The 461,373-nt window shown below is 62.8% G+C and carries 404 protein-coding genes, 4 tRNA genes, 2 pseudogenes and 1 riboswitch (1 of these 411 running past the window's edge); of the genes and pseudogenes, 123 read left to right on the top strand and 287 right to left on the bottom strand.

Features of this window, described 5'->3' with window-relative positions:
* The 4 genes from F8A90_RS06465 to F8A90_RS06450 form a co-directional block, all read right to left on the bottom strand.
* Positions 1-605, bottom strand: the 5' portion of a protein-coding gene (locus F8A90_RS06465; RefSeq protein WP_200019439.1) for an abortive infection family protein. Its footprint begins 220 nt before the window's first position; only the first 605 of its 825 coding nucleotides appear in the window; the start codon lies at positions 603-605; its stop codon lies off the left edge, out of view.
* 265 nt (positions 606-870) lie between these two features.
* Positions 871-1,308 carry a hypothetical protein gene (locus F8A90_RS06460; RefSeq protein WP_200019438.1) on the bottom strand — a complete coding sequence of 146 codons (438 nt, stop codon included), beginning with the start codon at positions 1,306-1,308 and terminating at the stop codon, positions 871-873.
* A gap of 101 nt (positions 1,309-1,409) precedes the next feature.
* Complete coding sequence (locus F8A90_RS06455) at positions 1,410-2,330, bottom strand: nucleotidyl transferase AbiEii/AbiGii toxin family protein (protein WP_200019437.1); 921 nt, start codon at positions 2,328-2,330, stop codon at positions 1,410-1,412.
* Positions 2,320-3,081, bottom strand: coding sequence for a type IV toxin-antitoxin system AbiEi family antitoxin domain-containing protein (locus tag F8A90_RS06450; RefSeq protein ID WP_233593471.1), 762 nt, complete (start codon positions 3,079-3,081; stop codon positions 2,320-2,322). Before F8A90_RS06450 ends, F8A90_RS06455 begins: the two co-directional genes overlap by 11 nt.
* A 440-nt stretch (positions 3,082-3,521) precedes the next feature.
* On the opposite strand from F8A90_RS06450, the gene F8A90_RS06445 reads away from it, so the two are divergent.
* Positions 3,522-4,676, top strand: coding sequence for a M20 metallopeptidase family protein (locus F8A90_RS06445; RefSeq protein ID WP_200019435.1), 1,155 nt, complete (start codon positions 3,522-3,524; stop codon positions 4,674-4,676).
* A 37-nt stretch (positions 4,677-4,713) separates the two neighbouring features.
* Positions 4,714-6,219, top strand: coding sequence for an AbgT family transporter (locus tag F8A90_RS06440; RefSeq protein WP_200019434.1), 1,506 nt, complete (start codon positions 4,714-4,716; stop codon positions 6,217-6,219).
* Between the two features lies 1 nt (position 6,220).
* Here the strand turns inward: F8A90_RS06440 and F8A90_RS06435 are convergent, their stop codons facing one another.
* Together F8A90_RS06435 and F8A90_RS06430 are read right to left on the bottom strand one after the other, a co-directional pair.
* Positions 6,221-7,117 carry a LysR family transcriptional regulator gene (locus F8A90_RS06435; RefSeq protein WP_200019433.1) on the bottom strand — a complete coding sequence of 299 codons (897 nt, stop codon included), beginning with the start codon at positions 7,115-7,117 and terminating at the stop codon, positions 6,221-6,223.
* A 589-nt stretch (positions 7,118-7,706) separates the two neighbouring features.
* Entirely contained in the window at positions 7,707-8,804 is a 1,098-nt protein-coding gene (locus F8A90_RS06430) for a hypothetical protein (protein ID WP_200019432.1), read from the bottom strand.
* Between the two features lie 146 nt (positions 8,805-8,950).
* Between F8A90_RS06430 and F8A90_RS06425 the strand changes: the two are divergent.
* Positions 8,951-9,424, top strand: a pseudogene (locus tag F8A90_RS06425) (transposase); the annotation flags it as partial.
* A gap of 49 nt (positions 9,425-9,473) precedes the next feature.
* Here F8A90_RS06425 and F8A90_RS06420 read toward each other — a convergent pair.
* The 5 genes from F8A90_RS06420 to F8A90_RS06400 form a co-directional block, all read right to left on the bottom strand.
* Complete coding sequence (locus tag F8A90_RS06420; RefSeq protein WP_200019430.1) at positions 9,474-12,521, bottom strand: type III restriction-modification system endonuclease; 3,048 nt, start codon at positions 12,519-12,521, stop codon at positions 9,474-9,476.
* A 72-nt stretch (positions 12,522-12,593) separates the two neighbouring features.
* A complete protein-coding gene (locus tag F8A90_RS06415) occupies positions 12,594-12,830 on the bottom strand; it encodes a hypothetical protein (RefSeq protein ID WP_200019429.1) in 237 nt (78 codons plus the stop codon).
* Between the two features lie 4 nt (positions 12,831-12,834).
* Positions 12,835-14,727 (bottom strand): site-specific DNA-methyltransferase, encoded by a 1,893-nt coding sequence (locus F8A90_RS06410; RefSeq protein WP_233593470.1) that lies wholly within the window; start codon positions 14,725-14,727, stop codon positions 12,835-12,837.
* A 31-nt stretch (positions 14,728-14,758) separates the two neighbouring features.
* Positions 14,759-15,427 (bottom strand): DUF4391 domain-containing protein, encoded by a 669-nt coding sequence (locus F8A90_RS06405; protein ID WP_200019428.1) that lies wholly within the window; start codon positions 15,425-15,427, stop codon positions 14,759-14,761.
* Complete coding sequence (locus F8A90_RS06400) at positions 15,424-18,789, bottom strand: helicase-related protein (RefSeq protein ID WP_233593469.1); 3,366 nt, start codon at positions 18,787-18,789, stop codon at positions 15,424-15,426. Before F8A90_RS06400 ends, F8A90_RS06405 begins: the two co-directional genes overlap by 4 nt.
* Before the next feature lie 621 nt (positions 18,790-19,410).
* Between F8A90_RS06400 and F8A90_RS06395 the strand changes: the two genes are divergently transcribed.
* Positions 19,411-19,764, top strand: a complete 354-nt coding sequence (locus tag F8A90_RS06395; protein ID WP_043335079.1) for a hypothetical protein — start codon at positions 19,411-19,413, stop codon at positions 19,762-19,764.
* Positions 19,765-19,998: 234 nt separating this feature from the next.
* Here F8A90_RS06395 and F8A90_RS06390 read toward each other — a convergent pair whose 3' ends face one another.
* The 6 genes from F8A90_RS06390 to F8A90_RS06365 form a co-directional block, all read right to left on the bottom strand.
* Entirely contained in the window at positions 19,999-20,913 is a 915-nt protein-coding gene (locus tag F8A90_RS06390) for a LysR substrate-binding domain-containing protein (RefSeq protein WP_233593638.1), read from the bottom strand.
* A 139-nt stretch (positions 20,914-21,052) separates the two neighbouring features.
* The gene (locus tag F8A90_RS06385; protein WP_200019426.1) at positions 21,053-22,597 is read right to left on the bottom strand and encodes an amino acid racemase; all 1,545 of its coding nucleotides are present in this window, start codon (positions 22,595-22,597) and stop codon (positions 21,053-21,055) included.
* Between the two features lie 88 nt (positions 22,598-22,685).
* Positions 22,686-24,008, bottom strand: a complete 1,323-nt coding sequence (locus F8A90_RS06380; protein WP_233593468.1) for a dicarboxylate/amino acid:cation symporter — start codon at positions 24,006-24,008, stop codon at positions 22,686-22,688.
* A gap of 314 nt (positions 24,009-24,322) precedes the next feature.
* Positions 24,323-25,312: an ABC transporter substrate-binding protein gene (locus tag F8A90_RS06375; protein ID WP_200019425.1), complete on the bottom strand. Its 990-nt coding sequence runs from the start codon at positions 25,310-25,312 to the stop codon at positions 24,323-24,325.
* 299 nt (positions 25,313-25,611) lie between these two features.
* Positions 25,612-26,313: a pseudouridine synthase gene (locus F8A90_RS06370; protein WP_043335073.1), complete on the bottom strand. Its 702-nt coding sequence runs from the start codon at positions 26,311-26,313 to the stop codon at positions 25,612-25,614.
* A complete protein-coding gene (locus tag F8A90_RS06365) occupies positions 26,313-27,227 on the bottom strand; it encodes a nitrilase family protein (protein ID WP_200019424.1) in 915 nt (304 codons plus the stop codon). Before F8A90_RS06365 ends, F8A90_RS06370 begins: the two co-directional genes overlap by 1 nt.
* Positions 27,228-27,494: 267 nt before the next feature.
* Here F8A90_RS06365 and F8A90_RS06360 point away from each other — a divergent pair, with 267 nt between their 5' ends.
* The 3 genes from F8A90_RS06360 to F8A90_RS06350 are packed head-to-tail and all read left to right on the top strand — an operon-like array spanning position 27,495 to position 29,972.
* Positions 27,495-27,893 carry a DUF1904 family protein gene (locus F8A90_RS06360; RefSeq protein ID WP_200019423.1) on the top strand — a complete coding sequence of 133 codons (399 nt, stop codon included), beginning with the start codon at positions 27,495-27,497 and terminating at the stop codon, positions 27,891-27,893.
* Positions 27,890-28,870, top strand: coding sequence for an EamA family transporter RarD (gene rarD, locus F8A90_RS06355; RefSeq protein WP_200019422.1), 981 nt, complete (start codon positions 27,890-27,892; stop codon positions 28,868-28,870). Before F8A90_RS06360 ends, rarD begins: the two co-directional genes overlap by 4 nt.
* Positions 28,871-28,907: 37 nt before the next feature.
* Positions 28,908-29,972 carry a YihY/virulence factor BrkB family protein gene (locus F8A90_RS06350; RefSeq protein WP_200019421.1) on the top strand — a complete coding sequence of 355 codons (1,065 nt, stop codon included), beginning with the start codon at positions 28,908-28,910 and terminating at the stop codon, positions 29,970-29,972.
* Between the two features lie 85 nt (positions 29,973-30,057).
* Here the strand turns inward: F8A90_RS06350 and F8A90_RS06345 are convergent, their stop codons facing one another.
* The gene (locus F8A90_RS06345) at positions 30,058-30,489 is read right to left on the bottom strand and encodes an OsmC family protein (protein ID WP_200019420.1); all 432 of its coding nucleotides are present in this window, start codon (positions 30,487-30,489) and stop codon (positions 30,058-30,060) included.
* A gap of 421 nt (positions 30,490-30,910) precedes the next feature.
* Here F8A90_RS06345 and F8A90_RS06340 point away from each other — a divergent pair, with 421 nt between their 5' ends.
* A complete protein-coding gene (locus F8A90_RS06340) occupies positions 30,911-31,396 on the top strand; it encodes a hypothetical protein (RefSeq protein ID WP_200019419.1) in 486 nt (161 codons plus the stop codon).
* A 398-nt stretch (positions 31,397-31,794) separates the two neighbouring features.
* Positions 31,795-32,958, top strand: coding sequence for an oxidoreductase (locus tag F8A90_RS06335; RefSeq protein ID WP_200019418.1), 1,164 nt, complete (start codon positions 31,795-31,797; stop codon positions 32,956-32,958).
* Positions 32,959-33,071: 113 nt separating this feature from the next.
* Here the strand turns inward: F8A90_RS06335 and F8A90_RS06330 are convergent, their stop codons facing one another.
* The 9 genes from F8A90_RS06330 to rloA3 all read right to left on the bottom strand — a co-directional run bounded on the left by F8A90_RS06330 (position 33,072) and on the right by rloA3 (position 42,936).
* Positions 33,072-34,238 (bottom strand): NAD-dependent epimerase/dehydratase family protein, encoded by a 1,167-nt coding sequence (locus F8A90_RS06330; RefSeq protein WP_200019417.1) that lies wholly within the window; start codon positions 34,236-34,238, stop codon positions 33,072-33,074.
* A 5-nt stretch (positions 34,239-34,243) separates the two neighbouring features.
* Complete coding sequence (locus F8A90_RS06325; RefSeq protein WP_200019416.1) at positions 34,244-36,025, bottom strand: ArnT family glycosyltransferase; 1,782 nt, start codon at positions 36,023-36,025, stop codon at positions 34,244-34,246.
* 113 nt (positions 36,026-36,138) lie between these two features.
* Positions 36,139-37,935: an ArnT family glycosyltransferase gene (locus tag F8A90_RS06320; RefSeq protein ID WP_233593467.1), complete on the bottom strand. Its 1,797-nt coding sequence runs from the start codon at positions 37,933-37,935 to the stop codon at positions 36,139-36,141.
* The gene (locus F8A90_RS17545) at positions 37,932-38,408 is read right to left on the bottom strand and encodes a lipid-A-disaccharide synthase N-terminal domain-containing protein (protein WP_233593466.1); all 477 of its coding nucleotides are present in this window, start codon (positions 38,406-38,408) and stop codon (positions 37,932-37,934) included. The genes F8A90_RS06320 and F8A90_RS17545 overlap by 4 nt, the downstream gene beginning before the upstream one ends.
* A complete protein-coding gene (locus F8A90_RS06310; protein WP_233593465.1) occupies positions 38,408-39,292 on the bottom strand; it encodes a glycosyltransferase family 2 protein in 885 nt (294 codons plus the stop codon). Before F8A90_RS06310 ends, F8A90_RS17545 begins: the two co-directional genes overlap by 1 nt.
* 331 nt (positions 39,293-39,623) lie before the next feature.
* Positions 39,624-40,790 (bottom strand): 23S rRNA (adenine(1618)-N(6))-methyltransferase RlmF, encoded by a 1,167-nt coding sequence (rlmF, locus tag F8A90_RS06305; protein WP_200019415.1) that lies wholly within the window; start codon positions 40,788-40,790, stop codon positions 39,624-39,626.
* A gap of 86 nt (positions 40,791-40,876) precedes the next feature.
* Positions 40,877-41,758, bottom strand: coding sequence for a siderophore-iron reductase FhuF (gene fhuF, locus F8A90_RS06300; RefSeq protein ID WP_200019414.1), 882 nt, complete (start codon positions 41,756-41,758; stop codon positions 40,877-40,879).
* Between the two features lie 119 nt (positions 41,759-41,877).
* Positions 41,878-42,273, bottom strand: a complete 396-nt coding sequence (locus F8A90_RS06295; protein WP_200019413.1) for a thiol-disulfide oxidoreductase DCC family protein — start codon at positions 42,271-42,273, stop codon at positions 41,878-41,880.
* A gap of 66 nt (positions 42,274-42,339) precedes the next feature.
* Positions 42,340-42,936 (bottom strand): retropepsin-like aspartic peptidase RloA3, encoded by a 597-nt coding sequence (gene rloA3 / locus F8A90_RS06290; RefSeq protein WP_200019412.1) that lies wholly within the window; start codon positions 42,934-42,936, stop codon positions 42,340-42,342.
* Positions 42,937-43,241: 305 nt separating this feature from the next.
* On the opposite strand from rloA3, the gene F8A90_RS06285 reads away from it, so the two are divergent.
* Positions 43,242-43,928, top strand: a complete 687-nt coding sequence (locus F8A90_RS06285; RefSeq protein WP_200019411.1) for a DUF4396 domain-containing protein — start codon at positions 43,242-43,244, stop codon at positions 43,926-43,928.
* 165 nt (positions 43,929-44,093) lie between these two features.
* On the opposite strand, the gene F8A90_RS06280 is transcribed toward F8A90_RS06285, so the two are convergent.
* The 6 genes from F8A90_RS06280 to F8A90_RS06255 form a co-directional block, all read right to left on the bottom strand.
* Complete coding sequence (locus tag F8A90_RS06280; RefSeq protein ID WP_166019547.1) at positions 44,094-44,822, bottom strand: YebC/PmpR family DNA-binding transcriptional regulator; 729 nt, start codon at positions 44,820-44,822, stop codon at positions 44,094-44,096.
* A gap of 205 nt (positions 44,823-45,027) precedes the next feature.
* Complete coding sequence (locus tag F8A90_RS06275; RefSeq protein ID WP_200019410.1) at positions 45,028-45,381, bottom strand: TusE/DsrC/DsvC family sulfur relay protein; 354 nt, start codon at positions 45,379-45,381, stop codon at positions 45,028-45,030.
* 56 nt (positions 45,382-45,437) lie between these two features.
* Positions 45,438-45,728: a sulfurtransferase complex subunit TusB gene (gene tusB, locus F8A90_RS06270; protein WP_043335056.1), complete on the bottom strand. Its 291-nt coding sequence runs from the start codon at positions 45,726-45,728 to the stop codon at positions 45,438-45,440.
* 121 nt (positions 45,729-45,849) lie between these two features.
* Positions 45,850-46,260, bottom strand: coding sequence for a sulfurtransferase complex subunit TusC (gene tusC / locus F8A90_RS06265; RefSeq protein ID WP_233593464.1), 411 nt, complete (start codon positions 46,258-46,260; stop codon positions 45,850-45,852).
* A 55-nt stretch (positions 46,261-46,315) separates the two neighbouring features.
* Complete coding sequence (gene tusD / locus F8A90_RS06260) at positions 46,316-46,705, bottom strand: sulfurtransferase complex subunit TusD (RefSeq protein WP_043335054.1); 390 nt, start codon at positions 46,703-46,705, stop codon at positions 46,316-46,318.
* A 127-nt stretch (positions 46,706-46,832) separates the two neighbouring features.
* Positions 46,833-47,501, bottom strand: a complete 669-nt coding sequence (locus tag F8A90_RS06255; protein WP_043335052.1) for a Bax inhibitor-1/YccA family protein — start codon at positions 47,499-47,501, stop codon at positions 46,833-46,835.
* Between the two features lie 254 nt (positions 47,502-47,755).
* On the opposite strand from F8A90_RS06255, the gene F8A90_RS06250 reads away from it, so the two are divergent.
* The 3 genes from F8A90_RS06250 (at position 47,756) to F8A90_RS06240 (ending at position 49,602) form a co-directional block, all read left to right on the top strand.
* Positions 47,756-47,846, top strand: a tRNA-Ser gene (locus F8A90_RS06250).
* 233 nt (positions 47,847-48,079) lie between these two features.
* A tRNA-Ser gene (locus F8A90_RS06245) sits at positions 48,080-48,170 on the top strand.
* A 220-nt stretch (positions 48,171-48,390) separates the two neighbouring features.
* Complete coding sequence (locus tag F8A90_RS06240; RefSeq protein ID WP_200019409.1) at positions 48,391-49,602, top strand: DEAD/DEAH box helicase; 1,212 nt, start codon at positions 48,391-48,393, stop codon at positions 49,600-49,602.
* Positions 49,603-49,773: 171 nt separating this feature from the next.
* Here the strand turns inward: F8A90_RS06240 and F8A90_RS06235 are convergent, their stop codons facing one another.
* From F8A90_RS06235 to F8A90_RS06225, 3 genes are all read right to left on the bottom strand, one after another.
* Positions 49,774-50,898, bottom strand: coding sequence for a GGDEF domain-containing protein (locus tag F8A90_RS06235; RefSeq protein WP_200019408.1), 1,125 nt, complete (start codon positions 50,896-50,898; stop codon positions 49,774-49,776).
* 179 nt (positions 50,899-51,077) lie between these two features.
* The gene (locus tag F8A90_RS06230) at positions 51,078-52,787 is read right to left on the bottom strand and encodes a potassium/proton antiporter (protein WP_107335160.1); all 1,710 of its coding nucleotides are present in this window, start codon (positions 52,785-52,787) and stop codon (positions 51,078-51,080) included.
* 137 nt (positions 52,788-52,924) lie between these two features.
* The gene (locus F8A90_RS06225; protein WP_200019407.1) at positions 52,925-53,890 is read right to left on the bottom strand and encodes a hypothetical protein; all 966 of its coding nucleotides are present in this window, start codon (positions 53,888-53,890) and stop codon (positions 52,925-52,927) included.
* Positions 53,891-54,054: 164 nt separating this feature from the next.
* Positions 54,055-54,168, top strand: a riboswitch (TPP riboswitch).
* Between the two features lie 58 nt (positions 54,169-54,226).
* On the opposite strand from F8A90_RS06225, the gene F8A90_RS06220 reads away from it, so the two are divergent.
* The 3 genes from F8A90_RS06220 (at position 54,227) to F8A90_RS06210 (ending at position 57,251) form a co-directional block, all read left to right on the top strand.
* Positions 54,227-54,979, top strand: coding sequence for an ABC transporter ATP-binding protein (locus F8A90_RS06220; protein ID WP_200019406.1), 753 nt, complete (start codon positions 54,227-54,229; stop codon positions 54,977-54,979).
* Entirely contained in the window at positions 54,976-55,743 is a 768-nt protein-coding gene (locus F8A90_RS06215) for an ABC transporter permease (protein WP_043335042.1), read from the top strand. Before F8A90_RS06220 ends, F8A90_RS06215 begins: the two co-directional genes overlap by 4 nt.
* Positions 55,744-55,946: 203 nt before the next feature.
* Positions 55,947-57,251 (top strand): ABC transporter substrate-binding protein, encoded by a 1,305-nt coding sequence (locus F8A90_RS06210; protein WP_233593463.1) that lies wholly within the window; start codon positions 55,947-55,949, stop codon positions 57,249-57,251.
* 182 nt (positions 57,252-57,433) lie between these two features.
* Here the strand turns inward: F8A90_RS06210 and F8A90_RS06205 are convergent, their stop codons facing one another.
* The 3 genes from F8A90_RS06205 to F8A90_RS06195 form a co-directional block, all read right to left on the bottom strand.
* Entirely contained in the window at positions 57,434-58,702 is a 1,269-nt protein-coding gene (locus tag F8A90_RS06205) for an MFS transporter (RefSeq protein ID WP_200019405.1), read from the bottom strand.
* Positions 58,699-59,523, bottom strand: coding sequence for an alpha/beta fold hydrolase (locus tag F8A90_RS06200; protein ID WP_325096943.1), 825 nt, complete (start codon positions 59,521-59,523; stop codon positions 58,699-58,701). Before F8A90_RS06200 ends, F8A90_RS06205 begins: the two co-directional genes overlap by 4 nt.
* 153 nt (positions 59,524-59,676) lie before the next feature.
* Positions 59,677-60,585, bottom strand: a complete 909-nt coding sequence (locus F8A90_RS06195; RefSeq protein ID WP_200019403.1) for a LysR substrate-binding domain-containing protein — start codon at positions 60,583-60,585, stop codon at positions 59,677-59,679.
* Positions 60,586-60,789: 204 nt separating this feature from the next.
* Here F8A90_RS06195 and F8A90_RS06190 point away from each other — a divergent pair, with 204 nt between their 5' ends.
* The 3 genes from F8A90_RS06190 to F8A90_RS06180 all read left to right on the top strand — a co-directional run bounded on the left by F8A90_RS06190 (position 60,790) and on the right by F8A90_RS06180 (position 64,258).
* Complete coding sequence (locus tag F8A90_RS06190; protein ID WP_233593462.1) at positions 60,790-61,842, top strand: YeiH family protein; 1,053 nt, start codon at positions 60,790-60,792, stop codon at positions 61,840-61,842.
* A 177-nt stretch (positions 61,843-62,019) separates the two neighbouring features.
* A complete protein-coding gene (locus F8A90_RS06185; RefSeq protein ID WP_043335038.1) occupies positions 62,020-62,286 on the top strand; it encodes a GrxA family glutaredoxin in 267 nt (88 codons plus the stop codon).
* 214 nt (positions 62,287-62,500) lie between these two features.
* Positions 62,501-64,258, top strand: a complete 1,758-nt coding sequence (locus F8A90_RS06180) for a monovalent cation:proton antiporter-2 (CPA2) family protein (RefSeq protein WP_200019402.1) — start codon at positions 62,501-62,503, stop codon at positions 64,256-64,258.
* A 148-nt stretch (positions 64,259-64,406) separates the two neighbouring features.
* Here the strand turns inward: F8A90_RS06180 and F8A90_RS06175 are convergent, their stop codons facing one another.
* Positions 64,407-65,306 (bottom strand): DMT family transporter, encoded by a 900-nt coding sequence (locus F8A90_RS06175; protein ID WP_200019401.1) that lies wholly within the window; start codon positions 65,304-65,306, stop codon positions 64,407-64,409.
* Between the two features lie 116 nt (positions 65,307-65,422).
* On the opposite strand from F8A90_RS06175, the gene F8A90_RS06170 reads away from it, so the two are divergent.
* On the top strand, positions 65,423-66,205 hold the full coding sequence (locus tag F8A90_RS06170) for a DUF1338 family protein (RefSeq protein WP_043335032.1): 783 nt from the start codon (positions 65,423-65,425) through the stop codon (positions 66,203-66,205).
* 490 nt (positions 66,206-66,695) lie between these two features.
* Here F8A90_RS06170 and nhaD read toward each other — a convergent pair whose 3' ends face one another.
* Entirely contained in the window at positions 66,696-67,985 is a 1,290-nt protein-coding gene (nhaD, locus tag F8A90_RS06165) for a sodium:proton antiporter NhaD (protein ID WP_166019536.1), read from the bottom strand.
* Between the two features lie 271 nt (positions 67,986-68,256).
* Between nhaD and F8A90_RS06160 the strand changes: the two genes are divergently transcribed.
* The 5 genes from F8A90_RS06160 to F8A90_RS06140 all read left to right on the top strand — a co-directional run bounded on the left by F8A90_RS06160 (position 68,257) and on the right by F8A90_RS06140 (position 72,914).
* A complete protein-coding gene (locus F8A90_RS06160) occupies positions 68,257-69,159 on the top strand; it encodes an acyltransferase (protein WP_166019535.1) in 903 nt (300 codons plus the stop codon).
* On the top strand, positions 69,149-70,102 hold the full coding sequence (locus F8A90_RS06155; protein WP_200019400.1) for a LysM peptidoglycan-binding domain-containing protein: 954 nt from the start codon (positions 69,149-69,151) through the stop codon (positions 70,100-70,102). The genes F8A90_RS06160 and F8A90_RS06155 overlap by 11 nt, the downstream gene beginning before the upstream one ends.
* Before the next feature lie 236 nt (positions 70,103-70,338).
* Positions 70,339-71,496, top strand: a complete 1,158-nt coding sequence (locus F8A90_RS06150) for a glycosyltransferase family 4 protein (protein WP_200019399.1) — start codon at positions 70,339-70,341, stop codon at positions 71,494-71,496.
* A complete protein-coding gene (locus F8A90_RS06145; protein WP_200019398.1) occupies positions 71,468-72,019 on the top strand; it encodes a phosphatase PAP2 family protein in 552 nt (183 codons plus the stop codon). Before F8A90_RS06150 ends, F8A90_RS06145 begins: the two co-directional genes overlap by 29 nt.
* Before the next feature lie 85 nt (positions 72,020-72,104).
* Complete coding sequence (locus tag F8A90_RS06140) at positions 72,105-72,914, top strand: alpha-ketoglutarate-dependent dioxygenase AlkB family protein (RefSeq protein ID WP_166019531.1); 810 nt, start codon at positions 72,105-72,107, stop codon at positions 72,912-72,914.
* A 131-nt stretch (positions 72,915-73,045) separates the two neighbouring features.
* Here the strand turns inward: F8A90_RS06140 and F8A90_RS06135 are convergent, their stop codons facing one another.
* Positions 73,046-73,942: a LysR family transcriptional regulator gene (locus F8A90_RS06135; protein WP_166019530.1), complete on the bottom strand. Its 897-nt coding sequence runs from the start codon at positions 73,940-73,942 to the stop codon at positions 73,046-73,048.
* 369 nt (positions 73,943-74,311) lie between these two features.
* On the opposite strand from F8A90_RS06135, the gene F8A90_RS06130 reads away from it, so the two are divergent.
* From F8A90_RS06130 to F8A90_RS06120, 3 genes are all read left to right on the top strand, one after another.
* A complete protein-coding gene (locus tag F8A90_RS06130) occupies positions 74,312-75,013 on the top strand; it encodes a CoA transferase subunit A (protein WP_166019529.1) in 702 nt (233 codons plus the stop codon).
* Positions 75,014-75,140: 127 nt separating this feature from the next.
* Complete coding sequence (locus F8A90_RS06125) at positions 75,141-75,803, top strand: 3-oxoacid CoA-transferase subunit B (RefSeq protein WP_166019528.1); 663 nt, start codon at positions 75,141-75,143, stop codon at positions 75,801-75,803.
* Positions 75,804-76,439: 636 nt separating this feature from the next.
* A complete protein-coding gene (locus F8A90_RS06120) occupies positions 76,440-76,646 on the top strand; it encodes a cold-shock protein (RefSeq protein ID WP_043334489.1) in 207 nt (68 codons plus the stop codon).
* Positions 76,647-76,910: 264 nt separating this feature from the next.
* Here the strand turns inward: F8A90_RS06120 and gcvT are convergent, their stop codons facing one another.
* Complete coding sequence (gene gcvT / locus F8A90_RS06115) at positions 76,911-78,044, bottom strand: glycine cleavage system aminomethyltransferase GcvT (RefSeq protein WP_166019527.1); 1,134 nt, start codon at positions 78,042-78,044, stop codon at positions 76,911-76,913.
* Between the two features lie 224 nt (positions 78,045-78,268).
* Positions 78,269-79,630: an alanine/glycine:cation symporter family protein gene (locus F8A90_RS06110; protein WP_205700840.1), complete on the bottom strand. Its 1,362-nt coding sequence runs from the start codon at positions 79,628-79,630 to the stop codon at positions 78,269-78,271.
* Positions 79,631-80,504: 874 nt separating this feature from the next.
* Here F8A90_RS06110 and gcvH point away from each other — a divergent pair.
* Positions 80,505-80,897, top strand: a complete 393-nt coding sequence (gcvH, locus tag F8A90_RS06105) for a glycine cleavage system protein GcvH (RefSeq protein ID WP_043334495.1) — start codon at positions 80,505-80,507, stop codon at positions 80,895-80,897.
* A gap of 327 nt (positions 80,898-81,224) precedes the next feature.
* Positions 81,225-84,119, top strand: a complete 2,895-nt coding sequence (gene gcvP / locus F8A90_RS06100; RefSeq protein ID WP_200019397.1) for an aminomethyl-transferring glycine dehydrogenase — start codon at positions 81,225-81,227, stop codon at positions 84,117-84,119.
* 170 nt (positions 84,120-84,289) lie between these two features.
* Here the strand turns inward: gcvP and F8A90_RS06095 are convergent, their stop codons facing one another.
* From F8A90_RS06095 to F8A90_RS06065, 7 genes are all read right to left on the bottom strand, one after another.
* Positions 84,290-85,942 carry an ABC transporter substrate-binding protein gene (locus tag F8A90_RS06095; protein WP_240499748.1) on the bottom strand — a complete coding sequence of 551 codons (1,653 nt, stop codon included), beginning with the start codon at positions 85,940-85,942 and terminating at the stop codon, positions 84,290-84,292.
* 225 nt (positions 85,943-86,167) lie between these two features.
* Positions 86,168-88,225 (bottom strand): DUF4955 domain-containing protein, encoded by a 2,058-nt coding sequence (locus F8A90_RS06090; RefSeq protein ID WP_200019395.1) that lies wholly within the window; start codon positions 88,223-88,225, stop codon positions 86,168-86,170.
* 221 nt (positions 88,226-88,446) lie between these two features.
* Positions 88,447-88,719 carry a DUF2160 domain-containing protein gene (locus F8A90_RS06085; protein WP_200019394.1) on the bottom strand — a complete coding sequence of 91 codons (273 nt, stop codon included), beginning with the start codon at positions 88,717-88,719 and terminating at the stop codon, positions 88,447-88,449.
* Positions 88,720-88,792: 73 nt separating this feature from the next.
* Positions 88,793-89,593: a carbohydrate ABC transporter permease gene (locus F8A90_RS06080; protein WP_166019522.1), complete on the bottom strand. Its 801-nt coding sequence runs from the start codon at positions 89,591-89,593 to the stop codon at positions 88,793-88,795.
* Between the two features lie 11 nt (positions 89,594-89,604).
* Positions 89,605-90,474 (bottom strand): carbohydrate ABC transporter permease, encoded by an 870-nt coding sequence (locus tag F8A90_RS06075; RefSeq protein ID WP_043334509.1) that lies wholly within the window; start codon positions 90,472-90,474, stop codon positions 89,605-89,607.
* On the bottom strand, positions 90,474-91,688 hold the full coding sequence (locus F8A90_RS06070; RefSeq protein WP_200019393.1) for an ABC transporter ATP-binding protein: 1,215 nt from the start codon (positions 91,686-91,688) through the stop codon (positions 90,474-90,476). The genes F8A90_RS06075 and F8A90_RS06070 overlap by 1 nt, the downstream gene beginning before the upstream one ends.
* Positions 91,688-92,824 (bottom strand): ABC transporter ATP-binding protein, encoded by a 1,137-nt coding sequence (locus tag F8A90_RS06065; protein WP_200019392.1) that lies wholly within the window; start codon positions 92,822-92,824, stop codon positions 91,688-91,690. The genes F8A90_RS06070 and F8A90_RS06065 overlap by 1 nt, the downstream gene beginning before the upstream one ends.
* A 402-nt stretch (positions 92,825-93,226) precedes the next feature.
* On the opposite strand from F8A90_RS06065, the gene F8A90_RS06060 reads away from it, so the two are divergent.
* Complete coding sequence (locus tag F8A90_RS06060) at positions 93,227-95,290, top strand: sigma-54-dependent Fis family transcriptional regulator (protein WP_200019391.1); 2,064 nt, start codon at positions 93,227-93,229, stop codon at positions 95,288-95,290.
* Between the two features lie 167 nt (positions 95,291-95,457).
* Here the strand turns inward: F8A90_RS06060 and F8A90_RS06055 are convergent, their stop codons facing one another.
* The 6 genes from F8A90_RS06055 to F8A90_RS06030 form a co-directional block, all read right to left on the bottom strand.
* Positions 95,458-96,309 (bottom strand): ABC transporter permease, encoded by an 852-nt coding sequence (locus tag F8A90_RS06055; protein WP_192837922.1) that lies wholly within the window; start codon positions 96,307-96,309, stop codon positions 95,458-95,460.
* 3 nt (positions 96,310-96,312) lie between these two features.
* Positions 96,313-97,614 (bottom strand): ABC transporter permease, encoded by a 1,302-nt coding sequence (locus F8A90_RS06050; protein ID WP_200019390.1) that lies wholly within the window; start codon positions 97,612-97,614, stop codon positions 96,313-96,315.
* 174 nt (positions 97,615-97,788) lie between these two features.
* Positions 97,789-98,925, bottom strand: a complete 1,137-nt coding sequence (locus F8A90_RS06045; RefSeq protein WP_233593461.1) for an extracellular solute-binding protein — start codon at positions 98,923-98,925, stop codon at positions 97,789-97,791.
* Positions 98,926-99,025: 100 nt separating this feature from the next.
* Positions 99,026-100,174 (bottom strand): ABC transporter ATP-binding protein, encoded by a 1,149-nt coding sequence (locus tag F8A90_RS06040; protein ID WP_442778891.1) that lies wholly within the window; start codon positions 100,172-100,174, stop codon positions 99,026-99,028.
* Between the two features lie 368 nt (positions 100,175-100,542).
* Positions 100,543-100,704: a YqaE/Pmp3 family membrane protein gene (locus F8A90_RS06035; RefSeq protein ID WP_043334518.1), complete on the bottom strand. Its 162-nt coding sequence runs from the start codon at positions 100,702-100,704 to the stop codon at positions 100,543-100,545.
* Between the two features lie 84 nt (positions 100,705-100,788).
* A complete protein-coding gene (locus F8A90_RS06030) occupies positions 100,789-101,067 on the bottom strand; it encodes a hypothetical protein (RefSeq protein ID WP_200019389.1) in 279 nt (92 codons plus the stop codon).
* Positions 101,068-101,443: 376 nt separating this feature from the next.
* Between F8A90_RS06030 and F8A90_RS06025 the strand changes: the two genes are divergently transcribed.
* The 4 genes from F8A90_RS06025 (at position 101,444) to F8A90_RS06010 (ending at position 106,414) form a co-directional block, all read left to right on the top strand.
* Positions 101,444-102,193, top strand: a complete 750-nt coding sequence (locus tag F8A90_RS06025) for a glutathione peroxidase (protein ID WP_107335176.1) — start codon at positions 101,444-101,446, stop codon at positions 102,191-102,193.
* A 114-nt stretch (positions 102,194-102,307) separates the two neighbouring features.
* Positions 102,308-103,792, top strand: a complete 1,485-nt coding sequence (locus F8A90_RS06020) for a dihydrolipoyl dehydrogenase (protein ID WP_200019388.1) — start codon at positions 102,308-102,310, stop codon at positions 103,790-103,792.
* Positions 103,793-103,949: 157 nt separating this feature from the next.
* The gene (locus F8A90_RS06015) at positions 103,950-104,369 is read left to right on the top strand and encodes a CBS domain-containing protein (protein ID WP_043334523.1); all 420 of its coding nucleotides are present in this window, start codon (positions 103,950-103,952) and stop codon (positions 104,367-104,369) included.
* 617 nt (positions 104,370-104,986) lie between these two features.
* A complete protein-coding gene (locus F8A90_RS06010; protein WP_200019387.1) occupies positions 104,987-106,414 on the top strand; it encodes a D-serine ammonia-lyase in 1,428 nt (475 codons plus the stop codon).
* Between the two features lie 4 nt (positions 106,415-106,418).
* Here the strand turns inward: F8A90_RS06010 and F8A90_RS06005 are convergent, their stop codons facing one another.
* Positions 106,419-107,003 (bottom strand): YqaA family protein, encoded by a 585-nt coding sequence (locus F8A90_RS06005; RefSeq protein ID WP_077372686.1) that lies wholly within the window; start codon positions 107,001-107,003, stop codon positions 106,419-106,421.
* 149 nt (positions 107,004-107,152) lie between these two features.
* Complete coding sequence (gene glcC / locus F8A90_RS06000; protein ID WP_200019386.1) at positions 107,153-107,968, bottom strand: transcriptional regulator GlcC; 816 nt, start codon at positions 107,966-107,968, stop codon at positions 107,153-107,155.
* A 359-nt stretch (positions 107,969-108,327) separates the two neighbouring features.
* On the opposite strand from glcC, the gene glcD reads away from it, so the two are divergent.
* The 4 genes from glcD to F8A90_RS05980 all read left to right on the top strand — a co-directional run bounded on the left by glcD (position 108,328) and on the right by F8A90_RS05980 (position 112,931).
* On the top strand, positions 108,328-109,827 hold the full coding sequence (glcD, locus tag F8A90_RS05995) for a glycolate oxidase subunit GlcD (protein WP_200019385.1): 1,500 nt from the start codon (positions 108,328-108,330) through the stop codon (positions 109,825-109,827).
* A 78-nt stretch (positions 109,828-109,905) separates the two neighbouring features.
* Positions 109,906-111,108, top strand: a complete 1,203-nt coding sequence (glcE, locus tag F8A90_RS05990) for a glycolate oxidase subunit GlcE (protein WP_200019384.1) — start codon at positions 109,906-109,908, stop codon at positions 111,106-111,108.
* 28 nt (positions 111,109-111,136) lie between these two features.
* Positions 111,137-112,462 carry a glycolate oxidase subunit GlcF gene (gene glcF / locus F8A90_RS05985; protein ID WP_200019383.1) on the top strand — a complete coding sequence of 442 codons (1,326 nt, stop codon included), beginning with the start codon at positions 111,137-111,139 and terminating at the stop codon, positions 112,460-112,462.
* 61 nt (positions 112,463-112,523) lie between these two features.
* Positions 112,524-112,931 carry a GlcG/HbpS family heme-binding protein gene (locus F8A90_RS05980; protein WP_043334532.1) on the top strand — a complete coding sequence of 136 codons (408 nt, stop codon included), beginning with the start codon at positions 112,524-112,526 and terminating at the stop codon, positions 112,929-112,931.
* Between the two features lie 113 nt (positions 112,932-113,044).
* On the opposite strand, the gene F8A90_RS05975 is transcribed toward F8A90_RS05980, so the two are convergent.
* The gene (locus F8A90_RS05975) at positions 113,045-113,950 is read right to left on the bottom strand and encodes a LysR family transcriptional regulator (RefSeq protein WP_200019382.1); all 906 of its coding nucleotides are present in this window, start codon (positions 113,948-113,950) and stop codon (positions 113,045-113,047) included.
* Positions 113,951-114,142: 192 nt separating this feature from the next.
* Here F8A90_RS05975 and mgrA point away from each other — a divergent pair, with 192 nt between their 5' ends.
* A complete protein-coding gene (gene mgrA, locus F8A90_RS05970; RefSeq protein ID WP_200019381.1) occupies positions 114,143-115,171 on the top strand; it encodes an L-glyceraldehyde 3-phosphate reductase in 1,029 nt (342 codons plus the stop codon).
* A gap of 148 nt (positions 115,172-115,319) precedes the next feature.
* Here mgrA and xylB read toward each other — a convergent pair whose 3' ends face one another.
* The 10 genes from xylB to F8A90_RS05920 form a co-directional block, all read right to left on the bottom strand.
* The gene (gene xylB / locus F8A90_RS05965) at positions 115,320-116,837 is read right to left on the bottom strand and encodes a xylulokinase (protein WP_200019380.1); all 1,518 of its coding nucleotides are present in this window, start codon (positions 116,835-116,837) and stop codon (positions 115,320-115,322) included.
* Between the two features lie 24 nt (positions 116,838-116,861).
* The gene (locus F8A90_RS05960) at positions 116,862-117,563 is read right to left on the bottom strand and encodes a nucleoside/nucleotide kinase family protein (RefSeq protein WP_325096942.1); all 702 of its coding nucleotides are present in this window, start codon (positions 117,561-117,563) and stop codon (positions 116,862-116,864) included.
* Positions 117,564-117,623: 60 nt separating this feature from the next.
* Positions 117,624-118,433: an L-iditol 2-dehydrogenase gene (locus F8A90_RS05955; protein WP_233593460.1), complete on the bottom strand. Its 810-nt coding sequence runs from the start codon at positions 118,431-118,433 to the stop codon at positions 117,624-117,626.
* Positions 118,434-118,490: 57 nt separating this feature from the next.
* Positions 118,491-119,201 (bottom strand): HAD family hydrolase, encoded by a 711-nt coding sequence (locus F8A90_RS05950; protein WP_233593459.1) that lies wholly within the window; start codon positions 119,199-119,201, stop codon positions 118,491-118,493.
* A gap of 26 nt (positions 119,202-119,227) precedes the next feature.
* A complete protein-coding gene (locus F8A90_RS05945) occupies positions 119,228-120,475 on the bottom strand; it encodes an ABC transporter ATP-binding protein (protein WP_200019379.1) in 1,248 nt (415 codons plus the stop codon).
* Positions 120,476-120,564: 89 nt separating this feature from the next.
* Positions 120,565-121,449, bottom strand: coding sequence for a carbohydrate ABC transporter permease (locus tag F8A90_RS05940; protein WP_166019506.1), 885 nt, complete (start codon positions 121,447-121,449; stop codon positions 120,565-120,567).
* 31 nt (positions 121,450-121,480) lie between these two features.
* On the bottom strand, positions 121,481-122,368 hold the full coding sequence (locus F8A90_RS05935) for a carbohydrate ABC transporter permease (RefSeq protein ID WP_166019505.1): 888 nt from the start codon (positions 122,366-122,368) through the stop codon (positions 121,481-121,483).
* Positions 122,369-122,607: 239 nt separating this feature from the next.
* Positions 122,608-123,951, bottom strand: a complete 1,344-nt coding sequence (locus F8A90_RS05930) for an ABC transporter substrate-binding protein (protein ID WP_200019377.1) — start codon at positions 123,949-123,951, stop codon at positions 122,608-122,610.
* 820 nt (positions 123,952-124,771) lie between these two features.
* Positions 124,772-125,728 carry a sugar-binding transcriptional regulator gene (locus tag F8A90_RS05925; RefSeq protein ID WP_166019503.1) on the bottom strand — a complete coding sequence of 319 codons (957 nt, stop codon included), beginning with the start codon at positions 125,726-125,728 and terminating at the stop codon, positions 124,772-124,774.
* A 182-nt stretch (positions 125,729-125,910) separates the two neighbouring features.
* Positions 125,911-126,504, bottom strand: a complete 594-nt coding sequence (locus F8A90_RS05920; RefSeq protein ID WP_082388794.1) for a Yip1 family protein — start codon at positions 126,502-126,504, stop codon at positions 125,911-125,913.
* 322 nt (positions 126,505-126,826) lie between these two features.
* On the opposite strand from F8A90_RS05920, the gene dctP reads away from it, so the two are divergent.
* A complete protein-coding gene (dctP, locus tag F8A90_RS05915) occupies positions 126,827-127,840 on the top strand; it encodes a TRAP transporter substrate-binding protein DctP (protein ID WP_200019376.1) in 1,014 nt (337 codons plus the stop codon).
* A gap of 168 nt (positions 127,841-128,008) precedes the next feature.
* The gene (locus F8A90_RS05910; protein WP_200019375.1) at positions 128,009-129,007 is read left to right on the top strand and encodes a TRAP transporter substrate-binding protein; all 999 of its coding nucleotides are present in this window, start codon (positions 128,009-128,011) and stop codon (positions 129,005-129,007) included.
* A gap of 110 nt (positions 129,008-129,117) precedes the next feature.
* Here F8A90_RS05910 and F8A90_RS05905 read toward each other — a convergent pair whose 3' ends face one another.
* The 23 genes from F8A90_RS05905 to F8A90_RS17680 form a co-directional block, all read right to left on the bottom strand.
* Entirely contained in the window at positions 129,118-129,756 is a 639-nt protein-coding gene (locus F8A90_RS05905; RefSeq protein ID WP_200019374.1) for a LysE family translocator, read from the bottom strand.
* 822 nt (positions 129,757-130,578) lie between these two features.
* The gene (locus tag F8A90_RS05900) at positions 130,579-131,010 is read right to left on the bottom strand and encodes a hypothetical protein (protein ID WP_200019373.1); all 432 of its coding nucleotides are present in this window, start codon (positions 131,008-131,010) and stop codon (positions 130,579-130,581) included.
* 283 nt (positions 131,011-131,293) lie between these two features.
* Positions 131,294-131,515 (bottom strand): hypothetical protein, encoded by a 222-nt coding sequence (locus F8A90_RS05895; protein WP_200019372.1) that lies wholly within the window; start codon positions 131,513-131,515, stop codon positions 131,294-131,296.
* A gap of 39 nt (positions 131,516-131,554) precedes the next feature.
* Positions 131,555-133,426 carry a hypothetical protein gene (locus F8A90_RS05890; protein ID WP_200019371.1) on the bottom strand — a complete coding sequence of 624 codons (1,872 nt, stop codon included), beginning with the start codon at positions 133,424-133,426 and terminating at the stop codon, positions 131,555-131,557.
* A gap of 1 nt (position 133,427) precedes the next feature.
* Positions 133,428-133,829 carry a hypothetical protein gene (locus F8A90_RS05885; RefSeq protein WP_200019370.1) on the bottom strand — a complete coding sequence of 134 codons (402 nt, stop codon included), beginning with the start codon at positions 133,827-133,829 and terminating at the stop codon, positions 133,428-133,430.
* Positions 133,826-135,511 (bottom strand): LamG-like jellyroll fold domain-containing protein, encoded by a 1,686-nt coding sequence (locus tag F8A90_RS05880; protein WP_200019369.1) that lies wholly within the window; start codon positions 135,509-135,511, stop codon positions 133,826-133,828. The genes F8A90_RS05885 and F8A90_RS05880 overlap by 4 nt, the downstream gene beginning before the upstream one ends.
* On the bottom strand, positions 135,512-136,669 hold the full coding sequence (locus F8A90_RS05875) for a hypothetical protein (RefSeq protein WP_200019368.1): 1,158 nt from the start codon (positions 136,667-136,669) through the stop codon (positions 135,512-135,514).
* A gap of 80 nt (positions 136,670-136,749) precedes the next feature.
* Positions 136,750-140,124, bottom strand: a complete 3,375-nt coding sequence (locus F8A90_RS05870) for a hypothetical protein (RefSeq protein ID WP_200019367.1) — start codon at positions 140,122-140,124, stop codon at positions 136,750-136,752.
* 28 nt (positions 140,125-140,152) lie between these two features.
* Positions 140,153-140,551 carry a hypothetical protein gene (locus F8A90_RS05865; RefSeq protein WP_200019366.1) on the bottom strand — a complete coding sequence of 133 codons (399 nt, stop codon included), beginning with the start codon at positions 140,549-140,551 and terminating at the stop codon, positions 140,153-140,155.
* A gap of 46 nt (positions 140,552-140,597) precedes the next feature.
* Positions 140,598-144,401, bottom strand: coding sequence for a hypothetical protein (locus F8A90_RS05860; protein WP_200019365.1), 3,804 nt, complete (start codon positions 144,399-144,401; stop codon positions 140,598-140,600).
* 71 nt (positions 144,402-144,472) lie between these two features.
* Positions 144,473-144,646, bottom strand: a complete 174-nt coding sequence (locus tag F8A90_RS05855; RefSeq protein WP_200019364.1) for a DUF7210 family protein — start codon at positions 144,644-144,646, stop codon at positions 144,473-144,475.
* A 12-nt stretch (positions 144,647-144,658) separates the two neighbouring features.
* On the bottom strand, positions 144,659-145,405 hold the full coding sequence (locus tag F8A90_RS05850) for a hypothetical protein (RefSeq protein ID WP_200019363.1): 747 nt from the start codon (positions 145,403-145,405) through the stop codon (positions 144,659-144,661).
* 3 nt (positions 145,406-145,408) lie between these two features.
* Positions 145,409-145,849 (bottom strand): hypothetical protein, encoded by a 441-nt coding sequence (locus tag F8A90_RS05845; protein ID WP_200019362.1) that lies wholly within the window; start codon positions 145,847-145,849, stop codon positions 145,409-145,411.
* Positions 145,846-146,424 carry a hypothetical protein gene (locus tag F8A90_RS05840; protein ID WP_200019361.1) on the bottom strand — a complete coding sequence of 193 codons (579 nt, stop codon included), beginning with the start codon at positions 146,422-146,424 and terminating at the stop codon, positions 145,846-145,848. The genes F8A90_RS05845 and F8A90_RS05840 overlap by 4 nt, the downstream gene beginning before the upstream one ends.
* Positions 146,425-146,435: 11 nt before the next feature.
* On the bottom strand, positions 146,436-146,981 hold the full coding sequence (locus tag F8A90_RS05835) for a phage head completion protein (RefSeq protein ID WP_200019360.1): 546 nt from the start codon (positions 146,979-146,981) through the stop codon (positions 146,436-146,438).
* A 7-nt stretch (positions 146,982-146,988) separates the two neighbouring features.
* On the bottom strand, positions 146,989-147,318 hold the full coding sequence (locus tag F8A90_RS05830) for a head-tail connector protein (protein WP_054557054.1): 330 nt from the start codon (positions 147,316-147,318) through the stop codon (positions 146,989-146,991).
* A gap of 77 nt (positions 147,319-147,395) precedes the next feature.
* Positions 147,396-148,631, bottom strand: a complete 1,236-nt coding sequence (locus tag F8A90_RS05825) for a phage major capsid protein (RefSeq protein ID WP_200019359.1) — start codon at positions 148,629-148,631, stop codon at positions 147,396-147,398.
* 15 nt (positions 148,632-148,646) lie between these two features.
* Positions 148,647-149,249: an HK97 family phage prohead protease gene (locus tag F8A90_RS05820; protein ID WP_084208182.1), complete on the bottom strand. Its 603-nt coding sequence runs from the start codon at positions 149,247-149,249 to the stop codon at positions 148,647-148,649.
* Complete coding sequence (locus F8A90_RS05815; protein ID WP_191237441.1) at positions 149,246-150,466, bottom strand: phage portal protein; 1,221 nt, start codon at positions 150,464-150,466, stop codon at positions 149,246-149,248. The genes F8A90_RS05820 and F8A90_RS05815 overlap by 4 nt, the downstream gene beginning before the upstream one ends.
* The gene (locus F8A90_RS05810) at positions 150,463-150,627 is read right to left on the bottom strand and encodes a hypothetical protein (RefSeq protein ID WP_165873905.1); all 165 of its coding nucleotides are present in this window, start codon (positions 150,625-150,627) and stop codon (positions 150,463-150,465) included. The genes F8A90_RS05815 and F8A90_RS05810 overlap by 4 nt, the downstream gene beginning before the upstream one ends.
* Before the next feature lies 1 nt (position 150,628).
* Entirely contained in the window at positions 150,629-152,338 is a 1,710-nt protein-coding gene (locus F8A90_RS05805) for a terminase large subunit (protein WP_200019358.1), read from the bottom strand.
* A gap of 6 nt (positions 152,339-152,344) precedes the next feature.
* Complete coding sequence (locus F8A90_RS05800) at positions 152,345-152,824, bottom strand: phage terminase small subunit P27 family (protein WP_054557049.1); 480 nt, start codon at positions 152,822-152,824, stop codon at positions 152,345-152,347.
* 125 nt (positions 152,825-152,949) lie between these two features.
* Complete coding sequence (locus tag F8A90_RS17680) at positions 152,950-153,276, bottom strand: HNH endonuclease (RefSeq protein ID WP_267906765.1); 327 nt, start codon at positions 153,274-153,276, stop codon at positions 152,950-152,952.
* Positions 153,277-153,385: 109 nt separating this feature from the next.
* Between F8A90_RS17680 and F8A90_RS05790 the strand changes: the two genes are divergently transcribed.
* Positions 153,386-153,577 carry a DUF2188 domain-containing protein gene (locus F8A90_RS05790; protein ID WP_200019356.1) on the top strand — a complete coding sequence of 64 codons (192 nt, stop codon included), beginning with the start codon at positions 153,386-153,388 and terminating at the stop codon, positions 153,575-153,577.
* 17 nt (positions 153,578-153,594) lie between these two features.
* Here the strand turns inward: F8A90_RS05790 and F8A90_RS05785 are convergent, their stop codons facing one another.
* From F8A90_RS05785 to F8A90_RS05730, 12 genes are all read right to left on the bottom strand, one after another.
* The gene (locus tag F8A90_RS05785) at positions 153,595-154,104 is read right to left on the bottom strand and encodes a KilA-N domain-containing protein (RefSeq protein ID WP_200019355.1); all 510 of its coding nucleotides are present in this window, start codon (positions 154,102-154,104) and stop codon (positions 153,595-153,597) included.
* 179 nt (positions 154,105-154,283) lie between these two features.
* Positions 154,284-154,511, bottom strand: coding sequence for a hypothetical protein (locus F8A90_RS05780; RefSeq protein WP_175089175.1), 228 nt, complete (start codon positions 154,509-154,511; stop codon positions 154,284-154,286).
* Positions 154,495-154,920: a hypothetical protein gene (locus tag F8A90_RS05775; protein WP_175089174.1), complete on the bottom strand. Its 426-nt coding sequence runs from the start codon at positions 154,918-154,920 to the stop codon at positions 154,495-154,497. The genes F8A90_RS05780 and F8A90_RS05775 overlap by 17 nt, the downstream gene beginning before the upstream one ends.
* Positions 154,908-155,261, bottom strand: a complete 354-nt coding sequence (locus F8A90_RS05770) for a phage holin, lambda family (protein ID WP_200019354.1) — start codon at positions 155,259-155,261, stop codon at positions 154,908-154,910. The genes F8A90_RS05775 and F8A90_RS05770 overlap by 13 nt, the downstream gene beginning before the upstream one ends.
* A gap of 44 nt (positions 155,262-155,305) precedes the next feature.
* On the bottom strand, positions 155,306-155,836 hold the full coding sequence (locus tag F8A90_RS05765) for a glycoside hydrolase family 24 protein (RefSeq protein WP_200019353.1): 531 nt from the start codon (positions 155,834-155,836) through the stop codon (positions 155,306-155,308).
* 63 nt (positions 155,837-155,899) lie between these two features.
* Positions 155,900-156,112, bottom strand: coding sequence for a hypothetical protein (locus F8A90_RS05760; protein ID WP_200019352.1), 213 nt, complete (start codon positions 156,110-156,112; stop codon positions 155,900-155,902).
* A gap of 187 nt (positions 156,113-156,299) precedes the next feature.
* Positions 156,300-156,857, bottom strand: a complete 558-nt coding sequence (locus tag F8A90_RS05755) for a hypothetical protein (RefSeq protein ID WP_200019351.1) — start codon at positions 156,855-156,857, stop codon at positions 156,300-156,302.
* A 35-nt stretch (positions 156,858-156,892) separates the two neighbouring features.
* Positions 156,893-157,429 (bottom strand): VRR-NUC domain-containing protein, encoded by a 537-nt coding sequence (locus tag F8A90_RS05750; RefSeq protein WP_200019350.1) that lies wholly within the window; start codon positions 157,427-157,429, stop codon positions 156,893-156,895.
* Positions 157,426-157,728: a hypothetical protein gene (locus F8A90_RS05745; protein ID WP_225347799.1), complete on the bottom strand. Its 303-nt coding sequence runs from the start codon at positions 157,726-157,728 to the stop codon at positions 157,426-157,428. Before F8A90_RS05745 ends, F8A90_RS05750 begins: the two co-directional genes overlap by 4 nt.
* Before the next feature lie 408 nt (positions 157,729-158,136).
* Positions 158,137-158,925: a BRO-N domain-containing protein gene (locus F8A90_RS05740; protein ID WP_200019349.1), complete on the bottom strand. Its 789-nt coding sequence runs from the start codon at positions 158,923-158,925 to the stop codon at positions 158,137-158,139.
* A gap of 3 nt (positions 158,926-158,928) precedes the next feature.
* Positions 158,929-159,684 (bottom strand): replication protein P, encoded by a 756-nt coding sequence (locus F8A90_RS05735; RefSeq protein ID WP_233593458.1) that lies wholly within the window; start codon positions 159,682-159,684, stop codon positions 158,929-158,931.
* The gene (locus F8A90_RS05730) at positions 159,623-160,630 is read right to left on the bottom strand and encodes a DnaT-like ssDNA-binding domain-containing protein (RefSeq protein ID WP_200019348.1); all 1,008 of its coding nucleotides are present in this window, start codon (positions 160,628-160,630) and stop codon (positions 159,623-159,625) included. Before F8A90_RS05730 ends, F8A90_RS05735 begins: the two co-directional genes overlap by 62 nt.
* Before the next feature lie 68 nt (positions 160,631-160,698).
* Here F8A90_RS05730 and F8A90_RS05725 point away from each other — a divergent pair, with 68 nt between their 5' ends.
* Positions 160,699-160,884, top strand: coding sequence for a hypothetical protein (locus F8A90_RS05725; protein WP_200019347.1), 186 nt, complete (start codon positions 160,699-160,701; stop codon positions 160,882-160,884).
* A gap of 20 nt (positions 160,885-160,904) precedes the next feature.
* Here F8A90_RS05725 and F8A90_RS05720 read toward each other — a convergent pair whose 3' ends face one another.
* From F8A90_RS05720 to F8A90_RS05705, 4 genes are all read right to left on the bottom strand, one after another.
* A complete protein-coding gene (locus F8A90_RS05720) occupies positions 160,905-161,120 on the bottom strand; it encodes a hypothetical protein (RefSeq protein WP_200019346.1) in 216 nt (71 codons plus the stop codon).
* A 41-nt stretch (positions 161,121-161,161) separates the two neighbouring features.
* The gene (locus F8A90_RS05715) at positions 161,162-161,482 is read right to left on the bottom strand and encodes a hypothetical protein (RefSeq protein ID WP_200019345.1); all 321 of its coding nucleotides are present in this window, start codon (positions 161,480-161,482) and stop codon (positions 161,162-161,164) included.
* An 81-nt stretch (positions 161,483-161,563) separates the two neighbouring features.
* A complete protein-coding gene (locus F8A90_RS05710; protein WP_200019344.1) occupies positions 161,564-162,058 on the bottom strand; it encodes a phage regulatory CII family protein in 495 nt (164 codons plus the stop codon).
* A gap of 62 nt (positions 162,059-162,120) precedes the next feature.
* Positions 162,121-162,309: a hypothetical protein gene (locus F8A90_RS05705; RefSeq protein WP_200019343.1), complete on the bottom strand. Its 189-nt coding sequence runs from the start codon at positions 162,307-162,309 to the stop codon at positions 162,121-162,123.
* On the opposite strand from F8A90_RS05705, the gene F8A90_RS05700 reads away from it, so the two are divergent.
* The 9 genes from F8A90_RS05700 to F8A90_RS05660 all read left to right on the top strand — a co-directional run bounded on the left by F8A90_RS05700 (position 162,293) and on the right by F8A90_RS05660 (position 168,223).
* Positions 162,293-163,081, top strand: a complete 789-nt coding sequence (locus F8A90_RS05700; protein ID WP_200019342.1) for a LexA family protein — start codon at positions 162,293-162,295, stop codon at positions 163,079-163,081. The two genes, F8A90_RS05705 and F8A90_RS05700, sit on opposite strands and share 17 nt — an antisense overlap.
* A 415-nt stretch (positions 163,082-163,496) precedes the next feature.
* The gene (locus F8A90_RS05695) at positions 163,497-163,772 is read left to right on the top strand and encodes a hypothetical protein (protein ID WP_200019341.1); all 276 of its coding nucleotides are present in this window, start codon (positions 163,497-163,499) and stop codon (positions 163,770-163,772) included.
* A 1,182-nt stretch (positions 163,773-164,954) separates the two neighbouring features.
* Positions 164,955-165,584 (top strand): hypothetical protein, encoded by a 630-nt coding sequence (locus F8A90_RS05690; RefSeq protein WP_200019340.1) that lies wholly within the window; start codon positions 164,955-164,957, stop codon positions 165,582-165,584.
* A gap of 394 nt (positions 165,585-165,978) precedes the next feature.
* Positions 165,979-166,593, top strand: coding sequence for a hypothetical protein (locus F8A90_RS05685; RefSeq protein WP_200019339.1), 615 nt, complete (start codon positions 165,979-165,981; stop codon positions 166,591-166,593).
* Between the two features lie 8 nt (positions 166,594-166,601).
* On the top strand, positions 166,602-166,820 hold the full coding sequence (locus tag F8A90_RS05680; protein WP_200019338.1) for a hypothetical protein: 219 nt from the start codon (positions 166,602-166,604) through the stop codon (positions 166,818-166,820).
* A complete protein-coding gene (locus F8A90_RS05675; protein WP_200019337.1) occupies positions 166,817-167,188 on the top strand; it encodes a hypothetical protein in 372 nt (123 codons plus the stop codon). Before F8A90_RS05680 ends, F8A90_RS05675 begins: the two co-directional genes overlap by 4 nt.
* 184 nt (positions 167,189-167,372) lie before the next feature.
* A complete protein-coding gene (locus tag F8A90_RS05670; protein WP_200019336.1) occupies positions 167,373-167,561 on the top strand; it encodes a hypothetical protein in 189 nt (62 codons plus the stop codon).
* 90 nt (positions 167,562-167,651) lie between these two features.
* A complete protein-coding gene (locus F8A90_RS05665; RefSeq protein ID WP_200019335.1) occupies positions 167,652-167,984 on the top strand; it encodes a hypothetical protein in 333 nt (110 codons plus the stop codon).
* Between the two features lie 2 nt (positions 167,985-167,986).
* Positions 167,987-168,223, top strand: a complete 237-nt coding sequence (locus F8A90_RS05660; RefSeq protein ID WP_200019334.1) for a helix-turn-helix transcriptional regulator — start codon at positions 167,987-167,989, stop codon at positions 168,221-168,223.
* On the opposite strand, the gene F8A90_RS05655 is transcribed toward F8A90_RS05660, so the two are convergent.
* The 3 genes from F8A90_RS05655 to F8A90_RS05645 all read right to left on the bottom strand — a co-directional run bounded on the left by F8A90_RS05655 (position 168,220) and on the right by F8A90_RS05645 (position 170,868).
* Positions 168,220-169,449, bottom strand: coding sequence for a tyrosine-type recombinase/integrase (locus F8A90_RS05655; RefSeq protein ID WP_200019333.1), 1,230 nt, complete (start codon positions 169,447-169,449; stop codon positions 168,220-168,222). The two genes, F8A90_RS05660 and F8A90_RS05655, sit on opposite strands and share 4 nt — an antisense overlap.
* Positions 169,450-169,614: 165 nt before the next feature.
* A tRNA-Gly gene (locus tag F8A90_RS05650) sits at positions 169,615-169,688 on the bottom strand.
* 157 nt (positions 169,689-169,845) lie between these two features.
* Positions 169,846-170,868 carry an adenosine deaminase gene (locus F8A90_RS05645; RefSeq protein ID WP_200019894.1) on the bottom strand — a complete coding sequence of 341 codons (1,023 nt, stop codon included), beginning with the start codon at positions 170,866-170,868 and terminating at the stop codon, positions 169,846-169,848.
* A 392-nt stretch (positions 170,869-171,260) separates the two neighbouring features.
* Between F8A90_RS05645 and F8A90_RS05640 the strand changes: the two genes are divergently transcribed.
* Positions 171,261-172,328: a Bug family tripartite tricarboxylate transporter substrate binding protein gene (locus F8A90_RS05640; protein ID WP_200019332.1), complete on the top strand. Its 1,068-nt coding sequence runs from the start codon at positions 171,261-171,263 to the stop codon at positions 172,326-172,328.
* 135 nt (positions 172,329-172,463) lie between these two features.
* Here F8A90_RS05640 and F8A90_RS05635 read toward each other — a convergent pair whose 3' ends face one another.
* Complete coding sequence (locus tag F8A90_RS05635; protein ID WP_200019331.1) at positions 172,464-174,140, bottom strand: MFS transporter; 1,677 nt, start codon at positions 174,138-174,140, stop codon at positions 172,464-172,466.
* A 636-nt stretch (positions 174,141-174,776) separates the two neighbouring features.
* On the opposite strand from F8A90_RS05635, the gene F8A90_RS05630 reads away from it, so the two are divergent.
* Genes F8A90_RS05630 through F8A90_RS05620 form a run of 3 tightly spaced genes read left to right on the top strand, consistent with a single transcriptional unit; the run spans position 174,777 to position 177,708 of the window.
* Positions 174,777-175,751 carry a Bug family tripartite tricarboxylate transporter substrate binding protein gene (locus tag F8A90_RS05630; protein WP_233593457.1) on the top strand — a complete coding sequence of 325 codons (975 nt, stop codon included), beginning with the start codon at positions 174,777-174,779 and terminating at the stop codon, positions 175,749-175,751.
* A complete protein-coding gene (locus F8A90_RS05625; protein ID WP_200019330.1) occupies positions 175,751-176,188 on the top strand; it encodes a tripartite tricarboxylate transporter TctB family protein in 438 nt (145 codons plus the stop codon). Before F8A90_RS05630 ends, F8A90_RS05625 begins: the two co-directional genes overlap by 1 nt.
* The gene (locus F8A90_RS05620) at positions 176,188-177,708 is read left to right on the top strand and encodes a tripartite tricarboxylate transporter permease (protein WP_166019497.1); all 1,521 of its coding nucleotides are present in this window, start codon (positions 176,188-176,190) and stop codon (positions 177,706-177,708) included. Before F8A90_RS05625 ends, F8A90_RS05620 begins: the two co-directional genes overlap by 1 nt.
* A 113-nt stretch (positions 177,709-177,821) precedes the next feature.
* Here F8A90_RS05620 and F8A90_RS05615 read toward each other — a convergent pair whose 3' ends face one another.
* Positions 177,822-178,487, bottom strand: a complete 666-nt coding sequence (locus F8A90_RS05615; protein ID WP_200019329.1) for a helix-turn-helix domain-containing protein — start codon at positions 178,485-178,487, stop codon at positions 177,822-177,824.
* Between the two features lie 200 nt (positions 178,488-178,687).
* On the opposite strand from F8A90_RS05615, the gene F8A90_RS05610 reads away from it, so the two are divergent.
* The 4 genes from F8A90_RS05610 to putP all read left to right on the top strand — a co-directional run bounded on the left by F8A90_RS05610 (position 178,688) and on the right by putP (position 185,670).
* A complete protein-coding gene (locus F8A90_RS05610) occupies positions 178,688-179,053 on the top strand; it encodes a hypothetical protein (RefSeq protein WP_166019495.1) in 366 nt (121 codons plus the stop codon).
* Positions 179,053-179,811, top strand: coding sequence for an AraC family transcriptional regulator (locus F8A90_RS05605; protein WP_200019328.1), 759 nt, complete (start codon positions 179,053-179,055; stop codon positions 179,809-179,811). Before F8A90_RS05610 ends, F8A90_RS05605 begins: the two co-directional genes overlap by 1 nt.
* Before the next feature lie 734 nt (positions 179,812-180,545).
* On the top strand, positions 180,546-183,725 hold the full coding sequence (gene putA / locus F8A90_RS05600; RefSeq protein ID WP_200019893.1) for a bifunctional proline dehydrogenase/L-glutamate gamma-semialdehyde dehydrogenase PutA: 3,180 nt from the start codon (positions 180,546-180,548) through the stop codon (positions 183,723-183,725).
* A gap of 463 nt (positions 183,726-184,188) precedes the next feature.
* Positions 184,189-185,670, top strand: a complete 1,482-nt coding sequence (putP, locus tag F8A90_RS05595; protein WP_166019493.1) for a sodium/proline symporter PutP — start codon at positions 184,189-184,191, stop codon at positions 185,668-185,670.
* A gap of 130 nt (positions 185,671-185,800) precedes the next feature.
* On the opposite strand, the gene F8A90_RS05590 is transcribed toward putP, so the two are convergent.
* From F8A90_RS05590 to F8A90_RS05545, 10 genes are all read right to left on the bottom strand, one after another.
* Complete coding sequence (locus tag F8A90_RS05590; protein ID WP_200019327.1) at positions 185,801-187,681, bottom strand: glucosyltransferase domain-containing protein; 1,881 nt, start codon at positions 187,679-187,681, stop codon at positions 185,801-185,803.
* A 144-nt stretch (positions 187,682-187,825) separates the two neighbouring features.
* Positions 187,826-188,665 (bottom strand): mechanosensitive ion channel family protein, encoded by an 840-nt coding sequence (locus F8A90_RS05585; RefSeq protein ID WP_233593456.1) that lies wholly within the window; start codon positions 188,663-188,665, stop codon positions 187,826-187,828.
* 206 nt (positions 188,666-188,871) lie between these two features.
* Positions 188,872-189,567 (bottom strand): hypothetical protein, encoded by a 696-nt coding sequence (locus F8A90_RS05580; RefSeq protein ID WP_166019491.1) that lies wholly within the window; start codon positions 189,565-189,567, stop codon positions 188,872-188,874.
* The gene (locus tag F8A90_RS05575) at positions 189,542-190,741 is read right to left on the bottom strand and encodes a hypothetical protein (RefSeq protein ID WP_200019326.1); all 1,200 of its coding nucleotides are present in this window, start codon (positions 190,739-190,741) and stop codon (positions 189,542-189,544) included. The genes F8A90_RS05580 and F8A90_RS05575 overlap by 26 nt, the downstream gene beginning before the upstream one ends.
* Positions 190,738-191,172 carry a GtrA family protein gene (locus tag F8A90_RS05570; protein ID WP_200019325.1) on the bottom strand — a complete coding sequence of 145 codons (435 nt, stop codon included), beginning with the start codon at positions 191,170-191,172 and terminating at the stop codon, positions 190,738-190,740. The genes F8A90_RS05575 and F8A90_RS05570 overlap by 4 nt, the downstream gene beginning before the upstream one ends.
* Entirely contained in the window at positions 191,162-192,292 is a 1,131-nt protein-coding gene (locus tag F8A90_RS05565) for a glycosyltransferase family 2 protein (protein ID WP_233593455.1), read from the bottom strand. The genes F8A90_RS05570 and F8A90_RS05565 overlap by 11 nt, the downstream gene beginning before the upstream one ends.
* 554 nt (positions 192,293-192,846) lie before the next feature.
* The gene (locus tag F8A90_RS05560) at positions 192,847-193,152 is read right to left on the bottom strand and encodes a cyd operon YbgE family protein (protein WP_166019488.1); all 306 of its coding nucleotides are present in this window, start codon (positions 193,150-193,152) and stop codon (positions 192,847-192,849) included.
* 59 nt (positions 193,153-193,211) lie between these two features.
* Entirely contained in the window at positions 193,212-193,313 is a 102-nt protein-coding gene (cydX, locus tag F8A90_RS05555; protein ID WP_024951692.1) for a cytochrome bd-I oxidase subunit CydX, read from the bottom strand.
* A gap of 169 nt (positions 193,314-193,482) precedes the next feature.
* The gene (gene cydB / locus F8A90_RS05550) at positions 193,483-194,616 is read right to left on the bottom strand and encodes a cytochrome d ubiquinol oxidase subunit II (protein WP_200019324.1); all 1,134 of its coding nucleotides are present in this window, start codon (positions 194,614-194,616) and stop codon (positions 193,483-193,485) included.
* 6 nt (positions 194,617-194,622) lie between these two features.
* Positions 194,623-196,236 carry a cytochrome ubiquinol oxidase subunit I gene (locus F8A90_RS05545; protein ID WP_200019323.1) on the bottom strand — a complete coding sequence of 538 codons (1,614 nt, stop codon included), beginning with the start codon at positions 196,234-196,236 and terminating at the stop codon, positions 194,623-194,625.
* Positions 196,237-196,820: 584 nt separating this feature from the next.
* On the opposite strand from F8A90_RS05545, the gene F8A90_RS05540 reads away from it, so the two are divergent.
* The 3 genes from F8A90_RS05540 to F8A90_RS05530 all read left to right on the top strand — a co-directional run bounded on the left by F8A90_RS05540 (position 196,821) and on the right by F8A90_RS05530 (position 199,738).
* Complete coding sequence (locus F8A90_RS05540) at positions 196,821-197,684, top strand: lipopolysaccharide kinase InaA family protein (RefSeq protein WP_200019322.1); 864 nt, start codon at positions 196,821-196,823, stop codon at positions 197,682-197,684.
* A 361-nt stretch (positions 197,685-198,045) separates the two neighbouring features.
* Positions 198,046-198,639 carry an OmpW/AlkL family protein gene (locus F8A90_RS05535; RefSeq protein WP_054556795.1) on the top strand — a complete coding sequence of 198 codons (594 nt, stop codon included), beginning with the start codon at positions 198,046-198,048 and terminating at the stop codon, positions 198,637-198,639.
* A gap of 349 nt (positions 198,640-198,988) precedes the next feature.
* Entirely contained in the window at positions 198,989-199,738 is a 750-nt protein-coding gene (locus F8A90_RS05530) for an OmpW/AlkL family protein (RefSeq protein WP_200019321.1), read from the top strand.
* A 138-nt stretch (positions 199,739-199,876) separates the two neighbouring features.
* Here the strand turns inward: F8A90_RS05530 and F8A90_RS05525 are convergent, their stop codons facing one another.
* Positions 199,877-200,875, bottom strand: coding sequence for a DMT family transporter (locus tag F8A90_RS05525; protein ID WP_200019320.1), 999 nt, complete (start codon positions 200,873-200,875; stop codon positions 199,877-199,879).
* 156 nt (positions 200,876-201,031) lie between these two features.
* Between F8A90_RS05525 and F8A90_RS05520 the strand changes: the two genes are divergently transcribed.
* Positions 201,032-202,738, top strand: a complete 1,707-nt coding sequence (locus tag F8A90_RS05520) for an aminotransferase-like domain-containing protein (RefSeq protein WP_200019319.1) — start codon at positions 201,032-201,034, stop codon at positions 202,736-202,738.
* A gap of 42 nt (positions 202,739-202,780) precedes the next feature.
* On the opposite strand, the gene F8A90_RS05515 is transcribed toward F8A90_RS05520, so the two are convergent.
* Positions 202,781-203,656: a carboxylate/amino acid/amine transporter gene (locus tag F8A90_RS05515; protein ID WP_200019318.1), complete on the bottom strand. Its 876-nt coding sequence runs from the start codon at positions 203,654-203,656 to the stop codon at positions 202,781-202,783.
* Between F8A90_RS05515 and F8A90_RS05510 the strand changes: the two genes are divergently transcribed.
* Entirely contained in the window at positions 203,655-204,221 is a 567-nt protein-coding gene (locus F8A90_RS05510; protein ID WP_166019480.1) for a DUF6314 family protein, read from the top strand. The two genes, F8A90_RS05515 and F8A90_RS05510, sit on opposite strands and share 2 nt — an antisense overlap.
* Positions 204,222-204,359: 138 nt before the next feature.
* Here the strand turns inward: F8A90_RS05510 and F8A90_RS05505 are convergent, their stop codons facing one another.
* The 7 genes from F8A90_RS05505 to F8A90_RS05475 form a co-directional block, all read right to left on the bottom strand.
* Positions 204,360-205,043 (bottom strand): alpha/beta hydrolase, encoded by a 684-nt coding sequence (locus tag F8A90_RS05505; RefSeq protein ID WP_200019317.1) that lies wholly within the window; start codon positions 205,041-205,043, stop codon positions 204,360-204,362.
* Positions 205,044-205,251: 208 nt separating this feature from the next.
* Positions 205,252-205,938: a haloacid dehalogenase type II gene (locus F8A90_RS05500; RefSeq protein ID WP_233593454.1), complete on the bottom strand. Its 687-nt coding sequence runs from the start codon at positions 205,936-205,938 to the stop codon at positions 205,252-205,254.
* Between the two features lie 672 nt (positions 205,939-206,610).
* Positions 206,611-206,877 (bottom strand): hypothetical protein, encoded by a 267-nt coding sequence (locus tag F8A90_RS05495; protein WP_200019316.1) that lies wholly within the window; start codon positions 206,875-206,877, stop codon positions 206,611-206,613.
* 559 nt (positions 206,878-207,436) lie between these two features.
* Positions 207,437-207,769 (bottom strand): hypothetical protein, encoded by a 333-nt coding sequence (locus tag F8A90_RS05490; protein WP_200019315.1) that lies wholly within the window; start codon positions 207,767-207,769, stop codon positions 207,437-207,439.
* Between the two features lie 124 nt (positions 207,770-207,893).
* Complete coding sequence (locus F8A90_RS05485; protein ID WP_166019476.1) at positions 207,894-208,226, bottom strand: hypothetical protein; 333 nt, start codon at positions 208,224-208,226, stop codon at positions 207,894-207,896.
* 90 nt (positions 208,227-208,316) lie between these two features.
* The gene (locus tag F8A90_RS05480; protein ID WP_200019314.1) at positions 208,317-208,649 is read right to left on the bottom strand and encodes a hypothetical protein; all 333 of its coding nucleotides are present in this window, start codon (positions 208,647-208,649) and stop codon (positions 208,317-208,319) included.
* A gap of 86 nt (positions 208,650-208,735) precedes the next feature.
* Positions 208,736-209,077 (bottom strand): hypothetical protein, encoded by a 342-nt coding sequence (locus F8A90_RS05475; RefSeq protein ID WP_107335218.1) that lies wholly within the window; start codon positions 209,075-209,077, stop codon positions 208,736-208,738.
* Positions 209,078-210,317: 1,240 nt separating this feature from the next.
* Here F8A90_RS05475 and F8A90_RS05470 point away from each other — a divergent pair.
* The gene (locus F8A90_RS05470; protein ID WP_200019313.1) at positions 210,318-211,616 is read left to right on the top strand and encodes a DUF1853 family protein; all 1,299 of its coding nucleotides are present in this window, start codon (positions 210,318-210,320) and stop codon (positions 211,614-211,616) included.
* Between the two features lie 269 nt (positions 211,617-211,885).
* On the top strand, positions 211,886-213,226 hold the full coding sequence (gene brnQ / locus F8A90_RS05465; protein WP_200019312.1) for a branched-chain amino acid transport system II carrier protein: 1,341 nt from the start codon (positions 211,886-211,888) through the stop codon (positions 213,224-213,226).
* Positions 213,227-213,363: 137 nt separating this feature from the next.
* Here the strand turns inward: brnQ and F8A90_RS05460 are convergent, their stop codons facing one another.
* Together F8A90_RS05460 and F8A90_RS05455 are read right to left on the bottom strand one after the other, a co-directional pair.
* Positions 213,364-213,864 carry a gamma-glutamylcyclotransferase family protein gene (locus tag F8A90_RS05460; protein ID WP_200019311.1) on the bottom strand — a complete coding sequence of 167 codons (501 nt, stop codon included), beginning with the start codon at positions 213,862-213,864 and terminating at the stop codon, positions 213,364-213,366.
* A 145-nt stretch (positions 213,865-214,009) separates the two neighbouring features.
* Positions 214,010-214,375 carry a YqcC family protein gene (locus F8A90_RS05455; RefSeq protein ID WP_200019310.1) on the bottom strand — a complete coding sequence of 122 codons (366 nt, stop codon included), beginning with the start codon at positions 214,373-214,375 and terminating at the stop codon, positions 214,010-214,012.
* Positions 214,376-214,450: 75 nt separating this feature from the next.
* Here F8A90_RS05455 and F8A90_RS05450 point away from each other — a divergent pair, with 75 nt between their 5' ends.
* Positions 214,451-216,439: a cation:proton antiporter domain-containing protein gene (locus F8A90_RS05450; protein ID WP_200019309.1), complete on the top strand. Its 1,989-nt coding sequence runs from the start codon at positions 214,451-214,453 to the stop codon at positions 216,437-216,439.
* Between the two features lie 146 nt (positions 216,440-216,585).
* Positions 216,586-216,852: a late competence development ComFB family protein gene (locus F8A90_RS05445; RefSeq protein WP_200019308.1), complete on the top strand. Its 267-nt coding sequence runs from the start codon at positions 216,586-216,588 to the stop codon at positions 216,850-216,852.
* Positions 216,853-217,043: 191 nt separating this feature from the next.
* Here the strand turns inward: F8A90_RS05445 and F8A90_RS05440 are convergent, their stop codons facing one another.
* The 3 genes from F8A90_RS05440 to F8A90_RS05430 form a co-directional block, all read right to left on the bottom strand.
* Positions 217,044-217,808, bottom strand: a complete 765-nt coding sequence (locus F8A90_RS05440; RefSeq protein ID WP_200019307.1) for an amino acid ABC transporter ATP-binding protein — start codon at positions 217,806-217,808, stop codon at positions 217,044-217,046.
* Positions 217,805-218,479, bottom strand: coding sequence for an amino acid ABC transporter permease (locus F8A90_RS05435; RefSeq protein ID WP_043335389.1), 675 nt, complete (start codon positions 218,477-218,479; stop codon positions 217,805-217,807). Before F8A90_RS05435 ends, F8A90_RS05440 begins: the two co-directional genes overlap by 4 nt.
* A gap of 147 nt (positions 218,480-218,626) precedes the next feature.
* On the bottom strand, positions 218,627-219,361 hold the full coding sequence (locus F8A90_RS05430) for an amino acid ABC transporter substrate-binding protein (protein WP_043335456.1): 735 nt from the start codon (positions 219,359-219,361) through the stop codon (positions 218,627-218,629).
* A gap of 777 nt (positions 219,362-220,138) precedes the next feature.
* Here F8A90_RS05430 and F8A90_RS05425 point away from each other — a divergent pair.
* The 4 genes from F8A90_RS05425 (at position 220,139) to F8A90_RS05410 (ending at position 224,082) form a co-directional block, all read left to right on the top strand.
* Complete coding sequence (locus tag F8A90_RS05425) at positions 220,139-221,263, top strand: DUF3549 family protein (protein ID WP_200019306.1); 1,125 nt, start codon at positions 220,139-220,141, stop codon at positions 221,261-221,263.
* A 435-nt stretch (positions 221,264-221,698) separates the two neighbouring features.
* Complete coding sequence (locus F8A90_RS05420) at positions 221,699-222,208, top strand: ATP-dependent zinc protease family protein (protein ID WP_166019469.1); 510 nt, start codon at positions 221,699-221,701, stop codon at positions 222,206-222,208.
* A 197-nt stretch (positions 222,209-222,405) separates the two neighbouring features.
* Positions 222,406-223,314 (top strand): 30S ribosomal protein S6--L-glutamate ligase, encoded by a 909-nt coding sequence (gene rimK / locus F8A90_RS05415; protein WP_200019305.1) that lies wholly within the window; start codon positions 222,406-222,408, stop codon positions 223,312-223,314.
* Between the two features lie 309 nt (positions 223,315-223,623).
* Positions 223,624-224,082, top strand: coding sequence for a hypothetical protein (locus F8A90_RS05410; protein WP_043335223.1), 459 nt, complete (start codon positions 223,624-223,626; stop codon positions 224,080-224,082).
* Between the two features lie 105 nt (positions 224,083-224,187).
* Here the strand turns inward: F8A90_RS05410 and F8A90_RS05405 are convergent, their stop codons facing one another.
* The 19 genes from F8A90_RS05405 to F8A90_RS05315 form a co-directional block, all read right to left on the bottom strand.
* Positions 224,188-225,105 (bottom strand): SanA/YdcF family protein, encoded by a 918-nt coding sequence (locus F8A90_RS05405; protein WP_233593453.1) that lies wholly within the window; start codon positions 225,103-225,105, stop codon positions 224,188-224,190.
* A 152-nt stretch (positions 225,106-225,257) separates the two neighbouring features.
* Positions 225,258-225,863, bottom strand: coding sequence for a YceI family protein (locus tag F8A90_RS05400; protein ID WP_200019303.1), 606 nt, complete (start codon positions 225,861-225,863; stop codon positions 225,258-225,260).
* A 256-nt stretch (positions 225,864-226,119) separates the two neighbouring features.
* Positions 226,120-226,695, bottom strand: a complete 576-nt coding sequence (gene sufT / locus F8A90_RS05395; protein WP_043335218.1) for a putative Fe-S cluster assembly protein SufT — start codon at positions 226,693-226,695, stop codon at positions 226,120-226,122.
* Positions 226,696-226,860: 165 nt separating this feature from the next.
* Positions 226,861-228,105: a cysteine desulfurase gene (locus tag F8A90_RS05390; protein ID WP_200019302.1), complete on the bottom strand. Its 1,245-nt coding sequence runs from the start codon at positions 228,103-228,105 to the stop codon at positions 226,861-226,863.
* A complete protein-coding gene (gene sufD / locus F8A90_RS05385) occupies positions 228,102-229,520 on the bottom strand; it encodes a Fe-S cluster assembly protein SufD (protein ID WP_200019301.1) in 1,419 nt (472 codons plus the stop codon). The genes F8A90_RS05390 and sufD overlap by 4 nt, the downstream gene beginning before the upstream one ends.
* Positions 229,520-230,269 carry a Fe-S cluster assembly ATPase SufC gene (gene sufC, locus F8A90_RS05380; RefSeq protein ID WP_200019300.1) on the bottom strand — a complete coding sequence of 250 codons (750 nt, stop codon included), beginning with the start codon at positions 230,267-230,269 and terminating at the stop codon, positions 229,520-229,522. Before sufC ends, sufD begins: the two co-directional genes overlap by 1 nt.
* Before the next feature lie 74 nt (positions 230,270-230,343).
* The gene (gene sufB, locus F8A90_RS05375) at positions 230,344-231,786 is read right to left on the bottom strand and encodes a Fe-S cluster assembly protein SufB (protein ID WP_176676623.1); all 1,443 of its coding nucleotides are present in this window, start codon (positions 231,784-231,786) and stop codon (positions 230,344-230,346) included.
* A 135-nt stretch (positions 231,787-231,921) separates the two neighbouring features.
* Positions 231,922-232,428: an SUF system Fe-S cluster assembly regulator gene (locus tag F8A90_RS05370; RefSeq protein ID WP_200019299.1), complete on the bottom strand. Its 507-nt coding sequence runs from the start codon at positions 232,426-232,428 to the stop codon at positions 231,922-231,924.
* 325 nt (positions 232,429-232,753) lie between these two features.
* Positions 232,754-234,049, bottom strand: a complete 1,296-nt coding sequence (locus F8A90_RS05365; RefSeq protein ID WP_200019298.1) for an adenylosuccinate synthase — start codon at positions 234,047-234,049, stop codon at positions 232,754-232,756.
* Between the two features lie 148 nt (positions 234,050-234,197).
* Complete coding sequence (locus F8A90_RS05360) at positions 234,198-235,382, bottom strand: ATP phosphoribosyltransferase regulatory subunit (protein WP_200019297.1); 1,185 nt, start codon at positions 235,380-235,382, stop codon at positions 234,198-234,200.
* A gap of 361 nt (positions 235,383-235,743) precedes the next feature.
* Complete coding sequence (gene hflC / locus F8A90_RS05355) at positions 235,744-236,625, bottom strand: protease modulator HflC (RefSeq protein WP_043335206.1); 882 nt, start codon at positions 236,623-236,625, stop codon at positions 235,744-235,746.
* A complete protein-coding gene (gene hflK, locus F8A90_RS05350) occupies positions 236,622-237,845 on the bottom strand; it encodes an FtsH protease activity modulator HflK (RefSeq protein WP_166019457.1) in 1,224 nt (407 codons plus the stop codon). Before hflK ends, hflC begins: the two co-directional genes overlap by 4 nt.
* 370 nt (positions 237,846-238,215) lie before the next feature.
* On the bottom strand, positions 238,216-239,586 hold the full coding sequence (gene hflX / locus F8A90_RS05345; protein ID WP_052384759.1) for a ribosome rescue GTPase HflX: 1,371 nt from the start codon (positions 239,584-239,586) through the stop codon (positions 238,216-238,218).
* Positions 239,587-239,601: 15 nt separating this feature from the next.
* Positions 239,602-239,850, bottom strand: a complete 249-nt coding sequence (hfq, locus tag F8A90_RS05340; protein ID WP_043335203.1) for an RNA chaperone Hfq — start codon at positions 239,848-239,850, stop codon at positions 239,602-239,604.
* A 114-nt stretch (positions 239,851-239,964) separates the two neighbouring features.
* On the bottom strand, positions 239,965-240,948 hold the full coding sequence (gene miaA / locus F8A90_RS05335) for a tRNA (adenosine(37)-N6)-dimethylallyltransferase MiaA (RefSeq protein WP_200019296.1): 984 nt from the start codon (positions 240,946-240,948) through the stop codon (positions 239,965-239,967).
* A gap of 60 nt (positions 240,949-241,008) precedes the next feature.
* Positions 241,009-243,303, bottom strand: a complete 2,295-nt coding sequence (gene mutL / locus F8A90_RS05330; RefSeq protein WP_233593452.1) for a DNA mismatch repair endonuclease MutL — start codon at positions 243,301-243,303, stop codon at positions 241,009-241,011.
* Between the two features lie 163 nt (positions 243,304-243,466).
* Entirely contained in the window at positions 243,467-244,921 is a 1,455-nt protein-coding gene (locus F8A90_RS05325; protein WP_200019889.1) for an N-acetylmuramoyl-L-alanine amidase, read from the bottom strand.
* A 121-nt stretch (positions 244,922-245,042) separates the two neighbouring features.
* Positions 245,043-245,528 (bottom strand): tRNA (adenosine(37)-N6)-threonylcarbamoyltransferase complex ATPase subunit type 1 TsaE, encoded by a 486-nt coding sequence (gene tsaE / locus F8A90_RS05320; protein WP_200019295.1) that lies wholly within the window; start codon positions 245,526-245,528, stop codon positions 245,043-245,045.
* On the bottom strand, positions 245,509-247,314 hold the full coding sequence (locus tag F8A90_RS05315; protein WP_200019294.1) for an NAD(P)H-hydrate dehydratase: 1,806 nt from the start codon (positions 247,312-247,314) through the stop codon (positions 245,509-245,511). Before F8A90_RS05315 ends, tsaE begins: the two co-directional genes overlap by 20 nt.
* 288 nt (positions 247,315-247,602) lie before the next feature.
* On the opposite strand from F8A90_RS05315, the gene queG reads away from it, so the two are divergent.
* Positions 247,603-248,673 carry a tRNA epoxyqueuosine(34) reductase QueG gene (gene queG / locus F8A90_RS05310; protein WP_233593635.1) on the top strand — a complete coding sequence of 357 codons (1,071 nt, stop codon included), beginning with the start codon at positions 247,603-247,605 and terminating at the stop codon, positions 248,671-248,673.
* Positions 248,674-248,691: 18 nt separating this feature from the next.
* On the opposite strand, the gene orn is transcribed toward queG, so the two are convergent.
* A complete protein-coding gene (orn, locus tag F8A90_RS05305; RefSeq protein WP_200019292.1) occupies positions 248,692-249,264 on the bottom strand; it encodes an oligoribonuclease in 573 nt (190 codons plus the stop codon).
* Between the two features lie 183 nt (positions 249,265-249,447).
* Here orn and rsgA point away from each other — a divergent pair, with 183 nt between their 5' ends.
* Positions 249,448-250,458, top strand: coding sequence for a small ribosomal subunit biogenesis GTPase RsgA (gene rsgA / locus F8A90_RS05300; RefSeq protein ID WP_043335189.1), 1,011 nt, complete (start codon positions 249,448-249,450; stop codon positions 250,456-250,458).
* 129 nt (positions 250,459-250,587) lie between these two features.
* Here rsgA and F8A90_RS05295 read toward each other — a convergent pair whose 3' ends face one another.
* Positions 250,588-251,922, bottom strand: a complete 1,335-nt coding sequence (locus tag F8A90_RS05295) for an NCS2 family permease (protein WP_153635353.1) — start codon at positions 251,920-251,922, stop codon at positions 250,588-250,590.
* A 590-nt stretch (positions 251,923-252,512) separates the two neighbouring features.
* Between F8A90_RS05295 and F8A90_RS05290 the strand changes: the two genes are divergently transcribed.
* Positions 252,513-253,376, top strand: a complete 864-nt coding sequence (locus tag F8A90_RS05290) for a sulfurtransferase (protein ID WP_200019291.1) — start codon at positions 252,513-252,515, stop codon at positions 253,374-253,376.
* Positions 253,377-253,628: 252 nt separating this feature from the next.
* Positions 253,629-254,546, top strand: a complete 918-nt coding sequence (gene asd, locus F8A90_RS05285) for an archaetidylserine decarboxylase (RefSeq protein WP_200019290.1) — start codon at positions 253,629-253,631, stop codon at positions 254,544-254,546.
* 474 nt (positions 254,547-255,020) lie between these two features.
* Here asd (F8A90_RS05285) and epmA read toward each other — a convergent pair whose 3' ends face one another.
* Both epmA and efp read right to left on the bottom strand, forming a co-directional pair.
* Complete coding sequence (gene epmA, locus F8A90_RS05280; RefSeq protein ID WP_442778889.1) at positions 255,021-256,118, bottom strand: EF-P lysine aminoacylase EpmA; 1,098 nt, start codon at positions 256,116-256,118, stop codon at positions 255,021-255,023.
* 120 nt (positions 256,119-256,238) lie between these two features.
* Positions 256,239-256,805 (bottom strand): elongation factor P, encoded by a 567-nt coding sequence (gene efp / locus F8A90_RS05275; RefSeq protein WP_043335182.1) that lies wholly within the window; start codon positions 256,803-256,805, stop codon positions 256,239-256,241.
* A gap of 91 nt (positions 256,806-256,896) precedes the next feature.
* On the opposite strand from efp, the gene epmB reads away from it, so the two are divergent.
* Positions 256,897-258,132 carry an EF-P beta-lysylation protein EpmB gene (gene epmB, locus F8A90_RS05270; RefSeq protein WP_200019289.1) on the top strand — a complete coding sequence of 412 codons (1,236 nt, stop codon included), beginning with the start codon at positions 256,897-256,899 and terminating at the stop codon, positions 258,130-258,132.
* A 125-nt stretch (positions 258,133-258,257) separates the two neighbouring features.
* Entirely contained in the window at positions 258,258-258,617 is a 360-nt protein-coding gene (locus tag F8A90_RS05265) for a 5-carboxymethyl-2-hydroxymuconate Delta-isomerase (protein ID WP_166019447.1), read from the top strand.
* A 178-nt stretch (positions 258,618-258,795) separates the two neighbouring features.
* Here F8A90_RS05265 and F8A90_RS05260 read toward each other — a convergent pair whose 3' ends face one another.
* From F8A90_RS05260 to pgi, 6 genes are all read right to left on the bottom strand, one after another.
* Positions 258,796-259,044 (bottom strand): TIGR02647 family protein, encoded by a 249-nt coding sequence (locus tag F8A90_RS05260; RefSeq protein ID WP_043335179.1) that lies wholly within the window; start codon positions 259,042-259,044, stop codon positions 258,796-258,798.
* Between the two features lie 267 nt (positions 259,045-259,311).
* Positions 259,312-260,523, bottom strand: a complete 1,212-nt coding sequence (gene serB, locus F8A90_RS05255) for a phosphoserine phosphatase SerB (RefSeq protein WP_166019446.1) — start codon at positions 260,521-260,523, stop codon at positions 259,312-259,314.
* A gap of 63 nt (positions 260,524-260,586) precedes the next feature.
* A complete protein-coding gene (gene parC / locus F8A90_RS05250; RefSeq protein ID WP_200019288.1) occupies positions 260,587-262,863 on the bottom strand; it encodes a DNA topoisomerase IV subunit A in 2,277 nt (758 codons plus the stop codon).
* Between the two features lie 143 nt (positions 262,864-263,006).
* Positions 263,007-264,887: a DNA topoisomerase IV subunit B gene (gene parE, locus F8A90_RS05245; RefSeq protein WP_200019287.1), complete on the bottom strand. Its 1,881-nt coding sequence runs from the start codon at positions 264,885-264,887 to the stop codon at positions 263,007-263,009.
* 199 nt (positions 264,888-265,086) lie between these two features.
* On the bottom strand, positions 265,087-265,839 hold the full coding sequence (locus tag F8A90_RS05240) for a YqiA/YcfP family alpha/beta fold hydrolase (RefSeq protein ID WP_233593451.1): 753 nt from the start codon (positions 265,837-265,839) through the stop codon (positions 265,087-265,089).
* 273 nt (positions 265,840-266,112) lie between these two features.
* The gene (pgi, locus tag F8A90_RS05235; RefSeq protein WP_200019286.1) at positions 266,113-267,816 is read right to left on the bottom strand and encodes a glucose-6-phosphate isomerase; all 1,704 of its coding nucleotides are present in this window, start codon (positions 267,814-267,816) and stop codon (positions 266,113-266,115) included.
* A 204-nt stretch (positions 267,817-268,020) separates the two neighbouring features.
* Between pgi and cmoA the strand changes: the two genes are divergently transcribed.
* Both cmoA and cmoB read left to right on the top strand, forming a co-directional pair.
* Complete coding sequence (gene cmoA / locus F8A90_RS05230) at positions 268,021-268,767, top strand: carboxy-S-adenosyl-L-methionine synthase CmoA (RefSeq protein ID WP_200019285.1); 747 nt, start codon at positions 268,021-268,023, stop codon at positions 268,765-268,767.
* A gap of 31 nt (positions 268,768-268,798) precedes the next feature.
* Positions 268,799-269,827 (top strand): tRNA 5-methoxyuridine(34)/uridine 5-oxyacetic acid(34) synthase CmoB, encoded by a 1,029-nt coding sequence (gene cmoB / locus F8A90_RS05225; protein ID WP_200019284.1) that lies wholly within the window; start codon positions 268,799-268,801, stop codon positions 269,825-269,827.
* Positions 269,828-269,924: 97 nt separating this feature from the next.
* Here cmoB and norR read toward each other — a convergent pair whose 3' ends face one another.
* Positions 269,925-271,673, bottom strand: a complete 1,749-nt coding sequence (gene norR, locus F8A90_RS05220) for a nitric oxide reductase transcriptional regulator NorR (RefSeq protein ID WP_200019283.1) — start codon at positions 271,671-271,673, stop codon at positions 269,925-269,927.
* A gap of 193 nt (positions 271,674-271,866) precedes the next feature.
* Between norR and F8A90_RS05215 the strand changes: the two genes are divergently transcribed.
* Complete coding sequence (locus tag F8A90_RS05215; protein ID WP_200019282.1) at positions 271,867-273,084, top strand: globin domain-containing protein; 1,218 nt, start codon at positions 271,867-271,869, stop codon at positions 273,082-273,084.
* A 164-nt stretch (positions 273,085-273,248) separates the two neighbouring features.
* On the opposite strand, the gene cysN is transcribed toward F8A90_RS05215, so the two are convergent.
* The 6 genes from cysN to F8A90_RS05185 form a co-directional block, all read right to left on the bottom strand.
* The gene (cysN, locus tag F8A90_RS05210; protein WP_200019281.1) at positions 273,249-274,700 is read right to left on the bottom strand and encodes a sulfate adenylyltransferase subunit CysN; all 1,452 of its coding nucleotides are present in this window, start codon (positions 274,698-274,700) and stop codon (positions 273,249-273,251) included.
* A gap of 172 nt (positions 274,701-274,872) precedes the next feature.
* Positions 274,873-275,784, bottom strand: a complete 912-nt coding sequence (gene cysD / locus F8A90_RS05205; RefSeq protein ID WP_200019280.1) for a sulfate adenylyltransferase subunit CysD — start codon at positions 275,782-275,784, stop codon at positions 274,873-274,875.
* 301 nt (positions 275,785-276,085) lie between these two features.
* Entirely contained in the window at positions 276,086-276,832 is a 747-nt protein-coding gene (locus tag F8A90_RS05200) for a metallophosphoesterase (RefSeq protein ID WP_200019279.1), read from the bottom strand.
* A 120-nt stretch (positions 276,833-276,952) separates the two neighbouring features.
* Entirely contained in the window at positions 276,953-277,399 is a 447-nt protein-coding gene (locus F8A90_RS05195) for a DUF1249 domain-containing protein (RefSeq protein ID WP_043337025.1), read from the bottom strand.
* A gap of 338 nt (positions 277,400-277,737) precedes the next feature.
* The gene (locus F8A90_RS05190) at positions 277,738-278,376 is read right to left on the bottom strand and encodes an NUDIX domain-containing protein (protein ID WP_200019278.1); all 639 of its coding nucleotides are present in this window, start codon (positions 278,374-278,376) and stop codon (positions 277,738-277,740) included.
* A 333-nt stretch (positions 278,377-278,709) separates the two neighbouring features.
* Complete coding sequence (locus tag F8A90_RS05185; protein ID WP_064503367.1) at positions 278,710-279,393, bottom strand: tetratricopeptide repeat protein; 684 nt, start codon at positions 279,391-279,393, stop codon at positions 278,710-278,712.
* Positions 279,394-279,587: 194 nt separating this feature from the next.
* Here F8A90_RS05185 and F8A90_RS05180 point away from each other — a divergent pair, with 194 nt between their 5' ends.
* Entirely contained in the window at positions 279,588-280,127 is a 540-nt protein-coding gene (locus F8A90_RS05180; RefSeq protein ID WP_200019277.1) for a GreA/GreB family elongation factor, read from the top strand.
* A 60-nt stretch (positions 280,128-280,187) separates the two neighbouring features.
* Here F8A90_RS05180 and F8A90_RS05175 read toward each other — a convergent pair whose 3' ends face one another.
* Both F8A90_RS05175 and F8A90_RS05170 read right to left on the bottom strand, forming a co-directional pair.
* Positions 280,188-281,243, bottom strand: coding sequence for a methyltransferase (locus F8A90_RS05175; protein ID WP_200019276.1), 1,056 nt, complete (start codon positions 281,241-281,243; stop codon positions 280,188-280,190).
* 80 nt (positions 281,244-281,323) lie between these two features.
* Positions 281,324-282,262 (bottom strand): methyltransferase domain-containing protein, encoded by a 939-nt coding sequence (locus F8A90_RS05170; RefSeq protein ID WP_200019275.1) that lies wholly within the window; start codon positions 282,260-282,262, stop codon positions 281,324-281,326.
* A gap of 282 nt (positions 282,263-282,544) precedes the next feature.
* On the opposite strand from F8A90_RS05170, the gene F8A90_RS05165 reads away from it, so the two are divergent.
* Complete coding sequence (locus F8A90_RS05165; protein WP_200019274.1) at positions 282,545-283,714, top strand: glycosyltransferase; 1,170 nt, start codon at positions 282,545-282,547, stop codon at positions 283,712-283,714.
* 353 nt (positions 283,715-284,067) lie between these two features.
* On the opposite strand, the gene F8A90_RS05160 is transcribed toward F8A90_RS05165, so the two are convergent.
* Positions 284,068-284,144, bottom strand: a tRNA-Arg gene (locus F8A90_RS05160).
* A 190-nt stretch (positions 284,145-284,334) separates the two neighbouring features.
* The gene (locus F8A90_RS05155) at positions 284,335-286,686 is read right to left on the bottom strand and encodes a sensor domain-containing protein (protein WP_200019273.1); all 2,352 of its coding nucleotides are present in this window, start codon (positions 286,684-286,686) and stop codon (positions 284,335-284,337) included.
* 352 nt (positions 286,687-287,038) lie between these two features.
* Between F8A90_RS05155 and F8A90_RS05150 the strand changes: the two genes are divergently transcribed.
* Positions 287,039-288,031, top strand: a complete 993-nt coding sequence (locus F8A90_RS05150; RefSeq protein ID WP_200019272.1) for an alpha/beta fold hydrolase — start codon at positions 287,039-287,041, stop codon at positions 288,029-288,031.
* A gap of 169 nt (positions 288,032-288,200) precedes the next feature.
* Here F8A90_RS05150 and trpA read toward each other — a convergent pair whose 3' ends face one another.
* A complete protein-coding gene (trpA, locus tag F8A90_RS05145) occupies positions 288,201-289,040 on the bottom strand; it encodes a tryptophan synthase subunit alpha (RefSeq protein WP_200019271.1) in 840 nt (279 codons plus the stop codon).
* A gap of 126 nt (positions 289,041-289,166) precedes the next feature.
* Positions 289,167-290,408 carry a tryptophan synthase subunit beta gene (gene trpB, locus F8A90_RS05140; RefSeq protein ID WP_054554923.1) on the bottom strand — a complete coding sequence of 414 codons (1,242 nt, stop codon included), beginning with the start codon at positions 290,406-290,408 and terminating at the stop codon, positions 289,167-289,169.
* Positions 290,409-290,642: 234 nt separating this feature from the next.
* Here trpB and F8A90_RS05135 point away from each other — a divergent pair, with 234 nt between their 5' ends.
* Positions 290,643-291,566 carry a LysR family transcriptional regulator gene (locus F8A90_RS05135; protein WP_200019270.1) on the top strand — a complete coding sequence of 308 codons (924 nt, stop codon included), beginning with the start codon at positions 290,643-290,645 and terminating at the stop codon, positions 291,564-291,566.
* 397 nt (positions 291,567-291,963) lie between these two features.
* On the opposite strand, the gene F8A90_RS05130 is transcribed toward F8A90_RS05135, so the two are convergent.
* Entirely contained in the window at positions 291,964-293,754 is a 1,791-nt protein-coding gene (locus F8A90_RS05130) for a putative bifunctional diguanylate cyclase/phosphodiesterase (protein ID WP_233593450.1), read from the bottom strand.
* 695 nt (positions 293,755-294,449) lie between these two features.
* Here F8A90_RS05130 and F8A90_RS05125 point away from each other — a divergent pair.
* On the top strand, positions 294,450-295,316 hold the full coding sequence (locus tag F8A90_RS05125) for a 2OG-Fe dioxygenase family protein (protein WP_200019269.1): 867 nt from the start codon (positions 294,450-294,452) through the stop codon (positions 295,314-295,316).
* 620 nt (positions 295,317-295,936) lie between these two features.
* Positions 295,937-296,554, top strand: coding sequence for a LysE family translocator (locus F8A90_RS05120; protein WP_200019268.1), 618 nt, complete (start codon positions 295,937-295,939; stop codon positions 296,552-296,554).
* A 180-nt stretch (positions 296,555-296,734) separates the two neighbouring features.
* Here F8A90_RS05120 and F8A90_RS05115 read toward each other — a convergent pair whose 3' ends face one another.
* The 15 genes from F8A90_RS05115 to leuC all read right to left on the bottom strand — a co-directional run bounded on the left by F8A90_RS05115 (position 296,735) and on the right by leuC (position 315,390).
* A complete protein-coding gene (locus tag F8A90_RS05115) occupies positions 296,735-297,334 on the bottom strand; it encodes a YceI family protein (protein ID WP_043336921.1) in 600 nt (199 codons plus the stop codon).
* Positions 297,335-297,399: 65 nt separating this feature from the next.
* The gene (locus F8A90_RS05110; protein ID WP_200019267.1) at positions 297,400-297,942 is read right to left on the bottom strand and encodes a cytochrome b; all 543 of its coding nucleotides are present in this window, start codon (positions 297,940-297,942) and stop codon (positions 297,400-297,402) included.
* Between the two features lie 177 nt (positions 297,943-298,119).
* Positions 298,120-299,334 (bottom strand): O-succinylhomoserine sulfhydrylase, encoded by a 1,215-nt coding sequence (locus tag F8A90_RS05105; protein ID WP_166019381.1) that lies wholly within the window; start codon positions 299,332-299,334, stop codon positions 298,120-298,122.
* 234 nt (positions 299,335-299,568) lie between these two features.
* Complete coding sequence (gene purF / locus F8A90_RS05100; RefSeq protein WP_166019380.1) at positions 299,569-301,083, bottom strand: amidophosphoribosyltransferase; 1,515 nt, start codon at positions 301,081-301,083, stop codon at positions 299,569-299,571.
* Between the two features lie 243 nt (positions 301,084-301,326).
* Positions 301,327-302,055 carry a CvpA family protein gene (locus tag F8A90_RS05095; RefSeq protein WP_200019266.1) on the bottom strand — a complete coding sequence of 243 codons (729 nt, stop codon included), beginning with the start codon at positions 302,053-302,055 and terminating at the stop codon, positions 301,327-301,329.
* On the bottom strand, positions 302,052-302,753 hold the full coding sequence (locus F8A90_RS05090) for an SPOR domain-containing protein (RefSeq protein ID WP_200019265.1): 702 nt from the start codon (positions 302,751-302,753) through the stop codon (positions 302,052-302,054). The genes F8A90_RS05095 and F8A90_RS05090 overlap by 4 nt, the downstream gene beginning before the upstream one ends.
* A 49-nt stretch (positions 302,754-302,802) precedes the next feature.
* Complete coding sequence (locus tag F8A90_RS05085; protein ID WP_200019264.1) at positions 302,803-304,305, bottom strand: bifunctional folylpolyglutamate synthase/dihydrofolate synthase; 1,503 nt, start codon at positions 304,303-304,305, stop codon at positions 302,803-302,805.
* The gene (gene accD, locus F8A90_RS05080) at positions 304,298-305,317 is read right to left on the bottom strand and encodes an acetyl-CoA carboxylase, carboxyltransferase subunit beta (protein ID WP_166019376.1); all 1,020 of its coding nucleotides are present in this window, start codon (positions 305,315-305,317) and stop codon (positions 304,298-304,300) included. The genes F8A90_RS05085 and accD overlap by 8 nt, the downstream gene beginning before the upstream one ends.
* Positions 305,318-305,620: 303 nt before the next feature.
* Positions 305,621-306,253 (bottom strand): phosphoribosylanthranilate isomerase, encoded by a 633-nt coding sequence (locus F8A90_RS05075; protein WP_200019886.1) that lies wholly within the window; start codon positions 306,251-306,253, stop codon positions 305,621-305,623.
* Positions 306,254-306,275: 22 nt separating this feature from the next.
* Positions 306,276-307,397, bottom strand: a complete 1,122-nt coding sequence (gene truA, locus F8A90_RS05070; RefSeq protein ID WP_200019263.1) for a tRNA pseudouridine(38-40) synthase TruA — start codon at positions 307,395-307,397, stop codon at positions 306,276-306,278.
* Positions 307,397-310,252, bottom strand: coding sequence for a type IV pilus assembly protein FimV (locus tag F8A90_RS05065; RefSeq protein WP_200019262.1), 2,856 nt, complete (start codon positions 310,250-310,252; stop codon positions 307,397-307,399). Before F8A90_RS05065 ends, truA begins: the two co-directional genes overlap by 1 nt.
* Positions 310,253-310,708: 456 nt before the next feature.
* Complete coding sequence (gene asd, locus F8A90_RS05060) at positions 310,709-311,830, bottom strand: aspartate-semialdehyde dehydrogenase (protein ID WP_200019261.1); 1,122 nt, start codon at positions 311,828-311,830, stop codon at positions 310,709-310,711.
* A 218-nt stretch (positions 311,831-312,048) separates the two neighbouring features.
* The gene (leuB, locus tag F8A90_RS05055) at positions 312,049-313,131 is read right to left on the bottom strand and encodes a 3-isopropylmalate dehydrogenase (RefSeq protein ID WP_200019260.1); all 1,083 of its coding nucleotides are present in this window, start codon (positions 313,129-313,131) and stop codon (positions 312,049-312,051) included.
* 142 nt (positions 313,132-313,273) lie between these two features.
* Entirely contained in the window at positions 313,274-313,927 is a 654-nt protein-coding gene (leuD, locus tag F8A90_RS05050; protein ID WP_166019372.1) for a 3-isopropylmalate dehydratase small subunit, read from the bottom strand.
* A gap of 11 nt (positions 313,928-313,938) precedes the next feature.
* A complete protein-coding gene (gene leuC, locus F8A90_RS05045; RefSeq protein ID WP_200019259.1) occupies positions 313,939-315,390 on the bottom strand; it encodes a 3-isopropylmalate dehydratase large subunit in 1,452 nt (483 codons plus the stop codon).
* Between the two features lie 323 nt (positions 315,391-315,713).
* Here leuC and F8A90_RS05040 point away from each other — a divergent pair, with 323 nt between their 5' ends.
* Positions 315,714-316,604, top strand: coding sequence for a LysR family transcriptional regulator (locus tag F8A90_RS05040; RefSeq protein WP_200019258.1), 891 nt, complete (start codon positions 315,714-315,716; stop codon positions 316,602-316,604).
* 11 nt (positions 316,605-316,615) lie between these two features.
* Here F8A90_RS05040 and F8A90_RS05035 read toward each other — a convergent pair whose 3' ends face one another.
* The 6 genes and pseudogenes from F8A90_RS05035 to prmB all read right to left on the bottom strand — a co-directional run bounded on the left by F8A90_RS05035 (position 316,616) and on the right by prmB (position 324,682).
* On the bottom strand, positions 316,616-317,623 hold the full coding sequence (locus F8A90_RS05035; protein ID WP_200019257.1) for a 5'-nucleotidase: 1,008 nt from the start codon (positions 317,621-317,623) through the stop codon (positions 316,616-316,618).
* 1,035 nt (positions 317,624-318,658) lie between these two features.
* Positions 318,659-320,422 (bottom strand): annotated as a pseudogene (phaC, locus tag F8A90_RS17540) (class I poly(R)-hydroxyalkanoic acid synthase); the annotation flags it as partial.
* 623 nt (positions 320,423-321,045) lie between these two features.
* Entirely contained in the window at positions 321,046-321,498 is a 453-nt protein-coding gene (locus F8A90_RS05025) for a phasin family protein (RefSeq protein ID WP_166019369.1), read from the bottom strand.
* A gap of 216 nt (positions 321,499-321,714) precedes the next feature.
* Complete coding sequence (locus tag F8A90_RS05020) at positions 321,715-322,257, bottom strand: DUF6489 family protein (RefSeq protein WP_200020097.1); 543 nt, start codon at positions 322,255-322,257, stop codon at positions 321,715-321,717.
* A 259-nt stretch (positions 322,258-322,516) separates the two neighbouring features.
* Positions 322,517-323,608 (bottom strand): chorismate synthase, encoded by a 1,092-nt coding sequence (gene aroC, locus F8A90_RS05015; RefSeq protein ID WP_200019255.1) that lies wholly within the window; start codon positions 323,606-323,608, stop codon positions 322,517-322,519.
* 111 nt (positions 323,609-323,719) lie between these two features.
* Positions 323,720-324,682, bottom strand: a complete 963-nt coding sequence (prmB, locus tag F8A90_RS05010; protein ID WP_200019254.1) for a 50S ribosomal protein L3 N(5)-glutamine methyltransferase — start codon at positions 324,680-324,682, stop codon at positions 323,720-323,722.
* Between the two features lie 207 nt (positions 324,683-324,889).
* On the opposite strand from prmB, the gene F8A90_RS05005 reads away from it, so the two are divergent.
* Together F8A90_RS05005 and F8A90_RS05000 are read left to right on the top strand one after the other, a co-directional pair.
* The gene (locus tag F8A90_RS05005) at positions 324,890-325,495 is read left to right on the top strand and encodes a Smr/MutS family protein (protein ID WP_200019253.1); all 606 of its coding nucleotides are present in this window, start codon (positions 324,890-324,892) and stop codon (positions 325,493-325,495) included.
* A gap of 205 nt (positions 325,496-325,700) precedes the next feature.
* Complete coding sequence (locus F8A90_RS05000) at positions 325,701-326,543, top strand: transporter substrate-binding domain-containing protein (protein ID WP_200019252.1); 843 nt, start codon at positions 325,701-325,703, stop codon at positions 326,541-326,543.
* A gap of 171 nt (positions 326,544-326,714) precedes the next feature.
* Here the strand turns inward: F8A90_RS05000 and F8A90_RS17535 are convergent, their stop codons facing one another.
* From F8A90_RS17535 to F8A90_RS04965, 6 genes are all read right to left on the bottom strand, one after another.
* Complete coding sequence (locus tag F8A90_RS17535) at positions 326,715-327,893, bottom strand: patatin-like phospholipase family protein (protein WP_233593449.1); 1,179 nt, start codon at positions 327,891-327,893, stop codon at positions 326,715-326,717.
* 58 nt (positions 327,894-327,951) lie between these two features.
* Positions 327,952-328,920 carry an alpha/beta fold hydrolase gene (locus tag F8A90_RS04985; protein WP_200019251.1) on the bottom strand — a complete coding sequence of 323 codons (969 nt, stop codon included), beginning with the start codon at positions 328,918-328,920 and terminating at the stop codon, positions 327,952-327,954.
* Positions 328,917-329,876, bottom strand: coding sequence for an alpha/beta fold hydrolase (locus F8A90_RS04980; RefSeq protein WP_200019250.1), 960 nt, complete (start codon positions 329,874-329,876; stop codon positions 328,917-328,919). The genes F8A90_RS04985 and F8A90_RS04980 overlap by 4 nt, the downstream gene beginning before the upstream one ends.
* A gap of 126 nt (positions 329,877-330,002) precedes the next feature.
* Positions 330,003-331,421, bottom strand: coding sequence for a DUF4340 domain-containing protein (locus F8A90_RS04975; protein WP_200019249.1), 1,419 nt, complete (start codon positions 331,419-331,421; stop codon positions 330,003-330,005).
* Positions 331,421-334,096, bottom strand: coding sequence for a Gldg family protein (locus F8A90_RS04970; RefSeq protein WP_200019248.1), 2,676 nt, complete (start codon positions 334,094-334,096; stop codon positions 331,421-331,423). Before F8A90_RS04970 ends, F8A90_RS04975 begins: the two co-directional genes overlap by 1 nt.
* On the bottom strand, positions 334,093-335,349 hold the full coding sequence (locus F8A90_RS04965) for an ABC transporter ATP-binding protein (protein WP_200019247.1): 1,257 nt from the start codon (positions 335,347-335,349) through the stop codon (positions 334,093-334,095). The genes F8A90_RS04970 and F8A90_RS04965 overlap by 4 nt, the downstream gene beginning before the upstream one ends.
* Before the next feature lie 548 nt (positions 335,350-335,897).
* Here F8A90_RS04965 and F8A90_RS17675 point away from each other — a divergent pair.
* Together F8A90_RS17675 and F8A90_RS04960 are read left to right on the top strand one after the other, a co-directional pair.
* Complete coding sequence (locus F8A90_RS17675) at positions 335,898-336,029, top strand: hypothetical protein (RefSeq protein ID WP_267906754.1); 132 nt, start codon at positions 335,898-335,900, stop codon at positions 336,027-336,029.
* A gap of 123 nt (positions 336,030-336,152) precedes the next feature.
* Positions 336,153-337,103 carry an AEC family transporter gene (locus F8A90_RS04960; protein WP_200019246.1) on the top strand — a complete coding sequence of 317 codons (951 nt, stop codon included), beginning with the start codon at positions 336,153-336,155 and terminating at the stop codon, positions 337,101-337,103.
* Between the two features lie 135 nt (positions 337,104-337,238).
* Here the strand turns inward: F8A90_RS04960 and sixA are convergent, their stop codons facing one another.
* The 12 genes from sixA to F8A90_RS04895 all read right to left on the bottom strand — a co-directional run bounded on the left by sixA (position 337,239) and on the right by F8A90_RS04895 (position 352,380).
* On the bottom strand, positions 337,239-337,748 hold the full coding sequence (gene sixA, locus F8A90_RS04955) for a phosphohistidine phosphatase SixA (RefSeq protein ID WP_200019245.1): 510 nt from the start codon (positions 337,746-337,748) through the stop codon (positions 337,239-337,241).
* A gap of 157 nt (positions 337,749-337,905) precedes the next feature.
* Positions 337,906-339,033, bottom strand: a complete 1,128-nt coding sequence (locus F8A90_RS04950) for an NAD(P)H-dependent glycerol-3-phosphate dehydrogenase (RefSeq protein ID WP_200019244.1) — start codon at positions 339,031-339,033, stop codon at positions 337,906-337,908.
* Positions 339,034-339,369: 336 nt separating this feature from the next.
* Complete coding sequence (locus F8A90_RS04945) at positions 339,370-340,758, bottom strand: NAD(P)(+) transhydrogenase (Re/Si-specific) subunit beta (RefSeq protein WP_200019243.1); 1,389 nt, start codon at positions 340,756-340,758, stop codon at positions 339,370-339,372.
* Positions 340,758-341,084 carry an NAD(P) transhydrogenase subunit alpha gene (locus tag F8A90_RS04940; protein ID WP_166019354.1) on the bottom strand — a complete coding sequence of 109 codons (327 nt, stop codon included), beginning with the start codon at positions 341,082-341,084 and terminating at the stop codon, positions 340,758-340,760. Before F8A90_RS04940 ends, F8A90_RS04945 begins: the two co-directional genes overlap by 1 nt.
* Positions 341,081-342,298, bottom strand: coding sequence for an NAD(P) transhydrogenase subunit alpha (locus F8A90_RS04935; RefSeq protein ID WP_200019242.1), 1,218 nt, complete (start codon positions 342,296-342,298; stop codon positions 341,081-341,083). Before F8A90_RS04935 ends, F8A90_RS04940 begins: the two co-directional genes overlap by 4 nt.
* A gap of 635 nt (positions 342,299-342,933) precedes the next feature.
* Positions 342,934-344,613, bottom strand: a complete 1,680-nt coding sequence (locus F8A90_RS04930) for a protein adenylyltransferase SelO (protein WP_200019241.1) — start codon at positions 344,611-344,613, stop codon at positions 342,934-342,936.
* Positions 344,606-346,675, bottom strand: a complete 2,070-nt coding sequence (locus F8A90_RS04925) for an ATP-dependent helicase (protein WP_200019240.1) — start codon at positions 346,673-346,675, stop codon at positions 344,606-344,608. The genes F8A90_RS04930 and F8A90_RS04925 overlap by 8 nt, the downstream gene beginning before the upstream one ends.
* A gap of 57 nt (positions 346,676-346,732) precedes the next feature.
* Positions 346,733-347,653: a glucosaminidase domain-containing protein gene (locus F8A90_RS04920; protein ID WP_200019239.1), complete on the bottom strand. Its 921-nt coding sequence runs from the start codon at positions 347,651-347,653 to the stop codon at positions 346,733-346,735.
* A 376-nt stretch (positions 347,654-348,029) separates the two neighbouring features.
* Positions 348,030-349,913 (bottom strand): molecular chaperone HtpG, encoded by a 1,884-nt coding sequence (gene htpG / locus F8A90_RS04915; protein ID WP_200019238.1) that lies wholly within the window; start codon positions 349,911-349,913, stop codon positions 348,030-348,032.
* Positions 349,914-350,256: 343 nt separating this feature from the next.
* Positions 350,257-351,432, bottom strand: coding sequence for a PaaI family thioesterase (locus tag F8A90_RS17530; RefSeq protein ID WP_233593448.1), 1,176 nt, complete (start codon positions 351,430-351,432; stop codon positions 350,257-350,259).
* Positions 351,423-351,809, bottom strand: a complete 387-nt coding sequence (locus tag F8A90_RS04900; RefSeq protein WP_200019237.1) for an MAPEG family protein — start codon at positions 351,807-351,809, stop codon at positions 351,423-351,425. The genes F8A90_RS17530 and F8A90_RS04900 overlap by 10 nt, the downstream gene beginning before the upstream one ends.
* 238 nt (positions 351,810-352,047) lie before the next feature.
* Positions 352,048-352,380, bottom strand: coding sequence for a YkvA family protein (locus tag F8A90_RS04895; RefSeq protein WP_166019348.1), 333 nt, complete (start codon positions 352,378-352,380; stop codon positions 352,048-352,050).
* Positions 352,381-352,654: 274 nt separating this feature from the next.
* Here F8A90_RS04895 and F8A90_RS04890 point away from each other — a divergent pair, with 274 nt between their 5' ends.
* Positions 352,655-354,637, top strand: coding sequence for a transglycosylase SLT domain-containing protein (locus tag F8A90_RS04890; RefSeq protein ID WP_233593447.1), 1,983 nt, complete (start codon positions 352,655-352,657; stop codon positions 354,635-354,637).
* Positions 354,638-354,802: 165 nt separating this feature from the next.
* Here F8A90_RS04890 and F8A90_RS04885 read toward each other — a convergent pair whose 3' ends face one another.
* The 8 genes from F8A90_RS04885 to F8A90_RS04850 all read right to left on the bottom strand — a co-directional run bounded on the left by F8A90_RS04885 (position 354,803) and on the right by F8A90_RS04850 (position 360,906).
* Positions 354,803-355,828, bottom strand: a complete 1,026-nt coding sequence (locus F8A90_RS04885) for a hypothetical protein (RefSeq protein ID WP_200019236.1) — start codon at positions 355,826-355,828, stop codon at positions 354,803-354,805.
* Positions 355,829-355,941: 113 nt separating this feature from the next.
* Positions 355,942-356,478, bottom strand: a complete 537-nt coding sequence (locus tag F8A90_RS04880) for a hypothetical protein (RefSeq protein WP_043335517.1) — start codon at positions 356,476-356,478, stop codon at positions 355,942-355,944.
* 67 nt (positions 356,479-356,545) lie between these two features.
* Complete coding sequence (locus F8A90_RS04875; protein WP_200019235.1) at positions 356,546-357,190, bottom strand: LysE family translocator; 645 nt, start codon at positions 357,188-357,190, stop codon at positions 356,546-356,548.
* Between the two features lie 301 nt (positions 357,191-357,491).
* Positions 357,492-358,076: an exopolysaccharide biosynthesis protein gene (locus F8A90_RS04870; RefSeq protein ID WP_166019344.1), complete on the bottom strand. Its 585-nt coding sequence runs from the start codon at positions 358,074-358,076 to the stop codon at positions 357,492-357,494.
* A 98-nt stretch (positions 358,077-358,174) separates the two neighbouring features.
* A complete protein-coding gene (locus F8A90_RS04865; RefSeq protein ID WP_166019343.1) occupies positions 358,175-358,891 on the bottom strand; it encodes a ZIP family metal transporter in 717 nt (238 codons plus the stop codon).
* Positions 358,888-359,313: a hypothetical protein gene (locus F8A90_RS04860; RefSeq protein WP_200019234.1), complete on the bottom strand. Its 426-nt coding sequence runs from the start codon at positions 359,311-359,313 to the stop codon at positions 358,888-358,890. Before F8A90_RS04860 ends, F8A90_RS04865 begins: the two co-directional genes overlap by 4 nt.
* 127 nt (positions 359,314-359,440) lie before the next feature.
* A complete protein-coding gene (locus tag F8A90_RS04855) occupies positions 359,441-359,866 on the bottom strand; it encodes an NINE protein (RefSeq protein WP_200019233.1) in 426 nt (141 codons plus the stop codon).
* A gap of 200 nt (positions 359,867-360,066) precedes the next feature.
* Entirely contained in the window at positions 360,067-360,906 is an 840-nt protein-coding gene (locus F8A90_RS04850; protein ID WP_200019232.1) for an isopenicillin N synthase family dioxygenase, read from the bottom strand.
* 247 nt (positions 360,907-361,153) lie between these two features.
* Between F8A90_RS04850 and F8A90_RS04845 the strand changes: the two genes are divergently transcribed.
* Complete coding sequence (locus tag F8A90_RS04845; RefSeq protein WP_043335501.1) at positions 361,154-361,357, top strand: cold-shock protein; 204 nt, start codon at positions 361,154-361,156, stop codon at positions 361,355-361,357.
* Between the two features lie 258 nt (positions 361,358-361,615).
* Here the strand turns inward: F8A90_RS04845 and F8A90_RS04840 are convergent, their stop codons facing one another.
* From F8A90_RS04840 to F8A90_RS04815, 6 genes are all read right to left on the bottom strand, one after another.
* On the bottom strand, positions 361,616-362,164 hold the full coding sequence (locus F8A90_RS04840) for a hypothetical protein (RefSeq protein WP_166019340.1): 549 nt from the start codon (positions 362,162-362,164) through the stop codon (positions 361,616-361,618).
* A gap of 220 nt (positions 362,165-362,384) precedes the next feature.
* Entirely contained in the window at positions 362,385-362,843 is a 459-nt protein-coding gene (locus F8A90_RS04835) for a nucleoside deaminase (protein WP_166019339.1), read from the bottom strand.
* A gap of 73 nt (positions 362,844-362,916) precedes the next feature.
* On the bottom strand, positions 362,917-363,942 hold the full coding sequence (locus tag F8A90_RS04830; RefSeq protein WP_043337056.1) for an SPFH domain-containing protein: 1,026 nt from the start codon (positions 363,940-363,942) through the stop codon (positions 362,917-362,919).
* Positions 363,943-364,109: 167 nt separating this feature from the next.
* Positions 364,110-364,565, bottom strand: a complete 456-nt coding sequence (locus F8A90_RS04825) for an NfeD family protein (RefSeq protein ID WP_200019231.1) — start codon at positions 364,563-364,565, stop codon at positions 364,110-364,112.
* Positions 364,566-364,697: 132 nt separating this feature from the next.
* Positions 364,698-365,621 (bottom strand): lipid kinase YegS, encoded by a 924-nt coding sequence (gene yegS / locus F8A90_RS04820; protein WP_200019230.1) that lies wholly within the window; start codon positions 365,619-365,621, stop codon positions 364,698-364,700.
* Between the two features lie 185 nt (positions 365,622-365,806).
* Positions 365,807-367,012 (bottom strand): multidrug effflux MFS transporter, encoded by a 1,206-nt coding sequence (locus tag F8A90_RS04815; protein ID WP_225347735.1) that lies wholly within the window; start codon positions 367,010-367,012, stop codon positions 365,807-365,809.
* A 131-nt stretch (positions 367,013-367,143) separates the two neighbouring features.
* Between F8A90_RS04815 and F8A90_RS04810 the strand changes: the two genes are divergently transcribed.
* Entirely contained in the window at positions 367,144-368,223 is a 1,080-nt protein-coding gene (locus tag F8A90_RS04810; protein WP_200019229.1) for a LysR family transcriptional regulator, read from the top strand.
* 75 nt (positions 368,224-368,298) lie between these two features.
* Positions 368,299-368,694 carry a glutaredoxin family protein gene (locus tag F8A90_RS04805; RefSeq protein ID WP_043337063.1) on the top strand — a complete coding sequence of 132 codons (396 nt, stop codon included), beginning with the start codon at positions 368,299-368,301 and terminating at the stop codon, positions 368,692-368,694.
* Positions 368,695-368,828: 134 nt separating this feature from the next.
* Here F8A90_RS04805 and F8A90_RS04800 read toward each other — a convergent pair whose 3' ends face one another.
* The 3 genes from F8A90_RS04800 to F8A90_RS04790 all read right to left on the bottom strand — a co-directional run bounded on the left by F8A90_RS04800 (position 368,829) and on the right by F8A90_RS04790 (position 371,821).
* Positions 368,829-369,977 carry a COX15/CtaA family protein gene (locus F8A90_RS04800; RefSeq protein ID WP_200019882.1) on the bottom strand — a complete coding sequence of 383 codons (1,149 nt, stop codon included), beginning with the start codon at positions 369,975-369,977 and terminating at the stop codon, positions 368,829-368,831.
* 302 nt (positions 369,978-370,279) lie between these two features.
* Positions 370,280-370,921, bottom strand: coding sequence for a hypothetical protein (locus F8A90_RS04795; RefSeq protein ID WP_200019228.1), 642 nt, complete (start codon positions 370,919-370,921; stop codon positions 370,280-370,282).
* Between the two features lie 75 nt (positions 370,922-370,996).
* Entirely contained in the window at positions 370,997-371,821 is an 825-nt protein-coding gene (locus F8A90_RS04790) for an SURF1 family protein (protein WP_200019227.1), read from the bottom strand.
* On the opposite strand from F8A90_RS04790, the gene F8A90_RS04785 reads away from it, so the two are divergent.
* Positions 371,820-372,011, top strand: coding sequence for a DUF2909 domain-containing protein (locus F8A90_RS04785; protein WP_043337068.1), 192 nt, complete (start codon positions 371,820-371,822; stop codon positions 372,009-372,011). The two genes, F8A90_RS04790 and F8A90_RS04785, sit on opposite strands and share 2 nt — an antisense overlap.
* A 17-nt stretch (positions 372,012-372,028) precedes the next feature.
* Here the strand turns inward: F8A90_RS04785 and F8A90_RS04780 are convergent, their stop codons facing one another.
* From F8A90_RS04780 to coxB, 4 genes are read right to left on the bottom strand one after another with little or no spacing between them, the layout of a single operon-like run.
* Complete coding sequence (locus F8A90_RS04780) at positions 372,029-372,889, bottom strand: cytochrome c oxidase subunit 3 (protein WP_200019226.1); 861 nt, start codon at positions 372,887-372,889, stop codon at positions 372,029-372,031.
* On the bottom strand, positions 372,886-373,479 hold the full coding sequence (locus F8A90_RS04775; RefSeq protein ID WP_200019225.1) for a cytochrome c oxidase assembly protein: 594 nt from the start codon (positions 373,477-373,479) through the stop codon (positions 372,886-372,888). Before F8A90_RS04775 ends, F8A90_RS04780 begins: the two co-directional genes overlap by 4 nt.
* Positions 373,480-373,505: 26 nt before the next feature.
* On the bottom strand, positions 373,506-375,158 hold the full coding sequence (gene ctaD, locus F8A90_RS04770; protein WP_166019330.1) for a cytochrome c oxidase subunit I: 1,653 nt from the start codon (positions 375,156-375,158) through the stop codon (positions 373,506-373,508).
* A gap of 30 nt (positions 375,159-375,188) precedes the next feature.
* The gene (gene coxB, locus F8A90_RS04765) at positions 375,189-376,295 is read right to left on the bottom strand and encodes a cytochrome c oxidase subunit II (protein ID WP_233593631.1); all 1,107 of its coding nucleotides are present in this window, start codon (positions 376,293-376,295) and stop codon (positions 375,189-375,191) included.
* A 528-nt stretch (positions 376,296-376,823) separates the two neighbouring features.
* On the opposite strand from coxB, the gene F8A90_RS04760 reads away from it, so the two are divergent.
* The 8 genes from F8A90_RS04760 to F8A90_RS04725 all read left to right on the top strand — a co-directional run bounded on the left by F8A90_RS04760 (position 376,824) and on the right by F8A90_RS04725 (position 389,047).
* Positions 376,824-378,572, top strand: coding sequence for a carbon starvation CstA family protein (locus F8A90_RS04760; RefSeq protein WP_200019224.1), 1,749 nt, complete (start codon positions 376,824-376,826; stop codon positions 378,570-378,572).
* Positions 378,562-378,882 (top strand): cory-CC-star protein, encoded by a 321-nt coding sequence (locus F8A90_RS04755; RefSeq protein WP_200019223.1) that lies wholly within the window; start codon positions 378,562-378,564, stop codon positions 378,880-378,882. Before F8A90_RS04760 ends, F8A90_RS04755 begins: the two co-directional genes overlap by 11 nt.
* Positions 378,873-380,093 (top strand): ArsA family ATPase, encoded by a 1,221-nt coding sequence (locus F8A90_RS04750; protein WP_200019222.1) that lies wholly within the window; start codon positions 378,873-378,875, stop codon positions 380,091-380,093. The genes F8A90_RS04755 and F8A90_RS04750 overlap by 10 nt, the downstream gene beginning before the upstream one ends.
* 316 nt (positions 380,094-380,409) lie before the next feature.
* Positions 380,410-381,618, top strand: coding sequence for an efflux RND transporter periplasmic adaptor subunit (locus F8A90_RS04745; RefSeq protein ID WP_233593446.1), 1,209 nt, complete (start codon positions 380,410-380,412; stop codon positions 381,616-381,618).
* A gap of 100 nt (positions 381,619-381,718) precedes the next feature.
* Complete coding sequence (locus F8A90_RS04740) at positions 381,719-384,850, top strand: efflux RND transporter permease subunit (RefSeq protein WP_200019220.1); 3,132 nt, start codon at positions 381,719-381,721, stop codon at positions 384,848-384,850.
* 371 nt (positions 384,851-385,221) lie between these two features.
* A complete protein-coding gene (locus F8A90_RS04735; protein ID WP_200019219.1) occupies positions 385,222-386,709 on the top strand; it encodes a paraquat-inducible protein A in 1,488 nt (495 codons plus the stop codon).
* Entirely contained in the window at positions 386,706-388,340 is a 1,635-nt protein-coding gene (gene pqiB, locus F8A90_RS04730; RefSeq protein WP_200019218.1) for an intermembrane transport protein PqiB, read from the top strand. Before F8A90_RS04735 ends, pqiB begins: the two co-directional genes overlap by 4 nt.
* Positions 388,341-388,351: 11 nt before the next feature.
* On the top strand, positions 388,352-389,047 hold the full coding sequence (locus tag F8A90_RS04725; protein ID WP_200019217.1) for a PqiC family protein: 696 nt from the start codon (positions 388,352-388,354) through the stop codon (positions 389,045-389,047).
* A gap of 135 nt (positions 389,048-389,182) precedes the next feature.
* On the opposite strand, the gene F8A90_RS04720 is transcribed toward F8A90_RS04725, so the two are convergent.
* From F8A90_RS04720 to F8A90_RS04710, 3 genes are all read right to left on the bottom strand, one after another.
* Entirely contained in the window at positions 389,183-389,722 is a 540-nt protein-coding gene (locus F8A90_RS04720; protein ID WP_043331847.1) for a glycine zipper 2TM domain-containing protein, read from the bottom strand.
* Positions 389,723-390,089: 367 nt separating this feature from the next.
* Positions 390,090-390,725 (bottom strand): hypothetical protein, encoded by a 636-nt coding sequence (locus F8A90_RS04715; protein ID WP_166019321.1) that lies wholly within the window; start codon positions 390,723-390,725, stop codon positions 390,090-390,092.
* A gap of 87 nt (positions 390,726-390,812) precedes the next feature.
* A complete protein-coding gene (locus tag F8A90_RS04710; RefSeq protein ID WP_200019216.1) occupies positions 390,813-391,997 on the bottom strand; it encodes a GGDEF domain-containing protein in 1,185 nt (394 codons plus the stop codon).
* 707 nt (positions 391,998-392,704) lie between these two features.
* Here F8A90_RS04710 and F8A90_RS04705 point away from each other — a divergent pair.
* The 8 genes from F8A90_RS04705 to F8A90_RS04670 all read left to right on the top strand — a co-directional run bounded on the left by F8A90_RS04705 (position 392,705) and on the right by F8A90_RS04670 (position 400,379).
* Positions 392,705-393,205 (top strand): hypothetical protein, encoded by a 501-nt coding sequence (locus F8A90_RS04705; RefSeq protein WP_131431471.1) that lies wholly within the window; start codon positions 392,705-392,707, stop codon positions 393,203-393,205.
* Between the two features lie 343 nt (positions 393,206-393,548).
* Positions 393,549-394,163: a CBS domain-containing protein gene (locus tag F8A90_RS04700; RefSeq protein WP_166019319.1), complete on the top strand. Its 615-nt coding sequence runs from the start codon at positions 393,549-393,551 to the stop codon at positions 394,161-394,163.
* A 250-nt stretch (positions 394,164-394,413) separates the two neighbouring features.
* On the top strand, positions 394,414-395,028 hold the full coding sequence (locus F8A90_RS04695; RefSeq protein ID WP_200019215.1) for a hypothetical protein: 615 nt from the start codon (positions 394,414-394,416) through the stop codon (positions 395,026-395,028).
* Positions 395,029-395,255: 227 nt separating this feature from the next.
* The gene (locus F8A90_RS04690) at positions 395,256-396,446 is read left to right on the top strand and encodes an MFS transporter (RefSeq protein ID WP_233593445.1); all 1,191 of its coding nucleotides are present in this window, start codon (positions 395,256-395,258) and stop codon (positions 396,444-396,446) included.
* Positions 396,447-396,813: 367 nt separating this feature from the next.
* Complete coding sequence (locus tag F8A90_RS04685; protein WP_200019213.1) at positions 396,814-397,587, top strand: DUF969 domain-containing protein; 774 nt, start codon at positions 396,814-396,816, stop codon at positions 397,585-397,587.
* A complete protein-coding gene (locus F8A90_RS04680) occupies positions 397,584-398,495 on the top strand; it encodes a DUF979 domain-containing protein (RefSeq protein ID WP_200019212.1) in 912 nt (303 codons plus the stop codon). The genes F8A90_RS04685 and F8A90_RS04680 overlap by 4 nt, the downstream gene beginning before the upstream one ends.
* 75 nt (positions 398,496-398,570) lie before the next feature.
* A complete protein-coding gene (pcp, locus tag F8A90_RS04675; RefSeq protein ID WP_200019211.1) occupies positions 398,571-399,230 on the top strand; it encodes a pyroglutamyl-peptidase I in 660 nt (219 codons plus the stop codon).
* Positions 399,231-399,332: 102 nt separating this feature from the next.
* Positions 399,333-400,379: an asparaginase gene (locus F8A90_RS04670; RefSeq protein WP_200019210.1), complete on the top strand. Its 1,047-nt coding sequence runs from the start codon at positions 399,333-399,335 to the stop codon at positions 400,377-400,379.
* Between the two features lie 210 nt (positions 400,380-400,589).
* On the opposite strand, the gene ppc is transcribed toward F8A90_RS04670, so the two are convergent.
* The 5 genes from ppc to cysM form a co-directional block, all read right to left on the bottom strand.
* Positions 400,590-403,238, bottom strand: a complete 2,649-nt coding sequence (ppc, locus tag F8A90_RS04665) for a phosphoenolpyruvate carboxylase (protein WP_166019312.1) — start codon at positions 403,236-403,238, stop codon at positions 400,590-400,592.
* 332 nt (positions 403,239-403,570) lie between these two features.
* Positions 403,571-404,539 (bottom strand): nucleoside triphosphate pyrophosphohydrolase, encoded by a 969-nt coding sequence (gene mazG / locus F8A90_RS04660; protein WP_200019209.1) that lies wholly within the window; start codon positions 404,537-404,539, stop codon positions 403,571-403,573.
* Positions 404,536-406,800, bottom strand: coding sequence for a GTP diphosphokinase (relA, locus tag F8A90_RS04655; protein ID WP_166019310.1), 2,265 nt, complete (start codon positions 406,798-406,800; stop codon positions 404,536-404,538). Before relA ends, mazG begins: the two co-directional genes overlap by 4 nt.
* Before the next feature lie 56 nt (positions 406,801-406,856).
* Positions 406,857-408,260 (bottom strand): RsmD family RNA methyltransferase, encoded by a 1,404-nt coding sequence (locus tag F8A90_RS04650; RefSeq protein WP_200019208.1) that lies wholly within the window; start codon positions 408,258-408,260, stop codon positions 406,857-406,859.
* The gene (cysM, locus tag F8A90_RS04645; RefSeq protein WP_200019207.1) at positions 408,260-409,246 is read right to left on the bottom strand and encodes a cysteine synthase CysM; all 987 of its coding nucleotides are present in this window, start codon (positions 409,244-409,246) and stop codon (positions 408,260-408,262) included. Before cysM ends, F8A90_RS04650 begins: the two co-directional genes overlap by 1 nt.
* A gap of 221 nt (positions 409,247-409,467) precedes the next feature.
* On the opposite strand from cysM, the gene F8A90_RS04640 reads away from it, so the two are divergent.
* Positions 409,468-412,662, top strand: a complete 3,195-nt coding sequence (locus F8A90_RS04640) for a hybrid sensor histidine kinase/response regulator (protein ID WP_200019206.1) — start codon at positions 409,468-409,470, stop codon at positions 412,660-412,662.
* 111 nt (positions 412,663-412,773) lie between these two features.
* Here the strand turns inward: F8A90_RS04640 and acpS are convergent, their stop codons facing one another.
* The 9 genes from acpS to F8A90_RS04595 all read right to left on the bottom strand — a co-directional run bounded on the left by acpS (position 412,774) and on the right by F8A90_RS04595 (position 422,279).
* On the bottom strand, positions 412,774-413,151 hold the full coding sequence (acpS, locus tag F8A90_RS04635; RefSeq protein WP_043331863.1) for a holo-ACP synthase: 378 nt from the start codon (positions 413,149-413,151) through the stop codon (positions 412,774-412,776).
* A complete protein-coding gene (pdxJ, locus tag F8A90_RS04630; RefSeq protein ID WP_054554985.1) occupies positions 413,148-413,978 on the bottom strand; it encodes a pyridoxine 5'-phosphate synthase in 831 nt (276 codons plus the stop codon). The genes acpS and pdxJ overlap by 4 nt, the downstream gene beginning before the upstream one ends.
* A 121-nt stretch (positions 413,979-414,099) precedes the next feature.
* Positions 414,100-414,816, bottom strand: a complete 717-nt coding sequence (gene recO, locus F8A90_RS04625; RefSeq protein ID WP_200019205.1) for a DNA repair protein RecO — start codon at positions 414,814-414,816, stop codon at positions 414,100-414,102.
* 203 nt (positions 414,817-415,019) lie between these two features.
* Positions 415,020-415,964 (bottom strand): GTPase Era, encoded by a 945-nt coding sequence (gene era, locus F8A90_RS04620; RefSeq protein WP_052384345.1) that lies wholly within the window; start codon positions 415,962-415,964, stop codon positions 415,020-415,022.
* Positions 415,965-416,056: 92 nt separating this feature from the next.
* Positions 416,057-416,749, bottom strand: coding sequence for a ribonuclease III (gene rnc / locus F8A90_RS04615; RefSeq protein ID WP_043331866.1), 693 nt, complete (start codon positions 416,747-416,749; stop codon positions 416,057-416,059).
* Between the two features lie 340 nt (positions 416,750-417,089).
* Positions 417,090-417,893: a signal peptidase I gene (gene lepB, locus F8A90_RS04610; protein WP_054554987.1), complete on the bottom strand. Its 804-nt coding sequence runs from the start codon at positions 417,891-417,893 to the stop codon at positions 417,090-417,092.
* Between the two features lie 55 nt (positions 417,894-417,948).
* Positions 417,949-419,769, bottom strand: a complete 1,821-nt coding sequence (gene lepA / locus F8A90_RS04605; protein WP_043331869.1) for a translation elongation factor 4 — start codon at positions 419,767-419,769, stop codon at positions 417,949-417,951.
* A gap of 322 nt (positions 419,770-420,091) precedes the next feature.
* Positions 420,092-421,507 carry a DegQ family serine endoprotease gene (locus tag F8A90_RS04600; protein ID WP_200019204.1) on the bottom strand — a complete coding sequence of 472 codons (1,416 nt, stop codon included), beginning with the start codon at positions 421,505-421,507 and terminating at the stop codon, positions 420,092-420,094.
* 301 nt (positions 421,508-421,808) lie between these two features.
* On the bottom strand, positions 421,809-422,279 hold the full coding sequence (locus F8A90_RS04595) for a SoxR reducing system RseC family protein (RefSeq protein WP_054554989.1): 471 nt from the start codon (positions 422,277-422,279) through the stop codon (positions 421,809-421,811).
* A 146-nt stretch (positions 422,280-422,425) separates the two neighbouring features.
* On the opposite strand from F8A90_RS04595, the gene F8A90_RS04590 reads away from it, so the two are divergent.
* Positions 422,426-422,671, top strand: coding sequence for a VF530 family DNA-binding protein (locus F8A90_RS04590; protein ID WP_043331871.1), 246 nt, complete (start codon positions 422,426-422,428; stop codon positions 422,669-422,671).
* A 186-nt stretch (positions 422,672-422,857) separates the two neighbouring features.
* On the opposite strand, the gene F8A90_RS04585 is transcribed toward F8A90_RS04590, so the two are convergent.
* Positions 422,858-423,595 (bottom strand): sigma-E factor negative regulatory protein, encoded by a 738-nt coding sequence (locus tag F8A90_RS04585; protein ID WP_200019203.1) that lies wholly within the window; start codon positions 423,593-423,595, stop codon positions 422,858-422,860.
* A 367-nt stretch (positions 423,596-423,962) separates the two neighbouring features.
* Positions 423,963-424,565, bottom strand: coding sequence for an RNA polymerase sigma factor RpoE (gene rpoE, locus F8A90_RS04580; protein ID WP_043331873.1), 603 nt, complete (start codon positions 424,563-424,565; stop codon positions 423,963-423,965).
* 533 nt (positions 424,566-425,098) lie between these two features.
* Here rpoE and F8A90_RS04575 point away from each other — a divergent pair.
* Positions 425,099-426,187: a 3-deoxy-7-phosphoheptulonate synthase gene (locus tag F8A90_RS04575; protein WP_043331875.1), complete on the top strand. Its 1,089-nt coding sequence runs from the start codon at positions 425,099-425,101 to the stop codon at positions 426,185-426,187.
* A gap of 149 nt (positions 426,188-426,336) precedes the next feature.
* Here F8A90_RS04575 and dinG read toward each other — a convergent pair whose 3' ends face one another.
* Both dinG and F8A90_RS04565 read right to left on the bottom strand, forming a co-directional pair.
* Positions 426,337-428,475, bottom strand: a complete 2,139-nt coding sequence (dinG, locus tag F8A90_RS04570; RefSeq protein WP_200019202.1) for an ATP-dependent DNA helicase DinG — start codon at positions 428,473-428,475, stop codon at positions 426,337-426,339.
* Between the two features lie 217 nt (positions 428,476-428,692).
* Positions 428,693-429,997 carry a DEAD/DEAH box helicase gene (locus F8A90_RS04565; protein ID WP_131431459.1) on the bottom strand — a complete coding sequence of 435 codons (1,305 nt, stop codon included), beginning with the start codon at positions 429,995-429,997 and terminating at the stop codon, positions 428,693-428,695.
* Positions 429,998-431,021: 1,024 nt separating this feature from the next.
* On the opposite strand from F8A90_RS04565, the gene F8A90_RS04560 reads away from it, so the two are divergent.
* Complete coding sequence (locus tag F8A90_RS04560; protein WP_200019201.1) at positions 431,022-431,288, top strand: hypothetical protein; 267 nt, start codon at positions 431,022-431,024, stop codon at positions 431,286-431,288.
* A complete protein-coding gene (gene xthA, locus F8A90_RS04555) occupies positions 431,288-432,100 on the top strand; it encodes an exodeoxyribonuclease III (RefSeq protein ID WP_200019200.1) in 813 nt (270 codons plus the stop codon). Before F8A90_RS04560 ends, xthA begins: the two co-directional genes overlap by 1 nt.
* 125 nt (positions 432,101-432,225) lie before the next feature.
* Here xthA and F8A90_RS04550 read toward each other — a convergent pair whose 3' ends face one another.
* From F8A90_RS04550 to F8A90_RS04515, 8 genes are all read right to left on the bottom strand, one after another.
* Positions 432,226-433,521, bottom strand: coding sequence for a hypothetical protein (locus tag F8A90_RS04550; protein WP_200019199.1), 1,296 nt, complete (start codon positions 433,519-433,521; stop codon positions 432,226-432,228).
* Positions 433,522-433,654: 133 nt separating this feature from the next.
* On the bottom strand, positions 433,655-434,449 hold the full coding sequence (locus tag F8A90_RS04545) for an energy transducer TonB (RefSeq protein ID WP_200019198.1): 795 nt from the start codon (positions 434,447-434,449) through the stop codon (positions 433,655-433,657).
* Position 434,450: 1 nt separating this feature from the next.
* Positions 434,451-434,849 (bottom strand): ExbD/TolR family protein, encoded by a 399-nt coding sequence (locus tag F8A90_RS04540; RefSeq protein WP_043331884.1) that lies wholly within the window; start codon positions 434,847-434,849, stop codon positions 434,451-434,453.
* A complete protein-coding gene (locus tag F8A90_RS04535) occupies positions 434,842-435,465 on the bottom strand; it encodes a MotA/TolQ/ExbB proton channel family protein (RefSeq protein ID WP_082388107.1) in 624 nt (207 codons plus the stop codon). Before F8A90_RS04535 ends, F8A90_RS04540 begins: the two co-directional genes overlap by 8 nt.
* Positions 435,458-436,909, bottom strand: coding sequence for a MotA/TolQ/ExbB proton channel family protein (locus F8A90_RS04530; protein WP_200019197.1), 1,452 nt, complete (start codon positions 436,907-436,909; stop codon positions 435,458-435,460). Before F8A90_RS04530 ends, F8A90_RS04535 begins: the two co-directional genes overlap by 8 nt.
* On the bottom strand, positions 436,909-437,820 hold the full coding sequence (locus F8A90_RS04525; protein WP_233593444.1) for a DUF3450 domain-containing protein: 912 nt from the start codon (positions 437,818-437,820) through the stop codon (positions 436,909-436,911). Before F8A90_RS04525 ends, F8A90_RS04530 begins: the two co-directional genes overlap by 1 nt.
* A 318-nt stretch (positions 437,821-438,138) precedes the next feature.
* The gene (locus F8A90_RS04520) at positions 438,139-439,065 is read right to left on the bottom strand and encodes an electron transfer flavoprotein subunit alpha/FixB family protein (RefSeq protein WP_200019196.1); all 927 of its coding nucleotides are present in this window, start codon (positions 439,063-439,065) and stop codon (positions 438,139-438,141) included.
* Positions 439,062-439,814: an electron transfer flavoprotein subunit beta/FixA family protein gene (locus tag F8A90_RS04515; RefSeq protein ID WP_166019293.1), complete on the bottom strand. Its 753-nt coding sequence runs from the start codon at positions 439,812-439,814 to the stop codon at positions 439,062-439,064. The genes F8A90_RS04520 and F8A90_RS04515 overlap by 4 nt, the downstream gene beginning before the upstream one ends.
* A gap of 593 nt (positions 439,815-440,407) precedes the next feature.
* On the opposite strand from F8A90_RS04515, the gene F8A90_RS04510 reads away from it, so the two are divergent.
* Positions 440,408-442,051 (top strand): electron transfer flavoprotein-ubiquinone oxidoreductase, encoded by a 1,644-nt coding sequence (locus F8A90_RS04510; RefSeq protein ID WP_200019195.1) that lies wholly within the window; start codon positions 440,408-440,410, stop codon positions 442,049-442,051.
* Positions 442,052-442,280: 229 nt separating this feature from the next.
* Entirely contained in the window at positions 442,281-443,516 is a 1,236-nt protein-coding gene (locus tag F8A90_RS04505) for a dicarboxylate/amino acid:cation symporter (protein ID WP_166019291.1), read from the top strand.
* 91 nt (positions 443,517-443,607) lie between these two features.
* Here the strand turns inward: F8A90_RS04505 and F8A90_RS04500 are convergent, their stop codons facing one another.
* The 16 genes from F8A90_RS04500 to F8A90_RS04425 all read right to left on the bottom strand — a co-directional run bounded on the left by F8A90_RS04500 (position 443,608) and on the right by F8A90_RS04425 (position 459,343).
* Positions 443,608-444,570 carry a sulfurtransferase gene (locus F8A90_RS04500; RefSeq protein WP_233593443.1) on the bottom strand — a complete coding sequence of 321 codons (963 nt, stop codon included), beginning with the start codon at positions 444,568-444,570 and terminating at the stop codon, positions 443,608-443,610.
* A 113-nt stretch (positions 444,571-444,683) separates the two neighbouring features.
* On the bottom strand, positions 444,684-447,263 hold the full coding sequence (locus tag F8A90_RS04495) for an ATP-dependent helicase (RefSeq protein ID WP_233593442.1): 2,580 nt from the start codon (positions 447,261-447,263) through the stop codon (positions 444,684-444,686).
* 116 nt (positions 447,264-447,379) lie between these two features.
* Entirely contained in the window at positions 447,380-448,024 is a 645-nt protein-coding gene (locus F8A90_RS04490) for a DUF1285 domain-containing protein (RefSeq protein WP_200019194.1), read from the bottom strand.
* 42 nt (positions 448,025-448,066) lie between these two features.
* Complete coding sequence (locus tag F8A90_RS04485) at positions 448,067-448,900, bottom strand: TatD family hydrolase (protein ID WP_200019193.1); 834 nt, start codon at positions 448,898-448,900, stop codon at positions 448,067-448,069.
* Positions 448,901-449,010: 110 nt separating this feature from the next.
* Entirely contained in the window at positions 449,011-449,361 is a 351-nt protein-coding gene (locus tag F8A90_RS04480) for a PilZ domain-containing protein (RefSeq protein WP_043331891.1), read from the bottom strand.
* A gap of 300 nt (positions 449,362-449,661) precedes the next feature.
* The gene (locus F8A90_RS04475) at positions 449,662-450,687 is read right to left on the bottom strand and encodes a DNA polymerase III subunit delta' (RefSeq protein WP_200019192.1); all 1,026 of its coding nucleotides are present in this window, start codon (positions 450,685-450,687) and stop codon (positions 449,662-449,664) included.
* Positions 450,684-451,433, bottom strand: a complete 750-nt coding sequence (gene tmk / locus F8A90_RS04470; protein ID WP_166019287.1) for a dTMP kinase — start codon at positions 451,431-451,433, stop codon at positions 450,684-450,686. Before tmk ends, F8A90_RS04475 begins: the two co-directional genes overlap by 4 nt.
* Positions 451,434-451,532: 99 nt before the next feature.
* Entirely contained in the window at positions 451,533-452,534 is a 1,002-nt protein-coding gene (mltG, locus tag F8A90_RS04465) for an endolytic transglycosylase MltG (RefSeq protein ID WP_200019191.1), read from the bottom strand.
* 72 nt (positions 452,535-452,606) lie between these two features.
* Positions 452,607-453,467, bottom strand: a complete 861-nt coding sequence (pabC, locus tag F8A90_RS04460; RefSeq protein WP_200019190.1) for an aminodeoxychorismate lyase — start codon at positions 453,465-453,467, stop codon at positions 452,607-452,609.
* A gap of 118 nt (positions 453,468-453,585) precedes the next feature.
* Positions 453,586-454,830 (bottom strand): beta-ketoacyl-ACP synthase II, encoded by a 1,245-nt coding sequence (fabF, locus tag F8A90_RS04455; protein WP_200019189.1) that lies wholly within the window; start codon positions 454,828-454,830, stop codon positions 453,586-453,588.
* Between the two features lie 339 nt (positions 454,831-455,169).
* A complete protein-coding gene (acpP, locus tag F8A90_RS04450; RefSeq protein WP_024950601.1) occupies positions 455,170-455,403 on the bottom strand; it encodes an acyl carrier protein in 234 nt (77 codons plus the stop codon).
* A 100-nt stretch (positions 455,404-455,503) separates the two neighbouring features.
* Positions 455,504-456,247: a 3-oxoacyl-ACP reductase FabG gene (gene fabG / locus F8A90_RS04445; protein ID WP_200019188.1), complete on the bottom strand. Its 744-nt coding sequence runs from the start codon at positions 456,245-456,247 to the stop codon at positions 455,504-455,506.
* Positions 456,248-456,307: 60 nt separating this feature from the next.
* Positions 456,308-457,270, bottom strand: a complete 963-nt coding sequence (gene fabD, locus F8A90_RS04440; RefSeq protein ID WP_166019284.1) for an ACP S-malonyltransferase — start codon at positions 457,268-457,270, stop codon at positions 456,308-456,310.
* Between the two features lie 286 nt (positions 457,271-457,556).
* Positions 457,557-458,579 carry a phosphate acyltransferase PlsX gene (gene plsX / locus F8A90_RS04435; RefSeq protein ID WP_200019187.1) on the bottom strand — a complete coding sequence of 341 codons (1,023 nt, stop codon included), beginning with the start codon at positions 458,577-458,579 and terminating at the stop codon, positions 457,557-457,559.
* A gap of 29 nt (positions 458,580-458,608) precedes the next feature.
* Positions 458,609-458,779 (bottom strand): 50S ribosomal protein L32, encoded by a 171-nt coding sequence (gene rpmF, locus F8A90_RS04430; protein ID WP_065392644.1) that lies wholly within the window; start codon positions 458,777-458,779, stop codon positions 458,609-458,611.
* 33 nt (positions 458,780-458,812) lie between these two features.
* Positions 458,813-459,343 carry a YceD family protein gene (locus tag F8A90_RS04425; protein ID WP_107335333.1) on the bottom strand — a complete coding sequence of 177 codons (531 nt, stop codon included), beginning with the start codon at positions 459,341-459,343 and terminating at the stop codon, positions 458,813-458,815.
* 257 nt (positions 459,344-459,600) lie between these two features.
* Between F8A90_RS04425 and F8A90_RS04420 the strand changes: the two genes are divergently transcribed.
* A complete protein-coding gene (locus tag F8A90_RS04420) occupies positions 459,601-460,197 on the top strand; it encodes a Maf family protein (protein ID WP_200019186.1) in 597 nt (198 codons plus the stop codon).
* Positions 460,198-460,278: 81 nt separating this feature from the next.
* On the opposite strand, the gene F8A90_RS04415 is transcribed toward F8A90_RS04420, so the two are convergent.
* A complete protein-coding gene (locus tag F8A90_RS04415) occupies positions 460,279-461,367 on the bottom strand; it encodes a S49 family peptidase (RefSeq protein WP_200019185.1) in 1,089 nt (362 codons plus the stop codon).
* Positions 461,368-461,373: the final 6 nt, after the last annotated feature.

Below are 461,373 nucleotides of genomic sequence, written 5' to 3'. Positions count from 1 at the left end.
GCCAGCCCAAGGGTAATAAATGCCTGTCCTAATAGTGCAGGAAAATTTGCTTGCTGGGGATACGATCCGTATTTTATTGTAATTACATGAGCAGCGGTAGCTTCAAGTAGGTCCTTTCCCGTTCCTGACACAAGTGCAGCGTCTTCCGAACCTTTCTGAGCTCGATTCGCGTATCCGCGCAATGCATCCGTAAGCTCTTTCCCGCTGAGAGTCTCCAGATTCTTTGCTTGAAGGGCACCATCCGCTGAAAGCACATAGCCTTCAGTAGCGAAGGCTTCTATCGCCTGTCGTATAACTTCTCGCCCGATAAAATTTTCGGAAGCTTCTCGGAACCCACCGGATGCTCTTATTTTAGAAATCAAAGCTTCAACCAGTTTCCCACCAGCAGCTTGATCGTTATCTACAGCCCAAGAAAGAACTGCCCGAACGCGTTTCGCCTTTCCGACTGTCTGCCCTTGCGCCTTTGGATCGGCATTAGTCAACCCAGCACGACCAATATAAAATTCAAGGTCAGAATGGCTTGGCTCTCTATAACCTTCGACTTGAGAGTCATCGACCATTTTGCTAACTGCTGCGACGATTAGGTCAGTGATTAGCATCGTCATTTAGAACTATTTCCTTCTTCTCCACAGCAGGATTTAGGCTGCCGTATAACTTAATGACTTGAACGCTCTGACACGATCATCTGGGATATATCGAATTCTATTCGCGATTCACCCCTTTGAAATCAAAGAAACCAAGTATAGCTCGCCAGAAAAACATGGTTCTTCATGACGGCTGCATAACACGGCTGGACTAGCATGACGCGTTTGCTGGGAGGGCCGATTTGGGTCGTTATCCGCCATAACAGGCCTCTTCCTTAGCTTCCTACTAAGCACGCGAGTCACGGTTCGACCTCCCCGCCAGCAGCTGCAAAATCAACAACGCAAACTGCCTCCCCGTTTCCTCATCTTCCAGCAGCGGCATCGAGAGCTTCTCGTGGTCGCTGAGGGCGTCGAGCACGGCGTCGGTGACCTTCTTGGGGAAGAGTCCATGCATCACTTGGTCTTCGCTGTGGTGGCGCACCTGGGCCATCACCGCCTCGTCACGCTCGATGCGGTCGGCGATGCGGTTGGCGAAGTGGAGCTTGTCGTCGTCGCTGACCTCGGCGCCGTAGAGGTCGTTGAGCCGGTCGATTATCTCGGCGAGGCGCTGCTTTTCGGGGTCGTGGGGCTTGCCTGAGCCCACTTCACTGACCGGGGTGAGGCCGAGGACGGATATGGCCTTGGTGATGTCCCACTGGAGCTGAGCTTCCCTGCTGTTCACCATGTCATCCCCTGCGTCTGGCGTAACTATGCGTAACAGCCTAGCGTCTTAGGGAGATAAGGAGAAGTCTACTTAGGCCGATACATCGCTGGGGGTATTAGGCGTCATCTCCGAAGGCTACCCAGCGCCTGCTCCAATAGCTCAACTGACTGACGGTGCTTGTCAGCCCCCATCTTCTGGATATTGGCGAGCTTCCAACGCACGGCAGGCAGTCGGTCGACGCCCATCAGTGGTAGCAATGTCCAGTCTGGCGCCCCCTGCTTGAAAGACAGCAGGAAATGAACGTCATCATCCGTCATCAGGTGCCCCAGCTGTGATAGCAGCTCATCGCGGGCGCTCTCCAGCTCCTGCAATGGAAGATCAACCCTGGCCATCCCGACAAACTCCTCTCGGTAGACGTCACCCAACGGCTTCAACCTCGGGTTGATCACCTCGTTCAAGGGCCTAGGGTGCCCCAGCAGATAGATCAGAAAGCCTTCGAATACACTACGATCCAGACCGCCTTGGTTCAGCAGCAACTTCACATCGAAAAGGTCCCGGGGGTGCTGGCGATCCAGCGCGGCGCAGATCTTGCCTCCATACAGGTCCGGTAGTGACACCACCTGCACAGCCGCGAATCCGTACTCATCCTCCACGGCTTCCACGACATCGCGCTCTTGGGGCGGGTGCAGAGTGCCACGCAACACCGGCGATACCTCCACCTTCACTTGGTTACGCCCCCGGCGCACCAGAATTCTCAGCTCGTCCCGGCGATTATCCTGAAGCTCAGCTCGCACGCCTGGCAGTCGGTCTCTGAAATTTTCTGTCAGTCGCTGTAGCGCCTCGCGACAGCGTCGAAGAGCCTCGTCACGGGGCTCCAGCGGCAAGTAGGCCAGGTCGATATCGACCGATAGCCGGGGTAATGCCTGCACGAAAAGGTTGATGGCCGTGCCGCCTTTCAGAGCGAAACACGGCTCGTCATTGAGGAAAGGCAACAGCGAGACCAACAGCCGTACCTGTTCGTGGTAGCGAGCTTCAATCGGCATGCAGGAATACCTCCGGCACCGTCACGTGATATTCCCTATCCAGCTTGCCGCCTCGGCAGAGCTGGCGCTTGCCTTTACCGAGATCCAGTCGACGAGGTTCTAGGCGACCGTACCAAGCATGTCCGGCGTGGCGAGCCAACACCAAGAAGGCACGCTTGGTTCTCACCGAACGGCATCCCTCCAACAATGCCTGCAGCCGACGTGGACGCAGCGTGTTAAGCCCGCTAAAGGTGTCCACCAGTTCACTGCTGAACAGCAGTTCATTCGATGTCACGGCAATCCACTCTAGGACGGCTCGCTCGGGGGTCGATACCTGCAAGCTGAAAGCCCTGCCATCCGGTGCGTAGTCCGTGAAACTGCCGGGAAGCTGCGCTGGCAGACCCTTTTCAGAGTGGAGCACCAACGGCCCTGCCCACTCGGTGTCTCTCAACCATCGAGGCAGCCGAATAGCCTCCTTACCATACAGATGCGTTATACGCTCCCCCATGGGTAGATAGTGGGCAAAGCCATGCAGTGCCAAGGCCGTTTGGCCACCCAGCCAAAATGTTGGCATCCCCAAGCCGTCGATCGCCTGCAGGGCGAAAACAGCGCTCTCCCAAGTAAGAGGCTCCCCCGCTTGGCAGTATGCGCCGTGCCCAACGCGTTGCAGCCAGCCACTGTTGGCCAGCTTACGCGCCTGATCCGAGGTGACGCCGTGTGACGCCAGCCAAGCGGTCGTCACGACAGCGCCACGCGGGATCTTCTGTAGCAACTGGTTTATTTTCACTCAGAAAAGCGACCTTAAATTCCGTTCATCAGACAAATAATAAACTATATCGGTTCACCTTCAAGATTAGAATCGTCATTTAAGGCCGCTTTTAGCATAAAGTTTAAACCACGAATTGGCGGGCCCCGGCCCTCCGTAGACATGACTGCCCGACCTCTTGAATAGGTTATGGAAGCAGCGCTTCTTGCACGTGTCGATCAGCTGCTTTTTGCAGACCCCACTAGGGGCCGAGCTGTGCGAGACAGAATGCATCACCGGCAATCACCTTTGCCCGCTACACCGGCAAATTCAGAGACAAGAAAATGAACGCCCTCTGATATTCGTTGCACTCAGGTCAACAAACACGACGCTCTCTGGTCTCCCTCCGTGCTCCCGCCTTGTTCTAGCGTAGTCAAGCAGCTCCTAAACTAGAACAAGGACAATCAATGTTTACCGACAGTCAGTTAGAGACGGCCAGATCACTCAGGCACCACTTCCATCAGCATCCCGAGCTGAAGTTCGAGGAGACCCAGACAGCGAAGGTGGTCGCCGAGAGATTGCGCGAGCTGGGATACAAGGTCACAGAGGGTATTGCAGAGACAGGTGTCTTGGCGGAACTGGACACCGGGCGCCCGGGGCCCGTGATCGCCTTTCGCGCCGACATGGATGCGCTGCCGATTGATGAGGCCAACACCTTTTCGCACTGCTCCACCAAGCGTGGGCTGATGCATGCCTGCGGGCATGATGGCCATACCGCCACACTCCTTTTGGCGGCTGAAGCCATCATGGAGCAGCGCGGTACCCTGTCCGGCCATTTGAAGCTGATCTTCCAGCCAGCGGAGGAAGGCGGTAACGGCGCAGCACGGATGATCGAAGAAGGTGTGCTGGAGAATCCGAAAGTCTCCGCGATATTCGGCTACCACAATCGTCCGAACTTCCCGGCCGGCCAGGTATTCGTCAAACCCGGTCCAGCCATGGGGGGTAACGACACCTTCCGTGTCACTGTCGAAGGGAAAACCGGGCATGCCGCCATGCCGCACCTGGCAGTGGATGCGATCTATGTGGGTACCTCGATCATCCAGCAGCTTCAAGGACTGGTCGCGCGTCACAAATCGCCGCTAGAAGCAGGTGTCATCACGATTGCCGCCTTCCATGCCGGTGATGCGGCCAACATCATCCCCAGCGAAGCCGAGATCCTGATCAACATCCGCAGTGACCGTACTTCGTCACGAGATGCTCTGGCCGGCCAGCTTGAGCAGGTCATTTCGGGCGTGTGCAGCGCGCATGGCGCTAGCTACCGAATGACGCATGAGCTCGAGATCCCGCCTCTCCTCAATGACGCTGAATGGTCTGACAAGGTGCTCGAAATCGCTCGTCATCATCAGGTCAGTGATGACATCAAGAAGCTGGATTACATGCCCACCATGGGTGCTGAGGACTTCGCCTTCTACCTCAGGGAAATCCCCGGGTGCTTCTTCTTCGTCGGCAACGGCGACAGTGCCTACCTGCACAACGAGCATTACGACTTCAACGACGACATCCTGCCGGTCGCGGGCGGAGTCTTCCTGTCGTTGGCCAAGGACTTGCTGGCGCGCGATTGAACAAGTCAGTCAGATCAACATAATAAGGACAACAACAATGCAAGCCGTTCTCGCATCCATCGAACGTACAGGGAACAAGCTCCCTCACCCCTTCATTCTGTTCACGATTCTGGCAGGACTGATCATCCTCGCCTCGGCGGTGCTGGACCTGCTCGGTGTGTCTGCCGTCAATCCGCAAAGCGATGCCGTGGTACATGTGCGTAGCCTGGTATCACCTGAGGGTCTGGAGTTCATGTTGACCAGCGTGGTCAGCAACTTCATCAACTTCCCGCCCCTGGGGCTCATCCTGGTCGTCATGTTCGGGATAGGCCTGGCTGACAAGGTCGGCCTCATGTCCACGCTCATGCAGGTCAGCGTCGCGAAAGCGCCACCGGTCCTGCTGACGTTCTGCGTCTTCATGGCGGGTATCTGCGGCAGTATCGCCTCGGATGCCAACTACCTGATCCTGATACCGCTGGCGGCGATGGTATACCACTCCGTGGGCCGTCACCCCATCGCTGGTGCTGCGGCAGCCTATGCAGCTGCAGGCGCCGGCTACGATGCCAGTCTGTTCGTGACCGTGGGGGACGCTCTGTTCTCCGGCATCACCACGGATGCTGCCAGGCTCGTGGACCCCGAGGCCTACATTTCCCCCGTCGACAACTACTACTTCGTCGCCTGCTCGGTGTTCGTGCTAGCCATCGTCGGGACTCTCATCATCGACAAGGTAGTGGAGCCGCGTCTGCAACGTGTTCTGCCCATGGGCAAGGACTTCACGGCACAGGGCGAAAAGCCTGAGCTGAAGCCTGAAGAATGGACCGGCATCAAGCGTGTCGGCTTGGCCACACTGGCCTATGTAGCACTTGTCTTGATCGCGGTGCTGCCTGAGGCCTCACCGCTGCGCAATGCCGATGGCGGCTTGATCCCCTCTCCGTTCCTCAAGTCCCTCGTGCCGTTGATGTTCCTGTACTTCGTACTGATAGGCCTGGTCTACGGCGCGACTGTCGGCAAGATCACCAGCAGTCGCGATGTCCCGCAGAAGATGGCGGAATCTGCCAGCGAGCTGGCCCCGACACTGGTGCTGTTCTTCGCGATCTCGCAGTTCATCGCCTACTTCAAGTGGTCCGAGCTGGGTCAGTTCATTGCCATTGAAGGCTCCGATATCCTGCAAAGCACGGGCTTTACCGGCCTCCCGCTGGTCGGTGCCTTTATCGTGATGACGGCAGTGCTCAACATCTTCATGACGAGCGGCTCCGCGCAATGGGCGCTGATGGCACCGGTCTTCGTACCCATGCTGATGATGATCGATTTCGACCCTGCCTTCGTGCAGGCGATGTTCCGTATCGGTGACTCCAGTACCAACATCATCTCGCCGATGAGCCCCTACTTCTCGGTGGCGCTGGTCTACATGCAGCGCTATCAACCGGAAATGGGCCTCGGCACCCTCGTGGCCACCATGCTGCCGCTGGCGCTTGGCTTCCTGATCGCCTGGTCGGCCTTCCTGATGTTATGGCTGTCGCTGGGCTGGGCCATCGGGCCGGGGGTCTACATGATGGCGAGCTGAGTCAGTGCATCCCCATCATCACCTTCCATAGATAGTCGGCAGCCGGCGTCAGCCGTCTGCCGACTCTGCGTACCAGATTGCCTTGGGTCGCCTCTGCCAAAGGGTGCTCGATGGGGATGGCAGACAGGAGGCCCGCCGAGACCTCTTCATGTGCAGCGGCTGCCGTCATGAAGGCGACACCAATGCCAGCACAGGCCATCCGGCGCGAAATGGAGTGCAGATTGCAGCGGTAGGAAGGCGTCGCGACCTGGCCTGCCGCACGGAAGATGTCATTGACCAGACGCTGCGACCCCGAGACCTCCGGCAGGAAGATCAACTTGTGACGCGCCAACTCCGCCACGGAGGCGCTTTCATGATCTGCCAGGGGATGATCCCTCGCCACGAGAGCACATAGAGGCCCGCGTGCAAAGGAATGCACGACCAGACGTGGGTCTACCACCGGACCGTAAGTCACCGCGATATCCACCTCATCATGCAAGACCATCTCATGAGGCTCGCGCGGCACATAGATACCGGTCCGCATATCGATCATCACATCCGGATAACGCTTTGCGACGGTACTCAGCACCGACTTGATGAAGCTGTCCACGAAACCATCACCGACAGAGACAGTGACCTGCCCCGTCTGCAGATTCTTCCAGCGTGACAGCGTATCGCGAAGCTCGGAATTGAGTTGTCGCTGTGCCAGATAACTCTCCAGCACTAACCTCCCCGCCTCCGTTGGCAGTACATGGCGTCCATTTCTCTCAAGCAGCGCCACGCCCAGCTCATTCTCCAGACTGCGGATCTGACGCGTCACGACAGAAGGATTAACCTCCAGATGCTCCGCTGCCGCTCGAACACCACCACAACTGCTGACCTCTTGAAGGTAAAGCGCACGCTTGTCCAGACACTCCATTCGTCACTACGCCTCTAAGATTCCATCGTCATGATTGATGACTTGCCAGGAATCACAAGCCATCTGAGCTTGTAAGCTCCCCATGGAAAATATTACCAAGCTGACAGACTGGTCGTGTCGAAACGCATGGATGATTGCGTGCTTTTCCGCTCATTTCACATCTTCGTGCATGGTCCTGCGCAATTACCTGCCTCTTCGAAGGCCACAGTCGTCAATCAGACGAGGAAGTGGATGTTAATAAGCCCTCCATCCAAGGTGACAGCGACTGGCGCCAGCGCAAACAAAAATGGCTGTCGTGAGGATTTCACGACAGCCATTTTTCATTACTTGCCCCCTTGTCACCCAAGCGCGCAGTCCCGTTCTGCAGCTGCTTTCCTGCGGCTTACCCTTATCGCCCCCCACTACCTCAAGGCACGCCAGTCGTTCTACAGCATATCGATGGATCCGCCGCTGATGTGGACACAATCCTTTGGGAATGAGAGCTGCTTGATCGGCTGGCTCCATTAGGCGGTAGCGGTATCGCCTGATTCCACCCCGTGGTGACGACCAGGCACCAACGCTAGGATTTATGCAGTATTTCCCTAAACTTTCAAACACTACCTATATCACTTATCCTACCCTTAAAGATACTTTTGCACATCTTAACGACTACCCATGCAACATAAATTAAAGCCGTGATAATTGAAATCAACAAAGCAATCACCTCTATTAAAAACATGGAGACTCGATAGACACTCTTGGCGATATCAGGCAGTATCATTAAAGCACCACGGAATGCACTTTTAAGCTTACCCGACAAATACTCCAACCGCTTTATGTCTTTAATACTATCAGCTCGACTTAAAGCATCTAGTGCACCTTTAAAACCAGCTGTCGACTTTATATTATTTATGCTACCTCCAATACCTAAAACCTGATTGGCCTTATTAATTGAAATTAGCTTACTTGCAGTAACAGTCAGATCATCCCAATAATTAGCACTAACAAGCTGAGAAAATCTTATATTTTTGAATTTGTTCGCCATTTCGCCTAGTATTTTTTTATCGACAATCTCTTTACTCAGATTTTTGATTTGAACAGACAGTCCTTTACTAATTCTTCCAGTCTTTTTGGCTAATTTAACTATAGAAATACCTGTCTTCATGGGTGCTGCAGCACCTGCACTCATGACTGTAGCACCCGTCAACAGAAGTCCTGTACCAGATAACGCCAGCACTATGTTATCTTGATCTGGCCAACGTTTTATTTCGCTAGCAAAATCTCGCACATCTCCAATGGAGGTCATATCACTGACGAGGGCAGCACTCAATCCCGCCATTCCGACAGATTCTCCAGTGGTGACTCCAGACCATAAGTCTTGACTAACCCTTGTAGATGTTTTCCAAAAGCCTTTTTCCTGCTCAAGGTCCTCCAGGATTTTTGAATCGAGCATCACGTTTTGTTGTTGAGCCAATAAAACTATAGAGTCAGCAAGTTCTATATCCTTGCCCTCAATAGCGAGTTGTATTTGTTTTTCATACTGTTCAGAAGGCAAGGATGAAAGCCGATACTTTGCCAGCTTGTAAGTATCATTCAGCAACAAGATTTCAGCAGCATCGAATGCTCTGGGAGATAACTGCACGATACCAATTATGACTGGCAAAACCCAAATATAGGTGAGAAACTTCCGCCAAGAAAGTTGAAACACCTTATACCTCCTTCAATCTTATATTTTTCTTTAAATATTTAATTCCTGGATTCATAGAATAGCCGCAGCACTTTGGACCTTGCGGTTGAAGCAGGAGGATCAGCGCCAGTGCCCTTCTCGGCTCACCGATCAAAGTGAAGCAGAGCATGGAAAACCGACAGCTGACCCAGACCCAACGATACCAGATCCACTTCCGCTATGACTTAGACATAAGCCAGCACCAGATCGGCAAGGAGCTGAACCTCCACAGCAGCACGAACAGCCGTGAAATTCGCCGTAACACTACCACTGATGTCTATGATCCCAAGCAGGCTCAGACACTCAATGTTTATCGGCACCGCACTACCACCAAGTGGACAAAGCGCCTTCCAGGCATTATGGCCGCCGTTGCCGGTCGGCTGCGTGAGGAGTGGAGCCCACAACAAATCAGTGACTTTATGGCGCCTTTGGTCGGCGTCAGTGTCAGTCATCAATGGATCTACTCCTTGATATGGGACGACAAGGCACGGGGTGGTGGCCTTTGGCGGCATCTCCGTCAGCCTAAACGCCGCAATAAGCACCGTATGTACGCCAAGAGCGCCGGGGTGGGCAAGATGCCCAACCGAGTCGGTATCGATTACATCTATATAGTCAAGGCATATAGTTTATATCATCACTTTATTTTCTATATTATCTTACTAAGTCTATGAGTTTGTCATAAGAATCCACAACATCATATTTCACCGATGCTGTCGCAATAGTATCGAAGAATTCAGTGGCACACCTAATTTTGGCCTGTTCGATTTCACGAAGCTCAAGCGATGACATACTGCCCTTAGTCTCTGCCACGAAGTAGACATGCTTGACATCATTCTCGTTGAAAGCGATGGCCCAGTCGGGATTGTAATTCCCCACTGGGGTCGGGATGAAGAAGCTTTTCGGCAGTTTGGCGTAGACCACCACCTCCTTGCCTGTGTCGAGCTCTTCGACGAAGTCTCTCTCGATCTTGGAGTCGGTCACTACGTAGTCATAGACGTGGCGTTTGGCCTTGTAGGCTCGATCCAAGTGGTTCTCCGGCTTCTCGATGGTGAATATTTCTCGACTGTGTTGCTCATTGATAGGGTCGTAGGTGATATGTGCCACGACCATACTGGCTTTTTGCTCGTTGATCAGCCTGGCTGCCTGGGCCATGAAATCCTCGGGGTTCATCTGGTACTGCTTGAAGGTCTTCGGCTGCACCTTGGAGAGAATTGCCGCCACGGTACGTCGCGTCAGCTGCGTAGCCTCAGCCATGCGACCGATCAAGTCGTACTGGACTGCCGAGTGGAGCGAGCCTTCATGCTTGACCCGCTCGCTCTCGTTGATAGTGAAGGCCTGTCCACTGGTCATATCCTGATAACTGGCCTCGGTCTTCTGGGTGCCGCGCTCCACCTGGTATTCCAGCCGTTTCACGTTGAGCTTCAGGTCCAGGTAACCTACGCACTTCTCGATCAACTCATTAGAGTCAAAGCTGACCGAGTACGCCGCCTTGCGGTTGATTCGTTCCCAGAGTTCCTGAAATTCCTTCTTGTGGAAGTTGTCATTAAGCGGGTTCAGCTTGGTTTTCCGGCCGTCCTCGATGTGTGGCAGCTGGGCGTTACTGAAGACACTATCGACAAGTTGAAAGACCTGCTGTGCATGGAGCTGCAGCGCCTCCGGCAGCTCGGCCAGGGTGCCGTCCTCCTTGGCTTGGTTGTAGGTCTCGGTAATATGATCTGCGCTATCCGTGTAGTCGTGCTTAAGCAAGTAGCGGTAGATCTCCTTGGCCATGCCGGGCGTGACCTCTATCTCGCCCTCATCCGACACGAGCAACTTACCGGTGAAGTAGGCTTCGTCGGCGACCCGCGGTCGCTCGGAAAGATCGTTGCTGATGTCGCGCTGCAAGGCGGTGACGAAGTCCTTGTAACTTTCGCTTGCGACCACCGTCAGCTCGTTGATGTCGTGCACGGTCAGCGGGTCGTCCATGCGGTCTCCCAGCTGGTTGACCGCCAGGCGCAGACCGCGCCCCACCTCCTGACGCCGAGAGATGGTGTTGTCACTGTGCTTCAGCGTGCAGATGACGAACACGTTGGGGTTGTCCCAGCCTTCACGCAGTGCGGAGTGAGAGAAGATAAAACGCGTGGGCTCCTCAAAGGAAAGCAGGCGTTCCTTGTCTTTCAGAATCAGGTCGTAGGCATCGACATCGTCCGTCTCGGTAGAACGCGCCTTGGTCTTCGGGTCGACGAGGCGCTTGGACTTCTTGTCGATGGAGAAGTAGCCGTTGTGGGTGTCTGAGGCGTTGATGCCCTTCAGGTAGCGGTTATATTCGCTGTCCTCCAGAGTCAGCATCTGGTTAAGCTGCTGGTTGTACTCCTCCTCGAAGATCCGAGCGTACTCGCCCAGTACTTCGCCGTCTTCATCGTACTGACGATATTTGGCCACCTCATCGATGAAGAACAGCGTGAGTACCTTGACACCCTGGGAAAACAGCAGCTGTTCCTTTTTGAAGTGCGCTTTGACCGCTTCACGGATCTGGATCTGGCGCAGCGCCTTCTCAGTAACGTCGACGGTCACCTCCCCTGCGTTTAGCTCGACGCCATTGGTGAAACTGAGTTGATCCACCCGAGCGTCAATCTCCGAGACGACGAAGCCTTTGTATTGATCCAGCCCCTTCGAGAGGTCATGCAGGTTGTCACCCTTGCCCAGCTTGCGGCGCTTACGCTTCAGGCCGCTGACGGACTTTTCCTCGTACTCAACCCAGGCGACAGGAGGCTTGTTCTTAGCCGTCTCGATATTTTCGAGGTAAAGGTAGGCATCGGTGCCGGTGAGGCCCTTGGTGGTAACACCATGCACCGAGATCTTCTTTACCAGCTTCTGGTTGTAGGCGTCCAGGGCATCCAGGCGGTGGATCTTGTTATAGGTCGTCTTGTGGGTCGCCGAGTAGCGCACGATGAACAGGGGGTTGAATTCACTCAGCGAGCTGAGCGTCTTGCCGCCTTCCATCTTCTGGGGCTCATCGAGAAACAGGATCGGCCGATTGGCCTTGATCACGTCGATGGGGCGGCGCGACTGGAAGCCGTCCAGCTCATCGTAGATACGGCGGTTTTCGGCGCCACGGGAGTTGAAGGCCTGCACATTAATGACCATCACACTGATGCCGGCATCCGAAGAGAAGCTTTCCAGGTTGTGCAGCTGCTTCGAGTTGTAGATAAAGAAGCGCGCTTTCTCCCCATAGCTCTCCAAGAAGTGATCGGCGGTGATTTGCAGCGACTTGTAGACGCCCTCGCGGATGGCGATGCTGGGCACAACAACGATGAACTTGCTCCACCCATAGCGCCGCTTTAGCTCGAACATGCTCTTAAGGTAGACGTAGGTCTTTCCGGTGCCGGTCTCCATCTCTACGTCGAAGTTGTAGGGGCAACCGGTCTTGTCATCTTTCTTCAAGCTATCAGAAATCGGGAGGTTCTGGCGGCGCTGAATGGTCTTGATGTTATTCAGCAACTCAAGCTCCGAAAGCTCCAACGCGGCGTTCTTGAAGCCGGTGTCGTCGGAATCTGGCGCGGCATACATGTCGCGCTGCAGCGGCTGCGCCAGGAGCGCAGTCTGCCCCGGATCCATACGGTAGCGGATACCGCTACTAAAGGGCTGGCCAGCAAAGCAGTCCGCAAGCGCCTCGACCGCTCGCGTCTGGTATTCCTGAGTCTTGAACTTGAGCTTCATGGCCTTCCTTTCTGCACCTGCATCGGAGCCAGCAGAAAGGGCTCACGATGCGTTAATTTTAAAATCAATAACTTAAATCGAATTACGTTCAGTCTCTTTCTGCAGAGCCGCCGTTTCTTTCTGCATCAGTCTTTGCCAGGCACTTTCACAGGCACGCAGATTCGCCTCGTTGGCCAGCGCTGAGAGGTACTTGCCGAGATCCGAGGTGGAGAAGCCCTTGCCACCCCGCTTGAACTCGACCACCTCGCTCTCCCAGCGCTCGATAAGGGAGTGCAGCAACTGCTTAAGCGCCTGCTCGTCCATGCTCATGGACTTAGATCACCTTGACGTCGGTATTGGGCGACTTCTGGGCGAAGATCTGCTCGACGTTGATCTTGACGCTGTCACTGGCAAAGCCGGCATCGCGGAACACCACGCGCAGCGGCTCGTATTCGGCGAGCTGCTTGACGAAGGCCTCGTCGATATCCAAATCGAAGCAGGCGGCCAGAGCCATATGCTTCTCAGCCCCATCAACTAAGAAGACGGTTTTTCCATCAATCTCCTGGCGAGAGATCGGAAATGACAGGTCAACGCCCCAGTCCAGCAAGACCTGGAAGAGCAGGTCCTCTGAACTCCGGCCCTCGCGGATATTGTCGATATTTTCCGACAGCAGGTCCTGGCTGAGAGCATCTGGAGAATAGTGAATGTCGCGCATGTTTGATGAATCAACCTTAAACACTCTGAAGCCGACATCTCGGCTCCACTGGGATTCGCAACCATTTTCAATGATTTTCTTACCAGCGCGACGTATACGTTCTTTAGAAATATCAGCGATATTCTGGTAACCAGCCTTCCACGCATTCGAACTCTCATCTGCAGGCTCTGGCAGCTGTATGGCAATGAACTTTCTACTCCCGCCATCAGCGGCATTTAACTTCATAGTAGCGTGTGCAGTGGTCGCAGACCCAGCAAAAAAGTCGAGAACAATTGAGTCAGATTCAGTCGCAAGATGCAGAACCCGCTCTAACAACCTGACTGGTTTAGGCGTCTCAAAAACTGCCGCTTCCGGGAAGAGCTTATTAACCTCTTTTTTCCCTTCTTGATTGTGGCCAACTTCACTATATTTCCAAATTGTTTGGCAAGCCGTCCCCTGCTTAATTTCCGAGAGAAATCTTTTTATTGCAGGAACATTATTCCCATTAGCTCCGAACCAGATTCGGTCATCCTCAATCATCTTCTCCATAACTTCTTTCGTATATACCCAGCAGCGACCATTCGGCAAGGCATGCTTCTTACCATTAGGAGCCGTTATTTCATAGAATTGACTTTTCGTTCCATGGCCAGCTTGAGCGGTTGCATTTTCAGGCTTCCACACACCGCGAGGGTCATTGTCAGGATTTCGGTATCGAGCGTTCATGGCTTCTGTACGCTCCAATAAATTAGGATACCAATTTAATTTATCCTTAGCATAAACCAGAAGAAAATCGTGCGACTCTGAAAACCATTTTACTGCATTCTGAGGGCTATATCGTTTTTCCCAGACAATTGTATTTACAAAGTTTTGACTGCCAAAAACCTCATCACACATGCGCTTGAGGTTCGACTGCTCATTGTCATCAATGCTAATGAAAACCACTCCGTCATCTTGAAGCAAATTTCTAGCAAGATGGAGCCTGGCATACATCATGGTGAGCCAATCCGAATGAAAACGGCCATTGCTAGTAGAGTTGGCTACTAGCCGCTTTCCTATATCATCCATTTGATTTGAACGCTTCAAGTAACCTTCTGGATCTTCAGAAAAATCATCATCGTAAACAAAATCACTCCCAGTATTATACGGTGGATCAATATAGATCAGCTTCACTTTACCCAAATAATTCTCTTGTAGAAGCTTGAGCGCTTCAAGATTATCCCCCTCGATGAAAATATTTTTAGTCGTATCAAAGTCCACACTCTCTTCCCGGCAAGGGCGCAGTGTCTTGGCTATCGGAGCATTGGCTGCAAGGAGAGCTTCCCGCTTGCCGGGCCAGTTGAGGTGATAGCGCTCCTGAGGCCCATCAACGATATGATCGGAAAGCTCCTGACGTAGCTGGTCGAAGTCGATGGCTTGTTTCACCCGCCCCTGCTCATCCCGCGCTTCGGTGACGCAGCTGGGGAACAGCTCGGCCAGCTTGGCGATGTTGGCCTCGGTCAGGTTGGGGGAGTGCATCTTCAGCTTGTCCATCATGTCGCGTGTCTCCGGACCTCTGCGGTCGTGATCAGGTGTCATAGTCGGCAATTTTCTCACGGATCGAGCGTAGCTCGGCGTTGATCTCGACCTTGCGGTTGAACTGTTTCGTGTTGCGTAGGCGCTTCTCGAACTTGTCGGCATCCTTCTTGAGAGCTTCCAGGGCCCTCAAGCGCTCCAGCTGATCCGGCAAGGCTTCGCCCTGACGCGACGGGGCTGGAAGCAGGCTGCGCAGCAGCTGCTGGTAGAGCTGCTTCAAGTCGATGGCCGTGGGCAGCGACTGCCGGGGCGGCTCGGCTGGCAGCCAGTCGCTGCTGGCGTAATGGTCATCCAGCACCCATTTGCTGGGGTCGGCCTGGCTAGGCCGCTTGTAGGCGGCGGTGACTCGAATGCCGCGGGTGCCGTGTAGCTCAAACAGGATCGGGAAGGGAATGGCGCGATCGATGGCCCGCAGCACATCTCGATGCAGGTCTTCGCCCTTGAGCGTGATCACGAAGACCTGCAACTCGGGCACGTCGTCAGTGCCAGGCAGGTTGATCGTGTTATGGGCCAGCTTGGCATGCCAGGTGATCTGGGCGACGTCGTCTCGCAGTCGCTCCCTGAGCTTAGCGGTGGCCCGCACATGCGCCAGGATGCGCTGCTTGGCTACCACACGGCTGAGCAGCGTCTTGGAGGGGTACTGGTACAGCGGTGCCGTCATGCTTCTTTCTCGCTTTCTCCGCTGGCCGCATGACGCTCCGTACCCATGTCTGTGGCTGAGTCTGCCTCACGAATGACGATAAAGGTAATCAGCTCGAAGTCGTCGAGCCCTTCAATGGTATCGACCAGCGCCGTCGTCTCGCCACCGCTGAACAGGCTGTCGATATCCTTGTCCTCCTTCACCTCGATCATCGAGCGGATGGCCTGATCCAGTAGCGCCGAATAGTCGTGCATCTCACGGCCGTCTTGAGTTTCCTCGTTGAAGGCACGATAGACCGCTTCGACGGGGGCGCTCAGCCCCTTGCAGGCAGTGCGTGCCAGGTCGAGCAGGCGCTTGACCTCGGTGTAGTCGCTGATCACCTCGCCGGTGTGGCTGATGTAGACCAGGTAGAAGGGATGCAAACGGTTCTGCTGCTGCAGGCCACTACCTTGGTCACCTACCCGCTGATTGAGGTTACGCAACGTGAAGATGACCCCAGGCTGCAGCCCCTTCTCCGGACGGGCCGGCACGACGGTATGTAGCCCGTTGGGAATACGGCCCAGGTCACCGTTCTCCTTCATGTATCCCAGCAGGTCCATGCGGAACTCGTTCAGCCCGAGGTCAGTGATCGACACGCCGGACTTGAGGTCTTCCATCTCCACTACTTCATCCTGCAGCCGTCGCAGCTGCTCTCGACGATAGGCGACATCGTTGGACTGGGCGTTGAGCACGTTATCGTCGCCGGTGGCGGTGACGTCGGCAATCACCATGCGGTTCTCGACGCGCTCCTTGAGATTGATGTACTCGTCCAGGCTGATGTCTGGCCAGTAGTTGACCAGCTGGATGCTGGTGTTGGGAGAGCCGATACGGTCGATGCGCCCAAAGCGCTGGATGATGCGCACCGGGTTCCAGTGGATGTCGTAGTTGATCAGGTAGTCGCAATCCTGCAGGTTCTGGCCCTCCGAGATGCAGTCGGTCCCGATCAGAATATTAAGCTCGCGGGGCTCGTTGGGGTACACCATGGCCTTGCTCTTGGCTTGCGGGGCGAACAGCGTCAACAGGCCTTGGAAGTCATAGTGCTGGCGGCTGTTGGGCATGGCGCCAATGGTGGATTTTGGGGCGTCACTGCCGGTCACGAGTCCTGTGTGCACGCCCTGGCTCTCGAGCAAGATCGGCGCCAGGTTATCGTAGAGGTACTTGGCAGTATCCGCGAAAGCGGTGAAGATCATCACCTTTCGGTTGCCGGGGTTGATTGGAGAGGCCAGTTTGCTGGCAACCTGCGTCTTGAGGTGCTGCAGCTTGGCATCGTCGGGCGGAGTGACCTTGGCCATTTCCTCAAGCAGAAGCTCGATCCACACCAGATCATTGTTCAGATCATGCTCCCAGGACGGCAGGTCCATGTCCTCCAGGCTAATCTGGATCTTCTTGCCCACCGTGGTATCGCTCGGCATCGGGATGCTATCGTCGTCGGGGTCGGCATCTTCGAAGGATGTAGTGATATCCGCGAGGCTCTCTGAGCAGCCAGTCTGTTTAAAGGCCGCAATCTTATCCAGGATGGCCTGGTAGCTACCCTGCAGCCCTTCCAAGGTCAGGCGAAATGCCGCCACCGAGCTCTCCAGGCGCTTGAGCAGGTTGGTCGTCATCAGGGCCTGCAGGCTCTTCTCCCGGTCTACCTGCTTGAAGCTGCCGCCCCCACTGGACACTTCGGTGTCGTACATTTCCTCGTACTTCTTGAGGCGGCTGGGCAGGATGTAGCTGATCGGGGCGTAGACGGAGAGCTTGAGCTGGGAGAGCTGCTGGAAGATCTCGTTGAAACCGATCACATCGGTTCGGTGAGTGAGCGGACAGTGAAACGAGAGCGGCTTGCGGCGCTCCGGGAAGCTGCCGATATCACTGGTGTCGTAGAAGGTTTCGATATGCCGACGTGAACGGGCGATGGTGACGCTATCTAGCAGCTCGAAGAAATCGAAATCCAGTGCTTGCAGGATGGCGCTCGTGGTGCGCTTCTCCGGCGGGAAGGCTGACCACTCGTTGAAGGTGGCTTGGGCGCGCCGAAAGATGCTTTCGATATCCTTGGCGCCGCTAAGATGGCGTGTCAAGTTCTCGGCTTCGCCCTCATAGGCTAACGCCAGCTGATTCTTCAGATCGGTGAAGCGATTGTTGACCGGCGTTGCCGAGAGCATCAGGACCTTGGTCTTAACACCCGCCCGGATCACCTGACTCATCAACTTCTGGTAGCGCGTCTCGCGATCCTTATAGACGTCGTTGTTGCGGAAGTTGTGCGACTCGTCGATCACCACCAAGTCGTAGTTGCCCCAGTTCACGCGATCCAGCGGTATGCCTAAGGACTCCCCACGGGTGCGCTGCAGGTCAGTATGGCAGAGTACGTCGTAATTCAGACGATCCTGGGCCAGTACGTTGGTGGTCAGGTTACGGTTGTAGGTCAGCCAGTTATCGGCGAGCTTCTTGGGGCAAAGCACCAATACGGAGCGGTTGCGCAGCTCGTAGTACTTGATGACCGCCAAAGCGGTGAAGGTCTTCCCGAGCCCCACGCTGTCGGCGAGGATGCAGCCATTGTAGGTCTCCAGCTTGTTGATGATGCCGGTGGCCGCGTCGCGCTGGAAATTGAATAGCTTTTGCCAGACGACGCTATCCTGGTAGCCGGTACGGTCGTTGGGCAGCACGTCCTCGCTGATGTCTTCCAGGAACTCGTGGAAGATGTGGTACAGCATCAGAAAGTAGATCCGCTCCGGTGGGTTCTCTCGGTAAACCGAAGCGATATGCTCGCGCAGCCGTTCGGTGACGTCCTCGAGCTTCTCACCGTCCTGCCACAGCTGATCAAAGAGAGCCATGAACCTAGAGGTGTGATCCGGCTCGCTGAAGCGGGTGACGAAGTTGGAGACCGCGTTGCCTTGCTGGTAACCCAGATCTACCGCCGTGAAGCCTTGCAGAGGCATATAAACAGTGTCACCGGCTGAGGCCGCAACACCGGCGAAGGGCTGCATGGCAACCTGACCACGGTTGGAACGGAAGCGGGCCTTGCGCCGCATCCAGTCGGCGCACTCGCGGGCGATGGCTCGCTGGGTCAGCTTGTTCTTGAGCTGGATCTCGAACTCGCTGCCGTGGACGCTGATCTCGCGCTCCGCCTTGGGGATGTGGAACTCGCGGTGCTCCTTGCGTAACTTGTCGCTGGCCTGGTCTGGGATGAAGGTGGGTGAGGTGAAAATGAACTCGACCGACTCAAGCGCCTCCAATTCATCCTTGAGCGCCTCGTAGGCGTAGATCGAGAAACAGGAGGCCGCGATCTTGAGCCGGGTACCGTGCCTCAGGGTATCTTTCAGGTCGTCGCCTAGCAGCCGGCTGACGTTGTCGATGATTTCCATTCACCTGCCCTTTAATAAAATCGGCAACCCATGACCACGGCTACCGCACGGAGCTTACCTCTGGGGCGAGCTCCGTCTCATGACCTTCGACCACGGCATCCTGCCCTAGCCTCATAGATAACGTATCTTCATATAGTAAATTTCAAGAAAGCTAATAATAGCGGATTCAAGCAGCTCCTGAGAACTCGTTGTCAGCTCCATGCAACACCTTGCGTCGCCTAATCATTACAGTGGATATCTATCCAGCTATTGAACATTGCCCTTCCTTCCTCTTCGATCCTCTACAGACCACAAGCAGAAAATTTCCACGCCATTGGCTAACACTTACGCACCCTGTCTGATTGGACTGATACCAAACTTCGTAAAATTCTCAGGCCTACGTAAGACATTGCCAACAAATCCCAAAAATCCACTTTCCCCAGCCCCATGGGAAATTTCCGCCCAAGCACAGAGAATTCCGGATTTTCAGGCCCAAAACATCGCTAACTTATTGTTTTATATAGAAACTGGTGATAAGGGAGGCTCCGAATCGCCCTACCTCGTCTCACAGCCAAAACTCATATTGCACTGCAGCAAAAACAGGCGTATCACTGTACTCAGGTTCCTTACCTGGAGAGCACAATGGCTAAACAACCTGCCTGGTCAGAGTTGGTCCCGACGACGCCGGCTGCGATGTTCGATGTCTGGAAGCTGGGCACGACGTCGGTGGAGATGTGGTCGACGGCCATGTCGACCATCATGTCGCGCACTCAGTTGTGGGGAACCCAGTCACCGCTGGACCCGAAGATGATCACCGAGAACCAGAAGATGGTGTCAGAGAAGATCGCGGCCAGCTGGGAGATGTGGTTCGTAATGCAGAAGGCGTGGATGAACGCGATGACGGGCGGCAAGGTGGCGCCGTGGTGGACAACGGGCACCCTCTTCATCAAGCCGTTGCACAAGCGTACGACGGCCAACTCGCGCCGACTGTCGTGAGAGGCGTTGCATGACTTGCAGATGCGGCGGATAGGCCGCGAGCTGAGATACGCTCAAATGCGCTCAGATGCCACAACGCAAGACGGGAGCCCAGGTGGCTCCCGTCTTGCGTTGTGGTATGGCGATGATTACAGGTCTTTACTCTGGGCTTTCTTTTCCTGCCCTTTCATCCCCTTTCCCCTTCATACCCTTTCCCCTGAGCTTTCTTACTCTGATCTGGTACGCGTCAGCGAATTATTGATCTGACTCAAGGGTTTCGTCTTCGGCGGTCAGGCAGGCTTGCCAGATGCGTTCGGCCACGCGCTGGTCGTGCTCGGCGTGGCGGAAAAGGCAGATGTCCAGCGGCGCGGTGTGGCTGTCATCGCTGATGATGACGAGACGCCCGCCGGCCAGCTCGTCGCGCACGGCGCGTTCCGGCACCCAGGCAATACCGCTGCCGGCGAGAGCGCCACGCTTGAGCACGTCAGACATCGAGCATTCGTAGCGGAAGTTGAGACGCGCGGCGAGGTTCTGGCGGCCAATGATCAGTGCGGTCAGTCGGCCGAGATAGCTGTCACTGGAGTAGCAGAGATAGGGCTGCGGCGTATCGCTGTCGAGAGTGTAAAGCGCCTGGCCTGCGTCATCGACGGCACTGACGGGCACCAGTCGCTCGGAGCCGAGCACGATGGAGGGATAGCGCACGATGTCGGTGAGCGTCGGGAGTAGCGGGCTGTTGTAGGCCAGCATCAGATCACAGTTGCCGCTGATCAGGGCATCGACACAGCCGGCGACGTGGTCGGGCACGATGCGTGCCTTGAGGTTGCCCAGTCGGTTTTGCAGCTGTTCATGCCAATCGACGAAGAAGCTGACCGCCAGCGTGTGCGAGGCGGAAATCGAGACGACTTCTTCTATCTTGGGCACGAAGCCGAGCGCTTCATCGCGGCCGACGCGCAAGACCGAGAGCGCATCCTGGGCGGTGCGTTGGAAGGATTCGCCTGCAGGGGTCAGGCCGACGGGGAACAGGCTGCGGTCGATCAGGGTGGCGCCGACCCAGTATTCCAGATTGCGAATACGACGGCTGAAGGCCGGTTGCGTCACGTTGCGCAGGGTGGCGGCGCGCGAGAAGTTACGCGTCACCGCCAGGGTGAGGAAGTCTTCCAGCCAGTTCATTTCCACGGCAAAGCACCTGAAGAGAGGCATGAATAAAGCAAAGGCACACAGCGAGACTGCGTGAGCGCAGTATATCGCGTCGCTGCATGTCTTTTCTTCAAGCTCTCTTCACTGGCTGACCCGATGGAGGCAGCGCTGATCAGGTCTCGGCTTGCGCCATTGCCACACAGCGCTGCGCGAGAATTTCTGCGGGATCGAGCAGCACCACCCGCTCACGCAGTGACGCATCGAGTTCGATCAACGGAAGCTCGGTACAGCCCAGGATGATCACTTCTGCGCCCCGTGCCAGCAGGTGGGAAATGGCAGCCTGTAGATGCTCGCTGCACTCCCCTGTCGTATGGCCCGCCTTCACGCCGTGATGCCCGTAGATCGCCTCCATCACCTGGGTCTGACAGCGCGCATCGGGCACCAGCGTTTCCCGCCCCGAGGCCTCGATGATGTCGTGGTACACCCGACTGGTCACGGTGCCGCTGGTCGCGAGCAGCCCGACCCGCGCCACCGGCGTCTCCATCGCCGCGATATGGTCAACCACCGCCGTCAGCATGTTGATGATCGGGATGCCGATATAGGGCTGGATACGCGCCACGAAGGCATGCGCGGTATTGCAGGGAATCGCGATGGCATTGGCGCCATCGGCCTCCAGCCGCTGACAGGTCGCGAGCATCGGAATGCTCGGGTCTTCGCCCTTGCCGATCAGATTGGCGGTGCGATCGGGAATCTGCGGATTCTGCTCCACCACCATCTTGAGATGGTCCTGATCGCGCTCGGCACGCGTCAGGCTGACCACCTTGCGCATGAAGTCCACCGTGGCCGCCGGCCCCACCCCACCGAGCACGCCAAGCTTGAAGTTGCGATTCTCGCGCTCGCGGTCCACGCCCAGTGCGTATTCGGCGTAGATGAGGTTGGAGTCGAGCAAGGGCACCGGCACCAACGGCTGCAGCGACTCCATCAGCACCGGAATCTCGCTCAGGCCCGGCACGATGATCTCCGCGCCCTGACTGACCAGGTCATCACAGGCCTCGAGCAACAGTTGCAGACACTCGCCACAATGATGGCCGCTCTTGATGCCGCTTGGCCCATAGATGGCCTGCATCAGGGCATCACGCTGCAGCGTGGCATCGGGGTAGATCACCTCGAGTCCGCCAGCTGTCGCGAGGCCGTCACCTGCCATGCAGTTACCATCTTGCGTGGCGTGCGTGACAACCGCCGTGGCCTCCGGCTCACCAAAGCGCTGCTCGAAGATGCCGGAGGCGCGCACGTAGCTTGAGGTCAGCACACCTATCTTGCGCACCTCGGGATAGTCGCGGCGGATGCGCGCCAGCAGCGCATCAAAGATATCGACGACGTTGAAGCTGATTTCCGGGGTGATCTCGGCCAGAAAGGTGTGGGAGAGAAAGCATGGCACCATCGCGTTCTCGACCTTGCCCTGCATGTCCTTGAGCACGTTGTAGACGTAGAACTTGCGCCGCAGCGGGTCGTAGGCCTCCGCCGCGATTCCCGGCCCATCATCGAAGTGGCGTTGCTCGAAGGCGATATCCACCCCGCCCGGCGGCTTGCAGTACTGCGCCGCGCGCACCGTCTTGAGCAGGACATCCGCGCTGCCGATCGCCCCCAGGCCACCCACGACGCCGTAGCGAACGACAGAGGGGCTGGCTTTTGGTGAAGGTGCGTTGGGGCGTTCCATGACGATGTTCTCCTGATGTCTTTGCCACGCTTATCACGCGGATGCCGACAAGCTGATGATGACGCGGTTGGTGTTCAGACAGGAGCTCTCAACTGAGCTCTGAGCGCATGACGTGGGGCGTATTGAAGACTTCCTCGTCCAGCTCGCCTTCGCTCTTGGCGACCAGGCAGCTGACGGCGCAATCACCCGCCACGTTCAGACCGGTACGTGCCATGTCGAGCACACGATCGATGCCGGCGATGATGGCGACGCCTTCCAGCGGCAGGCCGACGGAGGTCAGTACCAGCGAGAGCATGATCAAGCCGGCACCCGGCACACCGGCGGTACCGATGGAGCCCAGCGTCGCGGTCATGATGATGGTGACGTATTCGGTCATGCCCAGATCAACGCCATAGGCCTGGGCGATGAACAACGCGCAGACGCCCTGATACAGCGCGGTGCCATCCATGTTGATGGTCGCGCCCAGCGGCAGCACGAAGCTCGAGACACTCCGCTTGACGCCCAGATTCTGCTCGGCGGCCATCATGGTCACCGGCAAGGTGCCGGAACTGGAGGTGCTGGTGAAGGCGAGCATGATCGGCTCGACACTGCCCTGGAAATAGCGCAGCGGGTTCAAGCGCGCCATAAAGCGCAACATGCCGCCATAGACCACGATGGCATGCACGAAGCAGCCCAGATAGACGATGCCGATCACCTTGGCCAGCGGCGCAAGCATTGCCAGGCCATAGGTGCCGGCCACCCAGGTCATCAGGGCGAAGACACCGTAAGGCGTGAAGGCGATGATGATGCTGGTCATGCGATAGATGATTTCCGCCGCGGATTCAAAGAATACGCGCACCGGACGGGCTTTCTCCCCCACCAGCGTGATGGAGAGACCAAACAGGATCGCGAAGACGATGATCTGCAGCACGTTGCCTTCGGCGAAGGCCTCGACGGCATTGGTCGGCACCAGTCCGAGCAGCGTATCGACGGCAGTCGGCGCTTCACGTACCTCGACATCGGCCGCGCTGCCCAGGTCGATTCCGACGCCCGGCTGGAAGACGGTGGCCAGACCCAGGCCGATGGTGATGGCGACCGCCGTCATGCCCAGATACAGCACCAGCGTCTTGACGCTCAGACGGCCGATCTTGGAGAGGTTGTCGAGCGAGGCCACGCCAGTGACCAGCGAGATGAACACCAGCGGCACGATCAGCATCTTGATGCCGCGGATGAACAGATCACCCAGCGGTTTGATATCGGCGGCGATATCGGCACGCCCGGTCTGATTGAGCACGATGCCCAACCCCAGACCCACGACCAGTGCGATGAAGATCTGCTTCCACAGCGCCAGTCGTGTCCAGGGAGACAGAAAGCGCGCAATGGGCCCGGGAGAGCGAGGCATGGGGGCGGAGGAAGAACCTGAATCAGCCATGAGTGTTTCCTTCTTGTCATTATTCTTGGCTGCGCGTGGAAGCAGCGCAGAGTGCAGACTGATGGTGATACAGGCCCCTATCCCGCGACCAATTCTTTATTTGGATTTTCCATGCAAGATTTGCATGATGCTGAATTTCCCTCTGATGCGCAGTATGCCAGAGGCTATTTCATGGCCTGTCGCTGCGCACGTTCTTGACACGTTCGCTGCTATAGAACGCAAGAAGCCCGCTCAATGAGCGGGCTTCTTGCGCTGACCACAATATTCAAGGTGTTGCACCAACAAGGATCAGTGACACCTTTGCAAGCTGTCTATCATGCCTCCGGCAGGCCAAGGGCCTCCTTGACGGCCGGCCAGGCAGGTTCACCATCACGGGTGGTCACGCCTTCCAGCCAGGCCTTGACCTTGGCCGGGTTGGCCTTCATCCAGGTGCCGGCCACCTCTTCCTGCGGACGCTCTTCCTTGCCATAGCCATAGATCAGCTCGCTCTGCTCCTCGGAGGTGAAGGAGATCTGATCCAGGAAGACGGAGGCATTGGGATGCGCTTCGGACCATTTCTTGTTGGCCAATGTCTTCACATCACTGGCGCCACCACCCGGGCCCCAGAGGTCTTTCGGGTCATCCAGGAAGACCATGTCGTATTCGACGCCCATCCAGTGCGGAGTCCAGCCGACGAACATGACCCACTCATTGCGCTTGATGGCGTTGGCGACCGTGCCCAGCATGCCGGCCGTGGAGGATTCCTTGAGGTCCCAGTCACCCAGACCGTAGATGTCTTCATCGACGGCGCGGTTGGCGATCTCGCTGGACCCCGAACCGATCTCGATGGAGTAGATGGTCTTTTCGAACTTGTCGGCAAACTCCGGCTTGTCGACATCATTGAGTGAGGTGACACCGGCTTCGGCCACATAACGCGGCACGGCGAAATTGGCTCGCGCGCCATTCACGTTATTGCCGAAATCGACCATGGCGTCCTTCTCCATCGCCGCGTTGTACATGGTGCTCTGTCCGGGCAGCCAGGCGGCCAGATAGACATCGACCTCACCCAGCGAGATGCCTTCATAGGTGATCTGCGCGCCCAGCTGACGCGTGGTGGGGGAATAGCCCAGCGCCTCGAAGATCTCGGAGGCAATCTCGGTCTTCATGGTCACGCCCGGCCATGGCGGCGCCGCGAACACGACACTGGCATCTTCCGCGGCAGTCGCCGGCGCCGAGAGCGTTGCCAGCAACAGGCCGCCACTCGCCAGTGCCATGCGCAGCGGCAGAGGTTTCAGGAAACGGGACTTGGTGAAGGGGGATGACATAGGGATCTTCCTCGGTTGTTGTTATGAAGGTGCGATAGCTGTCATGCAGATGCGATAGCCAAGCAGCGCTGGAAACAAGCGTTCGTATGAAGACGACACCTGTATAAATACCACTTCTGCAAAAAGCACTTCCACCAAAAGATTCACAATGTGAAAAACTCACCCTCCACCTTAAGCGCTGGGGTTGGATCGGTACAAGTCGCAAACGCGCCTCCATCCAACGCACAGGCCCCATCATGTCTGGCGACATGATGGGGCCTGGGTATCTCAGCAGAGAACTGCGATCAAGAGGACTGCGATCAGAAACTGGCGATCTCTTCCGGACGCAGGAAGCGACACTCGCCCGGCTCCAGCTCCGGGTCCAGCTCGACATCGCCGATGGCTTCGCGATGCAGGGCTTCGACGTGATTGCCGATGGCCGCGAACATGCGCTTCACCTGGTGATAACGGCCTTCAGTGATCCACAGCAGACCCACAGTGGCGGTTTCCATCTCGAGACGTGCCGGGCGAGTCGGCTTCTCTTCGCCATCCAGCATCAGGCCGTGATCGAAGTCCTCCACGGCGCGCGCCAGCTCATCGCCTTCCAGCGGGCGTGCCAGAGTGACGCGATAGCGCTTGGCACAGGCCTTCTTGGGCGAGGTGACGCGGTGGTTCCACTGGCCGTCATCCGTCATCAGCACCAGACCGGTGGTGTCAACATCAAGACGCCCGACGATGCTGAGGCGCTCGACATTGGGCAGATCGATCAGGTCATGCGCGCGCTCATAGAGGCCCGGCTTGCTGGTGCATTCGACATTGGCCGGCTTGTACAGCATCAGATAGCGCAGCCCCATCAGCTCCAGGTGCTCGCCATTCCATTCAACGCGCATGCCATCCTTGACGGCACTCGCGGTGTTCTTGACGACCTCACCATCCACGGTGACATCGCCGCGGTGCACGACCTTCTTGGCATCGCTACGGCTGAGATCCGTGGTTTCGGTAAGGAATTTGTCCAGGCGCATCAGGCCTCCAGAGTGAAATGATCGGCGTCCATCCACGCCGGAAACTTGGTGCGAAACTCGTCGAGCGCGCCGCGTTCAAGCGTCACGGTCTCGATGAAGGGCTGGTCTGGCGCAGGGTCGAGGATGGGCTCGCCCTTGAAATCGCAGACCATGGAATCGCCGGTATAGTGCAGCCCGTTGGCGTCGTCACCCACACGGTTGACGCCCACCACATAGGCCAGATTCTCGATGGCGCGCGCCTGCAACAGCGTACGCCAGGGGTGGCGCCGTACGCCCGGCCAGTTGGCCACGCACAGCAGCAGGTCATATTCGAAGGCGCTGTCGGCGGCGGTCTCGGCAGCACTCACGCCACCGATGACAGGGCGCTGACGCAGCCAGGTCGGGAAGCGCAGGTCATAGCAGACCGAGAGCTGGATCCGGAAGCCGTTGAGCTCGACCAGTACCCGTTCATAGCCCATGCCATAACGCTCATGCTCTCCCGACATGCGGAACAGATGTCGCTTGTCATAATGCGTCACCTCGCCGTCGGGCGTAGCCCACAGCATGCGGTTGTAACACTCACCATCATCCAGCACCGCGATGCTGCCGGTCATCACGCAACCACGGGTGATGGCCTGCGCCTTGAGCCAGGCGACGCTATCGCTGGACGCCATCGGCTGCGCCATCTCACGCGAGTTCATGGTGAAGCCGGTGGCGAACATCTCGGGCAGCACGATCAGATCGGTTGCGACATTGCGGCCATCGGCGCCCATGACCAGGCCAGCGGTATCCAGCTGCTCGCCGAGCAGGCGACAGTTCTCCGCCGGGTCTTCCCAGCGCAGGTCCGCCTGCACCAGACTCACACGCAGTGTCGCCCCTCGCGAGGCATCACCAGCATTCGCTTGCGAGGAAGTCGCCTGTGGCTGTGTCGTCATGGTCGTCGTGCCTCCCTGCTGACTGAATGGACGCTGAGTGGCGACTGGCGGATTCGCGGTGGCATGAGCCTTGCCCACCCTGCCACTGGCCGTGCCACGCCTTGAAAGCGCCCATTCTACCGTCTGTGGCGCTCAGATGTGAGAGGCAATGCCGTCACGCAGCGCGGGTGTGTGCATGAGGCTCCGATGATATATTGGCCCCGACGCGCCGCCGTGGCCTCGAGCCATGCCGACACGCCCTTCTTCCTCGTGCTCAAGGAGCCCTGCATGCCTCAGCTTCGCTTCCATGGCGTTACCCCTGCCCGTCTCGCCCCTGTCTCGCGCACGCTGGTCGATCAGCTCAGCGAGGCCACCGAGACGGCGCGTGACGAATTCACGCTGGAATGCATCAGTACCCAGTATGTGTTCGATGGGCAGGTCGTGGATGCCTTCCCCTTCGTCGAGGTGCTGTGGTTCGAGCGCGGCCAGTCGGTACGCGATATCTGTGCCGGTGCCATTCACCAGGCGATGCGTGAGGCCGGTTATCCCGAGGCCGAGACCTTCTTCCTCGCGCTGCGCCCCTGCGACTACTACATCGCCGGCAAGCCACTGGCCCGGGATGGCGAGGGTGACAGGGTTGGCGGAGATGGCATCAGCGGCGAGAGCGGTGAGAGCAAGGTGCGATGAGCCAGGCGCAGACTATCGCCGAGCAGGCTGAAACGGCAGCTCTGGCGCGTCACGAAGGCCTCAAGGGTGTCGGATTCGGTCTGACGGCCTATGTCATGTGGGGTTGCTTCCCTCTCTACTTCGCGCTGTTCCAGGGCATCCCTGCCTGGGAGGTACTGCTGCACCGCATCCTGTGGAGCTGCGTGTTTCTCATCCTGTTGATCAGTCTGCTCAAACGCTGGTCACCGATTCGCCAGGCCCTGTCACGCCCTCGGCAACTATGGCCGGGGCTGGCCTGTGCCCTGTTGATCGCCGCCAATTGGGGCATCTACATCTTCGCGGTGGAACAGCATGAAGTGCTGCAGGCAAGCCTCGGCTATTTCCTGACACCGCTGGTCAACGTGGCACTCGGCATGCTGGTGCTGAAAGAGCGCCTGACTCGCCTGCAGGGCGTGGCGCTGGGGCTGGCGGCACTTAGCTTGAGCCTGCAGTTCCTCACGCTCTCCGAACTGCCCTGGATCACACTGTCATTGGCACTGTCCTTCGGCACCTACGGGCTGCTGCGCAAGCGGGTCGCGCTGGATGGGCTGTCGGGACTGTTCGTCGAGACATTGATGCTGGCACCGCTCGCCCTGCTGCTGATCGCCGGACTGTGGCAGGCGGGAGAGACACGCTTTCTGGCCACGGGTATCGGGCCGCTGGAACTGCCCGCCAGCGTGCTGCTGATGTCCAGCGGCATCCTGACGGCACTGCCGTTGCTGGCCTTCGCCGGGGCAGCTCGCCGTCTGCGCCTCGCCACGGTGGGCTTTCTGATGTACATCAACCCCACCATGCAGTTCGCCATCGCCTTGCTGGTGTTCCAGGAGTCCCTGAAGCCGTCGATGCTGCTCACCTTCGTGCTGATCTGGTCCGGGCTTGCGCTCTACTCGACCTCGACCCTGATGACGCATCGCGCCAGCCAACGCAGCCGGCGGGCGCTGAAGGACGATGTCGCGTGATGCCCACCCTGCCCATTCACCCGCGCGGAGACGCCTGATGGCGGAGACACCCGACGATACCTGGCGCGCACGGCTGCTGCGCTTCCTGCCACGCCTGATCGGCTTCGCCTGGCGGGTGCTGGGCCAGTTCATCGCCAATCGTGGCGTGCTGCTGGCCGGCGGAGTGGGCTACAACATCCTGCTCTCCAGCGTGCCGCTGTTCGCGCTGAGCTGCGTACTGCTGACGCACCTGGTCGATGAATCGCGCCTGATGAGCATCATCGCCATCCAGGTCCAGCATCTTGGGCCAGGGCAGGAAGACGTGTTGCTGGATGCGGTGCGCAAGCTGCTGGACAACCGAGACGTGATCAGCTGGATCGGCATGGGGGGCTTGCTGTTCTTCGCCGGGCTGGCCTTCCGCATGCTGGAAGACGCCATCGCGCTGATCTTTCATCAGCATCCAGTGATTCGAAAGCGCAGCGCCTGGATTTCCGCCCTGCTGCCCTACGCCTTCGTGATGGTGCTGGGCGCGGGCCTTCTGGCACTGACCCTGCTGGTGGCGCTGGCCTCGGCGATGAATGATGCCCTGACCCTGCTGACTGGCATCGAATTGACCCTGGGGGATGCCGGCAGCGAAGTGATCTACCTGATCAGTATCATCGGCATGTTCGGGCTGTTCAGCGCCATCTACAAGATCCTGCCCCAGACTCGCGTCTCGACCCGGCGCGCGCTGGTCGGCGGGCTGGTCGCAGCGACTCTGTGGGAGCTGACACGCCTGGCACTGAGCTGGTACTTCACCCACCTGTCCTTCGTGGGTGCGATCTACGGCTCGCTGGCGACCCTGATCGTACTGTTGCTGGGCCTGGAGATCGGCGCCATCATCCTGCTGCTCGGCGCCCAGGTGATCGCCGAGCTTGAGCAGTGCTCACGCGAGAACATCCGCTGGTACCGCACGCCTGATCGCAAGCCGCTGACGCGCCTGCAATCCCGCCGCAATGCCATGCAGCATGCCGGCGAGATCAGCGAGGAGGATGAGTGGGAGATGAGCCCAGACAGGCGTTCAGGCCGTAGATCGGAAAGTGAGACGGGAAGCGATCCACAAAACGGCTCAGACAAGCGCTAGCCCACTCCCACGGAAGACACACCACGCACACAACAAAAAACCGCCCCGAGGGGCGGTTTTTTGTTGTGTGCGACAACGGCCTGCCTCAGTTGACCAGCGATGCCTCCAGCGAGATCTCGGCGGTGAACAGCTTGGAGATCGGGCAACCAGCCTTGGCCTTCTCGGCAGTGGACTGGAAGTCTGCCTCGCTGATGCCCGGCACATCGGCCTTGGTCACCAGGGCGATCCTGGTCACGCTGAAGCCGCTGTCGTCCTTGTCCAGATGGACGGTGGCGGTGGTATCGATGGCCTTGGGCTCATGACCCGCCTCGCCCAGCATCATCGACAGTGCCATCGAGAAGCAGCTGGCATGCGCCGCCCCGATCAGCTCTTCGGGATTGGTGCCGGCGCCATCTTCAAAGCGCGTATTGAAGCCGTAAGGCTGATCCTTGAGCGCACCACTTTCACTGCTGACAGTGCCTTTACCCTGCTTGACGCTACCTTCCCAATGCGCGGAACCGGTTTTCTTGATCGTCATGCCTGTCTCCTTGACCTGGGTGAACACTCAGGGCCGTTGCCCTGTCCCTCTCACATTGTCATGGCACGCCGCGACTTCAAGGGGCGTCTGCCCTTTTGCGATCAGTAGTGTCTGATCGTTCGCGTGTCAGTTGAGCATCAATCGAGTGAGCAAGACACGCCGCCCACCCCGGCGAAGGCGCCCGACGCCAAGGCCAATTATTGAACAAGAGTTGAATTCGCGCCGCGTGCCCCGATAACTGTTCTATCGATTACCTGGCGCGCAACGCCGAGTTGCAGTCACTCATGTCACCCTCTCATGTCTGGCATCGTGCGCTCGCAAGCTGGCGCAGCATTTGCCGACCCCTCATACGTCGCCGGTGAATTCCTCACCCGCGCGGCTGCCGACACCGGCGGCCAGACCCGCAAGGAGTCCCCTCATCATGTTCTACAACACCTCGACAGCTACCACTGACGTCAACGCCTCTCACCATGACCTACGCCCCGGCCTGCGCCCTGCCGCAAGCACCCGGCTGCGCCGTGGCATTGGCGCCGCCGCAGTGATGCTGGGCCTGCTGGGCCTCTCCCCGGCCCAGGCCTTCGATGAGATGAACACCGAGACAGGGACCAGCGGCGCGGCCACTTCCCAGCATTCCTCGAAGGGTCAGCCAACGCCCAGCCACTCTAAGCGCACCGCGAACGGCGCAGCGGACAACGGCGCGCACTATCAACAGAACGAACAGCCCGAGGCACGCCAGCAAGCCAAGGACAACGCCACGCGCCAGGTACAGAAAAGCCTCGATGGCGGCGAGATCGGCAGCCAGGGTGGCCGACACGCCAACACTGGCCAGGCCAAGCCGACCGAGAACTGGTTCGGCTGCCCGCCCTCCGGCAGCAGCAAGCAGAATGCCCAGTGCGATGGCAAGTGATTACCAGCACTGAGCACTCGCCATAGGCACGATTGACGCTCAAGACGCAGGCCCCGCAACCCACGGTTGCGGGGCCTGCGTCTTGAGCGCATATGCTTATGTGCATGGAAAGCAGCACTGCGTTGCCGCTTCATGCAGCAACCCTGAATTATTTGAGAAAAAATCTCGCAAATTCAGTCAATTACATGCACAGGTTGTCAAAACGACAACACTCTCCTTCCAGCGTTCCGGCTTGTGACACCCAGGTGCGGCAGGCACGATATAGGACATACAGATGATCCGTCGATCATTCATTCAGGCCACCGCACTGCGTCGATCTTCACCTCTTTGTGCACGCAGACGATCAGGGCCTACGACCGGATACCACAGCGGAATGCTTTCCGCGGGAGACGTACTAGATGACAGATACCACCGCACTGTTCACCCCCCATGCCTTCGCCGGGCTGGAGCTCGGCAATCGCCTGGTGCTCGCCCCGATGACGCGTACCAGCGCGCAGGATGATGGCCAGGTGCACTTTGACATGGTCGATTACTATCGCGATTTCGCGCGGGGCAACTTCTCGCTGCTGATCACCGAAGGCATCTACACCGATGAAGCCTTCAGCCAGGGCTACGCCAACCAGCCGGGGCTGGCCAACCAGGCGCAGCAGGACAGCTGGTGCCCGGTGGTCGACGCCGTGCATCAACAGGGTGGCCGTATCATCGCCCAGCTGATGCATGCCGGCGCCCAGACCCAACACAACCGCTTCAAGGATGAGGTCGTCGCCCCATCCGAGAGTCGCGCCAGTGGCGAGATGCTCAGCTTCTACGGTGGCTCCGGCCCCTTCCCGCTGGCCCGCGAGATCAGCGAAGCGGAGATCCATGACGCGATCGCCGGCTTTGCCACCAGCGCCCGTCGTGCCAAGCAGGCCGGCTTCGATGGTATCGAGCTGCATGGTGCCAACGGCTACCTGATCCACCAGTTCATCAGTGAGCGCTTCAATCAGCGTGATGATGCCTGGGGCGGCGACGCCATCGCACGTCTGGCCTTCCCGCTGGCGGTCATCCGCAGCGTACGCGAGGCGGTCGGCACCGACTTCGCCATCGGCATGCGCCTGTCCCAAGGCACCGTGACCGAGCCGGAGCTCACCTGGCAGGGTGGCCCTGACGAGGCCCGCGAGCGCTTCGCCAAGCTGATGGAGGCCGGACTGGATTTCCTGCACCTGACCGGCAGCGATGTCGATGCCCCCGCCTTCCCCGAGGCCGATGACGAACGCGAGCGCAGCCTCAGTCTGACGGCGCTTGCCGACCAATCACGCAAGGCACAGGAGTCAGACATCACGCTGATCACCAATGGCAATGTCGCCAGCGTCGCGAAGGCGCAGGCCGCCCTGCAGCACGCGGACCTGGTCGCCATCGGTCGCTCGGCGCTGGCCAATCATGACTGGCCCAAGCGCGTACAACGCGGCACCTGCCTCACCGAGTTCGATTTCTCGATGCTGTCGCCACTGGCCACGCTGGCCAACGAGGAAGACTGGCGCATCGCCAATGACAAGCCTGCCAACTGTGAGGGTCGCTGCTGATAGCGACTGACAGGCAAGACGCAAGGAGCCCCGCCAGTGACTGGCGGGGCTCCTTGCGTTGGGGGGCTGGACGCATCTCGACCTGACTTCAGACATACAGCCGCTGATACCACTCAGGCCTTCAAGAGAGTTCCATTACTGAAGGCCAAGGCCGTCATGGCGGACATGCCGGCACTTGTCATGCGTCCAGAATGCCCACCTGCAGCGACGCCTGCTTCATCGAGACATCCCTCTCGGGGCGATTGCTCATCATCGGCTTCTCTCAGCAATGACGGATACTGCTGCGCCCACTCAGCCAACTCCTCAAGCCCTGCGGCAAGACTGACACTGGGGCGAAAGCCGGTCAGCGTTTCGAGTGTCGAGGTATCTGCCCAGGTACGCTCGACATCCCCCGGCTGCATCGGCAGCAGACGCTTGCGAGCCGGGACACCCAGCGCTGCCTCGAGGCCATTGATGAAGTTCCCCAATGCGATGGGCTCTCCACGCCCGAGGTTCAGGACACGCGAGGGAGCGGAATTCACTTCCTGCGTCGGCGGCAGATGCATGAGCCGGTAGATGCCCTCCACGATATCACTGACATGGGTGAAATCACGCGCCATCTGCCCATGGTTGTAGACGTCGATCACCTCTCCGGCCAGCAGCTTGCGTGCGAAGCGAAGTGGCGCCATGTCCGGGCGCCCGCGGGCGCCATAAACGGTAAAGAAGCGTAGCCCCGTCACCGGTAAACCATAGAGATGCGCATAGCTGTAAGCCATCAATTCATTTGAGCGCTTCGTGGCCGCATACAGCGAGAGCGGGCGTACCCCCGCCTGGGATTCCTTCAGAGGCTGACGGCTGTCATCCCCGTAAACGGAACTGCTGGAAGCATAGAGCAGATGACTCGGCGTCGCGGCACGACAAGCCTCGAGAAGATTGACGAAGCCGACCAGGTTGCTGTCGACATAATCAAAAGGCTGAGTGATGGAGTGGCGCACCCCAGCCTGGGCCGCCAGATTGACGACGACATCAAACTCCTCTTCCTGCATCAATGTGCGAAGCGCCTCACGTTCGACAAGATCCAGCTTGACGAAGCGAAAGCAGCCCGACAGGCGTGCATTGCCAGGGTCAGCAACGCACTGCCCGGCAAGTGCCTCGAGACGTGTCAGGCGGTGCAGCTTCAGCGCCAACGGATAATAGGGATTGAGATTGTCGAGACCGACGACCTGCATGCCGTCCTTCAGGAGTCGCTCACACAGAGCAGCGCCAATGAAACCTGCAGCCCCGGTTACCAGTATCTTCATGCTCATCATGTCTCCTGAGCGGTCGTGATCAACGCTGTTGGTGCTGATGAGGGGCCGCCCAATGCCGCTGCGGGTACCGTCAACAATCGGTGGCGTCCCTGATGAAAGACCGGCTTGGCATTGACTCCACCGTCTACTGCCGCCTGACACCAATCACGCATGCCGGCCAGAGGGCCTGGCGAGGCGGGTAAACGCAGACATTTGTCAGCCTCGATTATCAGCCAGCCATCAGGATGCGCTGTCTGCCAGGAACTCAGCTGACTCGAATCGCGCTTCAACTGCTTCAGTGGCTGGGTCAGTCGCCCCAGAAACTGCCAGGTTGCCTGATAGTCCCAGCCAACGACGGCCACTTCCTGGCCTTCCTGTTGATGGTGCTGAACCCATTGAGCCAGGGCAGTCTGATCCAGGCGCGGCCATAACGGACGCAATGTCAGGGCCAGCAAGCAGGTCACCAGCAACACGCTGCCCAGCGCCAGTCGCCGCTGAGCATTCAGCGCGCTATTGCCCAGTGACTCAGCGGCAGGTGTTTGAGCCGTGATGGGACTTCTCGCCTCATCCACGCAAGGCCACAGCCATGCCATCAAGGCCAGCAAGCTGGCTCCCGCCATGAAACACGCAAGGCTTGCGTTGCCTGAAACCACCAGCGCTGCGTTGGTCGGCAGAAATGAGGCATCAGTCAGCCAGCCTGCGGGCATGACGATGACCGCCAACGCCAGGCTTGTCAGTCCCAGGCCACCGCTGATCATTGCCAGCAGTTTCAGCGATGTGCGAGCCGGAGGCTGGCGCAGAGCAGCCCAGGCCAGCAGCAGACTCACCGGTACCAGTAGCGGCATCAGATAATGCACTTGCTTGCCGGAGATAAGGGAAAAGACCAGCAGTCCGCTCAATGCCCAGAAGCGTCCCAGCTTCAGCAAGGGCTGCTCTGACGTTGGCCGCTGGGCAATCGAGGCCAGAAACCCCTCGATCAGCAATCGCGGGCGCAGGCTGAGCGGGAAGATCAATACCGCCAGCCACGGTAGATACCACCATGACGGTCGAGCGTGATCCTGCGCGGAGACGACGCGGTTTGCCGTCTGGCCCCAAAGCAGGTCCTCGACATAGTCGGGAGGGCCAGTGATGACGGCGGGAAGCAACCAGATGCATAACACCGCGATGCCCAGCAGCAGGCTCAACACCCAACCGCGCCACTCATAGGCCCACACTTCGCGGGCTTGTGCTTGCGTCCACCAGGGGCGCGAGCCGACCACCAACAGAAACCACAAGAGCGCGACCGGCCCTTTGGCCAGCAAGGCCAACCCCAGCCACACGCCACTCTCGAGCACGACGCTCGGGCTGAACGACTGCCCTCCCTGTGGTGTACACCAGGGTCGCAATGCGCCCAATAGACACGTCGTCAACAGCACATCGAACATCAATGCCTGGCTATAGAGCACCCACATCAGACAACCGGCGAGTGTCCAACGCACCATGCGTACCCAGAGTTCATGTCTCTGCCGCTCGGCATCGGCCAGGCTGGTGGCCGGCCACAGGGTGCGGGCGATACGCCCTATCTGCCAGATACCCAGTAGACTCACCAGCGGCATCACCAATCCTGGCCAGACATCATTGACTCCGAAGACCGCCCATCCAGCGTGGATCAACCAGAACAACAGTACCGGCTTGTCAGCGTAGGCCGCTCCGTTCATGGTCGAGACGAACCCGCTGCCGGCATGCCACATCTCCCATGCCACCGAGACATAGCGGGTTTCATCGATGGGCAGATAGGGTCGTGCCAGCGCTGCTGACATCAGCAACACTCCCCATAGCGTCCAACATGTTCTCTCGCTGGCATTCAGGTTGATCAACGAATGGGAGCCCCTTCCCATCAGGGATATCGCGCATGAAAGTTGCTTCTGACACTTCATGGCTGAACCTCCGGCATCAGAGTATGGCGCTGGGGAAGTCCGATCAGCCGTGCCGCTTCATTGGAGACCGAGGTCGGCGCCAGATACATCGGCGCAGCATCGGGATTGCCCTGACATTTCACGGCCGCGCTGCCAGGTAGCAGTACCCATTGCTCATCCGGCTCATTCAATGTGATGGCCTGTGCGCCATCCAGACAGGCATGCCGCTTGAGCTTGCGGGGCGTCAACAAGACCCAGCGGCTCTGCGGGGTCTCATTGAGCCATGCATAGAGGCGCGAGAATTGGTCTTCCTCCGGCGTCTTGTAACCGAAGTGCCACAGTGGCTGGCGCGCCTGCAGGATGTATTGCTCACGAAAATCGGGAATGGCCAATGCCTGGTAATCGCTCTTCTCGGCAACCTGCGCCATCAGTACGGCAGGATTGCGAACCGGGTCCATCAATCGTGCTCCCCAGGTGCCCCACAGACTCCAGAACACCACGAGCCAGATTCCCAAGGCCAACAAGCCGTGCCGTGGTTTCAGCCAGGTACAGAGTGCGATACCGCTGACACCCAGCAGCCCCCACCACCCCCATGGCACCACACCCTCCTTTTCGGCAAGCGTCACCAATGCCGGGTACCCGAAGACACCGAGCAGTGCCGCGATCAGGAAGATGCCTGCCAATCCGGCGCAAAGTGCAAACCCCAGCCAGGAAACATGAGGCTTACGTGACAACCCCGGCAACATGGGTGCCAGGCCGATCACCAACAGCGGCAGCGCCGGCAGGATATAGACTCCCCGCTTGCCAGGAGACAACGAGAAGAAGACCACCATCAATGCCGCACCCACCAGGGGCAGCCAGACGCGTAGATCGCGGCGCGAGAAGCGGCGAGCGAGTGCCTTCGGCCACGAGGGTAGCGTCAGCAGCAGCGGCATCCATGCCCAGGGAATCACACTGGTCAGGAAGTAATGCCAAGGCTTCAGATGATGCCAGCTGTCGGTGTATCGCTCAGCGGTCTGCTTGAGCAGGATGTTGTCGCGATAGGCGGCAAGCTCCGAATCGCCGGACACCAGGGACATCACCAGCATCGGACCTACCCAGAGCAACGGCGCCGCCAGCATCCAGCAGAGTCCGATCAACAGCTCGCGTGATGACAGCTGCCCTGCGCGATGACCACTGCTGCGCCAGGTCGATGCGTGACGCGCAGCCATCAGCCAGAAAGGCAACATCAGCAACGGCAGGAACCCGACCCCCTTGGTGAGGATGCCAAGCCCCATCGCAAAGCAGCCGAGATGGAAATAGCGCACGCCATCATTGAGCAATGCATGCCGCAACAATCCCCAGCTACCCAGCAGGATGAAAGCCGTGACCAGCATGTCGATCTGAGCCGTACGAGCCTGCAGGATGAACTGCACTGACGCGAGCAACCACAGCCCGGCAATGAAGGCTGTGTGCCGGCCATGCAGGCGGCGAATCAGGTCCACGCTCAGCCCCAGAGTCGCGGCCCCGGCCACCAGCGATGGCAGGGCAAAGCCGATGCGGATATCCCCCACCAAGCCAGTGGACAAGGCACTGAGCCACATGAAGATCGGCGGCTTGTCGGGATAAAGCTCTCCCGCGCGGTGTGGCAACCACCAGTCCCCCGTGATCCACATCTCGAGACCATTGAGCGCGAAGCGTGGCTCATCGGCAGGCCACGGCATGCGCATGCCAAGCCCGATGGCAGAGACAGACAGATACAACGCCCCCAGGACCCACCAGGGATGGCGGGAGAGACTTCGGTACACACCGTAAGCTGGCATCATTGCCTTCATGCGCCCGTCCCTTGGTGCTGAACGGGATTGGCATGGAGGTGTGCCACTTCAGTCTTGAGTCGGGCGTTTTCTATCTCCAGCGACGCGAGCCTGGCCTTCAGGGAGTCGTCAGTGCCCGATTCGCGATCTTCCGTCTTGCCACAAGCATGTTCGACGACAGTGGCCGCCTGCGGTGCTCGGGACGACGCTTCGCTACCAGGCGACGTGAGTGACTGGCGATCCCGCTTGATCAAGCTCAGATTACGCAGATAGATGAAAAGCCCTGCCCCCTGACCGGCAATGAATACCGGGTCCTCGCGATGGATGGCATAGGCAAGCAGCGTCATGCCACCGACAAGCGAGAACCACCAGAAGGCACGCGGAACGATGGAACGACGTGCCTTCTCACTGGCCAGCCATTGGATGATGAAACGCGCCGAAAACAGCGCCTGACCTCCAAATCCGACAGCGACCCACCACGGACTGACATCCATCAGCAGGCTCCCCGCGCCATGTCGGCCTGGTCCGGGTTGCTGTCACCTGTAGCAGTATCGTGACCGCCAGCCAGATAACGTGAGGAGGAATCGAACAGGCTTGTTGGCGCGGATGCAGAGGTAGTCGACACGGCCGTCCCCGCCAACGGCAGCGAACCTTGATCGATGACCTCACTGGCAGCATGGCCGAAGATATTCTCGAGCGGTGACGGTAGACGTGAGCGACGCACCAGCCACATCACTCCGACGATATCGGCAATACCGACCCAGAGCCGATCGAAGAAGCCGTACTTGGACACTCCTGCCACACGTTCGCGGTGACGGACTGCCAATGACTGCACCTTGCCGCCCTGAGCGCGAACCAACGCCGGAAGAAAACGGTGCATGTGATCGAAATACGGCAGCCGAAGGAAGACGTCACGACGCATGACCTTGATTCCGCAGCCGGTATCTGGCGTGTCATCGTGCAGCAGCGCTTGTCGGATGGCATTGGCCAGGCGTGATGACACACGCTTGACGGCATCATCGCGGCGCTCGGTACGATGACCCGCTACCAGGTCGAGTTTTTCGAGCGTTGCCAGTGACAACATGTCCGGCAAGTCCGCTGGATCATTCTGGCCATCGCCATCCAGGGTCGCCAACCACCGACCGCGCGCCAACCGGGCAGCCTGCCACAGCGAAGTACTCTGTCCGAAACTGGTGCCGTGGTGATAGGGACGCAATCGTGAATCTTCCTGCGCAGCCTGCTTGAGCCAACGCCAACTGCCATCACTGGAACCATCATCCACCACGATGATCTCGTAGCGCTGCCCCACAAGCGCTTCATGCACTTGGGCAATAAGACTCGGCAAGTTGTCACGCTCATCACGAGCCGGTATCAACACCGAAACTCCTCCGCACAAGGGCTCCTCGCCCTGCGCCGAGGGGTGGACTGGGCCAGGCGATGTCATGGTGATCGCGGACTTCATGGAATAACTCCTGAGCAATGACTGGGCGACGAGCAAGCCGGACAGATGTCAGATCCTGCAGCGATCGGAACCGGCAGGCCGCGTATTTCTGACAGAAAGTTTGCCCGCAAACTATTAAGGCAGGCTTAAGTGAAGCGCAGATGACAACCGCCAATGCAAGAAGCCCCCGTCGCGCTGGGCGACGGGGGCTTCAATGCAAAGACATGCTTGAGTCGAAGACTCTCTAGATACGGCTATGACAGGCGCTTCACTTTCCTCGCCAGTGATCCCGTCCCCACTGCCGACGCTGGTCAGGCGTGAGATACGACCAGGCCACGAAGCGGCTGACCTTCTGCCCCTGGGACATCTCGACCACCCTGATCTCGCTGGCGCCACTGCACTTGAGCGCTTTCCTGATACCGGTCAGGCTCGCGGAATGCGCGACCAGCGAGGTGAACCACAGGCACTGCGAGGCGACATTGCGGCTCTCCTGGATCATGCGGGTGACGAAGGCTTCTTCCCCGCCCGGGCACCAGAGCTCGGCCGCCTGCCCCGCGAAATTCAGCGCTGCCGCGTTGCGTGCCCCGCCCTTGCGTGAGGCATTGCCGCGCTGCCGACGCGACTTGTCGAGCCCGCGCCATTTGCGCTGCGATTCCCGCGCCATATCGGCTTCGCTGGCATGGAACGGCGGATTGCACAGCACCAGATCAAAACGCTCATCCGCGCCCCAGATACCAGCGAAGTGTCGCGTGCGATCAGCCTGCAGACGCACCTTGATCTGGCCCTTGAGGCGCAGATTGGCGCTCACAATCGCGCGAGCCGAGTCGATCGCCTGCGTGCTGATATCACTGCCGACCATCTGCCAGCCAAAGCTGCGATTGCCCAGCAAGGGATAGATGAGGTTGGCGCCGGTGCCGATATCCAGCGCGCGCACCTGCTCACCCGCCGGCAGCTGACCACCGTTCGCTTCACTGATCAGGTCCGCCAGATAATGCAGATAATCGGCGCGCCCGGGGATCGGCGGACACAGATAGCCGGCGGGAATGTCCCAGTGGACGATGCCGTAGTGGCGACTCAACAACGCCCGATTGAGCGCCTTGACAGCCACGGGATCGGCGAAGTCGATGGACTCGCTGCCAGCAGGTGTCTTGATCACGAAAGCCGCCAGTGCCGGGCTCGCCTTGACCAGCGCGGCCATGTCATAGCGCCCACGATGCGGGTTGCGAGGGTGCAGCTGCCCCTTGCGAGCCGGCGTCACCTTGATGGCAGGCGTCTTGAGGGAAGGCGCCTTGGCCGCGCTGGTCTTCTCGCGGGCGGTCGAATCACGACGGTCAGCCGAGGCGGCCTGCTGACGCCTGTCAGCCGAGTCGTGTCGGGAGGATGCGCCGGACTTGGCGAGGGAAGCACCGCGTGGGCGGCGCGAAGACGAGGACATGACGACATACCGGACAATGACAGGGACCGCCATCTTACCAGAGGGCGCCGATCAACACAGACCGCTGCCACTCAGGATGCTACCTATCAGGACAGGTCGCTGCCGATCAACGCCGCGCGCGAGTTGGCGCGCTGATCGACCCGACGCGTCTGGGCACGACGTGCCGTGGCGCGCTCGATGCTCAGCGGGCAATTGCTGCAGTAGCCCAGGCACTCGATGCGATAACGCACGCAGCACACCTTGCGTGGCGTATGCCGTTCGCCATGGCGGTCCATCACGTCGCTGACCGGCTGATAGAGCGGGTTGCGTCGCCCGTCGGCCAGAATTCTGGTCGCCATCAGCTGACGTGCCGGCGCCGCCTGCGCGACCCAGCCCTGCTCTTCCAGCATGCCGACGATATAGACGAAGTAATGTGCCGCGTTGCTCCAGAAGACCTTGGGCCCCAGCGCAGTGTGCGGCACGAGGCGCTCGATGACGGCCTCAAGATGCGCCAGGTAGCCCTGGAAGCGCGCCTGAAGACGCGTCGCCTCATCGGCTGCCTCGATCTCCGCCGCAAGACTTGCCCCCTGCCCCGCCGCATCATCGAGTATCAGCTGCGTGACAACGCCATGCTCGCCAAGGCGCAGCGAAAGATGCCGCAGCTCCAGCGGCAGTTGATGATCCAGCAGCAGGTTGGCCGCCAGCGGCAGCGATACCATCGAGGACAGCAGATACTTGGACCACTGGGAGAGCAGCGCCTGCTCATCGGGGGCGCTGTGGTCAGAGGTGGCATCTACCGGGCCGGTCTCGTACTGCATGCCATGCGCGGCGATGCACGCTGCCAGCCACCCGGGACTGAGCACATCGCGCGCCGGCACGACACGCTGGAGCGACACCTCATCGCCTGCCTGCACCTGAGCGTAGGTAGTGATCAGGTCCCGATAGGCAACCATCGGACCGGCAAAGAGCGGGGAAAGCGCGTCGATCATCGGGAAGCTCGCAGACGTGAAGAAACAGACAGTGCCTCACATACTAACGAAAACTATTAGCATTTGCATATCAAAAAAGCATGATGAACCTGCAGAGCTTGCAACAGGCTCGTCTGCGCTCAGAGCCTGCCATCCCGACACAGCCGACGACGCACCCAGGCATCGTAGACTCGCGTCAACACCGGTTCGATTAGCGGCCGCGTGATCAGCCACCCCAGCCATGAAAGGCCGGGGATGCGCGCCAGCAGCAGGCGATACGCCGACATGCCCTCACGGATCTGCCCTTGCGCTGTCTCGACGTGCAACGACAGCAATGCCTGCTTGAGGCCGATGCCGCGAGCGGCGAGATGCTCGGCGTTATCCGTCGCATCCCACCACTCGACGTTGGCGTCTTCGCGCGACAGCCGCTCATAACGGGCCCGTTCACGACGACACACCGGGCAGCGCGCATCGTAGTAGATCCTGATGAGTGGCAAACCGTCACGCTGAGGTCGCTGGCTGGCGGTATCCGACATGCTGGCCTCCCTCTTGTGATGAGTGTGCGCGGTACGCACTCAATGAGCGTTCAGAGCACCATCAGATCAGGACGCCGCGCCGATGCGGTCGGAATATTCCTTGTCTTCATAGCGATGCAGCGGCGCGTCCTCGGTGCAATCCGGGCTGGTCTGGAAGGTCTTGCGCACATCGAGTACGCCCAGACTCTGGATGGTGCGGCGCCCCAGCAATACCGGGTAATTCATGCCGTCACGATCGCGCAGACTGAACTGCTCTTCGTAACGCTCGCCGCCCATGCACAGCGTCATCAGCACCACCGGGCGCGTATCGCGCCCGCCAGCACCGGACACCGTCAGGTCGCGATACAGGGGGCGCTCGAAGGTATTCTCGACCTTGTCACCATTGGCTTCATCCTCGACTTCCACATCGAAACGCACCCACTCCTCGTCATCACGCTCGAAGGTCTCGATATTCTCGGCATGCATCGAGGAGGTCAGCGCGCCGCTATCCAGCTTGGCCTTCACCATCACGCCCCACGGCTCGATGGTCGCCTTTTCCACCCAACCGAAGACCTTGTCGTCTGCCGCCTGGGCTACGGCTGGCACGGCAAGCGAGGCAATCAAGCCGACACCGGCAAATTGACGGGCGGCGCGCGCAAGGGATGTAGCAGCGTGTCTCGACATGGTGACTCCTGGGAAAAGTGGCGACATTGCAAGGCAATGCCCGACATCCTTCACCATGGAGGCTTGCGGCAAGGTTAACAAGGCGTGAGGACACACCCTCGCCTGTCCCCCTGTCCCGTCCCCTGCCCCCTGCCCCCTGTCCGGCGCAAGCAACAGACGGTTGCGAGAAGGCGATGACAAGCCACCCTTGATATGGCGCGCTCCCCCCACCAGCTATCAAGGAGGGTCGCGCCACCAGCGTACTGCTATCAGCGTATTGCTCTCGACGCACGGCCATCTGCGACATCCACTCGACGGAGGTCACCATGCAAGACCTGTTACGTGAGTCACTTTCCCACTGGAGCCTGCTGCTGTGCTGGCTGTTGCTGATGGTACCGGCGCTGATATGGGTCGTGCGTGACCTGACCACGAAGAATGCCCATCTGGCCCCGATGATGAAATGGGTGTGGGGGTTGACCACGCTCTACTCGGGTGTGGTGGGGCTGCTGGTCTATCGTTTCGCCGGACGCCGCCAGATCGCCGCCAACGGTGATGCCCGCAAGGGCCTGAGAAGCGTCGCGCACTGCTACTCGGGCTGCGGACTGGGGGAATTCGTCGGCGTCAGCCTGGCGGTGGGCCTGTTGGCCATGGGCAATATCTCTACCGCGATCATCACCTTCCTCTTCGCCTACCTGTTCGGCTTTTTGCTGACGGTCGGCCCGATGCTGCAGGGCGGCAGTGATGACAAGCCACAGGTGATTCGTGATGCTTTTAAGAGCGAGACGGCCTCCATCGCGGTGATGGAGGTGGTGGCGATTTCCGTGGACCTCTGGCTTGCGGGCGGTGCCGGCATGCACCAGCCGCTGTTCTGGAACTCGCTGATCATTTCCCTGAGCCTGGGGCTGCTCGCCGCCTGGCCAGTCAACATCTGGTTGGTGAAGCATGGTGTCAAGGGTGGCATGGCGGACCCACGCGAGACGGACCCGCAAGCGCAGCACCACGCGCACTGCTGAAGCGCGCTGCCAAGACGCGCAAACTATCGAGACGTGCAGAGCGTCGAGACATGAAAAAGCCCCGCCGGCATGCCGACGGGGCTTTTCTCTGACTGAGCTTTCACACTGACTTTCGCATCCCTGTCAGCGCGATGCCGTCAGTCGCATCACGTTCAAGATGCTGACTTAGACGAACTCGCCGTTGTGATAGACCTGCTGCACGTCTTCACAATCATCCAGCAGCTCGAGCATCTTGTTGAGCAGCTCGGCATCATCGCCGCCGACTTCGGTGTGAATCTGCGGAATGAAGCTGATCTCATCGACTTCGAAGTCGAGATCTTCACCGTAGATGTCGGTCAGTGCGCCCTTGGCCTTGAAGTGCTCGGTGGTCGGGGTCAGCACGGTGATGATGCCGTCGTCGAGCTCGATGTCACTCACATCGACATCGGCTTCCATCAGCGCTTCCAGGACCTTTTCCTCGTCCTCTTCCGCGCCCTTGAAGGCCAGGATGGCGCGGTGGTCGAACATGTGCGACACCGAACCCTGCGCGCCCAGCTTGCCCTTGCCCTTGTTGAAGCAGGTGCGGACCTCGCCGAAGGTGCGGTTGTTGTTGTCGGTCAGACAATCAACGATGACCATGACGTTGCCCGGACCAAAGCCTTCATAGCGCGCCAGAGCGAAGTCTTCACCGCCAGTGCCCTTGGCCTTGTCGATCGCCTTGTCGATGACGTGAGTCGGCACCTGGTCCTTCTTGGCCTTCTCGATGAGACGACGCAGGCTCAGGTTGCCGTTGGGGTCGAGGCCACCGCTCTTGGCCGAGACGTAAATCTCGCGCCCGTAACGTGAATACACGCGTGCCTTGTTGAGAGAGGTACGCGCCATTGATTCTTTACGGTTCTGGAATGCTCTTCCCATGCAAGTCGACTCTTGTCCGCCTGAATTCAAATGCCCTTGCGACCATGTCGCGGGACCTGAAGCAGCATCGGCCTCCTGGCCGACGCCGCAACGCTGTGACGAATAGTAACGCAGACAACGCCGTACGTCGCCATCCCTGCCGGGTCTTGCGCGTTGAGCGCAGCGCACCACGATGGGCAAGGCAACTCATGCATGCCGCTGGCCGTCACAGACAGTTGGTCGGCTTGGGCAGTCCGGCGATACGCGCGCCCACCTTGGGCGGGCTGTCCGGAAACAGCCGCATCAGATGCAGCGAGCGGCCCTTGTCGGGGCCAAACCGCTGGGTCATCGCCTTGCTCAGCGGGCGCATGGCCGGCGAGAGCGAGAAGCGCTGATAGAAGTCGCGCAACACCTCGATCACCTCCCAGTGCTCCGCCGTCAGCTCACGCCCCTCCTCGGCGGCCAGCATTTCCGCCAGCGCCGGGCTCCAGTCATCCAGTTCGACCAGATAGCCTTCTGCATCCAGTCCGATATCACGCCCATCAAGCGTCAGTGTGCGCACCGTTTCACTACTGGCCATACAGATCCTGATTCACTGTCTTGCATGAAAATTGAAAGGGAGAGACGCCTGGCGCCTCAGAACCAGCTGACGGTCTTGTCAGCGGCCTCGGTCAGGGCGACGAAACCGTCGACGTCGACCACGATGACGTTCTCGGCGCAGCGCCCCAGCAGGCCGCGGGACTCGAGATCTTCACGCAACGCGAACAGCCGCCCCTCAAGCCCGGCAAGGTGCTGCTCGGCGTTGTCGAGGGCGCCATTGACGCCATCCTCGATCAACAGCAGCTGATCTTCCGGGCCCATGGCATTGAGCACATCATCATGGATGCGGCTGGAGAATGGCGAACGGTTGAGTAGATGTAGATTCATGCAATTATCCAGGCAGGGGAAGCTGGGACTGCCACTGGCCATCAATGGAGAGATATCAATGACATGGCATCAGGAAACTGATGCGAGCATATCAGTCGCCAGCGTTGGCGGCAGTGACGTGTCAGAAGCTCAGCACGCGCGAGAACGCGGTCGTCAGCGCAACCACCTCGTCGTGCTCAAGCAGCGTGACCGGCAACAGCGTGACGTCCTTCGCTGTCAGGCCCCGTGCGCGCAGCGCCGCCGCATCGACATAGCAGCGCTCGACGTCATACATCTCAAGCGCCGCCAGCAGGTTGTCACTGCCCTTCTGCCCCAGCGGCCCGACCTGCTGTCCCTCCAGCAGCGCCATCACGCCATCGCCGGTGAACAGAAGCCCGACCTCGCGCCCGAAGGCCGCCGCGACCATCGCCGCCTCCAGGCCCTCGCGCAGCCAGCTGCTGCCATGCGGGCCATGACGCAACATGACCAGCAGATCACCGGCGGCTATTCCGGCGTCATCGCCGGCCAGGGGCGCCGTCATCACATCGCTCATGGTCTGCTCCTCACTCGATAAGTAGCGTCATCATCAGTGACGACAAGAAATGACGTCATGCAAAGGTGATCAGGTGGTCATTGTCCAGCGTCGCCTCGACCAGCTGGCCCAGCCCCGTCAGCTCGAACGGCGCCTCGAGGGTGTGCCCCTGCTTGCCATGCCGCGCCGCTTCGCGCTCATCGAGCATGCCGCGTCTCAGGCCCGCCGCGACACACACCTGCAGGCGGGTGGCGTGATTCTCGGCAAGCGACAGCCAGCGATCACGCAGATGCGGCTCGTCCTGGGGCGGCGCCATCATGTTGGCGGCGTTGTAGACGCCATCGTGATAGAAGAACACCGTGGTCAACTGATGGCCGCGCGCCAGCAGGGCATCGGCAAAGCGCAGCGCCGAATGACTGGCCTGCTGGCTGTAGGGGCCGCCGTAGACGGCCAGAGCATAACGCATGCGAACCTCGTGTGACTGCTCATGAATGGGCGCCATTCTAGCGCGAGTCACGCCACCTGACACCCGAACGCAAACGACCCCGCCGAGGCGGGGTCGTTTGCAGGTCTCATGCTCCTTCGCTTGACGATCAATCGTCGGAAGCGAAGCCCAGCAGTGCCAGCAGGCTGACGAACATGTTGTAGATGGAGACGTACAGGCTCACCGTCGCCAGCAGGTAGTTGGTCTGCCCGCCGTGGATGATCTGGCTGGTCTCGAACAGGATCGCCGCGGAGGCGAACAGCACGAAGCCGGCGGAGACAGCCAGTGCCAGGCCGCTGATGTTGAAGATCATCGCTGCCAGCATCGCCAGAATCAGCACGATGGCGCCGGCGAACAGGAAGTTGCTGAGGAACGAGAAGTCCTTGCGCGTCACCAGTGCCACCGCGGACAGGCCGGCGAAGGTGATGCCGGTCATGCCGAGCGCGGTCATCACCAGCTGGCCGCCGTTGGGCAGGCTCAGATAGGCATTCAGTACCGGGCCGAGCGTGAAGCCCATGAAGCCGGTGAAGGCGAAGGTCGCGAAGATGCCGGCGGTGGAGTTCGCGGTCTTGTGGACCAGGAACATCAGGCCGTAGGCACCGATCAGCAGCACGAAGATGTTCATGCGGCCGACGCCCATGCTCATCGCCACGCCAGCGGTCAGCGCGGAGAACAGCAGCGTCATTGCCAGCATCATGTAAGTGTTGCGCAGTACCTTGTGAGTACTGAGCGAGCGGCTCGCGGTATCCTGCGAGACCTGCCAGGAGCTGTTAGCCATGGTGTCTATCCTCAGGTTGCTACGATGGATTCATCGATTTGACCCCAGCATGCCCTCAGGGGTTTGCCTAATCAAGAGACAGAACGATGAAAAGCCCTATTGAGGCAACCATCCGGCGCGTGCAAGGCAACGACATCGTCAGTCTCCGCAGCCATTGTGGCATGTGCGACCTTTCAAGCATCTGAACGACAAGGAAATTTACGCCAAGTCCTTGACCCTGACTGAAAAATCCGTAGTATTTCATCCCGTGAGTCGGAGGGATGGCAGAGCGGTTGAATGCACCGGTCTTGAAAACCGGCGTAGGTTAATAGCCTACCCAGGGTTCGAATCCCTGTCCCTCCACCACCTTGATTCCGAAAGCCCCGTCTACCCCAGGTAGGCGGGGCTTTTTCGTGGGCATGATTCCTGATCTGAGTCATGACCTGATTAATGGTCTGGTACCAGCAGGCGGCTTCCGGCGGCCTCACCCCGGCGCAATCCTGCTGCAAGTGATTGTCCACGATGGCTTTTCCGAATATTTTTCTTCACCTACCTCTTGCTATTCTCATCAGGTTCGGTAGTATTTCGCTCCGTGAGTCGGAGGGATGGCAGAGCGGTTGAATGCACCGGTCTTGAAAACCGGCGTAGGTTAATAGCCTACCCAGGGTTCGAATCCCTGTCCCTCCACCACCTTGAATTCCGAAAGCCCCGTCTACTTCAGGTAGGCGGGGCTTTTTCATTGTTGCCGCGCAGCGCCCATCGCCGCCACTTCGCACCCTGCCTGAGCAGCGATGGCCAATGATGCGCCGGGCCGTCAGCGGACTTTCGGCTACAGTGAGCATCACTGCGCCAGACATTCCTTGCCGCAGAATGTGCGCCTGCCCCTCCCCCTTAGACAAGTCGAGACACCATGCCATTTTCTGCCCTTGGTTTGAGCGATTCCATCGTCAAGGCCGTCACCGAGCAAGGCTACCAGACCCCGACTCCCATCCAGGAGAAGGCGATCCCCGTCGTGCTGGCCGGTGACAACCTGATCGCCGCCGCCCAGACGGGTACCGGCAAGACGGCAAGCTTCGTGCTGCCCATCCTGCAGACCCTGCAACAGGCACCCAAGGTGCGCGCCAAGCGCGTACATGCCGTCATCCTGACGCCGACGCGGGAGCTGGCGATTCAGGTCGAAGACAACATCCAGCACTACGCCCGGTATCTGGAAGTCAGCTCCATGGCGATGTATGGCGGCGTGGAGATCGAACCCCAGCAACAGCGCCTGATCGAGGGCGTGGACATCCTGGTGGCGACGCCTGGCCGCCTGCTGGACATGCTGACCCGCCGCGCGATCCACCTCGACGAGACACGTACCCTCGTCATCGATGAAGCGGACCGCATGCTCGACATGGGCTTCATCGCCGACATCAACAAGATCGTCGAGAAGTTGCCCAGAGAGCGTCAGAACCTGCTGTTCTCGGCCACGCTCTCGGCTCAGGTGCGCGTGCTCGCCAAGACCGCGGTGATGGACGCCGTCGAGATCATGATCGCTCCGGAGAACGTCACCGCGCCGGATATCAGCCAGTATCTGATCACGGTCGACAAGGAGCTCAAGTCCGCCCTTCTGAGCCATCTGATTCACGAGAAGCAGTGGCAGCAGGCGTTGATCTTCATCGAGACTAAGCGTGGCGCCGCCAAGCTGGTCAGTCAGCTGGAGAAGCGTGACATCGCCGCCGAGTCCTTCCACAGCGGTCGCAGCCAGGCAATGCGCGAGCAGCTGCTGGCCGACTTCAAGGCCGGCACCATCAAGTATCTCGTGGCTACCGGCGTTGCCGCGCGGGGCATCGACATCGATGATCTGCAGCGCGTGGTCAACTATGACCTGCCGGACGCCGCCGAGGATTATGTCCACCGCATCGGGCGTACCGGCCGTGCCGGGGCCAGCGGTGAAGCCATATCGCTGGTCTCGCGTGATGACTTCCGCAACCTGTGCGCCATCGAGCAACACCTGGGCTATTTCGTGACGCGCGAAGTCGTGGAAGGCTTTGCGCCCAAGCTCGCGGTACCGGCCTCGAACAGCGACTACGCCCCCAAGTCCGCAAACAAGAGCCGTCGTCGCCAGCCCAACCGCCGCTGACACCCCTCAGGGCAAGCCTGATGACGCCCTGACACGAGCACGCCCCCGGAGACATGAACGTCATTCTCCGGGGGCGTGCCGGGTTGTATACCAAGCTTTGTGCTCAAAGCACTGTGCTCAAAGTACCGTGCGCAAAGTACTGTGCACAAAGCCCCATGCGCAGAGTAGCGCTCAATTGATGGCGGCGATGCCCGGCCCGCCCACGGGCCCCAGCCGGGTGTCACTGACGAAGCCATTGCCGCCATCCTGCTTGGCGCGGAACAGATTGACGTCAGCCTTGGCGATCAGGCCTTCCAAGTCCTTGTCGCCGGACTGACGCTGGGCGACACCGATCGACAGATTGACATCCAGACTGTTGAGGCCGTCATTGATGACGAACGGCAACGCCGAGGCGCCCTTGCACAGACGCTCTGCCACTTGATCGACGCGCTCGCCATGCAGCCCCGGGCACAACAGCACGAATTCCTCGCCGCCATAGCGCCCGACCAGGTCCTCCCCGCGCAGGATGCTGCGCATGCGCCGCACCAGCTCCTTGAGCACCTGATCGCCGGCCTGGCGACCCCAGGTCTCGTTGATCAGCGCCAGATGGTCGACATCCACCATCATCACGCTCAGCGCTCCATTGTTGATCAACATGCCACGTCCGCTGTCGACCAGCTCCGCGCGACTCAGGGCGCCGGTCAGCGCATCGAAGCGCCCTCCCGTCTCGAAACGCTGCTGCAGGCGCTCCACCGACCAGCCCATCTGCACCAGCACCAGCGTGAAGAAGAGGGTCAAGACGCCCAGATTGATGATGCGAAATGCCAGCATCCAGCCGGCGGGCAGCGGATTGATCGGCCCTTCCAGCATCAGGATGATATAGGCCAGTAGCGGCATGCTCAGGCAGGCGGCACACAGTAGAACGCGCCGCATGAACGACGTGCGGATCGAGTAGATGCACAGCAAGGCGCCGAAGTAGAAGTAGTCGAACCCGGCTTCCGAGCCGAAATAGCGCAACGAAAAGCTGATCTGCGCGCAGGTGCCCAGCGCCATCAGCGTGGCCGCCAGGGCTTCACGGCGAGCACGATGCAGTTGCAGGCAGACCAGATCGACGATCAGCATCGCCAGATTCAGGGCCAGAATGCCCATCTCGCCCAGCCACAACAGCAGGATGGCGTAGAGCAGATGGCAGCTGACCGCCAGCACATAGACCACGTTGAAGGTGGCATGAAAGGTCTTCTCATCCGCCGTAAGCCCTGGCGGGAATTTCTCGAATCGCCGCAGAAAGCCCGCGAGATGAGGATGTGGGCTGGCCATGTAGTCACCTCCTTGTCGCTGGCCACAACCGGTGGCCAGACGCTGTCACGGACAGATCGGCCTGACATCAACAGAGTACGATATTGATGAGTCCAAACACGACGCCCCCATTACACGCAGTGCAATGGGGGCGTCATAGTGTGTGAAGCTCAGGCCCAGACACGGATTGAGATCAAGGCTCAGTGCAGTCGCAGGCCGACCTTGGTGATGCGATTGCCTTCCACCTCGTTCACCACCCAGTGGATGCCATGCCAGTCGACATCGTCGCCGACCACCGGCACCCCGCCGACTCGACGGGTGATGAACTCGGCGATGGTCAGGTGCTGCTCGCCCTGGGAGAGCGTCAAGCCGTAGACATCGGCGATGTCCTGCATGTTGGCATCGCCTTCCAGCGTGAAGGTCCCGAAGAAGGCGCGTTGCTCGTGCTGCAGACTCTCGCCATTGAACATGCGGTTGAGGCTCGGCACATCACAGGAGCGCCCCACCACGCACAGCACATCCTGCTGATGCAGACAGGTGCTGCCCTTGGGATGGATCAGCACCTTGTTGCGGAACAGCGCCCCGACCTTGGCCCCCGACGGGAAGCGCAACATGCGCAGCGCCACGCCTTCCAGCGCCGTGTTGTCGACGCGATAGACCAGCATCTCGTAATCATTGACCGGCATGATACCGAGCAGGTTGCGGCGGCTGGGCTGTGCGCCCGGCGGCACCACCACCCTCAGCTTGCGCGCCATCGGTGCCAGCGACGAGCCCTGCACCAGCAGCGAGATGATGACCACGAAGAAGGCGACATTGAAGTAGAGACCGGCATTCTCGACCCCGGTGATCACCGGGAAGATCGCCAGCACGATCGGCACCGCTCCTCGCAGCCCGACCCAGCTGATGAACCACAGCTCGCGCCAGCGGAAGCGGAAGAACGGCTTGAGACACAGGATGACCGCCAGCGGGCGCACCACCAGAATCAGCGCCACGCTGAGGATGGCGGCCGGCAGCGCGAACTGCAGCATGGTCGAGGGCGAGACCAGCAGGCCCAGCATCAGGAACAGCACGATCTGCGAGAGGTGCGCCAGGCCATCATGCACCGGCAGGATGTGCTCCAGGTGGCGGCCGGGGTGATTGCCGATCATCAGGCCGCACAGATAGATGGCGAGGAAACCGCTGCCGCCCATCTCGTTGGTGGTGGCGAACAGGCTCAAGCCCAGCGCCAGCGCCAGCAGCGAGTAGAGGCCGGGCGCAAGATCCAGGTAGCGCATCAGGCGGGCGATCAACCAGCCGCCGGCGATCCCCATGGCGGCACCGACACCGAACTGCAGCAGGAAGCTCATGATGCCCGACGCGACGCCGGAGAGCTGACCTGTCAGGATCTCGGCCAGCGTGATGGTCAGGAAGATCGCCATCGGATCGTTGGTGCCGGACTCGATTTCCAGCGTCGCACCGACACGCTCATTGAGGTGAACGCCCTGGCCGCCCAGTAGCGAGAAGACCGCCGCGGCGTCGGTGGAGCCGACGATGGCCCCGACCAGCAGGCCTTCGATCAGGGTGAGGTCAAACAGCCACATGGCCAGAAGCCCCACCAGGCCGCTGGTCATGAAGACCCCGACGGTGGCCAGTACCAGCGCCGGTTTCAGGCCGGCACGAAACGTGGACAGCCGTGTGCGCAGGCCGCCATCGAGCAGGATGAGCGCCAGCGCCAGATTGCCGATCATGTAAGCGGATGAGGCGTCGTCGAACTGGATGCCCAGCACGCCATCTTCACCCGCCAGCATGCCAAGGCCGAGGAACAGCAGTAGCAGCGGCATGCCAAGACGCGCCGAGACACGGCTGGCCAACACGCTCAAGGCGATCAGCGTGCCTGCCAGCAAGAAATAATAATTCAGGTTCTCTACCACGAGTGCTCCCCCGCCAAGCCCTACATCAGATCTCGAGTGACGTCCATGACGACTCACCCACAGTATTCCATGTCAGCGATGGGGCTGCAGAGAAATTTCACACCTTTCATGTACTTGCAGTGTGCAGCACGCCGATTTCACGCCAGGCTGCGCGGCGAGACCCAGGCAGGGGCTGCCGCAAGCTCAGCATAGGACCGCGGACCGAAGGCCTCCATCGCCCACAACAGCGCACGACACAGCTCACGCTGGCCATCGAGATCGATCATGCGTCCATGACGCGAATAGCCCTTCATGAAGGCCTGACGCTGCTCCGGCGTTTCCAGCAGCAACTCCACCAGCGCCCAGTCGAACTCGATCGGCGCCCACACCAGCGCCTCCCAATCGCTCCACACCCAGCCGGTGGCGGCGCACAGATATTGATCGGCGCGCATGTCCGGCAGACACCACACCGCGCGGGTCGGCGCCGGGAAGGTGCGCTTGAGCAGCGTGCCGAGTTCCGCGCGACGCGGGTGATGGGCGAGAAAGCGCGTGACGCGAGTATTCCAGTGCAATAGCGGCATCGGCTGCGCCAGCGGCTGACCGAAACCCGACACCGTGTCCTGATGCAGGCGACCGAGCTGATCGCCCAGCAGCTCACAGAAGGTGATACTGAGATCACTCGGCTGACCGCTGGACCACGGCAGATGCCAGATGGGCGCGCCATCGAGACGCCCCAGAAAGGTCAGGGGCAGCGGCGGAATCGGCAGGCGCGCGGGCAAGGCGCCCGCCAGTCGCGTCAGGCCATCCGGGGTCGCCCAGCGATCGGCGCCGAAGACCCCGCGCATGGCGCGCCAGAAGGGATCATGGTCTGGCCCGGTGCGCGCCAGCTTGATGAGGCCGGGCGTGCCGCCACGCTGGCGCCATAGCCAGTTGGCGCTATCCGGCCAGGCAAGAGCCAGTGGTTCGAGCGGTTGGCCCAGATAGGTCGAGAGCCGTCGGGTCAGTGACTCCTCGGGCCAGCCCCTGGGTACGGGACGCGGCTCGCCCACGGCCTCAGTCGTACTCGGCCGCTGCGGGGGAACGGGATAACTGGAACAGGTCGAGAGATCCGGTGTGTCGGGCATGATGATCTCCTTGGGCTACACGTCTTGTTACAGTAATGCTCAGCATACCCAAGGCGTGGCACATCGGCATAGTCCGTTTCGCACGCCGCCACTGCCCTGCCCACCTGAGCCGGCCCCTGACCCGCGTCGGACAAGACACCGGCAAGAGACTGACGTTACACTGTCGGTCTGGATGGGGGTGCCCGAGGATGGGCTGAGAGCCGCAGCGATACGTCGCGCGACAACCCCTGGAACCTGATCCGGTTGATACCGGCGGAGGGAATCCCCGACGCGTGCCCTGCACGGCGCGTCACCTGCTTCCTCCTGCCGGCACGCCGCCCGACCACGGAATTGCCTGTGTCGCTGGGACTCACCCTCAACAACGCACGAATCGATTACGCCGGCCACACGCTGTTCCGCGATATTTCCGCGCGTCTGGAGGCCGGTAGCTGGACGGCACTGTTGGGGCGCTCCGGCTGCGGCAAGAGTTCGCTGCTGCGCCTGCTGGCCGGCCTGGAGATGTCAGACCTCCACCAGCTCGATCTCGCCACCGATGACGGTCAGCCGCTGACCGACCGCGTGGCCTGGATGGCCCAGCAGGACCTGCTGCTGCCGTGGCGGCGCGTCATCGACAACCTGTGGCTGGGCGATGACCTGCGCCGGCGGCCACGCAATCGCGAACTTGCCCATGAACTTCTGGCCGCGGTCGGGCTTGAGGGCCGTGAGCAGGCCTGGCCGGACGCTCTCTCCGGCGGCCAGCGCCAGCGCGTCGCCCTCGCCCGCACGCTCTACCAGCAGGCGCCGGTCGTGATGATGGATGAGCCGTTCTCGGCGGTGGATGCCATCACCCGTCTGGAGCTGCATGATCTGGCCAGCCGCCTGCTCAAGGGCCGCACCGTCCTGATGGTGACCCATGACCCGCTGGAGGCATTGCGCCTCGCCGATCAACTGCTGGTGCTGCGCCCGTCGAGCCTCCCGGGCCACGGCGCCGAGCTGGAACGCCTGCCGGGGCTTGGCGCCGCACGCCCGGTGCCGCTGGATGACCCGGCCCTGCCACCGGCGCAGGCGCAACTGATCGCCCGCCTGCGTGATAGTGAGGAGGCCGCATGAAACGTCTGCACGCCATGCGTCACCTCGTCATCAGCGCGCTGCTCCTGCTGGGGCTTTGGCAGCTGATCATTGCCGTTACCGCCGTACCGCCCTACATTCTGCCCACGCCGCAGGCCGTGCTCGAGGTGCTGATCGAGAAGGCGCCGCTGCTGGCCCATCACGCTGGCGTCACCATCAGCGAGATACTGGCCGGGCTGGTGCTGGGCATTCTGCTCGGCCTTGCCACCGCGCTGGCGCTGGCCTTCATTCCCCGCCTGCGCCGCACGCTGCTGCCGATGCTGCTGATCAGCCAGGTGATACCGCTGTTCGCGATCGCGCCGCTGCTGGTGCTGTGGCTCGGCTATGACATGCTGTCCAAGGTGGTGATGGCGACGCTGATCATCTATTTCCCGGTCGCCTCCACCGGCTACGACGGCCTGCGCCAGACCCGACAGGGCTGGCTGGATCTTGCCCATACCCTGGGTGCCAGCCCATGGCGCCGACTGATCCACATCCAGCTGCCAGCCGCACTGCCGGCACTGGCCTCCGGCATTCGCATGGCCGCGACCGCCGCCCCCATCGGCGCCGTCATCGGGGAATGGGCCGGCGCCAGTCAGGGGCTGGGCTATCTGATGCTCAACGCCAACGCACGCATGGAGATCGACCTGATGTTCGCCGCCCTGCTGGTGCTGGTCGCCTTCTCCCTGCTGCTCTATTTCTCGCTGGATGCGCTGCTGCGTGCCCTGATGCCCTGGCACCGCGACCGACTGACACGTCTGAGCTGACACGCCGGGGCTGACACTCCTGGGTCAAGACGACTGGCCTTCGGATAGACACTGCATGACCGCATGACCGCATGACCGCAAGATCGCGTTACCGAAATACGCAACGACGCTCGACGCTCGGCGCTCGAACAAATTGCATGAGCCTGACGACTGCCGCTCACGAACGGCAGCACCACTACCCCGTGATCACAAGGAACTTCGCCATGTCTCTTTCGTCATCGGCGCCACGGCGCAAAGCGCAGCCGACACGCTCACCGCGTACCTCGCTGCTGTCCACCGCCTTCGCCACCCTGCTGACCACGCTGTGCCTGAGCAGCCTGCCAGTCACCGCCATATCGGCCCACGCCGCCGAGGCAGACCCCGCCACCAGCCCCCAGTCAGCGCCGGAAATCGTCGCTCAGCAGGCTGAAGTCGGAGTGAACGGCGACTCAGCCGCGTCTGCACCGGTGGCAAGCCAGGAAGCCGTGGAAGCGACCGCCGGCGCCGCCGAACAGGCCAAGAACGATGCTGAACCGGTCGCGGATGCCCCGCCAGCCGCCGGCGAGGAACAGAGCGCTGAAGCTGACTCGCAGGACGTCGCCGAGGACAACACCAAGGACACTGCCACCGCCGAGCAGCCGCTGACGCAGTTCAAGGTCATGCTCGACTGGTACACCAACCCCGGCCATGCCCCGCTGGTGCTGGCGCAGGAGCTGGGCCTGTTCAAGAAGCACGGCCTTGATGTCGAGCTGATCGCCCCTGCCGACCCGAGCGTGCCACCCAAGCTGGCTGCCGCCGAGCGCGTCGACATCGCCATCAGCTATCAGCCACAGCTGCACCTTCAGATCGACCAGGGCCTGCCGCTGGTACGTATCGGTACCCTGGTCGCCACCCCGCTGAATGTGGTGGTCGTGCGCGCCGACAGCGACATCCAGTCGATCGCCGATCTCAAGGGCAAGCGGGTCGGCTACTCGGTCGGCGGCGTCGAGGAAGTGCTGCTCTCCACCATGCTGCAGTACAGCGGTCTGACGCTGGATGACATCACGCTGACCAACGTCAACTTCTCGCTGACGCCGTCACTGCTGACGCGCAAGGTCGATGCCGTCACCGGTGCCTTCCGCAACTTCGAGCTGGCCCAGATGGCCCAGGAAGGCGTCAAGGGCCGCGCCTTCTACATCGAGGAAGAAGGCGTGCCGACCTATGACGAGCTGATCTTCGTCGCCAACAGCGACAGCTACGAGCGCAAGCAGGCACAGTACGCCGGCTTCCTCGCTGCCGTCGGCGAAGCCACTGCCTGGATCATCAACCACCCGGACCAGGGCTGGGAGATGTTCCGCGATTCCGACCCGGCCCTGGACACCGAGCTCAACAAGGAAGCCTGGTACGCCACCCTGCCGCGCTTCGCGCTGCGTCCTGCCGCGCTGGATGCCGGCCGCTACCGTGACTTCGAGAACTTCCTGTTCGAGCGTGGCATGATCAAGAAGCGCCAGTCGCTCAGCCACCTGGCCGTCGACGTCAACGCGCCCTGAGGCGTTGAGCGCCCAGCGCCATTGAAGCGCTGAGCGTTTGAGTGCCTTCCATGCAGAACGCCCCTGTCGGAGATTCCGACAGGGGCGTTCTGGTTTCTGGCCGACTTGATCAACTTGCTCTCTGCTTCCAGAGCTCTGTCTTTACCGCTCACTCTCGTCGTCCTGTGCCTATTCCACCAGCGCTAGCGGCGTGCCAGGCGACGCGACAACCACAGGATCTGCAGCGGCTGGATCACCAGCGCGATCATCAGCACCGCGACCAGCAGCGGCATGCCTTCCAGTGCGCCGCTGGGCGTGCTGACCAGCAGCCCGGCACCCACATAGCTGCCGGCGGCAGAACTCAGATGCTGCACGGCACTCTGGGTGCTGGTGAAGGCCGCCCGCTCGTGGTCGGCGGGAATGAAGCTGTTGAGCGTATTCTGGGTCACACGCCGCGCCGACGAGAACAGCATGTAGGCGCCGAAGCCGATCCAGATCAGCGACGGCCCCGGCGAATGCAGCAGGAAGGCCCAGCCGACCAGCGCCGTCACCAGGCAGGTGATGGTGCCCGGCCAGACACAGCCATAGCGATCACACAGCCGTCCCGTCAGCTGCATGCCGACCAGCGACAGCCCGCCGCCAATCATGTAGAGCCCGCCGAGATCCTCGCGCGGCAGGCCCAGATTGAACAGCAGATAGCTTGCCAGGTTGGGAATCACCAGGAAGTTGCTGAACATCGCCGTGGCGATCAGCGCCAACCCCAGGCGGTGATCGGGCTGGGCCAGGATGTTCAGGATCGTGGTGCCCTTGCGGCTACGCAGGCGGGTCTCGGGGTTATCGAGATGGCCGCGGATAGGCGGCAGTATCCAGGCCAGCAGCCCGCACACCAGCAGCGCCAACAGCGCCACGGCGCGAAAGGGAGCCTGCCAGCCAAAGCCCTGCGACAGCCACAGCGCAAACGGCAACCCCAGCACCGAGGCCACCGAAAAGGCGCCCATCACCAGGCCCATGGCACGCCCCCGGCGGACTCCCGGCACCACGTCGATCACGATGGCCAGCGCCGTCGCCGCCGCCGGCCCACCGAACAGTCCGCCCAGCATGCGCGCCGCCAGCAGAGTCTCGAAGTCAGTGGCGAAGCTGGCGATCAGGTGGCAGAGCGCCGCGCCGAACAGGAAGCCCAGCACTGCCCAGCGGCGATCGAAGCGATCAGCGTGTCGCGTCCACAGCAGAGTGCCGACCGCGGCGGCCAGCGGATAACTGCCGACGATATAGCCGAGGTGATCCAGCGGAATGCCCAGCGAGGTGGCAAAGTCAGGGCCCAGCGCCATCACCATGGTGAAGCCCATGATGACGGCGAACTGCAGCAGAGTGACCAATGCCACCACCAGGCGCTCGTGGGTAGTCACCGGCGGGATGACCCGATCACTCGCGGCCGGCTGACGATTTTCGGAGTGACTGCTCGACGTACTCAAGCGCGTGCGACGCGTTCAAGGAACGCCACCACCGCCTGCTGGAACTCGCTGGCACGCTCGGCGTGCAACCAATGGCCGGCCTCCAGGGAGTCATCTTCCAGCGCAGGGAAGTGTTCACGCATCGTCGCCAGTCCCTCGGCCTGCACGTAGTTGGAGCGCGAGCCCCACAGCAGCAATGCCGGCAGCTCGACCGGCCCCTGGCCGTGCGGCGCCTCGACGATCTGTGGGTAGCCCGCCGCGATATGGTCCAGCCCGACGCGCCAGCCCATGGCGCCGTCGTCGAGACGCACCAGGTTGGTGGCGAGGAACTGGCGGATGGCCGGGGTATCGACATGCTGCGCCATCACCGTGTCAGCCTCCTTGCGTGAGGCCGGACGTGCGTCACGCACCGCCTCGAAGGCAGCAAAGATATCGTCATGCCCGTGGCCATAGGCGACCGGCGCGATATCGGCGACCAGCAGACTGCGCAGACGCTCGGGCGCCTCGAGCGCGACCTGCATGGCGACCTTGCCCCCCATGGAGTGGCCCAGCAGGTCACAGCGCTCGATGGCGAGGCGGTCGAGCAGCGCGATGACATCCGCGGCCTGCTCGGGATAGCTCATGCCGGCCGCGTGGGGGCTGCGGCCGTGGTTGCGCAGATCCACCGCGATCACGCGGCGCGTCAACGACCAGGACTTGATATGCGAACGCCAGTTGTCGGCACTGCCGAACAGGCCGTGAAGAATGACCAGTGGCGTCGCATCCTGCTGGCTCGTTGTCTGTTCCTCGGCGCCCTCACGAGCATCACTCTCGTGGTAATAAAGCTCGACCGTTGTGCTCATCATCATCTCCATGGACGCTAGACAGACCGTTACGCTCCCCGCAGCTCAGGCGCACTAGCTCAGGCTCGGCGGCGTGGCTCGGCGGCAGCCGGCTCGCGGGGAGCGCCTATGTTAGCAAACTATCAAGCGCGTGGCGGCTCCGTCCTCGACGGCTCAGCGCGGGCTGGCTTCCAGATAGACCTTGACCGCCTGCCACAGCGGGCTGCGGTAACGCTCCGGATGCCACAGCATCGAGAAGCGCCGCTTCAGGTTGAGCTGGGGCGTGGCCAGCACCACCAGCTCACCACGCGCGATCTCGGCCGCCACCGACAGGCTCGACAGACATCCCAGCCCCAGCCCGGCGAACACGGCCTGCTTGATGGCCTCGTGCTGGCCCAGCTCCATGCGTACCTTGAGGCGCTCGATCCGCCCGTGCAGTGCACGCTCGAAGACCGCCCGCGTGCCCGAGCCACCTTCGCGCAGAATCCAGTCGGCCGCGGCGAGGTCCTCATCGCTGAGCGCCATGCCGCGCACGGCCAGCGGATGGCTCGGCGGCGCCACCACTACCAGCTCATCCTCGCGCCAGGTCTGGCTCATCAGGCGCGGCGCATGGCAGTCGCCCTCGATCAAGCCGAGCTCGGCGTCATAGTTGAGCACCGCCTCCACCACCTGATGGGTATTGCGCAGGCGCAGATTGAGCTCGGTACCCGGATGTTCGCGCATGAAGGCCCCCGCCAGCCCCGGCAGCAACCAGGTGCCGATGGTGGCGCTGGCGGCGATTTCCAGCTCGCCACGCAGGTTGCCATCCACCACGCCGGGCTCACGCGCCTCCAGCTCCAGCGCATGGGTCTGCTCCAGCAATTGCTCGGCGCGCGCCAACAGGCGGCGGCCATTGGCGTTCAGGGCCAGGCGGCGACCGAGACGCTCGAACAGCTGCACCTCGAGATGACGCTCAAGCTCGGATAGCCCCTGACTCGCCGCCGATTGCGACAGGCCGATCTCGCGCGCCGCGGCACTGACGGAGCCATGACGGGTCACCGCCACGAACACTTGCAACTGGCGCAGCGTGATGTGGATCTGCATATCGGTTTTTCCGGTATGTAATAAAAGAATAATCGACTAACTGCCAAATAATATTCCCGAATAGACTAATCATCAAACCAGAGGCACTAAGCGAGCGATGCAAGCCCAAGCGCCCTTGCCGATGACAGCCGTGCACCACACGCCAGCGCACGCCCCATAACAAGACAGGCCATGTTCCGGCCGCTTTCCACAAGGAGAATGCTCATGGACGCACAGACCCTGACTCCCCCCGCCACTGCCGAGCGCTTGCGCCGCATGTTGCCGGGCCTCGCCCTGTGTGGCGGCCTGACCCTGGTGGGCCTGGCACTGCATTCCATTCCGGCACTGGCCTCCACCGGCATCAGCCCGCTGGTCTTCGCCCTGCTATGCGGTATCGTGGTCGGCAACCTGCCAATCACCAGCCGGCACGCTGCAGCGCTCTCCCCAGGGCTGCATATCGCGACCAAGAAGCTGCTGCGTCTCGGCATCATCCTGTTCGGCCTATCCATCACCCTGCAGCAGATTCTCGGCCTGGGCTGGAGCGTCGTCTTCCTCGATGTGCTGGTGATCACCGCAGTGCTGAGCAGCGGCTACTTCATCGGCACGCGCTGGCTGGGGCTGGACCGCGATACCGCACTGCTGACCAGTGCCGGGTCCGCCATCTGTGGCGCCGCGGCGGTACTGGCGACCGAATCGATGATCAAGGCACGCCCGGCGGCCACCGCCATGGCCGTTGCCACGGTGGTGCTGTTCGGCTCGCTGGCGATGCTGGTCTACCCGCTGCTCTATCCGCTGAGCGGCATGCATGAGGGCCTGTTCGGCATCTATATCGGTTCCACCATCCACGAGGTCGCTCAGGTCGTGGCCGCCGGTGAAGCGGTCGGCCCGGACGCCCTGGCCAATGCGCTGATCGTCAAGTTGATGCGCGTGATGATGCTGGTACCCTTCCTGCTGCTGCTGCCGAAGCTGTGGGCCATGCGTGCCCGCACCGAGGGCGATGACCGCGAAACCGGCGGCAGCATGACGATTCCGTGGTTCGCGCTGGGCTTCATCGCCATGGCCGGCATCAACAGCACCGGCGCGATCCCGGCGGCAGTGCACTCAAGCCTCTCTACTCTCGGCAGCGTGGCGCTGACCATGGCCATGGCGGGCCTGGGCGTCGAGACTCGCATCGATCGTCTGCGCTCACTGGGCATGAAGCCTTTCCTGCTCGCGCTGATCCTGTTCACGCTGTTGATCGTCGGTGGCTTTGGCGCCAATCTGCTGCTGATGGGCTAGTCCTCAGCACGGCAGTGATTGATTGCCCCAATGACTTTGGTAGTACGGCTCAATTGGCAAACCCGGGCAGGCTCAAGCACAATGGCGGTCATTCATTACTCACCGGCAGTGCCGGCGCCATTTTCTCGGCCCACCCAGTACGGGCTGAACGAGAGTCACGAACCTCAGGAGAGTCTCATGCTTGCAGTCATTTTCGGTCGTCCGGGTTGCCCTTTCTGTGTCCGTGCCAAGGACCTCGCGGAAGAGCTCACCGCCAAGCGCGATGATTTCGACTTCCGCTACATCGACATCCATGCCGAAGGCATCAGCAAGGCCGACATGGAAAAGACCATCGGCAAGCCGGTCGAGACCGTGCCGCAGATCTTCGTCGATCAGACCCACATCGGTGGCTTTACCGAGTTCAACCAGTACGTGCAGGACGAAGCTCTGATGCCGCAGGCCTGATCGCTGCCATCAGCCGCTTCACTGCTGAAGCCCTCGCCATTGGCGGGGGCTTTTTTGTGTCTGCAACGCCGCCTTTCACCCCTGATCACGACTCTTACTTGCAGCACCACGGTGAGCACAAGGTCGCGCCTTGCACACCTTGCCGCTTGCGACAAAAGGAGGGGGCAGCGACAATCGCTGCCTTCTCCGCCCGTGTATGCACAAGGACACGCACATGAACATGTTGATGGAAGGCGCCGTGCTGCTGGGATGCGCGGTGGTTGCCGTGCCACTTTTCCAGCGTCTGGGCCTGGGCTCCATCCTGGGCTATCTGGCCATCGGGGTACTGCTGGGTCCGTCGTTGATCGGCTTCATCTCGGAGCCTGGCGAAGTGCTGCACTTCGCTGAATTCGGGGTCGTCATGCTGTTGTTCATGATCGGACTCGAACTGGAGCCCAAGCGCCTGTGGGACATGCGTCTCAAGCTTGCGGGCCTGGGCAGTGCCCAGATGCTGCTGTGCGGTGCCTTGCTCACTCCTGTCGGCCTGTGGCTGGGGCTGGAATTGCCCGCCGCCGTGTTGCTGGGCCTGATTCTAGCCCTGTCATCGACCGCCTTCGCGCTGCAGGTGTTGAGCGAGAATCAGCAGCTGGCGACGCCGCACGGCCAGTCGACCTTCGCCATCCTGCTTTTCCAGGACCTGGCGGTGATCCCGCTGCTGGCCCTGATGCCGCTGTTCGCCGACAACTTCGATGCCTCCACCGGCACCAACTGGATCGGCATCGCCAAGGGCGTCGGCATGATCGCGGCGGTCATCATCGTCGGCCGCTTTGTCGTGCCGCGCCTGCTCAAGATGGTCGCGCGCAGCGAGATCCACGAGATCTTCACCGCCGCGGCCTTGTTCGTGGTGATCAGCACGGCACTGCTGATGGAGTGGGTGGGCCTGTCCATGGCCCTGGGCGCCTTCCTGGCCGGGGTGCTGCTGGCTGATACCGTCTACCGTCACGAGCTGGAAGCCAACATCGAGCCCTTCAAGGGACTGCTGCTGGGGCTGTTCTTCATGGCCGTGGGCATGTCGGTCGACGTGTCACTGGTGATGGAGCGTCCGCTGACCGTCCTGGCGCTGACGCTGGCGCTGATGTTCGGCAAGGTCATCGTCATCACGCTGGTCGGACGCGTCGCACGCCTCAAGATGGCCGAGGCCCTGCCGCTGGCTGCGGTCCTGTCACAGGGCGGGGAGTTCGACTTCGTGCTGCTGACCGCCGGCATGGCCGCCGGCATCTTCGATCAGACCCTGACCAGCCTGGTGATCAGTGCGGTGACCCTGTCGATGGCTGCCACGCCCTTCCTCTATCGCTATGCACGCCACCTCGGCGCCACCAGCGAAGCCAAGCGTCCCTATGATGAGGACTTCGGTGAGGAGACGCCGCAGGTGGTGATCGCCGGCTTCGGCCGCTTCGGTCAGATCAGCGCGCGCATGCTCAAGAGCCAGGGCATCAACTTCACCGCGCTTGACCCCAATATCACCCAGGTCGAGTTCGTGCGTCAGTTCGGGTCGCGTATCTTCTACGCCGATGCCAGCCGCGCCGAATTGCTGCGGGCGGCGGGTGCCGAGCAGGCCAGGATCATGCTGGTGGCGGTCGATGATGCCGAGACCTCGACAGGCATCGTGCGCATGGTGCGCCATCAATTCCCGCACCTGAAGCTGTTCGTGCGTGCCCGTAACCGCCACCACGCCTGGGAGCTGATGGAGCTGGGCGTGGAGCACGTGATTCGTGATACCTATGCCAGCAGCCTGGAGATGGGCGGAGAATTGCTGGTGGCGATGGGCTATCCCAGTGCTCGCGCGGCGGAAGTGGCACGTGCATTCCGGGAAATGGATGACAACATGCTCAAACAGAACTACGAGCACCGTCACGACCAGAAAGCACTCGTCAACAGCGAGCAAGCCGCCATGGTCGAGCTCAAGCGTCTGTTCCAGAACAATCAGGACTGACGCCTGCACGACTCGCCAGAGCGCTCAGTCGCGCCGGCAAAGACACAAGGGCCGCCCCGGCAGGGGCGGCCCTTGTCGTTGATGCACTCGGCAACACCTTGCGTGAAAACCCGCTTCCCGAGAAACAGACGAGCGGCCCGAGGCCTGCTCAGCCCTGCGTCAGGCGGCGGGACGTCACGCGCGCCTGCCATTGCGGGCCGAATAGATAGGCGCACAGCCCGATCACGATCAGCAAGGCCCCGGCGAGCACGCGGCTGGAGATCAGCTCATCATTGAGCGCCGCGCCCAGGCTCATGGCGAAGATGGGAGTGATCAAGGTCGCCAGCGCCACCGTACTGGCCGACAGACGCGACAGCACGGAGTAGTAGCACAGGTAGCCGATCAGCGAGCCGAAGATGCCAAGATAGAGGATGGCAGCCATCGGTCGCCCCTCCGGCAGGGCCTGTGGCACGCCATCGACGATCAGCGCACACACCAGATAGAGCGGCAGCGAGACCAGCAGCGCACCCTCCGTCTGCACCAGCGGATGCAGCCCTGCCCGCTCGCGCTGCACCAATACCCCCGAGGCGGCAAAGCAGTTGACGGCCAGCAGCATGGTCAGGACTCCCTTCCAACTGCCCGGCGGCAACGCCAGGGAATCCGAGACCGCGACGGCCAGTCCACTCAGCGCCAACGCAAACCCCATCCACTGCAACTTGTCAAGTGGGGCACTTTTCAACCACCAGCGTGCATAAAGTCCTGATAGCAAAGGTGCCAGTCCAAACAGTAACGACATGATACCACTCGGTAACCAGGCCGCTGAGAGGTAGGCGAAGTACATGCCCCCCCAAATACCCAGAGCGGCTGCCGAGTAGCTGCGCAGTGCCGCTCGCGAAAGGTCCATTTTCAGCCCCATCATGCGTAACAACGGGTAACCCATGCATGCGGCAATTAACATTCTACCCATCGCCGACCAGGCCGGCAGCCAGCCCGAAGCGCTCCATGAGATGGCCAGCGGTGTCGTCGACCACACCATGAGAACCACGCAATACGCCACCAGCACTGGCATTTTTACTCTCCGATCAAGAAACGCGAAAAAACGGATAATGGCGTTGAATCCCCCTTTGCACGACTACCTATAATCGCTCCAGCACTGAGGTCATAGGGGCCGTTCAAGGAGGCATCATGCAACGCAAGGAATTCCAACAGCAGCTATGGCTGGACTTTGTCCACCGCCATCCCGACATCGGGGCGCTGGATATCTGGCCAGACAGCATCAACCCCGAATATCTGATGTTCCTGACGCTGAATCAGGGGCCTTTCAGAAGCGAGAAACTACTCCCCAGCCTGTATCACCAGGGCTATCGCCGCGTGAAACAGTACGCCATGGCCGACCGCGGCCTGCTGGTCGATCTGCTGCTTCCCCCGGACGGTGGCGCTGCCGTCATGCTGGCGGAACTGCAGGCCAACAGCCTGCCGCCGATGCACCGCGACCTGCTCAAGCGCCTGATCAGTCAGAGTCATCGTGATGACTGCAAGGGACAGAATCTGCTCGCGCCCTGCCGTCCGTGGGACATGCCGGATTGGCCGACCTTCGAGCGCCTGCTCGAGGCCAACCCGCTGGCTGCCTGGCTCTCCGTGATGGGGCCGCGCCTGCACCATGTCGGCTTCAATGCCGAAGAGCTTGGCGAAACGCTGGAAGCGGTCTGCGAGGGCATGCTGGCCTACGGCATGGCACCGCAGACCGGGCGCCATCATGCGGTACTGCCCATCAATCCCAAGCTGCAGTATCACTACTACCCGGCCCACGCCCAGCGCATGGTGTTCGCGGACGGTGATGAGCATATGGTGGTGCTGGGCGGCATCGCCCTGCTGGCGACGGCACCGGTGACGACTCAGCAAGAAGGAAAACAGCGTCCTGCAGAACAACTGCTGCCGGAACATACGCTGTGCCAGCTCAGCGCGTGATGGCCTCCTGACAGCACTGTGCAATGAGATGAGTCGCATTCAGCCCCCTGCGCATGCGCAGGGGGCTCTTGTCTTCAGAGGATGGCAGGACCTTTCAAGCCATCCCCCGTCTTGACATCATCCTTCACGCTCCCCTTCCTGCCATCACTCTTCATGGCATCATCTCGTGATGTCATCGCCGCACGATTCGCCGCTTTCCCCCATCGCTCTCCCCCGCCACGCCTGCACCTTGTGCCTGAGCCTCTAAACCTAACGTCGCAGACAGGTTATCAACAGAAGCTGTGGAAAAAGCTGTGAAGAATCTCTGTACATCCAGGTATCGCCATCGAGATCAGGCGAGCGCAGACAGATTGATCAAAAAATGATCAGTGGACCGCAAACAGTGCCAATTCCCCTCCCGACCACGTATCTGGCCGTGCATCTGACAGTGCATCAGACGGCCGCTGTCGCAGCGGCTGTGGCCGTAGTGAGCACACCCAGCAACCCCACTTCAGCCCAGAGACGACAGCGCCAATGTCACTGGCGTGTTCGTGATCTGCCCGCCCAGCCAGTATGCCCCCAGATAGCCCACGCTGTAGGCCAGCAACAACGCCGGGAAGAAGCGCAGATAACTCATGAAGCTCACCTCGCGCACCTTGGAAAGCGCGATCACCCCGGCGGCGGAGCCAATCACCAGCAATGAGCCACCCACGCCTGCGGCATAGGTCAGCGCCAGCCATTCGGCATCGTTCATGCTGACATCCGCCTTGAGCACTGCGGCAGTCAGCGGCACGTTATCCACCAGCGCAGAGAGCAGCCCGACCAGATAATTGGCCTGCATCGCCGGCATCAGGGCATAGAGCTGTGCCAGGCCTTCCAGCAGACGCGCTTCCTTGAGCGCCCCGACCATCAGCAGGATGCCGAGGAAGAATAGCAATGTATCGAATTCGATAATACGAATGTAATCAAGTATGCGGCGCTCTTCGCTGTCGCTGCGCCGTTCGGCGACATGCCCGAGCAGGAACATCAACGACATCCCGAACAGGAAGGTCAGCAGCGGCGGCACACCAAACAGCACGTTGAGTCCGAGGGTCGACAGGATGGTGGCCAGAAACAGCCAGGCGATGAGACGATCAAGACGCCGGGTCTCGCGCGGCTCGCGCACCAGATTCACCTCACCTCCCAGCCCGGGCAGCAGCAGCGTCGCCAGCAGCATCACGCTGAGGAAGGACGGTAGCGCCAGCAGCATCAACTCACTGATGCGCACCTTGCCCGCCAGGAAGATCATCAGCGTGGTCACATCCCCGGTGATCAGCGCCACGCCGCCGGAATTGACGGCAAATACCGCCAGCACCGCAAAGCGCAGCGTCTTCTTCGGCGCCAGGCCCAGCGACAGCACCAGGGTCAGCGATACCAGCGTCGCGGTAATGTTGTCGGCCAGCGATGAGAAGGCGAAGGCAAACAGCCCCGTCAGGTACAGCAGGCCGCGCTCCCCGATACGCTTCGGCAGCAGGCGGTAGATCAGATTGGCGATCAGCCCCTTGGCATTGAGGAAGGCCACGAAGGTCATCGCCGCCATCAGAAACAGCCACAAGGTAGCGATCTCGAGCAGGTTCTCGTTCAAGGCCTCGGTGACATCATCCACCGCCAGGGCCGCGGGGCCGAAGATGAACAGCAGCAACCAGCTGAAGGTGCCCAGCAACAAGGTCGTCTTGGCCTTGTTGAGATGGATCACATCCTCGATGGCAATCAACACGAAGGCGGCCAGCGCCAGCCCGATCAACAGTCCCTGCAACCACATGCCACTCTCACTCCCTGAGATATCGCCGCGCAGCGGCGGCGATGATTGACGGTGCCAGGCGTGACTTGAGCGTGAGTCCTGCCACGACCTTTCCCTTGCACCGACCCGTCACATGACCGGCGATGCATCTCATCACAGCTGCGTGCGCCCCGCCATTCGACCTGAGGGGCGTTCGCTTCGTGCAACGCAGGGTTGCCATCCCTCACGCAAGCGGGGTGGGCTTCCACTCCTGGGTGAATTACGATGGCGCCACCTGATGAAGGAGTCATGCATGTCGAGTATCAGAGGTGTCATCAGCCTTGTCTTTCTGATCATCAATACCCTGTGCTGGGCGCTGCCGCTATACCTGCTGGCAGCACTCAAGCTGATCACGCCATCGCGTCGCCTGCAGTTGTACATGCTGGAGGGGCTCAACCGTCTCGCCATGGGCTGGATCGGCACCAACAACCTGTGGATTCGCCATGTGCTGCGTCCGCGCTGGGACATCCACGTGCCGCCATCGCTGCGCGATGGATCTGCCCGGCGTCGCTGGTGGCTGGTGATCGCCAATCACCGCAGCTGGACTGACATCTTCGTTCTCCAGTACGCCCTGCATCGCCGCACGCCGATGCCCAAGTTCTTCCTCAAGCAGGAGCTCATCTGGGTGCCGGTGATCGGCCTTGCCTGGTGGGCATTGGAGTTCCCGTTCATGCGCCGTTACAGCCAGCAGAAACTGGCCAGCAATCCGCGACTCGCCGAACGTGATCGCGAAGCGACGCGACGAATGTGTGAGCGCTCGCGACAGGCACCGATGGCGATCTTCAACTTCGTGGAAGGCACTCGCTTCACGCCCGCCAAGCACCGCCAGCAGCAGAGCCCTTTCCAACACCTGCTCAAGCCGCGTGCCGGCGGCAGTGCCCAGGTGATCAACACGCTTGGCGATCGACTTTCCGGTATTCTGGACGCCACCCTCGATTACCGGCATGCCGATGCCAGTTTCTGGCAGTTCCTGTGCGGTCACGGGGGCGACATCACGCTCGTCATCACTCAGCGGCCGCTGGAGCCCTGGATGCTCGACGGCAACTATCATGCGGACGCCGCCTATCGCGAGCGCTTCCAGCAATGGCTCAATCAGGTCTGGAAGGACAAGGATGCCCGACTGTCACGTGCAGGGAATGACATTGATGAACACTGAATACGGCCTGAATGCCGCGGGCTTCACGGCACGAGCGCAGGCCGGACCTGACGTGAACCGTCCACTTCTGCAGCGGGTCGGCCTCGTGCTGCGCTGGCTGGCGCTGCTCTGCCTCGGCCTGTGGCTGAGCGGCTGCGCGACGGGCAGCTATTCCGGCTCACCGGCCGGACAGTGGGTCACCATCCAGAAGGGCGATACCCTGGGGCAGATCGCGCGCGATGCCGACATTCCCCTGCTGCGTCTCACGCGCTTCAATCCGGGCGTCAAGATTCGTGACCTCAAGGTCGGTCAGCGCATCCTGGTGCCCACTGCGCGTGAGCGAGCCCCCTCAGGCGGCCCGTATCGCTATCAGCTGCGCCCCGGCGATACCTACTCCAAGGTTGGCCGCTATTTCGGTGCCAGCCCGCAGCGCATTCAGGCCGCCAATCCCGGCAAGGACCCCAATGATCTGGATGTCGGCATGCTGATCTCGGTGCCGCTCAACGGTGGCCCGAGCCGCAGCGCCCCGGCCGCTCGCGCCAGCGGTGGCAGCCTGGTCGCACGCCCGGACCCCGGCCCGCTGCAGAAGCCGAGCCAATCATGGCGCTGGCCTGCCGCCGGCAGCGTGACGCGTGAATTCGGCACCAACGGCAATGGCCAGCTGGCGCCCATGCAGATTCGTACCGCCGCCAGCGGCATCGCCAGCGCTCCGGCGCGGGGCGAAGTGCGCTTCGCCGACTCCATGCGCCAACTGGGCAACGTGGTCATCCTGCACCACTCCGGCAACCTGCAGAGCGTGCTGGCCCAGTGCGGCGAGATCCTGGTCAAGGTGGGTCAGCAGGTCACTCCGGGCACGCCGCTTTGTCGCGTCGCACGCGGCAACGACGGTCAACATGAATTGCTGTTCGACGTGCGCCACGGGGGCAAGCCGATCGACCCGCGCGAGATTCTCGAGAAACGCTGAAGCAGCGTTGCTTCACGGCGCCAGCCCGACATGGCACCTCCGCCAATATCCGCCAGATGACGACAGCGCCGGTGCCACGCCGGTGACTGTCGTCCTTGCTTGACGATTCATGAGACAACCCTCATACCTTTGAACTGTGAGGGGCTGAAGGTGTGTCATCGCTTCGTCACCTGCTTGTTATGCCGCCGTCACTCCCTCTCTCGATAATGACCACAATAGTCATCTAGGGAGACGTCATGGAGCGCATTGCCTTCGTCAGTGAAACCTGGCACCCGGAGATCAATGGCGTGGCTCATACCTTGAGTCATCTGTGCGATCAACTCATCGCACGCGGCTGTGAGCTCCAACTCATTCGTCCCGCCACCCGAGATGGCAGCCTGGAACCGCGCGTCCAGCAGGAGCTTCAGGTACGCGGCTTCCGCCTGCCCGGATATGACACCGTGCAGGTCGGCGTGCCGGCGCCGCAGCGTCTGATGCGCATGTGGCGCGAGCATCGCCCTTCCGTGGTCTATATCGCCACCGAAGGCCCGCTGGGCATCAGCGCACTGATGGTCGCCCGCCGTCTGGACCTGCCGGTGGTCGCGGGCTTTCATACCAATTTCGATCAATACAGCACCCATTACCGGCTCAAGGCGCTTCGCCCGCTGGTGCGGCGCGGCCTGCGCCGCTTCCACAATGCCGCCAACATGACGCTGGTACCGACGCGCACCCAGGCAGACAGCCTGATGCAGCAAGGTTTCGAGCATGTTCAGGTGGTGGGACGCGGCCTGGACTGCCAGCGCTTCTCGCCCAGTCATCGCAGCGACGCATTGCGCAAGTCATGGGGCGTCAGCTCACAGCAACCCGTCGCACTGCATGTAGGACGCCTGGCCGCCGAGAAGAACATCGAGCTGCTGATCCGCACCTATGAGGCCATGCTGGCCGTGCAGCCAGACCTTGCCCTGGTGCTGGTGGGAGACGGCCCACTGCGCGAGCGCCTGGAACAGCGTCTGCCCGAGGCGATCTTCGCCGGCTTCCAGACCGGTGAAGCGCTGGCCACCCATTACGCCAGTGCCGACCTGTTCGTCTTCCCGTCACTGTCGGAGACCTTCGGCAACGTGGTGCTGGAAGCCATGGCCAGCGGACTGGCCGTGATCGCCTTCGATTACGCGGCGGCCGCCGAGGTGATCCGCGATGATCACCAGGGCCTGCTGGCGCCCTGCAGTCAGCCGGAGCGCTTCATTGAACAGGCGGTGGAGGCCTGCCAGCGGCCGGCCCGCATCGCCAGACTGGGACGCGCCGCCCGCGTGCGCGTCGAACCATTGGGCTGGAGCCGCATCGCCGAGGGCTTTCTGACCTGCCTGCGTCACGCCGAGGAGAAGCCCGATGCACGATCGCAGCCTTCCCGTCTTTGAGCGACTGGATCTTCTGGAGTGGCGCCTGTGTCGCCAGGTCGCGCGCCTGGCGCTGTTCCGACCGATACTCACCTTGTTTCGTATCGTCTCGCGCCTGGGCGACTGGCCGATATGGGTGCTGCTGACACTGAGCCTGCCGCTGCATCACGCCATGGGCGGCTGGCTATTTCTGGAATTTGGCCTCGCGGCCGGCGCCGGGGCACTGCTCTACCGGGCGCTCAAGACGCGACTGTGTCGGGAACGTCCGTTCATCACCTTCAACACCATCAACTGCACCATGCCGCCGCTGGACCGTTACAGCTTTCCCAGCGGTCACACCCTGCATGCTGCCCTGTTCGCCAGCCTGACCACTCAACAGCTGCCGGAGCTTGCCATCCTCGTCACGCCACTGGCGCTGCTGATCGCACTTTCCCGGGTGATCCTCGGCCTGCATTACGTCAGTGATGTACTGGCCGGGGCGCTGCTGGGGCTGGGCCTTGCCGAGGTGGCCATTCTGACCTTCGAGGCGCTGCTCACGACCTGACGCCTGTGAGGCATGCGTCAGCCCGGGGTCGGCGCGAATCGAGAGCCACTTGCCCAACCTGACGCGGCTCTGGCACTCTCGCCGCATGACGACTCCTTCTGCTGGCGACGACCTCTTCGCCGCCCTCACCCCCTCTGATTCGACGTCCGCCACTGATAGGACTGCGCACCAGACGGCGGCGGATGGTCCGGTCCTGGCAGCTCGCCCGCGCGAGCTGCCCGATGACTGGCTCGATCTTGCGCACGGCTGGTACCGCCACCCCCTGCATCCGCTGTATCTCAAGCCGCGCGCCCTGACGCCACTGCAGGCCGATCAGGCCCTCGTCACCCTGGAGGGCGATCTCGACTGGCAGCGCCCCAGCCTGAGCGTGCATGGCAAGACACACCCGATCCCACGCCGTCAGGTGTGGATGGGCGATGTCGGCGCCCGCTATCGCTACTCCGGCAGTCTGTTCGAACCCAACCCCTGGCACATGACCGCCTGGCGGCTGGGCGAGCTGTCGCGTCATGCCATCAATCACGAGCTCAGCCCGCAACGTGATGCCCTGGGGCGCAGCGAACCCGAGATCACTGAGCACTTCAACAGCCTGCTGGCCAATCGCTACGCCGATGGCGCCGACCGCATGGGCTGGCACAGCGACAATGAGCCGGAGCTGGGCACTCGCCCGATCGTGCTCGCCATCTCGCTGGGACGAGAACGGCCCCTGCGCTTCAAGGGCCATCCGCGCAGCTCCTATGCCGATACGCCGGCATTCAATCTGTGGCTGCCGCACGGCTCACTGCTGGTGATGGGCCGTGGCTGTCAGGACCGCCTCCATCATGCGCTGCCGCCGCGCAAGCTGGAGGGACTGCGCATCAGCCTGACCTATCGCCAGCTGCTGACGCCCTCGCGCTGAGGTCATCTTTCTTGTTGCTCTCTGCTCTCTCTTCCCGCTCTCCTCTTGCTCTCCTCTTGCCCTCTTCCTGCTCTAACCCCTTCTTTGTTGTCCCTTTTTGTTGTCCCTTCCAGCGTCACTGCGCCCCGGAGTCAGTCCGCCGACGGATAACGCGCGCGCAGGGTCTCCAGCATCGCCTGTACCGCCACCGACAGCTCATGGCGGCCGCGACGGATCACCCCGACCCGCTGCTGAATCTCGGGGCCTGTCAGCGGCAGGCACTGACAGCCCAGCGCACTCATCTGCGCCGCGCTCATCGCCGGCACCGCGCTGACGCCCAGGCCTTCCGCCACCATGCGCCCGCAGGTGACCAGCTGGTGGGTCTCGAAGGCGACATGCAGCGCCATGCCTGCATCCTCGAGGCGTTTCTCGAGCATGCGGCGCACCCCCGAGGGCCGCTGCAGCGTGATGAAGTCTTCCTTGAGCAGCAGTGACCACTCGATGGAGGTCGGCGCCTCTGCCAGCAAGGCGTGGCCGGGGGGAATGATCGCCACATAGCGGTCCTCGAACAGCAGCTCGAACACCAGATCCTGGCGCACGCCAGGGTCGAAGCAGATCCCCAGCTCGACGCGGCCATCGGTGACCCGCTCGACCACCTCTTCGGCGATGACGTCATTTACTTCGATGGTGATCTCCGGATATTGGCGGCGAAAATCGGCCAGTACCCCGGGCAGCAGATTGCCGGCGAAGGTCGGCATCGCGGCCAGGGCCACGCGGCCGCGCCCGAGACTGAAGCGCTGGCGCATCTCATCCTCGGCATGCTCCCAGTCCGACAACAGGCGCCTGGCCAGCGGGAAGAAGGCGCGCCCTTCCGGCGTCAGGCTGACCTGTCGGGTCGAGCGCTGAAACAGGCGCCCGCCCAGCGACTCCTCCAGATTCTTGACCGCCAACGACAGGGCCGGCTGCGAGAGATGTACCAGCGTGCCCGCCTCGGCGAAGGACAACGTGCGCGCCACGGCCACGAAGGCCTTCAGCTGTTTCAGAGTCATGTCGTGTCCTGCCCCGGGATTGTTTCAAGAGATGTCACAAGAAGAGATGCGCGCAGTTCGTCGTCTGGCGCTCGCAGAGCAGGCGCGCAGAGCATCTAGGCCATTGGTCATAGATGACAGCCACGAAGCTCTCACATGACTGACCGCTCAGCTCAGGCCATTCCGCACCGCTACCGCGTCAGCCGTGCCAGCATGGGGTTTGGCAGGCTTTTTCCTTGCGAGCAGGTTCGATAAACAGCAGATCAATTCTTATCAAAAACTGATCAATGGATAGAAAAAACAAACTTATTAAATATATACAGACTCAGGATTGTCGGCAATGATGAAGACATCCCGACAACAACAGCTTGGATACTCAAGGAGATTCGCATGGCAGGATTCAACAAGGTGGTGACCAGCTACGCGGAGGCCATGGCAGGCCTCGAAGATGGCATGACGGTAATCGCCGGTGGCTTCGGCCTGTGTGGTATCCCGGAGAACCTGATTGCAGAGATCAAGCGCCTCGGCGCCAAGGACCTCACCGTGGTATCCAACAACTGCGGCATCGATGGCTTCGGGCTCGGCATCCTGCTGGAAGACCGTCAGATCAAGACCATGATCGCCTCCTACGTCGGCGAGAATGCGCTGTTCGAGAAGCAGCTGCTCGACGGCGATCTGGAAGTGATCCTCACTCCCCAGGGCACGCTGGCCGAGAAGATGCGTGCTGCCGGCGCCGGTATCCCCGCCTTCTTCACCGCCACCGGTTACGGCACACCGATCGGCGAAGGCAAGGAAGTACGCGAGTTCGATGGCCGCCCCTACATTCTGGAAGAGTCCATCAAGGGCGACTTCGCCATCGTCAAGGCCTGGAAGGCCGACCGCTACGGCAATGTCGTCTACCGCCATACCGCGCGCAATTTCAACCCGCTGGCCGCCACCGCCGGCAAGATCACCGTGGTCGAAGTCGAAGAGCTGGTCGAGCCGGGGGAACTGGACCCCGCCGACATCCACACGCCCGGCATCTATGTGGATCGCGTCATCAAGGGCAACTTCGAGAAGCGCATCGAGAAACGCACCGTCCGCTCGCGTTGAGCCCAGGGCTCCGCCGGCATGAATCGCCGCCATCAGGGCCACAGGCCCCACGGCGACCTTTCTCGACCGCCTTCACGACACGGCACAGTGCCTCATGGTTGATGGCACCCAAGACAAGGAAACAATCATGGCTTTGACACGCGAACAGATGGCCCAGCGAGTGGCACAGGAAATCCAGGACGGCTCCTACGTCAATCTGGGGATCGGCATCCCGACACTGGTGGCCAACTATATCCCCGACGGCATCGAGGTGATGCTGCAGTCTGAAAATGGCTTGCTCGGCATGGGCCGCTACCCCTATGAAGACGAAGTCGACGCCGACATGATCAATGCCGGCAAGGAAACCGTGACCGCCATCGATGGCGCCGCCATCTTCGATTCGGCCGAATCCTTCGCCATGATCCGTGGCGGCCACGTCGATCTCACGGTGCTCGGCGCCTTCGAGGTAGATGTGAACGGCAACATCGCCAGCTGGATGATTCCGGGCAAGCTGGTCAAGGGCATGGGCGGTGCCATGGACCTGGTCGCCGGTGCCGAGAACATCATCTGCACCATGACCCACGCCTCCAAGCACGGCGAATCCAAGCTGCTCAGCCAGTGCGAACTACCGCTGACCGGTGCCGGCTGCATCCGTCGCGTGCTGACGGACCTCGCCTTCCTCGAGATCAAGGATGGTGCCTTCCACCTGCTGGAGCGCGCGCCAGGCGTGAGCGTCGAGGAAATCGAGCGCCTGACCGCAGGCAAGCTGGTCGTCCCGGAACACGTGCCGGAAATGCAGCTGGACGCCTGAGGCGCCTTCTGCCCCCGGGCACTGGCCACCCTCGCGCCGCTTTTGACCTTCGAGCCACTTTTGACTCACGAAACAATTGCGCTCGAGGGTGGCAAAACACGGCCCCGGCATCCCACGGATTTTTGCCGACTCTTTTGAGGAAAATCTCTCATGATGTGATGGGCGCATCACATCCTCTCTCCGAGAGCCTTGATGGCGTCGACGCCATCCGCCGGCAGCGCTGCCATCGCTGCCGGCTTTTTTGTGTCCATCGCCCGCCATACGGGGCTTTGCGCCATTCAACCCCTTATACAAGCAAAGCCGCACTATGGTCTTTTTCCTACAGCTGTCATCGCTCACACCAAGATAACGGGATAAAAAACAAGCGGACTCCTTGCCCTCGGTGTGGCGAAATTCTCAGCACTATTGGCACGGCTTTGCGGGCGAATTCTGCGCACGATTATCAGGCAAAAGGATAAGTTTTTGATATTTCATTTGACCTTGCCGCCCGAGCAGCGCAGTATTGCTCTCGTTGGTTAGCAAGTCGAATATCGTCAGTCGTGATCGAAGCACTTCGGTACCTGGTGTATATCCTCCTTGTTTTACCCACGTTTATCGGGTAACTCCCGGCAATATCATCAGTAAGGAATTACGATCATGGCAACTGGCACAGTCAAGTGGTTCAACGACACCAAAGGTTTCGGCTTCATTTCTCCGGACGACAACGGTGACGACCTGTTCGCACACTTCTCCGAAATCCAGGCTGAAGGCTTCAAGTCTCTGCAAGACGGTCAGAAGGTTTCCTTCGACGTCACCCAGGGCAAGAAAGGCCTCCAGGCCGCTAACATCAAGCTGATCGACTAAGCTTTGATTTTAGCTGGAGGAGGCTAACCCCTCCTCCGACAGAAAAGCCCGCTTCGGCGGGCTTTTCTGCGTCTGGCGTTCGTGCACGCTGCATGAGTATCGCACTCGCTCGTATGCCAGACTGCCAGACATGAAAAAGGGACTGCCTGGGCAGTCCCTTTGTCGTTTCTCTTCCTTTTCGCATCTCTTCAAGGCGCTTCTACCAGCGACGGGTCGTCACGCCTCGGTGCGAGCCTGACTGTGGTTCACCTGGCCACGGCGCGCTCAACCCCGATAGTAGCGCTGCTCGACGAACGGCATCTTCGTCACCGTCATCGGCAGACGCTTGCCACGCACATCGGCAAACACTTCGGTCTCGAGCGCGCTGTGAGCGATGCTCACGTAGCCCATCGCCACCGGCTTGCCATAGGTCGGCCCGAAGCTGCCGGAGGTCACCACACCGATACGGTTGCCCTGAGCATCATGGAGCTCAGCCCCCTCGCGGATAGGCGCGCGCCCCTGGGCGACCAGCCCCACCCGCTTGCGGGTATGATCCTTGTTGGCGATCTGGGTCAGGATGACATCGGCTCCCGGGAAGCCGCCTTCACGCTCACCGCCCTGGCGGCGCACCTTGCCCAGCGCCCAGATCAGGCTGCCCTCCACCGGTGAGGTGGTGGTATCGAGATCGTGACCGTACAGGCACAGCCCCGCCTCGAGACGCAGTGAATCCCGCGCGCCAAGACCGATGAACTCCACCTCCTCCATCGCCAGCAACAGACGCGCGAAGCGCTCCGCGTCGGCATCGGGCACGGAGATCTCGAAACCATCCTCGCCAGTATACCCGCTGCGACTGACCCAACACTCGATGCCCTCGATGGTGACATGGGCATGATGCATGAAGGTCAGCTCGCAGGCCTCGGGCGACAGACGCTGCATCACCGCGTGAGCCAGCGGCCCCTGCAGCGCGAGCAGCGCCCGGTCATCCAGCACTTCAAGCTCGATCTCTATCGGCAGGCCGACCCGCAGATGCGCGATGTCCTGATCCTTACAGGCAGCGTTCACCACCACGTAGAGGTGATCACCGCCATTGACGATCATCAGGTCATCCAGGATACCGCCAGTGTCGGAGGTCAGCAGGCCATAGCGCTGCATGCCCACCGGCAGGTCGATGATATCCGTCGGCACCAAGGCCTCCAGCGCCGCCTGCACATTCTCGCCCCGCAGGATCAACTGCCCCATGTGCGAGACATCGAACAGCCCCGCCTTGGCACGCGTATGCTCGTGCTCCTTCTTGACGCCCAGCGGATACTGGACGGGCATGGAATAGCCTGCAAACTCGACCATCTTCGCTCCCTGCTCGACGTGCAGGTCATGAAGCGCGGTCTGCTTGAGACCGGTGACAGCGGCGGAATCGGACATCGTCATTCTCCAGGTTGGCTTGCGATGACTCTCAGAGATGGCACCCGAACGGCACACGATCTCTGGAGGCTTGTTGTCATGAACACTGCTATCAGGGCACTGCTTTCAAGAGCACTGCCGACTTGAACAGAACACCCTGCGCCAGCACCGCCCAGGCCAGAGGACCCGAGCGATGCAGAAGGCTGTCAGTGGCACGGCAGGGCCAGGCGAGTCATCAGCATCGTTCAGCGATCTTCGCCAGCCAGCACTTCCTTGCCATCAAAATAATCACGCGTCAGCTTGAAGACCACCGGCGACAGCAGCGCCAGGCCGATCAGGTTCGGGATCGCCATCAAGGCATTGAAGGTGTCCGCCATCAGCCAGATGAGATCCAACTTGGCCATTGCGCCCAGCGGAATCGCGATCACGAACACGATGCGATACAGCATGATGGCACGCGTGCCGAACAGGTACTGGAAGCACTTCTCACCATAGAAGGACCAGCCAAGAATGGTGGTGAAGGCGAAGACCGCCAGCGCAATGGCCACCAGGTGGTTGCCCACCCCCGGCAGTGCTTGATCGAAGGACATCGAGGTCAGGGCCGCGCCGGTTTCCCCGGAAGACCACAGGCCGGAAGTGATGATGGCCAGAGCGGTGATGGTGCAGATGATGATGGTATCGATGAAGGTTCCCAGCATCGCGACCAGACCCTGCCGCACCGGATTCTTGGTCTGCGCCGCCGCGTGAGCGATGGGCGCACTGCCCAGGCCCGCTTCATTGGAAAAGATACCGCGCGCCACACCGAAGCGGATGGCGGCCATCACCGCTGCCCCGGCAAAGCCACCGGTCGCCGCGACCGGATTGAAGGCATAGGTGAAGATGAGACCGAAGGCATGGCCGATCTGGTCGGCGTTGATCACCAGGATGATGATGCCGGCCAGGAAGTAGGCGATGGCCATGAACGGCACCAGCTTGCCCGCCACGCTGGAGATGCGCTTGATGCCACCGAGAATCACGGCGCCGGCCAGCACCATCATCACCAGACCGGAGACCCAGTGCGGGATGGCGAAGGACGTTTCCAGCGCATCCGCGACCGAGTTGGACTGCACGGTATTGCCGATGCCGAAGGCCGCGAAGCAACCGAAGAAGGCGAAGGCGCCGCCCAGCCAGCCCCACTTGGCGCCCAGGCCGTTGCGGATGTAGTACATCGGGCCACCGACATGGTTGCCGGTGTCATCGACTTCACGATAACGCACGGCACACACGGCCTCGGCGTACTTGGTCGCCATGCCGACCAGCGCGGTGATCCACATCCAGAAGATCGCCCCCGGGCCACCCAGCGCGATGGCGGTTGCCACGCCTGCGATGTTGCCGGTACCGATGGTCGCCGACAGCGACGTCATCAGGGCATTGAAAGGAGAAATCTCGCCGTCGCCATCCTTGCCCGGCGCACGACCATTCCACAACAGCTTGAAGCCGGTACCCAACTTGCGAAGCGGCATGCCCTTCAGGCCTGCCTGAAGATAGAAACCGACCCCGAGCAACAGGATCAGCATCAATGGGCCCCAGACGACGCCATTGATGGCACTAAAGACGGAACTGATCATTTCCACGCAGATTTCCTCCGCTGAATTGTTGTTATCACACGATGCGCAGTGACTCGTGGCGGTGCCATCCCCAGGTGGGTGATCGACCCGCGACGAGCCTCCCACGGCATTTTCACCGTTGGGACAGCTCACATTAGCGGAAGCTATCTCACTTCACTAGCCCAACAGGGCTTTACGCTGGCAGGTGAGGCAATCATTGCGTAAAAAGTACGATGAGACTGCGTCAACTCGCATGTTTCATCGCCTCATCGTGTCTTCTGGCAGCAGATCCTGTGCCTGGTACTCTCGAGGCTGTTGAAAAAAGCCTCACAGACAAGCCGAGCCGAATGCCTGGCCGCATGCATGGCGTGGCAACGCTCAGCTGAAGACTCACTCGAGCCTTCAGCACTCTACATGCGCTCTCATCAAGTTCGGTCTGCTTGAACGCATCAGGCATTGACAGCCGACTCTTCACGACACAACATGGAAACAAGTTTCCGATAAGAAACACTCGGCACCATAGCGCGAGTTTGAGCGCCTCGCAACAGTGACCCGGACTTCCCCGCCCACTGGCGCGACCGATCTCCCGCGCTGCTGCGAGAGACACAGCTTCACGCGAAGTGTCACTGTGAGCTGGCAAGGCGCCGGGCGGGATGGCCAGCGATGGACGGCAATGAGCCAGGCAGGCCCGTGATGGCGGGCTTCATGAGTGAACCACGCAAGACACTGGACGCCCGAAGAGTGACAGACCACGATAGAGGTACGGCCGTCAGCAACACACGCCCAAAGTCGTAGCACCACGCGGCAGTCTGCCACTGCCACACGCCGGGACCTTGGGGCATAATGACGTACCGATTCCCTGAATCAGAAAATCTTTTCACATAGGAAAACACTCATGAGCAATATTCCCGCCACGCTGAAGTACACCGAGAGTCACGAGTGGGTTCAGGACAACGGTGATGGCACCGTGACCATCGGGATCACCGACCACGCCCAGGAAGCGCTGGGCGATGTCGTCTTTGTCGAACTGCCGGAAGTCGGCCGTGAGCTGGCGCTGGAAGAAGAATTCGGGGTCATCGAGTCCGTCAAGGCGGCCTCTGATCTGTACGCTCCGCTGGCCGGTGAAGTCATCGCCGTCAACGAGAGCCTCGAAGACGCGCCGGAATCCGTCAACGAAAGCCCCTATGACGATGCCTGGATTCTGAAGATGAAGGTCGCTGACAGCGCCGAACTCGACAAGCTGCTCGACGCTGATGCCTATTCTCAGCTGGTCGAAAGCGAAGCCTGATCGCCGTCAACCTCCTGTCCATGCCGCAGTCACTCAGGACAGGAGGTTTCAGCGCCTTTTCGCGCTCGCATACAGCCGTACTCGCATAAAGCCGCACTCGCGCACAGCCACCTTCGTGGCTGCGCCGCCCCGTTTCGATGGCACGACACCCCTGACTCGACCACTCCTGAAGGTCGCGCAGGGAATGAAACAACTGCAGCATGCTCGGCAGTGATGTCGATGCCCCCATGATTCCCGACGCCCTGCCCGCAGCCTTCTTGCTGGCACGGTGATGTTCCTCCCGCGGACTGTCACTTGCGGTCCCCGTTGCAGCACAGGATTCCTTGCATGGCTCACGAGACGCTTACCCTGGCCCAGCTGGCCGGACACGACGATTTCATCTCCCGTCACAATGGCCCGACCGCTGCCAATGTCACGCGCATGCTGGCGACACTGGGTGAAGACAGCATCGAGACACTGATCGACCGCACGGTGCCCACCGCCATTCGTCTGGGCCGTGAGCTGGATCTCGAAGGGCCACGCACGGAATCCGAAGCACTGGACTACCTGAAGCGCCTCGCGCGTCAGAACAAGGTCTTCAAGACCTATATCGGTCAGGGTTACCACAACACCCATCTGCCGGCGGTCATCCAGCGCAACGTGCTGGAAAATCCGGGCTGGTATACCGCCTATACGCCGTATCAGCCGGAAATCGCCCAGGGCCGTCTCGAAGGACTGCTCAACTTCCAGCAGGCGGTGATGGACCTGACCGGCATGGAGCTGGCCAATGCCAGCCTGCTGGACGAAGCCACCGCCGCGGCCGAAGCCATGGCGCTGTGTCAGCGCGGCAACAAGAAGAACAAGAGCAATCGCTTCTTCATCGCCGATGATGTCCTGCCGCAGACCCTGGACGTCATGCGCACGCGTGCCGACTACTTCGGCTTCGAGCTGGTCATCGATGCCGCCGAGAACGTCGGCGAGCACGACATCTTCGGCGCCCTCTTCCAGTACCCGGGCAATACCGGTCAGGTGCGTGATCTCGCACCGCTGCTGGACGCCGCGCGCGCCAATGGCGCGATGACCGTGGTGGCCGCCGACCTGCTGAGCCTGGTGCTGCTCAAATCGCCGGGCAGCCTCGGTGCCGACATCGTCGTCGGTACCTCCCAGCGCTTCGGCGTGCCGATGGGCTTCGGCGGCCCGCACGCCGCCTTCTTCGCCACTACCGACAAGCTCAAGCGCTCCATCCCGGGCCGCATCATCGGGGTCTCCAAGGACTCACGCGGCAATCCGGCGCTGCGCATGGCGATGCAGACCCGCGAGCAGCACATCCGCCGCGAGAAAGCCACGTCCAACATCTGCACCGCCCAGGCCCTGCTGGCCAACATCGCCGGCTTCTACGCCGTCTATCACGGTGCCGAAGGCCTCAAGCGCATCGCCACCCGCGTGCATCGCCTGACCAGCATTCTCGCCGAGGGCGTCACGCGCTACGGCATGGCACTGGCCCACGACAGCTGGTTCGATGCCATCACCGTGACCGGCGTGGATGAAGGCAAGATCCACGGTCGCGAGCTGACCCATGAGATCAACCTGCGCCACCACGGCGACGGCCGCATCACCATCAACCTCGACGAGACCACCACTGCCGCTGATGTCAGCGTGCTGTTCGACGTGCTGCTCGGCGAGGAGCACGGCCTGTCCGTCGCCGCGCTGGACCAGGACCTGCTGGCCAAGGGCGCAAGCGCCATCCCGGCGGCCTGCCAGCGTGACAGCGACTTCCTGACCCATCCGACCTTCAGCCGCTACCACTCGGAAACCGAGATGCTGCGCTATCTGAAGCGTCTGGAGAACAAGGACCTATCACTGACCCACGCGATGATTCCGTTGGGCAGCTGCACCATGAAGCTGAACGCGACCACCGAGATGATCCCGGTCACCTGGCCGGAGTTCGCCAACGTCCATCCCTTCGCACCCTCGGATCAGGTCGTCGGCTACAAGCAGATGATCGATGAGCTGTCGGCCTTCCTGGTCGAGATCACCGGCTACGACGCCATCTCCATGCAACCGAACTCCGGCGCCCAGGGCGAATACGCGGGGCTGGTCGCGATCCGTCGCTACCAGGCCTCCATCGGCGAAGGCGCGCGCGATATCTGCCTGATCCCCAGCTCCGCCCACGGCACCAACCCGGCCTCCGCCGCGATGGCCGCCATGAAGGTAGTGGTGGTCGAGTGTGATGCCAACGGCAACATCGACATCGCCGACCTGCGTGCCAAGGCCGAGCAGCACAGTGACAAACTGTCCGCGATCATGATCACCTATCCGTCCACCCACGGCGTGTTCGAGGAAACCGTGCGCGAGGCCTGTCAGGTCGTTCACGATCACGGCGGTCAGGTCTACATCGACGGCGCCAACATGAATGCCCAGGTCGGCATCTGCCGCCCGGGTGACTTCGGCGGCGATGTCTCGCACCTCAACCTGCACAAGACCTTCTGCATTCCCCACGGTGGCGGCGGCCCGGGCATGGGCCCGATCGGCGTCAAGTCACACCTGGCACCCTTCGTCTCCAACCACGTGGTCACCCCGCTGGAAGGCGTGAAGCCGGAATGCACCGCCGTCTCGGCCGCCGCCTTCGGTTCCGCGGCGATCCTGCCGATCTCCTGGGCCTACATCAAGATGATGGGCGCGCAGGGGCTGCGCGAAGCCACCGAGCTTGCGATCCTCAACGCCAACTACATCGCCACGCGTCTCGATGGGCACTATCCGGTGCTCTATCGCGGCAAGAACGGCACCGTGGCGCATGAGTGCATCATCGACATCCGCCCGCTGAAGGCCGCTTCCGGCATCAGCGAGGAAGACATCGCCAAGCGTCTGATCGACTATGGCTTCCACGCCCCGACCATGTCGTTCCCGGTGGCGGGCACGCTGATGGTCGAGCCCACCGAGTCCGAGTCGCTCTACGAGATCGACCGTTTCTGTGAGGCGATGATCGCGATTCGCACCGAGATCACCCGTGTCGAGCAAGGCGAGTGGACCCTGGAAGACAACCCGCTGGTGCACGCGCCGCACACTCAGGCCGACCTGATGGATGCCGAGTGGACACGCAGCTACTCCCGCGAGATCGGTGCCTTCCCGAGTGAACACGTCAAGGCGGCCAAGCAGTGGCCGGCCGTCAACCGGGTCGACAACGTGCATGGCGATCGTCAGTTGATCTGCTCCTGCCCGAGCATCGACCTGTATCGTGACTGAACAGCCGCGATTGAGGGCAGTGATTGAAAGCCGGCCATGAGGCAGTGATGAAACGCTGTCGCTGATCGCTGTGGCACAAAAACGCCCCTGCCGGGAAACCGGCAGGGGCGTTGTCGTTGCTGCTGTCTTACAGGAAACTGCTCGAAGGCGCACTGTCGCGCCAGTCGCAATTACTCCTTCCAGCTCTTGAGCAGCTCGTCGTAGGCGATGGTCTCGCCCTTGGGCTTCTCGTTGTCCAGCTTGGCCTTCGGCGCACCCGGCTGGGCGAACCAGTACTCCGCATCACGTTCCTCGTTGAGCTTCGGCCCGCAGTTGTCCATCACCTTGGCGCGCTCGAGACGCTCGAGAATGCGGTCCTGCGCCTTGGCCAGCCCATCGAGGGCTTCCTGCGGCGTGGCTTCGCCACTGGCGGCCTGGGAGATGTACTGCCACCACAGCTGGGCGAGCTTGGGGTAATCCGGCACGTTGGTGCCGGTCGGCGACCACTGCACCCGCGCCGGGCTGCGATAGAACTCGACCAGACCACCCAGCTTCGGCGCGGCATCGGTCATCGCCTGGGACTGGATATCCGACTCGCGGATCGGCGTCAGGCCTTCCAGGGTCTTCTTGAGCGAGACGGTCTTGGCGGTCACGAACTGCGCGTACAGCCAGGCCGCGTGACGATTCTTCTCCGGGGTGGAATCGAAGAAGGTCCAGGCGCCCACGTCCTGATAGCCAAGCTTCATGCCCTCTTCCCAGTACGGGCCATGCGGCGACGGCGCCATGCGCCACTTCGGAGTGCCATCGTCGTTGACCACCGGCAGGCCATCACGCGTCATGTCGGCCGTGAAGGCGGTGTACCAGAAGATCTGCTGGGCGATGTTGCCCTGGGACGGCACCGGACCGGACTCGGAGAAGGTCATGCCCTGAGCTTCCGGCGGTGCGTACTTGCCCAGCCAGTCGACATACTTGGTGGTGGCATAGACGGCCGCCGGGCCATTGGCCGCGCCGCCACGCGTCACCGAGGAGCCCACCGGCTGACATTCCTCGACACGAATGCCCCACTCATCCACCGGCAGGCCGTTGGGCAAGCCCTTGTCGCCGGCACCCGCCATGGAGAACCAGGCATCGGTGAAGCGCCAGCCAAGTGACGGGTCCTTCTTGCCGTAATCCATGTGGCCATAGACCCGCTTGCCGTCGATTTCCTTGACGTCATTGGTGAAGAAGTCGGCGATGTCTTCATAGGCTGACCAGTTGACCGGTACGCCCAGCTCGTAGCCGTACTTGTCCTTGAACTGCTTCTTCAAGTCTTCGCGCTCGAACCAGTCGGCGCGGAACCAGTACAGGTTGGCGAACTGCTGGTCCGGCAACTGATAGAGCTTGTCATCCGGGCCGGTGGTGAAATCCAGCCCGATGAAGTCATCCAGATCCAGCGTCGGCGAGGTGAAGGCCTTGCCGTCGCCTTCCATCATGTCGCTGATCGGCACTACCTTGCCATAGCGGAAGTGCGTACCGATCAGGTCGGAGTCATTGACGTAGCCATCGTAGATATTGCGCCCGGACTGCATCTGGGTCTGCAGTTTCTCGATGACATCGCCTTCCTGGATCAAGTCGTGTGTCAGCTTGATACCGGTGATCTCGCTGAAGGCCTTGGCCAGCACCTTGGACTCGTATTCATGGGTGGTCAGGGTTTCCGAGGCCACCTTGATTTCCATGCCGCGTAGCGGCTCGGCGGCCTTGATGAACCACTCGAGCTCGGACATCTGCTCGTCCTTGCTCAGCGTGGAGGGTGAGAACTCCTGATCGATCCATTTCCTTGCCGCATCCTGATACTGATCGGCCATGGCCTGGCCTGACAGACCCACCAACCCCGCTGCGGTAGCGAAGGCGATGGCATGACGCAGGCGTGCGGGTCGAATGACGTGTTGATTCATGGGATGTCCCTTCATTGGCGTTATTGTTGTGTTGCGCTTTCCAACCACCACTTCCGTCAATCACGTGCTACGCGACGCGATGCGCCGCCTTGCTCTCGGTGCTGCTGGTCCTCCTGCCATTCCAATCTGCTGTCGTTATCTGCTGTTCTGAAGTCCTTGCTGCCCTGATGACTCTTGCGTCTCGTTGAGCAGCTCGCGTTGTGCCCGGTAGAGCGATGCCGGCTTGACAGCCTCTCCCGGTGACTCGACACGCGCCTGCAGTGCATCCATCGGGGCAAGATGCGTGTAATTCGTCACGCCCTTGGCATTCATCACCCGCTCGTAATCGTGACGATTGGCGATACCCAGCGCATGCCCGCTGGCCCCGACGACCGTCGGCATGATCACCTTGCCGAAGTGGCTATCGGCGCGCATGAAGGGCCAGGCATCATGTGGCTCACCGGTATTGACCGGGTTCCACAGCACCAGCCCACGCAGATGATTGGGCTGGTGGCCGACACTGGCGCCCCAGCGGTCGCGCACGTGGCCACCGTGCTTCTGATCGAACAGGTTGTCGCGAGACTGCTGGCCGTGCAGCTCGATCCCGCTGTCACCGGCATGCTCCAGTTCAAGGTAGACGTTATGGGTCGCGTAACGGGCCACACCGGGCGCATGCCAGGCATGACTTTGGTCGATCACGTGGTCGGCCAGTACCTGATTGCTGTCACTGATCGTCATCGCGATATGTCCCGGCTTGCCGGTCATCCTCACGTCCTCGAGCGTCACCTGGGAACTGTGGCGCACCTTCACCCCCTGATTGAAGTCGGTGAGATGCACATCACGTACCCAGCCATCGGTGATGCCATCCAGGTCCAGCAGGCCGAAGCCGCTGTCGTCCTCGGCGCTGCGGTGATGCTTGAAGTGTCCTCGCCAGTTGCCCTTAAGCGTGATGCCTTCGACCCCGACCTCATGCGCCGGGTGGATGCGCGCGATACGCCATTGCTCACCGGGGAAGCGCTCGTGCACCACCGGCAGCGACAAGGTCAGTCGATTGCCCTCGCGTGCCATCACACGGTAACGCGCCCGCTTGATGACCCCATCCCGCTCGATCAACCAGCGCGACTTGCCGGTCCTGGCATCCTTTTCCATCTGATAGGGCGCCAGAGCACGTGCCACCGCTTGCGGACGCTTGTCGATGCTCTCCAGCAATACCTCATCCCCGGCCTTGAGCGATGACGCCTGGGCGTCATCCGCCTGTGCCACGCCTGCCAGTGTCACCGTGTCCTGCGTATCGGCAGGCTGCACGCGAGATGTCGCCTTCACGGACTGCCAGGCCTCCTGACTCCCGCCCTCGGCCAGCGTCCTGCCTTCCTCCAGATTGCCAAGATGCAGCAACCAGGGCGTGCTCCAGTACCAGCTGGCATGCACCGGCAGCATCGGTCGCGACTGGATGAGATGAGTCCTGTCACTTCCCTCTCCCGCCAGCGTCCAGTGACTGCCGACCAGGCTCAGCCCCTGCATCTTGAGCAATGCCTCGCGCAGTGACTGCTGACGCGCCTTGTCCGGGACTGCCGCCTTGAGTGCGATCATCCGTGCGTAGAACCAGTCGCGCTCCGCGGGACCGAACAACACATAGTCACCGGCGGGGAAATAGAGCACCCCATGGCGCTGAGGGCTGCCCGCATCGTGATCGCCCTGCTGCTGCCACTGGCGCATCGCGGCATGGGCCCTGATCACGGCCTGACGATCGCTCAGCTGATCACTGCCATCAGCGCCGTAATCCGTGACATCGAAGCGTCGCACACTGTCAGACTTTGTCCCTTCTCTCTCTACCTCTGGAGCGTTGGCTCCAGCCGCTGGGAGTTCTCCTCCCTGGTGATAGCCAGCTTGCGAGAAGTCCGGCAAGGGCAGCGGCTCGCGCTTGTCAGCCGGCAGTGCCTGATTGGCCTGCCACACTCGCTGATACGCCTGCCACAGGGGGGATTGCCCTTTGTCCTGCTGCCCGCCACTTGCAGAGTGGTCCTCTGAAGAATGCCCCCCGCCAGCCCCGCCCTGCTGATCCTCTACCGGCATGGGCGCCGCGACCCACCAGCCAATGGCAACGACACAGACGATGCTCAGTCCTGTCAGTCCCCAACGAATGACACGACGGCTTTTCCTGAGTGAGGTGGCGGCAGTGGTAGACGAGTGAAGCGATGGATCAGAAGACGACATGCAACAGGATTCCAGAGCGATGACAGATGACACTGGCTTGGCCAGTCAGAACCGCTTGGGACTCCTGTCAGCACCTCGGGTTCCGTGTTGCTGCCGGGCGACGCTGCCTGTCGTCAACGCTCACATTCATTCCCACATCTCACTTCACCTCTCGTTTCTTCACTTCTCGTTTCTTCTCATCGCCACATCCCCCCTCACTTCACCCTCACTTCACCCTCACCTCATCCCCACTTCATCAACACCAGCATCCAGACGACACAGACGATGCTGATCATCCATAGCACCTGATCGGTGAAGCCCAACCACAGCAGATGCAGCCAGCCGCTGGAGAGCAGGCCGATGAACAGTCTGTCTCCCCGCGTGGTCGCGATGGGCAGAAAGCCCTGGCGACTCAGCGTCGGGGTCACGAACTGCCAGGCGGTCATGCCCAGCAGCAGGGTGCCGATACCGGCAAAGAAGATTGACGTGGGCAGTGTCCAGGCCATCCATTCCATGATCATGTCCTCTTGTGGGCCGCCAGCAGAGACTGGCTGACGGCAATGACAGCGGTGCTTGTGCTGGCGCCGATCACACCCGGCCCAGCGCGAAGCCCTTGGCGACGTGATTGCGCACGAAGTAGATCACCAGAATGCCGGGAATCAGCGTCAGGGCGCCGGCGGCGGCAAGCACTCCCCAGTCGATGCCCGAGGCCGACACCGTTCGCGTCATCACCGCCGCGATCGGCTTCGCCTCCGTCGAGGTCAGGGTGCGTGCCAGCAACAGCTCCACCCACGAGAACATGAAGCAGAAGAAGGCGGTGACCCCGATGCCCGGGCGAATCATCGGAATGAACAGCGTCAGGAAGAAACGCGGGAAGCTGTAGCCATCGATATAGGCCGTCTCATCGATCTCCTTGGGCACGCCGGACATGAAGCCTTCCAGAATCCAGACCGCCAGCGGCACGTTGAACAGACAGTGCGCCAGCGCCACCGCCAGCGGAGTATCGAACAGTCCCACCGAGGAGTAGAGCTGGAAGAACGGCAGCAGGAAGACCGCCGGCGGCGCCATGCGATTGGTCAAGAGCCAGAAGAACAGATGCTTGTCACCCAGGAAGCGATAACGCGAGAAGGCATAGGCCGCGGGCAGCGCCACCGCCAACGAGATGAGCATGTTGAGCACCACGTAGCTCATCGAGTTCACGTAGCCCATGTACCAGCTGGGATCGGTGAAGATCACCCGATAGTTGTCGAAGGTGAAGTTCTCGGGCCACAGGGTCAGGCCGCCGAGAATCTCCTGATTCGACTTGAACGACATGATCAACAGCCAGTAGATCGGCACCAGCAGAAACAGCAGGTAGATCGTCATCACCAGACGCTTGCGTGTTTTCATCACTCGTCTCCTCAGGCGTCGTCACTGTCCTGGTGGGTCATGGCGGTATAGAACAGCCATGAAACCAGCAGGATGATGAGGAAGTAGATCAGCGAGAAGGCAGCGGCGCGTCCGAGATCGAACTGGCCGATCGCCATCTGGGTCAAGGTCTGGGACAGGAAGGTGGTGGTGGTACCCGGCCCGCCACCGGTGAGCACGAAGGGCTCGGTGTAGATCATGAAGCTGTCCATGAAGCGCAGCATGATGCCGATCAGCAGCACGCTCTTGAGCTTGGGCAGCTGGATGTAGCGGAAAACGGCCCAGGGCGAGGCACGGTCGATGCGCGCGGCCTGATAATAGACATCGGGAATGGCACGCAGCCCCGAATAGCACAGCAGCGCCACCAGCGACGTCCAGTGCCAGACATCCATCACCAGCACCGTCACCCAGGCGTCGGCCGGATTGGAGGCGTAGTTGTAGTCGATGCCCAGCTGGCCCAGCGCCCAGCCGTAGAGCCCGATGTCCTCACGCCCGATGATCTGCCAGATGGTGCCGACCACATTCCAGGGAATCAGCAGCGGCAGGGCCAGCAGGATCATGCACAGCGAGACCATGAAGCCCTTGCGTGGCATCGAAAGCGCCACGGCGATCCCCAGCGGAATCTCGATGGCGAGTACCGCGAAGGAATAGACGAACTGGCGAATCAGCGAGTCGTGCAGGCGCTCGTCACGCAGAATCTCGCGATACCATTCGGTGCCGACGAAGAAGCGTGTGGAGGGATCGAAGATGTCCTGCACCGAGTAGTTGACCACCGTCATCATCGGGATGATGGCCGAGAACGCCACCACGATGACCACCGGCAGCACCAGCCACCAGGCGCGATTGTTGTGTGTGCGTTGCATCAGGCGTTACCTCCCGGCTGCTCTCCACTTTCCCCTCTGGCAAAGCTGTCCGCCTCGCCGCTGTCGGGCGCGCCGGCCTGTGACAGGTCCAGCAGATGCTCATCCAGATAGAAGCGCTGCCAACGGGCCGGCAGACGCAGACGGACACGACCAGCAGGGATAGGCGCATCCTCCTCGATACGTGCCTTGAAGATGCAGCCGCCACCGATGTCGAGATCCACCACCTTGTAGGTGCCAAGATCCTGCACCAGCGTGACCTGACCACTGAGCCAATGCTCACGAGCGTCGGAAACCGCCGCAGCGGGTGAGCTGTCGCTGGCCTCGAGCTCGACGAATTCGGGGCGAATGCCCAGCTTCAACTCGCCCTTGCGCTCCGCCAGTGTCGCCAGCAACATCCGAGGCAGATGCAGCAAGGGCGCCCCCTCCCCCGTGCCGAGCCGCGCGCCATCTGATTCCAGCGTGATGCTGGCCAGGTTCATGCCCGGCGAGCCGATGAAGTAACCGACGAAGGTGTGAGCGGGGTCTTCGAACAGTTCACGCGGGGTACCGAACTGCACGATGCGGCCTTCATACATCACCGCGATCTTGTCGGCGAAGGTCGAGGCCTCCAGCTGATCATGGGTGACGTAGACCATGGTGATGTTGAACTGCTCATGGATCTGCTTGAGTTTGCGGCGCAGCTTCCACTTGAGATGGGGGTCGATGACCGTCAGTGGTTCATCGAACAGGATGGCGGCCACGTCATCACGCACCAGCCCGCGCCCCATCGAGACCTTCTGCTTCTCGTCAGCCGTCAGGTTGCTGGCACGCCGCGTCAGCAGGTCTTCCAGCTCCAGCACCTGGGCGATCTCACGCACCCGGGACTGCACCTTGTGCTCCGGCTGGCGCTGATTGCGCAGCGGGAAGGCCAGATTGTCGAAGACCGTCATGGTGTCGTAGACCACCGGGAACTGGAACACCTGGGCAATGTTGCGCTCTTCCGGCGGCAGCCGATTGACCACGCGGTCATCGAAACGTACCTCGCCTTCCGAGGGCGCCAGCAGCCCGGAGATGATATTGAGCAGCGTACTCTTGCCGCAGCCGGACGGGCCGAGCAGTGCATAGGCACCGCCCTGCTCCCAGACATGGTTCATGCGCCGAATGGCGTAGTCACTGTCAGCCGTAGGCGCCGCCAGGTAGCTGTGCGCCAGATCATTGAGGTGTATTTCCGCCATCAGGCCAGCCCTCCGCCAGTCATGATGAGTCGCTCGGGCGAGCGGATCAGGGCACCATCGCGGCTCTTGTCATCCGCGAAGACGAACAACTTGTGCGCGGGGGCATAGACCCGGATGGCATCATCCACATCGAAGTCGTGGATACCGGACAGGTGCAGCACCAGCGAGTGATCGGCATTGCTGACATGCAGGAAGGTCTCGGAGCCGGAGATCTCGGCGATATCCACCGTGACGGCGAACTCCAGATCATCATCCGCCAGCGGCGCCAGCCCCAGATGGCTGGGACGGATACCGAAGCGATAGGCCCCGCTATCGAGCCCCACCAGTGGTGTGGGCAGCACGAACCGGCTGCCCTGCTCGCCGGCACTGGCGGCACCGGAGAATGCCAGTTCACGCCCACGCACCTCGGCCTCGAACAGATTGATCTGTGGCTCGGAGTAGAGCTTCGCCGCCTCGACACTCACCGGATGATGGTAGACGGCCTCGGTAGGCCCGGACTGCAGCACCCTCCCTTCATGCATCAAGGTGGTGGTGCCGCCGAGCGCCAGCGCCTCACCGGGTTCGGTGGTGGCGTAGACGGCAATGGTGTTGCGGGTCGCGAACAGGCTGCGCATCTCATGGCGCAGCTCTTCGCGAAGCTTGTAATCAAGATTGACCAGCGGCTCATCGAACAGCACTAGGTCGGCATCCTTGACCAGCGCCCGCGCCATGGCCGTCCGCTGCTGCTGGCCGCCGGAGAGCTCGGCTGGCTGACGCGCGAGAAACTGCTCGATATGCAGCATCTCGGCGATCTCGTGCACACGACGACGAATCTCGTCAGCCGGCATGCGCGCCAGCTTCAGCGGCGAGGCGATGTTGTCGTAGACGCTCAGACTCGGGTAGTTGATGAACTGCTGATAGACCATCGAGATATTGCGCTCACGCACCGGACGGCCGGTCACGTCCTCGCCGTTCATCACGATGCGGCCGTCACTGGGGACATCGAGACCCGCCATCAGGCGCATCAGCGACGTCTTGCCGGACAGGGTGCGTCCCAGCAGCACATTGAAGGAGCCGGGCTCGAAGGTCAGGTCCACCCTGTCGATATGGGTCTCGCGGCCAACCCGGCGGGTGACCGCCTCAAGGCTCAAGGACATGGCGCTGTCTCGTCTGGTGAAAGTCATCGGGGCAAGGACACGGCCAGCCACTGCCGAGTGTTCATACCCACCTGGTGACTCTCATATAGCGAACCCTGTGCCAGCCGCGCGCAATCCCGTCGTCACAGACACCCTCCACACGCCCTCGGATACCGCCAGATCGCCCTCTTTCGCTGATCATTCAGCCACTTGCCAGATGCGACCAAGGCAGGGGCAGACCATGGTCTAGCCCGTCATCCGCCGCGTCTGCCGCTACTCTGATGAACAGTGTCTGAACACTGGAGTCCTCGGAACTGAACACTCGCCACGCACAAGTGAACATTGCCGTGAACACTCCCCCAGACCGATAACAGCATCAATAACAACAGAGGCCTGAAAGGCCCGCCGCACAAGGGATGTCTCATGACAGCACGCCATCATTCCGCCAGCCACGTCGACAACCATGTCGATAACCACGTCGATAACCACGTCGATAACCACACCGCCACCACCCCAGCTCACTCCACGCCCCATCCCGCCGCTGCTCCCCTGGCACTTCAGCATTCCTCACTGGTATGTCCGCCGGAAGAGCTCGTCTGGCGTCAGCGTCAGGCCGCCAGCCTGATGGCGACGGTGGCGTCAGCGGTGGTCGGCCATACCCTCAACCTGCTCGATCACTGGCAGGCGTGTCTGGTACTGACCGACCGCGACGGCGTGGTGCTGGCAAGCTACGGCCATCAACAGCTGCTGGGCAATGAGGCCGCCCTGTTGCACCCTGGCGCGCGCTGGCGTGAGGAGTCGCTGGGTCACAACGCCATCGCCGAGACCCTGAATGCGCCGCGCGCCAATCGCCTGGCACGCATCGCCCTCGAGGCGCATGACGCCGAATGCCTCAAGGGGCTGGCCAGCGCCAGTGCCGCACTGCTGGCGCCCGCCAGCTGGAGTGCCAGTCGCGGCCTGACGCCCGGCGCCTGCGAGGGGTGCCTGGGACTGATCTGCGATCCCTACCGTGTGCGCCAGTACAGCCTCGGCATGCTCGGGGTACTGGCGGATGACATCGAGCAACGCCGTCTGGGCGAGGCACATGGGCACGACCATCACCTGTTGCGCCTGCATCTCAACCGCTCGCAGCTGGACTCGCCCAGCGCGGCCCTGCTGGCCGTCACGCCGCAAGGTCAGGTCGCGGCCGCCAGTCGCAGAGGGCTGCAACTGCTGGCAGCGCACCTTGAGCTCCCGCCATCGCCAGGTTGCGCGGAACGCCCCGCGGACAACGACAGCTGCGCCACCCGCGATGACCTCCATCTGTTGCTGGGCCAGCCCCTGGCTCGCTGGCAGCTGGACTGGGCACCGTTGGCCCGGCTTGACGACGCGGAATGCCTGATGCTGTCGCAACACCCGCATTTCACGGGCTACACCTTGTGCAGTGTCCTGCCCAGGCCACGCATTCAGGCACGCGCACCAGCCAGCCCCCCCACCGATGAGCGAGCTGGCCCGCTGGCCACTCAGGCCGCTGCCTGCCACCCGAGCCTTGCGCGCCTGCATCACGGCGATGCCGGCTGGGCCAGGGTCTGCGAACTGCTGGCGCGACTGGTGAACGCTCACCTGCCACTGCTGCTGCAGGGCGAGACAGGTGTCGGCAAGGAAGAAGTGGTCAAGGCGCTGCATCAGGCCAGTCATCGCGCCCATCAGCCGCTGGTCGCCATCAACTGCGCGGCATTGCCTGATGAGCTGGTCGAGGCCGAGCTGTTCGGCTATCGGCGCGGCGCCTTTACCGGTGCCGACCCCGCCGGACGCGAAGGCCGCCTGATCGAGGCCAATGGCGGGCGTCTGTTCCTGGATGAGATCGGCGACATGCCGCTGCATGTCCAGGCGCGTCTGCTGCGCGTGCTGCAGGAACGTGAAGTCACGCCGCTGGGCGGCGGCAAGCCGCAGCGAGTCGACTTCGAATTGGTGGCCGCCACCCACCAGCCCCTCAGCGAGCTGGTCAAGGCCGGGCGCTTCCGGGCGGACCTCTACTATCGCCTGTGTGGCGCCAGCATCACCTTGCCGCCGCTGAGGGAGCGTCACGACATCGCCGGCCTGAGTCGTGCCCTGCTGACACGGCTGTGTCGAGAGCAGCAACGTGAGCTGCCGCGCATCACGCCCGCCTTTCTCGATCGTCTCACCCGACATGACTGGCCCGGCAACGTGCGCGAACTGGACAACGTGCTGCGTTTGGCGCTGGTACTGTGCGATGGGCCGGTCCTGGAGCCGTGCCATGTGATACTGGCGGGCGACTGTCTCGCATCACAGAATGATTGTCCCGCATCAGAGAACGAGATTGCCCACCAGCCCTCGCAACCGACCGGCCTGCCCTCGCTGCATGATCTCTCCAGTGCCGAGGAGCTGCAGAGCGCGCTGGACGCGCTGGGCGGCAACGTCTCGCGTCTCGCGCGGGAGCTCGGCATCAGCCGCACCACACTCTACAAGCGACTCGGCGCGGCCTGACGCAGCAGGCTTCTCCTCAAGCCCTGTCTTCAAGCCCCGGCCCTGAAACGCCCGTGCCCCCGCAGACAGACTCTGCGGGGGCACGGGCGTTTCTTGCGACTCCGGTTTCTCACCGCCATCAAGTGCTCAGCACTCAAGGGCAGAGGACTGAGGATAAAGGAAAAGGATCAGCTCGGCGTCAGGCCGCGCAGACGTTCATTGCGCCGGCGAATCAGCTCCAGTGTCGTCAGCAGCAGGATCGAGACCAGTACCAGCAGCGTGGCCACCGCCAGAATCGTCGGGCTGATCTCCTCGCGGATACCGGACCACATCTGGATCGGGATGGTGGTCTGCGCCGGCCCGGCGATGAACAGCACCACCACCACCTCATCGAACGAGGTGATGAAGGCGAACAGCGCACCGGACACCACCCCCGGCGTCACCAGCGGCAGGATGATGCGGAAGAAGGTGCGACTCGGACTGGCCCCCAACGAGTGCGCCGCACGTGTGAGCGAGTGATCGAAGCCGGATAGCGTCGCCGTCACCGTGATCACCACGAAGGGAATGCCCAGCGCCGTGTGCGCCAGAATCACGCCCAGATAGGTCTGGGTCAGCCCCAGTTTCGAGAAGAAGAAGAACATCGCCGCGGCGCTGATGATCAGCGGCACGATCATCGGCGAGATCAGGATCGCCATGATGGTATTGCGAAACGGCATGAAGCGGCTGGAAAGCCCCAGTGCGGCAAGCGTGCCCAGTACCGTGGCCAGCACCGTCGCGCACACCGCCACGATGATGCTGTTCTTGATCGAGCGCATCCACTCATCCGAGGTGAAGAACTCCTGATACCAGCGCAACGAATAGCCATCGGGGTCCAGCGACAGCATCTTCTCCGAGAAGGTGAAGTAGGGTTCGGCATTGAACGAGAGCGGAATGATCACCAGGATCGGCCCGATCAGGAACAGGAAGATCAGCGCGCACAGCACGCAGAACACCCAATGCCAGATCCGCTCACCACGAGTTGCATAGGAAGGTATGGCCATCTGTCACCCCAGTTTGACCTTGTCCACACCGATCAGACGGTTGTAGACGAGATAGAAGAGGATCACCACGACCAGCAGGATCGAGCCGATGGCCGCTGCCAGCCCCCAGTTGAGCGAGGTCTGCATGTGATAGGCGATGAAGTTGGTGATGAAGCGGCCCGACTGCCCGCCCACCAGTGCCGGCGTGATGTAGTAGCCGATGGAGAGAATGAAGACCAGAATCGAGCCCGCCCCGATGCCCGGCAGGGTCTGCGGGAAGTAGACGCGCCGGAAGGCGGTGATCGGCCCGGCACCCAGAGAGCGCGCCGCATGCATGTAGCTGGGCGGAATGGTCTTCATCACCGAGTACAGCGGCAGGATCATGAACGGCAGCAGGATGTGGGTCATCGCGATGATGGTGCCGGTCTTGTTGTAGATCATCTGGATACGCGCCTCCTCGGCGAGTATCCCGACGCCCACCAGCATGTCATTGAGCACCCCTTGCTGCTGCAGGATCGCGATCCAGGTAGTGGTGCGTACCAGCAGCGAGGTCCAGAACGGCAGCAGCACCAGGATCATCAGCAGATTGCCGCGACTGGCCGGCAGGGTCGCCAGCAGCCAGGCCACCGGATAGGCAAGCAACAGACACAGCCCGGTGATCGCGGCGCTCATCCAGAAGGTACGGATGAACAGCGAGACGTGGATCTGCAGATACTCCGGTTTCTCGATGATCTCTCCTGTCGGTGAGAACTGGCGATCCACCGCCGCCAGGTAGTAGGAGGCGGTGAAGGGCGACGATTCACGCTTGATCAGACGCCAGATGTCAGGGTCCTCCCAATCCTCATCGGCCTTGATCAGCGCGGCCTTGTAAGGGGCCTCCATGCGACCGGCACGGCGGGCGCTCTTCATGAACAGCGACCGCATGCCGGACTTTTCGTAGTTGAGACGCGAGGCGACGCGCCCGAGATTGCGCGCCTTGAGTCCCGCGGCCAGGTCCTGCGCCAGGGCGGCGTAGGCGGCCTCTTCCGGCAACCCTTCGCCATCCCAGTCGACCAGCGCCTCACTGGTACGCGGCAGATAGGTGGAAACTTCCGGGTTGTCGACACTGCGTGACAGCATGTCGAAGATGGGCATGACGAATGCCAGCCCGATGAAGATCAACAGCGGCGCCACCAGCAGCAATGCCTTGATGCGGCTGCGGCGGATGGCGCGGTTGAGGCTCTGTTTCAGCGGTACGCCATCGGCGGTGGTCAGCGCCGCGCCGGGGGCACCATTGGGGTCATGTGCTGCGCTTCCGGACGTGGCCGGGGCGGAGGAATCGCTCATCCTGCACTCCTTGATCGGCTATCCGAGGGTGCCTGGACCGCCAGCCGAGTCCCGCATGACAGGGACGCAAGCCAACCTGGCGGAATCGAGCATGGCCGACGGGCCATCAGGCATGATCAAAAAGGCCCCGGCGCGCGATCGTGCGCCACCGGGGCCAGCGGGTCAGTGCAGAGGTCAGCGTGCCAGCCAGGCGTTGAAGCGCTGGCTCAGCTCATCGAGGTTGTCGGCCCAGAATTCGTCATCCTTGGGGATGGCGGTCTCGAAGTTGGGGCCATAGGTGGGCATGTGCGGCTTCATGTCGATGCCGGTGTCCGCATGAGTGGAAACCAGTGCCGCGGAGGAGGTACGCGCCGGTCCGTAGGAAATGTACTTGGCCTGGTCCGCCAGACGCTGGGTATCGGTGGCGAACATCAGGTAATCCTTGACCTTGTCGAGCTTGCCGGTCGGCACGACCCAGCCATCCAGTTCGAAGACCTGGGCATCCCAGACGATGGAGAATGGCTGTTTCTCGTTGACCTCGGCATCGAAGATGCGGCCGTTATAGGCCGAGGCGAAGGCCACTTCCTTGTCCGCCAGCAGCTGCGGTGGCTGTGCACCCTCTTCCCACCAGATCACGCTGTCCTTGATGGTATCGAGCTTGGCGAAGGCGCGTTCGATGCCTTCCTCGGAATCCAGCACCTCGTAGACATCTTCCGGGGCCACGCCATCGGCCACCAGCGCCCATTCCATGTTGTTGATCGGCTTCTTCTGCAGAGCACGCTTGCCGGGGAACTCCTCGAGATTGAACACGTCATCGATGGAGTCCGGCTGCTTGTCCTCGGGGAACATCTCGGTATTGAAGGCCACGATGTTGGAGTAGACGATCTGCGGCACGAAGCATTCGCTGAGCGAATTCTCGATGAAGTCTTCGCTGGCCGGTGTGCCGTCCGGCGCTGCCGCGAACAAGGTGTCCGGGTCCAGCGGCTCGATCAGCCCTTCCGAGCAGGCGATCAGCGCATCACTGGGCAGCATGTCGACCAGGTCCCAGGTGACGTTGTCGGCCTGGACCTGTGCGCGCAGACCGGAAAGCGCATTGGATGACTTGTCGATATTGACGACGGTGTCACCGCTCTTCTCTTCCCAGGGCTGGTGATAGGCCTTGTTCTGACTGTCGGTATAGGCGCCGCCCCACGAAACGATGTTGAGCGTCTCGGCCTGGGCCGCACCGGCGCTCATGCCGGCCGCTGCCACGGCAACCGCCAGCAGGCTCCGCAGCGGCATGCCCGGGCGCGAGGTAGTGAATGACGCGGTGAACTGATTGATGACTGACATGGATGAATCTCCCTGATTTCTTGTTGTTGTGCTGCACTCTTGTCGCGAATCGTGCTGTTGCTCTCTCAAGCAAGGACTGCGTTGGTCTCCTGTGCTGCCGTCAGGCATCCAGCGCCCGGCAATCACAGGCATCCCAACCGACCTGCAAGGTCTGCCCGGGCCGCAAGGGCGGATAGCCCTCGGCGTTGGGGGTCTTGATGATGAACTCGTCACTACCGCATACCGAGACACGCGTGCGTAGATGATCGCCAAGATAGATCACCTCGAGCACCTCGGCGGCGAAGACATTGTCGGGTGGACTCATGACGCCCGCGGCCCCCGGCTCTTCCGCCGACAACAGGCGCACCCGCTCCGGGCGCAGCGACAGCTGGGTGCGCTCGCCGACCTCATTGACAGCCACCTTGAGCGCCCGTACCTGTTCGCCACTGTCGAGGGTCACCGTGCAATGCTCACCCTGAGCGTCGAGCTGCGATACCTGGCCGTTGAGGCGATTGTTCTCGCCGATGAAATAGGCGACGAAGGCATTCTCCGGCGCTTCATAGAGCGCTTCGGGAGTCGCCAGCTGCTGGACGATGCCGTCATTGAAGACCGCGATGCGATCCGACATGGTCAGCGCTTCCGTCTGATCGTGGGTCACGTAGAGCATGGTGACGCCGAGACGCTGGTGGATGCGCTTGATCTCGAACTGCATCTCTTCACGCAGGTTCTTGTCCAGTGCGCCCAGCGGCTCGTCCATCAACACCAGCTCCGGTTCGAAGACCAGCGCTCGTGCCAGGGCGACCCGCTGCTGCTGGCCACCGGAAAGCTGCCCCGGGCGACGATCGCCGAATTCGCCAAGTCGCACCATGTCCAGCGCGTTGGCTACCTTGGTCGAGATTTCCTCCTTGCTCATGCCGCGCACTTCAAGCGGAAAGGCCAGGTTCTCGGCCACGCTCATGTGTGGAAACAGCGCATAGTTCTGGAAGACCATGCCGATACCGCGCTTGTGCGGTGGCAAGTCGTTGATGGGGGTACCGTCGAGGAGGATGTCGCCGTGGGTCGGCGTTTCGAAGCCTGCCATCATCATCAGGCAGGTGGTCTTGCCGGAACCGGACGGCCCCAGCAGGGTGACGAACTCGCCGCGCTGGACTTCCAGATTGAAGCCCTTGACCACCAGCGTTTCGCCGTCATAGCTCTTTTGCACATCATTGAAGATCGCGAAGCAGGAGCTGGTCTCCTGCGGCGCGTCGGGCTCAGCAGTCATGACCATGCGGGGTATCCATACGTGTTGTTGTTATCGTGGAGCAGGTGATCGAACAGGCTTCACCGGCCCTGATCACTGCCCTCAGTCCCATTTGACCCTACGGGGGCAGGCGAGAGGCGACAAGCGTCACGCTCGCTGAAAAGCGTTGAAATCAGGCTATGCGAAAGTCTAAATATTGAACTACCGTCGCCTGCCATTCGCCCAGGGCCCTCGGCAAGCCCCGCCGCTGGATCACTGACGCCACATGGCGCCTCCCCGGTGAGCGCCCACTGAAAAGCCCCCGCTGCACGCATGGCAGAGGGGGCTTTGGATCTTTCAACTCTGGGCCGCCCGAGGTGGGCAACCATATCAGAGCCTTCGGGGCTCAGCGGCGGTCAGAACTTGGTAATGACCCACACCGCGTGGATGATCCCCGGCAGGAAACCGAAGCAGGTCAGGATGATGTTGATCCAGAAATGCTTGTTGGCGACACCCACCTGCATGAGAACGCCCAGCGGTGGCAGGATGATGGCCAGAATGATGCGAATGATATCCATGAGTTGCTCCTTGCGATTGTGACAACCGTGACTCCACGGAGGTCATGAATGTTCGGTACTCGTGTTGATCAGTGTCCTTCTCGATCACTGCCCGTCTCGATCAGCATCGGCCTTGTCGGTGTCATCGTCATGCACTGAAGCGGGTCCGCCGGCGCGGGCCTGACGATCGATCTTCTGGGACAGCTTCTCGGAGTCCGCGGCCAACTGTTCGTGGTAGCGCTCCCAGTCTTCCCAATCATGCGGCGTTCCCGTGCGTGGCCGATGGCTGCCGGACTCACGTGCACGTGCCCAGGCATGTTCTTCCAGACTCTGAGGCTTGTCCTCCTCCTTGTCCTTGTCGCCGTCCAGGCCGTGCTTCGCCATGTACTCTCGTGCGTTCATCTATTGCCTCGCTTGCCAGACTCGACGCCTGACGATGCTGTGACGTACCCACTACCTATGGCTGACAGGGCCAAATATCAAGTCTGTACAACTATTTCCGACAAAAAAAGACGCTTGCCGGCAAGCACGTTCCTGCCGAGATCAAGGCCATGAACCAGCCCACCACTGACTGTCAGTAGCATCATCAAGAAAAGCTATCGCCTCGCTTGATGCAATCAAATTCACCCGCGAGAGGCTTGCCCCTAGACTGGCTCCAGTTTCGCAAGGCACTGATTTCTCATGCACTCGACATTGTCATCGAGCCTCAGTCGCCTGCCATCCCTTTTAGATACGTCTCATCGAGACCGGAGCCAATTTCATGCAACTCGAATCACACGAAGGCCAGCAGGTCCCGAACGTCAGCTTCAAGATCCGTCGTGACGGCCGTCTGGTCGAGCGCACCAGCGAGGAGATCTTCTCAGGCCGCAACGTGGTGGTCTTCGCCCTGCCGGGCGCTTTCACCCCGACCTGCTCCTCCACTCACCTGCCGCGCTACAACGAGCTGGCCGATCGCTTCTATGCTGTCGGCGTCGATGAGATCGTCTGCCTGTCCGTCAATGACGCCTTCGTCATGGAATCCTGGGGCGAGCATCAGGAAGCCGAGAACTTGAGCCTGATCGCTGACGGCAACGGTGACTTCGCCGCTGGCATGGGCATGCTGGTCGACAAGAGCGACATCGGTTTCGGCAAGCGCAGCTGGCGCTATTCCATGCTGGTACGCAACGGCGTGGTCGAGAAGCAGTTCATCGAGCCGCAGAAGCCGGGCGACCCCTTCGAAGTCTCCGACGCCGATACCATGCTCGACTATCTGGACCCGGACGCCGGCCGTCCCAGCTTCGCTACCCTGTTCAGCAAGCCGGGCTGCCCGTACTGCGCACGTGCGAAGCAGATGCTCGACGAAGCCCGCATCAGCTACGAAGTCATCGAAGTCGGCACCCGCGGCGTGACCTCACGCACCCTGCGCGCCATGACCGGCCAGGCCACCGTGCCGCAGGTCTGGATCGACGGCGAGCATGTCGGCGGCAGCGATGAAGTCGCCCGCTACTTCGGCAGCCTGACCAGCGCTTGAACGCATCACTCTGACAGGCCCCGATAACTTTCTCTTTTCATCACGCGCGGGCCACGCTCGCGCCTGAGACCCCATTTGTCAGGTGCGCCGCTGGCGCGCCTTGAGGAGTACGACGTGAACGAACGCCAGGTTGAAGTCGCCATCATCGGCGCAGGCAGTGCAGGTCTGGGCGCCTATCGCGCCGCCAAGGCACACACCGATTCCGTGGTCATGATCGAAGGCGGCCCCTACGGCACCACCTGTGCCCGTGTCGGCTGCATGCCGTCCAAGCTGCTGATCAGTGCGGCAGAAGCCGCGCATCACGCCCGTGATACCGCGCCGTTCGGCATCAATATCGAAGGCGAGGTCAAGGTGGATGGCCGCGCCGTGATGGACCGCGTCAAGCGTGAGCGCGACCGCTTCGTCGGTTTCGTGGTCGAGTCCGTGGAAGGCATCCCTTCCCACGACAAGCTGCGCGGCAATGCGCGTTTCGAGACCGCCAACAGCCTGATCATCGGCGACAACGAGACTCGTGTCACCTTCGAGCGTGTCGTGATCGCCACCGGATCACGCCCCAGCTACCCGGGCTTCTTCGAGAATGCCGGTGACCGCCTGATCATCAACGACAGCGTCTTCGAATGGGATGATCTGCCGGAATCCGTCGCCGTCTTCGGTCCGGGTGTCATCGGGCTGGAGCTGGGCCAGGCGCTCACGCGTCTCGGCGTGCGCATCCGCATGTTCGGTGTCGGTGGCGCGATCGGGCCGCTGCGTGACGAGAAACTGCGCGCCAATGCCGATCGTGTCTTCAATGAAGAGTTCTACCTGGACCCGGACGCCAAGGTCGAGAAGATCGAGCGTGTCGAGGATGACAAGGGTGCCGGTGTCGAGATCACCTTCATCGAGCGTGGCAGCGAAGCTCGCCTGACCGAACGTTTCGACTATCTGCTTGCGGCCACTGGCCGTCGCCCGAATGTCGATCGCCTCAATATCGAAGCACTGGATCTGAAGCTGGACGAGCGCGGCGTGCCGATCTTCAATCGCCACACCCTGCAGACTCGCCTGAGCGATGACACTCCGAGCCATGTCTTCATCGCCGGTGACGCCAATAACGACCTGCCGCTGCTTCACGAAGCCTCCGATGAGGGCCGTATCGCCGGTGACAACGCGGGTCGCTTCCCCGAGGTGCGCGCCGGTCACCGCAAGAGCACCATCGCCGTGGTGTTCAGTGATCCGCAGATGGCCACCATCGGCCTCTCCACCGCCGAGATCGAACAGCGCTACGGTGCCTGCGATTGCTACGCGGTGGGTGAAGTCGACTTCACCGGTCAGGGTCGCTCCCGCGTGATGCGCATGAACAAGGGCATGCTGCGTGTCTATGGCGAGCAAGGCACCGGCCTGCTGCTGGGCGCCGAGATCTTCGGCCCGCGTGCCGAGCACCTCGCCCACCTGCTGGCCTGGTCCCATCAGCAACGCATGACCATCGAGCAGATGCTGGAAATGCCCTTCTATCACCCGGTGATCGAGGAAGGCCTGCGCACCGCACTGCGGGATCTCAACGCCAACCTGCAGCTGGGGCCGGCCGTGGTCGAACGCTGCATGGAATGCGGTCCGGGTGACTGATATCCCCTCAAGGCAACGGGACGCGCAGCTCACGCAGTGATGCCCTATGCTCTGAACAGATGTTGAATGTCGCCGGCAGTCACGAAAGTGGCTGCCGGCATTCATCACACGACTCCTCAGCAGGGAGTTGGAGAGCAGTGACGCAGGAGATCAGCCCATGAAAGCCACCCAGCTCAAGGTGCCATCGACCCTTCGCGATATCATGTCCCGCGACTGTTATCGCGTGAAGGCACGCACCAGCATTCTCGAACTCGCCCAGGGCCTGACCCACCACCGTCTGCCCGGCGTGCCGGTCGTGGATGACCTGGACCGCCTGATCGGCTTCATCTCCGAGCAGGACATCCTCGGCAAGCTGCTCGATAGTGCCTACCACTGCGGCCAGCATGCCCAGGTCGGCGACCTGATGCGTCACGAAGTCCTGAGCGTCGGGCCGAATGACAGCATCACGGATCTGGCGCAGCACATGAATGGCCAACGCCCCAAGGTCTATCCGGTGGTCGAGCAGGGCCGTCTGATCGGCATGGTCACCCGTCGCGATGTCCTGAGTGCGCTGCTGGTGATGCAGAACGGCTGTTGAGGCAGTACGCCAACCAGGACATCTCGTCAGCTGAATCAAACCTTGTGCACAGAGCCCCCAGCGGTCATTACCGCTGGGGGCTCTGTGCGTGATGGACGGAGAATCGAGCGCATCAAGAGCGGCTCTCGCACGCTTGTACCAGCAGGCCAATGCCTCGAAGGTTACCCGAAGGCTAATCAAGATCGCTCGCCGGCATGGCGTCCATGAATTTTCGCTCAGCAGCATGGGACTGTGACCGTCGCTGCAGGTCGCTGCGCTGCGCCCTGCCACCAGAGCCTCTGACCACTGCGAAAGTCAATGACGGTCTAGGGATATCTGGACGACCCCGTCGAAAACCCGCAAGGCGCTGCGTATTTCAGACATAAAAAATCCGCCAGGAAAACCGTGGCGGACCAAAGAACAGTTAAAGCCAGACATAACATCGCGATAACATCATGTCCTTGCTTACTATGACTACGCCTTTTGCATTTCTATCCCGACGGTTGCCAAAAAATTCAGCCTTTTTTGTCACTGACCTTTACGGAATGTGAAAGCTGGGCTACGTGCGTTGCCAGTGGAAGACGCGCTAATCTGTGATCTGACCTGATTGCTGGATCGAGCCCCCACAAGGACACCGCATGTCTGCCACGCCCCATGACCTCCACACCCTGACGCTGCGTCACCCGGAAATCGCCAGCCTGATGGCCGGCCGCGAAATCGGCTGGCTCAACCCTGAGCGCGCCGCGACCGCCAAGGCGCTCGCCTCACCGGCGCTGCAGGCCAGTGGCGTGGGAGCCCAGGACATCGCGGATGCCGACGCGCGCCTGATGCGTTTCGCTGCCTGGATTGCCGAGGCCTTCCCCGAGACCGCCGCCGCGTCAGGGCGCATCGAATCGCCGCTGGTGGCAACGCCCGGCTTGCAGCAGGCGCTGAGCAGCATGGCCTCGACCGCTTCTCCCCTCAGCGCAACCGAATCCCCGCTGCCCGGCCGCCTGATGATCAAGTGCGACAACGCCCTGCCCATCTCGGGTTCCATCAAGGCGCGCGGCGGCATCCATGAGGTGCTCAAGCATGCCGAGCGTCTCGCCATTGACGCAGGGCTTTTGTATCAGGAAGACGATTACCGCGCCTTCCAGCGTGATGAGATACGTGAGCTGCTGGCCAGCCAACAGATCGTGGTGGGCTCCACCGGCAACCTGGGGCTCAGCATCGGCATCATGAGCGCGCGGCTCGGCTTTCGCGTCACCGTGCACATGTCGGCGGATGCCAAGCAATGGAAGAAGGACCTGCTGCGCGCCCGGGGCGCAGAGGTCGTGGAGCACAGCGGGGATTATGGCAAGGCCGTCGCCGCGGGTCGTCAGGAGGCTCAGCAGCCCAACGCCCACTTCATCGATGACGAAAGCTCGCGGGATCTGTTCGTCGGCTACGCCACGGCGGCCAGCCGTCTCGCCGAGCAGCTCTCGGCTCAGGGCATCCCGGTGGATGCCCGCCACCCGCTCTGCGTCTATCTGCCCTGTGGCGTCGGCGGCGGCCCGGGCGGCGTGGCCTATGGCCTCAAGCAGGTCTTCGGTGACGCCGTGCACTGCTTCTTCGCCGAACCAGTCAACTCCCCCTGCATGCTGCTGGGCATGTTGACCGGCGAGCATGACGGCATCGCGGTGGAAGATATCGGGCTCGACAATCGCACCTGCGCCGATGGCCTGGCGGTGGGTCGCGCCTCGGCCTTCGTCGGGCGCGTGATGGCTCCCTTGCTCAGCGGAATCCATACCGTGAGCGATGAGCACCTGCTCGAACTGCTGGCGCTGGCATATGACAGCGAGGGACTCATGCTCGAGCCGTCCGCACTGGCCGGCGTGCCCGGTATCCACCACGTACTGCGCAATGACGCTCCCGAGTGGCACGCCTGGCGAGCGGCCACCGGGCTGGATGACGGCGAGGTGCAAGCCAATACTACCCATGTCGTCTGGGCCACCGGCGGCAGCATGGTGCCCGAGGCGATATGTCAGGCCGACTATCAGCGCGGCAAGGCATTGCTGTCACAGGCCGACACAAGCCGGCAAGCATGAGCGATCAGGCGATGAAGGCCTGCCACAGCCACACGCCGGTCAGCGCCAGCCCGATCACTCCCAGTGGGCGTGAATAGCGTTGCCAGAGCGCCATCGCTTGATCCTCGACCAGTGCCACCAGGGCCGCCAGCCCGAAATAGCGCACTCCGCGCCCGACCAGTGCCGCCAGCAGGAACAGCCCGACCGGATACCCGCTGGCGCCGGCGACCAGCATGGCGCTCTGGAAGGGAATCGGCACGATGCCGATCAGCATGATGGCGAGAAAGCCCTGCTCGCTGAAGCGCTGCTGGAAGGCCTCGAAGGCCTGCTGACCGCCGAAGAAGCTGATCAACCCATCGCCCCACGCCGCCAGTGCATAGGCCCCGAGATAGAACCCCAGCAGCGCCGCGGTCAGGTTACCGGCCAATGCCACCGCGGCCACTCGCCAGCGACGCTCGGGATGGCGCAGCATCCATGGGATCAGAATGACCTCGATGGGAATCGGGATCAAAAGGGTTTCCAGCATCGAGGCGATGAACAGCCACAGCATGGCGTGGCGGGATTGATTGAGGCGGTCGAGCCAATCACTCGCGGAAGAGAGTTTCCACATGAAGGCAGCACGTTGTCCTGGATGGTGAGCTGACCACTTTGCCTTGAGTCCGCCTCGCTTGCCAGCCTGATCACATGCCTGAACTCAAAGCCTGTTCTCAAGGCCAGCTCTCAAGATCAGTTCTCAAGATCCGCTCTCAAACCTGCACGCTACTCGAAGCCTTCCAGACGCATGGCAGAGCGGATGAGCCGCTCATCTTCCGCTTCCAGCTCACGCAGACTGTCGCGAATGCCGTGCAGGTGGTCCAGCGCCGCGCTTTCGGCAGCGTCCGGCTGCTGGTCCATCACCGCACGATAGATGGCCGTGTGCTGAGCATTGATCTGGCCGCGGGGAATCGGCCGATGATAGAGATTGCGCAGCGAGGCGAACACCGAGCTGAGCAGCAGGTCATTGATGCCCTTGAGCGTATGCACCAGCACCGGATTGTGGGATGCCTCACAGATGGCGTGGTGAAAGGCGTGGTCGTGACGCGCCAGCTGCTGGGCATCCGGCAGCGCCTCATCGCCCTGCGCTGAGGACGGAAAGTCCGGCGGATACTCGCGCACGCAGGCCGCCATCGCCTCGTAATGACGCCGGATCAGTACTCTATCCGCCGGCGTGCCGCGCTGGGCGGCCAACCGCGCCGACTGTCCTTCCAGCAACGCGCGCACCTCAAGCAGGTCATACAGGGTGCGCGGCTGGTCCCGAAAGAGATGCATCAGCGGGCTGATATCGCCGCTCGGCAACAGCGCTGCGACGCTTGAGCCCTTGCCGTGACGCGTCTCGATGATGCCCTTGCCACGCAACAGCCTCAGCCCCTCGCGCAGTGAGGCGCGTGAGATACCCAGTCGCTCACAGAGCCTGCGTTCCGAAGGAATCATCTGCCCCGGCTTGAGCACACCATCCAGTATCAACTGCTCGAGGCGCGCTGCCGCATGCTCCGGCGCACGCTGCTCACCGCACGCCATTCTCTCTGACACCTGCATCCCTGCCCCTCCCCTGATGAACCGGCCGAGCCAGCCCGACTGGCTCTCCCGGGGTCCTCGTCTCTCGTCTGCCAATCGCCTGGCCATATGCGGCAAGAACGCTGCCGCCTTTCTCACTGGTCAGACCACGCTCTCTACCCTAGCGAGCTCTCCTGTCAACAGCGACACCCGATGACATGAACTAGACGAATGTCTGGTCAGACCACTGTGGCTTCACATGGACAAGGCGCAGCTCTCACTGCCAGATTGGAGACACACCCCAGCGTCGTGACCGGCACACCCGATACGCCGCATGTATCACCGGCGCAATGGATACCCGACACGTCATCGCGAGTACCGGACTCTCCTGGAGACATGGCATGAATATCCTGTATGACCCGACGCTGGATGGCCCTCTCCCCCAGCACGACAAGTCCCGGGTACTGGCGCATCTCACCACCCTGCTGCCGGATCTCACCCTGCTGCATCGCGAGGAGGATCTGCATCCCTTCGAATGTGATGGACTGGCGGCCTATCGCGTCATGCCGATGCTGGTCGCGCTGCCCGAGCGGGTCGAACAGGTCGCCGCCCTGCTGCGTGAATGTCATGCGCTGGGGGTTCCGGTGGTCACGCGCGGTGCTGGCACCGGCCTTTCCGGCGGTGCCCTGCCGCTGGAACAAGGCGTGCTGCTGGTGATGTCGCGCATATCGCGCATTCTCGAGATCGACCCCGATGCCCGTACCGCGCGCCTGCAACCCGGGGTGCGCAACCTGGCCATTTCAGAAGCTGCCGCCCCATACGGGCTCTACTACGCGCCGGACCCCTCCTCGCAGATCGCCTGCTCCATCGGCGGCAACGTGGCCGAGAATGCCGGTGGCGTGCACTGCCTCAAATACGGTCTGACCGTACACAACCTGCTCAAGCTCGAGATGCTGACCATCGAAGGCGAGGCGATGACGATCGGCGCCGACAGTCTCGATTCCCCCGGGCTGGACCTGCTGGCGCTGATGACAGGCTCCGAAGGCATGCTGGGGGTGGTCACGGAAGTCACGGTACGCCTGCTGCCCCGTCCCGAAACCGCCAAGGTGCTGATGGCGAGCTTCGCCGATATCGACAAGGCCGGCCGTGCGGTGGGCGACATCATCGCCTGCGGCATCATCCCCGGCGGGCTCGAGATGATGGACAACCTCGCCATCCGCGCCGCCGAGGACTTCATCCACGCGGGCTATCCGGTGGAGGCCGCAGCAATTCTGCTCTGCGAGCTGGACGGTGCCGAGGCCGATGTCGTCGATGACTGCGCGCGAGTCCGTGAGGTGCTGGAACGCGCCGGTGCCACCGAGATCCGCCAGGCACAGGATGAGGCCGAGCGCGCGCGCTTCTGGGCCGGACGCAAGAATGCCTTTCCCGCCGTGGGCCGCATGTCGCCCGATTATTACTGCATGGATGGCACCATCCCGCGCCGCGAACTGCCCGCCGTGCTCAACGGTATCGCCGAACTCTCGCGTCAATCGGGGCTCGCGGTGGCCAATGTCTTCCATGCCGGTGACGGCAACATGCACCCGCTGATCCTGTTCGATGCCAACAAGCCCGGCGAGCTTGAGCTGGCCGAGGAGGTCGGCGGCAGGATTCTGGAACTGTGCGTGGCCGCTGGCGGCAGCATCACCGGTGAACATGGCGTGGGCCGCGAGAAGATCAACCAGATGTGTGCCCAGTTCAACCACGAGGAGATCAGTGTATTCCATGCCGTGAAGGCCGCCTTCGACCCCACCGGGCTGCTCAACCCCGGCAAGAACATCCCGACGCTGGCGCGCTGTGCCGAATTCGGTGCCATGCATGTGCATCACAACCAGCTGCCGCATCCGGAGCTTCCGCGTTTCTAACAGCTGCCGCCTGACCGTTCGCTGCCTGACGTTCGCCACTTCATAGCCACTTCATCGCCATTTTAATAGAGACATGCCATGCCAGAGCCAGATGATTCGCTCCAGGATCAGGTGCCAAGCCATGCCGAGTGCGCCACACCTGCCGCCAGCCAGCACCCGCAGGAACACGATGCCAGTGAGGCACTGTGCGAGCAGGTCCGCGCCGCCCACGCGGCGAGACGCCCGCTGCGCATCGCCGGCAGTGGCAGCAAGGCCTTCCTCGGGCGTGAGGTCGTGGCCGAGGAAGTGCTCGACATGCGCGCGCATCATGGCATCACCCACTACGATCCCGTGGAGCTGATGGTCTCGGTGCGTGCCGGCACCCCACTGGCGACGCTGGAAGCCGTGCTCGCCGAACAAGGCCAGCATCTGAGCTGCGAGCCGCCCCACTTCGGCCCCGAAGCGACCGTCGGCGGCACTCTCGCCTCTGGACTCAGCGGCCCACGCCGCCCCTGGAGCGGCAGCCTGCGCGACCTGGTGCTGGGCACGCGCATCATCAGCGCCGATGGCAAGGCGCTGCGCTTCGGCGGCGAAGTGATGAAGAACGTGGCGGGCTACGACCTGTCGCGCCTGATGTGCGGTGCCCAGGGCACGCTGGGCGTGATCAGCGAAGTCTCGCTCAAGGTGATGCCGCGCCCGGTGGCGAGCGAATCGCTGTGTCTGGAGCTCAGTCTCGCCGAGGCGCTGACTCGCCTGGATGCCTGGGGGCGCACGCCGCTGCCGGTCACGGCGACCAGCTGGCATGACGGTCGCCTCACCCTGCGCCTGGAAGGCGGCGAGCGTTCGGTACAGGCCGGGCGCAAGCAATTGGGCGGCGAGGTGTTGATGCCTGACCAGGCATCGGCGCACTGGACTGAGTTGCGTGAGCACCGCCTACCCTTCTTCACCGCGCGTGCACCACATCAGGCCCTGTGGCGACTGTCCTTGCCGCTGTCACTGGATCACGTCGAATGGCAAGCCGCCGTCAGCGAGCTGTTGGGTCATCTTGAGGACGCCAACCTGCTGTGTGACTGGGCCGGCGCCCAGCGCTGGCTTTGCAGCGACGCCCCCGCTGACAGGGTTCGTTCGCTGGCCAGTCGGCTGGGTGGCCATGCCATCTGCTACACCCCGGGAGCCGTCGCTGCCGAAGACAGCCCACTGATGCCACTGGCCGCCATCAATGCCCGCTATCACCTCCAGCTCAAGCAGCAGCTGGATCCTCACGGCATCCTCAATCCCGGTCGTCTATATGCCGAGATGTGATTCACTTCATGACGGGAGATGCACCTGAATGCAGACCCACTTCAGTGACGCCGCACTTGCCAGGCCGCATATCCAGCGAGCCGACAAGGTTCTGCGCAGCTGCGTGCATTGCGGCTTCTGCAATGCCACCTGCCCCACCTACCAACTGCTGGGCGATGAGCGCGACGGCCCACGCGGGCGCATCTATCTGATCAAGCAGCTGCTGGAAAGCGATCCCGAAAGTCCCGACGAGGCAGTTCGCGAGCAGGCAACGCAGATCACCCGCGAGACCCAGCAGCATCTGGATCGCTGCCTGAGCTGTCGCAGCTGCGAGACCACCTGCCCGTCGGGCGTGCAATATCACACCCTGCTCGATATCGGTCGTCAGGAACTGGAACGCCGCGTCGGACGCCCGTGGCGAGAGCGCCTGTTGCGCAGCGGCCTGCGCCATGCACTGGTCGAACCCGCTCGCTTCAAGGCCTTGCTGGCACTTGGCGTGCGCTTTCGCCCCCTCGCGCCTGGCGCGCTGGCCGACAAGATCCCGCTGGCCCGCGAGCGCGACCGTCAAGCCGAGCACCCAGCTGCGCCCGTCACCGCGACGCCTTCTGATCAGTTGCTGTCTCGCCAGGTGCTGATGCTGGAGGGCTGCGTGCAACCGGGCCTGGCCCCCAACATCAATGCCGCCACTGCCCGTGTGCTGGCGCGCTTCGGCATCGGCGTCACGCCCATTCAGGAGGCCGGCTGCTGCGGTGCCATCGACTATCACCTCAACGCCCAGCAGGCCGGTCGCGCGCGAATGCGTGCCAACATCGATGCCTGGTGGCCGGCCATCGAGGCCGGTGCGGAAGCGATCGTGCAGACCGCCAGTGGCTGCGGGGCCTTCGTCAAGGAATATGGCGAGATGCTGGCCGATGACCCGGACTATGCTGAGCGCGCCGCGCGCGTCAGTGCCCTGGCGCGTGATATCGTCGAGGTGCTCGGTGAGGAGATCGCCCGCGATGACCGACCGACGCTTTCCGCCTCCTCCCCCGACCCGCAGCCGCTGGCCTTCCACTGCCCCTGCACCCTGCAACATGCCCAGGGACTGGGCGGTGAAGTGGAGAAGATATTGCGCGCGCTGGGCTTCACCCTGACCCCGGTCGCGGAGAGTCATCTGTGCTGCGGTTCCGCCGGCACCTACTCGATAACGCAACCGGAGTTGTCACGCCAGCTGCGAGACCGCAAGCTTGAGGCGCTGGAGGCCAACGGGCCTGCGCGCATCGCCACCGCCAACATCGGCTGTCAGACGCACCTGCAGAGCGCCAGACGCACGCCGGTGAGTCACTGGATCGAACTGGTGGATGACGCCCTGCCCGAGTCGCTGCCGCAGGCATGACGATTCCCCGTTACTGTTACTGGTACTCTCACTCACTCGCACCACTTGCCAAGGAAGCCCGATGATCACTCGCCACGTACTGACCCTCGCTGACGTCAATCAGATGCTGGACGCCGCCCAGAAGGAAGCCGAGGCCAATGGCTGGGCCGTCTCCATCGCCGTTGCCGACGACGGCGGCCACCCGCTGGGGCTGCGTCGCCTCGACGACACCCCGGCGATGACCGGCTACTTCGCCCAGGAGAAGGCCAAGAGCGCTGCCCTGGGGCGCCGCGAGACCCAGCTGTTCGAGGACTCCATCAATGGCGGACGCACCGCCTTCCTGTCAGCACCGCAGCTGGAAGGCATGCTGGGCGGCGGCGTGCCGGTGATGGTCGAAGGCCAGATCGCCGGCAGCATCGGCGTGTCCGGCGTCAAGCCGGAGCAGGATGCCCAGATCGCCAAGGCCGGTGTCGCCGCACTGGGCCTCTGAGGCCCCGCCAGCCCGAATAAACAGCCTTTGCCAGCCTGAAGAAAAAGACCGCCGCGCCCATCAGGGCACGGCGGTCTTTTTGCATGTGTCACTCTTGCGTCTGTGTCTTTCGGTCACGCACCGCGAGGTGGCATGGCGGCTTCCACCGCCGCCATGAAGGCGCGCAGCTTGCCCGACTGCGGCAGGCGCTGGGGATAGAGCATATAGATGCTGTTGGGCTCACCTTCCTCATGTGCCAGCAGACGCACAAGACGGCCTTCGGCCAGCTCACGGTCGACCAGGTAATGAGCGACCCGAATGATACCGGCATGCCCCAGCGCCTGCTGCTTGAGCAGACGATGATCATTGATGGCCAATCCCCCCGCGAGACTGACCTCGCCACTGGCCAGCGGCCAACCGGACTGCCCCGACCAGACGTGGCAGCGATGATCGCCAAGCGCCGCGGCCGTGTGCGGCGTGCCATGCGCGGCAAGATACTCGGGCGAGGCGCAGCAGCAGTGGACGTAATCCAGCAGGCGACGCGCGATCATGTTGTCCGGTGGCGTGCGCGTGGCGCGAAATGCCACATCAAATGGCTCGCGCGTCAGGTCATGGCTCTCGTAACTGACATCCAGACGCAGCTCGACCGCCGGATGGCGCGCTTGAAAGGCATTGCAGACCTCGACCAGATAACGCTCGGCGAACAATACCGGCGCCGTGATGCGCAACACCCCGCTGTAGCCCTGACGCTCCGACTCGCTCGACTGCGCAATGTCGTGTTCAAGCTCGCGCTCCAATGCCAGCAACTCGCCATGTACCGACTGCATGCGCTGACGAATGCGCTCGCCCTCCTCGGTGAGGCGTACCGCCCGCGTGGTGCGGATCAGCAAGGGCGCCCCGATATCGTGCTCCAGCCGCCGCACCTGCTCGGAGAGATGGGCACGCGATACGCCCAGCGCCTTGGCCGCCCGGGTGAAGCTGAGGGTTTCCGCCACCTGAGCGAACAACATCAGTCGTTCCACCTGCTTGTGATGCCGCATTCTGCCTGCTCCTCATGCCAGCCATCCGGGATTTGAGTGATCGAGCCTGCCACAGCATTGTATGCTCTGGCGAACAATCTATTCGTTCGCATGTGCTTATCAGACTGACAGACGCGACCTAGACTGAAGGCGTCATCCGAGGTCATTTCCTCCCTGAGACATCCCCGCCTTCACTCGCGAAAGGACACCGCCATGCGCTATACCCCGGCTGAAGATCGCTACGAACGCATGCAATACCAGCGCTGCGGCAAGAGCGGCCTCAAACTGCCCCGCCTGTCACTGGGGCTCTGGCACAACTTCGGCAACAATGCCTACGAAGACAATGCCCGCGCCATCTGCCACACCGCCTTCGATCTGGGCATCACCCACTTTGATCTGGCCAACAACTACGGGCCGCCCCCGGGCAGCGCCGAGGAGATGTTCGGCCGCATGCTCAAGCGCGACTTCGCCGGCTATCGCGATGAGATGGTGATCTCCACCAAGGCGGGCTATCACATGTGGCCTGGCCCCTACGGCGAATGGGGCAGCCGCAAGTACCTGCTCTCGAGTCTGGATCAGAGCCTCAAGCGCATGGATCTCGATTACGTCGACATCTTCTACTCGCATCGTTTCGACCCCGACACGCCGCTGGAAGAGACGATGGGGGCGCTGGACAGCGCCGTGCGTTCCGGCAAGGCGCTCTATGCGGGCATCTCCTCCTACAATGCCCAGCGCACTCGTGAGGCCGCCGCCATCCTGCGCGAGCTGGGCACGCCGTGCATCATCCATCAACCCAGCTACTCGATGATCAATCGCTGGATCGAGGAAGACGGCCTGCTCGACACCCTCGATGACGAGGGCATCGGCTCCATCGTGTTCTCGCCGCTGGCCCAGGGCGTGCTGACCGACAAGTATCTGGACGGCGTGCCACAGGATAGCCGCCTGGCGCGCGGCGGGGCGATCAAGGAAGACCACCTCACCGAGGACAACCTGGAGCGGGTGCGCGCCCTCAACGCCATCGCCGAGCGGCGTGGCCAGTCGCTGGCGCAGATGGCGCTCGCCTGGGCGCTGCGCGGCAACCGCGTCACCACCGCATTGATCGGCGCCAGCCGTCCGCAGCAGGTCAGCGATTGCGTCAAGACGCTGGATCACCTCGACTTCACCCAGGCCGAGCTCGACGAGATTGATCGCTACGCTGTCGATGGTGGCGTCAATCTGTGGGCGCGCTCGTCGAATGCCTAAGCCCGTGCATATGCTCGCACCCAGGTTCGCGCCTGATAGCGTTCGCATGAGCTGCGATTGATGCAGTGAAGCCTGAAACACATCGCCCCCGCCGAGTGAGTCTCGACGGGGGCGATGTTGTCTAGCTTGAAACGCTGATGGCAGGAATTCAGCCGCCGGTAGGAATGCCGTGCTCGCTGGCCAGCAGCGCACGATAGTCGGCATAGCCCTTGCGGTAGGCGGCCACGCCTTCGGCCTGGGGCTGGGCGAGAGTCGTATGATCCAACGCCACCAGCCGCTCGCACAGTTGCTCAAGCGTCTCGCTGTGGCGGCCCTGCCCTTCATCGCCTGACTGCCCCAGACACCAGCCTGCCTGAATCGCGGCGCCCAGGGCGGCGGCTTCGGTCACCTGCGGACAGACCACCTCGAGGCCGAGAATGTCCGCCAGCATCTGACGCCATAGCGGGCTCTTGGCGCCTCCACCCACCAGCCGAATCTGGCGCGCCGCACTGCCCAGCGGCCCCATGCACTCGAGTGCGTAGCGCAGGCCGTAGCTTGCGCCTTCCATGGTCGCTCGGCACAGGTTGGCCGGGGTGGTGTTGCGGCTGTCCAGCCCATGGAAACTGGCCTGGGCACGCGGCAGCATCGGCACGCGCTCGCCATTGAAGAACGGCAGGATCTGCACGCCCTCAGCCCCGGGAGGCGCGCTTGCCACCTGCGCGGAGAAGGTATCGATGTCGAAGCCGAACATCTCGCGCACCCGTGTGGTGGCAGAGGTGACATTCATGGTGCACACCAGCGGCAACCAGCCACCATCGCTGGCGCTGAAACTCGCCACCTGCGGATCGCAGCCCGCCGGATAGTCCGCCGACCACGCGCATACCGTGCCGGAGGTGCCCATGCTCAGCGTGACGCGTCCCGGCGCGATGTTGCCGGTGCCGATGGCGCTCATCATGTTGTCGCCGCCACCACTGGAGACGACGACATCCGGGCGCAGCCCGAAGCGCGCGGCGATCTCGGGCCGGATATGCCCGGCAGGCTCATGGGATTCGATGAGTCTGGGCAACACGCGCTGCGCGTCCAGTTCCGGGGCGATCTGAGCGAAGACATCCTGATGCCAGCAGCGGCGCCGAGTATCGAAATAGCCGGTGCCCGAGGCGTCGCCATATTCGGCGACATGCTCTCCGGTCAGCCAGAAATTGAGATAGTCATGCGGCAGCAGGATACTGGCGATGCGCTGATAGCGCTCGGGATGCCGCTCACGCAGCCAGGCGAGCTTGGAAGCGGTGTAACCCGTCTGCAGCACCAGCCCGAGCGTCTCCAGACAGCCCGCCTCTCCGCCCAGCGCCGCAATCAGCGCGGCATTGTGCTCGCTTGTCTCGGTATCACACCACAGCTTGGCCGGATGCAGCGGCACGCCAGTCTCATCCAGCACCACCATGCCATGCTGCTGACCGGACACCCCGATCGCCGCGATGCGCTGCGGATCAATACCGCAGGCCCCCAGCGCGTCATCGAAGGCGCCTTCCAGTGCCGTGATCCAGTCGTGAGGGTCCTGCTCGCGGCGTCCGTTGGCGCCCTCCTCCAATGCATGGCTGCGCTGCCCCTGAGCCACGATCTGCCCGGCGTCCGGATCGAGAATCACCACCTTGGTACTCTGGGTCCCACAGTCAACGCCTACCCACATGCGGCTCTCCCTGCCCGTCATCATTCAGTTGTCTTCCCCATCGAGCCCGATGGGGTCATTCGCGAGACGCCAGCGCCAGTCGGCACTGCGTGAGTCCTGCTTGATCAGGTGTGCGTTGAGCATGTCCTTGTGATGGGTGCGTTCGTGGGCGCCACGTGCATCCTGGCCCATCTCGCGCCAGCGATGTAGCAGGCGCGGCACTAGCACCTCATCCTCGATGTCCAGGAAGATGCTGATATCGAACAGCGGCAGCAACGATTCCCAGGGGGCGTGGCGCAGCAGCAGATAGTTGCCTTCGACCAGCACGATACGGTGATGGGTCTCGACCACACGGCCACCGGCACGCGCCAGATCCAACGGCCGGTCGAACACCGGCACGGCGACCGGGCCGTCATCGGCACGCACCCTGACGAGGTCATGGTAGAGCCCCTTCGCATCGAAGGTTTCCGGGGCGCCCTTGACGTAGAGCAGCCCCAGAGGGGCCAGCACGGCATTGTCGAAGTGATAGCCATCCATCGGCACCACCACGGCGATACCGGGTTCCAGCGCATTGAGGGTCTCGCACAGGGATTCCGACAGGGTCGACTTGCCCGCCGCGGGCGGACCGGCAAGCGCCACGATGGTACGTGTGCGCTGACTGGAAGCGTGTTCCGCCAGCACACGGCTGGCCATGTCCCTCAGCGAGGGCGACATGTGGGCCAGACGAGAATCGGGTAAAGATGTCACGTGACTACCTCATTCATGGATGCACACCGCTTGCAGCAGGATGGAAGGCGCCCTTCATCCTTAGCTCATCCAGTTGCCACCGTCGACATTGAGTGTCTGGGCGACGACGAAATCGCTGTCTTCACAGGCCAGAAATACCGCGGCACCGACGTGGTCGTCAGGCTTGCCCATGCGCCCGTAGGGGACTGCCTCACCGACAAGACGCTTCTTCTCTCCCGGTGGGCGCTGCTCGTAGTGCGCGAACAGCGCATCGACCTGATCCCACATCGGCGTATCCACCACGCCCGGCGCGATGCCATTGACATTGATGCCGTGACGAATGAGATCAAGCCCGCAGGACTGCGTCAGGCTGATCACGGCGGCCTTGGAGGCACAATAGGCACTGACCAGCGCCTCGCCACGCCGTCCCGCCTGAGAGGCCATGTTGATGATCTTGCCGCCCTGCCCGCGCTCGACCATCGTCCTGGCCACCGCCTGCAAAGTGAAGAAGAGTCCCTCGACATTGACCGCCAGCTGCTGGCGCAACATGCCTTCGCTGACCTCAAGCACCGGCGCCATGGCAAAGACGGCGGCATTGTTGACCAGAATGTCGATGGGCCCGAGTTGGGCCTGCACGCACTCCAGCATGCTCTGGCGCGAGACGCTGGAGGTCACGTCCAGCGTCACTGCCAGCACTCGTGCCTGGGGACCGGCCTGCTCACGCAGTCGCTTCGCGGCACGCTCGGCGGCCTCGCCATTGATATCTGCCAGCGCGACATAGGCCCCTTCCGCGACATAGCGGGTGGCGATGGCCAGACCGATGCCTCCCGCAGCGCCGGTGATCACCGCCACCTTGCCGGCGAGCTTGCCGACGGCCTGAGTCGCTGGCACTGAGGATGTCTGTACGGGTGTTGCCGCCTTGTGCATGACATTACCCCCTGATGGTGCTCATGTGGCGCTCAGATCGCTGACCTGACCGATATGCAGCTTGCTGATCAAGGCGCTGACCTCCTCCATGCTCGCACGGCTCTGCCAGGCACCCGCCTCCAGCTGACGCTGGGCGTGGCCAGGCGGGATGTGCCCGGCGCCAGTGAAGCCGATCACGCGCAGACCGGCCGCGACCGCCGCGCTGACGCCGGCGAGGCTGTCCTCGACCACCACACATTCCTCGCCATCACGCCCCAGTTGACGCAGCGCCAGCTGATAGACATCCGGCGCGGGCTTGGGGCGCGCGACCTGCTCGGCCGTGAACAGCGGCACCGACGCCAGCCAGCGATCCAGACCGGTGGCGGCCAGCGAGGCACGCACCCGCCGCTCGGCACTGTTGGAGACGATCGCCACGGCCACGCCATTCGCCAACAGCCCGCCAAGCAGTTCCGCCATGCCGCTGATGGGCGCAAGTTCCTTCGCCAGACGTGACTCGATGGCGTGGTCGATGCGCTCCATCGCCTGCGGCGGCAGGGTGTGAGCACTCATGGCCTCCAGATGGCCCAGGATGGCCTCGGTGGTCATGCCCAGCGCCGCGCGCAACTCGGCCTCGGTGTCGAGATCCGGCAGCCACTCTCCCAGCTGGCGGCTCAGCTCCTCCTCTGCCAGCACTTCACTGTCCACCAGCACGCCATCACAATCGAAGATCACCTGCTGCAAGGGGATACTCATGTCGCTCTCCTCTCCACCTGCGCGGGTCATGCGCGGGCTTCCTGTGCGGCGCCAGCGCTGGACAGGGAATTGTCCTGACGCGTCAGGCTGGTCAGCGGGTGGCGGTGGAGGTTCTGCAACGCCAGCCCCTCGGCGGTGAACAGATGGGCTCGCTCGACCTCGAACCCGTAGCGGATGCTGTCACCTACGCGGCTGTTGACGTCACCGTCGGCCATCAGGATCCAGCCGCTGTCGGACTGCTCGTCGGACTTGAGGCCGCCGATCGGCGCATCGCCCGAGCCATCCGGAGTCGCCAGGTACAGCGAGGTCACCCCGCCGAGACGCTCGATGACTTGCACCTGACCCGTGAACGGGCCTTGCTCGTCGAGCATCAGGTGCTCGGGCCGCACGCCCAGCGTCAGGCTGTCGCCGACGATGACCGAGGCACCATCTTCGGTCTGGCTCGCCACCGGGATCAGGCGCTCGCTGCCATCCGGCAGACGCACCGTGACGCCCTCACCCGCCACGCCATTGACGGTGATGTCGAGGAAGTTCATCTTCGGTGAACCGATGAAGCCGGCCACGAAGCGATTGCGCGGGTGATGGTAGAGCTCCATCGGCGAGCCGACCTGCTCGACCACACCGCCCTGCAGTACGACGATCTTGTCGGCCATGGTCATGGCCTCGACCTGGTCGTGGGTCACGTAGATCATGGTCGCCTTGAGCTCGGCATGCAGGCGTGCCAGCTCGATGCGCATCTGTACGCGCAGCGCGGCGTCAAGGTTGGAGAGCGGCTCATCGAACAGGAAGATGCTGGGGTTGCGCACGATGGCACGACCGATGGCGACACGCTGACGCTGACCGCCGGAGAGTGCCTTGGGCTTGCGGTCCAGCAGCGGCCCGAGCTGCAGCACTTCGGCGGCGGCGTTGACCTTCTCGGCACGCTCTTCCTTGGAGACGCCGGCGAGCTTGAGGCTGAAGCCCATGTTCTCGCCCACCGTCATGTGCGGGTAGAGCGCGTAACTCTGGAACACCATCGCCAGGCCGCGCTCGGCCGGGCCGATATCGTTCATGCGCTTGCCATCGATCAGGATGTCACCGGAGGTCGCGTTCTCGAGACCGGCGATCATGCGCATCAGCGTGGACTTGCCACAACCGGACGGGCCGACGAAGACCACGAATTCCTGGTCCTTCACTTCCAGATCGACTCCCTTGATGACCTGGGTGGTGGAGGCGCTGGCGCCGCTGCCGGAGGTGAATTCCTTGACGATGTTCTTGAGCGTGAGTGTGGACATGGGATGTTTCCTTATCCGCACCTGCCCGAGGGCAGGTGATGGCAAATTTGGGTGGCATGGCATCAAGGCGACATGCGTATGGCGCGCCGTTACTTGACGGCGCCGAAGGTCAGGCCGCGTACCATCTGCTTCTGGGTCATCCAGCCGAAGATCAGGATCGGCGCGATGGCGAGCGTGGACGCCGCGGAAAGCTTGGCCCAGAACAGCCCTTCCGGACTGGAGAAGGACGCGATGTAGGCGGTCAGCGGTGCGGCGTTGGAGGTGGTCAGGTTCAGGCTCCAGAACGCCTCGTTCCAGCTCAGGATCACGCACAGCAGACCGGTGGAGGCGATGCCCGGCAGGGTCAGCGGCAGCAGCAGATGGAAGATCTCCTGCAGGGTGCTGGCACCATCCATGCGACCGGCTTCGAGGATGTCCTTGGGAATGTCCTTGAAGAAGGTGTAGAGCATCCAGACCACGATCGGCAGGTTCATCAGCATGTAGATGATGATCAGGCCGGTGCGGCTATCCAGCAGCCCAAGATCGCGGAAGATCAGGTAGACCGGCAGCAGCACGCCCACGGACGGCAGCATCTTGGTGGAGAGCATCCACAGTAGCGTGCCCTGGGTACGCTTGGTGGGCAGGAAGGCCATCGAGTAGGCAGACGGAATCGCGATCAGCAGCGCCAGCAACGTCGCGCCGAGCGAGATCACCACACTGTTCATGGCGTACTTGAAGTAGTCCGCACGTGCCTGGATCTCGATATAGCCCTCGATGCTGGGCGTGAAGAACAGGCTCGGCGGCGTGGCGATCGCCTCGGCCTCGGTCTTGAAGCTGGTGAGGATCATCCAGAAGATCGGGAAGAACATCACCAGCGCGATGGTCCAGGCCACCAGGGTCAGGACAAGCTTCTTGTTGATCACGCTGCGGCGCGCGCGACTGGCGCTGACGGCAGCGCTGGCGGCGGCCACGGAATTGGAAGTTGAAGTCGACATCATTGAGTCTCCCTGTGCTGAGCGCTTGTCATCAGTTCTCGAGATTCTTGGCGACGGTACGCACCAGGAAGAAGGCCACGATATTGGCCAGGATGATGGCGATCACGCCACCGGCGGAAGCACCACCCACATCGAAGTCCAGCAGGGCGCGGATGTAGATCAGGTACGCCAGGTTGGTCGAGGCCAGACCCGGGCCACCGGAGGTGGTGACGAAGATCTCGGCGAAGATGGTCAGCAGGAAGATCATCTCGATCATCACCACCACGCTGATGGCACGCTTCAAGTGCGGCAGGGTGATGTAGAAGAAGATCGCTACCGGCCCTGCCCCGTCCATGCGTGCCGCCTCGACCTGGTCGTCATCCAGTGACTGGATGGCGGTCAGCAGGATCAGCACCGCGAACGGCAGCCACTGCCAGGTGACGATGATCACGATGGAGGTCAGTGGCAGGCTGGCGAACCAGTCGATGGCCGGCAGACCGAACAGCCCGGCGACCCAGGCCAGAATGCCGTTGACCGGGTGCATCATCATGTTCTTCCACACCAGCGCACTCACGGTGGGCATGATGAAGAACGGCGCGATCACGAACAGGCGCGCGACGCCACGCCCGAAGAATTCCTGCTGCAGCAATACCGCCAGCAGCGTACCGCCGACCACAGTGGCGACCAGCACCCAGCCCACCAGAAGCAGGGTATTGCCCATGGCCGTCCACAGGGACGGATCGGTCAGCAGATAGTAATAGTTGTCGACGCCGGCGAAGCCGGACACCGACGGCATCATCAGGTTGTAACGCTGGAAGGAGAACCACAGGGTCATGACCAGCGGTACCAGCATCCACATCAACAACAGGGTTACGGCTGGGGCTTGCAGCGACAGGGTTCGCAATCCCCCGACGGTGCGTCCGGATGCTCTCGTGCGCATGGTGAGTCCTTCGATACGGTGAGGAAGTCCGCTGTTGCGGTGCGCCCTTCAGGCAGAGGCTGTCCGTGCCACGCCGCGAGGACGTTGCAGGAATCTCGATAGAAAGGGTTCGCCGCGGAAGTCGGACGGGGCTCCCGCCGTGCTTCGAGTCACTCTCGGTTGAGGCTCTAGGCAAGGCGGGAGGCCATCAGGTAGTGAGGCGGGACCAAGCAGGTCAGCCCCACGACCGGTCGATCAGATCAGTAACCTGACTGGCGCATGGTGCGCTCGGTGGAACGCTGGGCGGAGGACAGTGCCTGGTCGACCGACATCTGACCCGCCAGTGCCGCGGCGATCATCTGACCCACCTGGGTGCCGATGGACTGGAATTCCGGAATGGTCACCATCTGCACACCGACATAGGGCACCGGCTCAAGCGTCGGATCTGTCGGATCGGCACTGGTGATGGCGTCCATCACGAAGCCGGCGAAGGGAGCGGCATCCTTGTAGGCCTGGTTCTCGTAGGTGGAGACACGCGTGCCCGGCGGGATGCTTGCCCAGCCCTCTTTCTCACCGACCAGATTCACGTAATCCTGAGAGGTGGCCCAGGTGATGAAGGTCTGGGCGGCTTCCTTGGACTTGGAGGACTCGGGGATGGCGAGTGCCCAGGACCACAGCCAATGTGAGCCCTTCTCCGTCTTGGCGATCGGCGCCGGCGCGAAGCCCAGCTTGTCGGCCACTGAGGATTCCTTCGGGTTGTAGAGCTTGCCGGCTGCGGACGTGGCATCGACCCACATGCCGCACTTGCCGCTGGAGAACAGCGCCAGGTTCTCGTTGAAGCCGTTGGAGGTCGCCCCCGGCGGGCCGTACTTGCCCATCATGTCGACGTAGAAGTTGATGGCCTCGCTCCAGGCCGGGGAATCCAGCTGCGGTTCCCACTCCTCATTGAACCAGCGACCGCCGAAGCTGTTGACCATGGTGCCCAGCACCGCCATGTTCTCGCCCCAGCCCGGCTTGCCGCGCAGGCAGATGCCGTAGACACCTTCATCCGAGGAGTTGAGCTTGGCGGCCCAGTCATTGACCTGGGTCCAGGTCGGCTGTTCCGGCATCTCGATACCCGCTTTCTCGAAGAGGTCCTTGCGGTAATAGAGCATGGAGCTCTCGCCATAGAACGGCAGCGCGTAAAGGCCCTGATTGTCACCTTCGGTCAGGCTCAGGCCATCGCGAACCGGCTTGATCAGGTCATCGACCTTGTAGTCGTCCGGCAGATTGTCGAGCTTGGTCAGCCAGCCGTGCTTGGCCCAGATCGGCACTTCATAAGTACCGATGGTCATGACATCGAACTGGCCACCCTGGGTCGCCACATCGGTGGTCAGACGTTGGCGCAGCACATTCTCCTCGAGCACCACCCAATCCAGGGTGATGTCCGGATGCGCCTTCTCGAATTCACTGGTCAGACTCTGCATGACCACCATGTCAGCGTTGTTGACGGTCGCCACGGTGATGGTTTCGGCGCTTACCTGAGCGCTGAGCGGGGCGATGGCAGCGACACTGGCGAGCGAGAGCAGATGACGGCGGGACTTGGTGATGTGAGGTAGGCGCATGAGGGCACTCCATCGGGGCGTTATTGGCATTGTTCTTTTTCGAGGGCAGCGGCGCCTTGGGCACCGATACCTTCCCATCAACCGGCTTGGTGAACGGATGTCCTGGCGAGACATCGCGATTCAAACACGTTCGATCAAAACGTCATTCAGTGAACAAATGATCGGATCAGACCTGTGAAAAAGCAAACCCTGAAGCGCTATACCTTGGGCTATACAACCTTGGGATCTGATCCTTTGGGTGTAGGCCACAAGGCGGCATGGCCACTGAGCTTGCGTGCAATTCAGCATAGACAGACATTAGCGTTAAACGAAACAACGCAGGCCACCATTGTTGCCCCGACTCTTTGGCATTGAGGCGAACAAACCCATTCGATTGTCAGACAATAGATTGTCAGACAAGAGAAGGCAGTGTTCGCCCTAAAAGTCGTGGCTCCGACGCAAGGATGGGAGAACGGAGGGGAAATAAAGAGCGAACCAAGAGAGAGGAAAGAGAGAACAAAGGGCAAGAAAAATGTGACTGATACCCGGGAATGGAGAAGAAGCAGCGCAGGAATGACGAAAGAATTGCGGCGGAAGCTCATGGAAATGCCTGGGCATCGCACGGGCAAAGACAATGCTGAACCCTGACAACGAGAACAACACCAAGAGCAAGTCATGGGGCCATACGCCCCGCCCTACCCCCGACGACTCGCTCGGCGCCTTGTGCGGACGGTATCCACAGGGGCCTGTCATCGGGAGCCAGTCGTCAAGCGCAAGCCGTCAGCGGAACGCCATCGGATTGCAGACATCTTGAAACCATACGAACAAGGCCGTCCCCTGCTCACTCCTTGAGAGCCGCGCAGACCCGCTGGGCAGCCACCTCGTCGATGATCAGCCCTTGCAGCCAACCACCGCGCAACGCACTCAGGATGGCCGGCACCTTGTCGTGCCCACCCGCCAGCCCGATCAGCGGCTGCGCCTTGAGCGAGGTCAGCGGCACGCTGGTGATACGCTGCGCCAGCGGGCAGTCGATCAGCTGGCCATGGGTGTCCAGCGGCCAGCCCATCAACTCGCCCACGGCACCGACTTCCATCAGCTCATCACGCTCGGCGGCGCTGATGAACTGGTCCTGGAACAGCGTCGCCTGAGCATCGAGACGCCCGATGCCGATCATGCCCACATCGGCCTCACAGGCGACCTTGAACACCGCCCTGACCAGATTCTGACTCAGCAACGACTCCTTCTCCTCGATGCTGGCCGCCACCACGGGCGCCGGCAGCAGGAAGCGATCAGCGCCGATCTTGTCCGCCAGCAGCATCACGCCGTCGTAGCGGTTGGAGGAGCCATCCAGCGCCACATTGCCGACCAGTGACACGATGCGATGCTGGGGACGCTCACTACGACTCAGCGCTTCCACCGCCGCGCGCACCGCACGTCCGGTGCTCAGCGAGATGGTCTGCGGCTGCTGGCGACCGAGATAGAACGCCAGGCGTTCGGCGCCCGCCACCGCCAGATATTCCGCGATGCTTTCCGGTGACTGGGTGTCAGAGGGCACCACATCGCAGAAGCTCAGCCCGAAGTGCTCCACCAGCGTATCCGACAGCGCCATGCTGCTGGCCACGGGATGATCGATGGAAATCTTGACCAGCCGCTCCTGGCGCGCCAACGACAGCAGGCGCTGCACGCCGGGGCGCGAAACCCCCAGCTGAACCGCGATGTCGTCCTGGGTCCGTCCACCGACATATGACAACCATGCAGCCCGCGCAGCCTGCTCCAGCCGCTGTTCAAACTTGTCCATGCGCTTTTCTTCCACACTGTCGATTGAGTCCAACACTTTCCACGCCGCCGCCGCCGAGTACAAGTGCCACGCGCCAAGGTGCGCACGAAACGACAACGCCCCGCCGATGAAGGCGAGGCGTTGCAGAGGCGCTTTTCTCGCGCCGATGGCATCAACTGACTGACATCCGTGTGCCGCGAGGACTACATGAACCAGCGTGCGCCATACCCCCACAGCAGCACGGTGACCGCCAGCAGCCCTTCGAGGACCAGCACCCCGATCCCCAGTGTCGACCCGGTGACGAGGAAGCCTTCCTTGTTGGAGATATCAAGCAGTGGCGGAATGCCCAGATACAGCAGGTATGCGCTGTAACACAGGCCGATGGTACCCGCGAGGATACACACCCAGATGACAGGATAGAGCGCGACCAGCCCCGCGAGGAACATCGGCGTGGCGACATAGCCCGCGAAGATGATACAACGCCGGCGGCTGGGGTGCCCCGAGAAACGCTGCGAGAGCATGTGAATGACAGTGCCCATGAAGCCGATCGCTGTCAGTATGGCGATATAGAACGCGATACCGGCGAAGAAGGCATCCAGTGGCTCCAGAAGAATGGCGTGGCCTTCCGTCAGGCTCCAACCGAACTGTGTGGTCCCGATATAGGCACAGATGACAGGCACCAGCGCCATGAGCAGCACATGATGTGCGTAGAGGTGGGTGATGGATTCGTGTTCCTTGCGGATGGTCTGCCATTCCCGTTGCGGATGCGCCATCAAGCCCCATACGTGGGTCAGCATGTGGTCTACCTCCCGTTGACAGTCGTCGACAATCCGGCCATGCGGTCCCGGCGCGGAGTTCGTGTCAGGGCAGTTGCACAGCCTTGTTCTGAGCGTAGACCACATTGCGCCAACTGGCAGTTCAACGCCCGTTGCTCCTCACGAATCGTGCCGGTGCAGGCGTGAAACAGGCCAACGAGGGAAGCGTTGACCGAGACAGCCACAGCGTACCCCGCTCTTTTGAGGGATACTTGATTTACCCCCTATGGATGGATGACGACGAATGCCAATCGGACAGCGTAGCGGTATGAAGGCAGTGCTTGTCATGCAGGGCGTGCTCGACATGAAGAGAATGTTCAGCATCAAGCGAGCGCTCGGCGTGAGCTTGGCACTGGGCCTTGCCACCCTTGGCACGCCTGCCCAGGCGGAGCCTGTCGAGCTGACCATGAGCCGCGAATACGGCCCCCAGACCATGATGGGCCAGCGCGCTCAGCAGTTCGTCGATCAGGTGGCAGCGCTCAGCGGGGGCGAGCTCGAGATCTCCTTCGGAGAGGGCCCGCTGAGTCGACTGCGCTCGGAGAATCATCTCGAGGCCATCAATGCCGACATCATCCAGCTGGCCGACTCCCACAGCGGCGCGCTGGCTGCCGAGATGCCGCTGTTCGGCCTCAGCTCGCTGCCGACCCTGGTCGATGACCCGCATCAGGCGCGCGAACTCTACCGTCTGGCGCGCCCCCGCTATGAAGCGCTGCTGGAAGAGCATGACCAGATTCTGCTCTACGCCCTGCCCTGGCCCCCCAGCGGACTATGGTCGCGCAAGCCGATGACCACACGCGATGACCTGCGGGGCGTGCCCGTGCGGGCCTACGACCGCAATACCCAGCGCGTGCTGCTCAACCTTGGCGCCATCGCCACCGTGCTCGGCTGGGAGCCGATGCAACAGCAACTGGCCGAAGGCCGCATCGAGGCAGTGATGACCTCGGCCCTGGGCGGCCTGACGGCTGAGCTCAACCGCACGCTGGATCACTACACCGCGCTGCAATACGCCATGCCGCTCAATATCGTTCACATGAGCCGGTCACGCTTCGAGGCGCTCGACGACACCCAGCGCGAGGCCCTTCTCAGCGCCGCGACCGAGATTGAAGACACCAGCTGGAACGCCATCGCCAGTGTCCTGGAGCAGACCCATGCCCAGCTGGAAGAGGCCGGCGTCACGGTCAGCAACCCCCTCTCGCCCGAACTCAAGCGCTCACTGGCACGCGCCAGTGTCAGCGTGATCGAAAGCTGGCGCAGCAAGGTTGCCCCCGAGGAAAGCGAACTGCTGGACCGCTATCTCGCACAACGCGACACCCTCTGAACCAGACGCGCGCCCACTCCACCAACCTTGGCCATGACGGCCACCGCCACGACAGCCACCTTCCGAGGCAGCGCTGAAAAATCGTGTAGACACGATTCAGCTGAACATAAACGTAGGCATGTTCTACCCTAGCGGGCATAGGTCAAAGACAAAAAGAAAGGATTCCCCATGACGCCTTCTTCACGTATCTCCACCCTGTTGTCCGCTGGCCTGGCAGCGGCAGGCCTGATCGGCGCAATCAGCGCGCACGCTCAGACGACCCTCAGCATGAGCAGCGATTACCAGCCCGACACGATGATGGGCCAACGCGCTGTCGAATTCAGCCAGCAGGTCGCCAGCCAGTCCGAAGGTGACCTGACGCTGACGCTGCGCTCGGACATTCGCTCTGCCAGTCACCTGCAGGCCACCGCCGGCGGTGTCATCGACATCGCCGCGACACTCAGTGGTGCGCTAGCCGAGGAAGCCCCCTTCTTCGGCATTTCCTCGCTGCCGGCGATCGCCTACGACCTCGATGAAGCCCACCGCCTGTACGTGATCGCGAAGCCGCGCTACGAGGAACTGCTCGCCGAATACAACCAGATCCTGCTGTATGCCCTGCCGTGGACACCCAGCGGCCTGTGGTCGAAAGCGCCCATCGCTGATGGTGATGACATGAAGGACATGCCGATCCGCACCTATGACCGCAACACGCAGCGTGTACTGCTCAATCTGGGCGCGGCACCACAGGTCATGAGCTGGGGAGAGCTGAAACCCCTGCTGCCCGGTGGCAGCATTCACGGCGCGCTGACCTCCGCGATGGGCGGTGTCAGTGCAGAGCTCTACCGCTACATGCCCCACTTCACCACGCTCAACTACGCGATGCCGCTCAATATCATCCACATGAATCGCGATAGCTTCGACGACCTGACAGAGGCGCAGCAGAAGGCCTTGATCGATGCCGCGCATGCCGCCGAGTCTGCCGGCTGGACGGCCACCCACAGCGTGCTGGACCAGGCCTACACCACCCTGCAGGAGAACGGCGCGAAGCTGATCACGCCGGCCCCGCCTGAGCTGCAGGATGCCCTCGAGGAGGGCAGTCAGCATGTGGTGGAAAGCTGGAAGCAGAAAGTCACCAATGAAGATCGTGAACTGCTGACCAGGTATCTTGAATCACGCCCTGAGCGTTGAGCCTGATAGCACTGATGATCGATAGGCTCCAGACACGACAACGGCACCCTCGGGTGCCGTTGTCGTCTTCGTGTGCTTCATGTCATGTGCGATGGCAGCCAAGGCTTGGCTCAACGATGCGACGCCGCCAGTCCCGCGCCGGCCACGACGAACAGACTGCCCGTGGTGCGATTGAACAGCCTCACGCGCCGGTGACTATCAAACCAGCGACTGATGCTGGAACCCGCATGGGCGTAGGTGCTCATCGTCAGCAGGTCCACCACCAGCCAGGTCAGCGCCAGCACCACGAACTGGGGCAGCTGCGGCTGGGCCATGTCGATGAAGTTGGGAAACAGCGCGCCGAAGAACAGCAGGTCCTTGGGATTGCTGATCCCGATACCGAAGCCCTTGCGGCACAGTTGCCAACGCGTGGCTCTGGCGCGCATCGGGCCCTCCTCTCCCACGGCATCGAACACCACCGGTTGGGATGGCGCCCGCCAGGCCTGAATCCCCAGATAGATGAGATAGAGCGCCCCGATGATCTTCAGCACCAGAAACCCGGTCTCGGACGCCGCCAATGCCGCGCCAAGGCCCAGCGACGACAAGCCCATCAACACCAGCGACGCCGCCGCCCCACCCACCACCGTCGCGAAGGATCGGCGTCGGCCGTGGCGCAGGCCATGATCCATGCACAGCAACGCAACCGGTCCGGGGAAGGTGATCAAGGCGATGATGACGCTGACATATGCCAGCCAGACGGTAAGTTCCACTGGGTTTCCTTGTCGTTCAGGGTGTAATGAAATACTGCAAGACGGCCTGCCAATATCGCGGCTCTCCGCCACGTCAGCAACACTTTTCGCTCCGATCGGCTTGGCAAGACAGCCACACGGCATTTCATCGAGCAGGCTGCTGCCCCCGTTTTCCATCCCCACGCATCCCATCGACAACGAATTCCATGCACACGCGAGCTGCATGGAATCCCAAACACAAAAAAGCCTCCCGAATGGGAGGCTTTTTTGAAGAATCTGGAGCGGGTGAAGGGAGTCTAATACCTATATATATCAACCACTTAGAGAGGTGTGTAAAGAAAAACCTACACAAAACCATACACAAAAGCGCAAAATAAACACGCACAGCAATACGAATCTAAAAACAGAAACGCACTAGAGCAGCTGAGTGCCCATTCGCAGCGCTATCTAAATTGGCACTCACTGCAGGAGTCATACATCCCAGCCCCTCACGGCGCTTGGTGGGGAATTATCGGCCCCACCATACATAAAATCCTAAGTTGCTTTCCCACTATTATGCGCCAGTGAGAAAGCGGCCGAGCACCGAGTTCAGAACAGAACGATCGTCACACCCCTAACATCACCAGAGACATGGGCGGAGCCTCCTCCACGTATGCCATGCCACCTACTTGGGTATCATTCTGACAGATTTGTACCGTGCACCCAACCAGCTCCGCTTGAACCCCAGAACGGCTAACGCTCATTCATATGATACATAACGCTAGCTTTCGCACTCGGCCGTAATACAAATAGCAGAAACCGTGCAAAAAGTCGGCAAGGCATCTATAGAGGCGCAGTAATATATCATTCATACGAAATAATAATGCCCAACCTTTCTTTAATCTCTTTCATATTTTCAAATATTATCATAGGTTGATTAATAGCACCCGATTCAGGATCTACATATAACTGACTGCATATTACATTGAGACATTTTGCTGATTCAAAAATATTTTGCTCTGCTGGCAGACCAAATATAGGACCGATAACTTTATAGAAGGGTATCGATTGATGCCCTTCCATTAAGGATGCCGAACAATCTTTAATAGACTGTCGCAGCTCTTCACTACCTGTAGCATTTGTCAATTTTGATTGATTTGCTAAAAAAACGAATGATATTTTTCCAATAGATTTCTTGAGGAGTACTGCTGGCTCGATTATATATTTTAGGAAAATTTGAGTTATTATAAAAGCACACACCACCGTTGTTATAGCTTGAGCCAGTTCATCTTCCATATCTAAACTCCTATATTCAGCTTTGTTGTTCATCTAGACAGCACTAACGACCTCGTCTCTACAAACTACCAGAGCCTCAATGCGCTTTCCACACAGCGGATTTTGAATCCGTTTTTGGCATTTCGTGGACTGCGCTGGCAGCGGGTCTTTCGAGATATTTCAGACACTTAGCACATTCCATGTGCCACATGACGGACGTTATCTGGTCGCAGTCTGCGACCAAACTGCGACCACGCTGGAATGGTCGCAGTTTGAACGCGACCATATTGCGTGTGAATTTTCCTCACACCTCGATCATCACCACCGGCAAGCTCGGTGCCTCGCCGATGATCTGATCCCCCTCCACGTAGACCATGCTGCCAACCTCGGCAACGCCCTGGCAGGTACGCACCCCACCGCCGACAAGATCCACGCGCACACGCGAGCCACTGATGCTGATCACTTCTCCCACCTGTCGTGGGGTGGTGGGCATCAGGGCCAGCAGCCGCTTATACGGATTGGCCATCATTCTCTCCTGTTGTCATTTGATCCCCACCCCCATTCCTCACAGATGGAAGCGCTGCAGTTCGATTGACTGGCGCACACTCAGGGCGCGCCCCTGCAGGCTGGCGCGTACGCTTACGCCACGGGACATACCCTGCCAGCCATCGCACTCGATCAGCTGTCCCGGCAATACCAGCCCACCCAACGAGGCGCTCAGTGGCATCTCGATGCTTTCCGTGGACTGTCGCAGCGTGGCAGCAAGTTCTGCGATACCACGCGATTGTGCGGGAGCCTGCTCGGTAATGAGACTATCCACCACTGTCGGGGCAAGCTCATCCCCTGCTGTACCGCGCCGGATGATCTGCGCCTGAATGCCCCCGGTATCGCCGTGGAGCCAGACACCATTGCGAGCATCACCGGGCTGCTGATCACTCCCCATCTGGGTGATGATGTCACGCGGGATCACCAGCCCCGCCTCTGTCTCTTCCCATTCCCATGGGGCAGTGGGATAGCGCGGCGCCACGATCAGCGTCTGGCTCTGCTGGTGCGCCTGCACATAGCCACCGGCCGCCTCGGCAATGCGAGAGATGGCATCGATGGGTGCAAGGCTGTCATAGCGCCAGGCACCGGCAGGCACCAGCCAATCAGCCAGCTGCCAGTCCAGCGTCCAGCCAGTGGGCAGCTCGGCCTGTGCCAGCTGCGAGGCAGTAGCTTGGCTATCTTCGGTGTAGCTTCGCGCCGTGGCGTAGGGCGAGCCGAGATAGGCCGCCAGCGATCGACCGCTGATGGTGATGCTGTGGCTCTGCCAGCTTTCGGAGCGCCGCCAGCCGTCCACGATGCAATGCCATGCCTCACCATTGATCTCGGCGGCAACCTCCACTGGCTCGCCATCGACCCCTTCCACCAGTGACTGAGCATCTCGCCCGGCAAGCCCTGCCGAGAAGGACCATGCCCAGCTGTCGGTGTCGATGCTGAGGGACATCTGGGTCGCGGGAATCTCACGCCCGTCAGACAGGCGAATCAGGCGGGCGGTGTTCTGCACGATGTACAGCCTCCGGACAGGAATGGTCGGGGTGGTGGGGATGTCACAGGTCAGGCCAAAGCGCAGCACCCACGGGGCGCTGGGCATGGTGTGGCAGAACTGCAGCAGGGTGCTGCCCTCTACCGGCTCCAGATCGGGTGGCTCAGTCGGGCCCGGGGGCAGATCGATACCAGGTGGCGGTTGACGCGCCTGCTCCCAGGGCACCCGCCAGTCCTCACCGGTGGTACGGCCTTGCTGGAAGGGAGAGTGCACCACCACGCCATCGAGGGTGCGGGCTTCTTCATAGCGGGAGCGACGGGTCGCATCAGCGCGCGGCGGGTGCTGGTAACCACTCGAGCGAGCCGTGGCAATGCCCTGCCCTTGCTCCCATACCGGCCGTGATGCGCGGCGGACACGCGGCAGCTGCAACCACTGGCTGCCACTGAGAGTGCCCAGAATGCGCTCGGTCTGCTCCCAGCGCGCGCCACTGGCGGCATCAGTGCGAGGGCGTGACGCCCAATCGCCCGACTGCCCTGCCGAGAGAGATAGCGCCTGCTCAAACCCTGATCGCGTCGCATGCAGGCTACGAAGTGGAGGTTCCCACCCGCTCCGGCCTTGCGCCTCTACCCGCGCGGCATTCTCGAACCGTGACCCCGCCTGTTCGGCAGGACCACGATAGGCATTGATGTCCCGAGTCATGGCGACATCGATAACCGCCGGTGCGCCCAGCGTGGCGACGACCTCGATCAGCAGCCCTTGACTGAGCGTGGCATCCAGCTCTGGGGGCGGCAGCGTAGTATCTACTGCCAACGTGATCCGCTCTTCACCTTTGCCACCGCTGAAATCCAACACCAGCTGAAGGGCATCGCCTGCCAACGGCTGCCCAGTGAAACGCAGATCGATTGGAGTCACATCAGGCCTCGGCGAAAATGATTCGACTGATTCGGGTAATGATGCCGCGATAAATCGTCGTCGAGCTGATGGTCACGTCAGCGCCTGATCCCTCGATGCCGACATCCAGATCCATCACCCAGCCACCCTCGCCATCCACCAATCGCGCCCAGGTGGCTTCGCCGTCGTCGTCGGCCATGACTTCCTCGAAACCGGCCCCTGTCAGCACTCCGCTCGAGATGTCAGCCGCGAAGGGTTGGGGCACCTCCAGCGTGGCCAGCGCCACCTGATCGGTGACGGCAGCGCTAGGTGATGGGCGAGTGCCTGAGTACACAACGAAAGATGCCGGCGACTCGCCGGCATCGATAGCGGTGGCAATGGCTGCCAGCCGCGCATTCTTCACTGCTGTCGAGAATTGGATCACGGGCTGTCCTCCAGCTCAGGATGCACGTTGTCAGATACCACCGCGTTCTGCTGCAGGGTGTGATCGAACGCCATCACAAAGAAGGCGCGACGCGGGTCGAGGTCCGTAAGTCGGTATTTGCCATCGGCATCACTCCATGTCTCGCGCACGATGCGGCCAGTGGCGCGCTCATGCACCCGCACCCGCCGGCTGACGGGCTGCGCCTGGATGTCCAGAACGGTGCCTGCAATGACGCCCATGCGCGTCGGATCAGAGACGCCGCCAGTCGGCGTGCCATTGGCACCACTGCCATCGACTTGATCGAGGTGCGACATGCCTTCCCCTGCCGTTGCCTCCACCCTCTGATCGCTCATGCCTCTGCTATCAATCGCGGACGGATTGGGCACCGGCACGGTGGCGGTGGTATACCCTTGGGGTTTGGGGCGAGTTAGTGGGCGCATCGACTGCTTGGGCATCCTTGCCTCTGCCAGCATGCCGAAACGGGCCGTCAGCGCCAGTACCTCACTCTCAGTCAACAGCCGGTCATAGGACGTGAACGCTCCAATAGCGCCAATAAATCCATCACTGCCGGTGTCGGGGTTTGCGCCTATGGCAACTTGCGTGGCCTCAGAGTCGGAATGGCCAAACGCCGCATTGCTCTCTGACAGCACCCCATCCTCATAAATACTGACAACACCATCACCCACCAGCAGCACCAGAAAATGAGATTTTCCATCGAGCTTCAGCCGGTGATTGAGATAGGTATTACGATTTGCCCCAGCCCCCACCTCATAGAAGGTATAGAGGCGAGCAGACACATCAATGCGCCACGAATAGTAGTTACTGGCCACATCCTCGCCAGGGCTGCCCAGCGTGACCAAGTTGGAAAAGTTGTCGTGACCGATAGAATCCATGCGATAGAGCATGGCAATGGTGTGGTTTTTGGTCTTGATCATGGCGGGGCTACTGTCACTTCGCAGCATGGCCTCACCATCAAACGCCATGGCAGGCACGCCGCCTAGAGTGGTAGGTGTTGCCCCGATGATCTCAGCATCAATGCCCCCGACCTGATCGACCACCTTGCCTCCGGCCACGATGCTCATGTCATACGCCGCGATCTCCCCGCCAATCCCACCGACTGCCCAGCTAGGGCGGAAGTCACGTACCGCAAGACTCATCGCTGCCTGGTCTTGCTCGGGCCTGGTCAACGCCTGGTCATACCCTCGAACATCGACCACGCGCAGGTCAGCCGCAGTGGCCTGAGAGATGGTCAGCGTTTCGAGTGGCATGGCAGCCGCCGGCCTCTCGATGCCTTCTCGCCCATCCAGTGCCACGCCGATACTTGCCCCGTCATGCGTGATAAAAACGGTGTGATAGTAGCCAGGATAAAAGCCCTGGGCCTGCACGCGCTCGCCGGATACGACAAGCCAGAGGCCATCAGCATCTGTCTCTAGCACGATGCCGCTGTCACCCAGGACAAGGCTAGTGCCGCCCCCTGCTGACAGCATCCAGACCTCGAGCGTCCAGGGTGCCACCAGCCCCATCGGAAATGAGGCGCTAGCACCAGGCACGGCCAGATCAAGCTCTTTGGTCGCCTCGAGCATCTGGCTCGGCGTCCAGTCACCCAGCGCCTGCTGAGCGGTAGAGTCGCCCAGCTCATCCACTAGATCACCCTCTAGCGGGTAATGGTGTGTGAGTGCCATTTATACCTCCTGCCAGCGATCAAGCCGCCAGGCCATCAACGTCTCCTTGCCGGCATTCCCGCGACTGGCCGCCAGGCGAAACATGACGGGCACATCATCCATCTGGGGCAGATTGTCCACCACCGCTTTGTCGTACCCTGCCCCCGTGTGAAGCGGTTGCAGCATCCCTGGCATCGAGCCGCGCACGCCGCCTGACTCAATGACCAGCATCTCGCCCTGCGCCACATAGAAGCCATTATCCTGCGGATTCGGGTAACTGATCAGGCTACCGATGCGATCCCCGACACCCTCCAGCGTCCAGCCCACCGCACCAGGCAGCTGATGCCAGGCACGCGCGATACTCATCTCGACAGTCGAGCCAAAGTAGGGAAGCGCACTATACGTCTCGTAAGTGTCTGAGGTTGAGGACCATGTGCCATCCTGCAGCCCCGCGACCACACAATGATATGCATCGCCTGGGCGTACCGTCTTAATGTCACCCCAGACAAACACCCCGTGCTTGCCCTGGCCGCCATAGCGGTTGAGATAGAACATCGTCAGACCATCCCCCAACAATGCCCAGTCTCGCGTCGTCTCCTTTGCCGAATAGGGCCATTGCCGTGACGCGGCCACGGTATACGTGTCGATGTCGATCATCTCTTCAATGAGACTGACACGCGCCTGGCGGCCACTGTTACTGCTATGCCCTCCCCAGGTGCCATTCTCCACCATCAGCATCACCTCGCTGGCACGCTCGCTGGTACGCGTGAACACAGCACGATGATTGTCAGCATCCTCTGCTGCGATCTCCCAGCCGCCCACGGGTGCCGTCTTGATCTCGATCAGATCGCCGGTCGCCTCATTGGCAGCGGGCGCGGTATCGAGCGCGAAGCGCACCCAGTCGCTGCCGATAGCGGTCACTCGATGCTCGCCATTGTAGCCAGCCTGATCTGCCCCGCTGATGGCGATTACCTGCCATTTGAGATAGCCATGACCACTGCCCACGCTCGCGGTGGCTTGCTGGGTAGCGCTGTCATACGTCAGCGAGGCAATGGGCTTGGTGTTGAAGCCGGTCACGAGGCAGGCTTTCAGCAGCTCGATCAGCGCACCATATTGGTCGCCATTCTCGGGGCTGCCGCCCATGTCACTGCTGAGCCACTTCACCGGAAAATCGGCCATCTTGAACGTCTCCAGAAACAAGGCCGCCCAGCGAGTGGCTGGGCGGTTGAGGGATAGAGGGTTGCGCCTGCCGGTGGCGGTCAGGCGTTGGCGTTGCCACGGATCTGCAGGCGGAAAGAATCTTGCTGGCCGCTGGCCGGCCCCTGCAGGATCACGCGCGCCAGCCACATCGGGAAGCTCGCGCCGATGGTCGAGAAGCGGATCACGTTGCCATTCACCCAGCCGGCCCCGAAGCCGCCCGCCTTGAGGGTCCAGTAGGGCACGCCGTGATTGGGATTGGTGGGGGCGGTGTCTTCATTGATATTGCCCACGCCAATCTCACCTACAGTGCGACCGATGATGCGGAACGTGCTCGAGCCGGTGAAGATCAGCGCCCAGTCTTCGGTGATGGCCCCACGGTTGGTGATGATGGGCGGATAGGTGGTCACGTTGTACTCGGCCAGGGTGCCGTCTGCGCCGTCGTTATCATCCTTGCTCCAGTCCCGGTCCCAGCTGGCGAGGTCGAAGAAATTGGTGACGCGCGCCTGCAGGTCACCGGCCACCATCGCGGCGCTGACCAGAGTGTCATCTGACGGGTAGTCGTGGCTCAGATTGCCCTTGAGCGTCAGCACGCCTGAGAGGTCCACGTCACCCACCAGCAGCATGTCCTCGACACGGTGAAGGGCGTACCAGGGCTCGGGGTAGGTGGCCGTGTCAGGCGCGGCGAGCTGCACGGTGCCGGCATCGAGGTCTGCACTGTACTGGGTGGCCGGCACCTCCTCGCCGGTGGCGTCCTCCACCACCAGACTGGCCAGACGGGTACGCCCCACATCCAGCGTGGTGCCATCCGCCAGTCCCAAGGGGAATGGCGCTCGGCCAGTGTGGTGCACCACCACCACGCCGCCGGCGCGATAGATGGGCACGCGGCCATCGCTGGGCAGGCGCACGGGGTCGATACCGATCAGCTCAGCCTCGAGTGGCAGCGTGGTCAACACCACAGCATTGAAGCGGGCCGTACTGGGGATGATCTGTGTCGGCCGCCAGATCATGCCGGAATCATCCACCGCAGCGGCGTCATACCAGCTTTCTGACTTCTCGGCGGCTGTCAGGCTGGCATCGGCTACCCGCTTGCCGAAAGTGACGCGCACCACCCCCGTCTCGAAGCTGACCTGCCCTGCCATCTCGCCGCCCTCGATCTCGCCGGAGAGTGCCGCTTGGCCGGTGATCGAGCGGCCGTCGAGCGTCGTGGCCTGGATCAGCAGACCACCCACCTGCAGCGGCGAGCCGGGCGTGCGGAAGAAGGCTTCATCCAGCGTCCAGGTGCCGAAGGTAGACACGAGTGTCTGCACGGTGATGGTGGCGCTGGTACCTGTTGGCCAGTCAGTGATGCGGGCATCGCCGCTGCCATAGTCGATGGTGCCCGCGAGAACGCCGGCCCCGTTGCTGTCCACGCTGCGATAGAGACTGCCCTGGCGATCGATGAAGGTGTCACCCCGGAAGGTGAAGCTGAGCGTGCCGGGCACCACGCTGTCCTGCAGCAGCGGCATCAGGTCTACATCCAGCGGGGCAAGATCCTGAGTGATGGTGTGGGTGGTCGGGGCGGCGCTGTCCAGCTGACTGGTCAGCCACACACTCGAGCCATTCTCGAAATTGTCGCGCTTCTCGTAACTGCCCCACTCACGGTTGATGTTGTCGCCGTCGTCCCACTCCTTGACCTCGCGGACCTTCTCGACCTCGAAGGTGACCGCGCCGGTGGCGTAGTCGATGCTGCCCTCCCAGCCACCATGGAAGCCACCCTGCCCGTCATCGGTAATGGTGTAGGTGACATCAGCCTCGCCGCCGTTCTGCTCGACCGTCTCATAGGTGCCATTGCGCGAGGTGCTGGTCTCATTCTCGGAGCTGGACCAGGTACGCGTGACGGTCCAGGTGAGTGACACACTGCCCGGGCGTACCGGCGCATCGCTGATGGTCAGACTGACCAGTCCTGCCCCATTGGCAGACGGCAGGAATTGCTCGGTGGTCGGGGCGCCGTAGTCGTATTCGATCTCGACCTGAGAGTTGGCATCCGGGAAGGCATCGCCGTTGAAGGCGACATAGGCCTCGCCCGGCTGGGGGTTGCCGTTGCGGTCTGCATAGCCATAGACGATGCGGCCGGTGGCGGCTCCACTCAGAGTGCCCAGACCGTCATCGGTGGCGGTCTTCTGGCTACCACCAGCGATCCAACGCACGGTGACCGAGTTGGGCACCACGCCCGGATGCTCGAGCGCGAAAGTCATCCACGGCTTGTCGATGGTGGCCTGGCCGGCACGGTCTTCGTAATGTACCGGCGTACCCCAGCTGAACAGGATGGCGCTGCCCACATCCGGCATGGCGCTGAGCGTGACGTTGACCGAGCCGCTGGTGTAATCCACCCGACCTGCGCCATTGCCGGTGAGGTCGCCATTGCTGTCCTCATCTCTGAGTTCGTACCACTTGCCCAAACTACGGAAGGCGATCACCACGCTGCCCGGGGCCGGCAGCGGATTCAGGCGATTGACATAGGTGAAGCCGCGATTGTTGAGCTCCACCGCGATCTGGGTGGTGCTGGCGATCTGCGCCACCTCGAAGGATTGGCCGTTGCTGCTGACGGTGATACTCGCCGTGCCGCCCACTTGCACGTCGGTCACTGCCTGCTCGGTGGTGGTGGCCGGTACCAGTGGCGCGTAGGTGCTGGCGACCTGCACGGTGTTGTCACCAAACTCAGCGGGCTGGGCCAGAGTGCTGACGCCATGGTAGCGGGCGGCATTAGTGCTCTGCCCTTCGCGAATCACGGTGTCAGGGTCCACGGTGCCGGGCTTGGGCTGCACGCCATAGACGCGATGACGTAGTGAGGTCGAGATCCCCAGGGTCAGCACGCGGCGCTCGAACGTCTGCACGTTGCTGCCATTCAGATACTCGAAGGTGCGGATCTCGTGATCGATTTCAGTGATACGCACGTACTGCACCTCGCCGGCGAAGTCACCTTGCTCGGTGATCAGCGCCAGCACATCGCCCAGGTCCGGCAATGGGGCCTCGGTCATCTGAAACGCGGTGAGGCTGCGCTGACCGGCGAGCTGATCGCCCAGCAGTGTCATGCGTGAATTGACGCCGGCGGTGACATAGCTTTCCACATGGTCACGCGCGGCCTCCCGCTCATCCGAGGGGGAGCCGGTATCGAACATCACCACGCTGACGTTCGGGTCGGATGGCACCTGATCGATGATCGCGTGAGCGCCGAAATACTGGGCAGTGTTGTCGGTCAACACGCCGGCCCCGACCTTGCGCAGCGAGGTACGCCCCGCCGCGCGATCGAGGTCGGAGATGTCATCGAAGATCTCGTTGCTCGCGCCATCGGTCACGGGACGGCCAGTCAGTCGGCCACCACCATCGGCGTTGTCGGTCATGCGCTCGGACTGCAGGATGCGGATGTCGCCGCTGTGAATCGTGTCGTCGGCCATGTGGCTGGCTCCAGCAGGAAGGTGAGAATCAGGCGGTGATCAGGCGCAGGGTGATGGTGTAGGGGTGATCCGGCCCCTGGCCGCCAGCGGCGAGGCGATAGACCTCGGTGGCCGTGACCGCCTCACCACTGGCACGATCGAACACGCAATCGAAGGTTTGACCATCGCCCCAGATGAGCGTCATGGGCGTGCCGTCAGGCCGTGGCGTGGCCGCCAGCTCAGTGAGGGCCAACGCGGTGGCACGGGTTACCCAGGCCCCGTTGCCACTGGCGAGGGTGATGGGGCGCCCTGCCGCCTGCGCGGATTCCTCGATGATGAGTGCCCCGGTCAGCGTGGGCGTCTGCACCTGGCCGACGCTGTGGGACACCAGCTCATCGGTCCACTGGATGTCATCGGGCAGCACAATGCCCTCAAGGGTGATCGCCATGGTGTGTTCTCGTGACTTTCTCGCGATGGAAATGAAACGCCCGCCATCAGCGGCGGGCAGTCGTGCGTGAGGCTTGGGTCAATCGGTCAAGGAAGGCATCGGCCTCGCGCTCGTCCACCCCGTTGAGGGTGACGGTCTCGTTACCGATGTTAAGGTCTACCGCCACGCGGCGCTGGGCCTGCACCGACTGGGTGAGCTGGCTGGTACGGTTCTGGGCGTCACGGTTGTTCTCGCGCTGGGTGACCTCGGCCTCCTGCACGTTGCGCTGACGCTCAGCCTCATCAGCCAAGGCCTGCTGCTTCTCCTGCTCGGACTGGGCGCGGATATCTTCAAGGCGAAGATCATGGGCGCGTTCCGCCAGACGCAGCGACTCCTGCGCCGCGCTGATGGTCTGAGCATCGCCCAATGTCCGGGCGGCGTTGAGCGCCTCCTGAAGCTCAGCCTGTTGCTGCTGATACCGCAACGCCTCCACCTGGGCGCTATCGCCCTGAAGGCTGGCGAGCTCAGAGCGCAGACTGGCCAAGGTGTCACTCACGCTGTCTGACAGCGACTCGACCTGACTGCGCACCGACTGGATGGCGCTTTCGAGGCCGGAAAGATCCGACTCATCGAGCAGGTCGAAGCGGCGTGAGAGATCGTCCATGTCCTGTGAGAGTGCGCTGGCTGGCGCCCGCCCTGCCTCGATCTGATCGGTCAGCGATTCCACGGCGATCTTCTGCTCGAGGAAGGCGATCTCGGTCTGACGTGACGTAGTGGCGAGGTCCGTCATCCAGGCCGTGAAGCCGGTGGAGTCGAGACGGGTGGCGAGGTTATCGCGAAGATCACCGATTTCATGATCCAACTCGCCAATGCGGTCCTGCATGCCCTCGATACCCTCGGCCTGGATATCGATGCCCCAGTCAGTCGCGAAGGCCTGATAGGCGGCGTCACTGAGTGACCGCATCTGCTCTTCTGTCTCGTGCAGGGCATTGCTCATCAGCTGGGCAATGGTCTGGGCACTGCGCGTGACAGAGGCCTCCACCGTCTTGGCCGTGTCGGCAGAGGCCTGCTGCGCCTTGTCTCCCGTGTCCCGGGCTGCCTTGGCCGTGGCTTCCTGCGCCTCGATCCACTGCGCCTTGAGCGTGCGAGCCCCGGTCACACCATCCTTGACCAGCCCATCGAGAACCGCGCCGAAGGCCTTGATGCCCTCGTCAGAGCTGATCTGCTCCTTGGCGCCGACATAGGCACGGCTCAGCTCCTTGGCGGACAGCTCGCCGGTAGAGGCGATCTTGGTGAAGGCATCAATGGCCGAGCGTTCCGCCTCGGTCACACCGGTGCGGATCTCTTCCAGGGTGGTGCCCATATCCTTGGCCAGGCGGGCACCAGCAGACTTCCACTTGGTCGCGAGAGAATCCGCGCCGCTCACGCCGTCATTCACCAGCCCATCGACCTGATCCTTGAGGGCGGCGATCCCCTTGTCAGACTTGATCTTGTCCTGCGCCTTCTCGAAGGCCGTCGCTAGCTGCGCCGCACTCAATTCACCACTGGCCGCCAGCGTGGCGAAAGCATCGAGGGCTTCCTGCTCGCTGTCCGCAATACCACTGGACAGCTCGCCCAGCGAGGTGCCGAGAGAAGTGGCGGCGTTTTCCAGTGCCTTCTGGCGTTTGGCGGCCGCATCCGCTGCCTGCTTGGCGCCCTTCTCTTCCTCCTCGGCCTGCTTCTTGGCGGCAATGGCCGCAGCCTCAGAGGCAGCGGCCTGCTTGGCAGCAGACTTGGCAGCCTTCTGCGCGGCTGAATCGCTGTTGTCGAAGGCGTTGAAGGCATCCTTGGCAGCGGCAGCAGCTTGCTGGGCATAGCGCACTGCATCCGCGTTCAAGTCATTCAAGGTGGCACGGGCAGCCACGGCCCGCGCCTTGGCCTGCGCCACCTGTGCCTCGGATGCCAGCCCCACCATCTCCAGCGCCCTGACCGAGGTAGCCGTCAACTCCAGCACCCAGGTGGAAGCTGCCGCGACCGCAGCAACCAACCCCGCGACAACAGATTGCACACCACGGAAAACCGCCGTGAGGGAGTTGCCGAGGAATTGCCCGGTATCAATGATCGACTGCATGGCACCGCCGATCTGCTCTCGATGCTCAATGAAACTGCGCGCCCACTCTCCGCCGGTGCGAATCACACCCCCGATGGCCGTGGCGAGGTCATCCAGCAGCCCGGGGTTTTCCGCCAGTGCCTGCTCGAAGTCGGCAGACACCTGATTGACCGCCGGTGACAGCTCGCCCATCAGGCGATTGCTCAACCCTTGTAGCCGGCCTTGCAGGCGGGTGATGGCGGCATTGGTCGCTTGCAGATTGGCGATCTGCTCGGAGGACATGATCAGCCCCACCTCGCTGGCCTCTTCCATCAGCGCTCGGAGTTCAGCGGCATTATTGGCAAGCAGTGGCTGCAGGCGTGTGGCATCGTCTGCCAGCGATTCCAGCAGGTTGACCTGAGCTGCCTGGGGCAGATCCTTCATGGCATCGGCCAGGCGCAACATCATCTCGTCTGGCGCCAGCTCGATCAGCTCCTCGGCCTTGATGCCCAGAGCATCGAGGGCGTCCTGCGCCTCACCGCCGCCGTTCTGGTAGGCGTCACCGATCTTGTCGGCAGTGTCCTTGAAGATATTGCCGGTCTTGTCGGCATCGATACCGGCACGCTGAAAGGCGTACTGATAGCCCTGCAGCGCCTGAGTGGAGATACCCAGCGAGCGCGACGTGATATCCAGCTGCTGGGCCATCTCGGCCTGCTGAGCGGTGTAGCGCGTGGCCCAGCCGACGGCCAGCCCTGCCCCTGCCACCGTGGCGGCGGCAGCACCGGCAGCCCACTGTTTGAGTGAGGCACCCGCTTTCTTGAAGCGGCTTTCGCTGCGCTCGGCTGCCTCACCGGATTCGCGGGCGGCCGCGGCGGTCTCACGCAAGCCGGATGCCAGCGAGGTCACGTCGTCTTCCAGCTCACGGGATTGGCGGGCCAGGCGCTGTTCTTCATCGGCCAGGTTATCGATATCCACACCCGCAGCGTGGGCATCCTGCTTTAGGCGCGTCAGCTTCTTGGCCTGAGCCTCATGACCGGCGGTCGCCTTGTCGGCTGCCGCGCGGGCCTTGTTGAGGGCCTTTTCCTGCTGCTTCAGTTCGCGCTCGACCGGCTTGAGCTCGGCAGTCAGCTGGGCCGCACTGGCGCTGGCGCTCTGCCACTCCTCCTTGGCCTCATCCGTCGCTTCACGCTGCTGCTGCAGCTCATCACGCAGACTGCTGAGGCTTTGTGCCTGGGCATCGTAGGCGTCTTTCGCCTGCTCCACGGCACCACTGGCCCGCGACAATGCCTGGCGCTGCTCGTCGGTGGCGTTGGCGCTCCGGCCGATCTCGGACTTGAGGTCACGCACACGCTGTGCGGCATCACGCCATGCCTGACGGGCGGCAGTGGTGGCGGTCTGGGCGCCCTTGTAGCTGGTCTGCAGCTGGGTCAGCGTCTGAGTCTGGGCGACATGCGCCGCCTTGGCGTCGTCCGCCTCTTGAGCAGCCCGCTGTGTCGCCAGCCGCAGCGAATCGGCGCCATTGGCGGAATTCTCATACGCGGCCTGCAAGTCATCGGCCTTGTCCACGGCTTCGCGCATGGCAGTCCCGGCGTCATCCACGACCGCCGCGACCTTGTTGATCTGGGTGACCAGCTTCTGTTGCTGGCCGATGGCCGACATCTCTTCAGACAGGCGCTCGACCTCGGCTGAGGCCTCGCTGCTGTCCTGCCCGAGATTGTCCAGCTCGCTCATCAGCTTGCCGATGTCTTGCAGCCCATCGACCGCGGCCTGAATGCGCAGCTGAATGTCACTTTGATTGGCCATCGTGTCGTGCTCCGGACATGAAAAAGCCCGCCAGATGGCGGGCTAGGTGGTGCAACTCACAGCAGGCAGGCTCAGACCTTGCCCGCCTTCTTCAGTCGATCCAGCTGGCGCACCTCGAGTGTGAGGGCGTCGCCGGCGGCATACTCCTTGCCGCCGTGGCGGTGCGCCTTCCTGAGCTTGACGCTCACCGAGTCGGTGGGCTTTGCCTCAGTGCCAGTCTTGCCCGTAGCAGTCTTGTCGGTCATGGCTCGCTCCCGTTAGCTGTACATGGTGGCGGTGTAGGCGGCGCCCTTGCCCGGCGGCACCACCAGCGAGCCGGACAGCTGCCCGGTGATGAACTCGGTGCCCATCAGTTCGGTGGCCTGATCCGCCGACAGCACGGCTCGGAAGATCTCGACCCGGGTACGCTTGCCGGTGGCCAGGTTGATGCCATCCACCAGGATGTAACGCGGCTTGGAGATCTCGGTGTCCCCCATCACGCGATGGCCGGTGACCGCCTCGGTGTCGTAATCCACGGTGACATCGCCTGCCGCGGAAGCAGTGCGTGCCTTGATCAGGCCGGCACTCAGGTTGATGTCGCAGTCAGCAGTGACATCGGTAGCGTCCTTGGTGACCACGACACTGCCCGCGGCCAGCGAGGAATGCGGCAGCGCCGCCCAGGCCCCTTCCGTCAGGGTCAGCACCTCGCCGGTCACGCTATCAGCTTCGGCATCCGCCAGCTCTGCCGTGCCACCGAGCGTTTCTGCCAGCATGGCGGCCGGCATGGAATCGAACTGGATGGTGACACTGGCCGAATCGCTGGGCAGGTTGACGGCATCCAGCGCCTGGCCGTAGTTGTCCTTCTGGAAGGAAGGGCGGGAAATGCGGTTCACGCTGGTCGGCGTGATGCTCAGGGACGGCACGTTCATCGGGCCATTCAGGGCGCCGAACTTGCCGTCGGCATCCACCTCGGCCATGAAGATGTCGCCAGACATGATCAGGCCTGTGTCTTTGAAGTCAGCCATGAGTTACCTCGTGCGGGTGTAGGTGATGGTCACGGGCAGATAGATGGGAAGAATGCGGCTGCCCAGCTCCGCATCATCCAGTTCGGCTTCACCAGTCGTGATGGCGACCGCCAGCCCATCCAGCAGTACCTGGCTCTCCGGATAGATGGCGTTGTAAAGATCATTGAGCAGCGCATCCTGACCGGCACGCCCATGGGTCTTGAGGTCGAGATAGGCCTCGATCTGAAGGCTGATCGATTCCTTGCGCGTCCCCCGCCCGGCACGGGCCTCCACGTTGCTGGTCAGACGACGGACATGCAGCAGTGGCAGCGGGGTCTCCGAGCGCAGGTTGATCTGGATGGCCTCGGTCTCGATATGCGCGATGTCGGTGGCATGGCCATTGGCCGTCGAGATGGACGCCAGTTGTGCCACGAAGGCATCGATCACGCGGGTGATGGGCGTCATGTGGCTCTCTCCTTGGCGAGGCGAGCGAGGAAGCGTTGCTGGAGGTCGAAGGCGACCTGCTTGCGCAGCTCGCCATTCACCTGATGATTCCAGTGGTTCTTGAGGGTCCAGCCGTTGGCACGGTTGAGGCGACGCTGGCTGCCCTTGCGGTAGCGAACCAGCGGTGTCTTGCTGCCCCCCTTGGGATTGACGAAGCCATAGACCCGCATGCGCTGGCCGCCCTTGCGAATCCAGATACTGGCGCGGGTACCGGCGCCATCCTCCACCTCGGTGCGGTACTGCCAGAACTTGAAGGGCACAGGCGAGCGGCTGAGTGTGAGGCTGGCGCTAGGCTGGTCCTTGCTGGCCTTCTCGACCGTGATGCGCGAGCGCACCGCCGTCGGCCTGACCTTGCCATCGGTGCTGATGTCGTCGATGAGCTGCTTGCGGGTCGCGGATGCCTGCTCATTGATGGCCGAGGTCATCGCGCGGCGAGTGGCCGCGGGTAGCGCTTTGAACTCCGCCAGGCTTTCGGTCAGCCCCTCGATGGCCACGCCATTGGGCAGCCGTGAATTCTTGCCACGCTTGCGCGCCATGCAGCCTCCTGTCAGCGAGGGATGGTGAACAGCTGCACGCTGATGCCGTCATCGCTGCCTTCCACGATGCCTTCGATCTCAAGCGCCAGGCCGGCGATGTGGATCCTGTCGCCGGGCTCTGGCCACGGCCAGCGCAGCTCCGGCTGCAGCACCTCGACCACGTTGCGGGCCTCATTGGCCTGGCCGATGAAGACGTTCTGCCGGTGCAGCCATGCCTGAATGGGATAGGCCTCACCCCTCATCGGCTCATACTCGGCCACCACGCCTTGCAGGCGACGCGCGGCAATCTCGACCATGCTGCGTGCCGGGTCGAGGGATTCGATGATGAACAGCACCCCATCGCGGCGGCGGATGATCTGGCCTGCTGCCAACTCATCGCGGGGCCGCATGCGCACCAGCGTGGAAGATGGGGCGCGGATGCCCGCCTGCTCTTCTCGCCCGGCACTCTTGGGCTCCACGAATTCGGCCCAGACCTCACGCAAGGTGGGCCAGCTGGGCGGGTGCCCGGTGCGACCACCCAGCAGGGTGACGCGATGACGAAGCTGTCCGGCGCGCATAGTCACCTCATGCGAAGTGGTAATGGGTGTAGTGATCGACCAGGGCGCCCACAGCCATGGGAACCTCTGAGGTAATGGTGCCGATGACCACGGCTTCACGGGTCTCGTACCAGTGGCCGATCAGCAGCAGCATCGCGGTGGTGATGTCGTCATCGATGACCAGCGCGTGCTCATCCCCTTCTGCCGGGATGGCGTCGTGGGTTTCATACAGCGTGCGCCCCGTGCGTCCTTCAATGACGCGACGGGCCGCATTGGAATAGGTCTCGAGGAGCTGATCGTCCTCGGAGAAGTCCGGCTCCAGCCGGACGTGCAACTTGATGATGTCCAGCTCGAGCATCGACATGCCTCATTGGGTTGGCCCCAACAGGCAAGGGCCGCGCGATGGCGGCCCTTGTGTCAGGTGGTGGGTGAGGATCAGGCCGCCTTGCCGGTCAGCGCCTTGATGGCGGCAGTGTCCTGCAGCACGCAATCGAAGCGATGGAAGGCGAGGAAGGCCGTCTGGTCGAACTCGGCATAGCGTTCGACCAGGCGCTTGAGCGTCATGTAGTTGATGCGGCGAATCACGAACTGCTGGAAGTCACCGGCGAACATGAATTTCTTGCTCGCGGCCATGTCTTCGAAGCCCTGGTCAATGAAGTAGGACTGACCGAGTACCGTGGATGGCGCCAGGCCCGCGACAGCCGGCAGCCACAGCGGACGACCCTGGCCATCTTCCATCTCGGTGATCTTCTGCAGGGTGTTGTCGTTGAAGCCCAGACGGAAGTTCGCCGCGCGACGGTACGCCGGATCAATGCTGTGGATCAGCTTGGTGATGTCCTTCCAGTTCAGGCTGGCCGCAGCGGCTGCCGCCACGGTGCCAGTGACCGAGGTGGCGAGGCCCTTGGGCTGCTGGGGAGTGCCGGCACCGGTACCGCTCACCAGGAGCTTGGCTTCGGCGCGACCGATACGGGAACCGATGCGCGAGGCCAGGAAGCCCTCGATGTCGAAGGCCGAGTCCTGCAGCAGCTCGTTGGAGACACGGATGACCTTGGAGCTCAGCTTCTTCGCGCCGAGGTGCTGCATGCCGAAGGTGACATCCTGCTCACTGGCGGCGGTGTTCTCGCCCAGCAGCTCGCCCTCTTCCCCGGTACCGTCAGACACCGGCCATTCGATGGTGGCGCCATCGGAGGTAGTCAGGATCTGGGCGACCGAGGCCAGCCCGCCATAGTCCTGCATGGACTCATGGATGCGGTTGAGCATGGTGGTCGGGACGGTGTAGCCGCCCTTGTCATTCTCGCCCGCTGCCTGAGCTCGCATCTCACGCATGATCGCGCGCTGCTCTTTGCTCATGTTGCCCATGCCTTCACGCACGAAGGCATCGAAGGCCGCGGCACGCTGCTCATCCACGCTCGGGCCCTGGGACTGCCCAGCTTCCGGCGTCTGAGACTGGCCGCGCAGCTCCTCTTCGTTGTCACGCACGAAACGCTGGTCCGCATCGCGCAGGGCTTCTTCGCGATCGATCTTGTCCTGCAGGCCATCCAGCTCGCTCTTCATGGACTGCCACTGGCTGCGCTGCTCATCCTTCCATTCGGTGTCGCCGGTATCTTCATGCATCTTGCGCATGTCCTTGGCGATGGCCGCGTACTTCTGCTTCAGTTCAGAGAGTTTCATGTAGCCTCCACGGGCTCAGGCATTGATGAGTTCAAGGAAGCGCTCGCGGGCGCGGCGCTGATTGACGGCACGCTGCGTGATCTCTCGGAGTTCATCGCAACGGGCTTGGAGCGACCGCTTGGCGGCGCCCGCATCGGGGTAGGCCGGATAGGTCACGGGGGACACATCCAGCAGGCGGCTGAATCGGTGGATGGTGCGCACGATGACGCCGTGCTCGTCCTCGCCCCACTCGTCACCATCGGGGGCGACTCGGAAGGCGAAGCTGGAGCCGGTGATGTCGCCCCGTGCCAGCGGCGCCATGACCAGATCACGCACCGACTGGGTGTCGGGTGGGTCGATCTCATAACGCAGGCCCTCTTCATCCACGGACAGCGACAGCGTGTTGCTGAGGGTGCGGCCGAGCACGAAGTTGGGGTCATGGTTGAACAGGGCGCGCACGTCATCGCCCAGCACGTTGTCGAACGCGCCGGGGGCGATCTGCTCCTTGAACATGCCCATGATCATTTCGCTGCGCTTGTTGAAGACGGCGCCGTGACCAATGATCCGCAACGGCTGCCCTTCTTCGCCCGCTTCGGCGCGGACCTCGCACGTCAGGGCGCGCTTTTCTGTCTCACTCATGATGTGGAGTCCTCGGGCGAGGGTGACTGGCCCAGCTGACTGGCTGGGGTGGCGTTGACGCTGATCAGCATCTCGCTGAGGCCATCGCGTGGGTTCATGTCTTCCAGGGCGCGGACTTCGTTGCGATCCATCCAGCCATCGGTGATGGCCTTGTGATAGAACTCGGCACGCTCCGTGGGGGTGCCGCGCAGCAGCCCGGCGAGGTTGAACTTGGCGTAGTAGCCAGCCCGACGCTCGGTGGGCGTGAAGATGGCGCGGTTGATCTCCTGCTCCCAGTTGATGACCCAGGGCATCATCGTGTGCCGCACAAACTGGATGGCCTGCTCGGAGATGTTCGAGAAGGTGGCCTTGTCCAGGTCGTTGATCATGTGCGCTGGCACGTTGAAGATGCCGGCCACCTCGGAGCGGTTGAGCTTGCGCGTCTCGAGGAACTGGGCGTCCTCCGGCGCGATGGTGATCGACTTGTAATCCAGCTGTGCGGGGAGCATCAGCGTCTTGTTCTCGGACTGGCGCAGACTGGCCACGGCCTTGGCCCAGGTCTCCTTGAGGCGATTCCAGCTGTCGGCGTTCAAGCTGTCCTTGACGGTGACAAGCCCGGTCGGGCGCCCGCCTCCCTCGAAGAAATCCTTGCCGTAGCGCTGGGCCGCCAGCCCGAGGCCAATGGTCTCGGCGTGCTGGCGCACCACGCTGACGCCGGTGCGATCGTGCGAGCCGAGTGCACGAACGTGGATCATGTCCTCGGTCGCAACGGCACGTGAGCCATCCTCATCGGTGACGGCATATAGCCAGCGGTTGCCGCGCTTCACCGGGCTGCAGTTCCACGGGCAATGTCGTTGCAGGGAGACGGCATTGCCACGCGCATCCCGAACCACCTCGGTGTAGCCATTGCCCCAGCCAAGCACGTGGGACTGGGCCGTCTCGCGCCACTTGTAGCTGGTCTGCCAGTCGTTGGGCTCGTCATGCAGCAGCTGATACGCGGGGTGGTCCGTGGCGGCGGTGATGACGCCGTTCTGCTTGCGCATGACGTGCAGCGGCAATTGCGCCAGCGAGGATGACAGCACGTAGATGCAGGCGTAGACCGCGCCAAGCGTCATGGCGCTCTGCTGGTTGACCGTGATGCTGGAGTCGCCATGCAGATAGTCCGCCAGCGTCTGACCGGTGAGCGGTGTTGCCGGGTTCTCGAGCGAGCGAGTGGAGAACAGTTGATCGAGAATCATGAGGCCCCCTTGCGCATGGCGCGTGCGCCGAGCAGTGCCAACACCAGTAGCAGGCTGCCACTGGCCATCAGCGCGTCCGCGAGGCCGAATCGCAGGTACAGGCCGCCCGTCAGGCTGGCGAAGCCGGCCAGCCCGAGGGTGTCGAACAGTAGGTTTCGCATGTCACATGACCAGGAAGTCGTCGTCTGAGAGGGAGTCGAGAAGGCTGGGCGGCTCGACATCGAGGGTGATGGCACGCCCCAACGCCATGAGCAGCGCGATGATGCCGTCGATCTTGTTGTCGGCGGCTTCCTTGCGCGGGTAGATGTTCTCTTTGGCGTCGGCCTTGGCGACCACGTTGCTGGCCATCCAGGTGAGCAGCGGGTCAGCCGGGTGCGTGAAGCGACCGCCAGTGACGGCGGCCTCCATCTCGCGCATGGCGGGGCTCATGTTCTGGACCGTGTTGCGGTACTCGATGACTGGCGCGCCTTCCTGCATCAACTGATGGGCGAGCTGGGTAGCCCGCCAGGGATCGTAGGCGACTTCCTGCACATCGAAGCGACTGGAGAGGTCGAGGATGTCCTGCCGGATGACCTCGAAGTCGAGTTCTTCACCATCAGTGATGATCAGGTGGCCGGAGTTGACCCAGCCCTCATAGGCAGCGCGGTTGCTGCTGGCGCGCTCGATCGCACCTTCCGGCAGGTAGCTGCGCACGAAGGCACGCCACTCGACCTTGGCGTCCTCTCGCACCTTGCGGAAGATCAGGCCGATGGCGGCGATGTCGGTCTTGCTGGCAAGGTCAACACCCAGCCAGCAGGGCTCGCCCTCCATCTGGTCCAGCGACATCGAGTCATCACCGGCCGCCAGCCAGGTGGCCATATTCAGCCAGGCGCTGCGTGCCGAGACCCAGACATCGAGGTGCTTGGTCAGAAAGGAGTTCTGGCGACTGGGATACTGGATAGCATCGCGCTGCGCCTTGAGCAGGAATTCCTCGCTGACGCTGACACCGAAGTTGGGGTTGGCCTTGCGCAGCACGTCCGGTGACTGCCAGTCGTCGCCCTCATCGATGGTGTAGATCAGCGCGAAGAGCTCAGGGTTATCAACCACACCCTCGAGCATCTGCTGCGCTTGCCGGCGCTTGTCGTAGCAAGGGCCAGCGAGGTTGAAGCCGGCAGTGGTGATGATGAACATCAGCGGCTGATCGCGGGCCCCCATGCCGGTCAGCATGGTCTCGTAGAGGCTGGGCGATTGGTGCTCGTGGAACTCATCGACAATGGCGCAGCTGGGGCTCGAGCCGTCGCCCGGGTCACCGATCATCGGTTCCAGGCGGGAGCCGTCACTGGGGATGCTGATGTTCTTGGCCATCACCTCAATGCCGGCGGCGCTGATCAGGGCCGGTGACTTCTGCAGCATCAGCTTGGCCGGGCGGAAGACCTCCCAAGCCTGCTTCTCTGTGGTGGCACCACAGTAGACCTCGGCGCCGTATTCCCCATCGGCGGCCAGCATGTAGGTGGCCACGCCCGCGGCGATCACTGACTTGCCGTTCTTTCGCGGTACCTCGATGTAGGCCTCGCGGTAACGGCGCTGCCCACTGCGCTTGCTCATCCAGCCGAACAGCACACTGAAGATGAAAAGCTGCCAGGGTTCGAGCGTGATCAGCTTGCGCTCGCGCGCCCACTTGCCCTTGGTGTGAGGCAGCAGCTGGATGAAGGCGCATGCCCGCTCGGCGGCGTCACGATCGAACCGATAGGGAAAGGCGCGCGTCTTGGCCGCCTTCTGTTCATCGACATGACGCTGGCAGGCAAGGCGGACCCACTTGCAAGCGGGTATCCGGCCAGCCACCACGTCCCGAGCGTACTTGTTCGCAGCATTGACGTTGGGATAGCTGGCCATTGAGTGTCATCGCTTGTTGCCACCCAGCAGCTCGGCGAAGGGGTTGGCGGCATCCTTGGACCCGGGCACGGCCAAGCGTGCTCGGCTGGACGGGTCGAGACCGAGTGCGCTGCCGAATGTGGTCATCTGGCGGGCTGCCTCATTCTTCGCGGTCAGAGCTGGGTTCTTGATGGGGGCACCGGTGGCAGGGCTTTCCAGCACCAGGCCGCATTGCTGGATCTCGACCACGGCCTGCCGCCAGGTGGCGTAGGCATCGCAGTAGGCCTCAAGCTGATGCAGGTCAGAGCGCGTCAGGATCTTGGAGCCGACCAACCAGGGCGCAAGCTTGTCCCAGGCATCGCGGCCGATCTCGCACAGCCAGTCGGGTGCCGGCGGGGCTTCATCGAGCGCATCGCCCTCGGGCTCGTCATGGTTGATGGCACGCTTGCCGGCGTTGCCCTGCACCGCCTTCAAGTGGCTTGGTTTGGGCTTGCGACCTCGTGTCATCTGAGAATCCTTCGCGCTAGGCTGATTTTTCAATTTCGCGGGTGTGAGAAAGAAACGTAACGGAACGGTGGCCGCCCCCAAAGGTGGTAGAGATTGCACCCCCCTCCCCCCTCTCAGGTCCTGCCTCAGTCGCCTGATCTGGCCGCCAGCGCCTCGCTTGCCGTCTTGGTCTGATGGCAGGCCTTGCAGATCGCCTCGAGGTTGTCAGCGGCGTCTGTGCCGCCCTGAGCCTTACCCACAATGTGATCAACTTCAGTAGCTGGCGTGATGCGATTCATGCGCTCGCATGGCTGGCAGAGATAGCGATCACGCTTGAGAATCGCGTTTCTCAGTCGCCGCCATGGCCGACCACCTCGGCCTTGCCCGCCTCGCTTACTCTTGCCCCAGTTGATGGCGCGATCGGCATGCGCCTCGCAGTACCCGTGAGAGGCAGTCGTCTTGCCACCACACATGGGGGCCTTGCAGGGTCGCGGCGGTTTGATAGGCACAGACCATCTCCTCTACTACGTTGAGAGTTGCGCATACACGAACATGCAGGGACACCGATCAAAGGAGACTCCCATGATGCTCGAGCTATATCTCTATCGCTGCACTGACGGCTGGGCAGTACGTCGTGAGCTCGAGGATATGCCGCACAAGACATTCAAGCAGGAAGCCGAAGCCCGTGAGTACGCTGAGACTCTCGCCCATATCAAGGGATACAAGCTCTATGTCATCCGCGACGGAGGCACTGGGCGAGACCGCGTACTGTGACCAGGACAAGGGAGTGATCATGAGTCGATGGGTAACGCCATCTGGAGCTCTTGCCGCCAGTAGTCAGCGCGAGACTCCAGCGCCGGCTTGACCCACCGATGGCTGGCCAGCTCGCGACCGGCAAGGCTGCCCTTGGCATTCTGGTCATCCAGTGCGCGACAGGCCTTCTCGAACTCTTGCATAGCGCTCAGCTCACCGCGCATCAACGCATCGATGCGTAGGTCACACCATGCGGCAAAGTCATCATCCAGCCATCGCGCGAAGGCCACCGCTAGCTTGGGATGCAGCCATGTGCCTTGTAGCAAGCCGCCTCTTCGGGTGATCACGAGACCGAAGTCCGATTTTCGGACATCGGTCCTCCCCATCGCTCTAGCCAAGGCAGCGATATAGCTTTGGGTTCGCGGAAGCTCCAGCCATTTGGCCGGTCTCTTGCCAAAGCGCTTGCCAATGTCAGTAGCATTGATCCAGCAATCTGTGTTGAAGCGGACCGACTGGCCTTCGTAATCGAATGGAATAACGTTTGTCATCGGTAGAAGCCTTTTAGAGATAGAGCCTGTCACCCAGGAGTCGCCAACCCAGAGAGGCCCGATGAAGCCATCGGCGCTCCTCAGGCTCTATCCTGAAAGGCTCTGGTAAGTGCCGGGCGCGGGTGAAGCGCCCACAAAAAAGCCCCGCCGGAAGGCAGGGCTTTTCAATTCTTGTGGTGTCACTCAGCAGTCGTCTGCTCGGCGCTATCAGGCCCATCGGCCAGGCGCTCGAGGATAGAGGCCGTCGCCGTGCGGTCAGCATTGAAGCGACGGCGCTGTGACTCATAGTCGGCCAGCAGGCTGAGCAGATCGCGGTTGGATGTCACTGGCCGATCAGGCGCAGGCAGTGGATTGAGCAGATAGCTCGGCACTTCGGGTGTGCACTGCCACTCAGTGGGCATCACCACTGGCTTGCTCTCGAAGGCGCTGCAGCCACTCAGCAGCAGCGTCAGGCACAGGCCGGTCAGCCCAATCCCCAGTCGGCGCATCGTCTCTCTCCATCCGGCGTGCAGCTGCCCGAGCAGCCATGATTGAACGGTCATCCAGAGCGCGGCTGGCCTCGCGTGCCTCCAATGCGACGGACAATCGCTTCATCTGATTGCCGTAGTGCAGCGCCATCATCTCGAGCCCGCGGTTGACCGCCTTCTCGGTGGATAGCTCAGCCTTGAGATCATTGGCATGCTGCTCGGCCTTGGTCGCCTCATAGGTCTTCATCGCACCCCAGCCCAGCACCACCGCCATCAGGATGACCTCGATCTTCACGCCTGATATCAGCTTGCGGCCCCATGCCCACGCGGTCGTGATCAGTGCAGCCATCGTCCCAGCACCTTATCGAAGATGGCGTCAGACTTGGCACGCAGCCACTCGACACCGAGGAAAGCGATCGCAGCCCCGATGGCCACGGCCATGTCCTGATCCAAGCCGCCCCAGTCCAGCAGCGGCTTGAGCGCCAATGTCAGGCCACCTACCAGGGTCGCCTCGAGCAATGACTTGTAGAAGCGGCCACCAGCATGCAGGCCGCGCAGCAGTGCGATCGCGAATGACAGCCCCGCTGCATAGAGGTTGGCTTGATACGGCTGTAGCCACTCCAGCAGCATCTGCCATGTCGATGGATCGCGGTGTGGCATATCGGCGGGCTCGTGGTCGTCATCATGCATATGGCCTCCTGAGTCGGTAGGCCCTGCGTAGTTCGTCGTTATCGTTATGCGATGTGGCCGCCAGCACGCACGTACACGCCCAGCAGCTCATCGGTATCAAGCTCACGCTGGCCGTAACCTGCCCCTGGCAGGCTCGCCCAGATGCGCCGGCAGGCGTGGATGGCCTCAGCGATGCGCCCGTCATACACCAGCCCCAATGCCCGGCACTGGCGGATCAACTGCTTGGCCGCCTCATCCTGAGAGGCCGGCGAGAAGTCCGGCAGGTGGAAGCGCTTAGCCAGGTCATCCCAGGTACGGATCAGAAATTGATAGCGGCCAGCTGCCGTCGAGTGAATGCCCAGATTCGGCAGCCATACCGACTGGCGGGGGTGATCATCGAAGCCATCGAAGGTCTTGCCACCCACCAGCACGTCATAACCCTCAATCGAGCTGAAGCGGGGCGTACCCTCGGCATAGGCAATGGTGTCCAGGAAGGCCGCCAGATTGCTGGCGTCATCAGCTGCCTGATCAACAGGCGCATCGAAGCCCACCAGCTCGACCTCATCGAGCCAGTGCGCGGGGGCATGTGCAGGCATGGGAATCACCGGTAAGCAGATACGAAAAAGCCCCGCCGGATGGCAGGGCTTTCGAGACAGCCGTCAACTACCGCGTAATCGTCGGAAGTAACGGCCTTGAGAAAGTGCCTCTTTAGCGAGCTCCAACTCCAGTCCTGAAAAATCGAACTCATCCATTACATCAGCCAACTCCATACCAATATCGTCGCATACCACACAAAGCGCTTCTCCGAGCGAGCGCATATCACCACGCTTCGCCTCGTTCACCAAGGTGGGATGAATCAATTCATGCGGCACTATTGCACCCTCTAGTGTGAATAACGCCGTCAGGATATAGCTTGGCAGTGTTGGACTCACAAACGATGCCCAACGAAAAAGCCCCGCCAGATGGCAGGGCCTTGAAATGAGCGGTGATCCAGAGACGCAAGAATCACACAATAGCTGGATCGTACCCTCTCGCGGCCACTTTTGCAACATGTGGTAGTCAGGCAGCCATTTCAGCCTGAGAAAGCACCATATACAGTAGTGAGTCACGGCCACGCGCTGCTGCTTTTCGAAGCGACGTAGATGACTTGAACGGCGCCACCTTCACTGCCCCGGGCACCCATCCCAGTCGTGCCAGAATCGCCACCTGCGCCGCCACGGCCTGCGATTGGGTCATCATGCGCGGTGACTGGCAATGCTGCACCGGCGGAATGGCATAGGCCGCCAGCAGTACCGCCATGCGCTGGCGATCGGTCAGGCGTGACAGCAACGCCGCCGCCATCGTCCGCCACTGGCTTTCCTGCTGATAGCGCTCTGCCGCCTTACCGACGTGATCCACCAGCCCCGTGCACTCGCCACGCCCTTCCCCCATGCCGCCCACCGATGACACCTGATGCCATCCGGCATTCTGATGGCGTAGCCCGGTGCGATACTCGATCTCCTCCTCGAGCAGCTCATCCAGAGCATGCGCCAACGCCTGCTGACGCCTCACGCCCTCCGGCAGCTTCTCGATCAGGCGGAAGGTCTCCGCCAGCCCCATATCCTCGATCCGCTGCATGTCCTGCCCTCCTGCTCCGGGTTGCTACGTGAGCGCTATGCCGTTGCCTTGCGCCACTCACTGCCATGCGGCATCACTTCTGGCTCACCGGCCACCACCGTTTCGGGCCAGCTCGCATAAGCCACCAGCACCGCCTTGGCCTCATCCACGCCCTTGGCCAGCACCGCCAGATAGCCATTGCCCTCCATCTTCTCAAGCCATTCGCGCTGAGACTTCGCCAGGGCGGCATCATGTGGCGGCGCCGCTTTGAACTCGATATAGAGCCCGTGATACCCGCCACGGGCCGTGGCCACCACCAGGTCACTCACCCCTGCCCGCACGCCTTGCATCTTGAGGTCTGCCGCCGTCTTCTTGTTGCGCTTGCCACCATTGGGGACGTGGTAGACCACACCGCCCAGCAACTGCCCCACCTGCATGCCGTTCTGATGTTGCGCGTACAGCCAGCGAATCAGCACCTTCTGCTCCAACCCTTCACGGTCTATGCGTGGCGCCGACTTGCGGGCTTGGCCGGCGGTACGGTTCGGCGACTTGCGGGCCGCCACCTTGGCGGAAGGATGTGTTGCCCAGCTCATGACGATGCCCTCACCTGATTGGATTGCCAGCGGCGATAGTTGGTGATGATCCGGCGCAGCATGTGCGCCGCCCTCGGCTCATGATCGATCTCGGCGCGACTTTTTACCCCGCAGGCCGTGCGAATAAAGTCCACCGCGTCTTCCTCCTTGTGCGTACCATCCGGCAGCACATTGGTATCGATGCCGTGTCGAGCCCGGCGCGCCTGATCCAGATAGCGATGGAATCCCTCGGCCTGGCACAACATCGCGGCCTTGCGGGCCAGTGGGCCGCCAGCGGGCTTGGGTGTGGTCTCAGTCACGCTTGCCCCCTCAGTCGCTCACCATTGGCATTGAAGCGGGGAGCGCCCAGGGCAATGCAGCGCTTGCACGTCCCCAGACACCCCGCCAGCTGATGGATGGCCACGCGACTACCGCAGGCAAAGCAGCGGCGCAGGGCTGAACGATTCGGGCGCCTGTAGCTGCCAGCGGGGCGATAGCTCATCGGGCACCACCCTGCTTCAAGCGACGACTGACATTCACTGCTGGCCGGTGGGCATGGCCCTTGCTCGACTGACATTCCTTGCACTCGAGCAGGTACTGCCATTCATACTTGCTCACCTGCTCTTTCATCTGGCTCGCGGGCCGCCAGCGACCACACGACTCACACCAAAAGCGCTCCGGCACCACAGTCAGATCGGGCGTGGCTGTCTTGGGGGTATGCTTCGGGCTCATGCCGCATCCTCCCGCAGCGCCTCTGAGATGCTTTCCGGCCACTTCAACTGCTGCACCGGTGCGCCGTCGCTGTGCCGCTTGCCGGTATCCAGCATGCGGCCACCTGACTGGCGGCCTGCCTCAGTCATCACCCAGCACGCCTTGCCCTTGCCGTCACGCTCCTGACGCTGGAAGCCCTTGTCGCGCAGCAGGCGGTTGATGGCGATCGCGCTCATGTCCAACGGCATGCCCAGCTCGGTCGGGGTCAGGTAGCGCTCATTCATCGGACTCAGCAGGTGGGTCGCCCCAAGCTCTTCCAGCAGGTTGATGCCGGTACGCTTCTGCACGGCCTGATTCACCGACAGCAAGCGCATGTTGTCGTCAAAGCCGAATGCCCGGGCAGCACCATCAAGCGCGCTGGCAATGGCAGAGGCGCGGGAGATGTCCGTGGTGGGGTCTACCGGTGCCGGCGCAGGCTGGGCCACCTGATAGCTGCCGGTCTTACGGATGGTCGGCAGGACTTCATCGAACACCCATTCTTCAAACGATACGGCGCTAGGCAGCTTGCTCTTGACGATCAGGCGATAGAGATCTGACTCGCGAATCATGCTGAATGACTGAATGCCAGAAGCCGTGGGGATGTCGCGTTTCACGACACCCTTGCAATGGCGACTGACGGCATCTCGCGGATTGGAGTACCCAAGCGCCAACGCCACATCAGAAGCCACGAACAGGGTCTCACCCCCATCGCCCTCAACCACACGCACCTGCTGGTCATCAAACTCGAACGGGATCACGTTGCTCATGAGTCAAGCTCCTTTCAGTGCAGCACGCAGGGAACGCATCCCCTGATCGGCATTCATTGTGTGAGGCAGACCAGCGGCCTCGGCTTGCTGCTGGGCGCGGGCCTGGCCCGCCATGGCGGCACGTTCTGCCGGTGACAGCTGGCCGTCATGCCCAATGGCCGCTTGCGGCTTGAGGTCTTCCCCCCGGGCAAAGCGCTCCACCACCTGCTGGTAATACACGCGGAAGGCACGTTCGTGCTTGTCCATGCGCTGATAGCTGGCAGAGGCCATGCCGTGAAGGTCCATGTGCTCGCCCGCGGCGGCGATGGCCTCATGCGGGTACGGCTTGCCGGTGAATGCGTGGTCCTGCAATGCCTGCCAAGCGGTATCGAAGTCCGGCAGGCCCATGCCTTCCGGCGTCATCTCGCAAAGCTCAGCAAAGCGCATCGCGGAGTCAGGCGGGAAGGCGTTGCCACGCTGTCTGAGTGACTTGGCAGTGCGGGCCTTCTCGGCTTGTAGACCGCAGCGCAAGTGCTGGGTGCTCAGGTGACCCAAAGCCGCCAGCCACTCACCGTCCACGTCACAGCTGACCCATTGGCCGTCCTGCTCCATGCCCCAGCCCATCTCGCGGCAGTGTCGGTGCCAATGAGCGCCATGCAGCTGGGCCAAGCGATCGAACAACGCATCCACCGCCTTCTGGCTCACCCGTGGCAGGTCATCAGCTGCTCCACTCGCCATCGATGACGTCGCCGGACGGCGGCTGGCCTTCGGCTTGCTCACGGCGGCGCTGCTCAATGAGTGCACGCCCTTCAGCGGCTGAGAGTTTCGAGTTACGGATTGGACCAGTTGAGCGACGGCTTCCATGGGTGCCTCCAGCGTTGCGTGCAGTGTTGTTCGATGTGTTGGCGTTCTGACTCATGCGGGCCTGGCGGGCCGCCTCTCGCTTTCGGTTCTCACTCACCCAGCGCACGAAGCGAGTACACCAGGCATGATGCGAGTGCCTCCGGCCCGGCTGATCCGCGAAATGCGAGGTGAAGTCCGCCAGCTCGCCCTGATCCCATGTCAGGGATGGATTACCCCGGCGCATCGTCTCCGCCTGCCAGTGAGTGGCATCCGGCTGCCAGTCCAACGTCATCGGCACCTGACGGGCACCGGCAGTCGCTTGCGGCTGGCCGTTGTCTGCCTGCTGGGCCGCTCGTTCGAAGATGCTCGGCTCGCCCGCGCCAGAGAGAGAGGGGTTAGGATCATTGGTACCCTGATTCGTCGGAGATTTTTCCGACCCTGGCACGGATATTTTTCCGACCCCTCTCGGAGATTTTTCCGAGGTCGGATTTTTTTCCGACCCTTGAGAATCAGGCGCCGAGGGACGGATCGGAGATTTTTCCGACCCTGTCGAGCGTCCCCAGGTCACACCCTTCTCGGTTAGGCGCATGTACGTCCGGTTGTCGCAACTGGTCATCACGATCAGGTCGATCTTGGCCAGCTGCTTCATGAGTCGGTAGGCGGTGTCGTGCTTATCAGTCAGCAGCGGAAGCTCTTCGCAGATCTTCCCCTTGCCGATGTTGAAGTAGGTGTGGCCATCGATCTGACGCGCATCTGCCCAGGTCGGCACCTGATGCAGAAACGCAAACAGCATCGCCTGCTGAGCATTGAGCCCCCACTCGACGGCCTTGACTTGGTTGATAGCAACGAGGTACTGCATCAGCGATACCCCCGCATCGCGCATTGACGGCTCGTTTGTGATCGGGTGTAAGCTAAGGCGGTCACAACACGCGAGAAACTAAGGAGCGGGACATGGATGACGCGAAGCACGAAGCGGCGCAGCAGGATGAAATTGAGCGCGAACGTCGAGCGGTTAAGCTTTTCAATGACTTCATCGATGAGAACGCCGACGACCTCAAGTTGATCGCGCATTGGGGCGACGGGCATTGCGGTTACATGCTTCACATTCTTCAGGAGAAGCTCAGCCGGAAGCCGTAGGGGTATTCGTGCCGTGATGCTCATGCCTCACCTCCCGCCAGTGTCAGATATTTGGCAGCGCGGGCCTGATGCCACTGCATGCTGCCCAGATCGCCGTCCTTGTCGCCGCGACGGGCCGCCAGCAACGCATTGCACTGGTGCCAGGCGGCATAGGCCGAGTGATATTCGCCGGTGAGGCGCGGCTGGTCTGCCAGCAGCTCCTTCAGCTTGGCGATCTTGCGGCCAGCACGAGACATCTCTGTCTGAAGGCGTGCTGAACTCATTCGTGCCGTGATGCTCATGCCGATACCTCATCGCCCTTGGCGGCCATACCCAGTGACAGGCGCTCGAAACGCCCTGCCTCGCTCATGTGGTGGTCGATCGACAGCGTACGGCGGGCATCTGCCTGCGCCGTCTCACCCTGCCCCTTGCCGCATTCCAGCAGGGCCACCACGGCCAGGTGGTGCTGCATGCTCATGCGCAGGTCAATCACGCCACCCACTCGCTCGCGCTGCTCGACCATCACCGCCAGCCGATAGGTCTCAGCCTTGAGGGACTCACAGCTCCAACCCCGATAGCTGGTCAACATCTGCCTGGCTTCACTCGTCTTGATCGTCATGCCATACTTCCTTGGCGTTTTGAGATGCTTCCCCCGTACTGGTTTGGACGCCTTCGGGGGATTTTTGTATCTGGTGCCCGGTTATCGGCTCACCACCTTCAGCGGCTTGCGCATCGCTTGCAGCTGTCCCATCAGGGTGCTCATCTGCTGCTCAATGGCCTTGTGCTGCGCCTCAAGCTGCGCCGCCTCTTCCTCGTCTACCTCCCCATCGGCAATCGCTGCCTGAATCAGCGCTGCCATCGCGCCCTGCCCCTGCTGGGCATCCAGCACTGACGCGAACACGTCACCACGGCTCACCTCGCCCTTCGCACAACGCGGCACCGCTACCATGCTCAGGTAATCCAGAAACGGAGCCATCAGGCGCATCTGGTGCTCGCGGTCCACGTTCCAGAAGATCCCCACGAAATCGATGAAGCGCAGCGGCATCGGCTCGTCTTCGCTGAGGCGGCGATACATGGACTTGGCTGACATGCCCAGATCACTCGCCAGCTGTTTGGGCTGGCACTCGAACGCCACGTCGTGCACTGCGTCCAGGAAGGCATCCATGTCTCGCTCGATCTCTGTATGGGCATCCATGGTCAATTTCTCCGTGTTCGTTCCGTTTAAGCCGATATGGGCGGCGGGCTATGCTGTGGGTGTCAGGCGGTGCTCTTGCTGGCAACGCGGCGTAAATAAAGGTTTTCGATTTCACGCCCTGTCCGATAGAGAACATCTTTGCCGTGGGCAGCCCGGAAAATAGTCGTCTGATTGGTGCTACATGCCTTGGCTATCGCTGCTTGACTCATCCCGGACTCAACGAGAGCGGCCACCATGGTCTTCAAGTTCATCGACCCCTCCAATACTCAAAAGCATAGCCAGATAATACTCAAACGTATTAGCACAGGCAATACAATCCCGTATTCAAATTTGAATCATGGGGATACCCAGATGAACCGCCTTGGCGAACGCATCAAGGATCTGATGACTGAAAAGGGCTGGTCAGAGGGAGAGCTTGCACGCCGTGCAGGCCTGAAGCAGCCGACGGTTCATCGGATTATTGCGGGCACCAGCAAAGACCCGCGTCAGGCAAACGTCGAGCGCATCGCAAGCGCCCTTGGCGTCTTGCCAGAAGTGCTCAGGAAAGGGGGAGGTGCCGCAAAGATCGACGCCATGCCTACCGGTCCCAGCACTTCCGACAGCCTGACTTCAGCACCGAGACTGGATGGCTACGTTCCAGTAATCTCATGGGTGCAGGCGGGAGCTTTCACCTGCATGGACGGAATAGACTTCACTGCTGACGAAATAGTCCCCAGACCGCCAGGGTCAAGCTTCAGCACATTTGCATTGAGGGTTCGCGGCCAGTCCATGCTGCCGAAATATGAGCCTGGCCTAATCATCTACGTCGATCCTGAAGTGGCACCATACGACGGTGACGACGTGGTTGCCCTGCTGACAGATCATAACGAGGCTACGTTCAAGCAGCTCGTAGAAGAGCCCGGCGGTGGCCGAATGCTAAAGGCCCGCAATCCGGCATGGCCCGATCCGTGGATTCACATTAACGGAAATTGCCAAATCATAGGTGTCGTTGTTGGGTCGCTATGGCTGCGCCAGCCCAGATAATCCCCGCGCGCACGCGTAACCAGAGAGAGTGGTTCAAGTAGGTAGGCTCTGGGGGTGGCACTGGCGACACCCTCCCCGTGGGTCGGAAAAATATCCGTGCCAGGGTCGGAAAAATATCCGACGAATCAGGGTACCAATGATCCTAACCCCTCTCTCTCTGGCGCGGGCGAGCCGAGCATCTTCGAACGAGCGGCCCAGCAAGCAGACACTCAGACCGCCGAAGCGTACAAGCGCCGTATCGAGAACGTAGACCGCTAAGCCTCCCGCAGTACATCTGACCCGCCCACCGTGGCGGGTTTTTTATGCCCGAACGAAACTTAATACATAAAAGTATTGAACGAAACGATGCGTTTGAGTATTGTTTTCCCATCGACACGGCACATCGCCATCGTCACTGAGTGGATTGGAGCAGCCCATGACCGACACAGCCCGCAAGCATCGTTCAGCCATCACCCTCGCCGTCATCGTCGGCAGTCTGGTCACGCTCGCCAGCCTCACCCAGCAGACTGATGGTCCGCGCCAGCTGTCCGCCAGCGAAGCCGAATACTGCGAGATGACCGCCATGTGGCAGGAAGACGCCAAGGCCGGTTTCGCTGAATCACAACGCCGCGGCTGGCCGGACTTCCATGGCAATGCCGCCAGCCTCTGCTCCCCTCAGATTACGCATGGTCAGCAGCTTGCCAGTCGCTGATCGGACCTCGCCCCAAGGCCAGCAGGTGGTGCCAGTGGGGATTGCGAGCATAACCACCCGCAGGTAAGGCGCCGGTTCCTCCCTTGCGCTAGCGGCCTTACCCCCGACACCTGGGCAAGTGGTGTGACAGCTGGAGAGACAGCGCTTATCAGAGGGCATCGGCACTGCCGGTATCGCCTGATGAGTCCCGAACCGCCGGGCAATGCGGCTGCTCTTTAACAATCAGGCATGCCCAGCCCGCCCGTAGCGCTAGACACGCGAGAGGCCGCTGGGAGTACGCCGCCCAGGGCTGTCGAAATACTGGGAATGGCATGGGGCTTTGCCAATGGCAGAGCCCACCCGAGAGTGCAATGGCAAGCCTTCGCAAAGCGCGACCGCTTCCCGATGCCCTTTCCCTGCAGTGCCTGTGCTTCCCCGTCACGTCCATGACGGGGCCTTTTTAGCCGGAACTACCATCTGCGTCAGCCATAAACATGAGTGGTTTAATCAAGCCCATTTTCCCTTTACACTTGAAAATCCTGGAAATTGCAGGGTTCTGAAGGGGAAATAAATCTATGGGCACTGAAGCAGTATGGATGGGCCTGGGTCTGGCCCTACTTTTTGTGCTGTTGACGTTCGGCTCTATAGGCCGGATACGTAGAGATGCTCGCCATTCCAAGGATACAGAAACAGCGGATTAGTTCTGTGCAAGCTGTCTGATTGTTAACCCACTTACACGGTGGGTTTTTTTGTGCTCATAGGTCAGCCGTTATTGGGGGCTGACCTATGCGCTCAATCATCACTCGGCAGGAGGTCTTCATGGCTCTCGGTCTTCGAACCCGAGTCACCATTGATGGAGTCACTGCGACAATGGCGGAACACGCCGAGCGGCTCGGTATCGGGAAAGGGACACTCTTGTCCCGCATGACGCGCTTGGGTCGTCATGACCCGATACTACTGCTTGAGCCAGCCACCAGGTCTCGCAAGCCAGTACCATCACCCAGTCATAAAGAGATCATCAGCACCTTGAGACGCACGCCCGCCGACCTGTTGGCAACTGCCAAACGACTGGGCGATTACGCCTCACTCAAACAGGCATCATCATGATTCACCCGCTACTCATCGCCGCCACTTGCCTGGCGGCTTTCTTTTGCCTGCTCGCCGGTGGCTGGCTCGACACACTGCTCACCAAGGATGACTGACATGACCCGCGATCAACTGATGGAAAGCCTGCTGCACCTCCCCCACCCGTGGCCGCGGCCCGAGACGGACTGCAATCTGCCGACCGACAACGGCCACGGCGATCTCGAGGGCTGGATCAAGGGCCCGACCAACAACGAATGGCACTACGCATGGATAGGCGCCCATGAGCGCCGCATCGTCATCACCCGGGAACAATGGGAAGAGGCGCTACTGGCACACGTCCAACACCTCGAGCGGCCAGTCTGCGATGCGGTTCCAACCACCTCAGCAGATGAAGTCGATCCAAGCGACTGGAATGGCCCCCCTTTTCTGCCGCCAGTGGGGTGCGTGTGCGAAGCCAGCTACTGCGAGGAATGGCGCAAGTGTGAGGTTATAGCGCTTTTCAAGCAGCCTGCCGGCATGGTGGCGGCGTTCATCGTTGATTGCGGTAACGGGGTGATGTCCTTGGATGCATACGGGGATGATTGCTTCCGCCCCATCCGCAGCGAGCGCGAGACGGCGATCGAGGACATGAAGCAGATCACCAAGGCCGCGGCTGACGCTCATAAGCGCGAGCTGCATGGGGCACTGTCGGAAGAGTACCTGCTGGGCGCACTCTACGACGCAGGCCATCGCAAGGTGAAGTCATGAACTATCCCCTCACGCAGTAAAACTTGCGCCGCTACCCCGAAAAGCTCAAGCAAGAGGCACTGGTTACTAAAACACCAGCCGTTGAACATTAGCCGGCCAAAGAAGAGTTGGAGTTAACCACACCTGATATCATTGCCTCGCCCCCCCCCTACAGACTAAGCAATAAGCCATTGGAATTACTTGCCACCTTCCTAATGTCAATCACTGTTATCAGTATCCCTCTCTTTATGATGTGGCTGACAACTCTAAGTGATGACTGATCGCTATCCACTGATATGCAGATATAACTAACAGAAATATCAAAGCACGCTACTCAAGCCTCCTTTCAGGGGGCTTTTTCATGCTTGTTCTACCCCTTTAGTGCTTGTTCGACACAATTCGACACGGATAACACATGAACAGAGAAGAAGAGATCGCAGAACGCTTTTCCCGCGACATCGCTCGGCATGTCATGGAGATCCAAAACGATAACGGGCTATACCGACACCTCAGGTTTCAGCGTCCCGAGACGCGTGATTGCTACTTCGATCTGATCACTTGGCCAGGCTATCTGACCATTGCCGGTGACATGGGCACCTTCACTTTCTCCCGCACCCGAGACATGTTCGAGTTCTTTGGTGACGGGGAGCACGGCATCAGTCCCGGTTACTGGCAGGAGAAAATCCAGGCAGGCGCAGGGCCTGAGGGTAGTCGTGCGATCACCACAGAGTGGGACTCAGAAGCCCACCATCGCAACGTTGTCCAGGAATGGAAGGAATGGCTAGAAGGTAACGCTTTGCCCGACCCTGAAACCACAGGAGAGGTGAAAGAGTACCTACGGGACAACCTGCTCAATTGTAACGATGAGTATGAGGCCATCGCGGCAGTGCGCGAGTTTGACTGCCCCGAGGCGCCGGGACTGCTAGAGGACTTCTGGGAATATTCGGATAGCCGCTACCAATTCCATTACCTATGGTGCTGTCACGCTATTGTCTGGGGCATCAAGCAGTACCGCCAGCGTGAAGAATAGGAGGCCGCATGAGTAAGCAAGTGGAAATCCAGATGGGCGCGCTGGCCCCAAGCATCACGCAGCAGCTGGCTGATCAGGGTGTGGATATCGCCCCCAGCAGATCACAAGCGTGGGACAGCCAGGCCGACGCCATTACGCGATTGATGTTCGCTGACATTCTTACGCCGTCGCAGGTTGAGATGGCCCGGCAGCGGCTGATGAAACACATTGGGGAGATGCTGCAATGACCACTCTACGCGACATGCCGATGATCACCATCGAGCAGAAGAACCGGTTTCGAGAGGCCGCGCTGAAGGTGGAGGCTGAGCGTGATGAATTGGTGGCATGGAAGGATTACGCCATGCGCGAGCTGACAGCATTGCAGCAGGTTACGCACCAGCTGGCGCACAACGGCACCATGTGTTGGGACTACTCGCGTGACGCCAGGGCAGTGATGGATCGGGAGCCTGTCGCCAGCCTCTCCCGCCGCGACGCCCGCATGAAGGCTGAGGCGTTGGAGGATATGGCTAACGCCTACGAGGATCATCACGAGATCCTTGACCACCTACGCGACGCCGCTGAGGCATACCGCAAGCAGGCGGAGGGCGAGGCATGAATACCCGTACTGACATGCTCGACTTTCCGACCGCGTGGAAAATCCAGCGTGAATGCCAGCTAGAACACCACGCCAACTGCTCTTCTGTTCCGGGGTGGCACCCCATGTCAGGGCCGGGATTGCTATGTGACTGCGGTGCTGTGGAACGCGAGTGGGAGCGACTGAAGGCGGAGGGCGACAACCAGTGAACATCACCATTACTGACGCACTCATCGCCATAGGCATCACGCTGGCCATCTGGGGGCTTATGTCGCTCGTCATCTGGGATGTCGGCAGGCAGGTCAATCGAGCCGAGAAGAAGCGAATTCAATACCTGGAAGAATTTCTCAAGAGTCGACGACCTCCCCCTCCAGAGCATGAAGACAAGCAATAACTCCTTGTAAATCAAGGCATATCGAGAGTCGACGACCTCGACTATCACGGCCACCCATGAGGTGGTTTTTTGTGTCCACAGGGAGGCCAGATGCGTCAGGTATCGCAATCAACGTGGGAGCCGCCAGCACATGGCCCGTGCCCGCAGTGTGGTGGCAGCGGCACATTCCAAGGCGTCTTCCATCGTTCGCCCTGTGCTCACTGCCACGGCACCGGGTACGCCGCTGACGATGGTGAGGCGCTGCCACTGGAAGACCTGATCGTGATGATCAGTCGGCGCCGCGATCACTGGCGACAAGCACATGCCCTGCTGATGAAGATGCCCGGCGTGCGTCAGGCCGTGGAGCAGTACCAGGCGGCGCGACAGGAAGAGCAAGAACGTGAGGCCATGGGCTATGGCCAAGGTCGATATCAAGGAGACTGAAAATGTCAGATACAGCTCAAGCACTACACAGCGAACACGAGCTCCGCTTCATCACTACCAATGAGCTCATTGAAAAGACCAGCTTGTCACGGTCAAAGCTCTACAAGCTGCGCAATGAAGATCCGGACTTTCCGAAACCCATCAAGCTCGGTAGGGAAGAACTCCGTACCTGCCAGATCCGCTGGGTCGAAAGCGAGATCGATCAATGGATGACCCAGCGAATGGCAACTCGTGGCTAGACAGTCTTGCGTGACAGCTTCTTCAGCACCTTACCATCGCCGGCTTCCAAGGCATCAAGATAGTCGGCGTACCACTGCATCATCTCCCTCCTCTCCTCCAGATACTCAGCCTGGTTATACACGCCCTCGAGTCCTGGGCGCTTGTGAGCCAACTGAGTTTCTGTCCAGTCTCGGCTCCAGCCATGCTCAGCCAGCAATGTCTTGGCGGTATGCCTAGCGCCGTGACCTGTCATCTTCCGACCATAGCCAATACGCTTGAAGCATCCATTGATGCTCATATCGCTGATGGTCGGAGCCTCCCCTTGCCCAGGGAATACCCACCTCGACCGTCCGGTCACGGGCTTGAGATCCTTCAAAAGCTGAACCACCTGTTTGGAAAGTGGCACACGATGAGGCCGCCTGGTCTTCATTTTCTCAGCAGGGACACTCCAGATAGCCTCCTCGAGGTCGAGCTCCTGCCACTCTGCCATTCGAACCATCCCGGGTCGTGATGCAGTCAGCATCACAACCCGGGCAGCTGTACGCACATGCAGCGAACTCGTGCTAAGACTCAGCTTGGCCAGGAAGTCCGGCAGCTCGGATTCCATAAGGTGCGGGTAGCGGTCTGCTACAGGCGTCGGCGCCGCTATGGCCACAAGATTGGTCGCGGGGTTGCTGTCTGCCCAGCCACTTGCAATGGAATAGTCGAATATCTGCTTCAGCCATACTCGACTCTTTTCCGCTGTGTTGTGCGCCTTGCGATCCTCAATTTGCTTTTGCAGCTGAGCACACTCCTTGCGCCCCACATCCGTCAGAGGCATGTCACCCAGCATTGGGAGAGCATCATTCTTCATCCAGAGCTGCATGCCCGTGAGCGTCTTGGCTGCTCTCCCCTGGACCTTCTTGTGCTCGAACCAGGCTTTCGATGCCTCACGGAATGAGATGCCTTGTTGCTGCTGCTCACCATGAATAGGGTCAATCCCCTCGTCCACCATGGCGGCGACCTCCAACGCTTTGGCTCGTGCACGCTTGGCAGAAATCTTGGGATAGCTACCAGCGCCAACCCACGCCCACTTGCCATCTGAGGGACGCTTGTACCTGATTTCCCATCGCTTGGTGCCGCTAGGTAACACCACGAAATACAGGCGGTCCACACCATAGCTCTCGCGATAGATGCGTTGCTCAGGCTCAAGATTGGCAAGCACGGAATCGGCCAAAGGGCGGCGCTTGATGGCGGTGCGTTTCATGTCGGAGGGGGCCTCGTGTATGTTTCTCAAACAACATACACGACAACATACAGGAATGATCGACCTACAGGGATATATGGACGCACAACGAAAAACCTCCCGACTGCTATTTGATAGCAAAATCAGGAGGTTAGAATCAATTTAGAACATCAGGAAATGCCCTATTGGAGCGGGTGAAGGGAATCGAACCCTCGTCTTAAGCTTGGGAAGCTTCTGCTCTACCATTGAGCTACACCCGCAGGGCGGTGCATTGCGCACGCAGAACTGCATTGTACTCAACGACTTAGCGCGGTCAAGCAACATCTGATGGAGCGGTTGCCACAAGGCGCGTCGCGCAGGCGATGTTGCGGGCCAAGCCGTTGATTGCATTCAGTATTCAAGCGCCAGTGATAATTCTCAGGCTGCGCAGCTATCGAGTTGCGCCAGCAGCACGCCACGGCGGGCGTCACTCATGCCGAGGCCTTCGGCGCGCTGCGGGAAGGCGGCGTCGATGGCGTTGCGGCACAGGGTGAGCCACTGCCTCTCGCTGAGATCCAGCGCCTGCTGCACGGCGATGAAGTTGTCGAGCATGCCGCCGCCGAAATAGGCAGGGTCATCCGAGTTGAGAGTGATGTTGAGGCCCGCCTCGATCAGCTTCGGCAGCGGGTGGTCGTCCATGCGCTCCACCACCTTGAGCGCGACATTGGAGAGCGGGCACACCGTCAGCGGGATACGCCGCTCAGCCAGCTCCGCGACCAGGGCGGCATCTTCCAGGCAGCGCACACCGTGGTCGATACGCTCCACGCCCAGCACCTCAAGCGCCGTGCGAATGTACGCAGCCGGCCCCTCTTCGCCTGCGTGCGCGACACGGTGCCAGCCACGCTCTCCTGCAAGCGTGAAGACCTCAGTGAATTTCTCCGGCGGATTGCCGATCTCGGCGCTGTCCAGGCCGACGCCCACGAAGCGCGACTCGAAGGGAATCAGCGCCTCGAACAGCTCGCGAGCAGATTCCGCGGAATGACAGCGCAGGAAGCTCGGCACCAGGGCCGAGGTGATGTCGAATTCCTTCACCGCCTCACGACAGGCGCGCTCCAGCCCCGCGAACTGGGTTTCCAGACTCACGCCACGCGCCAGATGCGCCTGCGGATCGAAGAACAGCTCCAGATGCTTGACGCCATCGGCGCTCGCACGGCGGAAGTAGTCCTGCGCCAGGCGGTAGAAATGTGACTCGTCATTCAAGACGCCCATGCCCTGGTAATAGAGCGCGAGGAAGGCGGGCAGGTCCGCGAAGTCATAGGCCGCCTCGACCTCCTCCAGGGTGGCGTAGGGCAATGTGATGCCCTGCTCCGCCGCCAGCTCGAACATCAAGGCCGGCGTCAGCGAGCCCTCGATGTGCAGGTGCAGCTCCACCTTGGGCAGGCGGGCGAGAAAGTCGTGCATGCGCGGGGTAAGGGTCATGGCCCGTCTCCTCAATGAAAGGCGGCGGCTGGAAGATCGCGGAGCGCTCACCACAGCCTGATGGCGCAATTCTAGCAATCCCGAGACCACCTTGAGGAGTGACGGCGCGGGAAATGCGATTTCTCTGCGCACTGCCTGCCTGCTGCGCCTTTCCGCGACTCGCCAAAATAGGCTATTTTCGTTCATTCGCACTCTCGCAAGCTGACGACACAAGGCCATGACACAAGGCCATGACACAAGGCCATGACACAAGGCCATGACACAGGTTCACCACAACAGTCATGAGCGTGCGACAGCCAGCAACGCCAAGCGCCATGCCGCGCTGACTGACATAACCATAACGATCGACGCTGAACACCAAGGACACGACTGCCATGCACGCTACATCCTCAGCCCGCCCCCCCTTCTCACGCCGCAAGCAATCTCGACAGCGTACTGGCGCCTTGCCCGCTGCCCTGCTGCTCAGCATTGGCCTGCTGGCGCCCTTGAGCGCCAACGCCGCCCAAGAGGTGCAGAACGAACAGACCGACTTCGCCCCGCAGGGCAAGACGGAGTGCATCGCACCCGCCAAGCCCGGCGGTGGCTGGGATTTCACCTGTCGCAGCGTGGCCCGTCTGCTGGATGAGCAGAACCTCATTCCCGCCGGCATGCAGACGCTGAACGTGCCCGGTGCCAGCGGTGGCGTCGCCTTCGCACATGTGAAGTCCAAGCGCCATGACGATGAGCAGGTCATCGTCGCTGCCTCGAGTGCGACCACCACCCGCCTGGGCCAGCATGCCTATCAGGACGGCAAGGTCGACGACGTACGTTGGCTGATGACCCTCGGCGCCGACTACGGCGTGATTGCCGTGGCCGAGGACTCGCCCTATCACTCGCTGAACGAGCTGCTGGCCGCCATGCAGGAAGACCCCAAGGCGGTGCGCTTCGCCGGTGGCGATGTCGCGGGTGGCTTCGATCACCTCAAGGTGCTGATGGCGGCGCGTGAAGCGGGCATCGACAATCTGCGCGCCCTGCCGTACCTCGCCTACGACTCAGGCTCCGTCGCCATCACCCAGGTGATGGGTGGCCACCTGGAGGCCTTCACCGGCGACATGACCGAGGCCCGCGGCTTCGTCGAATCCGGCCATCTGCGCCTGCTGGCAGTGTTCAGTGAAGAGCGTCTGCCCGGCCAGTACAGCGACATTCCCACCGCGCGTGAGCAGGGGATCGATGTGGTCGCACCCAACTGGCGCGGCTTCTACCTGCCGGGCGGCGCATCGGATGCCGCCTTCGACTGGTGGGAGCAGACCCTCAACCGCATGGCCGAGGCGCCCGAGTGGCAGCAGGTGATGCAGGACAACGGCCTGATGCCGTTCCACAAGTCCGGCAAGGCGTTGGATCGCTTCATCACCCAGCAGGTCAGCGATGTGGAGCAGCTGTCGCAGGAGCTGGGCCTGCAATAAGGCATTGAGGCACAGCCCCAGGGCACTGAGAGCCAGTACGCACTCGCCTGGCAGAGCTCACGACTGCCGAAAGCAAGACGCCACCCCGTTATCCGGGGTGGCGTCTTCGCGACTGACTGGCTTTCCCCACAGACCTCAGGGCATGGAGGGCCACGGCCCCTTGGGCGGCTGATGGTCGGGGTCGAACTGATAGGGCGTTGCCTGATCGCGCTCTACATGCGACTCCGAGTCCGAGCCTGTCTCAGCGCCGGAATCTGTCTCAGAACCTGTCTCAGAGCAAGGCTTGGTTGCTGTTGCCGGCTCTGTCCCCTGACCCATTCCCACTTCCGGCAACAGCTCGGATAACCGCTCCGTCTCGAACGCGATTTCCGTATCTGCGTCAGCCTCGAGCAGCGGCTCTGCTACGTACTCGTGGTCCGACGCCACCAGCTCCGCCTCCTCCAGCGGTGCGACGTTGGCCTCGAATGCCTCCTCCAGCGCCTCTTCCAGGGCCTCCTCGAAGGCTTCTTCCAGCGCGACCTCGAAGGCTTCTTCCTGAGCCGCCGCCTCGGCTGCCTCGGCAGCCAGCTGCTCATCCTCGGCGTGCTCATGCGCCCACTCCACCGCCACCTCGACCGCCATCGGTGATGCCGTCGGCAGGATGTTGAGGTAACTGTCGGTCTCCTCGACCGGCACCATCTCGCGCTGGGTGATCTGATAGAGCGCATACAGCGAGATGGCCACGAAGGTGGTCGCCAGCACCAGCCAGAAGGCGTAGGGGTCCATCACCTCCATCGCGCCACCTGCCGCCAGCGGCCCGACGATGGCGCCCAGCCCGAAGGCGAACACCAGCCCGCCTGAGGCACCCGGCATCTCCTCGGCCGACAGCGAATCATTGGTGAAGGCCAGCAGCAACGCATACAGCGGTGTGGTCACGCCACCGGCAAAGAAGGCCGAGGCGATCAACGGCCACAGCGCATCGCCCGCCATCCAGCCGAACAGACACGAACCTGCCCCGGCGGCGGACAGGCCGCAGATGAGCACGCGGCGGTCCATGCGGTCCGACAGCCAGCCGATCGGGGTCTGCAACACCAGTGCACCGGCGAACAGCATGGCGATGAACAGGGCGATATGTGAGCCCGACAGGCCCACCTGGGTGCCGAATACCGCGCCCATCCCCGACTGGGTCGCATAGACACTGCCAAGCAGGAAGATGCCGATGGCGCCCAGCGGAGAGGCCTTGAACAGTTTCGAAAACGACATGGCCCGCGACACCTCGACCGCCGGTGCCACGGCCGCCGACAGCAGAATTGGCCCGAAGGAGATCGATACCAGAATGGAGGCACAGATGAACAGCACCGGCGTCGCGGCATCGCCCAGTGTCAACAGGCCCTGAGCACCGATGATGCCCAGCGTCTGCGCCATCATGTAGGCCGATAGCACCTTGCCGCGCGTCTCGTTGCTGGCAGCCGCATTCAGCCAGCTTTCCGCCGTGACATAGATGCCCGACATGCAGAAGCCGATCAGCAAGCGCAGCAGGGTCCAGGCCCAGGGCTCGGTCAGCAGTGGCAAGGCGATCAAGGCCGCCGAGATGAAGCTGCCCAGCGCCGCGAACACCCGTACATGCCCGACCCGCTGGATCAGCACCGGTGTATAGCGCGCACCGGAGAGAAAGCCCACGAAGTAGCCTGAGGTGACGATCGCCAGCTCCGCCGAGGAGAAGCCCTCGATGCCGCCGCGCAGACCGATCAGCGTGAAGTGCATGCCATTGCCGAGCATGATCAGCACGATACCCAGCAACAACGCCCACACGCTGCCCAACACCTTGGCCATGAGTCTTCTCCCCTCCCCTGTCCCCTTGCACGATTGCCGATGGCACCCGGTCAGCACGCAGTCTGGCCACCGGCTACACGCTAGACCAAAGCCCGAGGGCCACGCTTCTGCTGCAACGCCGTATAACGTTTCAAACACGACAGGCAAGCCATGGCCCCATGGACGAACAGCTCACGCGGCTAGCGCAAGCGCCTCGCTCGGGCCTGATGGGAGAGGAGCGAGGGAGGCATGAAAGACAAGCGAGAGAGAAACAGGAGCGGAGCGAATCAGGAGCAAGAACGCAGCGAAACAGGAGCAAAACAGGAGCAAGAGAGGAGCGAAACAGGAGCAGGAGAGCGCTGGACACCGCCAGATTCCGACACGATATCCAGGCGGATCATTCACAAAAATGCACCGCAAAGGTGCGCAAACACCCCTTTCGACCAAGGTCGGTGCGACGAATGGGTATCTTGCGAGCCATCAGGGGGCAGTCTAATTTCACCATACAGAACAAAGTTCCGCCTTACAGAATTGTAAGGTTGCTGTCAGGTTCGCGGCTGCAGGGCGAGCTTCTCGCTCAACCGCTGCCAGCGCCTGACCCACGACATGTGCCGCTACCACAATCCAATAACACTAGAGGTCGCCATGACACGTCATATGACACTCAAACTCCTGACAGCTGCGGTGGTCACCGCCATGTCCGCCCAGGCCTTCGCCTTCGAACCGAAAGGCAAGGTTGACTGCATCGCCCCGGCTGACCCGGGCGGCGGTTGGGACTTCACCTGCCGCAGCGTCGGCAAGATCCTGTCTGAACTCGATTTCGTGCCGGGCAACGTGCAGACCATCAACATGGCCGGTGCCGGTGGCGGCGTCGCCTTCGCGCACACCGTCTCCAAGCGCGCCGGTGACGAACAGCTGCTGGTGGCCGCCTCCACCGCGACCACCACCCGTCTGGCCCAGGGCCAGTTCCCGGGCATGAATCAGGACCAGGTCGAGTGGATCGGCGCACTGGGCGCGGACTACGGCGCCATCGCCGTCTCCAAGGATTCGCCGTACAACACCTTGAGCGAGGTGATGGACGCGCTGAAGAAAGACCCGAAATCCGTCAAGTTCGCCGGCGGCAGTGCCGCAGGTGGCTGGGATCACCTCAAGGTGCTGATCGCCGCCCAGGCAGCCGATGTCGAGAACCTGCCCAAGGTCTCCTACCTGTCCTACAACAACGGCGGCGAAGCCATCACCCAGGTCGTCGGCGGCCACGTGCAGGCCTTCACCGGTGATATCTCCGAGATTCAGGGCTTCATGGAATCCGGCGACCTGAAGGTGCTGGCCGTGCTCTCAGAAGAGCGCCTGCCGGGCAAGCTGGCTGACGTGCCGACCGCTCGCGAACAGGGCATCGATGCCGTCGCCCCCAACTGGCGCGGCTTCTACATCCCGGCCGGCGTCAGCGACGATGCCGAGCAGTACTGGACCACCACGCTGGACAGCGTCTATGAAAGCGAAGAATGGAAAGACGTGATGACCAAGAGCGGCCTGATGCCGTTCCACAAATCGGGTGCCGAGTTTGATGCCTTCGTGAAGGCGCAGATCAAGGACATCCAGACGCTCTCCAAGGACATTGGGCTGATTCGCTGATGAATGACCGCATCTTTGGTCTGCTGATGCTCACCCTGGCCGTCGCGTACGGCTGGGGTGCCCAGCAGTTCCCCGAACCCTTCGGCGGGGCCGAGTCCATCGGGCCCGAAACCTTCCCCACGGTACTCTCGATCGTGCTGGCGCTGAGCAGCCTGTATCTGATCATGCGCCCCGACCCGGACCAGCAATGGCCGTGGAGCCGCACCGGCGCCGAGATGGTGCTGGCCATCGTCATCCTGTGCCTCTATACCGCACTGCTTGAGCCGCTGGGCTTCACCGTCACGACCACCCTCGCTGTCGGCACCCTGTGCTGGCGCATGGGCTCCAAGCCGGTTCGCGCTTACGTGACAGGCCTGATCGGCGGCATCGTCGTCTTCGCCCTGTTCAACTTCGTGCTTGAGCTACCACTGCCGCTGGGCATCCTGGAGGTGGCGTAATGGAAAGTCTTGGCTTCTTGATGCAGGGCTTCGGCATCGCCCTGCAGCCAGAGAATCTGATGTTCGCCGTGCTGGGGGCCTTCCTGGGCACCCTGATCGGCGCGCTGCCGGGCCTGGGCCCGGCCAATGGTGTGGCCATCCTGATTCCGCTGGCCTTCACCCTGGGCCTGAGCCCGGAAACCTCGCTGATCCTGCTGACCTCGGTCTACGCCGGCGCCATGTACGGCGGGCGCATCTCCTCGATCCTGCTCAACATCCCGGGCGATGAGCCGGCGATGATGACCTGTCTCGATGGCTATCCGATGGCCCAGAAAGGCAAGGCCGCCGAAGCGATGGCCATCTCGGCGATCGCCTCCTTCATCGGCAGCCTGATCGCCACCATCGGCCTGATCGTGATGGCGCCGTGGCTGGCCAGCTTCGCGCTGACCTTCGGTCCGGCGGAATACTTCGCGCTGTTCGTGCTGGCCTTCGCGACCCTGGGCGGCATCACCGGCAAGAATCCGGTCAAGACCATCATGGCAGCCGCCATCGGCCTGATGATCGCCACGGTCGGCATCGATGCCTCTACCGGCACCCAGCGCTACACCTTCGATGTGCTGGAGCTGTTCGAGGGCATCGACTTCATCATCGCCATCGTCGGTCTGTTCGCCATCTCGGAGCTGCTGTTCTTCATCGAGCAGCATGCCGGTGAAGGCAAGCCGATGATCGCCATGAACAAGATGACCCTGAAGCTGAAGGATATCGTCGCCATCCTACCGACCTCCTTCCGCGGTGGCGTGCTGGGCTTCATTTCCGGCGTACTGCCGGGTGCCGGTGCGTCGCTGGGCAGCTTCATCAGCTATACCCTGGAGAAGAAGGTCGTCGGCAAGAAGGGCAACTTCGGTGAAGGTGACCCGCGCGGCGTGGCCGCCCCGGAAGCCGGCAACAACGGTGCCGCCTCTGGCGCGCTGGTGCCGATGCTGACGCTGGGCGTGCCGGGCTCCGGTACCACGGCGGTACTGCTGGCGATGCTGATCTCGCTCAACATCACCCCGGGCCCGCTGATGTTCACCCAGCACGGCGACATCGTGTGGGGCGTGATCGCGGCGCTGCTGATCGGTAACGTCATCCTGCTGCTGATGAACATCCCGATGGTCGGCATCTTCGTCAAGCTGCTGTCCGTGCCGCCCAAGTACCTGCTGCCGGTGGTGACCATGGTCGCCTTCGTGGGCATCTACTCCATCAGCCACTCGACCTTCGACCTGTACTTCATGGTCGCCTTCGGGGTCGCCGGCTACTTCCTGCGCAAGCTGGATATCCCGCTGGTGCCTGTCATTCTCGGCATGCTGCTGGGGCCGGAGATGGAGAAGAACCTGCGTCACGCCATGCAGCTGTCCGACGGCGACTGGACCATCCTGATCGGCAGCCCGCTAGCCGTGACCCTGTGGTGCATCGCCATCGCCGGTCTGCTGCTGCCGGTGATCGTCGGCCCCATCCTGCGTCGCCGCATGAGTGCCGCCAAGGCTGCCACTGACGCCTGATCCAGGCGCTTGCATGGCAAGCGACCCGCAAGACACGACGCCCCCGCCGGTTTCCCGACGGGGGCGTCGTCATTTCAGAGCTTCCCACAACGTGTCACTGGCGAGTCGCCTAGTCAGTCGCCCTGCTGCCACTGCGTGAGCAGGTGGTGGGCCTGGGCAGGCGTCAGGCGCGCCGTCGGGCCACTGAGCACGATGACTTCCGCCGGTGCCAGCCCCTCGTCGTGATGCTGGGCGACGCTGACCGCCAGCGCGGCTACCGACAGGCCGGCGGCTTCGCCGGTCTCGATCTCGCCACTGTCGACACACTGCTGCAGCAAGGCGGACAGCGCCTCATCGACCAGCTCGCCTTCCTCCAGCTGATGACGCAGCGGCCACTGGCTGACATGCGCGTACTGGCACATCGCCTGACGCGGGCGTGTCACGCCCTCCACCGGTCGCGCCTCGGCCTGGGGGCCATGCTCGACCAGCATCAGGCTGGCCGTCTCGCCACTGGCAGCATTCAGCGCCGCCAACCAGCCGCGCAGCTGAGCCTCGCGGGCCGGCAACGCCGGTGCCAGTTGGGCAAAACGCCCCAGCGCCGCGCCGATGGAATAGATGCCGTGGCTGTCACGCGCCACATAGCCGAAGTGCTCAAGCGAACCCATCAGCCGCAGGATCGTGCTCTTGTAGAAACCACTGGCCTGCGCCAGCTCATTGAGCGTCAGGCGAGGCGTCGCGGGGGTAAAGGCTTCCAGCAGCGTCAACGCACGCTCGACCGCTTCCACACGTTGATTGGCCATGCGGCGGGACTCCCACGGCAGGTGAAGAACGAGGCCGGCAGGCGAGGTGCGCCATGCCGCCTCAATGGACTTGAATCATGCCATAACGTTCTGACAGACAGAACATGACGCGCCTGTCGCACTGACGATACTGGCCGTGCAGCGTGGTAGAATGGTGCTCTACGACACTATTTCCGGTTACGTCCGCACAAGGTTCGCTCATGTCCATCTTCATCATCACCTTCGTGGTCTGCCTGATCGTCACCGTCGGCACCGTGGCCATGCTGATGATGTCGCGTACGCCGCGCTTTCGTACCGACTACAGCGATATCGCCCGCGTACTGGACCAGGCGATCAGCGGCGAGATCAACGAGAACGAGTGGCACAGCGTGATCGGCTACCCGATTCGCCATGATGAGTATCTGGAGAGTCTGCGTCGCCGCTGCCAGGGCATCTTCGACAACCATGCCAGGCCGTGGCAGCTGGCCCAGGGCGGTGCGCTGTTCTCGCGCGCCGGTCGTGATGAGCTCAACGTGCTGCTGGGCCATCTGCGTGCCCGCACCGGTGTCGCGGAGACTCGCGCCTGATGGCCGCCAGCGAGATGCGCCTGATCCCGCTCTCTAACCTGCGTGAGCACCATGATCACAGCTATCACCAATTGGTGATCGGCCTCGATGGCCTGGCCGAATTCGAGATCGAGGGCCAGGGCGGCGAGATTCGCCCGCTGACCGGCTGCATCGTGCCGGCCGATCATGTCCATTACTACGCGGGCATCGGCGAGAACCGCCAGCTGATTCTCGACCTGCCCGATGATGCGCCCTACCTGACCGGCCATCACCGCGAGCTCAAGCGTCTGTTCGAACGTCCGCGCTTCTTCACGCTGGACACTCGCCTGCGCGGCTATCTCGAATTCATGCTCGCGGAAGTCAACGATTACCAGCAGGCACCGGGTGATCTGCTCGCCGCCACCTTCCTCGCCTGCCTGAACACCCGCATCGAAGAGCCGATGAGCGCGCTGAGCACCAGTGGCCGTCAGCTGGATCTGGTCGCGCTCAACCGCTTCATCGACGCCAATCTCGGCCAGCGCCTGAGCGTGGCGGATCTTGCCCGCCAGTCGCATCTCTCCGAGCAGCATTTCAGCGAGCGCTTCCGCGTCCTGACCGGCCTTTCGCCCTATCAGTATCTGCTGCGCCGTCGGCTGGAAGAGGCACGCCATCTGCTGGGCACCAGCGAGCTTTCCCTGTCCCAGATCGCGGATCGCTGCGGCTTTGCCAACCAGAGCGCCCTTTCCCACGCCTTCCGCAAGCATCTCGGCTTCCCGCCTTCGGCACTGCGCAAGTCCTGATCGAGTTGGCAGGAGCTGGTGATGATCGCGTGCCTAACCGCGTTCCAGCCATTGCTTTCGCTTCTCTCTTGCACGTCCTTGTTTCTGACACGCCGCTCTTTTGAACGCTCTCTCCAATACAGCCCTCTCCAGAACGACCCTCTCCAAAACGCCCCTCTCAAAAAATGCTCCTCTCGAGGAAGCATGTCCTTTTTAGAAGGACATACCTTTTAGAAGTACATCCCTTTTAGAGGTACGCCCCTTGGGAGGCGCACGCCGTTCAACGACGCTCCCACCGTCTGCTGCAAGCCAATTCACCTTCAACCCTCTGCGACCTTGGTATAACAAGATCGCGTCATTTCGCGGCACAGCCTTCGACAAAGGTCGGAGAAGCGTGTCACTTTTCTGACATGCCCGTGAATTTGACATGCGCAGCCGAGAAATTGGAAAGACCCGCCCCCCTGCGCCACCCTACATTCTCAGTCATACATCCAGACGTGCCGCTGTCGCGCTTTCTGATGCGTTCTGCATCACTCCCGGCGCTGTGACTCGGCAATCCCATTCGGCGCTTCGACGCCCAGCAGCAAGGGGTTCGCACCATGACCACCTCCACTCCCTCCGATCAGTCCAGTGCAGTGAATGCCGCGATCGCCTCGGCCACGTCCACAGCCACGTCCCCCCAGTCCTCGACAAACGGCAAGCAAGGGGTGCTCAAGGGCAATGTGCTCAAGGACAACATCCTGCGCAGTGACCAGATGCTGGCCGCCAGCACCTGGCAGCAGTCTCCGGAGGCGCTGTTCGCGCGCGTCAGCGACCACTACCTGGTCGATGAAAGCGCCTACGTCAGCGAGCTGGTCGGGCTGCTGAACGCCGAAGACAAGGATGCCAGGCGCATCGGCGACAAGACGGCCGAGCTGGTGCGCGAGATTCGCACCATGGATACCGCCGTCGATTCCATCGACGAGCTGCTGCAGCAGTACAGCCTCGACACCCAGGAAGGCGTGCTGCTGATGTGCCTGGCCGAAGCGCTGCTGCGCATTCCGGACAAGGAAACCGCCGATGCGCTGATCGAGGACAAGCTCGGCGTGGCCGACTGGAAGTCCCACCTGGGCCAGAGCGAGTCCTGGTTCGTCAACGCCTCCACCTGGGGCCTTCTGATGACCGGCAACGTCATCAAGATGGATCTGCCCAAGGGTGACGGCAAACCGGCCACCTTCATCAACCGCATGGTCAACCGTCTCGGCGAGCCGGTCATCCGCCGCGCCATGTACCAGGCGATGAAGGTGATGGGCAAGCAGTTCGTGCTGGGCCGTGACATCAAGGAAGCGCTCAAGCGCTCCCAGCCGCTGTTCGACAAGGGCTACACCTACTCCTACGACATGCTGGGCGAAGCGGCCTGCACGCGTGCCGACGCCAAGGGCTATTTCGACGACTACGCCCGTGCCATCCGCACCGTCGGCGACACCTCGCGCAAGCTGAAGGAAGGCACCCCGTCACCGTCCGTCTCCATCAAGCTGTCCGCCCTGCACCCGCGCTATGAATTTGGCCGTCGTGAGCAGGTGCTGGAAGAGCTGGTGGCAAGCGTGCGTGAACTGGCCGCCATCGCCCGTGAACTGAACGTCGCCATCACCATCGATGCCGAGGAAGTCGATCGCCTCGAGATCTCGCTGGAAGTGTTCCGCGCCGTCTACGAGAGCGACACCTGCCGCGGCTGGGGCAAGTTCGGCCTCGTCGTGCAGGCCTACTCGACGCGTGCCCTGCCGACCCTGCAGTACCTGAATCGCATCGCCGACCTGCAAGGCGACGAGATTCCGCTGCGTCTGGTCAAGGGCGCTTACTGGGACAGCGAGATCAAGGAATCCCAGGAACTGGGTGTCGAAGGCTATCCGGTGTTCACCCGCAAGGCCTCCACCGACGTCAGCTACCTGGTCTGCGTGCGCTTCCTGCTGTCCGAGAACACTCGCGGCCGCATCTACCCGCAGTTCGCCACCCACAATGCCCACACCATCAGCACCATCCTGGATGTGGCCAACGCCGGCGAGACACGTCAGTTCGAATTCCAGCGTCTGCACGGCATGGGCGAAGCCCTGTATGAAGCCGCGCTCAAGCGCGCCCCCAAGGGGACCTGGTGCCGTATCTATGCGCCGGTCGGCGCGCACAAGGACCTGCTTCCGTATCTGGTGCGTCGCCTGCTGGAGAACGGTGCCAACTCCTCGTTCGTTCACCAGCTGGTCGACCCGCGCGTGCCGGTCGAGAGCCTGTGCACCCACCCGGTGGTCACGCTCAACCAGTACAAGACCTATCACAACCCACGCATCGCGCTGCCGCCGAACATCTATGGCGCAGACCGCCTGAATTCACGGGGCATCAATCTGAACATCAATAGCCAGTATCAGCCGCTGATCGACGAGATGGCCACGCACATGGACACCACTTACGACGTGCGTCCGCAGCTGGCCTTCGAGGTCGAGGTCAATGCCGAGCGTCGTCAGGCCGTGACCTGCCCATTCGACCGTCGTGACACCCTGGGCCATGTGCAGTGGACCAGTGCCGAGGAAGCCTCCAGGGCCATCGACGCCGCCTGGGCTGCCTTCCCGCGCTGGGAACAGACGCCGGTCGAGGAACGCGCCGCGATTCTCGAGCGCTTCGGTGACCTGATGGAAACCCACACCGCCGAGCTGATGACCCTGTGCTCCCGCGAGGGTGGCAAGCTTCTGACCGACGGCATCGCCGAGATCCGTGAAGCGGTCGACTTCTGCCGCTACTACGCCAACCGTGCGCGTGCCGACTTCGCCGAGCCGACCGAGCTGCAGGGCCCGACCGGCGAGCACAACCAGATCATGCTCGGTGGCAAGGGTGTCTTCGCCTGCATCAGCCCGTGGAACTTCCCGGTCGCGATCTTCTGCGGCCAGATGGTCGCCGCCGCCGTCACCGGCAACACCGTGGTCGCCAAGCCCGCCGAGCAGACCTCGCTGGTCGCTCACCGGGTGGTCGAGCTGCTGCGCGAAGCCGGCATGCCGCACGATGTCGTCCAGCTGCTGCCGGGGGATGGCCCGACCGTGGGCAGCGTGCTGTCCAGCGACCCGCGCATCACTGGCGTGTGCTTCACCGGCTCCACCCAGACCGCGCAGATCATCAACCGCTCGCTGGCCGCGCGTGAAAACGCCCCGCTGCCGACGCTGATCGCCGAGACCGGTGGCCTCAACGCCATGATCGTCGACTCCACCGCCCTGCCGGAGCAGGTCGTCAATGACGTGGTGCAGTCCGCCTTCCAGAGTGCCGGTCAGCGCTGTTCCGCCCTGCGTGTGCTCTACGTGCAGGAAGACGTCGCCGAGCGCGTCATCAGCCTGCTAAAGGGCGCGATGGACGAGCTGAAGATCGGCGACCCGCGTGACCTGGGCACCGACGTCGGCCCGGTCATCGACGAGGAGGCGCGTGCCGGTCTGCTCAAGCACATCGAGGAATATCGCAGCCAGGGCCGCGTGATCGCCGAAGCCGCCGTCGACAAGACCATCACCGAGCACGGCACCTTCGTCGCGCCGATCGCCCTGCGCATCGACGGCATCGATAGCCTGGAAAGCGAGCAGTTCGGCCCGGTACTGCACATCGCGACCTGGAAAGGCGGCGAAGTGGACAAGGTCATCGATACCATCAATGGCCTCGGCTACGGCCTGACCTTCGGCGTGCATTCGCGAAACGAAAGTTTTGCTAATGCCGTTGCACAGAAAATTCGTGTTGGTAATGTCTACGTCAACAGGAATATCATCGGTGCTGTGGTGGGTGTACAGCCGTTTGGTGGTCAGGGCTTCTCTGGTACTGGCCCGAAAGCCGGCGGCCCGCACTACCTGCACCGCTTCGCTACCGAGAAGACCCGTACCGTCAACACCACGGCTCTCGGCGGCAACGCGTCTCTTCTCGCCATGGGCGACGAATGACCGACGCTACCTGCTCTCGCGGCAGCAGCAGAGGTCATGCCTGGCGGAAGACTGCATGCTGGACGTGCATGAGGTAGCCAGGTGACAGGGCATCAGGACGATGCCCAGTGGATGACGGCGAGCAAGCCGTCGTCTGCCCCGGACACCGACAGGGACGCCCACGGACATGAATCGCCAGCGACTGGCCCCTCATGCTCGTGCCCTGCGGTGTCCGTTGCCGTTTTTCCTTTTGACTCGACGGCAATATGCGGGGACGGATGAACGTCAGAAGATTCGTTTATGCGCTAGTCTGAACGTACAAGATTGGCAGGAACTTGCGAGAGCCGCCGCGACATGGCCCTCGAAGGACGTTCGATGCATGACGCAGGACTCCCGGCGACGGTCTGACAGGAACCGTCACTGGCAGTGAATCATCACGACGCTCGCCGTCCGACAACAATAAATGCAAAGGATTTACTCCACGATGGTCGATAACAGCCCCACCATACTCATCACGTTCGCTATCTATCTGGCGGTGATGCTCGGCATTGGCCTGCTGGCCTACAAGCGCACCTCCAACATGTCGGATTACATCCTGGGTGGCCGCTCATTGGGCCCCTGGACGTCCGCCATCTCCGCCGGTGCGTCTGACATGTCCGGCTGGTTGCTGCTGGGTCTGCCCGGCGCTGCCTACCTCAGCGGCCTGTCCGCTGCCTGGATCGGCATCGGTCTGCTGGCCGGTACCTGGCTCAACTGGCTGATCGTCGCCAAGCGCCTGCGTATCTACAGCTTCATCGCCAGCGACTCGCTGACGCTGCCGGATTACTTCGAGAAACGCTTCCGTGACAACTCCAAGATGTTGCGCGTCATCTCGGCCGTCTTCATCCTGCTGTTCTTCCTCTTCTACACCAGCTCCGGTCTGGTGGCAGGTGGCAAGCTGTTCGAGACCGTCTTCGGCCTCGACTACACCATCGCCGTGACCGTCGGTACCATCGCCATCGTGTCCTACACCTTCTTCGGCGGCTTCCTCGCCGTGTCATGGACTGACCTCATCCAGGGCCTGATGATGGCCGCTGCCCTGATCGTGGTGCCCATCGTGGCACTCACCGACATGGGTGGCGTGGCAGAAGCGACCTCGCGCATCACCGCCGAGAACCCGCTGCTGCTGGAATGGTTCCGTGACGCCTCCACCGGCGAAGCGCTGACGCTGGTCGGCATCATCTCTTCACTGGCCTGGGGTCTGGGCTACTTCGGTCAGCCGCACATCCTGGCGCGCTTCGCGGCCATCCGCAGCGAGAAGGACGTCGGTACCGCACGCACCATCGCCGTCGTCTGGTCCGCACTGGGTCTGTTCGCGGCCATCTGCATCGGCCTGCTGGGTCTCGTCTACGTGCCGAAGGACCTGGCCGACAGCGAGAAGATCTTCATGGTCATGGTGAACTTCATCTTCCACCCGGCGGTTGCCGGCGTGCTGCTGGCCGCCATCCTGGCTGCCGTGATGTCCACCGCTGACTCCCAGCTGCTGGTGTCGTCCTCTGCGCTGGCCGATGACTTCTACAAGGCGCTGTTCAAGAAGGATGCGACCCAGTCCGAGCTGGTGTGGGTCGGTCGCTTCGCGGTGGTCGGTATCGCCATCATCGCCTGGATCCTGGCGCTTGACCCGAACTCCAGCGTGCTGGGTCTGGTGTCCTACGCCTGGGCCGGCTTCGGTGCCGCCTTCGGCCCCGCTCTGATCATGTCGCTGTACTGGCGTCGCATGAACCGCTTCGGCGCGCTGGCCGGCATCATCGTCGGTGGCGTGACCGTGGTGGTCTGGAAGCAGCTGTCCGGTGGCATCTTCGATCTCTACGAGATCGTGCCGGGCGTCATCTTCGCCTACATCGCCATCTACGTGGTCAGCATCATGAGCGCAGCACCGGCTGATGACATCACCACGGAATTCGACAAGGTCGAGAACCACGCCTGATCGAGGTGTGACAAGACACTGTTGACGCCTGTATTGCCGTTCATATCGGGAATACGACAACGCCGCCCCTCGGGGCGGCGTTGTCGTTCATGGCAACTGGTCCTCACTGACTCACGCTGTCATGGCTTTCTCATATGGCCTGATCACATTGGCGAGGCTTGCGAAAATCGATCACCCAGACGCCCTCTTGCAGTGACAGCGCTGGCGATTGCACTTGAGACTGCACTTGCGACAGAGCTTGAGATTGAACGGATGAAGGGGCTGAGGACTGACCGGTAGGCTGACTGGTGGGCTGATCGGAGGACTGACTGACAGCATCGCTCGGCGCACAAGACGAATGCGCTCGCAGGCGTGCCTTGAGCGCCTCGTCGCGCAGCAAGGTCACCGCGCTGGCGCCTGCCAGGCGCAGCCGTACCACGGCCCAGTAGTTGTCGGGCGTGAAGGCGGCGACCAGATTCTGGCCCACAGCCGCCACCTGCTGGCGGGCGACTCGCGCCAGCGGCGCCACTGGCGCCTCGCCCAGCACCAGTACCGGCAAGGCATCGCGCGACTGATAGCGCTCGGCGTCGCGGGGCGAGTCCAGCGGCAGGCCCTGCTCCCGCGCCTGAGCCACCAGCGTGCGAGCCAGCTGCGTTTCATGAGCCTGCTGGGCGGCCAGCGCATTGCTCCAGGCGGCGAAGATCACCACATGGCGCACCAGCAACAGGCCGGCGACGATCAACAGACACTGCTTCAAAGGGCACTGCGTCAGACGCCGCCGGACAGGTGTCTTGCGCTGCGTGTCGGCCGCTTCAGTCATGCTCTGCGTTGCGCTTGCTTCCGTGCTCGCACTCACACTCTCACTCGTACTCTGAGCCAGCATCAGGGCGCCACCCAGCAGCGGCCCCCAGGCGATCAGGGTGCGCGAATGAAATACCGGCTCGGCCAGCAACAGCATCGGCCCCCACAGAGCAGGAACCAGCAGCAGCGCCCACAGGGCCCAGCTCATGCGCTGCAGGGATAGCTGGCGCGTCGAGCGAGACCTGCCCTCGGGTGCGCCAGCGGCTTCTACCTGACGCACAGGCGCGCCACGAGGCAGGAGTCGCAACAGCGCCACCCCGACCAGCAGTAACAGACTGAGCAGCAGCGTGACCTGCCCCAGCCCCTCACGCAGCGCGCCCAGCACCACAGTCAGGTTGTGCTCGAGTCCCGCCAGCAAGGCCTGAGGGTCAGCGAAGGGCAGCATCTGGCCATGCTGCTGACTGTATTCGCCCGCCACCAGCAGGCGCGTGATGGGCAGATAGAGCAGCAAGGCGACGAAGGCCAGCGTCCCACGCTGCAACAGCATCCGCCAGCGCGACCACAGCGACGTGCTGGCAGCACCCGCGAACAGGGCTTCGAGCAGGCTCAGCACCAGAAAGGCATTCAGGGCCGGTTGATAGCAGCACAGCGCCAGCAACAACAGCAGCAAGGCGCTCAGCGGTGGCTGCCAGACTGGCCATGGGCCTCGCCCTTCGCTTATCCCTCCGGCTGGCTCTCCCTCTACCCCGCTTTTCCCGCCAGGACGCAACACGAGACTGGCCAGTATGGCACTGGCCAGCGCCACGCTCATCGGCAGGCTGTCGAAGACATAGCTGAAATTCTGCAGGGTGAAGGGCGTCAGCCAGATCAGCGCATTGCCCGCTACGCAGCCCACCAGCGAAAGCCCCGGCAGCCATCGCCACCAGGCCAGCGCCATGCCCGCCGCCAGCCCCCAGGCTGCCAGTTGCGGCAAGGGCGCGATATTGACCAGCACATCGCCGAAGCCCAGCAGGCGCATGATGCCCTCGGCGGCCGGGCGCGCATTGAGCATCCAGCCGAAATAGCCATCCAGCGCACGACTCATGTCATCCAGATACAGCGCGTGCGTGGCGATCAATGGCACAAGCCCGAGGCCGATCACTACGAGACTGGCAAGCAGAATGCGCCATGCCTGACGTCGCCTGACATCAGCGGCATCACACGCTTGGGACAACGACTGCGACCTTGTCATGCACTGGACTCCCGATCAGAACGACACGCAGGACGGATGACGTCGAGAGTACCTGACTCGGGGCGCGATGGAATGCCCCGACGAAAGCCCATGAAAAACGCCACCCAAGGGTGGCGTTGTCGACCTGCATACGTGATGCGTAAGTTACTCGGCCGGCGTGCTGGCCTGATGGAAGTGCACATCGCGCTGCGGATAGGGAATGCTGATGCCGCGCTCATCGAAGGTCAGCTTGATGCGTTCGGTCATGTCCCACTTCAGCGCCCAGTAGTCGGAGGCCTTGCACCACATGCGGAAGTTGAAGTTGACCGAGCTGTCGGCCAGTTCCGCCACGGCGATCAGGTAGGACGGCTCCTTCATGATGCGCTCGTCACCGGCGACCAGCTCCTCGAGCACCGCCTTGACCTGACGGATGTCGTCGTCATAGCTGACACCGACGACCAGGTCCAGACGACGCGTCGGCAGCGCCGAGTAGTTGGTGATGGTGTTGGACATGACGCTGGAGTTCGGCACGGTGACCTTGCGATTGTCCGGCGTCACCAGGCGGGTCTGCAGCATGGTGATCTGATCGACACTACCGGAGGTCCCGGCGGCTTCGACGTAATCGCCCTTCTTGAACGGACGCAGCGTGACCAGCAGGAAGCCGGAGGCCAGATTGGACAGCGAGCTCTGCAGCGCCAGACCGATCGCCAGACCCGCCGCACCCAGCGCAGCGATCATGGAGGTGGTATCCACACCGAGCTGGTCCAGGGCGGTGAGCAGCACCATGACGACCAGAATGGCGTAGGCGATCTGACCGACGAAACCGGCCGCCGCCTCGTCCATGCTCTTGCGGTGCAGCAGCGAGGTCGCCCACTGGGTCAGACGCTTGGCGACCCACATGCCGAAGACCAGCACAGCCAGCGCCGACAGCAGGGTTCCGCCCCATTGCAGCCCTATCTCGAACAGCTGACTGGTATCCATGGGAATGGCATTCAAAAATTCCACGACAACTCCTTGAGCAGCCCTTGCATGGCAGTCAGCAGACTACCGGGTGCTTTATCGTTATAGGGCACGAGGCGTGCGCCGGGGACGCACAGGCACTCGGCCGAACGGATCATTGGGTATTCACGCGCGCACAATTTACCTGACTATTGGCGTCACGTCAGTGCTCTTGCCGCTGAAGCAGCGTGCCTGCCAGGCCATTCATCCATTCAGGGCTGCGCTCGAGCGGGCGTCAGTCCCAGCGGCGAGCGCAGCGTCAGCGCGTCCAGGCGCAGGCCCACGGGAAACTTGTTGGCATCCAGACCCGCATCGCGTGGCGCGATGGGCGGCGGCCCCTTGAGGGTCAGGCTGAAGCTGCCATCGCTTGCGATCAGCGCGGCGGGCACCTCGACCTCGAAGCGCTCATAACGGCCGCCCACTGGCCAACGCGTGACGGTCTGCTCCCCGATCATGACTTCCACCGGCTGTGCGGCGGCCGAATCCGGAAAGCGTGACAGCTCAAGCGCCACGACCACGGCCTGCGAGCCTGCCGGTGAGACATCGGGCGCGACCCGCAGGCGCAGCGTGACCTCCGCCAGCCGCGCACTGACCGGCACGTCTTGCTTGGGCGAGTAGAAACCGGCCCACAGCACGCCGCAATTGCCCAGCGGCTCGCCCTTGCGGATGGGGTAGCGCTCACCCGGCGTCAGTACCGGCACCTCGCCCATCGGCCGATAACAGGTGGTGGCATGCTCGATGAAGTAACGCCGGTAGTGCTCATCGACCTTGGGCGTGCGCGCCAGCCACAGCAGGGTGAGTTCGAAGGCCAGCACCACGACGGTGGCCAGCAGCCACCAACCCCGCTGACTGCGCCGTGGCCGTGGCGCGCCATACAGCGCATCAGACAAGCCAGAAGACGGTGTCATACCAGTTCTCCACCAGCCAGAGATTAGCGAGCGCGCCCAGCATGACCAGGCCCCAGGCCAGCGTGCGTGGCAGACGAGTGAGCAGGTCATGCAAGGCCAGCACGAACACCGGCATGCCGATCATGTAGCGCGGAATGGCGTCCAACCCGGTCGCCAGCGGTATGAGAAGCGTGAAACCCGCCAGCCCCATCTCCAGCCAGCGCCGCTGCAGGCCCAGCCAGCCGATCAGACCGACACCGACCAGTGCCATGCTCGCCTGCCACGCCGGACGCAGCGTCTCCGGTACGCTCTGCCAGTAGCTCAGCCCTTCAATGAGGTTGGCGAGGGGGTTGCCCATCTCACGGCCCCAGGAAATCTGCACATGGCTGAAGGCCAGCGCGTCGCCCGTGCGGTGATAAAGAAGCGCCATGAACAGAAACAGCCCCAATGGTCCTACCACGCCGATCAGCAGCCAATCGGACCGCCGCCACAGCTCGGCGAAGGCGCGCAGGCGCAGGCGCGCCACAAGCTCGATCCCCATCGCGATGACCCAGAACACCCCGGTGGCGCGTGTCATCGACAGCAGGAAGGTCCACAGCATGACGCGGCCGGTGCGCTGACAGCGCCAGTCGATCAATGACGCCAGACACAGCAGCCAGAAAAGGGACTCGGAATAGAGCGCACTGAAGTAGAAACTGTAGGGCATGCTGGCCGCCAGCCACACGAACAGCAGCAACGGCGCGCCGGGACGCGTGATGGCCAGATAACGACAGCCCAGCCCCAACGCGACGGCCAGCAGGGCATTGCTCAAGAGCACGCCCATCAGTTCGGGGTCCAGCTGACCGCCCAGTGTCACCAGCCACAGCAGCACCGGATAGAGCGGAAAGAACGCCCAGTTGGCGGCGTCGCCATCGCTCATGCCGCGCGCCTCGACATCGTAGCCGCGCGTCATGATGCCCTTGAACCAGCTGCCATCGAACTGCGCCATGGCGTGCAGATAGCTGTGATCGCCCCACAGCGCGATGGCGAGCCAGACTGCGCGCGTCACCAGCAACGCCAGCAGGATGTGTCCCCAGGGGATACGCACGGCCTGTGCCCGCGCGAGTGCCTCAGAGGGGGGCGGCGTCTCGGCCGCCAGTGTCTTGAGGCGCTCTCCCAGCGTCGAGCGCGGTCCTGCGGTGACGCTGTCATTCATGCATGGTCTTCCTTGAAGGCCCACAGCCGTGAGGCCAGATAGGTCACGATCGGCACCGAGAGCGTTGCGATCGCGATGGCGACGAAGCCCGACAGATCCAACCCCTGCATCAACAGTGCCAAGAGGCCATTGTTGAGCGCAAAGCCGCCCGCCGCGACCAGTCCGAAGCGCCAGGCACTGCCCTGGCGCTTGAAGGTCAGCCGGCGATGGCCGACCAGTGAGACCTGAAACGCCACGCAGAAGGCAATGATATTGGCGATGAACTCATTGAGCTGCGGCCACAGGAACAGCAGCAAGGCAGCAACGCCCAGGTGAACTCCCGTCGCGGCCAGCCCGACCAGCCCGAAACGAGTCGCGGTGCCCGCCTCCTCCCTGGCGCGCGCAGCGACTGGCCTGTCAGTCTCGGTGACGCCCTCACGATCAGCGCTCAAGTGATTCACCTCGCGCCGCACCGCGCACGACTCGCGCAGTGCTCAGACCACTGTCAAGCCCCCTGTCCGGTGACACGCTGCCCTGCGGGCTGTCGTGCAAGCTGTCATGGTCGATCAGGTAAAGCGGACGCTGCTTGGTTTCCATAAACAGACGACCGAGGTATTCGCCCAGCACGCCGATCGAGATCAGCTGCATGCCGCCGAAGAACAGGATCGCGACCATCAGAGAGGCATAGCCCGGCGCATCGGCGCCGAACAGCACGGTCTTGCTGATGATCACCAGGATATAGAGGAAAGACATGGCGGCGACGACACTGCCGATATAGGTCCAGACCCGTAGCGGCCAGGTCGAGAAGCTCACCACGCCATCGAGGGCGAAGTTCCACAGCTTCCAGTAGTTGAACTTGGTGGTGCCGGCCGTGCGCGACGGGCGCTGGTAGGTGACGCCCACCGAGCGATAGCCAGGCCACGAGAACAGACCCTTCATGAAGCGGTTGCGCTCGGGCAGGCGCCGCAGCGCCTCGACGACACGGCGATCCAGCAGGCGGAAATCGCCCGCATCGCGCGGTATCTCGGTGAAGGTCAGGCGATTGAAGACGCGGTAGAACCAGCCAGCCGTCTTGCGCTTGGTGGCGGTGTCCTCATCGCGCGCGGCGCGCACGCCATAGACCATGTCATAGCCGGCCTGCCATTGGCTGATGAACTCGAGGATTACCTCCGGCGGGTCCTGCAGGTCGACATCCATCGGCACGACGGCATCGCCACGCGCCTGCTCGATCCCGGCGGACATGGCCGCTTCCTTGCCGAAATTGCGCGTCAGACTCAGGTAACGCACGCGAGCATCGCCGGCCGCCGCGGCCTCCAGACACGCCAGGGTACCGTCGGTCGAGCCATCATCGACGAACAGCACTTCAAGATGCGGTACCTGCGAGCCCAGGGTCTTCTCGATGGCCTCCAGAAAGAGACCGATGGTCTCCTCCTCATTCATCACCGGCACCACCAATGACAAGACCCAGTCGCCGGAAAGGCGGCGCGACATGTCGCGGGGAATATGCCCCGACGAGGTCGAGGACTGCTTGCCAGACGCCTGGCCGCAGGATGCATCAGCTGAGGACCGCATGGTATTTCCTCCATCGAGAGCCCCGTCATTCCTGCACGCCAGGGCATCATCATCTGACAAGGTGGGAGAGAAGAGGACACAAGTGCTGCACCAACGCTTACCAGACACGCTCCTCCTCTTGATCGGCGCCTCTTCTCCCTCCGCTTTATTACCTCTTGGGGCCGAGGGCGACGAATACAACGCAGCGTCAATGCTGAGCCGCCAGCACGAACGGGCCTGCCAGCGGCAAGAATCGTGAAAGGCCCCGAGCAGCGTCAGGAATCGGCAAGGGCCTGCGAGGGCCGGCAAGAGCTTGCGAGAGCGGTCTGCGAGAGCGATCTGCGCGGGTCGGTGAGCGCGTCGCAACCTCGCTGCGTTATAGAGCCTGCGACCTCATCAAGTAAAGCCTGAATCACACAAGGGCTCGCAAGCCATGCCCCTTGAATCATGACATCAGCCATCAACAGGCACGGCCGCTCCGGGGAGCGGCCGTGCTTGCTCGTGCCATGACAGGAGTCGCAATGAACAGAATCACCATGAACAGGAGCGCAATGCAAAGCGCCTGCGCAATCGCGTTACTGACTGGACGCGAGAGTCACCAGCGTGATGAGCAGCAGACACCAGCTCAGCGGCGCCCCCAGCAGCCAGGCGCGAGTCGCGTGGCGCGGCACCAGGCCGACGCCATGCGTGAAGCCGGCGCCCAGCCCCCACAACGCGATCAGCAACATCAGATAGCGCGGCCCTGTCTGCATCGAGGCGATCGCATCCGGCCCCAGCAGCATCCAGATGGCCACCATGGCAGACAGCAGCAGCGAGGCCAGATGGGCAGGTCGAGTTCGGCACCAGGCCGGTGGTCGTGAGGCGTACCAGGGTCGTGACATCGAGCTCTCCTTGATCGGAACGGTCAGCGGCGCAGAAGCAACGTTGGGGGCCGCCTCACTCAATCATCGTCAAAGGTGTGGGTCTGCTCAAGCCACAATGCATTGATGATGCCCGCGAAGCAGGCCAGCAACACACCGAGAATCCAGGCGAAATACCACATGGTGTCGTCTCCTGGCGAGGGCACTGCCCTCGCCTGTTTGGCAAATGGAAGCAATTGGCCCAGCTAGCTCAACTCAACTCAACTCAACTCAATTCAGGCCAGGCCAGGCCAGGCCAATTCAGGTCAGCACAACTCAGGTCAGCACAACTTCAGGTCAGGTCAGCGCACCTCAGTAGAGGCTGTGACCGTCCTGCTCGATGTGCGCGACGGTGACGCGACGCCACATCTTCACGTAGCACCAGGTGGTGTAGAGGATGATGGTCGGCACCATCATCAGCCCCGCCACGGTGACGATGGAGAGCGTCAGCTCGCTGGAAACGGAATCCCACAGCGTCAGGCTGGCCTCGCTCATGCGCGAGGACGGCACGATGAACGGGAACATGCTGATGCCCGCGGTGGCGACCACCCCCCCTACCCCGACGGAGCTTGCCGTGAAGGCCGCGCCGCCCTTGCGCCGAGCCGACAGCACCATCGCGGCCAGCACACCGGCGACCGCGCTGAGCGGTGCCAGCAGCGTCAGCGGCTCACGTGCATAGACATCCAGCCAGCTGCCCGGCCCGACCTGCTTGTCCAGTAGCTGAAGCGCCGTGCCGGTATCCCCCATCTGATCGATGCTGTAGCCCATGCCGGACAACCACACCCACAGCCCCCCAAGACCGAACAGCCCCAGGGTCAGCAGGCCCAGCGGCTGCACAATACGCGCACTGCGTGCGGCGACGGCCTCATCGGCACGTGCCACCAGCCAGGTGCCGCCATGCAGCATCACCATCACGATGGACAGTGCCGTACACAGCAACGCGAAGGGATTGAACAGGCCCAGGTAGCTGCCGTCGTAGCTGGCACGCATGAATTGATCGACTTCCAGCGGCACGCCCTGCAGCAGATTGCCGAAGATCAACCCGAAGAAGGCGGTGGGAATCAGGCTGCCGGCGACAATGCCGCGGTCCCACCAGCCACGCCACTGGGTGTGCTCGAGCTTGGAGCGATAGTCAAAACCCAGCGGGCGGAAGAACAGCGAGAACAGGATGGTCAGCATCGCGAAATAGAAGCTGGAGAACACGGCGCCGTAGACCACCGGCCACACCGCGAACACCGCGCCGATGGCGGTGACCAGCCATACCTGATTGCCGTCCCAGTGCGGGGCCAGGGTATTGATCACCACGCGGCGCTCGCTGTCATTGCGGCTTACCAGCGGCATCAGCATCGCCGCGCCCATGTCCATGCCATCGGTGATGACGAAGCCGATCAGCAGCAGCCCGACCGCCACCCACCAGAACAGCTTGAGGATCTCGTAATCCCACATGATCCGTTACTCCTTGAATGACAGCGAAGGATTGAGCGCCATGCCGTCCTGTTCGCTCAGAGAGGTGCTCGCGCCGGTACGCTCGAAGTGATAGCGACCGGTGTGCAGGGAAGACGGTCCCTTGCGCGCGAAGTGGAACATCAGCCACATCTCGATGACGAAGAACAGGCTGTAGAAGGCCAGGAAGCCACCGATGGACCACCACAGATCCGACTCATCCAGACTCGAGGCCGCCATGAAGGTCGGCAGGATCTCCCCCACCGCCCACGGCTGACGCCCGAACTCGGCCACGAACCAGCCGGTTTCCACGGCGATGAACGGCAGCGGGATCGACAGCAGGCAGATCCACAGGAAGGGACGCACGTCGAAGCGATGCTTGGCGGTCATCCACACGGCGGCAATGAAGATCACCAGCATCGCCATGCCACACGCCACCATGATGCGGAACGAGAAGAACATCGGCGCGACCGGCGGAATGGAATCGGCGGCGGCCTTGTCGATCATCTCCGGCGTGGCATCTGATGGCGTCTCGACATAGCGCTTGAGCAGCATGCCGTAACCGAGATCATCCTTGACCGCATCGAAGGCCTTGCGGGTCGCGATGTCGTCCTGGCCATCACGCAGCTGCTGGAGCAGATCATAGGCCTGCATGCCATTGACGATGCGTCCGCGGTGCTCCTCGGTCAGCTCCTTGATACCGGGAATCTCGGTATCCAGCGAGCGCGTGCCGATCAGGCCCATCACGTACGGAATATGAATGCCGTAATCGGTGTGCTGGGTCTCCTCGTTGGGCAGGCCGATCAGCGTGAAGGACGCCGGCGCCGGCTCGGTTTCCCACATCGCCTCGATGGCGGCCATCTTGGCCTTCTGGACATCCCCGACCTCGTAGCCGGACTCATCGCCCAGCACGATCACGGAGGCCACCGAGAACAGGCCGAAGGCGGCGGCGATCGCGAAGCTGCGCTTGGCAAAGCCCAGATCACGCCCCTTGAGCAGGTAGAAGGCGCTGATGCCGAGCACGAACATGGCGCCGGTCACATAGCCTGCCGACACGGTATGCACGAACTTGGCCTGGGCGACCGGATTGAAGATGACATCCGCGAAGCTGGTCAGCTCCATGCGCATGGTCTCGAAATTGAAGGTCGCACCGACCGGGTTCTGCATCCAGCCGTTGGCGATCAGGATCCACAGTGCCGAGAAGTTGGAGCCGAAGGCCACAAGCCAGGTCACCATCAGGTGCTGGCGTTTGGTCAGGCGGTCCCAGCCGAAGAAGAACAGGCCGACGAAGGTGGACTCGAGGAAGAAGGCCACCAGGCCCTCAATGGCCAGCGGCGCACCGAAGATGTCACCGACGTAATGCGAGTAGTAGGCCCAGTTGGTGCCGAACTGGAATTCCATCGTCAGGCCCGTGGCCACACCGAGGGCGAAGTTGATACCGAACAGCTTGCCCCAGAACCTGGTCATGTCCTGGTAGACCTGCTTGCCGGTCATGACATACAGGGATTCCATGATGGCCAGCAGGAAGGCCATGCCGATGGTCAATGGTACGAACAGGAAGTGGTAGAGCGCGGTCATGCCGAACTGGAACCGCGACAGCTCCACGACGGTATCGGAGATCATGTCTTAACCCCTTTGCGATAAGGCGGACGGTCAGGCTGCCGTCCCTGCATGCGCTTGCCACCGACGTCGGGGGACACATCAGGCCGACTCTCGCCGGCAAGCACACAGGCAATGGCACCGTGGCACCAAGACCTTGGTCGGCATTGTCTACCCTCCCGCGCCAGTCTCCAGATGTCAGGTTGTCGCACTCACCGGGCGAATGTCGCACTCGTCACCTCCGCCAAGTGCCTGTCGTCACTGGATAACTCCGCTGCAAGCCGCATGGATGCTGAAGCAACGGGCATCACTGGCCTGGCACCATCTCAACGCTGACTCTGCGCACCTGCGTGCGCGCTGCGACCATCGACCACACTGCGACGTCGCGCCACGCTGCGACCAACTGGCGCACCCGAGCGGCGCCAGGCGCTGCGCAGAAAGCCATCACGCCCTCCCGCCATTGCCGCGGTGGGAAGGAGAGTTTTGTGCTGCAGACCTGTCACTTCCCCAGCAGGCTAACTATCATGGCCAGTCATCGCAGCGCTCACCGACAAGGATTGCCAGTGAACGCTACCGCCTATCACCCGAGACCGTGATTCCTACCTGACATGACGCATCGCTCCCCCACTCATCCCCCTGCTGGTCACACCGGCACTACCAGCCCCAGCGCCACGGCGCCGCGCGGCCACCGCGATTACTGCGAAGCCGGGCTTGCCCGCCTGCTGGAGCAGCACGACCTCAATAGCTTCGATGCCCTGTGGCAAGTGGCAGCCCACGACGTCGACGCGCCAAATCGTGAACGCGGCGGCGTCTCGACGGTCTCGCTGCTGACGCTCGAGGATGAGCACGGCAACAGTCATCGCCTCTATCTCAAGCGCCAGACCAACCACCTGGCCCGCAGCCTGGCGCGCCCGCTGGGCGAACCGACCTTTTCCCGTGAATGGCGCGCCATCCGTCACTATCATGCGCGGGGGATCCCGTCAGTGGACGCCGGCTGGTACGGCGAGCGGCGCGCAGGCCGGGAGTGGCGCGCCATCCTGATCACCTTCGATCTCGCCGGGCGCGATGATCTGGATCACTGGCATGAACGCTGGGCGGAACTCGATGCCGGCATGCGCTCTCAGGTCATCACCGCCAGCGCCCGCCTCGTTCGCGAGATACATCAGGCTGGCCTGATGCATGGCTGCCTGTTTCCCAAGCACCTCTTCCTCAGTCGCCCGCCGAGTGAGTCGCCGGACAGCACCTGGCAGATGGACGCCGTCATCATCGACCTCGAGAAGACGCGCCGCTTCGTGCTGCGCCGCCACGAGTGCCTGCGCGATCTCTACGTGCTGTGGCGCCGCCTGAAGGGCTGGCAGCACGATGAATGGCGACAATTTCTTGCCGTCTATCGTGATGCAGACGCACAGAGCACCGAGGTCAGTCAGTGGCTGGAACAGCTGGAAGCACGCGCCGCACGCAAGCGTCACTGAGCCTGCAGAGCCCGGCGATGATCTTTGACGTAGTGAGTACTAACCTCGCGCACGGCATGCGACCAAGGTCTTGGTCACCTTGCGCAATAGTGAATGGCGATGTCGCTCAAATGCGTCATGGGAAGTCTCACTCATGAGACATTAAACTTCCCTGAAATAATCGGTAACATCCGCTAACAAGACGGCTAATAAGTTTTCAAACAACGTTCTAAAAAAATGCTTGCCAAACAGAACGCTGTTTTTTATAGTTCGTAGCGTCCCCTGATCGACGCAGCCACGCAGAGCACACGGCCCAAGCCGTAGGGTAGCGAGGCACTGCTGACAGGCAGCTCACGAAGCCAAGCTTCAAGGAGAACTACACATGAAAGCTATCAAGATCCTGACCGCTACTGTTATCGCCGGCACCATGGCAATGGGCGCACAATCCGCCATGGCATATGGCAAGGGCGATATCTTCCTGCGCGGTGGCGTTGCCAAGGTCGACGGCAAGAGCAACAACGGCAACGGTCTGATCGCCAAGGACGAGTCCGGCTTCGCCGGTTCCGTGGGCTACATGTTCCACGACAACCTGGCCATCGCCCTGCAGTCCACTGAAGAATTCAGCACTGACTGGGAAAACAGCGCCGGCGGCTTCGATCAGATGCCGATCAACCTGATGCTGCAGTACTACCCGCTGGGCGGTACTGAAGCCCGCGTCCAGCCGTACGCTGGTGTCGGCCTGAACTACACCCACTTCTCCGGTGAGTCTGCCGGTGGCCAGAGCATGGACATCGACGACAGCTACGGCGCCGCTGCCGAGCTGGGTGTGGACCTCAAGATCACCGAAGCCTGGGCCGTCAACGGCTTCGCTCGTTACGCCGACGTCAAGGCCGATACCAAGATCGCCGGTCAGGACGTGAACGACACCGAGCTGGATCCGGTCACTGTCGGTGCTGGTGTCACCTACCGCTTCTAAGGCCTTGTGCGAGGCGTGAACATGCCTCCAACAAGCACCTGGCAAGCCGTGTGATGCCACGCCGTGACAACGGCATCGTGGACGACGAAGCTCGGCAACGCTGAGCAGTCCAGGCGATAGATGGACATCACACAGGAACGCCGCAGACCTTCGGGTCTGCGGCGTTTTCGTTGTTGGTAGCCAACGGCTACACGGCGGATCTTAAGCGGCGCGCCGCAGAAATTGACCTGGATCAACCATGCCCCTCACCGTGCAATAACGCCCGTAAACTCTTGCCTCAGATCAAATTTCTCGAAATTCGGCTACCTAGAATGAGGGCATTGTTTCCCGCCATCCTTCAGGAGCCATCATGTCCGACGTCGTCACTCGCTCAGCCTCCCTCCCCGCGCACCTGACTTCGCGTAGCCCGCGCTCTGCAGCACGCCCGTGGCAGATTCTGGCACTGGCAGGCCTCACCAGCCTCGCGACTCTCGGCGCCGCACCTGCCATGGCCGCCGACTCGCTGAATGCCAGCTCTCATGGCTCTCTCAACTCTCTCAGCTCTCTCAACTACGGCGCCGGGCAGTTCTGGACGCGTGCGGGTGTCGCCAAGGTCTCGCCGAAGAGTGACAACGGTCGCATCGATGCCATCGGTGCCGACGTGGACGTCGATGATGACAGCGCCTTTGCCTTCACTCTCGGCTATCGCTTCACCGATACCTTCGGTATCGAACTGCTGGCGGCGCAGGATTTCGACCACGACATCTCGCTCAATGGCCAGAAGGCCGGCTCCGTCGATCACCTGCCGCCGACTCTGACACTGCAGTACTATCCGCTTGGCGGACGTGAATCGCGCATCCAGCCGTACATCGGCGCGGGGGTCAATTACACCCACTTCTCCGATGAAACCCTCGACGATGGCACCAGACTCGAGATGGATGACAGCTGGGGCGCGGCCGCACAGATCGGCGTCGATCTGGTGATCAACGAGCACTGGGCGGCCAACGTCGCTGCTTGGTATCTGGATATCGATTCCGATGTCACCGTGGCAGGCAGCGTCAACGACAAGGTCGAGATCGACCCCATCGTGACCATGGCCGGGATCAGCTATCGCTTCTGATCAGCCACTTCCTGGCTAGCACTTCTGACTGGTCAGAGACGACAACGCCCCGCCAGCCCATCTCGGGCCGGCGGGGCGTTGTCCTTTTTTATCTATACGCTGTGCGTGGTGCGTGGTGAGTAATGCGCTCGGCACGCATCAGCGCGGGGCGGCTTGCCCACTGTTCGTTGCCGAGGCATTGGAAGTTGCTGAGGCTGTTGAGGTTGAGGGCGTTGAGGGCGTTGAGGGCGAAGGCGGCGTGGCGTCGTCGGCCGGCGCCTTGCTCACCTTGCCCGGACGTGGGCGGTCCAGCACCAGTCCCAGCACCACCAGTGCCGCGCCCGTGACCATCAGCGCGGTCCACTGCTCGTCGAACAGCCACCATGCCATCAGCGCGGCACACGGCGGCACCAGGAAGAAGGTGCGCGCGACCTGATGGGCCTCGCCCCGCTCCAGCATCAGCATCAGCAGCCAGATGGCACCGACCGAGATGGCGATCACCAGCCAGGCCATGGTCATCAGCAGACGCGGCGTGGGGTCAAAGGCAAAGCTGCCGACACTGGTTGCCGCGACGACGAAAACCGCGCCCGCACCGAGATACTGGAACATCAGCCCCTCGACCAGCCCCATGCGACCGGAGACTCGCTTCTGCCACAGTGTCGAGCTGGACACGCCGATCAGCGCCACCAGGCACCAGACGAGCCCGATCAGCGGCCAGTCCAGAGTGCCTGCGCCGTCCTTGGCAAGCCCTGCCCCCAGCACCAGACTGACGCCGATGGCGCCACAGCCAAGCCCGGCCCACTGCTTGGCCCCCAGACGCACGCCGAACAACGGCAGTGACAACGCCGCCGTCACCAGCGGATGCAGACTGACCAGCAGCGCCGTCAGGCCTGCTGGCAGCCCCGCCTTGACCGCCGCGAACACGCCGCCCAGATAGGCACCGTGCAACAGCATGCCAATGCCCATCTGCGCCAGACGGTCATTGCGCCTGCCCCACTGACGCGGCTTGCGGCGCAGCCACAGAATCACTCCCAGCACCGGCAGCACCAACAGGCTGCGCACCAGCAGCAAGGTGAAGGGTTCAGCGTCCAGGGTACCGAAGCGCGCGGCGATGAAGCCGCTGGCGAACAGAAACACGAAGCAAAGTGGCATCCACATCACGCAGACTCCAGCGAAAGAAATGACAAGCGGACGGTCCGGGGGCAGAGACAGGACGTGCACCGACGGGACCACGACAAGAGTCTTCAGCTTGCCGCGAACCCTCAAGGGGGCACAAGATACAGATAATCACCAATTCAAGGGGTACAGACAGGCATGTCATCCGCCGAGCACGCTTCGTCCGCCAGCCGCCCTTCGCTTGTCGGCTCCTCTATCGACGCAACCACCAGCTCAGGCGCCACTGCCGCGACAATGCCGCGCTATCAGCAGCTGGTCGAGCGACTCAAGACCCAGATGGCGACGGGCAAGCTGAGCGCAGGACAGCGCCTGCCTTCGCTCAGGCGGCAGGCGGCGCAGTCGGGACTCGGCCTCAACAGCGTGATTCGTGCCTACGGCGAGCTGGAGGCGGCGGGTCTGATCATCGCCGAGCCGCGTGCCGGCTATCGGGTCGCGCCATCGACGGGGACTGCTCACGACACAAATGAACTGGATTCCGCCCTGAATGGCGGCTCACAGACCCGCCCGGCTTCATCACGTCATCCCGGTGAGCTGGAGCACAGGCAACAAGAGTCTCATCACAGGCCGCGTGCCATCACCACCCTCACCATCAGTGACCCGGCCTGGCAGGCGATGGCGAATGCCAGTGATCCGCACCTGGCACCGTTGGGTGCCGCTCACCCGGAGCTGGACGCCCCCGCCGTGCGACGCCTGTATCGTCTGGCGCGCACTCAGCTCGGGGCCCATGCCCAGCACCCCAGCGCCTATGCCTTGCCGCCGGGCTCGAGCGCGCTGCGCACTGCCATCGCCCAGCATCTCAGCCACCACGGCCATCTTTGTGACAGCGACGCCCTGTTGATCAGCCAGGGGGCACAGCATGGCATGTCACTGCTGCTCGGCCAGCTGCGTGCCGCCAAGGGCCGCTGTCAGGTCGGCGTCGAAGCGCCGGGCTATTTCGGCATCGTGGCCGCCATCGAAGCCCAGGGCCATCAGGCGATCGCCATTCCTGCCCGCGCGCACCAGGGGCTGGATGTCGAGGTGCTCGAGCGTCTGCTCGAGCGTCATGATGACAAGACGCCCGCCCTGACGCTGGACGCCCTGATCGTGACCGCGGATGGTCACAATCCATTGGGCGGGCAGCTGAGCACGCCAGATCGCCACCGCCTGCTGGCACTGGCGGCCCGCCACGCCATCCTGCTGGTCGAGAACACCACCTTTGCCGAGCTGAGCTTCGATACCCGCCATCCGTGGCTGGCCGACCTCGCCCACCGCCATGCCGACAGGCCGATGCCTGCGCTGATCAGCGTCGGATCATTCTCCAAGACGCTGGACCCCCGCACCCGCTGCGGCTGGCTGTGGCTGTCACGGCCCGAGCAGGATTCACCACTGGGGCTGCAGGCGATGATTCGGGCGCGCTGGGCCAATGGCATGGGCGACATGCCATGGATGCATGCTGCCCTGAGCGAACTGATCACCAGCGGGGATTACGGCCGCCACGTGCAGCGCATGCGACGCTGCTATGCGCGACGCCTGGAGCGTCTGCGTGCACACCTGAGCGCGGCGTTGGGAGACAGCGTCTGGCTGCCGCCGCCGAGTGGCGGCTATCTGCAATGGTGTGGCCTGCCCAGCCTTGAGGCGCAGCAACTGGAGCAGTTGCATCAGGACCTGCTGAACGCAGGCATCGCCACCCTGCCCGGCAGCCTGTTCAATGCCGAACAATCCGGCCTGCGTCTCAATGCGGCCCAGCTCGGCGAGGAAGTGACGCAGAACGCTGCGCGGCCCTCTGACGCGGCCCCCCGCCAGCAGGACATACTGGCGCGCCTCACCGCTCACCTGCAAAAAGCCCTCGCACAGGGCGAGGGCTGATTGAGATGCGATGCCTGAATTCCTCAATGACACAGTCGGCTGTCAGGCCATGCGCAGCGCCTGCTCGCGGCGACGTGCCCACACCTGATTGATTGCCAGTGCCGCCACGATGACCGCCCCACCCAGCGCCAGACGCGCCAGGTCGGCGTCGCGGTTCCAGATCAGCAGGTTGACCAGCAGACCCGCCGGCACCAGTGCATTGTTCATGATCGCCAGCGTGCCGGCATCGACCCGCGTCGCGCCCTTGTTCCACAGGAAGTAACCCAGCCCCGAGGCCACGATACCCAGCCAGCCCAGCACCACGAAGTGCACCGGCTGCGACGGCAGCTTGTCGGTACTGCCGAACAGCAGAAACATCACGATCACCAGCGCCAGCGCGCCGAGATAGAACCAGCCGAACACATGGCGATGGGCGACATCCGCCGGCAGCTGCGGAGCGATCTGACGGTAGGCCACCTGCCCGATGGCAAAGCACAGATTGGCGCCCTGCACGACCGCAAAGCCGAGCCAGAAGCCGTCACTGACCCCGTCGTAGCGAATGATCGCCGCGCCCAGCACCGCAATCGCGGCGGTCAACAGGTAGAATGGCGACAGGCGCTTGTTCATCAGGTCATCGAGCAAGGTGATGTAGATAGGCGTGAAGATGGTGAACAGCAGCACTTCCGGCACGGGCAGCAGCAGGAAGGAGCGATAGAAGAAGATGTACATCAGGCCGAGCTGGATCGCGCCGATGGCCATCAACTGGAAGCGCAGGCGGCCGCTGATCGCCCGCGGGCGCATGAATGGCGCGAAGACCAGGCACGCCAGCGCGATACGCGTCAGTACGGCCAGATAGCTATCGACCTGACCGGACAGATAGACGCCGATCAGGGAAAACGAGAAGGCCCAGAGGGCCGTGACACCAATCAGGTAGGACATGACGAGTAAACCCGGTAGCCAGAAGAAGTTGACACCAATTGTAACCCTCTATGCGCTGCTCGCGCAGATCCGCCGGCTGGATTTTTCGTCACGTTCCGGCCCGGCCTCACGCAATGCCTGGTCTGGCCAGGGAAGCGGCGAGGTGACGGTCACCCGCGAAGCCGCAGCTTCCCCCCACGACGGGTCACGACAGGCGGCTCAGCAAGAAGCGGAAAGCGTGGTATTTCTGGAGCAGGGCCAGTTCCAGCTCGAGGGCCAGTCATCCAGCGTCAACTTCCACAACCGCTATCGCTGGCAGCTGGCCGCGGATGGCGAGGCGCTGTCGCTCAGTCATGAACGCCGTGGCCGTGATGCCGCCGTCTTCCTGTTCGACCTGGTGGCCGACAGCGCTCGAGGCGAAGATCACTTCGTCAGTCGTGAAGCGCATCTGTGCATCGATGATCTCTACGCCGCCACGCTGGTCATCGTGCGTGATGAGGCGGGCAATGCCCTGGGCTTCGATCTCGACTGGCGCATCACCGGCCCGCGCAAGGATGAACACCTCGCCTACCGCTATCGCTGCTGAATGCGACCAGCACTGGAAAAGACCACTGACGGCGCATGACGGGGCCGCTGGCAGCACATGAAAACGCCGCTGACGAATCACTCCGTCAGCGGCGTTTTTGCTCTGGCGTCGATACTGACAGTCGATACTGACAGCCGATCAGGCCAGCAGACGCGCCTTGAACCACTCACCGATCGCCTCGATTTCCTCGAGACACACGGCGTGCGCCATCGGCCAGGTCTGCCACTCAAGCGGATGCCCCAGCGCACGCGCACTCTCGGCGCCCGCCTCACCCAGTGCCAGCGGCACGATATCGTCATGGGTCCCGTGATGCACACTGATGGCCAGGCCTTGATTGGCGGCGCTCGGCGCAATGGTCGCGCTGGTGGCGAAATAGGTCGAGAGCGCCAGCAAGCCGCCCAGCGGACGTTCGCAGCTCAACGCCGCCTCATAGGCCACCGCGCCGCCCTGGGAGAAGCCGGCCAGAATGATGCGCTCACTGGCGATGCCCTGAGCGATCTGCTCCTCGATCAAGGCATGCACGTAGGCCGCGGATTCACGCAGCTGCATCTCATCGACGCGCCTCCCGAGATTCATCTCGAGAATGTCGTACCAGGCCGGCATGCACATGCCGCCATTGACGGTCACGGCCAGTTCGCGCGCATGCGGGAAGACGAAACGCACACCGTGATTCTCAGGCAGACCCAATGCAGGCACCACGGGCACGAAATCACTGCCGTCAGCACCCAGGCCGTGCAACCAGATCACGCAGGCATCCGCCTGGGCGCTCGGCTCGATGATCTGAGGGGCACGGTGGCCACGCTGCTGTGATGCGTCACTCATATTCAGCTCCGGTCGGTAAGAAGGGGAATGCCGCCCAGCCTACCATTGACGCCGTCATCTGCCATGCGATGAGGCCGGCAATCTCACCATGAACAGGCAAATTGCCCTGTCACTCGACGCCCGCCAACCTCACCAATGCCACTAACGCCATGACAGGATATCTTCAGCATCCGTCAATCAAGGGGTCTGTCAAGCAAGGATTCTGGTGCTATTGCAGAATGTCGGCCAGTTCATTCACATCCTTCACGACATGATCCGGCTTCTTGGACAGCGGGAACAGTGCCTTGCCCGGGCGGGCGATGAATGTGGTCTGCAAGCCCGCCTCCTTGGCGCCGGCGACATCCCAGCCATGTGCCGCGACCATCATGGCTTCCTCGGGTTCGACATCCAGCTTGTCGAGCACCCATTCATAGGAACGCAGGTCCGGCTTGTAGATCTGGATATCTTCAATGCTGTAGCGCGCATCGAAATACGGCAGCAATCCCGCGTTTTCGAATTGCGCCTGGACGCCCTTGTTGGACGAGTTGGTCAGACTGACGATCTTGTAACCTTCAGCCTTTAGCCTGGCCAGACCTTCCTTGACATCAGGGTGAGGCGGGAGTGTCAGCAACGGGGTGATGATGGCCTTCTTCGCCTGCTCCTCCGTCAGTTCGACACCGTTGTTCTGCGCGACCACCCGCAACGAGGCGACACCAATCTGGCCGAAGTCGTGGTAATCCCGGGTCACGGTAGACACCAGAGAATAATGCAGCATGGTCGAGAACCACAGAGGCAGCAGGTCTTCTCTTCCCCCCAGTGCCTCACCGACGGAGCTGCGCATCGAGGCAAGATCCAGCAGCGTTTCATTGACATCGAAGATCAGCACCTTGGGCTTTTCAACGACATCATCCGCCATCACACTTCCTGACATCAGACCAACACCCAACACCAATGAACCTGCCACTTTCTTGAGTTTTCCGCGCACCATCATGGGGCTCCACTTGATTGATTTCATGGCATCCTGCCTCGGTATATCGACATGCAGGCCAGTAGATAACAACGTTTAACCACCGTGACACATGATGGCACCTACACTGTGAACTGCCGATGAATCTTTACGAATAACCTGAAAAACCCTCAGCATATTGCGGGCATCAAGCAAGGTGTCATGCACAGAGTCGACCCACCACATGCTGCGCCCATCCAGAATCCGGGCATAAAAAAACCCGCCATGATGGCGGGCAATGAATGTCGGGACAGCGACACCCAGGACAGGAAAGCGTTTGAGAAAGGGTTTTGCCACCGGGTCGTACAAGACGGGCTGGTGGAGGGGCCCAAAGCCCTTGCTCAAGCGTTCTGCTTACTATCCAAGTGTCTCTACGTCTGGGATATTTCCTTTCGCTCTCCCTGAATTTCGGCAGTCAATGGCTTGCGCATCAGTGCTAGCGCCTTTGATCATCGCTGCGCAATGATTCAAGCGGCAATCAATTCACAGCGCTACAATCGTTTCACAATGACAACTCACGGCATGAAGTCATGTGAAGCGAGTCATGTGTACCGAGTCGTGTGAACCATCATCATCGAAAGCTCAGCGGTGATCGGCGTCGATATCGACTGCACCCTGCACATCACTATCGGCAAACACATTGCCACGGCTGGTGATCAGAATGTCAGGATTTGCAGCGTAGCGCTTTTCGCTCTTCTGGTAATCACGCATTTCGCTGTGAATGCCATGTGATTGGGCGCTATTGAAGCGCGCGTTACTGCTGTCATCAGTGCTGATATCGGCACTGGCCAGACCGCTGGTGGCGAGGACAAACACTGCCAGGCCGTGAGTCATGAATGACTTGATCATCTTTCCATCCTCCGTTCATTTTCACTATCGAGTTGCCATGCAGTGACACACCATTGATCACTTCATGTACTACGTATATCCAGGCGGATTATTTATCAGAGTTGATATCTGACACTACCCACGTGAACCATTGATAAAGACCCTCAACAAGCACTACCCACAAGAATGCGACTTACGATGGCGCGCTGTTCAGGCTTGTCCATGAAGGGGGGCTTCTACGTCATCTTACGAGGCACGGGGCGTCGCTGCGTGGGATAGCTCCCGACAGGTACCGGCCATTTTCTGAAGGGTCTGGCTGTCGTTTCACTTCGTGACGGGGTGTCACCTGGTGATCAGTGTCAGTGACACTGCTGAGCGACTGGCTTGTTCACGTTTTTGGGTTTTCGAGCTCTTACTACTTCTGTTCTGGCTGCTGCTCATGATGGCACTTGCTGCGAGGGCACTTGCTGCGAGGGCACTTGCTGCGAGGGCACTTGAGTCGGTCGCTGCAATGCGTGGCCACGAATCAGAGCGGGGCTCAGACAACCTGAATCAGACAATCTGTCTCGGATGATCTGAATCAGACACTTTCGCTCAGAGCATGCTGGACGCGAGTCACGGACACGCTCTTGCCGGCATCGTTGGCGAATTGCTGGGAGTCGGACGCCAATGTCTCGCGCTGACCTTCGATCGCAGCATCGTTCAGGGAGCTTTCGACACGGCCCGCGGCGACGCTCATGCCGGTATCGGCAAAGGTGGCTTGCTCGGCGGCGGCGGACTGGGCCTGGCCATGGATGCCGGATTCGCTGAGCGCAGAACGCACCTGAAGGTCAGCGACGCTGTCTGCAAAGACAGCACCGGTGGCAGCAACGGAAAGCGCGGTGGCGGCGATGAGGGTATTGAGCAGTTTCATGAGATATCTCCAGTGAAATCTTTTGTCGGGTCAACTGGGCCAACCGGATCAACAACATCTACCAGATCAGCCAGGTTGCAAGCAGGGTCTGTCTTGGGTGCCGTCAGCGTGGCGGCGCCACGCATCAGGCGTTGTCGTTCAGGGTATGCTCGACACGTGACGCGGCAACGCTCTTGCCGGAATCATTGACGAACTGCTGGGTGTCACGAGTGGCCTGCGCCTGCTGACCCTTGATGGTCTGACTATTCAGCGCCTGCTCGACACGGCTGGCCGCAACGCTCTTGCCTGCATCGGTGATGGCCTGCTGCTGAGTGGCTGCCTGCTGGGCCTGACCGTGGATCACGGATTCACTGAGGTTGGCGCGAACCTGCTGGTCGGCAACGCTATCGGCATTGGCGACGCCAGTGGCGGTCACGGACAGAGCAACGGCGGCGATAAGGGCATTGAGGGTTTTCATGAGATGACTCCAGAAAAGGTGAATGGCGAATGGATAAAAGGGAGAACAGTGCTGCTGTGGTCCCGGGGCCATGAATCAGGCCCTGCAGACTCAGGCGTTGTCGTTCAACGCATCTTCAAAGCGTGATGCCGCGACACTCTTGCCGTTGTCGTTGCTCAGGCTCTGGCCGCGGGAGACAGCATGCGTCTGTTCACCCTTGATGGTGTCGGCGTTCAGGGACTGCTCGACACGGTTGGCAGCGGCACTCATGCCGGACTCGGCAGCATTCAGCTGCGTCGCGGCGGGCTGCGCCTGGCCGTGGATGACCTGTTCGCTCAGTGCGGCACGCACCTGGGCATCGGCAACACTTTCATCAGCGGTGGCAACACCGGTGGCAGCAATGGAAACGGCAGCGGCGGCGATCAGGGAAGTCAGGGTTTTCATGATGATTCTCCAGAAATGGGCAAGGTCAAATGTCAGGTGAGGCGATGTTCGGGGGTCACTGAGCTGTCAGCGTGACCCTATCTGCTTCAGGCGTTGTCGCTGATGTGCTGCTGAACGCGGCTGGCGGCGACGCTCTTGCCCTGATCATTGACGGTGGCGTTGGCCTGGGACACGGCAGCGGTATCGACGCCGCGGATGTGGTCAGCATTGAGTGCCTGCTCAACACGACCGGCAGCAACGCTCATGCCCGTTTCGGAGAAGCTCTGCTGGCTGGTGGCAGCCGGCTGAGTCTGGCCCATGATCTGCTGGCTGCTGATGGCATTCTGGACGCGCACGGCGGCGGGGCTATCGTCAGCTGCGAATACGGAGGTGCTGGCAGTGGCGATGGCGACGGTAGCGATCAGAGTCTTGAGGGAAATGTTTTTCATGGTGTATCTCCTGGTCCTGGTGCGGATGCTTCCGCTTTGAGTCGTTGTCAGTCAGTAAAGGAGTGTTTTGCTGACCCCTGTCCGGGCCCTGGCCTTCACTGACTGTGGTGCGTGCTGCGTTTCGATGATTAACAGACTAATCGTTATTCTGCGTTCAAACTAGCCGTAGAACTGGAAGCTCACTGTTTCTCTTTGAGCAACATCACTGGAAACGAACGGCCTTCCCCAGCGCTTGACCCTCCTGCCCTTCTCATCACCTATAAAGCTATTGAAGCGGCTCTGAAAAAGTCTTGTACAACATGGAGAGGGCAAGAATTCCTTGTTTGCGTGCTATCCCACCCCCTTGAGCGGCGCTTTGGCCTGGCAGATCGCTAGCGACTTTGGTTGAGGAAGACTGTCTCTCACCCACCACCTTGGTCGAACATGCTGCACGCTACAGGGTGTGTCTTGCTGTGCTGATGAGTTATACGTCGCCACAGCAGAACTGGATGCCACAAAAACAAGAAAATGCGTATTTTTCTTTCTGCTTTGGCTGAGGCGCCTGAAAACAGCGTCCAACAGCAAGAAATTGTGCACATCAATTTTTGCGAATATTCATTGACCGATTGTTCAGGGGGTGGATATTGCCCCTCACACTGTCAGTCGGTGACGCCTTGCCCACTGATGTCGAGAAGATTCATGTCGCTCGACAACCAAGAGCTCGAGGTCAACCCCGCCTCATCAGCCCTGCATATTTGCTGCAACGTTGATGGAGTGCATTGTGAACCTCGCGAGCTGCGGGATATATCCCCGCGCCGGAACAGGATTGATTCCTCCAGCGAATCAATTCAGCGCTCTTCCCACCCGGACTGAAGCACCCTCACCCACCCACGCGAAGTAATCCCAACGTTTTCAATCGCTTAGGCGACCCATGCAACGATGTCAAAATGATGACAGCCTGGGGACGGCCGTCGTATTTCCGTCGGCGGACAGCAGAACGTGTTGGAAGAGCGTCAAGAAAGCGGCGAGAAAGTGTCGCGTGAGCAGCGCAAGACTGGCGTAAAGGGTCGGGTAATAGTGGCGAGTGAGGAAAAGGTGCGAGAAGACAGAGGGAATGGAGAAGGGAGTAGATAGAGGGAGAGAAGGAGCGCCAGCAGGACACCACGGCCGGCAAGCAGCACTCGGCTCGGTTCACACAGGGCCAGGCCCGAGCGGCGCCACGCATTATCGACCGTCATACGACGTGGGATACACTGGCATCATGCCTATCGAGCCCGAAGCCCCGTCCCATGCATCGCCCGGTGCAGCCGAGTCATTGCCCCCTTTTGCCCAATGGGGCGACTCCCCCTGTGCGACCGGCTGCGACCTGCGCCGCGACTGCGCGCGCTACCGTCACCCGCGCGTCAGGGATATCGCCTGGCTTCTGAGTGCCCCGGTCCTCTTGCAGCTTGCACGTTACCCGCGCCCGTCCCTGGCCGCACTCGGGCTGGAGGATGACCACGTCCGCCACCGCTGGCTGATGACGCTGGAGCAGGCGCCCCACGCACTCGAGGCTGCCGTGAATGAGCGCCGCCACTATCGCCTGGGCCACTACCACGAGCTGCTCTGGCAATTCGTGCTGGCACGCGCGCCCGGCAGTCGCCTGCTGGTCAACAACCTCAGGATTTCCCAAGGCAAGGTCACCCTGGGAGAGCTGGACATGCTCTACCTGGCGGCGCAGGACACGGCGCCCACGCACCTGGAGGTCGCGATCAAGTTCTATCTCGGCCTGCCCGAAGGCCCTGAAGCGGCCGACAGCCCGGCACGCTGGATAGGTCCCGGCGGCGCCGACAGCCTCGCCATCAAGTATCAGCGCAGCCTTGAGCATCAATTGCCTCTGGCCTATACCGAGCGCGGACAGCAGACGATTCGCCAGGCACTGACCAGACAAGCACTGACCAGACAGGCACTGGCCAGACAGGCAGGCGCGAGCGAGATGAACCCGCCGCCGACAGAAGACCCGAGTGCCCCGTTACTCGCAGGCCAGCAACTGGCATTGCCCGGCTGCCTGTTTCGCCCCTGGCAGCCAGACCAGGCGCCCGCCCACTGGCTGCCCCCGCCCCGCCATTGCCATCCCGAGAGTGCGCGCCAGGCCGGCTGGTGGATGAGTGTCAGCCAGTTTGCCGCCTTCTGTCAGACCCTCGAGGCTTCCCCGAGACATGAAGGCCCGCTGCTGGGCTGTGTCAGGGAAAAACCTGCCTGGCTGGCCGCCCCGCCCGTGGCGTCGCTACAGCCATGGCATGAGCTGGATCGCTGGCTACGCGATCACTTCGTGCCACCCGGCGCCGCTGACGACCTCAGGCCGGACGAACTGACAGTGCAAGAGGCGGCGGCTCAGCAATACAGCCGCCAGCGCACGCATCAACACCCCCGCCAGCTGTGGCTGGAGCGCAGCGTGGCGGTGCCTGACGGCGAGCCGACCAACGCCAGCACGCCCCGCCAGCAGTGGCGAATATTCGTGGTACCGGACGACTGGCCGAGCTTCATTCCCCTGCCGCCACCGCCACCTGCTGCGCAGTGAGCCTGCCGCTTGGCTTGCTGGTGGCTTTGTCTTGCTACGTGAAATCAACGATAATGCGCCGCGTCAGATCAGGGTGGCGACAATCCGTCCCCCTGCTCTCGCCATTCGGCCCGCGCGCAACACTACCCCGCTGCTCCCGGGTCTGCTGGTGACCCACCCCTGTCGCTAGCCAACGGCTTCTCGGCACGTCTTCTTGCCTGACCGACCACCTCATCGGTCACCTGATGGCGCCTGCTGCAACGCATCTGCTGAATCCGTAGGACGTCATAGTGAAAACACGACTTTCCAGCCTCGATATCGTGGCGCTGGGCTTCATGACCTTTGCCCTCTTTCTGGGCGCAGGCAATATCATCTTCCCGCCCCAGGTGGGTCAGGGCGCGGGTGCCGAATTCTGGCCTGCGGCACTGGGCTTTCTGGCCACCGGCGTCGGCATGCCGCTAGCCGGTATCGTGGCGGTGGCCGTGATCGGTGGCGGCCTCGACAAGATCACCTCGCCGCTGCCGAAGTGGGCGGCCGCCGCCTTTGGCGTTGCCATCTACCTGTCCATCGGGCCGATGTTCGCGATTCCGCGCACCGGCACCGTGGCCTTCGAGATGGGCATGCGTCCCTTCATCGACATGTCGGCACAGAGCGGCCTGGCCCTGCATTCGGTGCTGTTCTTCGGCATCGCCACCCTGATCGCGCTGAGCCCGGGCAAGTTGATGGATGTGGTCGGCAAGTGGCTGACGCCGCTGCTGATCGCGCTGCTGGCGCTGATCGCACTGTTCACCATCATCGACCCGCAGGGGCCACTGGGGCCGGTGAGCCCCGAGTGGGCCGAGGCGCCGTTCATGACCGGCTTCCAGCAGGGCTACCTGACCATGGATGCGCTGGCCTCGATGGTGTTCGGCATCCTGATCGTCTCGGCGATCAAGGCACGCGGCATCACCGCGACCGCTGACGTGACCCGCTACACCCTGTGGGCCGGCGCCATCGCCGCCATCTGTCTGGCCGCCGTCTATCTGCCGCTGACCTACATGGGCGCCACCAGCCATGCGCTGGTCAGCGAAGCGGCCAAGGGCGAGCTGATCCCGGTCTACGTCGAGGCACTGTTCGGCGATGCCGGCAAGCTGATCCTGGCGCTGGTCATCACCCTGGCGTGCCTGACCACCGCGGTGGGCCTGTTGACCTCCTGCGGCGAGTTCTTCCATCGCCTGCTGCCGAGCGTACCCTACCGCCTGCTGGTGATCGTGATGGCCGTGGCCTCGGCATTGATCGCCAACCTGGGCCTCTCGACCCTGATCAGCGTCTCGATTCCGGTACTGGTGACGCTCTATCCGCTGGTGCTGGTGCTGACGCTGCTGTCCTACCTGCGTCCGCGCCTGCATGATGCGCCGCGCGTGTTCGCCTGGTCCCTGGGCCTGACACTGCTGGTCAGTCTGCTGGATGGCTTCGAAGCCAGCGGCATTGACTCGCTGATGGCCATCTCGCATCGCATCGAGCCGCTGCTGCCGCTGGCCTCGATGAATCTGGGCTGGCTGGCGCCGGCACTGGCGGGGCTGATCATCGGCATGCTGGCCAGCCGTCGTGACCAGACGAACCTGGACCCGGCACTGGCCGCTCAGGACTGAGGCTTATGCCAATCAGTCGCGCAGCGTGACCAGAAACGCGAAAGCCCGCCTCTCAAGCGAGAGGCGGGCTTTTTTGTTGCCACAAGACAGCTGACAGAAAACAGATGACAGGCACCCTGTCAGCCATCAGGCGACCGTCAGCGCGGCGCACTGCGCGACAGGCCCAGCTGAGCCAGGGTGGCGTCATCCAGCGCATGCACGGCCTCGACGCCGCTCAGCGCCGTGAAGTAGTCCGGTGTCAGGAAGTCACGCCCGCCAAGCAGATGCTCCAGATACTCGCGTGCCGGCTTGAGGCCCTCGGCGGTGCGCTCGGGCAGCGCCACATACACCCAGGCGTCGATCACGCCTTCGCGGGTGACGATGGGGTGAAGGAAACGCTCATATTCATGCGGGCGGCCTTCGAAGGGGTCCATCAGCTTGATCTGCTCAGCCTCGAGCAGCTCGTACAGCACGCCTTCGACGCGCTCACCCGGCGCAGGCTGTACGTTGGCATGCGCGATACCCTCAACCCGAGAGGCCTTGTCGAAGCTCAGGCGATGCTCTTCCAGCCAACCATGCACGGCCCGTCGCGTCTCGCCGATGCGTGCCACGACACGCGCCGGATTCATGTTGCTGCCGTAGGCGAAGTAATAGGCCATGCAAGCTCCTGAAGAGGTCTCGTGGCGCAATGCGAGGGCATCACGCCTGCATAGGGGAGCACTGTGGAGATGTCGGGGAGAGGAAACTCAGTGCGAGGTGAGATTCCTGCCCGGCAATCAGTGCGTCGCAATCAGTGCGTCACGATCAATGCGTCGTGACCAGCGTGTCGATCTCGCGAATCACTTCCGTCATCGCCACGCGGCGCTCCGGGCGGGCATCCTTCAGCCAAGCTTCGATGGCCGGGGCCACTTCACACTTGACGGGGAATGGCGCACGGGCATCACACATCGCTTCCAGACGGGCGATGAACACGAAGCGCAGCCACTGGCCCATGTCCATGCGATCGACACAGAATGGCTCCACACTCATGAAGGCCTGCGGGGATGGCGTGTCCATGCGCCACAGGTCTGCTGCCTTCATGGTCGCTTCCAGACGTGCCAGCAGCGCGCGCAGTTCGTCGTAGGGATTGCCGGCGATCTCGCCGTCCCGGGGTGGTTCAGTCGGATTCATGCGACCTCCGTCAAATCATGCAGGGTTCGTTCACGCTATTATCCCGATGATGCTCACCGAAGGCCAGGAGGCCGCATGGCAGACACGCTGTTCAATGATGTGATGATACTGCTGGGAGCCTCGGTGGTGGCCGCAGCGCTGTTCCGCCGCCTGCATCTGCCGCCGGTGCTGGCCTATCTGGCGGTCGGTTTTCTGGTCGGCCCTCATCTGGCAGGCTGGATCGGTCGCCCGGAAGAACTCGCCTTCCTGTCGGAATTCGGGCTGGTGTTTCTGCTTTTCTCGCTCGGCCTCGAATTCTCGGTGCCGCGCATGCGCGCCCTCAAGACCACGGTATTCGGGCTGGGCGCCTGTCAGGTGGCGGTATGCAGTGGCCTGTTCTGGGCGCTGGGTTCGGCGCTGGGCCTGTCACCAGCGGCGGCGCTGGTAGCGGCCGGCGCGCTGGGGCTTTCCTCCACTGCCATCGTCACGCGGGAACTGGCACGCTGGAATGAGCTGGACAGCCCCCACGGCCACGCCGCCGTGGGCGTGCTGCTGTTCCAGGATCTCGCCGCCCTGCTGTTCCTGATCCTGATTCCGGCCATGGCCGGCGATGGCAGCCAGCTGCTCAGTGACCTGGGTCTGATGCTCATCAAGGGGCTCGGGCTGGTGGCGGTGATGCTGATGATCGGCAAGTGGGTGCTGCCGTTCGTGTTCCAGGAGATCTCTCGCGCGCGCTCTGAAGAGCTGTTCGTGCTCACTGTGCTGCTGGTGGCACTGTTCTCCGCCTGGCTGACCCACAGCCTGCATCTGTCGATGGCGCTGGGTGCCTTCCTGGCCGGGATGATGCTCGGCGAGAGCCATTTCCGTCATCAGATCGAGGCCGATATCCGGCCCTTCCGCGACATCCTGCTGGGGCTGTTCTTCGTCTCGGTGGGCATGTTGCTCGACCCGCAGGTGTTGCTGGCGCAGTGGTACTGGGTCGTCATCGGCGTGACCTGCCTGCTGGCGACCAAGGCACTGCTGATCACCGGACTGGCACGCCTCTCCGGCCGCCCGCTGGACAGCGCGCTGCGCACTGGCCTGGTGCTGTCCCAGGGCGGCGAATTCGGCTTCGCGCTGCTGGCGCTGGCCAGTCAGCAACGCCTGATGGACAACGAGACCGTGGGCCTGGTGGTGGCGATCATCATCGGCTCGCTGGTGGTCACGCCGAGCCTGATTCGCCACAACCAGCAGCTGACGCGCCGCCTGTGCCGCTCCACCACGCCCACCCAGGAGAACCCGCACACCACCGCGGAGCTGAGCGCCGCCACCGCCCCGCTCAGTGGCCATGTCATCGTGTGTGGCTTCGGGCGTGTCGGCCAGACGGTGGGGCGATTTCTCACTCAGGAGAAACTCGAGTGGATCGCCATCGATGCCGACCCCATCCGCGTCCACGAGGCCGCCAGCGCCGGCGAGCCGGTGGTGTTCGGTGATGCGCAGCGTCTGGAAATCCTGCGCGCCCTCGGCATCGAACGTGCCCGGCAGGTGGTGATCACCGTCAATCAGCTCTCGCACGCATTGGCCATATTACGCGCCATCCAGCCGCTGGAACTCGAGAACCTCAAGGTGCTGGTGCGCACCCAGGATGACGCGGACCTCGAGACCTACAAGGCCGCCGGGGCCACCGAAGTGATTCCCGAGGTGCTCGAGGGCTCGCTGATGCTGGTCTCGCATGTGCTGGTCAATCTCGAGGTGCCCTTTCGCCGCGTGGCGCGTTCGATCCAGAATGCGCGTGAGGCGCGCTACAGCATGCTGCATGGCTATTTCCATGGTCAGCAGTCCCAGTTGACCGACAAACGCGGCAACCCGCTGCTGCGGCGACATCCGCTGACGCTAACCGCCGATGCCTGGGCCTGTGGCCGACGACTGGACGACATCGCACTGCCGGAAGTGTGCGGCATTCTTGTCTCACGCGTGGTACGCGCCAGTGGCGAGAACCTGGAAGACCCCACCGGCGACCTGACGCTGGCGTGTGGCGATACACTGGTATTATCAGGACTGGCTGATCATATTGAAGAGGCGGAAACCCGCCTGCTGACCGGCTGAGGCCATCGGCCACTGGCGTTCAGAAGGGAGAGCGTCACAGAGAGTCAGCTCGGATGAACATGCTGATGAGCACACTGAAGGGATCGACATGCCAGGGGGCACGGCCCTGCATGGGAGATAGCACTTATCACAAGGAGGCAGTACACATGGATAGCGCAGGCGTACACAACTACATGGAGCAGCTGGTGCTCGACCAGCTGCGCTTGCATCCCGATAGCCACTCAATGGATGTCGACAGCCGCGAAGACGTGGCCTGCATCGCGCTCAATCAGCTGGCGCCCCGCTATATTCGCCACGACGTCGACATGGCGTTCTACATGGCGCCCGCCGAACAGGAGCTGCTGGAAGAGCGCGTCTCGATGGCACTCCAGGAAGCCTTCGACAAGGTGCGCTCGATGCCCCGTCACGGCTAGTCACGCGTTGCGGCCCATGACGCGTCGCCCTGAAACGCGTCCTGCAACACCAAACGCGGATCAATGATCACCGCCAGAGAAATGACAACGGCCACCGCGATAGCTCTCGCGGTGGCCGTTGTGTCTGTCGCAGGTACAGCCCGAGGCACTACCTCGCGCGACCTGTGGGTCATTACCTCAAGCGAGCAGTATCAGATGCCCTCGGCGCACTGCGGCGGCACTTCATCCAGCACCTTGCGCAGGAAGGCGCGCGTGCGGTCATCCTTCGGCGCGCTGAACAGCTGGCTCGGCGGCCCCTGCTCGACGATCCGCCCGCCTTCCATGAAGATGACGCGATCCGCGACTTCCCGCGCGAACTGCATCTCGTGGGTGACCACGATCATGGTCTGGCGCTCGACCGCCAGCTGCTTCATCAGCTCCAGCACCTCATCGACCCACTCCGGGTCCAGTGCCGAGGTCGGCTCATCGAACAGGATCACCTCGGCCTGGGCCGCCATGGCGCGCCCGATGCCGATCCGCTGCTGCTGACCACCGGAGAGAGCCGCCGGGAAGGCGTCCGCCTTCTCGCTCATGCCGATACGCTCGAGAATCTCGCGCGCCCGCTGGTGCGCCTTGGCCTTGGGCCAGCCGTTGACGACGATCAGGCCCTCGGCAATGTTCTCAAGCGCCGTCTTGTTGGCGAACAGCGCATAGTTCTGGAACACGAAGGCACTGCTGCGACGCAGACCGAGAATGTCGTGACGGCTGGCGCGCGTGGCCTCGACCTTGCGCTCGCCGATCTGGATCTCGCCACCATCGGGCTGCTCGAGGAAGTTGATGCAGCGCAGCAGCGTGGACTTGCCGGTGCCCGACGGGCCGATGACGACAATGATTTCACCCTGCTTCACTTCCAGGGTGATGCCATCGAGTACGGCCTGCCCGCCGAATGTCTTGACCAGGTTTCTGACTGCAATCATCGCTGATAGGCCTTGTTGAGACGTTTCTCCATCCAGCGCTGCACGAAGGACAGCCCTTCCACCATCACCCAGTAGACGATGGCCACCATGATGAAGGATTCAAAGTACAGGAAGCTGCTGGCCGCTTCCTTCTGAGTCGCGCCCATCAGTTCGGTCACCCCCAGCGTGAAGGCCAGCGACGTGGACTTGATCATGTCCACGAAGTAGTTCATCAGCGTGGGGGCCGCCACGCGGGCCGCCTGAGGCAGCACGATGCGCCGCATCAGCTGGACATTGGTCATGCCGATGGAGAGCGCCGCTTCGGTCTGGCTGCGATCGACCCCGACGATGGCGGCACGGATGGATTCGGCCATGTAGGCCGAGAAGTGCAGCGTCAGGCCGAGAATCGTCGCGGTGACGCCATCGATCTGGGTCAGGAACGCCATCACCTGCGGCAGGCCGTAATAGAACAGGAACAACTGCACCAGCAGCGGCGTGCCACGGAAGAAGGAGATGAACACGATGGTCAGCGCATTCAACACCGGCACCTTGAGCACCCGCACTACCGCCAACAGCGAGGCCAGCACCAGCGCGGCCACCATGCCGATACAGGCCATCTTGAGTGTCAGTGGCAGGTATTTGAGCATGACCGGCAACAGGCCAAGCATGTAATCGATATTGAGAGTATCCATTCGTTATCCGGACAGGCTGGGGGCTTGGCTGAGGGTCTGGAAAGACACCCGTCGACATGACGACAACGGGGCGACGGTCAAGCCGTCACCCCGTTTGCACATGACATCCTTGCATGCGCCCTTGTATCAGGGCGCAGCGGGCAATGTTCAAGGCGTGGTGATGTCGTTGCCGAACCACTTGTTGGAAATCTCGGCCAGGCGGCCATTTTCCTTGAGCTCGGTCAGCGCGGCATCCACCTCGTCACGTTTGGCCTCACCTTCGGCATCCTTGCGGAACGGCAGCGCGTTCTCCAGGCGCGAGAACGGCTTGCCAGCCAGTTCCAGCGGCAGCGGCGTCTTCTGGATCACCTGGCTTGCACTGACGCGGTCCATCACGAAGGCATCGACACGGCCCAGGGCGGTGTCCTGCTCGATGTTGGACTCATAGGTCTTGATGTCGATCTGGTCGGCGTAGGGCAGCTCTTTCATCAGCGCTTCGTAGTTGGAGCCCAGGTTGACCGCCACGCTGTGGCCCTTGAGGGACTCGACGCCGGTGATCTCGTCATTGCCGCGACGCTTGACCACCTGAGCCCCGTCATAGACGTAAGGCTGGGTGAAGGCGAACTTGGCCTTGCGCGCATCGGTGATGGTGATCTGGTTGGCCACGGTGTCGATGCGGCCGGCTTCCAGCGAGCCGATCAGGCCGGAGAAGCTCATGGTCACGAATTCGATGTCGTCGCCGGTGATCTCGCCGACGGCGTTGAGCACATCCACTTCAAAGCCCTGCAGCTTGTCCTGCTTGACGAAGGTGAACGGGAAGTAGCCGCCCGACATGCCGACCTTGAGGGTATCAGCCTGTGCCGCCAGGCTGCCCAGGGTAGTCGCACCCAGCGCGGCAGCCATCACGGCGCCCTTGAGAGCGGTGGAAGAGAAGACAGCTGCGAGCGAACGTGATTGGCGCATCGGGATTCCTCATGGATCGCAAGACTGAGCCATTGGCGCTGGACGGTCGCTGACATTCGGCTGATCGCGGATGTCATGCCAACAGAACAGGTATAAGCACAGCCTTTTATATGTGATTTGGTTGTATAGGATAACGGGACTGCCCCGCATTCCCAATCATTTCATCCCTTAAGTACATAACCATAAGGAATAAGACAGTAATCGTGTCAATGAGCGCGATTCTAGCATGCCTGTCTCGACGGGCCAGTGACGCCGTATGGGCTACCTGCTGCGTTGGATGTCAGTCTGACGACAAGTGGATGACAGTTATTCACGCCATCCGTGGACGATGCTGTGGATAACCCGTCTCGGTCACGCTGCAAGCCGCGTCAGCCGTGGGATGACGAAAATTGATCAAAAAATCATCAACCTGCAAGACGCTCAGCGGGGCTTGAGGTGCCGCGTCATCTGTCAAGTCATCACGGGCCGAAAGAGCGGCCATAATAGGAACAGGTCGCCCTCTTCCCTCTGGCCACCATCACACGCCAGCGGGTGGCATGACAGCCGGTGAATCGCTAAAGTCGCTGCCATTCCAGACATGCTCAGGCACATGTCACGCGCCGGCAGCTGTCGCTCGACGACACATGCCACGCCTGGCAAAGATGCTCGACAAGACTTTTTTCCGCTCTGTGCCACGTCCAGCCAGGACGTGGCACAGACACAGCCGTGGTGAGCCTCATGACTCCTCTCTCTTCCTTGAGCAACTTCTTCACACGCACCGGCGCCGAGCTGCACCTCTATCACCTGGGGCGCACCCTGGCCCCACTCAGCCTTGAGCAACTGGAAGCCTTCGAGACCGAACAGCAGCCGTGGGAGCAGCCCTTCAAGGGCCAGGCACGCCTGGCATGCGTGTTCCGCCCGGCCGGGCTCGACGATCCGCTGGTGTGGTTTCTGGCCCTGCCGCTGGATGAAGAAGGCCGTCTCTCCCCCGCACAACGCGACGCCTTCCTCGAACGCCTGATCACGACATTGGGTCAGACGGCGCTGACCGTCGGTCGCCCTGAACTTCAGCAGGCCGAGGCCGGCAAGATCGACAACCTGATGCAGGACAACCCGCTGGCCTTCACGCCGGACGACAGCCTGCGCGCCATGCTGCACGCCCGCGCCAGCCTCGATTGCGACCGCCCTGCCAGCCAGTATTACGAGCTCGCCGAGCAGTATCTCACCGCCCAGCTACCGCTGGATGACTGGCCGTCACTGGGCCTGCAGGGCATCGCCGACGTGCTGACACGGCGCGGCGAGTTGTCCAGCGAGCTTGCCGCGGCCTTCGTGCAGCGCCTGGCTGACCTGCCGGATACGCCGCTGCGCGCCATCGCGCTGTGTCTGGAGCAGGCACCGCCCGCCCATGCCCAGCTGGCTGCCTCACTGACGGAAGAATACGAGACCGAGCTGCTCTCCGCCCTGATCGCGCGTGGCCAGGCCGCACGTGACCTGGGGGACCTGGAAACGCTGTGCGCCTGCCTGCGGGCCGCCGGTGCCAGCCCACGGCCTGCGGCGGCGGAGTGGATCGATGCCTTGCTGGCCGACGACCAGGCCGTCAATGTCGACGTGCTGGTCGCGATCGCCGCACGCGGCTACGCCCACCTGGAAGATGCCGAACGTCTGCCGGCCTTCCTGACCCGCCTGGCCAGCTGTCCGCAGGCCAACTTCGCCGCGCTGGCCCGCGACCTCGCCCTGATTCCGCGTCTGCGTCTGCCGGTACTGATGACACTGCGCAACGCAAGCGCGGACAGCCCGCTGGGGCAGGCGCTTGCCGCCCTGACCCGCAAGGCCGATACCGCCAATCCGGCCCCGCGTCATTGACGTCGGGCATGCCCGCAGGTGACAGTGCTTGAGATCATGCGCATAACCCACGACACTTGATGGAGCCCTTGGTCAAGTGACGGCATCGGGGCTGATCGGCAGAGGTGAACAGAGTGCACTGCGAAGCGCCACCTGCACGATGTCTCACGCGCCAGCGCCCTCAAGCGAGGCGGCTGGCAGCGATGGCCAGGACCGCATGCCCGGGGCGGTTTTGCCGGACGCTGTCAGCGTCGCCGTCACCCCCGGATTCGTGACGCGAAAAAAGAGGCTTCAGCAAGGATTGCTGTCAGTACGTTAAGTGACTATGCTGCGCGCCCGCCTGGCCCTTACCCCGCCAGGCAGGCAACGCACATTATCCTGTGCCGCGCCTGCCCGGTGTCTTCATGCCGTGAGCTGCTGCCCGCTTCGCTCACGCCCTCTGATTCAGGAAGAAACATGTCGCATCACAAGAACACTTCGCGTCATCACATCGACAAGGCACCGCCCCTCGATCTCAAGACACTGAATCATGACCTGCTGGGCTTCCGCCCGCGTGGCGTGGTGGGTCGGCGTGAGTTGATCGAGCTGCCGGAGCTCAAGCTGCACCTCAATGCCAAGATCGACACCGGTGCGCATTCCAGTGCGCTGCATGCCGAGAGCATCGAGGTCTTTGAGCAGCACGATGACCTGTGGGTTCGCTTCATCACCCGGACTGGCGGTAGCGACTCCCCACCGCATACGATCGAGACGCCGGTGCATGATCGCCGCCGCGTGCGCTCATCCAATGGTCAGGCCGAGTGGCGCTACGCGATCCGCTCGCGCATGAAGCTGGCCGGGCTCGACTACGATATCGACATGACGCTGGTGGACCGCTCCCAGATGCGTCACCCCATTCTGCTGGGGCGCCGTGCCCTGCGTCGCCTGCTGGTCGCACCGGGCGCTGCCTATCTGCACGGCGAACCCTGACGGCATCAGGCGTGCGCGCGGCGGCATGCTTCGGCATCTCGCCTCAAGACGCTGGCGCCGGTGCCATCTGCATCGCGTGACGCCTCAAGACAGTAAAGGCCTCACCGGCGAACACCACGCCTCCTGACGGGCATCACGTCAGTCTTCTTCTGATTCATTCCTATCTCTGTCTGGCCCATTCGGCTCCGGAGGATTTCATGCATATCGGTATCCTGTCGCGTAACTCACGCCTCTACTCCACCCGCCGCCTGATCGAGGCCGCCGAGGCACGTGGCTACACCGCACGCGTGGTGGACACGCTGCGTTGCTACATGAACATCGCCTCGCACCGCCCGTCCATCCATTACAAGGGCGCCGAGATCGAGCACTTCGACGCTGTCGTGCCGCGCATCGGTGCCTCCGTCACCTTCTATGGCTGCGCCGTGCTGCGTCAGTTCGAGATGATGGGCACCTACGTGGTCAATGATTCCGTGGCCATCTCCCGCTCACGCGACAAGCTGCGCTCGCTGCAGCTGCTGTCGCGCAAGGGGCTGGGCCTGCCGGTCACCGGCTTCGCGCATTCGCCGGATGACATCCCCGACCTGATCACCATGGTCAAGGGCGCGCCGCTGGTCATCAAGCTGCTGGAAGGCACCCAGGGCATCGGCGTGGTGCTCGCCGAGACCAACCAGGCCGCCGAGAGCGTGATCCAGGCCTTCATGGGCATGAAAGCCAACATCATGGTGCAGGAATACATCAAGGAAGCGCGTGGCGCCGACATCCGCTGCCTGGTGGTGGGAGACAAGGTGGTGGCGTCGATGAAACGTCAGGCGGCTGATGGCGAGTTCCGCTCCAACCTGCATCGTGGCGGCACCGCGAGCGAGATCCGCATCACGCCGGAAGAGCGCTCCACCGCCATCCGCGCCGCCAAGGCCATGGGCCTGGCCGTCGCCGGTGTCGACCTGCTGCGCGCCAACCACGGACCGGTGATCATGGAAGTGAACTCCTCACCGGGCCTGCAGGGCATCGAGACTGCCACCGGCAAGGACATCGCCGGTCTGATCATCGATCACATCGCCAAGTCTGCCGCACCGTCCAAGAAGATTCCGCCCAAGCCCAAGGGCTGAGGGCTGAGGGCTGATGACTCAAGCCTCAGGGCATTGCACGCAACGCTCGACCAGGGGTGCTGATCATCAAGAGGGCACCCCTGGCGCATCTGGGCCAGACAGCTTTTCGGGCAGAGAGCTTGGCGGCGAAAACAGGGGCAAGGACAACGTCTGAAAGGCAACGATGATCGTCACCGGAACGTCATTGTATTGTCGTAAACTGCAGGGATTGACAGTGCGGGAATAAATATCCTGACTTTCTGCCCTGCAGGGGTAGAAAAACACTGTTTTCACCCGCACAATCTCTTCTGACGGAGGAGGTGACCGCCCATGTTTCTCGACAATCGCCAGGTGGCGATGGATAGCGTCCAGGAAGCCCTGGCAGACAGTCTTGATTATTTCGAGGATAACGCCGAACGGCTGCGTCCCGCGCTCCTGAAGGCCTTCGAGCCCTTCTATGCGAGCCGTGTCGAGCTCAAACAGGCGCTGGAAGTCGAGACACGCAAGCATCTGAGCCTGATGCCACGCGACGCCGATGTCGAGCGCGATGACTACATGTGGCTGTGGAGTCGCCTGAAGAGCATCGTCGGCAATGACAATCAGGTGCTGATCAACGAGCTGCTCGAACAGGAACGCGTCCTGATGCAGGCCTGCTCGACCGCCTTCACGCACCCGCTGCCTGACAGCATGGAAAAGGTACTGGAAGGCATCTTCCACAACTGCCGCCATCTGATTCGCGAGCTGTACCGTCACCAGACAGGTCAGGCCGCCCGCCGCCGCGCCGGCTAGCCACATGCCCGACGCCAGACCGTGAACGCAAGACGCCCCGCCTTCCAAAGGAAGTGCGGGGCGTCTTCGTGTTGACACTGTGCGTCTGGCAAGGCCGATGCGCGGCTAGCGCGTCTCAGACCTGACAGGCAGCCATTGGAGCAATGCCTGCTTCACTCCGGGCAGACTGGCCAGCAGGCTTGCCTGCGCCTGACGCGCGAGGGCATGCGGGTCCGGTGAGCCGGCAGCATTCTCTTCATCCGCCACATCCTCTCCATCCGCCATCTCACGACTGGCAGCGGCCTGCTGCCCTTCCCCGTATTCCACGGAGTCCGCCGCCGGCAACATCGAGAGCTTGTCTGAGGAATGGGATGATGAGGGATGCGAAGATGAGTGCGATGACAACACTGGCGTCGGCAGCGTCTCCTGCGGCCCGAGGAAGCGCGGCTTGCGCCCCCACAGATAGAGGTCACCCACTGTCGCCGCACGGGCCAGCCACTCACGCAACATCAGCTTGAGCCCCGGCGGCTGGCGCTCGGAGATGGCCGGACAGCCCACTGCCTCGAGCCCCAGCGCATCGGCGATGAACAGCGCACGCGGCAGATGCCACGGCTGGGTGACCAGCACCGCCTCGTCGACACCGAAGACCTTGTGGGCTCGCACGAGGGTATCGAAGGTGGAGAAGCCCGCGTAATCGAGCGTCATGAACTCCTGCGGCACGTTGCGCGCTCGCAGGTCACGCCACATGGTCATCGGCTCATTGTAGTAACGGGTGCGATTGTCTCCCGAAAGCAGCAGGTTGGAGACGCGCCGCAGGCGGTAGAGCTGAGCGGCGGTATCGAGGCGCGCCTGATAGTGCGGATTGCTGCCCCCGCCCACCAGGCCGTGGGAGGTGCCGAACACGATCCCCACCTCACGGCTCTGACAGGTCAGCGGTGACGTGGCAATGCGATCGTGCGTTGCCATCACGACCCAGAGGTTGAGCCCGACCACCGTCATTGCACCGGCGGCCAGCAGACCGACGATGGTCCAGCCAGCCCGCATGATCACTCGCTGCATCACTTCCCCACGCCCATCCCTGCCTGTCTTTCCTGCCGGTACCGTCACATCGTGCAGGCATGAGCGCTCAGCCTACCCAAGCGGCCGAGGCTCTGCCAGCACTGACTGTTCCCGGCCACGCATGCGGGTGACTCCGCTCAGTCTTCCTGCACCATCACGGCCTTGACGTTGACTGGCACCTGGGTCGCGATGTTGCCGAGCCCGGCCAGGTCACGCAGGGTGCGAATGCCATCGACCAGCGCGAACTGCTCAGCATCGACCATCACCGGCGTGAGGGTCTGCACCAGCCAGCGATCGCCGCGCAGGCGCGTTACCTGCAGGCTCACCGGCAGGTTCTGGGTATTGTCGTGCAACGTCAGCTGGCCTTCGACATCCACCTGCTGGGTATCGCCCGGCTCCATCACCTTGAGGGTCGGCATATCGAGACTGGCGGTCATCACGGCCAACGGATAGGTGCCGGACTCGAACAGCTTCTCGCTGACGCGCTGGTCACGAATGTCGATGCCGGTACTGGCGGAGTCGAGGTCGATCTCCACCGACAGCTGACCGGCGTCATTGACGCGCGCCCGCCAGGAGGTGAAAGCATCCGTCTCGACGGTGCTGGCGCCCGACTTGGCCATCTTGGTGGTCTGGAAGCTCAGCTGTGACACATCACCATCCAGCTTCCAGGCGGCCTGCGCGCTGGCAGCGCTACTCAGGATCAGGGTGGCGGTCAGGGTGCGCAGCGCAGTCTGGAATCGCATTGGGGAGTCTTCCTTGAGGCAGGTGATACGGGAAACCGTCAAACGGACGTGCCGACACGGCCCGAGGCAGCAACTTGCCCGGACGCTCAGCAACGTGAATTGGATAGCCGGATGGACGAGAGGTTCCCGTCCATCCGGTTGCGTTTGCTGCATCTCGCCCGAGTGATGATGCGACTGACGGCCATGACAGGCCGACCAGAAAGCCACAGACAACAAGGGGCGACAACAGCAGACGGCAAAGACGCGCTGATGATGCTCAGAACATGCCCAGTTCCAGGCGGGCATCCTCACTCATCATCTCGCGCGACCAGGCAGGCGAGAACACGATCTCGACGTGGACCTTGGAGACATCCTCGGCGCCGAGAATCTTGCGCTTGGCGTCCTCGGCGATCACGTTGCCCATGCCGCAGCCCGGCGCGGTCAACGTCATCTTGAGATTGACCATCTTCTCGCCGCTGATCAGGGTGTCGATACGACAGCCATAGACCAGCCCCAGCTCGACGATGTCGACCGGGATCTCGGGGTCGAAGCAGGTGCGCAGCTGGGCCCAGACGAAAGCCTCGATGTCAGCATCGCTCTGGCCGGCCGGCAGGTGCGGACGCGGCACGGCGTCCAGCCCCAACGCATCGAGGCTGAAGCTCTCGATCAGGTACATGCGACCCTCGAAAGCGACGCTGACGGTGCCGCCCTTGGCCTGCATGACTTCGACCACCGAGTCCTCATGCAGGGTCACCGACTTGCCGAACGGTACCGAGATGCCCTCCACGTCCCGCTGCAACGGCATCTTCTGGCCCTTGCCGAGGCTGGCCAGCTGGTCTTCAGTGTGGCTCATGCCCTCTCCTTGCCGATCCGCACGACAGGCATGCGGATCAAGAATTCTGTTGGTTCACTCAAGACGTGCGGGTGACAACATTCCCTGACAAGTGCCGATACCAATGAGGCCCGCCATGCGCGAGCCTCATTGATCAGCGCCCATCAGGGCCACCGCAGGGGGTGCTCAGCGCACCATGGTCAGCACACGCTGCAGGGCATCGACGAACATGTCGATCTCTTCCGGCGTGTTGTAGGCCGCGAAGGAGGCCCGGCAGGTGGCATCGACACCGAAGCGACGCAGCACCGGCTGCGCGCAGTGGTGCCCGGTACGGATGGCCACTCCCAGCTGGTCGATCAGCAGCCCGATGTCCTGGGCGTGAGCACCATCGACCACGAAGGAGATCGCCCCCGCCTTGTCAGGCGAGTTGCCGATGATGCGCAGGCCGTCCACTTCGCGCATGCGCTCGCTGGCATGGCGCATCAGCTGCTGCTCCCAGCGCGTGATCAGCGCCATGTGGGTGCAGTCCAGCCAGTCGATGGCCTTGCCCAGCCCGATGACCTCGGCGATGGGCGGCGTGCCGGCCTCGAACTTGTGCGGCAGGTCCGCGAACAGGGTGCCATTCTCGAACGACACCGTGCGGATCATCTCGCCGCCACCCTGCCACGGCGGCATGGCATCGAGCAGCGCTTCCTTGCCGTAGAGCACACCGATGCCGGTGGGACCGTACATCTTGTGGCCCGAGAAGACATAGAAGTCAGCATCGATCTCGCGCACATCGACCTGCTGATGCGGCACCGCCTGGGCACCATCGACCAGGATGAGCGCGTCGTGGGCGTGCGCCAGCGTCGCCATCTCGGCCACCGGATTGATGCTGCCCAGGGCGTTGGAGACCTGATTGACGCAGACCAGGCGCGTCTTCTCGCCCAGCAGGTCACGGTAGGCTGCCATGTCGAGCACGCCATCGTCGTCACACGGGATGACCTTGATGACGATATCGAGACGCTCGGCCAGAAGCTGCCACGGCACGATGTTGGCGTGATGCTCCATCACCGAGATCAGCACCTCATCACCGGCGTTCAGCCAGTTGGCACCCCAGCTGTTGGCGACCAGATTGATCGCCTCGGTGGTGCCGCGCGTGAAGATGACTTCCCGCGTCAGGCGCGCATTGATGAAGTTGCGCACCTTCTCACGCGTGCCTTCGAAGGCCGCTGTCGCCTCATCCGCCAGGGTATGCAACCCACGGTGGATATTGGCATTGGTATTGCGGTAATAGTCGCTCATCGCGTCGATGACGGCAGTCGGCGTCTGGCTGGTGGCGGCGCTGTCCAGATAGATCAGCGGCACGTCACCATGCACGCGACGCTCGAGGATCGGAAAATCCTCGCGCACCCGCACGACGTCGAGCATCAGGTTATCGAGTGCGCTCATGCAAAGTCCTCATCACGTGCCACCGCCACGGCGCCGCCGCCCAACTCGACGCTGAGATCGACCAGCTCATCGAGGTGGAAGCGTGACGGCAGGCGTCCCGCGACACTGCGCTCGATGCGCTCGGCGATGGCGTCGATGCCCAGACCGGTCATGACTTCGTTGGCGAAGGCCAGAGTCAGCAGGCCACGGGCGGTCTGCTCATCGATGCCACGGGCGCGCAGCGCGAACACGGCGGTCTCGTCGAGCTGACCGGTCGTGGTGCCGTGGGAGCACTTGACGTCGTCGGCGTAGATCTCGAGTTCCGGCTTGGTGTTGATCTCGGCGCGGTCCGACAGCAGCAGGTTGGCGTTGTTCTGATGCGCCTCGATCTGCTGGCTGTCGCGCTTGACCAGCACACGGCCATTGAAGACGCCACGGGCGCGGTCGGCCAGGATACCCTTGTAGTTCTCGTCGGAGAACGTCAGCGCCTCGTTGTGATTGACCAGCGAGTGGGTGTCCACGTGCTGACGATCACGACCGAAGAACAGGCCATCGAGACGTGCATGGGCGTTGTTGCCGTTCAGGTCGCAGACGATGTCGTTGCGCACCAGACCACCACCGGTGTTCAGGTTGATGGAGCGATACTGGCTGTCACGCGGCTGCTCGACCTGCAACGAGGCGATATGCGTCTCGCCGGTGGCGGCTTCGCCCAGCTTGTAGTGATTGAGCACGGCGCCGCGCTCCAGCATCACTTCGCTGACCATGTTGGTGAAGTTGGTCGCGCCGGTCTCACCGATGTGATGCTCGATCACGCTGGCTTCGGCGCGGCTGCCCAGCTGCACCAGCAGGCGCGGGTGGCTCATGGTCACGGGCTGGCCTTCGACGGCGGCACGCGACAGGAACAGCACGTAGACCGGCTTGTCGAGCACCGTGCGCGGGCCGACCTGAATCACCGCACCCTCTTCGGTGAAGGCGGAATTCAGCGCCACGAACGGGGTGAAGTCGATACCGGTCAGGCGGTTCAGCGAGCCGCCGATGACTTCCGGCTGATTGACGATGGCGTCAGACAGCGGCACGACACGCACGGTGTCGGGCAAGCCTGCCACATCGGAAAGCTCGGCATTGTAGAGGCCATCGACGAACACCAGACGGTAGGCGTCGACGTCGAGCGCCAGTTCATCCTTCACGGCCGGCGCGAGGCTTGCATCGTCGGCGAGACGATACTCCTGACGACCCAGTGCCTGGGTGTCGGTGTACTTCCAGGCCTCGACCTTGCGGGTCGGCAGGCCGAGGGCTTCAAAGCGGGCGATACCGGCCTGACGGCGGGCGGCCATCCAGCTCGGATCGGCCGCAAAGCGGGCCTTGCGGGCAGCGAATTCGCTGGCGAAGGCTTCGGCTTCGCTGCCGGGGACGGACGCGGTAGCAAGTGCTGTCATTACGCGGTTTCCTCCTGCAGCCAGTCATACCCCTGGGCTTCGAGTTCGAGGGCCAGCGACTTGTCGCCGGACTTGACGATGCGGCCATCCATCAGCACGTGGATCTGGTCCGGCACGATGTGCTCGAGCAGACGCTGGTAGTGGGTGACCATCAGCACGGCACGGTTTTCGTTGCGCAGCGAGTTGACGCCCTTGGCGACGACCTTGAGGGCATCGATGTCCAGGCCGGAGTCGATCTCGTCGAGCATGGCGAGCTTCGGTTCCAGCACCAGCATCTGCAGGATCTCGTTGCGCTTCTTCTCACCACCGGAGAAGCCTTCGTTGACGGCGCGCTGCAGGAAGCTGGCATCCATCTGCATGAAGGCCAGTTTCTCGCGGATCAGCTTCATGAATTCCGGGGCCGGAATCTCGCCCAGGCCTTCGGCTTCACGCTTGGCATTCAGCGCCGCCTTGAGCAGGTAGACGTTCTTGACCCCCGGGATTTCCACCGGGTACTGGAAGCCCAGCAGCATGCCGGCACGCGCACGCTCTTCGACTTCCATCTCCAGCACATCCTCACCTTCATAGGTAATGGTGCCCGAGGTCACTTCATAGCCGTCCTTGCCGGCGATCACGGAAGACAGCGTGGACTTGCCTGCGCCGTTCGGGCCCATGATGGCGTGGACCTCACCCTTGTTGATGGTCAGATCGAGACCCTTGAGGATTTCCTTGCCTTCCACCGAAACGTGCAGATCTTTGACTACGAGCATGTTGATACCTTTTGCTGACAGGCCGCCCGCAAGCGGCCCTCAAGAATGGGGTGAATGCGAAAGGGACGGCGGGATCAGCCGACGGCGCCTTCAAGGGTGACGTTGAGCAGCGCCTCGGCCTCGACGGCGAACTCCATCGGCAGCTCCTGGAAGACGTCCTTGCAGAAGCCATTGACGATCATGTTGACCGCATCTTCTTCGCTGATGCCGCGCTGACGGCAGTAGAACAGCTGATCTTCGCCGATCTTGGAGGTCGTCGCCTCGTGCTCGACGGTGGCCGTCGCGTTGCCGATTTCCTGATACGGGAAGGTGTGCGCGCCACAGCGGTCGCCGATCAACAGCGAATCACACTGGGTGAAGTTGCGCGCGCCCTTGGCCCGCGGGCCGATCTTGACCAGACCACGATAGGACTGCTCGGAATTACCGGCTGAGATGCCCTTGGAGACGATGGTGGACTTGGTGCCCTCACCGATGTGGATCATCTTGGTGCCGGTGTCCGCCTGCTGACGACCATTGGTGACGGCGACGGAGTAGAACTCCCCGACACTGTCCTTGCCGCGCAGGATGCACGACGGGTACTTCCAGGTGATCGCGGAGCCTGTCTCGACCTGGGTCCAGGAGACCTTGGAGCGGTCACCACGGCAGTCGGCACGCTTGGTGACGAAGTTGTAGATGCCGCCCTTGCCGTCTTCATCGCCCGGATACCAGTTCTGGACGGTGGAGTACTTGATGTAGGCGTCTTCCAGTGCCACCAGCTCGACCACGGCGGCGTGCAGCTGGTTGTCATCACGCTGCGGCGCGGTACAGCCTTCCAGATACGAGACCTGAGCCTGCTTCTCGCAGATGATCAGGGTGCGCTCGAACTGGCCGGTGTTGGCGGCGTTGATGCGGAAGTAGGTGGAAAGCTCCATCGGGCAGGTCACGCCTTCCGGCACGAACACGAAGGAGCCATCGGTGAAGACGGCGGCGTTCAGCGCGGTAAAGAAGTTGTCTGCCTTGGGCACCACGGTTCCGAGATACTGCTTGATCAGTTCCGGGTAGTCCTGGATGGCTTCCGAGATGGAGCAGAAGATGACGCCCGCCTCGGACAGCTCCTTCTTGAAGGTGGTGGTCACGGACACGGAGTCGAAGACCGCGTCGACCGCCACGCCGGCCAGTGCGGCACGCTCGTGCAGCGGGATACCCAGCTTCTCGTAGGTCTCGAGCAGCTTGGGATCGACCTCATCCAGACTCTGCGGACGGTCTTCCGGCTTCTTCGGGGCGCTGAAGTAGGAAATCGCCTGGTAGTCGATCTCCGGATAATCCAGGTGCGCCCAGGACGGTGCCTTCATCTTCAGCCACTGCTGATACGCATCCAGACGCCACTCCAGCATCCACTCCGGCTCACCCTTCTTGGCCGAGATGAAGCGAATCACGCTTTCATCCAGTCCCGGCGGAATGGTGTCGCTCTCGATATCGGTCACGAAGCCCTGCTTGTACTCGCGCTGTACAAGCTGCTCCATCTCCTGGCTCGCCATGCTGGTCTCCTCTCCCGGAGAGCTCCGGGTCTGTTCAGATGCCTGATCACCCCGCCCGAATCGCAGCGAAGTTCGAATGTTCGTGTTGCCACGACGATGTGTGTCGCGCGGCAACGGATTCAGCGTTTGCCGGTTTTAGCGTTTGCCAGTGCTGTTGGCTGCCGAGGCCATGGGGTGCGGTTCGTCATCCCCGTACAGGCTGATGGCCTGAATCGGCAGTTGCACCGGCATGCGCAATGGCGCGGATGACGCCAGATGCGCCAGCGTCACGCTGCCCAGCAGCTCACTGATGGCGTACGAGACGCGCTGCCAGTTGTCGGCCACCCCGCAGGTGTTGACCAGCTCGCAATCGCCGTCGGCGTGACTGCACTCCGTCACGGCCACCGGGCCTTCGATGGCGCTGATGATGTCGCTGGCCGTGATCTGGCTGGCCGGGCGTGCCAGACGATAACCGCCCAGCGCACCGCGCCGCGACTCAAGCAATCCTGCTCGCACCAGCGCCTTGAGCGTCTTGCTCACGGTGGGATGCGGCAGCTGCACGCTTTCGGCCAGATCGATCGCCGCATGGGCCGAGTCCGGCTCGCGGGCGATGCGCGCCATCACGACAGCGGCATAATCGGTCATCTTGGAAAGCTTCAGCATGCTGGCCTCCACCACGGGAAGATTAATTGGGGACCATTTTAGTCCTGTATCAGAACGATGTGAAGCGGGGACCCCACCGAAAACGTCGAATTGCGACCTGGGCAACCAGTTTGCCGACAAGATAGCCGCCGATCACAACAAAAATAACAATCATTCCCATTTAAAATTCCTACTGTCCACCCACCCTGCCACTCCCAAGACTGTACAAGATCCTCTGCTGCCAGCCCTGGAACGCAAGACACCCCGCCGGGAAATCCCGACGGGGTGTCTTGGTCTTGCATCATCTCGACATCATGTGCCGCTCAGGAGAGCGACGTGGTCATGATCAGTCGTGGAACGGGTTGCGCAGCACGATAGTCTCGTTGCGGTCCGGGCCAGTGGAGATGATGTCGATCGGCACGCCGACCTGCTCTTCCAGGAAGCTGATGTAAGCGCGGGCGTTGGCCGGCAGCTTGTCGACTTCGCGCACGCCGATGGTGGAATCGCTCCAGCCCGGCAGGTCCTGGTAGAGCGGCTCGATGGCTTCGTAGCCTTCGGAATCCACCGGGTTGTCCAGCACGTCGCCATCCTTGCTGCGATAGCCGATGCAGACACGGATGTTCTCGAGACCGTCCAGCACGTCCAGCTTGGTCAGGCAGATGCCGCTGACCGAGTTGATCTGCACGGCGTGACGCAGGGCGACGGCATCGAACCAACCGCAACGACGCGCACGACCGGTGGTGGCACCGAATTCGTGGCCACGCTCGGCCAGGTGACGGCCGAACTCATCGAACAGCTCGGTCGGGAACGGACCGGAGCCGACACGCGTGGTGTAGGCCTTGGTGATACCCAGCACGTAGTCGAGGTACAGCGGACCAACGCCAGAACCGGTAGCGGTGCCGCCGGCAGTGGTGTTGGAGCTGGTGACGTACGGATAGGTACCGTGGTCGATGTCGAGCAGCGAGCCCTGAGCCCCCTCGAAGAGGATGTTCTCGTTGGCCTTGCGCACGGAATGGACCAGATCCACGGTGTCGCAGACCATCGGGCGCAGCTCTTCGGCCATTTCCATGGCTTCGTCCAGTACCTGCTGGAAATCGACCGGTGCTTCACCGTGATAATGCTGCAGCACGAAGTTGTGGTAATCCAGCACTTCGCCCAGCTTGGACGCGAAACGCTCACGGTGGAGCATGTCGCCCAGACGCAGACCGCGACGCGCGACCTTGTCTTCGTAGGCCGGCCCGATACCACGACCGGTAGTCCCTATCTTGGCGATGCCACGCGCCTTCTCACGCGCCTGATCCAGACGCACGTGGTAGGACAGGATCAACGGGCAAGCCGGTGACAGACGCAGGCGATCACGCACCGGCACGTCATTGGCTTCCAGCTCGCGGATTTCCTTGATCAGCGCTTCCGGAGACAGCACGACACCGTTGCCGATGACGCAGGTCTTGCCCGGGTGCAGGATACCGGACGGGATCAGGTGAAGGACGGTCTTCTTGCCATCCAGCACCAGGGTGTGACCCGCATTGTGGCCACCCTGGAAACGCACGACAGCGCTGGCGGATTCGGTCAGCAGGTCGACGACCTTGCCCTTGCCTTCATCACCCCATTGGGTGCCGAGCACGACTACATTCTTGCCCATGGTTCCTATCTCTTTCGGTGAATAACCGTCGGTGAAAACCCACTCACAAGTGCAGCCGCCTTGTCGGCAGCTGCACCTCGGGACCCAGTGGCCCCTACTGTTCTGCTATCAGGTACTCAACGTCATCGATCTCTCTGCAATGAGAGACTCATGACGCGAGCGTCACGACCTGCCAGCCACTGTCACCATTGACCAGCTCACGATTGCAACGGTGCGTGTCGGCACCGGTTGTCTGCCCCGGAAGTGCCTCGATGACACGCTCGCCACTGGCGCGCAGCTGATCGACGCATTCACGCAGGGCACTGTCATTGAGCGCCGGCGCCCAGATGCCGTCACAGGCCGGGGGTTGCACGGCCAGCGAGGCCAGCTGCTTGAGGTCCATCGAGAAGCCGGTGGCGGGACGCGCACGACCGAAGGCACGTCCAGTATCGTCGTAGCGGCCACCCTTGGCCAGCGCCTGACCATAGCCCGGCACATAGGCCGCGAATACCATGCCGGTGTGATACTCGTATCCGCGCAGCTCGGCGAGATCGAAGTACAGCGTGACATGCGGATGACGTTCACGCACGACCTGATTCAAGGCCGCGAGCTGATCAAGTGCACTGGCGACGGCAGTCGGGGCACCCGCGAAGGCGGTACGTGCCTGGGCAAGAATCTCTTCATCGCCATGCAGGTGCGGCAATGCCTTGAGCATGCCCGCCACTACCTTGTCACCCACCACACGATCGATCAATGCATCGAGAGCGGAATACTGCTTGCGCTCGATGGCAGCGAACAACTCACGCTCGTACTCGACACTCATGCCGGCTTCGGTGATCAGGGCGCGGTAGATGCCGATATGGCCCAGTGCCAGGTGCAACTCACCGGCACCGGCCTGCTCGAGACTGGTCAATGCCAGATGCAGGATCTCGTGGTCGGCCTCGAGGCCGGCGTGTCCGAACAGCTCGGCGCCGACCTGCACCGGACTGCGGCCGCCCTGGTGCTTGTCCGCTTTGGTACGCAGCACGTTGGCGCAGTAGCACAGACGTACCGGGCCTTCGCGATGCAGGGAGTGAGCGTCCATGCGCGCCACCTGCGGGGTGACGTCGGCGCTGGCGCCCATCATGCGACCGGTCATCTGGTCGGTCAGCTTGAAGGTCTGCAGATCCAGCTCGGTACCGGTGCCGGTCAGCAGCGAATCAAGAAATTCGACGGGCGGCGGCAGCACCAGGTCATAGCCGAAGCGATGATAGAGGTCGAGCAGCGCGCGGCGCAGCGCCTCCATACGGGTTGCCTGAGGGGGCAATACCTCATCCATGCCATCCGGGAGGAGCCAGCGATCTGCGATGGTCATTGCGCTATCCTGCGAGAGATTTATGACAAGGGGTGACTCGTGACGCGAGGAAATTCACCCGGCTGACGCTCATGTCGAACGCGACGCCTGCGGGGGATTTCACAGCAGCCGACCGAGACCCGTGAAGCAAGGTCCTGCTCGACGCTTTCCTGTCGGCCTTGCGCCCGGACATGAAACCCGAGCATGAAAAGCGGCCACAAAAAAACCGGGCGGTGCCCGGTTGCAGGAGTCTAGCATGAATCCTTGTGGGATGAACCCCGCGAACCTCTCGAGCGACGTTCACCCACTGCGCGGCCTCCGATGCTGCCAGAGGCCGCGCGCAACATCCCCGAAGGCGAGCCTTCGGGCTTGATGATGCTGCTTACTTGCTGCCGCCCTGCGGGTCCTTGAAGAAGCGGAAGAACTCGCTGTCCGGCTGCATGACCATCATGTTGCCATCGCCCTTGAAGCTGTCGCGATAGGCCTGCAGTGAGCGGTAGAAGCGGAAGAACTCGGTATCCGCCCCGTAGGCACCGGCATAGATGGCAGCGGCGGAGGCATCGCCCTCACCACGCAGGGTCTGCGCCTGCTCTTCAGCCTGCGCGAGCAGGACGGAACGGCGACGATCGGCATTGGCCTGGATCTTCTCGGCCTGCTCCTGACCCTGGGCACGATACTCACGTGCCTCACGCTGACGCTCGGTCTTCATGCGCTCGTAGACCGCCTGGGAGACTTCGTCCGGCAGGTCGATACGCTTGACGCGGATATCGAGAATCGACACCCCCAGCTCCTTGCGCATCACCTCGTCGAGCTCTTCGGTGGGCTTCTTCATCAGCGCGTCACGCTGCTCGGAGATGATCTGGACCAGCTCGAGCTTGCCGAACTCGTTACGCAGACTCTCGTCGACACGCGGCGCGATCAGGCGCTCGGCCATCTGCTCGTCGCCGGAGGTCGCTTCGTAGTAGCGCTTCGGATCGACGATCTTCCACTTGACGAAGGAGTCGACGATGACGGCCTTCTTCTCGCGGGTCAGATAACGGCTTGCCTGGGCATCCAGCGTCAACACGCGCGTATCGAAGGTACGGATCGTGTTGTAGACCGGCAGCTTGAAGTGCAGGCCGGGCTGGATGTTGTCTTCCACCACTTCACCAAACTTGAGCTTGATGGCGCGCTGGGTCTCATCAACCGTGTAGAGGCTGTTGCTACCAAGCCAGGCCACTACGGCCAGACCGGCGACGGCCATCAGTGAGCGATTGTTGATCATTGACGACCCTCCCGACGGATGCTGTTGCTGCTGTCAGTGCTCTGGCTGCGGCTCAAGGCATCGCTCGCCTGTCGGGACACACGGTCCAGCTCGCTACGACTCATGCCACTGCTGTCTTCGGCGGCAGCACTGGACTTGTTGGCCAGCTTGTCCAACGGCAGGTACATGAGGGAATTGCCGTTCTCGACATCCACCAGCACCTTGTTGGTCTTGCCGAGCACTTCGCCCATGGTTTCCAGATACATGCGCTCGCGGATGATTTCCGGCGCCTTCTGGTACTCGGTCAGCAGGGACGTGAAGCGGTTGGCCTCACCCTGGGACTTCGCGACCACGGACTCCTTGTAACCCTCGGCTTCCTCGATGATGCGCTGCGCCTGACCCTGGGCTTCCGGGAGAATCGAGTTCTCGTAGGCCAGTGCCTGGTTGATCGTGCGCTGACGATCCTCGCGCGCCTTGATGACGTCATCGAAGGAATCCTGAACCGCTGCCGGTGCAGAGGTGGACTCGACGTTGATGGTCTGCAGCGTCAGGCCGACACCGTAGTTGTCCAGATAGGACTGCAGGCGCGACTTGACGTTGCTGGCCAGCAGCTCACGACCGGAGGTCAGGATGTCGTTCATGTCGGCACTGCCGACTTCGTGACGCAGCGCAGAGTCCATGGCGTTCTCGAGACTGATCTCGGGCGCGCGGACATTGAGCAGGAAATCACGCGGATTGGACACCTGATACTGCACGGACATCTGGACTTCGACGATGTTCTCGTCCTGAGTCAGCATCGACTTGGTCTGGGAGAGCGAACGCACCTTGGTGACGTTGACCTCACGCACATCGTCGATGATCGGCGGGTTCCAGTGCAGGCCCGGACCGACGATGTCGTTGTACTTGCCGAAACGCAGCACGACGCCACGCTCGGACTGATCGACCAGATAGAAACCGGAAGCCGCCCAGATGGCGACCAGGATGACACCGATGATCCCCGGCAGTGCGAAGGCATTGGTATTGCCACCGTTACCCCCATTGCCACCGGCACCACCACGACGCTTGCGGCCATTGCCGAGCATGCCGTTGAGCTTGTCCTGGAACTTCTTCAGCGCTTCGTCGAGGTCGGGCGGTCCACCATTGCCACCGCCGTTACCCCCGCCCCCCTTCTTGTCCCCGTTGCGACCACCGCCGCTCCACGGGTCATGCTGGTTGCCGCCACCCGGCTCATTCCAAGCCATACGTCGTCTCCACTCAGTCGATGTTCCGCTCGTCATTATGATGACGCCGCCCTGCCAGCTGCGACCGGTTCCGTGCCTTGAGCCTGATGGCCTCCGGCGACCGATTCTCTCGTACGGCATGGCGACGCGTCCCTTGCGGGAGAAGGCCATGGCCCTGCCCGACGGCCATCGTCCGTCGGGCGGCATCCAGCCAATCCTGCTGAATGCCCGCTGCTCTGACACGCAGGGCAGGCCCTGCGCGAGGGCACCCATCGTCATTCGTGCGCGGCGATGGATGCCGGGTAGTGCTTTCTAGACACGATGCGTCGTGCGTTACCACTGAACGAGCCGCTGCGCAGCGCGCCAGCGCAAGTCGCGTTACCAGACGGTATCAGGACTTGTGCGTGACCGACACGCGATGCTTTTCCGCGCGTTCGGCGGACAGCTCACGCTGCCAGGCTTCGCGGTCGTCATGTTCACCGCCGAGATAATCTTCAGGCGATTCACCAAGATGCGACAACAACTGCAGAAAGTCGCGTTTCTCGAGACGAATGTCCAGCAGTGCATTGCCCTGCTCGTCATATTGCTCGTCCTTGACCGCGTCCAGCTCATGCAGGCCTGCCCGCAGACGGGACTTGGCAGGCCCCAGCGTCAGCTGCATGGAGATGACGTTGTCGGACAGCAGCTCGGCGAAGGCCTGCATCAGCAGATCCAGCCCCTTGCCGTCACGTGCCGACAGCCACACTGCCAGCGGACGACCGAAGCCATCACGTTCGATGCGTGGTGCCATGTCGAGACGATCGATCTTGTTCATGACCAGCAGACGCGGCACGTCACCAGCATCAATCTCGCTCAGCACGTGATTGACCTGCTCGGTATTGCGGTCATTCTCCGGATCTGCGGCGTCGATGACATGTACCAGCAGATCCGCTTCCGCCGCTTCCTGCAGGGTCGCCTGGAAGGCTTCCACCAGCTTGTGCGGCAGATGACGAATGAAGCCGACGGTATCGGCCAGGACTGCCGGACCGACATCCTCGAGTTCCAGACGACGCAGCGTCGGGTCCAGCGTCGCGAACAGCTGATCGGCGGCGTACACCTCGGAGGTGGTCAGCGCGTTGAACAGCGTCGACTTGCCGGCGTTGGTATAGCCGACCAGCGACAGACTCGGGATCTCGGCACGCGCACGGGCACGGCGGTTCTGATCGCGCTGCTTGTGCACCTTCTCGAGTCGCTTGTGGATCGACTTGATACGGGCGCGCAACAGGCGACGGTCAGTCTCGAGCTGGGTTTCCCCCGGGCCTCGCAGACCGATACCGCCTTTCTGACGCTCAAGGTGGGTCCAACCCCGCACCAGGCGGGTGGACATGTACTCGAGCTGTGCGAGTTCCACCTGCAGCTTGCCCTCATGGGTCCGCGCACGCTGGGCAAAGATGTCGAGAATCAGACCGGTACGGTCAATGACGCGACACTTGAGCGTGGCTTCGAGGTTACGCTGCTGGGAAGGACTCAATGAATGGTTGAAAATGACCAGCTCGGCTTCGTGCACGGCCAGGGCCTCTTGCACTTCCTCAAGCTTGCCTTCTCCGATGAACGTACGGGAGTCGGGGCGGGGCCGGCTACCCTCGATGAGGGTCGCCGGCACGGCGCCTGCCGAACGTACGAGTTCGAGGAGCTCACCGGCATCCTCGCGTTCTTTTTCGTCCCGGAAATTGACATGCACCAGGACGGCCGTTTCACCGGCTTCGGGTCGTTCGAAGAACAATCAGCGCCTCTAACTTCAGCTTTCTGTGGACGGCACGCTCGGATCCTGGGCCGGCAGGCGCACATTGCGCGACGGCACCACGGTCGAGATAGCGTGCTTGTAAACCATCTGGGAGACAGTATTGCGCAGCAGGATCACGAACTGATCGAAGGATTCGATCTGGCCCTGCAGCTTGATGCCGTTGACCAGGAAGATCGAGACCGGGATACGTTCCTTGCGCAGGATGTTCAGGTACGGGTCCTGGAGTGATTGACCTTTGGACATGTGACTCTCCGTAAAAATGTCTCGTTCGAGGTAAGTATGGTTATGTTCGCCAGCGCTCCGGGTTGCCCTCTTGAGGGGGCTTCACGGGCGCGGGTCGTGACCGCTCATGTTACGCTAAGTGCAGGTCTGGCGCACGATTTTCAAGGTTTCACTGTAAGGATCTACACCCATGGAATCCACCGGGTGAATCCCCTGCCAGCTCCGCAACCAGGTCAACTGTCGCTTGGCGAGTTGACGCGTCGCGATGATGCCGCGTTCGCGCATCTCATCCCGGCTCAGATGGCCATCGAGAAAATCCCACACCTGACGGTAGCCGACACAACGTATCGAGGGCAGGCCCGCATGCAGCTCCGGACGTGCCTTAAGCGCTTCGACCTCGGCAATGAAGCCCTGTTCCAACATCTGATCAAAACGCGTCTCGATACGTTCATGTAACACGGCTCTATCGTGGGGCGCCAGTGCGATCGCTATCGGGTGGAACGGAAGTTCCGCCTCTGGCTGCTCCGCGAGCAGCTCGCTCATCGGGCGCCCGCTGATCAGACAGACCTCCAGTGCACGTGTCAGCCGCTGGGGGTCAGTGGCCCGAATGCGCTGTGCCGTGGCCGGATCAAGCCGCGCCAGCTGCGCATGCAGCACATCCAGCCCCTCGGACTGGATGCGCGCCTCGAGCTCCGCGCGCAGCTCGGCATCCGCCGCCGGAAGCTCCGCCACGCCTTCCAACAGACGCTTGAAATACATCATGGTGCCACCGACCAGCAGCGGCATCTTGCCGCGGGACTGGATCTCGGCGATATGCGCCAGCGCATCGCGACGGAACTCGGCGGCGGAATAGCTCTCCAGCGGGTCGAGAAAGTCGATCAGGCGGTGTGGCGCTCGGGCCAGCTCTGCCGCGCTCGGCTTGGCCGTGCCGATATCCATGCCGCGATAGATCAGCGCCGAATCGACACTGACCAGCTCCGCGCCCTGCTCCTCGTGCCAGCGAATGGCGAGGTCGGTCTTGCCGGAGGCTGTCGGCCCCATCAACAACACGACAGGCGGCTTGTCAGCCACCTCAGGCGCGTGGTGTCGGGAATCTTCAGGGGGTTGAATCTGGGTCATGGCCTATTGTCTGGGCTGGGAGGTGAATCAGGGGTGAACCGCGACGACACGGGGCGTCATCTACTGGCCACGCAGGAACAGCTTGTCGAGCTCATGCATCGAAAGCTCGGTCCAGGTCGGTCGGCCATGATTGCATTGCCCGGAGCGCTCGGTGCGCTCCATGTCACGCAGCAGGGCATTCATTTCCGGAATCGTCAGACGGCGGTTGGCACGCACGCTGCCGCGACACGCCATGTCGGCGAGCAGTTCATTCATGTGCGCCTCCATGCGGTCACTGCGCCCATAGCGCTCGAGGTCTTCCAGCATGCCACGCACCAGGGGTTCCACATCGGCATTGCCGAGCACGACCGGTACCTGACGCACCAGCAGCGTTTCCGGCCCGGCAGCATCCAGCTCGACGCCCAGCCGCGTGAACGCCTCGGACTCGCGCTCGAAGGTGCCCATCTCGCGCGAACTGACCGCCAGCGATACCGGCACCAGCAGCGGCTGGGCCTCCAGATGGCCGCCACCATGCACATGCTGCTTCATGCGCTCATAGGTGATGCGCTCATGAGCGGCATGCATGTCGACCATCACCAGCCCGCGCGAGGTCTGCGACAGGATGTAGACGCCATGCAGCTGCGCCACGGCGTAGCCCAGCGGCGGGGTGTCATCGTCGTCACTCTGGGCCGGCAGACCACGCATCACCACTGCCGAGCCACTAGAGCCAGACGACGCCGACATGCCAGACACGGCGTCGCTGGGAGGCGCGGCAACGGACGGCCCACCCGCCGGAGGCGAGTCGACTCGCCAGCCGGGCGCAGCTTCCGCGACACCGGCCTGCGCATCCCCTTGTCCTGCGCCTTCGCCGTCACTTTCACGGCCACCTTCGCCTAGCGTGACACGTGGCGCACGCCGCGCCTCACGCTCGGCACTGGCGATCGCCGCCGGATCATTGGTTGCGCCCGCGCCGCCGGCTCCACCACCCGGCGTCAACAGATGATCTTCGCTGGGGTGCAGTGCCCGATAGCCGGCCATGAATTGACGCACACGCTCGGCGCTCAGGCGTTCGCTGGAGCGACCATCACCGGCAGGCGGCAGCTGCGAGGAAGGCTTCCAGACGGCCCCAGCGCCTGCAGACGCGCTCGGCGAGGCTGACGAACCGCCCCCGGCTTGCGGACCAGCCGATGACGATTGCTGTCCTGACGCGCCATTCTGCTGGGCATCCTGTTCCTGACGGCCAAGTCGCATGCCCTGCTGCTGCCAGCCGGGGTCCTCTTCCTTCTCTTGCCCTTCAATGCCGGTAGGTGCGGCGCTGTTGTCACCGGGGCGCACCTCGGCCAGCGCCTTGTGCAGGCTCGAGAACAGGAAATCATGCACCAGGCGCCCGTCCCGGAAGCGCACTTCGTGCTTGGTCGGGTGAACGTTGACATCCACCACCGTCGGGTCGAGCTCCAGATAGAGCACGAACACCGGATGCCGACCATGGAACAGCACATCGCGATAGGCCTGACGCACGGCATGCGCGACCAGCCGGTCGCGCACCACGCGGCCATTGACGAAGAAGTACTGCTGATCAGCCTGGGCACGCGAGTGCGTCGGCAAGCCCACCCAACCGGACAGGCGCAGGCCGGAGGCCTCGATATCCAGGTGCAGCGCATGCTCGAGGAAGTTGCGACCCAGCAGCGCACCGATGCGCCGCTCCACCGTCAGGGTATCTTCACCGGCGCGCAGCTGATGCACCACCTTCTGGTTGTGACGCAGCGTCCAGCCGATATCGTGGCGTGACAATGCCAGACGGCGGAAGCTTTCCTCGACATGGCCGAACTCGGTCTTCTCGGTGCGCATGAACTTGCGGCGCGCCGGCGTATTGAAGAACAGATCCCGCACGGCGACGCTGGTGCCACGCGGGTGCGGCGCAGGGGAGACACGCGGTGCCATCTCGCGCCCTTCCGCCACCACACGCCAGCCATTGGCCGGCTCATCCGAGACATTCGAGAACAGCTCCAGCCGCGAGACTGAACTGATCGAGGCCAGTGCCTCGCCCCGGAAACCGAGGCTCGCCACACCCTCGAGGTCATCCAGGCTCTCGATCTTGCTGGTTGCATGCCGTGACAGCGCCAGCGGCAGGTCTTCCTCGGTGATGCCGCAGCCGTTGTCGCGCACGCGGATCAATCGCGCACCGCCACCCTCAAGCTCCAGCTCGATGCGGGTGCTGCCGGCATCGATGGCGTTCTCGACCAGCTCCTTGACCACGGAGGCCGGCCGCTCCACGACTTCACCCGCCGCGATCTGGTTGGCAAGGCGCGGATTGAGGATACGGATCCGTCGCTCGCCAGGGCGAGCGGGCTGCATGTCGGTCAGCTCGTCAGACATCGATAGACTCCTGGATACACGAGCGAAAAACGCCGCTTCTCTGAAAACGATACTGTCCGCCGACCCAGCCACGGCAAGCAACGCATGCCGGAACTGCATCAGCGGACAGTGTCTGCGCCCTGCCAACGCAAGGCGCGGTCAAGGCGACTTCATGACGTCAGGTTCAGCTGCGTGGAATCTTGAGCAGCTGACCCACGCGCACCGTGTCGCCACTCATGTTGTTGGCCTGCTTGAGGGCCGCCATGCTCACGTTGTGGCGCTGGGCCACTTCCGACAGCGTATCGCCACTCTTGACGCGATATTCGCCGCCGTTGCCACCGCGTGCCTGGCTGCGCTGCCACGCCAGCAGACTTGCGGGCGGCGGATTGCGCTCGAAGTGGCTCTGGATTCCCGAGAAGATCGAGCGCGCCAGCTTCTCCTGATAGGGGCCGCTGTTGAGGTTGCGCTCCTCCTGGGGATTGGAGATGAAGCCCGTCTCCACCAGCAGCGAGGGGATATCCGGCGACTTGAGCACCACGAAGCCCGCCTGCTCCACCTGACGCTTGTGCAGGGAATTCATGCGTCCGAGGTTGGCCAGTACGCCGCTACCCGCCGCCAGCGAATCGTTGAGCGTTGCGGTCATGGTCAGGTCGAGCAATACGCCACGCAGCATCTCATCCTTGTCATTCAGGCTGAGATTGCCATCCACGCCCCCGATCAGGTCGGCACGGTTCTCGGTGGCGGCCAGCCAGCGTGCGGTCTCGGACGTCGCGCCGCGGCTTGAAAGTGCAAAGACCGAGCTGCCGTGCGGGCGCGGGCTGTTGAAGGCATCGGCGTGAATCGAGACGAAGAAGTCAGCCTTCTGCTCACGCGCGATCTCGGTGCGCTTGCGCAGCGGTATGTAGTAATCGCTGTTGCGGGTCAGGATGGCCTTGAAGCCGGGCTGGGCATCGAACATGCGCTTGAGGCGCTTGCCGATCTTGAGCACCACATCCTTCTCCCGAGTCCCGCCAGGGCCGCTGGCGCCCGGGTCTTCCCCGCCGTGGCCAGGGTCGATCGCGATGATGATGTCACGCTTGGGATGTGCCGCCGCCTGGGTATTGACCACAGGTTCCGCCGGCTCGCCCTTCAGCTTGCGCTTGGCCGCGGCCTGCTCCTGCTCGCGGATACGGGCCTCGATGGGGTCGATGGGATTCTCGACCGCCGACTCGCCGGGGAACTCGAGATCCACCACCAGGCGATTGCCGTACTTGGCATTCGGCGCCAGCGTGAAGTCCTTGGGATTGACCGGCCGCGTCAGGTCGAGCACCACACGCAGGGCATCCCCCTGACGTCCGCTGCGGATCGACTTGATGGCGCTGCCTTCGAGATTCAGCGCGGCGAACTTTCGCTCGACCGCGGCACTGGCCACTTCGCTGCCGGCAAGGTCGATCACCAGACGGCGCGGATTGTCGAGGCCGAAGACCTTGGCCTTGGCGGCACTGTCGAGATCGAACACCAGCCGCGTGTGGTCCGGCGCGGTCCACAGGCGCAGGTTCTCGACCTTGGCGGCCAGCGCCTGCGGCGCCAGCACCAGACTGGCAAGCGAGCAGACGACACCACCCGCCAGCCAGCGACGGAAGCTGCGCGCCAGACGCATACGGGGAATTTTGGACGCTATTTCAGGCATCAGACAGGATGACCCAGACAGAAAGAACATGAATGAAGATAACGAATGACCGGACACTGCGCCGCCAGACATGGCAAGCGGATCGGCGTCATCATGCCTGAGAGGTTCGATGCTCGGCCAGTGTTGCCAACCAACCCTCACCTCGCGGTGTCATGGCCGTCAATTCGGCCTCGCGCCCTTCGTCGGCGACGAACAGCGTGATGCGCAGATCCGGCGTGGGCAGAAAGCCCTGACCACAGCTCGGCCACTCGATCAGCGCCAAGCTGTCGGCGGCGAGCAGATCGCGCCCTCCGATGAACTCGAGCTCTTCAGGGTCGGCAAGACGGTAGAGGTCGAAGTGGTTGATGTGCCACTCGCCACCCTCGGCCCGTGGCAGCACGTAGGGCTCCACCAGGGTGTAGGTCGGGCTCTTGACCGCACCCTGGTGACCATAGGCGCGCAGCACGCCGCGGGTCAGGGTCGTCTTGCCCGCCCCCAGCTCGCCCTCCAGAAACACCAGCCCGCGGCCGGCAAGGATATTTCCCAATTGAGTGCCGAAGGCAACCTGGGCGTTTTCATCAGACAGAAGTATGCGCATCTCGGGCCCGTGGATTGAGCAATAAATGCATATAGGATGCCAGATCACCTGCGAGCAGGCCACGTTCACCACGCTCCTGTACCGCCCGGTCGGCCGCCAGGGCATGCACCAGCACCCCGAGCCTGGCCGCCTGTGCCATGGCGCGCGTGACTCGCCGCGCCTGTGCCGCTTCATCTGGGGATGAACGCGGCTGGCGTGCATCGAAGCCGCCGTTGAGCGCCTGCGCCGCCAGCCCCGCGATGATGCCACCCAGCACATCGCCCATGCCGCCACTGGCCATGCCCGGGTTGCCATAGGGGCAAAGCGCCACCGCCGGCCCCTCGAGAACTCCCGCAGGGCTCGCCACCAGACTGCCCGCGCCCTTGAGTACCACGCTGCCGCCGAAACGCTGCTGGAGCGCTCTTGCGGCTGCGATCCGGTCATGTTCGACGTCCGCCACACTGCAATCGAGCAGACGCGCGGCCTCGCCAGGATGCGGCGTCAGCACCCAGTCGTCGCGGCGGATGATCTCGCCTTCGCTCGCGCGCCAGGCCAGCAGGCTCAGGCCATCGGCATCCACGACCAGCGGCTGACCCGCCGCCAGCACCCGCGACATGCCGCCCCAGCCCCACAGCATGCTCTCGAGACTCTCGGTACCCATGCCCGGGCCAACCAACGTCACGCTGGCCTGTGCCAGCTGTGACTCAAGCACGGCGAAGCCATCGTGGCTGCTGCCCTCCGGGCCACTCTTGAGGCCGCGCGCCATGACCTCAGGGCAGCGCGTCAGGCTGGCGCTGATATGCGCAGGCGCCGTCAGCAGCGCGACCTTGCCGGCGCCGGCCCGTGCCGCCGCTTCGCTGGCCAGCAATACCGAGCCGCCCAGCCCCGGCCCGCCACCGAACACCAGCACGCTGCCGGTGTCACCCTTGTGGGCCAGCGGCGAACGTGGCACCAGCTCGGACTCCAGCCAGCGCGGCGTCAGGCGCTGTACGCCGTCCCGGGCCAGCAATGCCGCGGTACGCGACTGCGCGACCACCTCTGGCAATACACGCGCCGCGCCCAGGCGCGCCAGACTGACATGCCCGGCGTGCAGCTCGGCACGACCGGTGTGCAGGCCCGGCTTGTCGACCAGAAACGTCAGCGTCACATCCGCCTCCACGGCGACACCCGCGACTGCACCCGTCGCGGCGTTCAAGCCTGAGGGCACATCCAGCGCCATGACATGCACGCCCTGCTGATGAGCGTGATTGATGCGCTCGATGGCTTCGACCACGCTGCCGCGCGGCGCATCGCGCAGGCCGATGCCGGTCAGCGCATCCACCAGCAAGGGCCAGCCCTTGAGCAGCGCATCCGCCGCCTCCTCATCGGCCTTCGGCCATGCCAGCGTCTCGACGCCAGCCTCGCGCGCCGCGATCGCGGCCAGCTGCGCATCACCGGTCAAGGCATCCTCCGGCGTCAAGGCGATGACCCGCACCTCGAAGCCCGCCAGCAATGCCAGACGCGCCAGCAGATAGCCATCGCCGCCATTGTTGCCGCCACCACACAGCACGCACACTCTGCGCGACTCCGGCCAACGCTGACGCAGCAGATCGAACGCCGATTGCGCGGCGCGCCCCATCAGGCGCTTCTCCACCGGCGCCTCGCTCTGGCCACTGTCAGCGGCAATGGTCTCTTCCGCGAGCATCCAGTGCTCCAGATCACGCAGCGCCGCCAACGGCCACAGACAGTTGACCGAACGCCACAGCGTCATGGTCGCCGAAGAAGGCGGCGGGCAGGTCTGGTCAGAGGTCGATTGGTGCGCTGTCATGCCTACACTCCTTGTCTGGATATCCGTTGCCTGACTGGATGTTCGTTGCCTGTATAGAGGCGCGTTGCCTGGCGTGAGGCATGGCGTTGCGTACCGCCTTCCTTTCCACTGCACCTTACCTGACGTGCTCGCGCCCTCAGGCAGCACGCTTGGGCTGACCGGCAAGTTGCGCTAAGGTGGCGCGCCTCTGCCCTTGATCTCGCTGGAAACCCCATGTCTGCTTCGCACTCATCCACCGCCGCCGCTTCGCCTGCCGACACCGGAAGCCCCGCTGCCGATGAACAGGCCATGGCGGAACTGGCGACGCGCATCAAGACATGGGGGCGCGAGCTGGGTTTTCAGCAGGTCGGCATCACCGATGTCGACCTCTCGGCCCATGAAGCCTATCTGGAACGCTGGCTGGCCAATGGCCATCACGGCGAGATGAATTTCATGGCCAAGCACGGCACCAAGCGCACTCGTCCTGAAGAGCTGGTGCCCGGGACACTGCGCGTCATCAGCGTGCGCCTCGATTACCTGCCGCCCGAGGTCGAGACCACTCAGGTGCTCAGCCAACCACAGCGCGCCTATGTGTCACGCTACGCGCTGGGGCGTGATTACCACAAGCTGATGCGCAAGCGACTGGCCAACCTGGCCAAGCAGATCGAGAAGGAAGTCGGCAAGTTCGGCTATCGCGCCTTCGTCGACTCCGCTCCGGTGATGGAGCGCGCCCTGGCGCAGAAGGCCGGCATCGGCTGGTTCGGCAAGAACGCCATGCTGATGAATCAGCAGGCCGGCTGCCTGTTCTTCCTGGGCGAACTCTACACCGACCTGCCCCTGCCGGTGGACGCCCCCTTTGAAAAGGAACACTGCGGCAGCTGCAACGCCTGCAAGGTCGCCTGCCCGACGGACGCCATCGTCGAGGACAAGGTCGTCGATGCGCGGCGCTGCATCTCGTACCTGACCATCGAGCTCGATGGTGCCATCCCCGAGGAATTCCGTCGCCCGATGGGCAACCGCATCTATGGCTGCGATGACTGTCAGCTGTTCTGCCCCTTCACGCGCTTCGCCAAGGCGACCCAGGAGACTGACTTCTCGCCGCGCCATGACCTGGATCGCATCGAGCTGATTCGCCTGTTCTGCTGGGGGGAGCAGGAATTCCTCAGCAAGACGGAAGGCAGCCCGATTCGACGCATCGGCTACGAGAAGTGGCTCTCCAACATCGCCATCGGGCTGGGCAATGCGCCCTGGTCAGAGCAGGTCGAGCATGTGCTGCGCGCCCGCCTGGCCTACCCCAGCGAGCCACTGCGCGAGCATGTGCGCTGGGCGCTGAAGGAGCAGGCCATCAAGCGCGGCGCCCGCCTGGCCACCGCGCTCTGACCTCCATCCCCGAATCGCTCAGACGATGCCCTGCTGGGTCAGCTTGAGGAAGGTCTTGCGATAATGCGCAAGCTCCGCCAGTGATTCACGGATATCGTCCATCGCCTGGTGGGTCGCACGCTTCTTGAAACCGTCCAGCGCGGCTGGATTCCAGCGCTTGGCCAGCTCTTTAAGGGTCGAGACATCGATGTTGCGATAGTGGAAGAATTCCTCCAGCAACGGCATCTCGTGCTGCAGGAAGCGGCGGTCCTGATGCACGCTGTTGCCACACATCGGCGAGGCACCTGCCGCCACGTGCCGGGCAAGGAACTCGAGGGTCTGGCGTTCGGCTTCGGCGGTATCGATCTGACTTTCCTTGACGCGCTTCACCAGCCCGGATTCACCATGGGTGCGCGTATTCCACTCATCCATCGCCCCCAGCAGGCTGTCCGGCTGATGCACGGCCAGCACCGGGCCTTCGGCAATCAGGTTGAGGTCGCCGTCGGTGACCAGGGTGGCCACCTCGATGATACGCTCACGCGCCGGGTCGAGACCGGTCATTTCCAGGTCGATCCAGATGAGGCGGTCGGCCTGCGCGGTGGGATTTGCCATGGGTCACTCCTTGCTGAGCAGATGATGGAATGGCGCGGGACGCCAGTCGATGACAGCAGTATCACACGCCATCCCGGGGCGTCGCACGACACCCGAGGGCGCAAAGGGTACAATCGCGCCGCAAAGGGGGGAAGACTCTCCCATCCCTGGCGAACGAACGGCGACCGGAGTCACCAGCCAAGCATGAGTAAACGCAAGCTAAGCCGCCAGCAGCAATGGCGAATCGAGAAGGTGCAGGCCGAGCGTACCAAGCGCGCCGAAAAGCGCGAGACGCAGGACCGTGACAAGCTCGACGCCGGCGAATATGGCCCGGAGCAGCATGGCCGTGTCATCGCCCACTACGGGCGCAGCCTGGAAGTCGAGAGCGAATCCGGCAGCCTGCACCGCTGCCACCTGCGCGCCAACCTCGAGACGCTGGTCACCGGTGACCGGGTCATCTGGCGCGAAGCCAGCGACGCCAGCGGCGTGGTCGTCGCGCGTGGCGCACGCACCACCGAGCTTGAACGCCCCGACATGCGTGGCGTGCTCAAGCCGGTGGCGGCCAACATCGATCAGATCCTGATCGTGTTCGCCGCCGAGCCCGCCCCGCAGCCCAACCTGATCGACCGTTATCTGATCGCCGCGGAAGCCACCGGCATCACGCCGGTGCTGGTGCTCAACAAGGTCGACCTGCTGCCGGAAAGCGGCGGTGAGCTGCGCGACCTGCTGGCGCGCTATGAAGCGCTCGGCTACGAAGTCGTCGCCTGCACCACGCGTGGCGAGTCGGGGCTGGACGCCCTCAAGGCCCAGCTCAGCGACCGCACCTCGGTCTTCGTCGGCCAGAGTGGCGTCGGCAAGTCATCCCTGATCGGCATGCTGCTGCCCAGAGAAGAGGTTCGTGTCGGCCCGCTGTCGGCCGAATCACGCCAGGGCATGCACACCACCACCACCGCCTGGCTCTATCACATGCCGGATGGCGGTGACCTGATCGACTCGCCCGGCATCCGTGAATTCGGCCTGGTGCACCTGACGCCTGAACAGGTCACCGACGGCTTCCGCGAGTTCCACGACTATCTCGGCTATTGCCGCTTTCGCGACTGCAAGCACGAGAAGGAGCCGGGCTGCGCCCTGCTGCAGGCCGTGGACAACGGTGAAATCGGCCGCGTGCGCTTCGAGAGCTACAAGAAGATCCTGCTCTCGCTGACCGAAAGCTGATCAGGCGCAATCAAAAAAGCCGTCAACAAAAAGCCCCGCCAGGCAGTCACTGCCTGGCGGGGCTTTTTCATGCTCGAGGCCCTCGAGATACATCACACTCTCGAGACACGTCACTGCCGCTTTCGAAGCCTAGCCTTCCAGCAACAGCAGCAGTGACAGCGCGAACAGCACCCACATGGTCGGGCGAATCTCGCGCGCCTTGCCGACGCCGAGCTTGATGACCACGAAGCTCAGGAAACCGAACACGATACCGTGCGTGATGGAATAGGTCAGCGGAATCATCACCATGGCGATGAAGGCCGGAATCGCATCATCGAACTGGTGCCAATGGATCTTGCCGATCGGCTCCATCATGAACACGCCGACCAGAATCAGCGCCGGGGCAGTCGCGATGGACGGCACCAGCGACAGCAACGGTGCCAGGAACAGGAACGGCAGGAAGCAGAGCGCCACCACCACCGCGACCAGCCCGGTGCGTCCGCCCTGGCTGATACCGGCCGCCGATTCGATGTAGGCATTCGCCGGGCTGGTACCCAGTGGCGCGGACACCAACGCCGAGAAGGCATCGACCATCATCGAGCGACGGATATTGCGCGGGTCACCATTCTCGTCCTTCAGATTGCCCGCCTCGGCCACCGCCATGAAGGTCGAGAGCGCATCGAAGAACACCGTGAACAGGATGACGAAGATGAACGGCGCATAGGCCACCTTGAGCGAACCGAGCAGGTCCAGCGCCAGCAGGCCGCTGAAATCAGGCGCAGCGAAGATACCGGTGAAGTTGACCAGCGTCGGCTGAGCGATCTCCGGCGGGAAGTAGGCGCTGCCATCCCCCCACAGACGCCCGATGGTGGTCGCCATCAGGGTCGTGACGATGATGCCGATGATCAGTGCGCCGTGAATGCGCTTCGCGACCAGGATGGCGGTCAGCGCCAGCCCCAGCAGGAAGACCACCAGCGAGGGCGTCATCGGCGCCACGCTGACCACGGTGACCGGGTTGGAGACGATCAGCTTGGCATTCACCAGACCGATCAGGGTGATGAACAGGCCGATACCACAGGCGATGGCGTAGCGAAGCTGAGCGGGAATCGCATCGATCACCAGGCGGCGCACGTTGAACAGGGCCAGTACCGCGAAGATGACGCCGGCCCAGAACACGCAGCCCAGCGCGACCTCCCAGCTCATGCCGCCGCCCAGCACCATGGTGTAGGCGAACAGGGCATTGATGCCCATGCCCGGCGCGACCAGGATCGGGTTGCGCGCGTACAGGCCCATCATCAGGCTGCCGAAGAAGCTGACCAGCACCGTCGCCGTGAGGGCGGCACTGAATGGCACGCCGGCGGCTGACAGGATGCCGGGGTTGACCACGATGATGTACATCGACGCCATGAAGGTGGCGATGCCCGCCAGCACTTCCGTGCGCGTCGTGGTGCCTTCGGCACGCAGTGAGAATAGGCGCTCGAGCAAGATGATGACTCCCGTTCAGGATGAAGCGATTGAGTAGCAGCTAAGCGTCGACAAGTCGCCGATACGCTGCACCGAAATGACACACGTTGAGCGCCCGTACCGCACTCGAAGAGTGCAGCAGCGCCACTGGCGACAGACAGTGTATTGCCTGAGGCCGCGAAGAGGATGATCCCGAGGGCCAGAATGTGGCATTCGCCCAAGGCCTACTGCGCTGAAACAAGCGCTTCTTTTTACAAGACCTACAAGACCTACTGGATCTACTGGCTGCTGGGACTACTGGCTGGCCTCGCCAGCTGACCAGAAGCCGTCCTTGAACTGTCCGGAAGGCTGTCCAGAAGGTCAGGTCGTGGCGCGCACAGGACATTCACACGTTCGCCCCAGAATGTGACGCGCGGCATTATACTGAAAACATGTCGTTTCAGGGGACAAGATGGCAAGGAATCTGGCGCGGTGACACTTCGCCTCGCCGCAGTGCCTTGATTGCAGTGTCTTGATCGCAGTGCCTTGACCGCAGTGACTTGACCACAGTGCCAGCCGACGTGCCATGATGCCGGATGGATCACTCTTTTCGTAGAAGCAAGGATTACGCCATGTCTCACGACTCTTCACACCCTTCCCCCTCGGAAGCCGACCTGCTGCCCTTGATCGTCGAACCGCAGCAGCTCGCGGAGGTGCTCGACCATCCTGATATCGTGATCGTCGACGTGCCGCTGAAAGCCGAGAGCCATGCGCGTCACGTGCCCGGCGCTCGCCTGCTCGACTTCAAGCAGCTGGTCGGCAGCAATGATGACGACATTCCCGGCGTGCCGAGCCCAGAGGCACTGTCTGACGTGATGTCAGCGCTTGGCATCACCCGCGACAGCCATGTGGTGGCCTATGACGATGAAGGCGGCGGCTGGGCCGGACGCCTGCTGTGGACCCTGGCGCTGCTCGGCCATACCCGCTACAGCTACCTCAATGGTGGCCTGCACGCATGGCAAGGTGATGGCCTCCCACTGAGTGACACCGCCAGCGACTGGAGCTCCAGCGAGTATCATGCCGCCTACATGGACACCAGCGTGATGGCGACGCGGGAAGACATTCTCGACCGGCTGGCCGCTGAGGACCCGCAGGAGAGCGTCGTGGTCTGGGATGCGCGCTCCGCGGAAGAGTATCGCGGCGAAAAGGGCCAGAACGCCCGCCTCGGCCATATCCCGGGCGCCGTGCATTTCGAGTGGACCGAGGCCATGGACCGTGAGCGCAACCTGCGCATCCGCGACTATGCGGAGCTGGTGACCGAACTGGGCGCTCGCGGCCTCAATCCCGAACAGCACATCGTGACGCACTGCCAGAGTCATCACCGCTCCGGCCTGACCTGGCTAGTGGGTCAGGCGCTGGGCTTCCGCGATGTGCGCGCCTATCCGGGCTCCTGGAAGGAATGGGGCAACCGTGACGACACGCCCATCGAACGCTGAAGGCGCTCGATCGCAGACTGGAATGCCCCTTTCGAGCGCCGGCACGCCAAGGCAGGCCATGTCGGGATGACGCGCATGGCCTGCCTGGCAACTGTCGCCAGGCCCACGGCTGCGGCAATCCGCAGGCTTGAGCCGTTATTGACGATGGGCTAAGGTGCAGCCCAACTGCTGGCCGCCGCTTGAGCCGGCCAACGCCCGCCCTCTCGAGGAGCGGGCTTTTCATTCCTGAAAGTGCCTGCAAGGATCGCCATCGTGGATCGCGCCAAGCTGTTTTCCCTGAGCCAGTACCCACTGCCCCAGCACCTGATCTCACGCCTCATCGGCCGTATCGCCGCCTGCACCAATCCGTGGGTCAAGAACACCTTCATCGAGCGTTTCATCAAGGCCTACGACGTCAACATGAGCGAAGCGCTGGAAGAGAATCCGCGCGCCTATGCCTGCTTCAATGACTTCTTCACCCGAGCGCTGAAGGCCGATGCCCGCCCCATCGGAGAAGGGCTGGTCTCACCGGCCGATGGCGTGCTGTCCCAGTTCGGCGCCATCGAGCATGGCACCCTGGTGCAGGCCAAGGGTCAGGCGTTCTCGCTGACCCAGCTGCTGGGTGGCAGTGAAGAGCGCGCCGCCCCCTTCCGCAACGGCCGCTTCGCCACCGTCTATCTGTCACCGAAGGACTATCATCGCGTCCATATGCCGGTGGCCGGTCGCCTGGTCGAGATGGCCTATGTCCCGGGAAGCCTGTTCTCGGTCAACGAAGCCACTGCCAAGCACGTGCCGGGCCTCTTCGCGCGCAACGAGCGACTGGTATGCATCTTCGAGACCGAACACGGTCCGATGGCGATGGTGCTGGTCGGCGCGATGATCGTCGCGGCGATCAAGACCGTCTGGAGTGGTCAGGTCACGCCGCTTTCCGGTGATGTCGAGACGACCCGTTTCGATCAACTCATCGAACTGGCGCATGGTGCCGAGATGGGCCGCTTCCAGCTCGGCTCCACCGTGGTGATGTGCTTCCCGGACAGCGTCGAGTTCGATGACGCCCTGACGCCGGGCCAGAAGGTCAGCATGGGGCAGTCACTCGGCATGCGTCCGTCTGCGACAGCGCCGGCCCCGGCCGAGGCAGAAGAGCATGCGACAGAGACGGCGCAGGACACGCCGGCCACAGACGAGAAATAAGGTCAGGCCTGGCGGAGCGCGAGCACGACACTCGTGCATAAAGCCCGCACATAAAAAAAGGGAAGCCCCTGGCTTCCCTTTTTAACGACAGGAGACTGACCGCGCTCCTCGCCTTCTTGCCTTGCCCCGCGATGAACGTTGCCATCGGGGTGATCACTACCTTCAGTGCCCAAACAGATCAGAGTCCTCCATGACGGGCGTCACGCTCTCACGACGCGACTGCCGGATGATGCCTCGAAGGCTCCGAGGGTTCGAGCCATCATCTGTCGCCTTCTTTCACCATGCCCGATAAAAGAAGACCCGCTGCGACCATTGCCCTGGTCCTGCCATCCCCTTGCCTGCGAGCTTCGCCGGCAAGCGCCAACCCTCCACGCTGACTTCTCCAGTCTAGTCGACGCACGCTCGGCAAGCGTGTTGGCAATAAACGCTGGGATTCACGCAAATCACATCGAAAGCTGCCTCTCATGTCGGCTCTCAAGCACGTGATGCCGGGAAAGCGATGACCGCCGAGATATCGCACTCCCCCAGCGCCAGCATGATCAGACGATCCAGCCCCAGCGCCACCCCGCTCCCTGCGGGCATCCCCGCCTGCAAGGCCGCCACCAGGCGCTGATCCACCGCTACCTCAGGCAGGCCCTGGGCGACTCGCGCCGCATTGTCTTCGGCAAAGCGCGCCGCCTGCTCACTGGCATCGGTCAGCTCGTCATAGCCGTTGGCCAGCTCGATGCCCGCCACGTAGGCCTCGAAGCGCGACGCCACCCAATCACCCTCACTGTCCTGATGCTTGCGCGCCAAGGCAGCCTGTGCGGCCGGATACTCGGTGACCAGCTCCACGGTAGCCTGCCCCTGCGCTCCTGCGCCCTGTGACCTTGAGCCAAGAGTCGGCTCGATCACCAGGCTCATCAGCGCATCCAGGCAGGTCTCATGCGACCAGTCGTCAGCCGCGACCTCACATTCTCGCGCACAGGCGGCTCGTAGCTCCTCAAGCGAGGCCGTGAAGGGATCCAGCGCCAGCACACGGCGAAACAGCGCACGGTAAGGCGTGATGGCAGGCCTGGTCTGGGCGTCTTGAGGCGCAGTGAGCAACGACGGCTGACCGGTCAGCTGTGCCCCGAGCGCCATCACGCGCCGGATCAACTCGCAGGTCTCCGTCATCAGCGCCTCAAGGCTCATGCCGGGGCGATACCACTCCAGCATGCAGAACTCGGGATTGTGGCGGCGGCTGACCTCGCCATCGCGGAAGGCACGCGCGATCTGGAAGATCGACCCGCTGCCGGCTGCTAGCAGCCGCTTCATGTGAAATTCCGGGGAGGTCTGCAGCCACATCGCCACACGCTCCCGCTCGCCCGGCAACTGCGCGGTCAAGGACAATGACGCGAGACCGACATCCGTCGAACCGGCCTGCCCCAGTACCGGGGTTTCCACCTCCAGCACCTCACGCTCGGCGAAGAAGGTGCGCACTTCATTGATCAGACGCGCGCGCTGGACGAGCCGCTCGCGCGTGGCAGTGGGCGCCCAGTCATGCGGCAAGGGGGACTTTGAAGCATCAGCGGGAATATGGACGTCTGACATGGCGAGCTCGACGAGTGGAACGGCAAGGGACAGTGGCCAACCTGAAGGAGTGACCGGCACAAACGATGATGCCCCGCACGAGGCGAGGCATCAGGGTGTTCACGACGTGAGCGAAAGGGCTCAGGCGCGAGACACGTACTCGGCGCTGCGGGTATCGACCTTGAGGACTTCGCCCTGGTTGATGAACAGCGGCACACGCACCACGGCACCGGAAGACAGGGTCGCCGGCTTGGAGCCACCGTTGGCGGTGTCGCCCTTGAGACCCGGGTCCGTCTCGACGACTTCTAGCTCGATGAAGTTCGGCGCGGTGACGGCGATCGCGTTGTCGTTCCACAGCGTGATGGTGTAGACGACCTGCTCTTTCAGCCACTTGACCGTGTCGCCCAGCGCCTTGCCATCGACAGCGTACTGCTCGAAGGAGCCATCGGTACGCATGAAGTGCCACATCTCACCGTCGGTGTAGAGGTATTCCATGTCGACTTCCATGACATCGGCGGCTTCGATGCTCTCACCGGACTTGAAAGTACGCTCCCATACACGACCGGTCTTCAGGTTGCGCAGCTTGACGCGGTTGAAGGCCTGGCCCTTGCCCGGCTTGACCAGTTCGTTATCGACGATGGCACAGGGATCATTGTCCAGCATCACTTTCAGACCGGACTTGAATTCGTTGGTAGAATAGTTGGCCATCTTGCTCGCTCTCGACTCGTTAACGGGTCTTGCCCGCCATGAATTCCAGATTGCAGTCAATTGGCTGCAATCATGACTAGAAGTGATGCGCATGATAACCCGAACCCCTGCATCCTTGCATACCATCCCGCACACCAGCCACGAAAGTCGTGCCTCAGAGGCCTTCTCATCTGCCGCTGAAGCCCCGTCGGCCCCGAATGACTGGCGTGCACAGCTACGCGACGTGATCCGCTCTCCACAGGCTCTGCTGGAGCGCCTGGGGCTTGAGCGCGAGTGGCTGCCGGGCGCCCGTGACGGCCATGAACTGTTCGCGATCCGCGTGCCCGAGGCCTATGCCAGCCGCATCCGCGCCAATGATCCCGACGACCCGCTATTGCGCCAGGTGCTGCCGCTGGACGCCGAGACCGACGTACTCGACGGCTACGTCACCGATCCGCTGGAAGAGGCCGAGCATACGCCGCTGCCGGGGCTGATCCACAAGTACACCAACCGGGTGCTGCTGATGGCCAGCGGTGGCTGCGCGATCAACTGCCGCTACTGCTTCCGCCGTCACTTCCCCTATGACGACCATCAGCCCAGCCGCGCGCAGTGGCAGGATATTCTCGACTACCTGCGTGCCGATGAGCGCATCCACGAGGTGATCCTGTCCGGCGGCGACCCGCTGGTCTCCCCCGACAAGCGCCTGGCGTGGCTGGTGGCGTCACTGGGCGAGATACCGCATCTCAAGCGTCTGCGCATCCACACCCGCCTGCCGGTGGTGATTCCGGACCGCGTCAATGATGAGTTGCTCGGCTGGCTGGGCGCTACACGCCTGCAGAAGGTGCTGGTCATTCACACCAACCATGCCAACGAGCTGGACGACGCCGTCGCTGCCGCCATGACTCGCCTCAAGAGTGCCGGTGTCACCCTGCTCAACCAGGGCGTCATCCTGCGCGGCGTCAATGACAGCGTGGAAGTGCAGACGGCCCTCGCCGAGCGTCTCTTCGAGTGCGGCGTACTGCCCTACTACCTGCATGCCTTCGACCCCGTGCAGGGCGCCGCCCACTTCGCGGTCAGCGATGAAGAGGCCTGCAACCTGATGGAAGCGCTGCTTGAGCATCTGCCCGGCTTCTTGATGCCGCGCCTGGTACGTGAAGTGCCCGGCCGACGCTCCAAGACACCTCTTTCCAAGCCCCCTCTGTCCAAGCCCACAATGTCCAATCCCCCTGTGTCCAAGACACATCCGGGAGTCGACGCTACCGCCACTGGCCCTTCGGCGTCTTCCTCTGCGGGCGACGGACGCGAGCCATCTTCGCTCAACCTGACGGGTATCATCGCCAGCGCGTGAATGGCGCACTGGCAGCGTGAGGCAACAACAGGCGGCGTGCTGCACAAAATTTGCTACTATCGCTGGCCAATTTCATCATCGGCACACGCCCTGAGAGGCGTGGCCATGCTCAAGGAGCCCATCACATGCCCCACCTCGTCATTGATTATGCCGACAGTCTGGCCCCCAGCCTCGACATGGACGCGATCATGGATGACCTGCATGCCGCCGCCATGCACAGCGGCCTGTTCAAGGAAACCGACATCAAGGTGCGCGCGGAAAGCTGGCGCCACTGGCGACTGGCCGGCAATCAGGCGCCACTGGCGCACAAGCACGGCTTCGTCAATCTGCACTGCCACCAGCTGGAAGGCCGCAGCGATGACGACAAGTCGCGCCTCGCGGATATCCTGATGGAGGCCCTCAAGCCTCACTGCGAGGCGGCACGTGAAGTCAGCGTGGAGATCGTCGAGATCACCCGCGCTACCTATCGCAAGCACAAGGCCTGAGCGCACAGGGCGTGTCACACAAGGCATGTCATACAAGACGTGTCAGGAGTGACATCCCCGCGCACGCGGCGCACGGGTGACTCACCACCCCTGAGGCCGCATACGAAAACGCCCCGTGGCTTTCGGCCATGGGGCGTTTTTTCTTCTCGCGATCAGCGATTCAAGCCAACGGGCGAACTCAGGTGCCCGTCATGGCCATCGGGACGTGAAGCAGGTCATTGAGACGGTGGGCATGCTCGGCGGCCTCGCGACCCACGGAGGTCAGATAACCGCCATCGGGCAGCGTGGTCAGCCCCTTGGCGTGCAGACGCTCGGCAGCGGCCACCATGTCGGGACTTGCATCGTGGCGAATCTTCAAGCCCTTGAGGGCGGCGTCATGCGGGAACAGACACAGCAGGTGCAGTTCATCGTCATAGGGTGACGGCATGGGCAAACTCCTGACGGCGTGGCGAGTGGCGTTCTGGTATGGCATCGACTGACGGCCTCATCCGGCGGACAAATCCAGCGAATGACGCCATCGTCGATACTCTCTTCCAGTCTAGCCCTCGGCCCTGAAACGACCGTGCTGCTTTGGGACTAGATGCGCGGTCGGATCGCACCCACGAAAACGCCCCCACCACGACGGCGATGGGGGCGTTGTCACTCACACACTGACTTGTCACTCAGCGCAGGCATTCAGCGGCTGAATCACGGATCAATGCTCGAGATCCTGCTGGCGATAGCCCATCAGATAGAGCACGGCATCCAGTCCCAGGGTAGAGATCGACTGGCGCGCCTTTTCGCGTACCAGTGGCTTGGCGCGGAAGGCAATGCCCAGGCCCGCTTCGGCGAGCATCTTGAGGTCGTTGGCGCCATCCCCGACGGCGATGGTCTGCTCCATGCGCAGGCCATGACGCTCGGCGATCTCGCGCAGCAGCAGCGCCTTGCGCTCGGCATCGACGATCGGTTCACGCACCTCGCCGGTGACCTTGCCATCGACGATCACCAGCTCGTTGGCGTGAATCTCATCAAACCCGAGCAGTTCCTGGAGATGGCGTGCGAAATAGGTGAAACCACCGGACAGGATCGCGGTGCGGTAGCCCAGCGCCTTGAGATTGGCCATCAGGCGCTCGACCCCATCCATCAGCGGCAGATTGGCGGCGATATCCGCCAGCACCGACTCATCCAGCCCCTTGAGCTTGCTCATGCGTTCACGAAAGCTTTCCTGGAAGTCCAGCTCGCCCCGCATGGCCCGCTCGGTGACTTGCGAGACTTCCTCGCCGACACCGTGACGGCGTGCCAGCTCATCGATCACTTCGGTCTGGATCAGCGTCGAATCCATGTCGAAGCAGATCAGGCGACGATGACGACGCCAGATATCGTCTTCCTGGATCGCGATATCGACACCGTGCAGTGCCCCCAATGCCAATGCCTTCTCGCGCAGCGCATTGATGTCGGTGTCGTGCTCCGGCAGGCGCAGCCAGCACTCGATACAGGCGCCTTCGGCCGGTGACTCGCCATCCAGCGGCTCGCGCCCCGACAGTCGATGCATCAGCTCGACGGTAATGTCGAACTCGGCCGTCAGACCGCCGACCTCGGCCAGAATACCGGCCGGCAGACGCGGCGCCAGCAGCGTCAGAATCCAGCGCGGGCGCTCCGCCTGATGACTCCAGCGTGCATATTCCTCGGCACCGACCTGCACGGCCTGCACATCCAGCCCCAACTGTTCACCGGCGGCGGCCAGCGCGGCTTCCAGATCAGACTCCGCACCCAGCGCCACCAGCGCTTCCAGTGACACCAGCCCGAAGGTCACGCTCTGATTGATGTCCAGCAGTCGTGCGCCACTGCGCGCCAGCGCCTGACCGAGCCCTGCCAGCTGTCCCGGACGAGCCGCACCGGTGGCGCGGATCAAGATACGTTGTGTCATCGGAAAATCGTTCCTGAGCTATTGAACATCACGGTGTTGTCTCCAGAGCGTATCAGCTGCCGATCAACTGTCGACGGCCAGACGATCGACCTTCTGGAAGCCCTTGGGCAGTTTGCTGCCGCGACGGCCACGCTCGCCACGGTAATAGTCGAGATCGGCACCCTTGAGCAGCGTCTTGCGCTTGCCGGCGTGCACCACCAGGGTCGCGCCGGCGGGCAAGACCACCAACGAGCGCACGAATTCTTCGCGGTTGGCCGCGCGCTCACCCGGAATTGACAGCATCTTGTTGCCCTTGCCCTTGGACATCTCGGGCAGCTCGGCGAGCGGGAAGACCAGCAGGCGTCCTTCGTTGGACACCACTGCCACTTCCAGCGCAGCCCCATCGCCCTGCGCTGACTCAGGCACCTCAGGGATCGCCACCGGCGGCAGCACCGCACAGCCACGCGGCAAGGTCAGCGCCGCCTTGCCGGACTTGTTCTTGCCGGTCAGCTGCTCGAGTGTGGTCACGAAGCCATAGCCGCCATCGGAGGCTAGCAGATAACGCGCGGAGGGCGCATCAAGCAGCAGGCCGACCATCGCCGCCCCCGCCGCCGGATTCATGCGCCCGGTGATCGGTTCGCCCTGCCCGCGTGCACTGGGCAGATTGTGCGCGGCCAGGGTGTAGGCACGCCCGGTGTCATCCAGCAGCACCAGCGGCTGATTGGTCTTGCCGCGCGCCGCCAGATGGAAGCGGTCGCCGGCCTTGTAGGACAGGCCTTCGGGATCGATATCATGCCCCTTGGCGGCACGGATCCAGCCCTTCTCGGACAGCGCGACGGTGATCGGGTCGGCGCCCATCAGCTCGACTTCCGACAGCGCCTTGGCTTCGCCGCGCTCGACCAGCGGTGAGCGACGTGGATCACCGAAGTCGGTGGCGGCCTGCTCAAGCTCACTGTCGATCAGGTCCGTCAGTGCCTCGTCATTGCCCAGCAGATGCTTGAGGTGCTTGCGCTCGCGCTTGAGCTCGTCCTGCTCGCCCCGCAGCTTCATCTCTTCAAGACGCGCCAGGTGACGCAGACGCAGCTCGAGGATCGCCTCGGCCTGACGCTCGGAAAGCTGGAAGGTCTCGATCAGGCTGGCCTTGGGGTCTTCCTCCTCGCGGATGATGCGAATCACCTCGTCGAGATTCAGGTAAGCCGTCAGCAGACCCTCGAGGATATGCAGACGGTCCTCGACCTTGGCCAGACGATGCTCGAGGCGACGACGCACGGTGGCGCGACGATAGCGCAGCCACTCGGCCAGCATCTCGTGCAGCGCCATCACGCGCGGGCGCCCCTTGAGGTCGATGACGTTCATGTTGACGCGCGCGTTCTTCTCGAGGTCCGTGGTGGCGAACAGGTGCGCCATCAGGCCTTCGATATCGACTCGATTGGAGCGCGGCTGAATCAGCAGGCGCGTCGGGTTCTCGTGGTCGGACTCATCACGCAGGTCCGCGACCATCGGCAGCTTCTTGGCCTGCATCTGGGCGGCGATCTGCTCGATCACCTTGGCGCCGGAGACCTGATACGGCAGCGCCGTGATCACGATATCGCCTTCTTCCAGCACATAGCGGGCGCGCATCTTCACGCTGCCACGACCGGTGCGGTAGAGCTTGGCGAGGTCGGTGCGCGGCGTGATGATCTCCGCCTCGGTGGGGAAGTCCGGTGCCGGCAGGTACTCCATCAGCTGATCGCTGTCTGAGTCCGGATGACGCAGCAGATGGCGGGTGGCGGCCACGACTTCATGCACGTTGTGCGGAGGAATGTCGGTCGCCATGCCCACCGCGATGCCGGTGGTGCCGTTGAGCAGCACATTGGGCAGACGCGCCGGCAGCACCTTGGGCTCGTTCATGGTGCCATCGAAATTGGGCACCCAGTCGACGGTGCCCTGGGAGAGCTCGGACAGCAGCACCTCGGAGTACTTCGACAGCCGCGATTCGGTGTAACGCATGGCCGCGAAGGACTTGGGGTCATCCTGGCTACCCCAGTTGCCCTGGCCATCCACCAGCGGATAGCGATAGCTGAACGGCTGCGCCATCAGCACCATCGCCTCGTAACAGGCGCTGTCGCCGTGGGGGTGGAACTTGCCCAGCACATCGCCGACGGTACGCGCCGACTTCTTGTACTTGGCGTTGGCCGTCAGGGACAGTTCGCGCATGGCGTAGACGATGCGGCGCTGCACCGGCTTCATGCCATCGCCGACATGCGGCAGGGCGCGGTCGAGAATCACGTACATCGAGTAGTCGAGGTACGCCTTTTCGGTGTAGTCACGCAGGGCCAGACGTTCGACGTCACCCTCCGCGACCTGGATATCCATGCTCATGGGCGCTTGACCTTGATTACGAGCGTAAAACCGGGGAGCGCCTGACTGTGGCGCTCCCGAAAGAATGCTGTCGCGCAGCTTGTCTGGCTTTCGAAGTTCAGCTGCTTTCGAAGTTCAACTGGCCGTGAAAGCTCAACCGATGATCAGACCTCGATGTCGGCCATGTTGCCGTAGTCCTCGAGCCAGCTCTTGCGATCACTGGCGCGCTTCTTGGCCAGCAGCATGTCGAGCATCTCGTGGGTGCCGTCATCCGCACTGCGCGTCAGCTGCACCAGGCGGCGGGTGTCCGGCGCCATGGTGGTCTCGCGCAGCTGCAGCGGATTCATCTCACCCAGACCCTTGAAGCGCTGCACGTTGGGCGTGCCACGTTTGCTCTCGAGCTGCTTGAGGATGTGTGCCTTCTCGCTCTCGTCCAGGGCGTAATGCACTTCCTTGCCCAGGTCGATGCGGTACAGCGGCGGCATGGCGACGAAGACGCGCCCGGCATCCACCAGCGCCGGGAAATGACGCACGAACAGCGCGCACAGCAGCGTGGCGATGTGCAGACCATCGGAGTCGGCATCCGCCAGGATGCAGACCTTGTGATAGCGCAGCTTGGTGAGGTCATCCGAGCCCGGGTCCAGGCCGATGGCGACCGCGATGTCGTGGACTTCCTGGGAGGAGTAGATGTCATGCGACTCGACTTCCCAGGTATTGAGGATCTTGCCACGCAGCGGCAGGATCGCCTGGGTCTCGCGGTTGCGGCCCTGCTTGGCGCTGCCGCCAGCGGAGTCACCCTCGACCAGAAACAGCTCGCTGTCGGCAGGGTCGGAGCTTGAGCAGTCCGAGAGCTTGCCCGGCAGCGCAGGCCCGGAGGTGACCTTCTTGCGCGCGACCTTCTTGGCGCTCTTCAGACGACGTTGGGCCGCCGAGATCACCAGTTCCGCCAGCGCTTCAGCCTGATCGACATGGTGGTTGAGCCACAGCGAGAAGGCGTCCTTGACCACGCCGGAGACGAAGGCGGCGACGCTGCGTGAGGACAGGCGCTCCTTGGTCTGGCCGGCGAACTGCGGATCGAGCATCTTCACCGACAGCACGAAGGCGGCGCGCTCCCACAGGTCATCCGCGCTCAGCTTGACACCACGCGGCAGCAGGCTGCGGTAGTCGCAGAACTCCTTGAGCGCCTCGAGCAGACCGGAGCGCAGGCCATTGACGTGGGTGCCCCCCAGCGGCGTGGGGATCAGGTTGACGTAGGGTTCCTGCACCAGCTCGCCGCCTTCCGGCAGCCACTGGATCGCCCAGTCGACGCCGTGCTCCTCGTCCTCGAAGTGGCCGACGAAGGGCGATTCCGGCAGGCGTTCGAAGCCATCGGTGGCGCCGAGCAGGTAATCGCGCAGGCCGTCCTCATAGTGCCAGGTCGTCTCGCTGCCATCGGTCTCGATTAGCACGACCTTGAGCCCCGGACACAGCACGGCCTTGGCACGCAGCAGGTGGCGCAGGCGCGGCATCGCCAGACGGGGGCTATCGAAGTAGCTCTCGTCCGGCCAGAAGCGTACCAGGGTGCCGGTATTGCGCTTGCCGACGGTGCCGATCTGGGTCAGCTCCTCGACCTTCTCGCCATTCTCGAAGGCGATGCGCTGACGCAGGCCATCGCGGCACACTTCCACTTCCAGACGCGTCGACAGCGCATTGACCACCGAGACGCCCACGCCGTGCAGACCGCCGGAGAAGCGATAGCTGTCCTGGGAGAACTTGCCCCCCGCATGCAGCTTGGTGAGGATCAGCTCGATGCCGGTCACGCCATGCTCGGGGTGGATGTCGGTGGGCATGCCACGGCCGTCATCGCCGACCTCGATACCGCCATTCTCGAGCAGGCGCACGCGGATTTCCTTCGCGTGCCCCGCCAGCGCCTCATCGACGGAGTTGTCGATGACTTCCTGCGCCAGATGGTTGGGCCGAGAAGTGTCGGTATACATGCCGGGCCGCTTGCGGACCGGTTCGAGGCCGGAGAGGACCTCAATGGAACTGGCGCTGTACTGACTCATCGCAGCCTTGTGTCCTTGGTGTTGACGTCCGCCAACCGACTCGCCCTTTCACGTGCGCGAGACGGACAACGGATTCCTGAAAAATGAGAGACCGGCGTCTGGCGTTCAGCATCAAACGCCCTGCCATGTCGTGCCAAGAGATGCCGTGTCCAGCCAGGTCATGGTGTGTCATGGCAGAAAGCACCACGCATGTGACCTGCTAGTCCGGCGCGACATGCATCGCCGCTGCGGTGGCGGGGGCCAGTCGGTGCCCGCCATGCGCCATGATCGCCGGCAGATATTCCGCCAGCTGCGCAAAGCCGTGATCGCCACCCGGCGTGATGATCAAGCGACTTCCCTGATAGAGCCCTGCGGCATCATTGACATCCAATGTCTCATCGGCCGTCGCCAACAGCACCAGGGTGCGCTGCGCCGTGACCGGCTCCGCTTCCAATGCGAGCAATCCGGGCCCGAAATCCTCGGTGACGGTGAACGTCACGCCGGTATAGGGATTGGCATGCACCGAGCCGAGCCATTCGCTGACCAGTCGCGCGGGACGCACTGCCGGATTGATCAGCACGCTGCGCGGTCCCTGACGCCAGACGCTCTGGGAAGGACCCGCCGGTCCCTCGAGACGTGCAGCCTCACGCGCGACCAGCCAGGTGGCCAGAAAGCCGCCCATGGAACTGCCGATCACCATGATGGCGTCATCGCAGGCGGGGTCTGCAGGGTCCAGCGCCAGGCGCTCACACAACGTGAGATAGGCCGCGTTGACCGCCGCCTGACCCGCGCCGGGTTCCGGGGGGATGTCCGGCATCACGCACGGCAGGCCGAACTGCTCTGCCGCGCGCTGCATCAAGCGCGCCTTGGGCGAACAGCTGGCCGAATTGAAGCCGTGCAAGTACAGCAGACCCTTGACGGGCGCGGTGGCGTGCATCGCTGCCGTATCTGACGGAAAGGGGGAATTGGCCATCAGCACTCCCGACAACACGTCAGACCGCGACACCTCCCCTCCCACGCCTCAAGATGGCAGGGTATCTCTCGAGCGTTCATGCGCTGGAGGCGGGGTTTTCGACGGTCCGCGTCGTACTGTCTAGTGTAAACGATTGATTCGCTTATAGGATAGCGAGAATACTGTATAAATCAACAGAGAGCGACGACTGACGCCGCCGCTCGTCTTGCTTGGCATGGCAGCATGCCCTCACACACTCTCTCACTCACACCCTTGCTTACATCCGCCGTGGGCTCAACGCGGGTCCTGATCCTGGGCTGCCCACACCGCTTCGATCAGCGCACGGCTGGAGGCGTCCAGCGTCTCGAAGCCTTCGCCGCTGGTCATGGTCGCTTCGGTGGCGGTGGCGATCTGCTTGCCCAGCTCCACGCCCCACTGATCGAACGGATTGATATCCCAGATGGTGGCCTGCACGAAGACCTTCTGCTCGTAGAGCGCAATCAACGCACCCAGGGTTTCCGGTGTCAGTGTTTCCAGCAGCAGCGTGGTCGACGGCTGATTGCCACGGTAGCGCTTGTGGTTCGGCTGCGCCTCATCACCGGGGATGGCGTCATCACCCAGCATCAGCACACGTGACTGGGCGAAGCAGTTGGCCAGCGTGAGGCGGTGCTGCGCCTTGAGGTGAGCGCGTGTCTCGGCGTCCTCGACATGGTCATAACGGCACATCGGCGCGATGAAGTCACACTCGACCGCCTGGGTGCCCTGGTGCAGCAGCTGATAGAAGGCATGCTGGGCGTTCGGCCCCAGCTGGCCCCACAGCACCGGACAGGTCGAGTAGTCGATCATCTCACCATCGTTGGTCACTGACTTGCCGTTGGATTCCATCTCCAGCTGCTCGAGGTAGCTTGCGAAGTATTCCAGGCGACCGTCGTAGGGCAGGATGGAGTGGGCGCGGATATCGAGGAAGTTATTGTTCCAGATACCCGCCAGCGCCAGCAGCACCGGCAGGTTGTCTTCCAGCGGCGCGGTGCGGAAGTGCTCATCCAGCTCATGCGCCCCGGCCAGCAGGCGACGGAAGTTGTCCATGCCGACATTGAGCGCGATGGGCAGACCGATGGTGCCCCACAGCGAATAGCGGCCGCCGACCCAATCCCAGAACAGCAGCTGATGTTCCGGCGCGATGCCCCATTCGGTCATCTTCTCCGGCTTGGCGGAAGCGCCGATGAAGTGCTGACGGTTGATCAGCGCTTCCAGGCGCCCTTCCGGGTCGAGGCGTGATTTGAGCCAGTCGCGCGCGGTGCGGGCATTGGACAGCGTGTCGATGGTCGAGAATGACTTGGAGGACAGGATGAACAGCGTGGTTTCCGGGCTGAAGGATTCCAGATAATCCGCCAGCTGAGAGCCATCCATGGTCGAGGCGAAGTGCACGCCGATCTCGTGGATGTCCTTGGGACGGCAATCGCTCAGGGCGCTGGAGACCATCAACGGGCCGAGGTCCGAGCCACCGACCCCGAGGTTGACCACATCGGTGATCGGCTTGCCGGTAGCGCCGCGCCACTGGCCGCTATGGAAGGTGTCGACCATCTCGGCCAGGTGCTCGAGGCTCTCGTGGATGGCCGGCACGATATCCTCGCCGTCCACCTCGAGGCTGGCGGAGCGCGGCAGACGCAGCGCGGCGTGCAGCGCCGGACGGTCTTCGGAGCGATTGACATGCTCACCGGCCAGCAGGCGCTTGATGCCCTGCTCGACACCGGTTTCGCGCGCCAGATCCAGCAGCAGCTCCAGGGTCTCGCCCTTGAGGCGCTGCTTGGAGAGATCCAGACGCAGTCCCGCGGCAGAGCGCGTGAAGGTCGCCACTCGGTCACGCCCTTGCGCCGCATCCTCGGCGAACAGGTCCTTCAGATGCACATCAGCCATCTGCTCTTGATGATGGCGCGCGAGAGCCTGCCAGGCCTGGGTATTACGACGCGCAGAACGTGCCGCTGATTGAGTGGACATGGCCACCTCTCTCCTTGAAGTGTAATGACCGGCCCTGCATGGCCCGGCCTGAAATCGATTGATGGAGGCCTCACCCGCCAGCCGTGACGGGTGCGTCACGGGCGCCGAATGCGTAGAATGGCGGGCCCGACGGGGCGCTCTGCCCGGCCGGTCCTCGGCCACAGGCATGTCGCCCTGGCCCACTGCCCGATGAAGCCTTGATCCATGAGTGATGCATCTTACCGTGACGCGATATTTACGACACCCCTTGACCGTGTCGCCAGCTTCTCCTTCGACGAGCAGGTCGTCAGCTGCTTTCCGGACATGCTGCGCCGCTCGGTGCCGGGGTACGGTCAGATCATCGCCATGCTGGGCCTGATGGCCCGCGCTCACCTGCGCCCCGGGGCGCGGGTCTATGACCTGGGCTGCTCACTCGGTGCTGCCAGCATGGCGCTGGCCCGCGAGATGGCGCCCGAGGATATCGAGATCGAAGCCGTCGACCTGTCGGCACCGATGGTCGAGCGCGCCAGTCGTGAGCTGGCCGACGCCTTCCCGGCGCATCGCATCACGGTCAGCCAGGCAGACATTCGCACCCTCGACTACCAGCCAGCCGGCATGATCGTGGTCAACTTCACGCTGCAGTTCCTGCCGCCAGAAGATCGCGATGCCGTGATCGACAAGCTGTTCGCGGCGCTGGAGCCCGGTGGCGTGTTGATCCTGTCCGAGAAGATCATCAGCGATGACCCGGTCGAGAATGCCTGGCTGATCGAACGGTATCATGACTTCAAGCGTGCCAATGGCTACTCCGATCTGGAAATCTCCCAGAAACGCGAGGCCCTTGAGGACGTGATGAAGCCCGACAGCCTCGACACGCATCATGCTCGCCTGTCGCGCGCCGGTTTCGCGCGCAGCCATACCTGGCTGCAATACCTGAACTTCGCTTCGATGGTCGCCTTCAAAGCCGCCGAATGACCGCTACGCCAGCACGGACCCGACCCAGCGCATGAGCATTTCCCCGTATGACCGCGACCTTTACCGCGCCTTCACCGAGCTTGCCTGTGAGCCAGGCGCCGTCGGCGATGGCTTCGCCCGCTGGCTGAGCGCCCTGCCTGAACAGCTGGCCAATGGCCTGGACCGCAAGCGTCATGCTGATCTGAAGGCCTGGCATGGCGCGCTGGAAAAGCTGCCCACCCTGCCCGCCGAGCGCGATGTACAGCTGGATGCCGACCGGGTCGGTGCACTCTTTCCGACTGGCCTGAATAGCAGCCAGCTGCGCCAGAGCGAGAACCTGCTGCGCGCGATGATGCCGTGGCGCAAGGGCCCCTATCAGCTCGACGAGATCCATATCGACACCGAATGGCGCTCCGACTGGAAGTGGCAGCGTATCGCGCCGCACCTGTCGGATCTCACCCATCGCCGCGTGCTGGATGTCGGCGGCGGCAATGGCTACCACGGCTGGCGCATGGTCGGTGCAGGCGCGGCCTTCACGCTGGTGATCGACCCTTCGCCGCGCTTCTACTGCCAGTTCCATGCCGTACGCCACTTCATCGGCGCGGATCACCCCCAGGGCCGCAACCTGCACTTCCTGCCGGTGGGTATCGAGGATGTGCCGGCGAAGATGACCGCCTTCGATACCGTCTTCTCGATGGGCGTGCTCTATCATCGTCCCTCGCCGATGGACCACCTCTTCCAGCTGCGCGACACCCTGCGCCCCGGCGGCGAGCTGGTGCTGGAAACCCTGGTGGTGGAAGGTGACGTGACGACGGTGCTGATGCCCGGCGAACGCTATGCCGCGATGCCCAACGTCTACTTCCTGCCCTCCTCCCAGGCGCTGGCCCACTGGTGCGAGCGCGCCGGCTTCAAGGACGTGCGCATCGTCGATGAAGCCGTGACCACCCTGGACGAGCAGCGTGCCACCGACTGGATGACCTACCACTCGCTGAGCGACTTCCTCGATCCCAATGACGCGAGCCTGACCCGCGAAGGCCATCCGGCGCCGCGGCGTGCGGTGCTGATCGCCACTCGCGCCTGAACTGCGCAGCGCCTTCTCTCCCAGCGGTGTCTGCGCTAGGGCAGACGACACACGACGGCGGCGCTCATCGAGCACCGCCGTCTTCGGCTCTCGCGTCTCAGACAATTCCCAGACGCTGCGCCTGTCGGTAAAGATTGCCGCGATCGACCTTGAGCCTGCGCGCGGCCTCTGCCCAGTTGCGATCACTCGCCAGCCAGACTCGCGAGATGTGCTCGCGCTGAAACGCCTCGGTGGCATCGCGCAGTCCCAGCGCTTCATCGATGTCCTGCAGGACATGACGCTGTGCCGGGTTCGCTCTCCCCGACTGAATCGTGCCATGCCCCACCTGCGCGCCCTGAATCTCCTGCACCGCGCTGACGGCCCGCTCGAGTGACACCTCGCCATTGACCTCAAGGCCCAGCAGTTCCGGCGTGATCACCACCAGCTGGCGCCCATCGGCGCGCAGACGAGTCGAGTGGGCGCCATGCGCGAGCCGGGCATGCAGCGCGGCGCGGCTGATGCAATGCTCCAGCTCACGCACGTTGCCGGGCCAGGGGTACTCGCACAGCTGGCGCTCCGCCGCCGGCGTCAGGCGCAGATTGCCCAGCCCGAGGCGCGTGCGATTGTGTTCAAGGAAGGTGCCGGCCAGCGCCAGCAGATCCGCACGCCCGCGCTCACGCAGCGGCGGCACCCTGAGCGGATAGACGCTCAGACGGTGATAGAGGTCTTCACGGAAATGCCCGGCGGCGACCTCCGCCTCGAGATCGCGATTGGTGGCCGCGATGACACGCACATCGACCCTGACCACGCGATCGCTACCCAGCGGCTGCAGCTCGCCTTCCTGCAACACCCGCAGCAACTTGGCTTGCAGCGCCAGTGGCAGCTCGCCGATCTCATCCAGCAGCAGGGTGCCACCATCCGCCATCACGAAGTGGCCACGGTGATCATGGGTCGCGCCCGAGAAGGCGCCACGCCGATGACCGAACAGCGCACTCTCGACCAGCTCCGGCGACAAGGCGGCGCAGTTGATGCGCACCAGCGGCCGCCCTGCCCGCGGGGAAGCGTCGTGCAGCCGCTGGACCACGCCCTCCTTGCCCACACCGGTCTCGCCCTGCACCAGCACCGTCATCTCGGTATCGGCGACCGCCTCCAGCTGCGCCTCGAGCCTGGCCATCGCCGGGCCACGTTGCGGGCAGGCCATAGCGCTCTGTGATGCCATACCTGTCGGGGGCACGACCGTCGGTGCCGAAAGCCCCGACCTGCCGGCCGAGGCCCCCGCGACCCACTCCTGTCGCAGTGACAGCGACAGACAATGCGCGGGGAGTGACAACCAGGCCTGCAACTCCTTAAGCGGCAGTGTCAGCTCGTCGGTGCTCGCAAAGGCGCACAGCGATTCCAGCGGGGCCAGCACCCCCGGCGTCAGTGCGTCGAAGGTCATCACTCCCAGCAGGGTATCGCCCTCACGCAACGCGATACCGGCGCAGTCATGCACCAGCAGATCCGACCCATGCACGTCCCCCAGCAGGCCATCGAAGGGGTCCGGCAGATCGCTGTCCAATGCGAAACGATGCACTCCCGTGTGCTCGGCGATCGCCTTGAGCCGCGGATGCTCCGCCAGCGCGAAGCGTCGCCCGCGCACCTCGGCAGGCAGGCCGTAGGTGGCCAGTGGCAACAGCTCGTCACGCTCGGGCAGGTAGCGCATCAGGGTCGCCGCCTCACCGGGCAGCTGCTGCATGATCGCGGCCAGTAGACGCGTCCATGGCAGCGCGCGCCGCTCGCCGCCCTCCTCGCGGGACAACCAGGCGGCGAGCCAGGCATTCACGGCCGCGACCGGCGTATCGTTCAGGGGCAGGTGGGCATCGGGCATGCGGTCATCCTTGCGGGTATCGGGAGTGAGAGGGCTGAAGATTGATGTCATCATGACACGCTTGATGTCATTAGAACACGCCACATGACCATGTCATTTTGACATCATAGACCTACAGAGTGCATGACGACTGGCCTCGAGAGTTGGCACGCCCCTTGCCATAGAGGGAGGGACATCAATCAGAGGTATCGTCATGCTGACCAACGCCCAGGAAGACCTGATCGCCGCCACCGCCCCCGTCGTCGCCGAGCACCTCAATGCCATCACGGCGCGCTTCTATCCGCTGATGTTCGAGCGCTATCCCGAGGTGAAGCCGCTGTTCAATCAGACCCACCAGGCCAGCGGCGGCCAGGCCCGTGCGCTGGCCGGCGCCGTACTCGCCTATGTCGGCGCACGCCACTCGCGTGAGGCGGTGGACCGCCTGCTGGCGCCCGTGGTCAGCAAGCATGTCTCGCTCAATATCCTGCCCGAGCACTACCCCATCGTCGGCGAGTGCCTGATGGCCACCATCGGCGAGGTGCTGGGGGACGCCGTCACGCCCGAGATCGCCGATGCCTGGGGCGCCCTCTACGGGGAACTGGCCGCTGTGCTGATCGCCGCCGAGCAGGGCCGCTACGACAGCTTCGCCGCTACCCGCGGTGGCTGGCAGGGGCTGCGCCGCTTCCGTATCGTGCGCACGCAGGACGAGAGCCGCGAGATTCGCTCGCTGTACCTGGCGCCGGTGGAAGGCCCGATGTTCTCCTTCCTGCCAGGCCAGTACATCGGCATGCGCCTGACGACACCCCAGGGCGTGATCCATCGCCATTACAGTCTGTCCCACGCGCCGGACGAGCGCTTCTGCCGTATCTCGGTCAAGCGTGAGGCCCACGGCCAATCCAGCCAGTACCTGCATGCGCTGAAGGCAGGTGACGAGATCGACCTGCTGCCGCCGGCCGGCGAGCTGACCTTCGAGCATGCTACCCCGCAGAACGTCGATACCCCGGTGCTGTTGCTGTCGGCCGGTGTCGGCCAGACGCCGATGCTGCCGCTGCTGACGGCGGCGCTGGCGGCGGGCCGCCAGGTGATCTATCTGCATGCGGCGCGCAATCCTGAGGTGCATGCCTTCGACACCACGCTGCAATCACTGGTCACGCAATATCCCGAGCAGCTGCATTATCAGGTCTGCTACGAACAGGCCGAGACGCTGCCGCCCCATGCGCACCTGGGCATCATCGAACGCGACTGGCTGGCACGTCAGATTGCCGCGACCGGTTCCAGTGCCGAGTCGCTGCAGGCCTTCGTGATCGGCCCGCATGGCTTCATGCAGAGCATGATCCAGCACCTCAACCGTATCGGCGTACCGCTCGCCCAGTGTCACCACGAGCACTTCGGCCCCTCCGCCCCGCTCGCCATCGACACTACTGTCGCCTGATGCGCCAGTTGTCAGCCGCACCATGCAAAAGCCCCCATCGCCTTGCGGCCATGGGGGCTTTTGCATTCTCCGGCTTCATTCCAGCAGGCCGTGTTGTTATTGCGTGTCCAGCGTTGTTGTTGGTATTTCGCTGACTTCCATCCTGCTGTCGCTACAGAACGGAATCAGTTGGTGCGGCCGAGCAGCTCGCGCACATCTCGCGCTTCCCAGTGCGGGAAGTGCTTGCGCACCAGCGCATTGAGATCGGCTTCAAACGCGGCCCAGTCGGTCTGCTGGGTAGTAGCCTGGGTGCCGGAGCGACCCACGCCGCGAATCATGCCCGCGCCGACGGTCACGTTGCTCAGACGATCGATGACGATGAAGCTGCCGGTCCCCGGGCTTGAGCGGTAGTCGTCCACCGGCACCGCCTGGGTCAGCTCGAGCTGGACGCGGCCGATGGCGTTCAGCGCCAGGCTGTCACCCCCGTGATGCTCCAGCGTGTTGACGTCGTAGAGGTAGTCGATGGCGCTGACCTGACCGGTCAGGTCGCGGGTCGCCAGCTTGATATCGTACTGGCGGCCTGGCTGCAGCGGCTTCTCGTGCATCCAGACGACATCCGCTTCCAGCGCATTGGAAAGCGGCAGTTCGGCATCCGCCGCCACCAGCCAGTCGCCACGCGAGATGTCGATCTCGTCGTCGAGCGTCAGGGTGATGGCCTGCCCCGGATAGGCAATCTCGAGATCACCATCGAAGGTGACGATGCGCTCGATGGTCGAGGTCTTGCCGGACGGCAGCACCTTGACGCTGTCACCCGGACGCACGACACCGGCCGCCAGAGTGCCGCAGTAACCGCGGAAATCGAGGTTGGGACGATTGACGTACTGCACCGGGAAGCGCAGATCGCTGAGGTTCTGGTCGTGGGTCAGCTCGACGGTTTCCAGCACCTCAAGCAGAGACGGGCCCGCTTCGCCATCGACGGTGTACCAGTCCAGTGACGGGCTGCGATTGACGACGTTGTCGCCCTTGAGCGCTGACATCGGCACGAAGCGGATGTCCGGCGCATTCAGCTTGTTGGCGAATTCCTGATACTCGGCGACGATCTCGTTGAAGCGCGTCTCGGAGTAATCGACCAGGTCCATCTTGTTGACCGCGATCACCAGGTGCTGGATGCCCAGCAGGTCGGCGATGAAGCTGTGACGACGGGTCTGGGTCTGCACGCCGTAGCGCGCGTCGATCAGGATGATCGCCAGGCTCGCGGACGAGGCGCCAGTGGCCATGTTGCGGGTGTACTGCTCGTGCCCCGGGGTATCGGCGATGATGAACTTGCGCTTGTCCGTCGAGAAGAAGCGATAGGCGACATCGATGGTGATGCCCTGCTCACGCTCTGACTGCAGGCCATCGACCAGCAGGGCCAGATCGACCTCATCACCGGTGGTGCCGCTGGTCTTGGAGGCCTGGGTGATGGAGGCCAGTTGATCTTCATAGATCAGCTTGGAATCGAACAGCAGACGACCGATCAGGGTCGACTTGCCATCATCGACGCTACCGCAGGTGATGAAGCGCAGCAGGTCCTTGCGCTCGTGTTCTTGCAGGTAGGCTTCGATATCCGCGGAAATCTTGTCTGAGGCGTGGGACACACTCTTCTCCTTGCCGCTGTCATGGGCCTGATGAGGTGGCGAGCCAGTATCACGAGCCAGTGTCTCGTGAGGCTCCGAGCCGATTCATCAGGCGAATTGTTCGTTCGGGTTATTCAACGCCGCAAAGCGTCGATGGGAGAATCAGCGCGCAAATGGCGCTTGAAACCGATTCCTAGAAATACCCTTCGCGCTTCTTCTTCTCCATCGAGCCCGCCTGGTCATGATCGATGGCACGCCCGGAGCGCTCGCTGGTACGCGTCAGCAGCATTTCCTGGATGATTTCCGGCAGGGTCGCGGCGGTGGATTCCACGGCGCCGGTCAGCGGGTAGCAGCCCAGGGTCCGGAAGCGCACGGACTTCATCTCCGGCACTTCGCCTTCTGCCAGCGGCAGACGGTCGTCGTCGACCATGATGTCGAGGCCATCACGCTTCACCACCGGACGCACGGCGGAGTAGTACAGCGGCACGATCTTGATGGACTCGAGATAGATGTACTGCCAGATGTCCAGCTCGGTCCAGTTGGAGAGCGGGAAGACGCGGATGGACTCGCCCTTGTTGATCTTGGAGTTGTAGATGTTCCACAGTTCCGGACGCTGATTCTTGGGGTCCCAGCGGTGGTACTGGTCACGGAAGGAGTAGACGCGCTCTTTCGCGCGTGAAGCTTCCTCGTCACGACGCGCACCGCCGAAGGCCGCATCGAAACCGTGCTTGTCGAGCGCCTGCTTGAGACCGGCGGTCTTCATGATATCGGTGTATTTGGCGCTGCCGTGATCGAACGGGTTGATACCCGCCGCGACGCCTTCCTGGTTGATGTGCTCGATCAGCTCCATGCCCACTTCCGCGGCCATCTCGTCGCGGAACTTGATCATTTCCTTGAACTTCCAGGTGGTGTTGACGTGCATCAGCGGGAACGGCGGCACGCCCGGCGCGAAGGCCTTGCGCGCCAGGTGCAGCATGACGGCAGAGTCCTTGCCGATGGAGTACAGCATGACCGGGTTGGAGAACTCGGCCGCCACTTCACGGATGATGTGGATGGATTCGGCCTCGAGCTGCTTGAGGTGGGTCTGACGTTCGGGGGTAAGCATCGCGTGCGGCAACCTCATGAGCGCTGGGAGTCGCCCCGAAAGGCGGCCCGTGACAGACAGGGCATGCCCGAAGGTCGTGACGAGCCAGGAGAGACTCACTCTCTCGTCCCACGGAGCATGCTGGATACCATTACGGTACCCGCGCCGCCTTGATAACGTCAAAGAATCAGAAAATATCTTTTAAGATCAAAAGAGAATATTTGATTCTCCCGAGTCCATGACGATCGAGCTCATACCGGCCGTGCAGTAGCACGTTCGATATCTTGCCGTGGCTAACGGGGCGTGGCTTGTGGGACGTGGCTCACGGATCGACCCGCTCCACCCAGGTCTCGAGATGCTCACCATCGAGGTCCACCACGCGCATTCCGGGGCGTGCCGCCTCATCCACAGCGAAATCATGGCTCAGCGGAGCGAACTGATCGGAGGTGGAGGGAACGCCATAGACGGCCACACTGCCCTGCCCACACGGCATGAGTTGCGTGAAAGCCTGATGGATATGCCCACACAGCACGGCCCGCACCTGCGGGTACGGACGCAATGTTTCCCACAGCGCATCGCGGTCAGCAAGGCCCAGCGCATCCATCCAGTCCGAGCCGATCGGCATCGGATGATGATGCATGGCCAGCAGGATCGGACGCGGGTCCAGCTCGACGGAAAGCGCCAGTGACTGCGCAAGCTCGCTCAGCTGCTCCTCGCCAAGCTCTCCCCCCGCCTGCCCGGTGACGCGCGAATCCAGACACAGCAGTCGCCAGTCGCCCAGATCCAGCTCGTGATGGAAGGGACGCAGCTCCTGCATGAATTCAGGGTGATCGTGGTTGCCCGCGAACCAGAACCAGGGACAGCCCAGGCCATCGAACAGCTCTGCCGCCATGCGATAGGAGGCGGGGCTCTCGTCCTGGCTGACATCACCGGTCACCAGCAGGATATCGGGGCGAAGGCGCGAGGCATGCGCCATCACCGCCTCCAGCTGACGCCAGGGGAAGCCCAGCCGTGAACGCGCATCAGGGTCGGCGCGCAGATGGCAATCACTTATCTGAATCAGTCGCATCGGTCTCTCGAGCAGCAGGAAAATGAACAGAACCGCGACGGCCGGGCCATCGCGGTTCTGTCAATCAAGACGGGAAATCCATCGGGTGTCAGCGCCCGGGCGCCATGCCAGCTTTGAGCGTCACGGCAATTCCGGCACATCCGCCTGCCCGAAAGCGCGGGCATGGGTCAGCCATTCACCGAGAAAGCGATTGAGCTGAAGCTTTTCGTCCGGCTGGTGCATGCGCGGATTCGGGTACCGGTTGCGCCCTGAGAAATGACGCTGGCGCTGAAAGTCGGTGACCTCCGCCATGCGCACGTCGTGGTACAGATGCACGCTCATGCGCGGCGAATCGATGATGTGGTCAAGCACGCCGGTCTGGGCGACCGTGACCATGGTGGTATAGGGCGCGCATTCGACCACTTCGAGCAGCAGCGTGCCGAAGTGGCCCTGATTGCCCGCCAGCGGGAAGGCGAAACTGTCACCGGCCTCGGCCTTGCCGAGGATGCGCGTGAGGCGCAGATAATTGGACCCGCACTCGGCATGGAGTGCTTTTAGGTCAGCCACATAGGCTTTCTTGACCTGCATGGGCGATCTCCTTGCGAATCTCAGAACATTGGCATGTAGTCTGTCAAGGCACGCCTGCCATCGTGCGTGGCAGGATGTGGGCAACGTGCGATAAATCAAGCACTGCGCCAGCGTTCAGGCTGACGGCGATCAGCTGTCGGCTATCGACTCTCGGCTATCGAGTCCAGCTCTCGGGACTGAAGCTGAGACGAGAACCGAGACTGATACGGACACTGGCGCAGACAGTGATCGTTGCTGGCTGCCGGTTTTCAGCAAGCCTCTAGAATAGCAGCTCTGACGCGCAGGTTGAGGAAGCCTGCGTGAGACGCGGGGGATTGCCAAGCTTCGCCTTCACTGCCTCAGGCATGCATGACGCGCAACGAAGCACGTTCACGCAGCAGCCATTGCATGGCCATGATGGCCATCGCATTGCCCAATCGCCCTTGTTCCAGCAGCGTCAGGGCCGCCTGGAAATTGAGCACATGCACACGGATGTCTTCATTCTCCTCGGCCAGACCATGCACGCCGCCCAGCCCACTGCTGTCACACAGACCGATGAACAGCGTGACCTCCTCGGTACAGGCGCCGGGGCTCGGGTAGTAGCGGTACAGTTCGATCAGGTCCATCAACTCACATCCGGCCTCCTCGACCGCCTCACGGCGCGCGACCTCATGGGCCTGCTCATCCTTGTCCACCAGCCCTGCAATCGGCTCCAGGCTCCAGGGCGTGCGTTCGTCTTCCAGCATGCCGGCCCGGATCTGCTCGACGAAGACCACGCGGTCGTTGACCGGGTCGTAGGGCAATACGCCTACCGCATCGTGACGGACATGCACCTCGCGATGGATCACATCGCTCCAGCCACCGTTGAAACGCTGGTGGCGGAATTCGCGCTGCTCGAGGCGAAAGAAGCCGTCCTGCAACACCCTGGCCTCGACCAGTTCGACATCATCATGTGCGAAGGCCTGTTGCCCTGCGACGTGCTCTTGTTGCTCGCTCATGCATCCTCCTTGGCTGAACAGGCATTATCCTGTCCTGCCGCGAGACTGGCCAGCCCGTCACCTGCAAACTTGCTTGCCGCGCCGTACCGAGTCAGTCATCAGCGCCATTCAAGGCGCCACCTGAAGGCATCTGGGCGACTTCTCATCCTCAGAGCGGTAAACGACACGGCCCGAGCGGGAACTCCGCTCGGGCCGTGTCATGCAGGAATTCATTCGGGGATGTGACATCAGCGTCTGACGCCAGCGCTGCCGTTCACTTGCCGGACGCAATGATGGTCGCTCCAGCCAGCCTTCGCCTCTGACAGCCATGCAAGCGATACGGGTGGTGGAAACTTACTGCAGGCGCTTGATCAGCGCGGCGATCTCTTTCTGCAACTCCTGATCGGCCAGCTCACGATTGGGACGTGGCGGCCCGTCCTGAGCGAGCCGCGCATGCTTGAGCGCTTCCTCATCACGGCCTTCGGAGGCCAGATAATCGGCGTAATAATAATTGGTATCCATGCCCGTCGGGTTGACCTCAAGCCCCTTGCGCAGCACTTCTCCCGCCTTCTCATCATCCCCGAAGCCCACCGGCCAGCCGGGCGCCTTGTCATAGAGTGCACCAAGCGTCACATAGGCAGAGGCATTGTCACCCTTGGGGTCGAGCGAGATCGCCTTCTCGAGCGTGGCCTTGGCTTCCTTGGCCAGGTCCAGTGCTCCCAGGCCACCACGTGCCTTGGCCCATGAGGCCAGGATGATGCCTTCCCAGGTCAGCACGTGAGCGTTGTCCGGATACTGATCCGCCAGCGCGCGCACCTCCTTGCCCAGGGCCTCCATGCCCTTCTCCTGAGCATCACCGGAGACCTGATAATTGATCTGCGCCCAACGCTTGGAGAGCGGGAAGACGTCATCGTCGCCTGGGGCAGCATGGACGCCGGTCATGCCGGCCAGCGTGATGCCCAGCGCCATGCCCCCGGAGAGCAGTACGCGACAGCAACGGGAGATGACACGGCAAGACGGGTGTGAAGATGGCAGCATGGGCATGGACAGCTCCCTGATTTTCGTTATTGTTGGCAGATTCAGCATGGGTGACACGAAGTGCTCCGGCGAGCACATATTGACTGTAACGAACGTTTGAATCGGCCGCCAATCACCCTTGGTCGCAGGTCTCAACGCTATCGAAATCGCACACGGCGGCTTGAGCCTTACCCACAGAACCAGCGGAGCAGACCATGCAAGGTCGCAACATGACACGCTGGCGCGACCCCAAGACGGACCCGCGCCAGGAAAAGAAGAGCAACGTGATTACCCCGCAGGGCCACGCGAAGATGAAGGGGCTGGCCGACCACCTGAGGCGCGTGAGGCGCCCGGAGCTTTCGCGCAAGACGGGCGAGGCCGCCGCCATGGGGGATCGCAGCGAGAATGCGGATTACACCTACAACAAGAAGGCGCTCAATCAGACCATCGCCAAGATCGCCTATCTGGAGAAACGCCTGGATGAGCTGACGGTCGTCGACCGCCTGCCCACGGATCTGGAGCGCGTCTATTTCGCGGCCTTCGTGACGCTGGAGGACGAGCAGGGAGAGGAGATGGAGATCCGCATCGTCGGCCCTGATGAGACCGACAATCCGCGCCGCTGGATCAGCGTCGATGCGCCCCTTGCCCAGGCATTGCTGGGCAAGGGGCTGGATGACGAGGTGAGCGTGGCCGCGCCGGGTGGCGAGACGACCTACATCATCACGGCCATCCGCTATCAGTCGCCGGAGGGGTAAGCGGCGAGCTGGGCATCAGGCCGCGGGGAATCAGGCCGCAGAGGCTCAGGTCGCAGGGAATCAGCGCGCCTTGCGTGCACGATAGACCTTGAACTGGCGCGTTTCCGCGAGCACTTCAAACTCGCCGAAGGCCGCCTGCAGCAGATCGGGATACGGCAGGAAGGCATTGGCGACCAGCGTCAGGGTGCCGCCGGGCATCAGGTGATCCGGTGCCTGGCTGATCAGGCGCGCCGCCGGTCCGTAATCGATATCGCGCTCATGATGGAACGGCGGATTGGCCACGATGGCCTCGAACCGCTCCCCCTCGAACGCCGAGAACACATCACTCAGGCGTACGTCCGCCTCAAGCCCGTTGAGCGCCAGACTGCGACGGGTCGCCTCCACCGCAAAGGCACTGACGTCGCCTGCCATCACGCGCGCACCGTGACGCGCCAGCCAGCAGCTGATGATGCCGTCACCCGCCCCGATATCCAGCGCACGCTTGTAGCCACGGGTCGGCAGGTTCTCCAGCAGCAGCGCGGTACCCGGGTCCAGCTTGGCATTGCCATAAAGCCCCGGATGGCTGGTCAGTCGCATCTCCAGCGCCTCGAATTCGCCCCAGCCTTCTGTCCATTGTCCAGCCACTGCCAGTGGCGATTCACTGCTGGCAGCCTGTTCGGCCGTCAACTCACGCGTAACGGATGACCAAAGCTGACAACGGCGCGCGGTATCGTCCTTGCGCGCCATCATCCCCAGCGCCTTGAGGATGCGCTCAGCTCGCTTGATGCCGCCGTTGACCTCGCCCACCACCTTGATCGGCGTACCCGCCGGCAACACCTGACACAGCGCCACCAGCCACCACTCGCCCAGCGCGTGCGCCTTGGGCCAGAACACGATGGCGCCCGCGGCTTGCGCGATGGTGTCGTCAGCTCGCGCATCGGCGAAGGACACCGCATGGCTGACCCGGTGCCCTGCTTCCCGCGCGGCATTCACGATGCCGGTATCATGACCCCAGACACGCCGCTGACGGTCCGATGACAGCCACCAGTCATCACGCGGTGCGGCGACCCACAGCCAATCACGGAAATCACTGTCCTGACGCTCAAGCAGCTGACAGGCGGGGGTTTGAGCAGACATGAAGACTCCAACAGGGTAGGAAGATACGGACACCGGCGAGAGCGCCGGATATCGAAACAATGCGGTTGTGCGGGGCCGCCTCAGGCCGGGCGCACCAGCTCATAGTGCAGATAGCGGCCCAGATAGACGAAGGGGGACGTGCGCCAGTGCTGACACTCGAGCGCCAGCAATTTCTGCATATCAGCCTCGCTCAGCGGGTCGCGTGAACGCAGATAGTCGTGGAAGACGCGCAGCCCGGTCAGCTCACGCACTTCAAGCCCCGCCTCCGCGGCCCACTGGCGTATCTCGCCATCACGCAACGGTGAAATGGGCGTCAAGCGCTTGCCAGTGCCCCACCCTGCCAGACGCCCTTCCAGCACCTTGTCGAAATTGCCCTTGCTGACATTGGAAAACGCCAGCGCATCGCGATTGAAGACACTCAGCGACATGACGCCACCGGGCGCCAGCAACTTCGCGAGCAAGGCAAACCCCTCCCGTGGATCGAGCAGCCACTCCAGTACGGCGTGGCACACCACCACCGGCCACTGTTTGTCCGTCTCGGCGGCAAAGCCCTGCAGATCACACCCCTCCCAGATCAGTCGCCCCGCGTAAGGCTCATCATTCGACAGTGCGTCGGCTTGTCCTGTCACTTGCGGATCTGACGTCTCTTGAGCCGCTCGGGATGGGTCAGCTGTCAAACCAGCGAGCTCTTGGCCCTGAGGCGCGGCAGTGCTCAGGAAGCGTTTCGCGCGCTCACGCATCTCACCAGAGGGTTCGACCAGCGTGAGATGATGCCCACGCGTGAGCCACCAGTGGGCTGTCTGCCCGAGACCCGCACCGATTTCCAATACCGGGGAAGGCGGCAAATGCGAGAAACGCTCATCCATCAGGCGCTGGGTGAGCGCAAGACGAACACGGCCGCGCTCCGTGGTGTAGAAACCACGTTCGAACTTGTCGGCCAGACCGTCGAAATGACGATCAGCGGTGGCACGGCGAACGCGAGAAGCGCCAGCGCAGGGCGAGGTTTTCGGCTCAGGCATGAAGAATATCTTGGCGAAGGAGAAAGAACTGACGAAGCGATGGTGCAGATAATGCCTCACTCACTCGCCAAAGGCACTTCTCGGTGCGGATGAACCGCCCGCTGATGCCGCTGACGGCCCGCCGCCACGCATTTCCTCCGCCAAATGGATCGGCGTAGAATGGCGCCTGCATCGAGGGGCCAAGGAACGGCACATGGCAAGGAAAGAGGTCATGGGGCAGAGAAAGACCGACACTTGATCGACTTGAGCACATCGACTCCACTTCCGACATAGACCTCAGCCATGAAACAACGTGTCCTGCTAATCGTCCGCAAGCTCAACATCGGCGGTATCCAGCGCAATACCGTCAATCTCGCCAATGTCTTGCACCGCGAAGGCCATGAGGTCCATGTACTGGTATTGAAGGGCGAACTGGAGCTCGTCCCGGATGCCGGTGTGCACCTTCATCAGGTCGACTTCGACAAGGCATTCCGCAAGACGGGCATCGGCCTGTTCTACGACCTGTTCACCCGCCTGCTGTTGGCACCCTGGATCAAGGGCTCAGGATACGTCTGGCGAGGCTATTACGGCGGTCACTACCTGCGCCGTTTCGTCGCGCGCCTGGAAAAGGAATACGGCCCGCTCGATCGGGTCATCACGCGCGGTCAGGGCGCCTTCGAGACCTTCTGGTCGTGGCGCGACCCTCGCCTGTGGCAGGTGGCGGTGTCATGGCCCGGCGATCTGAAAGAGGGCTGGCGACAACGCTTCCTGTTGAGCCGCCTGTATAGCGGCAAACAGGTCGTGTGCAACACCGACAATGTGCGCCAGCAACTGGAAAGCCTGCTGGACCATCACGGGATCAAGGCGGCGAGACTCGCGACCATCGGCAACGTCTGTGATCTGGATGCCATCACCGCCATGGCAGAGGAAGAGGTGGAACTGCCCTCCCGCCCCTACGTGGTACAGGTGTGCCGCCTATCGGACGTCAAGCGTCAGGATGTGCTGATCAAGGCATACCTCGCCTCAGGCATCGAGGAAGACCTCGTCATCGTCGGCGATGGCCCCAAGCGGGAAGCCACCAAAGCGCTGATCCGCGAGCTGGGCATCGGCGACAGGGTCCATCTGATCGGTAGCCGCCTGAATCCCTATCCGTGGATGAAGCACGCCCGCCTGTTCGTGCTCAGTTCACGCAGTGAGGCCTTCGGCATCGTGCTGGTGGAGAGCATGTGCTGCGGTACGCCATGCGTGGCTCCGGATGTCCCCGGCGGTATTCGCAATGTCTTGATCCATGACCAGGCACGCCTGATCTCCGAAGACTCCATCGAGGCGCTGGCAGCCAAGATTCGCGAAGGCCTCGCCAACCCGCCGGCACTCGACTCGGACCCGGAGCTGATCGAACGCTTCCGCGATACCCGCATCATGCAGGAGTTTCTGTCCCTGCCCACTGATGCCGTGACCGCAAATTCTCGCTGACACCTGAAGCCCTGCGTTTGTCGAAAGACTCCCTTGCAGGGCTTGCGCTTGCGCCTCCCCGCGGCGCTGAACTGGCAGGACGATTGGCTGGCAAGACGATTAGCTGACAATACGATTGAGTGAAAAGACAATCGACAGACACGACGATGCGATGTCCAGACCAAGAGTCAGGGCATGGGTGATCGAGTATCGGATAGGAAGATCAAGTGCGGCAGCTCTTGATCCAAGCCTGAAGCCAGGACGAGCGCTGCTCATAGAGCAAGGGCCGAGCACACAACGAACGGTACAGAGAAGACGACAAGGCGATGACGCAGAAGGCAGGACAGACAACGTCGTCCAGAAGGTGGGCTTGCTGGCGCCCCCTGCAGGAGTCGAACCTGCGACCTGCCCCTTAGGAGGGGGCCGCTCTATCCAGCTGAGCTAAGGGGGCGTAGCGAGCGGAAGTATAAGCCATTGAAGTGGCGAGATAAACCCGACAATTGCTGCGCCTCCAGCATCACGCCCTAAGTCGTCGACCACATGCTTCAGGCACCGGATCAATAACCTGAGGGCATGCTCGACGCCTGATTTCGGTGTCATGCCCCCTGGCTGGCCGAGACAGCCTCATGAACATGCCTTCCCTATCCTTTCGACAATCGGGTTTCCGCGTCGCCAATCACCTCTGCCATCGGACGCGGGCGCCCCAGCAGGTAGCCCTGGACTCGCTCGCAGCCCATGCGCCGCAAGACTTCGAGCTGCTCTACCTCTTCCACGCCTTCCGCCACGACATCGAGTGACAGGGCGCGCGCCATCATCAGCATGGCACGCACGATCTCGTTGCCTGTGGTGTGCGTGTCTGGCGAATCCTCATGAGACAGGTCATTGATGAAGCTGCGATCTATCTTCAGCTCCTTGAGCGGCATGCGACGCAGACGCGACAGATTCGAGTAGCCAATGCCGAAATCATCAATCGAGAAGCTCAGGCCCAAAGCTGCCAGCTGGTCAATCTTCTCGAGCATTGCCGCTTCATCATCCGTCGCCAGGCTCTCGGTGATTTCCATACGCAAGAGCTCAGGCGCGAAGTCATGTTGCGCCAGCAGCCTGGTGACCTGCGGCACGAACTCGCTGCTACGGAACTGCACCTGACTGACATTGACCGCCATCGGTAGCGCATGTCCTCGGGCGGTCATGGCGGCAAGCGCGCGACAGACCTGCTCCAGCACCCAATGCCCCAGCTCGACAATCAGCCCGGACTCCTCCGCGATGGGGATGAAGGTCGCTGGCGAGACCATCCCCAGCTGCGGATCATGCCAACGTAGCAATGCCTCGGCGCCACACAGCTGCGGCTCACCACTTTCGGGCAGGGAAAATTGCGGCTGAAGATAGACGCTCAGCTGCTGGCGAGACACGGCCTCACGCAGCGCGTGTTCCATCCGGGCGGCATCGATGATGCGCTGGCGCATCTCGGGGGCGAAGAAACACAGCCGTGCACGCCCGGCCCCCTTGCTTTCATAGAGCGCGATATCCGCTTGATGCAGGAGGTGACTCCAGGCATCGCCTTCTTCTCTATCAATCTCGTCACGCTCCGCCTTGCCGGTCGGCAACACTTGCTGCGAGCAGGCCCCATAGCCTTTCTCGTGTCGCGGATAGAGCGTGATGCCCAACGAGCCGGTCAACTGATGCGTTCGCCCTTCAAGCTCCAGCGGTTCCTGCAGTCGCTCCAGCATCAGCTCCGCCACCTGACGCGCCCGGGTAGCCGCTTCGCGCGGCCCACCGGCTCTCGGTGCCAGCAGCACGATGAACTCGTCTCCCCCGTGGCGCGCGAGGAAGTCCTGCGAACCCAGCATCTCTGCCAGACGCAAGGCGACCTGCTTGAGCGCCAGGTCGCCGGCATCGTGGCCGAGAATATCGTTGAGGCGCTTGAAGTGATCGAGATCCAGAAACATCAGCGCGCCCATCTCTCCTGGCCGGGCATGCTCCGCCAGCTCACAGAGATGACGCCGCACGAGACGCCGATTGGGCAAGCCGGTCAACGAATCATGCAAGGCCTGATGCGTCAGTTGCTGGTCACGTCGATAGCGTTCGATCGCCAGCCTGGCCACCTTGACCGCCACTTCGAGCAAGCCATGGTGGGTCGCATCGAAGACCTCGCCCGTCTCGGCATAGAAGGCAAAGCTGCCCAGGGGGTTATCATCGCCATCGAGAATCGGCATCGACAGGCAGGCATCCAGCCCCAACGCATGCGGATGCTCCCGGAAGCCCTCCCAGGCAGGGTCCTGCGCGATGGAAGGCGTCATGACCGGCTCGCGCCGCCACATCGCCGTCCCACAGGTGCCCACACCTTCCCCGATCTTCAAGCCGCGGGTGAACAGCATGAAGCTTGCCGGCAGACTGGGTCCCTGACCTGCCACGATGGTGCGGCCTACATCATCCAGCAGCAGCAACGAGGAGCGCACGTGAACCGCGGCGCCTTCGATGGTCAGACACAGGTCTCGCAATGTCTTGTCCAGAGACTGGCCTGCCGCCACGGCTTCCAGCAGCTCGAGCTGGGAATGGCTCAACATCAAGGCCCTGTGCATCTGGGTAATGTCCGTCTGCAACCCCAGATACCCTTCCACCCGCCCCCTGGAATCCTTGAGCGGAATACAGCGCAGCCGCAATCGCAGGGGCTGGCCATTGCTGTCGTAATGCACCAGCTCCTCATCGCTGGGTTCGCCGCGGCGCCGCTGTTCACGCAATCGGGTGATGACCAGCAGATCGGATGCCGGTCCCATCAGGAATTCACTGGGCACCTTGCCGATCACCTGCTGCTCTCGATAGCCGAGAAGCTGCTCAAAGGCGGGGTTGACCCAGCGAATGCGCCCTTCGAGGTCGTAGCAACAGACGCCGTTGCTGGTGTGATCCAGCAGCTGATTCAGCAAGCCTTCGGCTTCCTGACCATTGGCCGGCCGGGAAGTGCTCGGCATGGTGCCAAACGATGTGGTGTCACTCACTGGCGTATCCTCAGCAGACTCCTCTGCGATCCTGGCTGGATGACATGCCGAGTCTTGTGCTGGACTCGGCGAATTACCAGCACCAGCGTACCGGATCCTCGGCACCAGTATGCGGCCTATGTCTCAGTAATATTAACCCAATGCGATGCGTTGAATATGGGTCCAGCGTCATTCGGTCAGCACTGGCATCGACCATCACCCGGCACTCGAGCATCGCACAGCCCTTTGAATCGAGTGCGATCACTGCCACAACATGGACAGTGCTCACCTTTAGATGCCCTGACAGCATGATCCATACGACAGCGTCGGGCGTAGTACTCACATCACGCCATTCGCCACGGAGAGCCATGCCTTGAACGCTCTGCTGTCCTTCATGTCAGTCTCACTCTGCATGCTGCTATCGGGATGCGGGCCGCACTACCTTGCGGCCAATGACATCCACCAGGCTCCCTATCTTGAGGAATCCTCCATCTCATCCCAGCTCGTGACCCGTGATGCCACGTCACTGGCATGGAAGTCATGGCAACCTGCACAGGTAACCCCTCAACGCGCCATGCTGCTTGGCCTGCACAGCTACGGCGACTTTCGCCTGGCATATGCCGATCTAGGTCCATGGCTGGCAAATCAAGGCATCGTGACCTATGCCTATGACCAACGCGGCTTCGGGGAGTCCAGCCAGCAAGGGCAATGGCCGGAGTCCCCGTTGCTGATCGAGGACCTGGTGGACGCCATTACGGTGTTGCGCCAGCGCCACCCGAGCCTCCCCTTGATCGTGGCGGGCGAAAGCATGGGCGGCTCGGTGATACTCAATGCCCTCGCCCACCACCCGGAGCTGTCGATCGACGGCAACCTGCTCGCCGCCCCGGGCGTCCGCGGCGGCATCCGCTGGCGCTATCTATACAACGCAGGACTCTGGACGGCGGCGCATCTGATCCCCACAACCAGCGTGGAGGTACCACGCAGGTACCCCCAAGGAGAACTCCAGCCCGCAGCCGCCAGGCGATTGGCCGAGGATTCACGCGTCGTGCATTCCGTGCGCCTTGATGCCTATTACGGCCTGATCCGCTTGACGGATCACGCCAGTGATGAGATCGCGAATCTTTCTGCTGACACACGACTGCCGCCCACCCTGCTGTTGCATGGTGATCGTGATGACACCGTGCCCCGCGTGGCCATCGAGCGGCTGGTCAGGGACTGGCCGAGCGCCTCACGCGATACGCTCGAGATTCATTACCTGCCCGAGGCTCCCCACCTGCTGCTGCAATGGCACGACAGAGAGCAGGTACGTGGGCGGATCGCACACTGGTTGGCCGAGATCCTGCCAGCGCAAGCTTCACAAGAATGAAAGCAAGAGCGAGAGCGAGAGTAAAAACTAGACGTTGGGCGTGACACGCCGCGTCGTGCCGATAGCGCGTTCCCCACAAACAGCGACGCCCCGAACAGGGTTCGAGGCGTTGCTGTCTATCTATCTAACTATCGCCCCTGCGAGGGGCGTGCTGTCCGCTGACCAGCGATCACTGACGCGCGGTCTTCAGGGCATCAGCCAGCTCACGGGTCAGGGCGTGCACGGCTTGAGTACCCTGCTCCGGTGTCTCGGCATTGGCCTGCAGGTCAATCAGGGCGGAACCGACCACCACGCCATCAGCGAAGCGCCCGATACGTGCTGCCTGTTCCGCGGTACGGATACCGAAGCCGACCGCGACCGGAATGTCGGTATGTTCACGAATGCGACCGACCTCGGCCTCGACCTTCTCGGCAGTCGGTGCCGCGCCACCGGTCACGCCATTGCTGGAGACGTAGTAGAGGAAGCCCGAGGTGTTGGCCAGCACACCTGGCAGACGCTCGCTGTCCGTGGTCGGAGTGGCGAGACGAATGAAGCTGATGCCCGCTTCGCTGGCCGGGACGCACAGCTCGTCATCGTGCTCCGGTGGCAGATCGACGACGATCAGTCCGTCGACTCCGGCCTCGCTTGCCTGCTCGAGGAAGGTGGCCACCCCGCGACGATAGATCGGGTTGTAGTAACCCATCAGCACGATGGGGGTGTCCTGATCCTGCTTGCGGAATTCCGTGACCATCGCCAGGGTGCGGTCCATGGTCTGGCCGGCCTTCAGGGCACGCTGGGTGGCATGCTGGATCGCCAGACCATCGGCCATCGGGTCGGTGAACGGCATGCCCAGCTCGATGACATCGGCACCTGACTTGGCCATGCCGAGGAAGGTCGCGAGGCTGGCATCGTAGCCGGGGTCGCCCGCAGTGATGTAGGTCACCAGCGCAGCGCGATTCTCATCACGCACGGCAGCGAAACGACGATCAAGACGGCTGCTGGCAGTAGTGTCGATAGCGGAAGTGCTCATCAATAGACTCCGAATTTGCTGACCTGCAGGCATCGATGACACCTGCAGGCGAAGAAGGCATGGGGCGCTCAGATTCGATCAGCGATTGAAGATTCTGACGCCGGGCAACACGTGACAGGCCCTGGCTTACTCACCATCAGGGTTCAGGCCCAGCTCATCGGCCAGGTGATGAGTCACGGTGGCCATGTCCTTGTCACCACGGCCGCTCAGATTGACCACCATCAGGTGGTCCTTCGGCAGGCCCGGTGCACGCTTGATGACTTCCGCCAGCGCGTGGGAGGACTCCAGCGCCGGAATGATGCCTTCCAGACGGCACAGCATCTTGAAGGCATCCAGCGCTTCCTGGTCGGTCGCGGCGACATATTCGGCACGCTTGATGTCGTGCAACCATGCGTGTTCCGGACCGATACCCGGATAGTCGAGACCGGCGGAGATGGAGTGCGCATCTCCGATCTGCCCTTCTTCATCCTGCAGCAGGAAGGTGCGGTTGCCATGCAGTACGCCCGGCAGGCCGCCCTTGAGACTGGCGGCATGGCGCGGAGTCTCCAGGCCTTCACCCGCCGCTTCGACACCGATGATCTCGACGCTTTCCTCATCGAGGAACGGGTGGAACAGGCCCATGGCGTTGGAGCCGCCGCCGATGCAGGCAACCAGCGAATCCGGCAGACGCCCTTCCTTCTCCTGCAGCTGCACGCGGGTTTCCTGACCGATGATGGACTGGAAGTCACGCACCAGCTGCGGGTACGGGTGCGGCCCGGCGACGGTACCGATGATATAGAAAGTGTCATCGACGTTGGTGACCCAGTCGCGCAGCGCCTCGTTCATGGCGTCCTTCAACGTGCCATCACCGGCGGTGACAGGCACGACCTTGGCGCCCAGCAACTGCATGCGCTGCACGTTGGGCTGCTGACGATGGATATCGGTGGAGCCCATGTAGATCACGCAGTCCAGCCCGAAACGCGCCGCCACGGTGGCAGTCGCCACACCGTGCATGCCGGCACCGGTCTCGGCGATGATGCGCTGCTTGCCCATGCGGCGAGCGAGCAGTACCTGGCCCAGCGCATTGTTGATCTTGTGCGCCCCGGTATGCATCAGGTCTTCACGCTTGAGATAGATCTTGGCGCCGCCCAGCTGCTCGGTCAGGCGCTCAGCGAAATACAGCGGGCTCTGGCGGCCGACATAGTCCGCGGACAGACCAGCCAGCTCCTCGGCGAATGCCGGGTCCTGCTTGGCGGCTTCATACTCGCGCTGCAGGTGCAGGATCAACGGCATCAGCGTCTCGGCAACGAAGCGGCCGCCGAAATCACCGAAAAAACCCTTGGCATCAGGCCCTTGGCGCAGGCTGGGGGTAGCAGTCGTCTGGCTCATGCTGAACTCCTCGAATCGTGTCAGTGGCTGGTTCCACATACTGCGCAAGGCATCTGCGAGGCCAGCGATATGGTGATCATCCTAGCGCTGCAGGCACTGGAAGAAAAACGATAAATTCGCCAAGATGTGTGAGAAAATCTCACATATGGTCGAGACGGTCATTGCCGCATAGCCACTCTTTCCATGCCAATGACACGTCCAGCACTCGCCCAGCACTTGCTCAGGAGATACCCCATGGAGCGCACCGAGCTACTGCCTCCCCTCAATGCCCTGCGCACCTTCGATGTGGCGGCTCGCCACGAGAGCGCCTCGCGCGCCGCAGAGGAGCTACATGTAACCCACGGCGCCGTCAGCCGTCAGATCCGCCAGCTGGAAGACGCACTCGGCACACGCCTGTTCGATCGCGCCGGCCGTGGCCTGACACTGACACAGGCCGGTCGTGAGCTGGCGACCGCGACCCGTCATCACCTTGGCGGCCTGGCACGCGTGTGCGGAGCACTGGCACGCAGTGATGCGCGGGCGCCCTTCGTGCTGAGCTGCCCGGGGTCGTTTCTGGCACGCTGGTTCATTCCGCGACTGGGGGCACTCAAGGACGCCCTGCCGGAACTCGAGCTGCACCTGACCGCCAGTGATGACAACGAAGGGCTGCGCAATGGCGTGGACGGTGTCCTGCGCTTCCAGACGCCGCCCTTTGATGACGCCGAGCATCAGGAGACGCGCGTGCTGGGCACCGAGCGCATCGGGCCCGTACTGCGGCCCGACAGCGAGTGGCTAAATGAGGCATCCAGCCCCCCTTCCCCCGAGGTTCTGCTGGGCCTGCCCCTGCTGCATACCGGATCACGCCCGCAAGCCTGGCCGGATTGGTGCTCACGCCAGGGGCTATCCAGTGAGGGGCTTGATTACGCGCAAGGCTTCGAACACCTCAACTACCTGCTCGAGGCGACACTGGTCGGGCTGGGCGTCGGCATCGCGCCGGACTATCTGGTGGAGGAAGACCTGCGCAGCAAGCGCCTCGTGGCCCCCTGGGGGTTCGTCGAGACCGAGGCATGCCTGACGCTGACATTGCCGCAGGTCGGCCGCGCTCGTGCTCGCCACCCGCATGCCGAGGCGCTGGGCGAATGGCTCGCCCGGGAACTGGCAACGGCTCCGCCCCACTAGCCACACTTTGTGACGGGCATAAAAAAAGCCAGTCACAAGGACTGGCTTGCCCGGACATGTATCCAGAGGATAGCGCCGGAAAGATCGTGAATCCGCTCAAGGAACCATCGCAACCTGCAACGCAGGCTGGAAGCGAGGATGGGCGAACAACCCTGCGCATTGAACGACGCAGCCACCCCCGGCAGAAATGATCGAGGAGCCATGGCAGGCTCGACTCGAAGACTTCACGTCAGGTGGCCAGTCCCTATCCGAGATCGCGGACTCGAGATGAGGGGTGACGGCCTGACGCGCTTCAACTGTCAGCATCATATCTTTTAGTCCGCGAACAAAAAAGGGCCCGAACAGCAACAGACCTTTGCTGGAGAAGCACCATCATTCCTCGCATCGCCGCCCGGTATCAGTGACAGCCAGGGGCTGCAGCGCCCTTGTCCGAGGCGAGGGCCCCCGAGGCGCGATTCGGCGGATTGTTGCCACCGAGTAACAGACGCTGAATATCCGTGGCCGCCATCGGCTTGTAGAAGTAATAGCCCTGGATCAGGTCACAACGCATCTCGCGCAGCAACTCCAGCTGCTGCTCGTTCTCCACCCCTTCCGCGACCACCTCCAGCCCGAGGCGATGACCGAGGAAGACCGTGGCCTCCATGATGGCGCGGTCCTTGGGTTCCTGGGCGCACTCGATCACGAAGGAGCGATCTATCTTGAGCGCCGTCACCGGCAACAACTTGAGATAGCTCATCGAGGAATAGCCGGTGCCGAAGTCATCGATGGCGATCTTGTAGCCACGGTCGTAGAGCGCCCGCAGGCTGTCGCGCACCTTGATATCGGCATCGATCAACACGTTCTCGGTCAGCTCGATACCGATGTCCCGCGGTGTCAGTCCGTATTCCTCGACATAGGCCTCAAGGCGGGTGAAGACGTCCGAACTGATGGCCTGGCGTCCGGAGATGTTGATGTCGATCCGATAGCCCTTGAGACCCATGGCGCGCCATTCGGCCTGCTGACGACACGCCTGGCGGATGACCCAGTCTCCCAGACGTTCGATCAAGTTGGTGCGCTCGGCGACCTTCACGAAATCGGAGGGCGGAATATAGCCCTCGGGAGAATGCCAGCGCAGCAGCGCCTCGAAGGATTCGATGCGCTCACTGCGCGCCGCCACCTGCGGCTGATAATGCAGCGACAATTCCCCTCCGCCATCCTGATTCAACAGCGCCTGCAGGCGTCCGGCCAGATGGTGCTGATGCAGCATCTCGTTGCGGACTTCCTGATTGAAGAACTGATAGCCATCGCGCCCGGCCAGCTTGGCACGATGCTTGGCGACATCGGCATTGCGCACCAGCTCGGCCGCCTCGCTCCCATTCTCGGGATACAGGCTGATGCCGATACTCAGGCGCAGCAGCAACTGGCGCCCTTCGATCTCGAAGGGTCGCTGGAAGTCCTGACGAATGCACTCGACCACCGACAGGGCATCACTCTCGTAATCCAGTCGTGGCATCGCCAGCACGAATTCATCGCCACCAAAGCGCGAGAGCAGATCCTGATTGCGCTGGAAGCCCTGCAGACGCTTGGCCACGCTGCGGATGACGCGGTCACCCATCTCGTAACCGAGGGTGTCATTGATCTCGGTGAAATGATCGATATCGAGAAACAGCACCATCAGGGTGTCGTCATGACGCTGGCATTCACTGAGCGCCTCACCGAGTTCGCTCTCGAAGGTCTGGCGATTGGGCAACTCCGTCAGGGGGTCGAAACGCGTCATGTAATCCAGATCACGCTGGACCTTGCGCTCACCCGCCAGATCGATGTCGATACAGAACATCAGCGGGTTGTCAGTGCGCTCTCCCAACATCACATGGTGGGAAAAGACAGGCACGGGGGCGCCTGACTTATGCTTGAGCTCAAGTTCACTGGAGGGAATCTCGATACCTTGAGAGACCCAGGCATGGTGTGCGTCCACCACGACATCTGCCATCGTCTCCGGGATCACCAGAGTTTCCAGGCATCGTCCGCGAGCTTCCTGCTCGCTATAGCCGTATAGCCGCTCGCTGGCCTCGTTCCAGTAGATGACGCGGCGCTGGCTGTCATAGCCCTGAACGGCGACGCGCGGCAGACTTTCCAACAGCTCTCGAAAGCGCTGATCACTGACGGGAAGTCCCTTGCTGGTCGAGAGGCCAACCATACTCGTCTGCATGACCGCCTCCTGCGTATGCTGATGATGTGACACCTGACGCTTGCGAGATAGCATGATGCCCGCAGTTGCGCCAAGAATCACCATCAGTAACGCGGTTGGCCATCGACCCAGCATGCTCTGGCCCCACATCACCACCATCATCAACGTCAGTACCACGGCAATGATGACGGGACGAGAGCACAATATTCCGGCGGCCCTGAAGGCCTGGCGGAACCCTTTAGCCATGTTGAAGGATACCTCCGCTGCCGTCCTTCGCCTGTTCGCCGGACTTCGGCGGGGCAGATCCACTCGTGACGGAATGTCACTTCGAACGAGTTCTCTCACACGCAGAACGAGTTCTTGTCGTCATGGGAAAAGTCTAAGGGTCTGCTGCGCGTAAACCCAGCGTCTTGCAGCACCTCTCGATGACTCTCCTCAACGCTTCATGCAGTGCCAGACGGCCTGAACCTGCGTCGCGCTGCTCGTCTGCAAAGCGCGAAGAATAGCGCCAATGACTTACATAATACCAGTCGATTAGATTACTCATACCTCGATATTGGCGATGTACCCATATTGATGATACTTGCGCGAGATTAGCGTGTTACCGCCATGGTACGGGTTTGACTATCTCGTGCGCACCTTCCCATTCTCCTCGACGTTGCCAACGCAACACCTTCCATCTGCGCCCAAGCGCACAAAACGTCGAGGAATTTCATATGAACATCGCAAATCGTGGCGTACGTCAACTGGCCGACTCTTCCCGCAAGATCACCCTGGAACAGGGCGGCCTGGTGGAGCACTACCCGACCCCCAAGACGGACACCACCCCCTTGCGCCTGCCGCTTGCCTCTCAGTACTGGCCGGAGGCAGTCCACGAGGATCTGGCGCGCCAGCATTGGAGCAAGGCTTCCATCACTTCCCAGATCGACCTCAAGGCCTGGCAGGGCTTCCTGAAGGACCTGCCGCGCGACCCCTACGTCAACACCCGCTGGAAGCGCATGTCCTGGCTGCACCTGAACGACCAGCATGAAGTCGAGACGCTGGGGGAATGTCCGATGGCACAGGGCGGCAAGTTCAATGACGCCGCCAGCATGGCTGACCGTCTGCGCTATTACGCACCGCTGGAAGAAAGCTTCACCGAGCGCGAGGATGTACGCGCCTTCGTGAAGGCCTGGGCCGACATGTGGGGTATCGGCCCGCGTGAACCGATCCTGATGCAGATCACCGGCGTGCGCGGTGATGGCACCATCGATCCTCTCCAGGGTCAGGGCATCCACGCCGATGGCTGCAAGTACCTGAGCATCCTGGTGCTCAACCGCGAGAATGTCAGCGGCGCCATCAACACTCTCTATCAGGACAAGGCAGGCAAGGAGCTGCTGACCACCACGGAGCTGGCACCGGGCGAGGTCCTGCATATCCACGATGACCAGTTGTTCCACAGTGTCAGCTCCATCACCCAGGAGAACGCCGGCGAGCACTTCGAGCGCTTCATCATCATCATCAACTGCTCGTTCATCGACGAGTTCCAGAACCGCATGCTGCGTCGTCATTTCCCGGACGCCGTCCTCAACGACTGCGAGTGAGCAACGGATTGCTCGCGAGCCATCACAGCGAGACGCATCGCAGCTTGCGGCGTCGTCTCATCTGAAGCCCCGCCGCGCAGAAGCCAAGATGCCGATGCCCCCCGATACGTGAAACCCTGCTCTCAGCGCCTGAGCGCCTGAGCGCCCAAGCGCATGTGCACCTGAACATCTCAGTATCAAAGTGCATGGGTACCCAAGTACCTGAGCCTCATGGCGTCAGATGCAGGGAAGAAGAAGGAGAACCTGTCATCAGGTGACGCACTGTCACAAGATGCGCGCCGACGAAAACGTGCATATGCAGCACCCAGCGCCAGTCGGGCAACCGGCTGGCGCTTCTATATGCCATAGAGCGCCCGCTTCGCGCTTGTCCTGAATCATGCTACTGCCTTGTTACATGATTCTTCTCTCCTCTTCTTTCTCCACTCTTCACTCTTTCCTTGTTCTCGCTTTCTCCTCCTTCACTCTCTCCTCTTGCTCTGCTCTCCCCCGCTGCCGCGCTTTGCATTACTCTGGTGTCGTGCGCTTGGCACTCTCGGCGCGCTCGCCTGTCGTCGAGCCGCATTTGTTTGCATCGTCGCTGCGGCGGCGCTGTCCTTCCCTCTATGCATCAGGGACCTCTCATGACCTTTGAAAGCGGGCTGACCTTCTTCATCGCCATCTTCCTGTTTGGCATCACCCCCGGGCCTGGCATCCTGGCGCTGCTGGCGCGTGGCATGAGCCAGGGGGGCAATGCCTGCGTGCCGATGGCCGTGGGCATGAGCCTCAGTGATGTCTGTTACATGCTGGCGGCGGTGTTTGGCCTGTCGGCCCTGGCCACGCATTGGGGCGAGGTCTTCGTGGTCATCCGTATCCTGGGTGCCGCCTACCTGCTCTATCTCGGCTACAAGTTATGGACGAGCTCACCGACGCTGGAGGAAGCTGATGTCCCCAGGCTACGCGGCAACTGGTGGAAAGGGTTTTTGCAGGGCTTTCTCATCTCGGCCTCCAACCCCAAGGTCATCCTGTTCTATATCGCCTTCCTGCCCACCTTCATGGATATCACCCAGCTGACCGGTAGCGATATCGTGATCGCCGCCGTACTCAACCTGAGCGCATTGCTGCTGGGCGTGGTGCCGGTGGGCTATCTCGCTGGCCGTGTCCGCCGCTATCTGCGTTCGGCGAAGGCGGTCAGACGCCTCAATCGCAGCGCCGGCGGTCTGATGATCGGGGCGGGTGGCTATCTGGCATTGCGCGGCTGACGCCTGAACGACGCTTCATGTGACACGAGCGCCTTGCACAAACGAAAACGCCCCTGCCGATTGGCAGGGGCGTTTGTGTCGAGAAGCATGTGGTGTGATTGCACAGCGCTTGCAGTCAGTCCACGGCGTCAGAGCACACTGACAGCTCAAGTCAGCATCAGTTGCCTGCGCTTGCCGTCCTTACTGGCGGATGCCTTCGATGACCAGGTACAGATCGACGGTGGCCGCATTCGGACCAAGCTTGGATGTATCGATACCATAGTCGGCAAGCTTCAGCGTGGTAGTGCCTTCAAAGCCCTGACGGTAGCCGCCCCACGGGTCTTCACCGCCACCGATATGATCCACATCCAGGGTCACGGGCTGCGTCTGGCCGTGCAGCGTCAAGTCACCCTTCAGCTTGCCGGAACCATCGCCAGTAGATTCGAAGCCGGTCGAGGTGAAGGTCGCCGTCGGATATTGGGAGACATCCAGGAAGTCGGCCGACTTGATGTGCTTGTCGCGTTCGGCGTGGGCGCTGTCCAGGCTATCGACATCGACCTCTACCGACACCTTCGCATCTTCCGGCTTGCCCTGGTCATAGGAGAAATCACCGCTGAACTCCTTGAACTGCCCCAGCACGTAGGAATAGCCCAGATGGCTGATCTTGAACTGGATGAAGGCGTGCTGGCCATCGGTATCGATCGTGTAATCGGAGGCCTGTGCCTGACCCGCCATCAGCGGCAACGACGCCGCCATGAGACCTGCCACCAGTGACTTGCCGAGGAAGGATGTCTTGTTCATGTTGGTGCTCCTTGAGAGGTTTCGTCACATCTGGCGTTCGAGCGTACCCAACGCCTTCCTTTTCGTCAGCGCAGCGGCCGAATCATGCGCCGCAACGTGTCCTGCCCATCCAGCAGGTGATGCTTGAATGCTGCCGCCGCATGCCCCAGCGACAGGATGATCAGCACACAGGCAGCATACCAATGCACCTCACCTGCCCGCGATGCCTGATCCTTCAGCCCCGAGATCACTGCCGGCACTTCGAAGAGATCGAATACCTTGATGCCACGCCCGTCAGCGGTGGAAATGAGGTAACCCGAGATCATCACCACCAGCATCAGCACGTAGAGCAGTACATGCCCGATCAGCGCCGCGCGCTGCTCATTGCGCGTGCCGTGAGCCTGCGGGGTCGTCTGGCTCCAGCGCCAGGCGAGCCGCACCAGCGTCAGCACCATCAATATCACCCCGACCGAGCGATGCCACCACGGACCGAGCTGGTACCAGGCATCGTAATAGCCAAGCGACGTCATCCACCAGCCCAGCGCGAAGAGCCCGACGATGGCCAGCGCCGACAGCCAATGCATCACGATGACAGGCCAGCCCCAGCCCCGTCGAGAATTACGCCACATGAAGTGCTCCTGATGACAGTCTCCACCTGCCCCTCGAGCTGGCAGGTTCTTTGAGCAAGAGCTTAACCAGTGCCCGGACGGACGCCAACCCTTGCGGGCAACACCGGGGGAAATTGTCCAGAGACACCAACGCCCGGCAGAACCGGGCGTTGGCATGCACAGCAGGCGTTACGGGGCTCAGCTCGCGAGACGATCAAGCCCGCGCGCCAGATCACGCTTGATGTCGTCGAGATCTTCCAGACCGACGGCAATACGCAGCAGGCCCTCTTCGATGCCGGCGGCCGCTTTCTGGTCATCGCTGAGGCGACCGTGAGTCGTGGTGGCCGGGTGCGTGATGGTGGTCTTCACGTCACCCAGGTTGCCGGTGATCGACAGGATGCGCGTCGCATCGACCACCGACCAGGCCGCCTCGCGGCCGCCCTTGACCACCACTCCCAGCACTGCACCGAAGGCCTTCTGCTGGGCCTTGGCCAACTCATGCTGCGGATGACTCTCAAGTCCGGAGTAATGCACCCGCTCGATGGCCGGGTGCGCCTCCAGCCAATGTGCCAGTGTCAGCGCGCGTGCGCAGTGGGCTTCCATGCGAATGTTCAGCGTCTCCAGGCCCTTGAGGAAGACCCAGGCGTTGAAGGGGCTCAGGCACGGCCCGCAGGTCCGCACCACGCCATAGACCTCCTCCATCAACGAGGAGCTTCCGACCACGGCACCACCCAGCGTCCGGCCCTGACCATCGAGATACTTGGTGGCGGAGTGGATGACGATATCGGCGCCCAGAGTCAGCGGGCGCTGCAGGGCCGGCGTACAGAAGCAGTTGTCGATGGCAAGCCAGGCGTCGTTCTCATGGGCCAGCGCCGCCAATGCCTGGATATCGCCAAGCTCGGACAGCGGGTTGGATGGCGTCTCGGCAAACAACAGTTTGGTGGCCGGCGTGATCGCCTCGCGCCAGGCGTCCAGATCCTTCAGTTCGACGAAGCGCGTGGTGATGCCCAGCTTGCCGAAGTACTTGGTGAACAGGCTGACACTCGAGCCGAAGATGGAACGCGATGCGACGATTTCATCACCGGATTCCAGCAATGCCAGCACGGTGGACATGATCGCGGCCATGCCGGAACTGGTCGCCACGCAACGCTCACCGCCTTCCATCGCCGCCAGGCGCTCCTCGAAGAAGCGCACCGTCGGATTGGTGAACCGCGAGTAGATGTTGCCGGCTTCATCGCCCCCGAACTTGGCCGCGGCCTCAGCGGCGCTGCCATAGACGAAGCTTGAGGTGGTGTAGATGGGCTCGCCGTGTTCCTGCTCGGCACCGCGCAGGTGACCGGCACGGATGGCGAGCGTCTCGAGACCCAGCTCATCGCGGGAAAGACCGGCGCGGGAAAGATTGTCGTCGTGCATGGTGTCCAGTACCTCTACTGATGGAATCTACTGCCCTGTGATCACGATCCAGCGTCACGCGCCGCTGTGACATGTCGCGTCTTCAGCATTTCGGGTCGCGTCGACAGCAAGAAGAAGGAAAAGCGATGCGCCAATGTTACCGGTTTTGAACGCGCAACGGGCCCCGGATTTCTCCGGAGCCCGTTGCGGTTCGCTCATCGCGTGATTGCCTGCCGAGGATGACAGGCAGCCGGATCAGTCGATATCTTCCGAATCGTTGTGCAGATCCACCACCGCGTGGGTCTCGCCAGCGCTCTTGGCGCCATCATTGCGCGAGGCACGCAGGTCGTTCAGATAGGCTTCGTCGATATCGCCGGTCACGTAGACACCGTCGAACACGGAGCAATCGAACTCATCCAGCGCCGGATTGACTTCACGACAGGCGTCCTTCAGGTCATCGAGGTCCTGATAGAACAGACGGTCAGCACCGATCAGGTCCGCGATCTCCTTCTCGGTACGGCCATGGGCGATCAGCTCTTCCGCCGCCGGCATGTCGATGCCGTAGACGTTGGGGTAGCGAACCGCCGGGGCTGCCGAGGCGAAGTAGACGTTCTTGGCGCCCGCTTCGCGCGCCATCTGGATGATCTCGTTGCAGGTGGTGCCGCGCACGATGGAATCATCCACCAACAGCACGTTCTTGCCGGCAAACTCGATATCGATGGCGTTGAGCTTCTGACGCACGGACTTCTTGCGCAGTGTCTGACCCGGCATGATGAAGGTACGGCCGATATAGCGGTTCTTCATGAAGCCTTCGCGGTAAGTCACTCCCAGATGCTGGGCCAGCTCGAGGGCGGAGGTACGCGAGGTATCGGGGATAGGAATCACGACATCGATGTCCTGCTCCGGCCATTCACGCACGATCTTGTCGGCCAGCTTCTCGCCCATGCGCATGCGGGTGCCGTAGACGTAGGCTCCATCGAGCAGGGAATCCGGGCGCGCCAGGTAGACGTGTTCGAAGATGCACGGCTTGAGGACCGGATCATCCGCGCACTGCAGGGTGTGCAGCTCACGATCCATGTCGATGAATACCGCTTCACCCGGAGCCAGGTCACGGATCAGCTCGAAGCCGGCGACGTCGAGCGCCACGGACTCGGAGGCGATCATGTACTCGACGCCTTCGGCGGAGTCACGCTTGCCGAAACACGCCGGACGGATGCCGTGCGGATCGCGGAAAGCGACCAGGCCAGTGCCGTTGATGATCGAGACCGCCGCGTAGCCGCCCTTGCAACGACGATGCACACGACGCACGGCATCGAACACATCACCGGCGCCCAGACGCATGCCCTGCTTGCCCAGCTCGTGAGCGAAGACGTTGAGCAGCACCTCGGAATCGGAGCTGGTGTTGATGTGACGCAGATCAGAGGAGAACAACTCCTGCTTGAGCTGGTCGGAGTTGGTCAGGTTGCCGTTGTGCGCCAGCGTGATGCCGTAAGGCGAGTTGACATAGAACGGCTGTGATTCCGCCTCGCTGGAGGAACCGGCGGTCGGGTAGCGAACATGGCCGATGCCCATGTTGCCCTTGAGACGCTGCATGTGACGAGTGCGGAAGACATCACGCACCAGACCATTGCTCTTGCGCAGCAGGAAACGACCTTCGTGCCAGGTCATCATGCCCGCGGCATCCTGCCCGCGGTGCTGCAATACGGTCAGCGCGTCATACAGCGCCTGGTTGACCGAGGCGTTGGCCATCAAACCTACAATCCCGCACATCCCGTCATTACCTCACTAATACACACTTGGATAGGGAAGCGCACGCTGGCGACTGCCGGCGCCCGTCCATATGGCAATATGAGTGCTCACACGGCGCAATTGTCAGGCCTGCCCCCCATGCAGGCAACACCTGACCGATGGGTCAACCCCTTCGACTGCCCCGCATGAGGCTTCAGCAACGCGTGCCGAATTCCGAAAACGACAACGCCGGGCCATGATGCCCGGCGCTGAAAATCCTGCCTGTCACTGCTCATCACCCGCATTGCGGCTTGCGGCCTCGCCAGCGGTGCTACCTCTGAGCAACGCCTCCAGCGAGGGCTGGTCCTGCGTGGCATCCTGGCGCGTGAAAGACTGCAGCGCCTGCTGGCTGAGGCTATCGCTCAACGCACGCCCTTCTCGCTGGGCGCTGTCGATCAGACCGCTGGCCTGCTGCTTGAGCCGGGTGCCGCCGGTGGAATCCGGCAACGACACGCTCTGCCCCCAGTCACCGCCCGTATCCCACTCACGATAGCGAGCCAACGACCAGTCGCGCAGCTGCTCAAGCGTCGGCCGCAACTGGGCGGCCTGCCAGTCGGCGCTGTCACGCAGGGGGGTCAGCCCCACCACGGCGGTAATCAGCACCAGTATGACCGCCGCGCGCAAGGCACCGAACACACCGCCGAGCAAGCGATTGAAGCCGCCCATGCCGACCGCATGAATTAAGCGCTCCAGCAGGCGCAACATCAGCCCCCAGATCAGTACGCTCGCGATCACCACCAGCACGAAGCCGACCGCGGTACGAATGCCCGGCGAGACGATCATCTCCTCAAGCAGGCCTCCCACCTCGGCGCCGAACTGGCGTGCCGCGACCAGTGCCACCAGCCAGCCCGCCAGGCCCAGGGCCTCGCTGAGCAGACCCCGCATCAGCCCCAGCAGTACCGAGATACCGATCAGGCCCAGACATAACCAATCGATCCAGACCAGATCGTTCACTCACCCTCCTTGCGTCGTACCAGCAGGCCCTTGATATTGACCTGCTGCTGCAGGCGCGAGCGCGCGGACTCACCGATCTCGGAGGACTTGTACGGGCCGACGAAGACCACGGTCAACTTGCTGCCACGCGGAATACGGTATGCCGCGAACCCCTTGCCTTGCAGCTCCTTCTGGAGACGCTCGGCGTTGGCCGGGTCACCGAAGCTGCCGACCTGCACGGCCCAGCCACCGGCGGAAGATGACGGCGCATTTGAAGCCGCGGCAGGCTTCGGCTCAGGCTTGGGCGCGGGCTTGGGTTCAGCCTTGGGAGCCGGCTTGGGAGTGGGTTCCGGTTCCGGCGCCGGTTCAGGCTTTGACTGCGACTCACTGCTGGCCACAGAGCGGGTCGGCGACAACTGCTCGGCCTCGGCGATACGGCGTTGGGACTCGGAACCACTGCCGCCCGGGGCACTGTCACGCACCTTGCCACTGCTGTCGACGAAGGTGATCGGCACATCCGTGCCAATCTTCAGCTCGCTGGGCGGCTGCGGCTCATCGACGTTGGAGCGATCGATATCCACCGGCTTGCCAAGCGTCATCACCGGACTCGGGCGCTCATCACGGGCCGGCGGCTCATCGAAGAGCATCGGGATGAAGATCACCCCCAACGCCAGCAGGATGACCGCACCACTGATTCGCTCGCGCTTGCCATATTTCATTGTGACATCTCCCTTGCCCCCGAAATCCAGGACCCGCCGCCGGCCTGCATCAGGCCTGTGCGTCGAGCCACATCAATGCTTCACCGACCGTGAAGAAGGAACCACAGACCAATACTTCTCCAGCGCTCGTCTCGCGTGCCAACCATTCGGCTGCAGCGGTGACCGTCTCGCACTCCGCCAGCACCGCACCACCACAGTGGCGGACCACGGAGGCAAGCTCACTGGCCTGGCGGCTACGTTCGCCATCCAAGGTGGCGACGACGAAGCCATCCACCACCGGTGCCAGCGCCTGAATCACGCCAGCGGCGTCCTTGTCGCCCAGCATGGCAAGCAACGCTCGCCGCGGCCGGGTGGCAGGATCCCGCGCGCAACGCAGGTCATGAGCGGCAAGACGGCTTGCCAGATAACTCGCGGCATGCGGGTTATGGCCGACATCCAGACACCAGTCACGCCCGTGACGACTCAGCCACTGCATGCGCCCCTTGAGCTTGACGCTCGCCATGGCCTGCTGCACGCATTCGGCGTTGAGCTCGATACCGGCCTCGACCAGAGCATTGAGCGCACTGGCCGCATTGTCCCGCGGCAAGCCCGGGTCTGGCAGCGCATCGAACGTCAGCGCCGGTACCGACAGGCGCTGCCATTGCCATTGCGAGGTAGCCGAATGGTCCGTGCTGCCATCCACACTGCCATTTACAAATTCAGCCGCGGCCTGCCAGCGAAAGTCCTGCCACAGCACCTGCGGTGTGACGCCCAGCGAGCGAGCATGCGCCGCGCAACTGGCGGGCAGCACATCCGAGCCGAACACGGCCGGTTTGCCGGCGCGCAGAATACCGGCCTTCTCGAAGCCGATGTTCTCCAGGTCGGTGCCAAGAAACGCGGCATGGTCCTGCGCGACCGTGATGATCATCGCGACATCACAATCGATGATGTTGACGGCGTCCAGACGCCCGCCCAGGCCGACTTCCAGAATCGCGAGCTGCGGTTGCTGCTGAGCGATCAGCCATAGCCCGGCCAGCGTGCCGGCCTCGAAGTAGGTCAGGCTGATCACGCCCTCGTCATCCACCGCCTCACCACTGGCTGACAGCCCGGAGTGGCGCGCGGAATCGACCTGCTCGAAGGCCGTGACCAGTGCCGCATCACTGACGTCTTGACCATTGAAGCTCAGACGCTCGTTGTAATGCAGCAGGTGCGGAGAGGTATAGGTGGCGGTACTCAGCCCGTGGGCACGCCCCAGCGCCTCGAGCATGGCAACCGTCGAGCCCTTGCCGTTGGTGCCCGCCACGGTAATGATGCGGCCACCGAGCCGACGCGCGCCCGCCCCGACCAGACCGAGACGCCTGGCCACGCACAGCACTCGGGCGAGGCCCATATCGATACTGACGGGGTGCTGATGCTCGAGACGCGTCAGCCACTCATCCAGCGAGAGGCCACGCGGCACGGCATCATGCAGAGGGGAAAGCTGCCACGAAGCGGCATCCAGCGGAGGGAGTGAGGAAGGCTGCAGCACCTCATCGGTGCTGCAGCTTGCCGGGGCGGAGCCCTGCTCAGCCATCGCGACGTTCGCCTTGCGGCTTCTCGCTGGTGAAGGTCTCGTCGAGCACGCTGTCCACGGCGGAACGCGGCTCGGCCGGTGCTTCGACAGTCGCATCCGCCTCGACGGATTCTTCCTCGACGACCGCATCCGCGACCGGCAGGTTGGCGGCGCTGACCGGCATGCCCTGCAGCTTGAGCAGGATGCTGGACAGGCGCTCACGCATCTCGCGGCGGTGGATGATCATGTCGACGGCGCCATGCTCGAGCAGGAACTCGGAGCGCTGGAAGCCTTCCGGCAGCTTCTCACGCACGGTCTGCTCGATGACACGCGGACCGGCAAAGCCGATCAGGGCGTTCGGCTCGGCGACATTCAGGTCACCCAGCATCGCCAGCGACGCGGAAACGCCACCGAAGACCGGGTCGGTCAGCACACTGATGTACGGCACGCCAGCCTGCTTGAGTTTTTCGAGCGCCGCGGAGGTCTTGGCCATCTGCATCAGGGAGAACAAGGCTTCCTGCATGCGAGCACCACCGGAGGCGGCGAAGCAGACCAGCGGGATGTTCTCGGCCAGCGCAAGTTCTGCTGCACGCACGAACTTCTCACCGACGATGGCGCCCATGGAGCCGCCCATGAAGCTGAACTCGAAGGCCACGGCCACGACCGGCTGACCGGAGAGAGCACCGCGCATGGCGACCAGCGCATCCTTCTCTGAGGTCTGCTTCTGGGCAGCACTCAGGCGATCCTTGTACTTCTTGGAGTCGCGGAACTTGAGGCGATCGACCGGCTCGAGATCCGCCGCGATTTCCTCGCGGCCTTCACTGTCGAGGAACCAGGACAGACGTGCACGCGCAGTGAGACGCAGGTGGTGGTCACACTTCGGGCAGACGTTGTCGTGCTTGGTCAGCTCCGGAAGGTACAGGACTGCTTCGCACTTGGGGCATTTACGCCACAGGCCGTCAGGAATGGAGGTACGCCGATCCTTGCGTTGGATACGGCTCATTGACGGCACAATCTTGTCAAGCCAGCTCATGGTGGGGAGGCTTCCGTTTTGCTGCTGTTCTGGGCACCGCTCGACGACTGTCGGCGGCCATGCGAGTTGGCACATATTCCAGGGCGCTCACGCCCCGGCAATATGGCGGGCAGCTACCATCACAGGGCAGTGCCAATGGAAAAGACCGTGCAACCCATTGGTCGTACGGCCACTTTTCCGAATTCTGGGGGTCATTGTAGCGGCTTCGCCCCCCTTGCGGGTAGTGCGAGATGCCAATTGAGCGTTGCGACCCTCGCGGCTGATGACGAAAGCAGCGCAAGGGTCGCAACGCTTGCCGGCAAATCAGCGCCGATGGCGGACTGCCTGACAGAATGCCTGCATGCGCTCGGCGCTCTTCTCGCCAGGCGCGGCTTCCACACCGCCGGAGACATCGACCGCGTAAGGGGCGACCTGCGTCACCGCCGCGGCGACATTGCCTGACTCGAGACCACCGGCGAGAATGACCGGCAGCGACAGATCAGCCGGGATGCGCGACCAATCGAAGGTCTCGCCGGTGCCACCGGGCACGCCAGGGCGATAGGCATCCAGCAGCAAGCCGCGCGCGTCGTGGTAGCGCGCCGCCTCTGCGGCGACATCGATCCCGTCACGCATTCGCAACGCCTTGATATAGGGCCGCCCTGCCGCCCGGCACTGTGCCGGCGTCTCATTGCCATGCAACTGGAGCAGATCGAGATGTGGCGCCGCTGCGGCAATCTCTTCGGCGCTGGCATCCACGAACAGGCCGACCCGTGTCACGAAGGCCGGCACGCACGCGGCAAGCTCAGCCAATCGCGCCACATCGACCGCACGCTTGCTGCCCGGCCACAGCACGAAGCCCAGCGCATCAGCACCTGCCGCCACGGCATCGCGGATATCCTGCTCACGCGTCAAGCCACAGATCTTGATCCGGGTACGCTGGCTCGCACGAGCGCTCATCTCGGTCATGGGATCACTCCGTTCAACGTGAGGATTCATTCTGGGTGGCAGCCGTCAGCGTGTCATCCTCGGCGCCTGCCGCAGGGCCGCCTGCCGCAGGATCGCCTGACGCAGGGACGCCTGCCGCAGGAATCGCTTGTTCATGCTCGCGACTGAGGCGCTCGGCTTCACGGGCCACGTTGCCCAGCCGGATGGCTTCCTGCTCACTGAGCTTGCCCGCCGCGCGCGCCTCTTCGGCACCCTCGGCCTCGGCACGTGCCATGCGTGAGCGCACCATCGGGCAGTCTGGCAACGGACGCTCGCCCGTCCACTCGCCAAGATGTGCGACCAGACCAGGCCCCAGGGGTTCCTTGGGTAGCGCATAGCGCGGCGGATAGATGACATCGACGAAGTGAAGCCCTGTCGCCGCTGCCGTCGCGCTCGAGCGTGTGCGGTCTCCCCCGCGCATCAGCTCGACGACCCACTTGACAGGCTTCTCACCACGCCCGATGGCCATCAGGGTGCCCGCGATATTGCGCACCATATGATGCAGGAAGGCGTTGGCCTGGATATCGATCATGACCATATGGCCATGGCGACTGGCTTCGATGAAGTGCACGTGGCGGCGCGGCGAACGCGACTGACAGCCTGCCGCGCGGAACGCCGAGAAATCCAGCTCTCCCACCAGGTGCGCCGCCGCGGCCTGCATGTCGGCGACGTTGAGCGGCTCGCGACACCAGGTGACATTGTTGCGCTCCATCACCGGCCGAAACGGCTGGTTGATGATCATGTAGCGATAGCGACGGGCGATGGCGCTGAAACGCGCATGGAAATCATCGGGCACCGGCACGGCCCAATGAATCCCGATATCGGGGGGGAGGTTGACGTTACCGCCCATGCGCCAGGCCTTGCGACTGCGGCCCACGGGGGTGTCGAAATGCACGACCTGACGCACGGCATGCACACCGGAATCGGTGCGGCCACTGCAATGCACGGTAATCGGCGTGGAGGCGACCTTGGATAAGGCCTTCTCGAGCGCTTCCTGCACGGAGGGGGCGTGGCTCAGACGCTGCCAGCCACAATAGCGGGTGCCATCATATTCAACGCCCAGAGCAATGCGCCCCGGGCGTTTCTCGTTATCATCCAACGGTGTAAAAAAGGGCATCAGGTCAGACCAAAGCGCTCCATCAACGCCAGCGCCTCTTCACGGACCATGTCATCGCTGGCGGTAGCGAGCGGCTCAAGCAGCGCTGCCGCCTGATCATCATCGCCATCCACCAACAACTGACGGGCTTCCTCGAGCTGTTGGAAGGCCTTGGTATCCTGGGCGCCAGCCCCAAACCCTGCCGACTCGACAGAGGGATAGGCATTATCCTGATCCCCAGACTCGAACGCCACTTCCTCGACCTCGAATTCCGAGATATCACGCCGCGGCACGTCCACCTCTTCCAGCGTCATGCTATCCAGTGATGGCAACTCGTCCATGCCATCGACTGCGGCTGACGGCTTGCTGGACGCCTCATAGGGCTTCTGGCTCGCTGCGTTGCTCTCACTTGCGGCGCCTTTCTTCTCACTCGCGACACCGCTCTCGATCGCGGCACTGTCATACAGCTCTTCACGCAGCGAGGTGAACTCGACGGACTCGCCCTTGAGCGCGCTATCCGCGGCCTTGGATGTCACGCTATCAGTGCTCTTCTCGCCATCAGCGTGACCAGCATCGCCCAGCGTCAATTCCGGCGCCTGGTAATCGATCACGTTGTCGCTGTTGAAGTGGCTCTCACGCACGGGTGTCTTCTCGAGGTCCTCGCCCTTGAGACCCGATTCGAACGCGACGCCTTGATCGGGAGCGTGCTCGACCAGCGGTTCGCTTACGCTGTCACCGGCATGCGGTTCGCTGTCAGACAGCGCGCCGGTATCTTCCGGGGCATCAAGGGAGGCATCAGTCCCCCTGGCAGACGCATCAGCCATGCCGTGAGCCGAATCATCTGTCCTGTCGCGGCCTTCAAGCGGAGCGCGAGGCGCTGCCGTCTGCTGGCTTGCCACTCCCGACAGATAGGAAACCTTGCGCCCTACCTGACTCGCGCCACCGCCGGCGACAGCACGCAGGGCACTGCTTGAGACGCTATAACGATCCAGCAGCGCCTGAGCCTCGAAACGCTCTTCCTCATTGCCGGCTGCCAGCACCTGCTCGCCTTCATGATGCAGGGCTTCGGCATTGCCAAGCTCGCCATGGACTCCCATCAGCTTGAGACGCAGGTCCTGGCGTGCGGGGTCCTCCACCAGACCGGCCTCCAGCAGGGCCTGGGCCTGATCAAAGCGGCCGTAGGCGATGAAGATGTCCGCCTCACTGATCGCAGCCGCTTCCGGCTGGGAGAGCGGCTCGAGACTGCCGGACCCCCGGCGCGCCGCCACATTGGCATCTTCAGACGCAGATGACTTGTGACCCGCGGCAGCTGCGGCAGTCGAGGCTGCAAAGGTATCCGGGAAGACGCGTGGCTTATCCCGGTCGGGCTCTTCATTGCCGCGGACCGCATCGGCAAAGCTCATGTTCTCATCGCCACCGGAACCGGAGCGGCGACGCAGCAACAGCAGCAACAGAAGCAGCAATGCCCCGGCAGCCCCGCCGACGATGGCCAGGTTGTCCTGCACCCACTGCCAGGTCGCCTGGGGCCACGGCTGCTTGGGCAACACCAGGTTGCCCTCGCCGTCGCGCGGCTGACCGAGGTCCACCCCGGCGGCGATCAGGCTTTCCGGCAACGCCAACGGCGAGATGCCGCTGTTGACGAGCAGGCGATTCTGTTTGGCGAGCAGCACCTTGGCCGTCTCGAGCTGCTCGGTACGCTCTGCAAGAGACGCTCGCAGCTCGCCGACTTCATTGCGCAGAGAGGCCACTTCGCTGCGCAGATCATCACGTTCCTGCTCCAGCTGATCGAGGCGCTGCTGATTGGTCAGCAGCTGATCTTCCAGCGACTCGAGGCGATCGGACAGTTCATCGATCGCCTGCTGGCTACCCGCCGAGATCTGGCCACTGGCTGCCGCCGCCTTGGGCTTGCTGCCGTCTTCATCCAGCAGCGTCAGACGCGGCTTGCCATCGGCGCCCGCGCTGGCGGGCCCGCTCGGCGCGGGCGTGGCCGCGGGCGCAGCACTGGAAGAAGGCTCATTCGACGTGCTGGTCGCGGCGGTTTTCTTGCTGGCCGGGGCCGGCACGGTCTTGCCCTGCGCGCCCGCGACCCATTGCTGATACTGCTGACGCACTTCCTTGTCGGCCTCGGTACGCGAACGTCCCAACATGGTGCTGCGGTCCGGCACGCTCAGTACCACTCCCGCACGCAGCTTGTTGATGTTGCCGCCCGGGAAGGCGCTGGGGTTGGCTTCCTGGATCGCCAGCATCGCCTGACGGATGCTGACACTGGCATCCGGACGCACGCGACGCGCGATCGTCCACAGCGAGTCACCGTTGCGCACCTTGATGCTGGACGGCGGCGTGCTGGATGACGCACTGCGTGAGGAAATCTGGCTGGGCTGGGCATTGTCGCGGAACACCACGGAACGCGTCGGCGAGGAATCATTGGTGGCCAGCGGGCGCGAGCGCGCTCCGGCAGGTGTCACCAATGACGGCTGACTCGAATAGCCCGCCGGATCGAACAACAGGGTCACCTGACGCTGCAGCTTGCCATTGGGCCATTCGACATCCAGCAGCAAGTCCACATAGGGCTCACGTACCGCGCCATTGGTGGATAGCTGGAGGTAGTAGCGCCCACCCTGCTGCTTGACGGCAACCTTGATGTCATCGCTGACATAGCTGCGATCAACGCCTGCTCGCGTAAAGGCGGCAGAATCGGCAACGCCGGCCTTGATGAGGCTGGCATCGAGGCCCGAGGTATCCGTGAGGCCGATGCGCGCGTCCAGTGGCTGATTCAGATTCGAGCGCAACCGCGGCGATTCCATGCCGACTGCCAAGGCCTGAGCACTGCAGACGGCGAACGACACCGCCAGTGCGAGAGGAAGCTTGCGTCCCATTGAGTGTCCCTTCGTATGCGGCCGAATCATTGCCCGGCCTGCGCATTATGTTACGTATACTTACACAAGATACCAGAGAGTCCGTCCCAAAAGTGCGGGAAGCCATTGGCAAAGTGGAAAAAGTTTCAACGATAGAGTGACGGCCCACGATCGATAAAGGCCGCAGAGGCGTCATATCGCGAGTGACCAGCTCAGCGATAGCCCCTTTACGATACCCGTAAAAAACACCTCCCTGCCATCATGCATCAAAAGCGCCAGTCAAAATCGCAAAAAATGCGCAGGAAAGACTGAGATATCTGGTACTCGGCGTGACGTTCGTGACTTACCTCTTACCTGAAATCACCGACCTTCCAATTCGTAACGTGCAAAAGAGAAGCGCCCTCGGCTCCAGAGAGCCGAGGGCGCTTTCGAGTCAGGCTCGCTACGAACCCGACATCCTCCCGCTACACACTACGATCAGGCCGCGCGATGTTCACGCAGGATGGTCAGCATGCGCTTGAGCGGCTCCGCGGCCCCCCACAGCAGCTGGTCACCGACACTGAAGGCGGACAGGTATTCGCCACCCATCGCCAGCTTGCGCAGACGGCCGACCGGCACGGTCAGGGTGCCGGTAGCAGCGGCCGGCGTCAGATGGTTGAGGCTGTCTTCCTTGGTATTGGCGACGACCTTGACCCAGTCGTTGTGCTTGGCCAGGCGGTCTTCGATCTCGTCCAGCGGCACGTCCTGCTTGAGCTTGACGGTGAAGGCCTGGGAGTGGGAGCGCATCGCACCGATACGCACGCACAGCCCATCGATCATGATCGGGTTGCCCTGGCTGTCGAGAATCTTGTTGGCCTCGACACCGGCCTTCCACTCCTCGCGGGTCTGACCGGATTCCATCGCGGAATCGATCCACGGCAGCAGCGAGCCGGCCAGCGGCGCACCGAACTGCTGGGTCGCGAAGTCATCGCCGCGCATGGTGGCGGTCACCTTGCGGTCGATGTCGAGGATGGCGCTGGCCGGGTCCGCAAGCTCGGAGGCCACGCTGCCATTGAGCTGGCCCATCTGGGTCAGCAGCTCACGCATGTGGCGCGCACCGCTGCCGGACGCCGCCTGGTAGCTCATGGAGGTCATCCACTCGACCATGCCGGCCTCGAACAGGCCGCCCAGGCCCATCAGCATCAGGCTGACGGTGCAGTTGCCGCCGACGAAGGTGTTGGCACCGGCGCCGATCTTCTGATCGATCACGTGACGGTTGACCGGGTCCAGCACCAGCACGGCGTCCTTGTCCATGCGCAGGGTGGAGGCCGCATCGATCCAGTCGCCCTTCCAGCCGGCTTCGCGCAGCGGGCCAAATACCTGCTTGGTGTAGTCGCCGCCCTGACAGGTGACGATGACGTCCAGCGCCTTCAGCTCATTGATGTCGTTGGCATCCTTGAGCGCCGGCACCGGCGTGCCCACATCCGGGCCGGCCTGGCCGACCTGGGAGGTGGAGAAGAATACCGGCTCGATACCGGCGAAATCGTTGTCATCACGCATGCGTTGCATCAGCACGGAACCGACCATGCCACGCCAACCGACAAATCCGACTTTCAACATGCTTGTTCTCCTTGTTCATGCACGGCCGGGAGCCTGGAAGACACCACCGCTCCCGACACAGGAATGACCCGCAGCGAGCACAGGCAACTCACACGAGGCGAGCCTTGCCCAACGCTCCAGCCGCAGGTCCTGACATGAGAACCCGGCGACGCACGCCGGGCTCCCCCATGATCATCGCGTGAACACCGCTCACTTTCGGCGTTCACGCGGGTATAGCCTTACGCCTGCGCCTTGAAGGCGGCCAGCACGGCATCGCCCATCTCGGAGGTGGAGACCTTGCGGGTCCCGGCGTAGGCGATGTCGGCAGTGCGCAGCCCTTCATCCAGCACCACGCCGACCGCCTTCTCGATGCGCTCGGCCCACGCCGCTTCATTCAGCGAGTAACGCAGCATCATCGCCACCGACAGGATGGTGGCCAGCGGGTTGGCGATGCCCTGACCCGCGATGTCCGGCGCGCTACCGTGGCACGGCTCATACATGCCCTGACCACCCGCGTTGAGCGAGGCGGACGGCAGCATGCCGATGGAACCGGTCAGCATTGCCGCTTCATCAGAGAGGATGTCGCCGAACATGTTGCCGGTGACGACCACATCGAACTGCTTCGGTGCGCGCACCAGCTGCATGGCCGCGTTGTCGACGTACATGTGCGACAGCTCGACTTCCGGGTAGTCGGCGGAGATGCGTTCCATCACGTCACGCCACAGCATGGTGACTTCCAGCACGTTGGCCTTGTCGACGCTGCACAGCTTCTTGTTGCGCTTCTGCGCCATCTCGAAGGCGGTGCGGCCGATACGCTCGATCTCGGACTCGGAGTAGACGTAGGTGTTGTAGCCGACCTGCTGTCCGTCGCGCGTCTCGATGCCACGCGGCTGGCCGAAGTAGATGCCACCGGTCAGCTCACGCACGATCATGATGTCCAGACCGGATACCACTTCCGGCTTGAGGCTAGAGGCCTCGGCCAGCTGCGGGTAGAGAATTGCCGGGCGCAGGTTGGCGAAGAGTTCAAGCTCCTTGCGCAGGCCCAGCAGGCCACGCTCCGGACGCAGCGAGATGTCCTCGAGCTTGTCCCACTGCGGGCCACCGACCGCGCCGAGCAGGATGGCGTCTGCCGCCTTGGCGGCGTCCAGCGTTTCCGCGGGCAGCGGATGGCCCGCCGCGTCATACCCTGCACCACCGACCTTGCCTTCGCTCAGCGTGATGTCCAGACCTTCGCTGCGGGCGGCTTCAAGGATCTTCACGGCTTCGGCAGTGATTTCCGGGCCAATGCCATCACCGGGCAGAATCAGGATATTGCGGCTCATCTGGAACTCCTTGGGCCGGAGAGCTTCCGGCAAGACCGACGGTTCACCGCCGGTGCTGAGACTGGGCTCGCTGCCACTCTGGACGGCGAGCCATGACGAATGTGTTGCGACTTCGGTGCTGACTGACGCGATGCTGGACAGATCAGGCCGTCTTGCCATCGCGGAACAGCCACGGACGCTCGGTGCGGTGGCGTTTCTCGAAGCTGTCGATGGCGTCCTGATCCTTGAGGGTCAGACCGATGTCATCCAGGCCTTCCATCAGGCAATGCTTGCGGAAGCTGTCCACCTCGAAGGGAATCGACTCGCCGGACGGCGTGATGACGGCCTGTGCCTCGAGATCGATATCCAGACGATACCCTTCCACCGCTTCGGCTTCCTTGAACAGACGGTCCACCGTGTCCTCGTCGAGGGTGATCAACAACAGGCCGTTCTTGAACGAGTTGTTGTAGAAGATATCGGCGAAGCTCGGCGCGATGACCACGCGGAAACCGAAGTCGGTCAGGGCCCAGGGCGCGTGTTCCCGAGAGGAACCACAGCCGAAGTTGCGACGTGCCAGCAGCACGCTTGCGCCTGAGTAACGCGGCTGATTGAGCACGAAATCCGGATTCAGCGGACGCTTGCTGATGTCCTGTCCGATATAGCCCTCATCGAGATAACGCAGCTCATCGAAGAGGTTCGGGCCGAAACCGGTACGCTTGATCGACTTCAGAAACTGCTTCGGGATGATCAAGTCAGTATCGACGTTGGCGCGATCGAGCGGTGCCACGAGGCCCTGCTGGCGAATGAACTTTTCCATGTCGGGCCTCCTCAGGCTGCGTGGGTATCGGAAGTAGGAATGGGGGCAAAGTCACGAACATCAACGAAGTGACCCGCAATCGCGGCAGCGGCGGCCATGGCCGGGCTGACGAGGTGCGTACGCCCACCGAAGCCCTGACGGCCTTCGAAGTTGCGGTTGGAGGTGGAAGCACAATGCTCACCGGCGCCCAGCTTGTCGGCGTTCATCGCCAGACACATGGAGCAGCCCGGCTCGCGCCATTCAAAGCCCGCCGCGAGGAAGATCTCGTGCAGCCCTTCCGCTTCTGCCTGCGCCTTCACCAGGCCAGAGCCCGGCACCACCATCGCCTGCTTGAGGCTCTTGGCGACCGTGCGGCCTTCGGCCACGCGCGCCGCTTCACGCAAATCCTCGATACGTGAGTTGGTGCAGGAACCGATGAACACGCGGTCCAGCTTGATGTCGGTGATCTTCTGCTGAGCGCTGAGGCCCATGTACTCGAGCGCACGGGTGATGCCACGCGCTTCGGTGTCATCGCTGGCGGCTGCCGGGTCCGGCACTACGCCATTGACGCTGGTGACCTGCTCCGGGCTGGTGCCCCAGGTGACCTGCGGGGCGATGTCTTCCGCCTTGAGCACCACGACCTTGTCGAATTCGGCATCGGCATCGGAGACGAGGTTGCGCCAGTCAGCGACGGCAGCTTCCCATTGCTGAGCGTTCGGTGCGTACGGACGCTCGTAGAGGTAGTCGATGGTGATGTCATCGACACCGACCAGACCGACCCGCGCACCGGCTTCGATCGCCATGTTGCAGATGGTCATGCGGCCTTCCATGGAGATGTCCTGGATGGCGGAGCCGCCGAATTCGATGGCATAGCCGGTACCACCGGCAGTGCCGATCTCACCGATGATGGCGAGCACGACATCCTTGGCGGTCACGCCAGTGCCGAGACGACCATCGACGCGCACCAGCATGTTCTTCATCTTGCGCTGGATCAGACACTGGGTGGCGAGCACGTGCTCGACCTCGGAGGTGCCGATACCGTGCGCCAGTGCCGCGAAGGCACCGTGGGTCGCGGTGTGGGAATCGCCACACACCACGGTCATGCCCGGCAGGGTCGCGCCCTGCTCCGGCCCGACCACGTGCACGATGCCCTGACGCGCATCATTGATGGTGAACTGCTCGATGTTGAAGCTGTTGCAGTTGTCGTCGAGGGTCTGCACCTGGATGCGTGAAGTCTCGTCCTCGATCCCCGCGATACCGGCAGCGCGCTCCTTGAGAGAGGTCGGCACGTTGTGGTCCGGCGTTGCCAGGTTGGCATCCAGACGCCACGGCTTGCGACCGGCCAGACGCAGCCCTTCGAAGGCCTGCGGCGACGTCACTTCGTGCAGCAGGTGACGGTCGATGTAGATGAGTGCAGTACCGTCTTCACGTTGCTTGACCAGGTGCTGGTCCCACAACTTGTCATAAAGGGTCTGGCTGGCCATGTCGTGTCTCCTCGTGGCGCCTTACGGTAAGAGCGCGCTTGCTGCCTCGGGGCTCGTATCGGCCCCTTGATGAGGGTGTGTCGTCCAGTGTTGATGGCGGGGCGGTCGTGCGAGCCCGTGGATAGTGACCACTTGCTTTCAGGCTCCAACATCGCCGCCGCGTCCTGTGCCATCAAGAGTACTCGGCGACGATGAATAAAAGCAATTCATGTTTTTCATGCTTTGGATTCCAAAAAGGAATACCATTGCCTCAGCCGACATTCCCCCTGATCGCACGGAAGATCATTCTTCTGAACGCCCTCATGACAGGATAGCTGCCTCACATGGACACTCCCTCTCTGCAGGCCTTCGTTGCCGTCGCCGAAACCGCTTCCTTCTCGCTTGCCGCTGAGCAGCTGCACCTCACGCAGCCCGCGGTTTCCAAGCGCATCGCGCAGCTGGAACAGCTCCACGGCGCGCGGCTGTTTGATCGCATCGGGCGGCGCGTCACCCTGACGGAGGCCGGCAATATCCTGCTGCCGCGGGCCCGTGCCATTCTGGTGATGCACGATGACACCCGGCGTGCGCTGCGCAATCTTTCCGGCGAGGTAAAAGGCAGTCTGACGATGGCCACCAGCCATCACGTGGGCCTGCACCGGCTGCCGCCGCTGCTCAAGGCCTTCACCATGGCCCACCCCGAGGTACGCATGGACATGCGCTTCCTGGATTCGGAACAGGCCTATCAGGGCGTATTGGATGGGGAACTGGAGCTAGCCGTCGTCACTCTGGCACCGCATCGCGATCCCAATCTGACGGTGGTGCCGGTGTGGCTGGACGAGATGCGCTTCGTCTGCGGACGTGATCACCCGCTGGCAGGTCACAAAGCGTTGCCGCTGGCCGCCCTTTCACAGCACGACGCCGTGCTGCCGGGCCACCTGACCTTTACGCGTGGCATCGTCATCGACACCTTCGCGCGTGACGGCCTCTCGGTGGAAGTCTCGATGTCCACCAACTACCTCGAGACCCTCAAGATGATGGTCGCCATCGGCCTGGGCTGGAGCGTACTGCCGGAAAGCATGATCGACGACGAGATCGAGATCCTGCCCATCGACCACCGCCCCATCGAACGCCAGCTCGGCTATCTCTATCACAACAACCGCACCCTCTCGAACGCCGCTAGCGCGATGATCGAACTGCTGGAAGGCGCAAGAGATGCGGCATCGAGAGCAGTTTGAAAGCTTCCCAATCACTCGTCATCTAAGGTTTTTTCCTTGGCTTTCTCTAAACACTTAGTAGCCAAGATCTCGACTAAGGGCGAGCCACTAGGATAAAGCACTTTAGCACTGGGTATCCAAGCTGATGCTGATTCTAGATGTGAATCTTGATCATCAAAAAATATGTGTGGATTGAAGGCTCTTAGAAATCTACTTTTATCTAGCCCACCAAGAAAAAAGGCTTGATCAACATAAATACCCCATAATCTAAGGGTGTTGATAACACGGATTTCTGCAGGTGCATTCCTAGCAGTCACAACAGCAACCTTGACAGGAGAATACTCTACCTGGCCAGGTAGTCTACTTTTTACTTTAGATATTTTCCTGAGCAGACTTGCATAAGGTCCATCTTGCAAGGGCACATCCTTGTTGAGATCTTCATTGGACCAAAACTCAGCTAAATTTTCTTGTTGATTAATAATTTCGCTATGCTCGCTAAATATCACTGCATCAGCATCGAACGCAAACCGCACTTGACCATCAACTATCATTTGGCTATTAGAAGGGGGAGCTTTGACCAATGCTGCAGCACAGACTTTGCTATCCGTTACTTTTTGCGCATCAGTTTCATTGGTTGTCAAAAACAGGTCTACATAAAAGGCATCCAAATAATTAGAGCTATCTTCTCCAGCTATAAATGCTGACCTCGTAATTGGCAGTCCTTTTCTTCTAATTTCTTTTAACACTCTAAAGCCAGTTTCTGGACTATTGCGCGATATAACCACCACTTCCACTAATGGCCCATCGCCCTTGATAGTTTTGTTATCATTTAAGCCTAAAAGAGCACGTATTAAGGGCATCCCAGTACCATCATCTAATGGCTCATTCTCCTTCTCAAGCATATGCTTTCTATATTCATCAATGGCAGCATCTGGATTGGTTGCCAGTTGGTGTTTAAAAACCTTATCTGACTCCGACATATCAAATAGAGCAGTTGCAGACACGCCAACAACTAGAGTTTCAGTTAAATCTATCGGCATTATAAAACCCTAAGCTTAGATTCTTATTAAAAAACCAGCCCGTAATGGGCTGGCTTCAGGTGTCACTTAATTAATTCAGCCTTTATCCGAATCCTTGGCCCCATCAGCGGCTCCCTCCGCCTTGCTGGCCGCTGGCTTGGCATCATCCTTCTTCGCCTCTTCCGCTGCCTTGGCGGCGGCCTTGCTAGCGTTGGAGGGACGGCCACGGCGCGGCTTGGGTGCTTCGCTGCTGGTGTCGCTCTTGGCGGTGGTAGTGGAAGCACCAGAGTTTGAAGCGCTCTGACTGGAAGTCCCAGCGCTGCTACCCGTCTTGGCAGTGCTCGCGCTTCCCGTCGAGCTGGCGGTGCTCTTGCTCGCCGTAGTCTTGCTAGCAGTGCTCTTGCTGGCAGTACTCTTGCGCGTCGTCGCGGGCTTCGTAGCGCTGGAGCCTGCCGCGCTGGAACCCGAAACCGTGGAAGAAGTGCTGCTGTTCGAGGTGCCGGATTCAGGCGGCTTGCTGTCAGAGGCTGACTTGCTCGCCGTCGTCTTGGCCGCAGTTGTCTTGCTCGCGGTCGTCTTGTTGGCAGCCGCCTTGCGCGGCGTGGAGGTCTTTCTCGCCGTGGTGGTCTTCGCCGCTGAGCTACCTGTACTGCTGGCAGCCGTGCTCGCAGTGCTCGATTTTGCCGTGCTCGGTTTTGCAGTGCTCTTGGCAGTAGTGCTTTTGGAAGCCGTGCTCTTGGGTGCAGCACGTTTGCGCGCGGCGGGCTTGCTTGCCGGCGCTGCTGACTCAGTAGCCGCTGATGCCGCCTTGGAAGCGGCTGGCCTGGTACGCGCCCCTTGCGCCCTGGAGGCACTGGATGAGCTGTTGCCCGTCGTGTCGCCGGCATCATTGGCGGCCTTGCCGGTGACGGCTTCGGTCATCGCGGTCATGGCCTCTTCCAGCGGCAGCGTCACCTGCTTGAGCGCTTCATTCACGCTCTTCTCGACCGTCTGCTGCACATCACGCACGGCCTTGAGCTGCGCATCCGCCACGCTGGTGATCTCTTCCGGGACGGCCTGCCCCAGCACTTCGGGGATGGTCTGGCGAGCATAACGCCCCGGCGCCGCTTCGATCACGTCGAGCTTGCCCTCACCCGGCGTACGCGCAGCGACTTCCGGTTCCGGCTCCACGAAGCCATTGCCGGTCATCCACGCCTGCCAGTCATTCCACCAGGAACCTTCGTGCTGCTCGGTGCCCTCGAGCCACTCATCCGGTGTCGCCGGCAGGCTGTCATTGGTGGCGTAGCCATACTTGTTCTTGTGTGGCGGATTGACGATACCCGCGATATGACCAGAGCCACCGAGCACGAAGCGCTTGATGGAGGCCTTGGGCAGCTGGGTGCCGTTATAGGTGGTCTGCCACTTGGCGATGTGGTCCTCGCGCGCGGAGACCCAGTAGCTGGGCGTCTCGATCTGCGAGAGATCGATCGGCACGCCATCCAGCTCGATGCCGCCGGGCTGCACCAGGCGGTTCTCCAGATACATGTGACGCAGATACCAGGCATGGGTACCGGCCGGCAGATTGGTGCCGTCGGTGTTCCAGTACAGCAGGTCGAAGGCGGTCGGCGCTTCGCCCTTGAGATAGTTGGAGACGTAGAACGACCAGAACAGGTCATTCTCGCGCAGCAGATTGAAGGAGAACGCCATTACGCGGCCATCCAGATAGCCATCCTGTGCCATCTGCTTCTCCAGGCCCTGCAGCACCGGCTCGTTGAGGAAGACACCGATCTCACCGGGATCGGAGAAGTCCTGCAGCGTCGCCATGTAGCTGACCGAGCGCACGCGGTCAGACTGCTTCTCGGCCGCCAGATAGGCCATGGTGCTGGCCGTCAGCGTGCCGCCGATGCAGTAGGACAGAATGTTGACCTGCTTCTCGCCGGTGGCCTGCTCGATGGCATCCATCGCGGCAAGCGGCCCCATCTGCATGTAATCGGCCCAGGTGAGATCACGCTGCTCGGGCCCCGGGTTGCGCCAGGAAATCAGGAATACGGTATGCCCCTGCTCCACCAGCCAGCGCATCATCGAATTGTCCTGACGCAGATCGAGAATGTAGTACTTGTTGATCCACGGCGGCACGACCAGCAACGGCGTGCTGAAGGCCTTCTCGGTCGCCGGACGATACTGGATCAACTGGATCAGCTCGTTCTCGAAGACCACGTCACCCGGCGTCACGGCGATGTTGTCGCCGAGACGGAAGGCTTCGGTGTCGGTCATCGCGACATTGATGCCTTCGGCAGAGTTGGCCAGGTCATCACGCAGACGCTTCAGGCCGTCGAGCAGGTTCTGGCCGCCGGTCTCGCGGGTCACGCGCTGCACTTCCGGGTTGGTGGACGCGAAGTTGGAAGGCGAGAAGGCGCTGACGTACTGGCGCGCGTAGAACTCGAGATTGCGCTTCTGGCTCTCCGGCAGGCCTTGAATGCCGGCCAGCATGTCGTCCACGGCGCGCGAGAACAGCAGATATTGCTGCACGAGGAAGTGGTAATAGGGTTCACTCTGCCAGGCCTCGTCGCGGAAGCGACGATCAGAGCGCGCGGGCGTGATCACCGGCTCGACACTCTCGCCATTCAGCTCGCGCAACGTGCCCTGCAGCAGGGCCATCTGGTCCTGGAATAGGCGAGTCTGGGTCGACATCAACAGTTGCGGGTCACGTGCCAGGGCCTCGGCCCCCGCCTGGAAGCAACGCCCCATCTCGTCATAGATGGTGGAAGCGGCAGCGCTGGGCCATAGGCGCTCCAGCATGTCACTCATCAAGGCTTGATACTGGGCACTGGCCTGCTGCATCACGCTGGCCCACTCCGTGCCTTCAGCACCGTCGGGAAACAGACTGGTAAAGGCCTGAGAGAATGTCTGCGAGAACGCCTGCTGCTGGGCTGAGTCCATATCGCCCTTCCTCCTTGTCATTGACCATCACGTCATTGGCTATCGAAGCTTGGCTGCCGAACGTCTGCCGGCGGCACGATTTCATCGAATCGAATCCTTCCTGACCACTGAGCAATACCATGCCGTCTCTCGTTGACGGGCGCCTTCACTGGCGACGGGCACTGCTTTCCAGACTGTTTGTTTTGAAGACCGTTTTGAAGACCGTTTTGAAGACCGTTTCAGAAGATGGATTGAAGACCGTTCACGGCTGTTTGCAAGGCCGTTCATGACTGATTTCAGGGCGCTGCAGGCAAGCATGGCAAGGCAAGCGAAGTGCACTGTCAGCTGCAGTGCGCTGTCAGTTGCAACACTCTGTCACCTGCAGGTCTGCTTTCCATCGGATTCGCGCGCGGCAAATGCGAGAGCAAAACAGCCTGTGCGTCAGCGTACCCATCTCCAGCATGCGCCTTTCAGCACGGCAGGGGCAATGCCTGAAAACGGCAAAAAAAAGGCTGGCGCAAGCGCCAGCCTTTTCGGGGTATACCTTAGTTCTGCTTGGCTCGGCTTGTCGCGGCAGCCGGCTTGTTGCTGGCAGCGGAGGATGCCTTGTCCTCTGCTGCTGAAGCGGCTTTCTCTGTGGCAGCGGACGCCTTGTCGGTGGCTTCCTTGCCAGCGTCAGAGTAGGCCTGTTCGAGCTGGGCACGCATTTCGTTGCCCATCTCGGCCAGCTTCAGGGAATCATCCATCATCTGCTGAGACAGTTCGGTCGCCACTTCCAGCTGGCGGTTGCTGAACTTGCTGAACTCTTCCATACCCTTGATTTCAGTGGCGGCACGCGCACGCTCGAAACCGGTATCGGCGTAACGCTTGGCAGCGTCCATCTGATAATCGGCAATCTTGCCCATATGGTCGAGCATCAGAGTGTTGAGCTTGCGCATCGGCTGATAGAAGCTGCGGGCTTGCTCGGCAAAGGCGTTGAACATCTGATCCTGCTGCATGACGGTTCCTCCCATGGATTCCGTACCGGGACAGCGCGCAGAAGTCTCTGCGCCACCTGTGGAGCACAGCAATATGCTGCACTGCACAAAGACTAGTCTGCTCCTCAGGTGGTTGCAATCCCATGACAGAAAACTGTCAGACGCCATTTTCTGTCACGGGATTGCCCGGGCATGCCTCACACCGATATCAGCCAAGAACGTTCATCGCGCCTGTCATCAACTGCGCTTGGCGCGTGAGCGCGCACTGGCCGCAGAGGCCGGTTTCGCATCATCCGTCCTGTTGGCGCTCTGCTCTGCCTTCTGATCCGCGCCGTGATCACTACTACGCCCTGAACTCCTGCGCGCGGCAGACTCCGTCTTGTCAGACTCCTTGCCTTCCGCACCGCCCTGACCGAACTGCTGCAGAGTATCCAGCATCATCTTCTGATACTGATTGAAGGCGGCCATCCCCTGGGCCATGCTCTCGCCCATGTCGCCTGACATGCCACCCGGCGCACCCTGGCCTGCATTGGCACCACCAGACGCGCCACCCATCATCCCCTCGGCCATGCCCGGCGGCATGAACTTGGCAAACGGCGTTCCTGCGCCCGGGGCCATCAGTGGCTTGAGCAGACTCATGGGGTCGTAGCCGTCAACACCCGCCTCCATCTGGCGACGAAAGCGCTCCATCAATTCCTGCTGGAAGGCTTCCACATCCGGCAGGCCCATCGCCTGACGAAATTCCTGCGGCGTGAGGTCGAATTCGACATTGATCTTCATGGCAGATTCCTTGTGTTGTCTCCCCGCGCACGGCGTGGTGCGCGAGTCTGCTGGCATGCATGCCATTCGAGTCTAGCAGCGAGAAAGACACGGGGCAGCCTGCTACTTACGCCTTTTCTTATTTGCTTTGTGCAAGCCAGTCCACAACGCAAGACGCCCCAGCCACGAAGGATGCAGGGCATCACTCCACGGCTGGGGCGTGTCTTTTCAATATTCAGCGGCTTGGCAGCGTCACAAGTTCAGCCGCGCCACAAGCGGCTTACACCTCGCGCAGCACCGGGGTCTCGACCTTGACGTCGGCGTTCTGGCCGCGATGGCGCAGCAGGTGGTCCATCAGCGTCAGCGCGACCATCGCCTCGGCGATCGGCGTGGCACGGATGCCGACACACGGGTCATGGCGGCCGGTGGTGATCACTTCGACCGCTTCGCCATTGACGTCGATGCTGCGACCCGGCAGCCGAAGGCTGGAGGTCGGCTTGAGCGCGATGCTGGCACGCAGAGTCTGGCCGCTGGTGATACCGCCCAGGATGCCGCCGGCATGATTGGAGAGGAAACCTTCCGGCGTCATCTCGTCACGGTGCTCGGTGCCCTTCTGACTGACCACGGAGAAACCGTCACCGATCTCGACGCCCTTGACGGCATTGATGCTCATCAGGCCATGCGCGAGTTCGGCATCGATGCGATCGAAGATCGGCTCACCGAGCCCCACCGGCACGCCAGTCGCCTCGACGGTGACCTTGGCACCCACGGAATCGCCTTCCTTGCGCAGGGCGTCCATGTACTGCTCCAGCTCCTCGAGGCGATCGGCATCGCCACAGAAGAACGGATTGGTATCGACCAGCGACCAGTCCTTGACCTCAAGCTCGATGGGGCCGAGCTGGGACAGATAGCCACGCACCTGCACGCCGAGGCCCGCCAGATACTTCTTGGCGATGGCACCGGCGGCGACACGCATCGCGGTCTCGCGGGCGGAGCTACGGCCGCCACCACGGTAGTCACGCTCACCGTACTTGTGGTGATAGGTGTAGTCGGCGTGGGCCGGACGGAACTGGTCCTTGATCTTGCCGTAATCCTTGGAGCGCTGATCGGTATTCTCGATCATCAGGCCGATGGCCGTGCCGGTAGTACGACCCTCGAACACGCCCGAGAGAATGCGCACCTGGTCCGGCTCGCGCCGCTGGGTAGTGTGGCGCGAGGTGCCGGGACGGCGGCGGTCCAGATCGATCTGCAGATCCGCTTCGCTGATCTCGATACCCGGCGGGCAACCATCGATGATGGCGCCCAGTGCCGGGCCGTGGCTTTCGCCGAAGGTGGTGACAGTGAACAGCTTGCCGAAGGTATTTCCGGACATTCAGGGGGTCCTCAGGCGATGCCGCCGGTCATGGCCGACGGCGTTCTGATAATGGTTGTCGTGAGCTTTTCAGGTCTGGTGCCGAAGCGAAGGCACCAGACGAGCCTGACTTCAGGCGAATTCGGGTGCGCAGACTTCCAGCGTCTGGGCATCGATGGCGAAGACACCATTGCCGCCGCGCTCGAACTCCAGCCACATGAAGGGCACTTCCGGGAAGGCCTCCATCAGGTGGCGTTCGGAGTTGCCGACCTCGACGATCAAGACGCCGTCGTCTGTCAGGTAGTCACGCGCCTCGCGCAGGATACGACGTACGATATCCAGGCCGTCATCACCGGCGCCCAGCGCCAGCGCCGGCTCGTGGCCGAATTCCTGCGGCATGTTGGAGAGATCGAAGGTATCCACGTAGGGCGGATTGGAGACGATCAGGTCATAGCGCTTGCCGGCCACGCCCGTGAACAGGTCCGACTGCACGGCGATGACACGCCCTGCCACGTCGTGACGTTCGATGTTGCGACGCGCGACTTCCAGCGCCTCGCTGCTGATATCGACCAGATCGACCTCGGCGGTCGGCATCACCAGCGCAGTGGCGATGCCGATGCAGCCGGAACCGGTGCACATGTCCAGCACGCGAGTCGGCGGCAGTTCCGGGAACCAGGCCGAGAAGCCGCTCTCGATCAGCTCGGCGATCGGCGAGCGCGGAATCAGCACGCGCTCATCGACATCGAAGGGCACGCCGGTGAAGAAGGCCTCGCCGAGCAGGTACGGCAGCGGCTTGCGGGTGGTGATGCGCTCACGTACCAGCGCCACGATGCGCGCACGTTCCATGGTCAGCAGACGCGCGTCGATCACGGCGGGGTCCGTGTCCCACGGCAGATGCAGCGCACCCAGTACCAGCGCCACCGCTTCGTCCCAGGCAGAATCGGTGCCATGGGCGAAGTGCAGGCGATGCGCGTGGAATTCGCTGGTTGCCCAGCGGATCAGGTCGCGCAGGGTCACCAGCTCCTCGACGAGACGGGTATCCGGCTCACTGAGGCTGGAAGGATGGCGCAGGTCGGACGCGGAAGTAGTGGACACGGTGATTCCTGTAAGCGGACAGATGGACAACGAGCGCCACCAATCGTGTGCGGTCGGCGGCGTCTCGCGCAGGCATTGTAGCGTTCACGAGGCGTGGCGGCGACCCTTGCTCGCGCCATGGGCGCCGCGCAGGATGTGGTGCTTCACAGCACCGACAGCCGCGCTATACTGCGCGACTTGCCATTTTATTGCCTGCGGAGCCCGGCCATGCCACCCAACCACGACGACAGCTCGGATACCGGCGACGATTTCAACGCCTTCCGTGCCGCCCTCAAGCAGGCCGGCGTACGCAAGATCACCACCAACCGCGCCGACCCTGGCCGCAAGCCCGTCGACAAGGAAGAGCAGGCGCGTCTGGCGGCGCGGCGCGCGGCCGCCAGTGAAGCCTCCACCGATTCGCTCGGCACGCCATCACGTACCACCGATGGTCAGGTCGAGCCGGTCACGCCCAGTCAGCTGCTTGACTTCGCGGTACCGGACCTCCCCTACCGTCAGCGTCAGCGCCTCAAGCGCGGCGAGATTCCCTGGGAGGCGGGTCTCGACCTGCACGGCTATACGCTGGAGCAGGCCCGCATCGAGCTTGAGTCCTTCATCGACGATGCCATTGCCCGTCGCTCACGCTGCGTACTGGTGGTGCATGGCAAGGCATGGACCGGCATGGCCGATCACCCCATCATCAAGAGCCACGTCAATGCCTGGCTGCGCCAATGGCCTGACGTGCTGGCCTTCACCTCGTCACTGGAACTGGATGGTGGCAGCGGCGCGGTCTATGTCCTGCTGCGCAGCAAGGGCCGTGACCCGCTGCTCGACTGAGTGAACCCTACGGTCGCCACACCGCCGAGACATTGACCATCCGAGCATCTGAATAGCCGAATACTTGAATAACTGAGCGCTTGAATAACCGAGCATTTGAATAGCCGAGCACTTGAATAGCAGAGCACTCGAGTAGCAGAGCTCATGAGTAGCAGAGGCAGGCCTCACGCCGAGCCTGCCACCATAACGACAAGGGAACACCCTGATGACACCCAACGTTGAACAGCCAATGCGCACGGCTTCACGCAGCACCCTTTGTGCTGCCATTCTCGGCAGCGCGACCGCCGCCGGCCTGTCACTGGCCTTCGCCATGCCGGCCGCCGCCAGCGATGCACTGTCCGACAGCACCCTTTCGCGCGTGCAACAAGGCCAGGTGCTGAAGGTCTGCACCACCGGTGACTACGCGCCCTTCAGCCACCGTGAAGATAATGGCGACTTCGAAGGCATCGACATCGACATGGCCGCCTCACTGGCCAGGAGCCTGGGCGCCACGGTACAGACCGTGCCGACCAGCTGGCCGACGCTGATGGAAGACTTCACCTCCGGCAAGTGCGACATCGCCATGTCCGGTATCTCGGTCAAGCTGGACCGTCAGGCTCAGGCCTACTTCAGCCAGCCCTATCAGACCGGTGGCAAGACGCCCATCGTGCGCTGCGAGGACGTCGACAAGTACCAGACCGTCGCGCAGATCAATCAGCCCAGCGTGCGCATCACCGTCAACCCGGGCGGCACCAACGAGCGCTTCGCCAATGAATTCCTGAGCGATGCCACGCGCGTCGCGCACAACGACAACCGCACCATCTTCAACAACATCATCGAAGACCGTGCTGATGTGATGGTCACCGACGCCATCGAGACCCAGCTGCAGGCCAGCCGTCACCCGGAGCTGTGCAGCGTGCATCCTGATGCGCCGTTCACCTTCTCCCAGAAGGGCTATCTGCTGCCGCTGGGTGACAATATCTGGAAGGCCTACGTCGATCAGTGGCTGACCCAGATGCAGGGCACCGGCGAGCAGGCCGCCATCTTCGACAAGTGGATCAACGGCTGAGGCGACATTTCGCTCAGGCTCCGGTCACACGCTCTGCAATGAAGCGCTCTGTATTGAAGAGCTCTGTATTGAAGAGCTCTGTATTGAAGAGCTCTGTATTGAAGAGCACCGTAACGAAAAGCCCCCGCCGATTGGCGGGGGCTTTTTCATTGAAGGGCAACTCACGACAGGCTAGCCGTCGCTGCCCTTCTCGTAGCGGTCCAACGCTTCGGCGGCCAGATGGCGGCCCAGTTTGATCAAGCCCGCGGCGCGGTGGAATTCATAGGCACCACACACCGTCTTGGGAATCTCGACCAGGATGTCCGGCGGATAGCCTGCGATCTTGTACTTGGCCAGCGTTGCCTGGGTGATATCGAAGGAGCGCATCATCATGTCCAGCTTGCCCCAGGCAAGCTCCGGCGCGTTCTCATCGATCTGTTCAGGCTCGGCTTCGTTCGCAGGCCACTGTTGTTTGCCTTGGGTAACAGCGCCGGCACCCGCCTGCGGCTCTGCCAACGCTTCTGTCCCCGGCGCCGGCTCGGCATCGGCATCGCTGCTTTTCAGTGCCTCGAACTTCAGGCGCGAGGCATCGCCCGGTGGCAGCGGGACACCGCCGACCGGACTGGCAAATGCCATGCCCTGCTGGTCTTCCAGCGCCTGCTCCTTCTCGGCAGAGAAGATGCGCTCGGCACCGCGACGCACTCCCCGCAGCCAGTCACTGAAACCACCGCCACGCGCTTCCAGGGCGGCTTCACGCGCCTCTTCCTCGGCGGCATCGGCCGGCGGCAGCATCTGCTCCAGCGTCTGATTGCGCGGCGAATGCGCCGTGGCATTGACCGCCAGCACCAGATCGACGTGGGCGGCGACCAGTGGCGTGATCGGCAAGGGATTCATCAGGCCGCCATCCACCAGCACCTTGCGGTCGCGTTGCACCGGCGTGATCACCCCGGGCACCGCGATGGAGGCCCGAATCGCCTCGAGCAGGTTGCCGCTCTGGAACCAGACCTCCTTCTGGGCGATCAGGTCGGTGGCGACGGTGGTGACCGGAATCGGCAGATCCTCGATGCGCGTGTCGCCGATCAGGGCTTCCAGCTCATCCATGATGCGGCGCGCGCGGATGGCGCCCATCGGGCTCCAGGTGACATCCACTAGCCGCAGCACATCGAAGTAATCCAGCTCACAGACCCAGTCACGATAGGCATCCAGCTTGCCGGCGGCATGAATGCCCCCGACCAGTGCCCCCATCGAGCAGCCCGAAATGGCGCGAATGTCATAACCGCGCGCCAGCACTTCCTCGATGACGCCGATATGGGCATAACCTCGGGCCCCGCCACTCCCCAGTGCCAGGGCGATGGTCTTGCGCTTGGCCATGGCATGTCTCCCGCTGCAGATGATGAAAGATGAACGGACGCGGCACGCGAGGCATCGCTCAGTGCGAGCTGATCCACTCGACGATGGCATCGGCAACCGCCGCCACATGGGGCGGCTCCAGATGCAGGTGGTGGCCACCCGGCAAGACGCGACGCTCGAGCCTCTTCACGGCATCGCGCGCCTGCTGTGCCTCGTGCCTTATGGTCAGGATACCCTGCTCGCCCTCGATCAGCAGTACCGGTTGGGTCAACGCCGACAATAACGCCAGCACCTGCTCCGGGGTGTAGCGCATCAATGAAGGCCGCAGCAGGCGGCGGTCACTTCTCAGCCGCAGGCCACCGTCTTCCAGCACCTCGAGGTTTCGCTCGACGATCGGCCGCGCCGTGTCGGCATCGATCGGCGTGACGCCTCCCGCAACCCGCGCCGCCACGGCGTCCTCGACATGACGATAATGGGCACGTCGCGTAGTGGCGCGTCTGACCGGTTGCGCGTGGCGTGCCAGCAAACCGCGGCGCAGCTGGTCGACCACCTCCGAGGCTGGCGTAGCAAGTGCGCCGATGCCATCGATCAGCACCAGTCGCGCGATATATTCCGGCAGCGCCGCAGCTACCTGCCCCGCCACCGCCGCCCCCAGCGAGTGCGCCATCACCGTGACCGGCGCGCGCGGCAGCCCCGCGTCATACAGGCCTTCCAGCGCCTCGATCACATCGTGACAGTAATCCCACACCGCATAATCCCCATGCTCACCCAGCGGACTCGAGCGTCCGTGACCGACCATGTCAATGGCGATGAGACGAATGCCCAGCCGTTCACACAACAGCGGTGCCAAACGACTGAAACTGGCGGCATTGTCGAGCCAGCCATGCAGCGCCAGCCACGTCGGTGCCTGCTCCGCGCGCTCGGCAGGCGCCCACTCCAGAGCCGCCAGCTCTCCGCCCGTGCGCCGTGGGAAGCGACGCTCACGCAGCGTAACGTTGGCGCTCACGGGTGTCTCGGCAATGTCCTGCACGGTTTGATCAGTGCTCATGATTGCCTCCCGGCCAGCAGACCTGGCGGCAGTAGATCCGGCGGCGCGAGGTCCGCGATGGCCGCCAGCAGCGCGGCACGCGTCTCCTGTGGGTATTCAAAGGGGTACATATGTCCTCCCCGGACATGCTCCACCGTCAGCCCGGCGCGGCGCAGGCGTGCCTGACGCGCCGGCGTGAGCAGATCAGACTGGGCGCCGGCCAGAATCCTGACCGGCACCGCCAGCTTCGCCGGCGAACCTGACAGGTGATCGCTGAGGTGGCGGAAGATCTCGACCTCGTGACGGGTGTCGAAGCTCAACGACAGGCTGCCATCCGCGTAACGATGGGTGGCGTTGTCGACGTAGTCGTCCAGCGCCTCTGGCGTGAAGTTGGCGAACAGCGAGCGACGGCGCAGGTAATCCTGCATGGCCTGACGGGAGTCCCAGCGCGCGCGACGCCCACGGGTGCGGCCTGCCGGCGTGACACGATCAATGAAGCCGAAGCGTTTGGCGACCTTCATGCCCAGCGCATCGCGGCCCAGCATCAACGGCGGGTCGAGCAGCACGAGGCAATGAAAGCGTTCCGGCTGCTTCAGCGCCGCCATGTAATTGACGATGCCTCCCAGCGAATGGCCGACCCCGATCACCTTGCGCCCGTTGCCGCTCGCCGCGGGCAATGGCCCCAGCGCGGTATCCAGACACGCCAGCCACTCATCACGCAGCGAGATCAGATTGTTGCCGACCGGGTAGGCAGGGTCGTGCGCCAGCCGGTCCACCGGCAGCAGATTGAAATGCTCGGCCAGCGGCGCCAGCAGGCTCTTGTAGCAGGCACCGGTGAAGCCATTGGCATGCGCGAAGGCCAGTACCGGGCGCTCGGTGTCGGCATCCAGGCCCGCCGGGTTAGCGTCGCCCTGCTTGGACAAGGCATGTTCGGACAAGGCCTGCCCGGGCCGGGGTTGCCGTGAGGTGGCAGTCATCGCAAGGTCTCCTTACCACGGGCCGCCGTCCCTGACGCGCCCAGACAAACGGTTGTTTAAATATAGACAACAGCATGCCAGCCCCACCCCATGGGCGCCACTCCTCCCTTTGGCCCATGCTGCATCTCACTCCCCTTCCATGCCCACCGGCACCAGCGCAGCGCCTGTTTCCGTACTCGGCTCGGCGACTTCCGCTCCCGCTTCAGGCAACGCCAATGCACGACTGACCGCCAGCGCCGCCTGAATCGCGCCAGCGGTGAGCTCAACGGGTTCGTCTTGCAACGCCCTCGCGCCCAGCGCCAGCAGATGATCGCGCAGCGCAGCATTGACCTGAATCTCGACGGCATTCAAGCGTGCGACCAGTTCAGGTGGCCACCCCTTGCCGGAGAGGGTCAGCCGCGCCCAGGGCTTGCTGCCCGCCGCGATGGCCAGCACCAGCTGGGTGCGATCCTTGAGCTGCTCATGCTGACGGTAATAGAGCGAGGGGCGCGACCAGTTGAGGGTCAGCGTCACGGCGGGCTGCCAGCCACCCTGCGGGGCTGCGCCGCTCTCGACGACGTTCTCATCGCCGCTTTCAGGCGTGGAGTCACGGGGGCGCAGGTCATTCTGGGTCAGCGGCGACAGCGCAGCGAGAATCTCATGGGCAGCGTCGCTGTCAGGTGCCAGGCCTCGCACCAGCGGCGCTTGCGGTACTGACGCGTCTCGGGCAGAAGCCGAAAGAGCAGACGCCGCCAGCGAGATGTCCATGCGACTCAGCGGCTTGTACACCGCAGCGTCACTGCGCAGCCGGATGACATCCAGTACCTCGCTGGGCGCCATGCCGCCGCGCCAATCCGGCAACCCGATATCGCGCGTCAGCTCCCATACCGGTGCGCCATTCGCGCCACTTACGCCATTCACACCAGTCATGGCGGGGGAACCTTTCACGTCCGAGGGCGACGGCACCCACCGCACGTAACGCCCTGCCAATTCAGCACTGCCCACACCGCTCAGCTGTGTTGCCGCCGCGGGCCTGGCGCCCAGTTGCAGACTCACCTGAGCGCCATTGCCCTTCACGTTCAGCAGCGGTGACTGCGCGCTGAAACCCAGCGCTTCAAGTGCCTTGTCCGTGGCCGGCTTGCGCGTGCGCAATCGTGCCTCGCCCAGCTGACTCACCAGCGCCTCCACCTTGCCCTGGCGGGCAGGCCAGCCGGCCAATGAGGTGATCTGCCAGTCGCCTGCCGGCCCACGCGCCAGACTCAACCAGTCCTGGCTGGCCTCTGCGCCACGTCGAATACCGATCCGCTGTGCCGAGGCGGCCACCTGCGACAGCAGCGGCAAGGGCTGCAAGACGCCTGACTGACCCGCGGCCACTGTCGTCAGCGCCTGACTCATCAGCGACTCGCTCATCAGCACCTCTCTGGGCCACTGCGCAGGGCCTGCCCCGTCCGTGACGGGGCCTGAGCGCAGCGATTCCAGCAGTGACGGCCCAGCGGCAAGCGCCGTCACCGCGGCCACGGAGACCAGCGCCGTCAGTGCCCATCCAGCCCGATTGAAGCGCCCCATCACTCACCTCCTGACTGGGTAGTATCGCTCGGCGTCGTCCGCGCAGGCTTGGCACCGGTAGAGCGAGCGCTGTGCTGTTCATTGCGCTGTCCATTACGTTCTGCGCTGCGCTTTCCGCTGGGCTGACCGTGGCCCGACAGACGCCCTGTCGACTGATAGCCCGCGCGACGGCTGGCACGATAGCGACGCCAGCAGATCAGCTCGCCGAGCAGGCTCAACGCCACCGGCAAGGCCAGCAGCGTCCATAGGCGCAGCTCGCGGCGCAGGGCATCACGCTCGGCATTCGCTTCACGCTGTTGACGTGACAGCGCTTCCTCGAAGTCATGCTGCATCGCCGTCAAGGCGTCGCTTTGCTGGGCGGCTTCGGCCTTGCCAGACACCGGCGTCGCACCGAGCGCACTCAGACGCGTCTGCCAGTCATTGCGCAGCCGTGTCTCCTCGGCGGCCTGACGATCGGCCAATTGGTGCAGCCGCGTCAGCTCGCGCACCTGATGAGCACGCGCGCGCAGGGCGACCAGCTCGGGGCTGCCTGCCAGCAGGTCCACGGCATTTTCCAGCCAGCGCGCATTGGCATTGAGGGCCTGCTCGCTGCCATCCGCTGCCGTGCGCCGCCACAGACGGTCACTGGCCATGTCGACATCGCTGACCACCAGCAACTGGCCGCCCTTGGCGCCAGCCGCCGGCCACTGCGCCAGCACGGCCAGCCCGCCCGCCGACGGTGTTTCCCCCGCCAACCCTGACAGCGGACGCGGGTCCATGCGGCTGTCATGGACTCGTGCTGCCGGAATCAGCCGCGCCACATCGCTGGCATGAATCAGCCACTGCAATGACACGTCTTGCGCTTCCGGGCCTTTCGGTGAGGCTTCTACCGCATCAGGGAGCGGCGCCAACCAGCCAGCGCTGGACATCACCAGTTGCTCGACATTGAGGTTGAGCGCGGCGTCCGACAGCTGTGCAGCGCTTAGCCCGAGCAGCGTCGGGCTCAAGGCACGGGTGCCGTCCAGCAAGCCGATCGGCAAGGCCAGCTGCGCGTCCGCCACCACCTCGCCCGCGCGTGATTCAAGTCCGGCGCGCGCCAGCAAGGTCGTGAGCGCCTCGGAAGCCGGCGCCGGCTGATCGAGCATTTCGGGTAGTGGGTCCACCAGCATCAATACCCGACCGCCACGATCCAGATAAGCCGTGATGGCTTCCAGCGTCTTGACCGGCAACAGCCGCGGCGCGATCACCAGCAATGCATCCTGATCGGCGATCGGGCGCGCGGCATCATCACCGGCCGACAGCCAGTCGATGCGCAGGCGTGCATTGAGGTGCTCCATCAGGCCCCAGCTGCCCAGCGCCCTGCCCTGCTCCAGGCTGGGCTGACCCATCACAGGTAAACTCGAGATGACGCCCAGGCGCGGCGGCTCGGTGCGCGAGACTTCCTGGATCTGGCGTGTCACCTGCGCTTCCAGCCCGCCGATATCCGCCGCCTTGAGCAGCGGGATGGCGCGGCGTTCGGCGTAGGGGCCATCCACCACCAACCCGAACAGCATCTCTTCGCCGCCCGGCAATGACAACGCGGTCAGGCCCTGCGCTTCGAGATCCGCGAAGTCGGTACTGTCCGGCGCAGGGTCGACACGCTTGAGACGTATCTGCGGCTCACGCGCGAAGGCGGCCAGACGCGTCTCGATCCGTGTCGCCAGTTCACGCAGCTGCGGCAGATCGGCGGCGAAGCGTTCGCTGTAGGCGAAGGTCAGCGTCACCGGTGCCTCGAGGCCACCGAGCACCGCACGACTGGCGGGGCTCAGGCTGTGCTGGCGCGTGGCGGTCAGATCATGCGCGCGGGTGAGCGGATTTTGGCCGTCGGCCGTCAGCAGCGGCGGCAGGCGCACGCCGGCCAGCAATAACGCGGTGACCGCAGCCGCCAGCGCCGCCGTGACCAGCCACTGTGGCGCCTGCTTGCGTGCATGGCGCTCCTGACTGAGGCCGCGCGCCTGCAGCACCAGCCCGGCCAGGGTCAGCAGCAGGAAGTAGCTGGCATCGAGCCAGGTCGGCCGGCCTTCACTGAAAGGCGTCAGATGCGCCGGCAAACTGATCAGATCGAGCAGCTGCACCCAGTGCGGCGCCAGATGCTGAGCCAGCTGGCTCGTCACCGCGGGTGTGCCCGGCAGCATCAGCGCCAGGCCCAGTACCAGCGCCCCGAGCCATGCCGACAGCGCAGAAGGCGCGCGCACCGCCAGCGCCTGACCGAGACTGGCCAACGCCATCACCAGCAGCGCCATGCCCAGATAGCCGCTGAGCATCAGGCCGAGATCCGGCGTGCCCAGCCAATGGATCAGCACCACCAGCGGCGCCGTCATCGCAAGCCCCAGCCAGCCCAGCACGCTGGCACTGATCAGGCGTGCGCTGGCCAGTCGCCACGACCCCAGCCCGAGGCCGGACAGCCATTCGAGCAGGCCGTTGGCGCGCTCTTCCGGCCAGCCGCGCAGCGCCAGCAGCGGTGTCCACAGCACCAGCAGCCAGGGCAACACCTGCCACAGCGAGCCCAGGTCGGCGCGATCACGTGCCAGCAGATCACCCACCTCGAAGGCCCCCAGTGGGGCCAGCACCGCCATCACCACCAGCAGCGACCAGCTGGCGCCCTGTGTCAGTGCCTGATACAGGTCACGGCGGACCAGCGCGAGAACGGCCCTCATGACGACACCTCCTGATCTGCGCGCGGTGTCTGCTTGCGCATCGGCAGCGGCGAGGGCTGCTGTGCCATGCGCGCCACCAGCTGGCGGAACGCGACCTCGATATCGCCCCGTTCGTGGACGCATTCATCAAGGCGGATTTCCATGTAGCTGCACCAGCGTGCCAGCGCGGGTCGCGGGTCCTGGTGGAGACGCCCCGCCAGGCGCAGCACGGCGCCGGTCGAGACCACCAGCGGTGACTTGTCACGCGCCATGGCATCACCGGGCTTGACGGGCGTGATGGCTGCCACGCCCGGCAGGCGCGAGACACTGGCCAGCTCGCGCTCGCTCAGGGCCCGGCTCAGCGTCACTCGCCATACCGGCAGGCTGGAACTCGCCCCATACCCCGCGCCATAGCGCGAACGACTGCCGCCCAGAATGCCTTCGCTGACGGAGGTAGCGGCCAGCGCCTCCGGCGTGTCATCGAAGCCCAGCTGACCATTGGCCATGACCAGCACGCGATCACAGATGCGAGGCACTTCCTCCAGCAGGTGGGTGGAAACGATGATCAGTCGCTCGCGCCCCAGCTCGCGTATGAAGGCGCGCACGCTGTCCTTCTGCAGCGGGTCCAGCCCATCGGTGGGCTCATCGAGCAGCAGGATGTCCGGATCATGGGTCAACGCCATCGCCAGCGCCACGCGACGTCGATAGCCTTTGGATAACACGCCGCACAATTGGTTGGCGAAGGGCGTGATATCTAGGCGGTCCATCAAGGCCGAAAGGCGATCATTACGCACCTTGCGCGATAACCCATGCAGACCCGCGACGCACTCGAGGCTCTCGCGCACCGTCAGCTGCGGCCACAGGGGCGCGCCCTCCGGCAGATAGCCGATGCGACGCTTGAGGCGATTGAGCTGGCGCTGACTGGCGCGACCATCGAAGGCTTCCCCCTCCAGCTCCAGTTGGCCCTGGGTCGCAGCGAGCGTGCCCGCCAGCATGCGCAGACTGGTGGTCTTGCCGGCGCCATTGGGACCCAGCAGACCGATGACCTCGCCACGCGAGGCCGTGAAGGTCAGTCCGGTGACTGCCTGTTGCTGGCCGAATTGACGTCCGAGCCCACGACTGACCAACAACGCTGATGAAGCGGAAGGCTCGGCAGACGCGCCCGCAGGAGTGGCAGCAGAGTTGGTCGCAGCAGAATTGGTCGCAGAAGAGGACATCGCGCCAGAGAGAGTCGCGGTAGAGGATGACGCAGAGGTCGTGTATGGGTCCTGCAAGATACCCGCTCCTTGTACTTTTCTTGATAGGGGCAATGCGCTGCCGGGGCTCATGGTTCCGGCAGGTGATCATGAGGCCGGAAGATGATCGTGGCACCGGCAGATAACCGTGACAGATGACAATGCAGCGCACAGGGTAAGCGGACAGCCTGCGCTCGCCAAGCAGGAGTGCGCGCGCAGTCGCCACTCGCGCGGTTATGGCGTCTATTCCGCCCTTTGCCGGCCCTCAAGGCAGGTCTCGGCGCCTGTATTCTCGATCACTACGCCCGCCCGCGCCCCTGGTTGGCGGCATGCGATCAACGCGACCTGATAGCGGAGCTGATACCAGAGCTGATAGCGGAACTAGCACCGGGGCTGATGCCCGAGCTGAACGACTATCCCTAAGTCTAAGGAAAGCCTGATATGCTGGGCGGATGACAGGTACGCGCTGTTGTCAGAGCGCCTGCTGGCTGGCCGTCTGCCCGCCAGAGCCATCATACGTTGAGCCTTCTCCCGCTGAGCCTTCATTCGCTGAGCCAACATTTCACCTTGCTGGACAGGACCCCTCGATGCCCAAGCATGACAAGCAGTCCGCTACTTCCTCGCCGTCTTCCAAGCCGCGTCGCGATACCCGCCTGCGCAACGGCCTGTTCTGGGCCTTGCTGGCCGCGGCCTTGATCACGGGCTTCTGGCTGGCCTGAGCCAGGCCGCCGCGGCAGTTCACGATGGGCGGTCGCGCAACGCTCGTCAGGCGCTGACCAAAAGCCTCACCAGACAGACCGCAACACTCACAGGACAAGGGCGGAAATGAGCGAGACTACTTCATGAACGACATGCTGGCGCTGTTCGTCGCGACCCTGAACGTCACCGTTCCGGTCTTCGCGATGGTATTTCTGGGCCTGGGCCTCAAACGCCTCGGCTGGATCGATGACACCTTCATCGGCACCGCCTCATCGCTGGTGTTCAAGGGCACCATGCCGGCGCTGGTCTTCCTCTCCATCGTGCGTGCGGACCTGGATCACGCCCTGCGCCCGGGCATGCTGACCTACTTCGCGCTGGCGACACTGGGCACCTTCCTGCTGCTGTGGGGCTGGGCGATCCTGCGCGTGTCGAGAACGGAGCGCGGCGAGGTGGTACAGGGCTCGTTTCGTGGCAACTGCGCCATCGTCGGGCTGGCACTGGCCGCCAATCTCTATGGCGATCTCGGCCTCTCTATGGGCGGCATCCTGATGGGCGTCGTCATCCTGTCCTACAACATGTTGTCGGTGGTGGTGCTGTCGAGCTATCTCGGCGATGGCCGCACCAGCTGGAGTGGCATCGCGCGCGGCATCATCACCAACCCGTTGATTCTCGGCGTGCTGGCCGCCCTGCCCTTCGCGGCCTTCAGCTGGCAGTTGCCCGAGTGGCTGGAGACCTCTGGCGACTACTTCGCGCGCATGACGCTGCCGCTGGCGTTGATCTGCATCGGCGGCACTCTGTCGATGCGCTCACTGCGTGAAGGCCGCAAGCTGGCCATCAGTGCCAGCCTGATGAAGATGATCAGCGTGCCGCTGCTGGCGACCACCGTCGCCGTGCTGCTGGGCTTTCGCGGCACCGAACTCGGGGTGCTGTTCCTGTTCTTCGCCTCACCGACGGCGGCGGCTAGCTTCGTGATGGTGCGGGCGATGGGCGGCAATGACCGTCTGGCCGCCAATATCATCGCCATCAGCACCCTGATGGCGGGCATCACGATTACGGCAGGCATCTTCGTGCTCAAGCTGAGCGGCCTGGTCTAGCAACAGCGGTCTGATCAAGCAGCAGCGGTCTGATCCAGAAGACGACACGCCACGCAAACACGCCCCAACGAAACGCCCCCGCCAGTGCAGACTGGCGGGGGCGTTTCGTTGGGGTGCATGACAGCGGTGCGTGACTTAGGTCAGTTCCGCCGGGCTCACGAACTGGTGCAGATCCGCCAGGCCAGCGGCCCAGACATCGGCATCCAGCCAGGCGAGGCTTGCGGTGGCAAAGGCTAGCTGGGTGCTGCCGGGGCCATCGACCAGGGCGCTGGCCAGGTTCGAGACCAGCGGATTGTGGCTGATGATCAACCAGTCGCGCGGCTCACGCTCTTCAGAAGTGGGCGGCACATGGGTCTGCAGCCAGTCGAGCACCGGCGTCAGCGGGTCGTCCGGGGTGATGATCTCGAGCGTGGTCTGCTGCTCACCACTCAGCTCCAACGCCGAGGAGATTTCCTGAGCGGTCTGCTGGGCGCGGGTGAACGGACTGACGACCAGCGTCAGACGCGCACGACGCTCGGCGGGCAGCTGATGGGCCAACCAGCAGCCGATGCGGCGCGCCTCTTCGCGGCCTTGTTCGCTCAATTCGCGGCTGGGGTCCGGCGTGCCGGCCTGGGCCTCACCGTGACGCATGATCAGTACACTCATGACATTCTCCTGAAAGGATGACTGCCGCAGCGCAAGCGCTTCATGACTCGCTCTGTCGCTGCGGCCGATGACCAGGGACTCGCCAACCGGAGCGTTGCACGAGCCAGACAAGGGGATGGCGAGACAGGCTCCATCACCCGCTACCTGCTATGAGTCCTCAGGAGCCGTCGGGTTCCAACTGCCGCGCCTGCTGCACCGACTCACGCGACAGCACGAATTCCACATCGCTGGATTGCTCACCGCCCATCAGCGCGCGGGCCATGTGATGCGGATCGACATTCTCGAACAGCACCTTGGCCATGCCACTGACCAGCGGCATGTAGATGCCCAGCCGCTCGGATTCATCCTGCACCAATCGTACGGTGTTGACACCCTCGGCGACCTGGCCCAGCACCTCGACCGCCTGGTCGAGGGTGCGCCCTTCTCCCAGCGCGTAGCCGACCCGATAGTTGCGCGACAGCGGCGAGGAGCAGGTCACGATCAGATCGCCCACGCCGGCAAGGCCGAGGAAGGTCATCGGATTGGCGCCCTTGGCCACGGCGAAGCGACTCATCTCGGCCAGCGCGCGGGTCATCAGCATGGCGCGGGTGTTCTCGCCCATGCCAAGGGCCGCGGCCATGCCGGCCGCGATGGCGTAGATGTTCTTCAGCGCCCCGCCCAGCTCGACGCCATAGCGGTCATTGCTGGCGTAGACCCGGAAATAGTCGCAGCCGAATGCCGTCTGCACGCGGGCGCGGGTATAGGCGTCGTCGGAGGCGATCACCGTGGCCGTCAGCTGCCGCTGGGCGATCTCGGCCGCCAGATTGGGGCCAGACAGCACGCCGATATGCGTGAAGCCGGTTTCCTGCTCCAGCACCTCGCTCATCAGGGTGAAGCCTTCGCTCTCGATGCCCTTGGTGGTGGCCACCAGAATCTGCCCGTCACGCAGATGAGCGCGCGCCTGGCGGACCACCGTGCGGAAGGCCTTGGAGGGAATCGCCACGCAGACCAGCTCGGCCTCGGCCAGTGCATCGGCCATGTCGGTGGTAGCACGCACCGAAGCATTGATCTCGAAGCCCGGCAGATAGCCGGAATTGCGGTGCTGGGTGTTGACCTCCTCGGCCTGGCTGGCATCACGCATCCACTGGGTGACGCTGGCGCCATTGTCGGCGGCAATCGAGGCGATCGCGGTCCCGAAGCTGCCGCCACCCAGCACGCAGACATTGAGTCCCACCGCCTGAGGGGTCGTTTCGCTTACCTCGCGATCACGAATGGCCCGACGAGGTGAAGGGGTAGTGGCAGACATGCTGACTCCTTGGATGACGATGTGCTCAGTGAATGGCAGGCATTGTACTCATAGTTTGTCAGAGAATGCTGAACAAGAGATGTCCGCGCAGGCTTCGTGGCCAACGCAGGGGCTGCGCCCGCGTGACGCGACTGCCATGCGCGCCTCGCGCGCAATCGACCGACATGAGTCATCGACCGGTATTTACGATCGATATGCATCAACAAGCGACCTGCATGAACTCTCGATATAAACAAAAAAACCGGCAATTCCTGCCCCCTGAGGCGCAGAAATTGCCGGTCTGTTCAGCACTGGCATGATGGCGACAGACTTGTCCCATCACGCCGAGGCGTCAGATCACAGCGTCTTGAGGGCCGTGATCATGTCGCCGACCACCTTCTGACCATCGCCATACACCATGCGCGTGTGGTCAAGATAGAACAGGTGGTTCTCGACCCCGGAGAAGCCTGACCCCTGACCGCGCTTGATCACCAGCACGTTGCGTGACTGGTCGGCGTTGAGGATCGGCATGCCGTACAGCGGGCTTGAGGCGTCGTTCTTGGCGACCGGATTGACCACGTCATTGGCACCGATGACCAGCGTCACGTCGGTAGTCTCGAAGTCGTTGTTGATCTCATCCAGGTCCGCGATCATGTCGTAGGGCACGCCGGCTTCCGCCAGCAGCACGTTCATGTGACCCGGCATGCGACCGGCGACCGGGTGGATCGCGAAGCGCACTTCGACGCCACGCTCACCCAGCAGCTCGACCATCTCCCAGACCTTGTGCTGCGCCTGTGCCACCGCCATGCCGTAGCCCGGCACGATGATGACGCGCTCGGCGAAGGCCAGCTGCACGGCGGCGTCCATCGGATCGGAAGCCTTCATGCTGCCCTCGATCTCGCCCTGCTCGACACCGGAGGCGCCACCGAACTGCTTGAACAGCACGTTGCGGATCGGGCGATTCATGGCCTTGGCCATCAGCTGGGTCAGCAGCGTACCGGCCGCTCCGACGACAGTACCGGCGATGATCATCGCGGCATTGCCGAGCACGAAGCCTTCCATCGCCACCGCAAGGCCGGTCAGCGCATTGAACAGCGAGATGATCACCGGCATGTCGGCGCCACCGATGGGCAGTGCCAGCATCGCACCGAACAGCAACGCGAGTGCGAAGAACACCAGCACCAGCGAGCTTGACGGCTCCACCGCCGCGATCACGATGCCCAGATAGACCGTCAGGCCCAGCACGATCATGTTGATCAGCTGCTGACTCGGGAAGTTGAACGTCTTCTTGAGGCGCCCATCCAGCTTGGCCCAGGCCACGATGGAACCAGAGAAGGCCACCGCACCGATCATCGCCCCGAGTACACCCAGCCACAGCGCCAGCGAGCCGTGCTGCTCGATCAGTGCCGGGTTGTCACTCATGCGCATCAGCTCGACCGCGGCGATCGCCGCTGCCGCACCGCCGCCCATGCCGTTGTAGATGGCGATCATCTGCGGCATGTCGGTCATCTCGACCTTGTTGCCGGAGTACCAGGCGATGCCGCCACCGATCACGATGGCCAGCAGCATCAGGCCATAACGGCCATCAATCTGCGGATGCAGGAAGGTCAGCAGCGTGGCCACGACCATCGCGATACCGGCCCAATGGATGCCGCTGCGTGCCGTGGAAGGATGTGACATGCGCTTGAGGCCGAGGATGAAGACCACCGCCGCCGCGAAATACCCTGTTTCGACCAGCCAGTTCATCAGCGAGCCTCCTTGTCGTTGATGCCATTGGCAGCGCCCTTGCTGCGATCACTGGTCTTGAACATTTCCAGCATGCGTTCGGTGACCACATAGCCGCCGACGGCGTTGCCCGCCCCCAGCAGCACGGCGATGAAGCCGATGAACTGCTGCATGCCGGTCTCGGCCTGACCGAGGGCGATCATCGCGCCCACCAGCACGATGCCGTGGATGAAGTTGGAACCGGACATCAGGGGCGTGTGCAGAATCACCGGCACGCGCGAGATGACCTCGTAGCCGACGAAGGCCGCCAGCATCAGGATGTATACGGCAGAAAGTCCTTCGATCATGCGGCGTCCTCCGCGCGAGCGCGTACGTCATCGTGGGTGATGCGGCCGCCATCGGTCAGACGCATCGGGCCGAGCACCGCATCCTCGAAGTCCAGCGTCAGTTCGCCATCCTTCATGAAGGGGGTCAGCAGGTTGAAGAGGTTCTTGGCGTACATCTCGCTGGCATTGACCGCCAGGCTCGAGGCCATGTCCAACGGACCGAGTACCGTGACGCCGGCGTGCTCGACACGCTTGCCGGGCTCGGTCAGCTCACAGTTGCCACCGCCTTCAGCGGCGAGGTCGACCAGCACGGCGCCGGGCTTCATTCCCTCGACCATCTCGCGGCTGATGATGCGCGGTGACGGACGTCCCGGGATCGCGGCGGTGGAGATCACCACATGCGCATCGCCCATGTGACGGGCCAGCGCCTCGGCCTGCTGGACGCGCTCGTCATCGGTCAGCTCACGAGCGTAACCGCCCTCGCCGGAGGCATCGACGCCGGTATCGATCATCTTGGCGCCCAGCGATTCGACCTGCTCACGCGCGGCGGCGCGGATATCATAAGCCCACACCTGGGCACCGAGACGCTTGGCGGTGGCGATGGCCTGCAGCCCCGCGACACCAGCCCCGACCACCACGACACGCGCCGGACGCACGGTACCGGCGGCAGTCGTCAGCATCGGGAAGAACACCGAGGATTCGTTGGCCGCCAGCAGCGCGGCGTGATAGCCCGCGACACCCGCCTGCGAGGACAGGGCATCCATGCTCTGGGCGCGCGAGATACGCGGCACGAATTCCATGCACAGGCTGGTCAGCCCCTGACTGGCAAGCTTGGTGATGAGCTGCGGGTTCTGGTATGGCGTCATCAATGCCACCACCACCGCGCCCTCACGGAACTCACTGATCTGTGACTCGCTGGGCGTGCGCACGCACAGCACGAGATCCGCCGCGGCACGCGCCGCCGCGATATCGGCCTCGGCGACGACCGCCACCCCGGCCTGGGCGGCGTAGGCCGCATCGTCGAAGTGCGCGTGGCGTCCGGCACCGCTCTCCACGTGCACGATGGCATCGCTGGTGTCACTGACGCTGCTGTCCAGATGACGCGCGAGCTTGCCGGCCGTCACCGGGTCCAGCGCGACGCGGCATTCCCCGCGCGCCAGTGTGCTGCTCACGCCCTCGTCGGGTGTCACCAGGTCCGGTGCACGCATCTCGCGCACGACTAGAATATTCAGCATCGCGCACCTCGTTTCACGTCCGTGTTCATGCCTGAGGCTGCCAGCCTTGAAAGGTTCATGGCGTCGTTCCTGTTGAGCGCTGATTCGCGCCATCCTGCCTGCCGGAGGCGCTTTCAGCGACGTTATTGCCTGTCACAGGTGAGACTTGCCTGAATCGCAAGCCGTGACTCACGCATGGCCAGAAGGCCTGACATCACCCGCGACACGATGAGTGTCCAGCATCAGTCTTTTCTTGTCGGTGCATCAGGGTCAAGCGCTGCATTGCAAAAAAAGCAATAAAATCAAGCATAAAGCTATCGTTATGGATGCCATAACAGCCGCCTTATGCTGGCAGACGCTTTGCGACACTACCAAGTCACTGATTTTCAATGAGTTTACAAAAGGCACCTCACCAAGAATAGCTCAGCTTTGTGTTATGCATCGCATAATCTCGAGCTTATGGCTGTGACAGTGCCTGCCATGAAAAATGGGATACCGCCGCAGCAGTATCCCATTTTCATGACGATGACTTGAGTGTCAGCGCGTGATTCCCGCATTGCACAAAGCGGATGTTAGTCCATGGCTTGCGCTGTCAGCACAGCAGTTCAGGCCCCTCCATGTAAGCCGCTCTGGAGGAGTTGATCAGCTAGAGCGGCTCAGGAAGAGCAACTCATGCAGATCGGCGCGGCATTCGCCGCCGGTGGCCGTGTCCAGTCATCGACGAGTTCGGCCGCGACGCCCTGCGCCTGCCCCAGCGCCAGCGCCGCCTCAAGACTGCCCTCCTCGGGGCGGAAGAAAGGCGCCGTCAGACGCTGACGCAAGGCCTTGAGTGTCGTGTCATCACCCTGCTCGACCCGTGCGATCACCTCCAGCAGCAGATGCGTGCGCGGCGCATAGAGCGGATTGCAACCGAGCATGGTCAGACGTCGCTGGCGCTCATCCTCGGCGGAAAGCCCGATGGCCATGACGCGCGCCTGATAGCGCTCGAGCCACGCCGAGGCTTCCTCGCGCGCCCGGGCCGAGTTGCCATGCGGCCCACGCTCACCCGCCAGACGCACGACCAGCGTTTCCGGCGCGGGCTGCGTGACATCCCAATGACTGAGCAGACGGTAGGCATGGGTGTGGTCGACCTTGCCGGCCGCCAGAAGCTCTCGCCACTGCTGTACCAGCGTCATGTCCTCATCGCGCGCATCCGGCAACCCGAGACGCGCACGCATCAGGCGGGCATATTCACGCTGCAACTCGCCCTCATAGGCGCCCAGCGCGGCGGAGAGCGCTTCGACATCGATCAGCGGCGACAGCGCGATCCCCAGACGCTCCAGATTCCATAGCCCGATGCCCGGCTGCTGGGCGAAACCATAGCGCCCGGCCTGATCGGTATGATTCGGTACCAGATTCTCTTCATAGCCGTCGAGGAAGGCGTAGGGCCCGTAATCGAAGGTCAGCCCCAGCAGCGACATGTTGTCGGTATTCATCACCGCATGCACGAAGCCGTAGGCCTGCCAGGCCGCGATAAGTCTCGCGGTGCGAGTGATCACTGTCTCGAACATGGCCAGCGCGGCGGTGATGCGTGTCTCTTCGTCCAGCGGCTCGCGGCCGATGGCGCCCATGCCGGAAGCCTCATCCGACGTCTCGGGCAGGCACTCGGGGAAGTGCTCCCGCAGGGCGTGATCGATCAGTGTCTTGAGGTCTTCATGCCGACCGGAGTGGGCCAACCACTCGAAGTGCCCGAAGCGCAGGTGGCTCTCACAGACGCGCAACACGGTAGCACCAGGCTCGACGGTCTCGCGCTGAACCCGCTCGGCATTCACCGCCAGTGCCAGCGCGCGGCTGGTGGGAATGCCCAGCGCCGCCATGTACTCGCTGGCCAGATACTCGCGCACGCTGGAGCGCACCACCGCCTGACCATCGCCGAAGCGCGAGTAAGGCGTACGCCCGGCACCCTTGAGATGCAGATCGAAGGTCTTGCCGTGGCCGGTCTCAATCTCGCCGAGCAGAATGCCTCGCCCGTCGCCGAGCTGCGGATTGTAGTGACCGAACTGATGGCCAGTGTATTTCTGGGCCAGTGCGTCCATGCCCGGCAGCAACTGCTCACCGGCCATCAAGAGGCGCAGCTGCTCGAGCGCCTCTGCGCTGGAGGCATCAGCAGTCAAGGCCACCTCCAGCCCCAGCAGACGGGCGCAGTCAGGACTCACATCGGCAAGGCGCGTACCGTGTCGCGGCTCTGGGGCGACACGCGTGAAGAAGTGCTCCGGCAGGCGGGCATAACGATTGTTGAAGCGCAGCGCCGCCAGGTCGTGCACGTGCGCGGCGGGCGTAGGGGCAAACTCACTCATCAAGAGGCTCCGTCGGGCCGCCGGGGGTCGGCGACTCGCTGGGGGAAGAAGTGGACGCGGCGGCGTCACTCGGGGTCAACAGGCTGCGCAGGCCGCCGGACGGACGCCCGGGCGGCAGCTTGCTGGCCATTTCATACAGCTTGCGCGCCGTCGTGTCGGTGCGTGCCTGACGCTTGAGCGCCTGCAGGGCATCGTCGGAGCCCCGGGCATGGCCCAGGTGCTGATCATGAGCCAGGTGCTGAGCATGACTGGCAGGGTCGCCCGAGGCTGGCGCGTGATCGCGCGTGCCAGCCTCGGGCGGCACGGCGGCAGACGTGGCCTCGAGCGACGTCTCATGACGACGCAGCAGCAGGCGCTTGCGCGGTGTCAGCGCCAACTCCGACAGACGTGCCTTGCCCCACCACGGGTGCGGCGCCTGGACGCCATGCGTGGACTCGCTCAGCCATGCCTGCGGCAGTGCCTCGAGCAGAGGGAAGCGCTCACTCTCGCCCTGCGCCTGCCACCAGTGGCTCAGGCGTTCATTGAGCACCAGCAGCTGGCGTGCCCGCGTGGCGGCGGTGTAGCTGAGATTGGTGACCAGCACCTGATTGGGCAATTGCTGGCGCTCACTTGGCAATGCCAGATCATCGGCCAGCACCACGCAATCAAATTCGAGACCCTTGGCACGGAACACCGTCCCCAGCATGACCGTCGGCAGCTCGAGCGACTGGCCCCGCGAGTGAGCACTGACAATGGCGGCCTGCAGGTCGCCATCGTGCTTGCGCAGCTCCCCGATCCATTGATCGAGTGGCGCCTGGGCATACCAGGAGGCCAGCTCATGCAGGCTGCGCGCCTGATGATCATCGAGACGCGTCAGAGCCCCCAGCACCTGCGCCGGGGTCTGACCGAGCCGCGTCAGGGAGGGAGGCAGCAGTCGCCACCACTCACGCTGACTCGCGCTGTCGCCCTGCTCGGCCATCTGATGTGCGCGCCAGAGCCGCCAGTGATCCAGCAGTCCCGCCAGCGGATAGCCTTCGATGCCGTCCAGCCAGGCCACCGCGATGCCGCGCTGGTGCAGTGACAGCGCCTCTCCCAGCGCCGCCACCGGGCCGGCACTGATCACCGCATGGCGCTTGCCGGGGTGCAGCAATGCCTCACGCACCGCGGGCAGCGCCAGACGGGTCGCCGGGCCGAGGCCGCTCATGGCCTGCTCGCGGGCGGTAGGCGAACAGGCAGCCAGCCGCGTGCCCAGCGCCGCCAATGCGGGCCCGAAGCGCCAGGCGCCGGGCAGCGAATAGACGGTGGCATCGGCCAGCAGCGGCGAATCCAGCGAGCTCATGCCTTCCACCTGACGCGACAGGCTCTGATGCGGGTCGCCGATCAGCAGCAGGTCGCAGCGCTGGCGACGCAACATGGCCAGCAGCGCTGGCGTGGCGTCCTGCGCCTCATCCAGCATCACCAGGTCGGCCTCCAGCGACTGGCCATGCTGCGACCACAGCTTTAGCAAGGCGTTGAACGACAGGCTCTGCTGATGATCAGCGGGGTCCAGCAGACACTCCCACACCAGTCGCATGCTCTCGACCAGCTGGCGCAGCTCATTGGCGCTCAGCCGTTGTGCCACGCCTTCAGGCAGGTGCTCAGGCATCGGCACCGCGTCACTCTCGGCGAAGAAGGTGTTCAGGCCCTGGGCGATCAGGCTGCGTGACTGACTGGAAAGACTGCCCAGCCAGCTGAGACTCTGCGGCGCCAGGCGGCGTGTGATGTCGGGCTGGCGCTTGAGCTTGTCGCCGTACTCCTCCATCAAGGCCTGGCGCGCCAGCTGATGCAGCGACAGCGACTGGACATTGGCGGGCAGCTGACTGGCAGTCCGCCCGGCCACCGCCGGGTTGAGCGAGGTATAGATGAGGGTCTCGTCGGCATAGGTACGTGCCAGCTCGACCATCAACACGGTCTTGCCGCTGCCGGCACAGGCACGCACCACCACGCAATCGCTGTGCTCGGCGCTGTTGGCCGGCGTGCGATCGCGCAGGCGCGAGGGAAAGGGATGGGCGAGAATTCGCCGTTGATCGTTGCTCAGATGCATGGCGGCATGATCCCCCCTGTCAGCGCGGGGGGCAAGACCTTCACTGCGCGATCATGCCTAGGACAGCGCGCCATTGGCCGCGAGGCGCTCACGCACGGTACGCATCAGGCCACGATTCCAGCGCAACAGATCATAGAGCGTAGTGAAGTAGGCGTTGCCCCGCGTCGAGTAGGCACTCAGCGTCGGGATGAGGTCTTCGGCGCGCACCGGCTGGCCCGCGTTGCGCAGACGCCCGCGCAGCTCACGTAGCTCGGCGTAGCTGCGCTGGGAGTTGAGATTGTCGAAATAGGCGGCGATTCCGGCCTCCAGGCTCTCGAAGCGCCGATATTCGCGCCCCGGCGGCCCGATACCGCAGCCGCGTGAGAAACAGCGCATGCCGAACAGGTTGTTGGCCTCACGGGCATGACCCGATGTCCCCCAGCCCGATTCCTCGATGGCTTGCACCAGCACCATGTCCAGTGGCAGGGTATCGATGCGCAGCAGCAGGCGCGTCCAGCTGACGCCGATGTCCTCGCGCGTGACGTCACAGGGTAGATTGGCCTGGTCACACAGGCCGTTGAGGCGCTCCTGCTCGCGCTCGCTGTAGTCACGCCCTCCATCACCGGCGCGCTTGCGCATCGCCAGCAACCAGTCACGCTGCTCGGCGATGCGCTGGTTCTCGGCCACCACCAGCGGAATCATCAGCTCGAAGAATGCGACCTTGCGCTTGTTGCCCGCGGGATAGGGCCGCAGGTCCGGCATCTGATGGGTCCTGTCACGGGCCAGCAGCTCATCATCCAGCCGTGCCGCCTGCGCCATGGAGCCCAGCCCCATCACCAGCAGCAAGGCAGCGATGATCAGGCGAGCAGGGCTCAGATGAACAAGGCTCAGGCACCACAATAGCCGCCTTGAGCGCCGCGCAAAGGCCCCCGAAGACAGGCGCGGCAGGCCACGCACTCCGCCAGTCAGCCAATCCGCAGAGAAAGATAGGTAAGTCATGTGCTGCGCTCATCGAGAGGGATGCAGTAGCAAGACGCGAGATACCATCAGCGTATCTCATGAGGCTGCATGAAACCCTAAAAACGCGTGGGCGAGAAGATGGCGCGACTGACCAAGCGAGGAAAGACACGGCAAGCCCTGTCGTCCGTTACTGACAGGCCACAGGCGATACCTGCCTTTTCGCGCTTCTGACGCAACGCGCTCCCTGTGCTCCCTGTGCTCCCCCCTCCCTTCCTATCTTGCCGCCTTCCTGCCCTTCCTGCTCTGCACTGGACGCTATCGTTGTCCCCTGAAGCAAACGCCCCCGCAGCACAGGCTGCGAGGGCGTCGTTGCGAACATGCTTGATCAAGCCGATGACTCGATCGTTTCGCTGTCTCAGGCGCTGAGCATGCTGTTCAGGCGGCGCACGTAAGCGGCCGGGTCTTCCAGCGCACCGCCTTCGGCGATGATGGCCTGATCGAGCAGTACGTGTGCCAGGTCGGTGAAGTAATCGCCTTCACCGCCTTCCAGACGCGTGACGAGGGCGTGCTCCGGATTCAGCTCGAGAATCGGCTTCACTTCCGGCAGCGGCTGGCCAGCGGCTTCCATCATCTTGCGCATCTGGTAGCCCATCTCGTGCTCCGGCAGCACCACGCAGGCCGGGGAATCGGTCAGGCGGTGCGTGATGCGCACTTCCTGAACGTTCTCGGCCAGTGCTTCCTTGACGCGCTTGACCAGATCTTCCTTGGCCTTGGCGGTCTCTTCCTGCGCCTTCTTCTCTTCTTCGTTCTCGACATCGCCGAGATCAAGGTCACCCTTGGCGACATCCGCGAAGGACTTGCCATCGAACTCGGTAAGGTGGCTCATCAGCCACTCGTCGATGCGGTCGGTCAGCAGCAGGACTTCGATGCCCTTCTTGCGGAAGATCTCGAGGTGCGGGCTGGACTTGGCGGCATTGAAGCTGTCGGCGACCAGATAGTAGATCTTGCTCTGGCCTTCCTTCATGCGCTCGACGTACTGGGCCAGTGACTGGTCCTGAGTCGCGCTGTCGGTCTCGGTGGTGGAGAAGCGCAGCAGCTCGGCGATCTTCTCGCGGTTGGCGAAGTCCTCCGCCGGACCTTCCTTGAGCACGGAGCCGAACTGGTTCCAGAAGGTCTGGTACTGCTCGGGATCCTTGGCCAGCTTCTTGAGCATATCCAGGCCACGCTTGGTCAGCGCGGACTTGAGCTTGTCGACCTGCGGGTCCTGCTGCAGCAGTTCACGCGAGACGTTCAGCGACAGATCGTTGGTGTCCAGCACGCCCTTGATGAAGCGCAGGTACAGCGGCAGGAACTGCTCGGCGTCGTCCATGATGAAGACGCGCTGCACGTAGAGCTTCAGGCCACGCGCGGCATCACGCTGGTAGAGATCGAACGGCGCACGGCCCGGCACGAACAGCAGGCTGGTGTACTCGAGCTTGCCCTCGACCTTGTTGTGGCTCCAGCTGAGCGGATCGGAGAAGTCATGCGAGACGTGCTTGTAGAAGTTCTTGTACTCCTCGTCGCTGACCTCGGACTTGGAACGCACCCACAGCGCGGTGGCGGAGTTGGCGGTTTCCCAATGGACCTGCTCGTTGCCTTCCTCGTCCTTCTCGACACGCTTCATGCGCACCGGCAGCTCGATATGGTCGGAGTACTTGGTGACCAGGTTGCGCAGGCGATAATCGTCGGCGAACTCGATGGCATCGTCCTTGAGGTGCAGCACGATCTCGGTACCGCGCTCGGCGCGCTCGATGTCCGCCACGCTGAACTCGCCTTCGCCACGGGACTTCCATTCGACGCCCTGATCGGCGCCCAGGTCGGCGCGACGGGTGCGCACGGTGATCTCGTCGGCGACGATGAAGCCGGAGTAGAAGCCGACCCCGAACTGACCGATAAGACGCGAATCCTTCTGCTGGTCACCCGACAGGTTCTTCATGAACTCGGCGGTACCGGAGCGTGCGATGGTGCCCAGGTTGGCGACCACATCGTCACGGCTCATGCCGATGCCGTTGTCACGCAGAGTGATGGTCTTCGCCTCGGCATCGTGCTCGATCTCGATGCGCAGCTCGCTGTCATTGCCGTAAAGGGCATCGTTGTCCAGCGCCTGGTAACGCAGCTTGTCGCAGGCATCCGCCGCGTTGGAGACCAGCTCGCGCAGGAAGATCTCGCGGTTGGAATACAGCGAGTGAATCATGAGGTGAAGCAGCTGCTTCACTTCTGTCTGGAAGCCATGCGTTTCGGTGTGAGTGGCGGTCGTCATCGAAAAGGACCTCTATGTCGTGGATGCCTGAAAAGAAGATTCGCGGTGGCCAGAGCGCCCCCGCAACAGTGGAACCGGCTCGCCGACGCCTGCCTTTCTTGGGCGGCAGATCGAAGGGAGCACTCGTGGATCAGATATGGGGCAAGGGTGAGGGATTTCAAGGCACTAGCGACAGATGATTGCGCCCGGCCCACCTGACGCATGGCACAAAACACCCTAGCGGCTTCCCGGTCAGCAACGAGGGGAGCCAACGATGGGTAACAACGAAGGAAGCCAACGGAGGGGTAGCCATCAGAGAGGCGCTTTCGAGTGTGACGCCTGCGGAGCAGACATCAACTGCCCATCACGGCGAGGCAAGTGACTCCAGCACGAAGTGCATGCGCGCGCTGGCGACCGGTTGCTCGCGGGATTTCTGCCAGGCGCTGACGCGCACATTGGTCATGCGCCGACCTTCACGCATCACTTCACAGTCGATGCGCGTCACCTGATCGCCGCGCGCCGTGGCCAGATAGTCGATGGAGAAATCGATCAGCTTGGGCAGGCGCGCTTCACGGCCGCCGCGCCCATGCCGCCTGAGCACCTCAAGCGTGGCGGCGGTTTCCATCGCCGCAGCCAGCACACCGCCATGCACCGCCGGCAGCATCGGGTTGCCGACATTGTCGGGCATCGCCGCCATGGAATAGCTCAGCGCCTGCTCAGAACGCAGCTCGACATCACTGGCCGCGCCCGCCTGCTGCCCGTCAATGGCACACAATCCAAGCCCGATCGCCTGCGCGTAGGGCAGACTCGCCAGCAGCGCCGCCAGATCGGCGTGAGTGCGCTGTTCTTCGACGAAACGCCGCGCACTGAGCAGACCACGCGGGTCCTGGGCATCGCGCGGCGCCTGCGGCTCGGTCCTCTCGCCTGCTGGCTGTGCTGCCTGCCCTTGCGGTTCGGACTCTTCCATGGAGGGACTCGCGGGGGCCTGAGCGTTGGCCGCCGCCAGCAACGCCTCGGCAAAACCGCTGGGCGTATTGCGCTCACCGAGCCTGACGAAGTTGCCGATCGCACGACACAGGATCTTGCCCGGCTGCTGCCAGATCTGCGCCTCGGTAAACACCATCGACTCCGTGACCCTCAGCACGCGCGCCTCGCCCACCAACGCCAGGCCCTCGACACCGGGTCGGTAGTGATCGAGGCGCAGATCCAGCGTCGGGCAGACTTCCGGTGCCGACAGCCCCGTGAGTACGGCACTGCCGCACAGCGTATCGGCGAGCATGGTCAGCACACCGCCATGTACCAGCCTACGGTGCGGATCGCTGATCAAGGCCGGCTGCCATGGCAGCTGCATGCGAATGGCCGGCGCGGCGACCTCCTCGACCCTGACGTTCAAGCGCGCCGTATGCGGAATGAAGCTCAGGAATCCGGTCAGCGCCCGCGCCCAGCTGGCGTCATCCAATACGCCACCCGCAGCCGGCACGTCAGCGGGATTGACGGCCAGCCCCAGCAGGCTCTGCGGCACTGCATGCTTCACATCCACAGCGGCATCGCCATCAACGCGAGGGAGATCAGATACCCGACGCCCCACAGCAGGGAGCGCAACAGGGCAATATTGGCCAGATAGCAGCCCCAATAGCCCAGACGTACCAGGACGAAGATCACCGCCAGCGTGGTCGCGATGGGCGCGCCCGGCGCGGTGATCACGCTGACCAGCACCCCGGCGGCAAACAGCGGGAAGGCTTCGATGGTGTTATGGTGCGCGGCGAGCGCGCGGGCCCCGAAGCCCGTCAGTTCACGCTGCTGTGCGCGCGGGTCGTGGTTGTCGTAGCGTCCGGTTTGCTGTTGTGCCCAGGCGACCGGCACCTTGGTCAGCACCAGCATCAGTGCCGCAAACAACAGGCAGGCATAGATCAGCATGCAGGATTTCCTTGAATGGCGTTTTCAGTGCGTTGCCACAACGGCGCGGCTTACTGTGATGAAACGGCGCACTGCCCTGTAATAGATAACAGATCAAACACTGACGGCACGTCAATTCAAACTGGTGTTTGATAGCGTGTCACGAGCATGGCAGGGTCGCGGCACCCCTGCCATGCGGCCAATGGCCAGTGCCTGCGTCAGGGCTGGTAGAGGCATGGCATTTCCACGCTGCACGCCTTCACGGGGTCGGAGGGTCGGAGGGATCGGGGATCTCGCCACGCCACAGGCGATAGTCGGCCAGCGCATCATCGAGCTTGCCGAGCAACCAGGTCACGATCACCAGATCATCGAGAATCCCCAGCCCCACCAGCAGATCCGGGATCAGATCCAGCGGCGAGACCAGATAGATGAAGGCGCCGGCCGCCAACCCCAGCGCCTTCCACGGTACCGGGCGATAACGTCCGCTCACCACGTCGCGCAGCAAGGGCCCCATGGTGCGCAAGGCGGCGCCTGCCTTGCCCAGCACATGTCGGCGGCCAAACAATCGCGTCAACCATAATGCCTTGCCCATAGTGGCCTCCTCACGGTTAGCACAAATTTCATTCACTGAGCTTGTCATCTGCGCGGCAGCACATTCGCGATGGTACTCCCGGATAATTCACTATCAGTATCAGATGGTGCTGTTATTCAGCGCCGACCACTGCCACGATAGCCACTATCGTTACTGAATCGGCAACCCCTGATAGCCAATATCGGGGCACTTGTTCAACATCGGGGCACTGAACCGCCACCACAAGGTCGCAGCCAGTCCACGCCCCCTTTACCGACAGTCGCAGGAGTCCCAGGTGACATCAGGCAAGCAAACTCTCCGACCCCGTGGCAGCCGCCGTTTCGCGGCGCTGCGGCACCTCACCGGCCTAGGCCTGTTGTTGGGACTGAGCCTGCCCCTGCAGGCCGCCACTCCCAGTGACCAGAGCTTCCGCGCCGCCTTCGATGATGCACGCGCCAAGCGTTTCGACGAGATTCAGCAGGTCGCCGTCAATGGCCACGTGCTGGAAGGCTATATCGAGTACCACCAGCTCAAGGCCCGCCTGCCGTACGCTACCGCCGCGGAAGTACTGTCCTTCATCGAGCGTCATGCAGACTCGCCGTTGGCCGAGTGGATGCGAGGCCAGGCGATCTCCGCCTACGGGCGTACCGGCCGTCATGATGCCCTGCTGGAAGTCAGCGATGGCGTGCCGGCCGGCGCGCAGCGCCAGTGCTATTACTACACGGCGCAGCTGGACAATGATGTCGCGAGCGCATCGCAAGGCGGCCTGAAGCTCTGGCATGTGTCCGGCTCGCAGGACTCGGCCTGTGACCCGCTGTTCTCGGCGTTGCGCGAGCGTGGCGTGATTGATGATCAAGCCATCTGGGAGCGCGCCATGCTCGCCTGGGCTGCCGGCCAGGGTGGCATGGTCAGCTATCTCGAGCGCCAGCTGCCCAGCAGCTGGCAGCGGGCCATCGCGGCGCGCGAGCAGCTTGAAGGCAACTTTGCCGCCATCACGCGCCTGCCGACCAACCTCGGCCACGGCGGCCATGCCTTCGCCGCCTTGAGCGTCGCCGCCATGCATGGTTTCGTGCGTGCCGACACCGAGGCCGCGCTGGAAGCCTGGCGCAAGGTGAACCCGCACATGCCGATGAGTGATGAGCAGCGCCACACCGTCGAGCGCGACCTGGCCTGGTATTCACTGGTGCGCGACATCCCCAACAACCGCGGCTGGGTCGATCAGCGCCTGACCATCCTCGATGACGAGGAGCTGTTCGATCTGCGCATGCGCAATGCGGTGCGCGATGGCGACTGGCCGCAGGTGCGTGAATGGGTGTTGAAGATGCCGGACCGCTTCCGCAACGACGCCCGCTACCAGTATTGGCTGGGGCGTGCCGATGACAGCCTTGGTCGCCCACAGGAAGCACGCGCCGCCTGGACGCGCGCCGCGACCGAGCGCAACTTCTACGGCTTCCTGGCCGCCGACCGTATCGGCCAGGCCTATTCGCTCAATCGCGATGACCAGGACTTCTCCGACGCGGAACTGGCCGAGGTCGCCGCGACGCCGGCCGTCAAGCGCGTCAGAGCGCTGATGAACATCGACGAGATCGGTCTGGCTCGCTCCGAGTGGTTCAATGCCGTCACCCAGGCGGATGACGCCGGGGCGCGCCGCCTGGCAGCCTACGCGCTTCAGCAGCAGTGGTATGATCTGACCGTCTTCGCCACCATCCGTGGCCAGCTGTGGGATGGCCTTTCCTGGCGCTTCCCGCCGGCCTGGCAGCAGGACTTCCAGCGCTTCGGTGCCGATGCCGGCGTCGACCCGTGGATGCTGATGGCACTTGCGCGTCGCGAGAGCGCCTTCAACCCCACCGCCACCTCGCCGGTGGGCGCACGTGGTTTGATGCAGCTGATGCCGGGCACCGCCGCTCAGGTCAGTCGCGGCCTGGGACTGCCCACGCCCAGCAACGCGGCGCTGGGGGATCCGGTCACCAATATCCGTCTTGGCAGCACCTATATCCGCGAGATGCTCGACCGCTACTCCGGCAACCGCCTGGCTGCCGCCGCGGCCTACAACGCCGGGCCAGGGCGCGTCGATCGATGGCTCGCCGACACCCCGGGCGAATACGACCGCTTCGTCGAGCGCATCCCCTTCAAGGAGACCCGTGAATACGTCAAGGCCGTGCTGGCCTACCGCGTGATCTTCGAAAGCCTGGCCAAGGGCACCAGCGAGGGCGTCAAGGTGGTCAGCGACCGCGAAGTCAGCCAGCGCTATACCACCGCTCTGGTGGATCGCCGCTGAGCCGAGCAGTAGCATCCAGCAACGAAAACGCCAGCCCCATTGGGCTGGCGTTTTCGTTTCCATGGCATCAGGGCCCATGGCGTCAGAACTCATTGCACCTTTCGGCCATTCTTTCAGTCATTCTTTCAGTCATTCTTTCAGTCATTCGTTCAGCCATTCGTTCAGTCAATCATCGCGACGTGGACGGATGGCGGGCGAAGATCCGGACTGGCTCTCGCCCTTGGCTTCTTTCGGTCGCGAGGCAGCCACACCATTGCCGAACGGCGGCTTCTGCTGAGGGGTATACCGTCCCAGCGCCTCGGCATAGCTCAGGGGTCGTCCTTCGTCGCCGCCCTTGCCACGCCAGCCCTGACGCTTGCCGGGCGCGCCCTGGGGCTGCGGTGCGTCGTCATGGGACTGAAATACCCCCTCGCCCACAGCCTCGCTGCCCGGGGTTGCCTGCGTCACCACCGGCTCCGACGCCGCGCGGCCGGCATGGGCCAGAGGCTGGGAGCGCGTGACGCGCGGTGTACGCATCAGTCGCACCATCAACCAGACAGCCAGTGCCCAGCAAAGCGTGCCCAGCACGCCATAGACGATCATCGCCCAGACATTGCCGGGGCGGTGGCCGGCATTGATGATGATCACACGCGACAGATCGATGTCGGGCCAGCGCTCGGCCAAAAGAGAACGCTCATCGCCCGGCAGGTCCGTCTCGGCGTGCAAGACGGTGCCGAACAGGCCATCGGGGAACTCGATCAGCGGCGGCACGTTTTCCAGGCTCTGCACGGAGTCGGTTCGCACCAGCACGCCCATGCGCTCGATGCGCGGCCATTCTTCCGAGGGGATGCCATCGATGCCCCCGAAGGCGCGTGACAGCCCGGCCAATTCCAGCAGATAGGGATTCATGTCAGAGATGACAGGATAGTAAAGCGTCTCGATCCGTCGTCCACCGTCTGCGTTGGCATCGAGGCGGAAGGTCTCGGTGTGCTCGCGATAGACCGCCCAGTGATTGCGCAGCGAGACGAACTGATTGACCGGCAGATTGCCCTGCTCCACCGACTCGAGATTCAGCGTTTCGGGGCGCGTGGTCACGCGGCCGACCCAGCGTCCCTCATCGACGGCGAACAGCCAGGCCGCTATCCCGGCGACCACCAGCACCACGGCACTCAACCCGCCCAGACGGCGACGAAGGGTATGTGAAAGACTCATCCGATTGCGTTCCCTGCCAATGCCAGCCTTGATGGGCCGGTCTTCATGTCATGAATGCAGCACTTTACCGCTGCTGTCGTTGGCCCGGACAGGCGCCAGCACCGGCCCGGGCATCATTGTTGTTCGAGCCGTGCTGCCAATCGATTGCTCTTGTCGCAGTAGCGTTGCCGCAGGCGCAGGATCTCCAGAGAATTCGAGGACAGGGCATCCAGCACGTAGCGGTTGCAGGCCTGCTCGGCTTCTCGATGCGCCGCTTCCAGCGCCTTGCGCGCCTTGCGCTCTGCAGGCGTCATGCCCGCATAGGGGTCGCGCCGGGGCTTGAAGGTCGCTGCGGCCTTGCAATACATGGTGCGGGTGTCGATATGCGCCGCCCGCCCCCGGCGCTGCAAGGCATGGCAGGTCTCGACGAACAGTCGGCTGGCCATGCGCGAGCACTCGCGCTGCTCGACGGCGGTACCGGTCTTTTCCAGATGTGCACAGACCGACTCATCATCGATGCGCCACAGCTGGTGGCGGAAGTCGATGGTGTAACCGTAGTAAAGCACCCGTACCTGCTGCACGCGGGAATCGTAGACATCACTGATATCCCGAGCCTCCAGGTGCGTGACGACCTTGAGAAAGGCCGCCAGAGTCAATGTCACAGGATCCATGTGTCATCAAGGATACGAACCGTCATCCCATGCGCTCCGTTGCAATGTTGGCAGTGGCCGCTCATCCCTAGCGACCTAGCGCCAGCCGTGCCCCCAGCAGCACCATGACGGATCCGGTGATGCCTTCCATCCAGCAGGCGACCCGCGGCCTTGCCAGCCAGCGCCCCGCACCACCGACCATCAGCGCCACGCTGATCTGCCAGAGATTGGCGATCACGAAGTGGACACCCGCCAGCCACAATGACTTGAGCACGGCCGGGTCGGTCGGCGCGATGAACTGCGGTAGAAAGGCCATGTAGAACACCACCGTCTTGGGATTGAGCACATTGGACAGGAAGCCCTCGCGCAGCGGCTGCCAGCACGATACCTGCTGACGTGTCACGGTGACGTCGACATTCAGCCCGCGCGCGCGCCGCGCACTCTTGAGACTCTTGATGCCCAACCAGATCAGATAGCCCGCCCCGACCAGCTTGAGGGCCGAGAATGCCCATGCCGATTGCAACAGGATCAGCGAGATGCCCGCCGACGACACCAGCGCGTGCACGAAGAGACCGGCACAGATCGCAAGACTGGTCAGCACGCCATCACACAGGCCGCCGCGCGAGGTATTGCGAATCACCAGCAGGGTGTCGACCCCGGGCGTGACCGTCAGCAAGGTGATGGCCACCACGAAGGACCAGAAGGCAGCATCGAACTGGATGAAATCAAACATGACGAACGTCCTTGCGACAGACCCGCTTCAGTAGTCGAATTCGTGCCCCCATGGCACTGAACAGGCGACCAGTCTAGGCGAGCACGGCCAGCCTGCAAAGCCATCCACCTCAAGATGACAGCCTGGTTTGCCTCTGAATGGTGCACTTCAGTCTTTTGTCTTACTGCGTTGCTACACGCCAGCGCAGGCGCGCTCATGAAACACGCAACTGATGGCATGCGAGAGCCAACTTGCGTCATCAAGAATACGAGCCTCGCCCCCTAAAATACGCTGCGTCGCTGTTGAGCGACCAACGCAGCCTTCAACCTACCAGCCAGAACCCCGTGGCGATATCCAGCAACAGCACCAGCAAGGCCAGCAGGATGACCAGGCCATCCTCCCCGATCAGCCCCAGCCCCAGCAGCATCAAGGTTGCCGCCGGCAAGGCCGCGGCGAAGGGCACCAGCTCCAGTGGCACCATGGCCGTGGCCAGCAGGATGGTCAGCGCCGCGATACCGCGATAGGCAATGCCGCGGGTCATGAAGCTCAGGCGTGGCTTGAGCAGACGATCGAGGCGTCGCGTCCAGGGCCTTGCCCGCTCGACGCCATGGGTCAGGCGTTGATGCTCGAAACTGAAGCGCGCCAACCGGCGTGGCAACCACGGCATCTTGCGCCCCAGCAACAGTTGACCCGCGATCAGCACGATGAACAGCGCACAGGTCGTCGGTACGCCGGGGATCGCCCCGGTCGGCAGCAGTACCAGCAAGGCAGGCAATACCAGCAAGGGGCCGAAGCCCCGGGAATTGAAATGCTCCAGAATGTCGCCCAGCGAGATATCCCCTTCGATCTCGCGGTCCAGCTCTTCCAGCAACCCCGTGAGGTTGCCTTCATTGGCGTGCTTGCTCATGCGAGCTCCCTATCGGGAAGATGACGGAGGGTGTGTAAGTCTCGAGCCGTGGCGAGTCAGCTGGTGCCGCCCCGTCACGGTGAATCGTCAGCTGATCGTCAGCCGACCAGGCGATCGCCCAGCATGCCGATCATGAACCCCAACGAGGCGCCCAACGGCGGTGACCAGTGATGCGCCACCCGTGACTGGGGCGCGATATCCTGGAAGACGAGATAGAGAATGCCACCGGCGGCGAAGGCCATCAGCCCGCCCAGCACGCTCGGCGCATCCGCAAGCCATAGATGGCCGGCCAATGCCGCCAGCGGGCCCAGCAGCGACAGCATCACGAAGGCCCCCAGCCCCTGACGCGCAGTCAGCCCGGCCCCTTCCAGCTCACGGTAGGCATTGAAGCCTTCCGGCAGGTTCTGGACCGCGATGAACAGTGCCAGCAGCATCGCCGCGGCGGGAGAGGCAGAGGCCAGTGCGCCCAGTGCGATCGCCTCGGGGATGAAGTCCATCAGCATCGCCAGCAACTGGCCCTTGGCACCACCACCGCGCGCCAGCCAGCGGTCCAGTTGCATGAAGATCAGCGCGCCCAGCAGGAACAGCCCCAACAGCGCCGCGATGGACAGCGCCTGCATGGCATGCGGCACCAGCACCAGCGACACGGCGGCCAACAGAATGCCGCCGCCGAGCGCGGTGATCCCCGCCAGCCAACTGCGCTTGACGTGACTCTCGTGGCTGCGCTCCAGCTGGGCGATCACGCCACCCAGCGGCATGCACAGCCCGGCAGCCCAGGCCAGCGCCACCATGGTCCACGGAATCGATGCCATCATGCTGTGGTCGGGGCCGCAGGACTCGGTCGCGCGCCCAGGACACGCATCAACAGGCTGGTGCCGATGCCCCAGGCGCCATTCAGGATCAGGCCACCTACCACCATCAACGGCGCTACCTCGATTCCCTTGAGCGGGAAGACGACCAACATGGCCACGGCCGTCGGGCCGACTGCACCGAAGACAAGGCTGATCAGCCAATGGCTGACGCCCGTTCTGCGGCGCACCAATGCCCACAGCGGCAGTCCCCACAGCCCGCCCCAGAAGGCCAGCGAGAGCACTGACGGGATGCCCAGCGGCCCGGTAGGCGTCATGTTGTAGGGCGCCTTGGGCAGGATATCGGCCAGATAGAAGAGCCCGAAGAGGCCCTGATGGAAGATGAGAGTCGCCAGAAAGGCGGCGATGAAGGCTTTCAACCAGATCATGTTCACTTCCTTGTCGTCATGTTGATGAAAACATCCGAGCTTCAGCACATTAGAACATGCGAAAGATCGACACTGCCTTTCCTGCTACGTCACTTCCGTCCCGCTGGATGCAACGCAGGTGTGATCTCTAGCGCTGGGTGGCCGGCGACTGCTCGGCATGACGCAGCGATATCTGGTCATTGAGTGTCCAGAAGTCATACAGCACACCGATGAAGAACAGCCCACCGGTGCACAGGTAGAGCAAGCCGGTCAGCCACTTGCCCATGTACATGCGGTGAATGCCGAACACGCCCAGGAAGGTGAGCAGAATCCAGCTCAGCGAATAATTGATCGGGCCTTCGCGAAAGCGGAAGTCCGCCTCGCGGTCCATCGCCGGAATCAGAAACAGGTCGATCAACCAGCCGATGCCCAGCAACCCGAAGGTGAACAGCCAGAGGGTGCCGGTGACCGGCTTGCCATAGTAGAAACGGTGCGCGCCGAGGAAACCGAAGATCCACAGCAGGTAGCCCATGGTCTTGGAATGCGTGTCCTGTACAACAGGCGATGTGGTCATCAGTAAAGCCTTAGCCGCGATGCGGCAGATCATGATTGCGAATACAGTCAATGCGGTCTTGGCGCCGATGAATCAAGCCTTCTGCCGCCAGAGGCCACGCCCGTAAACGACAACGCCACCCGCGCACAGGCGCGGATGGCGTCGGATCAGCTGAAGTCTCCTCAGCGGTCCCGAGAGCAAAAGCCAGGCCGGGACCGGCGCTAGATGACACCCAGCTCGCGCAGACGTTCCTTGAGGTAGGAATCTGCCGTGTGCTTGTCAGACAGTACCACTTCGGGACGCGGATGCAGGAACAGCGGCAGCGACAGGCGTGACTGGCTGGAGCCCTCGCCGGTCGGGTTGATCACGCGGTGCGTGGTCGACGGGAAGTAGCCGCCGCTGGTCTCCTGGAGCATGTCGCCGACATTGATGACCAGCTGGCCCGGATCACAGGGCACGTCCATCCATTCGCCATTGACGTCCATCACCTGCAGGCCCGGCTCGTTGGCTGCCGGCAGCACGGTCAACAGATTGATGTCTTCATGCGCCGCGGCACGGACGGCGCCCGGCTCTTCACTGCCGGTCATCGGCGGGTAGTGAAGCACGCGCAGCAGTGTCTGACCGCTGTCCTTGATCATGTTGGAGAGCGGTTCACGGTAGAGCTCAGCCACTTCGGCAGGTGAATGGGTCTCGACCCAACTCAGAAGCTCTGCCGCGAAGGCTTCGGCCTGGCGGTAATACTCCATGGCATTCTCGCGCAGGCTGTCCGGAATCTTGCCCCACGGGTAGATGTGGTAATACTCCTTGAGGTCACGCGCCGTATGACCCTTGGCGGTCTCGGAGACATCTGCCGGGAATAGGCCATCCTGGGTCTTGGGGTCGAAGCGCCAGTCAAGCTTGTCGGCGCTGGAGAAGAATTCGGCCCATTCGGCGTAGATCTTCTCGACCAATTCATGAGAGATCGGATGATTGCGGATGACACCGAAGCCCGTCGTGCGCAGGGATTCGACAAATTTTTCGGCTGCATCGGCCGAGCGGTAATCTACGTTCTGGACCTTCATGGCATTTCCATCTATGTTGGCTCTGTGTGAGCATCCTACTTGAGCCGGAAGGAGTCGCCAATACGACAACTTTCTGTTCGAATGGAAGCGAACACGTGCAGCCCAGGCTGCATGCGTAGGTCAAGCAGGAAAGGATGTCGTCGCTGGACGCAACGCGTCTCTCTGGTGGAATTCCCCCTAGCCGCACCAACGCACTCTGGTCTGATGGGCAGACCACCAACATCATCTCGTAAGCAAGGAAAGAATCATGGCAACTGGCACAGTCAAGTGGTTTAACGACACCAAAGGTTTCGGCTTCATTTCTCCGGACGACGGCGGCGATGACCTGTTCGCGCACTTCTCTGAAATTCAGGCAGAAGGCTTCAAGTCCCTGCAAGACGGTCAGAAGGTTTCCTTCGACGTCACCCAGGGCAAGAAAGGCCTTCAGGCCGCAAACATCAAGCCGGTCTGATCTTCTCGATCAGCCTGGTCAGGCCGCCCTCACCGGCGCCCTGATGATGGCAGCAAGACAGTCATGGAAAAGCCCGCCTTCTGGCGGGCTTTTTTGTGGCCAGGCCTTGGCCTGACTCATGCTTCACGAATCATCGCCGATACAAGAACGCCGCGACCCAGGGGGTCACGGCGTTCTTGTATCGGCGGCCATGTCACTCGCACTCAGCCAGTGACACGGCTTGCGACAGGCATCACGCCAGCATTCGCTGGCCAGTGATTACTGCTGCGCTTCGTCGATGGACTCGTTGGCGTCCTGCTGCGCAGCATTGATCTTCTCGTTCGCTTCGGCAGCAGCGTTGTCGCCAGACTGCTCAGCGGAGTCGGTCAGCTCGGCAGCCTGCTCCTTGGTGGAGTCATAGGCGTTCTTGGCAGCATCGGCAGTGGCGTCAGCGGCGTCGTTGACACCTTCCTTGGCGGACTCATAGGTCTCGGAAGCAGCGTTCTTGGTTGCTTCAAGGGCACTTTCGCTCTCGGCAGCAGCTTCGTCGCCCATGGCATCGGCAGATTCGGCAGCGTCGTCAGCCATGTTGTCGGCCTTGTCAGCAGCGTCATCCATCTCTGCAGCCGCTTCGTCAGCTGCCTGGTCCATCTTCTCGGCAGCGGCGTCAGTCGCTTGATCGGCGCTCTGTTCAGCCTGCTCGGCGCTCTGCTCGGCAGAGGTCTCGGCGTTCTGGGCAGCTTTGTCAGTATCGCCGTTATCGCAACCAGCGATGGCCAGAGACAGGCCAGCGGCCAGTGCGGGAATCATCCATTGCTTGAGTTTCATCGTCTTCTCCATGATAGGTGGGGAGTTGCCAGCCCCTGTTTCCTGCAAGTGGCATTGCAACAAAGGTCGTGTAGTCATGCAAGCGAAAGCGTGGCTTGGCGCCTGATACCCAAGACATGGTGCCAGACCGACAGCTTTTCAAGCATTTTGCCCTTTTCACAGCAGAATAGTGTTAACGAACACCATTTTTCATCAGCTACCACCAACAACCGCACCGCGATCACTCACCGATATCTTCGTTCCAGACGTCCGGCTGCTCGCGAATGAAGGTCGCCATCAGTTCACGGCAGCGCGCGTTGTCGACAACATCGACCTTGACGCCCAGGCCACGCAGGTGGTCTTCCGCGCCCATGAAGGTGTGGTTCTCACCGACCACGACATGCGGGATACCGTAGAGCTGGATGGCACCACTGCACATCGGGCACGGTGACAGCGTGGTATAGAGCACGGATTCACGATAGACGCTGGCCGGCAGGCGACCGGCGTTTTCCAGTGCATCCATTTCACCATGCAACACCGTGCTGCCCTTCTGCTGGCGCTGATTGTGGCCACGACCGATGATCTTGCCATCATGGACGAGTACCGAGCCGATCGGCACGCCGCCAGCCGCGTAGCCCTTTTCCGCCTCTTCAATGGCGGCCTGCAGGAAGCGCTCATGATCGGTAGTAAGTGCTGTCATCGTCTTGCTCCAGATGCGGTGAATATTCAGTGGAGCGGCAGCCTACTGCCACTCACTGCTTGGCACAATACACTCAGCCCAGGCCCGCTTCGCCTGTCATCATCTGACGGGCGCGTCTCAGCCCTTCATTGCTGGCATTGGTGGGCTCGCCGACTTCAGTGGCAAGCTCGCGGAAACTGCCCATGGCACCCAGCAAGGCAGAGGCCTCGTAGGGGATGAAGACACGATCACCCTCACGCGCCATGTCCGGCAGCACCTGCAGATATTTCTGGCCCAGCATGTAGCCGACCACCAGCTGCGGGTCTTCGGCACCGATGGCATCGCGCAGCTGATAGATGGCCTGACGCTCACCTTCGGCGCGCAGAATCGCGGCCTGCTTGTCACCCTCGGCACGCAGCACCGAAGACTGCTTCTCGCCCTCGGCGGTCGCGATGGCGGCTTCGCGCTGGCCATTGGCCTCGGTCACCGTGGCGCGACGCTTGCGCTCGGCCGCCATCTGCAGCCGCATGGCATCCTCGACTTCCTCGGGCATGCTGATGTCCTGGATCTCGACGCGCGTCACCTTGACGCCCCACTTGTCACCGACTTCATCCATGGTGATCTGCAAGGCGTCGTTGACCTCCTTGCGGCTCTCGAAGAGCTTGTCGAGCTCCATGCGACCGATCTCGGAGCGCAGGCTGGTCTTGGCCAGTACCTCGACGGCCTGGGTGAAGTTCTCGACTTCATAGACGGCGCGCTTGGGATCGACGATCTGGAAGTAGAGCGCCCCATTGACGGTCACGGTGACGTTGTCCGTGGTCACCACGCTCTGGCCGGGGAAGTCCATCACCGTCTCGCGGCGATCGATGCGCGTCTCTTCCACCACCAACGGCAGATTGTCACCCTTGACCTCACGATAACGGCGAATGGTGATCGAGCGCGGCTTGTCGATGAAGGGAATCACCAGATTCACGCCGGATTCCAGTGTGCGGCTATAGCTGCCGAGGCGTTCGATGACGACGGCTTCTGACTGCTGGACGATCATCAACCCCTTGGCCAGCAGAATTACCACCAGCGCCAGTATGAAAAGAATGATGATGAGTCCCGGACTGATAATCATATTGCTCAACTCCCTTGAACTGGGCCGTATCCGCAAGCCCTTGTGAGATATCCGATCATGCTTGACCCGCTACTACCACGACCGCGCCATCGAGCCGCGACCTCATGGCGTCCTTGTGCCAGTTTCTTTCGAGACAGGCGCTACTCCACAGACTCCTTCGAGGCAGACTACTTTGAAACAGTCTCCTTCGAGACGGGCTCGACACAGACGGTGATGCCTTCGACGCTGACGATCCTGACCGTGTCCCCCGCTGCCGGCGGCGTCTCCCCCTCCCAGCGTAGCGGATACTCATTGCCTGACACGCGTACGGCAGGTCTGCCGCCGTTGCCGATGATCACCTTGGCCAGCTGCCCGGTCTCCGCGCCACTGCCCAGGGTACCGTAGGGCGTCTTGGGCAACAGATAGGGATGGATCTTGCGCACGAACAGCGGCACCAGCACCAGGGCCGTGATCGCGACGCTGATCAACTGGAGGTTGAGTCCCGCCCCCAACCCTGCCGCCAGAGCACCCCCGAGGGCACTGACACCCAGCGCCAGCAGCACGAACTGCGCGCCCAGCAGCTCAAGCCCCGCCAGAATCAACGCGAGGATGACCCAGATATGCCACGCCGCCAAACCGACCATGCAATCACTCCCTGAAGTCCTGGCTCCCGCCCTGCTCGGCTGAGAGATTGGAAGAATACGCTGCCACCAACGCAACGAGCGCAGCCTGAGTAAACCTCAGACTGCGCTCATGTACCAGCCAGCCCTCATGGTTCAGCCGGCGCTCAATGGCCCGTGTGTCATCAGGGCGGCGCCCTGAGGGGCGACCAGACGCAGAGCGCCGGGAATCAGCTGGAATTCGCTGTTCTCGATCAGGTAGCTCTCGCCATCGAGATTCACCGGCAGCGACTCACCACGATAGTGCAGCGAGTCAGTGCGCACATACCGCACGAAATGGCCGTTGTCGGGAAGCGACTCCAGCTCCTCGATCACCTCACCCACCCGCGCGATGGGGAAGTCGCGGATCACCAGCACATCGAAGCAGCCATCATCGAGCAACGCCCGGGGCGCCAGCTCCTGCCCGCCGCCCGCCTGACGACCATTGCCGATCGCCAGCACGAACAACGCCAGCTCCTCTTCCACTCCGTTGAGGGTCACGCTGCCACGGTAAGGGCGGAAGTCCCACGCCTTGAGCACGCCCATCAGCGAATAGGCCCCGCCACCGAACAGCTTCTTGAGGCCACCGGGCGTCGAGCGCGTCACCTCGGCACCGAAGCCCGCCGAGGCCATGTTGAGGAAGTAGGCATCATCCAGCTGCACCACATCGACGGCTCGCACTTCCCCTTCACAGGCCAGCGCCAGCGATTCCGTCACCGGCTCGGGGATGCCGAGCGAGGTCGCCAGATCATTGGCGGTGCCCAACGGCAGAATCGCGACTTCCGGGCGCCTCGCGAGTGGATGCTGCATCAATGCATTGGCGATCAGGTTGAGGGTGCCATCACCGCCGCCAACGACCAGCCGCGTGACGCTTTCAGCGACTGCCTCGCTCACCAGTCTCGCGACGTCATCTCCCTCGAAGGTCAACCGCACTTCAAGCCCTGCCATACGCTCACGCTGAGCGAAGATGGCCTCACGCAGCTCAGGCTGCTGAGCCTTGTCCCCGTTGAGTATCACGCGCACACGCGCCGCTGATTCCATGGTGCCTCCTTGGCGACATGCGGATCGAGCAACAAGCATACTCTGGTCAGGGGCCTTCAATGAACCATCTCTGCCCTGCGGCCCGCCGCTGTCGCCAACCAGCGAATCCTTCATGCCTGTCCAGTCCCACCGGTCAGTGGCAACGGCCAGTCGCCCTGGGCAGTCATACCGGCCGGTCATACCGACTAGACGCCCGGCTGACGTCGCGCGCCCAACAGCAGCAACGGCAGCACCATCACCACACTGATCAGCAGCAGGCCCTGCTGAGGGGCGAGCGGCGTATTGAGCAATGCCGTTGCCACCACTGCCGAACCGCCAAGCTGGATACTGCCGAGCAGCGCCGCCGCGGTGCCGGCACGCTCGGCGAAGGCCTCCAGCGCCAGGCTTGACGCCGCACCAAGCGCCAGCGAGAAGCCGACTGACAGCACTGCCACCGGCACCATGAAGGCAGCAGCAGACAATGGCAGCCAGGCGAAGGCGGCACCCTGCATCAGGCCGGAGAGCAGGATGATCGCCAGTCCCAGACGCACGGTGGGCTGACGGCCGAGACGAGTGATCACGCGCGGTGCGAAAAAGAAGGTGATGATATTGATCACGGCATTGCCGCCGAACAGGGCACTAAAGACCAGCTCGGAGTGGCCGAGGCGCTCGACCAGCAGCTCGGAGGACGACGACACATACAGCAGGATGGCACTCATCGCGGCCATCGCGACCAGCGCCTGATACAGGAAGCGCCAGCTGGTCAGTACGGGGCGGTAGCGCGCCCAGTTGTACAGCGGACGCTCCACGACCGTCGTGGCAGGGCGCGTCTCGCCAAAGCTCTTCCACGCCATCAGGCCGACGCACAGCGCGAAGGCGGCCATGAACAGGAAGTTGGAGCGCCAGCCGAACTGCACCGCCAGCAGGCCGCCCAGCACCGGCGCCAGCGCCGGAATGATGCACAGCGCACCATTCAGATAGCTGTACATTCTGGCGCCCTGCTCCGGCGTGTAGCAGTCACGCACGGCCGCGAAGGCCACCGTCACTGTGGCGCATGCCCCCAGTCCCTGCAGGATACGCCCGAGATACAGCATGCTGATGTCCTGAGCCAGCACGGCGACCATCGCGCCGACGAGATAGACCGTCGCGCCACCCAACAGCGCCGGACGCCGCCCGTAGAGGTCCGTCAGCGGGCCGACCAGAATCTGCCCGACACCCACAGCGCCCAGAAACAGCGTCACCGTCATCTGCATCACATCGGTGGGCTGGGCGAATTCACGCGCCATCGCCGGCAATGAGGGCAGATAGATATCGATCGCCAGCGGCGAGAACATCACGCAGCCGACCAGCAGCAACAGCAATAGTCGTGCATTGGGCATGGGCCTTGCGGCAGCAGAGGAAGACACGGACATGGATAATCTCGAGAGTCAGAAGCCAAGGGCGGCCCGACAGAGGGGCCATCAAGAATCCGCAGAGCCTAGCGCCTGCGACTTATGAAGCAAAATGATATTATTTCAGGCCTGATATTCCACTGGAGAAACTCATGAGCGCGACAGCCCCGCAGACACCCGCAAGGCCGGTTGCCGCCCAGTCTCCAGCCGCGTCTTCACTGGCTGTGTCTTCGGGCTCAGCGCCAGCGTCCACGCCCTTCAACACGCCCTTCAACACGCGCATCGACCTCAATCTGCTGCAGGTGCTGCAGGTGCTGCTGGAAGAGTGCAGCGTGACGCGCGCGGCGGGCCGTCTTCACCTCTCGCAGTCTGCCGTCAGCAAGAGTCTGGCACGCCTGCGCGTCATGTTTGATGACGCCCTCTTCATTCGCGAACGCCACGGTCTGCGCCCCACTGCGCGTGCCCTGTCACTGCGCGGTGAGCTGGCCGAGCTGCTCTCGCGTCTCGAGAACCTGAGCGCCCCTGCCACCTTCACCCCCGCCACCAGCCAGCGGCGCTTTCAGCTGGCGGTACTGGAAAGTGCCTGGGCGACCCTGATGCCATCCTGCACGCGCGCACTGACCGATGCACTGCCGCATGGCAGCCTCGAGATCAGTCGCTGGCAGGCCGATTGCCTGAGCCTGATGGAAAAGGGCCAGCTGGATATCGGGCTTGCCGGACACGATCACAGCGCCGAGACCCCGGGCGAGCCGCCTGCCCTCCCCGCTGGCTTCCAATCGCGCCTGCTGTGGCGCGACGACCATGTGATTCTGGTACGGCGTGATCATCCGCTGACGCGGCGCCAGACACCGATGACGCTGAGCGAATTCGCGGCCTTGAGTCATGTGCAGGCCACCTGCGAGGGGCGCTCACGCTGGTCGCTGGATGAGCGGCTGGAGCAGCACGGCGCACCACGCCGCATCAGCGTGCTGGTTCCGGATTTCCGCGATGCCCTGAGCATCGTCGCGCACAGCGAGCTGGTATTCTGCGCCCCCAGAAGCTTTGCCCAGGCCAGCAGCGAGCTGCACGGGCTGGCGATCCTAGAGCTACCGATGCGCCTGCCCGCACTCAGCTACCGCTTGATCTGGCATGCCAGCCACGAGCAGGACCCCGGGCACCGCTGGTTGCGACAGTCTCTGCTGACGCACATCCGCAACGCGCATGGGGAAGACGCCGAGGCCGCTGAGCTCTAGAATGGCGCCATTGTGAATTCGCCACCCGCGCTGCGGCACTGGCGTCGATACCCGCACGTCCCATGAGGTTCTGCCATGCGCTCCATCATCCGCCTGTTCTTCCGCACCCTGCGTCTGGTGCTGGCTCCCTTCATGCTGCTCAGCGAGAAGCTGACCCGCGGCAGCGCGCTCGAGCGTAGCCCCGCCCAGCAGGCCGAGGTGGACGCCGAGACGGCCAAGCTGGCGCTATATCAGTTCTCGACCTGCCCGTTCTGCATCAAGGTGCGCAAACGCATGCATCAGCTGAACCTGAACGTCGAGCAGCGCGATACCCAGCACAACGCCACTCACCGCCAGGCCCTCGAACAGGGCGGCGGCCGCGTCAAGGTACCGTGCCTGCTGATCACACATGACGATGGTCGCGAAGAGTGGATGTACGAATCCGACACCATCAATGCCTACCTGCAGGAGCGCTTCGGTAGCGCCGCCTGACAGGATAACGGCTAATACGATTCAGACCGCATGAGGCCGCTCATGGGAGCGGCCTCTTGCGGTCTGGTGAGCGCGATCACGCGCGCTTGGGTGTCTCTCTTCTGCTTACCGTCTTGCCCACCTTTTGCCTCTCATCAGGCCAGCGTCTGCGAGACGGATGCCCGGTTGCGGCGAGTCGCCTGGCGCATCCGATCCATCGCCCACACCATCGCCAGCGTCAGCGCGACGGCCCCCAGGGTATGCGCCAGCGCCAGATCCAGCGGCAACCACCACAGCACATTGGCGATCCCCAGGCCTGCCTGCACCAGCCAACACGCTAGCGCCCAGCGCCAGGGGTTGTCAGGGGCTGCCGTCCGCGCCGACAAGTGGCGGCGCTGGCGCCAATACAGCGCCAACAGCACCGCCCCCAGCAGCACGGCCCCGCCACGGTGCGCCATGTGGATGGCCGTGCGCGCCTCACCATGCAGCTGCCCGTGCAGATAGCTGGGGCCGACATCCTGGGTCAGGTGGAAGCCCTCTCCCCAGTCCATCGCCGGCCATGCGGCACCATTGCAGGTCGGGAAACCTTCACAGGCAAGTCCGGCATAATTGCTCGAGGTCCAGCCCCCCAGGGCCAGCTGCCCCAGCAGCAGAGCCGCAGCCAGAGCGGCCAGCCAAGGCTGACGCCGGATGCCAGGTGCATCAGCTCCCGCCTTGTGTCGCTCAGCCGTCACCGTGAGGTGCGCCGCCCGCCGTCTGAGTGATAGCCACAGCAACAGCAGCAGGCTCAATACGCTCAGACCGCCCAGCAGATGCAGCGTCACCACCTGCGGCCACAGCTTCAGCGTCACGGTAAAGGCCCCGAACGCGCCCTGAACCAACAGCATGCCCAACAACAGCCAGCAGCCGGCCAAGGGAAAACGAGTGCGCGCCTGTGCTCCCCAGCGGTTCGCCGTCGCTAACGCGACGCTGCCATTTCTCAAGGCTTGCCACTGACGAGTCTCCCGACGGCGTATCCGCCAGCCCAGTGCGAGCAATGCCATTGCCGCAAGCCCGAGCAGGCTCGCCGCATAACGATGGATCATCTCCGCCCACGCCTTGTAGCCTTCAAGCGGATGATGCGGGCTGTGCAGACTCGCGGTCCGGGCATCCGGCACGACCAGAGCGCCATAACAGCCCGGCCAGTCGGGGCACCCCAGACCGGCATCCACCAGCCGCGTCCAGGCTCCCAGTCCGATCACCAGAATAACCAGGCCCAGCATGCTGGCGACCAGACGCTGACTGCTGCGCCACAGGCGTACCATTACCTGCAGATCAGCGACCTGTCGGGCGGAAGGGCCATTCACCAGGTCAGGCGTCAGCCCAGACGTCAGACCAGACGTCGCCATCGAGAAGGCCGGTGCAGCTGAGGCTTCATCCGTGGTGGCGTGACGCAGAAATGGCGGGCGGGGCAGCAACGCCGCCCCGCGTTGGCGGGCCCGCGAGACGGCGCAGGCCCGCGGTGGATAGCGCTTCTGCATGGCGAGGCGAGACATGGCATATCTCCCTGGTGAAGCGAAAGAAGAGCACGCGCGGCCTGGTGAGGTGCGGCTTAGCGAGGCCCGACCTAGCGAGGCGCGACCGGATTACGCTTGAGCAGCCGGCGCACATCCTTCATCACGGCCTGCGGCATGATTTCGGGCCCATAGGCGACCACGACCTGCCCGTGAGGGTCGATCAGGCGCAATTGGTGCGGCGCGGAAGTGGCGTCGTTCGGTGCCGGCCAGCGCCCGAGCGCGCGTTGCTCGCCCGGCACCTGGGGGTGCACAAAGGCCTTTTCAGCCACCACCAGGCGGCCCAGGCGTGGCGCCTCCTTGCCAAGCGCGCGATGCAGGCGCCACCAGCGCTCGGCCTGCGCCGCAGCCAGCTGCGGCTGGTTCGGCTCCGGCCAGCTGAGCCAGAAACGCTGCTCATCCGCGCCTCTGGCGGCCAGCGGCGGCATGCCGGGGGCCTCCTTCGCGCTAACAGCGCCGTCAGTCGCGTTTCCTGTGGCATTTCCGGTGACGTTGTCAGTGGCGTTCTCTGTCACGAGGTAGTCGAGCGACCAGTCCGTGAGCGGCTTGACCTTTGGCAACAGGGCACCGTTTGCCACCCGTCCTTCGGGAATCCCGACCTGTGCGCTCAGCATGGCCCACGCCAAGGGCAGCGGGGCGGACAACAGCCCCAGCAAGGCCACGAGTTTCAGACGCTGTCGCATCACGTGTGTCATCGCTCTCCTCCTGACGACGGCTTCCCTGCTTGCCCGGGCGTGCGGACAACAGACCCAAGACACAGACACCAGACGCTAGGCCTGGCGCTGACGCAGCGCGGACTGACGTTGACGGCGCGCGCCCAGAATCATGACCACCGCCGCCCCCAGGCTGAGCCCCAGCCACTGCAGCGCATAGGCGTAATGGCGCTCGGGCGTCATGTTGCTCGGCTGCCACCAGGGCAGGAATCGCCCCTCCCCGCCGGTCTGGTGCAGGACACCCGCAAAGGCCGGTGTGCCCAGCGCCTGCCAGGCGCTCAGATCGACCTGCTGCAGGCGCTGCCCCTCGCGATTGGGGCCGAACAATGGGCCACCGCTATTGCCCTGACCGTTCAGCCACTGCCAGCGACCACTGATCACCCCGGGGCCTGTCGGGGTCGTGAACTCCGGGTCGCTGCGGGGTGCCGGCGATGCCACGAAGCCGCGCTCCACCAGCCACCAGCGTCCATCCAGCGTTCGGAAGGGTGTAAGCACCGCCACGCCATGGCGCTTGTCCAGCGTGCGGTTGTCCAGCAACAGGCTGTGCTCCGCGAGCCACTCGCCGCGCAGCTCGATCAGGCTGGCACTGGCGGGTGGCGCCGTCGGCATCACCAACTCCGGCGCGCTGGCGGTATCCTCCAGATGCTGGGCACGCGCCTGGCCACGCATCACCTGCCAGCTGCACAGACACAGGCCGAGCACGATCAGGCATCCCCAGAACAGCCACCAGCCGCGCCCGACCTGACGCTCCTGCGTCGTCGCCGTTGAAGACGCCTGCGCCGCTGGCACTGACTTGCGCTTGTCAGACAGATGAGCTCGACTGTCACAAGCGAGTGCCGCGCTCTGCTCGCCCGCCACTGTCTGCGCCCCGGGAGGTGACATGCTGCTCAAATCGCTGATCGCACTGGTCTTTATCGGCATGCTGGCAAGCCTGGTCGCCGGCGCCGGTTTTCTGCTGCGCGATGGCAGCCGCAGTCGACGCCTGCTGACCTCTCTCAAATGGCGGGTTGGCCTGGCAGTGTGTCTGGTGATTCTGCTGGTCATTGGCTTCTCCACCGGAATGCTGGACTGACATCACGCCGTGTGCTGTCAGAACACATAGACGAACAGGAACAGACCGATCCATACCGCATCGACGAAGTGCCAGTACCAGGCAGCCGCTTCGAAGGCGAAGTGACGTTCACTCGAGAAGTGGCCACGTACCACGCGCACCAGCATCACGATCAGAATCAGGGTGCCGATGGTGACGTGCAGACCATGAAAACCGGTCAGCAGGAAGAAGGTGCCGCCATAGACCCCCGCCTGCAGCGTCAGCCCCAGGTGGTGCCAGGCCTCGTAGTATTCGATGCCCTGCAGGGTCAGAAAGCACAGCCCCAGCACCACGGTGCCCGCCAGCCAGTTGCGCGCCGTGCGCCGAAACTCCATCTTCAGCGCTTCATGCGCCACCGTCAGGGTGACACTGGAACTGACCAGCAGCAGCGTATTGGCCAGCGGCAGCTGCCAGGGGGACAGCAGCTCTCTGGGCCCGGTGATGCTGGCATCCGGCGGCGTCATCAGGGGCCAGCTGGCGGTGAAGTCAGGCCATAGCAGCGCCGTCACCCCCTTGGCGCCCTCGCCATCGAGCCAGGGCAGCGCGAAGGTTCGCAGATAGAACAGCGCCCCGAAGAAGGCCGCGAAGAACATCAATTCCGAGAAGATGAACCAGGCCATGCCCCAGCGGAACGAGCGGTCCATCTGGTCATCGTAGAGGCCGCCCATCGACTCGCGCACCACATCCCGAAACCAGCCCGCCATCACCAGCACCACGGCCAGCAGGCCGATGCCTGACAGCCAGGCGGCGCTGCCGTGCACCATCCAGATTCCGGTCCCGATCATCATGCCGCCCACCGCCAGCACGCCGAAGATGGGCCAGGCACTGTGGGCCGGGACGTAATAGCTGCCACTGCTCATGTTTCACCTCCTGCAGATTGCTCTGCACCATCGTCCTCCGCGGATGACGGCGTCGTGACCGGGTAGAGCGTGTACGCCAGGGTCAGATCACGAATGCCCTCCGGAAGGTCAGGGTCGACCTGAAAGACCAGCGGCAGCTCGCGCCGCTCGCCTGCTGCCAGCGTCTGCTCCTGGAAGCAGAAGCACATGATCTTGCGCAGATGCAGTGAGCCCTCGGCAGGACTGACACTGGGGACCGCGCGGCCACGCACCGGATGATCAGCGTGATTGGTGAACACGAAGCGCGCGCTGTACTGGCCACCGGGATGAATGCGGAACTGCTCATCCAGCGCCTCGAGTGTCCACGGCAGACCTTGCCCCTGCTGGGTGATGAAGCGCACCGAGACCCAGCGGCTCTCGTCGATCTCCATGGCCACCGCGGCCCTGGCCTGACTGGCGGCCTTGCCATTGAGGCCGGTGAGGTTGCAGAAGACGTCATAGAGCGGCACCAGCGCGAAGGCGAAGCCCAGCATCGCGACCAGCGCCAGCAGCGTGCGCCGCACGGTGCGTGCCACCGCCTGCTGCTGTGCTGCGGGATCGCGTGAGGGCATGTCACTCTCCTGGCCGCTGTCCATCGTCAGCGGATGATCTGGCCATCACGGGTCTGCGGAGGAATCTCGAAGGTATGCAGCGGCGCCGGGCTTGGCACGCTCCACTCAAGATCCACCGCCCCTTCCCAGGCCTTGGCTGGCGCCCTGACACCGCCGCGCGCGCACTTGACGATCACGACCAGGAACAGCAGCTGCGAGATACCGAACAGGAAGGCGCCGATGCTGGACAGCATGTTGAAGTCGGCGAATTGCAGCGCGTAATCCGGAATGCGGCGCGGCATGCCGGCCAGCCCCGAGAAGTGCATCGGGAAGAAGGTCAGGTTGACGCCGATGACCGACAGCCAGAAATGCCACTTGGAGAGCCCCTCGTGGGGATAGAAGCCGGTCCACTTGGGTAGCCAGTAGTAGGCTCCGGCGAGAATCGCGAACAGCGCGCCGGGCACCAGAACGTAGTGGAAATGCGCCACCACGAAGTAGGTGTCGTGGTACTGGAAATCCGCCGGGGCGATGGCCAGCATCAACCCCGAGAAGCCGCCGATGGTGAACTGGACGATGAAGGCGATCGCAAACAGCATCGGGGGCTCGAAGCTCAAGGAGCCGCGGAACATGGTGGCGATCCAGTTGAAGACCTTCACCCCGGTCGGCACCGCGATCAGCATCGTCGTGTACATGAAGAACAGTTCCGCCACCAATGGCAGGCCGACGGCGAACATGTGATGTGCCCAGACCAGGAAGGACATGATCGCGATGGAGCCGGTGGCATAGACCATCGAGGCGTAGCCGAACAGCCGCTTGCGCGAGAAGGTCGGCACGATGGCGGACACGATGCCGAAGGCCGGCAGGATCATGATGTAGACCTCGGGATGCCCGAAGAACCAGAATAGATGCTGGAACAGCACCGGGTCGCCGCCACCGGCGGCATTGAAGTAGCTGGTGCCGAAATTGATGTCGAACAGCATCATGGTGATGGCGCCTGCCAGCACCGGCATCACCGCGATCAGCAGGAAGGCGGTGATCAACCAGGTCCAGACGAACAGCGGCATGTCCATCAGACGCATGCCCGGGGCACGCAGATTGAGTATGGTGGCGATGATGTTGATGGCGCCGAGAATCGAGCTGATGCCGGCAATATGCAGCGAGAAGATGAAGAAGCTGGTCGAGGGCGGCGCATAGGTGGTGGAAAGCGGCGCGTAGAAGGTCCAGCCGAAGTTGGGGCCGCCGCCCTCCATCAGCAGGGTGGAAAGGAGCAACAGGAAGGCGACTGGCAACAGCCAGAAGCTGAAGTTGTTGAGGCGCGGCAGCGCCATGTCGGGCGCGCCGATCTGCAGCGGAATCATCCAGTTGGCCAGCCCAGTGAAGGCCGGCATGATGGCCCCGAACACCATGATCAGCCCATGCATGGTGGTCATCTGGTTGAAGAACTCCGGCTGTACCATCTGCAGGCCGGGCTGGAACAGCTCGGTGCGGATCACCAGCGCCATGATGCCGCCGATGAACAGCATGCTCAGCGAGAAGATCAGATAGAGGGTGCCGATATCCTTGTGATTGGTGGTCAGCAGCCAGCGCAGCATGCCGCGCGGCGCACTGCCGTGACCCTCGCCCACATGAGCGCCGCCTGCGGTAGCCCCCTCGCTCTCGCTGGCCTGAAGTACCGCCTTGCGTGGCTGTTCACTGGCCATGACACGCCTCCTGAATGCGTCGCTTGCACGCTATTGAGACAGCTGTTCCTTGATGACGGCTGGCTGTACCAGCTCGCCGGTATCGTTGCCCCAGGCGTTGCGCTCATAGGTGATGACAGCCGCCAGCTCGACCGGACTCAGCACATCGGCGAAGGCCGCCATGGGCGTGCCCGCCTTGCCGTTGACCACGATATCGATGTGCGCCTGCATGTCCTGGGTGACGATGGCACTACCTACCAGTGAGGGGAACGCCGGCGGCATGCCCTGGCCGTCCGGCTGATGGCAGGAGGCGCAGATGGTGGCGTAGGTCTTCTCGCCCTTCTCCATCAATTCCGCGAGATTCCAGTCACGACCGGCATCATTGAGCGCGGCCTCGGCTTCGGCCTTGCGCGCGATCAGCCACTCGTCGAACTCGGCCTCCGGCAGCGCCTCGACCACCACCGGCATGAAGCCGTGGTCCTTGCCGCACAGCTCGGTGCACTGGCCACGATAGGTGCCGGGGGTCTCGATGCGCGTCCAGGCCTCATTGATGAAGCCGGGGATGGCGTCCTTCTTGACGCCGAAGTCCGGCACCCACCAGGAGTGGATGACGTCGGCGGAGGTGGTCAGGAAGCGCACCTTGCGATTGATGGGCAACACCAGCGGGTTGTCGACTTCCAGCAGGTAATGCTCGCCCTTGGCGGCGGTGTTGTTGATCTGCTCGCGCGGGGTCGCGAGGCTTGAGGTGAAGGCGACATCCTCGCCCAGATATTCGTACTGCCAGCGCCATTGATGGCCGGTGATCTTCACGTCCAGCGCCGACTCGGAGGCGTCGTACATGTCCTTGAGCGTGGCGGTGGCAGGCACCGCCATCACCACCAGGATCAGCAGCGGGATGGCGGTCCACAGAATCTCGATACGGGTATTTTCATGGAAGCTTGCCGATACCGCACCGCGTGACTTGCGATGCTTGATCATCGCGTAGCCCATCACCCCGAACACCACGATGCCGATGACCACACAGATCCAGAAGATGATCATGTGCAGCGAGTGGATCTCGCGGCTGACGGCCGTGACCCCGACCGGCATGTTGTATTCGACTGCCAGCACCGAAGGGGAAAGGGCTGTCAGTGACAAGGTCGTCAGTGACAGGGTCATCAGTGACAGGGGCGTCACTGTACGCCGCAAGCGCAGACGCATTGGCCTGGTGACACGGGAAAGGCATTCCGCGATCCATGACATCGGCGCCTCCTTGTCATTGTTATCGAGAGCCTCACCCAGATGACGGCGCTGAACGGCTCCCTGTGCTCCGACTTGCTTCGAGTATAGAAGAGCCTGACGGAACACAAGGTCGCGCGGATCAACCCACTGATACTCCTTGGTCGCAAGGCAGAGCGAGCCAAAAACGGCTACCCCGCGCGTGATACCGCCGGAACACGAGGCAGTGGCGCGCTTCTGCGTTCAGTCCACGCAGGAAGGCGGCGATTCAGGAATATCCTGCAGGTTTGCTGGCGACATGACGGTGTGCGTCGGGGCGACCAATGGCGAAGTTATATGCACATTTATCGATGTTAGCGTCACGCCGATCTGCACCAGCGTGTTGAAAGCCCTCCGGCATGTGACCAGACACCTGACATACGCCAGCACGCCCTACTCAATCCATCACCACGCCACTCGGAATCTGCCATGAACGCCATCTGGCTTGCCCTGTTCGGTTGCGTTGCCTTCGCCATCGGCTATCGCTTCTACTCCCGCTTTCTGGCCGAACGCATCTTCCGCCTCGACCCGAATTTCGTGACGCCAGCCCATGCGCTGCGCGATGACACCGACTACCTGCCGACCAATCGCTGGGTACTGTGGGGGCACCACTTCACCTCGGTCGCTGGTGCGGCGCCCATCGTCGGGCCGGCCATCGCGGTCTACTGGGGCTGGCTTCCGGCGGTGCTGTGGGTCGTGCTGGGCAGTCTGTTCGCGGCCGGCGTGCATGATTTCGGCACCTTGACGCTGTCGGCGCGCCATCGCGGCCAGTCCGTCGGCACCCTGGCGGACAAGCTGATCGGCAAGCGCGCCAAATTGCTGTTCCTGTTCATCATCCTGATTCTGGTCTTGATGCTGAACGCGGTGTTCGCCTGGGTGATCGCCAACCTGTTCATCAACTTCCCGGCCAGCGTGCTGTCGGTGCTGATCCAGATCCCGCTGGCGGTATGGATCGGCCATCGCGTCTATCGTCGCGGCGGCAAGATGCTGATTCCTTCGATACTGGCCTTGATCGTGATGTACGCCGCCGCGCTGCTGGCGGGCCAGTTCGAGTTCCTGCAGATCGACCTGGCAGGTACCTTCACCGCCATGGCCGGTGGTGAGGATGGCACGCTGCTGTTCGGCCTTTCGCCCATCGCCAGCGCCTTCCTGGTGTGGATCATCGCACTGATGGCCTATGTCTATGTCGCCTCGGTGCTGCCGGTCTGGAAGCTGCTGCAGCCACGCGACACCATCAACTCTCACCAGCTGGTGGTCGGACTGGTGCTGCTGTACCTGGGGCTGGCCGTGGGCGGTCCACACCTCACGGCGCCGGCATTCAATGCCGATGCCGAGATGTCGTTCTATCCATTGCTGTTCATCACCATCGCCTGTGGTGCGATTTCCGGCTTCCATGGTCTGGTCGCCTCCGGCACCACCTCCAAGCAGCTGTCGCATGAACCGGATGCGCGCCTGATCGGTTACTCCGGTGCACTGGGCGAAGGCATGCTGGCGCTGATCTCCATCATCGCGGTGGCCACCCTGTTCGGTAGCCAGGCCGACTTCAGCGCAACCTATTCAAGCTTCGCCGCCGCCGGCGCCAATGGGCTTTCGAGCTTCGTTCAGGGCTCCGGTCAGTTGATCTCGCACCTCGGTCTGCCTGCCAACATCGGCAGCACCCTGGTCGCGGTCATCGTGGTCAGCTTCGCGGCGACCACACTGGACTCCGCCGTACGCCTGATGCGCTACATCATCGCGGAGCTGGGCAGCGAATACGGCATGCCGGCACTCAGCCACAAGCACGTCGCCACCAGCATCGCCGTCATCGCCAGTGCAGCACTGGTCATCCTGCCGCAGGGGCCCAAGGGCTTCGGTTCCGGTGGCTACCTGCTGTGGCCGCTGTTCGGTACCAGCAACCAGCTGCTGGCGGGTATCTCGCTGATGCTGGTGTCGGTATGGCTCAAGCGTCAGGGACGCCCTGTCATCTATACCCTGGCCCCGATGGTCTTCCTGATGATCATGACACTGTGGGCGATGGTGCAGCAGGTGGTGCTGGATTGGTCGGGCATGGGCAGCAACGACCCGCAATGGCTGCTGTTCACCTTCGGCAGCCTGATCATGGTGTTCGCGCTGTGGATCCTGCTCGAGGCCAGCCGCAGCCTGACGTCTCCCGCCCGGGTGAGCGCTCATGAGAGCTGATGACGACTCCCGGCTGGCGTCATCACCCCGCCAGCCGGGTCTGACAAGGCGCCTGCTGACAGGCGCCCTTCAGCTGCGGGATGGCTGGGAGGCCATGCTGCGCGTCAACCAGCAGCGCGACCTGGCGCAGCTTGCCCGTGAGGAGGAGGACATCTTCATGATGATGAGCTTTGCGGAGCTGATGGGCATCCCCAATCCGGCGCCTGCCGTCTCGCTGGAGATGCTGCCGTTGATGCTGGAACGCATGCATGACTGGCACCTGCGTCAGGGGCTCGAGCATTCACCGTTGGAAGGGATCAAATGCTGCTGAACTGGCTCAGGCGGTGTCGCCGACAGGATGGTGCCCGCCGCACGCATGCAGCCGAAGGCCGCTCCGACCCCGGCAGGGCGCATGTTACGCAAGAGGAAGGCGCCATCCCCCGCCCCGAGATCTGGTTCTTCGGTGGCAAGGGCGGTGTCGGCAAGACCAGCTGCGCGGCGGCGCAGGCATTGGCGCTGGCAGAGAAAGGCGAGCCGACCCTGCTGGTGTCGACGGACCCGGCGCACAATCTGGGCGATCTGTTCGGGGACCTGGGAGGCAGGCCGCGCGCCATCGCGGCCTGCCTGGATGTGATGGAGCTGGACCCCGAACAGGAGTGCGAGCGCTATCTCGAGGAGGTACGCCAGCGGATCGCCCCCCTGGTAAGTGGCGAGCGCAGCGCCACGGTGATGCGCCAGCTGGCACTCGCGCGCCATGCGCCGGGCACCAGTGAAGCGGCACTCTTCGATGCGCTGGTCGAGATCATCCTTACCCCGCCTGCCCCACTGACATCGGACAGCTCATCGTATCGACACATCCTGTTCGATACGGCTCCCAGCGGGCATACCATCCGACTGCTGAGCTTGCCGGAGGTGCTGGGCGGCTGGCTGGAAGGCATGCTGGGCCAGCGCCGGCGAGCCGTCGCGGAGCGCAGCCTGTGGCTGGACAGTCAGCAGACAGCCACCGCCAGCAAGCCCGGATCTTCTGCCCCCGAAGACCCGATCAGCGAGGCGCTGGAGCAACGTCGTACCCGCTACAAAGCGCTGCGTCGGTGCCTGACGGATGCCAGCCGGGCGCGCGTCATTCTGGTCAGTACGCCAGAGAAGCTGCCGTGCCTGGAGACAACTCGAACACGAGACGCGCTGGAAGCACATGGTCTGGCCGTCGGCGGTCTGATCATCAATCAGTGCCTGCCGGACGCCTCGTCAGAGGTGTCGGGCGCAAGCTCGCCCTCCTCCGGGGAAGCACAGGCTGACTGGGTCGCGAGCTGGAGAGAACAGCAGCAACACTGGGCCGCCAGACTGGAGGAGGCCTTCGCTGATCGCCCCTGCCTGCGCCTGTCACGTCAGTCACGCCTGCCGGAAGACAGGGAGAGCCTCGCCCCCCTGATCACGGCACTCTCGACGTTCCGGCCGTGGCGCCACGCCAGCTCATGCTGTCAAGCCAGGTCTCCCCATCCCACGACGTGCACTTCGGCACATCACCCGCAGCACCAGAGGTGAATCATCTCCGCCTCTGCTCACCCTCAGGGCTGGACCGTCCCCATCACGGCCCGCAGCTGACCAGAGAACCTGCCGGTGCCAGCCCCGCAAGCCGTTTTCCGCCTGCCTGACAGGACACGCCCCGAGGGTTGCACAATAAGTGCATACATATGTCATGCCCTTCCGATAGAATAGCTGGCTAAACACTTTATTCGCTTCGCCTCCCACTGTCGGCAACTGGCCTTCAGGGCGGTGGTCACGTATTCGTGCAGCAGAACATCATTGAGGATTCTCCATGGTCTCGACTTCTCCGAGTCACCTCCGCCCATCGAGGCGCTTGCCGAAACTCCGCCTTCAGCGCCGCCCGGCCTTGTGGTCTGCAGGCCTGCTGTTGATGGGCGCCTTGCTGACGGGCTGCAATGAGAGCGGGGATGCTGACCCGTCCTCCGCTCAGGCCCAGAGCGCCCCACGTGCCACGGAAGTCGAAGCTCTCACGGTCACTGCTCAGGACATCCCGATCACCAATGAACTGGCAGGCCGCACCAGCGCCTACCAGTCCTCCGAGGTTCGCCCACAGGTCGGTGGTGTCATCCAGTCGCGTGATTTCACTGAAGGCAGCGTGGTCGAGGAAGGTCAGGTGCTCTATCACATCGATCCGCGCACCTATCAGGCGGACGTGGATAGTGCCAAGGCCAGTCTTGAGCGTGCCCAGGCTACGCTGCATACCTCGCAGCTGCAGGCGAAACGCTACAAGACGCTGGTGGCACGCAAGATGGTCAGTCAGCAGGATTACGATGACGCCATCGCCACCGTCGGTGAAGACACGGCGGATGTCACCTCCGCCAAGGCAGCTCTCAAGAGTGCCCAGATCAACCTCGACTACACCACCGTGAAAGCCGCCATCAGTGGGCGAATCGGCAAATCCAGCGTCACCAAGGGGGCCTTGGTCACTGCCAGCCAGGACACTGCTCTGGCGACGATTCAGCAACTGGACCCGATCTATGTCGACGTGACCCAATCGGCCAATGACATCCTCAGAATCAAGCGTGAGCTGGCCAGCAACGGCAAGGCCGCGTCCGCTCCCGACATGGCCATGGTGGAACTGATCTTCGACGATGGCAGCCGCTACGAGCATCAGGGCAAGCTCCAGTTCACCGATGTCAGCGTCGATCAAAGCACCGGCATGGTGACATTGCGGGCACTGTTCCCGAATCCGGATGAACTCCTGCTGCCCGGTATGTTCGTGAAGGCACGTCTGGTCGAGTCAGTGGCCAGAAATGCCATCCTGGTACCGCAGAAGGCGGTCAGCCGCGACAGTGACGGCAAGGCCACAGCGCTGGTGATCAACGATGAGAACAAGGTGGAAAGCCGTGAACTGGTGACCGGCCAGGCCATCGATCACCAGTGGATCGTCCTCCAGGGACTGAAGACGGGAGACAGGGTCATCACCAGTGGCCTGCAGAAGATCCAGGAAGGTGCCACCGTCACGGTGGCGGAAGATGAGACAACGGGCTCGAACGGCGGCAGCGAAAGTCCGGCCACCTGATCCTCGTCGCACACCAGGGCGACAGGTCATCTTGAGATGCTGACCGCAAGGTCAGGACCTGTCGCATGTCCCGAACGACGTTTCAGGAGCCCCAAACGTCATGGTCAGATTCTTCATCGATCGCCCCATCTTTGCCTGGGTGCTCGCCATCATCGTGATGCTAGGCGGTACGCTGAGCATTCTGAAGCTGCCTATCGAGCAGTATCCGTCACTGGCCCCGCCCAGCATCAAGATTCAGGCCACCTACACCGGTGCCTCTGCCGAGACGGTTCAGAACACCGTCACCCAGGTCATCGAGCAGCAGATGACCGGGATCGACAACCTGCTTTACATGTCCTCGACCTCGGACTCAACGGGCAGTGCCGCCATCACGCTGACCTTCGCCAGCGGGACGGACTCCGACATCGCTCAGGTGCAGGTGCAGAACAAGCTGTCACTGGCTGAGGCGAGACTGCCCACCAGCGTGCAGACGGCAGGTATCGAAGTCACCAAATCCTCCTCGAGCTTCCTGATGGCCATGGCCTTCGTCTCGGACGACGACAGCATGACCAACCAGGAGCTTGCCGATTACGTATCATCCAACGTCCAGGACGAGATTGCGCGTGTCAATGGGGTCGGTGAGACCCGCCTGCTGGGAGCCCCCGGTGCCATGCGCATCTGGCTGGACCCGGCCAAGCTCAACAACTATTCCCTGACGCCCAGTGACATCACGGCAGCCATCGACACACAGAACAGCCAGACCACATCCGGTCAGCTCGGCAACCTGCCGGCAGAGGCAGGGCAACAGCTCAACGCCACCATCGTGGCACGGACGCTGCTGCAGACACCGGAGGAGTTCGGCAACATTCTGCTCAAGACACAGGCAGACGGCTCACAGGTTTACCTGAAAGACGTCGCACGCGTGGAAAAGGGCGCGGAAAGCTACAGTGTCATCACGCGGTACAACGGCAAGCCTGCCGCCGGCATGGGGGTCATGCTGTCTTCAGGGGCCAATGCGCTGGATACCGTGGAAGCAGTGAAGCAGCGTCTTGACGAACTGGCACCCTATTTCCCGGAAGGGGTCTCCTACAAGGTGCCCTATGACACCTCCCCCTTCATCAAGCTGTCCATCGAAGAAGTGGTGATGACGCTGCTGGAGGCCATCGGCCTCGTCTTCCTGGTGATGCTGCTGTTCCTGCAGAACTTCCGGGCCACCCTCATCCCCACCATCGCCGTACCCGTCGTGCTGCTTGGCACCTTCGGCATCCTTGAGCTGTTCGGCTATTCCATCAACACCCTGACGATGTTCGCCATGGTGTTGGCGATCGGGCTACTGGTAGATGACGCCATCGTGGTGGTAGAGAACGTCGAGCGCGTGATGCATGAGGAAAAGCTCTCGCCGCTCGAGGCGACACGCAAGTCCATGGGGCAGATCACCGGCGCCCTGGTCGGTATCGGGCTCGTGCTGTCTTCCGTGTTCATCCCGATGGCCTTCTTCCCCGGTACCACGGGTGCGATCTATCGACAGTTCTCGGTGACCATCGTGGCCGCGATGGTGCTGTCCGTGCTGGTCGCATTGATCCTGACACCGGCCCTGTGCGCCACGCTGCTCAGGCCGACCAAGGAGAAGACCACCGGTTTCTTCGGCTTGTTCAACCGCGCCTTTGACCGCTCCAACGCGCGCTATCAGAAGGGTGTCCAGGGGATGCTCAAGCGCACCGGACGCTCGATGATCGTCTATGTGCTGGTTGTCTTCGGCTGCGGGGCACTCTTTACCCAGATCTCCTCCGGCTTCCTGCCGGATGAAGACCAGGGCAACATTTTCAACCAGGTGGTACTGCCGGCCGGTTCGACCCAGCAGGAAACCGTCGAGGTGATGAAGAAGCTTGAGCATCACTTCCTGGTCGACCAGTCCGATGCCGTCATCCAGGTCTTCAGCGTGGCAGGCTTCAGTTTCGCCGGCAGCGGCCAGAACATGGGGCTGGCCTTCGTCAACATGAAGCCGTGGGATGAGCGCGAGCGCTCGGCATTCGATGTCGTGGGCAAGGCTCAGGCCTATTTCAATACCTTGAAAGGCGCTCTCGCCTTCGCCGTCAACCCGCCCTCCATTCGCGAGCTGGGCAATGCCACGGGCTTTGACATGATGCTGGTGGACCGAGGCGGCATCGGACATGAGGCACTGACACAGGCGCGCAACAAGTTGATGGGCATGGCCGCCCAGAACCCGGCCGTCACCGGCCTGCGCCCCAATGGACTGGAAGACAGACCCCAGTACAACGTCAAGATCAATGAACTCAAGGCCACCGCCATGGGCATTGACCTTTCCGATGTCTACACCACGCTCTCCACGGCCTGGGGCTCCAGCTACGTCAATGACTACCTGGACAATGGCCGCACCAAGAAGGTCTACGTGCAGGGGCAGGCAGAGGCCCGCATGCAACCCGATGACCTGAACAAATGGTACGTCAACAACAACGCGGGCGAGATGATCCCGCTGTCGAGCATCGCCACCGGTAGCTGGACCTTCGGCTCACCCCAGCTGCAACGTTACAACGGGGTCTCCGCGATGGAACTGCTGGGTACCGCAGCGGAAGGGTACTCCACCGGTGAAGCCATGGCGGCGATGCAGAGCATGGTCGATGAGCTGGGCGGTGGCGTGGCGCTGGAGTGGACCGGCATCTCGCTGCAGGAATCCCAGAGCAGTGGCATGGCACCTTACCTGTATGCCATCTCGCTGGTCTTCGTCTTCCTGTGTCTGGCCGCGCTCTACGAGAGCTGGAGCATTCCGTTCTCCGTCATGCTGGTCGTCCCGCTGGGGGTGCTCGGCGCCCTGCTCGCCACCTGGCTGCGTGGCCTGGACAATGACGTCTACTTCCAGGTCGGCCTGGTGACTACCATCGGGCTCTCGGCGAAGAATGCGATCCTGATCGTAGAATTCGCCAAGGACCTTGAGGTCCAGGGCCGCTCACTGATCGACGCCACCATGGAAGCGGTACGCATGCGTCTGCGCCCGATCCTGATGACCTCGCTGGCCTTCACCCTGGGTGCCGTGCCACTGGCCATCTCGACGGGTGCGGGTGCCGCCAGCCGTCACGCCATCGGCAATGGCGTGATCGGCGGGATGATCTCGGCCACGGTGCTGGCGATCTTCCTGGTGCCGGTCTGCTATGTGGTGGTTCGCCGCGTGTTCGGGGAGCCGAAAGAGCTCAAACGAGCCCACGAAGCGGCCAGCCAGGAGGATGACCTTGTCTGATCGCTGATCACGACAGAAGCCTCATTGCCGTCACATTGTGTGACGGCCCTGCACGCCGCCCTCTCCGGGCGGCGTGCCTGTTTGCAGGCTGGCAAAAAAGGCGCGCTCACGCGGCAAGCATTGAGTGGCATCAGCCTTTTGCGGCATCATGCTACTATCGAACACTGTTTGCCTGCGCAGCTCATGCACCTTCGCAGGTCAGCGTGCACATGGAGCCAGAGCGCTGACGGCACATCCCATGAAGCACAACCCGGAAGCGCATCCTCGAGAGCGCAGCCGCAGGCATGTTCAAGCCACGCCTGACCAAGCCTCTGTGCATGGCCCGAATATGTATGGCACGGCTATACACCACCCGATCCCGCTGGAGCGACATGCCTCGTCCCCTTGCTGCCCTGCGCCGCTACACCCGGCGCACCCTTGAAACCCGTGACCCGCCTCAGGTGTTCGCGCCTGTCACGTCAGGCGTGTCACGGCGGCGGATGCGTGCCTGCGAGTGCTGCGACCTCGTGGTGGCACTGCCGGCGCTCAAGGCCGGCGAGCGCGCCCGCTGCCCGCGTTGCGATCACCTGTTCGCCCAGCGCCATGCCCACGCCGTGCAACGCACACTGGCACTGGCGATGGCGTGCCTGGTGATGCTGGTGCTGACACTGCCCTTCGAGTTCATCGCCTTTGCCACCAGTGGCATCTCGGCAAGCCTCAGCCTGATCGATACGCCAGCCGCCCTGACGGCCGAGTCCTATCCTTCACTGGCCGTACTGCTGATTCTGACCATCGTGATGCTGCCGGCGCTCTACTTGCTGGGTGTCATCTATACCCATGCGGCCATCGGGCTGAAACTGCCCTTGCCGGGCATTCGCGGCATTGCGCGCACCCTGAGCCATCTGCGCCCATGGATGATGGCAGATGTCTTCCTGGTCGGCGTGATGGTGAGTCTGGTCAAGATCGCCGGCATGGCCGATATCAGTTTCGGCCCATCCTTCTGGGCGTTCTGCGCCTTCGCCCTGCTGATGACCAAGACACTGGCCAGCATCGATGGGGATCGCATGTGGTTCGCCCTGGCGGGTGAGCCAGCAGCCCCCAGCGGTACGCTGCCGGGCATCGGTGCCGCCTTGCAGGGGCTGGCCAGCTGCCATAGCTGCGGTCTGATCAATGCCTGCGGCGAACGAAAGGCTCACACTCACTGCCGCCGCTGTGGCGACCCTGTCCATCAGCGCAAGACGCAGAGCCTGCAGCGCACCTGGGCGTGGTTGATCGCGGCGGCGATTCTGTACATCCCCGCCAATGTCTTCCCGATCATGACCACGGTCAGTCTCGGGGAGAACGACCCGCAGACGATTGCCGGTGGCATCGTGGTGCTCTGGTCACATGGTGACTGGCCCATCGCGATGGTCATCTTCATCGCCAGCATCCTGGTGCCGGCCTCGAAGATGATCGCCATCGCCTGGTTGTGCATCAGCGCCCAGCGCCCGCAGGTGCAGCATGCGCGGGCGCGGGTAACCCTGTACCGCATCACCGAATATGTCGGACGCTGGTCGATGGTCGATGTCTTCGTGGTGGCGCTGCTGGCCGCGTTGATCCAGCTGGGTGCGCTGATGTCGGTCCACCCGGGACCCGCTGCGCTGTCATTTGCCTGCGTGGTGGTGCTGACGATGTTGTCGGCGCTGAGCTTTGACCCGCGCCTTGTCTGGGACACCGAGGCGGAGAAGACGATGATGGCGAACACGCTGTTCGGTGATCTGCCGCTGACACCGCTGACGGGCTCCGCGTCTCTTGCCTCGTCCTCGCAGGCCACGCCTCCGTTCACGACTCCGACCCGCTCCCGCAATCCCCCTTCCGCCGCCTCACAGGATGACTTATGAGTGATGATTCTCGCGCACGTCGTGAAAGTCGACGCCGCCTTTCCCCGATCTGGATAGTCCCGATCGTGGCCCTGCTGATCGGCGCCTGGATGGTGTGGCATAACTACGCCAGCCGTGGCCCGCTGATCACGATCGAAATGGAGACGGCGGAAGGCATCGAAGCGGGCAAGACATTGATCAAGACCCGTAATGTCGAGGTCGGCAAGGTCGAATCCGTACGCCTCTCGGACAACCTCGACAAGACCATCGTCACCGCGCGCATGTCCAAGGACAGCGAGCGCATGCTCAATGCCAACTCGCGACTCTGGGTCGTGAAACCGCGCATCGGTCGCGAGGGCATCAGTGGCCTCAACACCGTGCTGTCAGGTGCCTATATTCAGCTTCAGCCCGGTGACAGTCGTGATGAGGAGGACCACTTCGTGGCCCTGGAGCAACCGCCGGTGACAACGCAGGACGCCAAGGGACTGCGCATCGACCTCACCAGCAACGATGGCAGCGTGCTCTCCGATGGCGACCCCGTCACCTACGAGGGCTTCGTCGTGGGGCGCGTGGAATCCAGCGAGTTCCGCCCCAGCGAGAAGGAAATGCATTACACCTTGTACATCGACTCGCCCTACAACGAGCTGGTGACCTCCACCACGCGCTTCTGGTCCACCAGCGGGGTCAGCCTGCGTCTGGATTCCCAGGGCTTGCAGGTCGATGTCGGCTCACTGGAAAGCGTACTGAGCGGTGGCGTCGCCTTCGGCATTCCCGAAGACCTGCCGCGTGGCCGCCCGGTGGTGGAGAACACCTCTTTCACCCTGTATTCCGATCAGGAAGAGGCCCGTGAAGGCAGCTTCCATCAGGCCATCGACTACGTGATCATGGTCGACGATACCGTGCGCGGCCTGTCGCGTGGTGCACCGGTCGAATTCCGCGGCGTGCGACTGGGCACGGTGGTCAGCGTGCCTTACCGCCTGACCCATCAGCGGGTACGCACGCTCTCCAGCTTCGAGATTCCCGTGCTGATTCGCATCGAACCGGAACGCCTCGAGGGGCAGGTCGATGATGAAGGCGTCAAGCAGTGGGAGAAGCGACTGGAGCGACTGTTCAAGCGTGGTCTGCGCGCGACGCTCAAGTCCGGCAACCTGCTGACCGGTGCCTTGTTCGTCGATCTGGACTTCTATGACAATCCTCCGCCGTACAAGACCGATACCTTCGATGACATCGAGGTCATGCCCAGCGTGTCAGGCGGCCTCGCGCAGATGGAAGCCAAGCTCAATGCGCTGCTCGACAAGCTCAATGGCCTGGACATCGAGCCGGTGCTGGGCAATCTCAACAAGACCCTGTCGGCCTCCGAGAGCCTCGTGAAGCGTCTCGACAAGACCGCCGGCCATGTCGACGCCCTGTTGGGTTCCGACGAGGTGCAGAAGCTGCCGGGCGATATCAGCACCAGTATCGACAACCTCAATCGCACCCTGGATGGCCTGACGCCGGAGTCTTCCGCCTACCGTAAGCTGGAAGGCGATCTCGAACGTCTGGACCGTGTGCTCAAGAAGGCGGAACCGCTGCTCGATACGCTGGAGAAGAATCCCTCCAGCCTGATCTTCGACAAGCCGACCACTCGCGATCCAATTCCAAGGGCCCAATGATGACGACAGCCATGAGTCTCTCGACCCGCACGGCAGCCATGTCACAAGCGTTCAGCGTGCCTGCCTCACCGCGCACTTCTACGTCGCACAAGGGCCGCTTCGGCGGCCTGATGGCAGGCTTGCTGATGCTTGGCACACTGGCGGGTTGCACGACCGCCGCCACTGGTGGCGCTTACCTGCTGCCACAGACGACACAGGCCGCCGCCCAGCGCAGCGTTGCCGCCGATGCCCCTCTGCTGGAAGTGATGCCGGTGCAACTGGCCAGCTATCTGGAAGGCGGTAGCCTGGTGTATCAGACGGATGACATCACGTTGGTACAGGCCAGCCAGAACCTGTGGGCCGATGACCTGCAAGACATGCTGACCCGCCAGCTGCTGACGCAGCTCAAGGCCAGCCCCGCCCAGCCGCTGAGCCAGTATCGCATCGCGGACACCAGCCTGAGCGGCCTCAAGGGCGCACGCCTGAGCGTCACCCTGGATCGCTTCATCGGTCGCCACGATGGCCAGTCCGTCATCACCGGTCGCTGGCGCCTGCGCGGCGTGGATGGCAGCGTGCTGGAGGAAGGCGACATCCAGACGCTGACTCCCCTGACGGACGACGGCTATCCGGCGCTGGTCAATAGCCTGGGCGAAGGCTGGCGTGTGACCGGCGAGCAGTTGGCACGTGAGATCGCCAAGGCATTGCCCACCACGGGAGATGCCAGCTGACGACCTGAGAACCTGACGGTCTGACAGACTGACAAAACAGGGTACGGCTGGATGCCCAGAGAACTGGATGTCCAGAAACCAGAAGACCCCCGACGGATTCCGTCGGGGGTCTTCTGGTCTGGCGGCTAGCTGGCCTCAGCCTTGCTGGGGCAGTACCAACTCACCATCACGGATCTCGAAACGCTTCACGTCCGGCTTGTCCTCGAGACGCACGGTGCGGGTCTCGTCACCCATGTCGACCTTGACGTCGTAGCCAACCACCTTGTCTGACGCGTCCTGCACCGTTTCACAGCGTTGTTCGGTCGTGGTATAGGTGTCGCCCTTCTTCATCTGACCCTGGATCTGGTTGCCGGCATAGCCGCCACCCACGGCACCCGCGGCTGTCAGCACCTTCTTGCCATTGCCACCGCCAAACTGATTGCCCACCACACCGCCGACGATCGCGCCGACGGCCGTGCCGACGACGTTGTGAGTATCCTTGCTGGGTGCCTGGTGCGTCACGGTCTCGTTGTGACAGACCTCGCGCGGGGTGGTCACGGTTTCCGTCACGGCATCTACCGCCACGATATCGGCGTATTCAGGCCCTGAGTTGCTGGCTGTATAGCTGCCGATCGCCACTCCACCACCAATGCCCAGTGCAGCAACGATCGCGCCAATCAGGATGGACTTGTTCATGCGTGTTCTCCTCACCGAATAATGTTGCAGCCTGGCTCGTCGGCCAGTCAGCCATGCCTCTGGATAACACTTGAGGGGCTGGCCGCTGCGTTCGGAGAGTAATCTAACACTGTTCGATAAACTCGGTAATGTGGCAACTTCACCACCCGGTCGTCGCCATTTCGCAACACGGGACGCGAAAAGCCGGGTTTTACGCTAGATCATGCCTTATATTAGCAATTTCTTGGCAAGCAGACTTGCGACCAGAAAACCCCGCTCATCGTCCTGGCGCTGACGCGGGCTGTACGAGCCGGACAGGACGAACAGAGCCGGTGCGAGCGCCTCAGCTCGCACCGGCCCTTGCCTTGATGACTCTGACACAAGTCACTCAGTCCAGCTGATTGGCAGTGATGGACACGGCTTCATCGTTGCAGAACTGCACGCGGACATCTTCCCACCAATTCAGCAGACGGCAGGACGTGTCATCGGCAATCGTCTCGCTGATATCACTGGGCTTGCCCAGCAACGAGATGGCCTGAGCCTCGCTCATGCCCTGCACCAGATAGCCATCATCCAGTGCTGAACGAATGCGGTACTGGCGCTGACTCTCCTCACGTGCGGCCAGGGCACGCTCCTTCTCACGCGCCAGGCGCTGCGCGGTCGGGTCTTCGCCTGAAGTCTCTGCTATCACGTCAGCGGCGGGCACCACCGTCAGCGAGTCATCCAGCGTGACGGGGGTATCGCCCTGCTGGCAAGGTTGCTGCTGCCAGGTGGGCACACCCGACTGCATACAACGAAAGATGCTGTTGTTGGCCTTGGCGGCGGGCGGCAGAGAGGGTGTCGCCGGGTCGGCAATCACTTGCGCCCGGGGCGCCTGCCCGTCACTCGAAGACGCCGCAGCATTCGTCGACTCCTCCGCCTGAACCGCCGCAAGCGGCATACCACTGACCAGCGCCGCCACCAGCAGTCCCCGCAAGAGCCGGCGCGACACCTGGCGTGAAATGCTGCCACAGGAATCCATCATCAACTTGTCTCTCCACTTGGTGAGAGCGTGGATCACGCACGGATATCACGCCCAATGAGGTGAAATGGCAAAGCCATCATCCTTGCGTCAGCGCTTCCACTGATAGACCTCATCGGCGGTCCGCACATCGTCATGGTGACTGACATCAGAGCGACTGGGGGCCGAGGCCGCTTCGCCTGATCCATTGCCTGGAGTATCCAGGTGCTGCGTGCCAGGCATGGCCAGGCTGTCGGGGTTGTGGTCGTGATCAGACGGCTCGATCTGATCGAGACTGGCTGCGCCGTGATCGGGCGTATCCCAGACGGTCACCACTCGATTGCGTCCTTCGCGCTTGGCACGGTACATGGCCTGATCGGCACGCTGCAGAAGGTCCGGCAGCAGTGATTCCGCGCAAGCGGCTGGCCCGCCCTGGGCTACACCGATACTGATGGTGACCCGCAGCAGCTGGCCGTTGCTCAGCGTGAAAGCACGACTGTTGATCGAGAGCAACAAGCGTTCGGCTGCATGCTGGAGCCCCTCTCGGTCCTCCGTCGGACACAGGGCCACGAACTCCTCTCCCCCCTGGCGGCACAACTGATCACTGCCACGCAGGTGGTGACGTAGTCGTTGTGTCAGCTCTATCAGCACCTCATCACCAATCGCATGCCCTTGCGTATCGTTGATGGCCTTGAAGTGATCGACATCGATCATCAGCACCCCCAGGCCACCACGACTCAGCAGACGCGGCCCCTCTTCCAGCAAGGCAAAACGAGACAGCGCCCCCGTCAGCTGGTCATGGCGCAAGTCACGACGGTAGCGCTTCTCGCGCTGCTCAGCCTCCCACCCGATCTGCACGGCCACCACCGCGATGAAGGTGACGGAAATCACCAGGTTGACGACACTGGCCAACGACATGAACTCGTAGGAAACGATATAGACCGGGCTGGTGAGGTATTGAGCGCCGATGTAGAACAGCAGCAGGGCACCACTGAACAATAGTCGTTGAATGCGTGACAAGGACGCGATACAGATGAAGAAGATGGCGACGATGTGGAAATACTCGAAGCCACCCTCGGCGCCGAACTGGTATTCCCACCATGCCGCCTTGGCTGACATCGGCACCACCAGCAACAGCAACGCGGTGTTCATGTACCCCTTGCGGTGGAACAGGATGGCCAAGACATTGAGCAGGACGCCGATGACATTGATCACCACCGGCTGCGGATAAGGCTGCAGGCCCAGCAGAGCGAAGTAGCCCAGCTGGCAGCCGAGCGCACTGATATAGATCCACATGAACAACTGATAAAGCACGAGGTGCCGCTCAGCCAGCCCCGCCGGAGCTGGCCACCGCCACTTCATGTTTACCGTGCGCAAGACACCCTGCCGACTTCCCGGTTTGCGACGGCGATCTGCTTTCGCCATGATTCCTTCCTCATTTACGGCACTTCCCATGTGCCTTCGCTGCGCGCCACCTGATGATTTTACCTGTCTATTCTATCTCACGCTGCTGTATGGAACGTGACAGCCATTTGCATTGCGCATCCTTCAAGGCATGCACGTAGTCAGGCATGTGTTCCACGTGTACCAGCCGTCGTCGCCTGCGAGACTGGCAATCCCATCACAGCGGCGTGGCTCACGTAGCAGGCGCCTGAGCGTGAAGCATCAGCAGTCTCGAGGATCAGCAGTCGAAGATTCTCACAAAGTGTGCCTTGTGGGGGGTGCTCGAAGGTTTTCAGGCAGTATATAAGCCCTAATTTCAGTCGTGATGATGACCGGGCTGGAAATAGTCCGTGACCAGTCAATGGTACTCTTGAGCATGGCAATACTGACATCTCGCCGCCAGCCTGCATGACCCACACCACCTGGCACTCGGACCCTCCTCGACGTCTGAGGCAAGAACCGGGCAGACAATCGCCCGCCTTCGTGACACCATCAGCGCCTGGACATGGCAGTAGCCGCCACCCACTTTTCCCCGCCGTTTTTAGAGAAGAGAGACTGTAATGGACGCGACCACTCTGACACGCGACTTCCACCTGTGGCAGCGTTTCTCCAAGCAAGACCGCCTGGAACGTGAACATCGTGCTGCCCGCCGCAAGATCGCCGAAGCTGGCACCATGGCGACGCGCATGATCAAGGCCTACGAAAGCATGGCCGCCAAGGGCGTCTCCGAGAATGCATGCTATCGCACCATCTACAAGCAACGCGATGCGCAGGGTGAGATCATGGTGCGCGAAGGCTGGCTCAAGGTGCGTCGTGTGGTCGCGGAAGGCGGCACAACGCGTCTTCGCGGCACACTGATGACGACGTTCAGCCTGCTGGATGGCGAGCAGGAACCCGCCGATGCCAGCGTCGAGAAACTCACGCTCGAGGTGTATGACGAAATCGTCGCCGGTACCAAGATGAAGCTGGCCTGCAAGGTGGACCGTTGCGACGCCGACGACCAGACGGACTTCATCACCTTCCTGGATGCCGTACGCGGCGACCTCAAGCAGTGGGTGTGACGCACCCAGACGTACACGCCAGCTCCTGATGAAGGGATAACTCCCTGAACCGCCTCAATGATGCCCTCTCGCCTCGTGCAGTGGGCATCATTGCCGTCAGGGGCCGGGAAACTGCTGACTCATGCCAATGCCGATCTGCCGGGGGAGCATTTGTTTCCGAAATGGAATCTATCCATTTCCTTTCTCGCACAGATAGCGACAGATATTGACCTGATAGATCGAAATCCTTGCCAATGTTGCGACAGTAGCAACCTGAGGTTACCCATCGTGCAGGAAACTCCTGGCTCTCACCTGACTCACAGTACCCAGAACATGCTCGTCATCCGATTACAGGAGTCAGTCCATGAATGCCATTGCACCGTCGGCTTATCATACCCTCGACGTCGAAACGCTCTCTCATGTCACCTCTGCTCGCCTGCCTTTGCAGCCTATCGGCGACATCACCATGGACAGCCCAGCCAGTGAGTTGGTGACGGACTTTGCCGTCACCGCCGGTCGCAGCATTCAGGGCAGCGCCTCCATCGGTCAGGCATTGGCGACCATGAAACAGGCGGGGGTGCGTCTGTTGCTGGTCCACGATCATGATGGCACCTTCACCGGCGTGGTGACCTCACGAGAACTGCAGGGTGGCCGAGTCGTGATGCGCGCCATGACCCGCTTCAATGTTCAGCGCGACGAAGTCACTACCGACATGGTGCAGATCCCCCGCGCCGAGCTGCAGGGCATTCCTCTCGCCGTGCTCAAGCGCGCCCGCGTGGGCGACCTGGTCGAGACGCTGCGTCAGAGCGGTGAATCCCACCTGCTGGTGACCGAGCAGGGCGACGATGGCAAGCCCAGCGTGCGTGGCCTGGTCGCCGCTTCCCGCGTCGGCAAGGCGTTGGGGCTCAACCTGGAACACCCGCCGGAAGCACGCAATTTCGCTGACATCTGCCGGGCCGTGCTGGGCAAGTATGAGTAACCCGACACGAGGATGCAGTGCTCTCAGTCATCTGCCTGACCGAGCTGTCATGAAGACGTGTCATGACAAGATGATTTATCCCCAGACTGGTGCTTGATTCGGGAAAAATGTTCACAAACGGCGTATGATGTGGCTATCAGCGCGAGATATCACTTGGCAGGCAGCATGGAAGCGCCTGTCGGTCAGAGAGATGACTCGGGCTCTGACGGATATACTCAGCCAACGGATGGTGTAGATGAGGATTTCAGCCATGCCATTACGCTCACTGCGTGATCATCTTTTCAAGCAGCGCCACGTCGAGGTGCTTGTCATCAAACAGATTGATGGCGAGCTCGTGCATGTGTGTGGTGCCGGCATCGTGGAAGGCAATGGCAGCGTCAGTCACAAGCGGCGTGAGCTGCAGCGTGACAACCATGCCTTCCCGGTGCGCATGCATGATGGCAATCAGGTACTTCAGCCGGACGACTTCAATCGTCTGGTGCTGCTGGAGGAAGTGACTCTGCATCCCCTTGGCTGCCAGCCGAAGGAAGCCATCTCGCTGGAGGTGGCTGGCCATCGCTATCGTGTCGCGCATACCCCCATGCGCTGCTGGCACTTCCGTGGCCATCTCGTGCTGGAGCGCACGCCCCAGGGCATGCTGCTGAGCACTGAGGACATGACCCTGATTCGCGCCAAGGCGAGTCGCCAGCCAGTCTCCAATACGGCACGCGCCAATGCCGAGCGCCTGCAGAAGACGCCCGCATGGCGCAATGTCGCTCCCCGCGGCCACGATGTGCATGCCGACGGCGCCACGACGCGTCAACGCGCGGCAGCACGCAGGGTCGATAGTACGACACGCGAGCTGGAGCTTGAGCCCAAGTACTGATCATTCAGGTACCGGCAAGCGGCGCATCGCGACGGGACATTGAGCCAGGACTGATGCAGTGAGAAAGGCTCATCGAGACAGACGCATTGAGACAGAACGCTCGGCAATTGCCGAGCGTTCTGCTGTCCAGCCCGGTGAGAGGAAGAGCGGCTCGCGGCAAGACAGCCTGAGCATATGCCGGTATTCTCACAGACCTGTCCTCTCGTTCAGGTTTCCTCATGCGCCGAATGCCAGCATCCCTTTTTCTGCTCGTCCTGATTCTGGTCGCCCTGAACCTGCGTCCGGCGCTGTCATCCCTGGCGCCCCTGCTGGATCGCATCACCCAGGACCTGGGCCTGAGCACGCTGGCAGCGGGCCTTCTCACCACACTGCCCGTCGTCTGCCTGGGGCTGTTCGCCCCACTGGCGCCGCGCCTGGCCCGCCGCCTGGGGGTAGAGCGCACCCTCAGCCTTGCCCTGGTCACTCTCGGCATCGCCCTGTGGTTGCGGGCCAGTGACATGGCACTACTGCTCTATCTCGGCACCCTGTTATGTGGTGGCAGCATCGGCGTCGCCGGCACACTGCTGCCCGCCATCGTCAAGCGTGAGCATCCTGAGCGAGCCGACCTGTTCACCGGCGTGTACACCATGGCGCTATGTCTTGGTGCGGCGCTGGCCGCGGGACTCAGCGTGCCACTGGCCAACCTTCTCGACAGCTGGCAAGCCTCATTGGCCTGCTGGGCGCTGCTTGTCGTGATCGCGCTTCCCGCCTGGCGCCTGAGCATGCCCCACCCGTGGCCAGAGAAGATGACCAGCCATCAGCAGGCCACCCCTCGCCTGTGGCACCTGGCGCTGGCCCGTCAGGTCACCTTCTTCATGGGCTGCCAGTCTTCACTGGCCTATATCGTCTTTGGCTGGCTGCCTTTCCTGCTCCAGCAGCGCGGCCTGAGCGATATCGAATCCGGCTGGCTGATGGCCGCCTCGGTGATGGCCCAGGTGCTCACCGCCCTGTTGGCCCCCGTGATCGGCCGCATGGGGCGCGACCAGCGCCCCGCCATCCTGCTGCTGTTGTCCTGTACCGCCTTCGGCCTGCTGGGACTGATGATCGGGCCACTGTCCCTGCGCTGGCTGTTCGCCGTGCTGCTCGGTTTCGGCCAGGGAGGCAGCTTCTCGATGGCGTTGACGCTGCTGGTGCTGCGCACCTCCGATGCACGCCTGGCGGGCGCCCTCTCCGGCATGGCACAAGGCACCGGCTACATGCTGGCCGCCCTCGGGCCACTCGCCGTCGGCATCCTGCTGGAAATCACGGCCGACCTGCGCGTGATCGCGTCGCTGTTCGCGCTGATCCTGCTGAGCGCCGCCATGCTTGGTTATCAGGTCGGCAAGCGCCGCCGTATCTGCCTGCGCGAGGATGGCAGCACCGAAGTGGTCGATGGCTGACATCTTCTCCCCCCACGGGGTGTGGCAAGGCCCCAGCAAGGTATCAATATTATCTGTCATTCATATTTGGATGATAGATTTTATCGATACTACTTGTCGTTGAAATTTATATATTCCGAATGTCTCATTTGGATTCCTCTGGTGTCGCTCTACCCTCTGAGTTCTCGTTGTAAAGCAACGAACATTGCGTCCTGCCATGTTCGAACGGCACTGCCATGTTCGAACGGCTCGGCAACGTTCAGATAGCCAGGCAATGTTCGACCCGCTTCGCAACAAGACCCGCATAACAACAAGCTCACACCCAGAGGCACAGGCTCATGTCCTTCGAAAGGATTCAATTGTCCTCCCCCTGCTCGGGAGACACCTCATGCTGTCATTGATCGGCGTTGCCATCATCGTCATCGGCCTCGCGCTGCGCCTCAATGCGCTGCTGGTGGTGCTGGTGGCAGGCTTCTCCTCCGGCCTGGTGGCCGGCATGTCACCCACTGAAATTCTCGCCGCGCTCGGTCAGGCCTTTACCGACAACCGCGCCGTCTCGCTGTTCATCATCACCCTGCCGGTGATCGGGCTGCTCGAGCGCAATGGCCTGCGCGATCAGGCCGAACATCTGGTCCAGAAGCTGCGGGCCGCCAGCGCCGGGCGCATCTCCTTCAGCTACCTGGTACTGCGCAAGGCGACCAATGCCTTCGGCCTGCAGCTCGGTGGTCACCCGGCGATGATTCGACCGCTGGTCGCCCCGATGTCAGTCGGCGCCGCCGAACGTGATCTCCCCGAAGAGGCGCTGAGCTCGCCACGCTTCAAGACCCTGAGCCAACGCATACGCGTTCTGAATGCTGTCAGCGAGAACTTCGGCAACTTCTTCAGCCAGCTGATCTTCGTGGCTTCCGGCGGGTTGTTGCTGATCAAGAGCGTGCTCGACAAGAGCGGCGCCAGCGTCAGCCTGGCCGACATGGCGTTGTATGCCATTCCCACCGCGCTGGTGTCACTGGTGGTGGTCTTCGTGCTCTGCCGCCGGCTGGACGCACGCATTCGCCGTGAACATCAGCTGTTGCGCGAGGAGTATCCCCAGCCCTCCGGCCAGGCCAACGCCACACCAGGCAAGGACACCTTCACCACTTCCGCGACGGAGAGCCACTCATGAACGGTATCGACGCTCTCTACCTGATTACCGGCTTCGCCATCATGGCCTTTGCCGTCCTGACGCTCACCGATCGTGATCATCCGCGCAGACTCGGCACCAGTGCCTTCTGGATGATCTTCGGCATCAGCCTGGCATTTGGTCAGTGGCTACCCGATGTCGTGGTCGGTATTGCCATGCTGGCGCTGGCCCTGCTGGCTGCCACCGGCCAGCTCGGGTTCGGCAACTACGGCCAGTTGAGCGATGAGGCGCGTCAGGCGCGCCGCAAGCGTCTCGGGTCGCGCCTGTTCATTCCCGCGCTGGTGATTCCGGTCGGCACCTTCCTTTACACCCTCACGACAGGTCAGAGTGCGCTGGTCGGCCTTGGCGTCGCGACGGTGCTGGCCTTTGCCGTGGCGCTGCTGCTGCTGCGCGAGAGTCCGGCGACCGGCATGCAGGAAGGTCGCCGTCTGGCCGATGCCATCGGCTGGGCCGCCATCCTGCCGCAATTCCTGGCCGCCCTCGGTCTGCTGTTCGATCAGGCCGGTGTCGGCCAGACCATCGCCGGGCTGGTCTCGAGCGTGGTGCCGGATACCAGCCTGATCGCCTGCGTGATTGCCTACTGCGTCGGCATGGCCGTATTCACCATGCTGATGGGCAACGGCTTCGCGGCCTTTGCGGTCATCACCTCCGGCATCGGCTATCCGCTGGTCATCGCGCTGCATGGCGGCAACCCGGCCATCGTCGGTGTGCTGGGCATGCTGTCCGGCTACTGCGGCACGCTGATGACGCCGATGGCTGCCAACTTCAACATCGTGCCGGCCGCCCTGCTGGAACTGGATGACCGCTACCACATCATTCGCGCACAGATACTGCCTGCGCTGATCATGCTGGCCGCCAACATCAGCCTGATGCTGTTGCTGGCCTTCTGATCTCCCACTCCCACCCGCGCATCGATCACCGCCAGAGTGACCCGCGGTGATCGATGCCAGCCAAGGAATTTCATCATGCGTCGTCTGCTACTCTGCGGCTTCGAGCCCTTCGGCACGGATAGCGTCAATCCCGCCCTCAAGATCATCGAGCAACTGGACGGCCAGACACTGGTCTTGCAGGACCAGCCCGATGAGCGCTTCGAGATCATCACCTGCCGGGTGCCGGTGACACGCTACGCCGCGATTGACAGCGTCATCGAGGCCATCGGCGAGCACGCCCCTGACACCGTGATCATGCTCGGCCAGGCCAGCGGTCGCAGCGCCATCACGCCGGAGCGGGTCGCCATCAACCTGGATGACTATCGCATCAAGGACAACGGCGGCCACCAGCCGGTGGATGAGCCCATCGAGGCCGATGGCCCGGATGGCTGCTTCACCACCCTGCCGATCAAGGCGATGGTCAACGACCTCCAGGCGGCGGGCCTTCCCGCCAGCGTCTCCTACACGGCAGGCACCTTCGTCTGCAACCACCTGTTCTATGGGGTGCAGCGTCATCTGGCGGATAGCCCCATCCGCTCAGGCTTCGTGCATATCCCGGCGCTGCCCGAGCAGAGTGTCGATGGCCGCCTGCCGACCATGAGTCTTGAAAGCATGCTCGAAGGCGTGCGGGTGATGTGCGTCAGCGCCATGTCCCATCAGGAGGATGCGCGCATCGGCGGTGGCAATATCAGCTGAGCATCTCCCGCGCGTCGCGGCTGAGCGCCCGACTCCGACAGCTCCCCTGCAAGCCGGCATGCGTTACAATGCCGGCTTTCCCATTTCTGGCAGGTGGACACGATGACTCCCGAGACGCACATCCTGGTGCTGTATACCGGCGGCACGCTGGGCATGGTGGAAAGTGAACAAGGACTGGTACCTGCCGGTGACTTCGATGCCCGTCTGCGTGCAGCACTGGAACAACTGCCCCCCAGCCGTCGTGGCCGTCTGCCCGCCTTCACCCTGCGCGAGTTTCCGCAGCTGATCGACTCCTCCTCCGCGACACCGGCGGACTGGCACACCATCGCCAGCCAGATCGCGGACGCCTACGACAGCTTCGATGGCTTCGTCGTGCTGCAGGGCACCGACACCCTGGCCTGGACTGCCTCCAGCCTCGCCTTCCAGCTCAAGGGTACCGCGCGCCCGGTGATCGTCAGTGGCGCACAGTTGCCGCTGGAAGCCGAGCACAGCGACGCGCTGGACAATGTCGAGCTGGCGCTCACCGCCGCCGCCCAGCCGACCCTCAATGAAGTCGTGGTCGCCTTCGGCGGGCAGTTGCTGCGTGGCGTGTGCACCCGCAAGTGGTACACCCAGGACCACCGCGGCTTCACCACGCCCAATGCGCCGCTGCTGGGCGAATGGGTCGATGACCGCGTCGTGCTCTACCCCGGCCGCCTGATGGATGACCAGGGCCCCGCCTTCGAGCTGCCCGATTATGCTCGCCTCGGCAAGGACAGCATCATTCGCCTGCCGCTCTACCCCGGCATCAGCGCCGAGAGCGTGCGTGTGCAGTTGATGCGCCCGGAGGTCAAGGGCGCCGTACTGGAGCTGTGGGGCAGCGGCAATCTGCCGGAAGACAGCGAGCTTCTAGGGGTATTGGCCGATGCACGTGGCGAAGGCAAGCTGCTGGCCGGTATCAGCCAATGTCCGCACGGGCCGGTCACCATCGGCCACTATGCAGCCGGTGCAGGTCTGGCCACCATCGGTGTGCTGTCAGGCGATGACATGACGCTGGAAGCGACCTTCACCAAACTGCTGCATCTGGTGGCGCTCGATCAGGATGAGGACTGGCAGCGGGAACGCTTCCTGATGCCCTTGGTGGGCGAGCGCGCCAGCGGCCTGCTGTGAGACCTGGCGACCCCGCGGGTCGCTGAACTCTTGTCGCTGAGCGCTGAATTCTAGCCGCTGATCAGCGCGCTAACAGCCCCATGGTTGGCCGATAGATAACAGAAAGCCCCCGTCAGGCGTACCTGACGGGGGCTTTCTCGTTTCGCTGATAGGCCTTGGCTAATCCTTCACGCCAAGGCGCAAATCAACGGGCCAGCTGGTTCAACCGAATCAGCCGGTGTTGCGCAGACCGGCCGAGATACCGGCCATGGTCACCATCAGCGCGCGTGACAGCTCGGCGGAGATGGCGCCATCGGCGTCGCGGTTACGCTGCAGCAGCTCGGCCTGCAGACCATGCAGAGGGTCGATGTAGGGGTTGCGCACATCGATAGCCTGACGGATCAGCGGCATATGCTCAAGCAGTGCCTGTTGATCGCGGATTTCCAGCACCACCTTCTCTAGGCGCTCGAGACGATCACGCAGCGATTGCCCCAGCGCCTTCAGGGCCGGCTCATCGACCAGACGCTGCTCGTAGTAGGCCGCCGTCGAGAGATCGGCCTTGGAGAGCAGCATCTCCAGCATGTCGACATAGGTGGAGAAGAACGGCCAGTCGTTCATCATCTCGCGCAGCACTTCCAGACCGCCCTCTTCCTGCATGCGGGTGGCGAAGGCCTCGCCACTGCCGAGCCAGGCGGGCAGCATCAGACGGATCTGGGTCCAGGCGAAGATCCACGGAATTGCGCGCAACGTCTCGACGCCACCATCCTGACGACGCTTGGCGGGGCGGGAGCCCAGCGGCAGGCGTGCCAGTGCGGTTTCCGGTGTTACCGAGCGGAAGTACGGCACGAAGTTCGGGTCTTCACGCACCACGCCGACATAGGCCTTGTGCGCGATACCGGCCAGGCGGTCCATCTCGTCACGCCATTGCTGCTTCGGCGCCGGCGGCGGCAGCATGCTGGCTTCCAGCACCGCGCAGACATAGATCTCCATCGAGCGGCTGGCGATGTCCGGCAGACCGAACTTGAAGCGAATCATCTCGCCCTGCTCGGTGACGCGCAGCGAGCCGGTCACCGAGCCCGGTGGCTGGGACAGGATCGCCGCATGCGCCGGACCGCCGCCACGACCGACCGTACCACCACGGCCGTGGAACAGGGTCAGTTCGACGCCGTGGCGCTTGGTGACTTCCACCAGCGTTTCCTGGGCGCGGTACTGTGCCCAGGCAGCCGCCAGCTGACCGGCGTCCTTGGCGGAGTCGGAGTAACCGATCATCACTTCCTGACGGTCACCGGCCTGCTCGCGATAGATCGGCATGCCCAGCAGCGTGTCGATGACGGGGCCGGAGCGATCCAGATCATCCAGCGTCTCGAACAGCGGCGCGATGGGCAGACGCACATCACCGCCGATCTCCTTCATCAACAGTGCCACCGCCAGCACATCGGAGGCCTGACCGGCCATCGAGATGATGTAGGTGCCCAGCGCCTCGCGATGCTCGCGCGCGATGACCTTGAAGGTATCCAGCACCTCGCGCGTGTCGGTGGAACATTCCCAATGGCGCGGGATCAGCGGGCGACGGCCAGCCAGCTCCCTGGTGAGGAAGTCACAGCGCTGCTGCTCGTCCCATTCGAAATAGCTGCCCAGCCCCAGCGTCTGACTCAGTTCATCGAAGACCTGCGCGTGACGCGTGCTTTCCTGGCGGATATCGAGCTTGGTCAGGGTGACACCGAAACAGGCCACGCGACGCAGGGTATCGAGCAGTGCGCCATTGGCGATGGTATCCAGCCCCACATCGCACAGCGAGCGGTAGCAGGCCAGCAGCGGCGTATACAGCTGCTCACGGGTCTCGATGATATCGACGCCTTCGTGGCGCTTGCCGTCCAGGCCGGCCTTGGCCCAGTCACGCGTGCTTTCCATGCGCAGGATCAGGCGGCGCAGGATCTCGCGATAGGGTTCGGCCACATCGCCGGCCTCGGCACGCAGAGCGGCCGTGCACTTCCACATCGACAGCTCCGACTTGAGCTGTTCGAGATCGCGCAGATAGAGGTCCGCTGCCATCCAACGCCCCAGCAGCAACACGGTCCGCGTCACGCTGGCGGTGACATTGGGATTGCCGTCGCGATCACCGCCCATCCAGGAGGCGAAGCAGATCGGCGCGGCGTCCAGCGGCAAGCGCTCACCGGCGGCGTCCAGCGTCATCTCGTCAAGCTGACGGTGGAAGTCCGGTACCGCTTGCCACAGCGAGTTCTCGATGGTGGCAAAGCCCCACTTGGCCTCATCCACCGGCGTCGGACGCTCGTGGCGAATCTCGTCGGTGTGCCAGGCCTGGCTGATCAGCTCGGTCAGGCGTGCACGCGCGAGGGTCGCCTGTTCCGGGCGATCACAGGCGCCTTCCATCTGGGTCAGACAGCCCTCGATGGCATCGTATTTCTGGATCAGAGTGCGGCGGATAACTTCCGTCGGGTGCGCCGTCAGCACCAGCTCGACACGCATTGCCGAGAGCTCCTCGACGATCTTCTGCGCACTGAAGCCACGCTCGCGAATGCGCGTGATCAGCTCGCCGAGGTCCGGCTGGCTGCCGGGACGATAATCCTCGACGCGCTTGAAGCGGCCACGGTAGTGCTGCTCGGCGATGTTGGAAAGATTCAGAAACTGGTTGAACGCCCGGGTGACCGGCAGCAGATCACCATCCGGCAGATCACGAAGATAGTCGATCAGCTCATGACGGGCGGCCTGATCGCCCTGCTGGCCCTGTTTGGCCAGGGCGCGGATGCGCTCGATGCGTGCGACGAAGTCATCGCCGAGGTCGGCCGCGATGGTCTGGCCGAGGTTGTCACCGAGAATACGCACGTTATCGCGCAACGATTCATGCAAGTCGTGACTCATGAAACCCTCCTTGGGAGTGACGGTGCTGCCGCGGTCATCTTCCCCTGTCACCAGGGGCACACAGTCAGATAGCTGACAACAGATTCCCTCATTGCGCAAAGACACCTGATGACAACCGGCTGAGGGAAGACACCGGTCTGGCGCTGGTGAAGACACTGGCGCGAAACGGAAAGACCCGCGGCGCAGCAGACCGGAAAGCAGGACAAGACTCGCGTCCTGATCGCTTCCCCTCAGCATACGACCGCGGGCCTCGGCTCCACAATCCGACTATCGCGTAAACTTACTACATTTTTCCAGATGCCCTTTTCCCAATACCCTGCAACGACGCTCCCTCACCGAACCAGCGGCGTCACCGGACGCGCTGCTGACGTCGCACCATCGCCCCGTCGCGCCTGCTCAACCGCACGTTCCTGGCGCTTGGCCTCATCCCAATGCGCATCCATCTCGGCAAGCGACGCCTCATCCAGCGTACGCCCCTGCCCGGCGATCGCGGCTTCCACATGGCGGAAGCGTGATTCGAAGCGCGCATTGGTGGCGCGTAGCATCTGCTCCGGGTCCGCCTTGAGAGTACGCGCGAGATTGACCACCGCGAACAGCAGGTCTCCGACTTCCTCGCGCGCATGGGCCGTATCGCCCTCGGTCAGCGCTTCCTCGACTTCGCCGAGTTCCTCACGAATCTTGGCCAGCACGCCACTCGTGTCCGGCCAGTCAAAGCCCGAACGCGCGGCCTTCTTCGAGAGCTTGGCCGCCCGCGTCAGCGCCGGCAGGCCAAGTGGCACGCCATCCAGCACGCTGTCGCCGGCAGTCTGGCTGGCAGGCGCGTCAGCGGACTCCTGCTGCTTGAGCGACTCCCACTGGGCGTTGAGCGAGCCTTCGTCGACCTCATGAGTGGCGATGCTCTCCCGGCGCGATGCGAGCGACCCATCCGGGAAGACATGCGGATGGCGGTGCAGCATCTTCTCGGTCAGCACATGGATCACGTCGTGGAAATCGAAGCGTTGCTGCTCACTGGCGATCTGGGCGTAGAAGATGCCCTGAAACAGCAGGTCACCCAGTTCCGCCGGCAGCTCCTCGAGCACGCTGGCATCGGCGGCGGCGCGCTCGATGACATCGGCGACCTCATAGGCCTCCTCCAGGGTGTGCGGCACCAGACTCGCGTAATCCTGACGGCTGTCCCAGGGGCAGCCGTACTGCGGGTCACGCAGCACGGCCATCAGGGTCAGCAGATCATCGAGGGTGTAGCGCGTATCAACTTGCCTGCCTGCATCGACATCGACACTGGCATCGAATCGCCGACTCATGCCTTGTCGCCCCCGACCCGCAGGCGCTTGACGTCGATGATGTTGGGCAGCTGCTGGATGCGGGCGAATACGCGCCCCAGCACGTCGAGGTTCTCGACTTCCAGCGTGATCTTGAGCGTGGCGATGTTGTCGAGCTGATCGGTGCGCGTGTTCACCGACAGCACATTGACCTTGTCGCCGCTCAGCACGTTGGTGACATCACGCAGCAGGCCGGAGCGGTCCCAGGCCTGGATCTCGATATCCACCGGATACTGATTGCGCGAGCGCTGCCCCCAGTCGACATCGACGATGCGACGCGGCTCGTCCGAACGCAGCTGGATCAGGTTCGGGCAGTCCTGACGGTGCACGGTCACGCCGCGCCCCTGGGTGATGAAACCGGCGATCTGATCGCCTGGCACCGGGTGACAGCAGTTGGCCATGGTGGTCTTCAGATTGCCGACCCCCAGCACCATGACGGCGTCGGGCTTTTCCTTGCCCTGCGGCTTGCGCTGACGCAGCAGGCGCTCGAGCTGCTCCTGATCATCGGTATCGCCGAACAGCTGCTGGGCCTGATGCAGTACCTGGCCGACGCGCAGATCGCCCGCGCCGATGGCGGCGTACATGTCATCACGCGTCGGGTAATTGACGGCGTTGGCCAGCTTGTCGCGGTCGAGATTCTCCAGCGCCAGCCGCGAGAATTCCTTCTCGAGCAGCGCCTTGCCCTCATCGACGTTCTGATCGCGTGCCTGCAGCTTGAACCAGGTCTGGATCTTGGCGCGGGCCCGCGAGGTGCGCACGTAGCCCAGATTCGGGTTGAGCCAGTCGCGGCTCGGGCCGCCCTTGGTGGCGGTCAGGATCTCGACCTGCTGGCCGGTCTTGAGCTTGTAGGTCAGCGGCACGATGCGCCCGTCGACCTTGGCACCCCGACAGCGATGGCCGACCTCGGTGTGCACGCGGTAGGCGAAGTCGATCGGCGTCGCGATCTTGGGCAGGTCGATGACATGCCCTTCCGGCGTGAAGACATAGATGCGGTCCGGCGCGACATCGGAGCTCAGCCCCTGACGGATCGCCTCCTGGCCGCCGTTCTCGCCGACTTCGTCCTGCCATTCGAGCACCTGACGCAACCAGGCGATCTTGTCCTCGTAGCTACGACTCTTGTGGCCGACATCGTGGCCCTTGTAACGCCAGTGGGCACACACGCCCAGCTCCGCCTCCTCGTGCATGTCGAAGGTACGGATCTGGATCTCGATGACCTTGTTGCTCGGCCCCACCACCGCAGTGTGCAGTGACTGGTAGCCATTCTTCTTGGGGTTGGCGATGTAGTCGTCAAACTCATGCGGTACGTGGTGCCAGCGCGAGTGCACGATCCCAAGCGCCGTGTAGCAATCGCTGACGGTGCCGACCAGAATCCGTACCGCGCGCACGTCATACACCTGGGAGAAGGCGATGCGCTTGATCTTCATCTTCCGCCAGATGGAGTAGATGTGCTTGGCACGGCCCGCGACATCGAAGTGCTTGATGCCCTGCTCGCTCATCAGAGTGCGCATCTCGACCAGCAGGTCGGCGATGTAGTGCTCACGCTCCAGGCGCTTCTCGGACAGCTGCCTGGCGATGGTCTTGTATTCATCTTCCTCGCGGTAGCGGAAGGACAGGTCCTCCAGCTCCCACTTGAGCTGACCGATGCCCAGACGGTGCGCCAGCGGCCCGTAGATATCGAAGACTTCGCTGGCCACGCGCATGCGCTTCTCGCGCGGGGCATCCTTGACGTGACGCAGGGCGACGGTACGTTCGGCGATCTTGATCAGCGCGATGCGCACATCATCGATCATCGACACCAGCATCTTGCGCAGGTTGTCCTGCTGGTCATGCTGCGCCATGCCATGACTCGGCGCCTGCAGCTGACTGATGGCGGCCATGTTGAGCACGCCATCGATCAGGCGTGCCACTTCCTTGCCGAAATGCTTCTCGATGGCCTCAAGCCCCAGATGCCCTTCACGCACCGCGCGATAGAGCACGGCCGCGACCAGCGCCGGTTGGTCAAGCTTGAGTTCCGACAGGATGTCGGCCATCTCGAGACTGAAACGGAAACTGCGCAGCGGCTCGCGCCACGGCTTGTCACCGCGGGCGTCCGCCTCGCGCGCCACCTTGAGCGCCACTTCACAGGCCTGCACCATGACCTCGGCATTCACCGACGGGACTTCCTCGCGCAGTCGCGCGACCCACACCGGGATGTCCACACCACCGCTATCGGTCAGCGGCTGATCTTCGCGCACCTTGACCATGACCCTATGTCCTTGAATATCTTGCCATCTTGATGACAGTGCCCGAGGGCACCGCCTCAGTCTTCCGCCCGCTCCAGCAGCAACATCGATTCCAGATGTGCCGTGTGAACGAACATGTCCGCCATCAGGGCACGTGTGACGCGATAACCGGCGTCCTGCAACAGCCGTGCATCACGCATCAGCGTGGTCGGGTCACAGGCGATATACAGCACACGCTGCGGCACTCGGCTGACCCTCCCAGCATGCAGATCACGTGCCAGCTCCTCGCAGAGAGGCTGAGCGCCATCACGCGGCGGGTCTAGTACCAGAAGGTCGATACCCTCGAGTGACGGCAGGGCCTTGCTCAGGTCCGCTCGACGTGCACTCACCTGCGCCAGCCCGTTGGCTTCGGCGTTGGCCATCAGCTGATCGACCATGCCCTGACTGCCCTCGATGCCCGTCACCTCACTGGCGCCGGCTGCGGCAGCCGCCAGCGTCAGGTTGCCGACCCCGGCGTAGAGGTCCATCACCTTGAGGCCACTGACGTCGCCCAGCCATTCGAAGGCGGTGTCGATCAGGCGCTGATTGAGCGCCGCATTGACCTGCACGAAGTCGCCCGGCGAGAAGGCAAGACGCAGCGTCGTTGCGCCGATATTCAGCGAATACGCGGCGTTCGGCGTGCCCGACAGCCACTCCAGCACCACCGGATCACGTCCGACCCGCCAGCCGACCACCAGGCCGTGCTGCTCGGCGAAGGCCTGCCAGCGCTGCGCATCACGCGGCACCGCCTTGAGTTGGCGCACCACCACGATGACCTGCCCTTCGGCAGCGGTCAGCTCCAGATGGCCCAGACGCTTGGGCGCCTCGAGGCTTTCGATCAGCTCACGCAGCGGCGCGAGCAGACGGTCCAGCTCCGGCACCAGCACGCTGCAGGTGGTGATATCGACCAGCTGGTTGCTGCCGCGTCCCCGGAAGCCGAACTGCAACTCACCGGCATCGGTCACGCGTACGCCGATACGCGCGCGACGGCGATAACGGCTTTCATCTTCGCCCAGCGGCTGAATCTCGGGCAGCGTCACGCCATTGCGTGTCGCATGTTCGCCCAGCACCTGCACCTTATGAGTGCGTTGTGCATCCAGCGCCATGTGCTGCAGATCACAGCCGCCACAGCTGCCGAAATAGGCACAGGGCGGCGTCACGCGACTGTCAGCCGCGTTGTCACGTGCACGCACATGCGCCTCATTGAAGCGCTTGTGGGTGCGGTGGATGGCCAGCGTCACGCGCTCGCCGGGCAAGGCCTGATCGATGAACTGGGTCTTGCCGCTCTCGTCATGGGCGATGCCGCGCCCGTCATGGGCCAGGCGGTCGACCGTCAGCCACTGGCTGTCGGCGTCGCTGGCATTGCGGGTGCCACGGCTGGCCACTTCCTTCTCGCGACGGGTCGGCTTGCGCGCCGGTCGCTTCTGTCCGAGCAGCGCCATCAGGAACGCTCCCCTGCGACGGCTTCATTGTGGGGCGTGTCCTGCTGAGTCATGTCGTCGTCCTGGGTGTAGAGGCCTGTCGAGAGATAGCGGTCTCCCCGGTCACAGACGATGAACACGATGACCGCATTCTCGACCTGCTCGGCGAGCTTGAGCGCGCCCGCCAGCGCACCGCCGGAGGAGACACCCGCCAGGATGCCTTCTTCGCGCGCCAGACGGCGCATGCAGACTTCGGCTTCGTGCTGGCCGATATCCAGCGTGCGGTCGATGCGTGAGGCATCGAAGATCCGCGGCAGATACTCGGCAGGCCAGCGGCGGATACCCGCGATGCTGGCGCCTTCGGCAGGTTGCAGGCCGACGATCTCGATGGCCGGATTCTGCTCCTTCAGATAGCGCGAGGTGCCCATGATGGTGCCGGTGGTGCCCATCGAGGACACGAAGTGCGTGATGCGCCCATGGGTCTGCTGCCAGAGTTCCGGCCCGGTGGTGCGGTAGTGCGCCAGCGGATTGTCCTGGTTGGCGAACTGATCCAGCGCCTTGCCCTCACCACGCGCGATCATCCCCTCGGCCAGGTCCCGCGCGTGCTCCATGCCATCGGCTTCGATCAGCGTGGCCCCGTAGGCGCCCATCGCCTGCTTGCGCTCGCTGGAGGCACTGGCCGGCATCACCAGCACCATGCGGTAACCCTTGATGGCCGCCGTCATGGCCAGCGCGATGCCGGTATTGCCGGAGGTCGCTTCGATCAGGGTATCGCCGGGAGAGATCTCGCCGCGCGCTTCCGCCTCCTGGAACATGGAAAGCGCCGGACGATCCTTGACCGAACCGGCGGGGTTGTGACCCTCCAGCTTGGCCAGCAGCACATTGTTGCGGCCTGCGGTGATGCGCGTCAGGCGCACCAGCGGCGTGTTGCCGACGACATCTGCAAGACTGGGATAATCGGACGCGCCAGGGATGGCGTCACCGGGGGTTTCGCTGAGATGAGACATGAGAGGCAGACTCCAGAGACGCCGCGCCCGGACAGCCGAATGACAGCGGTCAGGCGCTGGCATCGGGACCAAGGACGAACGGGGGGCCGCGTCGGGGTGTAGATGATGCGCGCAGTATATCGCTCCCGCCCAGCCCTGTCAGGGCGCTCGCCATCGCTTCGCTCAAGAGCGCGAGGTATGCTTGCCGCTGATGCTCGTTCGCCCTTTGACGATGGATTGCCATGCTGCTTCGTACCCGATTCCAGCTTGCCCTCTTGCTGCTGCCCCTCGCCACCAGCCTGATGTTCAGCCTGTATGCGGTGGACCGCGAGATCAGCGGTGAGCGCCTGGCCATGATGGAGCGCCTGCAGGCCAGCATGCAGGCCATCATGCCGGGCATGGCCAACGCCGCCCTCGCCGCTGACGACCAGCGCCTGCACGAGCAGGCCCAGATGCTGATCGACCAGCGCGACGTGCGCGCCCTGACGCTGCGCACCGCCAACGGCGGCACTCTGTTGCATCTCGGCCCCAGCCAGCGCCCGGAGACCAGCGCGCTGGTCGAGAGTCAGGCCTACCCCTCGGACCCGGACTCGCTGGTGATGGTGATGCCGGTCATCGACCCGTGGCGCGAGGCGCAGCGCGGCGAGCAGATGTCGTGGCTGGTGCTGGAGGCCTCCGACACCCGCCTGGTGCTGCATCGCTACCAGCTGCTGGTCGGCTACGGGCTGGCCAATCTGGTCTTCGGGCTGGCGCTGCTGCTGCTGGCCTTCCATGGCTCGCGCCGCATGCTGCAGCCGCTGCATGAACTGGGCGAGGCTTTGACCTGCCTGGCGCGCGGCGAGACACACCGCCAGCTGCCGGTGGCAGGCAATGACGACCTCAGCGAGCTGGCCGAGAACTACAACCGCAGCGTCGAGCAGCTCAAGCGCGCCCGCGAGGACATGCAGGACCAGATCGAACAGACCACCCAGGACCTGCACGAGTCGATGGAAACCGTCGAGATCAAGAACATCGAGCTCGACATGGCGCGCCGCAAGGCGCTGGAAGCCAACCGCATCAAGTCGGAATTCCTGGCCAACATGAGCCATGAGATCCGCACGCCACTCAACGGCATCATCGGCTTCAGCAACCTGCTGGGGCGCAGTGATCTGGACAACCGCCAGCGCGACTGGCTGGGCCACATGCAGAATGCCTCCTCGAGCCTGATGTCATTGATCAATGACATTCTCGACTTCTCCAAGATCGAAGCCGGCAAGCTCGAGCTGGAGAAGGTGCAGATGGACATCGAGCCGCTGATCGAGGAAGTGCTCGCCATGCATGCCCCGGAGGCCCATCGCAAGCATCTGCATCTACTCGGGCTTGTCTATGACGACGTGCCGCAGCGCTTCGAGGGCGACCCGCTGCGCATCAAGCAGGTGGTGACGAATCTGGTCGCCAATGCCGTCAAGTTCACCGAGCGCGGCGAAGTCATCGTGCGCGTGATGGTGGATGACCTCTCCGGCAGCAACACCCGCCTCAAGATCGCGGTGGCAGACACCGGCATCGGCATGGATAGCGCCCAGCGCAATCGCCTGTTCCAGGCCTTCTCACAGGGAGATCCGTCACGAGCACGCCAGTTCGGCGGCACCGGCCTGGGGCTGATGATCTCCAAGCGACTGGTCGAGCAGATGGGCGGCGAGATCCAGGTCGACAGCCTGCCCGGCCACGGCTCCACCTTCCTGTTCAGCGTGCCGGTGGCGGTCAGCAGCATCGAGGAGCGCCCGCGCGAAGTCGTGTTCGATCATCAACGCATCTGCCTGATCGAGCCACACTCGGCCACCCGTCGCGCCCTGAGTTACCTGCTGACCCGCTGGTCACTGACGCTGGTCGGTATCGAAGAGCAGCCGGACCTGGTGGTCGTCGCGCTGGAGAGCCGCGACCTCAAGCGGCTGGATGAATGGGGCGCGCGCCTCAAGCATCTGCCGTGTCGCGTGTTGGGTCTGCTGAACGCGCCCCTGCCCGCCGACGCCGAGAACCTGCAGCAGTACGGCATCGACGAAGTGGTCAGCAAGCCGGTCACGCGCCTGCAGATGCGTCACAAGCTGGCCAATCTGCTGCATTCACCTCACCGCGACCCGACTCAGGCGCCGCGCAGCGCCTCCTTCACCTCGTTCGAGCCGGCCACACGTGAGCAGGACGCAGGCACGGCACCAGCCGCCAAGCCAGCCAGCACGCCTGCCAAGACGACATCAGCCGGCCCGCGGCCTGAGCTCACCGCCCAGCCTGCGCGTCAGGAAACGCCTGCGCAGCCTCGCAAGTGCGTGATGGTGGTCGACGACAACCCCTCCAACCGACTGTTGGCCGAGGAGCTGTTGACCGACATGGGGCTGGACACCCTGGCCGCCCAGAGTGGCGAAGAGGCGCTGGCCTTGGCTCAGGAGCAGGTCGTGGATGCCGTCCTGATGGATATCCAGATGCCGGGCATGAACGGGCTGGAAGCCACCAAGGCGCTGCGTCATCAACATCGCGAGGGCAACCGCCACCTGCCGGTGATCGCCCTCACCGCCCATGCACTGGCGCATGAACGGCGAGAGCTGCTGGCGGAAGGCATGGATGATTACCTGATCAAGCCCATCGACGAGGGCCTGCTGGCCAACCTGCTCAGCCGTCATCTGGGCATTTCGCTGAACCCGCCACCGCAGGCCGCGCGGTCATCCAGCCAATCGCGCAGCCCTGCCCGCAGCCAATCGCGCAGTCCAGAACGCAGCCAATCGCGCAGCCCTGCTCGCAGTCAGGCGACGTCTGCCTTGCCGCCGGGAGTGAAAGACGCTGCCAGCCAGGCCGAGTCCTCGTCGCCGGCAGCGCCCCTGCCCCGCTCTGCCGCGAAGAGTCAGCTCAGCCTGGAGCAGGACGCCGACCTGCCGGTGGTCGACATGGCGCTGGGCGTGGAGATGGCCGGTGGCCGTGAGGCCCTGGCTCTGGAGATGCTGGGGCTGCTGATCGAGAGCCTGCCGGAGAGCGAGGCCAGGATCCGCCGCGCCTGGCAGGCGCGTGACAACGAGGCGATGCTCGATGGCGTGCATTATCTCAACGGCGCCTGCCGCTACTGTGGCGTGCCGCGTCTGGCACTGCTGGTGGAGGCACTGGAGACCCGCATCCGCGTCAGCGGCCTGTCGCAGCTGGAAGAGGATGTCGATGCCCTGTTCGCGGCCATCGACAGCCTGATCCAGTGGTCGCACAGCGACGAGGCCAAGGCCTTGCTCGCCGCGCCGCTTGAACCGGCTAGCCCCGGCGGTGAGACGGCTGAGACGTCTGAAACGCCGACAGCGCCCCCTGCCGAGACCTCATCCCCGTCCTCCCCCGCGCCCTCGGACGCACCCGCTGAGCCCTCCGACACAGGCTCATCATCGGTAAGCAAGCCACAGACAAGCGAGCCCCAGTCCAAAGACCAGCCCTGAAAGACCAGCCCTGCACAAACGACAACGCCACCCGCTGCCGCAAGGCAGGGGTGGCGTTGTCGTTTCGAGCGCCGTGTTCAGAGACGCGATCCAGCGCCAGATCGAGGGAGGCTAACGCTCCAGCACCACGAAGGCGATGGCCTGATCACGCTCATCACTGATCGACAGGTGCAGATGGCGGATACCCGCCCGCGCGGTCAGGGCTTCCGCCTCGTCAGACAGCTTGAGCGAGGGCTTGCCCAGGGCGTCGTTGACCACCTGAATCTGGGTGAAGCGCATGCCCTGACGCAGGCCGGTGCCCAGCGCCTTGACGAAGGCTTCCTTGGCCGCGAAACGCTTGGCCAGAAAGGCCGCCGGCTGAGGGTGATCGGCAAAGCGCGCCAGCTCCTCTTCCCCCAGCAGTCGGCGCGCAAAGCGCTCGCCATGGCGCGCCATGCCGGCCTCGAAGCGCTCGATACGCGCGATGTCCGTGCCTATGCCGACGATCATCCGCAGCAGCCTGAGCCCTGCACATGCTCATGGTCATCACCGTGTTCGTGGTCATGGTCATGATCGTGCGCATCCAGCGCGGCCATCAGGCCCGCTTCCTGGCCTGCGATACACAGACGCTTCATCTCGATGACGGCCTCCTTCAGGCCGACGAACATGGCGCGCGCGATGATCGCGTGACCGATGTTCAGCTCGTTGAGCCCTGAGATACCCGCGATCGCCTCGACGTTGTGATAGTTGAGGCCGTGACCGGCATTGACCACCAGCCCCAGCTCGTTGGCCAGTTCCGCGGCGGCCGCGATGCGCTCGAACTCGACACGCGCCGTCTCGCCCGTGGCATCGGCATAGGCGCCGGTATGCAGCTCGATGACCGGCGCACCGGCCTCGAAGGCGGCACGGATCTGCTCAGGCTCCGGGTCGATGAACAGCGAGACTTCACAGCCCGCCGCCGCCAGACGCTCGCAGGCGGCGGTGATGCGCGCCAGATCACCGGCGACATCCAGCCCGCCTTCGGTGGTCAGCTCTTCGCGCTTTTCCGGCACCAGACACACGTTGGCCGGCTGGACTTCCTCGGCCAGCGCCAGCATCTCTTCGCTGACGGCCATCTCGAGATTCATGCGCGTGTTGAGCACCTCGGCCAGAATGCGCACGTCGCGCTCCTGGATGTGGCGACGGTCTTCACGCAGGTGCACGGTGATACCGTCGGCACCCGCCTCTTCCGCGACCAGCGCGGCCTGGACCGGGTCCGGATAGCGGGTACCACGCGCCTGACGCAGTGTGGCAATGTGGTCGATGTTGACCCCGAGCAGGATGCGCAGCGGATGCATGATCAGCTCCTAACGATGAACAAGAGAACAGGCATGGCGACGAGGGCCATGCCGAAGACAGGTCGCGCAATACTATCATGCGTCACGCCGCAGCCGGACAGTGTCGCCACGCCTGACGGCGTCAGTCGGACTGACGACTCTGACGCCGCCTGGCCGTCAGCTGCATCATCAACTCGCGCGAACGCAGCGGACGATCCCCCAGCAGAGGCGCCAGCGCACGCCGCGCCAGCCACAGGCTCTCGCGGGCAAGCCCAGCATGGCCCCAGTCTTCGCTGGCCAGCAACTTCAGGGCCCGCCCTTCGATGCCCGCCGCGCCTGGCGGCTGCGCCTGAAAGCGTCGCTCACTGACCACATAGTCATAGCGCACATCCGGCATCAGCGGGCTGTCATCCAGAGCGCGAAATTGCGGCAGTTGCTCCAGCGCTTCCAGCAGGCTGTATTCCAGTCGCCTGAGCGCGGGCGCGCGTCTGGCGGGCAGTGCGACCTCGTCCAATGTCAGCGAGTAGAGCGCGAACAGCTCCGGCACCGGCATTTCCACCGGCAGCGTACGGGTCAAAAGCTCATTGGCGTAGAACCCGCACAGCAGCCCCTCGCCCGCCAGCAGACTGGCGCTGCCACCGGTCTCCATCAGGTTGAGCGTCTTGAGATCGCTCTCGCCACGCCAGGTGACATGCAAGGGCGTGAACGGCTGCAGTCGTGCACGCGCCTTGCTGCCCGGGCGCTGAACGCCACGCGCCACCGCGCGCACCCGTCCGTGTTCGAGGGTCAGCAATTCGATGATGGCACTGGTTTCACGGTAGGGCTTGCGATGCAGCAGGAAGGCCGGTTGCGGCGTCATCAGGCAGGCTCACGTCAGACGGTGGCTTGGCAAAAAAAGCTGGCAGAAGGACTGGCAGAGGGGCTGGCAAGAAACGAGACCGCCTGGGCAAGGCCAGGCGGTGCGCGGCAGAGGCCGCGAGAACATCGGATCAGCGACGGGCGGCACACGGCAGGTGCGACCCTCTCGGATCGCCACCGCCCTGCACCGCTCGCGCGACGTCGTCAGTCCTTGTCGTGGGTGTAACCCAGACTCTTCAGGGCACGCTCGTCATCCGACCAGCCACGCTTGACCTTGACCCACAGGTTCAGCATGACCTTGGCGTCGAAGGCACGTTCCATCTCGAGACGCGCTTCACGGCCGATGTTCTTGATGCGCTCACCGTTCTCGCCGATCAGGATCTTCTTCTGGCCCTGGCGCTCGACCATCATCAGCGCGCTGATGTGCAGGGTGCCGCGCTGATCGGTCTTGAATTCCTCGATCTCGACGGTCATCTGGTAGGGCAGTTCGTCGCCCAGCTGACGCATCACCTTCTCGCGCACCAGCTCGGAGGCCAGGAAGCGAGAGCTCTTGTTGGTGATCTGGTCGTCCGCGAACATGTGCTCGCCCTGCGGCAGACGCTTCATCACGTTCTCGAGCAGCAGATCGATGTTGGTGCCGTTCTTGGCCGACATCGGAATGATGGCTGCGAAGTCACGACGCTCCTGCAGGCTCTGCAGCCAGGGCGCGAGGGTGGTCTTGTCCTTGAGCCAATCGATCTTGTTGACCACCAGAATCACCGGCGCCTTCACGTGGGCCAGCTTCTCGAGCACGATCTGGTCTTCTTCCATCCAGCGGGTGCGGTCGACGATGAAGACGACGGCATCGACGTCACGCAGCGCCTGGGTGGCGGCCTGGTTCATAAAGCGATTGATCGCCTTGTTGCGATCGCGCTGCATGATGTGGATCCCCGGGGTATCGACGAAGACGCACTGGGTGCCCTCTTCGGTGTGGATACCCATCACCTGGTGACGCGTGGTCTGCGGACGACGCGAGGTGATCGAGACCTTCTGGCCCAGGATGTGGTTCATCAGCGTCGACTTGCCGACATTCGGACGACCGACGATGGCGACGAAGCCACAGCGGGTGTCCGGCAGCGGCTGATCGCTGACACCGGCGGCGGCCAGCATGCCCTCGAGGGCATCCGGGGTGCCGGCGCCGTTATCAGTGGAGTGATCAGAGGCGTCGCCGCTCGGGGTGACGTTGTCTTCTGGGGTATGGCTCATGAGCGGCCTCCGCGGGCAGGTTCGAGCAGTTGCAGCGCGAACTCGGCCGCCTGCTGTTCAGCATGACGACGGCTGGAGCCGACGCCTGTGGTCTTGGTGTCGATCATCTCGACGTGGCAATCGACGCTGAAGGTCTGCGAATGCGCTTCGCCTTCGACGCTGGTCACCTCATAACGCGGCAGTGCCGCCTGACGCGATTGCAGGAATTCCTGCAGACGCGTCTTGGGGTCTTTCTGGGTGTCCTGAAGATTCAGCGCTTCAAGACGGGTGGCGTACCAGCGCAGCACGTGTTCACGCGCCACCTGCATGCCGGCGTCCAGATAGATGGCGCCGATCACGGCTTCCACGGCATCGGCCAGAATGGACTCGCGACGGTGACCGCCGCTTTTCATCTCGCCGGAGCCCAGACGCAGGTTCTCGCCGAGATTGAATTCACGCGCCAGCTCCGCGAGGGTCTGGCCCTTGACCAGGCGCGCACGCAGGCGTGACAGCTGGCCTTCACGGGCCTGGGGGAAGCGCAGGAACAGCGCTTCGGCGATCACGAAGTTGACGATGGAATCGCCAAGGAATTCGAGACGCTCATTGTTCTGGCCACCATAGCTTCGATGGGTCAGAGCCAGTTCCAGCAGGCTCGCATCCTCGAAGGTGTGGCCGATACGCTTTACAAAGGCATTCAGCGGGCTACTCACAGGTCTCCCTACTCTCTTTTTGTCGCTGACGCCCGCGGGCGTCCTGTCGAATGGTGCATCAGTCATGCTGGCTGATGCCTGTCGTCTTCGACATGTCTCGCGATGCCCGAAGCCTACGCGGCTTGAGGAGTTGCCGATTGCCACCATCCCAATCCGATATTCGTCAGCCGCGCTGCCCGCAAGCTTGTGGCCACGGGTCCGACATGATGAACAGCAGGTTGACATGGCAGGCACGACGCATCGTCCCATGTCGAAGATCCGCACTGATAAGGCCGGCGGGCCAATGTGGCCCTGCCAGACACGACCGGGCCGCCTCTCGGCGGCCCGGTCAATGCACTGATCAATGAATCAGGCGTACCGAGGAAAAGTCCGGGAACCCTTCTTTCCAGTGCATCCATACCGCCACCGCCTTGCCGACGATGTTCTCTTCCGGCACGAAGCCCCAGTAGCGGCTGTCGTTGGAGTGATCACGGTTGTCACCCATCACGAAGTACATGCCTTCCGGCACCCGGATCTCGCGCATCTGCGGGCCGGGGTCCTGAGGGTTATTGTAGATTTGATGGGCGTGTTTCCCCAGTGTCTCATCCAGCAGGTCTTCACCGGATTGTTCACTGGAGTTGCGCGCATTCAATGTCTTGTCGATGGCCTCACCATTCACGTAGAGCTGCTTGCCTTCGTAGCGAATGGTATCGCCCGGCAGGCCGACGACGCGCTTGATGAAGTTGGTGGACGGATCCTCCGGGAAACGGAATACCATCACATCGCCACGCTCCGGCTCGCCGACTTCCAGCACCTTGGTGTCGACCACCGGCAGGCGCAGGCCATAGTCATACTTGTTGACCAGGATGAAGTCGCCGATCTTGAGCGTCGGCAGCATCGAGCCGGACGGAATCTGGAACGGCTCGAACGCGAAGGAGCGCACCACCAGTACCAGCAGCAGTACCGGGAAGAAGGACTTGGCATAGTCCACCGGCCACGGGTCACGCGCCAGCTTCTCACGCGTGCCAGCGTCCAGTTCTCCTTCAACGGAGGCCTCGGCCTTGGCCACACGCGCCTTGCGCGCACTGCGCAGGGCAACCAGGTCTATCAACCACACCACGCCGGCTACCGCTACGGCAATCACCAATACTAGCGAGAAATCCATCGTTGTCCCTGTCTGCCCTGGGTCTTGGTGGCAAGCCGCCAGTCGGCGGCCTGCCTCAGTCGTTCATCTTGAGCACGGCAAGGAAGGCGTCCTGGGGAATTTCCACCCGGCCGACCTGCTTCATGCGCTTCTTGCCCGCTTTCTGCTTCTCGAGCAGCTTCTTCTTGCGGCTGACGTCGCCGCCGTAACATTTGGCGGTCACGTTCTTGCGCAGCGCCTTAACGGTGGAGCGTGCCACGACCTGGCCACCGACGGCCGCCTGGATCGCCACATCGAACATCTGACGCGGAATCAGCTCTTTCATCTTCTCGACCAGCAGACGGCCGCGGCCATGTGCGTGATCACGGTGGATGATCGCCGCCAGTGCATCGACGCGATCGCCGTTGATCAGCACGTCCAGACGTACCAGCTTAGCGGCCTCGAAGCGCTCGAAGCTGTAATCCAGTGACGCATAGCCCTTGGAGATGGACTTGAGGCGATCGAAGAAGTCCATCACCACTTCCGCCATCGGCAGTTCATAGATCAGCTGGATCTGGCTGCCCAGGAACTGCATGTCGAGCTGAACGCCACGACGGTTGACGCATTCGGTGATGACGTTGCCGACATATTCCTGCGGCACGAGGATGGTAGCGCGGCAGATCGGCTCGCGCAGCTCATCGACGTTGGCCATGTCCGGAAGCTTGGACGGGTTGGACACCGGCAGCACATCGCCGTTGTCCATCAGCACCTCATAGATCACCGTCGGCGCGGTCGTCAGCAGGTCGAGATTGTACTCGCGCTCCAGACGCTCCTGGATGATCTCCATGTGCAGGGTGCCGAGGAAGCCGACGCGGAAGCCGAAGCCCAGTGCATCGGAGTTCTCCGGTTCGTAATCCAGCGAGGCATCGTTGAGCGCCAGTTTCTGCAGGGCGTCACGGAAGTCCTCGTAGTCATCGGAGCTGATCGGGAACATGCCGGCGTAGACCTGCGGCTTGACCTTCTGGAAGCCCGGCAGACGCTCGACCTTGTCGGCCGTCTTGGTGTGCACGATGGTGTCACCCACCGGCGCGCCCATGATGTCCTTGATGCCGGCGACGATGAAGCCCACCTCACCGGCGCGCAGCACGCCGGTTTCCTTGCGCTTGGGCGTGAAGATACCGATCGCGCCGGTCTCCCAGTCGCGGCCGGTGGACTTCAGGCGGATCTTCTCACCCTTCTTCAGGGTGCCGTCGAAGATACGCACCAGCGAGACGACACCGAGGTAGTTGTCGAACCAGGAATCGATGATCAGCGCCTGCAGCGGTGCCTCCGGATCGCCCTTGGGCGGCGGAATGTCACGCACCAGACGCTCGAGCAGCGCTTCCATGCCCATGCCGGACTTGGCCGACACCTGACAGGCATCCGTCGCGTCCAGACCGATGATCTCCTCGATCTCCTGGGAGACCTTCTCAGGGTCCGCCTGCGGCAGATCCATCTTGTTGAGGACCGGCAGCACCTCGAGGCCCTGCTCGATGGCGGTGTAGCAGTTGGCCACCGACTGAGCTTCGACACCCTGGCCGGCATCCACCACCAGCAGCGCCCCTTCACAGGCATACAGCGAGCGCGAGACTTCATAGGAGAAGTCGACGTGCCCCGGGGTATCGATGAAGTTCAGCTGATAGGTATTGCCATCATCGGCGTGGTAGTCGAGGGTCACCGACTGGGCCTTGATGGTGATGCCGCGCTCGCGCTCGATGTCCATCGAGTCAAGCACCTGCTCCTTGAGCTCACGATCGCTCAAGCCTTCGCACAGCTGGATGATGCGGTCAGCCAGCGTGGACTTGCCGTGGTCGATGTGGGCGATGATTGAGAAGTTGCGGATATGCTTCAAGGACGGCGGCGTTACGCGTTCGGTCATGGATCACTGCTCTGTATTTGTGCCCGCCTCCGTGAAATCACACGGCCAACACGGGAGACGACGGAAATCGAATTGCACGCATTGTACAGTCCGACCACAAGCGATGATAGAAGGCGTTGCCTTTTGCGCCCGTCCGGGCCCTGTCACAGCCCACCTGAACTCGGGTGAGCCGCAGGGCCACCCGGCAGCAGACGGGGCGCACAGTCGCCCGTGCGCCCCGTCTGCTGCCGGAGTGACCGCCATCGTGCCGGTGGCGGTCACCTTCTGTTGCCTGCACTCTTGTCGCTCACGTTTTCGTCACTAGCCTCAGGCGCTGACTGGATCACTCGTCGCTGTCGGCACGCATGCGCAGTGCGATATACAGCGGGCGACCATTGCGCACCAGGCGCAGCGAGACCGGACGATTGGTCGGCAGCTCGGCGACCACATCGCGCAGCGCCTGCACGCTGGTCAACGGCTGCTGATTGAGCTCGACCAGCACATCGCCAGTGCTGATGCCCGCCTCGGCGGCCACGCCCTGCGGGTCGACTTCCATCACGCGCACCCCATGATCCAGATTGAGCTCGTTCAAGCTGGCCTTGTCGAGCTCTGCCACCGCAACGCCCAGCCCCTGCTTGTCATCACTGGCCTTGGCGGCATGCGCCTGCTCGCTGCCCGGCCAATGGCCGACCTTGGCGGTCAGCGTCTGGCTCTTGCCATCGCGCAGGATGGAGAGCTTGAGCGAATCGCCCGGCGAGCTGGCACCGACCATGCGCGGTAGGTAAGTCGAGCTCTCGACCGCCTTGCCATCCACGGCAGTGATGATGTCACCACTCTTGAGGCCAGCGGCGGCGGCCGGGCCATCCGGATCAAGATCGGCGATCAGCGCACCGCGCGCGCGGTCCAGCCCGAAGGATTCGGCCAGATCCTTGGATACCGGCTGGATGACGACGCCCAGCCAGCCGCGGTCCACGCGCCCATCGGTCTTGAGCTTGTCGGCGACATCCATCGCCACATTGATCGGAATCGCGAAGCTCACGCCCATGAAGCCGCCGGAGCGGGTATAGATCTGGGAGTTGATGCCCACCACATCGCCATCGAGATCGAACAGCGGCCCACCGGAGTTGCCCGGATTGATCGCCACATCGGTCTGGATGAACGGCACATAGGCGTCCGACGGCAGGGTGCGATCGATGGCGCTGACGATACCGGCGGTGACGGAATGATCGAAGCCGAACGGTGAGCCGATCGCGGCCACCCATTCGCCGACTTCCAACGCATCACTGTCGCCCATCGGCAAGGTCGGCAGATCTTCCGCCTTGACCTTGAGCAGCGCGATATCGGTCTTCTTGTCCTCACCGACCACCTGCGCCTTGAGTTCGCGACGGTCGTTGAGGCGCACCATCACCTCATCGGCACCGTCGATGACATGGGCATTGGTCATGATGTAGCCATCATCGGAGATGATGAAGCCAGACCCGAGGCTGGAGCGCTTCTCGATACCCCCGCGGCCCGGGCCAGGCAGTTGATCACCGAAGAAGCGCTTGAAGAATTCGGGCATCTCTTCGCCATTGGGCCCCCGGAACACCGGCCCCGAGCTGCGCTGGATCTCGGTGGTGGTCGCGATATTGACCACCGCGGGTGCCGAGTCCTTGACCAGCTGGGTGAAGTCGGGCAATTCACGAGCCTGGACCAGCTGGGAGCCCATCAGGGCAGCCATGGCCAAGGCAGGTACCATCAGGCGGGAAAGGGATTTCATCAGTGCGGCTCCTGGTACGTCCTGTCATCACTTGTTATCAGGCGTGCAATCACGCAACTACTGACGATGGCAGCGTCACATCGCTGGCGGCGTCCTTCTCATTGACGTCGAAGCGTCGTTGAAGTTCAGCGATTGGTGCCGCGTTGGACGCAACCATGCGTCGCCAACATCCGACAGGTGCCGATGCCGGCCCAATGCAGACTGACGTCGCCACCTGTCGGCAATACAAGTCACTCCCCCGACCTGCCGAGAGAGTCGACTACCGCTATCGCTTGAGCACGTCATCACTTGAGCAAGCCGACTACAGCGCCTTGATTGCCATCGCATCCATGCCGAGACGACGCATCAGTCGCGGCCGGTAGAGTGCCTGCCGCTCAGGGCGCGCGGCATGCCAGCGCACGACCATCAGGCCCGCCGCCAACGAGAGCGCGAAGCCCAACGGCACCGCCAGGGTGCCAGCGCCCGCCAGCTGCTCGGCCACGATCCCCCCCAGCATGCCGCTGACCAGCGGCAGGCCATACAGCAGGCCCGCACTGCGCAGAAACGCCGACTCATCGATGCCGATCACCACCCGCTCACCCACCATCGGCAAGTCTTCGCCCGCCGGCACATGGATCAGCACGCGATGCGGCTTGCGACGGGAAAACTGGCTCAACAGGCCACTGCCACAGCTACTGCGCGCATTGCAGGCACCACAGGTGGAACGACGCTGGGTCTCGACCCAGACGCCTTCCTTGCCATGCCCCGTGACCTGCCCCTCTTCCTGCATCATCTTGCTGACTCCTGCAAAAACTCGCCGCGCACTGGCGACACATACGCGTAGAATAGCGTCATTCACGGCGGCAGTTCACGCGCCTCAGGCCCGATTCGCGCCTCAAAGACAGTCAAGCGCCCACGATACCATCAACAGGAGCCCGCATGAGCGACGCACCCCCATCCACTTCCCGCCTGGACCCGCTGCACGGCGTCACCCTCAAGGCACTGCTGACCTGGCTGGTGGACCACTACGGCTTCGAGACCCTGGGCGAGCTGATTCCCATCAACTGCTTCCTCAGCGACCCGAGCATCAACTCGAGCCTCAAGTTTCTGCGCCGCACGCCCTGGGCACGCGCCAAGGTCGAGGCACTCTACATCCAGACGGCAGATCGCTATCTGCATGACTGAGGCCGAGCGTGGTCACACCGGCAAGTGACGGCGCTGGCCGGACGCGACCAGGTCATGTGGGCGCAACCAGGATATACAGACAAGAAAAGAGGGGCGGCCATTGGCCGCCCCTCTTTTTTACGTTCATCCATGCTGCTTTCATCTGCCTAGGCAGCGAGGTCACGCAAGTCAGTCATCCCGCGAATGTTACTGGGCAACATCCTGCAGGCTGATCCACTCGCTGCGCTCCGGCACCGGGCCGCGCGAGGAATGCTGGCTCAGGTAGGCCTCGAGCAGGCGCCGCTGGGCGAGGTCCGCCGCGGCGACATTGCTAGACGACATGCCGGAATCGTAGCTGCCACTCTGCGGCGCCATGAACATCGGACGCGAGCTGGAGGGCGTCACGCCGACCTGCATCAAGCCGTTGTTGGCGCCGGGCTGCACCCACTGAGACGCCTCGGCATTCACCGACGGCTGGCTGACCTGACGCACGGTGCCTCCCTGGATGGCGGAACCACCCTGGTTGATGGAAGAGCCACTGGCAAGCTCTGCACCGCTGTTCACGCCGCCGGGCACCCCATTGTCACCGCCATTGAAGACCTGCACGCCGGTGATCACCATCACCGCGACACCTGCCGCGATGGCGGCGGAACCGGCAAAGGAGAACAGGCTGCGGCGCTCGGCTACGGGCGGTGCGCTCGCGGGAGCCTCACGGGAGATCAGCTCGACCTCAGCGCTGACCGCCGACGCGATATCCAGAGTGAAGGTACTTTCACGCTCACGATGCATGGCACTGCGCGCCAGGTGATAGCGGCGCCAGGTGTCTGCAGCCTCAGGAGACTCATCGAGCCCCTTGAGGACACGACGCAGATCCAGCTCGTCACCCTCCGCATCCATCAGCGCGGACAGCGACTCCTTCACGGATTCGGTGGTCTTCAGATTCATGCGTAAATACCCTCACACTCGTCAGATTGAACGACGACTTCAACCTGCACTCCTGGCAACAAATGGCGTCATTCACCATGGCGGCTGATGGCCCGGGCGGGCCAACGGCAAACAGCGTTACTGCGCTGTGGAAGAGGGGCTTTCGTGCCTGCCCCTCACCACTCGACTTTCCAGCGCTCATGCACGCAGTCGCTGAGCTACATGACTACTGAACAGTAAGAACACGCGCCGCACGGATTGTTCCGCCATTCGTTCAGAAAACATTCACTTTAGCTGCAAGATTTCGCCAAGCCACTGAGTTGATTGAATTTAACCAACAAAAATTTTTGTAGCTCTTCTCTCACAGGGGCGACGCAGAACAGCGACATCACTCGACGGCTGACACCGCCGCGGCGGGACTGACCAGCCCCTGGATCGCCTTGTCGACCGCTTCACGTGCGCGGAAGATACGCGAACGCACCGTGCCCACCGGGCACTGCATCACCTCGGCGATATCCTCATAGGACAGGCCATCGAATTCGCGCAGCGTGATGGCGGTGCGCAGGTCTTCGGGCAGCTTCTCGATGGCCTCGAAGACCACCTTCTCCAGCTCATCACGCGCCATGGCGGCTTCCGGCGTCTCGATGTCCGACAGGCGACCGGATTGATCGACCACCTCGGCATCGCCGATATCCATGTCGGTACCCGGCGGACGACGGCCCCGCGAGACCAGATGATTCTTGGCCGTATTGATGGCGATCCGGTACATCCAGGTATAGAAGGCACTCTCGGCCCGGAAGTTGGGCAACGCACGATAGGCCTTGATGAAGGCTTCCTGGGCGACATCCTGCACTTCTGAATGATCGTGTACGTAACGGCTGATCAGGCCGAGAATCTTGTGCTGATATTTCCTGACCAGCAGATCGAAGGCGCGGTTATCCCCTTTCTGGGCGCGCTCGACCAACTGCTGGTCCGTTTCATTGACACTCATTCACTCGCTCCCTCCGCGGGAGTGGAGGCACCGCTTGCGGACTCCACATCAGGAATCCCCGGGGCATCAGCACCTGACAGGAATTGCGACTCGCGCATGCGTTATCCGGCCCCTTTGATATTCGTAGTGATGGATGCGATGCCTGGCGCGGGGCGAAAAACCGCCCGGCGGCCCGCTGACGCGACCAAAATCAACGCACAGTGTTCCTGTTTATCATTTGTACGGCAAGACGCCATGCCGTCAAAGCCTCAGGTTTTGCGTGTTCACTCCTGTCATGACAGCGTTTGGCGACGCTGACACGTCAAAGCGTAACGATTTCTTTACAATTTACGCTCGCATTGACACCCACGGGCTTCAAGTCATCGCCACTCAGCTTGACAGTTGATTAAATTTGACCAAAGCACGCTGACAAGCCGGCATGCAGCAGATACCATGGACGTCATTCAGTACGCACAACACGGATGGCGGGCGCGAAGACGCTCGTCTGACTCTGCTAGCAGCCATGCAGACCGCACACCGCTCAGGACACTGTCATGTCAGAACAACACGTCAACAACCTCAACGTCCTGTCACAGGACGTGCTGATCACCCCCGAAGCGCTCAAGCAGGACATCCCGCTGACCGCCAAGGCCGAAGAGACCGTCATCGAAGGCCGTCGCACCATCCAGCGCATTCTGGACGGTGAAGACCCGCGCCTGCTGGTCGTGGTCGGCCCCTGCTCCATCCATGACCTGGACGCCGCCCGTGACTACGCGCGCCGCCTGAAGGTGCTGGCCGAGGAAGTGAAGGACAGCCTCTACATCGTGATGCGTGTCTACTTCGAGAAGCCGCGCACCACCGTCGGCTGGAAAGGCCTGATCAACGACCCGCATCTCAATGACACCTTCGAGATCGAGGAAGGCCTGCACATCGCGCGCGGCCTGCTGGTCGAACTGGCCGAGATGGGCCTGCCGCTGGCCACCGAGGCCCTCGACCCGATCTCCCCGCAGTACCTGCAGGACTGCATCAGCTGGTCCGCCATCGGCGCACGCACCACCGAATCCCAGACCCACCGCGAGATGGCCTCTGGCCTGTCGTGCCCGGTCGGCTTCAAGAACGGCACCGATGGCTCGCTGGATGTCGCCGTCAACGCCCTGCAGTCCGTGTCCCACGGCCACAACTTCCTCGGCATCAACCAGGCCGGTCAGGTCGCGATCATCCGCACCCGCGGCAACGCCTACGGTCACGTCGTGCTGCGTGGCGGCAACGGCAAGCCGAACTACGACAGCGTCAGCGTCGCGCTGGCCGAGCAGGAACTGGCCAAGGCCGGCGTCACCGCCAACCTGATGGTCGACTGCTCCCACGCCAACTCCAACAAGGACCCGGGCCTGCAGCCGCTGGTGCTGGAAAACGTCACCCAGCAGATCCTCGAGGGCAATCGCTCCATCATGGGTCTGATGGTCGAGTCGCACATCAACTGGGGCGCGCAGAAGATCAATGCCGACCGCAGCAAGATGGAATACGGCGTCTCCATCACCGATGCCTGCATCGACTGGGCGACCACCGAAGACACCTTCAAGACCATGGACGCCAAGCTCAAGGACGCCCTGCGCGCTCGCCTCGAGCAGCCTGCCGAAGCCTGAGCCAGAAGTCTAAGAGCATTGGTTTCAGACCGGCAGCATTGAATGAATGAAAAAGCCCCGCCGATTGGCGGGGCTTTTTTGTGGCCGCTGGGTCGACAGCTGACGGGCCAGCTCTGACCGTTCAGCCCTGCTCCATCAGTTCTGAACCATCAGTTCTGACGCACGCCATCGATCTCGCGCACGAAGGGCGGCAGTGCCTCGATCAACTGCTGACCATAACGCTTGGTCAGGATACGTCGATCAAGAATCGTGATACGCCCTTCATCGGCCTCCTTGCGGATCAGGCGGCCACAGGCCTGTACCAGCTTGATGGAGACATCCGGCACCGCGATACGCATGAACGGGTTGCCGCCCCGCGACTCGATCCACTCCGCCAGCGTCGCCCCGACCGGGTCATCCGGCACCGCGAACGGCAGCCGCGTGATCACCACGTGGGTCAAATACTTGCCGGGCAGGTCGATGCCCTCGGCGAAGCTCGCCAGCCCGAAGATGATGCTGCCACGCCCGCCATCCACCGCCTTGCGGTGCTGACTCAGCAGCTCATGCTTGGGCAGACGGCTCTGCGCCAGCACCCGCTTGCGCGTCTCGCCATCCAGCGCCTTGTTGACCGCCGCCAGCTGCTTGCGTGAACTGAACAGCACCAGTACCGCCTCGCGCACATCCAGCGCATTGACGAAGTCGACGATCGCCTGCTCATGCGGGCCAGGCGGCGACGGCTCCACCGCCTCGCGCGGAATGGCCAGCACCGCCTTGCCATAATCGAACGGGCTGGGTAGACGCTGATAGCGATAGCGATTGGCCAGGCCTGCGCGCTCCTGCAGGCGCTCGAAGCGATTGAGCGCCGTCAGGGTCGCGGACGTCAGCACTGCGCCGAAACAGGCGCCCCACAGGTGACGCGCCAGCGTTTCCGCGGCCGACACCGGGCTTGCCGAGACAGTCATCTCCGGCTCGCCATTGAAGCGCTCGAAGGTAAGCCAGCGCGCATGCGGCGGCCCATCGGCAGGGTCGCTCAGGCCGATGGCCTCCCACAGCGCATGGGCTTCCAGCGCACGCCCGTGCAGCAGGGCCACCAGCGGCAGCCAGTCCTCGGCATTCTCCTTGGGCAGCCCGGTGGCCTTCTCCGGGTCCAGGCTCTCACGCAGGATGTCGGCGATCTGCTCCAGCGCCCGCGACAGTTCCGCGAAGCCCTTGAGCAGATTGTGACCCAGCTCCTTGAGCGCCTCCGGTGCCTGACCGCGCTCGAAGCGATGATTGGTGACGTCCTCGCCAGCCCCATTGGGCAGATCCGCCAGCTGATGCCCCAGCCCGAACACCTCGCCCAGACGCGGCTCGATATCCGCCAGCAACTCGGGCATGCGCGCCAGCAGACGGCCAATGGTCGGCTGACTGCCCAGCGCCACATTCAGCTCGGTGAGCGACTTCTTGAGGTTGCCCAGCCAGCGCAGCGTCTGATTGATCGGCGTACGGTGATGGAAGTGATCCAGCGCCTTGTCGGGCAGATGGTGCGCCTCGTCGAAGACGTAGATGCAGTCACTGGGCGATGGCAGCACCAGCCCGCCACCCAGCGAGAGATCCGCCAGCACCAGGTCATGGTTGGCGACGATGATATCGGCCTGCTCCAGCTGACGACGGGCCCGGAAGAAGGCGCAGGCCGAGAAGTGGCTGCAGCGGCGATTGGTGCATTGACGATGGTCGGTGGTCAGACGCGCCCAGTCGCGGTCCTCGATCTGCAGTGGCCAGCTGTCGCGATCCCCTGCCCACTCGCCGCTGGCATAGTCCTCGGCCATCTTGCCGGCCAGCTCCACGAAGCCGCCGCCGTCGCTGGCGATCATGTCGCGCTCGAACAGCGCCATGGTCGGGTTGTCCTCGACACCCTCCAGCGCCTGATCCAGCTTCTGCACGCACAGGTAACGGCGACGCCCCTTGGCTAGCGCATAGTCGAAGGTCAGCCCCGAATGCTTCTTGAGCGCCGGCAGGTCCTGATGCATGACCTGCTCCTGCAGCGCGATGGTCGCGGTCGAGACCACCAGCCGCTTGCCACGCGCCTTGGCCACCGGCAGCGCGGAGAGCAGATAGGCCAGCGTCTTGCCGGTACCGGTACCGGCCTCCAGCACGCAGACATGCTCGTTGCCGAGGCGATAGCCTTCCGGATTCTGCTCGATGTTGCCCAGGGTGCGCGCGATCTCGGCGATCATCAGCCGCTGCCCGTAACGCGGCGTCAGCTCAAGACCCTCGAGCAACTTGCGATAGGCGCCCTGAATCTCGCCCTTGAGGCTATCTTCCAGCATTGCGTGTCTCTCTCCTCAACTGGCCATCCACCCCTGACCCACGACATCCGGTCGACAACAACTGGCGACTGGCTGCTTGTCGTCAAACCTGCGGGTCATGGAGCGCAAGACGGCGAACAGCCTGAGCTGTCCGCCGTCTTTGCGTGCTACTGCCATCTACCTCGTCTGCCCTGCGCGACCGGCCACCTTTCTGTGACCGGTCGGAGGCAAGCAGACGTTACAGCAGGCCCTGGGGTGGCTGCTGACGCGGCAGCGTTTCCTGCAGGTAGTCTTCGATTTCCGGCAGTGAGAAGACATCTTCCTCACCGACGAAGCTGATCAAGGTCACATCGCTGAAGCTTGCACGGTGGACGTAGTCTTCCGGCACTTCCGGCAGCGTGAAGTTGATCGCATGGGTCGCGTCCTCGAGTGCGAAGCCACGCCCGGCGACATCGCTGACCACCAGCACCTTGAGCTTGCCGTTGCGGAAGGCCTCATGGGCTTCCAGGCGCTCGGTCTGGGTCTCGGCACCGGACATCACCGCCGACTCGATACCGGCCTCCTTGAGCGCGGCGTTGATCTTGCGCACCAGCCCACGGCTGTTGCCGAAGACCACGGAGCGCTCCATCTCGCCCTGCTTCACCAGATTGATCAGCAGACGCAGCTTGTCATCATCGCTCACGGTGTAGGTCTGCACGGCGTCGTTGTCCGCCGCGATGGCAGCCGTCGCTTCGTGCTCGACCGCGACCTGAGTCGCCTCATGCGTCCACTGCTCGGCCAGCCCCAGCACGTCGGAAGACAGCTCGGCGGAGAACAGCAGCGTCTGGCGCTCTTCGGGACGCGGTGTGGCGCGGATGATGCGCTTGACGTCGGGAATGAAGCCCATCGACAGCATGCGGTCCGCTTCATCGACCACCAGCACCTCGGTCTCGGAGAGATCGACATCGCGCTTGGTGTGAAAATCGAGCAGGCGGCCTGGCGTGGCGACCAGCAGGTCGACCTTGCGCTCGAGGCGTTCACGCTGCTTCTGGTAGTCCATGCCACCCACCACGCAGGCCACCGAGATGCGCGCGAATTCGGAGAACGCCTTGGCGTCCTTCTCGATCTGCAGCGCAAGCTCACGGGTCGGCGCGATGATGACGGCACGCGGTGCGCCCGGCTTCTGGCCTTCCGGCGCCTTCTCTTCCAGGAAGTAGGCCAGGGTGGCGATCAGGAAGGCGGCGGTCTTGCCGCTGCCGGTCTGGGCACGGCCGACCACGTCACCACCCAGCAGCGCCTTCTCGAAGGTCTGGGCCTGGATCGGGGTGCAGTATTCAAAGCCGGCCTTCTGGATGGCACGCATCAGCGGCAGCGGCAGATCGAAATCATGGAAGCGCCACTGACCGGCGACCGGCGCGACCGGAAACTGATCGAGGTTCCACTTGGACTGGGAGCGACGCGGCTTGCGACGACGACGCTTGGGCTTTCTCGGCTTCTGGTTCGGGTCCTGCGGCTCTTGCTGAGTCTGCTCAGCGGCTGGCTGGGTCTGATCCGTCTCGCTCATGTAATCCGTTCTTTTCAAGGGTTCATATGCGACAGGCGCGGGTCGTTCTCGGAATCTCGCCGTGACAGGCCACACCCGGTTGGTTCGTCATGCCCAGTCGTCTCACCTGGTTCGCCTGACTCGCGCCTGATGCGCGGTAGTCTCGGGCTGCATGCGCCTTTACCGGATTGGGAGCCATTCCCTGCACTTCTGCGGCGACACCCCCTGGGTGTGCGTCTCCGAGGCCACGCAGGCCTCGGGTGCAGAAGGACACGAATGCTCTCACCTGTTCTTGACGGATTCACGCATCCAGCGCTCCCCTGCCCGAATGTTCGGCAAGGGACTGGAGCGGACGTCTGCCATGAGGGTCTGCTCACGTGGCACCGGTCATGTCATCGCCGGGCTCACGCAACGGACAGGCTCACGGGTCGCCACAAGGACGGCCGATACTGCGTGTCGGTCGAAAGGACTTCTTCATCGGGCGGGCATCAGGCTGCCGGGCAACCTTGGCCACGCCACGGGACAGTTCGCCGCCGCCCGTCTGTCTATCTGTCTTACTGTGTGGGCCGGGGCGGCGTACCTGCCAGGGTCATTCAGGTAACACTCATATATTGCATATTGCATATTGCATATTGCATGTCGCTGGCACGGGCAATGGCAGCAAGACTGGCGCGTCCGGCAAGCCGTTGTCTCTGACATGCGTGAGGGGAAGCGTGCCCCGAGGGGTAGGCGACTCGCCATCGTGCATGAGACACAAGGCGCCGGTTCAAGCGGCCAGTCACGCACCTCACCTGCGGGCAGCGACGATAACGCCGACATATTGTACCAGCCCGCCGGCGTCTTCGCGCCCCTGCATCATGACGCTCTCGGCGCGAGACATCCTCGCGTGCACGACACGCGATGCGTCTCACCACGAGCCCCTCATGGCACCCGCCCCATGCAGGCTGGTAGAATGCCCGACAACTGATGCGGTTGCCCGCGTGCCGCGGCCTTGCCGTGCGACTCAAGGCTGGCGACTGCCGACACCGAACAGGAAAGCCCGAAGATGACACGTAGAAAGAAGAGCCGCTCCATCGCCGACAAGGTGCAGATTCGTACCGGCCGCCGCAAGGACTTCAAGAAGTGGCGCGCCGAGAACCCGGACCAGGTCCATTCCGGCCCGCGTTACGTGGCCAAGAAGAAGGACCAGCGCAAGTCCCAGGCTGCCGCCAAGCTGGAGCGCATGAACGCCGCGCCGCTGTTGCCGCTGCACCCTGATGCGCCGACGAAGGAAGACAGCTCCTCCAAGGATGATGGTGGAGGCGAAGCGTGATGCGCCTGATTTCCTTCAACATCAACGGCATCCGTGCGCGTCCGCATCAGCTGGAAGCGCTGATCGAGACGCATCAGCCGGAAGTCATTGGCCTGCAGGAAACCAAGGTGCAGGACAGTGAATTCCCCCACGCGCACATCGAGGCGCTGGGCTATCACGTGGTGTGGCACGGCCAGAAGGGCCACTACGGCGTCGCGATGCTGACCCGTCAGGTGCCGAAGAAGGTGCACTACGGCATGCCGGATGACGACGAGGATGCCCAGAAGCGCATGATCGGCGTCGAGATCGACGGCCCGAACGGCGAGCCGCTGATCGTCTACAACGGCTACTTCCCCCAGGGCGAGAATATCGAGCACCCGGTGAAGTTCCCCTACAAGACGCGCTTCTATCAGCAGCTGTTCCGCCTGCTGGAAGAAGACCACCAGCCCGAGCAGCATGTGGTGGTGATGGGCGACTACAACATCTCGGCCACCGACCGCGACATCGGCATCGGCGAGCCCAACCGCAAGCGCTGGCTGCGCGAAGGCAAGACCAGCTTCCAGCCCATCGAGCGCGAGTGGATGGAGCGCCTCTATGCCTGGGGCCTGACCGACAGCTTCCGCCACGTGCACCCGGAGGTCGATGACCAGTTCAGCTGGTTCGACTACCGCTCACGCGGCTTCGAGCGTGAGCCCAAGCGCGGCCTGCGCATCGATCTGATCATGACCAGCCCCGGCCTGACTCCGCTGATCAAGGATTCCGGTGTCGACTACGCACTGCGCGGCATGGAAAAGCCGTCGGATCACGCCCCGGTGTGGACCGATATCGGCTGATACGCTGAGCAACGCCAGTGCCAGACACGCAAACGCCGCCTTTCCCGTCTCAGGACGATCAGGAAAGGCGGCGTTTGCGTTGCAGTGATGCTCAGACAGCGCTGGATCGCCAGCCTCTCACGTCATCAGCGCTGAGCAACGGACTTCAGCCAGGCATCGGCCCCTTCAGCGCCACGCGCCTGAGCCTTCTTGAAGGCTTCACGCGCAGGGTCGAACTGCTCCAGCTGACTGGCGACCACGCCGGAGAGCAGCCAATGACGCGCCGAGTCATCGCCACGCTCACCGGCCGCAGCCAGCGCCTGCTGCGCTGCTTCCCAGCGGCCCCAGTCATAGGCAAGCTCGGCATACTGCCGGGCATCCTCGAGCGACTGGCTCTGCTGCGAGACGGCTGCCCATGCCTTCAGCGCGTGCTCGACATCGCGCGCCGCCGTCCAGGCCTGCGCCAGCTGGCGACGCAGCGCCGGGGTGTCTTCAAGCAGCGGCTGCCCCTCAGGCGTCGCGGATTTCGAAAGCCCCGCCTCGATCAGCTCCGCCGCCCGCGCCGGCGCACCGGCCGCCAACTGCAGGTCGACCCGCTGCTGGTAGGCGTCACTGCCGCCGACGATCCCCGCCGCCCACGCCGCTTCCCAGGTACTGGCGGCGCGGGTGTTCTGGTTGAGGCGCTGATAGAGCGCCACGGCACGCTGCCAGTCCTGCGGGTCACGTGACTCGCCCAGCCCCTGCTCGACCAGCGCCACCGCCGCGCCATGGCGACCGGTCTGCTGATAGACGCTGACGGCCAGCTTCAAGCGATCGCCGCTCGGCGCACTCGCCTTGCTGGCACGCTCCAGCCAATCCTCGGCGCGCGCCCAGTCACCTCGATTGGCCTCCAGACTGACCGCCAGCCACAGGTCATCGGCACTCGCCGAGCCACCGTGCAGATACTCCGCCAGACGAGCGATACCGCTGTCGCGCTCACCGGCGCGCAGGCGCAGCATCGCTTCACGTCGCAGCCATTCGCGAGCCTGGGAGGCATTGACTCCCGGCAAGCGACGCGCCTCGGCATACAAGCGTGCCGCCTGGGCCTGATCGCCCTGGCGTGCACGGGCACTGGCCGCCAATGACAGATACAGCGCGCGCACCTCGCCGCGCTGGCGCTTGGCCTCACGCTCGGCGCGCTCACCGACCGCGTCATAATCGCCTTCATCCAGCCGTGATTGCAGCGTGCGCAACTGCCCCGCCACTTCGGCGGAGACGCGCGTCGCCGCATGGGCCGCACTGATGCCACCGACTTCCATCATCAGCATCAGACAGGTCGAGACCAGTGTCACGCGGGTGAGTCGGCGCCCGCCGCGTGTCAGCAGCTGGCGCGCCCGGGCCATCAGGCCTCGCGATCGCTCAGCGCTGTCGGCGTCCTGCGGCGGTGTGGATTTCGCTACCATGAGTCTTTCCTCTTGCGTTCATCCGCTGCCATGACCCGGCGCATTGCCGATAAGTCCACGGCCTCGGAGATGACGACATATGACACACATCAGACACCCGATGAAAGTCCGCGCCATGGGGTCATGGGTTGCCTCAACGCAACTGGAACTCGAGCCGCTGGCGCGCCTGACGCGCATTGCCCGCGGCCGGGAATTCCCAGCGCGCGATCGCCTTCATCGCCGCCCGATCGAACACGCCCGACGGCTCGGCACGCACCACTCGCAGCGAGCCGCCATCGACATTGCCATCCGGACGAATCACGAAGGCCACCTCGACGAAGCCCTCGATACCGCGGCGACGCGCGCGACTCGGATATTCGGGCGCGGTGCGTACGGTGGGCCGCGGTGAACCACCCTGCGCCGCCGGGGCTGCCCTGGGCTTTGACGGCTTCGCCGCGACCTGTGATGACGTGTCAGACGCCGACTGCGCCGATGAAGCGGCCTCGGCCTGGCTGGCGACCGCCTTGGGTTCCGGCTTGGCCTTGGGTGCAGGCTTGGGCGTCGGTTTCGGCTTGGGGGTCGGTTTGGGCGGACGCTCGACTTCCAGCGGCGGCAGGCTGTCATCCATGGTCAGCTCTGGCGTCGGCGGCAATGGCGTCTTGACCTCCGGAATCGCCACCGGGCTTGTCGCCTTGGGCGCCGGCATCGGGGCTGCCTTGGGTGGCGGCGGTGGCTCGGCAGGCGGTGTCGGCAGACTTTCACTCGCCGCGGGTGCGGGCTGCGGTGCCTCTTCAGGTGCCTGGACGGTGGAGACCGACAGAGGCTCCGGTGGCGGCGTGTCGTTCACCGGCGGCGCGACCAGCAAGGCCAGCGCATAGAACAGCACCAGCGCCAGCAAGGCGCCGCCGACAAGCCCGACGAGTCGATTGGCATACAGGCGTCGCGTCATGTCATTCGCCCTTCGAGGCGGCGACCGCGATGTCCTGCACACCCGCATTGCGCAGCGCATCCATCGTCTCGACCAGCAGGCCGGTCTGTGAGCGGCTGTCGGCCTGAATCACCACCGGCTGACCATCGGCAAGGTCGGCCACGGCGTCGCCGACGCGATGGGCATCCACCGGCTTGCCGTCGACCCACACCGCGCCCTCGGCGGTGATGGCGACCATGACCGCCGCATCGGGGCGCGCCGTGGCATTGGAGGCTTCCGGACGCTGGATCTCGACCCCGGACTCCTTGACGAAGCTGGTGGTGACGATGAAGAAGATCAGCATGATGAAGACGACATCCAGCATCGGCGTCAGATTGATCTCGCCGCTGTCTTCCGCGGCCTCCATGCGACGTCTACGCATGTGGTGTCTCGCTTGTATCAGAGGAGGAATCAAAGCCGTTCGCAGCGGACATGCCGGAACGTGCATCGTCGACGGCGCGCGCCAGACGGTCGTGCAGGCGCTGGTCTTCACGACGCACCACGCGCTCGAAACGCGTGACGAACATCAGGCCCACCACCGCGACCGCCATGCCGGCCAGCGTCGGCAGCGTGGCGCGAGCCACACCGTCGGCCATGGCACGCGCCTGGCCGGTGCCGGCGATCGCCAGCGAATCGAAGACATGGATCATGCCGGTCACGGTGCCCAACAGGCCTGCCAGCGGGCAGATCAGCACCAGCAGCTTGAGCCACGGCAGCGGCGCGCGCAGACGTGACAGTAGCTCACGGGTCAGTACTTCACGATGGGTGAGCGCCGACCAGCTGTGGTGCTCGCTGCGCGCCACCCAGTCATGGATCAACTGCTGACGCGCCGGACGGTGCACAAGCCGCCAGTAGAGGCCGCGTTCCAGCGCCAGCCCGAACAGCACCATGGCGATCAGGCAGATCACCACGATCAGCGGGCCACCGCTTTCCACCAGCCGCATCACTGGCGCGAAGCCACCGCTCAGCAAGGAAGAGGCGGCCAACGAATCAGGCATGCTCGGTATCCCGCTGACGCGCCGCCGCGCTGGCAGCCTTGCTCGGAGCGCGCTTCTCGAGGTGGTCGGCCAGACGTGCACTGGCACGGCCCTCGAGGCGGCCCATCAGGCCCTTGGACAGACTGGAAAGCCCGGTCTGGGCGAACAGCAGCGGCACGGCGGTCACCAGACCCAGCACGGTGGTCACCAGCGCCTGGGAGATACCGCCGGCCATCAATTTCGGGTCGCCGGTACCGAAGACGGTGATCGACTGGAAGGTGCCGATCATGCCGGTCACGGTACCCAGCAGCCCCAGCAACGGCGCGATGGCAGCCAGCAGCTTGACCAGTGCCTGGCCGCGTTCGAGTTTGGGCTGCTCTGCCAGCAACGCCTCGTCGAGACGGGCTTCAAGCGCTTCCGGCTCGTGGTCGTGGCGCATGCCTTCAAAACGATGCAGTACACGACCCAACGGGTTGTCATCGCGGAGCTGGCTCAAGTCGGCCTCCTGACGCTTTACCGCACGACGGGTCAGCGACAGGCGCACCAGCTGGATCAGCGCGATGATCAGGCCCAGCACGCCCAGGCCGACGATGACGTAACCGACGGCACCGCCCTGCTTGAGGCGTTCACCGAGACGTGGCGCCCGCGCCAGCGCCTGGGTGACATCGCCACCGGTGGGGTCGAAGCTCAGGCGATCACTGTCACCGGCATCGAAGGCCGCCAGCTGCTTGCGAATGCGCAGCGGCGTGGTGCCTGCAAGACCGAGAGTTTCCAGCGCCGAGGGGCCATCCACGGCCTTGTCTTCCGACAGCGGTGCCAGCAGGTGGTGACCACTGAAGGCCATCTGCTCGCCGACGCGCACGATCTCACGTGGCTTGATGCTGCCATCCGGCCCGGCCAGCGGCGCCTGGAAGCGCAGCGCGCGACCGCTTTCGGTGGCGATGCTGCGAATGTCCGCGGTCAGGGCGGCGAGACGCTCGCGGCCCGGCACCTCATCACGCGGCCCCAGGTCCGGCAGACGCGCCTGACCGCCGACCAGCAGCCAGTTGCCCGCCAGCGCCTCACGCGTCTCGCGGGCATGCTTGCGCGCCACCTCGAAGACCTGACCGAGATCGCCCTGCTGGGCCTGACGCTCTTCATCCAGACCGCTGAGAGTCGCCTGTTGCTCCTGCGCTTCGGCCTCGAGGGTCGCGCGCGTCTCGCGCAGGCTGTCACGCCGCGCCTCGGCCTCGCTGACCGCCGCTTGCAGTGCCTCGCGATCCGACAACAGGGCGTCGAGACGCACCTGGTCGCGGCTTTCGGCCTGACTGGCCGCCTGTTCGAACTGCTCGACGCTCAATGACTGCTCGGCACTGCCGGTCGCCGCCAGCAGGGCGGGAGATGACAACGTCAGCAGCCCCAGGGTGCCGGCCGTCAGCAACAGGCGTGACAGAGACGCACGTGGCGCTTGTGAATTCGTCGCCATCAGCTGGACTCCTGCGCGGTACGAGTAGTGGTGGTGCGTGTGCTGGTGACTGCCGCGGCAGCCTGATCGGCGCTCTTGAGCGCGGACTGCGTCAGGCGCCCCTTCGGCGCCAGCTCGACGTCCTCGACCGGCACCGACAGCGGCAGAGTCACCAGTGACGGTGCCTGCTGGTCACGCGCCATGCTGATGCCCTTGCGCAGCGCCTCCAGGCCACTGTCATCCAGCACCTGCCAGCTGCCATTTCTGGCCTGCCAGGCGCCGCCATGCTGACCATCCAGCGTCAGGTAATAGAGACCGACGCGGCCGACACGCAGATACTGCACCTCGGTGTCTTCTCCGCCGACAAGCCCTGCGCGCCAGGTATCGAAGCCCTGACCGTAGCTCAGCTCCTGCTGCCAGGCGTTGAGCAGTTGATCGAGGCGCTCGTCATTGCTCAGGCTGGCATTGGAAAGGTTGTCACGCAGACGCTGGACGCGCGCGAGGCGCTCGTCCTTGAGAAACGGCAGGTCCTGCTCGATGAAGTCCTCAAGCTCCTCGACCTGCTGACGCAGCAGGCCCGGCAGCGACTCACGCGTGGCCTCGAGATTCTCCAGCGCCGTGCGCTGGCGCTCGATACGCGCCGCGCGGTCAGCATTCAGCGGCGTCAGTTCCGCGGTATAGCTTTCCAGACGCGCGGCTTCCTGACGCGCTTCGCGTAGGCGCACCAGCAGCGCACGCGTCTCGTCATCGGCGGCGTCGATGCGCGCCTGCAGCTCACGCTGGGTTTCCTGATGAGTGGCGGCACTGTCACGCAGTGTCTCGGCATGCGCCGGCAATGCGGCGGCTGTCAGCGGTGCAAGCAGCACCAGCGCCGGGAGCAGGCCACCGAGGGCTCGCACGCACGGGAGGGGGAAAGAAGTCGAACGCCGCACGGACATCTCCTGAAGAACTAGGCTTGGTTGCATCCTCGGTCGCCTGCCAGGCCGCTAGTGGCTTCCGAGTGGAAATGCAAATCACTGGCATGGACGGTATTACAAACAAGAACAATTATCAATTGATCTTGCCTCGCCCTGCCCCCTCATCAGGCTCTGAAACCTGCAATGCAGCGTTGCACTTTCTCCTGAAGCGCTCACCCCTGACCTCCCCAGCCATTGTCCGCAGACACAAAAAAACGCGACCCGCCGAAGCGGGTCGCGTTGATTGGCCAGGCCACCTAGCGGTGTCTCGGCCTCAGCCTTGCGGGGCGTTGCTCAGAGCTTGCCTTCCAGCTCCGGCAGTACCTCGAACAGATCCCCGACCAGGCCGTAATCCGCGACCTGGAAGATCGGCGCTTCGTCGTCCTTGTTGATCGCGACGATGACCTTGGAGTCCTTCATGCCCGCCAGGTGCTGGATCGCGCCGGAGATGCCGACGGCGATGTAAAGATCCGGCGCGACGATCTTGCCGGTCTGGCCGACCTGCATGTCGTTGGGCACGAAGCCGGCATCGACGGCAGCGCGTGAAGCACCGATGGCGGCGCCCAGCTTGTCGGCGATACCGTTGAGCAGCGCGAAGTTCTCACCGTTGCCCATGCCGCGGCCACCGGAGATCACCACCTTGGCGGAGCCAAGCTCAGGGCGCTCGCTTTCGGCCAGGGTTTCCTCGACGAAGCTCGAGACGCCTGCATCCTCGACCACGTCCACGGCCTCGATAGCCGCCTGTCCGTCGAGCGCGACCGGATCGAAGCCGGTGGCACGCACGGTGATGACCTTGAGCACATCGTCACTCTTGACGGTGGCGATGGCGTTACCGGCGTAGATCGGGCGCTGGAAGGTATCGGCGCTCTCGACGGCGATGATCTCGGAGATCTGCGCCACGTCCTTCAGTGCCGCGACACGCGGCATGAAGTTCTTGGCAGTAGTGGAGGCACTGGACAGCACGTGGCTGTAGTCATCGGCCAGCGCCACGACCAGTGCCGACAGGTTCTCGGCCAGCTGATGGGCGTAGACGGCATTGTCGGCGACACGCACACGCGCGATGCCGGCAAGCCTGGCGGCCTGCTCGGCGACGGCGCCTACGCCCTCACCGGCGACCAGCACGTCGATATCGCCCCCGATGGCGGTTGCGGCTGCCACGACACTCGCGGTGCTGCCGGTCAGCTGGCCATCATGATGATCGGCAATGACGAGAATGCTCATGAGATCACCTTTGCTTCGTTCTTGAGTTTGTCCACCAGCTCATCGACGGAGCCGACCTTGATACCGCCCTGACGCTCGGCCGGCGGCGTGACCTTGACCAGTGACACCTTGGAAGCCGTGGAGACACCCAGCTCTTCCGGCGTCTTGACGTCCAGCGGCTTCTTCTTGGCCTTCATGATGTCCGGCAGCTTGGCGTAGCGCGGCTCATTCAGGCGCAGGTCAGTGGTGACCACCGCCGGCAGGTTCAGCTTGACGGTCTGCAGACCGCCATCGATCTCGCGAGTGACGTTGACGCTCTCGCCATCGACGACCACCTCGGAGGCGAAGGTCCCCTGCCCCATGCCGGTGAGTGCCGCCAGCATCTGACCGGTCTGGTTGTTGTCGGCATCGATGGACTGCTTGCCGAGAATCACCAGGCCGGGCTGTTCTTCCTCGACCACCTTGGCCAGCAGTTTGGCCACGCCCAGCGAGTCGACGGCATCATCGGTCATCACCTGCACGGCGCGATCGGCACCCAGCGCCAGCGCGGTACGCAGCTGTTCCTGGGCGGCCTTCGGGCCGATGGTGACGGCCACGACTTCGGTCGCCACGCCTTTTTCCTTCAGACGCACCGCTTCTTCGACGGCGATCTCGCAGAAGGGGTTCATGGCCATCTTGACGTTGGTCAGATCGACGTCAGACTGGTCAGCCTTGACGCGAATCTTGACGTTGTAATCGATGACGCGTTTCACCGCGACGAGTACTTTCATGGTGTCCTCGCTGATTTCTCATGGAGTACCAGTGACCGTGAGGCCGCCAGCGCTCGATTCATGCAAGCGTTTGATAGGTGAATATCTTCCACAGATGACCGTGATGACAAGTGTCTCGCCACGATATCCGCTGGCACCCGACGGATGAAGTCAGCCAGACCGGCGTGGTTTTCACTGTCCGGGAGCCGCCATTCTCATGCGGGCATCTTGCGCAGAATTGGCTGCCGGGGTCAAACCTGACAATCACTCTCAACACGCCCGAGCGTGAAACCCACAGGGCGATTTCCTGCAACGTCCCCGGTGGCTATTACGTCAGACCCAAGCATAATAAACAAACGGTCGTTTTAAATGCTACTGTTGCGGCATGCTATGCGGCTGCTTCGCGCCAGCGCCTTGTGTCGAGCGGCCGATCGTCCGTGCAGGACATGGCGAGCCAGCGTGAGTCGCACCCCTATTTTCACTCCGGCGAGTCGTGCCCTGACGCACGCCGCGCCGGAGGTTCACTGCCCAGCGAACGGCCGTGGCCGTTCGTGACACGCCCGCCCCGCCGGATCCGCGGGGCCCTGACGGCGCAAAGATTGAGGAGACGGGTCATGGAACGCGAATTCATGGATTTCGACGTGGTCATCGTCGGTGCCGGCCCTTCCGGCCTGGCGGCGGCCTGCCGGCTGATGCAGCAGGCCAATGCGGCCGAGCAGGAGCTGACGGTCTGCGTGGTCGAGAAAGGTTCTGAAGTCGGCGCGCACATCCTGTCCGGCGCCGTGCTCGAACCGCGTGCACTGACCGAGCTGTTCCCCGACTGGGCCGAGCGCGGTGCACCGCTCAAGACGGCCGTCACCCGTGACGAAGTCGTGCTGCTCAAGGAGGACCAGAAAGCGCAGGTCATTCCCAATGCGCTGGTCCCCAGGACCATGCACAACGATGGCAACTACATCATCAGCGCCGGCAACCTGACGCGCTGGCTGGGCGAACAGGCCGAGGAGCTGGGCGTCGAGATCTTCCCGGGCTTCGCCGCCCAGGAAGTGCTGCATGGCGAGGATGGCACGGTGCGCGGCATCGTGGTCGGTGACATGGGCGTGGCCGCCGATGGCAGCGAGAAGGATGGTCATATGCCGGGCATGGAGCTGCGCGGCAAGTACACCCTGTTCGCCGAGGGTTGCCGTGGCCACCTGGGCAAGCAACTGATCTCGCGCTTCTCCCTCGACAGCGAGGCGGATGCCCAGCACTACGGCATCGGCTTGAAGGAGCTGTGGGATGTGCCCGCCGAACAGCACCAGCCGGGGCTGGTGGTACACGGCAGCGGCTGGCCGCTCAAGGGCAACGCCGAAGGCGGTTTCTTCCTCTACCACACCGATGACCAGCAGGTGGTGGTGGGACTGATCGTCGATCTCGCCTACGACAATCCGTACCTGTCGCCCTTCGATGAATTCCAGCGCATGAAGCAGCACCCGACTCTGGCCCGCCATCTCGAGGGCGGCAAGCGTGTCTCCTACGGGGCGCGTGCCATCGCCAAGGGCGGCCTCAACTGCCTGCCCAAGATGAGCTTCCCGGGCGGCCTGCTGATCGGCTGTGACGCCGGCACCCTCAACTTCGCCAAGATCAAGGGTCTGCACACCGCGATGAAGTCCGGCATGCTGGCGGCGGAAAGCGTGTTCGACGCCATCAAGAACGGAGACGAAGGCGGTGAAGACCTGGTCGACTTCGGCAAGCGCTTCAAGGACAGCTGGGCCTATGAGGAGCTGGACGCCTCGCGCAGCTTCGGCCCGGCCATGCACAAGTACGGCACCTTCCTGGGAGGCGCCTACAACTTCCTCGACCAGCTGACGGGCGGCCGCCTGCCGACCCTGCATGACACCACGCCGGATTACGCGCGCATGCGCCCGGCGGCTGAGTGCACGAAGATCGAGTACCCCAAGCCGGACGGCAAGCTGTCCTTCGACAAGCTGTCCTCGGTGTTCCTCTCCAACACCAACCACGAGGAAGACCAGCCGTGTCACCTGCGCCTGTCCGACCCGGATCTGCCGGTGCGTGACAACCTGCCGCGCTATGCCGAGCCTGCCCAACGCTACTGTCCGGCCGGTGTCTACGAGATCGTCGAGGAAGCCGGTGAGCCGCAGTTCCAGATCAATTTCCAGAACTGCGTGCACTGCAAGACCTGTGACATCAAGGACCCGGCGCAGAACATCACCTGGGTCGCACCGGAAGGCGGCGGTGGCCCCAACTACCCCAACATGTAAGCCCCTGCTCCCCACCAGCTGACAACGCCGCCACGGCCCTGCCGTGGCGGCGTTGTCGTGTCTGCCTTCTCTCTCATCCCTCAGCGCAGCGCCTGCAGACGCCTTGCGCCCCGTGGGCGCTTCTTGTGTTATTCCAAAACAATCTCAAAACGATTGTTGATATAACAGCCTCTCGGTAGCACATTGGCTTCCCTCGAATTCAGACTCACGCCATCGCTTCGGAGCCATCATGTCCGTCACACGCCAGATATTGCTCGCCCTGGGGCTGGGCATTCTCAGTGGCCTTGCCCTGAACGCCGGGGCAGGCGCTCTGCCCGAAGGCAGCGTCGCCTGGCTCGACAGCCACCTGCTGACACCGGTGGGCCAGATCTTCCTGCGTCTGCTGCAATTCGTGGTGGTACCGATGGTGTTCGGCGCCCTGATCATGAGCCTGACCAACCGCGAAGGCGGTGCCGATGTCGGTCGCCATGCCGGACGCCTGCTGGGCAGTTACGTGGTCACCAGCGCCGTGGCGCTGACGCTGGGCATGCTGGTCGCACATTGGCTGATGCCGGGCAGCGGCGCCGAGAGCCTGGTGGATTCCGCACCTGAAGGTCGCAACGCCGACAGCATCGCCCAGTGGCTGGTGGGTCTGGTACCCAACAACCCCTTCACCGCGCTGGGTGGCGGCGGCCTGCTGCAGGTCATCTTCGCGGCTGCCCTGATCGGGCTGGCGATGCGCGCCCTGCCACAGGAAAGCGCACCGCTGCATCGCGTGATCGAGAGCGGTTACACCGTCAGCCTCAAGGTACTGTCCTTCGTGCTCAAGCTGGCGCCGGTGGGGGTCTTCGCGCTGATCACCTCGGTGATCGCCACCCAGGGGCTGGACCTGCTGATGCGCCTGGGCATGTACGTGATCGGCCTGATCATCGCGCTGGCGCTGATGGCACTGCTCTATCTGGTGCTGCTGGCCGTCACCGGTGCCCGCCCGCTGGCCTTCGTGCGCCACTTCGGCCAGAGCCTGGGCTTCGCCTTCGGTACCGCAAGCTCCGGCGCGACCCTGCCGCTGGCGCTGGGCAATGCCCGCGACTACGGCATGAATGACTCCCTGGCCAGCTTCGCACTGCCCTTCGGCACGGCACTCAAGCGGGATGGTGCCGCCGTGATGCAGGGCTTCAATGCGCTGTTCGTGGCGCAGCTGTTCGGCATCGATGTCACCACCTCGTTGGTGCTCACCGTGTTCACCACCGGCCTGCTGGTCAGCTTCTCCACGGCAGGCGTGCCGGGTGCGGGGCTGGTCGCGATGACCACCGTACTGGGTGCTGCAGGCCTGCCACTGGAAGGTGTGGCAGTGGTCGCCGGGGTGGACCGCTTCACCGATGGCCTGCGCACCGCCCTCAACGTGATGGGCAACTGCGCCAACGCCGCCCTGCTGGAGCGCTTCGATTCGCGCAAGCCCGCCGCACAGCCCAGGACGCAAGCGTAAGCACGCACGCAAAGAGTCAGGCAAAGCGCCCCACAAACGACAACGCCCGCCAGAGAAACCTCTGCCGGGCGTTGTCGTGTCTGAAAGGCCGTCATCGCGCTGGCGCGTGCGGCGACTTCTCGCTGGCCTCACCGGTGGCGACCGGGCGCGCGGGATCACTGATCCAGTCACTCCAGGAGCCGGCATACAGCCGCGGCAGAGGCAGACCGGCGATCGCGAAGGCCAGGATGTTCTGACAGGCACTGATGCCGGAACCACAGTAGGCGATCACCCCACTCTCTGCCGGCAACAGGCTGCGCAATTCACGCACCAGGCTCATGCGGTCCTTGAAGCGACCATTGGCTTCCAGATTGCTGGGGGTCGGTCGGCAGAATGCGCCGGGGATATGGCCTGCCACCGGATCGACCGGCTCCTGCTCACCGCGAAAACGCGCCTCGCCGCGGGCATCCAGCAAGCTGTCATCCGTGGCGGCCACCTGCTCGGCACTGACCAGCAGGCTGTCATCAAAGCTTGGCTGCCAGTCGCTGGGCGTGGGGGTCACCGGTTGGGCAGGTGCACGCTTGAGCTCGCCCATGGCCTGATTCCAGGCCTGAATGCCGCCATCCAGCACCCGCACATCCGGATGCACGGCCCAGGTCAGCATCCACCACAGCCGCGCCGCCGCCATCTGGCCGCCCATGTCGTCATAGACCACCACCTGCTGCTCAGGCGTGATGCCGAGGCGGCGGAACAGCTCGGCCGTCGCCTGATGTGACGGCAGCGGATGCCGCCCGCCCACACCGTCCTCGCGCACGGCGGCCGACAGATCGCGGTCCATATCGACATGGATGGCACCCGGCAGATGGCCTTCACGCCACAGACGCTCGCCGGCTCCCCCATCATCGAGACGCGCACGGCAATCCAGCACCACGGGCGACTTGAGGCCCGCCATCGCCAGCTGAGTCACCAGCTGACTGGCATCGATCAGGGGTGCCTGGCGCTGGTCCGGCACCAGCAGCGATGAGGCGGAGACGGAGGCTGCCGCCAATGCGGCAGGATCGGGATACTGAGCCATGGAAACTCCTTTTCGGGCAGACGAAGATGCGCTGCAGGCATGATGGCGCTCGGCGCAAGGCTTGGCAATCGCGCTGCCTTGTCGCCCGAGTCTCAAGTCCATTGTCACAAGGGTCACAAGACTGTCAGCGGGGCGCGCGTGGCGATCAGGCGGCGCTTGTTGCCATCGGCGAAGCGCACCTCGATCAGCGGATTGGCCTCATTGCCGGAGACCTCTTCGATCACCCCCTCCCCGAAACTCTCGTGGCGCAAGCGCTGACCGACCTCCCAATCACCGACGCGTCGCAGCACGGCCGGCTCGCCACGTGGAGAGCAATTGCCCTGTCGAGCGCCGCGAGCATAGGTGCCGCCAGAGCTTGACTGGCCTTGTGCAGTCGACTTGCTGGCCGGCTTGCCCGGGGACTTGGCGGCCTTCTTCGGCAGCGCTTCCAGCGTCGGTGGCGTGATGCCGTGGCGTGCCAGAGGCAGTCGCGCCAGATAGGCCTCGCCAAGTGCCGGTGCCGCCACACGCAGGCGCTCATCGCTGCCGTCCGCTGACTCGCGGGCGGCCTCATCACCGTCCTCGGCCTGCAGACGGGCGAGTCTGGCACGCTTGCCGGCACCGTGAATCCAGTCGCCGAGGCGGGTGCAGTCCTCCACGCACAGCTCGGCCAAGAAGCGGCTTGGCGTATGCGTGCCGCCGTCACGCCACAGGTGCAGCTGCTCGCGAGCACGCGTCACGCCGACGTAGCACAGGCGTCGCTCCTCCTCGAGGCGCTCCGGCGACAGCGGGTTGTCACGCGAGTAGGCCGGGAAGTCTTCCTCGTTCATGCCCCACAGCCCCACCAGCGGCCACTCCAGCCCCTTGGCCCCGTGCACCGTGGTGATCAGCACGCCGTCGGCGGCGTCCTCGACCGGATTGCGCAGCAGATTGATGAAGGCGTCGGGGTCATTGGCAAGCTCCCCCGCCTGCTCGATCAGCACATCCAGCAGGCGTACATCTTCCTCGCCCTTGTCACGCCGGGCCGCGGCACGGCGCAGCACCTTGTCGGCTTCCAGCTCATCGACCACATGGCGCAGCAGCCGCGCGGGCGCCCAATCGCCCAGCGCAGGCAGATCGCACAACAGCTTCCAGCGCTTGTGCAGGTTGCGGCGTTGCAGCGGCTTGAGCCCCTCGAGGATAGGGTCTTCCTTGCGTGGCCAGCGCTGGCTGTCGGCCAGTTGCTGACACAGACGCTCGAGGCGCTCGCGCGCGACGAAGGCGGTGGGCTGGGTGAACAGCAGCAGCAGGTGCGCCGGGTCGCGCAGACGCGTGGCATCACGCGCCAGCTCCAGATAGCCCGCCAGCGCCTGCACCAGCGGCAGGCGGAACACGAAGCGATCCCCCTGCCCCAGTCGGAAGGGAATGCCGGCCTTGAGCAGCTGCAACTGCACCGGTACCGACAGCGCCCAGCTGCGCACCAGCACGGCGGCCTCGGCGCCACTGCGCCCCGACTCTCGCCAGGCCGTGAGCGCCGCGACCAGACTGGCGGCGCCCTGGCCTTCGAACAAGCGCGTCGGCGGCGTGCCGGGCGCGGCCAGACACAGCTGGTCCGGACGGCGCGCATTGGCGGCGATGGCGTGATTGGCCGCCAGTGCCAGACGGTGACCGTGGCGGAAGGTATAGCTGAGCGGGAAATCCAGTGGCGCGGCGAAGCTCTCGGCGAAGCGCGTCAGCATGTAGTCAGGCCGCGCGCCACGCCACTCGTAGATGCACTGGTTGGCATCCCCCACCGCCATGACTTCTGCCAAGGCGCCGGAGGCTGCGGGCGACACTTCGCCGGGCGAGGAGGCTTTGCCGAGCGACGACTCGCCGGGCGACGACTCGCCGAGCGACGCCTCGCCTGTTGGCGCACCCGCCAGCAGCGCCAGCATGCGCTGCTGCGCCTCATTGATGTCCTGATACTCATCGATGATGACGTGCTGCAGATGCCCCTGGATGCGCGCGCGGGTCTCGGGCTCCCTCTCCAGCTGGCGCAGCGGCCGGTAGAGCAGATCGGCATAGGTCATCTGGCCGTACTGCTCGAGCAGCTGCTCAAGCTGGGCGAAGGACTCGACGAAGTGGCCGGTGTGCTCGCCGAGGTTCATGCGCTCGTACAGCAGCGTCGGCTCGCACATCTCGGCCTTGACCAGATCACAGAACTGGGCGAGCGCTTCAAGGCGCTCGCCTTCCAGCGCTGCCTCACGATCGGCGCGATCGGCATCGCCCAGCGCACGCTGGGCGGCCTGCTTGAGCAGACGCTCCAATGCCCAGTCCTGCTGGATGAGTTCGCGCGGCTCGAGGCTGCCCCAGCGCACCAGAGTGGTGGTCAGGCGATGGCCGATGGAGTGGAAGGTGCGGATGTCGGGCAGCCGTGTGCCCGGCGGGGCCGACTGCGCCAGCTTGGCGACGAAGTCCTCACGCGCCGAGCGGTTGAACATCAGCACCAGAATCCGCTGCGCCGGTATGCCTTCCGCCAGCAGGCTCAGCACCCGCGCCACCAGCGTGGTGGTCTTGCCCGACCCCGCCACCGCCGCCACCCGTGCGTGTCGTCCGCGATGTGCCACCACGGCGCGCTGCTGATCCGTCAATCGCTGCGTCAGCTGATCGACGGCCAGCGCCAGTGGCGATGCTGCGGAATCTGCCCCAAGGGGCGCGGCGCTGTCGGGCTCGATGGGAGGAAGTGGTGACGACATGAAGACCTGCAATGGCTGACGGCGAGTGAAAGGGAGCGAGGTAGAACGCGAGGGACACAAGGAAAAGAGAGCAGAAGGCGGCAGGCTCAAACAGGCTCAGACAGGCTCTGACGAGTTCAGACCTCGAGCTCATCAGCCGCCAGCTGCCCCAGGATCTGGAAGCGCCCACCGCTCATGAAGCCGAGTGTCAGGCTGCCGTCTTCCTGCTCATGCGTCTCGGCGCTCTCGAGCAGCCGATAGTAGAGATTGCGGTGCAGGCGCGCGGCAAGCCCGAAACGCACCGGCACTTCCGGCAACCACAGGCCGTCCGGCGTCTCGCTCAGCGTCAGGCAGCTATCCCCTTCCAGTCGCACGACATCGCCCTGATCGGTGACCAGCTGCCAGACGTCCGGCTGAGGCTCTGTCTGTCCGGGCCCTGTCTGCTCGAACTCTGTCTGACCGGGCTCAGTCGGCGCAGGATCGCTCTCGACGCGGGAGCAGTCCACCGCCAGGAAGGGGCGGTCCTCGACCTGGATGGTGACCTTCTCCGCCGGCGTGACCAGGCAGTAGCTGCCATCAGACTCAAGACGCATGACCCGCGACAGCATGTGCACTAGGCGCGCGCGACCGATCGGCGTGCCCTCGTGCATCCAGCGCCCGTCGGCGCGGATGACGAGGTCCATCTCGCCACAATGCGCCGGGTGCCATTGATCCACCGGTGGCAAAGCCTTGCCGCTGGTGGCCTTGTCGCCCAGCTGGGTGAGGATGGCGGCTGGATTCATGACGTTCCCTCCCTGGTGGTCAGATCATGCGAGATACCACGCTCAGTCGATGAGCATGCCGCTGCTGGCCAGCGCTTCGCGAACGTTGTCCGGTGCTTCCGGCGCGGCAGCGCGGAACAGGCGATAGAAGTTGGCGGTGGTCTGCATCGCCAGCTCATCGACGGTGATGCCGCGCTCGGCGGCGATACATTCGGCCACCTCGACCACATTGCCCGGCACGTTGGAAGTACCGCGGTATGGCACCGGTGCCAGATAGGGGCTGTCGGTCTCGATCAGCAGGCGGTCCAGCGGGATGGCACGCGCCAGCTCGCGGACGTGTTCGGCGTTGCGGAAGGTGACGATACCGGAGATGGAGACCATGAAGCCGTGGCCCACCGCGACGCGCGCCATATCGAGATCTTCGGTGAAGCAGTGCAGCACGCCACCGACAGCGGGGTCCGTGTGCTGCTTGATCAACGCCAGGGTATCTTCCCGCGCCTCGCGGGTGTGGATGATGACCGGCAACTCGAGCTCACGCGCGGCGATCAGATGGCGCGTGAAGCGCTCGTACTGCAGCTCGCGGCTGACGCTCTCGTAGTGATAGTCGAGGCCGGTCTCGCCGATGGCCACCGCGCCGAAGCGCTCGGCGCACTTCTTGATGTCCTCGACCGTGGGTTCCGGGTCGACCTGATGCAGCGGATGCACCCCGGCGGAAATCACCACATCCTCATGCTGCTGGGCGATGGCCGAGATCTCGGGCACATCGTCGAGCGTGACGGCAATGGCGAGGAACTGGTGCACGTGACGGGCGCGCGCGGCGTCCAGCACGTCCTCGAGGCTGCCGCCGTGCTCTTCCAGTTTCAGACGATCAAGGTGGCAATGCGAATCGACAAACATCCGGAAACTCTCACTACTGATGGCCACGCGCTGCGCGGCGAAAAACGTGCTCGACCGGCGGGCGCCCATGGCACTGCCGGTCGAGATGATGAAGCGACGCTGCGCTCGCGCTACAGCGTATAGGTCGCGTGACCCTTGCCGAGCATGCCGGCCAGGTGGTTCTCGATATGATCGCGCACCTGGCGGTCCTCTTCACTGAAGTGGATGCCGATGCCGGCAGTACGCCGGCCACTGACGCCCTGCGGGGAAATCCATACCACGCGCCCGGTGACCGGAATGCGCTCGGATTCCTCAGGCAGGGTCAGCAGCAGATAGACTTCCTGGCCCATGGTGTAGCGCTCGGTGGTCGGCACGAAGATGCCGCCGCGCACGAGGGTCGACATGTAGGCGGCCAACAGGGTCTTCTGATCACGAATGGTCAGCGAAAGCGCCTTCTGGCCTTGCTGTGGAGCGGTATCCATCCTTCACCTCCGGCCGGTCTCCCGGCACATGCAGTCCCGTGACGAGCGTCAGCGCTCACATGAGGACTGACGCTGCGTATCAATGCGTATTCTTCGGCCATTGCCTGCTGATATCTGACCCAAGGCGAGCAAACGGCCTAGCTGGCTTCAGTCTAGCCTGCCCGCCTTGCCTCGCGCAGCCTCGCGGCTTTCCACGCGGATCTTTGCTCAGGTCCTTCCTCAGCCCTTCACTCGGCCCCTTCACGCCAGAAGCTCGGACCTTCACTCGGACCATCACCTCAGAAAAAGCCAGCTGCGCATTCAGGAGCGCAGCAAGGCGGCCCAACGCACCAGCCAGGCTTCCAGCACCAGCTGAGGGTTGGGGTTGCCGCCCGCGGCCAGCAGGCGGCGCTGCTCGCGTGCGAAGTCCAGCAGCTTGAACCAGTCCTGGGTGCGACCATTCTTGACCGCCTGCCTCAACAGCGGCTCGAGACTGGGGTCACGCAGGTCGCCGGCATTGCCGGACAGGCCCATGCGGATCAGGTCTTCCAGCCAGGCAATACCGTACCACAGCACCTGCGCCAGCGGTTGGCGCTCCAGTCGCCACGCCTCGGCCACCGGCTCACCACCGCGCACCAGCGCATCGAACAGCTCGCGCAAGGCCTGACGCAGCTGACGCTGCTCCGCCTCGCCAAGACGCACCGCCAGCTGTGGCAGTCCACCCGCCATGCGCAGCAGGGCCTGAGCATCCTCGCCCAGCTGCTGCGTTAGCCACGGCAGGCTCTCTTCGGCCGGCGGAATCACCAGCGGCCATTGCTGACAACGCGAGCGAATGGTCGGCAGCACCCGTGACGGCATGTCGCTGAGCAGAATGAACAGCGTATTGGCGCCGGGCTCCTCGAGGCTCTTGAGCAAGGCATTGGCCGAGGCGATGTTCATCGATTCGGCCGGTTGCAGCCGGATGACGCGGTAGCCGCCCTGCTGGGCCGTCTGGGAGACGAAGCGGTTGACCTCACGGATCGGGTCGATGCGGATCATCTTGCCGACATCCTGCGGTGCGACCGCCATCAGATCAGGGTGATGCCCCGCCGCCAGCATATGACAGCCATGACACTCGCCACAGGCCGCCGCACCGGGCTTGCCCTGGGCGGTGCGACACAGCACGCGAGCGATCATCGCATCGGCCAGCTCATGCTTGCCAAGCCCCGATGGCCCGCTGAGCATCACCGCATGCGGCAGGCGACCGTTGTCGTGCACCGCGGTGAAGTGTTGCCAGAGCGAATGCTGCCACGGCAGCGGCGAGAAGCTCGAAAGCGTGACACCACTGCTGACGCCTGAAGCACTCATGGCTGTTCATCCGTGGGAGTGTTCGCCTGCCAGGCCGCCACCCGAGCTGCCAGTACCGCCGCGATATCGGCCTGCACGGCCTCGAGCGACTGACCGGCATCGATGGTGGCAAAGCGCTCGGGGTCGGCATCACGACGCATGTGATAGCCGACACGCACCGCCTCGAAGAACTGCTCGGCTTCCTGCTCGATGCGGTCGGCGCCTTCACCGGTCTCGGCGCGACGAGCGGCCAGACGGCCACGTGCCGCCTCGACCGGCATGTCCAGCAGCAGGGTCAGATCCGGCTGCAAGCCTTTCTGCACCAGGGATTCCAGCGCCGAGATATCGGCCAGTGGCAGGTTGCGGCCACCGCCCTGGTAGGCAAAGGTCGCGTCGGTGAAGCGATCGCACACCACCCAGGCGCCGCGCGCCAGCGCCGGGCGAATGGTCGCGGCCAGATGCTGGGCACGCGCGGCGAACATCAACAGTAGTTCGGCATCATCACTCAGCGACTCGGCCGGCGCCGGGTCCAGCAGCAACTGGCGAATGGCTTCCGCTCGCTCGCTGCCACCCGGCTCACGCGTGCGCACGACCTCGAGGCCATGCGCCTCGAGCTCGGCGACCACGAAGGCGACATTGGTGCTCTTGCCGACGCCTTCACCGCCTTCCAGCGTGATGAAGCGACCACCGGCCGAGGCCCGGGTGGCCGCCGCGCTGGCGGCGTGGCGAGAAGACGTCGTGCTTGATGCGCTCGGACGTGAAGACATGATGTTTCCTGATTCAGACAGCAGATGACTCGCGACGAAAGCCCCGTGCAGCATGGCAGACCCTGTTCGCCACACGGGTTTCAGCTCATTCGCCACGCATTACCGATTGAGAATATAACGGCGCACGGCATTGTTGTGCTCGCGCAGCGTGCGCGAGAAATGATGCTTGCCCTCACCCTTGGCGACGAAGTAGTAGGTATCGCCTTCCTTCGGGTGCACCGCCGCTTCCAGCGCGGCGCGCCCGGGCATCGCGATCGGCGTCGGCGGCAGACCGGTGATCACATAGGTATTCCAGGGCGTCGGCTTGCGCAGGTCGGCGCGCGACAGCGAGCCATCATAGTCCTTGCCCAGGCCATAGATGACGGTCGGGTCGGTCTGCAGGCGCATGCCACGCTCCATGCGACGCTTGAAGACGCCGGCGATCTCGTCGCGCTCTTCCGGCGCGCCGGTCTCGCGCTCGATCAGTGACGCCATGATCAGCGCCTCGTAGGCGCTGGTGATCGGCAGGTCGTCGTCACGCCCGGCCCAGACTTCCTCCAGCGTCTTGCTCATGCGGGTATAGGCCTGCTTGTAGAGCGAGAGGTCGCTGACGCCCTTGTGATAGCGGTAGGTGTCCGGGAAGAAGCGCCCTTCCGGCTCCTCGCCCTCTGCACCGACGGCCGCCATCAGCTCCTCGTCACTCATGTCGCGAGTCGTGTGCTCAAGCTTGGGTGAGGCGTCCATGGCGGTGCGCATCTGGGCGAAGGTCCAGCCCTCCGGCACGGTCAAGGTATAGCTGACCACATCGTCACTGGACAGCAGCGCCACCAGCTCACGGCCGTTCAAGCCCGGCGTGAGACGGAATTCACCGGCGCGCAGGCCATTGACGGCCTCAGGCTCGAGGCGCGCCCAGACCTTGTACGGCCAGCTCGCCTCGATGATGCCCTGTGACTCGAGCTCGCCCACGACCCTGGTCAGACTGGCGCCCTTGGGCACCTCGAACAGCTGTTCCTTCTCGATCGCCAACGGTGACAGCAACTGCGCCTGCCAATAACGAAAGCCCACCACACCCGCAGCCACGGCCAGCACTACCAGCATCAGGAGGATCTTGAACACTCGCATAATCAGGTTTCCAGTCTTCATGGCGAAGGCGACGACCGCACAGGCATGCCTGCTGACGCTCGTCGCCCTCCGTCAGTTCGCGGGCTCGCCCAGCAAGCGCGCGATAGTGTGATTCAACTCGTCCAGCGCCGGATGCGCCTCATCCTTCCACTCGCACAGAATCGCGCCATCGGACTTGAGCAGAGTGCGCAACGGCCAGACGCCCTGCACGGAATTCATGACGACCACCTGCTCGGCCCGCGCGAGTGACTCAAGCCCCTCACGCACTCGTTCGAACGTCATCTCGGCCTCAAGCGCCGCCAGCAGCGTGCCCTCGACACCGGCACGATCAAGACACGGCGTGAACCAGCGCCCGTCACGATACCAGGCCAGATTCATGCTGGTGGCCTCGATCAGCTCGCCCTGCGCATTGAGCAACAACCCCTCGCTGATGGTCGTGTCGCTCCACTCACGGCGCGCCAGCACGTTCTCGAGCCGATTGAGGTGCTTGAGCCCCGCCAGTGCCGGCTGCTCGGCCACACGCAGCTCGCAAACCCGTGCCGTGATGCCACGCCGCGCCTGCTGATTGACCGCAAAAGGCGTCGCGCGTGCCCGCAAGCGCGCCTGCGGTGACTCCGGTGCCCTGTAGCCCCGCCCGCCAGAGCCGCCGGTGACGATAAGCTTGAGCACTTCAAGCCCCTCGCCCTGACAGACCGCCAGACAGGCCGCCAGCTCAGCTGCCGAGGGTGCTGCAATCCCCAGACGCTGACAACCGCGCCTCAGGCGCGCCTCGTGCCAGGACCACAGCTGCGGCCGCCCCTCACGCACCAGAATCGTCTCGAACACGCCCTCGCCATAGGCAAGGCCACGGTCATCACTGGGCAGATCGGCGGCGAGCGCCGCAAGAGCACACTTGTCTTCAGAGCTCTTGCTGCCAGAGGCATCAGTCGTCATCGATACAGCCCTCCAGAGAACGGTTGCGAGCACGGCACGCAAAGCAGGTGACGCCCCACAGACAAACGCGCCCCCGGATGGGAGCGCGTCTGAGGAGAGAGAACACGAAAACGTGTGATCAGTCCTTGAGCTTGCCGAACACCAGCGAGCCGTTGGTGCCACCGAAGCCGAACGAGTTGGACAGGGTGTACTCGATCTTCATGTCACGTGCGACGTTCGGCACGTAGTCGAGATTGCAGCCCTCGGCCGGGTTGTCCAGGTTGATGGTCGGCGGCGCGATCTGGTCACGCATCGCCAGCACGCAGAACACGGCCTCGACCGCACCGGCAGCGCCCAGCAGGTGACCGATCATCGACTTGGTGGAGCTGACCGCTACATCACGCGCCGCATCACCCAGCACCGATTCGACAGCGAGACTTTCCGCCTTATCGCCGGCATTGGTGGAGGTGCCGTGGGCATTGATGTAGTCGATCTGGCCCGGCTCGAGCTTGGCGTCACGGATGGCGTTGCGCATCGCGGCGGCCGCACCACGGCCGTCTTCGGGCGGTGCTGTCATGTGGTGAGCGTCGTCGGACATGCCGAACCCGAGCACCTCGGCGTAGATGGTCGCGCCACGCGCCTTGGCGTGCTCGTACTCTTCCAGCACGACGACACCGGCACCGTCGGACAGCACGAAGCCATCACGGTCGCGGTCCCACGGACGGCTGGCCGCCTGCGGATCATCGTTGCGGGTCGACAGCGCACGCGCCGCGGAGAAGCCCCCCAGGCCCAGCGGCGTGGTCGCCATTTCGGCACCACCGGCCACCATCACGTCGGCATCGCCATAGGCGATGGTACGTGCGCTATAACCGATGTTGTGCGTCCCGGTGGTACAGGCAGTGGTGATCGCGATGTTCGGACCACGATAACCGAACTGGATCGCCAGATTGCCGGAGATCATGTTGATGATGGAGCCCGGCACGAAGAACGGCGAGATGCGACGCGCACCGCCCTTCTCCAGCGCCTTGTGGTTGTGCTCGATCATCGGCAGGCCGCCGATACCGGACCCGATGGCGACACCGATACGCTCGGCGTTGTCTTCGGTGCATTCAATGCCGGAGTCGGTGATGGCCTGGTGGGCCGCCGCGATACCGTATTGGATGAAGAGGTCCATCTTGCGGGCCTCTTTCGGGTTCAGGTACTGACTCACATCGAAGTCCTTGATGGAGCCACCGAAACGGGTATTGAAACCGCTGACATCGAAATGCTCGATGGCCGCGATGCCACTCTTGCCCGCCTTGATGTTGCTCCAGCTTTCCTCGACGGTATTCCCGACCGGGGTTACCAGGCCAAGACCTGTTACCACTACCCTTCTGCGAGGCATCGTGTCTCCTCCAAAACTATCGAATTGGCACGCCAGGGCCATGGACGCCCGGACGGTAATTGAGCGCATTATACAGAAACCTGGCCATGCGTGGGCAGTCGGTTTTCAAGCGCTTTTCTGGCCACTTTCACGAAGGAATTCCGACACTTGCCACAAAGAGGCATTTGTCACGAAGCCCGCCGTCTACCACCAGGCAATTCGCGCCCTGTCGGCGCGGCATTGCGCAGCACATCCCTGAACGACAAGAGCCGCACTGAGGAACAGTGCGGCTCTTGAACGTACAGACAATTGCATCACGACCATGAGCAACAGGTTGCTCCGTGATCGCTTCAACACACCTTACTGGTGGTTGACGATGTAATCGATAGCTTCCTGCACGGTGGTGATCTTCTCTGCTTCTTCGTCAGGAATTTCAGTATCGAATTCCTCTTCAAGAGCCATCACCAGCTCGACGGTGTCCAGGGAATCGGCGCCCAGGTCTTCAGTGAAAGAGGAAGAGTTCTGGATTTCTTCTTCTTTGGCGTTCAGGCGCTCAGCCACAACCTTCTTGACGCGTTCTTCAATGGTGCTCATTTAACAATCACTCCTAGTGGTACGGAATCCGCAGCTCGAAAAAGCTGGGCGTAGTTTATAGGCCACCCCAAAAGGACGCAACCACGTCCCTGCGTGGGGTTCAGCGCATGTTCATGCCACCGTTCACCTGCAACGTCTCACCGGTAATGTAGCCTGCTGCATCACTGGTCAGGAAGCCGACTGCCGCAGCAATCTCTTCCGGCTGGCCAAGGCGCGCCAGCGGGATGTTGCCGAGCAACGCTTCGTGCTGCGCTTCCGGCAATGCTTCAGTCATGTCAGTGGCAATGAAGCCCGGCGCCACTGAGTTGACGGTAATATTGCGTGACGCGACTTCGCGCGCCAGCGAGCGGGCAAAGCCTTCCATGCCTGCCTTGGCGGCAGCATAGTTGACCTGACCGAGGTTGCCCATGGTCGCGACCACGGACGAGATGTTGACGATGCGGCCGAAGCGCGCCTTGGTCATGCCGCGCAGGCAGCTCTTGCTGACACGGAAGACCGACTTGAGATTGGTGTCGAGCACCGCGTCCCAATCGTCTTCCTTCAAGCGCATCAACAGGTTGTCACGCGTGATACCGGCATTGTTGACCAGAATGGTCGGGGCGCCGAAGCGCTCGCCGACTTCCTTGAGCACGGCGTCGACGCTGGCCTGATCGGTGACGTTGAGCAGCATGCCCGCGCCTTCGATACCGTGCGCCTCGAGGTCAGCGCCGATGGCCGCTGCGCCTTTCTCGCTGGTGGCAGTACCGATCACGATACGGCCCTGACGGCCGAGTTCACGGGAGATGGCTTGGCCGATGCCACGACTGGCACCGGTCACCAGTGCGATTCTGCGTTCGCTCGTCATCTTGAGTCCTGAGTTGGCTGATCCAAGTCACATGGCCGGCCAGATGGGCCAGCCACGAGCTTACTGATTCTGTTCGGCAGCGGTCTCGCGGGCAAGTTCCAGCGCCGCTTCCAGGCTATCCGGATCATTCACGGCCAGGCCACGCGCCTGACGCTGAATGCGCTTGCCAAGGCCGGTCAACACCTTGCCCGGGCCGCATTCGATGAAGCTGCGCGCGCCACTGTCGAACATGGCATTGACGCAATCGGTCCAGCGGACCGGCTGATAAAGCTGCTCGATCAGACGCTGACGCAGTGTCTCGACATCGTCATGCGCCTTGGCATCGACATTCTGGATGACGGTATAGCGCGGCGCACGGAACTCGATGGCATTCATCGCCTCGGCCAGCTTGTCGGCCGCCGGACGCATCAGATCACAATGCGACGGCACCGACACCGGCAGCGGCATGGCGCGCTTGGCACCCGCTTCCTGACATGCCGCGATGGCACGCTCGACGGCAGCGGTGCCACCGGCGATGACGACCTGTCCCGGCGCATTGTAGTTGACTGCCGCGACCACTTCACCCTGTGCCGCACTGGCACAGGCGGCTTCGACCTGGGCATTCTCGAGACCGAGAATGGCCGCCATCGCGCCCTGCCCCTGCGGCACGGCAGTCTGCATGGCTTCGCCGCGCAGATTGACCAGCTTGACGCCCTCGGCGAAACCGATCACGCCAGCGCAGACCATGGCGCTGTATTCACCCAGGGAGTGACCGGCCATACGCGCCGGACGCGGGCCTTCCAGCTCCTGCCAGACGCGCCAGATGGCGACACTGGCGGTCAGAAGCGCCGGCTGGGTCAGCTCGGTACGATTGAGCTCCTCCGCCGGACCTTCCTGTGTCAGGTGCCAGAGATCGCGCCCCAGCGCGTCAGAGGCTTCCTCGAAGGTAGTGCGGACCACGCTATAGCGCTCCGCCAGCTCCCGCAGCATACCGACCTGCTGGGAGCCCTGTCCCGGGAAGATGAGGGCCAGGGAATCTGTCATTGCTGTCACCATTTCCATCTGTTCAGGTGGGACTGACACGGGTCAAGAAACCCGATTTCCGCTGGCTCGCAAGCGAGACGACCACTGTCGTGTCTCACGCTTCTGCCAGGGGAAAGCCTGCTTCCTGTCATTTACGTCATGCTGCTGCCCTGCGGGGCTTCTTGCGGGGGCTGCCTGCCCCTGATTCCCGTCCGCTTTCACCGCCCGGCCGCGAAGCGCTGGCATTGTCGCACCGTGTGCGCCGAAGCTCGACCCCAACAGGCACAAATCAGACCAATTTACTCATTCAGCGTGAGTATGTGCCTTCCAGGGCCTGCGCCAGGCGCGAAGGCAATTGCTCGCGAGCCTCGCTGGCCGCCCGCGTGACGGCAAAGGCAAAGCCTTCCGCCGCCGCGCCGCCGTGGCTCTTCACCACCACGTTCGCCAGGCCCAGCAGGCTGGCACCGTTGTAGCGCACCGGGTCCAGCTCACGCGAGAGTCGCGTCAGCGCCGGACGCGCTAGCCAGGCCATCAGGCGCGTGCGCCAGCTGGCCGCCAGGGTCGCCCCCAGCTGCGCCGACAGCATCTGCGCAAGCCCTTCACTGCTCTTGAGCACGATATTGCCGACGAAGCCGTCACAGACCACCACATCTACCTTGCCGGAGAAGAGGTCGCCGCCCTCGGCAAAGCCAAGGTAGTCGAAGTCCGACTCGCTGCCAGCCAGCAGGGCGTGCGCTTCCTGCACCTGCGCAGTCCCCTTGACCGACTCGACTCCCACGTTGAGCAGCCCCACTCGCGGACGCTCGACCGCGTCGATGAGGCGACTGCGCATCGCGCCCATGCGGGCGAACGCCAGCAGGTGATGCGGTGCGACATCGACGTTGGCGCCGAGATCCAGCAAGCTGCAGGCTCGCACGCCACGCGTGGGCACCGCGGCACAGATGGCAGGTCGCTCCACCCCTTTCACTCTTCCCACTTCGCGCATGCCCAGCGCCATCAAGGCGCCGGTATTGCCGGCACTGACACAGGCATCCGCCTGGCCCTTCGCCACCAGACCCAGGGCCTGAGACATGCTGCTGGGCTCGCGACTGCGCAAGACGCGGGACGGGCGAGCATCAGACGCGACAATGCCGTCGACAGCGAGTGTCTGAAGGCGATCACGAACACGGGAGAGTGAAGCAGGGAGGGAGTCTAACTCGGCATCCAGTAGATGCTGCGGGCCGACCAGGATGGCGCTGAGTTGCGAGTCTCGCAACAGCGCACTGGCCGTGCCCCGTAACGTAGCGCGGGGACCGAAGTCCCCGCCCATCGTATCGATGGCGATACGCACGGCGTTACGCCGCGCGCTGCATCAATGCCTTATGCATCAACGACTTTGCGGCCACGGTAGAAACCGTCGGCAGAGACGTGGTGACGCAGGTGAACTGTACCGGTTTCCTTGTCCTGGGACAGGGTCGGTGCAGTCAGGGCATCGTGGCTACGACGCATGCCACGCTTGGAACGAGTTTTGCGGTTCTGCTGAACTGCCATGGGGATTACTCCAATCTTGTCGACAAATTGAGTTCAGTGCTTGTCCTTCAGGGTGCGAAGCACACTGAATGGATTCACAGCGGGTGCGTCCGAGGCCTCGGGTTCCACACCGCTGGCCAGCTGGTCGCGAGAGACGGCACAATCGGCCTCCTCGTGGTAGACCACCTGCGGCAGGACCAGGAGCACTTCATCCTCGATCACTGTCAGGAGATCCAGCTGTTCGTTTTCCACCACTACCGGCTCGTACTCACCGGGCAGCTGCGCCGCCAGTGCATCGCTGGTCACCAGCCCCAACAGGAACTCGCTGGAAAGCGGCTCCGGCTCGGTGGGTCCCAGGCAACGCTGACATAACAGACTTGCCTCGAAGGCGATGGAGCCTTCGATGAAGCTGCGACGTTGAGTGTCGATGTCAAAGGTCATGGAGACGCTGACGTCCCCTTCCTGAGCACCGATGGCCTCAACAACACGGGGCATGTTCGCCAGTGGAATCACGCCTTCAAGGCGTTTACCCGCTGACGCCAGCCGGTAGGGCTCGACCTTGGTCGGCAGTCTTGTGGTCAACATAGGCGCGCCATAATAGGGATTCCCCCTCCCGGTGTCAAAATGCATGAGCAACTTGTTGCTTTTGCCAGCCCCCTCACCATCACGCTTTCACGTCGATATGCGGCAACTGACACTGGGCTACACGTCCAGCGCGCGATTGTACGCGCCTGACGCTTCAATGCCGAGAGGATTTACGGCATCCTGCAGCCCTTGTTTTTCAAATACTTGCCGCGCGCCGCCCAGCCAATGCCCGCAACGCGCCCCGACGGAGAGCCATGATGACTCCACTGGTCCTGGCGTCCAGCTCACGCTGGCGTCGTGAACTGCTTGAACGCCTCGGGCTGCCCTTCACCTGGACAGCCCCCAGCATCGATGAAACGCCGCGCCGCGAAGAAAGCCCCGAGACACTGGTCCATCGTCTGGCACTCGGCAAGGCCAATGCCGTGGCGGATGCCTATTCCCACCACCTGATCATCGGCAGCGATCAGGTCGCCGTCTTCGAGGGCGAGATACTGGGCAAGCCGGCGGATCTGTCAGCCGCATGCGGCCAGCTGGCGCGCTTTTCCGGACGTCGCGTGCGCTTCGTGACCGGCCTGGCGCTGATCGACACCCAGTCTGCGCGTCACTGGGTCTGTCATGAAGACTACGAGGTCGTCTTCCGCCCTCTGAGCCGCGCCGAGATCGCGCGCTACGTCGAGCGCGAGCGCCCCCTCGACAGCGCCGGCAGCTTCCGCATGGAAGGGCTGGGCATCACGCTCTTCGAGCGCCTCGAGGGGCGTGACCCCAACAGCCTGATCGGCCTGCCGCTGATTCGCCTGTGCGAACTGCTGCGCGAGGCAGGCGTCGACCCTCTGCTGGATGCACCGCGCTCCTGAGTGGCGCCGCGCCCCCGAGAGACACCGTAGCCCTGAGAGATACCGCAGCCCTGAGCGACGAGAGCTGCGGCCCTGACTCGCCTACCAGGGCAGGCGGTAGCTGACAGGCGATACCGTCGTCTCGAGCCCCATCGCACTGGCCATTACACCGGCGAAGCGCCGCGTGAAGCGCTCGAAGGGGTCCTGACGCGGCGTGTAATCGTGCAGCTCCGCTTCTGGCGTCAGCTCAGCCGCCAGCTCTTCCAGCGTGCCGGTACGATCGACCAGCCCCAGCCCCCGGGCCTGCTCGCCGGTCCAGATCAGCCCCGAGAACAGCTCGGGATCGTCCTTGAGGCGTTCACCGCGCCCGGCCTTGACCGCCGCGATGAACTGCTGGTGCGTCGTGGCCAGCACGCTCTGCCAGAAGGCACGCTGGTCCGGCGAGATTTCCGAGAACGGATCAAGAAACGCCTTGTTGTCTCCCGCCGTGAACACGCGACGCTCGATATCCAGCTTCTCCATCGGCCCCTTGAGCCCGAAGCTTGAGGAGATCACGCCGATGGAACCCACCAGGCTCGAGGGTGCCGCGATGATCTCGCCGGCGCCGGCCGCCATGTAATAGGCACCACTGGCGCCCAGGTCTTCAATCACCGCGATCACCGGCTTGTCGCCCCGCTCGCGCAGCCGCATCAGCTCGTCATAGACGCGCTGGGACTGCACCGGGCTGCCACCGGGCGAGTTGATGTCGAGCACCACCGCCACGGAGGCCGGTGACTCCCAGGCCGCGCGCAGCCCCTTGATGATGCGCTCGGCGTTGGCTTCGCCATCCGCTTCGATCACGCCCTTCACGCGCACCACGCCCAGATGCTGCTCGCCGGGCAGCGCCGCTGGCTGGCTGCCGAGCGTGAACAGGGTCACCGAGGTCGCGATCGAGGCAATGAACAGCAAGGCGAACAGGAAGCGGAAGAACAGCTTCCAGCGCCGCGAACGACGCTGCTCGGTGACCACGCCTTGCACCCAGCGGTCCATCATCTCGAGCTGCGCGGTACGCTCGCGCGCCTGCCAGTCCACCTCTCGCTCGGAGGCGGTAGCCGCGCCCTGTCCACTCATGCCCTGCCCACTCAAGCCCGCTTCGCTCTCGTCCTTGCCACCCGCGCCTTCACGCCAGGGATCCTGCGGCCTGTCACTCATCGATTG

The sequence above is a fragment of the Cobetia sp. cqz5-12 genome, assembly GCF_016495405.1.
GTDB lineage: Bacteria > Pseudomonadota > Gammaproteobacteria > Pseudomonadales > Halomonadaceae > Cobetia.
The sequence above is the reverse complement of the archived record's forward strand: the minus strand, read 5'-3'. Positions and strand labels throughout refer to the sequence as shown.

What these genes read in the sequence shown, in the direction of transcription:
- F8A90_RS06460 (WP_200019438.1), bottom strand. Translation starts at nt 1,308, where the DNA reads ATGGTGAACAGCAGGGAAGCTCAGCTCCAGTGGGACATCACCAAGGCC.
- F8A90_RS06455 (WP_200019437.1), bottom strand. Translation starts at nt 2,330, where the DNA reads ATGCCGATTGAAGCTCGCTACCACGAACAGGTACGGCTGTTGGTCTCG.
- F8A90_RS06445 (WP_200019435.1), top strand. Translation starts at nt 3,522, where the DNA reads ATGTTTACCGACAGTCAGTTAGAGACGGCCAGATCACTCAGGCACCAC.
- F8A90_RS06440 (WP_200019434.1), top strand. Translation starts at nt 4,714, where the DNA reads ATGCAAGCCGTTCTCGCATCCATCGAACGTACAGGGAACAAGCTCCCT.
- F8A90_RS06435 (WP_200019433.1), bottom strand. Translation starts at nt 7,117, where the DNA reads ATGGAGTGTCTGGACAAGCGTGCGCTTTACCTTCAAGAGGTCAGCAGT.
- F8A90_RS06420 (WP_200019430.1), bottom strand. Translation starts at nt 12,521, where the DNA reads ATGAAGCTCAAGTTCAAGACTCAGGAATACCAGACGCGAGCGGTCGAG.
- F8A90_RS06415 (WP_200019429.1), bottom strand. Translation starts at nt 12,830, where the DNA reads ATGAGCATGGACGAGCAGGCGCTTAAGCAGTTGCTGCACTCCCTTATC.
- F8A90_RS06410 (WP_233593470.1), bottom strand. Translation starts at nt 14,727, where the DNA reads ATGATGGACAAGCTGAAGATGCACTCCCCCAACCTGACCGAGGCCAAC.
- F8A90_RS06405 (WP_200019428.1), bottom strand. Translation starts at nt 15,427, where the DNA reads ATGACGGCACCGCTGTACCAGTACCCCTCCAAGACGCTGCTCAGCCGT.
- F8A90_RS06400 (WP_233593469.1), bottom strand. Translation starts at nt 18,789, where the DNA reads ATGGAAATCATCGACAACGTCAGCCGGCTGCTAGGCGACGACCTGAAA.
- F8A90_RS06395 (WP_043335079.1), top strand. Translation starts at nt 19,411, where the DNA reads ATGGCTAAACAACCTGCCTGGTCAGAGTTGGTCCCGACGACGCCGGCT.
- F8A90_RS06390 (WP_233593638.1), bottom strand. Translation starts at nt 20,913, where the DNA reads ATGAACTGGCTGGAAGACTTCCTCACCCTGGCGGTGACGCGTAACTTC.
- F8A90_RS06385 (WP_200019426.1), bottom strand. Translation starts at nt 22,597, where the DNA reads ATGGAACGCCCCAACGCACCTTCACCAAAAGCCAGCCCCTCTGTCGTT.
- F8A90_RS06380 (WP_233593468.1), bottom strand. Translation starts at nt 24,008, where the DNA reads ATGGCTGATTCAGGTTCTTCCTCCGCCCCCATGCCTCGCTCTCCCGGG.
- F8A90_RS06375 (WP_200019425.1), bottom strand. Translation starts at nt 25,312, where the DNA reads ATGTCATCCCCCTTCACCAAGTCCCGTTTCCTGAAACCTCTGCCGCTG.
- F8A90_RS06370 (WP_043335073.1), bottom strand. Translation starts at nt 26,313, where the DNA reads ATGCGCCTGGACAAATTCCTTACCGAAACCACGGATCTCAGCCGTAGC.
- F8A90_RS06365 (WP_200019424.1), bottom strand. Translation starts at nt 27,227, where the DNA reads ATGACGACACAGCCACAGGCGACTTCCTCGCAAGCGAATGCTGGTGAT.
- F8A90_RS06360 (WP_200019423.1), top strand. Translation starts at nt 27,495, where the DNA reads ATGCCTCAGCTTCGCTTCCATGGCGTTACCCCTGCCCGTCTCGCCCCT.
- rarD (WP_200019422.1), top strand. Translation starts at nt 27,890, where the DNA reads ATGAGCCAGGCGCAGACTATCGCCGAGCAGGCTGAAACGGCAGCTCTG.
- F8A90_RS06350 (WP_200019421.1), top strand. Translation starts at nt 28,908, where the DNA reads ATGGCGGAGACACCCGACGATACCTGGCGCGCACGGCTGCTGCGCTTC.
- F8A90_RS06345 (WP_200019420.1), bottom strand. Translation starts at nt 30,489, where the DNA reads ATGACGATCAAGAAAACCGGTTCCGCGCATTGGGAAGGTAGCGTCAAG.
- F8A90_RS06340 (WP_200019419.1), top strand. Translation starts at nt 30,911, where the DNA reads ATGTTCTACAACACCTCGACAGCTACCACTGACGTCAACGCCTCTCAC.
- F8A90_RS06335 (WP_200019418.1), top strand. Translation starts at nt 31,795, where the DNA reads ATGACAGATACCACCGCACTGTTCACCCCCCATGCCTTCGCCGGGCTG.
- F8A90_RS06330 (WP_200019417.1), bottom strand. Translation starts at nt 34,238, where the DNA reads ATGAAGATACTGGTAACCGGGGCTGCAGGTTTCATTGGCGCTGCTCTG.
- F8A90_RS06325 (WP_200019416.1), bottom strand. Translation starts at nt 36,025, where the DNA reads ATGTCAGCAGCGCTGGCACGACCCTATCTGCCCATCGATGAAACCCGC.
- F8A90_RS06320 (WP_233593467.1), bottom strand. Translation starts at nt 37,935, where the DNA reads ATGAAGGCAATGATGCCAGCTTACGGTGTGTACCGAAGTCTCTCCCGC.
- F8A90_RS17545 (WP_233593466.1), bottom strand. Translation starts at nt 38,408, where the DNA reads ATGGATGTCAGTCCGTGGTGGGTCGCTGTCGGATTTGGAGGTCAGGCG.
- rlmF (WP_200019415.1), bottom strand. Translation starts at nt 40,790, where the DNA reads ATGTCCTCGTCTTCGCGCCGCCCACGCGGTGCTTCCCTCGCCAAGTCC.
- fhuF (WP_200019414.1), bottom strand. Translation starts at nt 41,758, where the DNA reads ATGATCGACGCGCTTTCCCCGCTCTTTGCCGGTCCGATGGTTGCCTAT.
- F8A90_RS06295 (WP_200019413.1), bottom strand. Translation starts at nt 42,273, where the DNA reads ATGTCGGATACCGCCAGCCAGCGACCTCAGCGTGACGGTTTGCCACTC.
- rloA3 (WP_200019412.1), bottom strand. Translation starts at nt 42,936, where the DNA reads ATGTCGAGACACGCTGCTACATCCCTTGCGCGCGCCGCCCGTCAATTT.
- F8A90_RS06285 (WP_200019411.1), top strand. Translation starts at nt 43,242, where the DNA reads ATGCAAGACCTGTTACGTGAGTCACTTTCCCACTGGAGCCTGCTGCTG.
- F8A90_RS06280 (WP_166019547.1), bottom strand. Translation starts at nt 44,822, where the DNA reads ATGGGAAGAGCATTCCAGAACCGTAAAGAATCAATGGCGCGTACCTCT.
- F8A90_RS06275 (WP_200019410.1), bottom strand. Translation starts at nt 45,381, where the DNA reads ATGGCCAGTAGTGAAACGGTGCGCACACTGACGCTTGATGGGCGTGAT.
- tusB (WP_043335056.1), bottom strand. Translation starts at nt 45,728, where the DNA reads ATGAATCTACATCTACTCAACCGTTCGCCATTCTCCAGCCGCATCCAT.
- tusC (WP_233593464.1), bottom strand. Translation starts at nt 46,260, where the DNA reads ATGAGCGATGTGATGACGGCGCCCCTGGCCGGCGATGACGCCGGAATA.
- tusD (WP_043335054.1), bottom strand. Translation starts at nt 46,705, where the DNA reads ATGCGTTATGCTCTGGCCGTCTACGGCGGCCCCTACAGCCAGCAGGCC.
- F8A90_RS06255 (WP_043335052.1), bottom strand. Translation starts at nt 47,501, where the DNA reads ATGGCTAACAGCTCCTGGCAGGTCTCGCAGGATACCGCGAGCCGCTCG.
- F8A90_RS06240 (WP_200019409.1), top strand. Translation starts at nt 48,391, where the DNA reads ATGCCATTTTCTGCCCTTGGTTTGAGCGATTCCATCGTCAAGGCCGTC.
- F8A90_RS06235 (WP_200019408.1), bottom strand. Translation starts at nt 50,898, where the DNA reads ATGGCCAGCCCACATCCTCATCTCGCGGGCTTTCTGCGGCGATTCGAG.
- F8A90_RS06225 (WP_200019407.1), bottom strand. Translation starts at nt 53,890, where the DNA reads ATGCCCGACACACCGGATCTCTCGACCTGTTCCAGTTATCCCGTTCCC.
- F8A90_RS06215 (WP_043335042.1), top strand. Translation starts at nt 54,976, where the DNA reads ATGAAACGTCTGCACGCCATGCGTCACCTCGTCATCAGCGCGCTGCTC.
- F8A90_RS06210 (WP_233593463.1), top strand. Translation starts at nt 55,947, where the DNA reads ATGTCTCTTTCGTCATCGGCGCCACGGCGCAAAGCGCAGCCGACACGC.
- F8A90_RS06200 (WP_325096943.1), bottom strand. Translation starts at nt 59,523, where the DNA reads ATGAGCACAACGGTCGAGCTTTATTACCACGAGAGTGATGCTCGTGAG.
- F8A90_RS06195 (WP_200019403.1), bottom strand. Translation starts at nt 60,585, where the DNA reads ATGCAGATCCACATCACGCTGCGCCAGTTGCAAGTGTTCGTGGCGGTG.
- F8A90_RS06190 (WP_233593462.1), top strand. Translation starts at nt 60,790, where the DNA reads ATGGACGCACAGACCCTGACTCCCCCCGCCACTGCCGAGCGCTTGCGC.
- F8A90_RS06185 (WP_043335038.1), top strand. Translation starts at nt 62,020, where the DNA reads ATGCTTGCAGTCATTTTCGGTCGTCCGGGTTGCCCTTTCTGTGTCCGT.
- F8A90_RS06180 (WP_200019402.1), top strand. Translation starts at nt 62,501, where the DNA reads ATGAACATGTTGATGGAAGGCGCCGTGCTGCTGGGATGCGCGGTGGTT.
- F8A90_RS06175 (WP_200019401.1), bottom strand. Translation starts at nt 65,306, where the DNA reads ATGCCAGTGCTGGTGGCGTATTGCGTGGTTCTCATGGTGTGGTCGACG.
- F8A90_RS06170 (WP_043335032.1), top strand. Translation starts at nt 65,423, where the DNA reads ATGCAACGCAAGGAATTCCAACAGCAGCTATGGCTGGACTTTGTCCAC.
- nhaD (WP_166019536.1), bottom strand. Translation starts at nt 67,985, where the DNA reads ATGTGGTTGCAGGGACTGTTGATCGGGCTGGCGCTGGCCGCCTTCGTG.
- F8A90_RS06160 (WP_166019535.1), top strand. Translation starts at nt 68,257, where the DNA reads ATGTCGAGTATCAGAGGTGTCATCAGCCTTGTCTTTCTGATCATCAAT.
- F8A90_RS06155 (WP_200019400.1), top strand. Translation starts at nt 69,149, where the DNA reads ATGAACACTGAATACGGCCTGAATGCCGCGGGCTTCACGGCACGAGCG.
- F8A90_RS06150 (WP_200019399.1), top strand. Translation starts at nt 70,339, where the DNA reads ATGGAGCGCATTGCCTTCGTCAGTGAAACCTGGCACCCGGAGATCAAT.
- F8A90_RS06145 (WP_200019398.1), top strand. Translation starts at nt 71,468, where the DNA reads ATGCACGATCGCAGCCTTCCCGTCTTTGAGCGACTGGATCTTCTGGAG.
- F8A90_RS06140 (WP_166019531.1), top strand. Translation starts at nt 72,105, where the DNA reads ATGACGACTCCTTCTGCTGGCGACGACCTCTTCGCCGCCCTCACCCCC.
- F8A90_RS06135 (WP_166019530.1), bottom strand. Translation starts at nt 73,942, where the DNA reads ATGACTCTGAAACAGCTGAAGGCCTTCGTGGCCGTGGCGCGCACGTTG.
- F8A90_RS06130 (WP_166019529.1), top strand. Translation starts at nt 74,312, where the DNA reads ATGGCAGGATTCAACAAGGTGGTGACCAGCTACGCGGAGGCCATGGCA.
- F8A90_RS06125 (WP_166019528.1), top strand. Translation starts at nt 75,141, where the DNA reads ATGGCTTTGACACGCGAACAGATGGCCCAGCGAGTGGCACAGGAAATC.
- F8A90_RS06120 (WP_043334489.1), top strand. Translation starts at nt 76,440, where the DNA reads ATGGCAACTGGCACAGTCAAGTGGTTCAACGACACCAAAGGTTTCGGC.
- gcvT (WP_166019527.1), bottom strand. Translation starts at nt 78,044, where the DNA reads ATGTCCGATTCCGCCGCTGTCACCGGTCTCAAGCAGACCGCGCTTCAT.
- F8A90_RS06110 (WP_205700840.1), bottom strand. Translation starts at nt 79,630, where the DNA reads ATGATCAGTTCCGTCTTTAGTGCCATCAATGGCGTCGTCTGGGGCCCA.
- gcvH (WP_043334495.1), top strand. Translation starts at nt 80,505, where the DNA reads ATGAGCAATATTCCCGCCACGCTGAAGTACACCGAGAGTCACGAGTGG.
- gcvP (WP_200019397.1), top strand. Translation starts at nt 81,225, where the DNA reads ATGGCTCACGAGACGCTTACCCTGGCCCAGCTGGCCGGACACGACGAT.
- F8A90_RS06095 (WP_240499748.1), bottom strand. Translation starts at nt 85,942, where the DNA reads ATGGCCGATCAGTATCAGGATGCGGCAAGGAAATGGATCGATCAGGAG.
- F8A90_RS06090 (WP_200019395.1), bottom strand. Translation starts at nt 88,225, where the DNA reads ATGTCGTCTTCTGATCCATCGCTTCACTCGTCTACCACTGCCGCCACC.
- F8A90_RS06085 (WP_200019394.1), bottom strand. Translation starts at nt 88,719, where the DNA reads ATGGAATGGATGGCCTGGACACTGCCCACGTCAATCTTCTTTGCCGGT.
- F8A90_RS06080 (WP_166019522.1), bottom strand. Translation starts at nt 89,593, where the DNA reads ATGAAAACACGCAAGCGTCTGGTGATGACGATCTACCTGCTGTTTCTG.
- F8A90_RS06075 (WP_043334509.1), bottom strand. Translation starts at nt 90,474, where the DNA reads ATGCAACGCACACACAACAATCGCGCCTGGTGGCTGGTGCTGCCGGTG.
- F8A90_RS06070 (WP_200019393.1), bottom strand. Translation starts at nt 91,688, where the DNA reads ATGGCGGAAATACACCTCAATGATCTGGCGCACAGCTACCTGGCGGCG.
- F8A90_RS06065 (WP_200019392.1), bottom strand. Translation starts at nt 92,824, where the DNA reads ATGTCCTTGAGCCTTGAGGCGGTCACCCGCCGGGTTGGCCGCGAGACC.
- F8A90_RS06060 (WP_200019391.1), top strand. Translation starts at nt 93,227, where the DNA reads ATGACAGCACGCCATCATTCCGCCAGCCACGTCGACAACCATGTCGAT.
- F8A90_RS06055 (WP_192837922.1), bottom strand. Translation starts at nt 96,309, where the DNA reads ATGGCCATACCTTCCTATGCAACTCGTGGTGAGCGGATCTGGCATTGG.
- F8A90_RS06050 (WP_200019390.1), bottom strand. Translation starts at nt 97,614, where the DNA reads ATGAGCGATTCCTCCGCCCCGGCCACGTCCGGAAGCGCAGCACATGAC.
- F8A90_RS06045 (WP_233593461.1), bottom strand. Translation starts at nt 98,925, where the DNA reads ATGTCAGTCATCAATCAGTTCACCGCGTCATTCACTACCTCGCGCCCG.
- F8A90_RS06040 (WP_442778891.1), bottom strand. Translation starts at nt 100,174, where the DNA reads ATGGTCATGACTGCTGAGCCCGACGCGCCGCAGGAGACCAGCTCCTGC.
- F8A90_RS06035 (WP_043334518.1), bottom strand. Translation starts at nt 100,704, where the DNA reads ATGGATATCATTCGCATCATTCTGGCCATCATCCTGCCACCGCTGGGC.
- F8A90_RS06030 (WP_200019389.1), bottom strand. Translation starts at nt 101,067, where the DNA reads ATGGCGAAGCACGGCCTGGACGGCGACAAGGACAAGGAGGAGGACAAG.
- F8A90_RS06025 (WP_107335176.1), top strand. Translation starts at nt 101,444, where the DNA reads ATGCAACTCGAATCACACGAAGGCCAGCAGGTCCCGAACGTCAGCTTC.
- F8A90_RS06015 (WP_043334523.1), top strand. Translation starts at nt 103,950, where the DNA reads ATGAAAGCCACCCAGCTCAAGGTGCCATCGACCCTTCGCGATATCATG.
- F8A90_RS06010 (WP_200019387.1), top strand. Translation starts at nt 104,987, where the DNA reads ATGTCTGCCACGCCCCATGACCTCCACACCCTGACGCTGCGTCACCCG.
- F8A90_RS06005 (WP_077372686.1), bottom strand. Translation starts at nt 107,003, where the DNA reads ATGTGGAAACTCTCTTCCGCGAGTGATTGGCTCGACCGCCTCAATCAA.
- glcC (WP_200019386.1), bottom strand. Translation starts at nt 107,968, where the DNA reads ATGCAGGTGTCAGAGAGAATGGCGTGCGGTGAGCAGCGTGCGCCGGAG.
- glcD (WP_200019385.1), top strand. Translation starts at nt 108,328, where the DNA reads ATGAATATCCTGTATGACCCGACGCTGGATGGCCCTCTCCCCCAGCAC.
- glcE (WP_200019384.1), top strand. Translation starts at nt 109,906, where the DNA reads ATGCCAGAGCCAGATGATTCGCTCCAGGATCAGGTGCCAAGCCATGCC.
- glcF (WP_200019383.1), top strand. Translation starts at nt 111,137, where the DNA reads ATGCAGACCCACTTCAGTGACGCCGCACTTGCCAGGCCGCATATCCAG.
- F8A90_RS05980 (WP_043334532.1), top strand. Translation starts at nt 112,524, where the DNA reads ATGATCACTCGCCACGTACTGACCCTCGCTGACGTCAATCAGATGCTG.
- F8A90_RS05975 (WP_200019382.1), bottom strand. Translation starts at nt 113,950, where the DNA reads ATGCGGCATCACAAGCAGGTGGAACGACTGATGTTGTTCGCTCAGGTG.
- mgrA (WP_200019381.1), top strand. Translation starts at nt 114,143, where the DNA reads ATGCGCTATACCCCGGCTGAAGATCGCTACGAACGCATGCAATACCAG.
- xylB (WP_200019380.1), bottom strand. Translation starts at nt 116,837, where the DNA reads ATGTGGGTAGGCGTTGACTGTGGGACCCAGAGTACCAAGGTGGTGATT.
- F8A90_RS05950 (WP_233593459.1), bottom strand. Translation starts at nt 119,201, where the DNA reads ATGAGTATCCCCTTGCAGCAGGTGATCTTCGATTGTGATGGCGTGCTG.
- F8A90_RS05945 (WP_200019379.1), bottom strand. Translation starts at nt 120,475, where the DNA reads ATGTCCACACTCACGCTCAAGAACATCGTCAAGGAATTCACCTCCGGC.
- F8A90_RS05940 (WP_166019506.1), bottom strand. Translation starts at nt 121,449, where the DNA reads ATGTCGACTTCAACTTCCAATTCCGTGGCCGCCGCCAGCGCTGCCGTC.
- F8A90_RS05935 (WP_166019505.1), bottom strand. Translation starts at nt 122,368, where the DNA reads ATGCGCACGAGAGCATCCGGACGCACCGTCGGGGGATTGCGAACCCTG.
- F8A90_RS05930 (WP_200019377.1), bottom strand. Translation starts at nt 123,951, where the DNA reads ATGCGCCTACCTCACATCACCAAGTCCCGCCGTCATCTGCTCTCGCTC.
- F8A90_RS05925 (WP_166019503.1), bottom strand. Translation starts at nt 125,728, where the DNA reads ATGGACAAGTTTGAACAGCGGCTGGAGCAGGCTGCGCGGGCTGCATGG.
- F8A90_RS05920 (WP_082388794.1), bottom strand. Translation starts at nt 126,504, where the DNA reads ATGCTGACCCACGTATGGGGCTTGATGGCGCATCCGCAACGGGAATGG.
- dctP (WP_200019376.1), top strand. Translation starts at nt 126,827, where the DNA reads ATGAAGAGAATGTTCAGCATCAAGCGAGCGCTCGGCGTGAGCTTGGCA.
- F8A90_RS05910 (WP_200019375.1), top strand. Translation starts at nt 128,009, where the DNA reads ATGACGCCTTCTTCACGTATCTCCACCCTGTTGTCCGCTGGCCTGGCA.
- F8A90_RS05900 (WP_200019373.1), bottom strand. Translation starts at nt 131,010, where the DNA reads ATGGAAGATGAACTGGCTCAAGCTATAACAACGGTGGTGTGTGCTTTT.
- F8A90_RS05895 (WP_200019372.1), bottom strand. Translation starts at nt 131,515, where the DNA reads ATGGCCAATCCGTATAAGCGGCTGCTGGCCCTGATGCCCACCACCCCA.
- F8A90_RS05880 (WP_200019369.1), bottom strand. Translation starts at nt 135,511, where the DNA reads ATGGCACTCACACACCATTACCCGCTAGAGGGTGATCTAGTGGATGAG.
- F8A90_RS05875 (WP_200019368.1), bottom strand. Translation starts at nt 136,669, where the DNA reads ATGGCCGATTTTCCGGTGAAGTGGCTCAGCAGTGACATGGGCGGCAGC.
- F8A90_RS05870 (WP_200019367.1), bottom strand. Translation starts at nt 140,124, where the DNA reads ATGGCCGACGACACGATTCACAGCGGCGACATCCGCATCCTGCAGTCC.
- F8A90_RS05865 (WP_200019366.1), bottom strand. Translation starts at nt 140,551, where the DNA reads ATGGCGATCACCCTTGAGGGCATTGTGCTGCCCGATGACATCCAGTGG.
- F8A90_RS05860 (WP_200019365.1), bottom strand. Translation starts at nt 144,401, where the DNA reads ATGGCCAATCAAAGTGACATTCAGCTGCGCATTCAGGCCGCGGTCGAT.
- F8A90_RS05855 (WP_200019364.1), bottom strand. Translation starts at nt 144,646, where the DNA reads ATGACCGACAAGACTGCTACGGGCAAGACTGGCACTGAGGCAAAGCCC.
- F8A90_RS05850 (WP_200019363.1), bottom strand. Translation starts at nt 145,405, where the DNA reads ATGGCTGACTTCAAAGACACAGGCCTGATCATGTCTGGCGACATCTTC.
- F8A90_RS05845 (WP_200019362.1), bottom strand. Translation starts at nt 145,849, where the DNA reads ATGACGCCCATCACCCGCGTGATCGATGCCTTCGTGGCACAACTGGCG.
- F8A90_RS05840 (WP_200019361.1), bottom strand. Translation starts at nt 146,424, where the DNA reads ATGGCGCGCAAGCGTGGCAAGAATTCACGGCTGCCCAATGGCGTGGCC.
- F8A90_RS05835 (WP_200019360.1), bottom strand. Translation starts at nt 146,981, where the DNA reads ATGCGCGCCGGACAGCTTCGTCATCGCGTCACCCTGCTGGGTGGTCGC.
- F8A90_RS05830 (WP_054557054.1), bottom strand. Translation starts at nt 147,318, where the DNA reads ATGCTCGAGCTGGACATCATCAAGTTGCACGTCCGGCTGGAGCCGGAC.
- F8A90_RS05825 (WP_200019359.1), bottom strand. Translation starts at nt 148,631, where the DNA reads ATGAAACTCTCTGAACTGAAGCAGAAGTACGCGGCCATCGCCAAGGAC.
- F8A90_RS05820 (WP_084208182.1), bottom strand. Translation starts at nt 149,249, where the DNA reads ATGAGTGAGACAGAAAAGCGCGCCCTGACGTGCGAGGTCCGCGCCGAA.
- F8A90_RS05815 (WP_191237441.1), bottom strand. Translation starts at nt 150,466, where the DNA reads ATGATTCTCGATCAACTGTTCTCCACTCGCTCGCTCGAGAACCCGGCA.
- F8A90_RS05810 (WP_165873905.1), bottom strand. Translation starts at nt 150,627, where the DNA reads ATGCGAAACCTACTGTTCGACACCCTCGGGCTGGCCGGCTTCGCCAGC.
- F8A90_RS05805 (WP_200019358.1), bottom strand. Translation starts at nt 152,338, where the DNA reads ATGGCCAGCTATCCCAACGTCAATGCTGCGAACAAGTACGCTCGGGAC.
- F8A90_RS05800 (WP_054557049.1), bottom strand. Translation starts at nt 152,824, where the DNA reads ATGACACGAGGTCGCAAGCCCAAACCAAGCCACTTGAAGGCGGTGCAG.
- F8A90_RS17680 (WP_267906765.1), bottom strand. Translation starts at nt 153,276, where the DNA reads ATGTGTGGTGGCAAGACGACTGCCTCTCACGGGTACTGCGAGGCGCAT.
- F8A90_RS05790 (WP_200019356.1), top strand. Translation starts at nt 153,386, where the DNA reads ATGATGCTCGAGCTATATCTCTATCGCTGCACTGACGGCTGGGCAGTA.
- F8A90_RS05785 (WP_200019355.1), bottom strand. Translation starts at nt 154,104, where the DNA reads ATGACAAACGTTATTCCATTCGATTACGAAGGCCAGTCGGTCCGCTTC.
- F8A90_RS05775 (WP_175089174.1), bottom strand. Translation starts at nt 154,920, where the DNA reads ATGGCTGCACTGATCACGACCGCGTGGGCATGGGGCCGCAAGCTGATA.
- F8A90_RS05770 (WP_200019354.1), bottom strand. Translation starts at nt 155,261, where the DNA reads ATGCATGATGACGACCACGAGCCCGCCGATATGCCACACCGCGATCCA.
- F8A90_RS05765 (WP_200019353.1), bottom strand. Translation starts at nt 155,836, where the DNA reads ATGCCTGCACATGCCCCCGCGCACTGGCTCGATGAGGTCGAGCTGGTG.
- F8A90_RS05755 (WP_200019351.1), bottom strand. Translation starts at nt 156,857, where the DNA reads ATGCAGCGGATCGAGGATATGGGGCTGGCGGAGACCTTCCGCCTGATC.
- F8A90_RS05750 (WP_200019350.1), bottom strand. Translation starts at nt 157,429, where the DNA reads ATGAGCTGGGCAACACATCCTTCCGCCAAGGTGGCGGCCCGCAAGTCG.
- F8A90_RS05740 (WP_200019349.1), bottom strand. Translation starts at nt 158,925, where the DNA reads ATGAGCAACGTGATCCCGTTCGAGTTTGATGACCAGCAGGTGCGTGTG.
- F8A90_RS05730 (WP_200019348.1), bottom strand. Translation starts at nt 160,630, where the DNA reads ATGCGCGATGCGGGGGTATCGCTGATGCAGTACCTCGTTGCTATCAAC.
- F8A90_RS05725 (WP_200019347.1), top strand. Translation starts at nt 160,699, where the DNA reads ATGGATGACGCGAAGCACGAAGCGGCGCAGCAGGATGAAATTGAGCGC.
- F8A90_RS05720 (WP_200019346.1), bottom strand. Translation starts at nt 161,120, where the DNA reads ATGTCTCGTGCTGGCCGCAAGATCGCCAAGCTGAAGGAGCTGCTGGCA.
- F8A90_RS05715 (WP_200019345.1), bottom strand. Translation starts at nt 161,482, where the DNA reads ATGACGATCAAGACGAGTGAAGCCAGGCAGATGTTGACCAGCTATCGG.
- F8A90_RS05710 (WP_200019344.1), bottom strand. Translation starts at nt 162,058, where the DNA reads ATGGATGCCCATACAGAGATCGAGCGAGACATGGATGCCTTCCTGGAC.
- F8A90_RS05700 (WP_200019342.1), top strand. Translation starts at nt 162,293, where the DNA reads ATGGTCTTCAAGTTCATCGACCCCTCCAATACTCAAAAGCATAGCCAG.
- F8A90_RS05705 (WP_200019343.1), bottom strand. Translation starts at nt 162,309, where the DNA reads ATGAACTTGAAGACCATGGTGGCCGCTCTCGTTGAGTCCGGGATGAGT.
- F8A90_RS05695 (WP_200019341.1), top strand. Translation starts at nt 163,497, where the DNA reads ATGACCGACACAGCCCGCAAGCATCGTTCAGCCATCACCCTCGCCGTC.
- F8A90_RS05690 (WP_200019340.1), top strand. Translation starts at nt 164,955, where the DNA reads ATGACCCGCGATCAACTGATGGAAAGCCTGCTGCACCTCCCCCACCCG.
- F8A90_RS05685 (WP_200019339.1), top strand. Translation starts at nt 165,979, where the DNA reads ATGAACAGAGAAGAAGAGATCGCAGAACGCTTTTCCCGCGACATCGCT.
- F8A90_RS05680 (WP_200019338.1), top strand. Translation starts at nt 166,602, where the DNA reads ATGAGTAAGCAAGTGGAAATCCAGATGGGCGCGCTGGCCCCAAGCATC.
- F8A90_RS05675 (WP_200019337.1), top strand. Translation starts at nt 166,817, where the DNA reads ATGACCACTCTACGCGACATGCCGATGATCACCATCGAGCAGAAGAAC.
- F8A90_RS05665 (WP_200019335.1), top strand. Translation starts at nt 167,652, where the DNA reads ATGCGTCAGGTATCGCAATCAACGTGGGAGCCGCCAGCACATGGCCCG.
- F8A90_RS05660 (WP_200019334.1), top strand. Translation starts at nt 167,987, where the DNA reads ATGTCAGATACAGCTCAAGCACTACACAGCGAACACGAGCTCCGCTTC.
- F8A90_RS05655 (WP_200019333.1), bottom strand. Translation starts at nt 169,449, where the DNA reads ATGAAACGCACCGCCATCAAGCGCCGCCCTTTGGCCGATTCCGTGCTT.
- F8A90_RS05645 (WP_200019894.1), bottom strand. Translation starts at nt 170,868, where the DNA reads ATGCACGACTTTCTCGCCCGCCTGCCCAAGGTGGAGCTGCACCTGCAC.
- F8A90_RS05640 (WP_200019332.1), top strand. Translation starts at nt 171,261, where the DNA reads ATGCACGCTACATCCTCAGCCCGCCCCCCCTTCTCACGCCGCAAGCAA.
- F8A90_RS05635 (WP_200019331.1), bottom strand. Translation starts at nt 174,140, where the DNA reads ATGGCCAAGGTGTTGGGCAGCGTGTGGGCGTTGTTGCTGGGTATCGTG.
- F8A90_RS05630 (WP_233593457.1), top strand. Translation starts at nt 174,777, where the DNA reads ATGACACTCAAACTCCTGACAGCTGCGGTGGTCACCGCCATGTCCGCC.
- F8A90_RS05625 (WP_200019330.1), top strand. Translation starts at nt 175,751, where the DNA reads ATGAATGACCGCATCTTTGGTCTGCTGATGCTCACCCTGGCCGTCGCG.
- F8A90_RS05620 (WP_166019497.1), top strand. Translation starts at nt 176,188, where the DNA reads ATGGAAAGTCTTGGCTTCTTGATGCAGGGCTTCGGCATCGCCCTGCAG.
- F8A90_RS05615 (WP_200019329.1), bottom strand. Translation starts at nt 178,487, where the DNA reads ATGGCCAATCAACGTGTGGAAGCGGTCGAGCGTGCGTTGACGCTGCTG.
- F8A90_RS05610 (WP_166019495.1), top strand. Translation starts at nt 178,688, where the DNA reads ATGTCCATCTTCATCATCACCTTCGTGGTCTGCCTGATCGTCACCGTC.
- F8A90_RS05605 (WP_200019328.1), top strand. Translation starts at nt 179,053, where the DNA reads ATGGCCGCCAGCGAGATGCGCCTGATCCCGCTCTCTAACCTGCGTGAG.
- putA (WP_200019893.1), top strand. Translation starts at nt 180,546, where the DNA reads ATGCTGGCCGCCAGCACCTGGCAGCAGTCTCCGGAGGCGCTGTTCGCG.
- putP (WP_166019493.1), top strand. Translation starts at nt 184,189, where the DNA reads ATGGTCGATAACAGCCCCACCATACTCATCACGTTCGCTATCTATCTG.
- F8A90_RS05590 (WP_200019327.1), bottom strand. Translation starts at nt 187,681, where the DNA reads ATGACAAGGTCGCAGTCGTTGTCCCAAGCGTGTGATGCCGCTGATGTC.
- F8A90_RS05580 (WP_166019491.1), bottom strand. Translation starts at nt 189,567, where the DNA reads ATGACACCGTCTTCTGGCTTGTCTGATGCGCTGTATGGCGCGCCACGG.
- F8A90_RS05575 (WP_200019326.1), bottom strand. Translation starts at nt 190,741, where the DNA reads ATGAATGACAGCGTCACCGCAGGACCGCGCTCGACGCTGGGAGAGCGC.
- F8A90_RS05565 (WP_233593455.1), bottom strand. Translation starts at nt 192,292, where the DNA reads ATGCGGTCCTCAGCTGATGCATCCTGCGGCCAGGCGTCTGGCAAGCAG.
- F8A90_RS05560 (WP_166019488.1), bottom strand. Translation starts at nt 193,152, where the DNA reads ATGTCACGACCCTGGTACGCCTCACGACCACCGGCCTGGTGCCGAACT.
- cydX (WP_024951692.1), bottom strand. Translation starts at nt 193,313, where the DNA reads ATGTGGTATTTCGCCTGGATTCTCGGTGTGTTGCTGGCCTGCTTCGCG.
- cydB (WP_200019324.1), bottom strand. Translation starts at nt 194,616, where the DNA reads ATGTGGGATTACGAGATCCTCAAGCTGTTCTGGTGGGTGGCGGTCGGG.
- F8A90_RS05545 (WP_200019323.1), bottom strand. Translation starts at nt 196,236, where the DNA reads ATGATCTCCGATACCGTCGTGGAGCTGTCGCGGTTCCAGTTCGGCATG.
- F8A90_RS05540 (WP_200019322.1), top strand. Translation starts at nt 196,821, where the DNA reads ATGACGCATCGCTCCCCCACTCATCCCCCTGCTGGTCACACCGGCACT.
- F8A90_RS05535 (WP_054556795.1), top strand. Translation starts at nt 198,046, where the DNA reads ATGAAAGCTATCAAGATCCTGACCGCTACTGTTATCGCCGGCACCATG.
- F8A90_RS05530 (WP_200019321.1), top strand. Translation starts at nt 198,989, where the DNA reads ATGTCCGACGTCGTCACTCGCTCAGCCTCCCTCCCCGCGCACCTGACT.
- F8A90_RS05525 (WP_200019320.1), bottom strand. Translation starts at nt 200,875, where the DNA reads ATGTGGATGCCACTTTGCTTCGTGTTTCTGTTCGCCAGCGGCTTCATC.
- F8A90_RS05520 (WP_200019319.1), top strand. Translation starts at nt 201,032, where the DNA reads ATGTCATCCGCCGAGCACGCTTCGTCCGCCAGCCGCCCTTCGCTTGTC.
- F8A90_RS05510 (WP_166019480.1), top strand. Translation starts at nt 203,655, where the DNA reads ATGACGAGTAAACCCGGTAGCCAGAAGAAGTTGACACCAATTGTAACC.
- F8A90_RS05515 (WP_200019318.1), bottom strand. Translation starts at nt 203,656, where the DNA reads ATGTCCTACCTGATTGGTGTCACGGCCCTCTGGGCCTTCTCGTTTTCC.
- F8A90_RS05505 (WP_200019317.1), bottom strand. Translation starts at nt 205,043, where the DNA reads ATGAGTGACGCATCACAGCAGCGTGGCCACCGTGCCCCTCAGATCATC.
- F8A90_RS05500 (WP_233593454.1), bottom strand. Translation starts at nt 205,938, where the DNA reads ATGGCGGATGATGTCGTTGAAAAGCCCAAGGTGCTGATCTTCGATGTC.
- F8A90_RS05495 (WP_200019316.1), bottom strand. Translation starts at nt 206,877, where the DNA reads ATGATCAAGTCATTCATGACTCACGGCCTGGCAGTGTTTGTCCTCGCC.
- F8A90_RS05490 (WP_200019315.1), bottom strand. Translation starts at nt 207,769, where the DNA reads ATGAAACTGCTCAATACCCTCATCGCCGCCACCGCGCTTTCCGTTGCT.
- F8A90_RS05485 (WP_166019476.1), bottom strand. Translation starts at nt 208,226, where the DNA reads ATGAAAACCCTCAATGCCCTTATCGCCGCCGTTGCTCTGTCCGTGACC.
- F8A90_RS05480 (WP_200019314.1), bottom strand. Translation starts at nt 208,649, where the DNA reads ATGAAAACCCTGACTTCCCTGATCGCCGCCGCTGCCGTTTCCATTGCT.
- F8A90_RS05475 (WP_107335218.1), bottom strand. Translation starts at nt 209,077, where the DNA reads ATGAAAAACATTTCCCTCAAGACTCTGATCGCTACCGTCGCCATCGCC.
- F8A90_RS05470 (WP_200019313.1), top strand. Translation starts at nt 210,318, where the DNA reads ATGCCTATCGAGCCCGAAGCCCCGTCCCATGCATCGCCCGGTGCAGCC.
- F8A90_RS05460 (WP_200019311.1), bottom strand. Translation starts at nt 213,864, where the DNA reads ATGGCCTATTACTTCGCCTACGGCAGCAACATGAATCCGGCGCGTGTC.
- F8A90_RS05455 (WP_200019310.1), bottom strand. Translation starts at nt 214,375, where the DNA reads ATGAATCCGACTGAACCACCCCGGGACGGCGAGATCGCCGGCAATCCC.
- F8A90_RS05450 (WP_200019309.1), top strand. Translation starts at nt 214,451, where the DNA reads ATGGCAGACACGCTGTTCAATGATGTGATGATACTGCTGGGAGCCTCG.
- F8A90_RS05445 (WP_200019308.1), top strand. Translation starts at nt 216,586, where the DNA reads ATGGATAGCGCAGGCGTACACAACTACATGGAGCAGCTGGTGCTCGAC.
- F8A90_RS05440 (WP_200019307.1), bottom strand. Translation starts at nt 217,808, where the DNA reads ATGATTGCAGTCAGAAACCTGGTCAAGACATTCGGCGGGCAGGCCGTA.
- F8A90_RS05435 (WP_043335389.1), bottom strand. Translation starts at nt 218,479, where the DNA reads ATGGATACTCTCAATATCGATTACATGCTTGGCCTGTTGCCGGTCATG.
- F8A90_RS05430 (WP_043335456.1), bottom strand. Translation starts at nt 219,361, where the DNA reads ATGGCTGCCGCGCTGGGTGCGACTACCCTGGGCAGCCTGGCGGCACAG.
- F8A90_RS05425 (WP_200019306.1), top strand. Translation starts at nt 220,139, where the DNA reads ATGACTCCTCTCTCTTCCTTGAGCAACTTCTTCACACGCACCGGCGCC.
- F8A90_RS05420 (WP_166019469.1), top strand. Translation starts at nt 221,699, where the DNA reads ATGTCGCATCACAAGAACACTTCGCGTCATCACATCGACAAGGCACCG.
- rimK (WP_200019305.1), top strand. Translation starts at nt 222,406, where the DNA reads ATGCATATCGGTATCCTGTCGCGTAACTCACGCCTCTACTCCACCCGC.
- F8A90_RS05410 (WP_043335223.1), top strand. Translation starts at nt 223,624, where the DNA reads ATGTTTCTCGACAATCGCCAGGTGGCGATGGATAGCGTCCAGGAAGCC.
- F8A90_RS05405 (WP_233593453.1), bottom strand. Translation starts at nt 225,105, where the DNA reads ATGCGGGCTGGCTGGACCATCGTCGGTCTGCTGGCCGCCGGTGCAATG.
- F8A90_RS05400 (WP_200019303.1), bottom strand. Translation starts at nt 225,863, where the DNA reads ATGCGATTCCAGACTGCGCTGCGCACCCTGACCGCCACCCTGATCCTG.
- sufT (WP_043335218.1), bottom strand. Translation starts at nt 226,695, where the DNA reads ATGAGCCACACTGAAGACCAGCTGGCCAGCCTCGGCAAGGGCCAGAAG.
- F8A90_RS05390 (WP_200019302.1), bottom strand. Translation starts at nt 228,105, where the DNA reads ATGAGCGCACTCGATAACCTGATGCTCGACGTCGTGCGGGTGCGCGAG.
- sufD (WP_200019301.1), bottom strand. Translation starts at nt 229,520, where the DNA reads ATGACAGCACTTGCTACCGCGTCCGTCCCCGGCAGCGAAGCCGAAGCC.
- sufC (WP_200019300.1), bottom strand. Translation starts at nt 230,269, where the DNA reads ATGCTCGTAGTCAAAGATCTGCACGTTTCGGTGGAAGGCAAGGAAATC.
- sufB (WP_176676623.1), bottom strand. Translation starts at nt 231,786, where the DNA reads ATGGCGAGCCAGGAGATGGAGCAGCTTGTACAGCGCGAGTACAAGCAG.
- F8A90_RS05370 (WP_200019299.1), bottom strand. Translation starts at nt 232,428, where the DNA reads ATGCTGAAGCTTTCCAAGATGACCGATTATGCCGCTGTCGTGATGGCG.
- F8A90_RS05365 (WP_200019298.1), bottom strand. Translation starts at nt 234,049, where the DNA reads ATGGGCAAGAATGTAGTCGTGCTCGGCACCCAATGGGGTGATGAAGGC.
- F8A90_RS05360 (WP_200019297.1), bottom strand. Translation starts at nt 235,382, where the DNA reads ATGACCATCGCAGATCGCTGGCTCCTCCCGGATGGCATGGATGAGGTA.
- hflC (WP_043335206.1), bottom strand. Translation starts at nt 236,625, where the DNA reads ATGATCAACAATCGCTCACTGATGGCCGTCGCCGGTCTGGCCGTAGTG.
- hflK (WP_166019457.1), bottom strand. Translation starts at nt 237,845, where the DNA reads ATGGCTTGGAATGAGCCGGGTGGCGGCAACCAGCATGACCCGTGGAGC.
- hfq (WP_043335203.1), bottom strand. Translation starts at nt 239,850, where the DNA reads ATGTCCAAAGGTCAATCACTCCAGGACCCGTACCTGAACATCCTGCGC.
- miaA (WP_200019296.1), bottom strand. Translation starts at nt 240,948, where the DNA reads ATGACCCAGATTCAACCCCCTGAAGATTCCCGACACCACGCGCCTGAG.
- mutL (WP_233593452.1), bottom strand. Translation starts at nt 243,303, where the DNA reads ATGTCTGACGAGCTGACCGACATGCAGCCCGCTCGCCCTGGCGAGCGA.
- F8A90_RS05325 (WP_200019889.1), bottom strand. Translation starts at nt 244,921, where the DNA reads ATGCGTCTGGCGCGCAGCTTCCGTCGCTGGCTGGCGGGTGGTGTCGTC.
- tsaE (WP_200019295.1), bottom strand. Translation starts at nt 245,528, where the DNA reads ATGCGCATACTTCTGTCTGATGAAAACGCCCAGGTTGCCTTCGGCACT.
- F8A90_RS05315 (WP_200019294.1), bottom strand. Translation starts at nt 247,314, where the DNA reads ATGACAGCGCACCAATCGACCTCTGACCAGACCTGCCCGCCGCCTTCT.
- queG (WP_233593635.1), top strand. Translation starts at nt 247,603, where the DNA reads ATGGCGGAACTGGCGACGCGCATCAAGACATGGGGGCGCGAGCTGGGT.
- orn (WP_200019292.1), bottom strand. Translation starts at nt 249,264, where the DNA reads ATGGCAAATCCCACCGCGCAGGCCGACCGCCTCATCTGGATCGACCTG.
- rsgA (WP_043335189.1), top strand. Translation starts at nt 249,448, where the DNA reads ATGAGTAAACGCAAGCTAAGCCGCCAGCAGCAATGGCGAATCGAGAAG.
- F8A90_RS05290 (WP_200019291.1), top strand. Translation starts at nt 252,513, where the DNA reads ATGTCTCACGACTCTTCACACCCTTCCCCCTCGGAAGCCGACCTGCTG.
- epmA (WP_442778889.1), bottom strand. Translation starts at nt 256,118, where the DNA reads ATGTCAGACGTCCATATTCCCGCTGATGCTTCAAAGTCCCCCTTGCCG.
- efp (WP_043335182.1), bottom strand. Translation starts at nt 256,805, where the DNA reads ATGGCCAACTATTCTACCAACGAATTCAAGTCCGGTCTGAAAGTGATG.
- epmB (WP_200019289.1), top strand. Translation starts at nt 256,897, where the DNA reads ATGATAACCCGAACCCCTGCATCCTTGCATACCATCCCGCACACCAGC.
- F8A90_RS05265 (WP_166019447.1), top strand. Translation starts at nt 258,258, where the DNA reads ATGCCCCACCTCGTCATTGATTATGCCGACAGTCTGGCCCCCAGCCTC.
- F8A90_RS05260 (WP_043335179.1), bottom strand. Translation starts at nt 259,044, where the DNA reads ATGCCGTCACCCTATGACGATGAACTGCACCTGCTGTGTCTGTTCCCG.
- serB (WP_166019446.1), bottom strand. Translation starts at nt 260,523, where the DNA reads ATGACACAACGTATCTTGATCCGCGCCACCGGTGCGGCTCGTCCGGGA.
- parC (WP_200019288.1), bottom strand. Translation starts at nt 262,863, where the DNA reads ATGAGCATGGATATCCAGGTCGCGGAGGGTGACGTCGAACGTCTGGCC.
- parE (WP_200019287.1), bottom strand. Translation starts at nt 264,887, where the DNA reads ATGAGTCAGTACAGCGCCAGTTCCATTGAGGTCCTCTCCGGCCTCGAA.
- F8A90_RS05240 (WP_233593451.1), bottom strand. Translation starts at nt 265,839, where the DNA reads ATGGCCAATTCCCCCTTTCCGTCAGATACGGCAGCGATGCACGCCACC.
- pgi (WP_200019286.1), bottom strand. Translation starts at nt 267,816, where the DNA reads ATGTCCACTCAATCAGCGGCACGTTCTGCGCGTCGTAATACCCAGGCC.
- cmoA (WP_200019285.1), top strand. Translation starts at nt 268,021, where the DNA reads ATGAGTGATGCATCTTACCGTGACGCGATATTTACGACACCCCTTGAC.
- cmoB (WP_200019284.1), top strand. Translation starts at nt 268,799, where the DNA reads ATGAGCATTTCCCCGTATGACCGCGACCTTTACCGCGCCTTCACCGAG.
- norR (WP_200019283.1), bottom strand. Translation starts at nt 271,673, where the DNA reads ATGCCCGATGCCCACCTGCCCCTGAACGATACGCCGGTCGCGGCCGTG.
- F8A90_RS05215 (WP_200019282.1), top strand. Translation starts at nt 271,867, where the DNA reads ATGCTGACCAACGCCCAGGAAGACCTGATCGCCGCCACCGCCCCCGTC.
- cysD (WP_200019280.1), bottom strand. Translation starts at nt 275,784, where the DNA reads ATGCTTACCCCCGAACGTCAGACCCACCTCAAGCAGCTCGAGGCCGAA.
- F8A90_RS05200 (WP_200019279.1), bottom strand. Translation starts at nt 276,832, where the DNA reads ATGCGACTGATTCAGATAAGTGATTGCCATCTGCGCGCCGACCCTGAT.
- F8A90_RS05195 (WP_043337025.1), bottom strand. Translation starts at nt 277,399, where the DNA reads ATGCAGGTCAAGAAAGCCTATGTGGCTGACCTAAAAGCACTCCATGCC.
- F8A90_RS05190 (WP_200019278.1), bottom strand. Translation starts at nt 278,376, where the DNA reads ATGAGCGAGCAACAAGAGCACGTCGCAGGGCAACAGGCCTTCGCACAT.
- F8A90_RS05185 (WP_064503367.1), bottom strand. Translation starts at nt 279,393, where the DNA reads ATGCTGCCATCTTCACACCCGTCTTGCCGTGTCATCTCCCGTTGCTGT.
- F8A90_RS05180 (WP_200019277.1), top strand. Translation starts at nt 279,588, where the DNA reads ATGCAAGGTCGCAACATGACACGCTGGCGCGACCCCAAGACGGACCCG.
- F8A90_RS05175 (WP_200019276.1), bottom strand. Translation starts at nt 281,243, where the DNA reads ATGTCTGCTCAAACCCCCGCCTGTCAGCTGCTTGAGCGTCAGGACAGT.
- F8A90_RS05170 (WP_200019275.1), bottom strand. Translation starts at nt 282,262, where the DNA reads ATGCCTGAGCCGAAAACCTCGCCCTGCGCTGGCGCTTCTCGCGTTCGC.
- F8A90_RS05165 (WP_200019274.1), top strand. Translation starts at nt 282,545, where the DNA reads ATGAAACAACGTGTCCTGCTAATCGTCCGCAAGCTCAACATCGGCGGT.
- trpA (WP_200019271.1), bottom strand. Translation starts at nt 289,040, where the DNA reads ATGAGCACTTCCGCTATCGACACTACTGCCAGCAGCCGTCTTGATCGT.
- trpB (WP_054554923.1), bottom strand. Translation starts at nt 290,408, where the DNA reads ATGAGCCAGACGACTGCTACCCCCAGCCTGCGCCAAGGGCCTGATGCC.
- F8A90_RS05135 (WP_200019270.1), top strand. Translation starts at nt 290,643, where the DNA reads ATGGAGCGCACCGAGCTACTGCCTCCCCTCAATGCCCTGCGCACCTTC.
- F8A90_RS05130 (WP_233593450.1), bottom strand. Translation starts at nt 293,754, where the DNA reads ATGCAGACGAGTATGGTTGGCCTCTCGACCAGCAAGGGACTTCCCGTC.
- F8A90_RS05125 (WP_200019269.1), top strand. Translation starts at nt 294,450, where the DNA reads ATGAACATCGCAAATCGTGGCGTACGTCAACTGGCCGACTCTTCCCGC.
- F8A90_RS05120 (WP_200019268.1), top strand. Translation starts at nt 295,937, where the DNA reads ATGACCTTTGAAAGCGGGCTGACCTTCTTCATCGCCATCTTCCTGTTT.
- F8A90_RS05115 (WP_043336921.1), bottom strand. Translation starts at nt 297,334, where the DNA reads ATGAACAAGACATCCTTCCTCGGCAAGTCACTGGTGGCAGGTCTCATG.
- F8A90_RS05110 (WP_200019267.1), bottom strand. Translation starts at nt 297,942, where the DNA reads ATGTGGCGTAATTCTCGACGGGGCTGGGGCTGGCCTGTCATCGTGATG.
- F8A90_RS05105 (WP_166019381.1), bottom strand. Translation starts at nt 299,334, where the DNA reads ATGCACGACGACAATCTTTCCCGCGCCGGTCTTTCCCGCGATGAGCTG.
- purF (WP_166019380.1), bottom strand. Translation starts at nt 301,083, where the DNA reads ATGTGCGGGATTGTAGGTTTGATGGCCAACGCCTCGGTCAACCAGGCG.
- F8A90_RS05090 (WP_200019265.1), bottom strand. Translation starts at nt 302,753, where the DNA reads ATGAAATATGGCAAGCGCGAGCGAATCAGTGGTGCGGTCATCCTGCTG.
- F8A90_RS05085 (WP_200019264.1), bottom strand. Translation starts at nt 304,305, where the DNA reads ATGGCTGAGCAGGGCTCCGCCCCGGCAAGCTGCAGCACCGATGAGGTG.
- accD (WP_166019376.1), bottom strand. Translation starts at nt 305,317, where the DNA reads ATGAGCTGGCTTGACAAGATTGTGCCGTCAATGAGCCGTATCCAACGC.
- F8A90_RS05075 (WP_200019886.1), bottom strand. Translation starts at nt 306,253, where the DNA reads ATGAGCGCTCGTGCGAGCCAGCGTACCCGGATCAAGATCTGTGGCTTG.
- truA (WP_200019263.1), bottom strand. Translation starts at nt 307,397, where the DNA reads ATGCCCTTTTTTACACCGTTGGATGATAACGAGAAACGCCCGGGGCGC.
- F8A90_RS05065 (WP_200019262.1), bottom strand. Translation starts at nt 310,252, where the DNA reads ATGGGACGCAAGCTTCCTCTCGCACTGGCGGTGTCGTTCGCCGTCTGC.
- asd (WP_200019261.1), bottom strand. Translation starts at nt 311,830, where the DNA reads ATGTTGAAAGTCGGATTTGTCGGTTGGCGTGGCATGGTCGGTTCCGTG.
- leuB (WP_200019260.1), bottom strand. Translation starts at nt 313,131, where the DNA reads ATGAGCCGCAATATCCTGATTCTGCCCGGTGATGGCATTGGCCCGGAA.
- leuD (WP_166019372.1), bottom strand. Translation starts at nt 313,927, where the DNA reads ATGGAAAAGTTCATTCGCCAGCAGGGCCTCGTGGCACCGCTCGATCGC.
- leuC (WP_200019259.1), bottom strand. Translation starts at nt 315,390, where the DNA reads ATGGCCAGCCAGACCCTTTATGACAAGTTGTGGGACCAGCACCTGGTC.
- F8A90_RS05040 (WP_200019258.1), top strand. Translation starts at nt 315,714, where the DNA reads ATGGACACTCCCTCTCTGCAGGCCTTCGTTGCCGTCGCCGAAACCGCT.
- F8A90_RS05035 (WP_200019257.1), bottom strand. Translation starts at nt 317,623, where the DNA reads ATGCCGATAGATTTAACTGAAACTCTAGTTGTTGGCGTGTCTGCAACT.
- F8A90_RS05025 (WP_166019369.1), bottom strand. Translation starts at nt 321,498, where the DNA reads ATGCAGCAGGATCAGATGTTCAACGCCTTTGCCGAGCAAGCCCGCAGC.
- F8A90_RS05020 (WP_200020097.1), bottom strand. Translation starts at nt 322,257, where the DNA reads ATGAAGATCAATGTCGAATTCGACCTCACGCCGCAGGAATTTCGTCAG.
- aroC (WP_200019255.1), bottom strand. Translation starts at nt 323,608, where the DNA reads ATGTCCGGAAATACCTTCGGCAAGCTGTTCACTGTCACCACCTTCGGC.
- F8A90_RS05005 (WP_200019253.1), top strand. Translation starts at nt 324,890, where the DNA reads ATGCCACCCAACCACGACGACAGCTCGGATACCGGCGACGATTTCAAC.
- F8A90_RS05000 (WP_200019252.1), top strand. Translation starts at nt 325,701, where the DNA reads ATGACACCCAACGTTGAACAGCCAATGCGCACGGCTTCACGCAGCACC.
- F8A90_RS17535 (WP_233593449.1), bottom strand. Translation starts at nt 327,893, where the DNA reads ATGGCCAAGCGCAAGACCATCGCCCTGGCACTGGGGAGTGGCGGGGCC.
- F8A90_RS04985 (WP_200019251.1), bottom strand. Translation starts at nt 328,920, where the DNA reads ATGAGCACTGATCAAACCGTGCAGGACATTGCCGAGACACCCGTGAGC.
- F8A90_RS04980 (WP_200019250.1), bottom strand. Translation starts at nt 329,876, where the DNA reads ATGACTGCCACCTCACGGCAACCCCGGCCCGGGCAGGCCTTGTCCGAA.
- F8A90_RS04975 (WP_200019249.1), bottom strand. Translation starts at nt 331,421, where the DNA reads ATGGGGCGCTTCAATCGGGCTGGATGGGCACTGACGGCGCTGGTCTCC.
- F8A90_RS04970 (WP_200019248.1), bottom strand. Translation starts at nt 334,096, where the DNA reads ATGAGGGCCGTTCTCGCGCTGGTCCGCCGTGACCTGTATCAGGCACTG.
- F8A90_RS17675 (WP_267906754.1), top strand. Translation starts at nt 335,898, where the DNA reads ATGCCCAAGCATGACAAGCAGTCCGCTACTTCCTCGCCGTCTTCCAAG.
- F8A90_RS04960 (WP_200019246.1), top strand. Translation starts at nt 336,153, where the DNA reads ATGAACGACATGCTGGCGCTGTTCGTCGCGACCCTGAACGTCACCGTT.
- sixA (WP_200019245.1), bottom strand. Translation starts at nt 337,748, where the DNA reads ATGAGTGTACTGATCATGCGTCACGGTGAGGCCCAGGCCGGCACGCCG.
- F8A90_RS04950 (WP_200019244.1), bottom strand. Translation starts at nt 339,033, where the DNA reads ATGTCTGCCACTACCCCTTCACCTCGTCGGGCCATTCGTGATCGCGAG.
- F8A90_RS04945 (WP_200019243.1), bottom strand. Translation starts at nt 340,758, where the DNA reads ATGAACTGGCTGGTCGAAACAGGGTATTTCGCGGCGGCGGTGGTCTTC.
- F8A90_RS04940 (WP_166019354.1), bottom strand. Translation starts at nt 341,084, where the DNA reads ATGATCGAAGGACTTTCTGCCGTATACATCCTGATGCTGGCGGCCTTC.
- F8A90_RS04935 (WP_200019242.1), bottom strand. Translation starts at nt 342,298, where the DNA reads ATGCTGAATATTCTAGTCGTGCGCGAGATGCGTGCACCGGACCTGGTG.
- F8A90_RS04930 (WP_200019241.1), bottom strand. Translation starts at nt 344,613, where the DNA reads ATGAGTGAGTTTGCCCCTACGCCCGCCGCGCACGTGCACGACCTGGCG.
- F8A90_RS04925 (WP_200019240.1), bottom strand. Translation starts at nt 346,675, where the DNA reads ATGCATCTGAGCAACGATCAACGGCGAATTCTCGCCCATCCCTTTCCC.
- F8A90_RS04920 (WP_200019239.1), bottom strand. Translation starts at nt 347,653, where the DNA reads ATGACTTACCTATCTTTCTCTGCGGATTGGCTGACTGGCGGAGTGCGT.
- htpG (WP_200019238.1), bottom strand. Translation starts at nt 349,913, where the DNA reads ATGACGACCGCCACTCACACCGAAACGCATGGCTTCCAGACAGAAGTG.
- F8A90_RS04900 (WP_200019237.1), bottom strand. Translation starts at nt 351,809, where the DNA reads ATGCTGATCTATGCCTGCCTGTTGTTTGCGGCACTGATGCTGGTGCTG.
- F8A90_RS04895 (WP_166019348.1), bottom strand. Translation starts at nt 352,380, where the DNA reads ATGGGCAAGGCATTATGGTTGACGCGATTGTTTGGCCGCCGACATGTG.
- F8A90_RS04885 (WP_200019236.1), bottom strand. Translation starts at nt 355,828, where the DNA reads ATGAGTCTTTCACATACCCTTCGTCGCCGTCTGGGCGGGTTGAGTGCC.
- F8A90_RS04880 (WP_043335517.1), bottom strand. Translation starts at nt 356,478, where the DNA reads ATGGATCCTGTGACATTGACTCTGGCGGCCTTTCTCAAGGTCGTCACG.
- F8A90_RS04875 (WP_200019235.1), bottom strand. Translation starts at nt 357,190, where the DNA reads ATGTTTGATTTCATCCAGTTCGATGCTGCCTTCTGGTCCTTCGTGGTG.
- F8A90_RS04870 (WP_166019344.1), bottom strand. Translation starts at nt 358,076, where the DNA reads ATGAGCAAGCACGCCAATGAAGGCAACCTCACGGGGTTGCTGGAAGAG.
- F8A90_RS04865 (WP_166019343.1), bottom strand. Translation starts at nt 358,891, where the DNA reads ATGATGGCATCGATTCCGTGGACCATGGTGGCGCTGGCCTGGGCTGCC.
- F8A90_RS04860 (WP_200019234.1), bottom strand. Translation starts at nt 359,313, where the DNA reads ATGATCTGGTTGAAAGCCTTCATCGCCGCCTTTCTGGCGACTCTCATC.
- F8A90_RS04855 (WP_200019233.1), bottom strand. Translation starts at nt 359,866, where the DNA reads ATGACCACATCGCCTGTTGTACAGGACACGCATTCCAAGACCATGGGC.
- F8A90_RS04850 (WP_200019232.1), bottom strand. Translation starts at nt 360,906, where the DNA reads ATGAAGGTCCAGAACGTAGATTACCGCTCGGCCGATGCAGCCGAAAAA.
- F8A90_RS04845 (WP_043335501.1), top strand. Translation starts at nt 361,154, where the DNA reads ATGGCAACTGGCACAGTCAAGTGGTTTAACGACACCAAAGGTTTCGGC.
- F8A90_RS04840 (WP_166019340.1), bottom strand. Translation starts at nt 362,164, where the DNA reads ATGAAACTCAAGCAATGGATGATTCCCGCACTGGCCGCTGGCCTGTCT.
- F8A90_RS04835 (WP_166019339.1), bottom strand. Translation starts at nt 362,843, where the DNA reads ATGACAGCACTTACTACCGATCATGAGCGCTTCCTGCAGGCCGCCATT.
- F8A90_RS04830 (WP_043337056.1), bottom strand. Translation starts at nt 363,942, where the DNA reads ATGATTATCAGTCCGGGACTCATCATCATTCTTTTCATACTGGCGCTG.
- F8A90_RS04825 (WP_200019231.1), bottom strand. Translation starts at nt 364,565, where the DNA reads ATGGTCGGTTTGGCGGCGTGGCATATCTGGGTCATCCTCGCGTTGATT.
- yegS (WP_200019230.1), bottom strand. Translation starts at nt 365,621, where the DNA reads ATGGAATCAGCGGCGCGTGTGCGCGTGATACTCAACGGGGACAAGGCT.
- F8A90_RS04815 (WP_225347735.1), bottom strand. Translation starts at nt 367,012, where the DNA reads ATGTCCGTGTCTTCCTCTGCTGCCGCAAGGCCCATGCCCAATGCACGA.
- F8A90_RS04810 (WP_200019229.1), top strand. Translation starts at nt 367,144, where the DNA reads ATGAGCGCGACAGCCCCGCAGACACCCGCAAGGCCGGTTGCCGCCCAG.
- F8A90_RS04805 (WP_043337063.1), top strand. Translation starts at nt 368,299, where the DNA reads ATGCGCTCCATCATCCGCCTGTTCTTCCGCACCCTGCGTCTGGTGCTG.
- F8A90_RS04800 (WP_200019882.1), bottom strand. Translation starts at nt 369,977, where the DNA reads ATGGTACGCCTGTGGCGCAGCAGTCAGCGTCTGGTCGCCAGCATGCTG.
- F8A90_RS04795 (WP_200019228.1), bottom strand. Translation starts at nt 370,921, where the DNA reads ATGACACACGTGATGCGACAGCGTCTGAAACTCGTGGCCTTGCTGGGG.
- F8A90_RS04785 (WP_043337068.1), top strand. Translation starts at nt 371,820, where the DNA reads ATGCTGCTCAAATCGCTGATCGCACTGGTCTTTATCGGCATGCTGGCA.
- F8A90_RS04790 (WP_200019227.1), bottom strand. Translation starts at nt 371,821, where the DNA reads ATGTCACCTCCCGGGGCGCAGACAGTGGCGGGCGAGCAGAGCGCGGCA.
- F8A90_RS04780 (WP_200019226.1), bottom strand. Translation starts at nt 372,889, where the DNA reads ATGAGCAGTGGCAGCTATTACGTCCCGGCCCACAGTGCCTGGCCCATC.
- F8A90_RS04775 (WP_200019225.1), bottom strand. Translation starts at nt 373,479, where the DNA reads ATGCCCTCACGCGATCCCGCAGCACAGCAGCAGGCGGTGGCACGCACC.
- ctaD (WP_166019330.1), bottom strand. Translation starts at nt 375,158, where the DNA reads ATGGCCAGTGAACAGCCACGCAAGGCGGTACTTCAGGCCAGCGAGAGC.
- coxB (WP_233593631.1), bottom strand. Translation starts at nt 376,295, where the DNA reads ATGACCCTGTCACTGACGACCTTGTCACTGACAGCCCTTTCCCCTTCG.
- F8A90_RS04760 (WP_200019224.1), top strand. Translation starts at nt 376,824, where the DNA reads ATGAACGCCATCTGGCTTGCCCTGTTCGGTTGCGTTGCCTTCGCCATC.
- F8A90_RS04755 (WP_200019223.1), top strand. Translation starts at nt 378,562, where the DNA reads ATGAGAGCTGATGACGACTCCCGGCTGGCGTCATCACCCCGCCAGCCG.
- F8A90_RS04750 (WP_200019222.1), top strand. Translation starts at nt 378,873, where the DNA reads ATGCTGCTGAACTGGCTCAGGCGGTGTCGCCGACAGGATGGTGCCCGC.
- F8A90_RS04740 (WP_200019220.1), top strand. Translation starts at nt 381,719, where the DNA reads ATGGTCAGATTCTTCATCGATCGCCCCATCTTTGCCTGGGTGCTCGCC.
- F8A90_RS04735 (WP_200019219.1), top strand. Translation starts at nt 385,222, where the DNA reads ATGCCTCGTCCCCTTGCTGCCCTGCGCCGCTACACCCGGCGCACCCTT.
- pqiB (WP_200019218.1), top strand. Translation starts at nt 386,706, where the DNA reads ATGAGTGATGATTCTCGCGCACGTCGTGAAAGTCGACGCCGCCTTTCC.
- F8A90_RS04725 (WP_200019217.1), top strand. Translation starts at nt 388,352, where the DNA reads ATGAGTCTCTCGACCCGCACGGCAGCCATGTCACAAGCGTTCAGCGTG.
- F8A90_RS04720 (WP_043331847.1), bottom strand. Translation starts at nt 389,722, where the DNA reads ATGAACAAGTCCATCCTGATTGGCGCGATCGTTGCTGCACTGGGCATT.
- F8A90_RS04715 (WP_166019321.1), bottom strand. Translation starts at nt 390,725, where the DNA reads ATGATGGATTCCTGTGGCAGCATTTCACGCCAGGTGTCGCGCCGGCTC.
- F8A90_RS04710 (WP_200019216.1), bottom strand. Translation starts at nt 391,997, where the DNA reads ATGTGGATCTATATCAGTGCGCTCGGCTGCCAGCTGGGCTACTTCGCT.
- F8A90_RS04705 (WP_131431471.1), top strand. Translation starts at nt 392,705, where the DNA reads ATGGACGCGACCACTCTGACACGCGACTTCCACCTGTGGCAGCGTTTC.
- F8A90_RS04700 (WP_166019319.1), top strand. Translation starts at nt 393,549, where the DNA reads ATGAATGCCATTGCACCGTCGGCTTATCATACCCTCGACGTCGAAACG.
- F8A90_RS04695 (WP_200019215.1), top strand. Translation starts at nt 394,414, where the DNA reads ATGCCATTACGCTCACTGCGTGATCATCTTTTCAAGCAGCGCCACGTC.
- F8A90_RS04690 (WP_233593445.1), top strand. Translation starts at nt 395,256, where the DNA reads ATGCCAGCATCCCTTTTTCTGCTCGTCCTGATTCTGGTCGCCCTGAAC.
- F8A90_RS04685 (WP_200019213.1), top strand. Translation starts at nt 396,814, where the DNA reads ATGCTGTCATTGATCGGCGTTGCCATCATCGTCATCGGCCTCGCGCTG.
- F8A90_RS04680 (WP_200019212.1), top strand. Translation starts at nt 397,584, where the DNA reads ATGAACGGTATCGACGCTCTCTACCTGATTACCGGCTTCGCCATCATG.
- pcp (WP_200019211.1), top strand. Translation starts at nt 398,571, where the DNA reads ATGCGTCGTCTGCTACTCTGCGGCTTCGAGCCCTTCGGCACGGATAGC.
- F8A90_RS04670 (WP_200019210.1), top strand. Translation starts at nt 399,333, where the DNA reads ATGACTCCCGAGACGCACATCCTGGTGCTGTATACCGGCGGCACGCTG.
- ppc (WP_166019312.1), bottom strand. Translation starts at nt 403,238, where the DNA reads ATGAGTCACGACTTGCATGAATCGTTGCGCGATAACGTGCGTATTCTC.
- mazG (WP_200019209.1), bottom strand. Translation starts at nt 404,539, where the DNA reads ATGAGTCGGCGATTCGATGCCAGTGTCGATGTCGATGCAGGCAGGCAA.
- relA (WP_166019310.1), bottom strand. Translation starts at nt 406,800, where the DNA reads ATGGTCAAGGTGCGCGAAGATCAGCCGCTGACCGATAGCGGTGGTGTG.
- F8A90_RS04650 (WP_200019208.1), bottom strand. Translation starts at nt 408,260, where the DNA reads ATGGCGCTGCTCGGACAGAAGCGACCGGCGCGCAAGCCGACCCGTCGC.
- cysM (WP_200019207.1), bottom strand. Translation starts at nt 409,246, where the DNA reads ATGTCTCATCTCAGCGAAACCCCCGGTGACGCCATCCCTGGCGCGTCC.
- F8A90_RS04640 (WP_200019206.1), top strand. Translation starts at nt 409,468, where the DNA reads ATGCTGCTTCGTACCCGATTCCAGCTTGCCCTCTTGCTGCTGCCCCTC.
- acpS (WP_043331863.1), bottom strand. Translation starts at nt 413,151, where the DNA reads ATGATCGTCGGCATAGGCACGGACATCGCGCGTATCGAGCGCTTCGAG.
- pdxJ (WP_054554985.1), bottom strand. Translation starts at nt 413,978, where the DNA reads ATGCATCCGCTGCGCATCCTGCTCGGGGTCAACATCGACCACATTGCC.
- recO (WP_200019205.1), bottom strand. Translation starts at nt 414,816, where the DNA reads ATGACGCCGCAACCGGCCTTCCTGCTGCATCGCAAGCCCTACCGTGAA.
- era (WP_052384345.1), bottom strand. Translation starts at nt 415,964, where the DNA reads ATGCTGGCCGCCGCCGGTGTCAGCGATCAGCCGCTGCCGGACACCCGC.
- lepB (WP_054554987.1), bottom strand. Translation starts at nt 417,893, where the DNA reads ATGGATTTCTCGCTAGTATTGGTGATTGCCGTAGCGGTAGCCGGCGTG.
- lepA (WP_043331869.1), bottom strand. Translation starts at nt 419,769, where the DNA reads ATGACCGAACGCGTAACGCCGCCGTCCTTGAAGCATATCCGCAACTTC.
- F8A90_RS04600 (WP_200019204.1), bottom strand. Translation starts at nt 421,507, where the DNA reads ATGAAATCCCTTTCCCGCCTGATGGTACCTGCCTTGGCCATGGCTGCC.
- F8A90_RS04595 (WP_054554989.1), bottom strand. Translation starts at nt 422,279, where the DNA reads ATGATGCAGGAAGAGGGGCAGGTCACGGGGCATGGCAAGGAAGGCGTC.
- F8A90_RS04590 (WP_043331871.1), top strand. Translation starts at nt 422,426, where the DNA reads ATGAGCGACGCACCCCCATCCACTTCCCGCCTGGACCCGCTGCACGGC.
- F8A90_RS04585 (WP_200019203.1), bottom strand. Translation starts at nt 423,595, where the DNA reads ATGAATCTGAAGACCACCGAATCCGTGAAGGAGTCGCTGTCCGCGCTG.
- rpoE (WP_043331873.1), bottom strand. Translation starts at nt 424,565, where the DNA reads ATGAGTGTCAATGAAACGGACCAGCAGTTGGTCGAGCGCGCCCAGAAA.
- F8A90_RS04575 (WP_043331875.1), top strand. Translation starts at nt 425,099, where the DNA reads ATGTCAGAACAACACGTCAACAACCTCAACGTCCTGTCACAGGACGTG.
- dinG (WP_200019202.1), bottom strand. Translation starts at nt 428,475, where the DNA reads ATGCTGGAAGATAGCCTCAAGGGCGAGATTCAGGGCGCCTATCGCAAG.
- F8A90_RS04565 (WP_131431459.1), bottom strand. Translation starts at nt 429,997, where the DNA reads ATGAGCGAGACGGATCAGACCCAGCCAGCCGCTGAGCAGACTCAGCAA.
- F8A90_RS04560 (WP_200019201.1), top strand. Translation starts at nt 431,022, where the DNA reads ATGACACGTAGAAAGAAGAGCCGCTCCATCGCCGACAAGGTGCAGATT.
- xthA (WP_200019200.1), top strand. Translation starts at nt 431,288, where the DNA reads ATGCGCCTGATTTCCTTCAACATCAACGGCATCCGTGCGCGTCCGCAT.
- F8A90_RS04550 (WP_200019199.1), bottom strand. Translation starts at nt 433,521, where the DNA reads ATGGTAGCGAAATCCACACCGCCGCAGGACGCCGACAGCGCTGAGCGA.
- F8A90_RS04545 (WP_200019198.1), bottom strand. Translation starts at nt 434,449, where the DNA reads ATGACGCGACGCCTGTATGCCAATCGACTCGTCGGGCTTGTCGGCGGC.
- F8A90_RS04540 (WP_043331884.1), bottom strand. Translation starts at nt 434,849, where the DNA reads ATGCGTAGACGTCGCATGGAGGCCGCGGAAGACAGCGGCGAGATCAAT.
- F8A90_RS04535 (WP_082388107.1), bottom strand. Translation starts at nt 435,465, where the DNA reads ATGCCTGATTCGTTGGCCGCCTCTTCCTTGCTGAGCGGTGGCTTCGCG.
- F8A90_RS04530 (WP_200019197.1), bottom strand. Translation starts at nt 436,909, where the DNA reads ATGGCGACGAATTCACAAGCGCCACGTGCGTCTCTGTCACGCCTGTTG.
- F8A90_RS04520 (WP_200019196.1), bottom strand. Translation starts at nt 439,065, where the DNA reads ATGAGCATTCTCGTCATTGCCGATCATCATGATGGCCAGCTGACCGGC.
- F8A90_RS04515 (WP_166019293.1), bottom strand. Translation starts at nt 439,814, where the DNA reads ATGAAAGTACTCGTCGCGGTGAAACGCGTCATCGATTACAACGTCAAG.
- F8A90_RS04510 (WP_200019195.1), top strand. Translation starts at nt 440,408, where the DNA reads ATGGAACGCGAATTCATGGATTTCGACGTGGTCATCGTCGGTGCCGGC.
- F8A90_RS04505 (WP_166019291.1), top strand. Translation starts at nt 442,281, where the DNA reads ATGTCCGTCACACGCCAGATATTGCTCGCCCTGGGGCTGGGCATTCTC.
- F8A90_RS04500 (WP_233593443.1), bottom strand. Translation starts at nt 444,570, where the DNA reads ATGGCTCAGTATCCCGATCCTGCCGCATTGGCGGCAGCCTCCGTCTCC.
- F8A90_RS04495 (WP_233593442.1), bottom strand. Translation starts at nt 447,263, where the DNA reads ATGTCGTCACCACTTCCTCCCATCGAGCCCGACAGCGCCGCGCCCCTT.
- F8A90_RS04490 (WP_200019194.1), bottom strand. Translation starts at nt 448,024, where the DNA reads ATGAATCCAGCCGCCATCCTCACCCAGCTGGGCGACAAGGCCACCAGC.
- F8A90_RS04485 (WP_200019193.1), bottom strand. Translation starts at nt 448,900, where the DNA reads ATGTTTGTCGATTCGCATTGCCACCTTGATCGTCTGAAACTGGAAGAG.
- F8A90_RS04480 (WP_043331891.1), bottom strand. Translation starts at nt 449,361, where the DNA reads ATGGATACCGCTCCACAGCAAGGCCAGAAGGCGCTTTCGCTGACCATT.
- F8A90_RS04475 (WP_200019192.1), bottom strand. Translation starts at nt 450,687, where the DNA reads ATGAGTGCTTCAGGCGTCAGCAGTGGTGTCACGCTTTCGAGCTTCTCG.
- tmk (WP_166019287.1), bottom strand. Translation starts at nt 451,433, where the DNA reads ATGTCTTCACGTCCGAGCGCATCAAGCACGACGTCTTCTCGCCACGCC.
- mltG (WP_200019191.1), bottom strand. Translation starts at nt 452,534, where the DNA reads ATGCGAGTGTTCAAGATCCTCCTGATGCTGGTAGTGCTGGCCGTGGCT.
- pabC (WP_200019190.1), bottom strand. Translation starts at nt 453,467, where the DNA reads ATGACGACTGATGCCTCTGGCAGCAAGAGCTCTGAAGACAAGTGTGCT.
- fabF (WP_200019189.1), bottom strand. Translation starts at nt 454,830, where the DNA reads ATGCCTCGCAGAAGGGTAGTGGTAACAGGTCTTGGCCTGGTAACCCCG.
- acpP (WP_024950601.1), bottom strand. Translation starts at nt 455,403, where the DNA reads ATGAGCACCATTGAAGAACGCGTCAAGAAGGTTGTGGCTGAGCGCCTG.
- fabG (WP_200019188.1), bottom strand. Translation starts at nt 456,247, where the DNA reads ATGACGAGCGAACGCAGAATCGCACTGGTGACCGGTGCCAGTCGTGGC.
- fabD (WP_166019284.1), bottom strand. Translation starts at nt 457,270, where the DNA reads ATGACAGATTCCCTGGCCCTCATCTTCCCGGGACAGGGCTCCCAGCAG.
- rpmF (WP_065392644.1), bottom strand. Translation starts at nt 458,779, where the DNA reads ATGGCAGTTCAGCAGAACCGCAAAACTCGTTCCAAGCGTGGCATGCGT.
- F8A90_RS04425 (WP_107335333.1), bottom strand. Translation starts at nt 459,343, where the DNA reads ATGTTGACCACAAGACTGCCGACCAAGGTCGAGCCCTACCGGCTGGCG.
- F8A90_RS04420 (WP_200019186.1), top strand. Translation starts at nt 459,601, where the DNA reads ATGACTCCACTGGTCCTGGCGTCCAGCTCACGCTGGCGTCGTGAACTG.
- F8A90_RS04415 (WP_200019185.1), bottom strand. Translation starts at nt 461,367, where the DNA reads ATGAGTGACAGGCCGCAGGATCCCTGGCGTGAAGGCGCGGGTGGCAAG.